Annotated in this window: 411 protein-coding genes, 11 tRNA genes, 3 rRNA genes, 18 pseudogenes and 5 riboswitches (2 of these 448 running past the window's edge); of the genes and pseudogenes, 330 read left to right on the plus strand and 113 right to left on the minus strand. The window is 44.8% G+C overall.

The genetic code is table 11. The annotated features are described in order from the left end of the window. The 7 genes from M1D98_RS02330 to M1D98_RS02360 all read left to right on the plus strand — a co-directional run. Positions 1-280, plus strand: the 3' portion of a protein-coding gene (locus tag M1D98_RS02330; RefSeq protein ID WP_121641906.1) for an NRAMP family divalent metal transporter. The gene continues 935 nt to the left of window position 1, outside the view; only the last 280 of its 1,215 coding nucleotides appear in the window; its start codon lies beyond the left edge, outside the window; it ends in the stop codon at positions 278-280. 23 nt (positions 281-303) lie between these two features. Then, positions 304-1,077, plus strand: coding sequence for a putative hydro-lyase (locus M1D98_RS02335; RefSeq protein ID WP_082246396.1), 774 nt, complete (start codon positions 304-306; stop codon positions 1,075-1,077). 44 nt (positions 1,078-1,121) lie between these two features. Further along, positions 1,122-1,841 (plus strand): 5-oxoprolinase subunit PxpB, encoded by a 720-nt coding sequence (gene pxpB / locus M1D98_RS02340; protein ID WP_010330834.1) that lies wholly within the window; start codon positions 1,122-1,124, stop codon positions 1,839-1,841. A 2-nt stretch (positions 1,842-1,843) separates the two neighbouring features. After that, positions 1,844-2,851 (plus strand): 5-oxoprolinase subunit C family protein, encoded by a 1,008-nt coding sequence (locus tag M1D98_RS02345; protein WP_121643700.1) that lies wholly within the window; start codon positions 1,844-1,846, stop codon positions 2,849-2,851. 15 nt (positions 2,852-2,866) lie between these two features. Then, positions 2,867-3,619, plus strand: coding sequence for an IclR family transcriptional regulator (locus tag M1D98_RS02350; RefSeq protein WP_010330836.1), 753 nt, complete (start codon positions 2,867-2,869; stop codon positions 3,617-3,619). Between the two features lie 63 nt (positions 3,620-3,682). After that, positions 3,683-4,324, plus strand: a complete 642-nt coding sequence (locus M1D98_RS02355; protein WP_121641907.1) for a GDSL-type esterase/lipase family protein — start codon at positions 3,683-3,685, stop codon at positions 4,322-4,324. 170 nt (positions 4,325-4,494) lie between these two features. After that, positions 4,495-4,740: a YczI family protein gene (locus M1D98_RS02360; protein WP_010330838.1), complete on the plus strand. Its 246-nt coding sequence runs from the start codon at positions 4,495-4,497 to the stop codon at positions 4,738-4,740. A 5-nt stretch (positions 4,741-4,745) separates the two neighbouring features. On the opposite strand, the gene M1D98_RS02365 is transcribed toward M1D98_RS02360, so the two are convergent. Next, complete coding sequence (locus tag M1D98_RS02365) at positions 4,746-5,033, minus strand: antibiotic biosynthesis monooxygenase family protein (RefSeq protein ID WP_121641908.1); 288 nt, start codon at positions 5,031-5,033, stop codon at positions 4,746-4,748. A 151-nt stretch (positions 5,034-5,184) separates the two neighbouring features. Between M1D98_RS02365 and pbpC the strand changes: the two genes are divergently transcribed. The 3 genes from pbpC to M1D98_RS02380 all read left to right on the plus strand — a co-directional run bounded on the left by pbpC (position 5,185) and on the right by M1D98_RS02380 (position 11,279). Then, positions 5,185-7,191, plus strand: coding sequence for a penicillin-binding protein 3 (pbpC, locus tag M1D98_RS02370; protein ID WP_456279963.1), 2,007 nt, complete (start codon positions 5,185-5,187; stop codon positions 7,189-7,191). 280 nt (positions 7,192-7,471) lie between these two features. Beyond that, positions 7,472-9,556 (plus strand): PRD domain-containing protein, encoded by a 2,085-nt coding sequence (locus M1D98_RS02375; RefSeq protein ID WP_456279964.1) that lies wholly within the window; start codon positions 7,472-7,474, stop codon positions 9,554-9,556. Between the two features lie 211 nt (positions 9,557-9,767). Continuing rightward, positions 9,768-11,279 (plus strand): class I adenylate-forming enzyme family protein, encoded by a 1,512-nt coding sequence (locus M1D98_RS02380; RefSeq protein ID WP_268558698.1) that lies wholly within the window; start codon positions 9,768-9,770, stop codon positions 11,277-11,279. A gap of 17 nt (positions 11,280-11,296) precedes the next feature. Here the strand turns inward: M1D98_RS02380 and M1D98_RS02385 are convergent, their stop codons facing one another. Next, entirely contained in the window at positions 11,297-11,893 is a 597-nt protein-coding gene (locus M1D98_RS02385; RefSeq protein WP_010330843.1) for a class I SAM-dependent methyltransferase, read from the minus strand. A 150-nt stretch (positions 11,894-12,043) separates the two neighbouring features. Between M1D98_RS02385 and M1D98_RS02390 the strand changes: the two genes are divergently transcribed. The 8 genes from M1D98_RS02390 (at position 12,044) to amj (ending at position 18,859) form a co-directional block, all read left to right on the plus strand. After that, on the plus strand, positions 12,044-12,904 hold the full coding sequence (locus M1D98_RS02390) for an SDR family oxidoreductase (RefSeq protein WP_121641912.1): 861 nt from the start codon (positions 12,044-12,046) through the stop codon (positions 12,902-12,904). A gap of 15 nt (positions 12,905-12,919) precedes the next feature. Further along, a complete protein-coding gene (lyxE, locus tag M1D98_RS02395) occupies positions 12,920-13,423 on the plus strand; it encodes a D-lyxose ketol-isomerase (RefSeq protein ID WP_268558700.1) in 504 nt (167 codons plus the stop codon). A 451-nt stretch (positions 13,424-13,874) separates the two neighbouring features. After that, positions 13,875-14,789 (plus strand): TauD/TfdA family dioxygenase, encoded by a 915-nt coding sequence (locus M1D98_RS02400; RefSeq protein ID WP_010330846.1) that lies wholly within the window; start codon positions 13,875-13,877, stop codon positions 14,787-14,789. Next, a complete protein-coding gene (locus M1D98_RS02405) occupies positions 14,789-15,439 on the plus strand; it encodes a cupin domain-containing protein (protein WP_252687386.1) in 651 nt (216 codons plus the stop codon). Before M1D98_RS02400 ends, M1D98_RS02405 begins: the two co-directional genes overlap by 1 nt. A gap of 83 nt (positions 15,440-15,522) precedes the next feature. Then, positions 15,523-16,302 (plus strand): TSUP family transporter, encoded by a 780-nt coding sequence (locus tag M1D98_RS02410; RefSeq protein WP_435576973.1) that lies wholly within the window; start codon positions 15,523-15,525, stop codon positions 16,300-16,302. A gap of 192 nt (positions 16,303-16,494) precedes the next feature. Beyond that, a complete protein-coding gene (locus M1D98_RS02415; protein WP_456279965.1) occupies positions 16,495-17,046 on the plus strand; it encodes a GNAT family N-acetyltransferase in 552 nt (183 codons plus the stop codon). 77 nt (positions 17,047-17,123) lie between these two features. After that, positions 17,124-17,546 (plus strand): pyridoxamine 5'-phosphate oxidase family protein, encoded by a 423-nt coding sequence (locus tag M1D98_RS02420; protein WP_121641918.1) that lies wholly within the window; start codon positions 17,124-17,126, stop codon positions 17,544-17,546. 503 nt (positions 17,547-18,049) lie between these two features. After that, on the plus strand, positions 18,050-18,859 hold the full coding sequence (gene amj, locus M1D98_RS02425; protein ID WP_121641919.1) for a lipid II flippase Amj: 810 nt from the start codon (positions 18,050-18,052) through the stop codon (positions 18,857-18,859). Between the two features lie 35 nt (positions 18,860-18,894). On the opposite strand, the gene M1D98_RS02430 is transcribed toward amj, so the two are convergent. Then, positions 18,895-19,185, minus strand: coding sequence for a DUF3817 domain-containing protein (locus M1D98_RS02430; RefSeq protein ID WP_019257503.1), 291 nt, complete (start codon positions 19,183-19,185; stop codon positions 18,895-18,897). A 184-nt stretch (positions 19,186-19,369) separates the two neighbouring features. Between M1D98_RS02430 and lrpC the strand changes: the two genes are divergently transcribed. From lrpC to M1D98_RS02480, 10 genes are all read left to right on the plus strand, one after another. After that, complete coding sequence (gene lrpC / locus M1D98_RS02435) at positions 19,370-19,804, plus strand: transcriptional regulator LrpC (RefSeq protein WP_003246585.1); 435 nt, start codon at positions 19,370-19,372, stop codon at positions 19,802-19,804. Positions 19,805-19,868: 64 nt separating this feature from the next. Beyond that, entirely contained in the window at positions 19,869-22,055 is a 2,187-nt protein-coding gene (locus tag M1D98_RS02440; RefSeq protein WP_121641920.1) for a DNA topoisomerase III, read from the plus strand. 201 nt (positions 22,056-22,256) lie between these two features. After that, positions 22,257-23,345 (plus strand): glycosyl hydrolase family 8, encoded by a 1,089-nt coding sequence (locus tag M1D98_RS02445; RefSeq protein WP_010331290.1) that lies wholly within the window; start codon positions 22,257-22,259, stop codon positions 23,343-23,345. Beyond that, positions 23,326-24,177, plus strand: coding sequence for a diguanylate cyclase domain-containing protein (locus M1D98_RS02450; protein ID WP_456279966.1), 852 nt, complete (start codon positions 23,326-23,328; stop codon positions 24,175-24,177). The genes M1D98_RS02445 and M1D98_RS02450 overlap by 20 nt, the downstream gene beginning before the upstream one ends. Before the next feature lie 10 nt (positions 24,178-24,187). Further along, the gene (locus tag M1D98_RS02455; RefSeq protein WP_268558736.1) at positions 24,188-25,897 is read left to right on the plus strand and encodes a DUF2334 domain-containing protein; all 1,710 of its coding nucleotides are present in this window, start codon (positions 24,188-24,190) and stop codon (positions 25,895-25,897) included. Continuing rightward, positions 25,890-27,152: a glycosyltransferase family 2 protein gene (locus tag M1D98_RS02460; protein ID WP_456279967.1), complete on the plus strand. Its 1,263-nt coding sequence runs from the start codon at positions 25,890-25,892 to the stop codon at positions 27,150-27,152. The genes M1D98_RS02455 and M1D98_RS02460 overlap by 8 nt, the downstream gene beginning before the upstream one ends. 5 nt (positions 27,153-27,157) lie before the next feature. Continuing rightward, positions 27,158-29,269 (plus strand): cellulose biosynthesis cyclic di-GMP-binding regulatory protein BcsB, encoded by a 2,112-nt coding sequence (locus tag M1D98_RS02465; protein WP_456280212.1) that lies wholly within the window; start codon positions 27,158-27,160, stop codon positions 29,267-29,269. Between the two features lie 138 nt (positions 29,270-29,407). Then, on the plus strand, positions 29,408-30,250 hold the full coding sequence (locus M1D98_RS02470; RefSeq protein WP_010331285.1) for a manganese catalase family protein: 843 nt from the start codon (positions 29,408-29,410) through the stop codon (positions 30,248-30,250). 232 nt (positions 30,251-30,482) lie between these two features. Then, a complete protein-coding gene (locus M1D98_RS02475) occupies positions 30,483-30,932 on the plus strand; it encodes an NUDIX hydrolase (protein WP_121641921.1) in 450 nt (149 codons plus the stop codon). A gap of 66 nt (positions 30,933-30,998) precedes the next feature. Continuing rightward, positions 30,999-32,723, plus strand: a complete 1,725-nt coding sequence (locus tag M1D98_RS02480; protein ID WP_456279968.1) for a pyruvate oxidase — start codon at positions 30,999-31,001, stop codon at positions 32,721-32,723. A gap of 299 nt (positions 32,724-33,022) precedes the next feature. Here M1D98_RS02480 and M1D98_RS02485 read toward each other — a convergent pair whose 3' ends face one another. The 4 genes from M1D98_RS02485 to M1D98_RS02500 all read right to left on the minus strand — a co-directional run bounded on the left by M1D98_RS02485 (position 33,023) and on the right by M1D98_RS02500 (position 35,687). After that, the gene (locus tag M1D98_RS02485; protein WP_010331281.1) at positions 33,023-33,289 is read right to left on the minus strand and encodes a hypothetical protein; all 267 of its coding nucleotides are present in this window, start codon (positions 33,287-33,289) and stop codon (positions 33,023-33,025) included. A gap of 104 nt (positions 33,290-33,393) precedes the next feature. Next, positions 33,394-34,671: an Nramp family divalent metal transporter gene (locus M1D98_RS02490; protein ID WP_456279969.1), complete on the minus strand. Its 1,278-nt coding sequence runs from the start codon at positions 34,669-34,671 to the stop codon at positions 33,394-33,396. 228 nt (positions 34,672-34,899) lie between these two features. Continuing rightward, complete coding sequence (locus M1D98_RS02495; protein ID WP_010331278.1) at positions 34,900-35,157, minus strand: GlsB/YeaQ/YmgE family stress response membrane protein; 258 nt, start codon at positions 35,155-35,157, stop codon at positions 34,900-34,902. A gap of 77 nt (positions 35,158-35,234) precedes the next feature. Then, positions 35,235-35,687, minus strand: a complete 453-nt coding sequence (locus tag M1D98_RS02500) for a DUF2188 domain-containing protein (RefSeq protein WP_010331277.1) — start codon at positions 35,685-35,687, stop codon at positions 35,235-35,237. Between the two features lie 117 nt (positions 35,688-35,804). Here M1D98_RS02500 and M1D98_RS02505 point away from each other — a divergent pair, with 117 nt between their 5' ends. From M1D98_RS02505 to M1D98_RS02515, 3 genes are all read left to right on the plus strand, one after another. Then, a complete protein-coding gene (locus M1D98_RS02505; protein ID WP_456279970.1) occupies positions 35,805-36,623 on the plus strand; it encodes an EcsC family protein in 819 nt (272 codons plus the stop codon). Positions 36,624-36,751: 128 nt separating this feature from the next. Beyond that, positions 36,752-37,123 (plus strand): glucose starvation-inducible protein GsiB, encoded by a 372-nt coding sequence (gene gsiB / locus M1D98_RS02510; RefSeq protein WP_010331275.1) that lies wholly within the window; start codon positions 36,752-36,754, stop codon positions 37,121-37,123. A 212-nt stretch (positions 37,124-37,335) separates the two neighbouring features. After that, a complete protein-coding gene (locus M1D98_RS02515; RefSeq protein ID WP_121641926.1) occupies positions 37,336-37,695 on the plus strand; it encodes a DUF4937 domain-containing protein in 360 nt (119 codons plus the stop codon). Positions 37,696-37,731: 36 nt separating this feature from the next. On the opposite strand, the gene M1D98_RS02520 is transcribed toward M1D98_RS02515, so the two are convergent. Continuing rightward, positions 37,732-38,553, minus strand: a complete 822-nt coding sequence (locus M1D98_RS02520; RefSeq protein WP_039075801.1) for a manganese catalase family protein — start codon at positions 38,551-38,553, stop codon at positions 37,732-37,734. 84 nt (positions 38,554-38,637) lie between these two features. Then, complete coding sequence (locus M1D98_RS02525) at positions 38,638-39,690, minus strand: TRAP transporter substrate-binding protein (RefSeq protein WP_090557294.1); 1,053 nt, start codon at positions 39,688-39,690, stop codon at positions 38,638-38,640. 71 nt (positions 39,691-39,761) lie between these two features. Here M1D98_RS02525 and dctS point away from each other — a divergent pair, with 71 nt between their 5' ends. The 9 genes from dctS to M1D98_RS02570 all read left to right on the plus strand — a co-directional run bounded on the left by dctS (position 39,762) and on the right by M1D98_RS02570 (position 49,597). Then, positions 39,762-41,369 (plus strand): two-component system sensor histidine kinase DctS, encoded by a 1,608-nt coding sequence (gene dctS, locus M1D98_RS02530; RefSeq protein ID WP_456279971.1) that lies wholly within the window; start codon positions 39,762-39,764, stop codon positions 41,367-41,369. Then, a complete protein-coding gene (dctR, locus tag M1D98_RS02535) occupies positions 41,359-42,039 on the plus strand; it encodes a two-component system response regulator DctR (protein ID WP_010331270.1) in 681 nt (226 codons plus the stop codon). Before dctS ends, dctR begins: the two co-directional genes overlap by 11 nt. A gap of 119 nt (positions 42,040-42,158) precedes the next feature. Further along, positions 42,159-43,424, plus strand: a complete 1,266-nt coding sequence (gene dctP / locus M1D98_RS02540; protein WP_010331269.1) for a C4-dicarboxylate transporter DctP — start codon at positions 42,159-42,161, stop codon at positions 43,422-43,424. Positions 43,425-43,572: 148 nt separating this feature from the next. Then, complete coding sequence (locus tag M1D98_RS02545) at positions 43,573-44,625, plus strand: AI-2E family transporter (RefSeq protein ID WP_456279972.1); 1,053 nt, start codon at positions 43,573-43,575, stop codon at positions 44,623-44,625. 46 nt (positions 44,626-44,671) lie between these two features. Further along, a riboswitch (cyclic di-AMP (ydaO/yuaA leader) is annotated at positions 44,672-44,803 on the plus strand. 71 nt (positions 44,804-44,874) lie between these two features. Continuing rightward, positions 44,875-46,113 carry a dicarboxylate/amino acid:cation symporter gene (locus tag M1D98_RS02550; protein ID WP_456279973.1) on the plus strand — a complete coding sequence of 413 codons (1,239 nt, stop codon included), beginning with the start codon at positions 44,875-44,877 and terminating at the stop codon, positions 46,111-46,113. 91 nt (positions 46,114-46,204) lie between these two features. Further along, positions 46,205-47,131, plus strand: coding sequence for an ABC transporter ATP-binding protein (locus M1D98_RS02555; RefSeq protein WP_010331266.1), 927 nt, complete (start codon positions 46,205-46,207; stop codon positions 47,129-47,131). 19 nt (positions 47,132-47,150) lie between these two features. After that, positions 47,151-47,891, plus strand: a complete 741-nt coding sequence (locus M1D98_RS02560; RefSeq protein ID WP_231559206.1) for an ABC transporter permease — start codon at positions 47,151-47,153, stop codon at positions 47,889-47,891. 94 nt (positions 47,892-47,985) lie between these two features. Continuing rightward, a complete protein-coding gene (locus M1D98_RS02565) occupies positions 47,986-48,321 on the plus strand; it encodes a hypothetical protein (protein WP_019257527.1) in 336 nt (111 codons plus the stop codon). Between the two features lie 130 nt (positions 48,322-48,451). Continuing rightward, positions 48,452-49,597: an acyl-CoA dehydrogenase family protein gene (locus tag M1D98_RS02570; RefSeq protein WP_456279974.1), complete on the plus strand. Its 1,146-nt coding sequence runs from the start codon at positions 48,452-48,454 to the stop codon at positions 49,595-49,597. Positions 49,598-49,623: 26 nt separating this feature from the next. Here the strand turns inward: M1D98_RS02570 and fbpB are convergent, their stop codons facing one another. Next, the gene (gene fbpB / locus M1D98_RS02575; protein ID WP_003225154.1) at positions 49,624-49,770 is read right to left on the minus strand and encodes a Fur-regulated basic protein FbpB; all 147 of its coding nucleotides are present in this window, start codon (positions 49,768-49,770) and stop codon (positions 49,624-49,626) included. After that, positions 49,757-49,921: a Fur-regulated basic protein FbpA gene (locus M1D98_RS02580; RefSeq protein ID WP_010331261.1), complete on the minus strand. Its 165-nt coding sequence runs from the start codon at positions 49,919-49,921 to the stop codon at positions 49,757-49,759. Before M1D98_RS02580 ends, fbpB begins: the two co-directional genes overlap by 14 nt. A gap of 244 nt (positions 49,922-50,165) precedes the next feature. On the opposite strand from M1D98_RS02580, the gene M1D98_RS02585 reads away from it, so the two are divergent. Continuing rightward, positions 50,166-51,038, plus strand: coding sequence for a cation diffusion facilitator family transporter (locus M1D98_RS02585; protein WP_010331260.1), 873 nt, complete (start codon positions 50,166-50,168; stop codon positions 51,036-51,038). 14 nt (positions 51,039-51,052) lie between these two features. On the opposite strand, the gene M1D98_RS02590 is transcribed toward M1D98_RS02585, so the two are convergent. Next, positions 51,053-51,373, minus strand: coding sequence for a thioredoxin family protein (locus M1D98_RS02590; RefSeq protein ID WP_039075791.1), 321 nt, complete (start codon positions 51,371-51,373; stop codon positions 51,053-51,055). A 153-nt stretch (positions 51,374-51,526) separates the two neighbouring features. On the opposite strand from M1D98_RS02590, the gene M1D98_RS02595 reads away from it, so the two are divergent. From M1D98_RS02595 to M1D98_RS02615, 5 genes are all read left to right on the plus strand, one after another. Beyond that, entirely contained in the window at positions 51,527-52,612 is a 1,086-nt protein-coding gene (locus M1D98_RS02595; protein WP_252687333.1) for a D-alanine--D-alanine ligase, read from the plus strand. A 71-nt stretch (positions 52,613-52,683) separates the two neighbouring features. Beyond that, positions 52,684-54,057: a UDP-N-acetylmuramoyl-tripeptide--D-alanyl-D-alanine ligase gene (locus tag M1D98_RS02600; protein WP_456279975.1), complete on the plus strand. Its 1,374-nt coding sequence runs from the start codon at positions 52,684-52,686 to the stop codon at positions 54,055-54,057. A gap of 401 nt (positions 54,058-54,458) precedes the next feature. Continuing rightward, positions 54,459-55,943, plus strand: a complete 1,485-nt coding sequence (cshA, locus tag M1D98_RS02605; RefSeq protein ID WP_010331257.1) for a degradosome RNA helicase CshA — start codon at positions 54,459-54,461, stop codon at positions 55,941-55,943. Between the two features lie 172 nt (positions 55,944-56,115). Further along, positions 56,116-56,595 (plus strand): PH domain-containing protein, encoded by a 480-nt coding sequence (locus M1D98_RS02610; protein ID WP_456279976.1) that lies wholly within the window; start codon positions 56,116-56,118, stop codon positions 56,593-56,595. Further along, a complete protein-coding gene (locus M1D98_RS02615) occupies positions 56,585-58,066 on the plus strand; it encodes a PH domain-containing protein (RefSeq protein ID WP_268558704.1) in 1,482 nt (493 codons plus the stop codon). The genes M1D98_RS02610 and M1D98_RS02615 overlap by 11 nt, the downstream gene beginning before the upstream one ends. Here M1D98_RS02615 and M1D98_RS02620 read toward each other — a convergent pair. Beyond that, positions 58,063-58,662, minus strand: a complete 600-nt coding sequence (locus M1D98_RS02620; protein ID WP_456279977.1) for a rhomboid family intramembrane serine protease — start codon at positions 58,660-58,662, stop codon at positions 58,063-58,065. The genes M1D98_RS02615 and M1D98_RS02620 overlap by 4 nt on opposite strands. Positions 58,663-58,756: 94 nt before the next feature. Here M1D98_RS02620 and acpS point away from each other — a divergent pair, with 94 nt between their 5' ends. The 14 genes from acpS to M1D98_RS02690 all read left to right on the plus strand — a co-directional run bounded on the left by acpS (position 58,757) and on the right by M1D98_RS02690 (position 69,628). Then, complete coding sequence (gene acpS, locus M1D98_RS02625) at positions 58,757-59,122, plus strand: holo-ACP synthase (protein WP_010331253.1); 366 nt, start codon at positions 58,757-58,759, stop codon at positions 59,120-59,122. Positions 59,123-59,285: 163 nt separating this feature from the next. Next, on the plus strand, positions 59,286-60,302 hold the full coding sequence (locus M1D98_RS02630) for a LolA family protein (RefSeq protein WP_456279978.1): 1,017 nt from the start codon (positions 59,286-59,288) through the stop codon (positions 60,300-60,302). A gap of 114 nt (positions 60,303-60,416) precedes the next feature. Further along, positions 60,417-61,586, plus strand: a complete 1,170-nt coding sequence (gene alr, locus M1D98_RS02635) for an alanine racemase (protein ID WP_435576982.1) — start codon at positions 60,417-60,419, stop codon at positions 61,584-61,586. A gap of 117 nt (positions 61,587-61,703) precedes the next feature. Then, a complete protein-coding gene (endB, locus tag M1D98_RS02640; protein ID WP_003225183.1) occupies positions 61,704-61,985 on the plus strand; it encodes a type II toxin-antitoxin system antitoxin EndoAI in 282 nt (93 codons plus the stop codon). Positions 61,986-61,989: 4 nt separating this feature from the next. After that, positions 61,990-62,340, plus strand: a complete 351-nt coding sequence (gene ndoA, locus M1D98_RS02645; protein WP_003156187.1) for a type II toxin-antitoxin system endoribonuclease NdoA — start codon at positions 61,990-61,992, stop codon at positions 62,338-62,340. A gap of 115 nt (positions 62,341-62,455) precedes the next feature. Next, a complete protein-coding gene (gene rsbRA / locus M1D98_RS02650) occupies positions 62,456-63,280 on the plus strand; it encodes an RsbT co-antagonist protein RsbRA (RefSeq protein ID WP_082022754.1) in 825 nt (274 codons plus the stop codon). Positions 63,281-63,284: 4 nt separating this feature from the next. Beyond that, positions 63,285-63,650: an RsbT antagonist protein RsbS gene (rsbS, locus tag M1D98_RS02655; RefSeq protein ID WP_003225190.1), complete on the plus strand. Its 366-nt coding sequence runs from the start codon at positions 63,285-63,287 to the stop codon at positions 63,648-63,650. Positions 63,651-63,653: 3 nt separating this feature from the next. Next, positions 63,654-64,055 carry a serine/threonine-protein kinase RsbT gene (gene rsbT / locus M1D98_RS02660; protein ID WP_121641939.1) on the plus strand — a complete coding sequence of 134 codons (402 nt, stop codon included), beginning with the start codon at positions 63,654-63,656 and terminating at the stop codon, positions 64,053-64,055. 11 nt (positions 64,056-64,066) lie between these two features. Then, positions 64,067-65,074 (plus strand): phosphoserine phosphatase RsbU, encoded by a 1,008-nt coding sequence (gene rsbU / locus M1D98_RS02665; protein ID WP_039075784.1) that lies wholly within the window; start codon positions 64,067-64,069, stop codon positions 65,072-65,074. A 61-nt stretch (positions 65,075-65,135) separates the two neighbouring features. Continuing rightward, positions 65,136-65,465 (plus strand): anti-sigma factor antagonist RsbV, encoded by a 330-nt coding sequence (rsbV, locus tag M1D98_RS02670; RefSeq protein WP_010331248.1) that lies wholly within the window; start codon positions 65,136-65,138, stop codon positions 65,463-65,465. Further along, complete coding sequence (rsbW, locus tag M1D98_RS02675) at positions 65,462-65,944, plus strand: anti-sigma B factor RsbW (RefSeq protein ID WP_003234299.1); 483 nt, start codon at positions 65,462-65,464, stop codon at positions 65,942-65,944. Before rsbV ends, rsbW begins: the two co-directional genes overlap by 4 nt. Next, positions 65,910-66,698 carry an RNA polymerase sigma factor SigB gene (sigB, locus tag M1D98_RS02680; protein WP_456279979.1) on the plus strand — a complete coding sequence of 263 codons (789 nt, stop codon included), beginning with the start codon at positions 65,910-65,912 and terminating at the stop codon, positions 66,696-66,698. The genes rsbW and sigB overlap by 35 nt, the downstream gene beginning before the upstream one ends. Then, positions 66,698-67,297, plus strand: a complete 600-nt coding sequence (gene rsbX / locus M1D98_RS02685) for a phosphoserine phosphatase RsbX (RefSeq protein WP_039075782.1) — start codon at positions 66,698-66,700, stop codon at positions 67,295-67,297. The genes sigB and rsbX overlap by 1 nt, the downstream gene beginning before the upstream one ends. A gap of 171 nt (positions 67,298-67,468) precedes the next feature. Continuing rightward, positions 67,469-69,628 carry a Tex family protein gene (locus M1D98_RS02690; RefSeq protein WP_121641940.1) on the plus strand — a complete coding sequence of 720 codons (2,160 nt, stop codon included), beginning with the start codon at positions 67,469-67,471 and terminating at the stop codon, positions 69,626-69,628. A gap of 9 nt (positions 69,629-69,637) precedes the next feature. On the opposite strand, the gene cmpA is transcribed toward M1D98_RS02690, so the two are convergent. Further along, positions 69,638-69,751 carry a cortex morphogenetic protein CmpA gene (cmpA, locus tag M1D98_RS02695; RefSeq protein WP_003225207.1) on the minus strand — a complete coding sequence of 38 codons (114 nt, stop codon included), beginning with the start codon at positions 69,749-69,751 and terminating at the stop codon, positions 69,638-69,640. A gap of 103 nt (positions 69,752-69,854) precedes the next feature. On the opposite strand from cmpA, the gene M1D98_RS02700 reads away from it, so the two are divergent. The 10 genes and pseudogenes from M1D98_RS02700 to M1D98_RS02745 form a co-directional block, all read left to right on the plus strand. After that, a complete protein-coding gene (locus M1D98_RS02700) occupies positions 69,855-70,307 on the plus strand; it encodes a SprT family protein (protein WP_121641941.1) in 453 nt (150 codons plus the stop codon). Between the two features lie 122 nt (positions 70,308-70,429). Then, a tRNA-Asn gene (locus M1D98_RS02705) sits at positions 70,430-70,504 on the plus strand. 4 nt (positions 70,505-70,508) lie between these two features. Then, positions 70,509-70,599, plus strand: a tRNA-Ser gene (locus M1D98_RS02710). 28 nt (positions 70,600-70,627) lie between these two features. Next, positions 70,628-70,699, plus strand: a tRNA-Glu gene (locus M1D98_RS02715). Between the two features lie 12 nt (positions 70,700-70,711). Then, positions 70,712-70,786 (plus strand) — tRNA-Gln (locus M1D98_RS02720). Between the two features lie 27 nt (positions 70,787-70,813). After that, positions 70,814-70,889: transfer RNA gene (locus M1D98_RS02725), tRNA-Lys, on the plus strand. Positions 70,890-70,900: 11 nt separating this feature from the next. Then, positions 70,901-70,982, plus strand: a tRNA-Leu gene (locus M1D98_RS02730). A gap of 83 nt (positions 70,983-71,065) precedes the next feature. Further along, positions 71,066-71,149, plus strand: a tRNA-Leu gene (locus tag M1D98_RS02735). Positions 71,150-71,304: 155 nt separating this feature from the next. Further along, positions 71,305-71,421 (plus strand): annotated as a pseudogene (locus M1D98_RS02740) (hypothetical protein); the annotation flags it as partial. Next, positions 71,421-71,576 (plus strand): annotated as a pseudogene (locus M1D98_RS02745) (endopeptidase); the annotation flags it as partial. The pseudogenes M1D98_RS02740 and M1D98_RS02745, both read left to right, overlap by 1 nt. Before the next feature lie 218 nt (positions 71,577-71,794). Here M1D98_RS02745 and M1D98_RS02750 read toward each other — a convergent pair. Next, on the minus strand, positions 71,795-71,968 hold the full coding sequence (locus M1D98_RS02750) for a hypothetical protein (protein ID WP_187441521.1): 174 nt from the start codon (positions 71,966-71,968) through the stop codon (positions 71,795-71,797). Positions 71,969-72,025: 57 nt separating this feature from the next. On the opposite strand from M1D98_RS02750, the gene M1D98_RS02755 reads away from it, so the two are divergent. From M1D98_RS02755 to M1D98_RS02785, 7 genes and pseudogenes are all read left to right on the plus strand, one after another. Continuing rightward, the gene (locus M1D98_RS02755) at positions 72,026-72,649 is read left to right on the plus strand and encodes a hypothetical protein (RefSeq protein WP_456279980.1); all 624 of its coding nucleotides are present in this window, start codon (positions 72,026-72,028) and stop codon (positions 72,647-72,649) included. A 312-nt stretch (positions 72,650-72,961) separates the two neighbouring features. Continuing rightward, positions 72,962-73,057 (plus strand): annotated as a pseudogene (locus M1D98_RS02760) (lipoprotein); the annotation flags it as partial. 252 nt (positions 73,058-73,309) lie between these two features. Further along, positions 73,310-73,413: riboswitch (TPP riboswitch) on the plus strand. Between the two features lie 76 nt (positions 73,414-73,489). After that, on the plus strand, positions 73,490-73,951 hold the full coding sequence (locus tag M1D98_RS02765; protein WP_026014579.1) for a nucleoside 2-deoxyribosyltransferase: 462 nt from the start codon (positions 73,490-73,492) through the stop codon (positions 73,949-73,951). After that, positions 73,951-74,958, plus strand: a complete 1,008-nt coding sequence (locus M1D98_RS02770) for a thymidylate synthase (RefSeq protein WP_010331203.1) — start codon at positions 73,951-73,953, stop codon at positions 74,956-74,958. Before M1D98_RS02765 ends, M1D98_RS02770 begins: the two co-directional genes overlap by 1 nt. Continuing rightward, entirely contained in the window at positions 74,958-75,728 is a 771-nt protein-coding gene (locus M1D98_RS02775; RefSeq protein WP_456279981.1) for a class I SAM-dependent methyltransferase, read from the plus strand. Before M1D98_RS02770 ends, M1D98_RS02775 begins: the two co-directional genes overlap by 1 nt. Before the next feature lies 1 nt (position 75,729). After that, positions 75,730-76,548 (plus strand): bifunctional hydroxymethylpyrimidine kinase/phosphomethylpyrimidine kinase, encoded by an 819-nt coding sequence (thiD, locus tag M1D98_RS02780; RefSeq protein WP_010331201.1) that lies wholly within the window; start codon positions 75,730-75,732, stop codon positions 76,546-76,548. Positions 76,549-76,559: 11 nt separating this feature from the next. Next, complete coding sequence (locus M1D98_RS02785) at positions 76,560-77,795, plus strand: HAD-IIA family hydrolase (protein ID WP_456279982.1); 1,236 nt, start codon at positions 76,560-76,562, stop codon at positions 77,793-77,795. A gap of 765 nt (positions 77,796-78,560) precedes the next feature. On the opposite strand, the pseudogene M1D98_RS02790 reads toward M1D98_RS02785, so the two are convergent. Continuing rightward, positions 78,561-78,935, minus strand: a pseudogene (locus M1D98_RS02790) (tyrosine-type recombinase/integrase); the annotation flags it as partial. A 276-nt stretch (positions 78,936-79,211) separates the two neighbouring features. Here M1D98_RS02790 and M1D98_RS02795 point away from each other — a divergent pair. After that, positions 79,212-79,643, plus strand: coding sequence for a MarR family winged helix-turn-helix transcriptional regulator (locus M1D98_RS02795; RefSeq protein ID WP_456280213.1), 432 nt, complete (start codon positions 79,212-79,214; stop codon positions 79,641-79,643). Beyond that, positions 79,633-80,226, plus strand: a complete 594-nt coding sequence (locus tag M1D98_RS02800; protein ID WP_456279983.1) for a GNAT family N-acetyltransferase — start codon at positions 79,633-79,635, stop codon at positions 80,224-80,226. The genes M1D98_RS02795 and M1D98_RS02800 overlap by 11 nt, the downstream gene beginning before the upstream one ends. Before the next feature lie 700 nt (positions 80,227-80,926). Here M1D98_RS02800 and M1D98_RS02805 read toward each other — a convergent pair. Beyond that, a complete protein-coding gene (locus M1D98_RS02805; protein WP_010331199.1) occupies positions 80,927-81,688 on the minus strand; it encodes an MBL fold metallo-hydrolase in 762 nt (253 codons plus the stop codon). Between the two features lie 218 nt (positions 81,689-81,906). Between M1D98_RS02805 and M1D98_RS02810 the strand changes: the two genes are divergently transcribed. Beyond that, positions 81,907-82,317 (plus strand): Lrp/AsnC family transcriptional regulator, encoded by a 411-nt coding sequence (locus tag M1D98_RS02810; RefSeq protein WP_010331198.1) that lies wholly within the window; start codon positions 81,907-81,909, stop codon positions 82,315-82,317. 490 nt (positions 82,318-82,807) lie between these two features. On the opposite strand, the gene M1D98_RS02815 is transcribed toward M1D98_RS02810, so the two are convergent. Beyond that, a complete protein-coding gene (locus M1D98_RS02815; RefSeq protein WP_435576985.1) occupies positions 82,808-83,836 on the minus strand; it encodes a fatty acid desaturase in 1,029 nt (342 codons plus the stop codon). Between the two features lie 784 nt (positions 83,837-84,620). Between M1D98_RS02815 and cspC the strand changes: the two genes are divergently transcribed. Continuing rightward, a complete protein-coding gene (cspC, locus tag M1D98_RS02820) occupies positions 84,621-84,821 on the plus strand; it encodes a cold shock protein CspC (protein ID WP_010331195.1) in 201 nt (66 codons plus the stop codon). 682 nt (positions 84,822-85,503) lie between these two features. Here the strand turns inward: cspC and M1D98_RS02825 are convergent. Next, complete coding sequence (locus M1D98_RS02825; RefSeq protein ID WP_121641970.1) at positions 85,504-85,965, minus strand: CarD family transcriptional regulator; 462 nt, start codon at positions 85,963-85,965, stop codon at positions 85,504-85,506. 545 nt (positions 85,966-86,510) lie between these two features. Here M1D98_RS02825 and M1D98_RS02830 point away from each other — a divergent pair. Both M1D98_RS02830 and M1D98_RS02835 read left to right on the plus strand, forming a co-directional pair. Further along, complete coding sequence (locus M1D98_RS02830; protein WP_456279984.1) at positions 86,511-86,888, plus strand: hypothetical protein; 378 nt, start codon at positions 86,511-86,513, stop codon at positions 86,886-86,888. Between the two features lie 283 nt (positions 86,889-87,171). Next, positions 87,172-87,726, plus strand: a complete 555-nt coding sequence (locus M1D98_RS02835; protein ID WP_026014576.1) for a cupin domain-containing protein — start codon at positions 87,172-87,174, stop codon at positions 87,724-87,726. 155 nt (positions 87,727-87,881) lie between these two features. Here M1D98_RS02835 and M1D98_RS02840 read toward each other — a convergent pair whose 3' ends face one another. Then, positions 87,882-88,442, minus strand: a complete 561-nt coding sequence (locus tag M1D98_RS02840; RefSeq protein WP_121641972.1) for a recombinase family protein — start codon at positions 88,440-88,442, stop codon at positions 87,882-87,884. Positions 88,443-88,660: 218 nt separating this feature from the next. Here M1D98_RS02840 and M1D98_RS02845 point away from each other — a divergent pair, with 218 nt between their 5' ends. The 10 genes and pseudogenes from M1D98_RS02845 to M1D98_RS02890 all read left to right on the plus strand — a co-directional run bounded on the left by M1D98_RS02845 (position 88,661) and on the right by M1D98_RS02890 (position 95,292). Continuing rightward, positions 88,661-90,127, plus strand: a complete 1,467-nt coding sequence (locus M1D98_RS02845; RefSeq protein WP_456279985.1) for a SulP family inorganic anion transporter — start codon at positions 88,661-88,663, stop codon at positions 90,125-90,127. A gap of 17 nt (positions 90,128-90,144) precedes the next feature. Next, positions 90,145-90,564, plus strand: coding sequence for a universal stress protein (locus M1D98_RS02850; RefSeq protein ID WP_435576988.1), 420 nt, complete (start codon positions 90,145-90,147; stop codon positions 90,562-90,564). 220 nt (positions 90,565-90,784) lie between these two features. Next, on the plus strand, positions 90,785-91,102 hold the full coding sequence (locus M1D98_RS02855; RefSeq protein ID WP_082022783.1) for a sulfurtransferase: 318 nt from the start codon (positions 90,785-90,787) through the stop codon (positions 91,100-91,102). A 19-nt stretch (positions 91,103-91,121) separates the two neighbouring features. Next, the gene (locus M1D98_RS02860) at positions 91,122-91,382 is read left to right on the plus strand and encodes a metal-sensitive transcriptional regulator (RefSeq protein WP_010331187.1); all 261 of its coding nucleotides are present in this window, start codon (positions 91,122-91,124) and stop codon (positions 91,380-91,382) included. A gap of 158 nt (positions 91,383-91,540) precedes the next feature. Continuing rightward, positions 91,541-92,023: a DsrE/DsrF/DrsH-like family protein gene (locus M1D98_RS02865; RefSeq protein WP_010331186.1), complete on the plus strand. Its 483-nt coding sequence runs from the start codon at positions 91,541-91,543 to the stop codon at positions 92,021-92,023. 24 nt (positions 92,024-92,047) lie between these two features. Continuing rightward, entirely contained in the window at positions 92,048-92,425 is a 378-nt protein-coding gene (locus M1D98_RS02870) for a rhodanese-like domain-containing protein (RefSeq protein WP_010331185.1), read from the plus strand. Between the two features lie 69 nt (positions 92,426-92,494). Further along, positions 92,495-93,064 (plus strand): sulfurtransferase TusA family protein, encoded by a 570-nt coding sequence (locus tag M1D98_RS02875; RefSeq protein ID WP_010331184.1) that lies wholly within the window; start codon positions 92,495-92,497, stop codon positions 93,062-93,064. Next, positions 93,030-94,194 (plus strand): annotated as a pseudogene (locus M1D98_RS02880) (MBL fold metallo-hydrolase). The gene M1D98_RS02875 and the pseudogene M1D98_RS02880 overlap by 35 nt, the downstream one beginning before the upstream one ends. A 32-nt stretch (positions 94,195-94,226) precedes the next feature. Next, on the plus strand, positions 94,227-94,454 hold the full coding sequence (locus M1D98_RS02885) for a sulfurtransferase TusA family protein (protein ID WP_121641976.1): 228 nt from the start codon (positions 94,227-94,229) through the stop codon (positions 94,452-94,454). A gap of 61 nt (positions 94,455-94,515) precedes the next feature. After that, a complete protein-coding gene (locus M1D98_RS02890; RefSeq protein ID WP_456279986.1) occupies positions 94,516-95,292 on the plus strand; it encodes a sulfite exporter TauE/SafE family protein in 777 nt (258 codons plus the stop codon). Between the two features lie 404 nt (positions 95,293-95,696). Here M1D98_RS02890 and M1D98_RS02895 read toward each other — a convergent pair whose 3' ends face one another. Beyond that, entirely contained in the window at positions 95,697-95,873 is a 177-nt protein-coding gene (locus tag M1D98_RS02895) for a hypothetical protein (RefSeq protein WP_010331180.1), read from the minus strand. A gap of 468 nt (positions 95,874-96,341) precedes the next feature. Next, entirely contained in the window at positions 96,342-97,031 is a 690-nt protein-coding gene (locus M1D98_RS02900; protein WP_268558718.1) for a hypothetical protein, read from the minus strand. 221 nt (positions 97,032-97,252) lie between these two features. On the opposite strand from M1D98_RS02900, the gene M1D98_RS02905 reads away from it, so the two are divergent. The 5 genes from M1D98_RS02905 (at position 97,253) to M1D98_RS02925 (ending at position 101,478) form a co-directional block, all read left to right on the plus strand. After that, complete coding sequence (locus M1D98_RS02905; protein WP_268551088.1) at positions 97,253-98,125, plus strand: YitT family protein; 873 nt, start codon at positions 97,253-97,255, stop codon at positions 98,123-98,125. 316 nt (positions 98,126-98,441) lie between these two features. Then, complete coding sequence (locus M1D98_RS02910; protein ID WP_456280214.1) at positions 98,442-98,756, plus strand: ArsR/SmtB family transcription factor; 315 nt, start codon at positions 98,442-98,444, stop codon at positions 98,754-98,756. Positions 98,757-98,768: 12 nt separating this feature from the next. Further along, positions 98,769-100,067, plus strand: a complete 1,299-nt coding sequence (locus tag M1D98_RS02915; RefSeq protein WP_435576993.1) for an ArsB/NhaD family transporter — start codon at positions 98,769-98,771, stop codon at positions 100,065-100,067. Between the two features lie 24 nt (positions 100,068-100,091). Next, on the plus strand, positions 100,092-100,511 hold the full coding sequence (arsC, locus tag M1D98_RS02920; RefSeq protein WP_456279987.1) for an arsenate reductase (thioredoxin): 420 nt from the start codon (positions 100,092-100,094) through the stop codon (positions 100,509-100,511). Positions 100,512-100,695: 184 nt separating this feature from the next. Then, positions 100,696-101,478: a GNAT family N-acetyltransferase gene (locus M1D98_RS02925; RefSeq protein ID WP_456279988.1), complete on the plus strand. Its 783-nt coding sequence runs from the start codon at positions 100,696-100,698 to the stop codon at positions 101,476-101,478. Positions 101,479-101,602: 124 nt separating this feature from the next. Here M1D98_RS02925 and M1D98_RS02930 read toward each other — a convergent pair whose 3' ends face one another. Next, complete coding sequence (locus M1D98_RS02930) at positions 101,603-102,223, minus strand: flavin reductase family protein (RefSeq protein WP_456279989.1); 621 nt, start codon at positions 102,221-102,223, stop codon at positions 101,603-101,605. A 90-nt stretch (positions 102,224-102,313) separates the two neighbouring features. On the opposite strand from M1D98_RS02930, the gene M1D98_RS02935 reads away from it, so the two are divergent. Beyond that, entirely contained in the window at positions 102,314-103,000 is a 687-nt protein-coding gene (locus M1D98_RS02935; RefSeq protein WP_456279990.1) for an ArsR/SmtB family transcription factor, read from the plus strand. A 39-nt stretch (positions 103,001-103,039) separates the two neighbouring features. On the opposite strand, the gene M1D98_RS02940 is transcribed toward M1D98_RS02935, so the two are convergent. The 3 genes from M1D98_RS02940 to M1D98_RS02950 form a co-directional block, all read right to left on the minus strand. After that, positions 103,040-103,483, minus strand: a complete 444-nt coding sequence (locus M1D98_RS02940) for a carboxymuconolactone decarboxylase family protein (protein ID WP_268558723.1) — start codon at positions 103,481-103,483, stop codon at positions 103,040-103,042. 89 nt (positions 103,484-103,572) lie between these two features. Continuing rightward, positions 103,573-103,749, minus strand: a complete 177-nt coding sequence (locus M1D98_RS02945; RefSeq protein ID WP_268558724.1) for a hypothetical protein — start codon at positions 103,747-103,749, stop codon at positions 103,573-103,575. Continuing rightward, entirely contained in the window at positions 103,746-103,916 is a 171-nt protein-coding gene (locus M1D98_RS02950) for a hypothetical protein (RefSeq protein WP_268558725.1), read from the minus strand. The genes M1D98_RS02945 and M1D98_RS02950 overlap by 4 nt, the downstream gene beginning before the upstream one ends. A 322-nt stretch (positions 103,917-104,238) precedes the next feature. On the opposite strand from M1D98_RS02950, the gene M1D98_RS02955 reads away from it, so the two are divergent. From M1D98_RS02955 to M1D98_RS02970, 4 genes are all read left to right on the plus strand, one after another. Then, on the plus strand, positions 104,239-105,399 hold the full coding sequence (locus M1D98_RS02955) for a sensor histidine kinase (protein WP_268558740.1): 1,161 nt from the start codon (positions 104,239-104,241) through the stop codon (positions 105,397-105,399). Continuing rightward, on the plus strand, positions 105,392-106,033 hold the full coding sequence (ydfI, locus tag M1D98_RS02960; protein WP_010331165.1) for a two-component system response regulator YdfI: 642 nt from the start codon (positions 105,392-105,394) through the stop codon (positions 106,031-106,033). The genes M1D98_RS02955 and ydfI overlap by 8 nt, the downstream gene beginning before the upstream one ends. A gap of 114 nt (positions 106,034-106,147) precedes the next feature. Continuing rightward, positions 106,148-108,319, plus strand: a complete 2,172-nt coding sequence (locus M1D98_RS02965; RefSeq protein WP_121641987.1) for an MMPL family transporter — start codon at positions 106,148-106,150, stop codon at positions 108,317-108,319. 134 nt (positions 108,320-108,453) lie between these two features. Continuing rightward, a complete protein-coding gene (locus M1D98_RS02970) occupies positions 108,454-109,143 on the plus strand; it encodes an HAD-IA family hydrolase (protein ID WP_121641988.1) in 690 nt (229 codons plus the stop codon). 55 nt (positions 109,144-109,198) lie between these two features. On the opposite strand, the gene M1D98_RS02975 is transcribed toward M1D98_RS02970, so the two are convergent. The 3 genes from M1D98_RS02975 to mneP all read right to left on the minus strand — a co-directional run bounded on the left by M1D98_RS02975 (position 109,199) and on the right by mneP (position 112,061). Next, positions 109,199-109,888 (minus strand): DUF554 domain-containing protein, encoded by a 690-nt coding sequence (locus M1D98_RS02975; RefSeq protein ID WP_121641989.1) that lies wholly within the window; start codon positions 109,886-109,888, stop codon positions 109,199-109,201. Between the two features lie 83 nt (positions 109,889-109,971). Further along, positions 109,972-110,793, minus strand: coding sequence for a MerR family transcriptional regulator (locus M1D98_RS02980; RefSeq protein WP_121641990.1), 822 nt, complete (start codon positions 110,791-110,793; stop codon positions 109,972-109,974). 374 nt (positions 110,794-111,167) lie between these two features. Then, a complete protein-coding gene (gene mneP / locus M1D98_RS02985; RefSeq protein ID WP_010331157.1) occupies positions 111,168-112,061 on the minus strand; it encodes a manganese transporter MneP in 894 nt (297 codons plus the stop codon). 406 nt (positions 112,062-112,467) lie between these two features. Here mneP and M1D98_RS02990 point away from each other — a divergent pair, with 406 nt between their 5' ends. From M1D98_RS02990 to M1D98_RS03015, 6 genes are all read left to right on the plus strand, one after another. Then, complete coding sequence (locus M1D98_RS02990; protein WP_121641991.1) at positions 112,468-113,088, plus strand: nitroreductase family protein; 621 nt, start codon at positions 112,468-112,470, stop codon at positions 113,086-113,088. 25 nt (positions 113,089-113,113) lie between these two features. Beyond that, positions 113,114-114,052, plus strand: coding sequence for a ring-cleaving dioxygenase (locus tag M1D98_RS02995; RefSeq protein WP_456279991.1), 939 nt, complete (start codon positions 113,114-113,116; stop codon positions 114,050-114,052). Positions 114,053-114,189: 137 nt separating this feature from the next. Next, positions 114,190-114,579: a DoxX family protein gene (locus M1D98_RS03000; protein WP_268558731.1), complete on the plus strand. Its 390-nt coding sequence runs from the start codon at positions 114,190-114,192 to the stop codon at positions 114,577-114,579. A gap of 188 nt (positions 114,580-114,767) precedes the next feature. Next, the gene (locus tag M1D98_RS03005) at positions 114,768-115,106 is read left to right on the plus strand and encodes a thioredoxin family protein (protein ID WP_121641994.1); all 339 of its coding nucleotides are present in this window, start codon (positions 114,768-114,770) and stop codon (positions 115,104-115,106) included. 365 nt (positions 115,107-115,471) lie between these two features. Beyond that, the gene (locus M1D98_RS03010; RefSeq protein ID WP_010331151.1) at positions 115,472-116,656 is read left to right on the plus strand and encodes an MFS transporter; all 1,185 of its coding nucleotides are present in this window, start codon (positions 115,472-115,474) and stop codon (positions 116,654-116,656) included. Between the two features lie 15 nt (positions 116,657-116,671). Then, on the plus strand, positions 116,672-117,238 hold the full coding sequence (locus tag M1D98_RS03015; RefSeq protein ID WP_010331150.1) for a TetR/AcrR family transcriptional regulator: 567 nt from the start codon (positions 116,672-116,674) through the stop codon (positions 117,236-117,238). 39 nt (positions 117,239-117,277) lie between these two features. On the opposite strand, the gene abc-f is transcribed toward M1D98_RS03015, so the two are convergent. The 3 genes from abc-f to dinB form a co-directional block, all read right to left on the minus strand. Then, positions 117,278-118,912 (minus strand): ribosomal protection-like ABC-F family protein, encoded by a 1,635-nt coding sequence (gene abc-f, locus M1D98_RS03020; RefSeq protein WP_456279992.1) that lies wholly within the window; start codon positions 118,910-118,912, stop codon positions 117,278-117,280. Between the two features lie 321 nt (positions 118,913-119,233). Further along, on the minus strand, positions 119,234-120,610 hold the full coding sequence (locus M1D98_RS03025; protein WP_010331148.1) for an amino acid permease: 1,377 nt from the start codon (positions 120,608-120,610) through the stop codon (positions 119,234-119,236). A 149-nt stretch (positions 120,611-120,759) separates the two neighbouring features. Further along, positions 120,760-121,278 carry a damage-inducible protein DinB gene (dinB, locus tag M1D98_RS03030; protein WP_268527847.1) on the minus strand — a complete coding sequence of 173 codons (519 nt, stop codon included), beginning with the start codon at positions 121,276-121,278 and terminating at the stop codon, positions 120,760-120,762. 166 nt (positions 121,279-121,444) lie between these two features. Between dinB and M1D98_RS03035 the strand changes: the two genes are divergently transcribed. Both M1D98_RS03035 and M1D98_RS03040 read left to right on the plus strand, forming a co-directional pair. Then, the gene (locus M1D98_RS03035; RefSeq protein ID WP_026014573.1) at positions 121,445-121,903 is read left to right on the plus strand and encodes a MarR family transcriptional regulator; all 459 of its coding nucleotides are present in this window, start codon (positions 121,445-121,447) and stop codon (positions 121,901-121,903) included. Next, on the plus strand, positions 121,900-124,557 hold the full coding sequence (locus tag M1D98_RS03040; protein ID WP_010331145.1) for an MMPL family transporter: 2,658 nt from the start codon (positions 121,900-121,902) through the stop codon (positions 124,555-124,557). Before M1D98_RS03035 ends, M1D98_RS03040 begins: the two co-directional genes overlap by 4 nt. A gap of 39 nt (positions 124,558-124,596) precedes the next feature. Here M1D98_RS03040 and M1D98_RS03045 read toward each other — a convergent pair whose 3' ends face one another. The 3 genes from M1D98_RS03045 to M1D98_RS03055 form a co-directional block, all read right to left on the minus strand. Then, the gene (locus M1D98_RS03045) at positions 124,597-125,226 is read right to left on the minus strand and encodes a nitroreductase family protein (protein ID WP_456279993.1); all 630 of its coding nucleotides are present in this window, start codon (positions 125,224-125,226) and stop codon (positions 124,597-124,599) included. Between the two features lie 15 nt (positions 125,227-125,241). After that, positions 125,242-125,736: a MarR family transcriptional regulator gene (locus tag M1D98_RS03050; RefSeq protein WP_082022745.1), complete on the minus strand. Its 495-nt coding sequence runs from the start codon at positions 125,734-125,736 to the stop codon at positions 125,242-125,244. A gap of 81 nt (positions 125,737-125,817) precedes the next feature. After that, positions 125,818-126,375: a helix-turn-helix domain-containing protein gene (locus tag M1D98_RS03055; RefSeq protein ID WP_010331142.1), complete on the minus strand. Its 558-nt coding sequence runs from the start codon at positions 126,373-126,375 to the stop codon at positions 125,818-125,820. A gap of 119 nt (positions 126,376-126,494) precedes the next feature. Between M1D98_RS03055 and M1D98_RS03060 the strand changes: the two genes are divergently transcribed. The 3 genes from M1D98_RS03060 to M1D98_RS03070 all read left to right on the plus strand — a co-directional run bounded on the left by M1D98_RS03060 (position 126,495) and on the right by M1D98_RS03070 (position 128,941). Continuing rightward, complete coding sequence (locus tag M1D98_RS03060; protein ID WP_010331141.1) at positions 126,495-127,220, plus strand: AzlC family ABC transporter permease; 726 nt, start codon at positions 126,495-126,497, stop codon at positions 127,218-127,220. Next, positions 127,217-127,540 (plus strand): AzlD domain-containing protein, encoded by a 324-nt coding sequence (locus M1D98_RS03065; protein ID WP_010331140.1) that lies wholly within the window; start codon positions 127,217-127,219, stop codon positions 127,538-127,540. The genes M1D98_RS03060 and M1D98_RS03065 overlap by 4 nt, the downstream gene beginning before the upstream one ends. A gap of 192 nt (positions 127,541-127,732) precedes the next feature. After that, on the plus strand, positions 127,733-128,941 hold the full coding sequence (locus M1D98_RS03070) for a Bcr/CflA family multidrug efflux MFS transporter (protein ID WP_121641999.1): 1,209 nt from the start codon (positions 127,733-127,735) through the stop codon (positions 128,939-128,941). A gap of 35 nt (positions 128,942-128,976) precedes the next feature. Here M1D98_RS03070 and M1D98_RS03075 read toward each other — a convergent pair whose 3' ends face one another. Further along, a complete protein-coding gene (locus tag M1D98_RS03075) occupies positions 128,977-129,714 on the minus strand; it encodes a sulfite exporter TauE/SafE family protein (RefSeq protein ID WP_121642000.1) in 738 nt (245 codons plus the stop codon). Positions 129,715-129,961: 247 nt separating this feature from the next. Between M1D98_RS03075 and M1D98_RS03080 the strand changes: the two genes are divergently transcribed. The 3 genes from M1D98_RS03080 to M1D98_RS03090 all read left to right on the plus strand — a co-directional run bounded on the left by M1D98_RS03080 (position 129,962) and on the right by M1D98_RS03090 (position 133,354). Next, a complete protein-coding gene (locus tag M1D98_RS03080) occupies positions 129,962-130,636 on the plus strand; it encodes a GntR family transcriptional regulator (RefSeq protein WP_010331136.1) in 675 nt (224 codons plus the stop codon). A 121-nt stretch (positions 130,637-130,757) separates the two neighbouring features. Beyond that, positions 130,758-132,020, plus strand: a complete 1,263-nt coding sequence (locus M1D98_RS03085) for a glycosyl hydrolase family 18 protein (RefSeq protein WP_456279994.1) — start codon at positions 130,758-130,760, stop codon at positions 132,018-132,020. 146 nt (positions 132,021-132,166) lie between these two features. Next, entirely contained in the window at positions 132,167-133,354 is a 1,188-nt protein-coding gene (locus M1D98_RS03090) for a macrolide family glycosyltransferase (protein ID WP_010331134.1), read from the plus strand. A gap of 38 nt (positions 133,355-133,392) precedes the next feature. On the opposite strand, the gene M1D98_RS03095 is transcribed toward M1D98_RS03090, so the two are convergent. From M1D98_RS03095 to M1D98_RS03110, 4 genes and pseudogenes are all read right to left on the minus strand, one after another. After that, complete coding sequence (locus M1D98_RS03095) at positions 133,393-134,100, minus strand: membrane lipoprotein lipid attachment site-containing protein (protein ID WP_456279995.1); 708 nt, start codon at positions 134,098-134,100, stop codon at positions 133,393-133,395. A gap of 66 nt (positions 134,101-134,166) precedes the next feature. After that, positions 134,167-135,555: an alkaline phosphatase gene (locus tag M1D98_RS03100; RefSeq protein WP_010331132.1), complete on the minus strand. Its 1,389-nt coding sequence runs from the start codon at positions 135,553-135,555 to the stop codon at positions 134,167-134,169. Between the two features lie 260 nt (positions 135,556-135,815). After that, a pseudogene (locus M1D98_RS03105) lies at positions 135,816-136,303 on the minus strand (DUF4944 domain-containing protein). 18 nt (positions 136,304-136,321) lie between these two features. Further along, positions 136,322-136,801: a GNAT family N-acetyltransferase gene (locus M1D98_RS03110; RefSeq protein ID WP_121642004.1), complete on the minus strand. Its 480-nt coding sequence runs from the start codon at positions 136,799-136,801 to the stop codon at positions 136,322-136,324. Positions 136,802-137,059: 258 nt separating this feature from the next. Between M1D98_RS03110 and M1D98_RS03115 the strand changes: the two are divergent. Continuing rightward, positions 137,060-137,678, plus strand: a pseudogene (locus M1D98_RS03115) (YdhK family protein). Positions 137,679-137,692: 14 nt separating this feature from the next. On the opposite strand, the gene pbuE reads toward M1D98_RS03115, so the two are convergent. Then, positions 137,693-138,859, minus strand: coding sequence for a purine transporter PbuE (gene pbuE / locus M1D98_RS03120; protein ID WP_456279996.1), 1,167 nt, complete (start codon positions 138,857-138,859; stop codon positions 137,693-137,695). Between the two features lie 54 nt (positions 138,860-138,913). Then, a riboswitch (purine riboswitch) is annotated at positions 138,914-139,013 on the minus strand. Between the two features lie 178 nt (positions 139,014-139,191). On the opposite strand from pbuE, the gene M1D98_RS03125 reads away from it, so the two are divergent. The 20 genes from M1D98_RS03125 (at position 139,192) to tsaD (ending at position 156,151) form a co-directional block, all read left to right on the plus strand. Continuing rightward, complete coding sequence (locus tag M1D98_RS03125; protein WP_010331126.1) at positions 139,192-139,503, plus strand: PTS sugar transporter subunit IIB; 312 nt, start codon at positions 139,192-139,194, stop codon at positions 139,501-139,503. Then, positions 139,503-139,835: a PTS lactose/cellobiose transporter subunit IIA gene (locus tag M1D98_RS03130; RefSeq protein ID WP_010331125.1), complete on the plus strand. Its 333-nt coding sequence runs from the start codon at positions 139,503-139,505 to the stop codon at positions 139,833-139,835. Before M1D98_RS03125 ends, M1D98_RS03130 begins: the two co-directional genes overlap by 1 nt. Before the next feature lie 18 nt (positions 139,836-139,853). Further along, the gene (gene celB / locus M1D98_RS03135; RefSeq protein WP_121642005.1) at positions 139,854-141,182 is read left to right on the plus strand and encodes a PTS cellobiose transporter subunit IIC; all 1,329 of its coding nucleotides are present in this window, start codon (positions 139,854-139,856) and stop codon (positions 141,180-141,182) included. A gap of 17 nt (positions 141,183-141,199) precedes the next feature. After that, positions 141,200-142,597, plus strand: coding sequence for a glycoside hydrolase family 1 protein (locus M1D98_RS03140; RefSeq protein ID WP_456279997.1), 1,398 nt, complete (start codon positions 141,200-141,202; stop codon positions 142,595-142,597). A 139-nt stretch (positions 142,598-142,736) separates the two neighbouring features. Continuing rightward, the gene (gene gmuR, locus M1D98_RS03145) at positions 142,737-143,450 is read left to right on the plus strand and encodes a transcriptional regulator GmuR (protein WP_010331122.1); all 714 of its coding nucleotides are present in this window, start codon (positions 142,737-142,739) and stop codon (positions 143,448-143,450) included. A 28-nt stretch (positions 143,451-143,478) separates the two neighbouring features. Further along, entirely contained in the window at positions 143,479-144,378 is a 900-nt protein-coding gene (locus M1D98_RS03150) for an ROK family protein (protein WP_435577012.1), read from the plus strand. After that, a complete protein-coding gene (gene manA, locus M1D98_RS03155) occupies positions 144,375-145,322 on the plus strand; it encodes a mannose-6-phosphate isomerase, class I (RefSeq protein ID WP_010331120.1) in 948 nt (315 codons plus the stop codon). The genes M1D98_RS03150 and manA overlap by 4 nt, the downstream gene beginning before the upstream one ends. 18 nt (positions 145,323-145,340) lie before the next feature. Continuing rightward, positions 145,341-146,429 (plus strand): glycoside hydrolase family 26 protein, encoded by a 1,089-nt coding sequence (locus M1D98_RS03160; RefSeq protein WP_435577013.1) that lies wholly within the window; start codon positions 145,341-145,343, stop codon positions 146,427-146,429. Between the two features lie 391 nt (positions 146,430-146,820). Next, positions 146,821-146,897 (plus strand) — tRNA-Arg (locus M1D98_RS03165). 14 nt (positions 146,898-146,911) lie between these two features. Further along, positions 146,912-146,985 (plus strand) — tRNA-Gly (locus M1D98_RS03170). Positions 146,986-147,141: 156 nt separating this feature from the next. Further along, positions 147,142-148,691, plus strand: a 16S ribosomal RNA gene (locus tag M1D98_RS03175). A 232-nt stretch (positions 148,692-148,923) separates the two neighbouring features. Further along, a 23S ribosomal RNA gene (locus tag M1D98_RS03180) occupies positions 148,924-151,851 on the plus strand. A 128-nt stretch (positions 151,852-151,979) separates the two neighbouring features. Continuing rightward, positions 151,980-152,095, plus strand: a 5S ribosomal RNA gene (gene rrf / locus M1D98_RS03185). Together the 16S, 23S and 5S rRNA genes with 4 tRNA genes alongside form the textbook arrangement of a ribosomal RNA operon. A 22-nt stretch (positions 152,096-152,117) precedes the next feature. After that, positions 152,118-152,194 (plus strand) — tRNA-Met (locus M1D98_RS03190). Positions 152,195-152,255: 61 nt separating this feature from the next. After that, positions 152,256-152,332 (plus strand) — tRNA-Asp (locus tag M1D98_RS03195). A gap of 182 nt (positions 152,333-152,514) precedes the next feature. Beyond that, on the plus strand, positions 152,515-153,492 hold the full coding sequence (gene thiL, locus M1D98_RS03200; protein ID WP_435577094.1) for a thiamine-phosphate kinase: 978 nt from the start codon (positions 152,515-152,517) through the stop codon (positions 153,490-153,492). 14 nt (positions 153,493-153,506) lie between these two features. Continuing rightward, positions 153,507-153,983 carry a tRNA (adenosine(37)-N6)-threonylcarbamoyltransferase complex ATPase subunit type 1 TsaE gene (tsaE, locus tag M1D98_RS03205; RefSeq protein ID WP_039076042.1) on the plus strand — a complete coding sequence of 159 codons (477 nt, stop codon included), beginning with the start codon at positions 153,507-153,509 and terminating at the stop codon, positions 153,981-153,983. Then, positions 153,964-154,653 (plus strand): tRNA (adenosine(37)-N6)-threonylcarbamoyltransferase complex dimerization subunit type 1 TsaB, encoded by a 690-nt coding sequence (gene tsaB / locus M1D98_RS03210; RefSeq protein WP_121642010.1) that lies wholly within the window; start codon positions 153,964-153,966, stop codon positions 154,651-154,653. Before tsaE ends, tsaB begins: the two co-directional genes overlap by 20 nt. Before the next feature lie 9 nt (positions 154,654-154,662). Then, positions 154,663-155,118 carry a ribosomal protein S18-alanine N-acetyltransferase gene (gene rimI, locus M1D98_RS03215; protein ID WP_039076043.1) on the plus strand — a complete coding sequence of 152 codons (456 nt, stop codon included), beginning with the start codon at positions 154,663-154,665 and terminating at the stop codon, positions 155,116-155,118. Next, positions 155,111-156,151 carry a tRNA (adenosine(37)-N6)-threonylcarbamoyltransferase complex transferase subunit TsaD gene (gene tsaD / locus M1D98_RS03220; protein ID WP_121642011.1) on the plus strand — a complete coding sequence of 347 codons (1,041 nt, stop codon included), beginning with the start codon at positions 155,111-155,113 and terminating at the stop codon, positions 156,149-156,151. The genes rimI and tsaD overlap by 8 nt, the downstream gene beginning before the upstream one ends. Positions 156,152-156,377: 226 nt before the next feature. Here tsaD and M1D98_RS03225 read toward each other — a convergent pair whose 3' ends face one another. Beyond that, complete coding sequence (locus M1D98_RS03225) at positions 156,378-158,306, minus strand: ABC transporter ATP-binding protein (RefSeq protein ID WP_121642012.1); 1,929 nt, start codon at positions 158,304-158,306, stop codon at positions 156,378-156,380. 125 nt (positions 158,307-158,431) lie between these two features. On the opposite strand from M1D98_RS03225, the gene moaC reads away from it, so the two are divergent. From moaC to tatC, 4 genes are read left to right on the plus strand one after another with little or no spacing between them, the layout of a single operon-like run. Beyond that, complete coding sequence (moaC, locus tag M1D98_RS03230) at positions 158,432-158,944, plus strand: cyclic pyranopterin monophosphate synthase MoaC (RefSeq protein WP_456279998.1); 513 nt, start codon at positions 158,432-158,434, stop codon at positions 158,942-158,944. Next, the gene (locus M1D98_RS03235) at positions 158,941-159,588 is read left to right on the plus strand and encodes a redox-sensing transcriptional repressor Rex (RefSeq protein ID WP_039076047.1); all 648 of its coding nucleotides are present in this window, start codon (positions 158,941-158,943) and stop codon (positions 159,586-159,588) included. The genes moaC and M1D98_RS03235 overlap by 4 nt, the downstream gene beginning before the upstream one ends. Positions 159,589-159,609: 21 nt before the next feature. Continuing rightward, positions 159,610-159,783 carry a sec-independent protein translocase protein TatAY gene (tatAY, locus tag M1D98_RS03240; RefSeq protein ID WP_003234072.1) on the plus strand — a complete coding sequence of 58 codons (174 nt, stop codon included), beginning with the start codon at positions 159,610-159,612 and terminating at the stop codon, positions 159,781-159,783. 6 nt (positions 159,784-159,789) lie between these two features. Then, positions 159,790-160,557: a twin-arginine translocase subunit TatC gene (gene tatC, locus M1D98_RS03245; RefSeq protein ID WP_456279999.1), complete on the plus strand. Its 768-nt coding sequence runs from the start codon at positions 159,790-159,792 to the stop codon at positions 160,555-160,557. Between the two features lie 230 nt (positions 160,558-160,787). Here the strand turns inward: tatC and M1D98_RS03250 are convergent, their stop codons facing one another. Continuing rightward, positions 160,788-160,979 carry a YdiK family protein gene (locus M1D98_RS03250; protein WP_003225680.1) on the minus strand — a complete coding sequence of 64 codons (192 nt, stop codon included), beginning with the start codon at positions 160,977-160,979 and terminating at the stop codon, positions 160,788-160,790. Then, the gene (locus tag M1D98_RS03255; RefSeq protein WP_456280000.1) at positions 160,976-161,710 is read right to left on the minus strand and encodes a CPBP family intramembrane glutamic endopeptidase; all 735 of its coding nucleotides are present in this window, start codon (positions 161,708-161,710) and stop codon (positions 160,976-160,978) included. The genes M1D98_RS03250 and M1D98_RS03255 overlap by 4 nt, the downstream gene beginning before the upstream one ends. Before the next feature lie 238 nt (positions 161,711-161,948). On the opposite strand from M1D98_RS03255, the gene groES reads away from it, so the two are divergent. Next, positions 161,949-162,233: a co-chaperone GroES gene (groES, locus tag M1D98_RS03260; RefSeq protein WP_003155970.1), complete on the plus strand. Its 285-nt coding sequence runs from the start codon at positions 161,949-161,951 to the stop codon at positions 162,231-162,233. Between the two features lie 46 nt (positions 162,234-162,279). Beyond that, the gene (groL, locus tag M1D98_RS03265; RefSeq protein ID WP_435577093.1) at positions 162,280-163,917 is read left to right on the plus strand and encodes a chaperonin GroEL; all 1,638 of its coding nucleotides are present in this window, start codon (positions 162,280-162,282) and stop codon (positions 163,915-163,917) included. A gap of 272 nt (positions 163,918-164,189) precedes the next feature. Here groL and M1D98_RS03270 read toward each other — a convergent pair. Beyond that, positions 164,190-164,453: pseudogene (locus M1D98_RS03270) on the minus strand (transposase); the annotation flags it as partial. A gap of 189 nt (positions 164,454-164,642) precedes the next feature. Between M1D98_RS03270 and M1D98_RS03275 the strand changes: the two are divergent. The 4 genes from M1D98_RS03275 (at position 164,643) to M1D98_RS03290 (ending at position 168,926) form a co-directional block, all read left to right on the plus strand. Beyond that, on the plus strand, positions 164,643-164,813 hold the full coding sequence (locus tag M1D98_RS03275) for a DUF4357 domain-containing protein (RefSeq protein WP_435577092.1): 171 nt from the start codon (positions 164,643-164,645) through the stop codon (positions 164,811-164,813). A 947-nt stretch (positions 164,814-165,760) separates the two neighbouring features. Continuing rightward, positions 165,761-166,027 (plus strand): hypothetical protein, encoded by a 267-nt coding sequence (locus tag M1D98_RS03280; protein WP_187957383.1) that lies wholly within the window; start codon positions 165,761-165,763, stop codon positions 166,025-166,027. A gap of 54 nt (positions 166,028-166,081) precedes the next feature. Then, the gene (locus M1D98_RS03285) at positions 166,082-167,440 is read left to right on the plus strand and encodes a hypothetical protein (RefSeq protein ID WP_435577091.1); all 1,359 of its coding nucleotides are present in this window, start codon (positions 166,082-166,084) and stop codon (positions 167,438-167,440) included. Positions 167,441-168,182: 742 nt separating this feature from the next. Next, positions 168,183-168,926, plus strand: a complete 744-nt coding sequence (locus M1D98_RS03290) for an ATP-binding cassette domain-containing protein (RefSeq protein ID WP_456280001.1) — start codon at positions 168,183-168,185, stop codon at positions 168,924-168,926. A gap of 291 nt (positions 168,927-169,217) precedes the next feature. On the opposite strand, the pseudogene M1D98_RS03295 reads toward M1D98_RS03290, so the two are convergent. Further along, positions 169,218-169,556: pseudogene (locus M1D98_RS03295) on the minus strand (transcriptional regulator); the annotation flags it as partial. Positions 169,557-169,558: 2 nt separating this feature from the next. Between M1D98_RS03295 and M1D98_RS03300 the strand changes: the two are divergent. The 6 genes and pseudogenes from M1D98_RS03300 to M1D98_RS03325 form a co-directional block, all read left to right on the plus strand. Beyond that, positions 169,559-169,633, plus strand: a pseudogene (locus M1D98_RS03300) (hypothetical protein); the annotation flags it as partial. 107 nt (positions 169,634-169,740) lie between these two features. Further along, complete coding sequence (locus tag M1D98_RS03305; RefSeq protein WP_435577089.1) at positions 169,741-170,703, plus strand: PfkB family carbohydrate kinase; 963 nt, start codon at positions 169,741-169,743, stop codon at positions 170,701-170,703. Between the two features lie 209 nt (positions 170,704-170,912). Further along, complete coding sequence (locus M1D98_RS03310) at positions 170,913-171,596, plus strand: PspA/IM30 family protein (RefSeq protein WP_435577088.1); 684 nt, start codon at positions 170,913-170,915, stop codon at positions 171,594-171,596. 65 nt (positions 171,597-171,661) lie between these two features. Next, positions 171,662-172,687, plus strand: a complete 1,026-nt coding sequence (locus M1D98_RS03315) for a TFIIB-type zinc ribbon-containing protein (protein WP_435577087.1) — start codon at positions 171,662-171,664, stop codon at positions 172,685-172,687. Then, the gene (locus tag M1D98_RS03320) at positions 172,687-173,451 is read left to right on the plus strand and encodes a TPM domain-containing protein (RefSeq protein ID WP_121642024.1); all 765 of its coding nucleotides are present in this window, start codon (positions 172,687-172,689) and stop codon (positions 173,449-173,451) included. The genes M1D98_RS03315 and M1D98_RS03320 overlap by 1 nt, the downstream gene beginning before the upstream one ends. 31 nt (positions 173,452-173,482) lie before the next feature. Continuing rightward, entirely contained in the window at positions 173,483-174,439 is a 957-nt protein-coding gene (locus tag M1D98_RS03325) for an SPFH domain-containing protein (protein WP_121642025.1), read from the plus strand. A gap of 37 nt (positions 174,440-174,476) precedes the next feature. Here the strand turns inward: M1D98_RS03325 and M1D98_RS03330 are convergent, their stop codons facing one another. After that, positions 174,477-175,490 (minus strand): potassium channel family protein, encoded by a 1,014-nt coding sequence (locus M1D98_RS03330; protein ID WP_121642026.1) that lies wholly within the window; start codon positions 175,488-175,490, stop codon positions 174,477-174,479. Positions 175,491-176,094: 604 nt separating this feature from the next. Between M1D98_RS03330 and M1D98_RS03335 the strand changes: the two genes are divergently transcribed. Then, complete coding sequence (locus M1D98_RS03335) at positions 176,095-177,516, plus strand: sugar porter family MFS transporter (protein ID WP_121642027.1); 1,422 nt, start codon at positions 176,095-176,097, stop codon at positions 177,514-177,516. Between the two features lie 46 nt (positions 177,517-177,562). On the opposite strand, the gene bdhA is transcribed toward M1D98_RS03335, so the two are convergent. Then, complete coding sequence (bdhA, locus tag M1D98_RS03340; RefSeq protein ID WP_010329049.1) at positions 177,563-178,603, minus strand: (R,R)-butanediol dehydrogenase; 1,041 nt, start codon at positions 178,601-178,603, stop codon at positions 177,563-177,565. Between the two features lie 438 nt (positions 178,604-179,041). Here bdhA and walM point away from each other — a divergent pair, with 438 nt between their 5' ends. Both walM and M1D98_RS03350 read left to right on the plus strand, forming a co-directional pair. Further along, positions 179,042-179,413 (plus strand): cell wall metabolism protein WalM, encoded by a 372-nt coding sequence (gene walM / locus M1D98_RS03345; protein WP_041952549.1) that lies wholly within the window; start codon positions 179,042-179,044, stop codon positions 179,411-179,413. 63 nt (positions 179,414-179,476) lie between these two features. Beyond that, positions 179,477-180,520, plus strand: coding sequence for a hypothetical protein (locus M1D98_RS03350; protein WP_456280002.1), 1,044 nt, complete (start codon positions 179,477-179,479; stop codon positions 180,518-180,520). Between the two features lie 31 nt (positions 180,521-180,551). Here the strand turns inward: M1D98_RS03350 and M1D98_RS03355 are convergent, their stop codons facing one another. The 7 genes and pseudogenes from M1D98_RS03355 to bglS form a co-directional block, all read right to left on the minus strand. Beyond that, entirely contained in the window at positions 180,552-180,710 is a 159-nt protein-coding gene (locus M1D98_RS03355) for a hypothetical protein (RefSeq protein ID WP_268559517.1), read from the minus strand. Positions 180,711-180,902: 192 nt separating this feature from the next. Further along, a complete protein-coding gene (locus tag M1D98_RS03360; RefSeq protein ID WP_010329053.1) occupies positions 180,903-181,112 on the minus strand; it encodes a cold-shock protein in 210 nt (69 codons plus the stop codon). An 82-nt stretch (positions 181,113-181,194) separates the two neighbouring features. Further along, positions 181,195-182,010: an alpha/beta fold hydrolase gene (locus M1D98_RS03365; RefSeq protein WP_456280215.1), complete on the minus strand. Its 816-nt coding sequence runs from the start codon at positions 182,008-182,010 to the stop codon at positions 181,195-181,197. A gap of 18 nt (positions 182,011-182,028) precedes the next feature. Beyond that, a pseudogene (locus M1D98_RS03370) lies at positions 182,029-183,019 on the minus strand (DUF4003 family protein); the annotation flags it as partial. A 94-nt stretch (positions 183,020-183,113) separates the two neighbouring features. Beyond that, entirely contained in the window at positions 183,114-184,655 is a 1,542-nt protein-coding gene (gene cotA / locus M1D98_RS03375; RefSeq protein WP_456280003.1) for an outer spore coat copper-dependent laccase CotA, read from the minus strand. Between the two features lie 148 nt (positions 184,656-184,803). After that, positions 184,804-186,210, minus strand: a complete 1,407-nt coding sequence (gene gabP, locus M1D98_RS03380; protein WP_268528941.1) for a GABA permease — start codon at positions 186,208-186,210, stop codon at positions 184,804-184,806. 406 nt (positions 186,211-186,616) lie between these two features. Further along, positions 186,617-187,348, minus strand: coding sequence for a beta-glucanase (gene bglS / locus M1D98_RS03385; RefSeq protein WP_010329058.1), 732 nt, complete (start codon positions 187,346-187,348; stop codon positions 186,617-186,619). 296 nt (positions 187,349-187,644) lie between these two features. Between bglS and M1D98_RS03390 the strand changes: the two genes are divergently transcribed. The 25 genes from M1D98_RS03390 to purD all read left to right on the plus strand — a co-directional run bounded on the left by M1D98_RS03390 (position 187,645) and on the right by purD (position 218,110). Next, the gene (locus M1D98_RS03390; RefSeq protein ID WP_121642033.1) at positions 187,645-188,607 is read left to right on the plus strand and encodes an AAA family ATPase; all 963 of its coding nucleotides are present in this window, start codon (positions 187,645-187,647) and stop codon (positions 188,605-188,607) included. Continuing rightward, positions 188,604-189,800 (plus strand): DUF58 domain-containing protein, encoded by a 1,197-nt coding sequence (locus tag M1D98_RS03395; RefSeq protein ID WP_121642034.1) that lies wholly within the window; start codon positions 188,604-188,606, stop codon positions 189,798-189,800. Before M1D98_RS03390 ends, M1D98_RS03395 begins: the two co-directional genes overlap by 4 nt. Before the next feature lie 21 nt (positions 189,801-189,821). Further along, the gene (locus tag M1D98_RS03400; protein ID WP_456280004.1) at positions 189,822-192,035 is read left to right on the plus strand and encodes a DUF4129 domain-containing transglutaminase family protein; all 2,214 of its coding nucleotides are present in this window, start codon (positions 189,822-189,824) and stop codon (positions 192,033-192,035) included. Positions 192,036-192,195: 160 nt separating this feature from the next. After that, positions 192,196-193,737 carry a glutamine-hydrolyzing GMP synthase gene (guaA, locus tag M1D98_RS03405; RefSeq protein ID WP_039076078.1) on the plus strand — a complete coding sequence of 514 codons (1,542 nt, stop codon included), beginning with the start codon at positions 192,196-192,198 and terminating at the stop codon, positions 193,735-193,737. A gap of 225 nt (positions 193,738-193,962) precedes the next feature. Beyond that, positions 193,963-195,927 carry a DNA methyltransferase gene (locus tag M1D98_RS03410; RefSeq protein ID WP_121642044.1) on the plus strand — a complete coding sequence of 655 codons (1,965 nt, stop codon included), beginning with the start codon at positions 193,963-193,965 and terminating at the stop codon, positions 195,925-195,927. A gap of 1 nt (position 195,928) precedes the next feature. After that, on the plus strand, positions 195,929-198,706 hold the full coding sequence (locus tag M1D98_RS03415) for a DEAD/DEAH box helicase family protein (RefSeq protein WP_121642045.1): 2,778 nt from the start codon (positions 195,929-195,931) through the stop codon (positions 198,704-198,706). A 281-nt stretch (positions 198,707-198,987) separates the two neighbouring features. Next, positions 198,988-199,521 carry a sigma-70 family RNA polymerase sigma factor gene (locus M1D98_RS03420; protein ID WP_121642046.1) on the plus strand — a complete coding sequence of 178 codons (534 nt, stop codon included), beginning with the start codon at positions 198,988-198,990 and terminating at the stop codon, positions 199,519-199,521. Further along, the gene (locus tag M1D98_RS03425; RefSeq protein WP_121642047.1) at positions 199,503-200,975 is read left to right on the plus strand and encodes a DUF4179 domain-containing protein; all 1,473 of its coding nucleotides are present in this window, start codon (positions 199,503-199,505) and stop codon (positions 200,973-200,975) included. The genes M1D98_RS03420 and M1D98_RS03425 overlap by 19 nt, the downstream gene beginning before the upstream one ends. Positions 200,976-201,118: 143 nt before the next feature. Further along, positions 201,119-201,220: riboswitch (purine riboswitch) on the plus strand. A gap of 135 nt (positions 201,221-201,355) precedes the next feature. Then, positions 201,356-202,678: a hypoxanthine/guanine permease PbuG gene (pbuG, locus tag M1D98_RS03430; protein WP_010329066.1), complete on the plus strand. Its 1,323-nt coding sequence runs from the start codon at positions 201,356-201,358 to the stop codon at positions 202,676-202,678. Between the two features lie 208 nt (positions 202,679-202,886). Further along, positions 202,887-203,690 carry a hypothetical protein gene (locus M1D98_RS03435; RefSeq protein ID WP_121642048.1) on the plus strand — a complete coding sequence of 268 codons (804 nt, stop codon included), beginning with the start codon at positions 202,887-202,889 and terminating at the stop codon, positions 203,688-203,690. 158 nt (positions 203,691-203,848) lie between these two features. Then, a complete protein-coding gene (locus M1D98_RS03440) occupies positions 203,849-204,016 on the plus strand; it encodes a Fur-regulated basic protein FbpA (protein ID WP_052245624.1) in 168 nt (55 codons plus the stop codon). 216 nt (positions 204,017-204,232) lie between these two features. Continuing rightward, complete coding sequence (locus M1D98_RS03445; protein WP_010329069.1) at positions 204,233-204,787, plus strand: DUF2179 domain-containing protein; 555 nt, start codon at positions 204,233-204,235, stop codon at positions 204,785-204,787. Next, entirely contained in the window at positions 204,787-204,984 is a 198-nt protein-coding gene (locus M1D98_RS03450) for an NETI motif-containing protein (RefSeq protein ID WP_039076084.1), read from the plus strand. Before M1D98_RS03445 ends, M1D98_RS03450 begins: the two co-directional genes overlap by 1 nt. A 79-nt stretch (positions 204,985-205,063) precedes the next feature. After that, positions 205,064-205,165: riboswitch (purine riboswitch) on the plus strand. Positions 205,166-205,305: 140 nt separating this feature from the next. Then, positions 205,306-205,794, plus strand: a complete 489-nt coding sequence (purE, locus tag M1D98_RS03455; RefSeq protein ID WP_121642050.1) for a 5-(carboxyamino)imidazole ribonucleotide mutase — start codon at positions 205,306-205,308, stop codon at positions 205,792-205,794. After that, complete coding sequence (purK, locus tag M1D98_RS03460) at positions 205,787-206,929, plus strand: 5-(carboxyamino)imidazole ribonucleotide synthase (protein WP_121643712.1); 1,143 nt, start codon at positions 205,787-205,789, stop codon at positions 206,927-206,929. The genes purE and purK overlap by 8 nt, the downstream gene beginning before the upstream one ends. Further along, positions 206,926-208,221 (plus strand): adenylosuccinate lyase, encoded by a 1,296-nt coding sequence (purB, locus tag M1D98_RS03465; RefSeq protein WP_121642051.1) that lies wholly within the window; start codon positions 206,926-206,928, stop codon positions 208,219-208,221. The genes purK and purB overlap by 4 nt, the downstream gene beginning before the upstream one ends. Before the next feature lie 74 nt (positions 208,222-208,295). Further along, on the plus strand, positions 208,296-209,021 hold the full coding sequence (purC, locus tag M1D98_RS03470) for a phosphoribosylaminoimidazolesuccinocarboxamide synthase (protein ID WP_026014466.1): 726 nt from the start codon (positions 208,296-208,298) through the stop codon (positions 209,019-209,021). Further along, positions 209,014-209,268 (plus strand): phosphoribosylformylglycinamidine synthase subunit PurS, encoded by a 255-nt coding sequence (gene purS, locus M1D98_RS03475; protein ID WP_003219409.1) that lies wholly within the window; start codon positions 209,014-209,016, stop codon positions 209,266-209,268. Before purC ends, purS begins: the two co-directional genes overlap by 8 nt. Then, on the plus strand, positions 209,265-209,948 hold the full coding sequence (purQ, locus tag M1D98_RS03480) for a phosphoribosylformylglycinamidine synthase subunit PurQ (protein WP_121642052.1): 684 nt from the start codon (positions 209,265-209,267) through the stop codon (positions 209,946-209,948). The genes purS and purQ overlap by 4 nt, the downstream gene beginning before the upstream one ends. After that, on the plus strand, positions 209,932-212,160 hold the full coding sequence (gene purL, locus M1D98_RS03485; protein ID WP_268559107.1) for a phosphoribosylformylglycinamidine synthase subunit PurL: 2,229 nt from the start codon (positions 209,932-209,934) through the stop codon (positions 212,158-212,160). The genes purQ and purL overlap by 17 nt, the downstream gene beginning before the upstream one ends. After that, on the plus strand, positions 212,136-213,566 hold the full coding sequence (gene purF / locus M1D98_RS03490) for an amidophosphoribosyltransferase (protein WP_268559108.1): 1,431 nt from the start codon (positions 212,136-212,138) through the stop codon (positions 213,564-213,566). The genes purL and purF overlap by 25 nt, the downstream gene beginning before the upstream one ends. A gap of 100 nt (positions 213,567-213,666) precedes the next feature. Next, complete coding sequence (purM, locus tag M1D98_RS03495; protein WP_456280005.1) at positions 213,667-214,707, plus strand: phosphoribosylformylglycinamidine cyclo-ligase; 1,041 nt, start codon at positions 213,667-213,669, stop codon at positions 214,705-214,707. Next, a complete protein-coding gene (purN, locus tag M1D98_RS03500) occupies positions 214,704-215,291 on the plus strand; it encodes a phosphoribosylglycinamide formyltransferase (RefSeq protein WP_456280006.1) in 588 nt (195 codons plus the stop codon). Before purM ends, purN begins: the two co-directional genes overlap by 4 nt. Then, complete coding sequence (gene purH, locus M1D98_RS03505; protein ID WP_456280007.1) at positions 215,288-216,826, plus strand: bifunctional phosphoribosylaminoimidazolecarboxamide formyltransferase/IMP cyclohydrolase; 1,539 nt, start codon at positions 215,288-215,290, stop codon at positions 216,824-216,826. The genes purN and purH overlap by 4 nt, the downstream gene beginning before the upstream one ends. A 15-nt stretch (positions 216,827-216,841) precedes the next feature. Then, positions 216,842-218,110, plus strand: a complete 1,269-nt coding sequence (gene purD, locus M1D98_RS03510) for a phosphoribosylamine--glycine ligase (RefSeq protein ID WP_456280008.1) — start codon at positions 216,842-216,844, stop codon at positions 218,108-218,110. A 36-nt stretch (positions 218,111-218,146) separates the two neighbouring features. On the opposite strand, the pseudogene M1D98_RS03515 reads toward purD, so the two are convergent. Continuing rightward, positions 218,147-218,331 (minus strand): annotated as a pseudogene (locus M1D98_RS03515) (Lrp/AsnC family transcriptional regulator); the annotation flags it as partial. 263 nt (positions 218,332-218,594) lie between these two features. Then, entirely contained in the window at positions 218,595-218,828 is a 234-nt protein-coding gene (locus M1D98_RS03520; protein WP_268559113.1) for a YgaP family membrane protein, read from the minus strand. Positions 218,829-218,957: 129 nt separating this feature from the next. Here M1D98_RS03520 and M1D98_RS03525 point away from each other — a divergent pair, with 129 nt between their 5' ends. Genes M1D98_RS03525 through M1D98_RS03535 form a run of 3 tightly spaced genes read left to right on the plus strand, consistent with a single transcriptional unit; the run spans position 218,958 to position 222,039 of the window. Continuing rightward, positions 218,958-220,700: an adenine deaminase gene (locus tag M1D98_RS03525; protein ID WP_268559114.1), complete on the plus strand. Its 1,743-nt coding sequence runs from the start codon at positions 218,958-218,960 to the stop codon at positions 220,698-220,700. 26 nt (positions 220,701-220,726) lie between these two features. Further along, positions 220,727-221,722, plus strand: a complete 996-nt coding sequence (locus M1D98_RS03530; protein WP_010329085.1) for a DUF3048 domain-containing protein — start codon at positions 220,727-220,729, stop codon at positions 221,720-221,722. Positions 221,723-221,724: 2 nt separating this feature from the next. Next, positions 221,725-222,039, plus strand: coding sequence for a YerC/YecD family TrpR-related protein (locus M1D98_RS03535; protein ID WP_010329086.1), 315 nt, complete (start codon positions 221,725-221,727; stop codon positions 222,037-222,039). A 37-nt stretch (positions 222,040-222,076) separates the two neighbouring features. On the opposite strand, the gene M1D98_RS03540 is transcribed toward M1D98_RS03535, so the two are convergent. Next, a complete protein-coding gene (locus M1D98_RS03540; protein ID WP_121642060.1) occupies positions 222,077-223,654 on the minus strand; it encodes an FMN-binding glutamate synthase family protein in 1,578 nt (525 codons plus the stop codon). Between the two features lie 247 nt (positions 223,655-223,901). Here M1D98_RS03540 and pcrB point away from each other — a divergent pair, with 247 nt between their 5' ends. The 19 genes from pcrB (at position 223,902) to M1D98_RS03635 (ending at position 273,845) form a co-directional block, all read left to right on the plus strand. Continuing rightward, positions 223,902-224,588, plus strand: coding sequence for a heptaprenylglyceryl phosphate synthase (gene pcrB, locus M1D98_RS03545; RefSeq protein WP_456280009.1), 687 nt, complete (start codon positions 223,902-223,904; stop codon positions 224,586-224,588). A 61-nt stretch (positions 224,589-224,649) separates the two neighbouring features. After that, on the plus strand, positions 224,650-226,869 hold the full coding sequence (gene pcrA, locus M1D98_RS03550; protein WP_010329089.1) for a DNA helicase PcrA: 2,220 nt from the start codon (positions 224,650-224,652) through the stop codon (positions 226,867-226,869). A gap of 23 nt (positions 226,870-226,892) precedes the next feature. Next, the gene (gene ligA / locus M1D98_RS03555) at positions 226,893-228,899 is read left to right on the plus strand and encodes an NAD-dependent DNA ligase LigA (protein ID WP_121642061.1); all 2,007 of its coding nucleotides are present in this window, start codon (positions 226,893-226,895) and stop codon (positions 228,897-228,899) included. A 15-nt stretch (positions 228,900-228,914) separates the two neighbouring features. After that, positions 228,915-230,105, plus strand: a complete 1,191-nt coding sequence (locus tag M1D98_RS03560; protein ID WP_268559115.1) for a CamS family sex pheromone protein — start codon at positions 228,915-228,917, stop codon at positions 230,103-230,105. Between the two features lie 124 nt (positions 230,106-230,229). Next, positions 230,230-231,423 carry an MFS transporter gene (locus M1D98_RS03565; RefSeq protein ID WP_268522431.1) on the plus strand — a complete coding sequence of 398 codons (1,194 nt, stop codon included), beginning with the start codon at positions 230,230-230,232 and terminating at the stop codon, positions 231,421-231,423. An 81-nt stretch (positions 231,424-231,504) separates the two neighbouring features. Continuing rightward, entirely contained in the window at positions 231,505-236,001 is a 4,497-nt protein-coding gene (locus M1D98_RS03570) for an amino acid adenylation domain-containing protein (RefSeq protein WP_456280010.1), read from the plus strand. Continuing rightward, on the plus strand, positions 235,998-237,503 hold the full coding sequence (locus tag M1D98_RS03575) for a serine hydrolase domain-containing protein (RefSeq protein WP_121642064.1): 1,506 nt from the start codon (positions 235,998-236,000) through the stop codon (positions 237,501-237,503). Before M1D98_RS03570 ends, M1D98_RS03575 begins: the two co-directional genes overlap by 4 nt. Further along, positions 237,493-238,476, plus strand: coding sequence for a cysteine peptidase family C39 domain-containing protein (locus M1D98_RS03580; RefSeq protein ID WP_121642065.1), 984 nt, complete (start codon positions 237,493-237,495; stop codon positions 238,474-238,476). The genes M1D98_RS03575 and M1D98_RS03580 overlap by 11 nt, the downstream gene beginning before the upstream one ends. Then, positions 238,473-239,174, plus strand: coding sequence for a thioesterase II family protein (locus tag M1D98_RS03585; RefSeq protein WP_121642066.1), 702 nt, complete (start codon positions 238,473-238,475; stop codon positions 239,172-239,174). Before M1D98_RS03580 ends, M1D98_RS03585 begins: the two co-directional genes overlap by 4 nt. A 1-nt stretch (position 239,175) precedes the next feature. Further along, positions 239,176-240,030, plus strand: a complete 855-nt coding sequence (locus M1D98_RS03590; RefSeq protein ID WP_121642067.1) for a 3-hydroxyacyl-CoA dehydrogenase family protein — start codon at positions 239,176-239,178, stop codon at positions 240,028-240,030. A 15-nt stretch (positions 240,031-240,045) separates the two neighbouring features. Then, positions 240,046-241,101 carry an HAD-IIIC family phosphatase gene (locus tag M1D98_RS03595; protein ID WP_121642068.1) on the plus strand — a complete coding sequence of 352 codons (1,056 nt, stop codon included), beginning with the start codon at positions 240,046-240,048 and terminating at the stop codon, positions 241,099-241,101. A gap of 31 nt (positions 241,102-241,132) precedes the next feature. Further along, positions 241,133-241,402: an acyl carrier protein gene (locus M1D98_RS03600; protein ID WP_003240117.1), complete on the plus strand. Its 270-nt coding sequence runs from the start codon at positions 241,133-241,135 to the stop codon at positions 241,400-241,402. Further along, on the plus strand, positions 241,389-242,531 hold the full coding sequence (locus M1D98_RS03605; protein WP_121642069.1) for an acyl-CoA dehydrogenase family protein: 1,143 nt from the start codon (positions 241,389-241,391) through the stop codon (positions 242,529-242,531). Before M1D98_RS03600 ends, M1D98_RS03605 begins: the two co-directional genes overlap by 14 nt. A gap of 21 nt (positions 242,532-242,552) precedes the next feature. Then, positions 242,553-251,648, plus strand: a complete 9,096-nt coding sequence (locus M1D98_RS03610) for an amino acid adenylation domain-containing protein (RefSeq protein ID WP_456280011.1) — start codon at positions 242,553-242,555, stop codon at positions 251,646-251,648. A gap of 19 nt (positions 251,649-251,667) precedes the next feature. After that, positions 251,668-254,337, plus strand: a complete 2,670-nt coding sequence (locus M1D98_RS03615) for a non-ribosomal peptide synthetase (RefSeq protein WP_456280012.1) — start codon at positions 251,668-251,670, stop codon at positions 254,335-254,337. Further along, entirely contained in the window at positions 254,330-258,853 is a 4,524-nt protein-coding gene (locus M1D98_RS03620) for a type I polyketide synthase (protein WP_268559125.1), read from the plus strand. Before M1D98_RS03615 ends, M1D98_RS03620 begins: the two co-directional genes overlap by 8 nt. Positions 258,854-258,870: 17 nt before the next feature. Then, a complete protein-coding gene (locus M1D98_RS03625) occupies positions 258,871-266,421 on the plus strand; it encodes a beta-ketoacyl synthase N-terminal-like domain-containing protein (protein ID WP_456280013.1) in 7,551 nt (2,516 codons plus the stop codon). Between the two features lies 1 nt (position 266,422). After that, entirely contained in the window at positions 266,423-272,851 is a 6,429-nt protein-coding gene (locus M1D98_RS03630) for an HAD-IIIC family phosphatase (protein ID WP_456280014.1), read from the plus strand. Next, entirely contained in the window at positions 272,844-273,845 is a 1,002-nt protein-coding gene (locus tag M1D98_RS03635; RefSeq protein WP_456280015.1) for a phosphotransferase enzyme family protein, read from the plus strand. Before M1D98_RS03630 ends, M1D98_RS03635 begins: the two co-directional genes overlap by 8 nt. Before the next feature lie 69 nt (positions 273,846-273,914). Here the strand turns inward: M1D98_RS03635 and M1D98_RS03640 are convergent, their stop codons facing one another. The 3 genes from M1D98_RS03640 to putP form a co-directional block, all read right to left on the minus strand. Then, positions 273,915-275,294: an alkaline phosphatase gene (locus tag M1D98_RS03640; protein ID WP_268559132.1), complete on the minus strand. Its 1,380-nt coding sequence runs from the start codon at positions 275,292-275,294 to the stop codon at positions 273,915-273,917. A gap of 112 nt (positions 275,295-275,406) precedes the next feature. Beyond that, complete coding sequence (locus M1D98_RS03645; RefSeq protein WP_121642076.1) at positions 275,407-276,105, minus strand: MgtC/SapB family protein; 699 nt, start codon at positions 276,103-276,105, stop codon at positions 275,407-275,409. A 105-nt stretch (positions 276,106-276,210) separates the two neighbouring features. Next, a complete protein-coding gene (putP, locus tag M1D98_RS03650; RefSeq protein ID WP_456280016.1) occupies positions 276,211-277,689 on the minus strand; it encodes a sodium/proline symporter PutP in 1,479 nt (492 codons plus the stop codon). Between the two features lie 396 nt (positions 277,690-278,085). Between putP and gatC the strand changes: the two genes are divergently transcribed. The 3 genes from gatC to gatB are packed head-to-tail and all read left to right on the plus strand — an operon-like array spanning position 278,086 to position 281,293. Beyond that, positions 278,086-278,376, plus strand: coding sequence for an Asp-tRNA(Asn)/Glu-tRNA(Gln) amidotransferase subunit GatC (gene gatC, locus M1D98_RS03655; RefSeq protein WP_003219442.1), 291 nt, complete (start codon positions 278,086-278,088; stop codon positions 278,374-278,376). 15 nt (positions 278,377-278,391) lie between these two features. Further along, positions 278,392-279,849, plus strand: a complete 1,458-nt coding sequence (gatA, locus tag M1D98_RS03660) for an Asp-tRNA(Asn)/Glu-tRNA(Gln) amidotransferase subunit GatA (RefSeq protein WP_121642077.1) — start codon at positions 278,392-278,394, stop codon at positions 279,847-279,849. 13 nt (positions 279,850-279,862) lie between these two features. Then, on the plus strand, positions 279,863-281,293 hold the full coding sequence (gene gatB, locus M1D98_RS03665) for an Asp-tRNA(Asn)/Glu-tRNA(Gln) amidotransferase subunit GatB (RefSeq protein WP_010329114.1): 1,431 nt from the start codon (positions 279,863-279,865) through the stop codon (positions 281,291-281,293). Here the strand turns inward: gatB and M1D98_RS03670 are convergent. After that, a pseudogene (locus M1D98_RS03670) lies at positions 281,294-282,188 on the minus strand (TetR/AcrR family transcriptional regulator). Between the two features lie 131 nt (positions 282,189-282,319). Here M1D98_RS03670 and srfP point away from each other — a divergent pair. The 4 genes from srfP to M1D98_RS03690 all read left to right on the plus strand — a co-directional run bounded on the left by srfP (position 282,320) and on the right by M1D98_RS03690 (position 289,429). Then, on the plus strand, positions 282,320-285,457 hold the full coding sequence (gene srfP, locus M1D98_RS03675) for a surfactin resistance protein SrfP (RefSeq protein WP_435577072.1): 3,138 nt from the start codon (positions 282,320-282,322) through the stop codon (positions 285,455-285,457). 363 nt (positions 285,458-285,820) lie between these two features. Beyond that, complete coding sequence (locus tag M1D98_RS03680; protein WP_039076109.1) at positions 285,821-286,732, plus strand: diacylglycerol kinase; 912 nt, start codon at positions 285,821-285,823, stop codon at positions 286,730-286,732. 57 nt (positions 286,733-286,789) lie between these two features. Then, positions 286,790-288,169: a 23S rRNA (uracil(1939)-C(5))-methyltransferase RlmD gene (rlmD, locus tag M1D98_RS03685; protein ID WP_456280017.1), complete on the plus strand. Its 1,380-nt coding sequence runs from the start codon at positions 286,790-286,792 to the stop codon at positions 288,167-288,169. Between the two features lie 144 nt (positions 288,170-288,313). After that, positions 288,314-289,429 (plus strand): MrcB family domain-containing protein, encoded by a 1,116-nt coding sequence (locus tag M1D98_RS03690; RefSeq protein WP_435577070.1) that lies wholly within the window; start codon positions 288,314-288,316, stop codon positions 289,427-289,429. A 434-nt stretch (positions 289,430-289,863) separates the two neighbouring features. Here M1D98_RS03690 and M1D98_RS03695 read toward each other — a convergent pair whose 3' ends face one another. The 4 genes and pseudogenes from M1D98_RS03695 to M1D98_RS03710 form a co-directional block, all read right to left on the minus strand. After that, a complete protein-coding gene (locus tag M1D98_RS03695) occupies positions 289,864-290,259 on the minus strand; it encodes an immunity 22 family protein (RefSeq protein ID WP_268523255.1) in 396 nt (131 codons plus the stop codon). 83 nt (positions 290,260-290,342) lie between these two features. Then, positions 290,343-290,801: pseudogene (locus M1D98_RS03700) on the minus strand (immunity protein YezG family protein). Positions 290,802-290,991: 190 nt separating this feature from the next. Then, positions 290,992-291,198 (minus strand): bacteriocin immunity protein, encoded by a 207-nt coding sequence (locus M1D98_RS03705; protein ID WP_095714359.1) that lies wholly within the window; start codon positions 291,196-291,198, stop codon positions 290,992-290,994. Between the two features lie 24 nt (positions 291,199-291,222). After that, positions 291,223-293,091 (minus strand): ribonuclease YeeF family protein, encoded by a 1,869-nt coding sequence (locus tag M1D98_RS03710; RefSeq protein ID WP_435577069.1) that lies wholly within the window; start codon positions 293,089-293,091, stop codon positions 291,223-291,225. Positions 293,092-293,285: 194 nt separating this feature from the next. On the opposite strand from M1D98_RS03710, the gene M1D98_RS03715 reads away from it, so the two are divergent. The 4 genes from M1D98_RS03715 to M1D98_RS03730 all read left to right on the plus strand — a co-directional run bounded on the left by M1D98_RS03715 (position 293,286) and on the right by M1D98_RS03730 (position 295,973). Further along, positions 293,286-294,206, plus strand: a complete 921-nt coding sequence (locus M1D98_RS03715) for a DUF5655 domain-containing protein (protein ID WP_010329124.1) — start codon at positions 293,286-293,288, stop codon at positions 294,204-294,206. Between the two features lie 103 nt (positions 294,207-294,309). After that, complete coding sequence (locus tag M1D98_RS03720) at positions 294,310-295,317, plus strand: YncE family protein (protein WP_268523262.1); 1,008 nt, start codon at positions 294,310-294,312, stop codon at positions 295,315-295,317. A gap of 43 nt (positions 295,318-295,360) precedes the next feature. After that, complete coding sequence (locus tag M1D98_RS03725) at positions 295,361-295,573, plus strand: hypothetical protein (protein WP_268523263.1); 213 nt, start codon at positions 295,361-295,363, stop codon at positions 295,571-295,573. 73 nt (positions 295,574-295,646) lie between these two features. Then, positions 295,647-295,973: a four-helix bundle copper-binding protein gene (locus M1D98_RS03730; protein WP_121642087.1), complete on the plus strand. Its 327-nt coding sequence runs from the start codon at positions 295,647-295,649 to the stop codon at positions 295,971-295,973. A 57-nt stretch (positions 295,974-296,030) separates the two neighbouring features. Here M1D98_RS03730 and M1D98_RS03735 read toward each other — a convergent pair whose 3' ends face one another. Then, positions 296,031-296,735 (minus strand): YetF domain-containing protein, encoded by a 705-nt coding sequence (locus M1D98_RS03735; RefSeq protein WP_010329128.1) that lies wholly within the window; start codon positions 296,733-296,735, stop codon positions 296,031-296,033. Between the two features lie 123 nt (positions 296,736-296,858). Here M1D98_RS03735 and M1D98_RS03740 point away from each other — a divergent pair, with 123 nt between their 5' ends. The 6 genes from M1D98_RS03740 to M1D98_RS03765 all read left to right on the plus strand — a co-directional run bounded on the left by M1D98_RS03740 (position 296,859) and on the right by M1D98_RS03765 (position 301,281). Then, positions 296,859-297,368: a hypothetical protein gene (locus M1D98_RS03740; protein ID WP_121642088.1), complete on the plus strand. Its 510-nt coding sequence runs from the start codon at positions 296,859-296,861 to the stop codon at positions 297,366-297,368. Positions 297,369-297,481: 113 nt separating this feature from the next. Further along, the gene (locus tag M1D98_RS03745; RefSeq protein ID WP_456280216.1) at positions 297,482-298,297 is read left to right on the plus strand and encodes an alpha/beta fold hydrolase; all 816 of its coding nucleotides are present in this window, start codon (positions 297,482-297,484) and stop codon (positions 298,295-298,297) included. A 161-nt stretch (positions 298,298-298,458) separates the two neighbouring features. Next, positions 298,459-299,601 (plus strand): Rap family tetratricopeptide repeat protein, encoded by a 1,143-nt coding sequence (locus M1D98_RS03750; RefSeq protein ID WP_121642089.1) that lies wholly within the window; start codon positions 298,459-298,461, stop codon positions 299,599-299,601. Beyond that, a complete protein-coding gene (locus M1D98_RS03755; protein ID WP_121642090.1) occupies positions 299,591-299,767 on the plus strand; it encodes a phosphatase RapH inhibitor in 177 nt (58 codons plus the stop codon). The genes M1D98_RS03750 and M1D98_RS03755 overlap by 11 nt, the downstream gene beginning before the upstream one ends. 157 nt (positions 299,768-299,924) lie before the next feature. After that, on the plus strand, positions 299,925-300,644 hold the full coding sequence (locus M1D98_RS03760) for a YebC/PmpR family DNA-binding transcriptional regulator (RefSeq protein WP_121642091.1): 720 nt from the start codon (positions 299,925-299,927) through the stop codon (positions 300,642-300,644). Positions 300,645-300,780: 136 nt separating this feature from the next. Further along, positions 300,781-301,281 (plus strand): spore coat protein, encoded by a 501-nt coding sequence (locus M1D98_RS03765; RefSeq protein ID WP_326980767.1) that lies wholly within the window; start codon positions 300,781-300,783, stop codon positions 301,279-301,281. 393 nt (positions 301,282-301,674) lie between these two features. On the opposite strand, the gene M1D98_RS03770 is transcribed toward M1D98_RS03765, so the two are convergent. After that, on the minus strand, positions 301,675-302,658 hold the full coding sequence (locus M1D98_RS03770) for an amidohydrolase family protein (RefSeq protein ID WP_268558885.1): 984 nt from the start codon (positions 302,656-302,658) through the stop codon (positions 301,675-301,677). A 249-nt stretch (positions 302,659-302,907) separates the two neighbouring features. Between M1D98_RS03770 and M1D98_RS03775 the strand changes: the two genes are divergently transcribed. From M1D98_RS03775 to M1D98_RS03905, 27 genes are all read left to right on the plus strand, one after another. Then, on the plus strand, positions 302,908-303,537 hold the full coding sequence (locus M1D98_RS03775; RefSeq protein ID WP_010329136.1) for a TetR/AcrR family transcriptional regulator: 630 nt from the start codon (positions 302,908-302,910) through the stop codon (positions 303,535-303,537). A 73-nt stretch (positions 303,538-303,610) separates the two neighbouring features. After that, the gene (gene cotJA, locus M1D98_RS03780) at positions 303,611-303,859 is read left to right on the plus strand and encodes a spore coat-associated protein CotJA (RefSeq protein ID WP_456280018.1); all 249 of its coding nucleotides are present in this window, start codon (positions 303,611-303,613) and stop codon (positions 303,857-303,859) included. Next, on the plus strand, positions 303,843-304,106 hold the full coding sequence (cotJB, locus tag M1D98_RS03785; protein ID WP_010329138.1) for a spore coat protein CotJB: 264 nt from the start codon (positions 303,843-303,845) through the stop codon (positions 304,104-304,106). Before cotJA ends, cotJB begins: the two co-directional genes overlap by 17 nt. Before the next feature lie 14 nt (positions 304,107-304,120). Beyond that, the gene (cotJC, locus tag M1D98_RS03790) at positions 304,121-304,690 is read left to right on the plus strand and encodes a spore coat protein CotJC (RefSeq protein WP_010329139.1); all 570 of its coding nucleotides are present in this window, start codon (positions 304,121-304,123) and stop codon (positions 304,688-304,690) included. Positions 304,691-304,811: 121 nt separating this feature from the next. Further along, positions 304,812-305,354 (plus strand): GNAT family N-acetyltransferase, encoded by a 543-nt coding sequence (locus tag M1D98_RS03795; protein WP_121642093.1) that lies wholly within the window; start codon positions 304,812-304,814, stop codon positions 305,352-305,354. A 51-nt stretch (positions 305,355-305,405) separates the two neighbouring features. Next, positions 305,406-305,678: a YesK-like family protein gene (locus M1D98_RS03800; RefSeq protein WP_010329141.1), complete on the plus strand. Its 273-nt coding sequence runs from the start codon at positions 305,406-305,408 to the stop codon at positions 305,676-305,678. Positions 305,679-305,788: 110 nt separating this feature from the next. Beyond that, entirely contained in the window at positions 305,789-306,418 is a 630-nt protein-coding gene (locus M1D98_RS03805) for a YesL family protein (RefSeq protein ID WP_121643715.1), read from the plus strand. Continuing rightward, entirely contained in the window at positions 306,415-308,148 is a 1,734-nt protein-coding gene (locus M1D98_RS03810; protein ID WP_456280019.1) for a cache domain-containing sensor histidine kinase, read from the plus strand. Before M1D98_RS03805 ends, M1D98_RS03810 begins: the two co-directional genes overlap by 4 nt. Continuing rightward, positions 308,148-309,254 carry a response regulator transcription factor gene (locus M1D98_RS03815; RefSeq protein WP_268558882.1) on the plus strand — a complete coding sequence of 369 codons (1,107 nt, stop codon included), beginning with the start codon at positions 308,148-308,150 and terminating at the stop codon, positions 309,252-309,254. Before M1D98_RS03810 ends, M1D98_RS03815 begins: the two co-directional genes overlap by 1 nt. Positions 309,255-309,357: 103 nt before the next feature. Beyond that, positions 309,358-310,641: an ABC transporter substrate-binding protein gene (locus M1D98_RS03820; protein WP_268558881.1), complete on the plus strand. Its 1,284-nt coding sequence runs from the start codon at positions 309,358-309,360 to the stop codon at positions 310,639-310,641. Next, entirely contained in the window at positions 310,638-311,567 is a 930-nt protein-coding gene (locus tag M1D98_RS03825) for a carbohydrate ABC transporter permease (protein ID WP_268558880.1), read from the plus strand. Before M1D98_RS03820 ends, M1D98_RS03825 begins: the two co-directional genes overlap by 4 nt. Positions 311,568-311,570: 3 nt before the next feature. Then, positions 311,571-312,461 carry a carbohydrate ABC transporter permease gene (locus M1D98_RS03830; RefSeq protein WP_010329147.1) on the plus strand — a complete coding sequence of 297 codons (891 nt, stop codon included), beginning with the start codon at positions 311,571-311,573 and terminating at the stop codon, positions 312,459-312,461. Positions 312,462-312,475: 14 nt separating this feature from the next. Next, positions 312,476-313,510, plus strand: coding sequence for a rhamnogalacturonyl hydrolase YesR (gene yesR, locus M1D98_RS03835; RefSeq protein WP_100740342.1), 1,035 nt, complete (start codon positions 312,476-312,478; stop codon positions 313,508-313,510). 22 nt (positions 313,511-313,532) lie between these two features. Next, positions 313,533-315,818, plus strand: coding sequence for an AraC family transcriptional regulator (locus M1D98_RS03840; RefSeq protein WP_268558879.1), 2,286 nt, complete (start codon positions 313,533-313,535; stop codon positions 315,816-315,818). Between the two features lie 13 nt (positions 315,819-315,831). Next, a complete protein-coding gene (gene rhgT / locus M1D98_RS03845) occupies positions 315,832-316,530 on the plus strand; it encodes a rhamnogalacturonan acetylesterase (RefSeq protein WP_268558878.1) in 699 nt (232 codons plus the stop codon). Continuing rightward, positions 316,523-317,185 (plus strand): YesU family protein, encoded by a 663-nt coding sequence (locus M1D98_RS03850; protein ID WP_268558877.1) that lies wholly within the window; start codon positions 316,523-316,525, stop codon positions 317,183-317,185. Before rhgT ends, M1D98_RS03850 begins: the two co-directional genes overlap by 8 nt. Beyond that, entirely contained in the window at positions 317,182-317,808 is a 627-nt protein-coding gene (locus M1D98_RS03855; protein ID WP_121642103.1) for a YesL family protein, read from the plus strand. The genes M1D98_RS03850 and M1D98_RS03855 overlap by 4 nt, the downstream gene beginning before the upstream one ends. Positions 317,809-317,946: 138 nt before the next feature. Further along, entirely contained in the window at positions 317,947-319,791 is a 1,845-nt protein-coding gene (gene rhgW, locus M1D98_RS03860) for a rhamnogalacturonan lyase (protein WP_456280020.1), read from the plus strand. Between the two features lie 46 nt (positions 319,792-319,837). After that, positions 319,838-321,676 carry a rhamnogalacturonan exolyase gene (gene rhgX / locus M1D98_RS03865; RefSeq protein WP_456280021.1) on the plus strand — a complete coding sequence of 613 codons (1,839 nt, stop codon included), beginning with the start codon at positions 319,838-319,840 and terminating at the stop codon, positions 321,674-321,676. Between the two features lie 136 nt (positions 321,677-321,812). Continuing rightward, positions 321,813-322,466, plus strand: a complete 654-nt coding sequence (locus M1D98_RS03870) for a rhamnogalacturonan acetylesterase (RefSeq protein WP_268539150.1) — start codon at positions 321,813-321,815, stop codon at positions 322,464-322,466. Between the two features lie 5 nt (positions 322,467-322,471). Beyond that, on the plus strand, positions 322,472-324,466 hold the full coding sequence (locus M1D98_RS03875) for a beta-galactosidase (protein ID WP_456280022.1): 1,995 nt from the start codon (positions 322,472-322,474) through the stop codon (positions 324,464-324,466). Between the two features lie 44 nt (positions 324,467-324,510). Then, positions 324,511-327,084 (plus strand): exo-rhamnogalacturonan lyase family protein, encoded by a 2,574-nt coding sequence (locus tag M1D98_RS03880; RefSeq protein WP_456280023.1) that lies wholly within the window; start codon positions 324,511-324,513, stop codon positions 327,082-327,084. 122 nt (positions 327,085-327,206) lie between these two features. After that, entirely contained in the window at positions 327,207-328,715 is a 1,509-nt protein-coding gene (locus tag M1D98_RS03885; RefSeq protein WP_456280024.1) for an extracellular solute-binding protein, read from the plus strand. Positions 328,716-328,769: 54 nt separating this feature from the next. Then, entirely contained in the window at positions 328,770-329,726 is a 957-nt protein-coding gene (locus tag M1D98_RS03890; protein ID WP_010329159.1) for an ABC transporter permease, read from the plus strand. Positions 329,727-329,739: 13 nt separating this feature from the next. Next, positions 329,740-330,627 (plus strand): carbohydrate ABC transporter permease, encoded by an 888-nt coding sequence (locus tag M1D98_RS03895; RefSeq protein WP_003219535.1) that lies wholly within the window; start codon positions 329,740-329,742, stop codon positions 330,625-330,627. A gap of 8 nt (positions 330,628-330,635) precedes the next feature. Continuing rightward, on the plus strand, positions 330,636-331,976 hold the full coding sequence (lplD, locus tag M1D98_RS03900; RefSeq protein ID WP_456280025.1) for an alpha-galacturonidase LplD: 1,341 nt from the start codon (positions 330,636-330,638) through the stop codon (positions 331,974-331,976). Positions 331,977-332,090: 114 nt separating this feature from the next. Then, the gene (locus M1D98_RS03905) at positions 332,091-332,786 is read left to right on the plus strand and encodes a DUF421 domain-containing protein (protein ID WP_010329162.1); all 696 of its coding nucleotides are present in this window, start codon (positions 332,091-332,093) and stop codon (positions 332,784-332,786) included. A gap of 39 nt (positions 332,787-332,825) precedes the next feature. On the opposite strand, the gene hmoA is transcribed toward M1D98_RS03905, so the two are convergent. The 3 genes from hmoA to M1D98_RS03920 form a co-directional block, all read right to left on the minus strand. After that, on the minus strand, positions 332,826-333,149 hold the full coding sequence (gene hmoA / locus M1D98_RS03910) for a heme-degrading oxygenase HmoA (protein WP_010329163.1): 324 nt from the start codon (positions 333,147-333,149) through the stop codon (positions 332,826-332,828). A gap of 100 nt (positions 333,150-333,249) precedes the next feature. After that, positions 333,250-333,612, minus strand: a complete 363-nt coding sequence (locus tag M1D98_RS03915; RefSeq protein WP_456280026.1) for a VOC family protein — start codon at positions 333,610-333,612, stop codon at positions 333,250-333,252. A gap of 97 nt (positions 333,613-333,709) precedes the next feature. After that, the gene (locus M1D98_RS03920; protein WP_268539158.1) at positions 333,710-334,213 is read right to left on the minus strand and encodes a hypothetical protein; all 504 of its coding nucleotides are present in this window, start codon (positions 334,211-334,213) and stop codon (positions 333,710-333,712) included. Between the two features lie 196 nt (positions 334,214-334,409). On the opposite strand from M1D98_RS03920, the gene M1D98_RS03925 reads away from it, so the two are divergent. From M1D98_RS03925 to M1D98_RS03940, 4 genes and pseudogenes are all read left to right on the plus strand, one after another. Next, complete coding sequence (locus tag M1D98_RS03925) at positions 334,410-335,282, plus strand: STAS domain-containing protein (protein ID WP_010329166.1); 873 nt, start codon at positions 334,410-334,412, stop codon at positions 335,280-335,282. Positions 335,283-335,516: 234 nt separating this feature from the next. Then, positions 335,517-336,161 carry a Bax inhibitor-1/YccA family protein gene (locus M1D98_RS03930; RefSeq protein ID WP_456280027.1) on the plus strand — a complete coding sequence of 215 codons (645 nt, stop codon included), beginning with the start codon at positions 335,517-335,519 and terminating at the stop codon, positions 336,159-336,161. 41 nt (positions 336,162-336,202) lie between these two features. Further along, entirely contained in the window at positions 336,203-337,153 is a 951-nt protein-coding gene (locus M1D98_RS03935) for a DMT family transporter (RefSeq protein ID WP_456280217.1), read from the plus strand. A gap of 75 nt (positions 337,154-337,228) precedes the next feature. Further along, positions 337,229-337,318: pseudogene (locus M1D98_RS03940) on the plus strand (hypothetical protein); the annotation flags it as partial. Positions 337,319-337,352: 34 nt separating this feature from the next. On the opposite strand, the gene M1D98_RS03945 reads toward M1D98_RS03940, so the two are convergent. Continuing rightward, on the minus strand, positions 337,353-338,423 hold the full coding sequence (locus M1D98_RS03945; protein ID WP_121642113.1) for a DUF3900 domain-containing protein: 1,071 nt from the start codon (positions 338,421-338,423) through the stop codon (positions 337,353-337,355). Between the two features lie 149 nt (positions 338,424-338,572). Here M1D98_RS03945 and M1D98_RS03950 point away from each other — a divergent pair, with 149 nt between their 5' ends. The 7 genes from M1D98_RS03950 to M1D98_RS03980 all read left to right on the plus strand — a co-directional run bounded on the left by M1D98_RS03950 (position 338,573) and on the right by M1D98_RS03980 (position 349,231). After that, on the plus strand, positions 338,573-341,758 hold the full coding sequence (locus M1D98_RS03950) for a bifunctional cytochrome P450/NADPH--P450 reductase (protein ID WP_456280028.1): 3,186 nt from the start codon (positions 338,573-338,575) through the stop codon (positions 341,756-341,758). Between the two features lie 502 nt (positions 341,759-342,260). Beyond that, a complete protein-coding gene (gene ltaS1 / locus M1D98_RS03955) occupies positions 342,261-344,180 on the plus strand; it encodes a lipoteichoic acid synthase LtaS1 (RefSeq protein ID WP_100740364.1) in 1,920 nt (639 codons plus the stop codon). Between the two features lie 234 nt (positions 344,181-344,414). Continuing rightward, positions 344,415-345,179 (plus strand): glucose-1-phosphate cytidylyltransferase, encoded by a 765-nt coding sequence (locus M1D98_RS03960; RefSeq protein WP_010329172.1) that lies wholly within the window; start codon positions 344,415-344,417, stop codon positions 345,177-345,179. A 6-nt stretch (positions 345,180-345,185) separates the two neighbouring features. Then, positions 345,186-346,154: a GDP-mannose 4,6-dehydratase gene (locus M1D98_RS03965; RefSeq protein ID WP_456280029.1), complete on the plus strand. Its 969-nt coding sequence runs from the start codon at positions 345,186-345,188 to the stop codon at positions 346,152-346,154. Between the two features lie 23 nt (positions 346,155-346,177). Further along, positions 346,178-347,089 (plus strand): putative nucleotide-diphospho-sugar transferase, encoded by a 912-nt coding sequence (locus tag M1D98_RS03970; protein ID WP_456280218.1) that lies wholly within the window; start codon positions 346,178-346,180, stop codon positions 347,087-347,089. Between the two features lie 28 nt (positions 347,090-347,117). Next, on the plus strand, positions 347,118-348,281 hold the full coding sequence (locus M1D98_RS03975) for a glycosyltransferase family 2 protein (protein ID WP_268539167.1): 1,164 nt from the start codon (positions 347,118-347,120) through the stop codon (positions 348,279-348,281). Between the two features lie 14 nt (positions 348,282-348,295). After that, positions 348,296-349,231, plus strand: a complete 936-nt coding sequence (locus tag M1D98_RS03980) for a putative nucleotide-diphospho-sugar transferase (protein ID WP_456280030.1) — start codon at positions 348,296-348,298, stop codon at positions 349,229-349,231. A 28-nt stretch (positions 349,232-349,259) separates the two neighbouring features. Here M1D98_RS03980 and M1D98_RS03985 read toward each other — a convergent pair whose 3' ends face one another. The 3 genes from M1D98_RS03985 to M1D98_RS03995 all read right to left on the minus strand — a co-directional run bounded on the left by M1D98_RS03985 (position 349,260) and on the right by M1D98_RS03995 (position 352,786). After that, positions 349,260-350,489 (minus strand): MFS transporter, encoded by a 1,230-nt coding sequence (locus M1D98_RS03985; RefSeq protein WP_268523306.1) that lies wholly within the window; start codon positions 350,487-350,489, stop codon positions 349,260-349,262. Between the two features lie 111 nt (positions 350,490-350,600). Further along, on the minus strand, positions 350,601-351,308 hold the full coding sequence (locus M1D98_RS03990) for a YjjG family noncanonical pyrimidine nucleotidase (protein WP_010330342.1): 708 nt from the start codon (positions 351,306-351,308) through the stop codon (positions 350,601-350,603). 92 nt (positions 351,309-351,400) lie between these two features. Further along, positions 351,401-352,786 (minus strand): amino acid permease, encoded by a 1,386-nt coding sequence (locus M1D98_RS03995; protein WP_129550780.1) that lies wholly within the window; start codon positions 352,784-352,786, stop codon positions 351,401-351,403. Positions 352,787-353,031: 245 nt separating this feature from the next. Between M1D98_RS03995 and yfmT the strand changes: the two genes are divergently transcribed. From yfmT to M1D98_RS04030, 7 genes and pseudogenes are all read left to right on the plus strand, one after another. Next, positions 353,032-354,489 (plus strand): benzaldehyde dehydrogenase, encoded by a 1,458-nt coding sequence (yfmT, locus tag M1D98_RS04000; protein WP_010330340.1) that lies wholly within the window; start codon positions 353,032-353,034, stop codon positions 354,487-354,489. A 510-nt stretch (positions 354,490-354,999) separates the two neighbouring features. Further along, positions 355,000-355,365: pseudogene (locus M1D98_RS04005) on the plus strand (methyl-accepting chemotaxis protein); the annotation flags it as partial. A gap of 133 nt (positions 355,366-355,498) precedes the next feature. Next, on the plus strand, positions 355,499-357,388 hold the full coding sequence (locus tag M1D98_RS04010; RefSeq protein ID WP_268523308.1) for an ABC-F family ATP-binding cassette domain-containing protein: 1,890 nt from the start codon (positions 355,499-355,501) through the stop codon (positions 357,386-357,388). Between the two features lie 124 nt (positions 357,389-357,512). Further along, the gene (locus M1D98_RS04015; RefSeq protein ID WP_121642121.1) at positions 357,513-357,959 is read left to right on the plus strand and encodes a YfmQ family protein; all 447 of its coding nucleotides are present in this window, start codon (positions 357,513-357,515) and stop codon (positions 357,957-357,959) included. Between the two features lie 124 nt (positions 357,960-358,083). Further along, on the plus strand, positions 358,084-358,506 hold the full coding sequence (locus tag M1D98_RS04020) for a MerR family transcriptional regulator (protein WP_010330336.1): 423 nt from the start codon (positions 358,084-358,086) through the stop codon (positions 358,504-358,506). A 64-nt stretch (positions 358,507-358,570) separates the two neighbouring features. Next, positions 358,571-359,761 (plus strand): MFS transporter, encoded by a 1,191-nt coding sequence (locus M1D98_RS04025; protein WP_121642122.1) that lies wholly within the window; start codon positions 358,571-358,573, stop codon positions 359,759-359,761. Between the two features lie 41 nt (positions 359,762-359,802). Further along, a complete protein-coding gene (locus M1D98_RS04030; RefSeq protein ID WP_268523312.1) occupies positions 359,803-359,973 on the plus strand; it encodes a hypothetical protein in 171 nt (56 codons plus the stop codon). A gap of 77 nt (positions 359,974-360,050) precedes the next feature. Here M1D98_RS04030 and M1D98_RS04035 read toward each other — a convergent pair whose 3' ends face one another. After that, complete coding sequence (locus M1D98_RS04035) at positions 360,051-361,607, minus strand: ABC-F family ATP-binding cassette domain-containing protein (protein ID WP_456280031.1); 1,557 nt, start codon at positions 361,605-361,607, stop codon at positions 360,051-360,053. Between the two features lie 173 nt (positions 361,608-361,780). Here M1D98_RS04035 and M1D98_RS04040 point away from each other — a divergent pair, with 173 nt between their 5' ends. Beyond that, complete coding sequence (locus M1D98_RS04040) at positions 361,781-362,911, plus strand: DEAD/DEAH box helicase (RefSeq protein ID WP_010330332.1); 1,131 nt, start codon at positions 361,781-361,783, stop codon at positions 362,909-362,911. A 67-nt stretch (positions 362,912-362,978) separates the two neighbouring features. After that, a complete protein-coding gene (locus M1D98_RS04045) occupies positions 362,979-363,425 on the plus strand; it encodes a GNAT family N-acetyltransferase (protein ID WP_268551149.1) in 447 nt (148 codons plus the stop codon). A gap of 43 nt (positions 363,426-363,468) precedes the next feature. Here the strand turns inward: M1D98_RS04045 and M1D98_RS04050 are convergent, their stop codons facing one another. The 6 genes from M1D98_RS04050 to M1D98_RS04075 all read right to left on the minus strand — a co-directional run bounded on the left by M1D98_RS04050 (position 363,469) and on the right by M1D98_RS04075 (position 368,907). Next, positions 363,469-364,488, minus strand: a complete 1,020-nt coding sequence (locus tag M1D98_RS04050; RefSeq protein ID WP_456280032.1) for an NADP-dependent oxidoreductase — start codon at positions 364,486-364,488, stop codon at positions 363,469-363,471. A gap of 109 nt (positions 364,489-364,597) precedes the next feature. Further along, the gene (gene yfmF, locus M1D98_RS04055) at positions 364,598-365,398 is read right to left on the minus strand and encodes a Fe(3+)-citrate ABC transporter ATP-binding protein YfmF (RefSeq protein WP_268523318.1); all 801 of its coding nucleotides are present in this window, start codon (positions 365,396-365,398) and stop codon (positions 364,598-364,600) included. Between the two features lie 12 nt (positions 365,399-365,410). Next, positions 365,411-366,412, minus strand: a complete 1,002-nt coding sequence (gene yfmE, locus M1D98_RS04060; protein ID WP_010330328.1) for a Fe(3+)-citrate ABC transporter permease YfmE — start codon at positions 366,410-366,412, stop codon at positions 365,411-365,413. Then, entirely contained in the window at positions 366,409-367,410 is a 1,002-nt protein-coding gene (gene fecD / locus M1D98_RS04065; protein WP_268559099.1) for a Fe(3+) dicitrate ABC transporter permease FecD, read from the minus strand. Before fecD ends, yfmE begins: the two co-directional genes overlap by 4 nt. Positions 367,411-367,482: 72 nt before the next feature. After that, positions 367,483-368,430: an ABC transporter substrate-binding protein gene (locus M1D98_RS04070; RefSeq protein WP_456280033.1), complete on the minus strand. Its 948-nt coding sequence runs from the start codon at positions 368,428-368,430 to the stop codon at positions 367,483-367,485. A gap of 108 nt (positions 368,431-368,538) precedes the next feature. Beyond that, positions 368,539-368,907 carry a DUF3212 family protein gene (locus tag M1D98_RS04075; protein ID WP_268551145.1) on the minus strand — a complete coding sequence of 123 codons (369 nt, stop codon included), beginning with the start codon at positions 368,905-368,907 and terminating at the stop codon, positions 368,539-368,541. Positions 368,908-369,148: 241 nt separating this feature from the next. Between M1D98_RS04075 and M1D98_RS04080 the strand changes: the two genes are divergently transcribed. The 9 genes from M1D98_RS04080 to nosA all read left to right on the plus strand — a co-directional run bounded on the left by M1D98_RS04080 (position 369,149) and on the right by nosA (position 379,483). Next, entirely contained in the window at positions 369,149-369,496 is a 348-nt protein-coding gene (locus M1D98_RS04080; RefSeq protein ID WP_010330324.1) for a general stress protein, read from the plus strand. A gap of 199 nt (positions 369,497-369,695) precedes the next feature. Continuing rightward, positions 369,696-370,958, plus strand: coding sequence for a pectate lyase family protein (locus M1D98_RS04085; protein WP_010330323.1), 1,263 nt, complete (start codon positions 369,696-369,698; stop codon positions 370,956-370,958). A gap of 128 nt (positions 370,959-371,086) precedes the next feature. Continuing rightward, entirely contained in the window at positions 371,087-372,523 is a 1,437-nt protein-coding gene (locus tag M1D98_RS04090) for an anion permease (protein ID WP_010330322.1), read from the plus strand. Positions 372,524-372,685: 162 nt separating this feature from the next. Then, positions 372,686-374,314: a sensor histidine kinase gene (locus M1D98_RS04095; RefSeq protein ID WP_268559101.1), complete on the plus strand. Its 1,629-nt coding sequence runs from the start codon at positions 372,686-372,688 to the stop codon at positions 374,312-374,314. Further along, positions 374,286-374,966: a response regulator gene (locus M1D98_RS04100; protein ID WP_121642129.1), complete on the plus strand. Its 681-nt coding sequence runs from the start codon at positions 374,286-374,288 to the stop codon at positions 374,964-374,966. Before M1D98_RS04095 ends, M1D98_RS04100 begins: the two co-directional genes overlap by 29 nt. 2 nt (positions 374,967-374,968) lie before the next feature. Next, positions 374,969-375,928 (plus strand): tripartite tricarboxylate transporter substrate binding protein, encoded by a 960-nt coding sequence (locus M1D98_RS04105; RefSeq protein ID WP_268559102.1) that lies wholly within the window; start codon positions 374,969-374,971, stop codon positions 375,926-375,928. A 194-nt stretch (positions 375,929-376,122) separates the two neighbouring features. After that, complete coding sequence (gene citM, locus M1D98_RS04110; protein WP_268559103.1) at positions 376,123-377,424, plus strand: citrate transporter CitM; 1,302 nt, start codon at positions 376,123-376,125, stop codon at positions 377,422-377,424. A 54-nt stretch (positions 377,425-377,478) separates the two neighbouring features. Beyond that, the gene (locus M1D98_RS04115; RefSeq protein ID WP_268559104.1) at positions 377,479-378,273 is read left to right on the plus strand and encodes an MBL fold metallo-hydrolase; all 795 of its coding nucleotides are present in this window, start codon (positions 377,479-377,481) and stop codon (positions 378,271-378,273) included. A 118-nt stretch (positions 378,274-378,391) separates the two neighbouring features. Continuing rightward, entirely contained in the window at positions 378,392-379,483 is a 1,092-nt protein-coding gene (nosA, locus tag M1D98_RS04120; protein WP_010330315.1) for a nitric oxide synthase, read from the plus strand. On the opposite strand, the gene M1D98_RS04125 is transcribed toward nosA, so the two are convergent. Continuing rightward, positions 379,474-379,749, minus strand: coding sequence for an acylphosphatase (locus tag M1D98_RS04125; RefSeq protein ID WP_010330314.1), 276 nt, complete (start codon positions 379,747-379,749; stop codon positions 379,474-379,476). The two genes, nosA and M1D98_RS04125, sit on opposite strands and share 10 nt — an antisense overlap. 66 nt (positions 379,750-379,815) lie before the next feature. Here M1D98_RS04125 and M1D98_RS04130 point away from each other — a divergent pair, with 66 nt between their 5' ends. Then, complete coding sequence (locus M1D98_RS04130; RefSeq protein WP_268551136.1) at positions 379,816-380,481, plus strand: MOSC domain-containing protein; 666 nt, start codon at positions 379,816-379,818, stop codon at positions 380,479-380,481. Between the two features lie 47 nt (positions 380,482-380,528). On the opposite strand, the gene M1D98_RS04135 is transcribed toward M1D98_RS04130, so the two are convergent. The 4 genes from M1D98_RS04135 to map all read right to left on the minus strand — a co-directional run bounded on the left by M1D98_RS04135 (position 380,529) and on the right by map (position 382,243). Then, complete coding sequence (locus M1D98_RS04135) at positions 380,529-380,660, minus strand: YflJ family protein (protein WP_010330312.1); 132 nt, start codon at positions 380,658-380,660, stop codon at positions 380,529-380,531. A gap of 172 nt (positions 380,661-380,832) precedes the next feature. After that, complete coding sequence (locus M1D98_RS04140; RefSeq protein ID WP_010330311.1) at positions 380,833-380,988, minus strand: hypothetical protein; 156 nt, start codon at positions 380,986-380,988, stop codon at positions 380,833-380,835. A gap of 112 nt (positions 380,989-381,100) precedes the next feature. Then, positions 381,101-381,412, minus strand: coding sequence for a DUF3243 domain-containing protein (locus M1D98_RS04145; RefSeq protein WP_268559105.1), 312 nt, complete (start codon positions 381,410-381,412; stop codon positions 381,101-381,103). Positions 381,413-381,493: 81 nt separating this feature from the next. Then, positions 381,494-382,243, minus strand: a complete 750-nt coding sequence (map, locus tag M1D98_RS04150; RefSeq protein WP_121642133.1) for a type I methionyl aminopeptidase — start codon at positions 382,241-382,243, stop codon at positions 381,494-381,496. Positions 382,244-382,411: 168 nt separating this feature from the next. Between map and nagE the strand changes: the two genes are divergently transcribed. After that, a complete protein-coding gene (nagE, locus tag M1D98_RS04155; RefSeq protein WP_010330307.1) occupies positions 382,412-383,770 on the plus strand; it encodes an N-acetylglucosamine-specific PTS transporter subunit IIBC in 1,359 nt (452 codons plus the stop codon). A 292-nt stretch (positions 383,771-384,062) separates the two neighbouring features. Here nagE and ltaS read toward each other — a convergent pair whose 3' ends face one another. Beyond that, positions 384,063-386,012 (minus strand): lipoteichoic acid synthase, encoded by a 1,950-nt coding sequence (gene ltaS, locus M1D98_RS04160; RefSeq protein ID WP_010330306.1) that lies wholly within the window; start codon positions 386,010-386,012, stop codon positions 384,063-384,065. A 258-nt stretch (positions 386,013-386,270) separates the two neighbouring features. On the opposite strand from ltaS, the gene M1D98_RS04165 reads away from it, so the two are divergent. Further along, positions 386,271-386,663, plus strand: coding sequence for a DnaJ family domain-containing protein (locus M1D98_RS04165; protein WP_268558962.1), 393 nt, complete (start codon positions 386,271-386,273; stop codon positions 386,661-386,663). A gap of 127 nt (positions 386,664-386,790) precedes the next feature. Beyond that, a complete protein-coding gene (locus tag M1D98_RS04170; protein ID WP_435577042.1) occupies positions 386,791-388,206 on the plus strand; it encodes an amino acid carrier protein in 1,416 nt (471 codons plus the stop codon). Here M1D98_RS04170 and M1D98_RS04175 read toward each other — a convergent pair. The 4 genes from M1D98_RS04175 to M1D98_RS04190 are packed head-to-tail and all read right to left on the minus strand — an operon-like array spanning position 388,203 to position 392,192. Continuing rightward, a complete protein-coding gene (locus tag M1D98_RS04175; RefSeq protein WP_121642136.1) occupies positions 388,203-389,276 on the minus strand; it encodes an endospore germination permease in 1,074 nt (357 codons plus the stop codon). The genes M1D98_RS04170 and M1D98_RS04175 overlap by 4 nt on opposite strands. Before the next feature lie 23 nt (positions 389,277-389,299). Further along, complete coding sequence (locus tag M1D98_RS04180) at positions 389,300-389,500, minus strand: hypothetical protein (RefSeq protein ID WP_121642137.1); 201 nt, start codon at positions 389,498-389,500, stop codon at positions 389,300-389,302. A gap of 15 nt (positions 389,501-389,515) precedes the next feature. After that, on the minus strand, positions 389,516-390,670 hold the full coding sequence (locus tag M1D98_RS04185) for a Ger(x)C family spore germination protein (protein WP_456280034.1): 1,155 nt from the start codon (positions 390,668-390,670) through the stop codon (positions 389,516-389,518). Then, positions 390,651-392,192, minus strand: coding sequence for a spore germination protein (locus M1D98_RS04190; RefSeq protein ID WP_456280035.1), 1,542 nt, complete (start codon positions 392,190-392,192; stop codon positions 390,651-390,653). The genes M1D98_RS04185 and M1D98_RS04190 overlap by 20 nt, the downstream gene beginning before the upstream one ends. A 158-nt stretch (positions 392,193-392,350) precedes the next feature. On the opposite strand from M1D98_RS04190, the pseudogene M1D98_RS04195 reads away from it, so the two are divergent. After that, positions 392,351-392,823, plus strand: a pseudogene (locus M1D98_RS04195) (GntR family transcriptional regulator). A gap of 138 nt (positions 392,824-392,961) precedes the next feature. Next, on the plus strand, positions 392,962-393,627 hold the full coding sequence (locus M1D98_RS04200) for an NAD(P)H-dependent oxidoreductase (protein WP_121642139.1): 666 nt from the start codon (positions 392,962-392,964) through the stop codon (positions 393,625-393,627). A gap of 36 nt (positions 393,628-393,663) precedes the next feature. Here the strand turns inward: M1D98_RS04200 and M1D98_RS04205 are convergent, their stop codons facing one another. After that, complete coding sequence (locus M1D98_RS04205) at positions 393,664-398,052, minus strand: multifunctional 2',3'-cyclic-nucleotide 2'-phosphodiesterase/3'-nucleotidase/5'-nucleotidase (RefSeq protein WP_268558960.1); 4,389 nt, start codon at positions 398,050-398,052, stop codon at positions 393,664-393,666. Positions 398,053-398,295: 243 nt separating this feature from the next. Here M1D98_RS04205 and yfkM point away from each other — a divergent pair, with 243 nt between their 5' ends. Beyond that, a complete protein-coding gene (gene yfkM / locus M1D98_RS04210; protein ID WP_010330295.1) occupies positions 398,296-398,814 on the plus strand; it encodes a general stress protein 18 in 519 nt (172 codons plus the stop codon). A gap of 40 nt (positions 398,815-398,854) precedes the next feature. Here the strand turns inward: yfkM and M1D98_RS04215 are convergent, their stop codons facing one another. Both M1D98_RS04215 and M1D98_RS04220 read right to left on the minus strand, forming a co-directional pair. Further along, on the minus strand, positions 398,855-400,057 hold the full coding sequence (locus M1D98_RS04215; protein ID WP_268558959.1) for an MFS transporter: 1,203 nt from the start codon (positions 400,055-400,057) through the stop codon (positions 398,855-398,857). Between the two features lie 102 nt (positions 400,058-400,159). Continuing rightward, positions 400,160-400,375: a DUF1128 domain-containing protein gene (locus M1D98_RS04220; RefSeq protein WP_010330293.1), complete on the minus strand. Its 216-nt coding sequence runs from the start codon at positions 400,373-400,375 to the stop codon at positions 400,160-400,162. Between the two features lie 203 nt (positions 400,376-400,578). On the opposite strand from M1D98_RS04220, the gene M1D98_RS04225 reads away from it, so the two are divergent. From M1D98_RS04225 to M1D98_RS04235, 3 genes are read left to right on the plus strand one after another with little or no spacing between them, the layout of a single operon-like run. Continuing rightward, complete coding sequence (locus tag M1D98_RS04225; protein ID WP_121642143.1) at positions 400,579-401,049, plus strand: low molecular weight protein-tyrosine-phosphatase; 471 nt, start codon at positions 400,579-400,581, stop codon at positions 401,047-401,049. Positions 401,050-401,066: 17 nt separating this feature from the next. Further along, on the plus strand, positions 401,067-401,387 hold the full coding sequence (locus M1D98_RS04230; RefSeq protein WP_121642144.1) for a hypothetical protein: 321 nt from the start codon (positions 401,067-401,069) through the stop codon (positions 401,385-401,387). A gap of 22 nt (positions 401,388-401,409) precedes the next feature. Continuing rightward, a complete protein-coding gene (locus tag M1D98_RS04235; RefSeq protein WP_010330290.1) occupies positions 401,410-402,237 on the plus strand; it encodes a YihY family inner membrane protein in 828 nt (275 codons plus the stop codon). Between the two features lie 267 nt (positions 402,238-402,504). Here the strand turns inward: M1D98_RS04235 and M1D98_RS04240 are convergent, their stop codons facing one another. Next, on the minus strand, positions 402,505-403,680 hold the full coding sequence (locus tag M1D98_RS04240; RefSeq protein WP_268529384.1) for an MFS transporter: 1,176 nt from the start codon (positions 403,678-403,680) through the stop codon (positions 402,505-402,507). A 168-nt stretch (positions 403,681-403,848) separates the two neighbouring features. On the opposite strand from M1D98_RS04240, the gene cax reads away from it, so the two are divergent. Both cax and M1D98_RS04250 read left to right on the plus strand, forming a co-directional pair. Further along, positions 403,849-404,907 carry a calcium/proton exchanger gene (cax, locus tag M1D98_RS04245; protein ID WP_121642146.1) on the plus strand — a complete coding sequence of 353 codons (1,059 nt, stop codon included), beginning with the start codon at positions 403,849-403,851 and terminating at the stop codon, positions 404,905-404,907. 70 nt (positions 404,908-404,977) lie between these two features. Next, on the plus strand, positions 404,978-405,772 hold the full coding sequence (locus M1D98_RS04250; protein ID WP_121642147.1) for a YfkD famly protein: 795 nt from the start codon (positions 404,978-404,980) through the stop codon (positions 405,770-405,772). A 39-nt stretch (positions 405,773-405,811) separates the two neighbouring features. Here M1D98_RS04250 and mscC read toward each other — a convergent pair whose 3' ends face one another. Further along, positions 405,812-406,654 (minus strand): mechanosensitive ion channel protein MscC, encoded by an 843-nt coding sequence (gene mscC, locus M1D98_RS04255; protein ID WP_082246401.1) that lies wholly within the window; start codon positions 406,652-406,654, stop codon positions 405,812-405,814. After that, a complete protein-coding gene (gene yfkAB / locus M1D98_RS04260) occupies positions 406,655-407,776 on the minus strand; it encodes a radical SAM/CxCxxxxC motif protein YfkAB (RefSeq protein WP_010330922.1) in 1,122 nt (373 codons plus the stop codon). It abuts the gene before it with no gap. Between the two features lie 145 nt (positions 407,777-407,921). On the opposite strand from yfkAB, the gene M1D98_RS04265 reads away from it, so the two are divergent. Together M1D98_RS04265 and pdaA are read left to right on the plus strand one after the other, a co-directional pair. Next, a complete protein-coding gene (locus tag M1D98_RS04265) occupies positions 407,922-408,107 on the plus strand; it encodes an SE1561 family protein (protein WP_039076206.1) in 186 nt (61 codons plus the stop codon). 101 nt (positions 408,108-408,208) lie between these two features. Beyond that, positions 408,209-409,000, plus strand: coding sequence for a delta-lactam-biosynthetic de-N-acetylase (gene pdaA / locus M1D98_RS04270; protein WP_010330920.1), 792 nt, complete (start codon positions 408,209-408,211; stop codon positions 408,998-409,000). Positions 409,001-409,035: 35 nt separating this feature from the next. Here the strand turns inward: pdaA and M1D98_RS04275 are convergent, their stop codons facing one another. Further along, positions 409,036-409,896 (minus strand): NAD(P)-dependent oxidoreductase, encoded by an 861-nt coding sequence (locus M1D98_RS04275; RefSeq protein WP_121642148.1) that lies wholly within the window; start codon positions 409,894-409,896, stop codon positions 409,036-409,038. A 101-nt stretch (positions 409,897-409,997) separates the two neighbouring features. Beyond that, positions 409,998-410,957: a magnesium/cobalt transporter CorA gene (gene corA, locus M1D98_RS04280; protein ID WP_456280036.1), complete on the minus strand. Its 960-nt coding sequence runs from the start codon at positions 410,955-410,957 to the stop codon at positions 409,998-410,000. A 111-nt stretch (positions 410,958-411,068) separates the two neighbouring features. Between corA and M1D98_RS04285 the strand changes: the two genes are divergently transcribed. Continuing rightward, on the plus strand, positions 411,069-411,932 hold the full coding sequence (locus tag M1D98_RS04285) for a DNA-3-methyladenine glycosylase family protein (RefSeq protein ID WP_456280037.1): 864 nt from the start codon (positions 411,069-411,071) through the stop codon (positions 411,930-411,932). 286 nt (positions 411,933-412,218) lie between these two features. Here M1D98_RS04285 and M1D98_RS04290 read toward each other — a convergent pair whose 3' ends face one another. After that, positions 412,219-412,719, minus strand: a complete 501-nt coding sequence (locus M1D98_RS04290; protein ID WP_456280038.1) for a hypothetical protein — start codon at positions 412,717-412,719, stop codon at positions 412,219-412,221. Positions 412,720-412,908: 189 nt separating this feature from the next. On the opposite strand from M1D98_RS04290, the gene rlmD (M1D98_RS04295) reads away from it, so the two are divergent. The 11 genes from rlmD (M1D98_RS04295) to M1D98_RS04345 all read left to right on the plus strand — a co-directional run bounded on the left by rlmD (M1D98_RS04295) (position 412,909) and on the right by M1D98_RS04345 (position 424,684). Then, complete coding sequence (gene rlmD, locus M1D98_RS04295) at positions 412,909-414,312, plus strand: 23S rRNA (uracil(1939)-C(5))-methyltransferase RlmD (protein WP_326194979.1); 1,404 nt, start codon at positions 412,909-412,911, stop codon at positions 414,310-414,312. Between the two features lie 311 nt (positions 414,313-414,623). Further along, complete coding sequence (locus tag M1D98_RS04300; RefSeq protein ID WP_268529430.1) at positions 414,624-415,607, plus strand: tRNA dihydrouridine synthase; 984 nt, start codon at positions 414,624-414,626, stop codon at positions 415,605-415,607. A gap of 231 nt (positions 415,608-415,838) precedes the next feature. Further along, positions 415,839-416,390 carry a GNAT family N-acetyltransferase gene (locus M1D98_RS04305; RefSeq protein ID WP_121642153.1) on the plus strand — a complete coding sequence of 184 codons (552 nt, stop codon included), beginning with the start codon at positions 415,839-415,841 and terminating at the stop codon, positions 416,388-416,390. Positions 416,391-416,482: 92 nt separating this feature from the next. Continuing rightward, on the plus strand, positions 416,483-416,935 hold the full coding sequence (locus tag M1D98_RS04310; RefSeq protein ID WP_121642154.1) for a DUF6884 domain-containing protein: 453 nt from the start codon (positions 416,483-416,485) through the stop codon (positions 416,933-416,935). A gap of 28 nt (positions 416,936-416,963) precedes the next feature. After that, entirely contained in the window at positions 416,964-417,653 is a 690-nt protein-coding gene (locus M1D98_RS04315; RefSeq protein ID WP_121642155.1) for a YfjL-like protein, read from the plus strand. A 226-nt stretch (positions 417,654-417,879) separates the two neighbouring features. Beyond that, positions 417,880-418,881 carry an acetoin:2,6-dichlorophenolindophenol oxidoreductase subunit alpha gene (gene acoA / locus M1D98_RS04320; protein WP_010330906.1) on the plus strand — a complete coding sequence of 334 codons (1,002 nt, stop codon included), beginning with the start codon at positions 417,880-417,882 and terminating at the stop codon, positions 418,879-418,881. Position 418,882: 1 nt separating this feature from the next. After that, on the plus strand, positions 418,883-419,911 hold the full coding sequence (acoB, locus tag M1D98_RS04325; RefSeq protein ID WP_121642156.1) for an acetoin:2,6-dichlorophenolindophenol oxidoreductase subunit beta: 1,029 nt from the start codon (positions 418,883-418,885) through the stop codon (positions 419,909-419,911). 13 nt (positions 419,912-419,924) lie between these two features. Continuing rightward, the gene (locus M1D98_RS04330) at positions 419,925-421,121 is read left to right on the plus strand and encodes a dihydrolipoamide acetyltransferase family protein (RefSeq protein WP_121642157.1); all 1,197 of its coding nucleotides are present in this window, start codon (positions 419,925-419,927) and stop codon (positions 421,119-421,121) included. A 20-nt stretch (positions 421,122-421,141) separates the two neighbouring features. Further along, a complete protein-coding gene (gene lpdA / locus M1D98_RS04335; protein ID WP_121642158.1) occupies positions 421,142-422,518 on the plus strand; it encodes a dihydrolipoyl dehydrogenase in 1,377 nt (458 codons plus the stop codon). A gap of 116 nt (positions 422,519-422,634) precedes the next feature. Next, complete coding sequence (locus M1D98_RS04340) at positions 422,635-424,452, plus strand: sigma-54-dependent Fis family transcriptional regulator (RefSeq protein ID WP_456280039.1); 1,818 nt, start codon at positions 422,635-422,637, stop codon at positions 424,450-424,452. A 52-nt stretch (positions 424,453-424,504) separates the two neighbouring features. Beyond that, positions 424,505-424,684 carry a small acid-soluble spore protein H gene (locus tag M1D98_RS04345; RefSeq protein ID WP_039076223.1) on the plus strand — a complete coding sequence of 60 codons (180 nt, stop codon included), beginning with the start codon at positions 424,505-424,507 and terminating at the stop codon, positions 424,682-424,684. A gap of 35 nt (positions 424,685-424,719) precedes the next feature. Here the strand turns inward: M1D98_RS04345 and M1D98_RS04350 are convergent, their stop codons facing one another. From M1D98_RS04350 to M1D98_RS04370, 5 genes are all read right to left on the minus strand, one after another. After that, positions 424,720-425,049: a YnfA family protein gene (locus tag M1D98_RS04350; protein WP_082246400.1), complete on the minus strand. Its 330-nt coding sequence runs from the start codon at positions 425,047-425,049 to the stop codon at positions 424,720-424,722. 51 nt (positions 425,050-425,100) lie between these two features. Continuing rightward, on the minus strand, positions 425,101-425,604 hold the full coding sequence (locus tag M1D98_RS04355; protein ID WP_240467623.1) for a YfjD family protein: 504 nt from the start codon (positions 425,602-425,604) through the stop codon (positions 425,101-425,103). 77 nt (positions 425,605-425,681) lie between these two features. Continuing rightward, positions 425,682-426,449, minus strand: a complete 768-nt coding sequence (locus M1D98_RS04360; RefSeq protein WP_039076226.1) for a hypothetical protein — start codon at positions 426,447-426,449, stop codon at positions 425,682-425,684. 11 nt (positions 426,450-426,460) lie between these two features. Then, positions 426,461-427,684, minus strand: coding sequence for a hypothetical protein (locus M1D98_RS04365; RefSeq protein ID WP_121642160.1), 1,224 nt, complete (start codon positions 427,682-427,684; stop codon positions 426,461-426,463). 5 nt (positions 427,685-427,689) lie between these two features. Continuing rightward, complete coding sequence (locus M1D98_RS04370) at positions 427,690-428,004, minus strand: WXG100 family type VII secretion target (RefSeq protein ID WP_010330896.1); 315 nt, start codon at positions 428,002-428,004, stop codon at positions 427,690-427,692. A gap of 1,062 nt (positions 428,005-429,066) precedes the next feature. Here M1D98_RS04370 and glvA point away from each other — a divergent pair. The 12 genes from glvA to M1D98_RS04430 all read left to right on the plus strand — a co-directional run bounded on the left by glvA (position 429,067) and on the right by M1D98_RS04430 (position 443,347). Further along, positions 429,067-430,416, plus strand: a complete 1,350-nt coding sequence (gene glvA, locus M1D98_RS04375) for a maltose-6'-phosphate glucosidase (RefSeq protein WP_010330895.1) — start codon at positions 429,067-429,069, stop codon at positions 430,414-430,416. A gap of 64 nt (positions 430,417-430,480) precedes the next feature. After that, on the plus strand, positions 430,481-431,245 hold the full coding sequence (gene glvR / locus M1D98_RS04380; RefSeq protein ID WP_268558947.1) for a MurR/RpiR family transcriptional regulator GlvR: 765 nt from the start codon (positions 430,481-430,483) through the stop codon (positions 431,243-431,245). Between the two features lie 15 nt (positions 431,246-431,260). Further along, a complete protein-coding gene (gene malP / locus M1D98_RS04385) occupies positions 431,261-432,847 on the plus strand; it encodes a PTS maltose transporter subunit IIBC (RefSeq protein ID WP_121642163.1) in 1,587 nt (528 codons plus the stop codon). A 105-nt stretch (positions 432,848-432,952) separates the two neighbouring features. Beyond that, positions 432,953-434,674 (plus strand): ABC transporter ATP-binding protein, encoded by a 1,722-nt coding sequence (locus M1D98_RS04390; RefSeq protein WP_010330891.1) that lies wholly within the window; start codon positions 432,953-432,955, stop codon positions 434,672-434,674. Continuing rightward, positions 434,668-436,482 carry an ABC transporter ATP-binding protein gene (locus M1D98_RS04395; RefSeq protein ID WP_121642165.1) on the plus strand — a complete coding sequence of 605 codons (1,815 nt, stop codon included), beginning with the start codon at positions 434,668-434,670 and terminating at the stop codon, positions 436,480-436,482. The genes M1D98_RS04390 and M1D98_RS04395 overlap by 7 nt, the downstream gene beginning before the upstream one ends. 153 nt (positions 436,483-436,635) lie before the next feature. Continuing rightward, positions 436,636-437,040 (plus strand): DoxX family protein, encoded by a 405-nt coding sequence (locus M1D98_RS04400; protein WP_121642166.1) that lies wholly within the window; start codon positions 436,636-436,638, stop codon positions 437,038-437,040. A 17-nt stretch (positions 437,041-437,057) separates the two neighbouring features. Continuing rightward, a complete protein-coding gene (locus M1D98_RS04405; RefSeq protein ID WP_268558946.1) occupies positions 437,058-437,915 on the plus strand; it encodes a VOC family protein in 858 nt (285 codons plus the stop codon). Between the two features lie 118 nt (positions 437,916-438,033). Then, complete coding sequence (locus tag M1D98_RS04410) at positions 438,034-439,236, plus strand: sensor histidine kinase (RefSeq protein WP_121642168.1); 1,203 nt, start codon at positions 438,034-438,036, stop codon at positions 439,234-439,236. Further along, complete coding sequence (gene lnrK, locus M1D98_RS04415) at positions 439,233-439,895, plus strand: two-component system response regulator LnrK (protein ID WP_039076240.1); 663 nt, start codon at positions 439,233-439,235, stop codon at positions 439,893-439,895. The genes M1D98_RS04410 and lnrK overlap by 4 nt, the downstream gene beginning before the upstream one ends. Before the next feature lie 143 nt (positions 439,896-440,038). Continuing rightward, a complete protein-coding gene (gene lnrL, locus M1D98_RS04420; protein WP_010330881.1) occupies positions 440,039-440,974 on the plus strand; it encodes a linearmycin resistance ATP-binding protein LnrL in 936 nt (311 codons plus the stop codon). 11 nt (positions 440,975-440,985) lie between these two features. Continuing rightward, the gene (locus M1D98_RS04425) at positions 440,986-442,176 is read left to right on the plus strand and encodes an ABC transporter permease (protein ID WP_268558945.1); all 1,191 of its coding nucleotides are present in this window, start codon (positions 440,986-440,988) and stop codon (positions 442,174-442,176) included. 13 nt (positions 442,177-442,189) lie between these two features. Then, on the plus strand, positions 442,190-443,347 hold the full coding sequence (locus M1D98_RS04430) for an ABC transporter permease (protein ID WP_456280040.1): 1,158 nt from the start codon (positions 442,190-442,192) through the stop codon (positions 443,345-443,347). 108 nt (positions 443,348-443,455) lie between these two features. On the opposite strand, the gene padR is transcribed toward M1D98_RS04430, so the two are convergent. Next, positions 443,456-444,004, minus strand: coding sequence for a transcriptional regulator PadR (gene padR, locus M1D98_RS04435; RefSeq protein WP_010330877.1), 549 nt, complete (start codon positions 444,002-444,004; stop codon positions 443,456-443,458). A gap of 281 nt (positions 444,005-444,285) precedes the next feature. Here padR and estB point away from each other — a divergent pair, with 281 nt between their 5' ends. The 3 genes and pseudogenes from estB to bstA all read left to right on the plus strand — a co-directional run bounded on the left by estB (position 444,286) and on the right by bstA (position 446,908). Beyond that, entirely contained in the window at positions 444,286-444,918 is a 633-nt protein-coding gene (estB, locus tag M1D98_RS04440; RefSeq protein WP_268558943.1) for an esterase EstB, read from the plus strand. A 205-nt stretch (positions 444,919-445,123) separates the two neighbouring features. Beyond that, positions 445,124-446,212: an acyltransferase family protein gene (locus M1D98_RS04445; protein ID WP_010330875.1), complete on the plus strand. Its 1,089-nt coding sequence runs from the start codon at positions 445,124-445,126 to the stop codon at positions 446,210-446,212. Between the two features lie 160 nt (positions 446,213-446,372). Next, positions 446,373-446,908: pseudogene (gene bstA / locus M1D98_RS04450) on the plus strand (bacillithiol transferase BstA). On the opposite strand, the gene M1D98_RS04455 reads toward bstA, so the two are convergent. Continuing rightward, positions 446,905-448,461 (minus strand): MFS transporter, encoded by a 1,557-nt coding sequence (locus M1D98_RS04455; RefSeq protein ID WP_268536051.1) that lies wholly within the window; start codon positions 448,459-448,461, stop codon positions 446,905-446,907. The pseudogene bstA and the gene M1D98_RS04455 sit on opposite strands and share 4 nt — an antisense overlap. 112 nt (positions 448,462-448,573) lie before the next feature. After that, entirely contained in the window at positions 448,574-449,056 is a 483-nt protein-coding gene (locus M1D98_RS04460) for a MarR family transcriptional regulator (protein ID WP_010330873.1), read from the minus strand. Positions 449,057-449,227: 171 nt separating this feature from the next. On the opposite strand from M1D98_RS04460, the gene mprF reads away from it, so the two are divergent. The 3 genes from mprF (at position 449,228) to M1D98_RS04475 (ending at position 453,637) form a co-directional block, all read left to right on the plus strand. After that, the gene (mprF, locus tag M1D98_RS04465; RefSeq protein ID WP_456280041.1) at positions 449,228-451,798 is read left to right on the plus strand and encodes a bifunctional lysylphosphatidylglycerol flippase/synthetase MprF; all 2,571 of its coding nucleotides are present in this window, start codon (positions 449,228-449,230) and stop codon (positions 451,796-451,798) included. Between the two features lie 286 nt (positions 451,799-452,084). Continuing rightward, complete coding sequence (locus M1D98_RS04470) at positions 452,085-452,966, plus strand: PhzF family phenazine biosynthesis isomerase (protein WP_010330871.1); 882 nt, start codon at positions 452,085-452,087, stop codon at positions 452,964-452,966. 86 nt (positions 452,967-453,052) lie between these two features. Then, positions 453,053-453,637, plus strand: coding sequence for a nitroreductase family protein (locus M1D98_RS04475; protein ID WP_010330870.1), 585 nt, complete (start codon positions 453,053-453,055; stop codon positions 453,635-453,637). A 39-nt stretch (positions 453,638-453,676) separates the two neighbouring features. On the opposite strand, the gene M1D98_RS04480 is transcribed toward M1D98_RS04475, so the two are convergent. The 3 genes from M1D98_RS04480 to M1D98_RS04490 all read right to left on the minus strand — a co-directional run bounded on the left by M1D98_RS04480 (position 453,677) and on the right by M1D98_RS04490 (position 455,010). Further along, on the minus strand, positions 453,677-453,868 hold the full coding sequence (locus tag M1D98_RS04480; RefSeq protein ID WP_003223225.1) for a YfhD family protein: 192 nt from the start codon (positions 453,866-453,868) through the stop codon (positions 453,677-453,679). Between the two features lie 66 nt (positions 453,869-453,934). Then, positions 453,935-454,045: a YfhE family protein gene (locus M1D98_RS04485; protein ID WP_003223230.1), complete on the minus strand. Its 111-nt coding sequence runs from the start codon at positions 454,043-454,045 to the stop codon at positions 453,935-453,937. A gap of 53 nt (positions 454,046-454,098) precedes the next feature. Then, on the minus strand, positions 454,099-455,010 hold the full coding sequence (locus tag M1D98_RS04490; protein WP_121642176.1) for a TIGR01777 family oxidoreductase: 912 nt from the start codon (positions 455,008-455,010) through the stop codon (positions 454,099-454,101). 88 nt (positions 455,011-455,098) lie between these two features. Between M1D98_RS04490 and recX the strand changes: the two genes are divergently transcribed. From recX to M1D98_RS04505, 3 genes are all read left to right on the plus strand, one after another. Then, positions 455,099-455,890: a recombination regulator RecX gene (gene recX / locus M1D98_RS04495; protein ID WP_456280042.1), complete on the plus strand. Its 792-nt coding sequence runs from the start codon at positions 455,099-455,101 to the stop codon at positions 455,888-455,890. Positions 455,891-455,897: 7 nt separating this feature from the next. After that, entirely contained in the window at positions 455,898-456,218 is a 321-nt protein-coding gene (locus M1D98_RS04500; protein WP_010330868.1) for a YfhH family protein, read from the plus strand. A 136-nt stretch (positions 456,219-456,354) separates the two neighbouring features. Continuing rightward, positions 456,355-457,548, plus strand: a complete 1,194-nt coding sequence (locus M1D98_RS04505) for an MFS transporter (RefSeq protein ID WP_456280043.1) — start codon at positions 456,355-456,357, stop codon at positions 457,546-457,548. Positions 457,549-457,581: 33 nt separating this feature from the next. Here the strand turns inward: M1D98_RS04505 and M1D98_RS04510 are convergent, their stop codons facing one another. Beyond that, positions 457,582-457,734, minus strand: a complete 153-nt coding sequence (locus M1D98_RS04510) for a small, acid-soluble spore protein K (RefSeq protein WP_010330867.1) — start codon at positions 457,732-457,734, stop codon at positions 457,582-457,584. Between the two features lie 124 nt (positions 457,735-457,858). On the opposite strand from M1D98_RS04510, the gene M1D98_RS04515 reads away from it, so the two are divergent. The 6 genes from M1D98_RS04515 to M1D98_RS04540 all read left to right on the plus strand — a co-directional run. Then, positions 457,859-458,128, plus strand: a complete 270-nt coding sequence (locus tag M1D98_RS04515; RefSeq protein WP_010330866.1) for a YfhJ family protein — start codon at positions 457,859-457,861, stop codon at positions 458,126-458,128. A gap of 143 nt (positions 458,129-458,271) precedes the next feature. Continuing rightward, positions 458,272-458,790: an SH3 domain-containing protein gene (locus M1D98_RS04520; RefSeq protein WP_121642179.1), complete on the plus strand. Its 519-nt coding sequence runs from the start codon at positions 458,272-458,274 to the stop codon at positions 458,788-458,790. Positions 458,791-458,875: 85 nt separating this feature from the next. Next, positions 458,876-459,208, plus strand: a complete 333-nt coding sequence (locus M1D98_RS04525; RefSeq protein ID WP_026014554.1) for an SdpI family protein — start codon at positions 458,876-458,878, stop codon at positions 459,206-459,208. Beyond that, positions 459,195-460,055, plus strand: coding sequence for an alpha/beta fold hydrolase (locus M1D98_RS04530; RefSeq protein WP_435577020.1), 861 nt, complete (start codon positions 459,195-459,197; stop codon positions 460,053-460,055). The genes M1D98_RS04525 and M1D98_RS04530 overlap by 14 nt, the downstream gene beginning before the upstream one ends. 230 nt (positions 460,056-460,285) lie before the next feature. Beyond that, on the plus strand, positions 460,286-461,275 hold the full coding sequence (locus tag M1D98_RS04535) for a glycosyltransferase family 2 protein (RefSeq protein ID WP_456280044.1): 990 nt from the start codon (positions 460,286-460,288) through the stop codon (positions 461,273-461,275). 52 nt (positions 461,276-461,327) lie between these two features. Beyond that, positions 461,328-461,373: the 5' end (the start) of a YfhO family protein gene (locus tag M1D98_RS04540; protein WP_456280045.1), read on the plus strand. 2,540 nt of this gene lie beyond the right edge of the window; only the first 46 of its 2,586 coding nucleotides appear in the window; the start codon lies at positions 461,328-461,330; its stop codon lies off the right edge, out of view.

The raw sequence follows: 461,373 nt of genomic DNA on the forward strand, positions 1-461,373 counted from the left end.
AAATTCGCGCGGGATTATTATCGGGTTTATCGTAGTTTCTACGTTAGCTTTTGTCACAATCGGACAGCCTGCGAAAATCCTCGTGCTTGTCGGGTCACTGAACGGCTTAATTTTGCCGATTGCGCTCGGAACGCTTCTGATTGCCGCATATAAGAAAAAAATTATCGGTGATTATAAGCATCCGCTTTGGCTGACCGTTTCAGGTGCACTTGTTGTGGTTGTAATGGCTGTAATGGGCATCTACACGTTATTTACACAACTTCCTAAATTGTGGAGCTGATAAAGGTGGAGCAATTAAATAAAATGGCGCCGAAGGATGTACGCGCCTTGATACGAGAGGGAAAAATAACCGGGCCGACCGCAGGCATAGCCGGCGGTTATGCCCAAGCGAACCTTGTGATTTTGAAAAAAGACCTTGCGTTTGACTTTCTGCTGTTTTGCCAGCGGAATCAAAAGCCATGCCCTGTGCTGGATGTGACGGATGAAGGTTCGCCTGTGCCGTCTCAGGCCGCGCCGGATGCTGATATTAGGACGGACTTCCCGAAGTACCGTATCTATAGGCAGGGCATCTTGACGGAAGAGGTATCTGATATCACGCCATACTGGGAGGATGACTTTGTCGGTTTTCTGATCGGATGCAGTTTTTCTTTTGAACAGGCGCTGATCAATAATGGAATAGCTGTCCGGCATATTGATGAGGGGACAAACGTCCCGATGTATCAAACGAATATCGATTGTGTTCCGGCGGGGGCGTTTCAAGGAAAGATGGTTGTCAGCATGAGACCCGTTCCAGAACAGCTGGCTGTACGGGCCGCACAAGTGACCTCGCGTTTTCCGGCTGTGCACGGCGGGCCGATTCATATTGGCAATCCGAGAGCAATCGGCATTGGGGAACTGGACAAACCGGATTTCGGAGATGCCGTTTCCATTCGTGAAGGAGAGGTTCCTGTTTTTTGGGCATGCGGTGTAACCCCGCAAGCTGTGGCTATGAATGTAAAACCTGAAATGGTCATCACGCATGCGCCGGGGCATATGCTCATCACAGATATTCGAGACGAGTCGCTTGCGGTGCTGTAACCTCTCGTCCTCCTGATGAACGAGAAATAAAAGAGGTGAGAAAGATGACTGTATGTCAAATCGAACAGCTCGGTGATTCTGCGATGATGATCCGATTCGGAGAAGAAATAAACGAACAGGTAAACGGCCTTGTCCATGCCGCGGCCGCTATGATAGAAGAACAGCCATTTCCGGGATTCATTGAGTGTATCCCGGCTTTTACAAGTCTAACGGTATTTTATGATATGTATGAAGTGTACAAGCAATTGCCTAAAGGGATAAGCTCTCCTTTTGAAAAGGTAAAGCTTGATGTTGAAGAGCGGCTGAAGGAAATAGCCAAAGACTATGAAAACAGCCGCCGGATTGTAGAAATTCCCGTATGCTATGACGGTGAATTCGGGCCCGATTTAGAAGAGGTGGCGAAGCTCAATCAGCTCTCTCCGGAGGAAGTCATTGACATTCACACGAGCGGCGAATATGTGGTGTATATGCTAGGTTTTGCTCCCGGTTTTCCCTTTTTAGGCGGGATGTCCAAGCACATTGCCGCTCCAAGAAAATCATCCCCAAGGCCTTCAATTCCCGCAGGTTCAGTCGGAATCGCGGGATTGCAGACAGGCGTTTACCCGATCTCAACGCCGGGCGGCTGGCAGCTGATCGGCAAAACACCGCTGGCTCTTTTTCGGCCGCAGGAAAACCCGCCGACATTACTGCGGGCGGGAGACATTGTGAAATTCGTCCGCATCTCAGAAGAAGACTATCACGCCTATAAGGAGGAGTCCAATTGAGCATGAAAGTGTTAAAGCCCGGACTGCTCACAACGGTTCAGGATATAGGCAGAACGGGTTATCAAAAATACGGCGTCCTGGCAAGCGGCGCTATGGACACGGTTTCGCTTCGCATTGCCAATCTGCTCATCGGCAACAGTGAAAATGAAGCCGGTCTTGAAATTACGCTGATGGGGCCCGGTCCGTCATTTTATTTTTCAAAACAAACGCTGATTGCGGTGGCAGGGGCTGACTTTACGCTGCGTATTAATGACGAGGAAGCGCCTTTATGGAAGCCTGTGCTCATCAAGGAAAACAGCACAGTCAGTTTTGGTCCTTGCAAACTTGGCAGCCGTGCGTATTTAGCGGCAGCCGGCGGCTTCGATGTGCCTGACGTCATGGAAAGCAAAAGCACGTACGTCAGAGCAGGCATCGGCGGACTTCATGGCAGAGCGCTTCAGAAGGAAGATGAACTGTTCATTGGAGAACTGTCATCTCTTTCACAAACCATCCTATCCCAATTAAACCCACAGCTTGGAAAGCGGGAATTTGCAGCACCGAAATGGTCGGTCAGCCGCGGCAGGTTTCTGCCATTAAAAAAGAATCCCATTATTCGTGTGCTGGAAGGAAAACAATTCGGCTTTTTCACAGAGGAGTCGAAAACGCGTTTTTATGAAGAAACGTTTCGTGTCACACCGCAGTCCGACCGTATGGGCTACAGGCTCAAAGGAGAACCGCTCCAACTGAAGGCGCCGCTTGAGATGGTGTCAGAAGCCGTTTCGTTTGGAACCGTTCAGGTGCCGCCTGACGGAAACCCGATTATTTTGCTTGCAGACCGGCAAACGACCGGCGGCTATCCGAGGATCGCGCACATCATATCGGCTGATCTTCCGATTGTCTCGCAAATCATGCCGGGCGAGCACGTCCAGTTTGAGCCTGTATCCCTTCAAGAAGCGGAAGCGCTTGCGATTGAACGGGAACAGCATATAAAAGAACTGAAAACGAGAATGAAGATGGAATGGCTGACATAACAAAGGGGATGAATGATGCAGAATAAAAACAAAACCGTAGTCAAATCTATGGCTCTGCTAAATTTGTTTTTGCATGAACCAAACCTGACCTTAAGTGAATTAGTGTCACTGTCAGGAATGCCGAAAACATCTGTTCACCGGATGGTCAGCTCTTTAGAGGAAATGGGGTTCCTCAATCGGGATTCATCCGGCGCTTATTCGCTGGGACTGGTGTTTTTGGAATTCGGACAGATTGTCGCTGACAGGCTGGATATCAGAAAAATAGCAAAACCGGTGATGGAAGAGCTGTGCCGGGAAGTGGATGAGGCCGTGCAATTGATCATGAGGGACGGCAATGAAGCGATATACGTTGAGAAAATCGAAGGAACACAGACTGTACGGCTGTACACTGCGATCGGCAGGCGTTCTCCTCTGTATGCAGGCGCGTGCGCGAGAAGCATATTGTCCTTTCTTCCCAGAGAAGAGATTGAAACATACATGAAACAAACAGAGCTTCTTTCCATTGGCGCCGGAACCATCACCGATCCGGAAAAACTGCTGCAAGAGATTGATGCCTCAGTGCAAAATGGCTATACCGTCAGCTATTCAGAGCTCGAAAACTATACTGCGGCCATCGGCGCCCCGATCTTCAACCATAAGCGGCAAGTGGCAGCCGGCATCAGCATTGCAGGCTTTGAAGCGAGATTTACAGAAGATAGGCTTCCTTATTTAACAGAAAAGGTGAAGAATGCCGCTATGCAGATTTCCAGAAAAATAGGGTATTCATAAGTAGCCGATCTTTTCTCCGCTGCGTACATTAACGTATCGACGTTCAAGAGTGGAGGAAAGAACATGGTGCTTCGATACACAGCACTGGGGGATTCTTTGACGACGGGGAGAGGCTCCGGGCTGTTTTCTCCCGGCTTCGTCCAACGTCTGGGAGACATGATGGATGCTGACTTGAAAACAAAAACGGCAATCTCCATCTTTGCTAAATCAGGCTTAAATACAGAAGAAATTCTGGGGCTCCTGTCACATCCCCATGTGCAAAAATGCATTCAAGCTGCTGGCATGATAACCATCACAGGATGCGGAAATGATCTGATCGATTCAGTCTTTGCTTACCAAACGTCTAAAGATGAAACGATTTTCAGCCGAGCATCCGCCCATTGCCATGAAAACTTTGAAAAGATGATTGCGAAAATCGCCGCAATCAAAGGAGAAAACCCGTCCCCGTACGCCATCCGTGTGTTCAACTTATACAATCCGTTTCCAAGCATAGACATCGCTGGCCAATGGATCACATCTTTTAATTCTCATTTAGAAACACTTGCATCAGCGCCCCATGTCAAAATCGCGGATGCCTACAGCATCTTCAAAGGAAATGAGCAGGAATATCTGTCCTTTGATGGGGTCCATCCAAACAGCAAAGGCTATCAAGCGATGGCTGAAGCTGTTCACAAGTTGGGTTATCAAGAACTGTCAGTTTCATAGAAAACGCGCCTTGTCATAAGGCGCGTTTTTATGTAATCGAAACATTAAAAGAAACTTAAAATTCCCTGTCTCCTGTTCTACAGACAAAAAAAGTGCGCTAGAATAATGGAGGGCTTAGGCAAATATAGCCATAACGTTCAATATTTCGTATATAAGGAAGGATGGTCCTTTTGTTTCGGATTTTTAAAATGTCTTTTGCAGTTATCATTATTATTCTGGCGCTCGTTGCTTTTAAATATACGGAACATACCTCTGTTATCCAATCGGTCATGCTTGTCTTTTTGGGCGCTGTCATGTTTATGCAAGGGCTTGAAGAGCGCAAAAAAGAAAACGACGGCTCGGGTGCGTTTAATATTTATACCGCCGTTTTCGTATGGTCTGTCTCTCTCATCGGTTTTACCCTTCATATTATATAAATCTATTACACATCCTGAAAATGCTCGACCGTCGGGAACGGGGTATAGAACCGATGAAGCAAGGCTTTCCACTCTCGATACTCTGAAGAACCGCGAAAGCCTTCCGTATGGTCCTCGAGTGTTTCCCATTCCACAAGCAGCAGGTATTTATGTGTTTCTTCCATGCATTTTGATAAGGAGTGCGTGATATAGCCCTTCCTGCCGGAAATGATCGGCACTGCTTGCCGGAACGCCTCTTCAAACTCTTGTTCAAGCCCTTCTTTAATGTATAGCATGGCTGCCTCTCTGACCATCTCATCCCTTCTTTCCTTCTATTCAAATAGTCTACAGCAAACGGCAGGACAATTCTGCAAAAACGGTGAAGCTTTTCCTTCATTTTCAAAAACATCTTGCGCGCACCAATTCATATAAGAGAAAATAACAAATGGAAGGCAGGGGAAAGTCATGTTGAAAAAGTGTATTCTACTAGTATTTCTATGTATCGGATTGATTGGAATCATCGGGTGCTCCAAAACAGATTCACCAGAAGATCGCATGGAAGCATTCGTGAAACAGTGGAACGATCAGCAATTCGATGACATGTATCAAAGCCTGACCAAAGATGTCAAAAAAGAAATCTCAAAAAAAGATTTCGTCAATAGGTATAAAACCATCTATGAGCAGGCAGGCGTCAAAAATCTGAAAGTCACCGCGGGAGAAGTGGATGAGGACGATAAAGACCACAAGACGATGAAGCACATTCCGTATAAAGTCAGCATGGATACAAATGCTGGAAAAGTCAGCTTCAAAAATACCGCTGTGCTGAAAAAAGAAAAAACAGATGATGAGGAGTCATGGAATATAGATTGGAACCCGTCGTTTATATTCAAGCAGCTGGCTGACGATAAAACAGTGCAAATCGCCAGCGTGGAACCAAAACGCGGCCAAATCTACGATAAAAACGGGAAAGGCTTAGCCATCAATACAGATGTTCCGGAAATCGGAATTGTTCCCGGAGAGCTTGGCGATAAAAAAGAAAAAGTCATCAAAGAGCTCGCGAAAAAACTTGATTTGACTGAAGACGATATCAAGAAAAAGCTTGATCAAGGCTGGGTGAAAGACGATTCATTTGTGCCGGTCAAAAAGGTCAAGCCGGATCAGGAAAAGTTAGTGTCTGAGGCGACGTCATTACAAGGCGTAACGAGAACGAATGTCGGCTCCCGCTACTATCCGTATGGCGAAAAGACAGCCCATTTGACAGGCTATGTCCGCGCCATCACTGCGGAAGAATTAAAGAAAAAGAAAGACGGAGCCTACAGCGATACGTCTCATTTCGGCATCACCGGACTTGAAAATGTGTATGAGGACAAACTGAGAGGCACAACCGGATGGAAAATTTACGTCCCGCAAACAGGCGAAGTCATCGCTGAAAAGAAAGCGAAGGACGGAGAGGATCTTCACCTCACCATTGATATCAAAACGCAAACGAAGCTGTTTGATGAACTGAAGGATGACAGCGGGGCGGCAGTCGCGCTGCAGCCGCAGACAGGTGAAACACTCGCGCTTGTCAGTGCGCCGTCTTATGATCCAAACGGATTTATTTTCGGCTGGAGCGATAAGGAATGGAAAAAACTAAACAACGATAAAAACAATCCGTTTTCTGCGAAATTCAACAAAACATACGCACCGGGTTCTACAATTAAACCGATTGCGGCTGCCATTGGAATCAAAAACGGCACCCTAAAAGCGGATGAGAAGAAAACAATCAAAGGTAAAGAGTGGCAAAAGGATTCGAGCTGGGGCGGCTATTCAGTGACACGTGTGTCTGAGCGCCTTCAGCAAGTTGATCTGGAAAATGCCCTCATTACATCGGATAATATTTATTTCGCACAGAACGCGCTTGATTTAGGAGCAGACAACTTGACAAAAGGCTTGAAAATGTTCGGCTTTTCAGAGGACGTTCCGTATGAATTCCCGATCCAGCAATCGTCTATCGCAAATGGCAAACTCGATTCAGACATTCTGCTTGCGGATACAGGATACGGGCAAGGGCAAATGCAAATGTCTCCGCTTCACTTGGCAGCTGCTTACACGCCATTTGTCGACAACGGAGATCTTGTCAAACCGACGCTGATCAAAAAAGACTCACAAACAGCTGATGTCTGGCACAAGCAAGTGGTCACGAAGGAAGGAGCGGCAGACATTACAAAAGGTCTGAGAGGCGTTGTGGAAGATGAGCGCGGATCAGCCTATCAGCCTGTCGTGAAAGGAATCACCGTTGCCGGAAAAACTGGAACAGCCGAGCTGAAAACGTCAAAAGATGATAAAGACGGCACGGAAAATGGCTGGTTCGTCGGCTACGATTACAAAAACAAAGACCTGCTTGTCGCCATGATGATCCAAGATGTGAAGGACCGCGGCGGCAGCCACTATGTTGTTGAGAAAGCGAAAAAGCAATTTCAATCGAATTAACATACCCTTCGCTGTAAATGCGCTGACAAACAACTTGATCAGGATCAATGGTTTCGCATGTATGCAGCCTCACAGGGTTACGATATACGTTAACAAAAAGCATCAGCTTCGCGGCTGGTGCTTTTTCAATATTGTCACACCGCTTAGTGCCAAATTCCCATTTTTAAGTGATTGAATCTCGTTTGAAAGCGTTTTATATTATAAAGAAAACCTCTCTTATTCCTCTCTTGTATCTCCTTGCGACTTCATCCGCACATCAGACTGTCTAGGAGGCCTTTTTATGTATATGACTGCCAGAGAACAAAAGCTTTTAAAGCACTTATTATTACAAAACCGATATGTAACCGTAACTGAACTTGCCGAGCTGATGGAAGTCAGCACGAGAACCATCCACAGGGAGCTCAAATCAATTAAGCCGCTGATGGAAACCGTCGGGCTTACGCTCGATAAACAGGCCGGCAAAGGATTGAAGGCAGTGGGAAGCCCCGAGGATAAACAAAAGCTGCTTACCGATTTATCTTATGAACAGCATGAATATAGCGCGGACGAACGGAAACTGCTCATTCTCTGTTCGTTATTAGAGTCTCAGGAACCCGTCAAGCTGTACACGCTTGCACATGATCTGCAGGTGACGAATGCCACGGTTAGCTATGACTTAGACGAGCTGGAGAAATGGATTTCTCCCTTTGGATTGACACTGATCCGAAAAAGAGGCTTTGGCATCCAGCTCATAGGGCCGGAGAATGCGAAACGTAAAATTGTCGGCAACCTGATTGTGAACCGCCTCGACATCCAAATGTTTTTGGAAGCGGTTGAATTAAATATCAAAGGTAAAGCCGATTCTTCAGAGAAAATGTTCGGCGTTGTCAGCAAAGGCGAGCTGTTAAAAATGGAGCGTATGCTATTTCAGCTGAAAGAAGAAATCGCCTTTTCATTGTCCGACAGCTCCTATATCGCGCTTGTCGTGCATTTGACGTTTGCGATCGAACGGATCAAGCTTGGAGAAACCATCACCATGGAGGCAAATGAGCTTGAGGAATTGAAGAATGCGAAGGAATACAGCTCCGCTCTTGAAATCGCTGGCGAGCTTGAACGTGCTTTCGGTGTAACAATCCCTGAGGCGGAGGTCGGCTATATCACAATCCATCTTCGAAGCGCCAACCGCAAATACAAAACAGAATACAAAGCACAGGAAATCGAACTGGAAACAGCGCTGCAAACCAAGCGGCTCATTGCTTTTATTTCAGGCAAAATCAGAATGGATCTCACCAAAAACTATTCTTTATATGAAGGGCTAATCGCCCATTTGGAGCCCGCCGTCAGCCGCATAAAAGAAAATATCGACATATACAATCCGATGAAGGAACAGATTAAGCGCGATTATTTTCTCCTTTATATGGCGATTGAAGAAGGCGTGGAAAAGTATTTTCCGGGCATGTCCTTTTCTGATGATGAGATCGCTTTTATCGTCCTTCACTTCGGCTCTGCCCTTGAAATCAAAAAAGAAGAAGCGAAAGTGAAAGCGCTTGTCGTTTGCTCAAGCGGGATCGGCTCTTCGAAAATGCTTGCTTCCAGACTGAGGAAAGAGCTGCCTGAAATTCAATCGTTTGATATGTCATCTTTGATCGAACTGAAGGGCAAGGACGTCCAAGCCTATGATATGATCGTTTCCACCGTTCCGATTCCTTACGAAAACATTGATTATATGATGGTCAGTCCGCTTTTAAATGAGGAAGACGCAAACCAGGTAAAGCAATATATCAAGCGGAAAATTCCGCTCATTCTTGAGAAAAAAAGAAGCCCGAGGGAAGAGACACAGCAAGCTGACACACCTGACATGCTGGCAGCGGCGGAAAGCATGGGGAGGTATATGGCCGTCATTCAAGAAGTGCTGCGCCACTTTTCACTTACTCACATCAAAACGAAATCCAATCATGACATGCTCTTGTTAAAGCTATTTCAGCAGCTGAAGAAGGAGGGCTTGATTCGTGATCCTAAAAAAGCCGCGACTTTCTTGGCCGAGCGGGAGAAACAAGGGGGATTGGGAATCCCGGGGACCAACATGGCGCTTTATCATCTCAAAAATGATGAAATCGTCCTGCCTTTTTTCAAAATATATGATCTCAGCACATCTTATGAAGTGAATGGCATGGACGGAAATACCCTCAGCATGACACGCATTCTCATGATGATGGCGCCTGGGTCATTATCCGCTGAAGGATCGGAGATATTAAGCGCGATCAGCTCTGCCATTATCGAGAGCGGAGAGAGTATGGCGGGGTTTCAGGGAGATGGGGAGCAAGAGCTGTACCAGCGGTTAAACCGCATATTTTTCACGTGGATGAAAGAAAAAAACATACTGTAATCCTGCATGGCACACGTCAAAAAATTGGCGTGTGTTTTCATGTGGACGAGGCACAAAATAACAAAATGCGGGACTATTTTATCATTCATCAATGGAATAGTTCCAAATTGAAATAGTTTTACAAGTTATCTTTTTTGGGTTAAAATGGGTGAGGTGAGGAAGAAAATCTAACAAATTATTGAAGATTAAAGAGTATATAGGAGATGAAGATATGGAAACATTACAGCATCTGATTCTGCATGACATGCCAGATAGCGAAGACATAGAGGCTGTAAAAAGCGGGAACCATACATTGACATATGCAGGTTACCGTAAACGGATGAATCAGCTGGCGAATGCCCTGCTGCAAAAAGGAATTCAAAAGGGCGACCGTGTTGCGTTGCTTTGCAAAAACGGACATCCCGCATCAACTATTATGTTCGCCGCGCTTGAAATAGGTGCTGTTGTCGTACCTGTCAGCTGGCAGCTGAAGCCATATGAAATGACAGGCATTTTAAAAGCAAGTGAACCGAAAGCTCTGTTTTACGGAGCGGAGTTTAAAGAGAAACTGGATGAAGTTCTTCCTGAACTATCCTCATTGCGTATCACGATGGAAACAGGAACAGCTTACGAAACGTCTGCTGAATTTGAAGCTCTGTTTGCCGGTGCTGATCATTTGCCCGAAACTGAAATGGTTTCCCCTGATGATACAGCGCTTTTGATGTTTACGTCCGGTACAACAGGAAACCCGAAAAGATGCATGATCACACATGGCGGCATATATAGATACGTAACGAGATCCAAAAGTTCAACCGAACGTATGAAGGGCCTGCGTTTTCTCGCGTGCCATCCGATTTATCATACGAGTGCGCTCATTTGCATCATGCTGGGAACTTTCGCAGGAACGACCTTCTTTTTTACGAAGGATCAAGACCCAGTTCATATGCTGAAAATCATTGAGGAAGAAAAGATTCAAACCGTGATGGCCCTTCCCGTGTTTTACACGTATTTGCTAGAAGCATGGGAAACGCACCAAACCGATTTATCTTCGCTTGTTATTTTAATGACAGGCGGAACAAAAGTGCCGAGCAGCCTGATCCGCCGCTATCTTGATATCGGCATTCCGCTCGCGCACGGCTATGGAAGCACTGAGGCTTGGGGAATCAGCACATGGATGCCTGATATGGGGATGGATAAAGCGGCATCTGCCGGGAAACCTGTGGCAGGTGTTAAAGTCAAAGTCGAAGATCCTCAGACGGGAGAAGAACTCTCTCAAGGAGAAATCGGTGAAATCGTTGTTCATACCCCATTCTTATTTAAAGGCTATGAAGATAATCCTGAAGCGACAGCGAAAGTACTGCAAAACGGCTGGTTCAAAACCGGAGATTCAGGCTATGTAGATGAAGATGGTTTTATTTTCATCACTGGACGCTACAAGGATGTCATTATTTACGGAGGAGACAATGTCTATCCGGATCAGGTTGAGGAAGTCATCCAGCAGATCCCGGGAATCCTTGAAACAGCGGTGGTCGGTATACCAGACCCGCTGTACGGGGAAAAACCAAAAGCGTTTGTCGTAACAAACGGCGGCCGGCGTGTAACAGAAGAGGACGTCATCGCATATTGTAAAGAACGCCTGTCCGCTTATAAAATACCTGAAGTTGAGTTTGTGAACGAACTGCCGAAAAATAACCTCGGCAAGGTGAAAAAAGACGTTTTGCGCAAGCAGGCCGTTCATTCATAAAAGAAGAAGTCCGCCACTTATGTGGCGGGCTTCTTTGCAGTTGCACAGACGGAAAGCTCAGGCTTAATGTTTTTAAATTGAATATCAATGTCTTCGAAGCCGGCTGCTTTGAAATCAGCAATCATCTGTTTTCCAAATGATTTGGTTTTCTCGGGACTCGCATCCGCTTCCCGCGGCTGCATCGTAATCGCTGCTTTGCCGCCGGGCTTTAGCGCCCGATAAATCTGTTTTACGCCTTTTGTCTGGTCATTCCAGATGGTGTAGTTGTTAACGGAAATCACTTTATCATAAAACGAGTCGGTAAGAGGGAATGTCTCGATGTTTCCTTGCATCAAGCGCACACCCTTCGATTTTACGCTGCGGGCGGCCAGCTTCATCATCGTTTCTGACACATCAATGCCATCAAGCCGGATGTCCTTTTCACGTTTTAGCATCTGCTGCATGCAGTATCCAGGCCCAAACCCCACTTCCAAAATGCTGTCCCCGCGTGTGACCCCCAGCTGATCTATTGTCCACTGATTCAGTGTTTGATTTTCAGCAGCCATGATGTACCCGGCAATCATGCCGAATATGCCCTTTGGCTTGCTGAATGTTTTAGAAAGCATGTTCATCATACCGCAACCTCCTTTGCAAGTTATTTCCTCCTAGCGTTTCATGTGAAACATTTTTCTGATAAAGCAATGTGAAGGTGCTAATCCATGTTTATCCAATGAACGGGCGAGGTACACAACAAATAGACATGAAAACAAAGGAGGAGAATTATCATGGCCAATTATCCAAAAGAACTTCCGGCCCAAGCCCAAAATCGCCAGCCGGGAATCGAAAGCGAAATGAATCCCAGTCCGGTGTATGAGTACGAGAATTATAAAGGAGCGGACAAATTAAAAGGAAAAGTTGCGCTCATTACAGGCGGCGACAGCGGGATCGGACGCGCGGTATCCGTCGCTTACGCCAAGGAAGGCGCTGACATTGCCATTGTGTATAAGGATGAGCATGGGGATGCTGAAGAGACGAAGAAGCGTGTAGAGCAAGAGGGCGTAAAATGCCTGCTGATCGCTGGTGACGTAGGCGAAGAGGAATTTTGCAATGAAGCGGTTGAACAAACGGTCAAGGAACTTGGCGGTCTTGACATCCTTGTCAACAATGCCGGTGAACAGCATCCGAAGGAAAGCATCAAAGACATTACGAGCGAACAGCTTCACCGCACATTCAAAACCAACTTTTATTCTCAATTTTATTTGACTAAAAAAGCAATTGACTACTTGAAACCGGGCAGCGCCATCATCAATACGACATCCATCAATCCATATCGCGGAAACCCGACGCTGATTGATTATACAGCGACAAAAGGGGCGATCAATGCTTTCACGAGATCAATGGCGCAGGCCCTTGTCAAAGACGGCATCCGCGTCAACGCAGTCGCGCCGGGGCCAATCTGGACACCGTTAATCCCATCTACGTTCTCTGAAGATACAGTCGCCCAATTTGGGCAAAATACGCCGATGGGCCGTCCGGGTCAGCCTGTTGAGCACGTCGGCTGTTATGTGCTGCTGGCATCAGATGAGTCATCTTACATGACAGGCCAGACGCTGCATGTGAACGGCGGAGACTTTGTAACGACGTAAGAGGGAGTGATACACATGGGCATCACGAAAGAGGAAGTCAACAGCTATTACCAAAAAGCCGGCATTGTATTAACCGATGAAGAAGTTGAACAAATCCAGCTGATGGACTACGGCTTAGGAAAAGAAAGAAAAGTTGGGCTCCAGCTCTTCGTCTATGTCAATACAGACCGTTATTGTTCAAAAGAACTGGTGCTGTTTCCGGGACAGACTTGCCCGGAACACCGCCATCCGCCGGTTGACGGCCAGGAAGGCAAGCAGGAGACATTCCGCTGCCGCTACGGAAAAGTGTATCTTTACGTAGAAGGCGAAAAAACGCAGCTTCCAAAGGTTCTCCCGCCGCAGGAGGATAGAGAACACTATACGGTCTGGCACGAAATAGAGCTTGAACCGGGCGGGCAATACACAATTCCACCGGACACAAAGCATTGGTTCCAGGCCGGAGAAGAAGGAGCCGTGGTGACGGAAATGTCATCGACAAGCACAGATAAACATGATATCTTTACCGATCCAAGAATATAAGGATGTGGCTTAACAGCCCATCCTTTTTTTGTGGAAAAAACAGAAGGATCAGGCTAATGGGGAAAACGCAGATTTTGCAGATAGAGAGAGTAGAGGAAAGGTGTACTTTTGGTGGGATCTGGGGTGCGGTAAGAAGAGCGCGTGGCAATCATAAAGTCATGATGGATAAACATCAGCGGGACAGCACTTCGTAGTGAGGAAGGCTGGCTTGATAAGCTCCAAACCTATAATAAGGTGATCAGGCCAGACTTGGGCCTTTTTTTATTGTTATAAGGAATGGCCGCATTAACTTTATATTTAGAATAGCAGTTTACGTATCCGTCACGAGTAAGCTTACGATTGAGATCTATTTACTAAACATTTTAAAAAATCAAAATAATATTTTATTTATTCCCTGTAATGGTGTAATATGTAAAATGAAATCTGAATAAAAATGCAGGAGGGAATTCGAATGTTTGTTGAAACCTTAAATTCAGGAAAACTTGTGTCAATTTCACCATCTGACCAACAAAACTTGTTTGCTTTAGTAGAAAAGATTCATTATTCTCAAAGCAATAAGGAACAAAATGAAGAGGCAATAAGCCAAATCAATATGCAAAAGAAACTTATTCCGCCTGAATTAAAAGATCATATTCTCGAATTTGTGAATTCCGATTATAGTTACCTTTTACTGAAGAACCTGCCACAAACAAAATGTGACGAACTTCTCTTATTGTTGACGAGTTTGGTTGGTGATCCTTTTGCTCATGCTGATGAAGGAAGTTTAATTATGGCCAACAAACCTATTAAAACAGAGGAGGCACAACACACTACTGCCTATTTTACTTGGAATAAATTTGACCTTCACACTGAACTGCCTTACATCCAAACACCTCCGGATTTCATTTCATTATACTGTGTCAATAATGTCAAAGGGGGATATACATACCTTTCCAATGTTGAAAGAGCGTTACATCTTCTATCACAAGATCAAATGATAGAGCTTAAGAAACCGCAGTACACCATTCCGATTCCGCCTCACTTCGGCGCTGATAAAAAACAGGAATTCAAACGGCCTTTACTTTCTATCGTAAAGGGTCGGCCTTCTCTAAGAATTAGGCAGGATGGATTAGTGAGCGAAACAGAGGCGGGGATGGCAGCTGCTCAAGCACTGCAGTCTGCCCTGGATATGGTTAGGGAAGCAATTGAATTAGAACCTGGATCATTGATTATCATAAACAACCATCTATCAGCTCATGGAAGAGCTCCTTTTAGACCTACCTTTAATCATGAAGATCGAGAATTGCATAGGGTTTATTTGATTGAAGATGTCAATAAGTTTGGAAAAAACTATGACCCTATTCATCGCCGGATTAGAGGATTTTAATGGTGAAAGGAGAAGATAAAGTGGAGATGATAAAGACAATTATTAAAAAATATGAGACTAAAACTCCTATCTTTAAAGAATTAGTCGAAGACGTCTCTAAAATAAAAATTTCATCAAAAGAAATGAAAAGGTATATTCATGAAGTACCTGACGATTATGAAGGAAATTATTTCAGACAGAAAGTAGGAACAAGTCAGGTTGGGGCCTTGATCATGACCTGGTTTAAAGGATCAGACATTCATATTCATGATGATTCTGCCATCATTTATGTGCTGTCAGGACATTTAATCAATATTAAATATCAGATTATGAATAAAAGTTTATTAGTTAAGGACATTACAATCGCCCAACCGGGTGAAATGATTTTTGAGGAAAAAGGGCTGATACATCAGATCATTCCTGTAAGAAAAAATGATGATCCATGTCTATCAGCTCATTTCTACTTTCCTCCTAAACAAAGCTTAGAAGGAACAAAGATCATTGATCCAATGAGTGGACGTATCATTACTTTATCTTCGTTTGCCAAAGAGGCATGTATTCCATCAAATCATGAAGAGATATTAAGCATTCAAGAAAATGTATTTTTTGACACAAATTTCTCGTTGTTCAATAAATTATTCCGTGAGCAAACCATCGCTTCTTCATTATGACGAATAATCGGAAGAACAAATGTTATTTTTAACATTTGTTCTTTTATATAAATTGATACAAATATAGGAGGAGAAAAATCAATATGGATGGAATCAGCACAGAGGTTTTACTATTCCTTATTGCAGCTGGATTTGCTGCGGCTTTTATTGATTCTGTGGTAGGCGGAGGAGGACTTATATCCATTCCCGCATTGTTATTTGTCGGGCTTCCGCCGTCTGTAGCATTAGGCACCAACAAGTTAGCAGCTACGATGGGGGCTTTAACAAGTACGATCAACTTCCTGCGTTCGGGACAAATAAACAAAAGGCTTGTTTTTAAATTATTACCTCTGTCTATTATAGGATCGGGAGCCGGGGTTTATGTGGTTCAGTTAATACCATCAGCGTTTTTAAAACCCATCATTCTTGTCTTATTAATTCTTGTAACGATCTATACACTTTTTAAAAAAGGCTGGGGAATGGAGTCCAGCTTTAAAGAATTGACGAAAAAAATGACTTTTTTTATTGTGTCAGCCGCTTTATTACTCGGTTTTTATGATGGATTTTTAGGAGCAGGAACAGGTTCGTTTCTCATCTTTTCATTTTTACTTTTAGGGTTTAATTTTGTAGAATCCGCCGGAAATGCTAAGGTTTTAAATTTAGGAAGCAACATCGCAGCACTTATAACTTTTATGTTGTTCAGTTCTGTTGACTTTCGCTATGGAATCCCTATGGGGATTGCGATGATAATAGGCGCGCTTGTGGGGACGAGAGTGGCCATTAAAAATGGTGCTGCGTACGTAAAGGTTTTATTTGTTGGAATCACTGTTGTACTGATTGGGAAAAGTATCTGGGATTATGTGCAAAAATACATTTTTTTATAGAAACTTATAAAACGGAAATTCATTTTCACTGCTGAACGAGACCCGATTCAACAAAAAATCGGGGTGATTGAATTGTCAGAAGGTATATCCGTCTGTTATCTCAAATTGATATCAAGGATTGAGAAGGCGCATTTACGTCTTTTTAAATTTCACTTCAGTTTATATCATCTCAAAAAGGAAAGAGGCGAAACAATGTTCACCTGCAGGGTAAATGAACACATCACCATCCGGTTATTGGAGCCAAAGGATGCGGAACGGATTGCCGAACTCATTATTGAAAACCAGCAGCGGCTCGGCGAGTGGCTGTTTTGGGCTGAAAAACCAAGCAGCGCTGAAATGTATAGAGAAACAATCATTCCGGATTGGCGGCGGGAATATGCCGATCTGAACAGCATCGAAGCCGGGCTTCTATATGACGACAGCCTATGCGGCATGATCGGCTTGCATCATCTAGACCAGATCAATCGAAAAGCGGAAATCGGCTACTGGATTGCCCAAGAATACGAAGGCAAAGGCATCATGACCGCCGCTTGCCGAACAATTATCACGTACGCTTTTAAAGAGCTTGGGCTGAATCGCGTCGCTCTCTGTGCGGCTGTCGGAAACCACAAAAGCAGAGCGATTCCGATGCGCCTCGGCTTTCAAGAAGAAGGAATCGCGCGGGACGGCTTATTCGTTAACGGCAAGTATCATGACCTTGTCTATTACAGCTTGCTGAAGCGTGAATGGAAAGAATTAAAATAAAGCGTGCATTTTCTTGTTTAAATCTTCCCCCGATGTGGAAAAGTAACAGCGGAGACGTTAAAAAGGAGTGATTCGCAATGAATCAGCAAGACGTGAAACAAAAAGTACTTGATGTTCTAGATCACCATAAAGTAGGCTCGCTCGCAACGGTTCAAAAGGGCAAGCCGCATTCCCGCTACATGACTTTTTTCCATGACGGGCTGACGATTTACACACCGACAAGCAAAGAAACTCATAAAGCGGAAGAAATTGAGAACAACCCCAATGTCCATATTTTATTAGGCTATGATTGTGAAGGCTTTGGCGACGCGTATGTCGAGGTTGCCGGAAAAGCCAAAATCAACAATTCGGCAGAACTGAAGGACAAAATTTGGAATCCTAAGCTAGATCGTTGGTTTGACGGCAAGGATGACCCGAACCTGGTCATTCTTGAAATTGAGCCGGAGGATATCAGATTAATGAATGCCGGAGAGAAAACGCCAGTCTCACTCGATTTATAAAAAGTTGTAATTGCAGGGGCGATATGTTATCATGAATAGCTAAGCAAGAAATAAGCAAATAAAAAAGAAAGTAAACTTCTTTTTTCTGTTTGAGAGAGAGAAGCTTTACCGCTTCCCAAGCAGCAAACCAGCTGCCCTTATTCTTTTCCTTCATAACAAATCGCCCCTAACGATGAGATGGAAAAAAGACTTTTTTGTTTTACAATTCACACCGGCGCGGCTTCGGAGCCGCAGTGACGATTGAGAGGTAGGGCTTTCGTTGTCTTGTGTTCAAGAAATTTCCATGGTGTTTACTTTCCAGAATGATTCTTCGGAACAATGCTTTTTGAATCGAACCGCCCGACTTGGCGGATGATATAATCTTTATTTGCCTATAGAAAAGAATAAGACAAACCGCTCGGCGTATGCCGGCGGTTTTTTTTATTGTGAAAAACATTTCGCGTTGAAACCTCTTTGTCTTCTTTCCAGTCTTATCTCTAGGATGAAATTGGAGGAAGAATAACGTGCATGTCATGACAACTCAAGTACTGCTTATTTTCTGTTTTTTATTACTGATTCACTCGATAGAAACCTTAGCCTACGCCACCAGGCTTTCCGGAGCCCGTGTGGGATTTATTGCGTCCGCGCTTTCCCTGTTTAACGTCATGGTCATCGTGTCCAGAATGTCGAACATGGTGCAGCAGCCCTTTACCGGACATTTAATTGATGATGCGGGAAAAAATGCACTGGCGATTGTCGCCGGGCAGTTCCGCTTCTTGATTTTTGGATCGACAGTCGGCACCATTCTGGGCATCGTCCTGCTCCCGTCTTTTGTCGCTCTTTTCTCTCGGGCGATTATTCACTTGGCGAGCGGCGGCGGCTCCGTTTTACAAGTGTTTCGAAAGGGATTCTCGAAACAAGGATTCAAAAATGCCCTTTCCTATTTGCGTCTGCCGTCTCTTTCGTATGTAAAAGGATTTCATATTCGCTTGATTCCGAAGCGTTTGTTTGTCATTAACATGCTGATCACATCCATTTATACGATCGGCGTGCTTTCGGCTTTGTACGCAGGCCTTCTGGCGCCGGAGCGCAGCACGACAGCCGTCATGGCATCGGGCTTAATCAACGGAATTGCGACGATGCTGCTGGCGATTTTTGTTGATCCTAAGGTTTCCGTCCTTGCCGATGATGTGGCAAAGGGAAAACGAAGCTATTTATATTTAAAATGGACCTCTGTCACGATGGTCACATCAAGGGTAGCGGGGACACTCCTCGCCCAGCTGATGTTTATTCCGGGCGCCTACTATATCGCGTGGCTGACAAAGTGGTTGTAATAAGAAAGGCTGGACCATATAGGTCCAGCCTTTTGTTATTTATATTTTCTTAACCCGCGGTCGTACAAAAAGTTTCCGAATGGGACAAAAGCGGCGATAAAGCCGGCGGCTGACCATTTCAGCGGCCATTTGACAGAGAAGGCCGCATACGCCAAGACAAGCAAATACAAAATGAACAATCCGCCGTGAACCGAACCGACAATGGTTACGGCAAGCGGAAGGCCTGCCCAATATTTAAGCGGCATGGCGATAAACAGCAGGATTAAGAGTGACATTCCTTCAATAAAACCCATCGTGCGTAGTCTTCCGATCGGTGTTTGCAGCATAAATCGCCCTCCTTGTGGACACGTTTTCATACTATATGATAAACAATCCGGAGAGCCATATGACGGCTTTCAGAAAATGTTCGGAAAACTTTCATTTTTATATGCTTTTTCTTGGGAACTGGTCTTGTCATTTACAAAAATACCCGAGATAATGTGAACAAAATCATAAAAGAAGGATGTTGAAATGAAACTTGATCAGATTGATCTGAATATCATTGAGGAGCTGAAAAAGGACAGCCGTTTGTCAATGAGGGAATTAGGCAGAAAAATTAAGCTGTCGCCGCCATCCGTGACAGAACGGGTGAGGCAGCTTGAATCGTTCGGCATCATTAAGCAATACACACTGGAGGTCGATCAGAAAAAACTGGGGCTGCCCGTTTCCTGCATTGTGGAAGCAACCGTCAAAAACGCGGATTACGAACGGTTCAAAAGCTATATTCAAACATTGCCGAATATCGAATTTTGTTACCGGATTGCCGGCGCGGCTTGTTATATGCTGAAAATCAACGCAGAAAGCCTTGAAGCGGTAGAAGATTTCATTAACAAAACATCGCCATACGCGCAAACCGTCACTCACGTGATTTTCTCAGAAATTGACACGAAAAACGGGCGCGGTTAGAGAGTGCTTGTTCAAGTCTGTTATAATAAAAGGATGAGCGTGAAAGAAAGAGAAGTGATCAAGCATGTCAAAAACAGTTGTATTAGCTGAAAAACCTTCAGTCGGCCGGGATTTAGCCCGGGTGCTGAAGTGCCATAAAAAAGGAAATGGTTATCTCGAAGGTGATCAATATATTGTTACATGGGCTTTAGGCCATTTGGTGACACTTGCTGATCCGGAAGGCTATGGGAAAGAATTTCAATCATGGCGTCTGGAGGATCTGCCGATTATTCCAGAGCCCTTAAAGCTTGTGGTAATTAAGAAAACCGGAAAACAGTTCAACGCGGTCAAATCGCAGCTTACCCGTAAAGATGTCAATCAGATTGTCATCGCGACCGATGCAGGCCGAGAAGGGGAACTTGTCGCGCGCTGGATCATTGAAAAAGCGAATGTCAAAAAGCCGATCAAGCGGCTGTGGATTTCATCAGTGACGGATAAAGCGATCAAGGAAGGCTTTCAAAAGCTGCGCAGCGGCAAAGAATATGAAAACCTGTATCATTCTGCCGTCGCCAGAGCGGAAGCCGATTGGATTGTGGGCATTAACGCGACCCGCGCGCTCACCACAAAATTCAATGCCCAGCTCTCATGCGGCCGTGTACAGACACCGACGCTTGCCATGATTGCGAAGCGCGAGGCGGATATTCAAGCATTTACACCGGTTCCATATTACGGCCTCCGCGCGGCAGTCGATGGCATGACGCTGACGTGGCAGGATCAAAAATCAAAGCAAACGAGAACGTTTAATCAAGATGTAACAAGCCGTTTGCTAAAAGGCCTCCATGGAAAGCAAGCGGTTATTGCTGAATTGAAAAAAACAGCGAAAAAAAGCTTTGCGCCTGCGCTATATGATTTAACGGAGCTGCAGCGCGACGCCCACAAGCGCTTCGGATTTTCTGCCAAAGAAACGCTTTCTGTGCTGCAGAAGCTGTATGAGCAGCATAAGCTCGTCACATATCCGCGGACGGACTCAAGGTTTTTATCCAGTGATATCGTTCCGACGTTAAAAGACCGTCTAGAAGGCATGGAAGTAAAACCGTATGCCCAATATGTCAATCAAATTAAAAAACGCGGCATCAAATCTCATAAAGGCTACGTTAATGACGCGAAGGTGTCAGATCACCACGCGATTATCCCGACCGAGGAGCCGCTCGTGCTCAGCAGTCTGAGCGATAAAGAACGAAAGCTGTATGACCTGATTGCGAAACGTTTTCTTGCTGTATTAATGCCGGCATTCGAATATGAGGAAACAAAGGTCATCGCAGAAATTGGCGGAGAAACCTTTACGGCGAAAGGCAAAACCGTACAGTCGCAAGGGTGGAAAGCTGTTTATGATATGGCGGATGAGGATGACGAGCAGGAGGATGACAAAGATCAGACACTCCCTGCGCTTCAAAAAGGCGATACTCTTGCCGTCCGCGCCTTAACTGAAACAAACGGCCAAACGAAGCCGCCCGCCCGCTTTAACGAAGGGACCCTGCTGTCAGCGATGGAAAACCCAAGCGCCTTTATGCAGGGAGAAGAAAAAGGCCTCGTCAAAACGCTTGGCGAAACAGGCGGCCTTGGCACGGTGGCAACGCGTGCCGATATTATTGAAAAGCTGTTCAACAGCTTTTTAATAGAGAAAAAAGACAAAGATATTTTTATTACTTCTAAAGGGAAACAGCTCCTGCAGCTTGTTCCTGAGGATTTGAAATCACCTGCCTTAACGGCGGAATGGGAGCAAAAACTGTCAGCGATCGCCGCTGGGAAATTGAAATCGGCTGCCTTTATTAAAGACATGAAGGTTTACGCTAACCAAACGGTAAAAGAAATCAAAAACAGCAGCCAGACTTTCAGACACGACAACATTACGGGAACCGCATGTCCGGAATGCGGAAAAATGATGCTGAAGGTAAATGGCAAACGCGGCACGATGCTTGTGTGCCAAGACCGTGAATGCGGAAGCAGAAAAACGGTTGCCCGAAAAACAAACGCGCGCTGCCCGAACTGCCATAAAAAAATGGAACTTCGCGGCCAAGGCGAGGGCCAGACCTTCGCGTGTGTCTGCGGTCACCGAGAGAAGCTGTCCGTATTCGAAAAACGAAAAAACAAAGATAAAGGGCGCGCTTCAAAACGGGACGTTTCCTCTTATATGAAAAAACAAAATAATAAAGATGAGCCGATTAACAACGCGCTGGCAGAACAGCTGAAAAAACTCGGCTTGGACAAATAACAGAAAAACCTGTGCATATCGCACAGGTTTTTTATTAGACTTAGGTCCCGTTTTTAAAATGTTCAAAAAGGGAAAAAAAAGCTAGCATTCCGCAATTTTTTCTTTTATAGTAAATGTAATTTGTAACATGGCAGTCGTGCTTTCGTCTATATATATTTGTGAGCGTCTGATTCGCTTCAGGCGACAAAGGGGGATTTGCCTGTGAGGCATGTGTTAATTGCTGTCATCTTATTCTTCTTATCTATCGGACTTTCCGCAGGGTGTATTGAAGCTGGAAATAAGGCCCAAAATCAGTCGGTGTCAGACGTGAATGCAAGCCCGCTTCAGCCGGCGGAATACTTCATTTATCACAATCTAATGAATGATCAAGGGCTGATCAAAACGGATTTGTCTGACCAGCCTTCGTATTTATCAGAATCTCTCGGCCTATGGATGGAGTTTCTGGTCAGCAAAAATGACGCCCCGCATTTTCAGGATCAATATCAGCACCTGACTGATTCCTTTCTGATGAGCAATCACTTAGTGACGTGGAAGATTCAAAACGGCCAGGCGAGCGGGACGAATGCGCTGATAGATGATATGAGAATTATGCTGTCTCTTGACCAAGCCGCCGCAAAATGGGGGCGGAGCGACTACGCGCAAACAGCACGGGATATCGGTACGGCGCTGAAGACATATAATATGAACAACGGTTTTTTTACAGACTTTTACGACTCACAGGCTGCTTCAAAGGATGTGACGCTTTCATACGTCATGCCTGATGCGTTAGCTGTCTTAAAGAAGAATGGAATCATAGACGAAGAAACAGAACAGCGGAATGCCAATGTTCTTTATTCAGCTCCTTTAAAAAATGGCTACCTGCCAAAGACATACCACTCGGAGACAAAGCAATACACATATGATCGTGAAATCAATCTGATAGATCAGCTGTACGCTGCATGGCACTTGCCGGAAGGAGATGAAAAAGCCGCTGTTTTAGCGGACTGGATCAAGCAGGAATTTCAGGCGCACGGAAAGCTGTACGGACGATATTCGGCAGATACGAAAGAGCCTGCCGTTCAATATGAGTCGCCATCCGTATACGCATTAGCGGTATTGTTTTTAACAAAACAATATGAAGACAATTCAGTCACCAAAGCCATATATGACAGAATGAATGACTTTGAAATTCTTGATCCGGTGAAATCGTATTATGGAGGCTATATGAGCGGCACTCAGACACACTCTTTTGACAATCTGCTGCCGCTGTTAGCCGAAAGGAAGCTTTTTAATGAAAATGTCATTCAATGAATCACAAAAATTATTTGTTTATCTTTCAGGGCTCATCGCAGCCCTGTCTCTGTTTATTTATTATGTGTCAGCCCAGCAATCGGAAGGCGCGCTGATCCTTTGCATCACGTTTAGCGTCATCGCCGCAGGCATATGGTTCGGCCCGATTTACGCGCTGGCAGTGACCTTAATCGTACTTTTTGTTCTCGGCACTTTAATGATGTTTTTCCAGACTGGTCAGGCTGCGCTGTTTCCGGCTGAGGAAGGGCTGCGAATACTTGTCGTGTGGGGAATTGCCCTTTTGCTGTTTTCTTTTATAGCGGGAAGAATTCATGACATTGCCGCAGAGCTAAGGCGTTCAGTTACACGGCTGCAATCCGAAATTAAAAGCTTTGTTGCTGTTGACAGAGTGACCGGCTTTGATAACAAGCACCGGATGAAGCTGGAACTTTCAGAAGAAATCAAGCGGGCGGAACGGTACGGCGATTCCTTTGTGTTTTTGCTGCTCCATATGCATTACTTCAAAGAGTTTACATCTTTGTACGGTGCAAAAGAAACAGACCGTCTCTTTCAATATGTCGGCCAGCAAATCAGGACAAGCGTCCGGGAAACGGATAAGAAGTTCCGTCCCTCTGACGAGCGTATCGGGATTGTGCTGACGCACACGCCCGCTGAACATATGCCGGCCGTTCTGACAAAGCTGAAAAAACAATTGGACACGTATCAGCTGGAAAATGGGAAGTATGTGTCGCTCACGTTCCACGTCTGCCATTTGCCCTACCGCGAAGATATCAAAACAGCTGATCACTTTTTAGAAGAACTGGAAAACGAGATGATGATGAATGAATTATAAAGGAATCACACTGCTCTGCATCACAATGCTTCTGCTTTCAGCTATTGCGTCTATTCCAGTTTCCGCACAAGCGAAGGAGCGTGATGCCGGCATTCTCATCATCTATTCAACCTTGGACGGCAAAGAGTCGTCACACGTCAAAATGCTTGATCTGCTTGCGGGCCACTTTACATCCCATGTGACTGTCAAAAAAGATTCAGACGTGGAAGCGTCCGATTTCAAAGGCAAGGACCATGTGATGTATTACGGCCAAACGAAAAGAAAGCTCAGCAAAAAACTGGTGTCCCTGATCAGCAGCGTCAAAACACCTGTTGTCGCCATCGGCTATAACGCAAGCCAAATCAGCCAATTTTCCGGGCTTTCATTGACCAGCAAAGAAAATGTGTATCAGGTCCACAGCAGGTCGGAAAAGGCTGATGTGTCTCTGGAGAGCGGGCTTAACGTGCTGAGCGTATCAGGCTTGAAAGGAAAGTCGCTTTATACCTTCAAAGCCGGTGACGGCAAAACACATTCTTTTATATGGAAAACAAAAAAAGCGAATGTGTACATTGGATTAACGAATTTGTTAAATGACAATTTGATCGTGGCAAAACAGCTCAGAGAAGCTTTCGGAGAGAAGGCGGGGACAACGTTATTGTATTTGCGTCTCGAGGATATCAGTCCCATGTCTGATGAAAAATTGCTGCTTCAAGCCGGTGCATATCTGCATAAGAGGCATGTTCCTTTTGTTCTGGCGGTGATTCCGGTTTACTTGAATCCCGAAACTGGCGACAAAGTGTATTTGGCTGATAAACCGGAGATGGTCAAGGTGCTGAAAAAGCTGCAAAGCATGGGCGGCAGCATCATTGTTCACGGCTATACACACGCCTATCGCTACAGTGAAACAGGCGAGGGCTTTGAATTTTGGGATGCAAAGGCGGATCAGCCGATAACATCCGGAAATGCCGAAGACAACCCGTCTATTTTGGAAAAAGAACAAGATTTTCCGAACGAACAAGCCTATAACAGTTATCTAGAACCATTTCGTGAAAAGGAAGAAACATATACAAAGCAAAAACTGACGCGTGCGATTGAGGATTTGACATCATCGGGTCTCTACCCGCTGGCGTTTGAAGCACCGCATTACACGATGTCCGAATATGGCTATCAAATCGCCTCACAGTATTTTACAAGCATTTTCGGCCAGGTCCAGCTCAGCGGCACAACATGGAAAACATCCGGCGCACCTCCATTTGTGACCGCTCCTTCCATGCTGCATGGCATGACACTGTATCCGGAAACGATTGGCTTTGTCGATACATCAAAACAAAACCCGCTCGGCGATATGGAGGAACGCATCGCACAGATGATTGATTTTGAAGGCGGAGTAGCCGGGGGATTTTATCACCCGTATCTTGGAATGAAATATCTGCCGGAGCTGGTTGACCAGATGGAACGCATTCCGGATAGTGAATGGCTGGATTTAAAGAAAACGAAACAAACCGTCAAAACAGACAAAGTGGAAATTCACACAAGCGGTGACGGAACGATTCAGGTAAAAAACGGCGTAAGCGCCATCGGCGAGTTTTTCGATCATCATCGCCAGACCCCTCTGGAAAAGGCGTTATGGATTCTCTCCGCGGTCGTGCTCTTATTTGTTGTCATGTTTGTCAGTTATACGTTTTACTTGAGAGCCACATTGAAAAAACGAATTTTTAAGGAGAGAAGAAGCCTTGGGTAATACACTGTTCTTTATCTCGCTCAGTTTAATATGGGTCATGCTTCTCTACCACATGTTTCTCATGCAGGGCGGGTTCCGCCACTATATGACCTTTGAACGGAATATCCCGAAGTGGAGAGAAAATGTGAAGGAGCTGCCAAAGGTCAGTGTCCTTATCCCGGCGCATAACGAAGAGGTTGTGATTCGGCAGACGCTGAAGGCGATGGTCAACCTTTATTATCCGAAGGACCGGCTGGAGATTATCGTCGTGAATGACAATTCATCAGACCGGACGGGTGACATCGTCAATGAATTTTCCGAGACATACGATTTCATCAAAATGGTGATCACGAAGCCGCCACACGCAGGAAAAGGAAAATCCTCCGCCCTTAATTCTGGTTTTGCCGAATCGAGCGGCGATGTGATCTGTGTATATGACGCAGACAACACACCTGAGAAAATGGCCGTGTATTACCTCGTGCTTGGCCTGATGAATGACGAAAAGGCAGGTGCCGTTGTTGGGAAATTCCGCGTCATTAATGCGGCGAAAACGCTCTTGACGAAGTTTATTAATATCGAAACGATCTGTTTTCAGTGGATGGCACAGGGAGGCAGATGGAAGTGGTTCAAAATCGCCACGATCCCGGGCACCAACTTCGCGATCCGCAGAAGCATTATCGAAAAGCTCGGGGGCTGGGATGACAAAGCGCTTGCTGAGGATACCGAGCTGACCATCCGGGTGTATAACCTTGGCTATCACATCCGCTTTTTCCCCGCCGCCATCACTTGGGAGCAGGAGCCGGAAACGTGGAAGGTGTGGTGGCGCCAGCGCACCAGATGGGCGCGCGGCAACCAATATGTAGTGCTGAAATTTTTGGCGCAGTTTTTCAAACTCAAACGAAAACGGATCATTTTTGATTTGTTTTATTTTTTCTTTACGTACTTCCTGTTTTTCTTTGGCGTGATCATGTCAAATACGATATTTGTCGTGAATCTGTTTTATGATTTGCGTTTATCGGTCGGATTTTTGGCCATGATCCTTTGGATATTGGCGTTCTTCTTATTTTTGACAGAGGTCATGATTACGCTAAGCATTGAGAAAACAGAAATGAACAGGCAAAACTTTTTTATCGTATTTCTCATGTACTTTACATACTCGCAGGCATGGATTGTGCTTGTGATCTATTCTTTATTCGTAGAAATCAAGCACCGTTTATTCAAGCAGGAGGTCAAATGGTACAAAACAGAACGATACAATCAACACAAAAGCGGGTGACCTTTTTGAAACAAATCATGATTTTTCTCACAAGCTTGATGCTTCTGGCGATGACCGGACAAGCGGCTTTAGCCAAAGAGGTGCAGGTCAGCGGTTCGCTTCTCGGGAAAAGCAGCCAAGAACAAGCCAAACAGCAGGTGCTGACAAGCGATTTGATGACACTGTACGGAGCAAAAGACAGCGCAGAGCTGACGTATCAGATTCCGGCAGGCGCCTCTTCCGGCAATCAGCAATTGGTGATTGAATACGAGGCTTCAAATCTTTTAATCTCTCCATCATCGTTAACGGCTGTCATTGACGATGAACCGGTCAAAACGGTAAAACTTAATGGTGATTCAAAACGGAAGACATTGAAGCTGAACCTGAACAAAAGCCAATCTGCCCAAGGCTATCACAACGTTTCGCTGACATTTTACGGTGTGATGAAAGAGGGCGTCTGCGTCAGACAGGATACGTCCGGCAACTGGATCAAAATTTATCCGGACAGCCGCCTGACGCTGGCGGACAGCAGTGAAGCAAAGGGAACGACGCTTGACCATTATCCTTATCCTTTCGCCCAATCGGGAAATACAGCGGAAGAAACAGCGATCGTCATCCCGGATGACCCAAGTTCGGCGGAGATTGAAGCAGCAGTAAAAACAGAAGGCTATTTGAAAACGGCGGACAGCAGTGTCACCATTTCGTATGTCACGGAATCCGAACTGAAGAAAATCGACAAGCCGACGATCTTCATCGGAGTGGACAAGCATTGGAACGGAAAGGTGAAAAAGCTGATGAAACAAGCCGACCTACAGGCAAAAGGAGAAAAACTCCTGCTTGCGGAGCGGGTGTTAAAAGCAGAGGCTAAGGAGCAGCCGGTCCTTTTTGCACAGGCGGCATCTGACGACGTACTCACTGAAAAAATCAGTGTCATGACGGATCAGACTTACACAGGCCAGCTCAGCGGCGATACACTCTCAATCAACAAGCTAAAACAGGCTGAAAAAAAAGAAAGCAATAAGCTGACCCTCAAGAACTTTGGAGCGGATGACATCACAATTGGAGCTGACAAAACATCTTCGGCACATTATTTTTATCCGGCATCGGCGGTTTTAGATGAAAACCAATCAGCGAGGCTATCGCTTAAGCTGAAAAAATCCGAAACGATTCAAGCTTCCACGGCCGAAAACGAATCCGCTTCCCAGGCGGCAGAGCTGAAGATCATGATCAACGGCCAACCGCACTCAGTCCGGCTTGATGATATAGGAAAAGAAGATAAAAACGGATTTTATCATGCCATGGTAAAAGTAGATCCTAAGCTGCTGCAAAAAAACCGCTATATTGATATTCAGTTCGTCACAACTGGGCTAAAGGAAAACAATCCTTGCAACAGCACTGATGAAGAAAAGTGGGTCTTTATCGATAAAAGCAGTACATTGTCTTACACCGTCAAAGACATGTCTCCGTCAGCGGATTTTCAAAAATGGCCGCTTCCTTACGCCGGAAATCAGGACAAGGCAGCGCTGATCGTGATTCCTGACGCTGTAAGCCAATCGAAGCTAGAGGAGCTTTCTCTCATAACAGAGTCCTTTGGCAGCGAAGCGCAGCATTCATATTCGGTGAAGAAATCATCCGACGTAACAGCGAATGACACAAAAGGACGGAATCTTATTTTCATCGGAAGCATCAATCAATTTTCTCTTCTGAAGGAGAAATCTTCAGAACTGCTTGTGCCGCAAGTGAAGAACGGCTCGTTTGATGTATCCGGCTTTGAGATGCTGAATGAGACAACGAAACAAGTGGCATTTACCCAAGCATCTCTTTGGGATTCGGGCTACACAATGGCAGTCTTTGCGCCGTCAAAAGGTAAAGGCGCGGCCGTCACGAAAGAGGTCATCAACTATCTCAACAGCACTGATGACTCGGCAACCGTCGTCAATGAAACAACAAGCCAGCAGGTGTTTACCAACCACCAGCAGCTCAAATCAGAAGCAAACAGTGCCAGTGAAGAACAGCCATCACAAGTGAATGGCCAGAAATGGCTGTATATTGGTGTGCTGGCACTCATTATGGTGATTGCGTCAGTGTTCATTTGGATTGCCGTACGACGCAGAAAAAGAAAGACAGACAGGGGATAGCACATGAAGAATGATGTCCCGAATAGTCATTCATTTGGATACAACACTCATACAGAGTGTTGTATTTTTTTAGGGCTTATACATGAAAACAGAAAATAGCGCCATCCTAAAGCGTAAAGATGAATAGGAGGGATATAGATGTTTTTCCATGTGAAAGAGTTACAATATAATGCCAAACCTGACCGGCCAGACCCCGTTTACGCGAAAAAATTGCAAGAAATATTAGGCGGGCAGTTCGGTGAAATCTCTGTCATGATGCAGTATTTATTTCAAGGCTGGAACTGCAGAGCTGATCAAAAATACCGTGACATGCTTCTTGATATCGGCACAGAGGAAATTGCCCATGTGGAAATGCTGGCAACGATGATTGCCCAGCTGCTCGATAAAGCGCCAATTGAAGAACAAGAGCAAATGGCGAAAGATCCTGTCATTGGGGCTGTAATGGGAGGAATGAATCCTCAGCATGCCATCGTAGGAGGCCTGGGGGCAAAGCCGGATGATAGTGTGGGATACCCTTGGACAGCCCGATATACCATTGCAAGCGGAAATTTGCTTGCCGACTTCCGTGCAAACCTTAATGCTGAATCACAAGGCAGGCTGCAAGCTGTCCGCCTGTATGAAATGACAGATGATAAAGGTGTGAGGGACATGCTGTCCTTCTTGATCGCGAGGGACACCATGCATCAAAATCAATGGCTGGCGGCCATCCAAGAATTGGAGGAACGTGAAGGCGTAGTCGTCCCAAGTACATTTAACCGTGAGTATGAAAAACAAGAAGTTTCCTATTCATTCATGGACTGCTCTAAAGGAACTGAAAGCCAAAGCGGGCGCTGGGCTTCAGGGACTAGTATGGATGGAAAAGGGAATTTTGAATATGTTGGGGAGCCTGAGGCTATGGGGCAAAAACCAGTGCTCAAGCCGGCGCCTCCGTATGTTCACGGCACAATGCCGGCCGACGGCGCATCATCGCTGGAACAGTAACGAAACGTTACGGGCTGCAACTATGTCTTGGCCGCTTGTTCTAACGTGATGATTGAAAAAACGGGCAGGCATACCACCCTTTACAGCAAGCGGCCTTCTTTATAGGAGTCCGGCTGTTCAAGATAAAGGACATAATGATGGCCGCGCTTCCGTATCATTTAAAAAAGCAAGGCGACTAGATCAAGGGGAAACGACCTTGGTCTTTTTTTTGCGGGGAAAAGGAGAGTTGGCAATGCATACGCAAGGTTCATTTGTCATTATATCGAATGAAAAACAGCAGATTTTGCTGGTAAAACGAAACGACGTTCCTTTATGGGATTTGCCGGGCGGCAGGGCTGATCCCGGTGAAACGGCTGAGGAAGCGGCAGTCCGGGAGGTATTGGAGGAAACGGGCTACAACGCAGCGCTTTCCGCCAAAGTAGGTGTCTACCAAAGGCCGAAGTTTCAAGATGAACAGCATGTGTTTGCCGGGCGCATAACAGGCGGACAAGCGATAGCACACGGGACAGAGACAGCGGAAGTAAGGTGGTTTTCTCCGCAGCGTTTGCCGTTTTTTATGGTGCCGAACCGAAAAAGGCAAATTAAAGATTTCACGAATGGCGCTCTGGATACAGCTATCTCCCTCAAGGACAGAGGCGTGCTTGCGGCGATTGACCTGTTGAAAAGAAGATTGGGCAAGTGATTCAGGTCTCCGGGTTTTAAAGCATTTCTCCTGTGGTATTGAAAAAAGGAAAAAGGAGGATACGGCATGGCACACAAAACTGCAGGACAAGCAATGACAGAACTCCTTGAACAATGGGGAGTTGATCATGTTTACGGCATCCCCGGAGACAGTATCAATGAGTTTATCGAAGAATTAAGACAAGAAAGAAACCAATTGAAATTCATTCAAACCCGCCATGAAGAGGTGGCTGCACTGGCGGCCGCGGCTGAGGCAAAACTCACCGGCAAAATCGGTGTCTGCCTGTCGATCGCAGGGCCGGGGGCGGTGCACTTACTAAATGGTTTATATGATGCGAAAGCGGACGGCGCCCCTGTGCTGGCGATCGCAGGACAGGTCTCATCAGGCGAAGTCGGACGTGATTATTTTCAGGAGATCAAGCTTGAGCAAATGTTTGAGGATGTGGCGGTATTCAACAGAGAGGTACATAGCGCGGAATCACTGCCGGACCTCTTGAATCAGGCCATTCGCGCCGCCTACAGCAAAAAAGGCGTTGCGGTATTGAGCGTCTCTGATGATTTGTTTGCTGAGAAAATCAAACGCGAGCCCGTGTACACTTCACCAGTATATATTGAAGGGAATCTTGAACCGAAAAAAGAACAGCTCGTCACTTGCGCGCAATATATAAATAACGCCAAAAAACCGATTATCTTAGCGGGGCAGGGAATGAAAAAGGCGAAACGGGAGCTGCTGGAGTTTGCGGACAAAGCTGCAGCCCCGATCGTTGTCACGCTCCCGGCAAAAGGCGTTGTACCCGATAAGCACCCGCATTTTCTCGGCAACCTTGGACAGATCGGCACAAAGCCGGCTTACGAGGCCATGGAGGAATGCGATTTGTTAATCATGCTCGGGACCTCATTCCCGTATCGCGATTATTTGCCTGATGACACGCCGGCGATCCAGCTTGATTCAGATCCGGCGAAAATCGGAAAACGCTATCCGGTGACAGCGGGACTGGTGTGCGATTCAGCTCTCGGCCTGCGTGAATTGACGGAGTATATTGAACGGAAGGAAGATAGAAGGTTTCTGGAAGCATGTACTGAACATATGCAGCATTGGTGGAACGAAATTGAAAAAGATGAGACAGAGGCGGAAACACCGCTTAAACCCCAGCAGGTCGTGGCGCGTCTTGAGGAAGCGGCAGCCGATGATGCGGTGCTCTCTGTAGATGTCGGCACTGTGACAGTCTGGATGGCGCGTCATTTCAAAATGAAAGCAAACCAGGATTTCATCGTTTCCAGCTGGCTTGCGACAATGGGCTGCGGCCTGCCGGGAGCAATCGCGTCAAGCTTGTCGGAACCGGAGCGCCAGGCGATTGCTGTCTGCGGTGACGGGGGCTTTTCCATGGTCATGCAGGATCTCCCGACCGCCGTCAAATACAAGCTCCCAATCACTGTCGTCATTTTAAACAACGAAAATCTCGGCATGATCGAGTACGAGCAGCAGGTCAAAGGCAATATCGACTATGTCACGAAGCTTCAAAATGTCGACTATGCCGCATTTGCAGAAAGCTGCGGAGCAAAGGGCATCAAGGTGACCAGGGCGGAAGAGCTTGCGCCTGCTTTCCATGAGGCGCTGCACGCAGATCAGCCAGTCGTCGTAGACGTCATGATTGGAAACGAGCCGCCGCTGCCCGGCAAAATCACCTACGGGCAGGCAAAAGGCTTCAGCAAATATATGCTGAAAAATTTCTTCGAAAACCAAAAAATCGACATGCCGCCATTGAAGAAAAGTTTAAAGCGGTTATTCTAGCAAAACAGGGGCCTATTCAGACCCCTGTTTTTCAGGTATTGGAAAAAAATGGACTGTGCGTTATCATAGCAGTATATGAAATCAAAGGAGGAAAGCATGTTTGAATCCATAAAAGCAGCGGTGTATTTATTAGGGTCTGTAGGAATGATCTATGCAGCGTGTCACGATGTTCGCCATGCTCAAAACGGACAAAAGGACAAATGCATCTTCTTTCAAAACAAAAAGATCAGCGCATTTGTCCTTGTGTGTTTCATATGTTTATTTTTATCACATCTTACAACGTTCATGTCTCTATGAGTTTAGTTCTCTTTCTTCTTAAGCCCAAAAAAGAAAGGAAAAGCAGAACCGACCAGGAAGGTGCCGAATAAAAACATGCCGCCAATAAACACGTGGAAATTCGTGTGTCCGGCCGTAAACGCGGTGATCAAGGAAATGATACTGAGCACGATCATGGCAATGCCGGGCGCGACTCTCATTTTTCCCTTGGATTTATAGGCAACAGCAGAACATAAAATGCCGATTACAATAGGTACAATCCACAAATAAAACAGAATAAATAATGACATCATCAAGACTCCGATTTTTTTCTTCTATCATAACAAATTTCTGGCAAAAAGGGTATCAATGAGCTTTTCGAATCATAAAAAACCGGCTTTAGCAGCCGGTTTTTTTAACGAAACGTATCAACAATTAAAAATACATTCAACGCGACGATCAATACAGCAATAAGCCAAGACACCACTGTGACCCATTTGGCGTTGATTAAGGCTCCCATAATCCGTTTATTGCTTGTAAACATAATAAGCGGGATTAAGGCGAAGGCGATTCCGAAGGACAGAACGACCTGGCTCATGACGAGAGCGGTTGTCGGATTGACCCCTGACGCGATAATCAAGATCGGCGGAATGATCGTGATAAAACGCCGCACATACAGCGGAATGCGGTAGTTGATAAAACCTTGCATAATCACGTCACCTGAAAGTGTGCCGACTGAAGAACTGGATAGTCCGGCAACGAGCAGTCCGATTCCGAATAAAACGGCTGACACCGGGCTGACAAGATGTCCGAATTGCTGAAACGCGACATCGAGATCCTCGACAAACAGCCCGTTTTTGAAGAATAACGCGGCAGCCACAATCAGCATGCTCGCATTAATCGCACCCGCGATCAGCATCGCTATTAAAATATCAATAAATTCAAATCTGAAGATTTTTTTCCGTTCAGTATCAGTTTTGCCTACAACCCGCCGCTGTGTAAGGGCTGAGTGTAAATAAATGGCGTGCGGCATAACGGTTGCACCGAGAATACCCGCTGCGAGAAGCACACTGTCAGTGCCTTGAAACGCCGGGACAAAAAGGCCCTTCATCACTGACACGGCATCAGGCTTTGCGAAAAAGGTCTGCAGCGCAAAGGCGATTACCACCACAAACAGCATGCCGGTAATGCCAGCTTCAAGGGAACGATATCCGCGGCGCTGAAGCTCCAATATCGCGAAAGAGCCGATCGCCGCTATAATAGACGCTTCAAGCATCGGGATGCCGAACAGCAAATACAGTCCCAGAGCCGCTCCGATAAATTCGGCCAGATCTGTTGCGATAATGACGAGCTCGCCCTGAATCCATAATCCGATGGAGACAGGCGTCGGGAATTCTTCACGGGCAACTTCGGGCAGGTTTTTGCCTGTCGCGATGCCGAGTTTGGCGGAGAGTGATTGAATTAAAAGCGCCATAATATTAGAAAATAAAATGACCCATAGCAGCATATATCCGTATTTAGAACCCGCTGATATATTCGTTGCGAAGTTGCCGGGATCAATATAGGCGATGGCTGCGATAAATGCAGGGCCCAGAAAAGGGAGCAGCCCTCTGAACCCTCTGGTTTTCCCGTCAAGCGCCTCTTGGACTGCTTTGGAACGGGGAGATTGTGCTGTGATGTCCTTGTTCATCATGTCTCACCTGAATTCTGATTGTTTTTGCCGAACAACAAAGAGTTTCCTTAAGGCAAATTATTTTATCTACATCATATGACCATCCCGGTTTCTTGTCAACCGAAAATGTTCAAAGTACATTCCTGAATTTTTCCCTGTTATGTCACATGATATGTAGGAATTCGGATAATGTCCCATATAAAAAGACATCGTTTCAGTACGAAACGATGCCTCCTGTATGAAATGAGACTAAGCTTCCTTACGCAGCCCGCGGAACACGAGGCTCAGCAAGAATACCAGAATGGCGGCCCCGATAATCGCCGGGATAATGGCAAAGCCGCCGAGGCTGGGTCCCCAAGTGCCAAAGAGTCCATGTCCGATCCAAGCGCCGGCCATCCCGGCAATCATAGATCCGAAAATTCCTCCCGGCATCCGATTCCCCACAATAGCGCTTCCGATTAATCCAATTAGAATAGCAACAACTAATGAAACCAAAAAGCTAAGCATGATGCTCACCTCTCATAAAAGATTTATCAATCAATAACCTCTCACGCTACACTCGAAACACCGAATAGCATATTGCATTAGGTTCCTGTTTTGATCTTTCTCTGCACGCTGCCGTCAGCTAAATGAACAACCACTTCAGTGCCTTTATGCGCAGCGATCTCCTTTGCCCGTTCAACCGCTTCTTCCTTTGTATCCTTGACCTCAGACACACGTTTGGCATCTTCGGCTTTGACCGCCCAGCCGTTTTTATGCTTGATGACATGCTCAGCTTTATCCATAAGCTCATGGCCGTTGCCGCTGCTTGAATCTTCATCGCGTTCTGTCACGTCATCATGCTTGAGGAAATCATCAATTTCCTCTTTAGAGGCGTTTTCCGCCCATTCCTTTGCTTTGCTAGTCGCTATTGGAATCGCGCGTCCGTCCTCATAGCCCTCATCAATCATCGCATTCGCAATGTCAATCGCTTTTTTCTTCACCGGCTTCTCGAGATTTTTGAATGAAGCGGGATAATCCTTCATCGACCAAGGCATGTCCATCACTCCTTTTCCTTTTATAAAAATGGTACCCGCAGATGAAAAATAAAAACGTTTCCGAGAAAATGAAGGTATACTATATAGGAGAAAAAACGGAAGGGAAGTGCGGGTTGGGTGACAGCAGAACGAAAAGAAGACTTACACCAGCAATTAAAAGAAATAGAGAAATGGGAAAAAGATCAGCAAAAAGTCTGGTTTTGGGAAAAACTCGGCCGTCTCCCGTTTCAGCTGCTGGACAAGCTGACGCCGGCATTCATTCAGAAAAAGATTGGCAAGCTTTTGGATGAGATCGGCACCTTCGTTCAAACAGGAGGGCAGTATCTGACATCGGAAAAACAAATTATGAAGATGTTTCAAAAGAAAATGCCGGAGGAAACCTTCGAATCACTGGAGGACGTGCGAATAGCGCCTCTGCCTGTCATGGATGACATTGCGGAAGGAATGGGCAAAAACAGAATCAACGCCGCAACCGTACAAGGCGCGACAACGGGTGTGGGCGGCGTGTTTACGCTGGCGGTGGACATTCCGGCCGTGCTTGGCCTGTCGTTAAAAACGTTGCAGGATATCGCGGTTGCTTACGGCTATGACCCAAAGGAGAAAAAAGAGCGGGTCTTCATCGTAAAATGCTTGCAGCTGACATCGGCTGATGTTGTCGGCAAAAAATCAATCCTGCAAGAATTAAAAGACTATGATGAAGATCGTACATATAAGAATGTCGCTTCTCAAATCCAAGGCTGGCGTGAAGTCGTTTTAGGCTATCGCGACACGTTTGGGTGGAAAAAGCTTTTTCAACTGGTCCCGGTCGCGGGAATGATCTTTGGCGCGGCAGCCAACCGCTCAACATTAAATGATATTACCGAAACAGGCATGATGCTGTATAAAAAGCGGCGCGTTCTTGAGCGGCTGAAAGAAACAGAACGGGAGATGGAATAGAAGAAAGCAGACGGACATCGAGCTCCGCCTGCTTTTTTTAGTGGAAACACACCCAATGTGTTTTGTTTGTTTAAAAGAATCGATAGCGGGAATACAACAACCAACACCAATTAAAGGAGGAATTCAAAATGGCAGACGATAACAAAATGAGCAGAGAAGAAGCAGGTAGAAAAGGCGGAGAAACAACAAGCAAAAACCATGATAAAGAATTCTATCAAGAGATTGGTCAAAAAGGCGGAGAAGCCACTAGCGAAAACCATGACAAAGAATTCTATCAAGAAATCGGCGAAAAAGGCGGAGAAGCCACTAGCCGAAACCATGACAAAGAGTTCTATCAAGAAATCGGCGAAAAAGGCGGAGAAGCCACTAGCGAAAATCATGACAAAGAATTCTATCAAGAAATCGGCCGTAAAGGCGGAGAGGCAACAAGCAAAAATCACGATAAAGAATTCTACCAAGAGATTGGCTCAAAAGGCGGAAATGCCCGCAACAACGACTAACCAAAAGCATAAAGGCAGACAACCTGTAGATAAAAAGCGATCCGGCGCATCAGCTGGATCGCTTTTTGTTGTGGAAAATTCTTGATGTATTCCGTTGTTCCGATACAATGAGTGAAAAAGGAGCTTTTCGCTACTGTGTGAGATGCAAAACCAGCTCGCTACTGCCTCAAGTTGCGTGCATCTCTTACATGTATCCCTGAGGAGGATTTATCATGCTAATCAAAAAGATTGTATGTAAAGTAGACGCGGCAAACGCTGAAGCATTTGCAAAAGCGCAGTCACAGTGGGGAGCACTGTCACATGTAAATGGCTTCATCAAACAGGCCGGCGGCTGGCGGAAAACAGCAGATGGGCTGTTCACCGCAGAAATCATCAGCGTTTGGGAGAACAGTGAGGTTTATGAAGCTTTTATGGAGAAAGAACATGACAGCATATACGAAGCTAATGAACAGAAGACTGTAATTCATTCGATAGAAGTAGAGCTGTGCGAAGAGGATGAACCGGCCCTTCACGATCTGTTACATAATCCTGACATCCGGTACGAACTGGGCTGGACGGTTCTGAGGGCATAATGAAAGCCCAAAACATCACGTTTTGGGCTTGCGTCTTTACTCGCGTCCGGGAAGTGTATCATGAACAAAAGGCGGTGCTGGTTTTAACTCTGGTTTTTCTCCAAACGCTTTCGCTTCTTTCACATATTCAAAGGCTTCTCCATCCGGCGCTTTTTCGTTCAGCCAATTTTGCTGGGCGCTTTCTTCGCCTTCAGAGAAATTGATAAGCTGATGTGAGAACTCTTGTTTTTCGAGTGCTTTCGGGAATGTCCCCGGCACTATCGGGCCTTCCTGTGCTTCTAATTCTTTAATGGCGGCGAGCCATTGATTTTGGTGCATCGTGTCACGCGCCAGCAGGAAGCTAAGCATATCTTTCACGCCTTTGTCATCCGTCATTTCAAACAGGCGTGCGACCTGCAGACGGCCTTGTGATTCCGCATTCAGATTGGCACGGAAGTCTGCGAGCAGGTTTCCGCTTGCTACGATATAGCCGCCGCTCCAAGGGACGCCTGTACTGTTTTCCGGCATGGCGCCAAGTCCTGAAACAATCGCGTGGTGAGGGTTCATGCCGCCCAAAATGGAGCCGATGACCGGATCTTCAGCGGCTTTTTCCTTTTGGTCAAGCGGGGCATCCTCAAGAAGTCTGGCGATCATCGTAGCGATCATTTCAACATGCCCGAGTTCCTCAGTTGCCGTATCCATCAGCAAATCCTTGTATTTTTCATTTCCTCTTGTATTCCAGCCTTGAAATAAGTACTGCATGGCAACAGAGATCTCTCCGAATTGCCCGCCTAGGATTTCTTGCAATTTTTTCGCGAATAATGGATCTGGACGATCTGGTTTAGCAGGATGCTGCAGCATTTTCGTATGCTTAAACATGTTCCCATCTCCTTTTTTCGTTTTCTCTTTCTATATTTCCGGTCAATTGAAAGATAAACGAAAACCAGCGTATCGAGTTTGGGACTACGAATCTCCTCGCAGCTCTAAAAGCTCCTGAATCAGCTTCCGGCCGAAGATAGGCTCGTACTGCTGATAAATAGGATCAAGGCGCTTTATCCATTTTTTCTTCTCGTTGTCTGACAGCTCGTAGATCTGTATATCAGATTTCTTTTTGATTTCCTCCAGCTGCTCTTTGTTCATTTGTTCGGCATGCATTTCATTCCACTCTGTCGTTTCCTTCATCGCTTCAGTCAAAATACGCCTTGTTTCCGGCGTTTGCGCGTTCCAGAAGTGCTCATCCGTCATGACGGCATAGCCGAGATAACCGTGGCTGCTTATTGTCAAATAGTCCTGAACATTATAAAATTTTTTAGAATAGATGTTTGAGATCGTATTTTCTTCACCATCAACTACATTGTTTTCTAGCAGCTGAAAGGTAGAATTGAAGGATTCCTGATGAGGTGTTGCGCCAAGCAGCTTGAACTGATCCTCTATCACATCGCTTTGCATAATGCGGAGATCCTGCCCTTTTAAATTATCCGGGGTTTTGACTGGCCCTTGATTTGTCGTAATTTGTTTAAAACCGTTTGTCCAATAGGCGAGGCCTTTTAATTGATTTTTCTTTAGGGAATCAAACAGCTGTGTGCCGATGCTGCCGTGCAGCCCTTTTTTGACGGCATCGTAATCTGTAAATGCATACGGCAGATCCAGCACCCCCCATTCAGGCGAGAGCATGCCGAGCTTCGATGTGGAGGGGGCGATAAATTGAACATCGCCGTTTTGCAATGCTTCAATTTCTTCAATGTCTGAATATAGGCTTCCGTTTGGAAACACTTCAATTTTCATTTTCCCGCCTGACTTTTTATTTACCAGCTCGGCGAATTTATTGGCGGCCAGCCCTTTCGGCGTATTTTCGGCAACCACATGGCTGAATGTAAACACAATTTGATCCTGTAAGCCTTCCTGATCGTCATCATAAACGATCTCTTCACCGCCGGAACGATCATGGAATCCGATAAAAAAAGCAGTTGCAATTCCGGCGATCATCAGTGCGAGACATGCAAGCAAACTTTTCATGACAAGCCCTCCCCTATATTTTAAGAATAATGGGGGCCATGCCATTCGTAAAGACCTGAAAGGAGAAGCTGATGAACAAAAAGAAGCTCTCAATCCGTTGGAAAATCACGATTTTATCCTATATCCTCGTCATTTTCTCCTTTTTGATCGGTGGCATTGTGCTCATCGGCAATATCCAGCATACAGAGGAGCGGGAGCTGAAAAAGCGGCTGATGAATACGGCCCGGACGGTGTCGGAGATGACAGAAGTGAAAGAGGCATTGACGCGAAAAAAACAGACAGAAGCTGTTCGCCATGCAGTCGAAGAGATCAGAATGATTAATGAAGCAGACTATATTGTCGTTATGGATATGAATCACAATCGCTACACACATCCTGTCAGCACAAGCATCGGCAAGAAATCAGAGGGTGCAGATGAGGAGGCGGCGTTTGCGGAGCATATTTATTTCTCAGAAGCAAAGGGCGAGATCGGCACGGCAGTCCGCGCATTTTATCCGGTGAAGGATCATGATCTGAACCAGATCGGCGTGGTGCTTGTCGGGAAAACACTGCCGGGGATCACTGACATATTGCTTCAGTTAAAACACGATATCGCATTCATCGTTTTATTGACACTCGGCTTCGGCCTTGCGGGTTCCTTTCTGCTGGCCCGCCATATCAAAAAACAAATGTTTCAGCTTGAGCCACATGAGATTGTCCGAATGTATGAAGAACGGACAGCGACGTTTCATTCCATGAACGAAGGCGTGATTGCCATTGACAACCGGCTCATTATTACGATTTTCAATGAAAAAGCGAAACAGATCTTTGAGGTGCAGGGGGATCTGGTCGGGAAGGTAATCTGGGAGGTTCTCAAGGATTCACGCCTGCCCGAAATCGTGGAGCGGAACAAAGCGGTTTATAATGAAGAAATTCGCGTCAGCGGAAAGGTGATCATGAGCAGCAGAATTCCGATTGTCATGAAGAAAAAAGTCATCGGCGCCGTCGCGATTTTTCAGGACAGAACGGAAGCGGCTAAGATGGCAGAGGAGTTGACTGGCGTCAAAAACTTTGTAGAGGCGCTCCGCGTCCAAAACCATGAGCATATGAATAAGCTGCACACGATTGCCGGCCTCATCCAGCTGGGGAAATCTGAAAAAGCCATGCAGCTTGCATTCCGGGCGTCAACTGAGCAGGAAAATGTGTCTGAATTTCTGCATCGCTCGATTCAAAATGACGCTGCGGCAGGCCTGCTATTAAGTAAAATCAGAAGAGGAAGGGAGCTTGGCATTGCTGTTCATATTGATGAAAACAGCAGCCTTCGGCAATTTCCCGAGCATGTTGATCAGCATGATATCGTCGTGCTTCTCGGCAACCTGATTGAAAACGCCTTTGGTTCATTTGAAACCGTTCAATCTGATGAGAAACGGATTGATGTCAGCATCGAACAAACGGATGATATCTTGGCCATCTTAATAGAAGATAACGGCTGCGGGATAGAACCGGCACATATGCCGCGCCTTTACGACAAAGGATTTACGGTCAATAAAACAGGCGGCACAGGCTATGGCTTGTATCTAGTCAAACAAATAATAGACAAAGGATCGGGCACGGTAGAAGTGGATTCACACGCAGGGCAGGGAACAGCATTTTCTATCGTTTTTCCAATGAAGGGGGAGGAAGCACAGCATGGCTCATAAAGAATGGAAGGTTCTGCTCATTGAAGATGATCCGATGGTTCAAGAGGTAAATAAGGATTTCATCACAACTGTCAAAGGTTTTACGGTCTGCGCAACAGCGGGAAACGGAGAAGAAGGCATCAAGCTGATAAAAGAAAAACAGCCCGACCTCGTCATTCTCGATGTGTACATGCCGAAAAAAGACGGAATCAAAACGCTGCAGGAGATCAGAAAGCAAAAGCTTGAAGTGGATATCATTGTCGTTTCCGCTGCAAAGGACAAAGAAACGATCTCCCTTATGCTGCAAAATGGCGCAACTGACTATATCTTAAAACCATTTAAGCTTGAGCGAATGAGACAGGCGCTTGAAAAGTACAAGCAATATAAACAAAAAATAGATGCGCACGATACGCTGTCTCAGGAACAGCTCGATGCGATCCTGAATATCCCGCAGCAGGCCGTACAGGATCTGCCGAAAGGATTGAATCATTTTACGATGAATGAAGTCACTGCTTTTTTGAAGCGGCAAACCGCATCTCTTTCGGCAGAAGAGGTCGCCAAGGCGCTCGGCATCGCCAGAGTGACAGCCAGACGATACCTTGATTATCTAGAAAAAAACGGAACCATTAAGCTGGACGTTCAATACGGCGGAGTCGGCCGGCCCGTCAACCGCTACGTGTTTAAAGGATAAATCTGAGACCAAAAAGACCAAAATGTCCGTTATGATCATAAACTTCCCCACCTTGTATGAAAACGCTATCATTCTAGTAAGAAAGACATAAAGGTGAATAGGACAGGGGGATGCAGAATATGAAACTGTTTAAAAATTTAACAGTTCAGGTCATAACCGCGGTCATCATCGGGGTCATTGTCGGGCTCGTCTGGCCTGATGTCGGCAAAGAAATGAAACCGCTTGGCGATACATTTATCAATGCTGTTAAAATGGTGATCGCTCCAATCATTTTCTTCACTATCGTTCTTGGGATTGCAAAAATGGGCGATATGAAGAAGGTTGGAAAAGTAGGGGGAAAAGCGTTTATTTATTTCGAGGTTGTCACAACTCTCGCACTCATGATCGGTTTGTTTGTCGTTAATTTTCTGAAGCCGGGAGCGGGTCTTGATTACAGCAAGCTTGAAAAGGGCGATATATCACAATACACGCAGGATGGCGGTCAGGGAATCGACTGGATTGAATTTGTCACTCACATTGTTCCGTCCAACATGGTTGATGCCTTCGCAAAAGGGGACATTTTGCAGGTCTTATTCTTTTCTATTCTTTTCGGAGTTGGTCTTGCGGCTTTAGGTGAAAAAGGGAAAAGCGTCATTGATTTCTTTGATAAGATTTCTCACGTCTTTTTCAAAATCATCGGCTATATCATGCGTGCCGCGCCAATCGGGGCATTCGGGGCGATGGCGTATACGATCGGGCACTTCGGGCTCGATTCCATCAAGCCTCTGGCAAGCTTAATGATGTCTGTTTATATTACGATGTTTCTGTTCGTGTTTGTTGTGTTAAATATCATCTGCAAGCTTTACGGATTCAGCCTATGGAATTACCTGCGCTTCATTAAAGATGAACTTCTGATCGTGCTTGGCACTAGTTCTTCAGAGTCAGTGCTTCCGCGTATGATGGATAAAATGGAGCGTTACGGCTGTTCGAAATCCGTAGTCGGGCTTGTCATTCCGACGGGCTACTCGTTCAACCTTGACGGCACATCCATTTATTTATCAATGGCGACGGTTTTTCTTGCACAAGTATTTGGAGTCGACCTCAGCATCGGCCAGCAAGTTACAATCATCCTCGTTTTGATGCTGACATCGAAGGGAGCGGCCGGTGTGACGGGAAGCGGATTTATCGTTCTTGCCTCAACATTGTCAGCGCTTCAGGTTATTCCGCTGGAGGGCCTTGCGCTTCTGCTCGGGGTTGACCGTTTCATGAGTGAAGGAAGAGCGATTGTGAACCTGATCGGAAACGGAATCGCCACGATCATTGTTGCAAAAAGTGAAAATGAATTCGATGAAGCAAAAAGCATAGAGGCTGTTGAAGGCATGAAAAACATGAAAACAGCAGTCTGAAAAAGAACGGCCCATCAAACGGGCTGTTTTTTTACATTGTTTAAGAATTATTAAGGTAATGACAGAGACCTCAGCATTTTTTTGTTATATAATTTACAGATGGATACTATATTGAATTAAGGACGTTTGTCCTAACAGGGGTGTATAAATGGCCGCTTTAGTTAAATTTTTTCAGCACCCGGGAGTAAGGCGTTTCTCCGTCTTTGTCGTGTTAACTGGTGTGTTATATCTATTTAAGAGCATGATCAACTTAATATTGCTTACCTTCATTTTCACATTTCTAATGGATCGCTTGGAGTTTGTGGTACGGCGGTTCGTAAGCCGGTTCTTCCGGGTAAGCCAGCGGGTTGTCATTACATTTCTTTACGTGTTGCTGGCTGTTCTGCTTACAGTTGGGGGATTTGTTTTTTATCCGATCGTCGCGGCGCAGATTCAGCAGCTGGTTAAGCAGATTAAACATATCGCGTATCACCCGGACACCATCCCTTTCTTTGACGAGATCACAAGTGTTTTCGGAGACATTAATATCAGTTCATATGTCAAAGAAGGTTTCAATGTGGTGTATACGTATCTGGCAGATATCAGCACATTCGGCTTGCAGATCGTAATGGCGCTCGTTCTCAGCATGTTTTTCTTATTCGAGAAAAAACGGCTCTCGGAATTCATGGAGAAATTTAAAACAAGCAAATTGTCAGTCTTTTATGAGGAAATTGCTTTTTTCGGAAGCAAATTTGCAAGAACGTTCGGCAAGGTGCTTGAGGCTCAATTTATCATTGCGCTCGTCAACTGTATTCTGACATTGATCGCGCTTTGGATTATGCATTTCCCGCAGCTGTTTGGGCTTTCTATCATGGTGTTTTTCCTTGGGTTGATTCCTGTAGCAGGCGTCGTCATTTCTTTGATTCCTCTCAGTATTATCGCTTACAGCACAGGTGGCGGAATGTTTGTGATCTACATTGTGCTTGTCATATTCGCCATACATGCGATCGAAACCTATTTCTTAAACCCGAAGCTGATGTCTGCGAAAACAGAGCTGCCGATCTTTTTCACTTTCATCGTCCTCATTTTCTCTGAGCACTTTTTCGGCATTTGGGGTTTAATCATCGGGATTCCGATCTTTGTATTTCTCCTTGATATTCTTGGTGTGACCAATAAGGAAGAAGGACCCAAAAGATTCCAAGAGGAAAGTAACGAAAAATAGTTTACAAAATTGGTTCTTTTCTGTATAAATAAATTATCATACAATAGTAAGCCACACGCTTAATCCTTTAACCAAGGAGTGGGGGACCCGATCTTTTGGGGTTAATTTTTCATTAGAAAAACGGACATCTCTTCGTCCGAACCCGTCAGCTAACCTCATCAGCGTGAAGAGAGAGTCCTGTGGTTTGATGTTACAGCCAAAGCCCACGGGAGTCTCTCGTGGGCTTTTTTCAAAAAGGGAGGAAAGCTAATGAAACTGGCTACAAAGATCATCATTGCATTGGTGCTGGGTGCGGTGACGGGAATTATTCTTAACCTAACATCACCTGAATTATTCGAAAATTTAAATAAGTTTGTATTCGGGCCGCTGGGCACGATCTTTTTAAACCTTATTAAAATGCTTGTCGTTCCGATTGTCTTTTTCTCACTGACACTGGGAGTAGCCGGACTGGGCGAGCCTAAGAAGCTTGGCAGAATCGGTGTAAAGGCGATTTCTTATTTTCTCGTCACGACTGCAGTGGCGATTACCATTGCCATCGTTTTAGCCCTTGTCATCAAACCGGGAGAGTTCGGAACATATGATACATCATCTGCCGAATTCACTGCTGAAAAAGCCCCAAGTATTGCGGACACTCTGTTAAACATCATTCCGACCAATCCTGTTCAAGCGATGACGGAAGGAAATATGCTGCAGATTATTGCGTTTGCCATCTTTGTCGGGCTTGGGATTACTATGCTGGGCAAAAAAGCGGATATGCTTCTCAAAGTTGTTGAGCAAGGAAATGAATTAATGATGTACCTTGTCAATCTGGTCATGAAGTTTGCTCCGTATGGCACATTCGGTTTGATTGCGACAGCCGTGGGAAGCCAAGGATTCAGTGCAATGAAAGCGATGGGCTTGTACATGTTAGTGGTAACCATTGCATTGTTAATACATGCAGTCGTTACGTACGGATCTACGGTAGCGCTTATCGCCAAAAGAAATCCGATTACGTTTTTCAAAGATTTCTCAGAGGTTATGGTCGTCGCGTTCAGTACATCCAGCAGCAGTGCGACTCTGCCGGTTTCCATGGGTGTGGCACAGAGAAAGTTAAAAGTGCCTGAGCCGATCAGCAGCTTCGTCCAGCCGCTGGGCGCTACAATTAATATGGACGGAACAGCGATCATGCAAGGGGTAGCCACCGTCTTCATTGCGCAGGTATTCGGGCATGATCTGACACTCACGCAGCTGGTGATGGTCGTACTGACGGCTGTGTTAGCAAGTATCGGAACTGCGGGTGTGCCGGGAGTCGGCTTGATTATGCTTGCTATGGTGCTTCAATCTGTCGGTTTGCCTGTCGAGGGAATCGGATTGATCCTTGGAATTGACCGCCTGCTTGATATGCTTCGTACAGTGGTAAATACAACAGGAGACGCAGCCTGCGCTGTCATTGTGACAGAAACAGAGAAGAACAAACAGCCAGAGCAAACGTCGACTCTATCGGTCTAACCAAACATTTGGAAGGAACAAATGCTATAATACAAACAGTGCCTCATTTTTGGGCACTGTTTATTTTTTGCCGAAAAAGGAGGAAGGCTTTATGGCTGAGCCGATTTTACATATTAAAGACCTCGATAAAACGATTGGGTCTAAACCAATTTTAAAACAGATCAGCATGGACGTCATGGAGGGGGAAATCATCGGCCTGCTCGGTCCGAATGGTTCCGGGAAAACAACGCTCATCCGCATCATCGTCGGGCTGTTAAAACAAAACAGCGGAAGTGTGACAATCAGCGGATTCCAGCATGACACAGAGTTTGAACAAGCGATGGAAGCAGTGGGGGCGATCGTTGAAAACCCTGAGTTCTATCCATATTTGACAGGCTGGGAAAACCTGAAGCACTTTGCGAATATGCACAAAAAAATAGCGGATGAACGCCTTGATGAAGTGGTGGAACGTGTCGGGCTGACGTCAGCGATACATGATAAGGTCAAGACCTATTCCCTTGGCATGCGCCAGCGCCTCGGCATCGCGCAGGCGATTCTTCACCGGCCGAAGCTTCTTATTTTAGATGAGCCGACAAACGGTCTCGATCCCGCGGGCATGAAGGATTTTCGCGATCATATTAAAGAGCTCGCGGAACAGGAAGGAACAGCAGTCTTATTCGCCACCCATTTATTGCGTGAGGTTGAAGATTTGTGCGACCGGGTCATCATCATTCAAAAAGGTGAGATCAAAGCGGAAGTCAGCTTACATGGAGCAGGCCAACCAACAGAAAAAGCGATCATTGAAGTGCAGCCGGAAGAAAAAGCGTTCAATTGGCTGACAAGCAATCAATATCAAGCTGAGCGGCAAGACGGGGCGATTGTTGTTGAGGTAGCAAAAGAAAACATTCCGGAGCTGAACCGCGCACTTGTCGGACAAGACTTACATATATTTTCTATTATGCCTTACACGCAATCACTAGAGGACGAATTCATGAAAGCGACAACTGCTCATCAAGAGGAGGGAGAAGAGCTTGTCTAAATTAATTTGGAATGAACATATGAAACTTTTTAATCGGAAGGTCACATTGGTATCTCTTATCCTGATGGCGGTCTTTCAATTTTTCATGGCTTTGATCATTAAACGGATTGTGACAAGTGCGGGAACAGATGAAAACTTCATCGGCTATTTTTCGTATACACCGAGCCTGAACATCTTGCTGCAGGCGTTAACGATCGTGATCGCAGCCACAATTGTTTCGATGGAGTTTGATAAAAAGACGATCAAATTCCTGCTTATTCGTCCGGTTAAACGCCAAAAGGTGTTTTGGTCAAAATTAATCACAGTCGTGATGGTCAGCTTTTATTTGTATTTGGCATACTACATTTTGGCGTTATTGTTCGGTCTTATTTTTTTTGGCACATCCGTGACCGCCGAATCAAAGACATTGCTAGTCAACACCTTGGGGCTGATTGGGTCAAACTGGCTTGAAGCCGTCATGATGGGCTTATTCGGGCTGCTTTGTTCTTCGCTGTTCCGCAACAGTGCGGTAGCCGTCGTCGTTTCTTTTGTCGTTTTATATGGAGCGAGTACACTTGTCCAGCTCATGAAGCTGTTTGAAAACAAATGGGGAAGCTTTTTGCTTTTTGCGAACACTGACTTCACCCAATACAGCAACGGACAAACCGCCTTGTTTTCAGGCATGACACCATTGTTTTCAGCGGGGATCATCCTGATACATGCCATATTTTTCATCGCCGTTGGCTGGTGGTGCTTCTGCAAACGTGATGTTCGGGTGTAAAGGCAAGGAATGACATTTTTGTGAAAAAACTCACGTAAATCAATATCAATTGATCGTTTGGTTTATACTAAAGGTACTGACGGAGGTGTCTCGATTGAGGAACTTTATTACCGCTTTACCGATTGTATTGCTGCTTGGATTCTCATTTGTGTCATTCATGTTTCAATTTGAACATCTTGTTTATTTCAGACTCGCGCTTGGATTATTTTCTCTCGCGGGGCTGTACATGATATATAAAATGAAGACGGGCATCCGTTATTTTATCATCTATCTGTATGCAAGCTGGATTGTGCTTGCGGCAGTAACCGCTTTTGAAGAGCCGATTTTCTCGAGCTTTTTCTTTGGCGGCCTGGTGATGACAATGGGTTACCTGACATATATGCTGATCTATCTCGGCATGAAACAAGACCGGGATGCAAATCCTGTCTAATCGCGCTGTTCCCTCGGGGAACGGCGTGTTTTTCTATACCGGCCAAAAGGGTTAACAGTTGCGGAATAATGGCAGGAAATCTATAATACATATTAAATTTATCGGAATTAAAACGTTGGGGGTCTGCCGGATGTCATTATTTATACAGAACGAGCAACAGCGGCGATGGATGGAGAAAATCGGACGGATTGCGGATGAATTTCAGCAAACGGCCGCTGTAGATGACGAACAGGGACGTTTTCCTGCAGAAAAAATACAGAAACTGCGTGATGCTGGATATACAGCCTTAACATTGCCGGTAACTTATGGAGGAGGGGGCATTTCTGTTTACGATATGCTCCTGTTTCAAGAACGGCTGGCACGGGGAGACGCTCCCGCAGCGCTTAGCATCGGCTGGCATTTGAGCGTAATCGGAGAGCTCGGCGAGGGAAATAGCTGGGATAAGGGCGTGTTTGCGTTTATTGCAAAGGAAGTCCAAAATGGAGCCGTCATCAATAGGGCGGCGACAGAAGTGAATACCGGCAGCCCGACAAGAGGAGGGCGCCCTGGTACAAACGCTGTCAAAAAGGATGGCAAATGGGCAGTGAACGGAAGAAAAACGTTTACGACAATGTCCCAAGCGCTGGATTATTTTTTGGTGACGGCATGGATTGAAGAAAAACAAACAACAGGTGTGTTTCTCATTCATAAGGATGATCCGGGATTGTCGATTGAAGAAACGTGGGATATGATGGCGATGCGGGCGACTGGGAGCCATGACCTAGTACTGAATGAGGTCATGCTTGATGAGGAGAAACTGGTGGAAGTGCTTCAAGGTCCTCGAGGGGCAAAACCGAATGGATGGCTTCTTCACATACCGGCGATTTATCTTGGCATTGCTCAAGCAGCACGAGACTATGCGGTGCAATTTGCAGCCGAGTATTCTCCAAACAGTTTGAAGGGGCCGATCAAGGATGTTCCGGCCGTCCAGCAAAGAACAGGCGAAATGGAGCTTGAACTGACTACTGCCAGACATTTTCTTTTCCATATTGCCCAATTGTATGACGATCCAGAGCGCCGCTCTCATTTGAGAAGCGAGCTCGGTGCGGCGAAACATATCGTCACAAACGCTGCGCTGTCTGTTGTCGATAAAGCGATGAGAATTGTCGGCGCCAAAAGCCTCGAGCGAACCAGCCCGCTTCAGCGCTATTACCGTGATGCGCGCGCCGGTCTCCATAACCCGCCGATGGATGACGCGGTGATTCAAAAGCTTGCTGCAGAAGCGTTTGAGTCATGAAAAAAAAGAGCCTTCCCGGCTCTTTTTTATGTATTGCTTTGCTCTTGCAGGTTTTTTTGATGCTTGCGGTCGATTCTGTCATAAATGACGTTCATCAGCTTCGGATTGCCCATAATTGCCTCTTTGTTTTCCTGGATCAGCTGTTGGTAGGTTTTCACTTTACGTTTCGGCATGCTCTGGTGCCCTCCTGACATGTTTGTATTCGCTTTCTAACTCTGTCAGCGACAATTCATATAAATGACGCGTTGACTTTTTGTATATACCATTCTGTATTAACAGATGAATGAGCTGTTTTTTTCTGATTTCTGCAGACTGAGGTGTCATTGGATCACCAACCTCCATCAAACGATATTGATAATCATTATCAATTAACAACAGTATACATTGCTCAGAATCGCCTGTAAAGGTGAAAACAGTCCTATCTTTTCGGCAATCTGCAAATATTCAACAGATCGACAAAAAGTTTCCCGGGCAATAATTTGCTGTCGAATTGTCCCTCGTATTTGAATACTGCTGTATTTTTTGCGTTTTGAACCATACTATGTAACAGAATGGAGGCTGGTACTCAATGGAGCGGACAAAAAATCTGAAAAAGGGAGAAAAAGGGGCGCTCCTTAATATTTTCGCATATCTCATCCTTGCTGTTGTGAAGCTGGTTGTTGGGATTCTCTATCATTCCGAAGCGCTGAGAGCAGACGGATTAAATAATGGAACCGATATTGTAGCTTCGGTAGCAGTACTGATTGGATTGCGTATTTCTCAAAGGCCGGCTGACAACGATCATCCATATGGCCATTATCGGGCTGAAACGATTTCATCCCTTGTTGCGTCTTTTATTATGATGGTTGTCGGCATTGAAGTGTTGATCGGCGGAGGAAGAGCGATTGCGGGCGGAACAACGGAAACGCCAAGTCTTATCGCTGCATGGACGGCGTTAGGCAGTGCTGTGTTTATGTATGGCATCTACTTATATAACAAAAGGCTGGCGGCATCCATTAAAAGCTCTGCGCTGATGGCAGCGGCAAAGGACAGCAGGTCAGACGCCTTTGTAAGTGCCGGAGCGTTTATCGGTGTGGTGTCATCACAGCTGCAGCTGCCGTGGATCGATCCGGTAACGGCTTTTATCATCGGCATCATCATTTGCAAGACGGCGTGGGATATCTTTAAAGACGCTTCACATTCGTTAACAGACGGCTTTCACTTAAAAGATCTTGAGCCTTACAAACAGACCGTCGGCAGGATTGAGAATGTACATCGGCTAAAGGATGTGAAAGCAAGGTATTTAGGCAGCACAGTTCATATCGAGATGGTCATTACGGTTGATCCGAAGCTTACAGTAGAAGAAGGCCATGGAGTGGCGGATGAAGTAGAAGACAAAATAAAACATGAACACGATGTCACTCATGTTCATGTTCATGTAGAGCCCGACGACATAAAATAAGGCTGTTTAACGAATTAGCTTATATGTTCAGACAAAAATTCAGTCACTTCTTCAGGCGTTTTGGCATTGGCGCTATGAAGATGAGCTGTTTTTTCACCGTTTTTGAAGATTAGCAAGCTGGGAATGCCCATTACCTGGTATGTTTCGGCCGGCTCAGGAAGGTCGTCCCTATTCAGCTCATACCAATCATTTTGATTGTACTCTTCCAAAATATCGCCGATAAACATATTCATGCGTGTGCAGTCTGGGCACCAATCTGCATAAAACTTCACAATAATTTCTTTATCAGATTGAATCAGTTCATTAAATTGTTCGATTGTCGTGATTTTTTTCATATGTCACATCTCCTTTTCAATGCCATTTTAATATAAAATAAAAAGGAATTACATACAAATGCATTCAGCATCAGCATGCCCAAAAATAATTAGATCATTTTCTCGTGAAAGTGATAAGATAGTAAAGATGAATTGTAGTGGGGGGAGTATCCATTGAAAACAAGTCTAGGATTAGTGTACGGAGGAAAGTCAGCTGAACATAATGTTTCACTGCAGACGGCTCTGGCTGTAATCAAAGCGCTTAATACTGAGAAGTTTGATATACATCCGATTTATATAACTGAAAAAGGCGAATGGGTAAGAGGCGCCCGTTTAACTGAACCTGTTTCAAACGTGAAAATGCTTCAATTTGAGCAAGGAGGCAGCGCTTTTTCTCCGGCTGCCCTGAATCAGGAGATGTTTCCGCAGGAAGCGTCACAGCAAAATGAAACCATCGACGTCGTATTCCCGCTCCTCCACGGACCGAACGGAGAAGACGGCACGATTCAAGGGATGCTCGAACTGTTGAATATTCCTTATGTCGGCAACGGTGTGCTTGCTTCTTCAGCCGGCATGGATAAAGTTGTCATGAAACATTTATTCGCACAAGCCGGCCTTGCTCAGGCCAAATACGCAGCTTTTCTTAAGAAAGACTGGACTCGTTCTCCGGTAGAAAGCTGTGAGCAGGTCGAACAGGAATTAGGGTACCCTTGTTTCGTAAAACCGGCGAACCTTGGCTCAAGTGTCGGAATCAGCAAATGCCGAAACCGTGAAGAACTGCAAAAAGCGTTCGAGCTTGCCTTCCAATATGACCGCAAAGTTGTCGTTGAAGAAGGAATTAATGGCCGTGAAATCGAAATCGGCGTACTCGGTAATGATGACCCTAAATGCTCTGTTGTGGGAGAAATCGCACCGAAGACAGATTTCTACGATTACAAAGCGAAATATGAGGACGGAGATACTGACCTGGTGATTCCGGCGAGTGTGACCGATGAGGAATACGCGAAAATCAGTGATATGGCGATTCAGGCGTTTAAAGCGATCGATGGTTCAGGACTTGTCAGAGCGGACTTTTTCTTGACAGCTGACGGCGAAGTTCTGATCAATGAAGTCAACACGATGCCCGGCTTCACTCCTTTCAGCATGTTCCCGCTGCTCTGGAAAGAGGCAGGGGTAGAGTACGCGGATCTTATTGAACAGCTTGTGGAGCTTGCAAAAGAACGCCACGCTGAAAAACAATTGATTAAGCATACATTCTAATGAAGATGGACACTGCCGGTAAGAGGGCAGTGTCTTTTCCCGTATATACAAAAGAAAGAGAGGGATCTCACTTGATTAAGCGAACTATAAAGAGCATTGCAGACATGGTCAAAGGCACTTTGACAAATCCGCAATATGAACAAACAGTCATTCATGGAGTGGCAACTGATACAAGAAAACTGGAACAGCATCAACTTTTCATCCCGCTGAAAGGGGAGAATTTTAACGGGCACACTTTTGTGCAGCAGGCTTTTGAAGCCGGTGTAGCGGCTGTTCTTTGGGATCGGTCAGAACCAAATCCGCCCGAGAATCAAGCCGTCATTTTAGTTGACGATACCCTTTCCGCCCTTCAGCAGCTTGCAAAAGCATATTTGCAGGAGCTTGGCACGCGTGTCATCGGGGTAACCGGAAGCAATGGCAAAACAACAACCAAAGATATGATTCACGCCGTCCTGGGAACCCGGTACCGTGTCCACAAAACAGGAGGAAACTTTAATAATCACATCGGCCTGCCGCTGACGGTTTTAGCCATGCCTGAAAATACGGAGATCGCCGTATTGGAGATGGGAATGAGCGCCAAAGGGGAAATTGATCTTCTGAGCCGCCTGGCAAACCCGAATGCGGCTGTGATTACGAATATTGGCGAATCCCACATGCAAGACCTTGGCTCAAGAGAGGGCATCGCGGAGGCGAAGCTTGAAATCATTAACGGGCTTAAAGAAGACGGAGTGCTGATTTATATCGGGGACGAACCGCTCCTTCAAAAAGCATACAGCTGCCAAACGAAAACGTACGGATCGGGAGCGCAAAATGATTACCAGCTTCAGGATGTCAGCCAGAGTGAAGCGGGAACCCATTTTACAATTAAAGGGATGGAAAAAACATTTTTTATTCCGGTGCTCGGGAAGCACAATGTCATGAACGCTATGGCTGCGATCGCAGCAGGAGCTTATTTCGGCGTCACAGCTGAGGATGCGGCAAAAGGACTGAGCGGACTAAAGGTAACCGGCATGAGACTTGAACTCATCAAAACAGACAGCGGCCTTTCGATTATCAATGACGCTTACAATGCCAGCCCGACTTCCATGAAGGCTGCCATTCAATTGACAGAAAGCCTTGAAGGCTACGGAAAAAAAATGCTTGTGCTCGGCGATATGCTTGAGCTCGGTGATCTTGAAGAAACATTCCATAAAGAGTGCGGTGCTGTCATCAGCCCTGAAAAAATCGACCGCGTCTTTACGTATGGAAAGCTGGGCGCTCTTATTGCGGAAGGCGCACTGAACCGCTTTGAAAAAGAACGCGTCAGCCACTTCACCGAGAAGAAAGATCTTTTTCAAGCTCTGAAGGAAAGCGCGTCAAAAGGGGATTTGATTTTATTCAAAGCGTCCAGAGGTATGAAGCTTGAAGAAATCGTTAAAGATTTAATACACAGCCCGCTTTCATAAGAAAAAATCGTGCGAAAAAAAACGCATATTGCATCATAAAATAGAATGATGTGCAAACACTAATATATGCCGGCCTGAAATAATGTATATCTGGCTGGCCGCGGCTATGATACAATAATGACAGGTTATTTTGCGATACGAAAATATTTGTCCGGACTTCCATTCGCCCGCCAGAAGTTCTCCCGCCGGACATTTGGGAGCGGATGGAACAGCAGCCGGCATATTGGAGAAGCCAATCTGCTTCTCATTTTATTGAAAAACAAATAGTGTAATGGTAAGATAAAACTTAGAAGTAATTCGGGCTTTGTATACGTACGGACCTGTCCTTTTTGTGGAAAGGGCAGTTTTTAGTGGTAAATCACGACATTACTGACACAGCAATTAGAAGGAGTTTGAATAATTTGACTATAACGTTTCAAGATTTTAATTTAAGTTCTGATCTCATGAAAGCAATTAATCGTATGGGATTCGAAGAAGCAACGCCGATCCAGGCACAAACGATTCCGCTCGGACTTTCAAATAAAGACGTCATTGGACAAGCGCAAACAGGTACAGGTAAAACAGCTGCGTTTGGTATACCCCTTGTTGAAAAAATTAACCCCGAGTCTCCTAATATTCAAGCAATCGTAATCGCGCCAACCCGTGAATTAGCCATTCAAGTATCTGAAGAATTATATAAAATCGGAAACGATAAGCGTGCGAAGGTTCTTCCTATTTACGGCGGCCAGGATATTGGACGGCAAATTCGGGCGTTGAAGAAAAATCCGCATATCATTGTGGGTACACCTGGGCGTCTTCTTGACCACATCAACCGCCGCACAATTCGTTTAAACAATGTAAACACTGTTGTAATGGATGAAGCGGATGAAATGCTGAACATGGGATTCATTGAAGACATTGAATCTATTCTTTCAAACGTGCCGAGCGAGCATCAGACACTTCTGTTCTCTGCTACTATGCCAGCGCCGATCAAACGTATTGCAGAGCGCTTCATGACTGAGCCGGAACACGTAAAAGTAAAAGCAAAAGAAATGACGGTTTCTAACATTCAGCAGTTCTATTTAGAAGTGCAAGAGCGCAAAAAATTCGACACACTGACTCGTCTTCTTGACATTCAGTCTCCTGAGCTTGCGATCGTATTCGGACGTACAAAACGCCGTGTCGATGAGCTGGCTGAAGCTCTGAACCTTCGCGGATATGCGGCTGAAGGCATTCACGGTGATTTAACGCAGGCGAAACGTATGGTTGCACTTCGCAAATTTAAAGAAGGCGCAATCGAAGTTCTTGTTGCAACAGATGTTGCCGCTCGCGGACTTGATATCTCTGGTGTTACACACGTGTACAACTTCGACGTGCCTCAAGATCCTGAAAGCTACGTTCACCGTATCGGAAGAACAGGCCGCGCAGGAAAAACAGGTATGGCGATGACGTTCATTACACCGCGCGAGAAAAGCATGCTTCGCGCAATTGAACAAACAACAAAACGCAAAATGGACCGCATGAAGGAGCCTACACTTGATGAAGCGTTGGAAGGCCAGCAACAGGTTACGGTTGAACGCCTTCGTACGGCAATCAGTGAAAACAACCTGAACTTCTACATGACAGCGGCAGCTGAGCTGCTTGAAGATCATGATGCAGTGACAGTGGTTGCGGCGGCTATCAAAATGTCTACAAAAGAGCCGGACGATACACCGGTTCGCTTAACAGACGAAGCGCCGATGGTCAGCAAACGCTACAAAAACCAGCGCTCTTCTAAACGCAGAGACGGTCAAGGCGGCGGCTATCGCGGCGGAAAAGGGAAAAACAACAACCGTTCTTCCTACGACAAAAAGCGTTCAAATGATCGCCGTTCTTCAGGTGACAGACGCCAGAAAAAATCTTACTAATCCTATCGATTAGAAGCCCAAAACATGTCGTTTTGGGCTTTTTTTATGTTCATGTTTTGGCACTCAGCAAACTTTCAGCTGACGGAAGTCGTTTTTCTCTGTATGCTTAAGAATGAAACCTTTCTGTATAAGAGACGTATAAGTAACGAAGAAAAAACGGGAGGTAGTTATTTTGAGAGAGCAGCCTAAAAACCAAATCAGTCCTGACGGATTAAAGGTATGGCGACTTCAAGAGATCATCGTATCCGCTGTCTGCTTGCTCATCGTCATTGCAGTGGCAGGGTTAAGCTATTATTTTCATTGGCCGTACTGGATCAGCGGCGTGCTCGGCGGGATTTGGCTGCTGGGTTCGATTGTGACGGTCTTTATCATTCCGAAAATCCGTCATAAAGTATGGCGCTATGAAGTCCATGAACATGAAATAGATATTCAGTCAGGTATTTTTGTGGTGACGCGTGTGATTGTCCCTATGGTCAGGGTTCAGCACGTCGATACGTCACAAGGGCCGTTATTGAAAAAGTACAACCTGGCAACAGTGAAAATTTCCACGGCCGCGACCGTTCATTCCATTCCAGCTTTAGAGATGGGGGAAGCGGATCGGCTGAGAGACTCCATTTCCCGTCTGGCAAGGGTGACTGAAGATGATGTCTGAACCGAAACGCCTGCACCCTGCGGCAGTCATTTTGAATTTAGGCCATACCATTATTCAAACAATAAAAAATATCATTCTGCCTTTCTTTTTTGTATATATCGTCAATTCGAACAATACTGTCCGTTTTTACGGCGCCATTGCGCTCGGTGTGCTGTTTATCTGGCTTGTTGCCGCAAGCATTATCAAATGGAGAAGGTTTACCTATCGAATCGAAGATGACGAATTCAGAATTGAAGAAGGCTTGTTTGTCACGAAAAAGCGATACATATCGATCGATCGGATTCAAACGATGAATACGAGCGCGGGCGTGATCCAGCAAATCTTTAAGCTTGTGAAACTGCAAATTGAAACGGCAGGCGGAGGCAAGGAGGCGGAAGCTGTACTTTCCGCTATTTCTGTAGAAGAAGCTGAACGCATCAAGGAAGCCGTCTTTAAGAAAAAAGCAAAAAGCCATGAAAGCGAACCCGATGAACAGTTGCTGGAAGCTGAGCAGAAGCAGACTCTTGAAGCTGAACCGCAAGAGCACTATCGCATGAGCATGAAAGAGTTGCTCATGGCCGCCTCTACCTCCGGCGGAATCGGAGTGATCATCTCCGCTGTATTTGCGCTTATCTCTCAGCTTGACGAAGTGCTTCCGATGGATTGGTTTTTTGATCAATTTTCTTTCCTTCAGCACGCCGGCATCGGCATTTATGCGGTGCTCATTTTTATCGGTTTGTTTATCGTCTGGATGTTCAGCATCGCCGGTATGATGTTTAAATACGCGAACTTTCAAATTATAAAAAAAGAGCAGGAGTTAGTGATTTCAAGAGGGATTATTGAAAAACATCAAGTCACGATTCCGCTCCGAAAAATACAAGCCATTAAAATCAAAGAAAACATCATCCGCCAGCTTTTCGGCTATGTGACGGTGTCCATCGTCAGCGCGGGAGGCGGCGATCGGGAAAAAGAAGAAGGCGCTTTGACGATTCTTTTTCCGATGATTCATAAAAAGAAGCTTTCGCGCATGCTTCTGACATTTACGCCGGAATACACGCTGGAAGAAAACGTCCGCCGTCTGCCGCGGCGCGCGTTGAAACGTTATTTGTTCCGCTCCGTCATTTTTTCACTTTTTTTGATCATCCCATTATGTATCTTCTTTCAGCCATGGGGCTATCTGTCGATCATCCTGCTGCCGATTGAATTGTTCTTCGGCTACCTCGCCTATAAGGATGCGGCATGGACGATCAACGGGGAGCGTCTTCAGCTGACGTCAAGACTCATCGGCAGAACAACCGCGATTGTGCTGAAAAGGCGCATGCAGATTGGCAAATTGAGCCAATCTTATTTTCAAAAGAAAGGCCGCTTGTATACCATTTCTACCGCGGTAAAATCATCGAGCCATATGGAAGAATTAGCGGTGAGGGATGTAAGTGAAGAGGATGCAGGCTTCATTTTAAATTGGTACTCCTATGAAAAAGCGGACGGTTAATACCGCCGCTCTTTTTTCTGCACACATAAAAACGAGAGAAGAAACCCGCCGCAAAGCCCAAACAAATGGGCCATGATGTTAATATTGGAGTTGATCAATGACATGAGAACGGCAAATGCGAGCAGAGTGAGAATCATTTTAGAATGCTCGCGCCCGATCAGCTCTTTGCGAAATACAACCATATACAGATACACGCCGAACAGCCCGAAAATCGCGCCTGAAGCCCCGACATGTACATAATCAAGCAGCTCTGTCACGTATGTGCCGATATTGCCGATGATGCCGGAGCCGGCGTACACAAGAAGGAAACGCGCTTTTCCCAGCATACGCTCTAAGGCAGGAGCAAATAAAAAGATCGACATGGAATTAAACAGCAGATGGGTAAAGCCGGCGTGCAGCAAAACCGGTGTGATCAGCCGCCACCATTCACCGTTGGCTACGCCTAGATTATAGCCTGTGACGGTATCTCTCCATAACACGACTGAATGGATAGGAAGTGAAAAAAACAGCCAGAGAACAGCTTGCAAAGCCAATATAAAGGTGATGACGGGGTAAAGCCTTATAAAGGTTTGGAAATTTTCTGTCCGTATAAACATTCCGAGCCCCTTTTCTTCATTTTGGTATTTCTATAGTAACACGTTTATGAGACAAACCATTCAAATAGTACGTACGCAAAGGAGGTTATCACCCATGATTTACGGCATAGGACTAGATATCACCGAGCTTAAACGGATCGCTTCCGCGGCCGGCCGCCAGAAACGATTTGCCGAGCGGATTTTGACGCGAAGCGAACTTGAGCACTATGAGGGGCTTTCAGAGAAACGAAAAATCGAGTTTCTCGCGGGGAGATTTGCGGCAAAAGAAGCTTTTTCAAAAGCGTTTGGCACCGGTATAGGAAAGCAGCTCAGCTTTCAGGATATCGAAATAAAGAAAGACCAAAATGGCAAGCCATATATCATTTGCGCAAAGCTGAGCCAAGCCGCCGTTCACGTATCAATCACTCATACAAAGGAATACGCGGCCGCTCAGGTTGTGATTGAAAGGTTGTCAAGCTAGTCTGCATATTAGGGACACCCCGCTCATATATTTGATAGTGCATTAAGGGAGACGAGTTGTTTGAGGCTTTTATGGTACGCATCCGTTCTGCCTACGTGTACCGAGCGTATCGTTAAAGTCAAACAAGCGATTTCTTCCTTTTACATCAATTGAGAAAAAGGGGTTGAAAAAGGTGAGAAAAAGCTTTGTTTTGCTTTTAACGGGACTGCTTGCTGTCCTTATTCTTTCTGCCTGCGGGCAAAAAACACAGCAAGATATTGTGACCGGGTTAGATGAAAAGGCGAAAGAATATACCTCGTACAAAGCAAAAGCGAAAATGACCATCGAGACAGGGAGTGAGCCTCAAGTATACAATGTGGAAATCTGGCACAAAAAGCCGTCTCTGTACAGGGTTTATCTAGAGAATCCGAAAAAGGACCAAAACCAAGTCATTTTACGAAACGAAAACGGAGTATTTGTTCTCACGCCGTCTTTAAATAAGAGCTTCAGATTTCAAAGCGACTGGCCGAACAACAGCAGCCAGGTCTATCTGTTTGAATCGCTCGTAAAGGATGTTCAAAACGATTCAGATGCGGTGTTCACTGCAAAGGAAAAGAACTACGTTTTTGAAACAAAAACGAACTATCAGCATAACAAAATGCTGCCAACGCAAGAAATCACGTTTAACAAAAAAGATATGAGCCCGTCATCTGTCAAAGTCATGGATACTGACCGAAAAGTGATGGTGAAAGTAGAATTCAGCAGCTTCGAATTTAATAAACATTTCGACAAAGAATCATTTGACGAGAAGAAAAATATGACGCTTTCCCAAATGGACGTTGCTACAAGCGCGAAGCCATCCGAAACATTCAAGGTCAAAACGCCGCTTGAACTTCCGCTTGGCGTAAAACTGCTGGAAGAAAAAGATATTTCAACTGAAGACGGGAAGCGGATCATCATGACCTACGGAGGAGAAAAATCATTTACTTTAATTCAGGAAAAAGCCCAGATTGCCAAAGCCTCTTCTTCAGTTAAGATGAACGGCGAACCGGTGAATCTCGGCTACACCATCGGCGCCTTGTCAGATGCATCATTATCATGGACGTATGATGGCGTAGATTATCTTCTTTCATCTAAAGATCTTACAAAAGAGGAAATGGTGTCCGTCGCGAAAAGCATGCAAGGACAATCATCCAAATAACCGCCAAAGGCCAAACGCGATTTGGCCTTTTTTTCGTCTTGCATCGTTTCCCTTCGGCCTTTAATTTTAGTATGATATGTAAATGATATTGAATAAAAGCTAGGAAGTGTCATAATGAGCACAAAACCTTTTTACAGAAATACGTGGGCGGAAATCGACTTGTCCGCGATAAAGGAAAATGTCAGCAATATGAAGAAACATATCGGCGAACATGTCCACCTGATGGCAGTTGTGAAAGCAAACGCCTACGGACATGGTGATGCAGAAATAGCGAAGGCCGCGCTTGACGCAGGTGCTTCATGCTTGGCGGTGGCTATTCTCGATGAAGCGATTTCACTGCGCAACAAGGGCTTAAAAGCGCCTATTTTGGTGCTCGGCGCGGTTCCGCCGGAATATGTATCAATCGCGGCAGAATATGACGTGACCATAACAGCTTATTCTGTTGAATGGCTTCAGGAAGCCGCCCGCCATATGAAAAAAGGTTCTCTTCACTTTCATTTAAAGGTTGATACGGGAATGAACAGGCTTGGCGTAAAAACAGAAGAAGAAGTTCATCACGTGATGGCAATTCTTGACCGCAACCCTCGTCTAAAATGCAAAGGGGTATTTACCCATTTTGCGACAGCGGATGAAAAAGAAAGAGGCTATTTTATCAAGCAGTTTGAGCGCTTTAAAGAACTGATTGCTCCGCTGCCGCTCAAGAAACTGATGGTGCACTGTGCGAACAGCGCAGCCGGCCTCCGGCTGAAAAAAGGCTTTTTCAACGCGGTCAGATTCGGCATTGGCATGTATGGCCTCCGTCCGTCTGCCGACATGATGGACGAAATGCCGTTTGAGCTGTGCCCAGCGTTCAACCTGCATTCAACGCTGTCGCATGTCAAACTGATCAAAAAGGGCGAGAGTGTCAGCTACGGAGCGGAATACACAGCGAAAAAAGACACATGGATCGGGACGGTGCCTGTCGGCTATGCGGATGGCTGGCTTCGAAAGTTGGAAGGGACCGAAATCCTTGTGAAGGGAAAACGGCTGAAGATCGCGGGCCGGATCTGCATGGACCAATTTATGGTGGAGCTGGATCAGGAATATCCGCCGGGCACAAAAGCCACATTAATCGGCCGGCAGGGAGATGAATATATTTCCATGGACGAGATTGCAGACAGGCTCGCAACCATTAACTATGAGGTGTCTTGTACAATAAGTTCCCGGGTTCCCCGTATGTTTTTGGAAAATGGGAGTATAATGGAAGTAAGAAATCCTTTAGTGCAGGAATATACAAGCAAATAGCTCCTCTCATAATGGAGAATTCATAAAACAGCTTTGCTTGAAGAGTGAATAATGGTATCATTATCACTGGATGGATAAAAGAGTCGTATCCGTAAGTTTGGTGGAGGTGTATGTTTTTTGTCTGAATCCAGCGCAAGAACCGAAATGAAAATCAGCTTGCCCGAAAACCTAGTAGCTGAATTGGATGGTGTAGCGATGCGGGAGAAACGAAGCAGAAACGAACTGATATCACAAGCAGTGAGAGCGTATGTCAGCGAACGAACAACTCGTCACAACCGTGATTTGATGAGACGCGGCTATATGGAAATGGCGAAAATCAACCTGAATATTTCTTCTGAGGCTCACTTTGCGGAGTGCGAGGCTGAAACGACAGTTGAGCGCTTAGTCAGCGGAGGATAATCATTTGATTGTGAAACGCGGCGATGTTTATTTTGCTGATTTATCTCCTGTTGTTGGCTCAGAGCAAGGCGGGGTGCGCCCGGTTTTAGTGATCCAAAATGACATCGGAAATCGCTTCAGCCCAACTGCTATTGTTGCAGCCATAACAGCACAAATACAGAAAGCGAAATTACCAACCCACGTCGAAATCGATGCAAAACGCTACGGTTTTGAAAGAGATTCCGTTATTTTGCTGGAGCAAATTCGGACGATTGACAAGCAAAGGTTAACGGATAAGATTACTCATCTGGATGATGAAATGATGGATAAGGTTGATGAAGCCTTACAAATCAGTTTGGCACTCATTGATTTTTAGACATATGTACTGGTTGCTCAAATAGAGCAACTTTTTTTGTTTTCAAAAACCATAAACGATATAATGAGGTAATAACGAAAAAAATATGGTGTTTTTTATCGGGAGGTAAGCGAATTTGATGTCGAATCAGACTGTATACCAGTTCATTGCCGAAAATCAAAATGAACTGCTCCAACTGTGGACTGACACACTAAAGGAATTAAGCGAACAAGAGTCATATCAGCTGACTGACCAAGTGTATGAAAATATATCTAAAGACTATATCGACATTCTTTTGCTGTCTGTTAAGGACGACAGCGCTGCTGAAAGCCAAATCAGCGAACTGGCACTGAGAGCCGTCCAAATTGGACTTTCTCTGAAGTTTTTGGCTACGGCGCTTGCTGAATTCTGGAAGCGTCTCTACACGAAGATGAACGATAAGAGATTGCCAGATCAAGAGAGTACGGAATTAATCTGGCAGATTGACCGCTTTTTCAGCCCGATTAATACAGAAATTTTCAACCAATACTCAATCTCGTGGGAAAAAACAGTATCCTTGCAAAAAATCGCGCTGCAGGAGCTTTCTGCGCCGCTCATCCCGGTGTTTGAAAATATCACCGTAATGCCGCTTGTCGGAACGATTGATACCGAACGTGCTAAGCGAATTATGGAAAATCTTCTTAACGGCGTCGTTAAACATCGCTCACAAGTCGTGCTGATTGATATTACAGGTGTTCCTGTCGTTGACACGATGGTTGCCCATCATATTATTCAGGCGTCTGAAGCGGTAAGGCTTGTCGGTGCGAAATGCCTGCTCGCCGGCATCCGTCCGGAAATTGCTCAGACCATCGTCAACCTGGGCATTGATTTATCCCAAGTTATTACTAAGAATACCCTGCAAAAAGGAATTCAAACAGCATTGGAAATGACGGATCGAAAAATCGTTTCATTGGGGGAATAATATTTTGAGACATCCGAAAATCCCGATCTTGAAACTGTATAATTGCTTATTAGTGTCCATTCAATGGGAACTGGATGACCAAACCGCATTAACCTTTCAAGAAGATTTGTTAAATAAAATATACGAAACAGGTGCCAACGGGGTCGTAATTGACCTGACATCTGTGGACATGATTGATTCATTTATCGCCAAAGTGCTGGGCGACGTCATCACAATGTCTAAGCTAATGGGGGCCAAAGTTGTTTTGACCGGCATTCAGCCCGCTGTGGCAGTGACGCTGATTGAACTTGGAATCGCGCTAGAGGAAATCGAAACAGCGCTCGATTTAGAGCAGGGGCTTGAGACATTGAAGCGGGAATTGGGGGAATAGCGTATGAACGACCAATCCTGTGTGAAAATCATGACAGAATGGGATATCGTGGCCGCCAGACAACTGGGACGAAACGTTGCAAAAGAACTGGGTTTCGGCACGGTAGACCAGGCTAGAATTACAACGGCTATTTCAGAATTAGCCAGGAATATTTATTTATATGCCGGCAAAGGCCAGATTGGCATTGAACAGGTCGCTGAGAGAGGAAAAAAGGGCCTGAAAATCATAGCGGAAGACCAAGGGCCGGGAATTCCTGATATCCGTAAAGTCATGGAAGACGGATTCTCAACGTCTGGCGGACTCGGAGCGGGACTTCCAGGTGTCAAAAGGCTGATGGATGAATTCAGTTTAAATTCCGTATCGGGGGAAGGAACAGAGATACAAGCCATTAAATGGCTTCGGTAGGAGGTAAGAAAGTGGATTTTAGGGAGGTTATTGAGCAGCGGTATCACCAGCTGCTTAGTCGATATATAGCCGAATTAACAGAAACATCTTTATATCAAGCCCAAAAATTCAGCCGAAAAACAATCGAGCATCAAATTCCTCCGGAAGAAATCATCAGCATTCACCGAAAAGTGCTGAAGGAGCTGTATCCGAAACTCCCGGAAGATGTTTTTCATTCGCTGGATTTTTTAATAGAAGTCATGATTGGATATGGAATGGCTTATCAGGAGCATCAAACCCTCAGAGGGATACAGCAAGAAATCAAATCGGAAATTGAAATCGCCGCAAATGTTCAGCAAACGCTGCTCGGGACAAAGATTCCGCAGGAAGAAGCGCTGGATATCGGCGCCATCAGTGTGCCTGCTAAACAGATGAGCGGTGATTACTACCACTTTGTCAAAGACCAGGAATCCATTAATATCGCAATCGCGGACGTGATCGGAAAAGGCATTCCGGCGGCTCTTTGTATGTCGATGATTAAATATGCGATGGATTCTTTGCCGGAAACGGGCGTACACCCTTCTCAGGTGCTGAAAAATTTGAATCGGGTTGTTGAACAAAACGTTGATGCCAGTATGTTTATTACGATGTTTTATGCAAATTACAATATGGACAAGCATCATTTTACATATGCTTCAGCGGGGCATGAACCGGGATTCTATTATTCTCAAAAAGACAACACGTTTTACGATTTAGAGGCCAAAGGGCTCGTTCTCGGCATCTCGCAGGATTATGATTACAAGCAATTCGATCAGCATCTTGATAAGGGCGATATGATTGTCTTATTTTCTGACGGCGTCACAGAATGCAGAACGGAAAACGGTTTCTTGGAGCGTCCTGATCTGCAGAAGCTCATTGAGGAACATATGTGTTCCTCCGCGCAGGATATGGTCAAAAACATTTATGACCGCCTCCTCAAATTGCAGGATTTTCAGCTGCACGATGATTTTACGTTAATTGTTTTGAGAAGAAAGGTTTAGCTTCGGCCAGCCGTGGGTATAAAACAATTAGTGAATTGAAGGATAATTTGAGGTGATACGAATGAATATAAATGTTGATGTGAAGCAAAACGAGAATGATATACAAGTAAACATTGCGGGAGAAATTGATGTATACTCAGCTCCAGTGCTCAGAGAGAAGCTCGTTCCTCTGGCAGAACAAGGCGCTGACTTAAGAATTTGCCTGAAAAATGTCAGCTACATGGACAGTACCGGACTCGGCGTCTTTGTAGGCATCTTTAAAACAGTGAAAAAACAAGGCGGGTCGCTGAAACTTGAAAATCTTTCTGACCGGCTGATCCGTCTGTTTGAGATTACAGGCCTGAAGGACATTATTGATATTTCTGCAAAGTCAGAAGGTGGAGTGCAATGAAGAATAACGCTGATTACATCGAAATGAAAGTGCCGGCCCAGCCTGAATATGTAGGAATTATAAGGCTGACGCTGTCAGGCGTCGCGAGCAGAATGGGCTATACGTACGATGAAATTGAAGATTTGAAAATCGCAGTCAGTGAAGCGTGTACGAATGCGGTGCAGCATGCTTACAAAGAAGACAAAAATGGGGAAGTGTCAATACGATTCGGTGTGTTCGAAGACCGTTTAGAGGTCATTGTCGCGGATGAAGGAGACAGCTTTGATTTCGATCAAAAGCAGCAGGATCTAGGGCCGTACACACCTTCGCATACAGTTGATCAATTATCAGAAGGAGGGCTCGGTCTATATTTAATGGAAACGCTTATGGATGAAGTCAGAGTGCAAAACCACTCCGGCGTCACCGTAGCGATGACAAAGTATTTAAATGGGGAGCGAGTTGATCATGACACAACCATCAAAAACTACGAAACTAACTAAAGATGAAGTCGATCGGCTCATAAGCGAATACCAAACAAATCAAGATGAACAGGCGCAAGAAACGCTTGTGCGGGTCTATACAAATCTAGTTGATATGCTTGCGAAAAAATATTCAAAAGGCAAAATCTTCCATGAGGATCTTCGCCAGGTCGGCATGATCGGGCTGCTGGGTGCGATTAAGCGATACGATCCGGTGGTCGGCAAATCGTTTGAAGCTTTTGCGATTCCGACAATCATCGGTGAGATTAAACGGTTCCTCAGAGATAAGACGTGGAGCGTTCACGTGCCGAGACGAATCAAAGAACTGGGCCCAAGAATCAAAATGGCGGTGGATCAGCTGACGACTGAAACACAAAGGTCGCCGAAAGTAGAAGAGATTGCCGAATTTCTCGATGTTACAGAAGAAGAGGTTCTGGAAACAATGGAAATGGGCAAAAGCTATCAAGCCTTGTCCGTTGACCACAGCATTGAAGCGGATGCGGATGGAAGCACGGTCACAATTCTTGATATTGTCGGCTCACAGGAGGATGGATATGAGCGGGTCAACCAGCAAATGATGCTGCAAAGCGTGCTTCATGTCCTTTCAGACCGTGAAAAACAAATCATAGACCTTACGTATATTCAAAACAAAAGCCAAAAAGAAACTGGGGACATTCTCGGTATATCTCAAATGCACGTCTCGCGTCTGCAGCGCAAAGCTGTGAAGAAGCTCAGAGAGGCCTTGACTGAAGATCCCTCGATGGAGTTAATGTAATGATCCAGGTTGAAGAAAACGAGCATATTCAAACTCTTGTATACCAACTGAATAAAGAAGGAAAATCGATTTGCGGCGACAGCTTTTATATGAAAGCTGATGATAAGGAGTTAATTTGTGCGGTAGCAGACGGGCTTGGAAGCGGATCGCTTGCCAATGAATCTTCTGCAGCCATCAAAGACTTAGTGGAAAACTATGCGAATGAAGACGTACAAAGCATTATCGAACGCTGTAATCAGGCGATGAAACACAAAAGAGGCGCAACAGCTTCTATCCTGAAAATCAATTTTGAACAAAGGCAGTTTACGTACTGCTCCGTCGGAAACGTACGTTTTATTCTGCATTCCCCGTCTGGTGACAGCTTTTATCCTCTGCCGATTTCAGGCTATTTATCAGGCAAGCCGCAAAAATACAAAACGCATACCGCCACCTATGAAAAGGGTTCAAAGTTCATTATACATACAGATGGACTCAACGTACCCGATATCCGCTCCCATTTGAAAAAAGGCCAATCGGTAGAAGACATATCGAATTCGCTGAAAATGTATACAACATCAAGAAAAGATGATCTGACCTATATTCTGGGACAGCTGTCCTAGGGAAATCTGAAAAAAGAAGCTGGGCATCCGGCTTCTTTTTTTGTGCGGGCAATCAAACGGATAGTTTGAAATAGGGGGAAAGATATCGGCCAGCGGGCTGTTTTTTTTATGTGTTTTTTTCGGTTTTTGATACACTAGAGAAAGAACGACAAAATTGGAGGCTTTGGTTACATGGAAACGTCAGCCCTTTTAAAACAGCAAATTGCGAAAGAAATCGGTTTATCACAAAAACACGTTGAGAGTGTCATCCGCCTGCTTGAGGACGGCAACACAGTCCCGTTTATCGCTCGGTACCGAAAAGAGCAGACGGGTTCAATGGATGAGGTTCAGATTCAGACGATTTCTGAACGCTGGCAATACATACAACATTTGAATCAGCGAAAAGAAGAAGTCATCAGGCTCATTGCAGAGCAGGATAAACTGACAGATGACGTCAAGCGAAAAATTGAGCAATCGGTGAAGCTTCAGGAAGTGGAAGACCTGTACCGCCCGTATAAACAAAAACGCAAAACAAAAGCGACAGTCGCAAAAAGCAAAGGCCTCGAGCCGCTTGCCGACTATATCCTGACACTTCCGCAGGATGACCGTCTGGCAGAAACCGCAGACCAATACATCAGCGAAGAAAAAGAAGTGTTTACACGGGAAGAAGCGATAGAAGGCGCCAAGCACATTATTGCCGAACAAATCTCAGACGAGCCGAGTTTCAGAAAGTGGATTCGCCAGGAAACCTTTAAAAAAGGAACCATTAAGTCTGCAGCAGGAAAGTCGGCAGACACTGACGAGAAAAATGTGTATGAAATGTATTACGAGTATGAAGAGCCAATCGCAAAAGTCGTTCCGCACAGGGTGCTGGCGATGAACCGCGGCGAAAAAGAAGACATTTTAAAAGTGTCAATCGAACCGCCGGCGGATCATATTAAGGCTTACTTAGAAAAAGAGATCATCAAAAACCGCTCAACGTCCGTAAAAGAGATTTTGCAGGCGGCGATTGAAGACAGCTATAAAAGGCTGATCCAGCCGGCAATCGAACGTGAAATCAGGAAAGAGCTGTCAGAAAAAGCGGATGAACAGGCGATTCATATTTTCTCTGAAAACTTGAGAAAGCTTCTGCTTCAGCCGCCGATGAAAGGCAAAACCGTTCTCGGTGTTGATCCAGCCTTCCGAACCGGCTGTAAGCTCGCTGTCTCAGATGAGACCGGAAAAGTCATGAAAATTGATGTCATCTATCCGCACGCGCCAGTCAACAAAACAAAAGAAGCCCATGAGAAAGTGAAAGCGATTCTCGAGCAGCATCAAGTCGAGATGGTGGCGATCGGAAACGGCACGGCATCGAGAGAAACTGAGCAATTCATCGTCAATGTACTGAAGGACATGCCGCGGAACATTTATTACGTGATCGTCAATGAAGCGGGAGCAAGCGTATATTCGGCTTCTGAGCTTGCAAGAGAAGAATTCCCTGAGCTTCAGGTTGAAGAGCGCAGTGCCGTATCTATTGCGCGAAGACTGCAAGACCCGCTCGCAGAACTCGTCAAGATCGATCCCAAGTCTGTCGGTGTCGGACAGTATCAGCATGATGTCAGCCAAAAACGCTTAAATGAATCTCTGCGGTTCGTTGTGGAAACCGTCGTAAACCAAGTGGGAGTAAACGTCAACACAGCGTCCGCCGCGCTGCTTCAATATGTAGCCGGATTGTCAAAATCTGTCGCAGGCAACGTTGTCAAAAAACGTGAGGAAATCGGCAAGTTTTCGAACCGAAAAGAATTGAAGGACATCCCGCGACTCGGTGCGAAAACCTATGAACAATGCATCGGTTTCTTAAGAGTGCAGGAAGGGACAGAACCTTTAGACAGAACAGGCATCCACCCGGAAAGCTATAAAGAAACAAAAGCGCTATTGAAAAAGCTCGGCCTTTCAACAGAGCAAATCGGCACGGCGGAATTGAAGGATAAAATCAATCAGCTGGCGCTTTCTGAAACGGCACAAGAGCTGGGAATCGGAGAAATCACCCTGAAAGATATTTGTGAACAGCTGACAAGGCCGGAACGCGATCCGCGAGATGAGGTGCCTAAGCCTCTGCTGAAAACAGATGTCCTTCAGCTGGAAGATTTGAAAGAGGGTATGGAGCTGCAGGGCACCGTGCGCAATGTAGTGGACTTCGGAGCGTTTGTTGATATCGGAGTCAAACAAGACGGGCTTGTTCATATCTCAAAACTCAGCAATCAATTCGTCAAGCATCCTCTTGATGTCGTATCCGTCGGCGATATTGTGACGGTTTGGGTTGACGGCGTAGATGTACAAAAAGGCAGAGTATCGCTGTCTATGGTAAAATAAAAGCACTGCTTACGAGCAGTGTTTTTTCCTATAGAAATACCAGCATTGATTCAGCAGTTTAATTTGGTAATTATCTTTTTCAAGGAACGCTTTTTGCATCTGTTTTTTAAGCCAATTTGGCATAGGCTCATTCCTCCTCAGCTTTTATCATAAGAGGGACGGTGATTACCATATTGTATGCGAACGGTGAATTGTCCCGTTCAATGTTTTTTAAGTGAGGTGCACCATGGATAACAAAGAGCTTCAAAAGCTGACAGAGGATATTTCTGATACATATTTTAACAAGCCGTTCCGCCATCAGGCACTTTTTAATGACAGGCTGAAAACGACGGGAGGAAGGTACCTGTTAACCTCCCATAACATTGAATTAAACAGGAAATATTTAATTGAACACGGCAGGGAGGAACTGATCGGCATCATCAAGCACGAGCTCTGCCATTATCATCTTCACCTTGAAGGAAAAGGGTACAAGCACAGAGACAGAGATTTTCGAGCGCTGCTGCAGCAGGTCAACGCGCCTAGGTTCTGTACGCCTTTAAAGAAAAAAACAGAAAACAAAAAAACTTACAGGTATATCTGTACGGCGTGCGGCCAACAGTATATAAAGAAGCGTGCCATGAATCCTGACAGATACCGGTGCGGAAAATGCCGCGGAAAAATAAAAAGAATTTTTTCATGAAAAAGGTTGACGGATATGGCAAGCCTATGGTACATTATAAAAGTCGTCACGAGAGATGAACAAAAACATTTACCTCTTGACATTGCATATCAAGGCTGATAGAATAAGTCTTGTCTCATTATTCCACAGTAGCTCAGTGGTAGAGCTATCGGCTGTTAACCGATCGGTCGCAGGTTCGAATCCTGCCTGTGGAGCCATATTGGAGAAGTACTCAAGTGGCTGAAGAGGCGCCCCTGCTAAGGGTGTAGGTCGCGTAAGCGGCGCGAGGGTTCAAATCCCTCCTTCTCCGCCATCAGATTTCGATATAAGTCTCGACCATCGGCCCGTTGGTCAAGCGGTTAAGACACCGCCCTTTCACGGCGGTAACACGGGTTCGAATCCCGTACGGGTCATTCCAATTTCGTTGGGCTATAGCCAAGCGGTAAGGCAACGGACTTTGACTCCGTCATGCGTTGGTTCGAATCCAGCTAGCCCAGCCATTTTTATTTTTTGAAATCGAATAGCAAGAGCCATTAGCTCAGTTGGTAGAGCATCTGACTTTTAATCAGAGGGTCGAAGGTTCGAGTCCTTCATGGCTCACCATTTGTCTTTTTGCGGGTGTGGCGGAATTGGCAGACGCGCTAGACTTAGGATCTAGTGTCTTACGACGTGGGGGTTCGAGTCCCTTCACCCGCACTTTATTTACAAAGTGCACGCAAATCGGTTTTACTAGGTTAAGAGCCTACTAAGCCAGCACAAAAACACAATTTAATGATCATGCGGTCGTGGCGGAATGGCAGACGCGCTAGGTTGAGGGCCTAGTGGGTGAATAACCCGTGGAGGTTCAAGTCCTCTCGGCCGCATCAATGATACCAAGGGTTTTGACGAACTTGGTATTTTTTTGTGTTTATTTTTATATGATCTACTGCCTACAAACTGCCCACTTCATAAAGTAAGTATCTACAACAGACACGGCATCCTTTTATAGTAGTAGTCTTTTTAAACTTTACGTTTTTTTCAAGGCATCGCCAATAACGAACGGAAAATCAGACCATCTGAACCAGTAAAAGTTCACTCAGATGATATCCGTGTTGATAAAAAACAGGATAATGTACCTGCGAATAAGAGTAAATCAATTTTATAGGCGGCAGGGGTGGCGAATTTGAAACGGTTTGCATTGCACCGGAAGTCGAAGGGTTTAGGGCTGTATTTGAAAAGTACGGCCGTCAGGAAGGCGTTTTTGACCAAGTGAATATTATTGTGGCGCTCACCATGCAGAAAAGTGGTGGGCTTTAAAGACCTGGTGTCAAAGAATCCCTCATTTTTTAATTTTCAACTCCGAATGAAACATCTATATATTGCACAAAAAAGCTGTCGAGATTTTTCTCGACAGCCTGAGGAGTAAACCATGTGTTTTACTCCTCTTTTTTTGTTTAGATACAATGTATCTTTTTGTAATTCATCTTTGTAAAATTTAGGATGCTTCTTTCTTTAGATCTTAAAAAGGATTACTTTTCAGAAGAGTTACCAAAAGTAATTCTTAAAACAATGCCCATAATAATAATTGCAATTAGTCCAATAATATTAACTATTGTTGAAATAGATTCATTATCTACAAAAATATTAACAATAAACGAACCTGCAACAATCAATAGTATCAAAAAATATAAACTTTTTTTCACAAACACACTCCTATTGCAAAAAAAAATTCTATAAAAATATTGTAAAGAAGTTTTATCGTGAAGAAAAGCATTAAACAATTGGTCATTGTAATCTGTTTCTCTCTAATTTTTACCACTATAACAATACCAATAGCTAGCGCAAAAGAAAGTTCTGATGATGTTTCTTCTGAGCAAGTTAATGTAGAAGCTCAAATCATGAAAAGAACTCTCGAACCTCTATTAGAATTAATTGATCAAATGCCAGAGGATGTTGCTGAACAAGGAATAAACTCCGGTATTGAATGGTTAAACGTACATAAAGGGAACGAATTTGTAGGTTATGAATTTGTTGCTGATGGAGAAAACCTGACTGCTGTTAAAACCGTCCAAGAAAGTATAGGACCATTTATAGTATTGAGTACATGGAGTTGCATTTCTAGTGCTGCTAAAGCTATAGCAGTAAATGCTATCCCATGGGCAAAGATCTTAAAAGTTAAAAAAGCAGCAAAATTAATGGGCGGACTAAATTCAATGACAAAAACAATTATTACAGCTTATAAACATCAAAGAAACCTAGGACTTTCTAGAACAAATGCTATAAAAAAAGCCGTAAAAGTATCTACTAAGGCACTACCAGATGAAACTCAAAAAGCCGTACTAGAATTCTTTAGTTTAGGTGACGTTGTTGATAATTGTTGCTAATTGTTTTAAAAACGGGATACAAACAGGTTTAAATTATTAAAACCTAAATTATAAAAACCCTTAAAATAAAGGAGAAAGCATATTAGACATATATAATATGTTTTCTCCTTCGTAATGGATTACAGACACAGTCAAGATATTGTTGTTGAAGCCCACTCACCAATCGCTCACGGTGCAATTCTTGATATAAACGATACAGAGCATTTATTAAGGTTTCAATTTGGGTTTTACCTTCCGAAGAATCTTTTCGTGAACTGACATCGTACACCTAAATATGAGAAAGTCGGCGCTGAGTGCCAATAGGTGGGTGGTATGCCAATTAATGGCGAAAATGATCGACTGGGCTTATCAAAGAAAACACCAGACTATGAAGAAGCAAAAGGTGAAGAGACAAAGTTAAAGGAGTAAAACGTGTGTTTACTTCTCTTTTTTTATTGTTGGATTCCTTTTACAATTTGCGATGTTCAGGACATTTTTTAAACACACTAGAAAATAAGGTATTTTTGTGCTTTTTTTTTAAGCTCCATGAATTGCCATCAAATGCAAGGCGTAGTAACTTTTCGAAAAACTTTTGTCGGTTGATACGCAGGGTTCAAGGCTTATCAATCATTGTTTGACTAAAGATATGGAATAGTTTAGGATGAAAGTAAATATTTATATTTTATACACTGGGGGAGCTTTTAGAAGCTGAGAAGAGACACAAGTCCTGACCCTTTGAACCTGATTTGGTTAACACCAACGTAGGGAAGTGAAAAAAATAGAGAGATTTTTTATCTTATCTATATTTAAGCCACTTTCCATATGAAAGTGGCTTTATTTATTTTGAAAGGGGATATTAAAGTGACAACTAAAAAAGTTTTTTTAGCAGGACCTTTTAAAAGTTTAGTAGATGTGAATACTGGATTGATGAGTTTACATGAAAGGGAGAAGTTAGAGTCATTAATTTCTTTTTTTGAAAATGAAGGATGGTTAGTTCATAATGCTCACAAGCGAGAAGGATGGGGGAAAGATTTCATGACACCCCAACAATGCACTAAAATTGATTTTGATGAAATACGCTCTTGCGATCTTTTTGTAGCTTTTCCTGGCTCACCGGCTTCTCCTGGAACGCATATAGAAATAGGATGGGCTTCTGCCTTGAAAAAAAAGATAGTGTTATTACTAGAAAATGAGAGGGATTACGCATTCTTAATTCAAGGGTTAAGCGTAGTAGCTGATGTTGAATACATTAATTTTAAAGGTACTGATGATTTATTGGAGAAGATTAAAAGTATCCTTATGGAATACAAGGTGGAATCTTAATGAGAAAGAAAACTTTTCATGAAGCATATATGGAAACCCTATATGACATCTATTATTACCCTGAATTTTTAAATTCACCGCGTGGACAAAATAGCAAAGAAAAATTGAACTATCATCTGACCCTTGAAAATCCAATAGAACGTGTCACTTACTTACCCTCTAGAAAAACAAATATCGTGTTTAATTTTGCTGAAGTTTTATGGTATTTATCGGGGAGTAACAACTTAGATTTTATTAGTTATTACAATAAAAAAATGCCTTTATATTCAATGAATAAAAAAACATTAACAGGTACTGCGTATGGACCTAAAATATTTGAATTTGGAAACGCAAAACTAAATCAATGGAATAGAATAAAAAATCTTTTGACACAGGAAGACATTGATTCAAAAAGGGCATTTATTCAAATATTCGATGCCTCGGAACTCTTCGTTTCTGGCAATATTGATGTTTCTTGTACAATAGGTTTGCAATTTTTCATAAGAGAAAACAAGTTATACATGTCTTCCATAATGCGTGCAAATGATGCATTTCGAGGAATGATTAGTGATCTTTTCTCTTTTACATTTATGCAAGAATTAATGGCTAGAGAACTTCATTTAGAAGTCGGAGAATATTTCCATAATGTTGGTTCCATTCATATCTATGAGTCCGACAACGAATGGGCAAAAACAGTACTTGAGGAAGCTAAAACTCATAATGATACCTCGGCTTTTGAATTTCCTAAAATGCCTACCGGGAATAATTGGCCTTTTATTGAAACAGTTTTAAAATATGAGTCTTTGCTTAGAAAAGATCAAATTTCAATGTCAAGGCAAGATATTGAAACTTTAGATTTACCTGAATATTGGGAACAAATTCTCTTACTTTTTAGTATATATCAGCATATTGCTTATAAGCGAGATATGGATCATTCATTATTTCAAAGCTTACTTCCTACTTATCAGTTTTTTGTTAAAAATAAGTGGTTTAATTACTTTTCAACTAAACAAAAGGAGGAAATTTAATGAAAACTTCTTGGAAAGAAGACAGTGTTGCTGGTAAATTCGATGCTTATAACGACGTTTTAGAACAAACATTAGGTTTTGAGTATGTTTTTCGTAAATTTGATAAAGCGGATATTAAAAAGGTGCTCGATTTTGGCTGTGGACCCGGTAAGGTAGCATATAGGTTAGCTGACAGAATAGATTGCAATGTAATCGCAGTAGATGAATCAAGTAAGATGTTGGATATAGCAAAGAAAAAAAGAAAACATTCACATGTCGACTATCATTTAATTGAACATGATAACCTTTCCTTCTTACCAGATCATTCAGTTGATGCTGCTATGGCCTGTTACGTCTTTATTAATACAGATAGTGATCAACGTATCAAAAGAATTATGGGTGAAATTTTTCGTGTGTTAAAACCAGGTGCTTCTTTTGTTATACTGGATACAAATCCTGATTCAACTGGAATAGAATTTTCAACCTTTCGCAACGGAATACCGGGGAAAGAGTATTCTTATGGAGAAGAAAGAAATGAGTGGCTTCATGTTCCTGAACAAGAAGATTTAATTTTAAATGACTTTCATTGGCCGAAGTCAATGTACTATAAACTTTTATCTAATGTAGGCTTTGAAAGTGTAACATTACTGGAACCAACGTTAAGCGATATTGACGGAGAGCAGTTAAAGGCCATCGAACAAAAATTTAAATTTAATAATTGGAAAAGTGAAAAGGAATACCCACCTTTTATCATTTTTGAAGCAGTGAAACCTACCTTAGGAGGAGTATGAGTTGACGGATATCTATAAAGCACTTTCGATTGCTGGAACAGATCCAACCGGGGGAGCGGGAATTCATGCAGACTTAAAAACCTTCCAGGAGCAGCAAGTATTTGGAATGGCTGTTATTACATCAGTTGTTGCTCAAAACACACTTGGTGTGAAGAGTTTTGAGGAGGTATCTCTGAATAATATATCTCAGCAAATAGACTGTGTCATCGGAGATATAAAACCGGATGCTGTAAAAACTGGTATGCTTGCAAGCGTGGATATTATAGAACTGATAGCTGAAAAATTAAAAGCGGCTAAAATCCAATCGTATGTGATGGACCCAGTTATGGTTGCTAAAAGCGGTCATCATCTGCTTCATAAGGATGCCGTTAATCATTTGAAAAAATTATTAATACCTCAAACAACTGTTATTACACCAAATATTCCAGAAGCAGAAGTAATCATCGGCAAATCAATTAAAACTGTACAGCAGATGCGCGATGCTGCTAAAGAAATTGTGGAAGTATACGGGGCAAAGAGTGCTGTCGTAAAAGGGGGGCATATGAACGGAGAAGCTCGTGATATTATGTATTTTGATGAGGCCTTCGAGGAGTTTGTTTCCCCTCGCTTTGATACAAAACATACCCATGGGACAGGCTGCACTTTTTCTGCTGTCATCACTGCAGAGCTAGCAAAGCAGCACAGTATACCAGAATCAGTAGCAACTGGAAAAGAATTTATCTCAGCAGCCATTAAACATCCTATAGGGATTGGGAAGGGACAAGGGCCTACAAATCATTTCGCGTATCGCTCAATCATTAACCCCACGACAGCTACTTAAGGAGTGTTATGATGATCTATAAGGAATATGATGTATTTTTATTCGATTTAGACGGAGTAATTTATATAGGAGACAAAGCTTTACCAGAAGCTGTTTCTTCTTTAAAACGTCTCCGTGAAGAAAAGAAATCCATTCGTTTTTTAACGAATGATCCCTGTGTTACAAGAGAGACGATTGTTAAAAGGCTTCATAAGCTTGGTATTTCAGCAAGTATTGATGAAGTAATTACTTCGGGGTGGGCAACAGCTGATTACCTTGTTAAGGCCGGAGTAAAGAGAGCGTATATATTAGGAAATGATGAACTTAAAAGCGAGATTCAAAAAGCTGGTATTGATCTTGAAGAAGACCTAGCAGAAGCTGTTGTCATTGGATGGGATCACAATATTACTTTTCAAGATATACATAAGGCGGTAAATCTCATCCGCCGTGGGGCTTCATTTATTACTACAAATGGGGATAAAACATTTCCCACCGCTAAAGGACCAGCTCCAGCTACAGGTGCCATAGTTGAGGCTGTTAAAACGGGAGCAGATAAAGAGCCCATCATCATTGGAAAGCCGGAGTCTTCAATATTTGAAAAAGTACTTGAGTCCTTTGAAGAAAGAGAAAGATGCGTCATGATTGGAGATACACCTGAGACAGATATTATTGGAGCGAACCGAATGGGTATACCCTCTATCTTAGTTTCTGATCAAAATACTTTATTTCCTGTAGAACATGACTTTAGAAATCCAGATGTTGTGATCCGCGATTTGAAGTATTTGTTCGATAGTGAAGTTATGATAGAAGTACGTGAGAAACCAGATTATCAATGGACAGAACAAGTGAAAGCTGGAGTCGCTGGAATAATAATCAAAGAATCAAGTTCGGTTTTATTAATGAAGCGTGCTGATAATGGTCTATGGGGCATCCCTTCAGGACATGTGGAACCTGGTGAATCAGTTGAACAAGCGATAATAAGAGAAATAAAAGAGGAAACCGGATTAACTGTTAAAGTTTCTAAAATGATAGGAGTTTATTCAGATCCAAGCTCACAGACATTTATTTACCCTGACGGAAGAGTCAGTCACTTTATTACCAACTGTTTTCAATGTGAAGTGATTGGAGGGACATTGAAAAAAACGACAGAGGAGGCCTTAGAAGTTAGGTATTTTAATATTAATGAGTTACCAGATAATCTATTGCCAATGCACCCTAGGTGGCTGGAGGATGCTTTAGCACAGAAAGAACTTGCTTTTATTCGTTAAGTTAACTTTATATTTTCCATTGGTAAGATGAAATATGCTAACAAGGGAATCAAATAGAGAAGATGCCAAAGATTAAATTGGTATCTTTTTTATTTTTCTTCCCTACAGGTTTCTCCTTGATGAAGTATCAGTGATTATTTTGTACACAAATGAACGTGACTATATGCAAATATAGAGAGTGAATGGGCCTCCACACTTGAAATATAAGATCAGAAAAAACAAAGAATTGCAAAATAAAAAAGAATGGCATGTCGAATTGGGGACGTTAGGAATAACAAATAAAAAAGCAACCCCTATTTGGATACAAATACAAGAAAAAATCGTAAACGATATTGGTAAAGTACTATACGAAAAATTCTTGAAACTCTTAAAGCCACGATAATCAATTAAATATACAAGATTTAAAGAACTGAGAATGTAAAAGCTTTCTCTCTCTTTATTTCGGCTATTTTAAAAGACCTGACACCAATGACATGTCATGTAACTTTCTGGTGATGAACAAAACTACCCCATTTTCACTCCACAATATGAGTAATTCATTGTAAACCAACATAATCAAAATGAATAAACACTGATATATAAAGGGTTTGTAACAGAAAGCACAGTTTCACTTTATTGAGGGCCTAGCGGGTGAATAACCTGTGGAGGTTCAAGTCCTCTCGGCCGCTTCCCAATCATATCAAGCGTTTAACCACCTTGGTATGATTTTTTATGCGGAAAATACGGCTATAGAATAAGACTTGCTCACCAAAACTCACCAGTTACTTAAAGTAAGTCGTCTAAACGGTCGGCAGCTTCCTTTTGTTTATTAGGGAAAAGGTGTCCGTAAGTATTCATTATAAAAGCAACGGAACTATGTCCTACTCGTTCTTTTATTACTAAATAATCTTCCTCTTGATGGATAAGCAAGCCTACATGTGAATGCCTCAAATCATGGAAACGGATAGGCTCAATATTTCCTCTTTTACAAATCTGTTTTATTTTTCTGCTGAAAATATCTTTGGTAAGCGGTCTGTCTTTGTATTGGAACATATAAGTTTCTTCTGATTGATGAATTCCTAATTCATCAAAGATTTCCTTCTGATGTCGTCTCCATTCTTCGAGCAATGTTATAAGTTTTGAATTGATACTTATACGGCGAAATAACATCCCTTATTTAATAGTTTTTATTTTAATATATAGAAAGAAAATCATTTTTCATATATGAGGGACTCGATCTAGATAAAGATACCAAGCAGTGTTGGTATCTTTTTTATTGTGCTTTTACATTATTCATTCTCTGTATTTGGTATCATTAATTAGATAAAACTTTGTCTTGAACAGAAGTCGTCTCATAAGGAGTATCAGTTGATTAAATTTAGTTAAGTGATTATAATTAAATTGAATTAATTACTTAGGGGTGATGTGGTGAATCTCATGCATGCACTAGATAAATCGTATTACGAATGGGCTTTGAAAAATCTCCGTGCAATGAATAAAGATAATGTCTATAAGAACCTAACCTATAACAGCTTATTATATTTAGAGATGATTCTATACAACGAAAATTGTACAGCTAGTTTTTTAGCTGATACACTCCATGTGGCTCGTTCAGCTGTAACTGTGAAAATTAATGAGTTAGTCTCTAAAGGTTTGGTAATCAAAACACCTAGTAAAACAGATAAACGTGTAAGCTACTTGAAAGTCAGTCCTGCAGTTGCTAAGGATTACAAAAGAATTGACGATTCCTTACTAGCTGCCACAAAAGAAATTGAAAAGACTTATAGCAAGGAAGAAATTAAGGCATTTACAGAAATGCTTGAAATAATTCATAAACATTATACGAGAGGGAATAAGTATGAAAAGTAATGTATTGAATCACAATGATATTTACCTTCAAAAAGTGCCTATTGATAATCTCCAAACTCTATTCAACTATGTTTACACGGATTTTTCTTTCTTGAAGGGTACTTTTCCTTCAAGAATCATAAACTCAGCTATAAAAAAAGGTATTTTACACCCGGTATATCTCACGAATGGGTCTGACATATTTGGATATGCTCTATATCAAGATGTGCCTATGTTGAATTGTATACATGTTCTATTTCTTGCAGTTTTGCCTGAGTACCGTTCGACTGGACTAGGTAGTGTTCTTCTTGCTCGTTTGAATGGAATGGCAGAAAATGGCCTCATTTTAGAAGTGGAAGACCCTGAAACGGCGAAGAGCGAAGAAGAATTGGCGATTCAGACTCGTCGCATCACTTTTTATCAAAGGAATGATTTTCATCTTATTGATGATGTGAAGTTTAGTCATTTTGGTTATGCTATTCGAGTGATGACCAATTTTAATCCTCCTAATCAGGACTGGCTTAAATTTCATCGGAATTTGTACAATCGTGTTTATCGAATTTGCGGAGTGCCTTTGTCTACATTTACACTTAAAAATCGATAAAATTAAAAGAACCCTACATCTAGATGGGAAAGTTAGGACGGATATTGTTTTGGCTCACCATTTTTTAACCATTATTGATATAAACGTATAGAAATGATGGCAAATGAATATAAGGAATGTAGTGAAAATAAGCTTTTATAACCAATGATATGAATTTATTATGTTGAGGGCCTAGTGGGTGAATAACCCGTGGAGGTTCATCCTCTCAACCGCATCAAAAATACCAAGGGTTTTGACGACCTTGGTATTTTTTTGTGTTCATTTTTATATGTTCTACTGTCCACAAACTTTCCACTTACCTAAAGAAAGTCATCTTATTTATCAGCATATCCTTCTGTTTGTTTGGATATGGGAGTCCGTAAACATCAATTGTTGTTTTTGCAGAACCATTGGGTACTGGATAAATTCTAAATGTAGTGGGAAGGGATATATGGACAGAAGAAGTTAAGAAATTTACTGACTGTGGTTTAACAATTTAAAATTTAGAAGAATTGAAATAGGGTGTGAATCAATAAACTTTAAAAGTCATGCTATCCCAGAAAAACTGGGATTTGTATTCGAAGGGACTTTGACAATCTGTAGATGGCACCAAGCTGACTGATACTTATAGAATTGTCTTACTCATCCTTTTAGAAAGTCTAGAACTTATTGTTGATCTTCATACGATCTTCATATCTTTAGCTCAGTCTGATGTTTTAGATTAAAAAGAGTATGATTCACCATTTTCAGGCACTAAAACATGAGAAGCAATTCCTTTTTCATTAATAAAGGATTTTAATTCTTCTTTTGATAATCCCCAATGGTTTACTGCTTCCATGTGGCTTACAATAATTTTTGCTTTTGGAGCAGCCTTATACGTTTCATAGATATCTTCTTTACCCATGATGAGAGAACCACCTTCGTAGAATTGATTATCTCCGCCATTTACGACAATAATTTCTGGTTGATGTGTATTAATCTCTTCCTGAATGGCTTCATACCAAACTGTATCTCCGGTTACATATAACGTTTTCTCGCTTTGGTGTTTGAAGGCAACACCGCAAACAAGGCCTGCAAGTTTTAAAATTTCTCCTCTTCCGTGTTCGCCTTTTGTTTTAATCAATTGAATGCCTTCAAAGGCTGTATCTTTTGTTAAAACTTCGACATTATTGAATCCGGCATTTCGTATTTCTGTTGCATCTTCTTCGTTTTGGGAGAACAATTTGATATCTTTTGGCAACAACTCTTTAGCAGCCTCATCCCAATGGTCGTAATGTAAATGAGTAACAATAACAGCATCAATACCTTTAATAATATTATCAACAGATGTTGGCAGTTCAATCAAAGGGTTGTTTTGATCTTGTCTTGGCGCATTTGGGAAAGGAGGATAAACACCTTTCTCAGCTAACATAGGATCTATTAAAAACTTTTTGCCTGCATATTTGACAACAAGTGTGGCATTACGAATTTGTTGTATGTTCATGTGTAACACTCCTTTTTTTGATATGTGTATAGTTTACATACTGCCGCTGAATAAATACATGGAACAAATCAAGTCTTTCTGTCGATTGACTTGATTTTTGAAAGTATGTATTTTATTTTGTATGAACTGTTAGAAAATCAGAGAAACGAATTAAAAAATAATGACTTTTTTGAGGGGATTTTATAAGCACGATAAAATTAATGAAAGGAATAATTTATATGTTAGATCATACTGATATAAGAATTTTGGAAGAGCTATCAAAAAATAGCCGTATTTCAATGAAACAATTAGGAGAAAAAGTTCATTTGACAGGGCAAGCAACTGCTTCTAGAGTTGCCAAGTTAGAAGACAACGGTGTTATTGAGGGATATACAATTAGAGTTAACCAAAAAAAATTGGGATGTAACATACATGCCATGCTGAATATCTATACAAAAAGCACATATCATACTCCATATCTAAAATTTATAGAAACACAAGAGAAATATGTGGTCAATAATTATAAAATTAGCGGGGATGGCTGTTATCTTCTTGAATGCAGATTTCCGAATAATGAAATGCTAGATCAGTTTTTAACGGAATTAAACAAGCATGTAAATTATAAATTAACAATTTTGATTAACAAATAAAAGGTATCTTTAGGGTGTTTGCTATTCTAACGGACTTGGCACAAAGACATGGTTTAACTGTTGAGCAATAAAAAGCACTACTATACTTTACAATGAAGAAATTAAAATTCTTAATCAATATAGATGAAAAGTAAGGACATTGTTTCGACTCACCATTTTTTAACATAATTGATGTAGTGAACGTATAGAAATGATGGCAAATAAATATAAGGAGTATAATGAAAACAAGCTTTCATATTCAATATTTACTACGTTTAGGCCTCACGGGTGAATAACCCGTGGAGGTTCAAGTCTCTCGGCCACATTCCAATCATACCAAGGGTTTAACCACCTTGGTATGATTTTTGGTGCGGAAAATACGGCAACAAATACACCGAATTACTGTATCAACACGAAAAAAGTGCTGACCTCTGCACAATACCGTTGCGCGAGTCTGCACTTTCATTCTGTAAGATACGTTGCCAGTTATCATTGATGATGGGGAGTTTGTTTAATCCGTTTCTAGCTGCGGTGATACCTGGCTTTTAGAAGCTTTTTTTAAGTGGCTAAAACCGACAAATTTTTTGCTTTCTTCATCCCATAGGCGGAACTTTAACGACTTAAGGCTTGTTGCCAGTGTAATGGTCGGAACGTTTTGCAATGGTTCAGCGTTGTTATGCGCTTTTTCAAGCTTATAGTTTGGGACTCTCGGGCTTAGATGGTGAACATGATGGAAACCGATATTGCCTGTAAGCCATTGCATGACTTTTGGAAGCTTATAATAAGAGCTTCCTTCAACTGCTGCTTTTACATATTCCCAATGCTCATCTTCTTCAAAATAAGAATCCTCAAACGTATGCTGAATATAAAACATCCAAATGCCGAGAGATCCCGATATCAGAAAAATGGGCGCCTGAACCAGGAGGAAGTTTTGCCAGCCAATAGCCCAGCATAAAAGTGCTGCCAAAGCGGCGATCCCCAAGTTTGTTACATACGTATTCATCCGTTCTTTGCGTTTTGCCCCTTTCCGATTAAAACGATTGGTAATCCCGAAGACGTAAAGCGGTCCAATCACAAACATAACAAACGGATTTCTGTACAAACGGTACATGATTTTTGTCTTAGTTGAGGCTTCCTTATATTCTTCAACGGTGAGTACCCAAATATCGCCTGTGCCCCGCTTGTCTAGGTTGCTGCTTGTCGCATGATGGACAGAATGGTCGTGTGCCCAATGATCAAAAGGATGCAGAGTCAGAATTCCTGTAATTGTTCCAAGAATTCGATTCGCCTTTCTGTTCTTAAAAAAGGAGTAGTGGCAGCAATCATGAAAGATGATGAAGGTTCTCACTAAAAAACCTGCAGCAACGACAGAAAATGCTAATGTAAGGAAATAAGAAATCGACAAACTTTTATATGCCAAACACCATAATAGAAAAAATGGTGCCAATGTGTTCATGATTTGAAAAATACTTTTCTGTAAATCAGACTTTTCATAAGGTGTAACCAGTTTTCTCAACGTCCTGAGGTTTTGTTCATTCATGTTTTAAAGGTTCTCCTTCCCGGATGATCTTCTGAGTAAAGTAAACGTTTATTGCCTTTGAAGTCCCGGCGCCATGCACCATATATGAAGGTATCTTTCCCAATTATTTATGAAATTATTGGCAATCGTAAAATGATTTCCAGTTCAGTTACATCTTTATTAGCAGAGCCAGCCGGGATACAAAAGGAATATGAAGAATATACCCAGCTCTTTAACTGCCCAAACTTTTTCCCCGCTCCCCTATGGGAATCGATTTATTGAGCCTGTAAACATTGATTGTTTGAGGAAATATTAAAGAAAATTTGGATTGATTGATGAGTGTCAAAAAGAGGGCCAGAAGGAGAAAGGCTTTTGAAATCTACAGAAACAAAGCTCTACCAGTGAACAGCCCTGCTTTTAAATACTTGAACAAGAAACACTGAGCTTTTGAAATAAATCTTTGATAATCAATAATGAAGTGCAAAGAGCAAAGAAACAGTTAGAAGACATTCGTGAATCTTTGTCACAGGGTTTTCAAACGTTAGGCATGTTAAAAAAATCGATGCAGAATGATTTGCATTGTTTGCTTTTGTTTACCGCTTCTGTACGGGAATCCACACATGGAAAAAATAATAATGAATAAAACGAAAATATTAATTTGGAATGATTTCCGTTTCGTGTTATGATAAAGAAGAATTATTTTTGTTCGGTGTAAAGGATAGTATGAATATTGACTTTTCGTCTTGATGATACTATGGGCAAGGATAGTATATATTGTGTGGTAACACACTAGGAGGCAACAATAATGGAACAAGGTACAGTAAAATGGTTTAATGCAGAAAAAGGTTTTGGCTTCATCGAACGTGAGAACGGAGACGATGTATTCGTACACTTCTCTGCTATCCAAAGCGAAGGATTCAAATCTCTTGACGAAGGTCAAAAAGTAACGTTTGACGTTGAGCAAGGTGCTCGTGGAGCTCAAGCTGCTAACGTTCAAAAAGCTTAATCTTCACTCGGTTAAAAAAACAGGCCCTTTCTATAGGGCCTGTTTTTTTATGTTCTCTGTACAATAAGCAATAAAATACCCTGCTCAATGTTCGAGCAGGGAGATGTTAAAAAGGTAATAGAAAAAGATTTAAAACTTCAAAGGTTTGGTTACAGTATAGCATAGCGGACTGACAATATGCGGCATGTATATACATTCATTACTTTTCTTTTCGATATTTCTCTTATTTAAGCCAAGGCTTCATAATCTCAAGTCCAGATAAACTCAGATCTTCACTCCGTTTAATTGTTTCATTTTTATCTAAAATGTTAATTTTATTGTTGACCATATATTTAGATGATACCCACTCGTATATCTCTTTTATGAAAACTATTTGCTTATAGATAGAGGGGAAATTAATTGATTTATTTCTGAAATAATCACTAAGTTATACCTCAAACAATGAAAGCCCTGCCTCTCTTTCATCCTTACGGCTCCTTGTCCGTGCCAGTGTGAGTCAGATAAAAAAACAAGTGATTATTTCGATTTTCACTTCAAATGTTTGTAGAAAAAAAGTAAATAATAAAAAAGGGATAGATTGTAGAAATAACAAAAGAGAGTAAGTTGAAGAAGTTGAACGTTTAAAAAGATTTACTTTAATCATAAAATTCATGAAAAATCCAGGGGGTATGTGAAATGCATCTTAACAGAAACTTTTTATTTGGTTTTCAGTGATTCCTTTCATTAATTTCAGTTCACTAATCAAAAATTCATGAGCATGATCCAGCATTTTTTTTTCGCTTGTATTAAGTGCTTTTTCTTTCTTCATACGCATTAAATCACGTACAACTTCAGCGCCTTCTAGTATTTCACCCGTTTTTATTTTGTTCGTGTTTACTTGATACCTTTGTTTCCAGGGCAGTAACTTATCTGATTCTCCATGCTGAAAAATGTGTATAATGTGTTTTAATGCTAGTATATCAGTAACTGGTCGTATGCCTGAACTCAATATTTTACGCTTGGGAATCATCACTGTCATATTACTGATTGACATTTTTATGACATAATACTGTTGTTTTTCCTCTAAGAATTCTTTTTCTTCTATGGCTTCAATTATACCTGCTCCGTGCATTGGATAAACAATGTTATCGCCAATTTGAAACATATCATCCACCTCCAAATAAATGCTAACCTTCTTAATGTTACCATTTACTTAGTTTTTAAGCAAATATTTAATAATAACATGGACGTATTTTTAGTGTCAATAATTTTTTAGAAAAACAGATTAAGGACAATGGGGAACTTGTCGTCTTCCCTAATGTATCCGTGTATATTCCGAATCCTGATTAATTAAAATAAATCAGTTTTTATTTGAAAATGAATGATTAAATGGGGTAGTCAGAGTGCAAAATTACTTAATTTCGATGCTGTTAGATAAAGGTTGTAGTATAATAATTTGTAAAAAAAAGGAGAAAGTTAATTTTATCCTCTCAACTAGAAAAGATGAGGTATACTGCATTGTGGTTAAGCTGATAAGCAGCTATTTACATGGTGAGCACAGTCGATATTTGTTCAATCTTAATGATAAATAATGGTTGTGGCAGCTTTGATTTAACTGCATATTCTTCATTCAATCACATAAGATGACTATGGAAAAATTTTAAAAATAGGACATACAATTTTGGCACACATAAAAAAGGAGTTATAACAATGTGGAAAAGGTTTTTTCTGGTGTTGTTTACGTTAATGATGTCAATAGTTATCATGCTAGTGGCTGCTAAAAATTCACCTGGAGAGCATGTCATTTCATTTGATGAGCCTATTATTCTCATGATATCAATGGGGATTGTTGTATGTTTATTTATCCCTCCATTAGTCATGTCCTTTTTCGGCAATTTTGTTGTAAGAATCATATCTGGAGTATACCAATGCTTTATCGTTTTCACTTTTATAGGGCTAATCCCAATTGGCTTTTTCATTCCCAGTGGCTTCTTGACAATTCTTGTTGCTATTGCCGGAACGTTAGTTAGTATAGCTAGTGTTGTAGGAACCTTATTCATTGGTAAAAATAAAGAGGCTAAACTATAATTTTGTAGGTGAAAGAAGCGGCTAATGAAGGTGCTTCTCGTTTTTACAGTGACAGTTGGACACTTAATCTAGCAGAAATATGGGGAGGAAGCTACTTACTCTAATAGTTGAATAAATGATACCATAAACACCATGAAACCTATTTTTTCATGGTGTTTTTTGATGAATCATTTGCACTCGTGAACGAACCATCGGCCATCCATAAAGAAGTTATGCAGTGGCACATTCCCGCCTCACATGCATAGGGTAATATCATAAAACTAAAAAATGTGGGGATCGAAACATGTACTATATACCTGTTATTCAGCAATATCCTTATGCTGTGTATGCACCAAGGTGCTGTGACGGAAGATCGGTTTATTGGATGAATCCAAATAAAAGTAAGCATGTAAATGCAGGACAAAATCTTCACTTGACAGATTATGGGCCTAAACCATTTGTTATGAATATTAACAAAGCGACAAAACAAAACAATACGTTCCGTACCGCGCTATGGACAGGTGCGCACCTGCAAGTTACTGTCATGAGTCTAGATATTGGAGAAGATATCGGTTTGGAAATGCATTCTAACCTCGATCAATTTTTGCGGATTGAGCAAGGCCGCGGCATCGTTAAAATGGGCAAAAGCAAAGATCAGGTAAATTTTCAGCGAAATGTCTATGATGATTCAGCCATCGTCATACCCGCCGGCACATGGCACAATCTGATCAATACAGGCAATACGCCGCTAAAACTATACTCCATTTATGCCCCGCCTAACCATCCATTTGGCACGGTTCATGTGACCAAAGCAGATGCAGAAGCTGCGGAAAAGGAGCACAGTTCATACAAAATTTGAGCGGGTTAATGAGACTGTTTCAAATCCAACATTTATCTTTTTCGGTTTTAACGCAAACCATTTCCGGTGTTTGTTTATGTGGATCATTTTTGAGAGGGAATGAAACATGAATAAAAAACATACCAAAATAGCGGTATGTTTTTTATTCGTGTTTATTATGAATCAAAATCATTCCAATTATCTAAATAACGGTACAGTGTTGTTTTACTGATGCCTGTCTCTTTGGTAATTTGCTGAATGGTATACGTTTTGCTTTGGTACATCTCCATCGCGCGCCGGACATTATGGTCTGGTTTCCTCGGACGTCCTGTGTTTTTCCCCTTTAATTTGGCCTCTTGAATTCCAATCTTTGTGTTTTCACTAATCATGTCAAATTGAAATTCACTGACTCTTTCTAAAAAATCGAAGAATATGGAACCGTTTTTCTTTGTGGTGTCTACTTTGTCTAATATTGAAATAAAGTGGATTTGTTTCGTTTTGAAAAAATCAATGATATCAATTAGGTTTTTTGTAGAGTCCGCAATGCTGTATAACTTATAAATGATTACAGTATCTCCGGCATTTAAACTGTTGCATAATGACTCAAATTCTGGTCTGTTTTTTGCTGAATTCGTTTGTTCAATATATATTTTTTCACAGTTGAACCCTTTAAGTGCAGTTATCTGTTGTGTTACATCCCGATCTTGACTAAACGGACGTGCATATCCAAAAATCAAATCATCAACTCCTGATGAATGTTGTATATTTCATTATAACAAAATAAGATGGATAGCGCAGAATCCGCAGTCAGTTCCAAAAAAGATCTATTTTGGAACAAAAAATTGTAGACATTTGAATTCTTGTTTGTTACATTCTAAATAGTTGCAAGCGGCCCTGGCTTCTATGAGAGTTAGAAGTCAACAAAAAATAATCATAAAGAGGTGTACTGTATTTTATGTTAAAAAAATTAAATATGGAGTGGTTCTCAAATATAAGAGGGGACTTATTAGCCGGGATAGTCGTTGCTTTGGCATTAATACCTGAAGCCATTGGTTTTTCTATTATTGCAGGTGTTGACCCGATGGTGGGATTGTATGCCTCATTTTGTATTGCGGTGGTGATTTCTTTTGCGGGCGGAAGGCCTGGGATGATTTCTGCGGCTACAGGGGCTATGGCGTTGTTAATGGGAACGCTCGTGAAGGATCACGGATTACAGTATCTGTTTGCTGCTACGATCCTGACGGGTATCATCCAAATCATATTTGGGGTTCTGAAAGTGGCGCGATTAATGAAATTTGTACCTCGATCGGTTATGGTAGGTTTTGTTAATGCGCTGGCCATTTTAATTTTTATGGCGCAAGTTCCTCATTTTGTTGGAATATCCAGTCTGACATATGTGTTTGTCGGCATCACATTGGCCATTATTTATTTGTTCCCGTTTATGACAAAAGCTGTTCCAAGCCCATTAATCGCAATTGTATTTCTTACTGTCGTTTCTATTTGGGGGCACTTCAATGTTCAAACAGTTGGTGACTTAGGAACGATCAAACAAGCCTTGCCAAGCTTTTTGATTCCTGATGTTCCATTCAACTTTGAGACGTTGTCCATTATCTTCCCGACCTCTATTGCGCTTGCTGTCGTTGGCCTGCTTGAGTCGCTGCTGACGTCTTCCATTGTTGATGACATGACTGACACAGATAGTAATAAAAACCGGGAAAGCCGAGGGCAGGGGATTGCCAATATCGTTGCCGGATGTTTCGGCGGTATGGCAGGGTGTGCCATGATCGGTCAATCTGTTATTAACGTAAAATCTGGAGGGAGAGGGAGACTTTCAACCTTTACGGCTGGCATGTTCCTCATGTTTTTAATACTTGTTTTAGGTGAATGGGTTGTTCAAGTTCCTATGCCTGCATTGGTTGGCGTTATGATTATGGTTTCAATTGGAACATTCGATTGGTCTTCAATCCGGACACTTAAAAAAGTTCCATTCACTGACTCGGTTGTCATGGTTGTCACAGTCATTACAGTAGTGGCAACAGATAACTTATCCATTGGCGTCATCGTAGGCGTCCTGTTAAGTGCTATTTTCTTCGCTTCTAAAATTTCACGAGTAAAGGTGGATTTGTCTTCTGTTTCTGAGAAAGAGGCTGTTTATGACATTAAGGGCCAGGTGTTCTTTGCCTCTGTTCAAGATTTTGTGAATTCGTTTTCATATGTCGATGTAAAAGAGCGTGTTGTGATGAACTTTTCAGAGGCGCATATTTGGGATGATTCTGGTGTCGCCGCAGTGGATAAGGTTGTCTTGAAATTCAAAGAGAATCATGCAGATGTTACATTAGTTGGCTTAAACGAGTCAAGCCGACATTTGATTGAAAAGCTGGCTACCTATAATCATCCTAATGCACAGCCATCAAGCCACTAAGGGGAAGGTGAAGGGGTATGTATCAAAATATTTTGTTGGCAGCTGATGGATCAGATCACTCCATTCGATCAGCAGAACATGCAATTCGTATAGCGAAACTGGTGCCTGATGCAAGAGTGGAAATCATTTTTGTTAAAGATTATGCAAAAGCGAAAACCGAAGTGCTTCATACCGCGAGTTCTGCAGAGTTAGAAATGGAAAGGCGTAAAAAATTAGAGCCAATTTTAGAAAAATTTGAGCAAGCTGGCGTTCAGCATGATGTAATAATGAAACACGGAGAACCAGGACCGGCCATTGTTGCTTATGCAAATGAAAATCAATTTGATATGCTCATAGTAGGAAGCAGGGGCTTGAACACTTTACAGGAGATGGTGCTGGGCAGTGTAAGCCATAAAGTGGCTAAACGAGTGAATTGTCCTGTACTGATTGTAAAGTGATGGATAGAACAAGCTGATTTTAAAAAAATCAGCTTGTTTTTTTGTGTTTCATTTAGATGAGTATAAGTGATAGCGGTTTTATTTACAGTGTGACACAGCGCTCCGTTTTACATACTTGACTTTATACCCCGCTAGGTATATTGTTGATGCATAAATAAGAAGATAGTAAAGGTGGTGCGGATCAATTTTTTACTTGGTTGTCGCATTTCTGCTTATTTTCATATTGATCTATGCCATGTATAGACGTTATTATCCTGTGAGAGGTATTTTGTGTATTAATAAAGATGAATTGGAAGTGCTAGACATGACCATATTAGATATTCGTCATTATAACGATGCAGCCAATTTTTCAGATGATTTTATTTTAAACATTCCATATGCGTATCTAAAACGTTTTTATTTAGAGATTCCGCGTGATAAAATACACATAATAGCTCGTGATAGGGTAGAATTACATTTAGGAGTGCGTTTTTTAAAGCGCAAAGGCATTTATGTGAACAGTTATGAATTGGCAACTTGTAAATGCAGAAATTCATGAAAGAAAGGATTTCAACGACATGGAGTATGATCAAAAGGTTAAAAATCGCTTACGCAGGATAGAAGGGCAAATTAAAGGTGTATTGACGATGATGGAGCAAGGGAAAGACTGCAGAGAAGTTGTGACTCAATTGGCAGCCTCACGTAATGCGATCGATAGAGCATTGGGTGTTATTGTTGGCACAAATCTTGAGCATTGTATTCGTGAAAGCTTGGATCAGGGCGAAGACACATCCAACTTAGTAAAAGAAGCGGTCGACTTACTGGTAAAGAGCCGATAAAAAATTCATCAACCTATCCTTTTTAAGGTTGACGGATTTTTATATGCGTTATAATATACCCCTATAGGTATTTTGACGGTTGAATGATAGCATTCGCCATCAAAAAATTTTAAGTTTCTATATACCCATGGGGGTAATCTGAGGTTAGGAGGATAAACATGACAGAACAAACAAAACGCACAACGATTGTATTATTCAGCGGGGATTATGATAAAGCGATGGCTGCTTACATTATTGCAAATGGTGCAGCCGCCTATGATCATGAAGTGACCATCTTCCATACGTTTTGGGGATTAAACGCTTTACGTAAAGAAGAGCTGGTTCCTGTGAAAAAAGGATTTCTTGAAAACATGTTTGGAAAGATGATGCCTCGAGGCGCTGATAAGATGGGCTTATCTAAAATGAACTTTGCAGGTATGGGTCCTAAAATGATCAAAAATGTGATGAAAAAGCATAATGCATTAACATTGCCTCAGCTAATTGAGATGGCTCAAGAACAAGGTGTAAAGCTCGTAGCTTGTACGATGACAATGGATCTGCTCGGTTTGCAGGAACAAGAACTATTAGATGATATCGACTATGCTGGCGTAGCAGCTTATTTAGCTGATGCTGAAGAAGGCACTGTGAACTTATTTATTTAATTGAAGAGGGGTGAATCGAATCCGATGGATAGCAGTGTCATGATCTATACCATACTCTTTTTGTTGTTTCTATGGATAGTGATTCGGAATGTTTCACCAGTAAAAGGTGTGAAACAAATAACAACGACAGTTTTAAAATCAGAGCTGAAAAGTAAAGGGAAACAGTTTATAGATGTTAGAACACCTTTTGAGTTTCGTACGAAGCATATAGAAGGTTTTAAGAATATTCCCTTGTCAATACTGCCTCAACAAACAAATCAACTTTCGAATGACAGGGAGATTTTCGTTATTTGCCAAAGCGGTATGAGAAGTATGAAGGCGAGTAAGATATTGAAAAAACAAGGATTTAAAAGTGTTACAAATGTAAAAGGCGGCATGAATGCATGGCATGAATATCGGTGAAAGGAAGAAGATCTCTTTTTTTGACGGATCATATACCCCTACCCCTATTAGATAAAAGGAGGAAATAACATGATACAAGCAAATGTTGTATTAGATGCTAAAGGTTTAGCATGTCCGATGCCTATCGTCAAAACGAAGAAGAAAATGAAGGATTTAAAAGCTGGTGAAGTATTAGAAATTCAAGCAACAGACAAAGGCTTTACGGCAGATTTGCAAGCATGGGCCAAAAGCACAGGTCATCAATATCTAGGTACTGAAACAGAGGGAGATTTATTTCGCCATTTTCTTCGTAGAGGAGGCGAGCCTGCATCAGAAAACGCATCGTCCATTCCGGACATTTCATTAGAAACTTTCAAACAGAAAGTAGAAAGTGAAGAGCCGCTTCACATTTTAGATGTCCGCGAGGCAGAGGAGTATGAAGAAGCTCATATCCCCGGTGTAGTGCATATCCCTCTTGGTGAAGTGGAAGCACGCTCTAGCGAGTTAAATAAAAATGATGAAATTCACATCATATGCCATTCGGGAAGAAGGAGCGAAATGGCAGCCCAAACAATGAAAAAACAAGGTTTTAAAAAGGTAATCAACGTCGTCCCCGGTATGCGTGATTGGACAGGTAAAACAGAAAAGGGAGGGAGGTAAACATGACCGTACAGGCACTTACCACAAAAGAAGTGACACAAAAAATCTTGAACAAACAACCTTTATTTATTTTGGATGTTCGTAATGAAAATGATTTTAGCGATTGGAAGATTGAAGGTCACGATGTTGACCATTTGAATGTTCCGTATTTCGATCTTTTAGATGGTGTAGAAGATATTTTAGATACCATTCCTTCAGATAAAGAAGTGCTAGTCGTATGCGCAAAAGAAGGTTCATCCGTCATGGTATCCGACATGCTTTCCGAAGCCGGTCTTTCAGTATCGTATCTTAAAGGCGGAATGAAAGCGTGGAGCGAGCATCTAGAACCGGTAAAAGTCGGGGATTTAAAAGATGGCGGTGAAATGTATCAGTTTGTTCGAATCGGAAAAGGCTGCCTGTCATACATGGTCATTTCCAATGGCGAAGCAGCGATGATTGATGCGACACGTATGGCAGATATTTTTATAGACTTTGCGAAAGAGAAGGGTGCGGCGATTACACACGTATTTGATACACACCTTCACGCAGACCATATTTCAGGCGGCAGAGCAATTGCCGAAAAAACAAAAGCAACCTACTGGTTACCGCCGAAGGATGCTGAAGAAGTGGTATTCGATTATCAGCCGTTGGAAGAAGGAAATGATATTATCATTGGAAATACAAAGATTAAAATTCAACCGATTTTTTCTCCGGGGCATACCATTGGCTCCACTTCTTTCATTGTCGATGATCAGTATCTTCTCTCAGGTGATATCTTATTTATCGATTCAATTGGCAGACCAGACTTAGCCGGTATGGCAGAAGATTGGGTAGGAGATTTAAGAAAAACTCTTTATAGCCGTTACAAAGCGCTACCAAAGGATTTAATCGTATTACCGGCACACTTTATGATCATTGATGAGCTAAATGAGGATGGCAGTGTGGCTAAAAAACTAAGTACATTATTTGCCGAGAACCATGGGTTGAATATTGCGGATGAAACAGAATTTAGACACCTGGTAACAGATCATTTGCCTCCGCAACCAAATGCATACCAAGAAATTCGTGAAACAAACATGGGGAAAATCAGCCCGGATGAAGAAAAACAGCGTGAGATGGAGATCGGTCCAAACCGCTGTGCAATTCGGTAACACAAGTTTTTATTAAAAAGGGAGAGATGAACATGAAATCAGATAAAGTATTAGATGCAAAAGGACTGGCATGCCCTATGCCGATTGTGAGAACGAAGAAAGCGATAAATGAACTGGAATCAGGTCAAATATTAGAAGTGCATGCAACAGATAAGGGTGCTAAAAGTGATCTTGCGGCTTGGTCTAAATCAGGCGGGCATGACCTTTTAGAGCAAACTGAAGAAGGCGATGTACTGAAATTCTGGATTAAAAAAGGCTAATGGATGTGAAAGGGTATCGAAAATAAAGATACCCTTTTCCTTTGAAAAGGAGGAAACCAAAATGGATATGGCCTTTATGATCACTCTTTTCATGATAGGGTTTATTGGTGCTTTTATTTCCGGAATGGTCGGTATTGGGGGATCTGTTATTCATTATCCAATGCTATTGTACATTCCTGCTTTAGTGGGAGTGACGTCATTAACAGCCCATGAAGTTTCAGGGATAGGAACGATTCAAGTTTTCTTCGCGACACTTAGCGGTGTATGGGCTTATCGTAAGAGTGGTTTTTTGAATAAGCCATTAATCATTTATATGGGGAGCAGTATCCTTATAGGTAGTGTACTGGGGAGTTACTTTTCGCATCTTATATCTGAAAAAGGAATGAACTTCATATACGGAATATTGGCTATTATAGCTGTGATATTAATGTTTATGCCTAAAAAAGGACATGAACATAGAAAAGGCGAAGAAGTCATAATTCATAAATGGTTAGCTTCATTCTTAGCCTTTATTATTGGCGGAGTATCAGGTATTTTAGGAGCTGGCGGCGCTTTTATCCTCGTTCCCATTATGTTATCGATTTTAAAGATTCCGGTGAGAATCACCGTCGCTTCATCTCTTGCGATTACATTTCTATCATCTATTGGCGCGACAGTTGGAAAGGTAATCACAGGCCAGGTTCTTTTTATGCCAGCTCTGGTTTTGATGATCGCTAGTGTAATTGCTTCTCCTATTGGCGCAAAAGTTGGACAAAAGGTAAATACAACATTTCTGCAATGGATTTTAGCGCTATTCATTTCAGCGACAGCCATTAAAATCTGGTTAGGGTTCCTTTGATATAAACGCTTCAAGTGCTGGATGACATTCTTTTTGATAATGGTGGTTTGGGCAAGCTTTGATGATAATGCTTTGAAGAGCATTTGATTTAGTGGTTTCCAGCTTTTTTGCATGTAGGACAGCCGTTCAGAAAATAAAAAGGTCCATACCTTCATGATTACATTTCATAAGTCAATAAAAATGAGCTGGTTGTTATGACTGCAAGGATGGCTTCCAAACGCTTGATATCAAAAGCGTTTGGACCTGATCAATATTAGCCAGGCAGGGCATAGTGGGGCAATAGCCTGTCGAGAATACGATCCCCCGGGGCACATCAATCATACCAAGGGGTATAACGCCCTTGGTATTTTAACGGTTTTTATTCCACCTTACAACATTCGTTTTAAACTCTTAGGAAGGAAAGTTTAAGAGTTCGTTGCCGATTGCTTTTTCAGTTTCATAAGACTGCTAATTGATGATGATGCTATAAAAGCTCCGGCAAAACTAATGTACTGAGGATAATCAAATTTTGCTTCCGGCAAAAGAATACCAGTCATAAATAAAGTAATGCCAATTAAAATTCCAGTAACTCTTATTTTCATGATGTAATGCCTCCTATAAGCAGATAGGAAGAATTATACATTATGATGTTGGTTCATGCATCTCATAAGGGGAGAGAGAAGAAATGATGGAAGCCGTTTGCGAAAGTTCAACCGGAGTTTAACACTTCAAGGTTGACTATGGAGTCAGAGTTTGAGGAAGTAGCTAGAAGAAAAACAAGCATTATATTACATGCTTGTTTTTCTTAAGACATCATTCACTTATTTCTGAGATATAAGCTTTTGATTCAGATTGTATGCCACTAAACATACGGCGCTATAAAATAATAATGCAACACCTAGTAATAATACAATCCAGTGAAAAGTCACTGATAATTCTAGGGTAAGGCTCATCACATTTAGAATGTTTCCAGCGGTAAGGATAGCTAATAGAACCGGTAGATTTTTCAGCAAGTGATCACACTCCAAACTTTGTTCCATATGAATATATCATTCTTTTTCGATTGCTGTTTAATGAATAACAATCATGTCAATAAGCCGTTTGATTTTTTTATTGTCGCCTGTCTTTACGTACACTGTTTTTTTATTGTTCATGATATTCTCAGTCACTTCCCGCATAACCCCTTGATCTAAATCATCAGCGGAATCCCAGCGTAAAGGGACATTGTATACATGAATCGTGCCATCCCCGTTACCATGATAAGTGACTGATCCATCCACTAATCGAGAACCTGCCAACTGGATCACATCTTCTGGATAGCTGGCACTTGTCTCATCATTAGGATTGATCGGTTCACCGGCTGAAATGTGCCGAACATTTAATTCATCTATCTCTTGATTAGGCCCAAGCTGCAGCCAAACACGGGCATATTCGATTTTTTCAGAAGAATACGCTGCCAGTCCAGTGTCTTCATTATCTTTCTCCTCATTATCTTTCTCCTCATTTTTTGCTTTTTCTGAAGAGGTGTCATCTGATTCACCTGTTGTGGATACTTCTGATCCCGTTGTTGGCTCTGATTCATCTTTGCTTATTTTGTTGCTGTCTTCGTTATCATGATGATTTTCGTCAGTTTGTGCAGCAGTTTCATCATTTGAAGTTTGTTTTGATTCTACATTCTTACTGCCCGCACATCCAGCAAGCAATAAGGCGAGCAGCAGCAGAGCGGCATTGCAGTAAAATATCTTTCCGAGTTTCCTCATTCTTTCATTCCTCTCCATCATTTGATACATACATATCGGGAAATAATGAAATCCATTCTTCGATCAGCGACATCAAGAAGGTTATGACAAAATTGTGCTGCTGAGCAAGGCAGAAGCAGACAGCTTGATTGACAAATCCTTTTCATAAAAGTAAGTTTTCTGCCAAAAAATAATATTATGGTATAGTTAAATATAACATAATATATGAAATGAGGAATGGCATGAATACAAACGAGAAACATAAGAAATTCAAAGCGAAAATCATCGTGCAAGTGATCATGGTCATAATCGGAGGAATCATAGCGGCATATGGACTGGAAACGGTGCTCATTCCAAACAGCGTATCTGATGGAGGGGTGACAGGCCTCAGCATTGTTGGGTCACAGCTGTTCCATTTGCCGCTGGGGATTCTGATTGCCGCTCTTAATATTCCGTTTGTCTGGTTAGGATATAAGCAAATTGGGAAACGCTTTGCGTTATTATCAATTATCGGAATCGCATCACTTGCCGCGGGTACAAGTTTTATGCACCACACTCCAGCCATCATCGAAGGGGATACTTTGTTGATAACCGTTGTCGGCGGGATTATCCTTGGGTTTGGAATGGGGCTGGCGCTGCGTAATGGCGGCGCATTAGATGGAATTGATATGCTTGCAGTGCTGCTGTCCCGAAAACTGCCATTCGGAACGAGCGATCTTATTTTATTCTTAAACCTTTTTGTGTTTATTTTTGTTTCCACTGTATTTGGTTTGCAAGGAGCATTGCTTTCAGTCATTGCTTACTACATTGCATCCAAGGTCATTCATGTCGTTGAGGAAGGCTTAAGCGGTTCTAAAACGTTTCAAATTATTACAACCCAACCTGAATTGATGGTAGAAACCATACGTGATCAACTAGGCCGAAGCGCCACATACAAAGAAGCTTACGGGGGTTTTTCCCATGAGAAATTCAAAGAGATTACATGTGTCATCAACCGGTTAGAAGAAACCAAGCTAAAAGAAATCATTAATGACATTGATAAAAACGCTTTTGTTACCGTATATGACGTAGCAGAAGTGAAGGGCAGCAATTTTAGAAGGGTCAATCATCATTAGAAAAAAGAGTGACGAATCGCAGAGCAGCCATCATATGGTTTGACGAGCATTATGAAGCTGTTTGCTCATGATTTGTTGAAATCCTGTTTCCTTCAAGCAGGATTTTTTCTTGTTTAGGTAAATATAATCAATTGATTATATAAGTGAAAGCTTATATAATGATGTTGTGAAAAACGTAATGTTTATTTTTTTGCAGGGACAGTGCCTCTTTTTGATTGGGGGTATGATCACTGGGCCAATATATCATGATTCCATTATATATTGGGTTAAAGGAGGAGTTCATTTGATTGCTGATACAAAAATAGGAGTGGCAGCGATGACCGGCTGTTTAAAAATACTTAGTGATCAAACAAGGCTTATGATGATGAAATTATTTTTTGAAAAAGAATATTGTGTCTGTCAATTGGTTGATATGTTCGATATGAGTCAGCCAGCCATCAGCCAGCATTTGCGAAAATTAAAGAACGCGGGATTTGTGAACGAGGACAGAAGAGGGCAATGGCATTATTATTCAATCAATGAATCATGTCCGGAGTTTGATACATTGCAATTGATCTTGCAGCAAATCGATCAGGAGGACGAATTGTTACTCCTGATGAAACAAAGGGAAACTCAGTCAACTTGCAAGTAAGGAGGTAATAGATTGATTTCAATCATTTTGGCGGTAGCCATATTTTTATTCACTTTAGTATTGGTCATATGGCAGCCGAGAAACTTGTCTATCGGGTGGTCAGCCTGTGGAGGAGCTGTTTTGGCTTTAATAGCCGGCGTTGTCAATTTTCAAGATGTAATAACTGTGACAGGCATTGTTTGGAATGCGACATTGGCTTTTGTGGCCATCATTATTATTTCGTTAATCCTTGATCATATCGGTTTCTTTGAATGGGCAGCGCTTCATATGGCGAAGGCTGCAAAAGGAAACGGTGTTCGGATGTTCGTTTATGTAGCGATATTAGGAGCGATCGTCGCCGCATTATTTGCAAATGACGGCGCGGCTCTTATATTGACACCGATTGTATTAGCGATGGTCCGGGCATTGCATTTCAACGAAAAATTAGTTTTTCCTTTTATCATTGCCAGCGGATTTATAGCAGATACGACATCGCTGCCGTTCGTCGTGAGCAATTTGGTCAACATCGTTTCAGCGGACTATTTTGATATTACGTTTATTGATTATGCATCCAGAATGATTGTGCCGAACTTATTCTCGTTACTGGCGAGTATCATTGTACTTTACCTTTTCTTTAGAAAAAGCATACCTAAACGTTATGATCTGACTGAGCTTAAAAAACCTGCAGAGGCAATAAAAGACCAGAAGATGTTCAAACTATCATGGTATATCTTAGGGCTGCTGTTAATTGGTTATTTCACCAGTGAATTTTTCTCTATTCCCGTATCAGTGGTAGCGGGCATCGTCGCCATCTTTTTCTTAATTGCTGCACAAAAGAGCCCAGCCGTTCACACAAAGCAAGTGCTGAAAGGGGCGCCGTGGGCTATCGTGTTCTTTTCAATCGGCATGTACGTTGTTGTGTACGGTGTCCGTAATGCCGGGTTGACAGATGTCCTTTCAGGCGTGATTCAAGCCTTGGCTGATCAAGGCTTGTTTGCGGGGACGATCGGAATGGGCTTCATCGCGGCGATTCTTTCTTCCGTTATGAATAACATGCCGACTGTCATGATTGATGCATTGGCTATTGCCGGCACAGATACACAAGGGATGATGAGAGAAGCGCTAATCTATGCCAATGTCATCGGATCCGATTTAGGCCCTAAAATAACGCCGATTGGTTCCTTGGCGACACTATTATGGCTTCATGTCCTTTCACAAAAAGGTGTGAAGATTTCCTGGGGCACTTATTTTAAAACAGGAATCATTCTGACAATCCCAACATTATTGATTACACTTGTCGGCCTGTATATGTGGCTGATGATCATCCATTAATGTTTCAAAAAGGAGAAGATAAACATGTCAAAGAAAACCATTTACTTTTTATGCACTGGAAACTCTTGCCGCAGCCAAATGGCTGAAGGATGGGGAAAAAAATACCTTGGAGACAAGTGGAACGTGTACAGCGCGGGAATCGAAGCTCATGGGTTAAATCCTAATGCTGTCAAAGCGATGAAAGAAGCAGGAATCGATATTTCCAATCAAACCTCAGATATGATAGACCTGAACATTTTAAACAATGCTGATTTGGTTGTGACTCTCTGCGGTGATGCAGCTGACAAATGCCCAGTGACGCCTTCACATGTCAAACGTGAGCATTGGGGATTTGATGATCCGGCAAAAGCGCAAGGAACGGACGAAGAAAAATGGGCGTTTTTCCAAAGGGTGCGTGATGAAATTGGAGACCGCTTAAAACAGTTTGCTGAAACTGGGAAATAGATATGCACAGTGTGAAATGAAAAACAGGTGTCTGCGAGCTGAATGCAGACACCTGTTTTTGTTTAACTTGTCTATGATCCATGAATTGTCCGCTTAAAAGGGAAGGTATTGAGCTTGTGACAGAGGAAAATTGATTTTGTGAACAGAATCATGAAGAAGACGCTGTTTTAAAGGAGTTGTCAGTTTGCAGAAGGTAACAAAAGAAACATATAAAGGCTTAAAAACATGGTTTCATGAAAAAAATTGCCCAACATTTGTCTATTCAATAGTAGAACAAACCATTCCGGGAGTTGTTTATGTGGATGAACACACCTTCCCTAAATCATTTTTGATAGGGACTGAATCAGGAATTTACTTTATTGCGGGAGAAGAGGGGAATCAAGATTTCAATGATTTCGTTGCTGAATATTATGAAAAACAAGTGAAATCAACAAAAAGATTTACCTTGTTTAGTTCTAGCGATACATGGGACAGAGTCATGAAAACAATCCTGAAAGACGAATTGAATCACATGAAAAGAGCCGCATTTTCTTTTCAGCAAAAACCGTCTATAACGGAATTACAACTTCCAAAGGGGTTTGTATTAAAAAGGATAGACGAAGACATTATCTCAAATAGCACGGAATTTAACAAAACATATTATGAGGACTATTGGGGTTCTGTTTCGCAATTTTCTTCAAAAGGTTTCGGATTTGCCGTATTACATGGCAATCAAGTTGTTAGTGAGTGTACATCTATATTTTTAGGACATAATCGTGCAGAAATGGATATCTATACACTTGAAGAATACAGAGGCAAGGGTTTAGCTTATTATGTGGGAAGTGAGTTTATCGACTTTTGTCTAAAAAATGAAATGGTGCCTAGTTGGGATTGTAATGTTAACAACGAATCTTCCTTTAGATTAGCAGCTAAACTAGGCTTTAAGGCAAAAACCGAATACTCTATTTTTTATTCTGGAAAATCATAATGAAGGAGAATTAAAATGAAGTGCACCCCATGAGGGTCTATGAATGCGTTGTGCGGTAAAAAGGATAATTCCATAGATACCAAAATAGACCAAGTCACAGCTTGGTCTATAAACGTTAAAAAGGTCAAGTTTCTGAACGAAAGGTCTTTCCTATTTCTTTTCCTAAGCCAAAATAATGTCTAAAATTATAAATAAGCGGACTCCATTTTGAAGGATTGATGTGGTTTTCATTCAATATGATCCTTTCCTCGGCGTGAAAATGTAATGCCTGTGTCTCTACAATTGCAAATAAAGGGTCATATTCTGGAATTCGAATATGTTTTACTTCAGCTTCAATGTGAATAGGGCATTCTTTAATGCGTGTTGGTGAAACTGTCTTTGATTGTAAAGGTGTTAAGCCTGCTGACTCGTATTTTTCTTTTTTATATGTAAATCCGAGCTTTTTCTTCAAAGGCGGTATATTCTTTTTTCCGCTATAAGACGAAATCCTTTCAACGTTTTCCCATAATTCCGGGCCAGGCAAGTTTATGACACATTCTTTGTGTCTTTCCAAATTTTCAATGGCTTTCCCCCCTAGGCCTACTCCAAGGACAATATAGTTTCCCAGAGCCCAAGAAGAAGACATGGGGCTATTAGTTGTATCATCCTCATTCAATGTTGTCAGAAAAAATGTTGAGCTACCATAATACATGATTTTTGGTTTGATTTCTTTAAAATGAAGAGTGTCTTGTTTTTCAATGTCCAACGCTTATTCCTCCTTGTCATCATTACATTCATATTGTAAAGGTTTAACATTTCAACTATCATCGAAATATGAATGTAAGGAGGAAAAATCATGAATCCTAATATCGCAAAAATCTCTTCGTTGTTATCTGATCCCTCGCGTTCATCCATTCTACTCACCCTAATGGATGGAAGGATACACCCTGCGGGAGAGCTTGCATATCTTGCTAACATTAAACCTCAAACCGCAAGTTTTCACCTGAAAAAATTGCTCGAAGAAGAGCTGATCAGCGTAGAGAAGCATGGAAGACATAGGTATTACAGATTGTCTGACTCAGATGCAGCAAATTTAATTGAACAATTGCTTCATATTGCGCCTAAATCTCAAGTCAAATCTTTAAAAGAGTCAAAAGAGAAAAGAGACCTGCATTTCGCCCGCACTTGTTATGATCATCTGGCAGGTTATGTGGGCGTGCAAATGACAAATTCACTAGTTGAGCAGGGCATAATAAAAAAAGTCGATGTAAACTTTGAGGTGACGTCAGAGGGTTCTTTGTTCTTTTCAAATTTAGGCATCAACGAAGAGCAGCAGCGAAGTAAGAGGAGAGCATTTGCCCGCTGCTGTTTGGATTGGAGTGAGCGGCAGCATCATATTGCAGGGGCGTTAGGAAACGCCCTAATGGTTCGAATGTTAGAAGAAGAATGGGTCGTTCGTATGCCGAAAACAAGAGCGATTAGGATTACACATAGCGGGGAAAACGCGTTTGAGAAATACTTTAAAGTGAATATTTGGGAATAAGAGAGGGAGTAAGATTCGTTAAAATCTTACTCTTTCTCATTATCTAGAAGCTGCTTGATTCCCCATTGCAATAGAGATGCGATTCCAACTGTTTATCTGATTGATGATAAGAACAAGGTCAACATATTGCTTTTCATCATAATGTTCCCGCACTCGATGATATAGCTCTTCAGGAACTCTTTTAGATGGAATGAGCGTGATATGTTCAGATAGTTCGAGTGCTGCTTTCTCTTCAGGTGAATAAAAATCACATTCATTCCAAGCGTGTAGACAGTAAATCCGCTGTTCCGTTTCGCCTATTTTTCGAGCATCCGAAGTATGCATATCTATGCAGAAGGCACAGCCGTTTATTTGAGAAACCCTGATTTTGATAAGCTCTCTCGTCGTTCGGTTAATTGAAGATTGTTTCGTGTATTTCTCCATATCCATCATCACTTTCATACCTTCAGGTGCAACCTCATAATAAGACACTCTTTGACTCATAAGGCAAGACTCCTTTTTCTTAAGATACATAAATTGTATTCCGATATTCATCATTTTACCAATGTGCAGTTTGAATGGCGGCTATTTGATTATCTTTTGGCAAGAAGCTGCTTTGAATAAAAGTAAGGATAGCCAACAATGATGAGCGGAGCCGCTAATGCAAGGAGTATCCATGAGCCCGAGTGACTGTCTCTAATGACTCCAATGAATATACAAGTACCGATCAGAAAATATATAAAAGCCCCTAAAAACCAATACATATTCATTCCTCTTTTTTCTTACGCAGTCTCTTGGATTGAGCATTTTTGTTTTTATGCTTGTCTGTTTTTTCGTTCACCTTGCTTAATTGATCAAGGCACTGATTTTTTAACACTTTCTCAGTTCGGATGCCTTTTCTTTTTAATGATAAAATGGTGAGATCAAGTGATTTCAATAATGATCATTCCTTCAATGAATAGTGAGTTCTTTATTATTGTAAATGTACATTTGAAAAGATAAAACGTACATAAAGGCAGAACGCTTATGTACGTTTGGGCAATGAACATATGCCGGGAACACCTAATGGTTCAGTGCACTTGGTATTGTTGAGTTCATTCTCATCCTATAAAATGATTGGATAAATGGTTGTTGCACGTTATTGAAATAGTATCGATTTTCATTAGTCTCTGTTCGGTTAAATTGTAAAAGGAAGTGAATGAGGTTTGAGGAATCCTTTCAAAGAAAAAAACTACTTACATGATAGACGGGCATTAAATATGCTTGCGCTCAGAGTGCCTGGCCTGGCTTTTATCCTCATGATTTACGTAGCCTCTATCGTGCTGCAATTTCTGAATGGGAGCTGGTCCATTTTATTGCTTAATGTGTTTGCGGTATTGGCCGCCATCTTTGCTTTGTTGCATTGGCACTCATATCGCTGGGTGAAGAAAAGGGTGATTCTGTACTTCGTAATACAAGGCTTGATCACTTTTACGCTTGCTAATGTCATGTCAGGCTTCTTAGTGCTGATCATCATTGGCCTTTATGCATTTTTGATCGGACAGATTATAGGAATGGCGGACAGAAGAAAGACGTTCCTCATCCTTTATTTATTGCTTCTGCTGTCAATCAATGTACTATATCATATTCACAAAGGTGAATATTTGCATTTTCTTGTCATAGCGGTACCTATTATGACCGTGATTATCACATATGCCGCTACATTTTTCGCCCAAGTCGATGAAAAAATAAAAGCGCAGCTGACTCTTGAAAGGCTTGAGCTGGCTCATCAGCAGGTAGAACAGCTGACGCTGCAAAATGAAAGACAGCGTATGGCCCGGGACTTACATGATACGCTTGCTCAAGGGCTGGTTAGTTTAAATATGCAGCTGGACGCTACTCATGTTCATCTCGCCAAAGGCAACACAGAGAGAGCAAAAGAAATCATTCACCAATCAATGAAAAGAGTGAGAGGGACATTAGCGGACGCGCGTTCAGCCATTGACGATCTGCGCAGCAAATCGGAAGAAATCGTTTTTTTAAAAGAAAGAATAACTTCACTAATGGATCATTTTCAAGAGTCGACAGGCATGGGTGGGGTTTTAGACTACAAGTTACATCAGGTGTTAGACGTTCGTACAGCTGAAAACTGTTACTACATCATTGGGGAGTGCATAACGAATGCAGCAAAGCATGCTGAAGCAGATACGATCTCGGTATCCATTTGGGATGATAACGGGAGGCTCCATTTAACGGTTATAGACAATGGCAAAGGCTTTGATGTTGAAAAGGGCAAGAAAAAGAGAGGACATTATGGACTACTCGGCATACAAGAACGCGTCAGGACAATGAAAGGCCAATTCAATATAAAGAGCACAAAATCGAAAGGAACACAAATTGAGATCACAGTGCCAATTCAGGGAGAGATGCAAGATGAATAAGGTTTTAATCGTTGATGACCACCTTGTGGTGAGGGAAGGTCTGAAGCTTTTAATTGAAACGAATGATCACTACACCATCATAGGAGAGGCGGAAAACGGCAAATCAGCAATCCGCCTTGCAGATGAATTAAAACCGGATGTTATTCTCATGGATTTGTATATGCCAGAGATGAGCGGGTTAGAAGCCATTAAACAAATCAAAGAAAAACACGACATCCCCATCATTATTTTGACTACGTATAATGAAGATCATCTCATGATCGAAGGAATTGAATTAGGGGCGAAAGGATATCTATTGAAGGATACGAGTTCAGAAACCCTTTTTCATACAATGGATGCAGCAATAAGAGGAAACGTGCTGTTGCAGCCTGATATCTTAAAACGTCTGCAAGAAATCCAACTGGAGCGGATGAAAAAGCAGAGCAGTGATACGCAGCTGACAGAAAAGGAAGTCATTGTTTTGAAAGCAATTGCTAAAGGCCTCAAAAGCAAAGCGATTGCCTTTGACTTGGGTGTCTCAGAGAGAACTGTAAAGTCCAGGTTAACGTCCATTTACAATAAATTAGGCGCGAATTCAAGAACGGAAGCCGTGACGATTGCCATGCAAAGAGGCATTCTGACATTAGACAAATAACATCAAATTTGAAATTTGCCCAAACGTACATGCCCCAATGTACGTTTTTTTTATTTCATTGTCCACTACAATGAGAGAGAACGTGATCAAGCAATGTGTTGAAAGGAGATTATTATGTCAAAAATGTTATATAAATTAGGAGGATGGGTTGCTCGCCATCGCATTAAAGTAATATGCGCGTGGATCGTTGTGTTAGTTGCTTCGATAGGGCTTGCAATTACCTTAAAACCAAGTTTTTCCGAGGATATGTCCATACCTGACACACCTTCAGAAAAAGCGCTGGATGTGATTCAAAAAGAATTTCCCCACGGCCCTGATAAAGGGAACATACGGGTGATTTTTGGAGCGGAAGATGGGGGAAAACTTACTGCAAAGCCAGCGAAACAAGCAATCGAAAATACGTTTAAGGAAATCAATAAAGATGATTCCGTAGACTCGATTGCAAGTCCTTTTGTGACAGGAACAATCGCGAAAGATGGCACAGTTGCCTATGCTGATATTACGTATAAATCTTCAGCAGATGATATAAAAGATTATTCTATCGAACATGTAAAAAACAGTTTGAAAATAGCTGATGCTGAGGGCTTGCAGACGGAGCTAAGCGGAGATATACCAGGAGCCGAGATGGAGATAGGCGGCGTATCTGAAATTGTCGGCATTATCTTGGCCTTTGTCGTTTTAGCCATTACATTCGGCTCCTTATTAATAGCAGGTTTGCCGATTTTAACTGCGCTAATTGGTTTAGGTGTAAGTATTGGACTGGTGTTGATGGGGACACAAGTATTCGATATTGCTTCCGTCAGCCTTTCATTAGCCGGGATGATTGGCCTTGCTGTTGGTATAGATTATGCTTTATTTATTTTTACGAAGCACCGCCAGTTTTTAGGCGAAGGCGCACAAAAAAATGAATCAATTGCGAGAGCTACAGGAACAGCCGGAAGTGCTGTCGTTTTTGCCGGGCTTACTGTGATCGTTGCACTTTGCGGGTTGACGGTCGTTAACATTCCCTTTATGTCTGCAATGGGGCTGACAGCAGGGCTTAGTGTACTGATGGCTGTTCTCGCTTCAATCACGCTTGTGCCTGCCGTCTTGTCGGTAGCGGGAAAACGGATGGTTCCGAAATCAAACAAGAAAAAAGAAAAACAAAACGCTGACACAAATGTCTGGGGACGCTTTGTCACAAAAAATCCTATCATGCTAAGTGTATGCAGCATTCTCATTTTGCTTATTATTAGTATCCCATCTATGCATTTGGAGCTGGGTTTGCCTGATGCAGGGATGAAAGCGAAGGATAATCCAGATCGCCGGGCTTATGACATGCTTGCCGACGGTTTTGGCGAAGGATTTAACGGCCAATTAACAATCGTAGCGGATGCCACAAGTGTGACAGAAAATAAGGCGGAAGCCTTCGCAGATGCAGTGAAAGAAATAAAGGAACTGGACCATGTATCAAGTGTCACTCCTGCAAGGCATAATAAAGAAGGGAGCTTTGCCATCATTACGGTAGTTCCAACAACAGGCCCAAATGATGTGGCAACGAAGGATTTGGTAAAGGATGTACGCAGCTTATCAGATAAAAACGGGGTAGATTTGCTCGTTACTGGATCGACTGCAGTGAATATTGATATTTCAGACCGCCTTAATGACGCGATACCGGTGTTTGCTGTGCTCATTGTTGGGTTTGCGTTTGTATTGCTGACAATCGTATTCCGTTCGTTGCTTGTGCCTCTTGTTGCTGTTGCAGGATTCATATTGACGATGACAGCCACACTTGGAACCTGTGTATTTGTTTTACAAGACGGTAATCTCATCGACTTTTTCAAAATACCTGAAAAAGGGCCGATACTCGCGTTCTTGCCGATTTTATCTATTGGGATACTGTTTGGATTAGCCATGGATTATCAAGTATTCCTTGTAAGCAGAATGCGTGAAGAATATGTGAAAACAAAAAATTCAGTCCAAGCGATTCAAGCTGGTTTAAAACACAGCGGTCCTGTTGTCACCGCAGCCGGCCTGATCATGATATTCGTTTTTGCAGGATTTATCTTTGCTGGTGAAGCGTCTATTAAAGCAAACGGATTGGCTCTATCCTTTGGTGTGCTCTTTGATGCATTTATTGTACGAATGACACTCATTCCAAGTGTCATGAAGCTGATGGGGGATGCAGCCTGGTATTTGCCAAAATGGCTGGACAAGATCATTCCGAATGTAGATATAGAAGGGCATCAACTCACGAAAGAAATTCAGCCGGAGATTGATCAGGAACAAAAGAAACAAATCATGTAATAGAAAGCAGATCTTTAATGATAAGCAGATCTTTAAAGATCTGCTTTTTTGCTTAAAAAATCAGTTCCTTGGATTCTATAGCCTCTCCATTGTGGTAGTATTTAGAAGAAGTCGGCAGTTAAAAGGAGACACTTATGGCGCAATCACTCATTTTCGATATGGATGGAACGTTGTTTCAAACGGATACAATTTTAGAATTATCATTAGATGATGCTTTCGGTTATTTAAGGTCACTTGGCCAATGGGATACAGCGGCCCCTATTGAGAAATACAGGGAGATCATGGGCGTTCCTTTGCCTAAAGTGTGGAAGACGTTGTTGCCGCATCACTCCAACGAAATACGAGAAAGGATAGATGCTTATTTTTTAGAAAGGTTAATAGCTCATATCAACCAAGGGAAAGGCGCATTATATCCTCACGTTCAAGAGATATTCAGTTATTTGAGAGAACACGATTATTCAATTTTTATAGCAAGCAATGGCTTAAGCGACTATCTAAAAGCCATTGTGAGTTTTTATCAGTTGGACAGGTGGGTGACTGAAACGTTCAGCATTGAACAAATACATTCGCTGAATAAAGGCGATTTAGTAAACGCAATCCTGAAAAAATACGGCATTCAACATGCGGCAGTTGTCGGAGACCGCCTATCTGACATAAAGGCGGCTAAAGACAATGGTTTGATGGCAATCGGATGTCATTTTGATTTTGCGCAGGAAGAGGAACTTGCTCAAGCCGACGTTGTCATACATGATTTAATTGAACTGAAAACATTGCTGCCTGAGCTGAAAAAAGGAGATTCATTTTTATTCAGTCGTCAAACGTAAAGGAAAGAGAACAACAAGCGTCTCCTTCCTTTCAGTATGACTTTCTTTCCGAACATTAAAACCGCAGCCCAAATGTATGAATCACGAAAATAACAATAGGCGGAATCAACAGGGACGGCAGCAGGTTTAGCGTTTTAAACTTCTTAATGCCCAGAATGCTTAACCCTGAACTGAGGATGAGGATGCCTCCTACAATTGTGATTTCGTTGATAAGGTCTGTGTTAAGCGCACTCTCCATTACTTTAGCAAATAAATAGATGGAGCCCTGCCAGGCAAATAGCACAATGGCAGACGCTGCGATTCCAAAACCAAAAGTCGAAGCGAGCACAATGGAGGTAATCCCATCTAACATTCCGTTTGTCAGGAGGTATGTATAATCTCCATGCAACGCGGCTTCAACAGGGCCTAATATGGAGAGCGAACCGATACAAAATAATAAGATCGCCGTTGATAAGCCTTCAGCTAAATTGCTTTTAGAGAATCTGTTCACCAGCTTGTTGAATCGCAATTCAAGGTTGATGATTTGGCCAAGCAATCCCCCAATGGCTAAACTGACGATAAAAAGAATGGGGTATTTACTTTCAGGCATATGCTGTGTAATCGCGTTGATTCCCAGCGCAACTGCTGCAAACCCCATTGCCTGCATCAAGATATCCTGATACTCGTCTTTAATGCCTTTCTTACATATCCCTCCGATCACACTTCCGGCAATAATCATAACGGTGTTAAAAATGGTTCCAAACATAAGCTTTCTCCTCCAATAATGATTCCTGCATAAAAAAATAAACCCTCAAGTTAGTAGAGAGTCAAGGGAGGTTAAAAACATATTCATGAAATTATTTTGATGGGCAGCAGGATTTCAGTCACATAATTGTCTAGATGATTTGTTATTCCATAATCAATGAGTGTGATTTCAATTGAGTCTCCTGCTATTTCATAGTGATGCTCGTTCATATATGCCAGCAACTGTTTGTAATAGGGTTCGGCTTCGGGATGTGACCCTTTAAATCGGATTTGCAGATATTCTCTGGAAGGAAAAATGATTTCGGATGAAGTTTCTTCATTTTCATCTTCAAGAATCATGAATATGCTGGAATATTTGTCGAACTGATGTGCTTTTACATTTGCTGCTGAAATGGATAAACCGATCTTGCCTATAAAAATTTCCTTGTTGGCACTCAGGCGGGTTCTCAATTCCGCTAACGAATGCTCGATATCATGGCCGAGAATATATTCATGCTGTAAATAAGCCACACGCAATGCGGGAAGTTGGATTTTTGTAATGTGACCTAACGGCGTGTGAACAGCATCTTCTATTTGCATGATGCGGCGGGAGATCTTTTTTTCTATGCATTCCAATTCTCTCTTTTTGCGTTCAATTTCAGTTTGCTGGCTTTTCAGTAAATGAAGCAGAGTATTTGTGTTTTGAGAATGAAAAAAATCAAGAAGTTTATGGATTGGCAGGCCTAATGCCCTCAAATACTTGATGGTGTCCAGCCGCTCAAACTGTTGGGTAGAATAATATCTATAGTTTGTTTGCTCATCTTTATACTCCGGTTTCAAAAGACCGATTTCATCATAATACCTGAGCGCAGAGATTTTTACATTGAATAACTTTGAAACTTCTCCAATCGAAAAAAACTCCTTCATTTTAACAACCTTTCTGTTCATTGGATTGTATACATGTACATTATATAGTACGGCGGGGGCTATAAGTAAAGTTTGCGGCGTCAGGCAATGAAGAAAACTCCTCTATGAAAAGGAGCTTTCAGCGTGTCGAAAAACCGTCGGATTCGTTGTCAGTCCTGTGCGTTGGTGCTCACGTGAAAAAAGATCAGCAGCTAAAAGCTAGAGTGTCCTGGTCAAACGCCCCTGTCACCGCATCCTGCGGAAGTCTGCTCCAATGCTCGCCCTACTTAGACTTCAAGGGTTTTCAATCACGCTGAAAAGATGACAAAGTCATAAAACGAAAATCGCTTTATGACTTTGAACAATCTGAAAGCTTCTCTATGAAAGGAGTTTTTCTATTCCTCAAAATAAGGATTCACATGTATGAGCACTTCTTCCACATCTGGAAACTGCCTTTTGATTTCATTCCTGATGTCGCGGGCAATATCGTGCCCCTGCTTAATTGTCAAATCATGATCTAAAGATAATCGGACATCAAGCAATTTATAGTGGCCATGTTCTCTCGCACGGATTCTATCGATTCGTTTTACTTGATCACATTGAAAAATAACCGCTTTGTATTCCGCTATCAGCTTAGGATCAACGCTTTTCTCCATGAGAATATCAACAGACGGCCTGATTAATTCCATTGAAATTTTGAAAATAAGGTAAGCCACGATGGCACTGGCAATAGCATCGGCGTACAAAAGATAGGTCCATCCGCGGGTGTTTCCGATAATCGCCAATAGAACACCGATAAAAGCGGCGAGAGAGGCAACGATATCGCCTTTATGATCGTATGCGATCGCGATAATCGCTTTACTGTTCCATTTTTCCCCCTGCTTGATGGAATAACGATATAAGATCTGCTTGGCTGCGTACGAAATCAGGGCTGCAAACAATGCGCTGTATTGTGGAACGCTTGGCCCTTCAACAAAGGACAGAACCGCTTCTATTAGAATATAAACGGATACGATCAGTAAGATGATGCCTACAATCGCCTCACTAATGACTTCAGCTTTCCCATGGCCAAATGGATGGTCCTGGTCGGGCGGTTTGTTGGAAATGCCGATCACTGCCAGAACAGCAATCGAAGCAACGACATCCGCTGCGGAATGTATACCGTCTGCAAAAACGGCTTCACTATCGCCTATAAGGCCAAAGAAGATCTTTCCGGCCATTAAGATCAGGTTGGCTATTAATGCTATCAAAGCAACTTTTTTGCTTATTTGTTCTCTTTCACTTGCCATTTTTTCCTCCCGTAAAACTGCACAAAAAATACGAATGCTTCTTATTCACTCTCCGCACCCTTTCTTGTGAAATCACTTTGCTTATCATACCAATTGAATTTCGAGTGGGTCTATAGCAACGTTGTTTCCTGTTTACTAATAAATAAGGCGGCAGAAAAAAAGTTGGCGCAAGGCTAAAAGAACACACAGCAGACAAAGAGTGAAAAATCTCACCTGATTTTTTAACACCTATTGACATTAAAAGATATATATTTTATTATTATCTCATATTCAAGATATTTTAATTCAAGATAAATGTTGCTGAACATAGAAAAGCAATCTAAAAGATTGTTGGTTCTTTTGAATCACAATGAATGAATTTTTTATAATATAATATCTCGAATTCGAGATAAAAGGAGTGTAATAAATGGCTGAATTTAAACAGTTAGTAAATGAAAGACGATCTGCAAGCAACTTCCTTCCAGATCGTCCCATCACAAAAGATGAACTTAACGAGATGTTTGAATTGGTTGCGTTGGCTCCATCAGCTTTTAATTTGCAGCACACAAAATATGTGACGGTTCTGGATCCGAATGTAAAAGAAAAGTTGAAGCAGGCCGCAAACGGACAATATAAAGTATTTAGCTCATCTGCGGTTCTTTTGGTATTAGGGGATAAGCAGGCATATCAGCAGGCGGCGGACATCTATGAAGGTTTAAAAGTGCTTGGGGTATTAAATAAACAAGAGTATGATCACATGGTTCAAGACACTGTTTCATTTTATGAAAACAGGGGAGAACCATTTAAGAGAGATGAAGCGATAAGGAATGCTTCGCTTTCCGCGATGATGTTTATGCTGACTGCTAAGGAAAAAGGCTGGGATACCTGTCCTATGATTGGGTTTGATACTGAAGCCGTGAAACAGATTTTAAATATAGATGACCAATTTGAGGTTGTCATGATGATTACAATTGGAAAAGAAAAAACAGAGAGCAGAAAACCGCGCGGCTACAGGAAGCCTGTGAATGAGTTTGTTGAGTACATCTAAATAACGTGTAAAGGAGCGGATAAAAATGGCGAAAAAAACGATGGGAATCCATCATATTACAGCAATTGTCGGACACCCTCAAGAGAACACAGATTTTTACGCAGGCGTTCTGGGGCTTCGATTGGTTAAGCAAACGGTCAATTTTGATGATCCAGGTACGTACCATCTTTATTTTGGAAATGAAGGCGGGAAGCCGGGAACCATCATCACCTTTTTTCCGTGGGCGGGAGCCCGCCAAGGCATCATTGGAGACGGTCAAGTTGGCGTAACTTCTTATGTGGTGCCGAAGGGAGCTATGGCTTTTTGGGAAAAGAGACTTAAAAAGTTCAACGTTTCCTACACCAAAATCGAGCGTTTTGGAGAACAATATATAGAATTTGATGATCCGCACGGCCTTCATTTAGAGATTGTGGAAAGAGAAGAGGGAGAAGCCAATACGTGGACGTTCGGAGATGTAACACCTGATGTTGCCATTAAAGGCTTTGGCGGTGCAACCCTGTTATCAGCGCAGCCTGACAAAACCGCTGAACTATTAGAAAACATCATGGGGCTGGATCTGGTCGGCAAGGAAGGAGACTTCGTTCGTTATCGATCTGCCGGGGATATCGGAAATGTGATTGACCTTAAAGTAACGCCAATTGGCCGCGGGCAATTGGGAGCCGGAACGGTGCATCATATCGCTTGGCGTGCTAGAGATGACGAAGATCAATTAGATTGGCACAGATATATTGCTTCTCACGGATACGGTGTGACTCCTGTCCAGGATAGAAACTATTTTAATGCGATTTACTTTAGAGAACATGGAGAAATCCTGTTTGAAATCGCAACGGATCCGCCAGGCTTTGCACATGATGAATCACCTGAAACAATGGGCGGAAAATTGATGCTGCCTGCGCAGTATGAACCGCACCGCACACAAATTGAACAAGGGCTGCTGCCGTTTGAAGTGAGAGAATTAGATTGATTGTAATAAATGCGGAAGCCTGAAGAAAAGAAGACACATATACTTAATAAATGATTGCTGGAACTGCTGGCGGTAAAATAACAAGACTTGCTGCCTGTCAGCACAGCATGTGACATCAAAAACAAGGAGAGATAAAAATGGAAGATGCAGGACTGTTGCTTATTCGTATTATGATTGGTGTGGTATTTCTGTTTTATGGATCACAAAAATTATTCGGCTGGTTTGGCGGATACGGGATTAAAGGGACCGGCCAGTGGTTCGAGTCAATTGGAGTGAAACCAGGTAACGCTGCGGCCGCTTTAACAGGTTTTGGGGAATTCGTAAGCGGAATTCTATTTATTTTAGGTGTATTCCTCCCGCTTGGAGCTGCTATCATCACGATCGTGATGTTAGGTGCCATCGTAAAAGTCCATGGAGCGAAAGGATTTGCGAACGGTGCCGGCGGTTTTGAATATAACGTGGTGCTGATTGCAGTCTCCATCGGCGTTGCGCTCATCGGTTCAGGGGCTTACGCGCTGCACTTTTAATATCCAAAGTATTTAAGAACAGTTACTGATAACCGGTAACTGTTCTTTTGTTTTTGGTTTTTCAAGCTTAATTTGCGGGTACAAAGCTAAGCAAAAAAGCGGATAGACTAGCTGTAAATGTGTATAGTGAATGATACGGATCGCTGAGTATAGTCATGAAAGACAGACCCATTTAAAGGAGTACATTGATGAAAGAGATGACAGAATTACATTCACTAGCTGCTGTAGAACATTTCATTAAACAGCATCAATTCAGTTTTATCTATATATCAAGACCCGGCTGTACAGTATGTCACGCTGTTCTGCCGCAGCTCAGACTATTATTGGATCAGTTTCCAAAGATCGTATTGGGTCATATCAATGCTGACGATGTAGAAGAGGTTGCCGGCAGATTTTCAGTCTTCACCGTCCCTGTGCTTCTTTTGTTCGTTGATGGGACTGAGTTCCTGAGAGAAGCCCGTTTCGTTCATTTTGAACAGCTCGAAGAAAGGCTGAAAAGGGTTTATCAGTTATATGAAGAAGAATAAAGTTTACGCTTATCCAATGACAAGCCCCCTTTTAGGGGGTTTTGTTTTCTTGAAAATGGCATAACACCAGGCCGTCCCCTTGCTTAAAGTTGGACATCGTTTTGATGTTTGACAACGGAAAGATATCCTGATTGCAGCCAGTCTTTTTGATGTAATGATTATTGCAATTGTCAGTATTCTATAGATCTCCTCGTCTGTAACGACTAATAAACTTATTTTCCATATGAACTTCAATCTGACTAATGTCAGTTTATGAATGTAATAATCAAGTAATTACCAAATGTTTTTATAAATTCACAGTTTACAATCTGACCATAGTCAGATAAAGTGAGTGTGATAGATCAAAAGAAAAGGAGAAGAAGCTGATGGATTTACATGCGGAAAAAATACATACTGCAAAAATATGGTCCATATCATTTATTTTTGTCACACTTTCAAATGCATTTTTATTTATGGTGTTTGAAATGTTATTGCCGACATTGCCTTTGTTTGTTACGGCTATCGGGGGTGGGGCAAAGCAAGTTGGATTGGTTACAGGTATTTTTATGATATCTGCCATTGCCATACGTCCTTTTGCAGGGGTTTTGGCTAAACGATTTAACAAAAAATATTTACTTATATGTGGGATTGTGATCAGTGCCTGCTCAACTGGAGCCTATTATCTTGCATCAGACGTAGGCGTCCTATTGCTCATTCGTTTAATACATGGAGCCGGTTTTGGGTTAGCAACTACTTATTTTGCAACGATCGCCGCGGAAATTATTCCGAAGGAGCGCCGGGGTGAGGGGATTGGATATTTTGGAGTAGGCGAAACGATTGCGGTTTCGGTTGGGCCGATGATTGGTATAGCGGCACTGGAGCTTTATGATTTTCAGAGACTTTTTTTAGGCGGGATGTCTGTTCTTTTACTGGCTGTGTTAATGGCTGTACTCGTTCGGAGGCGGCCTGAAGGAAAAGACACCGCTGAAAAGGGAATGGTAAAGGTCAAGGTGTTAGAAAGACGTGTGCTGTTTCCTTCGTTTCTCATATTGTTAGTCGGAATTGCTGCATCTGCAATCATGTCCTTCTTTTCACTCTATGCGATAGAAAAGGGTTTCCGAAGTGTCGGAATGTTTTTCTTTCTGATTGCGGCAGCCAGTTTTTTTATACGTCTTATCTCTGGGAAAACGTTTGACAGATTCGGAGCGGCCGCTATCCTTATCCCCGCTTCGATTTTCTCTTTAGCAGGGCTGTCAATTCTGTATCTTGCCCAAACCGATGGCATGTTTTTTGCTGCGGCAATATGTTACGGGTTTGGATTTGGGTCCATATTTCCGGCTATCCAAACATGGTGTATCAACCTTGTTGAAGAGCATGAACATGAGGATGCCATGGGGACATTCTTTAATTTTTTTGATATGGGAATTGGCGGAGGCTCTTTATTACTGGGTGTTGTGGCAACGGTCTATTCTTATCAGGCACTTTATATCGCTTCCATTTTGGTGTACCTGCTGTTTCTTTTATTATATATTTTATTTATCTGTTCCAAGAGAAAAGAAATAAAACATTAGGGGGAGGGCAGAACAGTGACCCGAGAACATATAAAACGCGAAGCCGTTCGCCAATTTAATCAGCTTGGGTATGAGGGAGTTAAAATGGCGCATATTGCCAAAGAATTGGGAATCCGGAAACAATCTCTGTCCTACCATTTTTCATCAAAAAAGGATCTGTTGATGGAAGTATATCCGGAGATTGTTGAAGAAGAAGTAGGGTTTATCAATGATTTTTTTGAATCCCGAAAGGATATGCCAGCCAAAAATCTAGTATATGATTTTTTAAAAGAAACCCAGGTGCGCTTTCATGCTATGCCCAATGTAGCCTTTTTGCAGGCGATGTCGTTTAAGGCTCCTGCTGAAGTAAGTGATTTTATTTCAGCCCAGTACCTGCTGTTTCTGCATGCTTTGAAAAGCCGAATTGCCCTTGTTTTTAAAGAATCGGGCATCACCTGTCCGCCCGAGAAGTGTGCGATTGCCTTTATCACTCTTTTTGACGGGCTGAACATTCAGCTGGTATACGAGAATAAACAATCATTTGAGCGATCTTTAGAGATTTCCTTCGAAATTTTTTGGCAAGGGCTGAAGGCAAAATCTTGAAAAATACCAAGGGTGAACAGCCCTTGGTATCCCTTACCGCTATTGATCCAGCTCTTTCATTCGTTTTGTCATCTCATTGAAAGCCTGATCAAGCTCCTTGTATCCTTTATCATTCGGCGTCATCAAACTGAGCTTTCCCAGCACTTCTTGTCTTTCTGTCTCAAGCTTTAAACGAAGCTCCTCCCGCTCATTTCTTTCTGAAGGAGCGCCATGTAACTGCTTTTCGATGCCATCGTCCGAGATGACGAGTTTACAGTTTGTTGTTTTTTCGAGAAAGTAGCGGTCATGTGACACCGCCAGCAATGTGCCGCTGTAGTGTGACAGTGTCTCTTCAAGCTGTTCGCGTGAGGGCAGGTCGAGATGATTTGTCGGCTCATCTAAAATCAGCACGTCTTTTTCCTCGAGAATATAAGCCATCAGTTTGACCTTTACACGTTCGCCCATACTCATATGCTTGATCGGCTCCGCCCATTGGGGACTTGTAAAACCTAAGTGCTTCATCAGATTTTGAACATGTCCTCTTGCTTCGTATGTTTCATGATCAAATAACTCTTCCGGTGTTTGTTCTAAAGGCAAGTCAAACACCTCCTGCGTTAGATAGCCGATATTTGCAGACGGCGACACCCATACATGCCCCTCAGCCGTTTCCTTTCCCAGAATGATTTTCAGTAATGTTGTTTTTCCGCTGCCATTGGGGCCTATGATTGCAACTTTTTCGCCGTGCTGAATTGTAAAGTGTGCGTTTTTAAATAGGATTCTTTCGCCAAAAGCCTTCGTTACATGCTGAACTTCCAAAAAGCGTTTTCCTGTTTTTTTGATTGTATCCATTGAAAAACGGACAGTATATTCCGGCTCAACGGGTTCCGCCTTTGCTTTTTCCAGCTCTTGTTCAAGCCGCTTGCGCTTGGATTTCATTTGGGCATCCGTACGCTTCGCTTTTACACGGTGATATTCTTTAAACCCTTCCTTTTTCGTCGATTGAGCGTGTGCTTTTTCCGACCATGAACCAAGCTCATTCATTTGGGCTTCAATCCGTTCAACCATTTTTTGCTGCTTCTCATATTCACGCTGCTGGGCGAGCCTTTGCTTTTCCCGGTGCTTCATATACCCAGAGTAATTTCCTTTGAATTCAATCAAGGTTTGAGCTTCGAGCGACCAAATTTTTGTTGCGGTTTCGTCTAAAAAATAACGATCGTGAGAAACAAGAATCACAGTGCCTCTATAACTTTTCAGCTGTTGAATGAGGAATTGCAAGCTTTCTTCATCAAGGTGGTTCGTCGGTTCATCTAACAGTAAAAGGTCTGCATCCTCTGATAGTCCTTTTGCCAGCCGCGCTTTCAGTTTTTCGCCGCCGCTTAACTGTTGGAAATCACGGACGGGCACACGCCATTTATTCAGTAATTTCTTTTCGGCGGGCGTCTGGTCCGCAAAGGAATACGACATGGTTTCCTGTTCTACCAGCGTCATTTTTAAATCCTGCCGAAATCTTCGGATCTGTCCCTGTGAAGGGGCTAAGGCATTGTGAATGAGGTGCAGCAATGTTGATTTCCCGGCGCCATTTTTGCCGATCATCCCAATGATATCTCCTTGCTGCACACTGGCATTTACGTTTTTAAAAACAGTGAGGTTCATCACTTCATAGCTGACATTTGTTAATGTTACGATCTCTTTCATTCATATCCCTCGCTTTAAAGGGAGAATCAAAAATCCTCCCAAATGTGTTGGAAGGATTAGCCGCGCCGTTGCAAATAAGCTATTGTTCATCAATAGCCATGTCGTATATATAGAAAATGGGCAGACTAATCCTATTTTTTCTGATTTGAAATATTGATTTCAAACGTAAAAATAAGATTAGTTAATCATTGTCCACCCATCATCCCTTCTTGTTTGTTACACACACTATAGCATAACTTCACATGCGAAAGCGAAGGTCATTTGGTATATTTTTCATAAAAAAAACTCCTGCTCTCATTTTTGAGGCAGGAGACGCGAGTCTTATTGAAGTTTTGCTTTTCGCACTTTATAAATCACAATCAGCAAAATAAACCAAACCGGCGTAACAAATAAGGAAACCCGAGTGTCTTGAGCTAATGCTAAAACAACAATGATAAACGCCAGGAACGCAAGAATCAGGTAATTTGCAAATGGATAAAGCGGAAGCTTAAACTTGTTTGTTTTCGCTAATTCAGGTCTTGTTTTTCGGTATTTCATATGGCAGATGACCGTAATGCCCCAAATATAGATAAAGCAGACGGTTGAAATGCTTGTGATCAAGGTGAATACGCCTTCTGGCATGATGTAGTTTAGCGTGACACCGATTAAAATCACGATACCTGAAAAGAACAACGCATTTCTAGGTACTTTGCGCGGAGTCAGTTTCGCCATTGATTCCGGCGCGTTGCTATCTTTCGCCAGGGAATACATCATGCGGCTTGTACTGAACACAGCGCTGTTGCATGCAGAAGCAGCGGATGTCAAAACAACAAAGTTGATAATACTTGCTGCCGCGACGATGCCAACCGCGACAAATACTTGTACGAACGGGCTTTCGCTCGGATTGATGACATTCCAAGGATAGATGCTCATAATCACAAGAAGAGCTCCGATATAGAAAAGCAACACCCGGATTGGGATATTGTTAATCGCCTTAGGAATGACTTTTTCAGGGTTCTCTGTTTCACCAGCTGTAAGTCCGACCAGCTCAATGCCGACAAAGGCAAACACAACCATCTGGAACGAGAGGATAAACCCGTGCATTCCATTCGGGAACATGCCTCCATGGCTCCAGAGATTTGTGAAACTGGAGGCCCCTGAGCTAGTGGGAAACCCTTTGAAGATCATCACAAGACCAATAGCGATCAGCGCCAAAATGGCAATGACTTTAATTAACGCAAACCAAAATTCTAATTCTCCAAAAAGCTTGACGGTTGCCAGATTCATAATCAATAAAACAATCAGAGCGATTAAGCCGGGCACCCATTGCGGGACACCGGGGAGCCAATATTGAGTGTAAAGCCCGACGGCTGTCAAATCAGCCATCGCGATGGAAATCCAGCAGAACCAGTATGTCCAGCCGGTGATAAAGGCTGCCATATCGCCTAGATAGTCTTGTACAAAATCAACAAAAGAGTGATAGTTCAAATTCGATAACAGCAGTTCACCGAGAGATCTCATAATTAAAAAACAAATGATCCCTGTGATCAAGTAGGCGAATAAAATCGAAGGGCCGGCAAAATGAATCGATTTTCCTGAGCCGAGAAATAACCCCGTCCCAATCGCCCCGCCGATGGCGATGAGCTGGATGTGCCTGTTTTTCAGGCCCCTCTGTAAGTTTTGCTGATTTATATTGTTTTTCGTCATATCGTCTGTCACTTTGTATGTTCCTCCATTGAAAATTGTTTTGAGCCAGCAATACGTTTTTAATGATTATTATAACACTAAAATTTCTATCTTTTTTACTATAAAGGTAAATGGTAAAGAAATTTTAATGTTTTTTGAAAAATCCATTTGAAAAAAGTCTTTTATGCCATTTCTGCTTTTTTCATATACAGGTAGAGCCCATAATCTGTGGGAGCAGATGAGTATCCTGCCTGATGCAGCATTGCTGTGATATTTCCGCGGTGGTATGTCCCGTGATTGACTACGTGGGGAACCAGCTCAGCAACAGTCGTTGGCATGATTCCGCCTGAGGGGTTTTGAATCTGGAGAGGTTTATCGATCTGTTCGTTTTGCTGTAAACATAAGGTGTAGCGCTCGGATAACTTCAAAAACAGGGCTTCCATCTCCTCTATTTCTTTTGCCTCTGTCTGGTCCTTAAGCTGTTCAGCTAATGCCAGAGCATCGTTCATGCTTTTGCCGGAAAATACTTCAATCCAGCCGAGATCAGAGAGGTAAACATGAGATAAGACATGGGATATAGACGGAAACACACTTTGAATGTCTTGGCGATAGACCTCTTTTGGAAGCTCTTTTAACCGATTGAATATTTGCTGATTGGCCCATACGTTATATTCATAAAAATGCAGTGAGAAATCTGACATGTCGGTTTTCTCCTTTCGGGTTTATACCTCCATTGTATAACGAACAGGAGTTCTTTGTGGAGTTTTCATAAATAAAATAGGTTGACAGACATAGTTTAGAGGAATAAACTAATTGACATTGATCATATAGTTTAGAGGGGTAAACTAATTGGAGGAGGGGAAGATGTTGAATGAACAAAAGCTATGTCAGGCGATAAACCTGTTTGTGGAAGTATTACTCGAGGGGACAGAGTTTGTGCATCGTGAAATCAATCAGGATGTCTTCAAGCATATCTCCAGAGAACAGGCGGACCTGTTAAAAATTTTAAAAGTCAAAGGACCAACCTCTCCCGGCAGTCTGGCTATGTATCAAAATGTACATAAGAGCGCGATTTCGAACAGATTGAAAAAGCTGCTTGAAAAAGGATTGGTTGAATGGGATGACTGTCCGGCAAATCGTGATAAGCGCTCTAAGCTTATCAACATCACAGCCAGCGGTGAAGACATACTGGATGAATTAGATTCAGCTATTTTTAATGCTCTTAAAGAGCTAATCGACGATATAGATGAGGAACACTTAAACTCTATCATAGAGATATTCACCATTCTAAAAAGCAAATTTAAAGGAGGAGATCCTGCCGAATGAGAGCAATCATCAAATTCAAGTGGGCTATTGCAGCCGTTATATTAGCACTAACCGTGATACTGAGTTTGTTTTCTCCGAACGTCACGGAGCTTGCCAATCAAAAGGGGCAGGCACAGCTTCCCGCTGATGCCGTTTCAGAAAAAGCGAATGCCATTTTAAAACAAGCGGGAGAAGACAATAATTCGATCAGTATGGTCTTGACATTAGACCACGCTTTGAAAAAAGACACAGAGGATCAGCTCCGGACAATGATTGATAAAATCAAAAAAATTGACGGGGTAGAAGGTGTAACGTCTCCTTTGACGGCGGAAAAAGAAGTCAAAGACCAATTGATCTCGAAAGACAAGAAAACCGTCCTCGTTCCTGTCACGATTACAGGTTCTGATAAAAAGGCGGAAAAAATCGCCGATGACATGTATAAAGTCGTTCCTGATGATGTAACCGCATATATAACAGGGGCTTCTCTTATCAATCAGGATTTCGCTCACAGCTCAGAGGAAGGGCTCAAGAAAACGGAAGTGATCACAGTCTGCTTGATCATCGGTTTATTGCTGATCGTGTTCCGCTCTGTTGTGACGCCTTTTATCCCGATTGTGGTTGTCGGGTTCTCTTATCTCATCAGTCAATCCATTCTGGGCATTCTCGTGTACAATGTCGATTTTCCTATCTCGACGTTTACACAAACTTTCCTAGTCGCCATCCTGTTCGGTATCGGAACAGATTACTGCATTCTGCTTCTGACCCGATTCCGTGAAGAATTGGCAAATGGATATGACAAAAAAGAAGCGGCCCTTATCGCTTACCGTACAGGAGGAAAAACCTTATTTATCAGCGGTTTTGCTGTATTAATCGGGTTTTCTGCCTTAGGTTTTGCGAAATTTGCGATTTTCCAATCCGCAGTAGGAGTCGCAGTCGGTGTCGGAATTTTAATGATCATCCTCTACACATTACTGCCATTATTTATGGTGACACTGGGAGAAAAGTTATTCTGGCCTTCTAAAAAAGTGCTGTCGCACAGTGACAATAAATTATGGGCGTTTCTTGGCAGACATTCGGTTGTGCGTCCGTTTCTGTTTATTGTCATCACGGTGATCATCACGCTTCCGTTCATCTTGGCCTATGATGACCAGATTTCATTCGATTCGACTGCGGAAATCAGCAGCGATTATCAATCAGTAAAAGCTCTTGAGGCCATCAAAGATGGATTCGGTGAAGGGAAAGCGTTCCCGATCAATGTTATCGTGAAAGGAGACAAAGAACTCACGACAGCTGATACAATCCCTTACCTTGGAAATGTCAGCAAAGCGATTGAGAAAGTCGATCATGTTGACTCTGTCATGACCATTACACAGCCGACCGGTGATACAATCAAAGATTTATATATTGATAAACAGCTAAACTCAGTTTCAGACGGGCTGGATAAGACGGCAAAAGGAATCACCGATGTCCAGAGCGGTTTAACGGATATAGAAAATGGATTGAATCAAATGGCTGGGCAAACCGGCTCTGCCTCAGATAGCAGCTCCGGCGGTTCACTAGGCGATGCGGCAGACGGATTGGGCAAAATCAATCAGCAGCTGCAGCTTGTGAGCAAACAGATTTCCCAAACCGGCAATACCGCACAGACCGTGCAGCAGCTTACGGCAATCAGCGGACAGCTTGGACAGATTCAAACTGGCCTTGAACAAGCGGACCAGCAGCTCTCAGGCCAGCAGGCACAAGCCGGAACGCTGACAGAAAGCCTGAAGAAGCTGGCCGGAGGCGTGAAGAGTGCAAATGACGGCCTGACGAAAATCTCTGACGGCATGTCAGCTTCCAGTGATATGTTAGAGAACATGGGCAAAAGCTCAAGCGTAAGAGATACAGGCATATTCATTCCTGATCAAGTCATGAAGGATAAAGGCTTTAAGAAGTCAATTGACCAATATTCCTTTGCGGATGGCAAAGGCGTGAAATTAAGCGTCGTCCTGGACTCTAATCCTTATTCAGAACAGGCCATTACAACAATCAATCAAATCAAAAAAGCCGTAGCAAACGAAGTCGACGGCACTCCTCTGGAGGATGCCCAGATCGTATACGGCGGAGTCACAAGTGTGAATGCGGACTTAAAAGAACTGTCCACAGCGGACTTCTCCAGAACAATGGTGATCATGATTATAGGCTTGTTTATTGTGTTAACCATTTTGTTCCGCTCGATGATCATGCCGATTTATATGATCGCGTCATTGCTGTTGACGTACTATACGTCGATATCCATAACAGAATTAATTTTTGTGAACGGCCTGGGAAATGCCGGCGTCAGCTGGGCAGTACCGTTCTTCAGCTTTGTCATCTTGATCGCGTTAGGCGTGGATTATTCGATCTTCTTGCTTGACCGCTTTAAGGAGGAGGTGCACCTTGGCATAGAGCAAGGTGTCATCAAGTCAATGAGCAAAATGGGGTCCGTCATTATTACAGCGGCCATTATATTGGCCGGCACGTTCGCGGCGATGATGCCCTCGGGCGTCAATACGCTGATGCAGGTGGCGAGTGTCATCATTATCGGGCTGCTGCTTTACGGCCTTGTCATACTTCCGCTCTTTATGCCGGCAATCATCGTGACCTTTGGAGAAGGCAACTGGTGGCCGTTTAGAAGGAAGAAAATCAAAGAATAATAGAGAAAAGAGCCCAGAAATGAGTCTGGGCTCTTTGTTTTACTTCCATTCTGCAATTGTATCAATTGGGAGACGGTAGGAAGCATAGCCTTCGTCCGCTGCTTTTCCGATAGAAAGAAGCATGACCGGTACATACCGTTCTTTATCTAATCCGAACGTTTCCGCGATGTTTTCTTTATCGTATCCTCCGATCGGGTTTGTATCATAGCCGTGCGCGCGTGCAGTCAGCATCAGTTGCATCGAAACGAGCCCTCCGTCAATCAGGATGGTTTCGCGGTTTACCTGCGCGGGAAGCTTTTCAAAATGAGCGGTCAGCGCGGCGATTTGTCTATCTTTGACCTCTTGCGGCATGTAACCGAGTTCCACCGCTTTTGAATAAATTTCTTCTAAGTAGTCTGCATTGTTCATGTCTGCAAATACAGCGATGACGGCAGATGATGTTGTGACTTGTATTTGGTTAAAGCTTGCAAGCGGTGCGAGCTTTTCTTTTCCTTCCGGGCTGTCGATGACGAGAAAACGCCATGGCTGCGCGTTAACAGAAGATGGCGCAGTTGTTGCTTCCTCTAAGATTTCTTTCATCTCTTCTTTGCTGATTGTCACCGTTGGATCATAGTTGCGAATAGAACGGCGGCCTTTCATAATCTCCATAAAATCGTTTGTTTTGATCATGTTGATACACTCCTCTTAAGCTTCGATATTGTCTATGTTGTTACGCATACGCGCCAGCACACCAATAAGCAGGCGGCGCTCGTCAGCACTTACATTTGCGAGCATTTCCTTCATGAAACGCTCCTTTTCTTTCTTAGAAGACTCGATCCGCTCTCTTCCCTGGGCTGTTAACCGAACAAGGGTGATGCGATTGTCCTCAGGCTTGCGCCGTCTTGAGACCATGCCTTTGGCTTCCAGCTGTTTCAGGTGTCTAGTGACGGCTGCGCTATCTATATTTACTTTCTTTTGAAGGTCGCTTTGACTGATCTCATCTGCATGATAAAGCAATGTCAGCAATTCCAAACGAGATTGGCTGATGCCCGTGCATGCCTCGAACTTCACGCCAATCACCTTGTTCACGCCTTGCAGCTGATATAAAATCTCGGCTTCCTCTGAACAAAATGACGCCAAAACCCATCCCTTCTTTCTTGTCAAACCTATTAATTGATATATCAATGATTGACACGTCAATTAATATACAATGATTGATTCCAACTTGCAAGCCATTTGCACATTTAAAAAACCTCCCTCGTTTATGAAGGGAGGTTTTGGTCATTCTTGCGGCTCAGGATAAAACATCAGCAGAAAAAAGCTGGCCGTTTTTTCAGAAGAATTGATGTAGCTGTGCGGGGTTGATCCTGTAAATTGCAGGGCATCTCCTGAAGCGAGCATGTGCTCCTGGTCTTGCAGTTTAACCGTTAATTCACCTTCTTTAATGAGTAGATATTCTTCTCCTAAATGTGTTTTTGCTTCATGTATACATCCAGGTTTCAGATCAACAACGTAAATTTCAAACTTTGTTTCAGGATTGTAGGGAAAAAAAGGGTAGACACTGTAGTTTTCTTCATTATCTGTAACAGGTTCAATATCCTTCAGATTGATCTTTTTCACTTTCGGTTTGTCTTCTTTCAGAAATATAGAAAAGGATACTTGAAGCCCGTTTGCGATCTTCCATAGCGTGGTGACAGTCGGGGTTGATTTCCCTTTTTCGATTTGTCCGAGCATCGCTTTGCTGACACCCGTTAATTCAGAAACTTGATCAAGAGTCAGTTTTCTGTTTTTTCTAAGTTTGACCAGATTCATTGCGATAATGGCTTGGATATCATCCATACATGTATCTCCTTACGTCCATATTCGTTTTCATTATAACATATGGAAATCTGTTATTACATTCTATTGTCAGCTATAACATACAAGTGTATAATATGTTAGACGAGGAGGGGACCAGAATGATATCTGAGAAAGAAATGGCTCATGCACAAACTGACGAGCCGACATTTCTGAAGGGGCTTCAAGATTGTATCCCGACGCTGATCGGTTACATCAGTGTAGGATTGGCACTCGGAATCGTGGGAATTGCATCGCATTTGAGCGTGATGGAAATTGTGCTTATGTCGGGATTGGTTTTTGCGGGCGGCGCCCAGTTTATTATGTGTGCGTTGTTGGCGGTAAACAGCCCGATGTCCGCCATTATTTTGACGACGTTTATCGTGAATTTGCGGAATTTTCTATTAAGTGCTGCGCTCGCTCCTCATTTTTCAAAGTATTCACTGGCGAAAAATGTAGGGATCGGCATGATGGTGACAGATGAGTCGTTTGGTGTGGCTTCCAATAAGATTGTCAAAAACGAGCCGATTAACGATCGCTGGATGTTCGGCTTAAACCTTACAGCATATGCGTGCTGGGTGCTGTCTTGTCTGGCGGGTGCTGTTTTTGGCAAATGGATAACCGACCCGGAATCATTCGGACTTGATTTCGCGGTGACGGCCATGTTTTTAGCGCTGCTGATTCTTCAATTGGAGCATGTTGTGCCGGCGAAGCTCAAACATTATGTCTCTCTCATGATCTATATGGTGATCGCCATGGTTGTGTTTTCTTTCTTTATGCCGTCTCATCTTGCTGTCATCATATCAACGGCCATCGTAGCGACAATCGGGGTGGTGACGGATAAATGAGTATCAATACATACGTCTTGATGGTGATTATCGGCTGTGCGCTGGTGACGATGATTCCCCGTATCATTCCTTTTTTAGTTGTACGGAATATCACTTTGCCGGAGCCCGTGCTCAAATGGCTTTCCTATGTGCCGGTGTGTATATTGACAGCGCTGGTCGTAAAGGATTGTATGATTCAGTCTAATGGTACTGTGCAATTGAATTGGCCTGCAGCCGCCATCTTGATCCCGACCCTCTTGATTGCGATGAAAACGAAAAGCTTATCCATTACTGTGATCAGCGGTGTACTTCTTATGGCGGGTTTGCGGTTATGGGCATAAAACAAGAGGATCGGCACTTACTTGATCAGGGCAGAAGACCCTGATTTTTTTGTGTCTTTCGTTCAAGCTTTAAGCGGCTTTCACAGCTTGAAAGTTATGATACAATATACAAATGTTTCACAGCTTCAATCCATCGTTGGGGTTGACATGGATTTGACATAAGGGACTAGGTTGAAGGGAAGGTTTGATAACATGCTGCAAAATCCTACTGGAAAAGAACGCTTGGCATTGGCGTTGCTGCTCGGCATGCTTGCTATATTGGGCCCGCTTAATATAGATATGTATTTGCCGAGTTTTCCTGAAATCGCGGATGATTTATCAGCAAGTGCTTCACTTGTACAGTTAAGTTTAACAGCCTGTCTAGTCGGCCTTACCATCGGCCAGCTGATCGTCGGGCCGGTCAGTGACGCGCAGGGAAGACGAAAGCCGCTATTAATCTGTATTTTTTTATTTGCGTTATCTTCTCTGTTTTGTGCGCTGTCGCCCAACATTACAACACTAGTGACTGCGCGCTTTTTACAAGGGTTCACCGCTTCCGCGGGACTTGTGCTGTCTCGCGCCATCGTCCGCGATGTGTTTACTGGAAGAGAGCTTTCTAAATTTTTCTCGCTGTTAATGGTTATTACAGCTGTTGCGCCAATGGTTGCGCCAATGACAGGCGGCGCCATTTTGCTTTTGCCATTTGCAACGTGGCATACGATTTTTCACGTGTTAACAATCATCGGGTTTTTACTTGTCCTGTTGATTGCGTTTCGATTAAAAGAAACGCTGCCGCCGGAAAAACGGATTCCAAGCTCAATCGGAACATCTGTTAAAACGATGGGCAGCCTGCTGAAGGATCGGTCCTTTATGGGGTACGCGTTAACGGTCGGATTTGTTCACGGGGGAAGCTTTGCATATGTGTCCGGTACGCCTTTTGTATACCAGGATATTTATGGAGTGTCGCCGCAGGTGTTTAGTATTCTGTTCGGCATTAACGGCCTGGCGATTATATCGGGCAGCTTTATCATCGGGCGCTTTGGCGGAATCATCCATGAAAAAAGCCTGCTTCGCATAGCTGTCATTACCGCTATGATTGCGACGGCTGTGCTTTTGGCTATGACCATTATTCACGGCCCTCTCGCCACATTAGTCATATCCATTTTTATTTACATGATTACAATTGGCATGGTTCTGACCAGCACGTTTACGCTGGCTATGGAGAAGCAGGGGCACCGAGCCGGAAGCGCAAGTGCGCTGCTTGGCATGCTTCCGCTTCTCCTCGGATCGATCGTTTCCCCGCTTGTCGGCATTAATGAAACGACTGCCATTCCAATGGGAGCGATCATGTTTGTGACAGCGGTCATCGGTTCGCTGGCGTTTTTTGGACTAACGAAGGAGCGAGCGGAGCACAGCTCATAAAAAAACCTGACATGGCGTCAGGTTTTTTGTTTTAGTTAGAATAATAACAGCAGGCCCGCAATCGCAGGAGTCAAGAAGATGGCCGATTTCAGAACCACCTTTGGCATAAGGTTGGTGAATTTCGCGCCTACATAGGCACCGCACATCGTGCCGACTAAGACTTTCATCAGCAGTATATAATCGACATAACCTTCTGTGATGTATCCGATTCCTCCACCTACAGCGAGAGGAATGATCACAAGCATCGTCGTTCCGACAGAATGGCGGATGGACAGGTTCAGCATGATCATTAAACCGATTTGAATAAAAGGCGCCGACCCAATGCCGAAAGTGCCGGAAAGAACGCCGGAAACAATGCCTAAAATGACCGCTCTCGTATACGTTGAAAGGTGGCTCTGATTCATTTGAGCCTTCTCTTTTAAAAGAAACAATCTGATTAAAATGAGAATCGCTGATAAAAACAACATCCCAGCCGTCAAGTAGTGTAGCAAATCAGACGGAATAAAGGATGTCAGCTTGGCGCCGAAAAATGAGCCAACCGCAGCAAAGCATCCGACTGTTAAGCCGATTTTCATCTGAATGTTGCCTTCACGATAATGGCTGTACGCCCCTGATAAGCTGGTAAAAGCCATGCCGGCGAGAGAAGTGCCAAGAGCCGTATGAATCGGGATATGGAAAAGAAGAGTTAAAAGTGCAATGACAAAGCCTGCTCCTCCGGCACCAATAAAGCCTAAAATAATTCCCAAAAGAAACATAACTAGAATAATGAGCATATTTTTCCTCCATTGAAAAGGTATAAGAATGTAAGAGTGCGCTGTTTTGGCGGAGGTATGGCGGCTCATTGACGATGAAAAGCATGCCGGTTTTTCAGTTGCCAGTAGTCCGTCGACCGTCGTTCAGCAAACATATCGTACCTCAAATTCTGAGATCTGACAAGGCAGTTTGTTGCTTCCCATTACCATCTGTTATATGATTTTGATGAAGAAAAGCCCATGAATATATTCAAAAGAGGTATTATATATGGACGATTTTAAATTAGACAAACCGACTCCTTACTACCTGCAATTTTATAACCAGCTGAAAAAAATGATCTTCAACGGAACTTTTAAGCCGGGGGAACGGATCAACGAAACACAACTGGCGAAAAGCTTTGGTGTCAGCCGATCTCCGATAAGGGAAGCTATGCGGCTGCTTGAGAAAGACGGTTTGTTAAAAGCAGATGACCGAAATGGATTTTCTATTACATCGTTAACGGCAAAAGATGTAGATGAGATTTATAAAATCAGAATTCCGCTGGAGCAGCTGGCAGTTGAGCTAGTCATAGAAGAAGCGGATGAGGAAGAGCTTGCCATTCTTGAAAAACAGCTTGAAGAAACAGAAAAAGCCATTCACAACGGAACAGAAGATACGGTAATCATCAGCTTAAACCAAAAATTTCATGAGCTCCTTGTCGATTTTAGCCATAACAGACATTTAAAAAATTTGCTTGAGCATGTCAATGATCTGATTCACTTTTGCAGAATCCTAAATTATACTGGCGACCACCGTGCAGAAACGATATTGAGTGAACACCGCAAGATATTTGAAGAAGTGAAAAAGAAAAATAAAGAAGCGGCCAAACAGTATGTGATGGCTCATTTCAATCATGACTGTGAGCATTTGAAACATGTGATTGGAGAAGGAAAAGAGAATTGATTTGCGTGATACGGTACCAGGGGGAGCTTCTCCTTGGTTTTTTTGTGTTCACAAACATATAAAAGGGCTCCCGTTAATACCATTTTATGATGGATTTATTAACGAATAATGGGGGTTACACATGTTTATCCATATCGTCCGGCCTGGTGATTCTTTGTTTTCCATAGGCAGAAGATACGATGCTGCTGTTGATCAAATCCGGGGTGTGAACGGGTTAGAAGAAACGAATATCGTGCCCGGTCAGGCTCTGCTTATCCCTCTTTATGTGTATACGGTTCAGCCGGGAGACACGCTGACCGCCATTGCGGCAAAATCGTTTGTTCCATTAGAGCGGCTGCGGGCGGCAAACCCGGGCATCAGCCCAAATGAATTGCAAGTCGGAGCAAAAATAACGATCCCTTCTATCTCAAATTACATTGCGGGAACGTTAAGTTTTTATGTGCTCCGAAATCCCGATCTCGATCGCGAATTAATTAATGACTTTGCCCCATACTCGTCTTCAATTTCGATTTTCGAATACCATTTTGCACCTAACGGCGACATTGCAAATCAATTGAATGATGCGGCTGCAATCGAGACCACATGGCAAAGACGAGTGACGCCGCTTGCTACCATAACAAACCTTACATCAGATGGTTTCAGCACAGAACTCGTTCGCCAAGTCCTGAACAATCCGGCAGCGAGAACCAATCTGGTCAACAATATTTATTACTTGGTCTCGACAAGAGGATATGGGGGTGTGACAATCGATTTTGAACAGGTAAGCGCCGCGGATCGTGATCTGTTCACTGGATTTTTGCTCCAGCTGAGAGATCGTCTTCAGGCGGGAGGGTATGTGCTGACGATAGCTGTTCCTGCAAAAACAAGCGATAATATTCCATGGCTGAGGGGCTATGATTACGGAGGGATCGGAGCAGTTGTCGATTATATGTTTATCATGGCTTATGATTGGCATCATGCCGGAAGTGAGCCGGGGCCTGTAGCGCCGATTTCGGAGATCAGAAGCACCATTGAGTTTGCGATTGCGCAGGTGCCAAGCAGAAAAATCATCATTGGAGTTCCGCTCTACGGGTACGACTGGATTATCCCGTACCAGCCGGGCACTGTTGCTTCAGCCATTTCAAATCAAAATGCAATCGAAACAGCGATGAGGTACCAAACCCCGATCCAATATTCAGCCGAATACCAATCACCTTTTTTCCGATACCGTGATCAACAGGGGCGGACGCATGAGGTATGGTTTGAAGATGTCAGAAGCATGAGCCAGAAAATGCTGATCGTCCGGGAATACGGACTGCAAGCCATAGGCGCTTGGCAGTTAACCTTGGGTTTCACGCCAGGCCCATGGCTTTTGCGGAAATTTTTTACGATCAGAAAGGTATGAAAAAGACACCAAAGCTTGGTGTCTTTTCAGGATTTAGTCCAGATGCGTTTCATGAATCAATCATTTGTCCCTTGCGTGGCGTTGCGTTCCCATTTTACGATTAGTAGAGTCTGATCAAACATAGCGAGTGAGAGGGAGTAGTCAAAATGAAAACGGTATTGATTTTAAATTTTCCGGCGGAAGGCCATGTGAATCCAACCTTAGGCATCACAAAAGCATTTTCCGAGAAGGGATATGATGTCCATTATATTTCCACTGAAACATATAAAAAACGATTAGAAGCAGCGGGCGCAACTGTCCACCTTCACCGCGACCTGCTCCGAACAACACCTATTCAAATCGCTTCACCCAATGGAATTCTTGAGTTTCTTAAAATCCATATCAAAACCTCGCTGGACATTTTACATATAGTAAAAGACTTATCTAAGAGCATTCAATTTGATTTTGTTTATTTTGATAAATTCGGGGCGGGGGAATTGGTGAGGGATTTCTTAGATATTCCCGGAGTCTCTTCATCAGCATCCTTCCTGTTTGGCGAAGAGCATCTGAAAATCCTGCCGCTGCATCCGGAATCCGGAATCCCGCTTGAATTGGATCAAGAATGCGAAGACCTTTTGGCTCAAATGAAAGAAACGTACGGTGTTGCCCCGAAAAATCTGGTTCAATTCATGAACAATAAAGGGGAATTGAATGTCGTGTATACAAGCCGTTATTTTCAGCCTGAAAGCGATCGTTTCGGGGATGAATGTCTGTTTATCGGTCCCAGCTTTCCAAAGAGAGCGGAAAAATCAGATTTCCCAATTGAACAGTTAAAAGATGAAAAGGTCATTTATATTTCAATGGGCACTGTTCTGGATCATACGGAGGAATTTTTCAACCTTTGTATAGATGCATTTTCTTGCTTTAACGGAAAAGTCGTTATCGCTGCCGGAGAAAAAGCGGATCTGGCCAAATTAAAGCAGGCGCCGGAAAACTTTATCATCGCCCCATATGTCCCTCAGCTGGAGGTTCTGGATCATGCTGATGTTTTTATTACACACGGTGGAATGAACAGCGTAAATGAAGGCATCCATTTCAATGTGCCTTTGGTTGTATTGCCCCATGACAAGGATCAGCCAATGGTGGCACAGCGTCTTTCTGAACTTCATGCTGGCTATGTCATCTCAAAAGATGAAGTTGATGTGCAAAAATTAAAAGAGGGCGTAGATGAGGTTTTGCATCACGATCAATATACGAAAGGGATCCAAAAAATCAATCAAAGCTTCCAAGAGTGCATGGACATGGATGAAGTGATGGAGCGGATGAATAAATTGATTCGTCAAAAAACCAAATAAGCAAAGAACTCCCGTCATTCAGGACGGGAGTTCGACATTTAAAACTCGATTTTAATCTTTTGAGCATCACTGATTTTCTGATGGTTGTGGTCAAAGACGTCACTTGTTGTGATTTCGATCCATTTGATCTCTTTTGCTTTTTTCTGTTGAGACTCTTCATCATGGGCATGGCCGCTTGATGCGTTCACAATAAAACCAAGATTTCCGGACTTCTCGGCTCCGGCTTCCAATTCCCCATTTAACTCTTCAAGATAAATGTCTTTGTTCCAATCAAAGGTTTCCCCTGTATTTGTTTTCATTAAGGCAATCGGCGCAACATTTACTTTCTTTGAAGATGTGTTCTTGATGTCAATGAAGACCTTAACGAAATCAAACTCCTCATCGTGTGTTAACACATGAAAATAATCAATCATGCTGTAGTCCGGACGCAAATGGATCAGCTTCATCTCTTTTACTGTTAACTCCACGTCGCCAATCTTGTAAGTTTGATTCACTTGCTTGATATCCTTTAAAACAGCTTTTCCTTTGTCATCAGAAAACGTTTGGCCCGCCTTCGTCAAAGATCGGTCATCGGTAACTTGGGAATTAGGCTGATACTCATCTCTGCTGTCTTTTTGAGATGATGTGCTCTGCGGAGCGGCTTTTACCTTTTGCTCCTCGCCCGCATTTTGTTTTTCTGTATTGGCGTTTGACGAGCAGCCCGCAAGCATGACGATAAAAACAGCAATCGAAAGAATTCGTCTCATCATGATTCCTCCATTAAAAAGAGAGCCCGTCACTTTCATACAAGTAACGGGACACCTTGTATTCTATTACTTATCGTTAATCTTAATCTTGTATTGTAAAGCGTCGAAAACTTTTTTTGCGATTTCCGTATTGTCAATTTGCCCTGCAAAATCCTCGCTGGACGGTCCGTACGCGTAGACGGGAACATCTTCACCAGTATGTCCGCTTGTCGTCCATCCAGTGTGGGAGCGTTTATTGAAAATCTCCTCGATCGCGTTATCGATTTCAAGCACTTCTTTCGTTTTTGCTGCTTTTTCAACAGATTGAATTTCTGATTTTGTTAAAGATAATTTCTTTTGGTCAATATACGTTTTTAATGTTTTTTCAACACCTGCGCCGTCAGCGATTTTTTCTGCCATAAAATCAGGTGTGCGCTTTGCGGCTTTAATAGGTTCGCTGAACCAGTTGTAGATGCCGTCCGCACCGATGGAATACCCGCCGGTTGAGTGGTCAGCCGTTGCGACAACCAATGTGTGCTTGTCTTTTTTGGCGAAATCAATAGCCGCCTTAAAAGCTTGTTCGAAGTCTTCCATCTCACTCATGGCAGCGACGATATCATTGTCATGTCCCGCCCAGTCAATCTGGCTGCCTTCCACCATGAGGAAGAAACCGTCTTTATTCTTGTTTAATTTTTTAATAGCAATGTTTGTCATATCTTTTAATGAAGGAATATCCTTCGTGCGGTCAATCATTTTAGGCAGGCCGCCGTCAGCGAATAGGCCGAGAACTTGGCTGTCTTTATTTTTAAGCATGTTCTTGCGGTTATCCACATAGCTGTATCCCGCTTTTTTGAATTCTTTGATCAAATTGCGGTCCTTTCGGTCAAAATTGCTTTTTCCTCCGCCGAGAAGCACATCAATTTTGTGTTTGCCGTTTACCATTTCATCAAAATAGTCATCGGCAATCGAGTTCATGTTTTTCCGGCTGTGATTGTGGGAACCGAAAGAGGCCGGAGTGGCGTGTGTGATTTCTGAAGTGGCCACAAGTCCTGTTGATTTTCCTTTTTCTTTCGCTGCTTCAAGAACCGTCTTGACCTCTGACCCGTCGTTATCCACCGCAATCGCATTGTTATATGTTTTCACTCCAGCTGACATAGCCGTAGCCGCAGCTGCAGAATCTGTTACGTTTTGTTCTGGATCTTCAGGGTAAGTCGTTTGCTGGCCGACAAGGTATTGATCAAAAGCGGTAGGCTCTACAAACTTTGTCTTTTTATTATCCTTTAAATAACGATAAGCGGACGTATACGACACACCCATACCATCACCAATCAGAACGATCACATTCTTAATTTCGTCTTGATTCCCCTTTTTCTTTTCCTTGGCGCTAGCTTCAGGCACACTGCCGCCGGCTAAGCTGCTGAACGCAATAGTTGATAAAAGCGCGATAGGCAGTAATTTCTTCGGGAATTTTTTCAACTGGATAACCTCCTAAAAATAGATGAATCTCAATGACAACCTCATTATATTTTTAAATTGTTAAGCGAATATGAATTGATTTTAAAGATTGGATTTACAAGAATAAGAGAGTCGCGGACAATGAGGCCCTTCCGACGGAGTGAGGACGAGCATATAAAAAGATCAGGCTGAATGCCTGCGGGGATAAGGGGGGGCAGAGAGACTTACCGGACAATTTGCAAGCGGAAAGCAGGGACCTCTATGAGATTCCCCGCTTTTATTTAATGATCAAACAAGGTCTTTTCATTAAGGGAAAACTGACTCGCAGTAGCATGATCACCTTGCTTCCATATCACTTCAACCGTAATATCATGGCCTTCAAACTCATGTTCATCTAACCGCTCTAAAAAAGAAACGGATGTCTCTTTTGCACTTCCATCGCGGGAAGTGCAGCCGGAATAATCGCGCATGGGGATTTCAGTATGAGAACGTAACAGAACCTCATGATCTTTTTTCATAATCAGTGACTCGACATAAGTGTGGTCTGCTTGAGCCGTATCGCCTATCCAATAAAGATTGCCGCTGTATTCATTCGGTGCATCTTCATTTTTTGTGAAAACTGCTTCCCAATTCCGATCTTTGCTTTCTCCCTGCCAGTTCGGATACTCCAATCGCACATCATGAAACAGGTGATAGGAAAAAAGATCAAGCAGAAAGCCACTAATAAAGATGCTGTGAAAATGAGAGGGTATTTATAATGACTGGACATAAAACAACTCCTATTCATTTAATCAATTACCTTTGAAAAAAGAATTTCATCTCGAATTAAAATGCCGTTTTCAGCTTTCTTAGGAATCTCCGGCTTGAGTCGCCTCGCTTTTTCAACTGCATTCGGAAACAATGCGGTGAATTGATAGCCTCTCTTTTGATAAAACGCCATCGCATATACATTATCATTTGTTGTGATAAGCTTTATTCGTTGACAATGGGCAATTTTAGCCGTCTCTTCAACCTGCTGCAGTAAAGCTGTGCCGATTCCTTTCTTTTCAATGATACGATCTAATGAAATGATTTCACAATCTTTTCCATCTATCACGTATGTAATAAAACCGATGATTTGGCCATCCTCATCTAAAGCGGCATAGCCATCTAATTCATCACATCGAAAAACGCCGCTGGAAATCACCATTTCGGGTGAACCCCATTGCTTGGCAAAAAAATCGGTTATTCTGTGTTTCTCTAACTTATTATTTGAAATGATTCGCATTGTAATCCTCCTTTTCTATGAAATTGGAATGTGCAATTTTAATATATACAATTACTAACAAGTATAAAATAATGTAATTTACTAAAGGCTGCTCAAAAAGGAAAAAGAGGTACAGCGGTTTTTTCATGTTTATCTATGCAAACCAATGGGAATAGGACAAACTAAGGAACATATAATGAGAAGTTTAGTGTATTTACATACCGTTCGGGGGTATAGTATCCTTGAAGGAGCATGTTTGCTTGCAGATATGCGATTTTATTGTCTGAGGGCAAAAGTACAGCAAAAAATGAAGCAAAGGAGAATGAACATGATAGTCTCTAAAAAAGCACTCGGAATTCTGATGTTATCTCTTATTTTTGTTTTATCAGCTTGCGGCAATAACAATAGTACGAAAGACAACACGCACGAAAATCAAACAGATTCGACATCACATGAAGAAATGGAACATTCCGGATCAGCTGACGTGCCAGAGGGATTACAGGAATCTAAGAATCCGAAATACAAAGTTGGCAGCCAGGTAGTTATCAATGCTTCCCATATGAAAGGCATGAAAGGTGCCGAAGCTACAGTGACCGGTGCCTATGACACAACGGCGTATGTGGTCTCATACACTCCGACAAACGGGGGACAGCGGGTGGATCATCACAAATGGGTGATTCAAGAAGAGCTCAAAGACGCGGGAGATAAAACATTAAAACCCGGAGATCAGGTGATCTTAGAGGCTTCCCATATGAAAGGCATGAAGGGAGCAACAGCAGAGATCGAATCCGCCGAAAAAACAACCGTGTACATGGTTGACTATACATCGACAACAAGCGGCGAAAAAGTGAAAAACCATAAATGGGTCACAGAAGATGAGCTTTCAGCTAAATCATAAAAAAAATCCTCCTGTTACAAGGAGGATTTTTTTGCTGTCTGAACAGGTCTTGTTAAAGAAATCAAGGCAAACAGGACAGCGATAATGACAATCGATCCGCCGCACCAGGCCGTTGAGACAACAGTACCTGTCTGATCCAATACAATACCACCAATGGCTGAGCCAAGTGCAATTCCGACTTGAAGGGCAGACGTATTAAAGCTTTGCTGAATATCAGACGAATCTGGCGCAATTTCAATTAAATAGCTTTGCTGAGCAGGTGCGAGACTCCAGCTCAGCAGTCCCCAAATCACCATGACAGGCAAAAAGAAAACCAAAGACGATGTTGACAGCGGCAGTAAGAACATAATGACGGCAAAGGAACCGGTCACCAGCAAAATGCTCTTAAACGAACCAAGCCGGTCAGAAAGCGTCCCCCCGAAAGGACCTCCACACACAGCAGATATCCCGAAAAGGAAATAACAAATGCTGACCCAGAAAGAGCTCAGGTGAAGAGTTTCTTCTAAAAACGGCGCAAAGTAGGCGTATAGCGTGTAGTGTCCGGCTAAAGTAAACATCGTGACAAGGTGTGAACTCGCGATTTTCAAATTGCCAATCGTCTTGAGCTGCTCTCGGAAAGGTATAATTTTTTCCGTCGGTATCTTTTCAAAGAAGATTGAAATAATCAGCATGGAGACTAGCGCCAAAAGTCCAATGCCAAGGAACAAAATGCGCCAGCCGAAGGAATCACTGATTAAGATTCCGAGCGGCACGCCTAATGCGATAGCGGAACTGAATCCCATAAAAATAATGCCGATTGCGCGCGCTCTGTATTCAGGCGCTACAATTTTCGGAGCGATCGTTAAGGAAAGCACAACAATCAGCCCTGTACTCATCGCAGCCAATACCCGTGATACCATAAGCGTCGCAAAGTTAGGGCTAAAATAGGCGACAAGATTGCTAAGGAAGAAAACAAATAAGGCTATTAAATATAAACGCTTGCGCTCAATCTTCGCAGTCAATGCCAAAAGCAGCGGCCCTGACACTGCATATCCCAGCGCAAACACACTGATCAGCTGCCCGGCTGAGACAATGGAAATGTCTAAATCATTTGCGATCTGAGGAAGAATTCCTCCCACAATTAACTCAACCAATCCGACTGCAATCGTAGAAGCTGCAAGCAGGAAAACTTTAAAATTCATAACAAACTCCTTTACTTAAATGTTTTGACAAATAAAAAAATCCTGATTACAAAAAATGTCATAAACAAATTTTGTAATCAGGATTTTACGGTTCCTGGTAGACACCCTCAAACCATATTATTGAGGTTATACAAGTGATAATAGCTATATTGAATTGATTCGTTTCCGTTGATGAGTGTATCACATTATGAATGAATCTTCCATAGAAAAATTTGCAAAGCGGTGAACTGCACGAGAATATGATTATATTTATTTTATAAAAGTATAGACATTTAAAAATAAATGCCTATAATAACATTTGTAAGCGTTTTAATCATAAGGGGGGATAGCAGTTGAAAAAAATATTACTTGCGTGCAGTTCAGGAATGTCAACCAGTCTATTGGTGACAAAAATGAAGGAATACGCACAATCCATCGGAGAGGAAGCGGAGATTTGGGCAGTCGGGCAAGATAAAGCGAAAGAAGACATGAAAAAAGCGGATGCGGTATTGATCGGCCCGCAAATGAGCTTTCTGAAAAGCGAACTGCAAAAAGAAGCGGATCAATACAACATTCGGGTTGAAGTCATTGACATGATGGCCTATGGAATGGCAGATGGCAAAAAAGCGTATGAGCAAGCATTGTCATTAATGGAGAATCAATAATGGAGCAGATAAAAATCACAGATTTAACAGACGAACAAATCAGTTTTCAGCTCATTCTGCACAGCGGAAATGCCAGAAGCTCCATCATACAATCACTGCGTGCCTACAAGGAAGGGAACAAGGAGGAGGCGGATGCCCTCATTACAAAGGCTGATCAGGATTTATCCGCGGCCCATGACATTCACTTTCAAATGATACAGAAAGAATCTGGCGGGGACGCGGCAGCATTCTCCTTGCTGCTTATGCATGCGGAGGATCACCTGATGTCAACATTGACCATGAAAGAATTAGTGAAAGAGCTGCTTGATCTCTTTCAAACAAAGAATCTATAAAAAATCGGGGTGGATAGGGTGTTCGAGAAAATCAGCCAATTCCTTGTTCCAATTGCAGGGAGGTTAAACAATAACCGCTATTTGCAAGTGCTGCGAGACGCGTTTATGCTGGCCTTCCCGCTGACGATATTCGGGTCCATTTTTGTGGTCTTGACGAACCTGCCGTTTTTAAACAAAATCATGAATGCCTCAATGCTTACATCGTTTCAGTCTCAATTCGGCATTGCCTCCACGGCGACTATGGGCATTATGTCTGTCTTTGTCGTATTCGGGATAGGCTATTACCTGTCAAAAAGCTATCAGGTCGAAGCCGTCTTCGGGGGCGCGATCGCTTTAGTTTCCTTTTTGCTTTTAACGCCATTCATCGTTCAGCCGGAAACAGGAGATGCCATGACAGGGGTTATCCCGGTCGACCGTCTCGGTGCAAAAGGGATGTTTCTGGGCATGATTACGGCTTTTCTTTCTGCCGAAATCTACAGAAGAATCGTTCAAAAAAACCTGACGATCAAAATGCCTGCCGGTGTTCCGCCTGCAGTAGCAAAATCATTCGCCGCACTTATTCCGGCCTTTATTACCTTGACCGTGTTTTTGCTGATTAACGTTCTGGTGACTCAGCTTTTTAAAACAAATATGCACGACGTCATTTATCACGCGATTCAGGCTCCGCTTGTCGGACTTGGAAGCGGTATCATTCCGACGTTGATTGCTGTGTTTTTCATTCAAATCCTTTGGTTTTTCGGCCTGCACGGACAGATCATTATTAATTCTGTGATGGACCCGATTTGGAATACACTGCAGGTAGAAAACCTTTCTGCTTACACGGCGGGAAAAGAAATCCCTCATATTATTTCAAAACCGTTTATGGAGATTTATACAGTAGGGATGGGCGGAACCGGGATGACGCTTGCGATCGTCTTTACCATACTCATATTCATGAAAAGCAGGCAGATGAAGCAAGTATCAAAACTCGGCCTGGCTCCCGGTATTTTTAATGTAAACGAACCGATTATATTCGGGCTTCCGATTGTTATGAATCCGATCATTATTGTGCCTTGGGTTTTGGCGCCGATGGTTGTTACGCTCGTCACCTATCTGGCCATGTCAGCCGGGCTCGTTCCGCCTCCGACTGGTGTTACGGTCCCGTGGACGGTTCCATTATTCATTAATGGCATCATGGCAACGAACTCGATTATGGGGGGCGTGATGCAGCTTGTCAATCTGCTGATTGTCTTCGTGATTTGGTTTCCGTTCCTAAAAGCAATGGATAAATTACATCTTGCAAAAGAAAAAGAACAGGCTGTACAGGAAACAGCTGCCCAGCAAAATGATAACAGCATCAAAATGTGACATAAGGGGAGAGAGACTTGGCACAAACAAAACAATATCGTTTTCCACATGATTTTTGGTGGGGCTCATCCGCTTCAGCAACACAAACAGAGGGTGCCGCCGATAGAGACGGAAAAGGGCAGAATATATGGGATTATTGGTTTGAAAAAGAACCACATCGTTTTTTTAACCGTGTCGGACCTGCAACGACATCTCAATTTTACGATCATTATAAAGAAGATATCAGGCTGATGAAGGAGCTTGGCCACAACTCGTTCCGGATGTCAATTTCCTGGTCGCGTTTAATACCGGACGGAACAGGCGAAATCAACGCCGAAGCTGCAGATTTCTATGCGGGAGTTATCGATGAGCTGATCGCTAACGGAATAGAGCCTTTTGTCAATTTGTTTCATTTCGATATGCCGATGGAACTTCAAAAAAATGGCGGCTGGGCAAACAGAGAAACCGTTGACGCCTATGAAAACTATGCGAAGTCAAGCTTCCGTTTGTTTGGCGACCGGGTGAAAAAATGGTTCACGCATAATGAACCAATCGTTCCTGTAGAAGGCGGATACTTATATGATTTTCATTATCCAAACAAGGTCGATTTTAAAGAGGCTGTCCAGGTCGGGTTTCATACGATGCTATCAAGTGCCCGTGCCATTCAGGCTTACAGGGAAATGAAGCAGGACGGAAAAATTGGGATTATCTTAAATTTGACCCCTTCATACCCGAGAAGCAGCCATCCGACCGACGTCAAAGCGGGGGAAATAGCGGACGCATTTTTTAACAGATCCTTTTTAGACCCTTCTGTCAAAGGGGAATTCCCAAAAGGCCTGGTTGAGATTTTAAAGAGCGAAGGCTTTGTGCCCGACTATAAGAAAGAAGATCTTGAGGTGATCAAACACAATACGGTTGATCTGTTGGGCGTGAATTATTACCAGCCGAGACGTGTAAAAGCAAAAGAACATCTTCCGAATCCCGATGCGCCTTTCTTGCCGGACAGGTATTTTGATCCTTACGTCATGCCAGGGCGCAAAATGAATCCTCATCGCGGATGGGAGATTTACGAAAAAGGCGTTTATGATATTTTGATCAATTTAAAAGAAAACTACGGGAACATTGAGTGCTTTATATCGGAAAACGGCATGGGAGTCGAAGGTGAGGAACGCTTCAGGGACGAACAAGGCATCATTCAAGATGATTACCGGATCGAGTTTATAAAAGAGCACCTCAAATGGATTCACCGTGCCATACAGGAAGGATCAAACGTAAAAGGCTATCACTTATGGACGTTCATGGACAACTGGTCTTGGACAAATGCCTATAAAAACAGATATGGATTTGTATCAGTCAATCTCGAGAAAGACGGAGAAAGGACCGTCAAAAAGAGCGGAAAATGGTTCAAAAAGATTGCTGAGCAAAACGGTTTCTAGATTTACAGATCTTCCGGCAATCATCATGATGATGAGAGTTCACAGCAAAGCCGCAACATTGATGAAACAGGGAAAAGAACTTATGATATCCGTAATAGCTTATGTGATATCAAACTCTAATAGCTGCCGGAGGATACCAATGAATAAATACGAAATCATCGCAAATGAAATGAGAAATAGAATCAAAAATAACGTCTATCCGATCGATCAGCCGATTCCTGATGAAGTATCTCTTGCAAAAGAGTTCAACTCAAGCCGCATGACGATGAAAAGAGCCTTGGATAATTTGGTTGCTGAAGGGCTTCTGTTCAGAAAACGAGGCCATGGCACGTTTATTATTCAATCAGCGATACAGGATGACCATGTCCATGTGGTCAGCAATGAAATCCTTGGATTGACCAACTTGCTGAAAGATAAGGAAATTAAAAGCAAGGTCATTCAGTTCGAAGTGCAATTTCCCACAGAGGAAGTGGCCGCTCATTTGTCCATTGATCAGAAAACCCCGGTTTATTATGTCGTACGGCTGCGGATAGTAGAGGGAGAGCCCTATGTATTGGAAAAAACATATATGCCGACTCATTTAATACCGGGCATTAATGATGATGTCCTTCATGATTCGGTCTACAACCACATCACAAACGGGCTGCAGCTGAAAATCGCCGGATCGCATCGGAAAATCAGGGCCTGTAAATCTGATCATATTGACCAGGAGCATCTGGGCTGTAAACAAGATGATCCAATTCTCGAAGTCGAACATGTGGGCTTCTTAGATAACGGCATTCCATTTGAGTATTCCTTTTCGCGTCATCGGCATGACAAGTTTGTCGTCACTTCGGTAAACATACGGCGCTGATCGCAAAGACAACAAGGAGGCCATCTGTATGCTTGGCGGTATTGAAGCAGGCGGCACAAAATTTGTTTGTGCCGTCGGCAAAGAAGATGGAACGATCATCGACCGAGTAGAGATTCCGACAACGATGCCGGATGAAACATTAGAGAAAGTGTTTCAATATTTTCGCCCATTCTCATTACAGGCCATCGGCATCGGCTCCTTTGGTCCCGTTGATACCAATAAAACCAGTGAAACATACGGAACCATTAGGGCCACGCCGAAAGACGGCTGGAGACACTACCCCTTTTTGCAAACCGTTAAGAATGAAATGAACATCCCAGTCGGTTTTAGTACGGATGTCAATGCTGCGGCGCTGGGTGAATTCCTTTTTGGTGAAGCAAGGGGTCTCAACAGCTGCCTGTATATTACGATTGGCACTGGCATTGGGGCGGGCGCAATTGTAGAGGGCCGGCTCCTTCAGGGGCTGTCACACCCAGAGATGGGCCATATTTATATCCGGAGGCACCCGGATGATGTATACCAAGGGATTTGCCCGTATCATAAGGATTGCTTTGAAGGCTTGGCATCCGGTCCCGCCATTGAAGCGCGCTGGGGGAAAAAAGCTGCTGATTTATCAGATATAACCCAAGTCTGGGAACTGGAAGGATACTATATTGCCCAAGCGCTGGTTCAATATATTTTGATCCTTGCGCCTGAAAAAGTCATTCTTGGCGGCGGGGTCATGAATCAGCAGCAAGTGTTTTCTTATATTTATGAATATGTGCCGAAAATCATGAACGGATACTTTTATTTTTCTGAATTATCTGAAAGTGTAAGTGGATATATTGCACCTCCATATTTGGGCAGTAACGCCGGGATCATCGGCACGTTTGTTTTAGCGGCTCAGGCCTTACAGGAAGCATTTTCAGCCGGGGAGGTGCAATCATGAAGCACCCTTTATTTTTGGAGCCTGTCTTTAAAGAAAGATTATGGGGAGGAACAAAGCTTCGTGACGTTTTCGGCTACGCGATCCCCTCGGAAAAAACAGGTGAGTGCTGGGCCGTTTCTGCACATGCCAATGGCTCATCGGCTGTTAAAAACGGCCCGCTGGCAGGAAAGACACTTGACCAAGTGTGGCAGGATCATCCGGAGATTTTCGGTTTTTCAGATGGAAAGGTGTTTCCGCTGCTTGTAAAGCTTCTGGACGCCAATATGGATCTTTCCGTGCAAGTCCATCCTGACGATGATTATGCAATAATGCATGAAAACGGCGATCTCGGGAAAACGGAGTGCTGGTATATTATTGATTGCAAAGATGACGCCGAACTGATTTTGGGCCACCACGCAAGTACAAAGGAAGAGTTTAAACGGAGAATGGAAAGCGGCGATTGGAACGGACTGTTGAGGCGCCTCAAAATCAAGCCGGGAGATTTTTTTTATGTCCCAAGCGGTACGCTCCACGCTTTATGTGAGGGAACACTTGTCCTTGAAATTCAGCAAAACTCTGATACAACGTATCGCGTTTACGATTATGACCGCTGCGATGATAAAGGCCAAAAAAGAACGCTTCATATAGAAAAAGCCATGGAAGTCATAACGATACCGCATACCGATACAATCCATACACCGGCAGTCGAAGAAGTCGGTAATGCCCAAATCACCGTTTATGTACAAACGGATGATTTCTCCGTATACAAATGGAGGATTAAAGGCCGAGCTGTTTTTCCTTCTTATCAAGCTTATTTGCTGGGGAGTGTCCTGAAGGGATCAGGACGAATTGTCATGAATGATATTCAGTACGAGTGCAATACAGGCGCACACTTTATTTTGCCAGCGCATTTTGGCGAGTTTTCAATAGAAGGAACATGTGAAATGATAATATCTCATCCTTAATGAATGGAGGAGTTGCAATTGTTTAAGAAACATACGATCTGTCTGCTCATGATCGTTTTACTTGCGTCTGCTGTTCTGGCAAGACCAATTGAAGCGCATACTGTGTATCCTGTGAACCCTCATGCACAGCAGACCACAAAAGCAGTGATGAATTGGCTTGCTCATCTGCCTAATCGAACAGAAAACAGAGTCCTTTCCGGAGCGTTTGGGGGCTATAGCCATGACACATTTTCTATGGCTGAGGCTGATAGAATCCGAAGTGCAGCAGGACAATCACCTGCTATTTATGGCTGTGATTATGCAAGAGGATGGCTTGAAACAGCAACGATTGAAGATTCGATTGATGTCAGCTGTAACAGCGAGCTGCTATCATATTGGAAAAGCGGAGGAATCCCGCAAATCAGTTTGCATCTGGCGAATCCTGCTTTTCAGTCAGGGCATTTTAAAACACCGATCACAAACGATCAGTACAAAAACATATTAGATTCTTCAACAGCGGAAGGGAAGCGGCTGAATGTCATGCTCAGCAAAATTGCTGACGGACTTCAAGAACTGGAGAATGAAGGCGTGCCTGTTCTGTTCAGGCCGCTGCATGAAATGAACGGTGAATGGTTTTGGTGGGGACTTACATCATATAATCAAAAGGATCAAGAAAGAGTTTCCCTCTATAAACAGCTCTATAAAAAAATCTATCATTATATGACCGAGACAAGAGGTCTTGATCATTTGCTTTGGGTTTACTCTCCCGACGCCAACCGGGATTTTAAAACCGATTTCTACCCGGGTGCGTCTTATGTAGATATTGTCGGGTTAGATGCATATTTCCAAGATGCCTATTCGATTAACGGATACGACCAGCTAATAGCGCTTAATAAACCATTTGCCTTTACTGAAGTCGGCCCGCAAATTGCAAACGGCAGCTTTGATTACAGCTTGTTGATCAATGCAATAAAACAAAAATATCCTAAAACCATTTACTTTCTGGCTTGGAATGATGAGTGGAGCCCGAGTGCAAACAAGGGCGCTTCAGCTTTATATAACGACAGCTGGACACTTAATAAGGGAGAGATATGGAGCGGTGATTCTTTAACGCCTATTGTTGAATGAATAGGAAGTGCACATTAAGAAGGTGCTCATGAATTTCATGGGCATCTTCATACCCCGATCAGGCAATCATATCGCTACTCGTTTATGTTTAATGGTATGTGTACGATGCGATAAAGTATACATTGAAAAAACGTGAGAGAATAAAATAAAAAAATATACAAAAGGTGTTGACCTAATAAAATACACATGGTATATTATTAAACGTCGCTGATGAACAGCACACAACAACACGAAAAACAAAAAAGTTTTTCAAAGGTGTTTACAAGTTTTCAAAAACGTGTATAATAAGAAAAGTCGAATTGAAAAAAGGTTCGATTGCCAAAAAAACGTTTTTAAAAAACTTCTTGACTTCAACATCAAATGATAGTATGATAGTTAAGTCGTTTGATAAGCGCCCGTAGCTCAATTGGATAGAGCGTTTGACTACGGATCAAAAGGTTAGGGGTTCGACTCCTCTCGGGCGCGCCATTATAAAATACCACGCGGGTGTAGTTTAGTGGTAAAACCTCAGCCTTCCAAGCTGATGTCGTGAGTTCGATTCTCATCACCCGCTCCATTATTGAATGATCTTTGAAAACTAAACAAGACAAAACGTACCTGTTAATTCATTTTTTATAAATCGCACAGCGATGTGCGTAGTCAGGGGCCTGCACGATGCAGGTCATGCAGATGTTGTCACAGGATGTGACGAACTTAATCTGCGCTCCATTACTTTATGGAGAGTTTGATCCTGGCTCAGGACGAACGCTGGCGGCGTGCCTAATACATGCAAGTCGAGCGGACAGATGGGAGCTTGCTCCCTGATGTTAGCGGCGGACGGGTGAGTAACACGTGGGTAACCTGCCTGTAAGACTGGGATAACTCCGGGAAACCGGGGCTAATACCGGATGCTTGTTTGAACCGCATGGTTCAAACATAAAAGGTGGCTTCGGCTACCACTTACAGATGGACCCGCGGCGCATTAGCTAGTTGGTGAGGTAACGGCTCACCAAGGCAACGATGCGTAGCCGACCTGAGAGGGTGATCGGCCACACTGGGACTGAGACACGGCCCAGACTCCTACGGGAGGCAGCAGTAGGGAATCTTCCGCAATGGACGAAAGTCTGACGGAGCAACGCCGCGTGAGTGATGAAGGTTTTCGGATCGTAAAGCTCTGTTGTTAGGGAAGAACAAGTGCCGTTCAAATAGGGCGGCACCTTGACGGTACCTAACCAGAAAGCCACGGCTAACTACGTGCCAGCAGCCGCGGTAATACGTAGGTGGCAAGCGTTGTCCGGAATTATTGGGCGTAAAGGGCTCGCAGGCGGTTTCTTAAGTCTGATGTGAAAGCCCCCGGCTCAACCGGGGAGGGTCATTGGAAACTGGGGAACTTGAGTGCAGAAGAGGAGAGTGGAATTCCACGTGTAGCGGTGAAATGCGTAGAGATGTGGAGGAACACCAGTGGCGAAGGCGACTCTCTGGTCTGTAACTGACGCTGAGGAGCGAAAGCGTGGGGAGCGAACAGGATTAGATACCCTGGTAGTCCACGCCGTAAACGATGAGTGCTAAGTGTTAGGGGGTTTCCGCCCCTTAGTGCTGCAGCTAACGCATTAAGCACTCCGCCTGGGGAGTACGGTCGCAAGACTGAAACTCAAAGGAATTGACGGGGGCCCGCACAAGCGGTGGAGCATGTGGTTTAATTCGAAGCAACGCGAAGAACCTTACCAGGTCTTGACATCCTCTGACAATCCTAGAGATAGGACGTCCCCTTCGGGGGCAGAGTGACAGGTGGTGCATGGTTGTCGTCAGCTCGTGTCGTGAGATGTTGGGTTAAGTCCCGCAACGAGCGCAACCCTTGATCTTAGTTGCCAGCATTCAGTTGGGCACTCTAAGGTGACTGCCGGTGACAAACCGGAGGAAGGTGGGGATGACGTCAAATCATCATGCCCCTTATGACCTGGGCTACACACGTGCTACAATGGACAGAACAAAGGGCAGCGAAACCGCGAGGTTAAGCCAATCCCACAAATCTGTTCTCAGTTCGGATCGCAGTCTGCAACTCGACTGCGTGAAGCTGGAATCGCTAGTAATCGCGGATCAGCATGCCGCGGTGAATACGTTCCCGGGCCTTGTACACACCGCCCGTCACACCACGAGAGTTTGTAACACCCGAAGTCGGTGAGGTAACCTTTTAGGAGCCAGCCGCCGAAGGTGGGACAGATGATTGGGGTGAAGTCGTAACAAGGTAGCCGTATCGGAAGGTGCGGCTGGATCACCTCCTTTCTAAGGATATATTACGGAATATAAGACCTTGGGTCTTATAAACAGAACGTTCCCTGTCTTGTTTAGTTTTGAAGGATCATTCCTTCAGACATAGGAGCACCTGCTAAATGCGCCACATCGTGTGGCAACGCATGTGTTAGCATGTCCTATGCGTTGTTCTTTGAAAACTAGATAACAGTAGACATCACATTCAATTAGTAAGACAAGATATCACATAGTGATTCTTTTTAACGGTTAAGTTAGAAAGGGCGCACGGTGGATGCCTTGGCACTAGGAGCCGATGAAGGACGGGACGAACACCGATATGCTTCGGGGAGCTGTAAGCAAGCTTTGATCCGGAGATTTCCGAATGGGGAAACCCACCACTCGTAATGGAGTGGTATCCATATCTGAATTCATAGGATATGAGAAGGCAGACCCGGGGAACTGAAACATCTAAGTACCCGGAGGAAGAGAAAGCAAATGCGATTCCCTGAGTAGCGGCGAGCGAAACGGGATTAGCCCAAACCAAGAGGCTTGCCTCTTGGGGTTGTAGGACACTCTGTACGGAGTTACAAAGGAACGAGGTAGATGAAGAGGTCTGGAAAGGCCCGCCATAGGAGGTAACAGCCCTGTAGTCAAAACTTCGTTCTCTCCTGAGTGGATCCTGAGTACGGCGGAACACGTGAAATTCCGTCGGAATCCGGGAGGACCATCTCCCAAGGCTAAATACTCCCTAGTGACCGATAGTGAACCAGTACCGTGAGGGAAAGGTGAAAAGCACCCCGGAAGGGGAGTGAAAGAGATCCTGAAACCGTGTGCCTACAAGTAGTCAGAGCCCGTTAACGGGTGATGGCGTGCCTTTTGTAGAATGAACCGGCGAGTTACGATCCCGTGCAAGGTTAAGCAGAAGATGCGGAGCCGCAGCGAAAGCGAGTCTGAATAGGGCGCATGAGTACGTGGTCGTAGACCCGAAACCAGGTGATCTACCCATGTCCAGGGTGAAGTTCAGGTAACACTGAATGGAGGCCCGAACCCACGCACGTTGAAAAGTGCGGGGATGAGGTGTGGGTAGGGGTGAAATGCCAATCGAACCTGGAGATAGCTGGTTCTCTCCGAAATAGCTTTAGGGCTAGCCTCAAGGTAAGAGTCTTGGAGGTAGAGCACTGATTGGACTAGGGGCCCCTACCGGGTTACCGAATTCAGTCAAACTCCGAATGCCAATGACTTATCCTTGGGAGTCAGACTGCGAGTGATAAGATCCGTAGTCGAAAGGGAAACAGCCCAGACCGCCAGCTAAGGTCCCAAAGTATACGTTAAGTGGAAAAGGATGTGGAGTTGCTTAGACAACCAGGATGTTGGCTTAGAAGCAGCCACCATTTAAAGAGTGCGTAATAGCTCACTGGTCGAGTGACTCTGCGCCGAAAATGTACCGGGGCTAAACGTATCACCGAAGCTGCGGACTGTTCTTCGAACAGTGGTAGGAGAGCGTTCTAAGGGCTGTGAAGCCAGACCGGAAGGACTGGTGGAGCGCTTAGAAGTGAGAATGCCGGTATGAGTAGCGAAAGAGGGGTGAGAATCCCCTCCACCGAATGCCTAAGGTTTCCTGAGGAAGGCTCGTCCGCTCAGGGTTAGTCGGGACCTAAGCCGAGGCCGAAAGGCGTAGGCGATGGACAACAGGTTGATATTCCTGTACCACCTCCTCACCATTTGAGCAATGGGGGGACGCAGGAGGATAGGGTAAGCGCGGTATTGGATATCCGCGTCCAAGCAGTTAGGCTGGGAAATAGGCAAATCCGTTTCCCATAAGGCTGAGCTGTGATGGCGAGCGAAATATAGTAGCGAAGTTCCTGATTCCACACTGCCAAGAAAAGCCTCTAGCGAGGTGAGAGGTGCCCGTACCGCAAACCGACACAGGTAGGCGAGGAGAGAATCCTAAGGTGATCGAGAGAACTCTCGTTAAGGAACTCGGCAAAATGACCCCGTAACTTCGGGAGAAGGGGTGCTCTGTTAGGGTGCAAGCCCGAGAGAGCCGCAGTGAATAGGCCCAGGCGACTGTTTAGCAAAAACACAGGTCTCTGCGAAGCCGTAAGGCGAAGTATAGGGGCTGACGCCTGCCCGGTGCTGGAAGGTTAAGAGGAGCGCTTAGCGTAAGCGAAGGTGCGAATTGAAGCCCCAGTAAACGGCGGCCGTAACTATAACGGTCCTAAGGTAGCGAAATTCCTTGTCGGGTAAGTTCCGACCCGCACGAAAGGCGCAACGATCTGGGCACTGTCTCAACGAGAGACTCGGTGAAATTATAGTACCTGTGAAGATGCAGGTTACCCGCGACAGGACGGAAAGACCCCGTGGAGCTTTACTGCAGCCTGATATTGAATGTTGGTACAGCTTGTACAGGATAGGTAGGAGCCTTGGAAACCGGAGCGCCAGCTTCGGTGGAGGCATCGGTGGGATACTACCCTGGCTGTATTGACCTTCTAACCCGCCGCCCTTATCGGGCGGGGAGACAGTGTCAGGTGGGCAGTTTGACTGGGGCGGTCGCCTCCTAAAAGGTAACGGAGGCGCCCAAAGGTTCCCTCAGAATGGTTGGAAATCATTCGCAGAGTGTAAAGGCACAAGGGAGCTTGACTGCGAGACCTACAAGTCGAGCAGGGACGAAAGTCGGGCTTAGTGATCCGGTGGTTCCGCATGGAAGGGCCATCGCTCAACGGATAAAAGCTACCCCGGGGATAACAGGCTTATCTCCCCCAAGAGTCCACATCGACGGGGAGGTTTGGCACCTCGATGTCGGCTCATCGCATCCTGGGGCTGTAGTCGGTCCCAAGGGTTGGGCTGTTCGCCCATTAAAGCGGTACGCGAGCTGGGTTCAGAACGTCGTGAGACAGTTCGGTCCCTATCCGTCGCGGGCGCAGGAAATTTGAGAGGAGCTGTCCTTAGTACGAGAGGACCGGGATGGACGCACCGCTGGTGTACCAGTTGTTCTGCCAAGGGCATCGCTGGGTAGCTATGTGCGGACGGGATAAGTGCTGAAAGCATCTAAGCATGAAGCCCCCCTCAAGATGAGATTTCCCATTCCGCAAGGAAGTAAGATCCCTGAAAGATGATCAGGTTGATAGGTCTGAGGTGGAAGTGTGGCGACACATGGAGCTGACAGATACTAATCGATCGAGGACTTAACCACATTTTGATTGATGTCACATCTGTTATCTAGTTTTGAGAGAACATCTCTCTAAAAGGTGGAAAGAAACTCCGCTAAGGGCTCTCACATCCTGTGAGAAACGCCCAGTACCTTCATCCTGAAGGCATTTGTTTGGTGGCGATAGCGAAGAGGTCACACCCGTTCCCATGCCGAACACGGAAGTTAAGCTCTTCAGCGCCGATGGTAGTCGGGGGTTTCCCCCTGTGAGAGTAGGACGCCGCCAAGCTTGTACCATAAATTATTATCATCGCGGGGTGGAGCAGTTCGGTAGCTCGTCGGGCTCATAACCCGAAGGTCGCAGGTTCAAATCCTGCCCCCGCAACCAAAATATATGAATAAAATAAGGAGTGCCCGAAGGGTGCAACCAAAATAATTCATTTTAATATGGTCCGGTAGTTCAGTTGGTTAGAATGCCTGCCTGTCACGCAGGAGGTCGCGGGTTCGAGTCCCGTCCGGACCGCCATTTTTTGTAAACGAAACGATCATGTTTTCGTTTTTTTTTGTGTTTTCTTTTACGGTAGCTTCTGCTTGGTGTCATAGCCAAGCTTTCTTTTATATCGGCAACATCTTGGATATTACAGCAAAATTCGATACACTAAGAAGAGTACATATAGGCATAAGCAGGTTGAAAGGGGGTTTTGGTTCATGGATGAATTTGATTTAATACATAGCATTACTCCGCGGACCATTCACCACTCTTCCGTTGATGTAGGAATTGGTGATGATGCAGCGCTCTACACTGCGAAACACGGCGTTCAGGAAATTGTTTGTGTTGATACTATGGTGGAAGATATACATTTCAAATTACACTATTCCTCACCTAAAGATGTCGGATATAAGGCATTAGCCGTTAATATAAGTGATATTGCCGCGATGGGCGGCATTCCTAAATTTTATTTGGTATCACTTGCGGTACCTTCGAAATGGACGGAATCTGAAATCAAGGCAATGTATGAAGGAATGAATGAACTGGCGAAACTATATCATATGGATCTAATTGGCGGCGATACAGTCTCTACCTCTGACAAATTAGTTGTTACAGTCACTGTAATCGGGGAAGTTGAAAAGGGACAGGCATGTTTGCGCAGCTTGGCAAGACCCAACGATATTGTGTTTGTAACCGGTGAAATCGGTTCTTCTGCAGCAGGACTTTCTTTGTTGTCAGAAGAGACTGATCCCCAAAACGCAGTGATTGAAGCCAGTTACTTTATCAACAGGCATAAACGGCCTCAGCCGAGAGTAAACATCGGCAAATTATGCTCGAATGTTCAGCGTGCGGCTTTAAATGATATCAGTGACGGATTAGCTAGCGAATTACATGAGATTGCGGAAGCCAGCTGTGTTTCAATTGAAATTGATGAACGTATGCTTCCAGTCCATTCTGACTTGCCTAAGCTCCATCCTCACTGGAAAGAATGGGCTTTATTTGGCGGGGAGGATTTTGAGCTGACAGGAACGGTTTCAAAGGAGGAATGGGAAGCGTTGAAGCAAGAGTGTGAAACACGTCAACTGCCCATTACAAAGATTGGTCATGTCATAGAAAAAACAGAATCCAATGTGATCCTAAAAACAGATAAAACATCAGTGATCTTAGAAAAAAAAGGATATAATCATTTTAAATAAGATGGGTGACTCGTGTGAAGCAATTAAAGTGGAGAACTGTAAATCCTGAAGAAACAAAAGCGATTGCCAAGCTGACGGCATCGTTTGCTAAACCGGGAGACGTCCTGACATTAGAGGGCGATTTAGGAGCCGGAAAAACAACTTTTACGAAAGGTTTTGCAAAAGGACTTGGAATTACACGTGTTGTAAACAGTCCGACTTTTACAATTATAAAAGAATATAACGATGGCACACTTCCTCTTTATCATATGGATGTGTATAGAATGGAAGATGAAAGTGAAGATTTGGGGCTTGATGAATATTTTCACGGACAAGGTGTCTGTCTCGTTGAATGGGCTCATTTAATTGAAGAACAGCTGCCGCAGGAGCGACTGCAAATTGTCATCAAAAGAGCTGGTGATGAAGAGCGGGAAATAACCTTTACTGCTGTCGGGGATCGGTATGAAATGCTTTGTGAGGAGATAAGTAGACATGACAATATTAGCAATTGACACATCAAATTATACGTTGGGCATTGCGCTGCTTCGAGAAGACACCGTCATAGCAGAACACATGACATATTTGAAAAAGAACCACTCTGTCAGAGCAATGCCTGCTGTTCATTCATTACTGAATGATTGTGATATGACACCGCAGGATCTTTCTAAAATTGTTGTTGCAAAAGGCCCTGGTTCATACACAGGAGTCAGAATTGGTGTGACGCTCGCCAAAACCCTTGCCTGGTCTTTACACATTCCGATTGCTGCTGTATCAAGCCTTGAGACGCTCGCGGCAAATGGACGGCATTTTGACGGTTTGATCAGCCCTATCTTTGATGCCAGACGTGGACAGGTGTATACAGGTCTGTATGAATATAAAAACGGGCTTTTGGAGCAAGTGGTTCCAGATCAAAATGTGATGCTGGCCGAATGGCTGGAGATGCTAAAAGAAAAGGATCGCCCTGTTTTGTTTTTAGGTCATGATACTTCTATTCATAAGCAGATGATAGAGGATGTGCTTGGAATTAAAGGGGTCATTGGCGCTTCGGCTCAGCAAAATCCGCGTCCTTCAGAATTGGCTTTTCTAGGTGCGGAAAAGGAAGCAGAGGACGTTCACCGGCTTGTCCCGGATTACTTGCGGCTGGCAGAAGCGGAAGCGAAATGGATTGAAAGTCAAAAGTAGGGTGATAGGATGAAAACAAAAGCAGCCGTCAGAATCATGCGGCCTGATGATATTGATCACGTATACGAAATCGAAACATCCTCCTTTACGTCTCCTTGGACGAAGGATTCTTTTTATCATGAGCTGCTGGAAAATCCGTATGCTCATTATCTCGTGATTGAAAAGGACGGCCATGTTGCTGGGTATTGCGGAATTTGGATTGTGATGGACGATGCCCAAATTACAAATATCGCGATCAAGCCGGAGTATCGAGGCCAGTCTTTAGGAGAAACGCTTTTTCGCTCAGCGGTGGAACTGTGCAAAGAAAAAGATGCAAGGAGGCTTTCGCTTGAAGTGAGGGTTTCGAATCATCCTGCTCAAGGCTTATATAAAAAGTTCGGGATGCAGCCCGGCGGAATAAGAAAGAACTATTATACTGATAACGGGGAAGATGCGTTAATTATGTGGGTGACGATAAATGAGTGAGCAAAAAGAGACGTACGTATTAGGAATTGAAACAAGCTGTGATGAAACGGCGGCAGCTATCGTAAAAAACGGAAAAGAAATCATTTCGAACGTAGTGGCTTCTCAAATTGATAGCCATAAGCGCTTTGGAGGCGTTGTTCCGGAAATTGCGTCAAGACATCATGTTGAGCAAATTACTTTGGTCATAGAAGAGGCTTTTCGTAAAGCTGACATGACGTATAGTGAAATTGACGCGATTGCAGTTACTGAAGGTCCGGGACTTGTGGGAGCGCTTCTTATCGGAGTAAACGCTGCTAAAGCATTGAGCTTTGCGCATAACATTCCGTTAATTGGCGTCCATCATATAGCCGGTCATATATACGCGAATCGCCTTGTAGAAGACATCGTATTTCCAGCACTGGCTTTAGTCGTTTCAGGAGGCCATACAGAATTGGTTTATATGAAGGAACACGGATCATTTGACGTCATTGGGGAAACGCTCGATGATGCAGCAGGAGAAGCTTATGACAAAGTGGCGCGAACGATGGGACTGCCATATCCGGGCGGACCGCAAATTGACAAGCTTGCTGAAAAAGGAAATGACAATATTCCGCTTCCTCGCGCATGGCTCGAAGAAGGCTCATACAATTTCAGCTTCAGCGGGTTGAAGTCCGCGGTGATCAATACGCTTCATAATGCGTCCCAAAAAGGGCAGGAGATTTCTCCGGAAGATTTGTCTGCCAGTTTCCAAAATAGCGTGATTGATGTCTTAGTGACGAAAACGGCGCGTGCGGCAAAGGAATATGATGTGAAACAGGTCCTTTTAGCCGGTGGAGTAGCTGCAAACAGAGGACTCAGAGCTGCACTAGAAAAAGAATTTGCACAGCATGAAGGGATTGCGCTTGTCATTCCTCCGTTGGCATTGTGTACGGACAATGCTGCGATGATTGCTGCGGCTGGCACTATTGCATTTGAGAAGGGAATTCGCGGTGCATATGATATGAATGGCCAACCTGGCCTTGAATTGACTTCTTATCAAAGTCTCACGACATAATGGAGTGAGGCTTTTTATTTGTTATTAACAGATAATTCTCAATTTATCCACATATCTGTTAGTAATTATGAAGGTATCGTTGGATAAAGGATTGAGGACATTGTTAATAAAGTGGATGAATTCAGAAAATTTTGTGGATAATGTGTATAAAACGCTTACTTATTTGTTGTATAAGGTTATTTTCTGTGGATAAAAAGCACCTCTAAAAAGAGGTGCTTGACTTTTTTTAATCTTCTTCTGTGGATAGTTCTTCCCATTCGGATAAAAGAGTTTCCAGCTCCTGATTGAGCTTTTCGTTGTCAGCATGGATGGCTTGTACCTTTTCATGGTCTTGATAGACTTCCGGATCACATAGCAATTCATCATTGCGGCTGATGTTTTCTTCAATGGTTTGAACAGCGGTTTCAATTTCTTCAATTCGCCGCAGCCGTTGTCGTTCTTTCTTTTTCCATTCTTTTTCTTCTTCGTAGGAACGTTTGGAGTCAGACTTTATCGCAGCAGGCGTTTTCTCGGCTTCCTCTTGCTGATTCATTTTTTCCAGTTCAAGCTGTTCTGTTTTTTTCTCCGTATAATAATCGTAATCTCCCAGATACTCTTCTATATGGTTTGAGGAAAGCTCAAACACTCTTGTGGCGATTCTGTTAATAAAATATCTGTCATGTGAGACAAATAACAGTGTGCCTGGATAATCAATCAGCGCGTTTTCGAGGACTTCTTTGCTATCTAAGTCCAGATGGTTTGTCGGTTCATCAAGAATGAGAAAATTCGCTTTTTGAAGCATCAGCTTAGCAAGGGCCAATCTTGCTTTTTCGCCCCCGCTTAATGAATGCACGGGTTTCAATACATCATCTCCGGAAAACAAGAAGTTTCCGAGACAAGTTCTGATTTCTTTCTCCGGAAGCCCCGGATACTCATCCCACAGTTCATCAAGGACACGTTTAGCGGAAGTCAGCTCAGCCTGCTCCTGGTCATAGTAGCCGACACTGACATTCGAGCCATATGAGATCGCTCCTTGATCTGGCTTCAGGGTGTCCATTAATGTTTTCAGCAATGTCGACTTACCGATTCCGTTAGGGCCGACAAGCGCAGCGCTTTCTCCTCTTGTGAGCATGAACGACACTTCCGTTAAAAGCGGGGGCTGGTTTTCATAGCTGATTGTGAGATCCTGAACACGCAAGACTTCGTTTCCGCTCTGTTTTGTAATATCAAAATGAAAGCTTGCAGATTTTTCATCGCCGAGCGGTTTTGACATGACGTCCATTCGCTCAAGCTGCTTTCTGCGGCTTTGCGCTCGTTTTGTGGTAGAGGCTCTCGCCAGATTTCGGTCTACGAAGTCTTGGAGCTTTGCGATTTCGTCCTGCTGCTTTTCATATACTTTCAGATCTTTTTCATATTGCGCGGCTTTTTGGTCGAGATAAGCGCTGTAGTTGCCGTGATATTTTTTGCTTTCAGCTCTTGATACCTCGTACACTTGGTTTACCACTTTGTCCAAAAAGTAGCGGTCATGCGAAACGATCATAATGGCGCCTGAATAGCCTTGCAAATAATGTTCAAGCCAGGTTAGTGTGTCAATATCCAGATGGTTTGTCGGCTCATCGAGAATGAGCAAATCGGGCTGTGTTAATAGAAGCTTACCTAGGGCCAGCCTTGTTTTCTGGCCTCCGCTCAGGCTTTGGACCTGTGTAGAATCGTCAAAATGGCTGAAACCAAGGCCGTGCAGCACAGATCTGACATCCGCTTCATATTGATAGCCGCCTTTATCTTTGAATTCCTGCTGAAGCCGGTCATAGGTTTTCATAATGCTTTCCAATTCATCCGGATCAGCTGCCGCCATTTTTTCTTCCATCGTCCGCATTTCTTTTTCCATTGCTTTCAAGTGGTCAAAAACAGTCAGCAGCTCTTCTTTTATGGTAAGCTTAGAATCCAAGCCCGTATGCTGGGCGAGATATCCCATTGTCATATCTTTCGGTTTAATGATTTCGCCCTTTTCATACGATAGCTGGCCTGCGATAATTTTAAGCAGCGTGGATTTACCCGCGCCATTTCGACCAACAATGGCAATGCGATCACGATTTCTGACTTCCAGCTTTATATTGTTTAAAATAGTATCAGCACCAAATGATTTGGACAGCTGATTAACTTGTAAGATCATCATATTATTTCACCTCTGCTATAATAAGTTAAGTGTAGCTTATCAATCAGAAGTCAGCAAACAATACATTGGCCGAATAAGACATAGAGAAGAAAATAGTGTATGATCTTTTTAAGGAGAGTTTGAATATGAATGAATTTTCTCATTTTAATGAACAGGGACGAGCCCAGATGGTGGATATCAGCGAAAAATCTTCGACTGTCCGTACTGCGGCGGCTGTTTCAAGCGTACACATGAAGCATGAAGTGTACGAGAAAATACAAAGTCACGATATCGGTAAAGGAGATGTATTGGCTGTTTCGCAGGTGGCAGGCATTATGGCCGCAAAGCAAACGTCCAATATCATTCCGATGTGCCATCCGCTATCACTGAGCGGGGTAGATATATCGTTTGACTGGAAAATAAAAGAAACAGAAGTTATACTTCATATAAAAGCACAGGTCAAAACGAAAGGGAGTACAGGTGTGGAAATGGAAGCGCTCACTTCTGCATCGGTGTGCGCTCTTACTGTTTACGATATGTGCAAGGCTCTTGATAAAGGGATGGTCATCGGCCCTACTTTCTTGCTTGAAAAGACAGGCGGGAAAAACGGTGACTTTAAAAGAGAACTATCTGAGTATAATGTGGAGGACCAAAAATGAATAAGGATCAATCAAAAATTCCGCAGGCGACGGCAAAACGGCTGCCGCTCTACTATCGCTTTTTAAAGAACCTGCATGCGTCAGGAAAACAGCGTGTATCTTCCGCTGAACTCAGTGATGCCGTAAAGGTTGATTCCGCCACGATTCGCAGGGATTTTTCCTATTTTGGAGCTCTTGGCAAAAAAGGATATGGATATAACGTGGATTATTTGCTGTCTTTTTTCCGCAAAACGCTTGATCAGGATGAAATGACAGATGTCATCTTGATTGGTGTCGGGAACTTGGGAACGGCATTTCTTCACTATAATTTCACAAAAAATAATAACACAAAAATTTCTATGGCTTTTGATATAAATGAGAGTAAAATAGGAACTGAGGTAGGCGGTGTGCCCGTCTATAATCTTAATGACCTTGAACAGTATGTAAAAGATGAATCAGTTGCCATTCTAACAGTGCCAGCAGTTGCCGCTCAGCCCATTACAGACAGATTAGTCGCGTTAGGGATAAAGGGAATTCTTAATTTTACGCCGGCCCGTTTGAATGTGCCGGAACACATTCGAATTCATCATATAGATTTAGCTGTAGAGCTTCAGTCACTTGTTTATTTCTTAAAGCATTATTCAGTTTTGGAGGAAATCGAATAGAGGGAAAGGAGGAGCCCACATATGCCGATCGGTCCTGGAAGCCTTGCTGTTATCGCAATCGTTGCTTTGATTATCTTCGGTCCCAAAAAGCTGCCTGAACTGGGGAAAGCAGCTGGAGACACACTTCGTGAATTCAAAAACGCTACTAAAGGATTAACGAGTGATGAAGAGGAAAAAAAGAAAGAAGATCAGTAAGTAAGGATGACAAGAATGAAAGTGAATCAAATGTCGCTGCTGGAGCATATTGCTGAGCTTCGAAAACGATTGCTGGTTGTGGCGTTGGCCTTTGTCGTTTTCTTTATCGCGGGATTTTTTTTAGCGAAGCCGATTATTGTATATCTGCAAGAAACAAATGAGGCGAAAGAGCTGACGCTTAACGCGTTTAATCTGACAGACCCGCTTTTTGTGTTTATGCAATTCGCGTTTATCATCGGAATTGTCCTGACCTCGCCGGTGATTCTGTATCAGCTTTGGGCTTTTGTGAGCCCGGGCCTCTATGAGAAAGAGCGAAAAGTGACGCTCAGCTACATTCCAATCTCTGTTTTGCTGTTTTTAGCGGGCTTATCCTTTTCATATTATATTTTATTTCCTTTTGTGGTTGATTTTATGAAGCGAATCTCTCAAGACTTGAATGTCAATCAGGTGATCGGAATTAATGAGTATTTTCACTTTCTCCTGCAGCTGACAATTCCGTTCGGCTTATTGTTTCAAATGCCGGTCATCCTCATGTTTTTGACCAGGCTTGGAATTGTGACTCCGATGTTCTTAGCGAAAGTCAGAAAGTATGCGTATTTTGTGCTGCTTGTGATTGCTGCCTTGATTACGCCTCCTGAGCTTTTGTCTCATATGATGGTCACTGTTCCGCTGTTGATCTTATATGAAATCAGTATTTTGATATCGAGGGCCGCTTATCGGAAAGCACAGCAAAGCAGTGGTGCCGATCAGGACGTGTCTTCAGGGCAATCATAAAAATCCATTTCTCATGTGAGAAATGGATTCGGGCGTGTTGACAAACCCTCGCATTCGTTGTCAAGCCTGTGCGTTGGTGCTCACGAATTAAAACATTCGCTCCGCTCCAATGCTCGCCTTTCCTAGGCTTCAAGGGTTCTCAATCACGCTGAAAAATGACAAAATCCTAAAACGAAAACCGTTTTAGGATTTAATTTCGAATCCATTTCTCTCCGAGAAATGGATTTTCTTTATTTCTGATTCTTTTTGATTTTAAATGAAAAGGCGAACATCTTAAATGAAATGCTGATGTTGTAAGCGGCGAACACCATCAGCAGGATGGAGTAGAATGACCACATGCTGCCTGGCGAGCTTGCGGCAAGATAAGTAAAGATGCACCCTACGGCAAAATAGATCATTCCCCAAACGACCGGGTTTCTCATAAAAATAATCCTCCAATAATCAATTGCATTTGTGTGCTCTGCTGCTCAAGATACTTCTGAACAGGCTCAAGCTGCATGATAACGACAAACGTATTCATCATGACATGGGCGAAAATCGGCACCCATATCCGTTTTGTTCTGGCATACAGGAAGGCAAAGGTAAAGCCCATTGCTGTATAAAGAAGAAGGTGTTTCAAATCAGCGTGAACAATACCGAAAATAATCGAGCTGAGCAGTCCTGCAAAAAAGAAATTCGTTTTTTCATAAAGCGCGCCGAAAATGATTTTTCTGAAGATAATTTCTTCTAATATTGGCCCGACGATAGAAGAAACGATCATCATGAGCGGAACTGCCTGAATGACTTTCAGAATGGCTTGAGTATTTTCTGATTCTCTTCCAATGCCGAATACATAATATTCTATAGAGCCTGCTATTCCTTGAGAGAAAAGGGCAATGAAAAAACCGGCTATCGCCCACAGGATAGAAAGCCCGACAGAGTCTTTCCGGCCGTTTCGCAGTGTTGTTTTCGGAGCCGTTCTAAGAATGAGCAGAACGACAACAAGACAGGCGATAAAGCTGATGACGGACCATAATCCTTGTGCGTGCACCATATTCTCGTTGGTAGGCTGTCCTCCGGCATAACCTAATTTAAATAACAATGGAATCCCGATTAGGAAGGAAAACTGCATGACGATGTATGTCAAAATAATAAACCAATACTGTTTTCTCAAATGGTATGTACTCCTTTGTTAAATGGGTTTCATTCATCTACAGCTATTGTAACATAATCGGAACGGAGGGTGAAAAAGCTAAGGGATGAGGGGCTCGAAAAGAATCATGAAAGCGTGAAAATTTTTTATCTTATCACTTGAAATTGGAAGTGAGATTCTTTATTATAATAACTGTGTTAGCACTCTTTAGAGCTGAGTGCTAAAATTACATATTCATACTATTGAGGAGGTTATTACATTGTTAAAGCCATTAGGTGATCGCGTTGTCATTGAACTCGTAGAATCTGAAGAAAAAACTGCCAGCGGAATTGTGTTGCCGGATTCTGCAAAAGAAAAACCGCAAGAAGGCAAAATCGTGGCAGCTGGTTCAGGTCGCGTGTTAGAAAGCGGAGAGCGCGTTGCTTTAGAAGTAAAAGAGGGCGACCGCATTATCTTCTCAAAATACGCAGGTACTGAAGTGAAATACGAAGGTACTGAATACTTAATCTTACGTGAAAGCGACATTTTAGCTGTTATCGGCTAATTCTTAAATAAACAAATACTTAAAAATTCGAGGAGGTCTTGTAAACATGGCAAAAGATATTAAGTTTAGTGAAGAAGCTCGCCGCGCAATGCTTCGTGGTGTCGATGCACTTGCTGATGCTGTAAAAGTAACTTTAGGACCAAAAGGACGCAACGTGGTTCTAGAGAAAAAATTCGGTTCTCCGTTAATCACAAATGACGGTGTAACAATCGCAAAAGAAATCGAGCTTGAAGACGCGTTTGAAAACATGGGTGCTAAGCTTGTTGCTGAAGTAGCCAGCAAAACAAACGATGTTGCCGGTGACGGTACAACAACTGCGACAGTTCTTGCGCAAGCAATGATCCGTGAAGGCCTTAAAAACGTAACAGCGGGCGCTAACCCTGTAGGCGTGCGTAAAGGTATGGAACAAGCTGTAAACGTTGCGATCGAAAACCTGAAAGAAATCTCTAAACCGATCGAAGGCAAAGAGTCTATCGCTCAGGTTGCTGCGATCTCTGCTGCTGATGAGGAAGTCGGAAGCCTTATCGCTGAAGCAATGGAGCGCGTAGGAAACGACGGCGTGATCACAATCGAAGAGTCTAAAGGCTTCACAACTGAGCTTGAAGTTGTGGAAGGTATGCAATTCGACCGCGGGTATGCGTCACCTTACATGGTAACTGACTCTGATAAGATGGAAGCGGTTCTAGACAATCCTTACATCTTGATCACAGACAAAAAAATCACAAACATTCAAGAAATCCTTCCTGTGCTTGAGCAGGTTGTTCAGCAAGGCAAACCATTGCTTCTGATCGCTGAGGATGTTGAAGGCGAAGCACTTGCAACACTTGTTGTGAACAAACTTCGCGGCACATTCAACGCAGTTGCTGTTAAAGCCCCTGGCTTCGGTGACCGCCGTAAAGCAATGCTTGAAGATATCGCTGTCCTTACTGGCGGAGAAGTTATCACAGAGGATCTTGGCCTTGACCTGAAATCGACTGAAATCACACAATTGGGACGCGCTTCTAAAGTTGTGGTTACAAAAGAAAACACAACAATCGTTGAAGGTTCTGGCGAATCAGACAAAATTTCTGCCCGCGTGACGCAGATCCGCGCTCAAGTGGAAGAAACAACTTCTGAATTCGACAGAGAAAAATTACAAGAGCGTCTTGCGAAACTTGCTGGCGGCGTAGCTGTCATCAAAGTCGGCGCTGCGACTGAAACTGAGCTGAAAGAGCGTAAACTTCGCATCGAAGACGCCCTGAACTCCACTCGCGCAGCTGTTGAAGAAGGCATCGTATCCGGTGGTGGTACAGCGCTTGTCAACGTATATAACAAAGTCGCTACAGTTGAAGCTGAAGGCGATGCTCAAACAGGTATCAACATCGTGCTTCGCGCTCTTGAAGAGCCAATTCGTCAAATCGCGCACAATGCAGGTCTTGAAGGATCTGTCATCGTTGAGCGCCTGAAAAACGAAGAAATCGGCGTAGGCTTCAACGCTGCAACTGGCGAATGGGTAAACATGATTGAAAAAGGTATCGTTGACCCAACAAAAGTGACACGTTCTGCACTGCAAAACGCTGCGTCTGTAGCAGCTATGTTGTTAACAACTGAAGCTGTTGTCGCTGACAAGCCAGAAGAGAATGCCGGCGGCGGTGCTGGTATGCCTGATATGGGCGGCATGGGCGGTATGGGCGGCATGATGTAAAACCGACAAAAAACTCTTGTTAAACAAGGGTTTGTCGGCAACGGACGTCATTTTTGATGCCCATTTGGTGCCATTTATAGATTTTCGAGGCTTCTCATGAGTTCATTGAACTTGTGAGAGGCTTTTTTCTGTTTTTTTGATGTGTAAATAAACTTGTGTAATATACGGGCTTACATGGCATTTATGAACCGAAAACAAAAATTGAAGCGATATTGAAGTAATAAAGGGGCCTCAGGCTGTTGACAAAATAGGTCGGATCTTTATGATCCGACCTATTTTGTCCAATTTATTTTGTTTTTCGGTCGAATAGGCTGGCGAGTTGGTCCTTTCCAAGTCCAATTCGCCAGTTTTTTTAGATTCATGGCAGCGAAAACAAGCATCGCCTGCATGGACAATTTTTTCTTTTTCTTTCCTCTTAGGGTTGTCCAGCGCAGGCCATGCTTGTGCTTTAAATCGGCAAAAACCCGTTCAATCGTTTCTTTGCGTTTGGCGTAGATTTGCCTATTCTTGTCTGTATGCCGCAAATGATCGACTTCAAAGTTTTCGAGAAGTTGAGTCAAACAAGCTCATCAGATGAAGAACAAGTTCATACAGGAGAAAGTCTAAACAGTATTTTTTATTTGAGTAGAAAGAGTCGTAAAAACGGAAAAACAATTGAAGGGTTTGTTGTTCTGAAAGGAAGTATGATTGAAACGATTGATTAAGAGAGCATTCCAAGTGGTGTAATGCAGAAGAGAGAGCAGGTTCAGATTAATCAGATCGGGATACTGCAGGAGAATGTTCTTTTTAAAAGTCCATATTATGCAGCGGCGTTGGTTGTAGGTGGACATGCTAATGGATTGACGGAGTGGAAGGATGAGAGTGGGGTTCGGTTTGGGGAGATTGAGAAAGAGTAATTCAACCTTCTCGGTAGTATATAGAAGTAATTTCATTCCCTATGTTGAGTACAATTCACAAACGATTTTATTTGCTTATATAATTTTAATAAATTGTTGGGAGTTGCACGTAACCACAAGGTATTTTATTTCTGGGGAGTTAGGTGCTTCTAAGTGTTGCGTCAATCATTCCCCGTTCGGTGCTGATAGATTCTCTAAAATTTATTAAAAATGAGGAGGTTTTCCAAGATCTCAAGGGGCGTCTCGTGTCAGTGTGGATTGGCCAATTTTTAAAGAGAACTTCACATGAATGGTAAGAGAGTTAAATTATGCGATTTTCTTAGCAGGCACATTTAATGTTTAAAAGCACTTGAACAACTACTTCGGAACAGATATTTCCTCTATGAGCAATGCAGATATAACGAAGGTATTATTGTCGCTTACATAGAAATAAAATGTACAATGTCACTTAGAATATCGCCTAGAATATTCAAAATTTGTTCATTATGTATCTTTGATGAGTGCCATTAACTGAGGGAAGGTAATAGGGACGCAACTGTTGATTTAGCACTTGGGTAAATAGAATATTACTATTTTTTGTCAGACTCCCTACTGATCCAGAAAATGTTAGACTTGAGTTATCCGAAGGTTAAATTCAAAGTCCATAATGGGCTGGAATAGTTCTTTGAACTTTTGGGAAGGCTCTTTTGATTAGCTATCTACTTTATTTCGGTTTTATAGAGAAGTTTTTATTTTAGGTCATCAAGAAGATTCAACTAAATAAAGAAGTACGAGTAGTTTATAAGTAATAGGGTAGAGATTAAACCATCTAAAGATTACTTTATAAAAAATAAGTTGTAAAAGAATAAAAATCCTATTAAATTTATAAAATTCCATTTACAAAAATAAGGAATATAAGTTATTATATTATTTGAATGGAAGGTTATGTAATAAAAGGGGGAAAACTAATGCAAGCTTATTATAATTCTTTACTGATATCTATTTATAATAGTTTTTTATTAATTACATCTGATCTTAAAAGAGGCTTGAACATTAATAAAAGTGCAAAAAAATCATATTTATGTGTTGGTCCTCTTGTTTTTATAATTGTTGTATTGTCGGTTATTTTTGTAACTTGGGCAATTGGTCAAACAATTTGCTGGGCACAGCTAGGAAAGTCTTTTGAAATGTCTGTTAAACTCAAAGAGGGAGTTTTTAAATTAGGTTGTCGTTAGAATAAATACTATTACATAACCTTCTATTCAAGCTAGCTAACGAAAGGAATTATTATGAAAAGAGTTAGTCTTTTAATTCAAATTTTATTTTGTCGTATCAAAAATAGACTATTTATATTTGCGTCTCAAAGAACCGAAGTTTTTTTTTCAGTATTATTAATTGTAATAGCAAGTATTTCGGCAGCTGTATTTTTACCTTCACTTTTAGAATACGAAGTTGAGATAAATATAAGTTTATTTCCAAGTGTCTCTTATATATTTATCACTGCTTCAATTTTTCCATTTTTGATATGGTTTTTAAAGAAAAATGAATCTGATAATAATACCTCTTATTCAATAATCGATTACATATATAAAGAATATCTAAAATATTTAAAATCAATTACCTTCTATATTATTCCTGCTGTACTTTCTTTTTTGTTTCTTTATATTGTTTTATCAATTTATAGTAATATATTGATCATGTACTCAGTTATTTATTGGCAGATTGTTAGTCTTTTGCTTTTCTTAATAAGCTACATGATTGTGATGTTAATAAATAAAATTATTGTGAAAATGAATATATTAAGCAATAGCTTTACTTTATTTAAAACACTATTTATATTGTTTTTTTTGTTATTGATAACTCTTCCGATTCATAAGTTTATTGGTGTTCACTGGTTGAGAATGACTGTACATCCCTTTTTATTATATGTGTTTTATATTGCGATTGTTATAATATATATATACACTATGTCAATGAGGGTACATTATGGAGAGGTTATGCAGGGAAATGAGAAATCTAGATGTAAAAATTATAATGTCTACTTCTTTTTACTGATTTATGATATAAGAAAGAACATTATTTTTTTTATAATGTCCATGATGTTTTTGATAGTACTATCCTATATAACAAAACAATTTTATGTTATGGTAGAGCTTTTTCAAGTAATAGCTATAATAGGTAATATAGGATTTGTATTCAATAAAGTCATGAAAACAGCAAAACCATTATTTATGTTGAGGGCGTCAAATTTCAAGTTCTCTATATGGCTACTACATTTTTATTTTATAACATCGATATTTTTCATGGTCATATTTTGCTTTGTGATATCTATACTTGGAAACTCTGGGTTTATAGCTATTATAGAGAATTCTAGTTTTTTTATTTTTTGTTTTGTACTTTATTTTAGTATCTATATTTCAATTATTATTAGCTATCTGTTTGGAGAATATTTAGGAGCAATAACCCAATCAATTTCAAGTGGTATTATTTTGATTATTAGCTATAAAGTAATTCCAGAAATTATTACACGAGTATCAATGATAGAAATACCACTTCTTAAAATGGTCGTTTTTATATTCTTTATATTTGTATTATTCGTAATTAAATGGGTAACTGTAAAGGATTATAAGATAAATGAAATTAGTTAGTATCTTTTTTTATTTGTACTTTGGTTATTTGTTTAAAGCAAAATATTTGCTTGTTTTCATTTCAATTACTTTGTACTTGATTACTAGTTCTTTTGTGATTTCTTTGCAATTAACATTGTTATTAGTACTATATGTTTGTGTTCATGAGATAGGTCATATTATTTTTTTGAAAACTAATAATTTAAATTATGAAGTTTATATATCTAGCTATTTAATTAGTGTCTCTTTTGATTCGTTAGCTTACAGCAAATTAAATAAAATAAATAAGTTAACAATAGTTTTGGGAGGACCGTTTCTTAGTTATTTATTATTTATGGTCATACTATTTATGTTTTCTTCTATTGATTATATCTTCAATATGGTAATCTTACTTCTATTTTGTGAGACTCTAAATCTCTTTTGTGCACAGGATGGCAGAATGTTAATAAATATCTTTAAGAAGGAGGAAGAAATATGAAAAATATAAGGATGTTTTTTATATCGATTTTGATTAATATTTTGATATTATTCTTTGGCAGCTTTTATTTCTTTGGGGGAAATTTGAAGAATCCGGTGGACTCTGACACTTACCTGCCAATAAAACAATTTCCTATATATGAATTATATAAAAATGGAGAAGTCTCGTTAAATATTATAAATATTATTATTTATTCTATTATCTTTGCAATACCGATTTTTCTCATTTTGAAATTAATAAGTCGAATATTTACAAGTGTATTGTTGAAAAAAGGGAAAATATAATATGCTAGAATCCATAAAAGTAGTTGCCTTATCAAAACAATTTGGAAGTGTAAGTGCTTTAAATGAAGTTAGTATAGAATTCAAAAAGAATAAAATATATGCAATTTTAGGTCATAATGGTGCAGGGAAGACCACTTTAATTAAAGAAATTTTGGGTTTGAACAATCAAGTGAATTCATCGATTAACTTCTATGATGGCGGAAGAAATATAATTCATTCTCCTAAATATATGATGTCTTTTTCACCTGAAAAATATATCTTACTAGAAGATTTAACTGTTATAGAGTACCTCACTTTTGTATCTAAGCTGTACAATAAGTTTAATAATGAATTAAAGCAAAAGATGCATAATCTACTAAAATTATTTGATCTGTGGGATTATAAGAATAAATTTATATTTACACTATCTAATGGCATGAAAAAAAAGGTAGCTCACACTGCTGCACTACAACTGAATACAGAATTTACTTTTCTAGATGAACCTTTTTCTGCCCTAGATCCTGTTTCAATATTTAATTTGAAAAAATATTTAATTAATAATCTAAATAAAAATAGTTTTATTATCTGTACTCATCAATTAGATTTGCTTAAAAACCTAGACATAGGTGAAGATAAATTAGAACTTGTTTTATTTAATAGAGGAGACCTTGTATTTAAAGGTACTAGAAATGAGTTATTCTGCAAAACAAAAAGCAAATCTATTGAAGATGCTTATCTTTACTATTATTCCAATAAACAATACTGAAAATTTTTCAACAGCGGCTTGTTCAATACTTTAATCTCGAGCGCCTTATCCCATAGAAGTAGTATTATGTTTATGGGATAAGGTCTATAGCTTTTTATTTATTATTATATATACAAGTTGCAAAATATTTATCTTACACCTCTAACAATAAGTGTTTTGGTAATTCTATTTAACAATCATACAAAATTGGAGTATGCCCCCTTCCGGAAACCCAATCGCAGGCTCCCACGAATCAATCAACCGAATCGCTTTCTGATTGATTCCAGAGCTTTCGTATTTTCTCCTTTAAGACAGTGAGAGTCCCCATATTTTTAAATCGTGGGCATCTGGATTTTCAACGGCTAATTGATCCAAAATCTTTCGGCCGGCTTGAATTTGCTGTAAGGCACCGTCTAAATCATTGTCTTCCATCAGTACCCAGCCTGCTGTGTCGATTTGGAAGAATGCTTCTCATGTGTGTTTACCTAATTGATGGGCGTCGTCATCGGCTTTGCATCCGTATTCGATTCACCGGGGCAGGTTGATTCTGCTTAGAAAATGGCTAATATGAGTAATGAGTTCAATTAGGATTTCATTTTGTAAGGTTTCGCTCGACCATTTGATGACCTTTAGGATGTTCGGCCATTCTTTTTATTCTCATCGTCGTCTATCCTTTAACTGAAAAAAGATATAAGCAAATCATCTCTGAACTTGAACAAAGATCTGCAAGCTACATATATATAAAATTTGTAATATTCAATGTAAACGCTTGTATTTATGGCAGAAAGTAATATACTGAGACTGTAATCTATCATATATAAATGAGTGTGATCATATGAGTAGTCAATCTGTTGTTTGTATTGGAGAATTGTTAATTGATTTCTTTTGTACCGATGTGGATGTTGATTTAATGGAAGGGCGCCATTTCTTGAAAAGTGCCGGGGGTGCACCTGCGAATGTGTCGGCGGCCATTGCTAAGCTGGGCGGAGACGCTGCTTTCAGCGGAAAAGTAGGCAAGGATCCGTTTGGGTATTTTCTGAAGCAAACATTAGACGCCGCACAGGTGGACACTTCCATGCTGGTCATGGATGAGAAAGCGCCTACAACGCTTGCGTTTGTTTCGTTAAAGCAAAATGGGGAGCGCGATTTTGTTTTTAATAGAGGCGCGGACGCTTTGTTTACGCTGGAGGATATTGACCAGGATAAAGTAAACGAAGCGAAAATCCTTCATTTCGGCTCAGCGACGGCATTGTTATCAGATCCGTTTTGCTCAGCCTATTTGCAGCTGATGTCGATTGCGAAAAACAATGGACAGTTTATTTCATTTGACCCTAACTATCGTGAGGATTTATGGAAGGGGAGGATTTCGGAGTTTGTCAGTGTCGCAAAAAGGGCGATTGCTGTAAGTGATGTTGTGAAAGTCAGTGACGAGGAGCTGGAGATCATCAGCGGTGCGAAGGATCATGAAGAGGGCGTGGCGATTCTTCATGAGCTCGGAGCGAAAGTGGTTGCTGTGACACTTGGGAAAAGCGGGACTCTTCTATCGAATGGGAAGGAGAAAGAAATCATTCCGAGTATTCCGGTTACATCAATTGACTCAACAGGAGCGGGAGATGCTTTTGTCGGCGCGGTCTTATATCAATTGGCCAACACGGATCAGATTCAATCTGTAGATGCTGATTTTGCGAAGCTGCGGGACATTGTATCGTTTGCCAATAAGGTGGGCGCTCTTGTGTGCACGAAAATTGGAGCGATTGATGCGTTGCCCAGCATGAAAGAGCTTGAAGGTTCTCTATAAAATATCGAGGATGTTTCTTGAAAGTCTTTGGACTTTTGGGAGGCATCCTTTTTTATATGTTGCACCGAAACATTACATTTCAGGTAAAAAGTTATGTATTTTTCTTTTGAAATGTCATTTTTTATTAAAAAAATGAAACTTTTAACGGTAATAAATAGTATATTTATAAGGGTTTCATTTATTAGATAGATTTAGGAGGAAACGACATTATGAGTATCATTGGAAGATTCAAAGATATTATGTCGGCGAATATCAATGCTTTGTTGGACAAGGCTGAAAATCCAGAGAAAATGGCAGACCAATATTTAAGAAACATGAACAGTGATTTATCTAAGGTAAAAGCGGAAACTGCGGCTGTTATGGCTGAGGAGCAAAGGACAAAAAGAGAATGTCATGAGTGCCAGGCAGACATGGAAAAGATGGAAAGCTATGCGATGAAGGCCCTGCAAGCGGGGAATGAGGGTGATGCGAGAACATTCCTTGAAAGAAAAACATCTTTGGAATCAAGGCTTTCTGAGCTGCAGACGGCGAATCAAATGGCTGCAGCCAATGCCGCACAGATGAGAAAGATGCATGACAAACTGGTATCTGACATTGGAGAGCTGGAAGCACGCAAAAAGATGATCAAGGCGAAATGGGCAGTAGCGAAAACGCAAGAAAGAATGAACAAGCTGGGTGCTTCTGCTTCGAGTACAAGCCAATCAATGTCTGCGTTCGGCCGAATGGAGGACAAAGTAAATCAGGCGCTTGATCAGGCGAATGCGATGGCTGAATTGAACAGCGCTCCGCAGGATGATATTGCCGATCTGACTGCTAAATATGATACTGCCGGTTCAAGTCAGGTAGATGATGAACTTGCCGCGTTAAAAGCGAAAATGATGCTCGATAAATAATACATAGGAGGCCGCAGCTTTCGGCTGCGGCACCATTTCAACATAAGATGTGAGAGGGAACAGGTATGATAATATCTTATAAGTGTCCGAACTGCGGCAGTGATATGGCATTTGACAGTGAATCCGGCTCGTTATCCTGCGGCAGCTGCGGAAGACAGGACAATATTGAAAGCCTTCCGAAAGAAAACATTGCGGCGCGGTTTTCCGAAGATGAAGCAAAAGAATATCAATGTGAAAACTGCGGCGCCGTTTTGATCACGGAAGCTGAAACGACAGCGACGACATGCAGTTTCTGCGGAGGTGCTGCTATACTTGCCGATCGTTTATCTGGACATTTGGCGCCGGCGAAGGTCATTCCATTTACAATCAGCAAACAAGAAGCCGAGCAGGCTTTTCGAAAGTGGTGCAAAAAAGGCCTTTTGACACCAAAAGGCTTCATGTCAGCCGATCGCATTAAAAGCATCACCGGCATGTATATCCCGTTTTGGATATTCGATTTAAATAGTGAAGTACAGGTGAAAGCGAACTGTACCAGAGTCCATCGGTATGATGAAGGAGATTATATTCGCACAGAAACGGAGCACTTTGAAGCGTTTCGTGATATTAATCTCGATTATTTGAAAATCCCTGTCGATGCCTCTGAAAAAATGAATGATGAATTAATGGACAAGTTGGAGCCTTATTCATACGATCAGCTGAAGGACTTTCAAACGGCATATTTGGCCGGTTATATTGCTGAAAAATATAATTATACCGATGAAGAGCTTTTTCCTAGGGCAAAAGAGAAAATCAGCAGTTTTATTGATTCATACATCCATTCTACTTTTTCCGGATATACGTCAGTTAATGTAAGGGACAAACATATTCAAACGAAGAATGTGAACAGCTTTTATGTTTTGCTTCCCGTTTGGATGGTCAGCTACGATTATGAAAGAGCAGAGCACATCTTTGCGATGAACGGGCAAACGGGAAAGGTTGTCGGAAAGCCGCCGATCAGTTCAGGAAAAGTGGCGGCATGGTTTAGCGGAATTGCAGGCGGGACATTTTTTGCATTGAAGCTCGTCTCATGGATGATGGGAGGCGGATTTTGATGCGGGGATTTTTAGGGAAAGCGATTTTTGTTGTGCTGGCTGTCTTCGTGGTGATGCCTTTACTCGGGTTCGAAGCGGTGAGAGCTTCTGAATCACAGCAGCATGTATATGACCATGCCCATCTGTTAACAAAAGCAGAAATCGGAAAACTTGAATCTCTCTCAGCGGAGCTGGGTGCAAAGAGGGAAACTGATTTCATCATTATTACGACAAAAAGCACAAACGGTGAAGATATTGCCGATTATGCCGGCGATTTTTATGATCGTTACGGAAAAGGGAGTACAGCTATTTTAACGATTGATATGGCGGATCGAGAAGTATACATCTCGGGCTACCAAAAAGCTGAAAAGTATCTGGACAACAGCAGGCTAAACAGCATTAGAAATACGATTTCATCTGATTTATCAAATGAAGATTATTTCAACGCTTTTCAGACATATATTCAGCTTTCCTATAAAGGTATGGGCATAAAACCGGGAATCAATCCCGACAGCGTGTTCTTTGCTTGGTGGTTTCAGCTGATTGCTGCCATCGCAGTCGGAGGCATCGCGGTTTCCATCATGCTTTATCATGCGGGTGGAAAAGTAACGGTTAATGGGAATACATATATGGATCATCGTACGTCCGATGTGATTGATCAATATGACACTTATATCAGAACGACTGTAACTAGAGAAAGAAAACCATCAGACAAAGACAGCGGTGGCGGTGGCGGTGTTACGAAAGGCGGCACGTCATACAGCGGAAGCCGCGGCAGTTTCTAAAAGGTAAGAATTAGAGAAAGGGAGAGGCGTAATGTCGTTTTTCAGAAATCAATTAGCGAATGTAGTAGAGTGGGAAGAATTTAGAGATGATATGATTTTTTATAAATGGAACAATCGTGAAATCAAAAAAGGGAGCCGTTTAATCATTCGTCCTGGACAGGATGCTGTCTTTTTGAGCAATGGCAGGATTGAAGGGATTTTTCAAGATGATGGCGATTATGATATTGAATCAGAAATTATTCCATTCCTTTCAACATTAAAGGGCTTTACATTTGGGTTTAACAGCGGCATGCGCGCCGAGGTGCTGTTTGTCAATACGAAGGAATTTACCGTGAGATGGGGAACAAAGCAGGCGATACATATTCCGGCTGCGGGAATGCCTGGCGGGATGCCGATCCGCGCAAACGGCACTTTTCATGTGAAGGTACAGGACTATATCAGGCTGATTGATAAAATCGCTGGCGTGAAGGATCAATATTTTGTTGAGGATATTAAAATCCGGATCACTTCTATTCTGGATCAACTTCTCATGAAGTGGATCACTAGAGAAGGGAAGGATATGTTTAATCTCCAAGCCAACGCTTTTGACATTGCGAAGGGAATTCAAAAAGACTTAGATATGCAATTAATTGGCGACGGAATGACGATCACCGGTTTTCAGATCATGAGCTTTAATTATCCTCAAGAGGTTCAGGATATGATTACGAAGAACGCTTCCTACGGTATGGTTGGGGATGTGAACAAATATCAGCAACTATCAATGACGGATGGAATGGCATCCGGAAAAATGAGCGGAGGCGGAGCGGCTTCCGATATGGCTGGAATGATGATGGGAATGAATATGGCCAATCAAATGATGAATCAAATGAATCAGAACCAGCAGGCACAGCCATCAGGCAACGGGAATAAACCGAATTTCTGTCCGAACTGCGGAACAAAAACCGGAGAAGCCAATTTTTGCCCGAATTGCGGCCAGAAACTTGTATAAGAATCAAGTCCGGAGTGATCTAACACTCCGGACTTTTTTACGTGTGATCCATTGACTGCCCCTGAACAGGCCATTTTCGGGCACCGGCTTGGACAATGCCCAGCAGCAATTGACGCCGTTCCTGTAAAGATTGGATAGCGGTTTGGAATGTTTGCTTTGATAAAGTGGGTATGCCTTTTTGTTGAAGCTTTGTGATGTCTGGTTCCGGCGGCGCTTGTTCCGCTGAATGGATATAGGCGTTATGAACGGTATCCAAGTAGTTTTTAATGCTTGAGCGGGTTTCTTTGATGTGAAGCTGGTTTGGCTGATATTGTTCAGGAATGCCGTATTTCAAAATGGTTAATGCTTCATCCAATACAGTGACAGCTATAATGGATGATTCCTGGCGCTGCGTGCTATGGTAAAAATGAAGGATAGGGAAGGCGTAATGCTGAGCGGTCAGCTTTCCCAGATCTGATGAGATCGTGACAAGAAGAAAATCAATGTCGTGAAAATCTTTGCCGTTCCATGCATTCTGGACAATTTCAGTTCCGTCACGCCCCACGCTTAATACACTTTGGGCAAATGAGCGCTTCTGATTAACGGCACTTAATACGGAAATCAAATAGGTAACAGAAAATGTGATGGTCAGCAGGCCATGAGCGGTTTCTATGACCGTGATGAGCTTCCATAGGTCTCCGTTCGGTGCGAGGTCGCCATTCCCTAATGTAAACATGACATAACCGGTAAAATAAATTCGGTCTGACCAGGACGCCGGTTCTTTCGATTGAGTGTCCATGAGTGAGTGGGGGTCACTTGAGAAAATCAAAAACCACCCGCCCCAAAATAAAATGATCCATATCACTAACGTCAGGCATAACAGCAGAGGGCCTGCCGTGCTGAGAACCTTTGCGTTGTCTCCGCTGATTTTGCGAAAGCCTTTCCACAGCCATGCTGACAAACATCTGGTGATCGGGCCTGCGCCGCTCTCTAACCATAATGTGGTCCATAAAAAATCAATCATCCCCGCTGTTAACAACAAAAGGCCTGCAATGACATAAACCTCATTCAATTTTGTTGCCTCCTCTTAACCAGCCATCTTTTCTTTTCTATTTCCTTTTACCTTCAGTCTGAAACAATTGTTCCCATGTTTGATAAGAAAGTCATTGAAGAATAGAAAAACAGAAGAAGTTACCCAACAGTTACTCATCCTGTCGTTGAGAGCGGATAAACAGAAACTCACAGGAACTATTACGAGATTGCCTCATTTTCACATAGAAAAAAGTTCATTTTCCCCTTGAATTGATGATTTTTCAGTGGATAGGTTAAAAATTTTCAGAAATTTATATTGACTGAAAGCGTTTTTATAATTATGATAATATCAGATGTAACAAAAATGTCACTATGATATTACTACAATAGAACTATAAAGTGACTATAAAGTAACAAGTTGTCAAGTGTTTGTACAAAGAAGTGCTCACTGTTTCTTTAATGGAAAATGAAATCGCTTCCAAGGGAACAGAAAGGCTAAGCAGGAGGGAAGGTAATGGGGCCATTGGATAAACATAACGAATTTTTTCTGAAGCCTGCTCACCAAATGTAAGAAAAGCAGCAGCCCTAGAATGAGTTTTTGAAATACGCATTGATCGATTCTGAAAAAGACTGGGGGAAACAGTATGAATAAACAAGGCAATCAAATGTCATTTTTACGTACGGTTATTATAGTCTCGACTTTCGGCGGTCTCCTCTTCGGTTATGATACGGGTGTGCTTAACGGAGCTTTGCCTTATATGGGAGAGCCGGACCAGCTAAATCTCAATGCCTTCACAGAGGGGCTCGTCACCAGTTCACTTCTTTTTGGAGCCGCACTGGGTGCTGTGTTTGGCGGCAGGATGTCTGATTTTAACGGGCGCCGCAAAAATATTTTGTTCCTCGCTGTTATATTTTTCTTTTCAACGCTCGGGTGTACGTTTGCGCCAAATGTAACGATTATGATTATTTCCCGTTTTGTGCTTGGTATTGCGGTCGGGGGCGCATCAGTTACGGTTCCTGCCTATTTAGCGGAGATGTCTCCTATGGAAAGCAGGGGGCGGATGGTGACGCAGAATGAATTGATGATCGTATCCGGACAGCTTTTGGCTTTTGTTTTTAATGCGATCCTCGGGACAACAATGGGAGACAGCTCCAATGTGTGGAGATTTATGCTCGTCATTGCGTCGCTCCCAGCGGTATTCTTGTTTTTCGGAATGCTTAGAATGCCTGAGAGCCCCCGTTGGCTCGTTTCGAAAGGAAGAAAAGAAGATGCTTTGCGGGTATTGAAAAAAATCAGGGATGACAAGCAGGCCGTGTCTGAGCTGGAAGAAATTGAATCCGCTTTCAAACAAGAAGATAAGCTTGAAAAAGCGACGTTTAAAGACCTTGCAGTCCCATGGGTGCGCCGGATTGTGTTCATTGGCATCGGGATTGCTGTTGTGCAGCAAATTACAGGTGTAAACTCAATTATGTATTATGGGACTGAAATTTTAAGAGATTCCGGTTTTCAAACGGAAGCCGCATTAATCGGAAATATCGCAAATGGCGTGATTTCGGTATTGGCAACGTTCGTTGGAATCTGGCTTCTTGGTAAAGTAGGCCGCCGGCCGATGCTGATGACAGGTTTGATCGGTACGACAACGGCGTTATTGCTGATCGGGATATTCTCACTTGTGCTCGAAGGGTCACCGGCTCTTCCATATGTGGTTCTGTCGTTAACAGTGACATTCCTTGCATTCCAGCAGGGAGCGATTTCCCCAGTGACGTGGCTCATGCTTTCTGAGATTTTCCCGCTCCGCCTTCGCGGTTTGGGAATGGGCGTCACGGTGTTCTGTCTGTGGATGGTGAATTTTGCAGTCAGTTTCACTTTCCCGATATTGCTGGCCGCCATCGGGCTGTCCACAACGTTCTTTATCTTCGTTGTACTAGGGATTTGCTCTGTCCTGTTTGTGAAGACGTTTTTACCGGAAACGAAAGGGCTTTCGCTTGAGCAGCTCGAGGGCCATTTCCGCGCTTATGACCGCGGCGAGGCGAAGAATGATTCCAGCTCTGAAGTGGTTGGATGAAATAAAAAAAGAATCCGCATACGGGCGCGGATTCTTTTTTGTTCCATTAGTTAGGTCTGACAAGAATTTTGACTTGGTTTTTCTCTTTAATAAGAGCGCCGAAGCCTTCCTCGATTAAATCGTCTAATACGATTTTTTTCGTTACGAGTTTGTCAGCGGAGAAATAGCCTTCTTTCATTAATGACAATACAGCCGGGAAGATGTCGCGGTATCCGATAATTCCTTTGACTGTGCGTTCTTTGATGACGATATCGTTCGGATGGATTTCCGCGCCTTTTTCCCAAATGCTGACGATGATTGTTTCACCGGCAATTGTGGTGGATTGGATCGCTTGACGCAGCACCACTGGAACGCCAGTGACTTCAAAGGCGACGTCAACACCGCCTCCAGTACGCTCTGCAATTTCAGCGACTACATCATCTGTTTTGGACGGATCAACGATGATCGCTCCAAGCTCCTCAGCTTTTTGCTGGCGTTCAGGTGAAAGCTCGACAGCGTAAATGTCAGTCGCGCCGGCAGCCTTCAGCGCTTCAATCACAAGAAGTCCGATCGGGCCGCAGCCGAATACAGCCGCTTTGTCACCGGCTTTGATTTTGCTTGAACGGACAGCATATAAAGCGACCGCAGAAGGCTCAACAAGAGCGCCTTGTTCATATGATAATTCCTCAGGGAGTTTGAACAGAAGTTCTTCATCGACGGATACATACTCGGAGAAACCGCCGCCTCCGCCTGCTAAGCCGAGGAATCCCATTTGTTCATCAAGATTGTAGGCGCCTTGGTGGCCGTGCGTTGCAAAAATCGGTTCGACTACGACGCGGTCTCCAGCTTTATAGTTTTCAACGCCTTCTCCAACTTCAACAACCTCACCGGAGAATTCATGGCCCATAGTGACAGGTGCTGTTTCATTCGTTAATGGATGCGGTTTGTCAACCGGAATAAAGATCGGGCCGCCCAGATACTCGTGTAAATCACTGCCGCAGATGCCGCACCATTTGACTTTGATCTTTACTTTTCCGGGCTCTGTTTTTGGCTCGTCAATATGTTCAATACGGATATCCTTTTGGTTATGCCATCTTGCTGCCTTCATGGATTACCACTCCTATATCTTTTGATATGAGTAATTCCGCACCGATCAATATGAACTGTTCACAAAATCGCCATTTTTAAAACCAAAAACGAAATGAAATTTTTATATAATATAATCTACGTTTTTTTGAAAAAAGAAACTTTGAAGAAAAAAGAGTCTCGCACACTCTTTTTTCTTTATATGAGAGTATAAATCGTTTACATAACTATGAATTTGGTTTGAACAATACGGTAATGATTCGTTCATATTGAATGCGATAACTACTCTATCAACAATTATAACGCTTATATTGTAATTATAATAGGATAATCTTCCATGGTTTATTTTAACAGAGTCAATTATCCTAGAGTTTGTAACATTACTGTAAGGATATTGAAATAAAAATCTCCTGGTTGATCGTGTATAATTTTTCTAGATGTTAACAAACAGGGGGACGAAATGTTGAAGAAAATCATTTTAGCCGCTTTTATTTTAGCAGGAAGTACTTTGGGAGTTTTCAGTTTTTCATCAGATGCCAGTGCGAAACATGTGAACGGAAATATTACTTGGTATAATGGAGTCGGGAAAAAAGGCTCTTCAGGCAAAAAGCTTGGACACTGGGATTGTGCGACCAAGATCGGATTTGATGTTCCTAAAAACGGAACAAAAATCAGAGCTTATGCAAAAGCGAAGCCTAAAAAGGTTATTACGGTGTACAAAAATGATGTTGGCAGAATGCCTAACGCAGTTCTGGATGTAAGCCCTAAAGCGTTTAAAGCGCTTGGATACCCATTAAGCAAAGGGAAAGTAGCGGGACATTACAGCTATTAATCTACATATAATCTGTAAAGCAAGAAGTCGCATTCTTGCTTTTTCTATTGGTGGAGATAAAAGATGAAAAAAAGAATCCTATTATTAACTGTCGTGATAGCAGCCGCTGCAGCGGGTTTTGCGTTTTATGCTGCCAAGGATAAAGGCCATGAGAGCGCTGCTGATGTTTCAGTACATACGGAAAGCGGTGATCAGCTGCTTGTTTCGATTACGAATACCGATCTAAAGACGAAGTATTATGAAAATGACAAGGTGATCCATGAGGACAAGCTGACCGGCTATCCGGCATTTGCTTTGGATCAAAAGCAGCAGGTGCTCTATTATACGGGCAATAATGATCAAAATGAAATGAGGCTTTTTAAGCTGGATCTAAAGTCTAATAAAAAGACAATCCTCTATAAAGGTGAGGAGAGTGCGGACAGTTTGTTTTTGTCAAAAGACCGTTCAACCATCTATTTCCGTTTAGGAAAAGCGGATGAAAGCAATTTCCGGATCGCATCCTTTGATCTGAAAACGAAGAAATACAAAAACCTTTATCCTGCCGCGAATGATCAGGATGACAGCGTCAGCGGCTTCTTTTATAACAAGAAATCAGATTCATTTGCCCTGCTGCATTATTCTGTAGAAGAAGATTACAAGAAAACAGATGAAGCGAACGAAAAGGGGATCGATCCTGAACCGGCAACGATTCGTTTTGCGGCCGGCCATCAAAACAATTTTGCTGAGCTGAAGAGCCTTGACCAGTTTATCAGCGATATTGCTGTTTCTGGTGATGATAAACAGATTTTGTTTACATCCTATACACAAAAAGGAACGGAGCAAACCGCTGCTGTTCAGATGCTGAATGCGGATACGAAAAAATATGAAACCATCATTACAAATCAAAAATCATTCAAGCTGTTAATTGACGCACAGCCGCAGTTCTCTGCGGATGGCAAGAGCATTTATTTTCTCGCCGAAGCCAAGGGGGCCAAAAAGCTGAAGGATGAAACAGGACGTGAAGCGAAGGTGAGGACGATTTATTCCTATAACCTTGAAAATAAGACGTTCAAAAAGGTGTGGGAAAATCCGAACGGCATTATCAACAGCTTTTCTGTGATTAACTGAAAAAACCACTCGGCATGGGCTGAGCGGTTTTTTAATGGACGAGATGCAAGGCTAATGATTCGAGCCATTTAAAGAGATGGATCAGAGGTATTGACAAAAACAGAAGTTCAACATAAGCGTTCATTGCAAGGTTCAGCTTTTTGGATCTAGCCCTTTTTTTCAGGTCTTTTTGCTGTTGGTTTGCAATCATGTTATCACCCCCTTCTATATCCATATTATACCATAAAATAAAGAGAAGAAGCCCTCAACGTTTACAGTTTTGGGCTTCTTTCTTTGTTTTAGGCCTCTTTTGAAATGAGGCTTTTAGTCTCTGGATATAGAATTTGCGTCTCCGTTCGGGGAGTGTTTGCTTGCGGGAGACTGCATTTGTTATAGGGAAGAGCTAGCTTGTTTTCGTTTGACTGTTGTTTTGGAGATTCACTAATGAACGGATGCCGTCGATCATTTTGCTTCCGCACAAAGGGCACAATGGCGTGTCACTGCTTGCGAAGTTTTTTCTGGTCCAGCCGTTGCAGTCTTCTTTTGTGCATTCCCAAGTACTTACATCTTCTTTAGGCAGCGGTTCTTGATTTCGTTTGTTATAGTAAGACATAAAGTCACTTCTTCCCTCATGTATTTTACTGCACAATTTCTATTGTCTCATACTTTTCCCTAATCTCCTAATTCCTTTTTCTTTATGACTTTCCAATCTGCTCGTCTAAAAAGGAGAGGAGTGTACTGTTAAAAGCGCCGGGCTCTTCTAAAAACGGGCAATGGCTGCTTTTAGAAAAGGTGACGAGTGTCGAGTTTGGAAGATTGCTGCGCAAGTGTTCTCCAGCTGCTGTCGAGAAAAATTTGCGGTCTTCTCCGAAGCATAACAATGTCGGCACATTAATGTTTTGAAGGGCGCCGCGGTAATCCGCAGCCGTTTGGTTAAATAAAATTGTGCTTGAAATGGCGGCCGGCTGTTTAAGGATTTCTGCCAGCATCCATTCTGTTTCTGTCTGAGCAGGCGGTTCTGCGAACATATTAAGGATGAAACGCTCGTAGAATGACAGCGGGTCAGTCTGAATGGCGTGCATCGCCGTTTTTAAACCGTCAAAATCAAACGGGCCGTGCTCCCATCCCTCCCATTGATAGTCGGAAGCGGATTGATCGATAATCACAGCGGCTTGTATGTTATCATTCCCAAATTGATTGAGATAATCCCATACGACAAAAGCGCCCATTGACCAGCCGGCGAGAACGGCATGATCGAGCTCCATTGCTTTTAGAAATTCGTTTATGTCGCGGGCATATTGGGAAATGGTGTGGCCGTGAAGCACTTTGTCGGATTCGCCATGTCCTCTAAGGTCGAGGCGAATACACTGATAATTGGCAGAGAGTGATGAAAATTGTTTGTGGAAAAACTGTCCGCTCATCAGCACCCCGTGTATAAACACGATCGGTGTACCGGTCCCGTGCGTTTCATAGTATAAGCGCGTCTGATCTTCTAATGTGATATATGGCATGTGTCCCCTCCTGATTTCGTTTCCGTCATGAGAATGACTGGCTGCTTGCTGTTGTGCTGATGACAGCTGCTGTCACGGCTGCCTGCTGAGCCTGAATGACTGTTTCGATAGCGGTGTACAGGCCTGATTCCATCAGCAGATTTGTCTCCATATGCTCACTGAGATATAAACTGACAGCAATTTTGACATTCATATCTTTTTGCCATTTAAATGCTTTTTCTTGGTTTAATTCATGAGCGATAGCCAAAACGGTTTTCGTATCTGGTTCTTCTAGGAATGTCAGAAGCGCAAGGTCCGGGTAATGGTAATCCTTAGGCTTTTTGAAAGAATCAGTAATGGATTGATATGTATGTTTGTAATGAGAAACAAGTGTTTCAGGGTCTTTTTCACTTTGTAAGGCCAGAATATGGCTGACCTGATGTAAGTACTGCCCTTTTTTAAATCCGTTGGCCGCCAGCAGCTGATAGCATGTTTCCGCCTTGTTTAGCGCCTGCAAACCGTTTTTATTTTCACTAAGCAATACGGCGAGGGGAATATTCTGGGTTGAAGTGAGGAAGTAATGATTTTTCTTCATCTGCTGATAAACAGAAAGCCCCATGTTCATCTGTTCTCTTTGGTTTGTTGTGTCAGAATTGCCGGTGAGCAGGATCAAAGCGGCAAAGTATGTGAATATATCCCGCTTATAACCAAGCGTCACCATTTCATCGTATACGTCGATGAAAGTGAGAAATGTTTGTTTTGCCTCATGCTGAAAATGAATGTCCAGCATGGAAGCAACCGTAAAGCGGTGATGTGAATTGAGAGTTGAGAAACTGCCGATGTTTGATTTGATATAGCTGCTCAAATCATAAAAACGCTGAAAATCAAACTCTCTTCTATTTACAATATATGCAGAAGAAATGAGCATTAATATCTGATCGTGTGCAACTTTCCATTTTAATTTTGATTTTAATTCGTCATAAAGGGAAATGTACTGCTGTGTTTTGTCATTGAGATTGTAAGTCCGCATAAAAGGCTCCTTTTTTCCATTTTTATGTTATACGATCTATTGAGCTGAAAGTTTCATATACAAAAAACTTGCCGTAATAGGCAAGTTTGTTTGGTTACTTATGGGGATCTGTTATATCCATCGGTCTCATCATGTCATAGTCTTCATGCTCAAGAATATGGCAGTGCCATACGTATCGTCCGCTATATGGCCCAAATGTCGCCGCGATTCTCAAGACTTCACCGGCGTGAGCTTGAATGGTGTCTTTCCAGCCCTTTTCACTTGGCGGCGGCGGAACAGCCGGGCCGGTGTAGGACAATTCCCCTCTTTCTTGATAACGCGCGATATCAAACGGACGCCGGTCTAATACACGGAAGGAGACCAGATGCAGGTGGATCGGGTGTGTTCCGCGTGTCGGGTTGATAATGGACCATATTTCAGTTGTGCCTGCTTTTGGCGTTTCTGTGACAGGGTCGTGCCAGCGTTTGTTATTGAGGAGAAGGACGGGTCTGCCGTATTCGTCCTGAGTGCCTGCCAGTTTCAGTGTTCTGATGTTGTGTATTCTTTCATTCTGAACGGAAGGGTATGAGGCAAGGTATTTTGGTTTTCTGCTTTCGTCTTTTTGTGCCAATGGTTTTGTGACTCTGAATTGCATGATATTCGCATCTGTTTCGGGATTGGCGTCACCGCCGCAGCCCTCGCTGTTTGCCAATATGATCGACTGACCTTCATAGGCTGTGAAGTCAATAATGATATCATAGCGTTCAGCTGGCGCTAGACTGAATGAGTTCAGTTTTACAGAGCGCGGCAGGAGCCCTCCGTCTGAACCAATCTGAATAAATTCCCCGTCATTATCGAGTGACAGGTTATAGGTTCTCGTGTTGGAGGCGTTGATGACGCGAAAGCGGTATTTTCTCGGTTCGACCTCCAAGTATGGCCATGCCTTCCCGTTGACGAGTATGGTTTCTCCGCAAAACGCCGGAACGATTGAAGGGTTAGGCAGTGACGGGGAAGGGTTTTCCGGCCCGTTTGGATAAAACAAAGAACCGTCCCCGTTGATCGTGCGGTCTGTGATCAGAAGCGGCACGTCGTATTCGCCGGAAGGGAGCTTTAATCGTTTTTCCTTTGGATCGTGAATGAGATAAGCGCCGATGAGTCCGGCATAGACATTCAGCCTGGTGAGCGCCATGGCGTGATCGTGATACCACAAAATAGCACCGCGCTGCTGATTCGGATAATGATAAATCTCTCGTTTAAAATAAGGGCCTGTTTGTTCAAAGTCTTTGGTAAACCAGGCCTCCGGATACCCGTCGCTATCCTCTGGCGTGACGCCTCCGTGTAAATGAACGACGGTCTTGACCTCGGGTTCTTCATGCTGGCTGTCACTGTGATGAATGGTGTGGTCGACCGGAAGGAAATGTGTTGAAGGAAGGTGGTTCATCCATTTTACATAAACGTTTTCATTTCTATTGACCTCAATGGTAGGCCCGGGAAACTGGCCGTTGTAACCCCACAAGCGGGTCGGAGGGAGATCGCGGTGAAGCTTATGAGCGCATTCCTCCATGGTCACTTCGTAGTATGTCTTTTCTTTTGTTTGCTGCACTGGCTTTAGTGTTTCTGGGATTGGGAGAGCATCCACAAATTTTTCAAGTGTCATTTTCATCGTCCTTATCTAATTTTTCAAAATGGTACTATAGTTAATGTTGATAAGGACGTGATGGTTACAAAAAAATCTGTGTGCCGCCGCCTCCCAGAGAAAGATAATCATAAAAATCCTAAAGGCAGTCCGTTTAAGAGTGATTAGATTAAGGCAGGATGTCGGGCTGCTGCTGCGTGATGGATTTGGATGCCGCTTTTTCGCCCACCTTGCGTTTTCTGAACACAAGATAAGAAATGAGAACAATCCCTGTGATGACGCCTGTCAGCAGCAGTTCGTCTCTCATGGAATCAATAAATGCCATAGATACTAAAATTCCGCAGATGGCGATAATGGTCACGTAGGTTAAGTACGGGAAGAGCCACATTTTTATCTTCAGCGCTTCGGGGTTCGTTTTTTCAAGTTTTTTACGCATTCTTAAGTGGGAAACAGCGATGACGAGATAGACAAGCAGTGCAATGGCGCCTGATGAATTGACTAAAAATAAAAAGACGGTATCGGGAGAAAAGTAATTCATCACAACCGCGATATATGAGAAAAATGTACCGGCAACAATCGCCTGTACAGGGGCTCCTTTTTTGCTTAATGTCATAAAGCGGCGCGGTGCTTCGTTTCTTTCCGCAAGTGAATACAGCATTCTGGATGTGGTGTACAAACCTGAATTCAGGCAAGAGAGTACAGCGGTGAGGACAATGAAATTCATCATCTGCGCGGCTGCGGGAACACCGATATGCCCTAGCACAGCGACGAACGGGCTTTCTAAAATATTGGCTGAATTCCAAGGCAAAAGCGCAACGACAATGGCGATAGAGCCGACGTAAAAGACGATGATGCGCCACACAACGGAGCGCGTCGCTTTTGTCACGGATTCTAATGGATTGGATGTTTCTCCTGCAGCGATCGCAACGATTTCCGTTCCCATAAAGGAAAAAATAACGACGACAATGCCAAGCAATACGGAGCTGATGCCTTGCGGGAAAAATCCGCCTTGGCCCGTCAAGTTGGAGAAGCCCACTGGACTGCTGCCTGGTGCGAATCCAAAAATGAAAGCGAACCCAACAATTAAGAACAAAATGATCGTAACGACCTTAATAAGGGAGAACCAATATTCGAATTCCCCGAATGATTTAACGGAGTAAATATTCGTCAGCGTAAGCAATACGGTCAAAACTAAGCTTGTGAGCCACAGTGGAATATCGTGGAACCAGTATTGAAGGATGCCGGCTCCAGCAATTGCTTCGATCGCGATGACGACGACCCAGAAAAACCAATACAGCCAGCCGATTGTAAATCCTGCCCATGGCCCGATGGCGTCATGAGCGTATTGAGAAAACGATCCGCTCGTCGGGTTTACGGAAGACATTTCACCGAGCATTCTCATGATGAAAATAACCAGTAAGCCGGCTAGCGCGTAAGAAACAATGGCACCGGGGCCGGTTGAGTGAATGACTGAACCGCTGCCTACAAATAGGCCTGCGCCGATCACGCCAGCGATCGAAATCATGGTCATATGGCGTGTTTTTAAGTCTTTTTTTAATCCTGATTGCTGGTTCATAGATTACCTCCTTAAAGAATGTAATGAATACTGAATATTATGATAATTGAAACTCTATCATAAATAAACGTTTTGCCGATAATCTGTGTGAGAAAATATGACAGTTTGTTTCAAATTTGTGGGTTTTTATTTATGAAGTTTTCAGCAGGTAAGCTTGGATAAAAAGAAAATTGATCTATTATCACTATTGAACTGAACCGCTTGCATCCTTGCCGGAGAATCTATCTTTCTGCTAAATAAGAACTGCCGGATAACGATTGCGGCGTGGACGGCAGCGGGCGATTTCGAAAGAGAAAGAGGGGCTGATATCCTCTCGATAAGATTCGCCCATTCATGCCAACAACTTTTCCCTACAATCATAAGAGCCTGGCTATATTGAGGCAGCAGGCTCTTGTCATATTTGACTTTATTTTTTTGTGTAACGCACCCAGTCGTAATGAGCGTATAGCGGTGTTACACCATTGTAGGAACCGAGCCATTCATCGACACCCGTACCATTCCACAAGTTCATCATAATCTTTCCTGGCGTTGTCGGTATTTGGCTTGTCGCAGTGTGTTTTAATTGCCCATCGACATACCATTTAATAGAGTTTGGCTGCCAATCGAACGCATATGTGTGATAGGCATTGGCTGCATCAAATCCGAGATCCACAAGCTTCTCATGGTTTCCTGCCCCATTTGTATAATAGTTAAATTGAACCTTTGTTGTGTCTTTTCCTAAAAATTCGATATCAATCTCATCCCAAGGCGTTCCATCAGTTGGACCTGTGTACGTGAAGAACGATGAAACGATACCTGTGTTTTTAGCTGGTTTCATTCTGACTTCATAAAGTCCATAGCCATATGTTTGAACAGAACGGTTTTCCCCGCAGTCAAACTTGTTATAGGATGGACTTGTTAGCGCTAAACGCATTTCACCAAATGACGTCATGGAGACGTTATTTGCACGCCAAGTGCAGTTGAACATATCCCCATTCGAGTAACCATTTGCTTTTTGCCAAAAACCGGGGTTATAGCTGTTAAAAGGGTCAAAAAACGATCCGCCTGTTTGAGCCGAGGCAGTAGATGTGAATGCAGACAAACTCAAAAACAATCCAGTGACAAGAAGCAATAACACTCGTTTCATACGATAAGACATGTTGGCATACCCCTTTCTTTGAAAGCGTTTTCTTAATTGATCATACATAATTCTTTTAATAGGGAACATCGGTCAAAATAACGATATAAAGAATCTTACTTACTAGCATTCTGTACCTATCTTTTTAGATTGAAAAGGGAGTTGGTTTTGCTTCCTGGCACGGTAAGCTCTTTTTGTATGATTTGTCCTGCTTTATTGGAAACAATTTGCTAGAATCGTTTTTTTATAGAGATCGCTTTTTGTGGTAAAGTTAGGTTACAATATGAAGAATTTTGTAGATGACTAGGAGGAAAAGAATGGAATACGAAGAAGACCTGCATCCTTTGCTGGGAAAAGCAGTTGAACATATTAATAGAGTAATGGTTGGAAAACGAGACATCGCCATACTCAGCTTAGCAGCCATTCTAGCCAAAGGGCATGTGCTGCTTGAGGATGTACCCGGAGTTGGGAAAACGATGATGGTTCGCGCGCTGGCCAAGTCAATCGGCGCCGATTTCAAAAGAATTCAATTCACTCCGGATTTGCTGCCGTCTGATGTAACAGGCGTATCCATCTATAATGCGAAAACGTTGGAATTTGAATACCGTCCCGGCCCGATTATGGGAAATATCGTGCTGGCCGATGAAATCAACCGTACCTCTCCGAAGACACAGTCTGCTTTGCTTGAAGCGATGGAAGAAGGAAGCGTTACAGTAGACGGCTATACGATGCCGCTTGCCGCTCCGTTTTTTGTGATGGCAACGCAAAACCCCTTCGAATATGAAGGGACGTACCCATTGCCGGAAGCCCAGCTTGACCGTTTTTTATTCAAACTTCGCATGGGTTATCCCTCCTTTCATGAGGAACTGGACGTCTTATCTCTTCAGGAAAAAAGCCATCCAATAGAGACGCTTGAGCCGGTTATTACAAGAGAAGACTTCATCCGTTTACAGAGGGAAGTGCAAAATGTCCGCGTCGATGACAGCATCAAAGAATATATTGTAGAAATCGTTCAGAAAACGAGACAGCATGCCTCTGTTCAATTAGGCGTCAGTCCGCGCGGATCAATCGCTCTCATGAAAGCGGCCCAAGCATATGCGCTGCTTCATCATCGTGACTATGTCATTCCGGATGATATTCAATATTTGGCTCCTTTCACGCTTCCGCACAGGATGCTGCTGCAGTCAGAGGCGAAATTTGAAGGAATCGAGGCAGGCGCGATCGTACGGGAGATCATGTCCGTTGTGAAGGTGCCGGTTCAAAGGCCGTCGATCCGCTGATGAAGAAGATGCAATGGTTTGTATATGGGTGGAAGCTGATTGTATTAACGCTATTGACGGCTGCTGTTTTTTCTTACGCGATGTTTCAGGGCGGATTTGTCAGCTGGTTTTTGTTTTATGCGTTTCTTCCTTTTGTCGTGTATGCCGGATTGCTGGCATTATATCCGCTTCGCTCTTTTCAGGCTTCAAGGGAAGTGGCCAAAACACAATTGCATGCCGGTGACAGGCTGGGCGTGTCGGTTACGCTGAGAAGGAAGCTGCCGTTTCCGCTGATGTATATGGTGATTGAAGATTGCCTGCCGGAAGGACTCGAGCCATTGAAACGAGATGAAGCCGCGGCCAAACGGCTCGTTTTTCCATGGTTTAAAAGGAGTATGACGATGTCGTATGAATTAGCTCGTATACCGCGCGGAGAGCATCATTTTCAAGCTGTCAGGGTGCGAACCGGGGATGTTCTCGGCTTGATTGAAAAAACAGCTTTTTATGAGCTTGATGATACCCTGTTTGTTTATCCAGCCTTTCAGCGTCTTTCTTATCAGGTGAATGAAAGGCATCAGGAAGATGGGGTAAGCGGTTCTTCTCCGGTTCATCAGCACCATTCCACAGTCGCAGCAAGTGTGCGGAATTATCAGCCGGGAGACCGGTTTGCTGCATTAGACTGGAAGGCCTCCGCGCGGCGGAGCCAGCTGATGACGAAGGAATTTGAACCATCTCGAAGCAAAAACCTGTTTCTTCTGATGGACCGTTCTTCCTCTGAAGCATTCGAAGAGGTCGTTTCAGTGTCAGCTTCGATTCTTCATTCTGTTTTACAAAGCGGCGCGGGGGCAGGACTGGCCTCAGTCGGAAAGGAAAAAACGCTTTTTCCTATTCAAGAGGGAGAGCAGCATTTTAAGCGAATGCTTCGGCATTTAGCCGTCACTCACTGTGATGCGGCTGACCCGGTAAGCCGATATGTACGGGAGGAGCTGGGGAAGCCGTCTGTCCGCAAGGCTGATAAGGTGCTCGTCACAGGACAGTTCACGGAAGATTTGCTGCACATCGCGGAAACCGCGGGCGGCCGGGTTACAGTCATCCTGGCAAAAGAGAAAGATGCTGAGCTGTCTCAAGCTGAAAATGTCATGATCGAGCAGATGAAGAAACGACAAATCAGAGTTCAGGTCATGAGAGGCGGACGAGTTTCGCGTGTTGTTTAGAAAGAGAGGTGACGGGTGCACATGCCGCACGATGATCAGAAGGGAAGCCGTTTGAGCTTGCTGTTATTTTATTTTCTGGCGTTTTTATTGCTTTGGGAGTGGCTCAGGCCGCTTGACCGTTTTACAGATACGAAACATACAGGCTTTTTTATTGTCTTTATCGGCTTGACGTTTCTGCTGACCTTTTTCAGGATGAGATGGTTTGTCACTGTTCCTTTTTGTGTCTTATTTACGTTGATCTCAGTACACATCCTGTTTTATCAAGGCTCCATATTTGACTTGAGCTGGGTCAGCTCTTTTTTACAGGATGTCTATTTGAATATCACGTTGATTCAATCAGGGCAATGGAATGACATGATTCCTTCATTTCGGACCCTGCTGTTTTTTGTGCTGCTGTGGCTGTTGGTCTATCTCCTTCATTATTGGGTGATTTACCAGAGAAGAATCTTATTTTTCTTTATGATGACAGTAGCGTATATTACGATTCTTGATACCTTTACGCCATATGATGCCACTTATGCCGTCATCCGTATCGTGCTGATCGGCTTCTTTATGCTTGGCCTTTTATACTTAGAACGCATCAAGCTGATGGAAAGAATCGCGTTGCCGAAAACATCTGTCCTCAAATGGTTTCTGCCGTTATCCGTATTTATTTTGGCTGCGGTGGGATTCGGACTTTCGGCTCCAAAGTCGGATCCGGCTTGGCCTGATCCGGTGCCTTTTCTCAAAAAAATCACCAATCAAGAACGTGTGCCGGCTGGAGAAAGCAAAATCGGATACGGAAACCATGATGAATCACTCGGAGGCCCGTTTCAGCAGGATGATACACCTGTTTTTACTTGGCAGGGAAAAGAGCGCACGTATTTTCGTGTGGAAACGAAGGATACGTATACCGGAAAAGGCTGGATTGAAACGGATACAGGCATGTCCTATCAGCTAAGCGGAGGGCAAGTTGAAAATCTATGGTTTGACCACAAGGTTGAGACAGAGCGCAGCACCGTCCGTGTAAAAGTCGATGAACACTACGGGTATAACCATGTCATGTATCCGATCGGTGCGAAGGCCATAAAGCCAAAGCAGGATGTCTCACTTGAAATGAACGGGAACACAGAACAAATTTCTCCGATCAGTGAGCAAGCCGGTGAGATCAGAAATATGGGGAGGTATACCATCACATACAATTCCCCGGTCTACAAGCTGGATGAGCTGAGAAAGGTAAAAGTGAGAAACAACAGTGAGGAATACACATTCAGCGACCGCTTTATGCAGCTGCCAGAATCACTGCCTGAGCGGGTGAGAACCCTTGCGGCCAAGCTGACTCAGGAACACGATAATATGTTTGATAAGGTGAAAGCGGTAGAGGACTATTTAGGCTCAAACGAGTTCACATATGAAACCGAAAACGTGACCATTCCTAAGGATCATGAGGATTATGTCGACCAATTTCTGTTTGAAACAAAGATGGGCTACTGTGATAACTTTTCTTCCGCAATGGTGGTGCTCCTCCGTTCGGCCGGCATTCCGGCCCGCTGGGTAAAGGGTTATACGTCCGGCGAATACAAAGAAGCAGGGAACAAAAATGGCAGCATTTACGAAGTGACAAATAACAATGCCCATTCCTGGGTAGAGGTGTATTTCCCGGAACAGGGCTGGGTTACATTTGAGCCGACTAAAGGGTTTACAAATCCGGCTGAATTTACTTCTTCTGACACAAAGGACTCCGGCAGCGATGACAGCAGCTCGCCGAAGAAAGCACAAGAGAAACAGAAAGAAGAGAAAAAACAGCCGCAAAAAGAAGAAAAACAAAAGGAAAAACGGGAGCCAGCTGTTTCTAAAAAGCCGTCCGCTTCACATACCAATGCAGGTGCGGGCTTGTATGCAGCGCTTGCGGTTCTTGCAGTCCTCCTGGTGGCAGCTGTATTGCTGTATGTTTTCCGCTCGTTATGGATTCCTGTTTTCGCCGTGAGGAAATTGAAGCGGCGCAGCGATCAGCACGCGTTTTTTGAGGCATATGACGCGCTGCTGAAACAACTGAAGAGAAAAGGGCTGCCGAAAAGAGACAGTGAAACGCTGCGTGATTATGCGAAACGAATCGATGGAAAATATGGATCGGAAGACATGTCAAAGCTGACACTACGCTATGAACGGGCGCTTTACAGAAATGAAGATTCGGCTTCACTTTGGAATGAATCCAGAAAGTTATGGGAAAATTTAATTAAAAGAAGATGGTCTTGACCGCTTATCGACGTGTTGTTAGAATTAGTGAATATTATCGGAGTCTGGGAGCGAGTTGCCGGACTTCGGCAAACGGCCTTGCCAAAGAGGGCGGAGCGGCTTCATATCTGTCCTCGTTTTTTTCTGTGTCAAAAAACTTAGAGGAGATTAGGTGACAACCATGACAAAGTTAGTGAATGAAATGATTCTTGTCCTTGATTTCGGCAGTCAGTATAATCAGCTGATTACACGCCGTATCCGTGAATTCGGTGTATACAGCGAGCTGCATCCCCATACATTGACGGCTGAAGAAATTAAAGAAATGAATCCAAAAGGAATTATTTTATCCGGCGGTCCAAACAGTGTGTATGATGAAAACTCTTTCCGCTGTGACGAGAAAATCTTCGAGCTTGATATTCCTGTATTGGGAATTTGCTATGGCATGCAGCTGATGACTCATTACCTTGGCGGTAAAGTCGAAGCGGCAAGCCAGCGTGAATACGGAAAAGCAAACATCCACATCGAAGGCACACCTGATTTGTTCAAAGATCTTCCGAACGAACAAGTGGTTTGGATGAGCCACGGCGATTTGGTTGTGGAAGTTCCTGAAGGCTTCACTGTTGACGCGACAAGCCATCACTGCCCAAACTCAGCGATGAGCAAAGCGGACAAAAAATGGTACGGCGTTCAGTTTCACCCGGAAGTGCGCCACTCTGAATATGGCAATGATCTCTTGAAAAACTTTGTATTCGGCGTTTGCGAATGTGAAGGCAAATGGTCAATGGAGAACTTTATCGAAATCGAAATGCAAAAAATCCGTGAAACGGTCGGAGACAAGCAGGTTCTTTGCGCGCTAAGCGGCGGCGTTGATTCCTCTGTTGTTGCTGTTTTGATTCATAAAGCGATCGGCGACCAGCTGACTTGTATCTTTGTAGACCATGGCCTTCTCCGTAAAGGCGAGGCTGAAGGGGTTATGAAAACATTCAGTGAAGGCTTTAACATGAACGTCATTAAAGTAGACGCACAAGATAGATTCTTAAATAAACTAAAAGGCGTTTCTGATCCTGAGCAAAAACGCAAAATCATCGGCAATGAATTCATTTACGTGTTCGATGATGAAGCGGACAAGCTCAAAGGCATCGACTACCTTGCACAAGGAACGCTTTACACTGATATCATCGAGAGCGGTACGGCAACGGCGCAAACGATCAAATCTCACCACAATGTCGGAGGGCTTCCAGAAGACATGCAGTTTGAACTGATCGAGCCGTTAAACACGCTCTTCAAAGATGAAGTGCGCGCGCTTGGCACAGAGCTCGGCATTCCCGATGACATCGTTTGGCGCCAGCCTTTCCCAGGACCGGGACTCGGAATCCGTGTTCTTGGCGAAGTAACAGAAGAAAAGCTTGAAATCGTTCGTGAATCAGATGCGATTTTACGTGAAGAAGTTGCGAATCACGGGTTAGAGCGTGATATCTGGCAATACTTCACTGTTCTTCCTGACATCCGCAGCGTTGGTGTTATGGGTGACGCAAGAACATATGATTACACAATCGGAATCCGCGCCGTTACATCAATCGACGGCATGACATCTGACTGGGCGCGTATCCCGTGGGATGTGCTTGAAGTCATTTCGACACGTATCGTAAACGAAGTGAAGCACATTAACCGCGTGGTGTACGATATTACAAGTAAGCCGCCTGCGACGATTGAGTGGGAATAAACTAGTGACACTTTATACGACCGAAAACATTGGTTTTATGCCATTTAGGTAAAACTCAAGTGACTTTTGGAGTTGAAAAATCATTTGATATGTCTCCAAGATTGTAGCCAAAAAACTCTCACCGAATGATAGTCGGTGGGAGTTTTTTCTTTCTGTGGTTTGCCTATATGGGGATTGGTTTCAATGTTATAATTAGAAATAAATATTGTTAAGGGAATGAATGAAATGGCAAAGGTTGAACCAAAGATTTTTGATGAACTAAAAAAGGCGTTATCTTCTTTTGACGGAAAATACTTAGTTGGGGAAGAATTGAACCGTTCAAAACTCACGGATGATTTACGGAATTATGATGAAACACTTCTTAGCAAGTTATTTGAAGTGGAATTTATCAAGCAACATTTTATCAAGGAAGTTGCAGGACAGAAGTTATTTCAAATTGAACAACTTGAGGAAGCGATTCTCTACAATGATTACTGGGATACAAGTTACACCAAGTATGAAAATCGTGTCGGGTTAGCTTCAAAAGGGAAGTTCTTACAGGACAGCCAAGACGTGGTGTTAGATTTTCCGTTCAAAGATGGTGTGCTTACTGCTTCCATGACAAAGGAAAATAGCGAAGATGGCTATGATGATGCCTTTTTAAACGAGGTCATTGAAAAGGATGAGATTGACCGTCTTTTTGATATGAAAATATTGACGAATGTTAAACGTTTCGGGGATAATTCGTCAGTCAGTGTCGATAATGGTGTTGTTTCTTTTGATAAGGAGAAAGACAATCTGATTATCAAAGGAAATAATTTGTTGGCTTTGCATACATTAAAAGAATTCTATACAGGTCAGGTGAAACTGATTTATATTGACCCACCTTACAATACTGGAAATGACAGCTTTTCATATAACGATAAATTCAATCAATCAGCGTGGCTTACTTTCATGAAGAATCGATTGGAGATTGCAAGAGAATTACTGACGGATGATGGTGTTATTTTCGTCAGCATTGATAGGAATGAGTTTGCGGAGTTAAAGCTATTAATGGATGAGATTTTTGAAAAAGCTTATCTAGGCACGGTAATCAATGTATCAGCTCCAAACGGACGTGATTACGGCTCCTTTGCACAGACGCATGAATACATCCATGCGTATGCAAAGGAATTAGAATCAGCGAAAACCTTTGCATTAGATGTATCTGATACTAAGTTTAAACAAGAAGATGAATTTAGTAAGTACTATCTCCATCCTTTATTTAATAGTAACTCAGCGTTTCATAAGGGAAATCGTCCTAATCTATATTATCCATTCTATGTCTCTGAAAACATAGATGAGAAAGGATATAGTACAGTTTCTTTAGAAAAAGATGAGCAGCATACGGTTGAGGTTTATCCTCCAATCTCTAAAACAGATGGAACTCAATTTGTTTGGCGTTGGGGAAAAGAGAAATCCAAGGCATTAGGAAAGACTGAACTAGTTGGACAAATAAAAGCTGATGGCACTTATAGAATTGCTCAGAAAATGAGACCGAAACAGCAGATTCCTCGTACAATTTGGCAGGATGCAAAGTTTTCCAATCGCAGGGGAACAGAAGAATTACAGAAACTTTTTAATGGGAAAATTTTTAGTTTCCCGAAACCAGAAAACTTATTAAGCGAAATTATCAAAATAGGTTCGGATGAACAAGATTTAGTTTTGGATTTTCATATGGGTTCAGCTACTACACAAGCTGTAGCAATGAAAATGAATCGTCGTTTCATTGGTATTGAACAAATGGACTATATCAATACCGTATCTGTTCCAAGATTACAAAAAGTTATTGAAGGTGAGCAAGGTGGTATTTCTAAAGACGTTAACTGGCAAGGTGGTGGTTCATTTGTCTATGCAGAACTATTCCCTAAAAATATGGGTTACCTCCAAGATATTATCCACTCAAAGACCGTTGACGAACTCAAATCAGTTTACAAACGTATGCTATTAGGTACTGATACAGATGAACCTGCGGATATTACCTTCCGTGCTGACTTATCAAAAATTGATTGGACTGAAGGCTTTGATGAAAATAAACGTCTGTTAATCAAATTGCTTGATAAGAATGGACTTTACTATAACTACTCGGAAATTGATGATAAGAATGTCCGTGACTTAATTTCTGACGAGGACTACGATTTTAACAAAGCGTTCTATGAAGGTGGTGAGTAATATGGCAAGAGCAAAGAAAACTCCTGCTAATGCTCGTAAATTTCCTTTAATTGAGCAAGCTAAGAAAGCAGAACAAAACTTATTTAGTCATCATCAAGGATACGTTATTCCAGAGTATATCAATCAAAATTTACTCCATACGTTACGTGATTATCAGGATGAAGCAATGCGTAACTATCACTATACGCAAACCCAGATCAATCCCAGTCCTCAACACGTTCTGTTTAATATGGCGACTGGTTCAGGGAAAACGGATTTAATGGCGGGTCTAATTCTCTACCTTTATCAGGAACTTAAGTATCAGAATTTCTTGTTTACGGTAAATACAAATTCCGTCCTTATGAAAACGAAGGATAATTTGGTAAATCAAAATAGTGAGAAATATCTTTTTCAAGAAAAAATTGAGATTGACGGACAACGAATTTATATTCGACAAGTTGAGCGTTTTCCTCATGTTCGCCAAAATAATACCATTTATATCAAGCTTTCATCCGTGCAAAAGGTATCAGATGATTTGTTTGTGTTAAAAGAGAATACAATGGGTTTATCTGATTATGAAAATCACCCTGTAGTTGTTTTGGCTGATGAAGCTCATCACTATTCCGCAAGCACAAAATCAGAAAAAGAAGCTGAGAACACTTGGGAATCTGCTATCAATAAGATTCTAAGGGCTAGGGATGAAAAGGAGAAAAAGAATCTATTGCTAGAGTTCACGGCAACAGTGGATTTTGACAAGGAAGCAATTTACAACAAGTATCGTGATAAAGTCGTTTACCGTTATCCGTTAAACAAACTTATGTTTGATGGGTACTCTAAGCAGGTTAAGCGTATTGAAACATCCGCAAGTGATGAAGATAAAATGCTGAACGTGGTGTTACTCTCACAATTCCGAAAATATCGTGCCTATGCTGAGGGTGTCACGGGATCGTTCAAGCCCGTGATTATGTTCAAATCACCAAAAGTTGCAATCTCACTTGAAGCAACAAAAGTCTTTAATGAACTCATTACCAATCTAAACGTAAGTGATCTAGTATCATTCATCCAACGTCAGCAAGCATTGGATAGTAATGAAAGCTCTGCACTAAAGTTGGCTTATAATTTCTACCTGCAAAATGAAAATGATTTAGCAAAGATTGTTCGTGAGATTAAACAGGACTTTGACCCACGAAATGTTTTGAATGCCAACGATGCCAGTGGCAATATGCTTGAAAAAGGTCAGTATGAAGCCTTGAACACGCTCGAAAACCCTAATAATCTCTATCGTGTAGTTTTTGCTGTGGCAAAACTTACAGAGGGGTGGGATGTGCTCAATCTATATGATATTGTTCGTATCGAAAAAGAAGCAGGCACGAATAAGAACGCTACAATGGTTGAAGCTCAATTGATTGGACGAGGTGCAAGGTATTATCCATTTGAAATTGAAGGTGAGAAAAGCTATCAGCGGAGATATGACAATGATTCTTCAAATAAGCAATTATTTTTAGAAACCCTCCACTACCATACAATGAATGAACCTCAATATTTGAAACAGCTAGTGGGCTCTTTGGAACAAATGGATTTACCAACGGGACAAGATAAGAAAAATCCGCCTATTGAAATTAAAGTTAAACCTTCCTTCAAGAAAACAGATACCTATAAAACAGGGAAAATCTATTATAACGAGGCCGAGGATGTATCAGACGAATGGTTCGACTCTATTGAAAAATATGGCATTAACCATAAGTCAGATATTTCCCGAAGTTTGAACTATGGTAGTCGGGAAGTTTCTTATAAAGCTACTGTTGAAAATATTGAAACAAAAACTATCGGTATTGAAAAATTTGATATTCGTTTCATTAAGAAAGCCATCCAACGCTTGGAGTTTTACAAGTTTGATAATTTGAAAAAGTATCTTCCCCTCCTGACTTCTATGAAAGAATTTATCTATGGAGAAAAATGGTTAAATGGAGGGAATTTGAAGCTCTACTTGACTGTTCCTAAAGAATACAAAGCGTCAGATATTTCTCCAGATGAGATTTTGAAAGTAACCATCGATATATTGAAAGAATATGAAGTGAAATTCAAGTCAGGTTACGTCAAGCAACGGGGGACCAATAGATTTATCGGCTATCCGATTAGAGAATACCTAACGAATTACAACAAGCGTGTTCCAGAGTATGACACCGCAAACCTATTGAACGAAACAACACAAAAGGTTGCTGCTTATGAAATGAATGATGAATTTTACGTATATGAAAAAGCAATTGTCAATAAGCTTGAGTTCGAGTTGATAGAGCGCATTAAAGCCCATGTAGATGAGTTGAAACAAAAGTATAACAAGGCTGTCTACTTGTTCCGTATGGATGAAAATATGCATCGTGAGTCAGCCAAAAGTGAAAAAGTTAAACTGCACCAATATGGCTCACGGATCAATCGTGCAGGAGAAACAGTAGAAATGCACTTACAAGGCTTTCAACCCGACTTTATTTTATTTCTTGAGGATAACGAGTTTTATTTTCAAATATTCATTGAACCAAAAGGAATGAGCGGTGACAGGTTTGTCAGTGAGTTATGGAAACAAGACTTGCTATTATACATGACCGACCATCAAGCAGAAATGGAATTTGAAGATGATTCAAAGAACGTTCGAATTAGCGGGCTGAAATTTTATACTAAGGGTGATGGTCAAAAAACTATGGCTCAACTTGCAGAAATTACCCAAGTGCAGGAAGCAACTGATTCCTCCACAGTTCAAGAAACCTTAGAGTTCTCTTCAGGAATCGTTCTTGATGGTGAGTAAGATGGCAAGAATAACGAAACTATTAGAACCCGAGCAATTTGCATTTGTAGGTAATCAAGCGGTGAAACAATTGTCACCAAAACTGTCTCCAAGGTATTGGGGACACCTTAGCAAGCAATGCGATAACAACAGCCTTTATAAGCCCTATCCGCTCTATTGAGTGGGAATAAGTAAATAGCGAGTAGAAAAACGTCCCTTTTACAAAAAAAGGGGCGTTTCTTTGTACCTTTTTGAAACCGTTTCTGTGGTTTTTATATCTAACAAGATAGGAGGTGGATAAGGTGAAGGAAGAAAGATTGATTACAAAGGCAAGAAAAGGAAATACGCGAGCCTTTGAAAAGCTTATGCTGGCACATCAGGAGACGTTATATAAAACAGCCTATCTCTATTTAAGAAACAAAGAAGATGCGCTTGATGCTGTACAGGAAACGGCTTATAAAGCTTTTATTCATATAGAAAAACTAAAAGAGCCAAAGTATTTTTTAACATGGCTAACCCGAATATTGATCAATTCCATTTTTGCCATGAATAAAAAGAAAGGCGATTTGGTTCCGTTTGAGCAGCAGCATGATACTGGAACCGATCAAGCCAATATTGAGGAACACATGGATTTGCGAAATGCGATTGATTCACTTGATGAACATGTTCAGCTCACGATTCAGCTCTATTATTTTCAAGATTATTCGATTTCAATGATAGCTGAACAAACGGGAATGGCAGAAGGCACGATCAAAACCCATTTACATAGAGCGAGAAAAGCATTGAAGCAGGAGTTGGAAAAGGAGGTTCAAAACAAATGGACAAACACCAAGTGAAGCAGATGTATGATGATATAGCAGTGCCAAAGAAAGCACTCAAAAAGGCAATACATCAAGCTGTTGTTCGCGCTGAAAATGACAGGAACAGCAGACGCCGTTTTAAATGGGGACGAACCATTACAAATGGAATGGCTATTGCTGCTGTGGTATGTATATTGTATTTATCATCTGGTCTTTTTCTTCCCTCTGTAAACAAAGCGATGGGAAGCATCCCCATTGTCGGACAAATTTATAAGGATTTTCAAGATAAAGTTGGTCTATCATTGTTTAAAAGCAATTTGGTCACAGCTTTGAATGAAAAGGCTGAATCCAGAGGAATCACCGTTTCTGTAAACAGCTCCTATTACGATGCCGGACAGCTTGTCTATAACTTTACTGTTGATAACCTCCAGTCTGATGAAAAAGAGCTCATGTATGATGTGGACGAAGGGAGTTATAACAACAATTTTTCAATTAACTATGATTCCTTAATGCTTAAAAAAATAAATAATAAACAATATGCAGGACAATTAAGGATTTATACAAATGGCATTCAAATAAAAAATGGGGAAACCGTACCCTTTGTGATTACTCATATCAACGAAATACAGGGAAATTGGAGGTTCAAACTGCCAATTATCAAAAAGAAAGCAAATTATTTAGAAAGCTCAAAAGTGGTATCCGCTTATCATAATCGTTATCAATTTTCCAATATTCAAGTGGAGAATGGAAAGCTCGGATCTGTCCTTCAATTTACAATAGATTACCAAGGCATAGCAAAAAATGATACGGTGGCAATTGATGAAGTCAAGGATGATTTAGGAAACATATATGAGATGACAATGTCAAACATCGTGCTTGGAGACCGCAAAAAAATAAACGAGAGAACGGTAAGAGTAAAAGGACAAACACAGTTAGAATCACCAATCAATCCAAAAGCGAAAAAGCTAACATTAAGAGCATATATTAAATCCGAGGCAGAGGGCAGTGAAATCGTCCCGCTAAATGCAGAGATGCCGTTTCATGTTTCAAAAACAAACCATCAAAACATAGGGATTGAAATCAATAACATGAAACAAGAAGGAAGAAAAGTATTGGTGCAATACCGCTTCACTGGAATTGATACCTCAAGCATGAATGAAAATGATTTAGTGAATATAGGTGAAATGATTGGCCTTGGTGATATGAAAAAAATGAAATCATGGGCTGATCCGTTGGCTTATTATGAAGAAGGTTATTATTTGAAAGCAAATACAGCTAAAGTGAAAAATATGAACACTGCCGAAATGGTATCCACTTTTGAACTGGATGATGCCTATCTTGATAAGCTGTCTTTAAAACATTTCGAGTTTGATAAGTATGGTCTGTATATCGATAAAGGTGTTATAAATGATCTTATTCAACTAAAGCCATTCTCATTTACTGTACCAGTGCATCAGGTGAAGCAGCCTGGTGAAAAAAAGTCATCATAAGCTGAAAAGCCGTATGCAGTCATGCATACGGTTTTTTTATCATTTATACCAATTAAGTCAATAGACGAATAAACCAATTTTTTTAATAAGTAATGTTCGTTATTTATATTGTCATTTCATGTCGCAATTGGTACAATAGACACAGAAATCAAATAAGATGAATTCGTATAATCGCGGGGATATGGCTCGCAAGTCTCTACCAAGCTACCGTAAATGGCTTGACTACGTAAACATTTCTTTCGTTTGATATAAATAAGACACGTTTATTTATTCAAACTGGAATCCGTCTGTAGTCAAGCGTCCCAAAATGCATTGGGGCGTTTTTTATTTGGCGATTTCAGGGCAGGATAAATAGCAAAGAGTGAAGGGAGTCAAATAGCTTGAAAACGTATTTTCAGTTTGATGAGCTGGGCACCAGCTATCGCAATGAAATCATTGGCGGATTAACGACTTTTTTATCGATGGCATATATTCTGTTCGTCAATCCGATTACGCTTGCTTTGGAGAGCGTGAAAGATTTTCCGGAGGCGCTGAGAATTGATCAAGGCGCGGTCTTTACAGCGACAGCGCTGGCATCTGCAGCAGGCTGTATTTTAATGGGGTTGATCGCGAGGTATCCGATCGCCATCGCGCCAGGTATGGGGCTGAACGCGTTTTTTGCGTTTTCTGTCGTCCTCGGCATGGGCATTTCATGGCAGGCCGCTTTGTCTGGTGTTTTCATTTCAGGTCTTATCTTTGTTGCTCTTTCGTTAACAGGTTTTCGTGAAAAAATCATCAACGCCATTCCGCCAGAGCTGAAACTGGCTGTCGGCGCGGGGATCGGATTGTTTATTACATTCGTTGGGTTACAAGGTTCCGGAATTATTACTTCTAACCCTTCTACACTCGTCACCATTGGAAACATTCACAGCGGTCCTGTGCTGTTAACAATTTTCGGTGTGATTGTAACGGTTATTTTAATGGTGCTTCGCGTGAACGCGGGTGTGTTTATCGGGATGCTGTTAACAGCAGTTGCCGGCATGATTTTCGGTTTGGTTCCGGTTCCGACTCAAATCATCGGCAGTGTGCCGAGCCTTGAGCCGACTTTCGGACAAGCATGGATTCACCTGCCGGATATTTTCTCCGTGCAAATGCTGATCGTCATTTTAACATTCTTGTTTGTCGGGTTTTTTGATACGGCGGGGACACTTGTTGCTGTGGCAACTCAAGCAGGTTTAATGAAGGGAAATAAATTGCCGCGTGCGGGCCGTGCGCTTTTGGCTGATTCATCTTCCATTGTGATCGGCGCCATGCTCGGTACGTCAACCACAACTTCTTACGTGGAATCAAGCTCAGGTGTCGCTGCGGGCGCCCGTTCAGGATTTGCGGCAATTGTAACAGGCATTCTCTTTTTACTGGCTACGTTTTTCTCACCGCTTCTATCAGTCGTTACCTCAAATGTAACAGCTCCGGCACTGATTATTGTCGGTGCATTGATGGTGGCGCCGCTTGGCAAAATCGCTTGGGATAAGTTCGAGGTGGCCGTTCCCGCTTTCCTTACCATGATCATGATGCCGTTAACATACAGCATCGCGACCGGGATTGCGATTGGATTTATTTTCTATCCAATTACAATGGTGTGCAAAGGAAAAGCAAAAGAGGTTCATCCGATCATGTACGGACTGTTTGTGGTGTTTATCCTGTACTTTATCTTCTTAAAATAAGGAATGAAACCAGCTGCTGATGCAGCTGGTTTTTTTGTTGCAAAGGGTAAAACCATTTCATAGGATATACCGTCATGTAGATGTGCCGCCATGCATGATGTAAAAGGAAATAACTTGACTGTTCAGGAAGGCTTCGGTACCTTATATAAGTGTTTTATTTTCTTGCTGAATGGTATTCCGCTGTATTTTTTTGATAGGAGTTGCTGACATGACGGAAGAAAGAAAAGAAATGTATGAAGAAGAAGTTAACCAGAGTGAAAGAATAGATGCAGATGAAGAGCCGCTATCGAGAATGTCCAGAAAGGCGAGCAGGCAAAGCAAGCAGAAGAAAAAACAAAAGCAGAAACTGCATAAGGAACGCGGTGAATCAACTGTTAAAGACAAGCTTGCGTCTGTATGGGCAGCCATCAACAGGTATTGTGGTTTTGCGTTCTCAATTTTAAAATCACCAGCGAAAACCGTTGTTACGGATGGTTTTTCTCATTATAAGTATGGCCTGATTTCAATGCTTATATTCAGTTTGATCTTTTCAATCGGGAACTGGTTTCAGTTAAAGGCCAGCTGGAATCGGCCGCTCGGGTTTGGAGAACGCCATCACGCTTTCTATGACGGATTTTTAGTCGTTCTTGTGTATTTGCTTCTCTTTTTCGCGGTAATGGTCTTTGCCATATGGGCCGTTTCCCGCTATATGATGAAGCAGAAGGTGACGTTCAGAGGAATTGCTGCCGGTGTAGGCTCATTGTTAGTGCCGGTAATTGCTGTTTCACTCCTTTGGCTGATCTTTGCGATCGTAAATATCCCGATGCTAACAGTTCTGTTTACAGTGCTGATCTTGTTTTCGATCTTTTTCATGATGGCGCTGTATGTCCAGCGTCTGTATCAGGCCGCACAGGACGCACCGATTGACTATATCTATTGTGTGTTTGCGGTAGTTGCTGTAGGGCTGCTGTTTACGGCAGTGACCTGGCCGTTTATCTCTGAATATTTCACGGCGTCGCTGATTCCGCTTTAATGAAAAAAACCGGTGTTCATAGCCGGTTTTTTTATGTCACACTTTTTACAAATATATCTAAAAAACATAGTTGATTTGTAGGATTAATCCGTGTATGATGGTGAAAATGCTGTAAACGTCCAGCGTACAAACCTTTATGTGTAAGGAGGATGATGGACATGGCTGAAGTACTTCGCCGAGCGATTAATCAAAAGAAGCAATTTTTAAAAACCAAATTACTGCTCTCGGAATTTTATCAGGGAAGAGGGGAACAGCTTGCTGACTATACACTGAGTGAGCTTGAAAAAGAATACAAGTCCCTTCTGAAAATGAAAAAAGAGATCTGACAATAGATATGAGAAGAGATGAGTCTGCTGAAAAGCGGGCTTTTTTGTTTTGATGTTGAAAAGGTTAGAAAAAGGGTAAGCTACTACTGTTTAATCTGATAAAGCGTGTTGACATTTTTTCAAGCGGTTTAGGGCATCGGTTGATTGAAAACGGCGTGTTTCTCTAGTAGAATATGAATGCTTTATGCATGCTGAAGAGTAGGGAGATGAAATGAAATGATGCAAACCATCTTATCAAATGGGATAGCTATGGCACTCATAATTCTCATTATTAATATTGTCTACGTGTCATTTTTCACGATAAGAATGATTTTAACGCTGAAAGGCCAGAGGTATTTAGCTGGCGGTATTAGTACGATTGAGATACTGGTTTATGTGACAGGGCTGAGTCTGGTGCTTGATAACTTAGACCAGATTCAAAACGTAATTGCGTACGCGCTTGGATACGGTCTTGGCGTCATTGTCGGCATGAAAATAGAAGAAAAGTTGGCGCTTGGCTATATTATGGTCAATGTGATTACGAAGGAGCTGGATGTTGATCTTCCAAGGCAGCTCCGTGAAAAAGGCTACGGCGTGACAAACTGGGTGGCCGGCGGACTTGAAGGCGACCGTACAGCCCTTCAGATTCTGACACCGAGAAAGTATGAACTCCAGCTGTATGATACGATTAAGACAATTGATTCAAAAGCCTTTATTATTGCGTATGAACCAAAAACAATCCACGGCGGCTTCTGGGTCAAAGCGGTGAAGAAGAGGAGAATTAAAGAATAATGGCAAAGCCGAAGAAGAAAAAGTTTGAAGTGACAGAGCAGCAAACGATTGACGCTGTGCTTCAGCAAATGAAAGAGGAAGGATATTTGCCTGTACGGCGAATGGAGGAGCCTATTTTTATGGAGAAAAAGGAAAATGGGTCAATTCAGATCGTTCCATGCGGGAGAAAAATCATTTTTGAAGGGAAACTGATCTAAAACACGAACATTAACAGAATCAATTTTTGTATCGTTCGATAATATCGTTGACATTATCCATGTCCGTTGTTAAGATAAACATGAAATCAAAACACGACCTCATATAATCTTGGGAATATGGCCCATAAGTTTCTACCCGGCAACCGTAAATTGCCGGACTATGCAGGAAAGTGATCGATAAAACTGACATGGATATATCGCAGAAGCGAACGACTGACGATACATGTACCATGCCCGGTTTGTATTGCTTCCTCATAAGTGCAATGCAGAGCGGGTATTTTTTATTTTCTGAAAACAAAAGCATGAGAAGGTGGGAACAGAATGCAGCCGCTAGTAGGAATCATCATGGGAAGCACTTCCGATTGGGAGACAATGAAAAACGCATGCGACATACTTGACGAACTTAATGTTCCGTACGAAAAAAAGGTCGTTTCCGCTCACCGGACGCCTGATTTCATGTTTGAATACGCTGAGACTGCGAGAGAAAGAGGCATCAAGGTGATCATCGCCGGAGCCGGAGGGGCGGCGCACTTGCCGGGGATGACGGCTGCAAAAACGACACTGCCGGTCATCGGAGTTCCGGTTCAGTCTAAGGCGCTGAACGGACTCGATTCACTTCTTTCCATCGTCCAGATGCCTGGAGGCGTGCCTGTTGCGACAACATCCATCGGCAAAGCGGGCGCTGTGAACGCAGGCCTGTTAGCGGCGCAGATGTTGTCAGCTTTTGACGCGGACCTTGCCCGTAAGCTGGATGATAGGAGAGAAAAAATAAAACAGGCGGTGTTAGAAAGCAGTGATCAGCTTGTCTAAACAAACGATCTATCCGGGAGCTGTCATCGGCATCATCGGCGGCGGCCAGCTTGGGAAAATGATGGCTGTGTCCGCTAAACAAATGGGGTATAAAGTCGCGGTCGTTGATCCAGTGAAAGATTCGCCGTGCGGCCAGGTTGCGGATGTTGAGATTACCGCTCATTACAATGACCGTGAAGCGATTCGGAAATTGGCTGAAATCAGCGACATCATCACGTATGAATTTGAAAACATCGACTATGATGCGCTGCATTGGCTAAAAGATCATGCGTATCTCCCGCAAGGAAGTGAGCTGCTGCTCATTACCCAAAACCGTGAAACAGAGAAAAAAGCCATTCAAGACGCGGGCTGTGAAGTCGCGCCGTACAAAATCGTCAAATCAAAGGATGAACTGAAACAGGCGGTACAGGATCTGGGGCTTCCCGCAGTACTGAAAACATGCCGCGGCGGATATGATGGCAAAGGCCAATTTGTGATCAAGGAAGAGGCGCAAATGGAGCAGGCTGCCGCTCTTTTAGAACACGGAACTTGCATTCTCGAAAGCTGGGTTTCTTTTAAAATGGAACTGTCGGTCATTGTCGTCAGATCGGTAAACGGCGAAGTTTCTGCATTTCCGGCAGCTGAAAACATACATTACAACAATATTCTATTCCAAAGCATCGTGCCTGCGCGGGTGGGGGAAGGAATTCAGAAGAAGGCTGCTGAGCTGGCCGTTAAGCTTGCAGGCGAGCTTAACCTTGTCGGGCCGCTCGCTGTTGAAATGTTCCTGACCGAAGACGGAGAGCTTTTGGTCAATGAACTGGCGCCGAGACCGCACAATTCAGGGCATTATACGCTGGATCTTTGCGAAACGAGCCAGTTTGAACAGCATATTAGAGCGGTGTGCGGCCTTCCGCTCGGGAAAACAGATTTGCTGAAGCCGGGCATGATGGTAAATCTACTTGGCGATGAAGTGAAGCTTGTGGAGGAAGAGCCGGAGCTTATAAAAGAAGCAAAGCTCTATATATACGGAAAACATGAAATCAAAAAAGGCCGCAAAATGGGGCATATTACATTTATGAAGCAGCCTGAAGACCACTGGATTCAGGAGATTACAAATAAATGGATGAATAGAGACGGAGGACAAGCAGAATGATCGAACGTTATTCAAGACCTGAAATGTCCGCGATTTGGACGGATGAAAACAGATTTCAAGCATGGCTGGAGGTTGAGATTCTTGCCTGTGAAGCGTGGGCGGAGCTTGGCGTCATTCCGAAAGAAGACGTAAAGGTTATGCGCGAGAACGCGTCATTTGACATCAACCGCATTTTAGAAATCGAACAGGACACGCGCCATGACGTTGTCGCTTTTACACGCGCCGTTTCCGAATCACTGGGCGAAGAAAGAAAATGGGTGCACTACGGATTAACGTCAACTGACGTTGTGGACACTGCGCTTTCTTACTTATTAAAACAGGCAAACGATATTCTGCTCAAGGACCTTGAGAGATTTGTTGACATCATAAAAGAAAAAGCGAAAGAGCATAAATACACAGTCATGATGGGGCGCACACACGGCGTACACGCTGAGCCGACAACATTCGGTTTAAAACTTGCGCTTTGGCATGAGGAAATGAAACGTAACCTTGAGCGTTTTAAACAAGCGAAAGCAGGCATCGAGGTTGGGAAGATTTCCGGCGCGGTCGGCACATACGCGAACATTGACCCATTTGTTGAGCAATATGTCTGTGAGAAGCTCGGATTGAAAGCAGCACCGATTTCAACCCAAACCCTTCAGCGCGACCGCCATGCTGACTATATGGCGACACTTGCTTTGATCGCGACAAGCATCGAGAAGTTCGCGGTGGAAATTCGCGGTCTGCAAAAGAGTGAAACACGTGAAGTTGAGGAATTTTTCGCGAAAGGGCAAAAGGGTTCATCTGCAATGCCGCACAAACGCAATCCGATCGGCTCTGAGAACATGACAGGCATTGCGCGCGTCATCCGCGGCTACATGATGACGGCTTACGAAAATGTTCCATTATGGCACGAACGCGATATTTCTCATTCTTCAGCAGAACGGATTATTCTTCCGGATGCGACAATCGCACTGAACTACATGCTGAACCGTTTCTCCAACATCGTGAAAAATTTAACGGTCTTCCCGGAAAACATGAAGCGCAACATGGACCGCACGCTCGGCCTTATTTATTCTCAGCGCGTACTGCTTGCCTTGATTGACACAGGCCTGACTCGTGAAGAAGCCTATGATACAGTGCAGCCAAAAGCAATGGAGGCGTGGGAAAAACAAGTGCCGTTCCGTGAGCTTGTGGAAGCGGAAGAGAAAATCACGTCCCGTCTTTCTCCGGAAAAAATCGCTGACTGCTTTGATTACAACTACCATCTGAAAAATGTTGATCTGATCTTTGAACGTTTAGGTTTGGCATAGAAGAAGCTTTTAGGCGGCTTCTTCTAAGTCGTCGCAGTTTGAAAATTCCCAACATTCGGGTTAGGAGGCCTTCCGTGAATATTGTGAAGAATGAACTTTTATACGAAGGAAAAGCAAAAAAGATCTACAAAACCGATGACGAAAACACGCTGTATGTCGTGTATAAAGACTCCGCCACTGCTTTTAACGGCGAGAAAAAAGCAGAAATCAGCGGCAAAGGACGCTTAAATAACGAGATTTCAAGCCTGATTTTCAAACACCTTCATACTAAGGGGATTAACAACCACTTCATCGAGCGCATATCTGAAACAGAGCAGCTTATTAAAAAAGTGACGATTGTGCCGCTTGAAGTCGTCGTCAGAAATGTTGTGGCAGGAAGCATGTCCAAACGTCTCGGCATTCCAGAAGGCACGGAGCTTGAACAGCCGATTATCGAGTTTTACTACAAGGATGACGCGCTGGGTGATCCGCTCATCACAGAAGATCATATTTGGCTTTTAAAAGCGGCAAACTCTAAGCAGGTAGAAACGATCAAGTCCATTACAAAAACAGTAAATGAAGAGCTTCAGGCCATTTTTGACGATTGTCATGTCAGATTAATAGATTTCAAGCTTGAATTCGGTTTAGATGCAGACGGGCAAGTGCTATTGGCGGATGAAATTTCTCCTGACACATGCCGCTTGTGGGATAAAGACACGAACGAAAAGCTGGACAAAGATTTATTCAGGCGCAATCTGGGAAGCTTAACCGACGCATACGAAGAGATTTTCAAAAGACTGGGAGGCATTCATCATGTATAAAGTGAAAGTTTATGTCAGCTTAAAAGAAAGTGTGCTAGATCCACAAGGGAGCGCTGTCCAGCATGCCTTGCACAGTATGACTTACAACGAAGTTCAAGATGTGCGCATCGGAAAATACATGGAGCTTACCATTGAAAAATCTGACCGCGATCTTGACGTACTGGTGAAAGAAATGTGCGAAAAACTTCTTGCGAATACAGTAATTGAAGATTACAGATACGAGGTTGAGGAGGTAGTCGCACAGTGAAATTTGCGGTGATTGTGTTACCCGGCTCCAACTGTGATATCGATATGTATCATGCTGTAAAGGATGAGCTTGGCCATGAAGTGGAATACGTCTGGCATGAGGAAACAAGCCTTGACGGCTTCGACGGCGTGTTAATCCCGGGAGGATTTTCTTACGGCGATTATTTAAGATGCGGCGCTATCGCCCGATTTGCGAATATTATGCCAGCTGTCAAACAGGCGGCGGCTGAAGGAAAACCTGTTCTTGGCGTCTGCAACGGATTCCAGATTTTACAGGAGCTCGGCCTTCTGCCAGGCGCAATGAGACGCAACAAAGATTTGAAGTTCATTTGCCGTCCGGCTGAATTGATTGTTCAGAACGACGAAACCTTATTCACTTCTTCCTACGAAAAGGGCCAATCGATTACCATCCCGGTTGCCCACGGTGAAGGAAATTTTTATTGTGATGACGAAACGCTTGCTTCATTGAAAGCTAACAATCAAATCGCGTTCACATATGGCTCCAATATGAACGGAAGTGTCAGCGACATTGCCGGTGTCGTGAATGAGAAAGGCAACGTATTAGGCATGATGCCTCATCCTGAGCGCGCGGTTGATGAACTGCTTGGAAGCGCCGACGGTCTTACATTGTTTCAGTCTATCGTGAAAAATTGGAGGGAAACTCATGTCACTACTGCTTGAACCAAGTAAAGAACAAATAAAAGAAGAGAAACTGTATCAGCAAATGGGTGTCAGTGATGATGAGTTTGCATTGATTGAATCCATTCTTGGCAGATTGCCGAACTACACAGAAATCGGAATCTTTTCTGTCATGTGGTCAGAGCATTGCAGCTACAAAAACTCAAAGCCGATTCTGCGTAAATTCCCGACAAGCGGCGAGCGTGTGCTGCAAGGTCCGGGGGAAGGCGCCGGAATCGTTGATATCGGTGACAACCAAGCGGTTGTGTTCAAAATTGAATCGCATAACCACCCATCAGCTCTCGAACCTTACCAAGGCGCTGCGACTGGCGTAGGCGGCATTATCCGTGACGTTTTCTCAATGGGTGCCCGTCCGATCGCTGTATTGAACTCTCTTCGATTTGGCGAACTGACTTCACCGCGCGTGAAGTACTTGTTTGAAGAAGTAGTAGCGGGTATCGCCGGATACGGCAACTGTATCGGCATCCCGACAGTCGGCGGAGAAGTGCAGTTTGACAGCAGTTATGAAGGAAATCCGCTCGTCAACGCAATGTGCGTCGGTCTAATCAACCATGAAGATATCAAAAAAGGCCAGGCGAAGGGTGTCGGCAACACAGTCATGTACGTAGGAGCAAAAACAGGGCGTGACGGAATCCACGGCGCTACGTTTGCTTCTGAAGAAATGTCTGATTCGTCTGAAGAAAAGCGTTCTGCCGTTCAAGTCGGCGATCCGTTTATGGAGAAGCTCTTGCTTGAAGCATGCCTGGAAGTCATCCAATGCGATGCGTTAGTCGGCATTCAGGATATGGGAGCTGCCGGTTTAACAAGCTCAAGTGCGGAGATGGCAAGTAAAGCCGGCTCTGGTATTGAAATGAACCTTGACCTGATTCCCCAGCGTGAAACAGGCATGACTGCATATGAAATGATGCTTTCTGAATCACAGGAACGGATGCTTTTGGTCATTGAGCGCGGACGTGAGCAGGAAATCATCGATATTTTTGACAAGTACGATCTTGAAGCGGTTTCTGTCGGGCGTGTAACAGATGATAAAATACTTCGCCTGACACACAAAGGAGAGGTTGTATGCGAGCTGCCTGTTGATGCCTTGGCAGAAGAAGCGCCGGTTTACCATAAGCCTTCACAAGAACCAGCATACTACCGCGAGTTTTTAGAAACTGACGTTCCGGCTCCTCAAATTGATGATGCGAATGAAACATTGAAGGCGCTCCTCCAGCAGCCGACGATCGCAAGCAAAGAGTGGGTTTACGATCAGTATGACTACATGGTGCGGACGAACACAGTTGTCGCTCCCGGGTCTGATGCGGGTGTTCTCAGAATACGCGGAACGAAAAAGGCGCTGGCGATGACGACAGACTGTAACGCGCGTTATCTCTATCTTGATCCTGAAGTCGGCGGGAAAATCGCTGTCGCTGAAGCGGCGCGCAACATCGTTTGCTCAGGTGCAGAACCGCTTGCGGTCACGGATAACCTTAACTTCGGAAACCCGGAGAAACCGGAAATCTTCTGGCAGATCGAAAAAGCCGCTGATGGCATCAGCGAGGCGTGCAATGTCCTTAGCACACCGGTGATCGGCGGAAACGTATCACTTTACAACGAATCAAACGGCACGGCGATTTACCCGACACCTGTAATCGGCATGGTCGGCTTAATTGAAGATACAGCACACATTACAACACAGTATGTCAAACAAGCGGGAGATCTCGTTTACGTAATCGGGGAAACAAAACCTGAGTTTGCCGGAAGCGAGCTGCAAAAAATGACAGAAGGCAGCATTTACGGAAAAGCGCCGCAAATTGACCTTGATGTAGAGCTGTCGCGCCAGAAAGCACTGCTTGACGCGATTAAAAAAGGCTTTGTTCAATCTGCGCACGATGTGTCTGAAGGCGGTCTGGGCGTAGCGATTGCGGAAAGTGTCATGACGACGGAAAACCTTGGCGTGAGCGTGACTGTAGAAGGGGAAGCGGCATTATTATTCTCTGAATCTCAATCCCGCTTCGTCGTTTCTGTGAAAACAGAACATCAAGCAGCGTTTGAAGCGGCTGTAAAAGATGCCGTTCATATCGGTGAAGTAACAGCTGACGGACTTCTGGCGATTCAAAACCAAGACGGACAACAATTGATTCATGCGCAAACGAAAGAGCTTGAACGCGTATGGAAAGGAGCTATCCCATGCTTGCTGAAATCAAAGGCTTAAATGAAGAGTGCGGCGTATTTGGGATTTGGGGACATGAAGAAGCTCCGCAAATCACGTACTACGGCCTCCACAGCCTCCAGCACCGAGGACAGGAGGGCGCTGGCATTGTGGCGACTGACGGTGAAAAACTAACGGCGCACAAAGGCCAAGGGCTGATCACCGAAGTGTTTCAAAATGGCGAGCTCAGCAAAGTAAAAGGAAAAGGCGCAATCGGGCACGTTCGGTACGCGACGGCTGGAGGCGGCGGCTATGAAAATGTTCAGCCGCTCCTCTTCCATTCCCAAAACAACGGCAGCCTGGCACTTGCCCATAACGGAAATCTTGTCAATGCCACTCAGCTGAAGCAGCAGCTCGAAAATCAAGGAAGCATTTTTCAGACGTCCTCGGACACAGAGGTATTGGCTCACCTAATCAAAAGAAGCGGCCACTTCACGCTGAAGGACCAAATAAAAAATTCCCTATCCATGCTGAAAGGCGCATACGCATTCTTGATTATGACCGAAACAGAAATGATTGTCGCGCTTGATCCAAACGGGCTGAGGCCGCTGTCAATCGGCATGCTGGGCGACGCTTATGTGGTCGCATCAGAAACGTGCGCATTTGATGTTGTCGGCGCCACGTACCTTCGTGAGGTAGAACCGGGCGAAATGCTGATCATCAATGATGAAGGCATGAAATCAGAGCGTTTTTCGATGAATATCAACCGTTCCATTTGCAGCATGGAGTACATTTATTTCTCCAGACCTGACAGTAATATCGACGGCATTAATGTGCACAGCGCGCGTAAAAACCTTGGGAAAATGCTGGCTCAGGAATCCGCAGTTGAGGCTGATGTTGTAACAGGGGTTCCGGATTCCAGTATTTCTGCGGCGATCGGATATGCTGAAGCAACAGGCATCCCGTACGAGCTCGGCTTAATCAAAAACCGCTATGTCGGCAGAACGTTTATACAGCCGTCCCAGGCTCTGCGTGAGCAAGGCGTCAGAATGAAGCTATCAGCGGTGCGCGGGGTTGTGGAAGGCAAACGCGTTGTTATGGTGGATGACTCGATCGTGCGCGGAACAACAAGCCGCCGGATTGTCACGATGCTCAGAGAAGCGGGTGCGACAGAGGTGCATGTGAAAATCAGTTCACCGCCGATCGCGCATCCGTGCTTTTACGGCATTGATACGTCCACACATGAAGAGTTGATCGCGTCTTCCCATTCTGTAGAAGAAATCCGTCAGGAAATCGGGGCCGACACCCTCTCATTTTTGAGTGTGGATGGGCTCTTAAAAGGCATCGGCAGAAAATACGATGACGCGAATTGCGGACAGTGTCTCGCATGCTTTACAGGAAAATATCCGACTGAAATTTATCAGGATACAGTGCTTCCTCATGTAAAAGAAGCGGTATTAACCAAATAAAACTTGAAAATGACATAAAGGCAGCGCAGTACGGCTGCCTTTCTCTTTCTGCCCTCGTTCGGAGAGATATTTTGAAAAGCGCCTAAAAGGAGTGAATAGGATGTCTGAAGCATATAAAAACGCAGGGGTTGACATCGAAGCCGGATATGAAGCTGTAAAACGAATGAAAAAACATGTGGAGCGCACAAAACGGCTTGGCGTTATGGGCAGCCTTGGGGGTTTTGGCGGCATGTTTGACCTGTCTGAGCTTTCTTATCAAAAACCAGTTTTAATTTCGGGAACGGACGGAGTCGGCACAAAATTAAAGCTCGCTTTTTCCATCGATAAGCATGACACGATTGGCGTTGACGCTGTTGCGATGTGTGTCAATGATGTGCTGGCACAAGGTGCAGAGCCGCTGTTTTTCCTCGATTATTTAGCGGTCGGCAAAGCGGACCCTGTGAAAATTGAGCAAATCGTGCAAGGTGTGGCGAACGGCTGTGAGCAGTCAGGTTCAGCCTTGGTCGGCGGCGAAACGGCTGAAATGCCGGGACTATATACCGCTGATGAATACGATATTGCCGGTTTCTCAGTCGGAGTGGCGGAAAAGGACGAAATCATCACCGGAGAAAACATCGAGGAAGGCCATCTTTTGATCGGCCTGAGCTCCAGCGGCCTTCACAGCAACGGATTTTCCCTTGTGAGAAAAGTGCTTCTGGACGATGCGGAGCTGGATCTTGATACAACATATGAACCGTTTGACCGACCGCTCGGCGAGGAGCTGCTTGAACCGACAAGAATTTATGTGAAGCCTGTGCTTGCCGCGGTGAAAAGCGGAAAAGTCGACGGCATGGCTCACGTAACAGGCGGAGGATTTATCGAAAATATCCCGCGTATGCTTCCGGAAGGCTTAAGTGCGGAAATCGATCACGGCTCATGGCCGATCCCCCCGATTTTCTCTTTCCTGCAAAAGTACGGCAAGCTGAAGGAAGAAGACATGTTCAACGTCTTTAATATGGGCATCGGCTTTGTGTTGGCAGTTAAAGAAGAGCATCTGACAGATGTGATCGGAACGCTTGAAAGCCATGGTGAAAACGCCTATTTGATCGGGCGTGTGAGGCAAGGCGAAGGCGTCACATTCGGCGGTGCGGCGCTTTCATGAAAAAATTTGCGGTATTTGCATCCGGAAACGGTTCAAACTTCGAAGCCATCGTGACGCGTCTAAAAGAGGAGAACTGGGATGCGTCCGTATCGCTTCTCGTTTGCGATAAACCGCAGGCGAAAGTCATCGAACGGGCGGAAACATTTCACATTCCATCCTTTGCATTTGAGCCGAAGTCTTATGAAAACAAGGCCGCCTTCGAACGGGCCATTATTGAACAGCTTCATCTTCATGAGGTTGAATTGATTGTTCTTGCCGGCTATATGAGGCTGATCGGTGACACGCTGCTACAAGCATACGGAGGAAAAATCATTAACGTTCACCCGTCACTTCTTCCGGCGTTTCCCGGAATCGACGCAGTCGGACAGGCGTACCGCGCGGGTGTGAAGGTGGCCGGAATCACTGTGCATTATGTTGATGAAGGAATGGATACAGGCCCGATCATCGCTCAAAAGGCAATCGAAATTGACGAATATGATACATTGCAAACAATCGAACAGCGGATTCACAAGCTTGAGCATAAATGGTATCCGCGTGTGATTAAAGAGCTATTAGGATTAAATAACAGAGGTGAAAAGGCATGACTATTAAACGTGCATTAATCAGCGTTTCAGATAAAACAAATCTCGTTCCTTTCGTAAAAGAACTGACAGAGCTTGGCGTTGAAGTGATTTCAACAGGCGGAACGAAAAGGCTTCTTCAAGAAAACGGTGTGAACGTCATCGGAATTTCTGAAGTGACAGGCTTTCCTGAAATTATGGACGGACGGCTCAAAACACTTCATCCGAATATTCACGGCGGTCTTCTGGCGGTTCGCGGCAATGAAGAGCATATGGCGCAGATCAATGAACACGGGATTCAGCCGATTGACCTCGTTGTCGTCAACCTTTATCCATTTAAAGAAACGATTTCTAAAGAAGATGTCACATATGAAGAAGCGATTGAAAACATCGACATCGGCGGACCGGGCATGCTGCGTGCAGCATCGAAAAACCATCAGGATGTAACGGTTATCGTCGATCCGGCCGATTACAGCCCAGTACTCAACCAAATCAAAGAAGAGGGCGGCGTATCTCTTCAGAAAAAACGCGAGCTGGCGGCAAAAGTATTCCGTCATACGGCGGCGTATGATGCACTGATTGCTGACTATCTGACAGATGTTGTCGGTGAAAAAGAACCAGAGCAATTCACTGTGACATTTGAGAAAAAACAATCACTTCGCTACGGAGAAAACCCGCATCAGGAAGCGACATTCTATCAAACAGCTCTTCCTGTCAAAGGTTCCATTGCGCAAGCAGAACAGCTCCACGGCAAAGAGCTTTCTTACAATAACATTAAAGACGCTGATGCAGCAGTTCAAATCGTCCGTGAATTCACTGAGCCGGCTGCGGTTGCTGTGAAGCATATGAATCCGTGCGGCGTCGGAACAGGAAAAACGATCGCAGAAGCGTTTGACAGAGCATTTGAAGCCGATCAAACATCGATCTTCGGCGGCATTATCGCGCTGAACCGTGAAGTGGACAAAGCAACCGCAGAGGCGCTTCACAACATTTTCTTAGAAATCATCATTGCGCCTTCATTCAGCCAAGAAGCACTTGACATCTTGACTGCGAAGAAAAATCTTCGTCTGCTGACGCTTGATGTGACAGCTGCCGTTCAAAAAGAAAAACAACTGACATCTGTTCAAGGCGGGCTGCTGATTCAAGATTTAGATATGCACGGGTTTGATGATGCTGAGATCAGCATCCCAACAAAAAGAGAGCCGAACGAGCAAGAGTGGGAAGACTTGAAGCTTGTGTGGAAAGTCGTAAAGCATGTGAAATCAAATGCGATCGTTCTTGCGAAAGACAACATGACAGTCGGCGTGGGAGCAGGCCAAATGAATCGCGTCGGATCAGCGAAAATTGCCATCGAGCAAGCGGGAGAAAAAGCGAAAGGCAGCGCACTTGGATCAGATGCATTTTTCCCAATGCCGGATACTGTCGAAGAAGCGGCCAAAGCGGGCGTTACGGCTATCATTCAGCCAGGGGGATCTGTACGTGATGAGGATTCCATCAAAAAAGCGGATGAGTACGGCATTGCCATGGTATTCACCGGCATTAGACACTTCAAACATTAAGGGGATGAAAACGACGTGAATGTACTCATTATCGGTAAAGGCGGAAGAGAACATACGCTGGCATGGAAGGCGGCGCAAAGCAGCCTCGTAGAGAACGTATTTGCCGCCCCTGGAAATGACGGCATGGCAGCTTCCGCACAACTAATAAACATTGAAGAAAGCGATCATGCCGGGCTTGTCTCGTTTGCAAAAGAACATCAGGTCGGCCTGACCATTGTCGGGCCTGAGGTTCCTTTAATAGAAGGTCTGGTGGATGAATTCGAAAAAGCGGGTCTTCCTGTATTCGGCCCGTCAAAAGCCGCTGCGATCATCGAAGGCAGCAAACAGTTCGCTAAAGATTTAATGAAGAAATACGACATTCCGACCGCAGAATACGACACATTTACATCTTTTGAAGAGGCAAAAGCATATGTGCAGGAAAAAGGCGCTCCGATTGTCATAAAAGCAGATGGACTTGCGGCCGGAAAAGGCGTTACAGTTGCCATGACAGAGGAAGAAGCGATGGCATGCCTGCATGATTTCCTTGAGGATGAAAAATTCGGTGATGCGAGCGCGTCTGTTGTCATTGAAGAATTTCTGTCCGGCGAAGAATTTTCTCTGATGGCATTCGTCAAAGGAGAAAAGGTCTATCCAATGGTGATCGCCCAAGATCACAAGCGGGCGTTTGACGGAGACAAAGGCCCTAATACGGGCGGGATGGGCGCCTACTCGCCAGTTCCGCACATTTCGGAAGAAACCGTCCGCTATGCGGTAGAAACCATCGTCAAGCCCGCCGCAAAAGCAATGGTACAAGAAGGCCGTTCCTTCACGGGCGTTTTGTACGCGGGATTGATGCTCACTGAAACTGGCGCGAAGGTCATCGAATTTAACGCCCGTTTTGGCGATCCGGAAACACAGGTCGTGCTTCCGCGCATGGAATCTGATCTGGTACAGGTGATTCTTGATCTATTGGATGATAAGGAAGTTGACTTAAGATGGAAGGATACCGCGGCAGTGAGTGTGGTGCTTGCCTCAGAAGGGTACCCGGAAAGCTACGCAAAGGGCACGCCGATCGGCAGCCTTGCAGCGGAAACTGAGCAGGTTGTGGTCTTCCATGCCGGAACGAAAGCAGAAGGTGGAGAGTTCGTCACAAACGGGGGCCGCGTCGCCAATGTGACAGCTTTTGATGACACGTTTGAAGCGGCGAGAGACCGAGTGTACAAAGCCGTTGATGAGATCATCATGCCGGGACTCTTTTTCAGAAAAGACATTGGGGCACGCGCTTTAAAGGCTGCCCAAAAATAAAGCGCAGAACCCCGCAGGTGAGCTGCGGGGTTTTTGTTATACAAAAGCGGGGTGTTGTGCGGAAGAAGAGAGTACAACGAGCGTGGCTGGTATTCTGTGGGCCATCGAAGCGTCTATAAATCCTCGAGCGTATGTACCGGTTTTGTCACATAGCTGTACATGCCTGTAATGCACACTTCTTTATCCGGCGGCGCTTGCAGCCATAGAATATGTTTACATGAAGACAAAGGAATGCCATAAAAAAGCATGATCACGTTTCGTGACCATGCTTTCAGCGTGTCGACAAACCCTCGCATTCGTTGTCAGTCCTGCGCGTTGGTGCTCACGAATTGCTACATTCGCTGTGCTCCAATGCTGGTCCTTCCTAGACTTCAAGGGTTTTCAATTACGCTGAAAAGATGACAAAGTCATAAAACGAAAACCGTTTTATGACTTTGTCAACAATCTGAAAGCTTGATCACGTTTCGTGACCAAGCTTTCTCGTTTATCTGTCTTGCTGCTCCTGTTCGTTATTGTCGGAATCGTTGTTTTGAAACAGGTAGGCCAAAGGGCAGAAGCGCAAGATTCCCGAACCTGCTTTCAAGGCTCCCATAAAGATGTAAAAGAGATGCATTCTGCACCAAGGCTTTTTCGTAAACTTGGCGCTGGCGACTGACATAATCGTCAGCCCGCAGGCGATTCTGAAGACGGCATTGATGAGACTGATGTTTGGTTTCATGGAAATCCGCTCCTTTTACTTAAAAAAAGTTTTTTAATTGAACCTTCAAAAATTTGTAACGTTTATATCGTGCGTGATCAGGAAGGATGTGATAACATGATTCTAATACATGTAAAGGAGAGTATGTGAATGTCCGAACGCACCTTTAACTGGAAAAACAAAGACATCAGGGCACAGGTTGATGTTGTAGACTCAAAGCTGCTTCCAACGCTCCTTTTACGGAATGCTCTCGTCTTAAATCCATATGTAAAACAATGGCTGAAAAAAAACATTTGGATTTATCAGGACCGCATCGTTTATGTGGGTCATGAACTTCCGAATAGAGCCGAAGAAATTCATACGATAGATTGTGAAGGAAATTACATTGTGCCAGGGTATATCGAACCGCACGCACATCCTTTTCAAATATATAATCCCCAAACGCTGGCTGAATATGTGTCTCAATACGGGACAACGACATTTGTGAATGATAACTTGTTTTTGCTTTTACAAAGCGGAAAAAAGAAAGCGCTTACGATCTTGAATGAACTGAAAAAGCAGCCTGTTCAATATTTTTGGTGGTCTCGTTATGACCTTCAAACCGAAGTGCTGAACGAGGACCATGTTCTTCCGTTTGACGTCAGAAAGCAGTGGATTGAACATCCGGATGTGATTCAAGGCGGAGAAATGACCGGGTGGCCTCGTTTGGTAGATGGTGATGATTTAATGCTTCACTGCATGCAAGCTACAAAGAAGCAGAGAAAACGCATTGAAGGGCATTTTCCAGGCGCTTCAGATAAAACACTTACAAAAATGAAGCTGTTCGGAGCGGATTGTGATCATGAAGCGATGACGGGTGATGAAGTGATGAGAAGGCTGGAACTGGGGTACTATGTTTCCCTTCGGAATTCCTCCATTCGCCCTGATATAAGAAAAATCTTGCAGGATCTGCATGATAAGGGCTTCCGCTATTATGACCATTTCTTTTACACGACAGACGGTGCGACGCCGAATTTCTATAAAGGCGGCATGACAAACGAGCTGATCCGCATCGCGTTAGAAGAAGGAGTCCCGGCAATCGATGCCTACAATATGGCATCATTTAATATCGCAAAGTATTATCAAATGGATGATTATTTAGGAGTGGTTGGACCGGGAAGGCTGGCATCGCTCAATATACTTGAAGATCCGTTCAACCCGAATCCCGTGACAGTTCTGTCAAAAGGGACCATCCTTCGAGAAGACGGCTGTGATTTGAATGCGTTTACAAAGACGTACTGGAGTAAAGGCGGTCTTGTCCCGCTTGAGCTTTCATATGATATGACGATGGATGATTTGCAGTTTTCCATGCCGATGGGCGTGAAAATGCGGAATGCGGTCATTATGGAGCCGTATATGATTGAGATTGATAATTCGATGGAACAGCTCTCGTTTGACCATGATGAAAGTTATTTAACGATGATCGACAAACACGGGAAATGGCGCGTCAATACGATGATTAAAGGGTTTGCCTCAAGCGTCCAAGGATTTGTGAGCTCCTTTACGACGACGGGTGATATTGTTGCGATCGGAAAAAATAAAGCGGATATGCTGCTCGCTTTCGCCCGCATGAAAGAGATCGGGGGAGGCATCGTGCTTGCGGAAAACGGGAACATTCTCCATGAAATTCCGCTTGCGCTGTGCGGCTGTGCCTCTTCGGAAGCGTATGAAGACGTGCTGGAGAAGGAACAAAAGCTGAGAGATCTTTTGACTGAAAGAGGCTATGAGTTTTGTGATCCCGTCTATACGCTGCTCTTTTTGCAAAGTACGCACCTTCCGTATATACGCATTACGCCGAGAGGAATCTTCGACGTCATGAAAAAAACTGTACTCTTTCCATCGATAATGCGTTAAAATATAAAAGAGCGGGGAGCCGACATATGAAAAAATGGATGACAGTTTGCATGCTGTGTTTCGTATTTTTTCTGCTGGTGTCCTGCCAGCAGAAGGATGCAGTCCCGGATGCTGAAAAGAAGCTGAAAGCTCCTTTAACTGGACTTGCAACTGAACAGAAGGTGACTGAACGCCGGCCTGTTGCTGTTGTGGTAAACAACCATCCGAAGGCGAGGCCGCAGTCAGGACTGTCTAAAGCCGACATTGTGATAGAAGCGCTTGCTGAAGGGCAAATCACGAGATTTCTGGCCATTTTCCAAAGCCAGATGCCCGAAACTGTCGGACCTGTGCGGAGCGCGAGGGAATATTTCGTCACTCTCAACAATGGTTTTGACAGCATATTTGTCCATCACGGCTGGAGTCCTGGCGCCAAAGAGCAGCTGGAATCCGGAGCTGCCGATTATATGAACGGATTGGATTTTGACGGAAGCTTATTTTGGAGAGCTGATTTCAGCAAACCGCCACATAATTCCTACACGTCTTATGATTACATAAAAAAGGCGGCGGAACAAATGGGATATGAGCTGAAGCAGAAAACAGATCCGCTGCTGTTTCAAACATCAGAAGCAAAACCTGCAAATGAATCTTACAATGTTCGGGTAGATTATGGAACAAAGAACGTTACGAATCTTGTCGAATATAACTATGATAAAAAAGCTAAAGCTTATAAAAGAAGCTCTGATGGAGTCATGACGACAGACCGGGAAACCGGAAAGCCGGTTGCAATGCAGAATATTTTCATTGTTGAAGCCAGCCATCATATTATTGATCAAGATGGAAGGCGGGACATCGATCTAGAATCAGGGGGAAAAGGTCTATTGTTTCAGCACGGAAACGTCATTGAAACAGACTGGAAACAAGTAAACGGCAGAATTGTGCCGGTAAAAGACGGCAAATGGCTGCCTCTTGTCCCCGGAAAGACTTGGATCAATATCGTGCCCGATCTCGATGCGGCTTCCATTAGTAAAGGAGAAGGTGTGTAACGATGCAAATCGATAAATTACGCGGCAAAGAGCTGGACCAGTTATTCAACTCGATCTTATCACTGAAAGACCTGGAGGAATGTTACCGGTTCTTCGATGATCTTTGCACAATTAACGAAATTCAATCGCTGGCTCAGCGCCTTGAAGTGGCGCGCATGCTTCGCGAAGGAAACACGTACCATAAAATTGAAACAGAAACAGGCGCTTCGACGGCTACGATATCCCGTGTGAAACGCTGCTTAAATTACGGCAATGACGCCTATGAATTGGCGCTTGACCGTGTGAAGGAGACGGAAACAGAGTCTCCGTCAAAATAACAAAAAACCGCCCTGCCGTTTGGCATGGGCGGTTTCTTTATGAAACAAATTGGTAGATCAGTTTGTCGATCTCGACGGCGCTGCCATCCTCTTTTCGGTAAACAACATGCTCCTTGGAAAAGCGGACCGGCGAATTGATGCCCGCTGCGGCTGCGAGGTTAAACAGCCCCTCGCGCAATGAAATGACGTAGTTGCAGACACGATGCTGTTTTTCCTCAACGCTCAGTGCTTTTTGCAGTTTTGGATCTGTTGTCGCCACACCTGCCGGACATGTGTTGGTGTGGCAGACGAGGGCGCGGATGCAGCCCACGGAAAACATCATGCCACGGGCAATGTTGACAAAATCAGCGCCGAGGGCTAAAGCGACCGCTATTTTGTCAGGAGTCAGGAGCTTTCCGGAAGCAAAGATTTTCAACTGGCTGCGCAAGCCGTACTGTCTAAGCAGCGTATCAACGATAGGGAGTGCTGTCATAATCGGAAGGCCGACTGTGTCAGCAAGCTCATAAAAGGAAGCGCCAGTACCGCCTTCACTCCCGTCTATCGTGATAAAATCCGGATGCTGTCCGCTTTTCTGCATATAGGAGAAAAGCTCGTGCAATTCGCCAGGATGGCCTGCGACAATTTTGATTCCGACTGGCTTTTGGCCAACATCTCTAAGTTTCTCAATAAAGTTGAGCATTTCGGGAGTGCTTGAAAATTCATAAAAGCGGTTCGGGCTATCAATCGATTTTCCCGGTTCGACATTCCGGATGTCTGCCACTTCCTCTGATACCTTGGCACCATCCACATGGCCGCCGCGGGTTTTCGCTCCTTGCGCCAGCTTTAGCTCAAACGCTTTAATTTGGTCAAGCCTGCTTTTTCTTTTAAACTCCTCCCATGAAAATTGACCGTTTCTTTTGCGCACGCCAAAAAGGCCCGGCCCGATTTGGCAAATGATATCGGCGCCGCCCTTTAAGTGATACTCCGATAATCCCCCTTCACCGGTATTCATCCATGTGCCGCCTGCTTGATGAAGCCCTTTTGAGAGCGCCGTTATCGCCCGTTCTCCAAGAGAACCGTAGCTCATGGCGGACTGCCCGACTAATCCCTTCACATAAAAAGGCTTCTCGCATGTATGCGCGCCGATCACCTGCACATCATCAGGGTGGAGATAATATGGATCGGCCTTGATTTGTTCGGGGTGTTCCTTGCGTTTGAACAGATTGTCAGCATCCAGTTTATAGATATGGGTTTCAATTTTAGGCGTTTGGTTTACATGCATTTCTTCTTTTAATGTTGGAAACAGAGCGTTACGGATATAAAAACCCGGTTTATCAAAATCTCTTACAGATCCAAAGCCCATCATTCTGCTTTTGTATTTGCCCGAGATGACGGTTTGCTCATATTCCTTTCGTGAAAAAGGCTGCTCCTCATTGTCGTTGCTGTATAAATACTGCCTGAGCTCCGGCCCGATTTTTTCAAGGATATATCGAAACCTTCCGATGACGGGATAGTTGCGGAGAATTGAATGCTCCTCCTGTCTTTCATCTCTTATATAAATCCATATAAACAAAACGATGGGGATCGCCATAATCCCGATAATAAATGCGATGAGTGCGATCATGATAGATTCCACCTGCATAAGCCTCCCTTTTTTATGTAATCTTTTCCACAGTTGAACACTTTCCAAACAATAACAGAAGGGGATCGCAACCTAGATTTGAAGCCATAAAAGGCTTTCTGGGGCTCTCTTTTTTGACGAAAAAAGAATCAAAACACCTTTTTCAGTGAATAACGAGATTAACGGCTTTTTCCGTTTTTCCGCGCTATGTGAATTTGTTATAATGTTTAAATGGTAACAAACGAATGGAGGAACGTATGACGTGTACGATGTAACGGAGTGGAAGCATGTCTTTAAACTCGATCCAAATAAAGATTTGCCTGATGAACAGCTGGAGATTCTTTGTGAGTCAGGAACGGATGCGGTCATTATCGGAGGAAGCGATGGTGTGACTGAAGATAATGTCCTTCGGATGATGTCCAAGGTGAGACGGTTTTTGGTGCCCTGTGTCCTTGAGGTGTCAGCGATTGAAGCGATCGTTCCCGGCTTTGACTTATATTTTATTCCGAGTGTATTAAACAGCAAAAACACGGACTGGATTGTCGGAATGCACCAGAAGGCCATGAAGGAATACGGAGAACTGATGTCTATGGAAGAAATAGTGGCGGAGGGGTATTGCATCGCAAATCCGGATTGCAAAGCGGCCGCTTTGACTGAAGCGGATGCCGATCTGGGTGTCGACGATATTGTCGCTTATGCGCGTGTGTCTGAGCTGCTGCAGCTTCCCATATTTTATTTGGAATATAGCGGCGTGCTTGGAGACATAGAAGCCGTGAAGAAAACGAAGGCTGTATTGGAAACGTCCACCTTGTTTTACGGCGGCGGCATCAAGGACGCGGAAACGGCAAAGCAGTATGCAGAGCACGCGGACGTGGTTGTTGTTGGCAATGCAGTTTATGAAGATTTTGACCGGGCGTTGAAAACAGTAGCGGCTGTGAAAGGCGAGTAGTAAATTGTACGGATTTGGTTTATGATAGAACATATGTTTTGTATAGGCGGGTGAACGAATGTTGAATTACATTAGCAATCAATTATTAAGCGGACTAAACCCTGTTCAGCAGGAAGCTGTCAAAACAACGGACGGGCCCCTCTTGCTGATGGCGGGAGCGGGAAGCGGAAAGACGCGTGTCCTGACACATAGAATCGCTTATTTAATGGCGGAAAAGCATGTGGCGCCGTGGAATATTTTGGCGATCACATTTACAAATAAAGCGGCACGAGAAATGAAGGAACGTGTGGAAAGCATTCTCGGACCGGGCGCGGACGATATCTGGATTTCCACTTTCCACAGCATGTGCGTGCGGATTTTGCGCAGAGACATCGACCGGATCGGGATCAACCGCAATTTCTCCATCCTTGATACGGCGGACCAGCTTTCGGTCATCAAGGGGATTTTGAAGGAGCGCAATCTTGATCCGAAGAAGTTTGACCCAAGAAGCATCCTTGGCACGATCAGCGGTGCGAAAAACGAATTGACCGAACCGGAGGAATTCTCTAAAGTTGCCGGCGGTTATTACGATCAGGTGGTCAGCGACGTATATGCTGACTATCAGAAAAAGCTTTTGAAAAACCAGTCACTCGATTTCGACGATTTAATTATGACGACGATTAAACTGTTTGACCGTGTGCCGGAAGTGCTTGAATTTTATCAGCGAAAATTCCAATACATCCACGTTGATGAGTATCAGGATACGAACAGAGCCCAATACATGCTCGTAAAGCAGCTTGCGGAGCGTTTTCAGAACCTTTGTGTGGTCGGGGACTCTGACCAGTCGATTTACAGATGGCGCGGCGCGGATATCACCAACATCCTTTCGTTTGAAAAAGATTATCCGAACGCAAGCGTGATTTTGCTTGAACAAAACTACCGGTCAACAAAACGGATTTTGAGCGCGGCTAACGAGGTCATCAAAAACAACTCGAACCGCAAACCGAAAAATCTGTGGACGGAAAACGATGATGGCGTCAAAATCTCTTACTACCGCGGAGATAACGAGTTCGGCGAAGGACAGTTTGTAGCCGGTAAAATTTATCAGCTTCACAGCTCAGGCAAGCGGAAGCTATCGGATATCGCCATTTTGTACCGGACAAACGCTCAATCCCGTGTGATTGAGGAAACGCTTCTTAAAGCGGGCTTGAACTATAACATTGTCGGCGGCACAAAGTTCTATGACAGAAAAGAAATTAAAGACATTCTCGCGTACCTGCGCCTCGTATCCAATCCGGATGACGATATCAGTTTCACGCGTATTGTCAATGTGCCAAAGCGCGGAGTCGGCGCGACATCACTTGAAAAAATCGCTTCGTATGCGGCGATGAACGGCTTGTCCTTTTTCCAAGCGATTCAGCAGGTTGATTTTATCGGCGTTAGCGCCAAGGCGGCCAACGCGCTCGACAGCTTCAGGCAGATGATTGAGAACCTGACCAATATGCAGGACTACTTGTCCATTACAGAGCTGACAGAAGAAATTCTTGATAAGACGGAATACAGAGAAATGCTGAAGGCTGAGAAATCAATCGAAGCCCAAAGCCGTTTAGAAAACATCGACGAGTTCCTGTCTGTCACGAAAAACTTTGAACAGAAGAGCGAAGACAAGACACTCGTTGCGTTTCTGACAGACTTGGCCCTGATAGCAGATATCGATCAGCTTGACCAGAAGGAGGAAGAGTCGGGCGGCAAGGATGCCATCACCCTGATGACACTGCACGCCGCGAAAGGACTGGAGTTTCCGGTTGTTTTCTTGATGGGGCTTGAAGAAGGCGTCTTCCCGCACAGCCGTTCTCTCATGGAGGAAGCGGAAATGGAGGAAGAGCGCCGTCTTGCTTACGTTGGGATTACAAGGGCGGAGCAGGAGCTTTATCTGACCAACGCCAAAATGCGCACCTTGTTTGGCCGAACAAATATGAATCCGGAATCTCGCTTTATTGCTGAAATACCGGATGATTTATTGGAAAACCTAAATGAGAAAAAAGAAACGAGAGCGCCGTCTGCGAGAAAAATGCAACCGAGACGCGGCCCTGTTTCACGTCCGGTATCCTACGCCAGCAAAACAGGCGGAGACACTTTAAACTGGGCTGTTGGAGATAAGGCCGGCCATAAAAAATGGGGAACAGGAACTGTCGTCAGTGTGAAAGGCGAAGGAGAAGGGACGGAGCTGGATATTGCCTTCCCGAGCCCTGTCGGTGTAAAACGCCTGTTAGCGGCATTCGCTCCTATTGAAAAGCAGTAATTGAAGAGGAAAGGAAGAAGCAGATGGACAAAGAAACAGCGAAGCAGCGTGCAGAAGAACTGCGCCGCACCATCAACAAGTATAGCTATGAATATTACACCTTAGATGAACCGAGCGTCCCTGATGCCGAATATGACAGATTGATGCAGGAGCTGATTGCGATCGAGGAGGAGCATCCAGCTCTCAGAACGCCTGACTCTCCTACGCAGCGTGTCGGCGGAGCCGTGCTTGAAGCGTTTCAGAAAGTCACTCACGGCACGCCGATGCTCAGTTTGGGCAACGCCTTTAATGCCGATGATCTCCGTGATTTTGACCGCCGCGTGCGCCAGGCTGTCGGTGACGATGTGGCGTATAATGTGGAGCTGAAAATAGACGGTCTTGCTGTTTCTCTCCGTTATGAATACGGCTATTTTGTCAGAGGAGCCACAAGAGGTGACGGCACGACGGGAGAGGATATTACGGAGAATCTAAAGACGATCCGCAATATTCCGCTCAAAATGAAACGTGATTTGTCCATCGAAGTGCGCGGCGAGGCGTATATGCCAAAGCCTTCGTTTGAAGCGCTCAATGAGGAACGGATCAAAAACGAAGAAGAACCGTTTGCCAATCCGCGAAATGCCGCCGCGGGATCACTAAGACAGCTCGATCCGAAAATTGCGGCGAAACGAAACCTCGATATCTTCGTCTACAGTATAGCGGAGCTTGACGAAATTGGAGTGGGGACACAAAGCCAGGGACTAGATTTTCTCGATGAAATCGGATTTAAGACGAATCAGGAACGAAAAAAGTGCGGCAGCATAGAAGAAGTCATAGCGCTGATCGATGAGTTTCAGGCTAAGCGCGCTGACCTCCCGTATGAAATTGACGGCATCGTGATTAAGGTAGATTCTCTTGACCAGCAGGAGGAGCTCGGTTTTACGGCGAAAAGCCCGCGTTGGGCCATCGCGTATAAGTTTCCTGCTGAAGAGGTCGTGACAAAGCTTCTCGATATCGAATTAAATGTTGGCAGAACCGGTGTCATTACGCCAACCGCGGTTCTCGAGCCGGTAAAAGTTGCCGGCACAACGGTCTCAAGAGCATCCCTTCATAACGAAGATTTAATTAAAGAGAAGGATATTCGAATCTTGGATAAGGTCGTTGTCAAAAAAGCGGGCGATATCATTCCGGAAGTCGTGAACGTCCTTGTTGAACAGCGCACAGGAGAGGAAAAGGAATTCAGTATGCCGACGGAATGTCCTGAATGCGGGAGCGAACTCGTCCGTATCGAAGGAGAAGTGGCGCTTCGCTGCATTAATCCTGAATGCCCGGCGCAAATCCGGGAAGGGCTGATCCATTTTGTTTCCCGCAATGCCATGAACATTGACGGGCTCGGCGAACGAGTCATCACACAGCTGTTTGAGGAGAATCTTGTCCGCAATGTGGCGGATTTGTATAAGCTGACGAAGGAACAGGTCATCCAGCTCGAACGAATGGGAGAAAAGTCCACTGAAAACCTGATCAGCTCCATCCAAAAATCAAAGGAAAACTCGTTAGAGCGCTTGCTATTCGGACTCGGCATCCGCTTTATCGGTTCAAAGGCCGCAAAGACGCTCGCCATGCATTTTGAAAGTCTGGAGAATCTGAAAAAAGCCTCTTTAGAGGAGCTTCTTGCGATCGACGAAATCGGTGAAAAAATGGCTGACGCGGTCATCACTTATTTTCATAAAGAAGAAATGCTCGATCTCTTGAATGAACTACAGGAGCTGGGCGTCAATACACTCTACAAAGGCCCGAAAAAAGTAAAAGCAGAAGAAAGCGATTCTTACTTTGCCGGTAAAACAATTGTCCTGACAGGAAAACTGGAAGAACTGTCTAGAAACGAAGCCAAAGCGCAAATTGAAGCGCTCGGCGGAAAGCTGACTGGAAGCGTCAGCAAAAACACAGACTTGGTCATCGCCGGAGAAGCGGCTGGAAGCAAGCTGACAAAAGCGCAAGAGCTGGACATCGAAGTGTGGAATGAAGAACAGTTAATCGGAGAGCTAAAGAAATAAGAGGAGTGTTTTCTATTGAAAAAGACGTTGGCAATGGCGGCAACGGCGGCAGTGTTAATGCTGTCTGCCTGCTCGTCAGGTTTTGGGGGGGAGAAGGAGGAAGAGATCACGCAAAAGACGGCGAAATCGTCAGAAAAAGCGATTGTCCCGAAATATAACATCTCTGATTCCTATTACAAAATGGTGCTGCCATTTAAGGCGGGAAAAGCGCGCGGCTTGACGACGGAACAGCTGAATACAAGATTGGATATTGATGAGTTTGAAACAGGGCTGATGCGTCTTGCCCAAGATTCTTTCTCAACTGAAGATTATCTGTTCCAAGAAGGGCAATATTTAGATGAAGATACTGTATTAAGCTGGCTTGCACGGAAAAAAACAGGTTCTGATCTAAAAAAAGCCCAAAAAAAGGATGAAAACTTCAAAAATGAAGGGTTGAACCCAGCGCTTCCAAGCTCCGGTTCAACAGAAGAGAAAAACGAAAGCAGCCCGGTTTATTTAGCATCCATGCTGGAGCACGATTATTTAGTCAGAAAAGACAAAAATTCCATTCAGCTTGGCGGCGTGATGATCGGACTGGCCTTGAACTCTGTGTATTACTATCGTGAAAAAACAGGCGACCCGCAAAAAGAGGTGGAGATTAAGGACAGCACGCTCCGCAAACAGGGAGAAAAAATCGCACAGGAGGTCATTAACCGCCTCCGTAAAAAAGATAACTTGAAGAATGTGCCGATCACCATCGCGCTTTACAAGCAGGCGTCAAAAACATCGATTGTGCCGGGGAACTTTTTAGCCAAAACAGAAGTCAAAGCAGGCTCCGCGGATATCTCAAATTGGGATGACATCAATGAAACTTATGTTTTCTATCCGGCGGATACAACCACAGCAGAAAAATACCCGGATGACACCGAGGTCTTTAAGCGGTTCAAAAATTCAATCGAAGAGTATTTCCCGAACTACACAGGCGTTGTAGGGACAGCGTTGTATGAAAATAATGAAATGACGAAAATGAAGATCGACATTCCAATGCAATTCTATGGAAAAAGTGAAGTCGTCGCGTTTACCCAGTTTTTAACGGGTGAAGTGATGGATTACTACGCTAAGAGCTCACTTAATCTCGAAGTGAATATCACGTCTTCCGATGGACAGGAAGCGGTCATTATCCGCAATGCAGGAGATAAAGAGCCGACTGTTCACATTTATGACTAATATTGGAGCACCCCTTGTGCCGCTGCGGCGCAGGGGTTTTTTGCGTTTTTTTGAAGGTTAAGTAGCATTGGAGAGGGTGTTTATTTGTGTTATGATGTTCTAAAAATAGAAAAGGGTTGAAAATATGAAAAATAAATCCTTTTATTTCATATGGGCGGGCCAGTCAATTGCCAATTTAGGAGATTCTTTATACGTGCTGGTACTGACCCTGTTTACATATCAAGTCACAGACTCGGCCTTTTTGGCTTCGCTGGTAGCTATGATGCAGTTTGTGGGTCAGTCATTAAGCGCAGTATTTATACCGGTTTTTATTCATAAATACAGATTAAAGCACATTTTGATTTTTTTACAGTTAACGCAAACCATTCTGTTATCTTTGTTGCTTCTCATATTTATGATCCATATTAAATCTATTTTGATTTTTTTCTTTATCGTATTTTTAATGTCGCTGTTAGATGGAGGAACTATTCCGGTCAGAAATTCAATGATTCCCCGTTTTGTTCCAAAATCCATGTTGTTGAAAGCAAACAGCCTGGTGCTGACCTCTGATCAAATCGTGCTCCTACTCGGATGGCTGCTCGGCGGTATTTTGATCAAATGGCTCGGGCCCCAATTGCTTCTATTGTTGACTTTTGCGCTTTATGGCATCTCTACAGTATCTTTATTTTTTGTCAAGGATGCGGGAAAAGGAGATGCCGAAAAGGAAGAAAACGAGTCTATTATGGATAAAATTTCCTCCGGGTGGAAAGCAATTTATCAAATGCCTGTTATCAGAATGCTGACTGTTCTTGAGCTTTTATCCATGTTCGGCAGAAGTATTTGGACAGGTGCCATTATCCTTGTTTATGTCGATGAAGTGCTGCATCAAAACGAAACATGGTGGGGGTTTATTAACGCAAGCTATTTCGCCGGCACCATTACAGGCGGTTTAATCGTTTGGAAACTTTCAAAAATAATGAATGGAAAACTGTTCTCGATGATTTTATGGACATCACTTGCCATCGGCGCTTGCACACTATGCCTTGCGCTTAACAAGTATGCGTTGGCATCGCTGCTTTTTGTCTTTATTTTAGGACCTTCATTTCAGCTCCGGGGAATTGCGATCAGAACTTATGTGCAGGAGAGCATAAACGAAACTTTGCTTCCGAAAATACTGTCCGCTCAGCATACAGTAAGTACATTTGTATACGGCGCCTCGATCTTAATTATGAGCAGCCTTACTGATTGGCTGGGTGTTCAATATGTATTTTTCTTGAATTTTATTATATTTACTGTTTCAGCGCTTTTATCTTTAAAACTAAAAAATGAACAAATATAGACAATGTTTTATAAATATTTACAAATTATTTGTTGTGTGTTTAAATTGGTGATGTAAAATACTACTTGTAAAGAGGTGGATATGTTGAATGGTAACTTGAATTTATTTCCTCTTTCTCATCATCAAAAAAGGATATTAAATATCGAAAATTTATACCCAGAAACAGCTATTAATCATATTGGCGGCCTTATCCAAATCAATGGAAAACTTCATCTTGAGACCTTAAAAAAAGCCATTCAGCATTGTATCAGACAGACAGAGTCCCTCAGAATACGGCTCATGAAGCAGGAAGATTCAGTTCTTCAATACATAGACGAAATAGCGCAGGCACGTGTGCCATCAGTCGATTTTACTTCAACAGACCATCCATATGATAGAATGCTAGATTGGGCCGAACAGGAATTTAAAATACCTTTCTCTTTATATAATGGCGCACTTGTTCAATTTTATGTTTTCCAAACAGATGAAGCAACCTGCGGGTATTTAATCAAATGCCATCATATTATTGCCGACGGCTGGTCTATGAAAATCATCATTGATAAGATTAAGGATCTGTACATGCTTCTGGCAAATGGAGAACTGCCTGAAGAAGGCGGTGACGACTATTCGATTCTCATAGAAAAAGAGAAAAAATACCTTTCTTCGCCACGATATAAAAAAGATGCCGCATTTTGGAAAGAGAAATTTTCTCATCTGCCAGACAGCTTCTTGTCAAAAAGTTCAGCGAACATTGCTGGAAAACGCAAACGATTTAAACTTGACCAAGAACATTCTGCTGCTGTTTATGAATTTATTCAAAAGCAAGGCTCTTCGTTAAACGCATTGTTTACCGCATCGCTGTTTTGGTATTTGAGCAAAGCAACGGGAGAGAATGATTTCATTATCGGCACGCCGGTCCTAAACAGGTCTGGAAAGAAGGAAAAAAGCACGGCGGGTATGACTGTCAGTACGATGCCGTTCAGAAAGAAAACAGACCTAGACCAACGTTTTTCAGACTTTTTACAAGAAGTCAATTCAGACTACCTAAAATACTTTCTCCACCAACGGTACCCCTATGACGAACTGATAAAGGAATTGCAGCTGGCAAAACAGGGATACGACCAGCTCTTCCAAATGTATATCAATTCATACAACACCGATCTTGCTTCTGATATAGATGGATGCCATGTCGAATATGATGAATTATATAACGGATCACAGCCTTATTCCCTTCAAATTGCGGTTAAAGAATGGGACGAAGGCGGAGCAATTGAATTACAGTTCGACTACAAGGTTGCGGATTACAGCGAAGCGGAAATTCAGCAATTGAAAGACCGTTTACTCCGCCTGATTTTATTGCTTATCGAGGATTCAGACATTCAATTCAGACATTTGTCTATTTTAACTGAACAAGAAAAAAGGGACGAGATATGTAAGTGGAATCAGACGCAGGCCGACTATCCGAAAGAGCAGACAATCAATCAATTAATTCAAGCAACAGCCTTGCAGTATCCGTTTCGCACAGCGATAGAGGATGGCGAGAGACATGTTTCTTATCAAGAACTGGATGAACGCTCGAACCAAATTGCTCGCTGCCTTATACATAAAGGAATAAGCCGCGGTGATTTTGTTGCCGTGAGCATGAAACACTCACCGGAGTTGATTGCTGTTTTACTGGGCATTTTAAAAGCAGGCGGCGCTTATGTGCCGATCGACCCCGAGTATCCCGCGGAAAGAATCAAGTATATATTAGAAAATAGTGAAGCGGCGTTATTTATTACAGACCCTCTTTTTAAAATAGACTGCCGTTTGCCAAGGCACGTAAAACCAATCAGTATTGACTGCACCAAGTTTAATGATTTAGATACGGGACAGTTAGACATCAGGAACGATCCTTCCGACATCGCATATATGATTTACACTTCTGGATCAACAGGGCAGCCGAAGGGCGTGATGATTGAACATCAAAGCCTTGTGAACTACATTACATCAGCCTCTCAGAATTATACTTCTTCCCAAGAGGACAGCTTTGCGCTGTACTCATCCATAGCTTTTGATTTAACCGTTACATCCATTTACACCCCATTAGTGACAGGAAATAAGATTATCATTTACAGACAAGAAGATATTCCGGAATTTATACTTCATCAAATCGTAAAAGAAATGAAAACGGCTGTCATCAAGCTGACACCAGCACATTTAGCGTTGCTGAAAGATGCAAACTTAAAAGATTCCTCTATAAAAAGAATGATCGTTGGCGGAGAGCAGCTGTCTGTTTCTTTAGCACGCCAAATAACAGAAGCATCAGATCACCGCATCGAGATCTTTAATGAATACGGGCCGACAGAAGCGACCGTTGGGTGTATGATCCACAAATATGACCGAGAACAGGATCAGCAAGCTTCGGTTCCAATTGGGGTTCCGCTGCAGAATACAGAAATTTATTTATTAGATGAACAGCTGCAGCCTGTATTGCCGGGAACTCAAGGTGAAATGTATATTTCGGGCGATAATGTTGCCAGAGGATATTGGAAGCGTCCGGATTTGCAAACCGAACGTTTTCTGGATAACCCTTTCATGAAGGGCAGAAAAATGTATAAGACAGGCGATCTGGCGAAAAGAACGAATAATGGATTGCTTGAATATGCAGGGCGTAAAGACCATCAAATCAAATTGAAAGGCTACCGTATAGAACTGGGAGAAATTGAATTAGCCCTGCTTTCTCTCGAGGAAATAGAAGAAGCGGTTGTCATTGATTTTGGTGATTCACAGGGCAGAAAGCAATTGGCGGCATATGTAGTGAGCTCTGCACCTACGCCAGTGCTGGAGCTTAGGAAAAAGCTTTCTGGCAAACTGCCCGTTTTTATGGTTCCGGCCTACTTTATCAAGATGGATTATATTCCGCTTACGCAAAATGGAAAAACAGACAAGGAAGCGCTTCCTGATCCTTTACTGTATCAAGAACAGATAGATTATGGATTGTTAAATGATGAGCAGAAGGAAATAGAGGCGGTTCTTTTGGAAACCGCTAAGGAGATTCTTGGCCAGACTGATATTTGCCCAGAGGATCATTTTTATCAGCTTGGCGGAGATTCTATCAAAGCCATTCAATTCGTTACGAAAATGAAAGAAAAAGGTCTTTTTATCAAGACTCAGGATATTATGACATATCCCGTATTTAGAGAACTTGTCAGTGCTGTGACTAGCAAACAATCGCCTGCAATTTCTCAACAACAAGCAGAAGGCAGAGTGTTGGGCACGCCGATTACCCAATGGTTCTGGTCCTTGGATTTAAAGTGCGCTCATTTCTGGCATCAATCGGTTATGCTAACTGCTGAAAAAGAGGTTCATCTTGAAGATGTAAAGGCGGTTCTGTCTTTTTTAATCAATCATCACGACAGCTTGCGAATGAATGTAGAAAAAGAAACGAATATCTTGGTCTATCACAATACAAATATCGAACCTTATATCGAATACCATGATTTGTCTAATCTTTCCGAGGAAGAGCAAACCAAACAAATAGCGGTGATCGGGCAAGAAATGAGAGAAAGCACGGACTTATACAATGGAGTGCTTTTTAAACCCGGTGTGATCAAAGCAAACGAAAAAACGCATTTGTTATTTACGGCCCATCACCTGATCGCGGACGGTGTATCATGGCAAATCCTGATTGATGATTTTCTTGCTCTCTTACATTCAATAGATAAGAAGGAAGAGAAGAGACTCCCTTTAAAGACACATTCTTATCAGGAATTTTCAAATTGGATCAATGAATACGCTTATTCGCGTGAGGCGGAAGAAGAATGCAGCTATTGGAATGAAAAAGTGAAAAAGATTGAGCCGCTCTATGGGATTTGTCCGGAAAATTCCAAAGTTGAAAATAGCATAAAACTGAAACGGTCTTTGAGCAGCCAGATGACTCAAAAACTGCTCAGTGAAGCAAATGAGGCGTATCAAACCCAAACAAATGATTTGCTTATCACTGCGTTAATCCGGGCTTGCCATCATTGCACAGGCAAGGAGATTATTTCTGTGGAATTGGAAGGTCACGGAAGAGAGCCATTAAAGGAAGACTTAGATTTTTCAAGGACGTTCGGCTGGTTTACAGCAATGTATCCCGCCGTGTTTCAGGCAGAGGCTGATCTGCCGGCGCAAATCCGTTCAGTGAAAGAAAACCTGCGGAATATTCCCAATAAGGGTATTGGCTACGGCGCTCTCACCTATTTGAGTAAACGAATGCCGGATCACAGGAATCCTGAGCTGCGCTTTAATTATCTGGGAGAAGTTGACCTTTTTTTAGCAGACAAATCAGAATACCGCATGACTTATTTAAATTCAGGCGCAGAGTCATCACCTGAAAATGATCTGACAGTCAGTCTTGATTTGACTGCGGGAATCTATGACGGACAGTTAACGTTGGATTTAATCTTCAGCGATCTTTATCAGACAGAGGATATGGAACAGCTTTTAGATGAATTTTTTGTACAGCTGAAGGAGCTGACTGAACATTGCTGTAAAAAAGAGTCTGTCGAATATACGCCATCAGATTTCGAAACCGCCTCATTATCTATAGAAGAATTGGATTCCTTGTTCAAATGATGAGAAACGTATGGCTGATTTTATGTCTTTGTATCCTGTCAATTCAAATCTGGGGTGGCGGACAGGCAAGCGCCCAGACGCCAGCTGATAAGCGCATTGACGCTCTGATCGAAAAGCAGATGAAGGAAAGCGGAATACCGGGGATCGCAGTGACAGTGGTAAAAGGAAATGATGTGGTATACGAAAAGGGGTTTGGTTATGCCGGCGAAAGGCATAGCCGCCCTGTAACCGCCTCGACATTGTTTGAGATGGGCTCAACCTCTAAAGCGTTTACTGCACTGGGTGTACTTAAGCTTGTACATTCGGGGGCAATCAGTCTAAATGACCCTGTCAGCCGGTATATCAGCGGATTTTATGCAGTTTACAACGGAAAGAAAACAGATATCACAATTCAACAGTTGCTGCATCATACAAGCGGAATTCCTTTTTTATCGATAGCGGATATCAAAGTTGATTCAAAGGAAGATGCTTTGGAGAAAACGGCGAAGGGATTAAAGGGAGTTGAACTTAGTCATAAGCCGGGAAGCACATTTGAATATGCCACAATTAATTATGATGTGCTGGGATATATCATTGAACAGGCATCAGGACAGCCGTACGAGCAATATATGGCTGAGCACGTTTTTAAGCAGGTAGATATGTCAAACACGTATGCTGGGCGGCACGCTGGACATGCTGGCGATGTCTCATCAGGTTTTAAAATTGGATTTTTAAAAGCCAGAGCCTATAAAGCGCCTGAGTATAGGGGGAACACGCCTGCCGGATATATTATCACGAACGCAGAGGATGTATCTAAATGGCTTCGATATCAGCTGAATCACAGCGACGGTGATATAGGCCGCTTGATTGAGCAAAGCCACCTGCCTGATAAAAGCGTAAAAGCCGAAGAGCCGGGTGTGTATTATGGTGCGGGATGGTCAATTTTTGAAAAAAAGAGCAGAGTCAAAGAAGTGTTCCATGCCGGCTCCAACCCCAACTTTTCTTCGTTTATTATCGTCAGCTCTGACGATAATGCGGCTGTAGGGGTTTTGGCTAATATGAACAGCGCGTATCCTGAGAAAATCGCTCGTTCTGTTATACAGGTAATAACCGATCAAAGCCAAAAGCAGGACGGTTCTGTCACTGATCCGTTTCAGGTCATTGATAAAGCTGCGGCTGCCATGCTCGTTTTATTCAGTTTATTGCTTATTGTTCTGCTGTGGAGAATTTATATTTTTCTAAAAGGTGTAAAATCGAAAAATGTTCCCGCTCAGCAGGGAACAGGAATAAAGGCGCTGCTTTGGGTGATTTTGCTGGCAGCCGGAATAGTTGCGCCTAAGCTCATTTCAGTCTTCGCCTTTAATGGCTTGCCTTGGAGCATGATATTTATTTGGGGGCCCGGTTCTCTTCTTTATTTGGCAGTGGTTTATTATATGCTGCTCCTTGCCTCCTGTATATTCGGTTTAATCGCTTGTTTTTTCAATCACCGTGCCGCAAGAAGGAGTGAGACGCATGAAATATGAAACATCCATCCCTGATATTCAGCCGTTTAACGACTTATTTTATCGCAGCTGTTTTTTTAATTGTTATTTTTCAGTGGTTCGCTCGTTTCAGCAAGAAATCCATCCTTATCTTTTAAATGACATATATTCGTATCAATTGGATGAAGGCGGTTATCCAATGATTGATCGGACAGAAGTTTATGATCCTGAGTATGTCATGAATCAGCAGGGAATAAGCGCAGATAAGCAATCGGTGAGCAGCAGTCTCATAGATGATGTGAAACGGGATGTTCTTAAAAATAAACCCGTCATCATTTGGTTGGATACATATGCACAGCCTTATAGACAGGAATATATGTCTAAGCATAACCGGAACAGCATACTGATTTATGGCTTTCATGACGTAGATCAGACTGTTCTTGCCATTGAAAACCGTTATCCCGATAACTTGTCATATGAAGCCAGAAATATTTCATATCATCATTTGGCCAAAGCCTATCAAGGCTTTCACAGTTATTTTCAGCCTCCTGCCGCTTTTCATTCTTATGCCTCCTTTTCCTATGATCCGGATAGGGATCGCTCAAGACAAATCATTTTCAAGGATGCGGCTGCCTTCTTTGTTCATAACATCACCGAGCATATAGATCGGATGTTATCTGGTTTGGCGTCCTTCAGCCGGTTTACTGAGCAATTTCACAGCATAAGAGACAGCGAAAAGCTCCTACATTCATTTAATGGAATTTTAAATGTAAAAAAAACAGAGCAATACCGCCTCGCATTTCTTCCGGCGTTTGAACAGCTTGCCGCTGTGACGTCTGACATTATTGATGAGTGGGAAGCAGCGCGGCATCTGGCGGCTAAGCTTTATTTTTCGGGAGGATCTTCTTCAGGTTATGAAGATCGAATCAAAGATTCACTGAACAAAGTGCTGGAACTTGAAGCAGCCCATATTGAATGCCTGAAGGATATTGGTAAAGAGGAGAGGGTCAAATGATCAAATTATTCTGTCTGCCGTATGCCGGGGGTTCGAGCACCATCTTCAGCGGGTGGAAAAGATATCTTGATGCATCAGTTAAACTGGTGGCCTTAGAGCTTCCGGGACATGGAACGAGAATGTCTGAGCCATTGCTGAATCATGCAGGGTCCGTGACGGAAGATCTTTTTGAGCAAGCAAAGTCCCATTTGGATGATTCGGATTATGCCATTTTTGGACACAGCATGGGATCGCTGCTTGCATACGAATTGCAAAAGAAATTAACCATGGAAATTAAACAGCCGATCCATATGTTTTTTTCCGGGCGTTTCCCGCCTCATATTCCGGAAAAGAAAGTGCTTCATCAGCTTTCAGATTCCGCTTTAAAACAAGCGGTTATTGAGATGGGGGGTGTACCCGAAGAATTCAGCAAAAATGAGCAGGTGCTTGACTTTTTCCTTCCTATTTTAAGAGCTGACTTTGAGTTGCTGGAAACATACAGGAATACAGCTGTTGCTCCTTTATCCTGCGATATTTCGGTTTTTTATGGAAAACGTGATCTGCCGTCAGTGCTGTTTGATTTATCTGATTGGAATCAGTACACCGGTCAGACATGCAGATTTTACGAATTTGAAGGAGATCATTTTTTCATTAATCAGAAGACAGAAGAAGTGACAGCTAAAATCAATCATATTTTGAATCAGACAGGAGTGGTATGAAATGGATTTCAGGACTGCCGGTGTTATCGGAGGAGGCGTCATGGGGGCCGATATGGCTCTTGATTTATCTGCGAATGGGTATCAAGTGATTTTGCTGGATATCAGTGATGAAAAACTGAAAGCCGCAGAGGAAAATATTAAAAAGACATTCAGGCTTGTTCAACTGATGCGGAAAGAAAAATTCAGCATGTCACTGGAAGATGTGCTTGATCACATTCAGTTCACGACTGAGCCGCACAATGTGGAGCCGGCTGATATTATCATTGAAAACGTAACAGAAGATTGGGAGATCAAACGACAAGTGTATTTACAATTAAAGGATATCTGCCGAGAGGATGCCATCTATCTTGTAAATACAAGCTGTATCTCAATTACGAAGGTCGGTTCACTGATGCATCGCCCTGAAAAGGTAATTGGAGCCCATTTTATGAATCCTGTTCCTCTGAAAGAACTTGTAGAGGTGATTCGGGGCGATGCCACCTCTGACGAGACTGTCAATGCAACCGTTGAGTTTTTGAAATCTTTCGACAAAAATCCTGTCGTTGTTCATGATTTGCCTGGCTTTGTGTCAAATCGTGTGTTAATGCTGACCATTAATGAAAGCATTTGGACGGTTCAAGATCAAGTAGCGACACCAGCCAATGTGGATAAAATATTCCGCGGCGGATTCGGGCATAAAATGGGTCCACTCGCGACTGCGGATTTAATTGGTCTTGATACGATCCTTAACTCCTTGCTGGTTCTATATGAAAGCTACAAAGATTCAAAATTCAGGCCATGTCCGCTGCTCGTGAAAATGGTAGACGCAGGAAAGTTAGGGAGAAAGTCAGGACAAGGATTCTTTCGATACAGTTAAAGGAGGAGCAGACCATTGAAAAAGGGAGTTAAGTGTGTTGTCTGGGATTTAGATCATACGCTATGGGAGGGTATTCTGCTTGAATCTGATGATGTAAAGCTGAATGACAACATCAAGGAAATTTTGGCTGAGCTTGATGAGCGCGGCATATTGCTGTCTGTCGCAAGCAGAAATGACGAAGCTGCTGCTATGGAAAAATTAAAGGAATTTGGAATTGACCATTTCTTTTTATATCCGGAAATCAGCTGGAATGCCAAATCGGTTTCTTTGGAAAAAATCAGCAAAAACCTCAATATCCATAAGGATACGATTCTCTTTATTGACGACCAAGCGTTTGAGAGGGAAGAAGTGCAAAATGCCCATCCGGAGATCACGTGCTGGGATGCCGTTCGGTATAAGGATCTAATTGTCGATCCTTTGCTGAAGCCTGCATTCATAACGGAGGATGCCAAAAGGCGCCGGGAGATGTATCTGGAGGATGACCGCAGAAAAGAGGACGAAGAGCAGTTTGAAGGACCATCCGAACAATTTCTTGCCACTCTGAATATGAAGTTTACGATCAGCCATGCGCAAGAAAGCGACTTACAGCGGGCAGAAGAGCTTACGGTGCGTACAAACCAGCTGAATGCAAGCGGAAAAACATACGATTATCAGGAATTAAATTATTTCCGAGAGTCAGACTCTCATATGCTGCTGGTCTGCGAGCTTGAGGACAAGTACGGCTCTTATGGAAAGATCGGACTCTCCTTAATAGAAGAAAAGGGAGATGAATGGCATATTAATCTTCTTTTAATGTCATGCCGGGTTATGTCCCGCGGTGTCGGTACGATTTTACTGACAGCTATTTTAAATGAAGCGAAACAAAAAGGGAAAAAACTGTTTGCTGATTTTAAACAAACAGATCGGAACAGAGTCATGTATATCACATATAAATTTGCCAATTTCAAAGAACATACGAAGGGCCCTGACGGCTTCATTTTATTTGAAAATGACCTGAGCCGGATTCAGCCGTATCCTGCGTATGTCGAGGTCAAAACGGAATTCAGCCAATCACCTGTTGCAAGAAGCTGAAATTAATCTAAATAGCGGGGAGAGCAAATAGATGAATCTTCATGAACAAATTAGAGAATATATTGAACAAAATTTGGTGGTCTTTGACGATGAAATCGAATTAACCAATGATGATCACATTTTTGAAATGGGATTTGTGAATTCTTTATTTGCGATGAAGCTTGTCACATTTCTTGAGCAAAACTTTGGGTTCCAACTTGATAACGAAGATTTAGATATTGCTAACTTCAGCACAGTAAACCGAATCGTCAGCCTAATTGAAAAGAAACAGAACGGAGCGCTTGCTAATGAAAACAGCTGAGGTAAAAGCCGACATCATTCAAGATTTCCGGGGGTATTGTGACGAAAAAATCAGACCTTTTGCAGGCGAGTTTGATGAGAAGGAATGCATCCCGGCAGAATTAATAAAAGAGTTAGGGAGCAAATCTTATTTTGCTGCGGGTATTCCGGAGGTCTATCACGGACTGGGATTGAACCCTGTCGAGTACGGTTTGTTTACTGAACAAGCAGGTAAAGCGTGCTGTAATATTCGAACCCTTTTGACTGTGAATTCGTTAGTCGGTGAATCTCTGCTGCGGTACGGTACTGAGCGCCAAAAAGACGAATGGCTTGTCCCCATCGGAAAAGGAGAGAAAATCGGAGCGTTTGCATTGTCTGAACCAAACATTGGTTCAGACGCAAACCACATTGAAACATCGTATACAAAAAACGGAAGCTGCTATGTCATCAACGGCAGAAAAAAATGGATTTCCTTTGGCGCCATTGCTGACTTTTTTCTGGTTATAGCCCGTGATGGAGAAGTGGTTACAGCCTTTATTGTAGACAGCCGCCAGAGCGGCGTAACGGTAAAAAAAATGGAAGGCATGATGGCCAATAGAGCTTCTTATCTTGCGGAAATAGAGTTTGACAGCGTAGAGGTTTCTGAAGACCAGATATTAGGGCCAATCGGGGGCGGTTTTAGTTACATCGTTAATTTGGCTTTGGATCATGGCAGATACAGTGTGGCATGGGCCGGATTGGCGATTGCACAGGAAGCCGTCGATTCTTTAGTAACATACTCACGGAAGAGAAGCCAATTCGGAGAGAAGCTCTACAAACATCAAATGATTAAAGGAATGATCGGTGATGCCGTAACACAGCTGCATGCAGCCCGCTCGTTATGTATGAAAGCCGGCGAAATGCGGATGAAACAAGATCCAGAGGCCGTGACGGAAACGTCTATCGCGAAATATTTCACTTCAAAGGTTGCTGTTGAGATTACCAATTCAAATGTGCAGATTCATGGAGGAAGCGGCTTCAGCAGAGATCATTCAGCTGCCCGCCTGTACAGAGAAGCCAAAGTATTGGAGATCATTGAAGGGACATCTCAAATTCAGCAGCAAGTTATAGCGAATTATGGATTGAGACGATATTTTGTCAAACATATATAGGCAGAGGATGGAGAGGATTCAGTGAGTGAGCAAATGAAAAAAATAGATAAAAATAACATAGCCAACATTCTCGGACTGACAACCATTCAGGAAGGCCTGCTTTTTCATCATTTAATGGAGCCGGAAGGTAATGCTTATTTTGAACAAATGCTGATAAAACTAGAGAGCGAACCTGCCCGCGATCTTTTTGAAAAAGCATGGCAGCAAACGGTTAAGCAAAATGAAATGCTGCGAACGGTGTTTAGGTGGAAGGAAACAGCTAAGCCCATTCAAGTTATATTAAAGCAACATAAAATAGATATCCGTTATCAGAGTATCTCGTTCGAGAAAGGCATTTCCCAGGAAAAGATGAAGGAGAAGCTTGCGGCGCATGATCGGAAAGAGCCGTTTCAGCTTCAAGAAGTACCTTTTCGTGTCACGCTTTATCAAATAGATGAAAACGGGGTCTGGATGATGATCAGCTTTCATCATATCCTGATGGACGGCTGGAGCATGGGGATTGTCCTCAAAGAGTGGATGGAGTCATATCAAGCGTTATCCATGGGTCAAACACCTGTTATTTCTCAAAAACCGTCATATCAAGCATTTGTGAAATGGCAGCAGGAACAGCAGCGTGAAACAAAAGACAGACAGGCGTCATTTTGGAAAGGGTTATTGAAAGACTGGGAACCTGTACAATTGCTGCCGAATACAGAAAGACCAGGGAAGCGAAATGCTATTTTTTCTAAACATGAAATACAACTTCCGGTTTCAGCAGGAAAAGCTCTGCGCTCACTCGCTGCTGAACGGCGAGTTACGCTTTCTTCAATTCTATATAGTGTCTGGGGTCTGCTGCTAAAGAAATATTCTGATCAAGAAGAAGTGGTGTTCGGAACAACCGTGTCAGGAAGAAGCGCCGATGTACCCGGAATAGAACAAATGACGGGGCTGTTTATTAATACCATTCCGCTTCGTCTTCGTTTTGCGCCTCAGTCCACGCCTTTAGATGTGATTCAGCTTGCGCATGAGCAGATTGCCAAAAGAAGTGAATATGAGCATACACCGCTGTCTGATTTAAAAACATATGCGGGGCTGACGGCTGAGCAGTCATTATTTGACACGATTGTCGTGATTGAAAATTATCCGCTTGATCAGATGCTTAAGTCAAACAGTCTTCCTCTTTCAATTGAACAATATGACATGTTTGAGCAAACTGAGTTTGATTTGACATTGAGTGTACAAGCTTTTGATGAACATATCCATTTTTCATTTATATACAATCCTGGTGTCATGTCTGATCTTCAAGTGAAGCAGCTGGGGGATCATTTTCTCAATCTGTTATCGGAAGTGATTGAGTATCCGGCAGACAGATCTGTGCATCGCTTGAATATGCTTTCCGAAGATGAGGTGCATTATCAGCTTGAAGAGTTTTGCAATTATAAAGGTCTGACCGGCAACGAACATCAAACTGTTATTGATTTGTTTGAACGGCAGACAGAAAAGACGCCGGACGCTCTTGCTGTGGAGTTTCGCTCAGAATCCCTGACCTATGATCAATTAAATAAAAAAGTGAATCAGCTCGCCCGTTTTTTAGAAAGTCAGGGAGTCAAACCTGCACAAAGAGTCGGTATTTTAACAGAACATTCAATTGAAATGGTGATCGCTTGTCTCGCTGTATTAAAAGTGGGCGGAGCTTATGTTCCGGTTGACCCCGATTATCCTCCGGAAAGAATTGAATATCTTCTTCAGGACAGCGGGGTAAATCTGCTGCTGACAGAGGATATTGAGGGGCTGGTTTACTCGTACGATGGTGTGAAAATAGATATTACCGATCAGAGCCTTTATCAAGGAAACGACAGCAATCTGGTGAAACATTACGGTCCGCAGGATATTGCGTATTGCATATATACCTCTGGAACAACAGGCAGGCCAAAAGGGGTGCTTGTTAAGCATCTTGGTCTTGAAAATTATATTTCCTGGGCCGCCGAGCAATATGTAAGAGGTGATAATAGAGATTTTGCCCTTTATACGTCTTTATCTTTTGATTTAACAGTAACTTCTATCTTTACCCCGCTTATAACCGGAAACGCAATTATTGTGTACCAGGATAAAAACAAGCAGCTTCTTGTGGAACAAATTCTGAAAGATAATCGAGCCCACGTTATGAAGTTAACGCCGTCCCATCTGCATTTCATTTCCGGGATGCCGTTTCAGGACAGTGTGATGAAGTGCCTGATACTGGGGGGAGAGCAATTAGAAACCTCCTTGGCGGCGAAAGTTGAAGAGAACTTCGATGGGAAAATTGAAATTTTTAATGAATATGGCCCGACGGAAACGGTAGTCGGCTGCATGATTCACCGCTACTCATCTGAAAGGGATAAAGAACTGTATGTGCCGATCGGCCGGCCTGCAGCACATACTGATATATACATTCTTGATTCACATATGAACCTTCTGCCCCAGGGAGCAGCGGGAGAACTATATATTGCCGGAAAAGGAGTGGCAGAAGGCTACTTAGACCGGAAGGAACTGACGGCAGAACGCTTTGTGGCTCATCCTTTTAAACCCGGAGAAAAAATGTATAAAACAGGAGACGCAGCCCGCTTTTTACCGGATGGAACCATTCAGTTTTTGGGCAGAAACGATGACCAAATCAAACTTAGGGGCTATCGGATTGAGAGCGGGGAGATTGAACACTGGCTCTGCCGTTACGGACGTATAAAAGGGGCGGCGGCTGTCGTGAAGAAGGACGCGTCCCAGACACCGTGCCTGGCTGCTTATCTTTTCACTGATGAGACGATTGATGAAAAGCAGCTGCGTGAATACTTGCGTCGTCATTTGCCGGAATATATGATTCCATCCCGATTTATCGTGATGGATGAGATGCCGCTGACAGCCAATGGAAAACTGGATAAAAAAGCATTGCCGGAGCTTGCTGGAGAGAAAAAACGAAAGGCACTTGAGGCAGCACCAGCTTCTGAAACAGAAAAGATGGTGCTGGAGATTTGGAAACGTGTACTTGGTCAAGACAGCATCGATGTTCAGGATAAATTTTTTGAAATCGGCGGCACTTCTCTGCACTTGATCCAAGTCAATCAGCAGCTTTCTAAGGAAACGGGAAAAAGTATTCCGATGGTTGAGATGTTCCGCCGTCCAACAGTTCAGATGCTCGCTGAATTCTTATCAGGTCATGATGAAGAGCAATCAAAAAAGAAAACACCATTCATATCAAAGCGGAAGGATCCTTCAGATGACAGCATCGCCATCATCGGGATGGCCGGGCGTTTCCCCGGAGCTAAAAACATAGATGAATTTTGGCATAACCTGCAAAATGGCAAGGAATCCATCTCTTTTTTCACTGATGAAGAGCTGTTTGCGGCAGGCATTGATGAACAAACATTTACGAGAACTGATTATGTAAGGGCGAAAGGTATCATCGACGGCCCCGATTTATTTGATGCCTCCTTCTTCGGCTATTCACCGGGACAGGCAGAGGTCATGGACCCGCAAATCCGTCTTCTTCATGAGTATGTATGGAAAACACTGGAGGATGCGGGGTGTGTTTCAGCTGAATATGAAGGGAAAATCGGTTTGTTTACAGGGACAACCTCAAATTTTCAATGGCTCCAGCATTTCGCCGACTCATTAGACGGCAGGATGTCAGAGCTGTTTGAAATCGGCTCTTTAAATGATACCTATACGATCAGCACGCGGGTCGCTCATAAACTCAATTTAAAAGGCCCAGCCATTACCCTGCAGACAGCTTGTTCAACCTCCTTAGTCGCGCTGCATTTGGCTTGCAAATCAGTGCTGAATGGAGAATCTGATATGGCTCTCGCAGGCGGCGTGTCCATTCTTCATCCGGTTAAGTCAGGCTACATCTATCAAGAGAATATGGTGAAATCGCCAGACGGCCATTGCCGGGCCTTTGATAAAGACGCGAAAGGCACTGTAGGAGGCGATGGTGTCGGATTTGTCGCAGTGAAATCGTTGAGCCGCGCTTTGGCTGACGGCGATAGAATCTATGCGGTTGTAAAAGGATCTGCGGTCAACAATGATGGTGACCAAAAGGTAGGCTTCAATGCGCCGAGTGTGGAAGGCCAGACAGAGGTTATAAGAGATGCGATTGCCGACGCGGGGATTGAACCGGAAACCATCAGCTATGTGGAAACCCATGGGACAGGCACAGCTCTCGGAGATCCAATTGAAATTGAAGCCTTAACGAAAGCGTTTCAAACAAATAAGACCGCGTTTTGCCGGATTGGTTCCGTAAAAACGAATATCGGACACCTTGATGCTGCTGCCGGAGCGGCGGGTCTCATTAAAACAGTTCTTTCTCTGCAGCATCAACAACTTGTGCCTAGTCTTCATTTTAAAGAAGCGAATCCGAATATTGATTTTGAAAACAGTCCTTTCCTAGTGAATGACAAGCTCCGAGTGTGGAAGAGAACAAATACCCCAAGACGAGCAGGCGTGAGCTCATTCGGTATGGGCGGCACCAATGCTCATGTGGTTCTGGAGGAAGCGCCTGTCAATGAACGTGAAAAACATACGCGTTCGTATCAGCTGTTTCCTCTTTCAGCAAAAACGATGAATGCTTTAGAAAAAACGAAAGACCTTTTGCTCGAACACATGGAAAGGAACTCTGAGCTTCATGCAGCAGACGTCGCTTATACGCTGCAGGCCGGAAGACAGCACTTTGATTATAGGCAAATGTTTGTGGCAAAGGACAGACAGGATGTCATACGCCTGCTTTCCGAGAAGAAGGACAGAGGACTCAGCCGAATGTCGCGGATTCAGGAAAAAAAAGAGAAAAAATTGATCTTCATGTTCTCGGGCCAAGGCAGTCAATATGTGAACATGGGCAGGGATTTGTACACGGAGGAGCCGTTTTTCAAAGAGACGATGGATCACTGTTTTCAAGAATTCTATGAAGCAACCGGTGAGAGGCTTGAGGATATTCTATACCCTGACCAGCAGGATGAAGACTCTGCCGCGATAAAACTTCAAGAGACGAAATATGCCCAGCCGGCTATTTTTATGCTGGAATATGCGCTGTCACTTTTGCTGATGAAGTGGGGGCTGCGGCCATGGGCTATGATCGGCTACAGCTTCGGTGAATTAACGGCTGCCGCGGTATCGGGAGTGTTTACACTAAGTGATGCCATCAAGCTAATCAGCTTACGAGGACAAGCGATGCACGAAGCGCCGTCAGGCGTCATGCTAAGCGTGCCAATGCCAGAGGAAGAATTGAAAGCGATTCTCCCTGATTGCATTTCATTGGCTGTTGTTAATGACGCTTCTTGTATTGTGTCGGGGCTTGAGTCTGACATTTCCGCATTTGAAGAACAGTTAAAAGCCAAAAAAGTGCTCTGTATGAGAGTAAAAGGTTCAATTGCTGCTCACTCGCACGTCATGGCTTCCGCCGCTGAACGATTTGGAAATACGGCTAAGCGCATTTCTTATCAAAAACCGGGTGTTCCTTTCTTTTCGAATTTAACGGGAGACTGGATAGCGCATGAAGAAGCTGCAGACTATAACTATTGGAAGCGGCACATGACTGAGACTGTTCGCTTTGCCGAAGGTATTGCCGTGTTAACGAAGCAGGAAGATGCTATTTTTATCGAAATCGGCCCGGGACAAGATTTAAGTGTGCTGGTGAAGAGATCGATTAACGATGAGCTGCGCCAGCATGCTTTCAATGTGTTAAAACACAGCAGACAGAGTATGTCAGATGTCCAATTTTTACTCGGCAGAATTGGCACGCTGTGGATGTATGGCGCGGACATTGATTGGCGCGGGCTGCACGAGGGCAGACACCCTGAAAAGATTACTATGCCTCAATATCCTTTTGAAAAGGAATCCTTCTGGCACAAACGGAAGCATACTGCCAACGGAAAAGGCAATAAACATTCAGGAGGAAAGCTTCCGCTTCAGGAGTGGTTTTATCTGCCGCAATGGGAAAAAGAAATCCTGCCGATTGCCCGCGAGATTGAAGCGACGGAACAACATTTGCTTGTCTTCATGGAGGGTGGAGATTTTCCCCATAAGCTTATTCAGGGGATGCAATCCACCTGCGGTTCTTGTGTCATCGTTAAAAAAGGGCATAACTTTCAGCAGGTTGAAAAAGGAGTGTACACACTCCGCCCAGACTCTGCGGAAGATTACTGCTGTCTTTTTGAAGTGTTGGAGAAGGAAAAGATTCAGTACAGCCGGATTTTGCACCTCTGGGGGCTGGCAGAGAAGAATGAAACCGCTGCTGCCGAGTGGATTGAGCAGATGCAAAACGAATCCTATTACTCTTTGCTTTACTTAGGCCAAGCATTGAAAAAGAAAGAAACAAAGCAGGACATTTCGATCTTTGTGTTATCGTCTCTTACGTATCAGCTTGGCGGAGAAGACATGCTGTATCCAGAGAAAGCCGTACATCTGGGGCCGAGTATGGTCATATCTCAGGAAACACCGTTCCTTCGCTATCGAGTGATTGATATAGACAGGCAGAAAGAAGATTCCTGGAAAGAAGACAAGCTGCTGGGACTCATCAGATCAGAGCTGATGATCGAATCAGGCAATCTCTTAACGGTTTACAGAGATAATAAAAGGTACATCAGGAGTTTTATTCACAAAGCAGTGCCTGCAGAATCATCGCAAGGGCACCTTCGTCCCGGAGGTGTATATATTCTGATTGGCGGGCTGGGCTTCATCGGTTTACATGCTGCAAAAACCATTGCTGAGAAAACAAAAGGAAAACTGATTCTGACTAGCCGTTCCGGCCTACCGCCGCGGAGTGAATGGGAGTCATTAATCAGCACGCATGCTGAGGATGATCCAACCGTTAAAAAAATAAAATCAATATATGAGATAGAAACAACAGGCGCAGAAGTCACTGCTGTTGCTGCGGATGCAAGCTGTGAAGCGGATATGTCTGAACTGGTTCATGTGGCTGAACGTAAGTACGGCTCCTTTCATGGTGTAATTTATGCAGCTGGAATAACAGGCGAACAATCATTCAGGATGATGGAACAAACGGATAAAAGTTTTTCGAATGCTCACTTTCAAGCAAAAATGACGGGCGTTGCGGTATTAGAAAAAGTGTTGGCCGATCGACCGCTTGATTTCTGCTTTTTGATTTCGTCCTTGTCTCCGATATTGGGAGGACTTGGATTTACCGCCTATACTGCGGTTAACCAGTTTGTTGATGCCTTTGTATATAAACACAATGCGCAGCATCCTGTTCAGTGGACAGCCCTAAATTTAGACGGCTGGGAATTTGAAGACGGCAAAAAACCGGATATTCCAGTCGGAGGCGATTTAGAAAATACCCTGATTCGTGCGCATGAGGGCAGAGAGGTTTTTGAGAAAATTTTCACATTTGATCATATGGATCAGATTGCAGTGTCTGCCACGAATCTGCAGGAGAGGATACAAAAATATGTGAATCGTCTGCAGCAGCCTAACGGTGAGGAGCAAGAGGACGTTTCGCTGTACGGGCGGCCAGAACTTTCCGCTGAATATGTTGAACCAGTAACTGATATGGAGAGAGAACTCCTTGTTCATTGGCAGTCATTTTTCAAGATTGATCAAATCGGCATAGACGATGATTTCTTTGAGATGGGCGGGGATTCGTTAAAGGCGATTACTTTCATTTCCCTTATTCATCAAGCATTCAATGTGGAAATTGCGCTGCCGGATTTCTTTAACATTCCGACGATCAGGCAGATGGCCGAATTTATCAGCCAAGCCGAAAAGAAGATGTACAGAAAGATAGAAAAAGCTGAAAAACGGGATTATTATCCGTTGTCCTCAGCGCAAAAACGGCTTTATCTTGTTCAGCAGTTAGATCAAACAAGCACTGGCTACAATGAGTTCACTGCCGGCCGGATTGCAGGAAAGCTTGATATGCATAGGCTTGAGAATGTGTTCCGGCAATTGATGAATCGTCATGAGAGTTTAAGAACATCCTTTAAAGCAATAGACGGTGTTCCTATGCAGTGCATAGCTGAGCATGCCGAATTTCATGCAGACTTTTTTGACCTATCAAATGTGGCAGGCCAGGAAGGGCAAAACCAAAAAGAACAAGAAATCATCAGCAGCTTTTTAAAGCCGTTCCAGCTTGATCAGGCTCCCCTGATGAGAGCCGGTGTTATTAAGAACTCTGAAAACGAGTATATTCTGATGCTGGATATGCACCATATTATTTCTGACGGTTTATCTCAGGATATCTTGGTCAGCGAGTTTATGGATCTGTATGACGGCAAAGAGCTTGCGCCGCTTGAACTGCAATATAAAGATTTCTCAGAATGGCAAAATCAGATGCTTCTGTCTGAAGATCTGAATGAGGTGAAAACATATTGGCTGAAACGGCTTGACGGCTTCCGTGAGCTTCAGCTGCCGGCTGATTACCAGAGACCTGATGTCAAAAGCTTTGCCGGCGCCCATTATCGTTTTGTTATAAGCAAAAAAGAGCTTGAGGCGTTTAAATCCATTATGGCCGATGAAGATGCCACGCTGTTTATGGGACTTTTATCAATCTATCAAATCCTGCTGCACAAGCTCACTGGACAGTCCGACATTGTAGTCGGCGTTCCGGTCGCGGGGAGAAGGCAGGAGGAACTGCAGCGGATCATCGGTATATTCGTTAATATGCTTCCGCTTCGGTTTTATCCGAAAAAAGAGATGACGTTCACTCAATTTCTGCACCATGTCAAGCAGCTGGTGATTGATGACTTTGATCATCAAGATTATCAGTATGAACATATGGTTCAAGATCTGAAGTTAGATAGGACGTTAAATAGGAATCATATTTTTGATACCGTTTTTGCTCTGCAGAATCTAAGCCAGCCTGCTTTAGAGGTAGACGGGATCACACTAACCGACTATGAATATGAAACAGCGGTTTCCAGGTTTGATTTGCTTTGGGTCGCTTCTGAAGACGAAAACGGTTTATCTTCTGTCATTGAATACAGTACTGAGCTGTTTACAAGAGAAACCATTGAAAGCGTTGCGAAAGGGATTAAAAAGGTGCTGTCAGCCGTGATTGATTGTAAGCAAACCGCTCTCAAGGATATTGACCTGACTTCAGGCATCAATGATTTAGAAAAGGTATCGTTGCTGGAACTAGACGATCTGAAAATCTAGCAGAAATAGGTGAATAACAATGAACCAAACCGATGTCTTTCAATTGAAAACCGCAGCTCTTGAAAAAGTGAAGGAGCGGCAATATTGGACTTCTCTATTATCTCAAATCCCGTCGGACTGCCGGTTTCCTTATGATTCACAGCTTCTTGATCAAAACGATGAAGAAGCTTCATTCACTTTTTCATTCCCGGCTCAGCTGGAAAAGGCCATCTTAAAGGCATCCGGAGCTTCAGATTTGCGTATGTTTATCATTTTTATGACTGCGGCAGTCACATTGCTGCACAGGTACAGCGGAAGAACGGATATCATGGCATCGGCCCCTGTGTTGAGACAGCGGGAAACACAGCCGGTGATCAATGATCTTCTTCCGCTGCTGGTGAAAATCAATCCTTCTATGAGTTTCAGAGACTGTCTAGAGCATGTGAAACAAGCTTTTCAAGAAGTGTATGCCCATCAAAATTATCCTGTGAAAATACTATTGGACGAGCTTCATCCTTTGCATAAAAAAGGGGAGCCCCGCTTCGGCATTTCCCTTGCTATGAATGATCTTCAGCAGCCGTCCTCTTTGAAAGCGCTGGACACGAATATACTTATTTCCATTCAGCGTGATGAAGGGACATTGACTGGAAAGTTGAGCTGGAATTTGAAGCATTACACATTCGATACTGCTAAACGGATAGCCGGCCATTTTTGCATGCTGGCGGACGGGGCTTTGTCGGCGCCTGAGACTCTGGTCTCCGAGCTGCAGTTACTTTCTCATGAGGAGAGAGAGAGAATCATCACGACATTTAATCACACAAATCAGCCCTATCCGAAAGAAAAATCGATTGTCGATCTCTTCAAAGAACAGGCAGCTCTCAAACCTAATCAGCCTGCAATTGTGTACGGAGATGTCAGCTTCACATACGGTGAGGCTGATGAATTGTCAGACCGGGTTGCTGCTTTTTTGATAAAAGAAGGTGTTCGTCATGAGGAGCCCGTGGGGCTGATGGTTCATCGCTCAGCAGAAATGGTTATTGGCATATTAGGCATATTAAAAGCAGGATGTCCTTATTTGCCGATAGATGTAAATATGCCGTCCGAGCGGATGGATTATATGCTGAAAAACAGCGGTTCGCGGTTTGTGATCACGAATAAGGATCATGACATTTCTGCTGAGGATCAAAAAAGCTTATTGATAGAGGAAATGACGAAATTTGAAGGAGCGGTGGAGCATGGGTGTCTGCCGTCTCCTGAAAATCTCGCTTATGTGCTGTATACATCAGGGACAACAGGAAAACCGAAAGGCGTGATGGTGGAGCATCGTCAAGTCATCAATTTAGTATATGGCTTAGACAGCCTTCACTTTGAGCAGTTTTCACAAGAGCATCTCCGCATCGGCATGCTTGCTTCACATATTTTTGACGCATCCGTGCAAACGATATTTCCGGCAGTGCTTCTTGGACACACTTTATATATTGCACCGGATCATGCAAGGATGGATGGAAAGCAGCTGTGGTCTTTTTATGAGGAGAACCGCATTCATATTTCAGATGCGACACCTTCTCATTTGCGCCTGATGATAAAAGCCGCTGAGAAAGAACCGCATCACGTTGACGAATTAAAGTTAATAATGGCTGGCGGCGAAATTCTGCCGCCCCAATTGGTTCAGCAATATTTACAAACGTTTCGTGCTGATAAGCCGGTGATGACAAATAATTACGGTCCGACGGAATGTACTGTACAGTCAGCGGCTTTTACCATACCTGATTCTTGGAATGAACCCGTCGTACCGATCGGCAGGCCGATGCCGAATGAACAGATTTATATTTTGGATCATTGCGGACAGCCTGTGCCCGTTGGCGTATACGGAGAACTGTGCATTGCCGGAGACGGGGTGGCAAGAGGATATATCTGTAAGCCAGAGCTGACGGCAGAAAAATTTACAGAACCACAGCATATTCCTGCCGGGAAGCTTTATCATACCGGCGACTTGGCGAGATGGCGTTCTGACGGCTTAATCGAATTTTTTGGCAGGTATGATGATCAAGTAAAAATAAGAGGGTTCAGAGTAGAGCTTGATGAGATTAGAAAAGCCTTGCTTGAATACCGGGAGTCGGGACAAATCATTCATGACGCGGTGATTATTCCAGTTCAAAAGGAATCAGATGATCAGTTTCTTGTGGCGTATCTCATATCCGATCAAAAACTGAAAACCCGAAAAATGAGAGGGTTTATAGGAGAAAAGCTGCCGGGTTATATGATTCCGAGACGATTCATCCGTGTAACCTCATTTCCAATGAACCTGTCAGGGAAGCTTGATCTCAAAGCGCTCCCAGATCCTATGGAAGAGCCTGAATCTGACGAGCAGGTCATAAAACCGCATAATGAAACTGAGAAAAAGCTGGTTTCCATTTTTGCTGGCATTTTGAATATATCTGAATCTGATATTAGCATGGAGGATAACTTTTTTGATATCGGAGGAAACTCATTTCACATCGTAGAATTATCGAACAAATTGAAAGAGCAGTTTGGGCAAGAGCTGTCTGTTGTTCAGCTGTTTCAATATACATCCGTTACGGCAATAGCTGCCCAGCTCAGCCGGCAAACGGAGTCTGAGAGTTCTCACGCAAATGCCAAGAGTGGGGAAGAGGCAGCGGAAGATTTAGAAAATGTCGCACAACTGTTAGGCGGGATTTCTGATGAGTAAAACAACAGGCTTAGAAATAGCGGTTATCGGAATGGCTTGCCGTTTCCCCGGTGCGAAAAATATTGAAGAGTTTTGGGAGAATATCAAAACGGGCACGGAATCCATTACATTTTTCTCAAAAGAAGAGCTTATGGAAGCCGGTGTGCCTAAAGAACAGCTCGATCATAAGAATTATGTCAGGGCTAAAGGGAAAGTAGACCGGCATGACCACTTTGACGCAGCGTTTTTCGGCTACTCACAGCGCGAAGCTGAGGTAATGGACCCGCAAGTGCGCATGTTTCATGAAGTCGCGTGGGAATCTCTTGAAAACGCCGGCTACAGTCCCGAAACTTATTCACATCCTATCGGCTTATTCGGCGCTGCTTCTGCGAATTTGTACTGGCAGGCAAGTTCAATGCTGCTGAGAAGCAGCAGTTCTTCTGAGCAGTTTGCTGCGGTTCAGTTGACGGACAAAGATTTTATGAATACACAAATTTCTTACAAATTAAATTTGAAAGGGCCGAGTATCGCAGTGGATACAGCCTGTTCATCTTCTCTGACCGCTGTGCATCTCGCATCCAGAGCTTTGCTTACCGGCGACTGCAAAATGGCGCTGGCCGGAGGAGTAACGGTGACTTGTCCCCATAAAAAGGGCTATATGTATCAAGAAGGGATGATTATGTCGCCGGACGGCCACTGCCGCGCATTTGATGCGGAAGCAAAAGGGACAGTCGGGGGTGAAGGCTGCGGTGTTGTAGTGCTGAAAACTTTAAAGCAGGCGTTAAAGGATCAAGATCATATTTACGCTGTCATTAAAGGATCAGCATATAACAATGACGGCAGCCGCAAAGTCGGTTACACCGCGCCTAGTATCGAAGGGCAGGCAGATGTCATTAGAAAAGCACTGAACATCAGCCGTGTAGAGTCCGAAAGTATTTCTTATGTCGAAGCGCATGGCACGGGCACCTCGTTAGGTGATCCAGTTGAAATAGAGGCGCTTAAACAAGCGTTTCAAACAGAAAAGAAGCAATTCTGCGCGATAGGCTCTGTTAAAACAAATATCGGTCACTTGGATTCCGCCGCGGGAATTGCGGGGTTTATTAAAACGGCGCTGAGTCTCAAAGCGAGAACCTTGCCGCCAAGCCTTCATTACAAAAAGCCCAATCCTAAAATTGATTTTGAAAACAGCCCTTTTTATGTCAGCACATCAGCCAAACAATGGGCAGCATCTGACCGGGTGTTTCGAGCGGGTGTCAGTTCCTTTGGGATCGGCGGCACGAATGTTCATGTTGTCATGGAGGAGCCTCCGATGAAGGAAAGACGTCATCAAGAGGATCATGAAGACTGCCTTATGATTATTTCTGCCCAATCTGAAAAAGCTGCAATGAAGGCCGCGGATCAGGTCAAGCAATTTATAAAAGAGAATGAAGAGGTACTGCTCCAAGACGTTTCATATACACTGCAAGAGGGCCGCAGGCATTTTCAGTATCGTCAGGCATTTACGGCTGGTCCTTTAGGGATAACAAGCAATATGGCAAATTCTTCAATAGCGCTGGAGAAGCCGGCAGTTGTCTTTATGTTTTCCGGGCAAGGCTCTCAATACGTCAATATGGGGAAGCAACTGTATGAGATGGAGCCCGTATTCCAAGAGAAGCTGGAGCGCTGTTTTACCATTCTGCAAGCTGAGGAAGGACTCAATATTAGAAGCATCATGTTTCCGGCTAATGAAGCAGAAAGCAAAGAAGCTGAACAGCTTATCCATGAAACCTCATATACGCAGCCTATTTTATTTTCTTTTGAATATGCGCTGGCGTCCTTCTTGATCAAGAAAGGTTTAAAACCGCAATACATGATTGGCCACAGCATAGGGGAATTAACGGCAGCCTGTCTGTCAGGCATTTGTTCATTGGAAGACGCGCTTCATATGGTTGCGATGAGAGGCCGATTGATGCAGGAAATGCCGGAGGGAGAAATGTTGAGCGTCAGACTGTCTAGCAGAGAGACAGAAATGGAATTGACAGAGGGGGTTGAGCTGTCGGCTTCAAACAGCTCTGATTTATCAGTTGTATCAGGTCTTATGGATCCAATCAATGCTTTTGCCGCGCGCCTTCAGGCGAAAGGTGTGGCAATTCAGCACTTAAAAACGTCCCATGCGTTTCATTCAAGCATGATGAAGCCGGCGGCATCTCGTTTTTCTGATATTTTGCAAAATATTGAATTCCAAGCACCTGGCCTTCCGTTTATTTCAAATGTGACAGGCGATTGGATACAAGCAGAGCAGGCCGCAGATCCGAAATACTGGGCTTCGCAAATCATAGAAAAGGTTGATTTTCATTCAGGGTTGAACACACTTTTACAAATGGGCAATGTTGTATTTGTTGAGATCGGGCCAGGAAACACGTTGACGCAGTTTGTGAGAAAACATGAGGGTTTTATGACGGAGCAACATGCTGCGGTAAACATGATCAGGCATCCAAAGGAAGTATCATCTGATCGTGTCTATCTGTTAAACCGCATCGGCAGGCTTTGGACGCATGGTGTAAACATTAGCTGGGAGCACTTTCGCCAGGGGGGCTCATACGAAAGGGTCCCGCTTCCGACTTATCCTTTTGAACATCAAGTATTTCCCGATCCGCAAACATCTCAGGGCGGCATGGAAGAAAAGATCAAAAACGAATTGAAATTAAACGTTGCTTCAAGTGAAAAACAGCTTCCTTTTGATAAGTGGTTTTCCGTTCCGTTCTGGGAACGGATGGAACCAGTCAATGAGACATTCACTCATCTAGGAGAGAGGATACTTGTCTTTGAAGAAAACAATGATGTCAGCCAATATCTCCTAAAACAGCAGGCGGAAGCCGTGTCTGTCCTGCCGGGTGATGACTTTGCGGAAATAGACAGAAACACGTTTACGGCAAACCATCGTGATACGGCCCACTTTCGGAAGCTGCTGGATGAACTGAATGCAAGGGGGTTTATCCCTGATGAAATCATCTGGATGTGGCGGAAAGACTGTGATTGTCGTGATGGAGATATTGCAGAGCACACAATAGCCGGTTATCTTCCTCTCCTTGATCTTATCCGTTTACTTGGAACAGAGAGTAACAATAGATTCAGCATGACCGTGGTGACCAATCAAGCTCACGATGTGACGGGAATGGAAGATCTTCAGCCTCATCAGGCTGCGCTGACCGGAGTCTGTTTGACCATTCCGCAAGAGTATAAGCAGATCAGCTGTAAAGCTGTTGATCTTTGTCCGGACCCGCGACTCGGTCAATCAAGCTGGCCTGAAATGATTTCTTATGAACTTAAAAAAGAGGATGATCAGCCTATTGTGGCTTATCGCGGAAACAGCAGATGGATTCGGCAGGCGAAGCAGCCGGGCAAGCAAGATGGGAATATGGCCGGCAATCTCAGGCATAAAGGAGTTTATATCATTACAGGAGGCCTTGGCGGGATCGGATTATCTCTTGCATCTCATTTAGCTGAAACAGTTCAAGCAAAGCTTGTGCTGCTAAGCCGGACTGGACTGCCTGATAAACTGAGAGCAAATGACGATACAGCAAAAAAACTCAAAGCTGTGGAAGAGCTCGAGAAGGTTGGAGCCGAGGTGCTGGTATTACAGGCGGATATTTCAGACGAGGCAGAGCTTCAAAAAGCCTTGCAAACCGCAGAATCTCGTTTCGGACAAGCCATTCATGGCGTTATTCATGCAGCAGGCATTCCTGATGGCAAAGTAATTCACGCAAGGACACCAGACGATGAGAGGCAGATGGCGAAAGCCAAAATAACAGGAACCGCTCTGTTAAGAAAAGCGCTTAGAAACAAACAGCCGGACTTCTTCTTCATTTGTTCCTCTCTTGTTTCATTTTTAGGAGCGGGGGGCCAAGTCGGCTACGCTGCATCAAACGCATTCTTGGACAGCTATGCTCACGCATGCCGAAAAGAAGGCGAAAACATGGTGACGGTGAACTGGGACCGTTGGGAACAAGTAGGGATGGCATATGAATCAGAAACGGCAGCCATTCTTTCGAAGATAGCGGACAAGCCAGAGCAATACCAAGGAATCCTGCCAGCTCAAGGTGCGAAAGCGTTTATGAGAGCTTTGCAGCTGCGCTACCCGCAAGTCCTGATTTCGCTGGAGGACGTAAACAAACGAATAAAAGACAGCTATGTGAAAAAGGACAGACAAACCGCAGCGCATGTGCTGACCAAAGACCACTTGGACACACTTGAGGAAAGGTTAATGAATATTTTTAAGGATTATTTTCATTCTGAGACAGATGTAAATATGAATTTCTTTGAATTAGGAGCCTCTTCACTTGATCTGCTTCAGGTGAGCGGGAGAATCAAAAACGAGCTCGGCGTGGATATCCCGGTTGTGATGATGTATGCCCATTCGACGGTTGCAGCATTAACCCAAGCCGTCAAAGCACAGCAAAGCGGCGATGACTTACACATAAAAGGAATAGAGCCAGATCGCCAAAAAGCCATAAATGAAGGGAAAAACCGGCGAAAACAGCGAATGAGACGAAAATAGATGGGAGGCTGATTTCCATGGCTGAGAAACAATGGACAGAAACAGGACTGGAAATAGCGGTAGTCGGTATGGCGGGCAAGTTTCCAGGCGCGGCAAACATTGATGAGTATTGGAACAACATCTCAAAAGGAATAGAATCGGTCACTCAATTTACCGATGAAGAACTAAAAGAAGCCGGAGTGGATGAGACGTTGCTTCGTCAAGAGGCATATGTAAAAGCAAAACCAATCATTGATGAGGTTTCTGACTTCGACGCGGAGTTTTTCGGCTATTCACCGAGAGAAGCTGCCTTGATGGATCCGCAAATCAGACTCATGCATGAATGTACCTGGGAAGCCTTAGAGCATGCGGGCTGTGACGCTGAACGGTTTAACGGGCTGATCGGGCTGTATGCTGGTGCTTCCAGCAATTTGTCCTGGATGGGCCGTCATATGTCTTCTCTTCATAAGAACGAAGACGCTTTTCAAATCATGCATTTAAATGATTCGTCGTTTGCGTCACGAATCGCTTATAAACTTAATTTGAAAGGGCCGAGTGTATCAGTTCAAACCGCTTGCTCGACTTCTCTTGTCGCGATACATATGGCGTGCCAGGGCTTGATTGGAGGAGAATGTGACCTAGCATTAGCGGGAGGTGTTACCCTGAGCCTGCCGCATATATCTGGGTACGTTTATCAGGAAGGAATGATCTATTCAGCAGATGGTCATTGCCGTCCGTTTGATGAAAAGGCGAATGGAACCATTTTTGGTGAAGGAGCCGGAGTGGTGGCGTTAAAGCGATTGAAAGACGCACAAGCTGACGGTGATGTGATTTATGCGGTCATCAAGGGCTCTGCAATTAATAATGATGGAAACAATAAGGCAGGGTATACGGCTCCTAGTGCTGAAGGCCAGGCGAATGTCATTGCCACAGCTATGGAGATGGCGGAAACGGAACCGGAAAGCATTGGTTATGTTGAGGCCCATGGGACAGGAACGCCTGTCGGAGATCCGATTGAAATTGAGGCGCTGACCCGTGCTTTCAATACAGATAAAAAAGCATATTGCCGAATTGGTTCTGTCAAAGCGAACATTGGGCATCTGGACGCTGCCTCCGGGGTAGCGGGATTAATAAAAACCGTTATGATGCTCCATCATAAAATGCTGCCGCCCGCTTTTCACTATCAAAAATCGAACCCGCGCATCAAGTTTAAGAACACGCCGTTTTTTGTCAATACAGAGCTGACTGAATGGGAATCTCTGCAAGGGCCGAGAAGAGCGGGTGTGAGCGCCTTTGGAATCGGCGGCGCTAATGCGCACGTTGTCCTTGAAGAAACTCCATCTCTTCCTGACGAAATGCCAGCCGGCGGTCCTGAGCTCGTTGTTCTTTCTGCGAGAACAAGACAGGAGCTTACCCGTTCAATGGATCAATTGGCTGATTTTCTTCGCCGGAACCCGGAAGCGCCGCTGTCAGCCATAGCCCGTACGTTACAGCTTGGCAGAAAGCAATTCCAGTACAGAATCTCCTTTGTTGCTTCACATCAAAAGGATCTGCTAGATCAGCTTGCTGATCATGGCCATAAAAAACAAATCACCGAATCGGCGGTTGTTCCAAGCAGCACCATGTTTGTATTTGCGGGAGACGTTCAAGAGGGCTTTAGCAGATATGCGCAGCTGTACCGCACGGAAAACATGTTCAAAAAAGAAGTCGATGCTTGCCTTGAAAAGGTGCAAAATGCTTTTCAGCAGGATGTACTCAGCTTCTTTAAAGCATGTATTTCTGCTCCAGAAACGTACCGGGAAGAGGGAAATCTGGGATTGATCCATGCGTTGTCGTTCAGCATGGAATACGCCGCAGTCCGTTTCTTACAGCACATCGGCATAACACCAGACCGCTTTATCGGGCGGGGATTCGGGGAGTTTACGGCGGCCTGTGCGGCAGGGATGTTTTCCTTTGAAGAAGGGGCCGCAGCCGCATATAAACGCGGAGAGTTAATCAGTATGTCGCCGGCAGGAAAAATGCTCGGTGTCAGCCTGTCAGAACCGGATATCGTTCAATACTTAGAAAAATCATTATCCCTTGCGCTGATTGATGAGCGGTATTGTGCCGTCTCCGGTTTGCCAGAGGATGTGTATCAGCTGAAGGCGCGGCTTGAACAAAAAGGGATTGCTGCTGAGTTATTTGATGGGGATATCGCGTATCAATCGGATCTGCTGGTCGACGCTGCGGAAGAATTCATGCACTTCCTTAGCACGCTGGACATGAAGTCACCAGACATTCCAGTCGTTTCATCTGTCACTGGAAAAGTGATAACAGATGACGAAGCAGCGGATGCCAGTTATTGGGCCGGCCAAATCAGCAAGCCGATACGATTTTTTGAACACATCTCGTCTTGTTTGCTGGAGGAACCTGCTATTTGCATAGACCTGCGTTTGGCTCAGGGGGCATCAGTGTTTACAGAGCGCCAAGCAATTGGCATGACAGGTGATCTCGGCACACAAGGACACACAGACGTTTTAAAGTTACATATATACGGAGCGTTGTGGAGTCTCGGGGCTGAGGTTGATTTCAGCGACCTGCATGAACCTCAGCTTAATAAAAGGTTAGCTCTGCCGACTTATCCTTTTACAAAGCAGCATTTCCCGTTGCCTTACGGCTTAGCACTGGCTGAACTTGAAGAAGATGAGGCTTACCAGCCGGCAGAACTGTTTCGTGCAATGCCGTTATCTGCTATTGAAAAAACAATCAGAAAAATCGTCATGAAGCATTTTGGATTCAATGAGCTTGCCAATGATGCGCCGTTTTTTGAGCTGGGGGCTACGTCGCTTGATATCTCTCAATTAGCGGCAAAATTAACAGATCAGTTGAATTGGAAGGTGGAACCAGTTCTGCTTTATCAATTTGCCGCAGTTCGCAGCCTGGCGAAGCACCTTCATCAACAGGTTCAAACGAAGGCCGGGCAGCCAGAAATGACGGATCATCAAAAGGTGTCGCAAAGCAGTCCGAACGGTCAGGGATCTGATATCGCGATTATCGGTATGGCAGGGCGTTTTCCGGGAGCCGGCAATTTGGATGAGTTTTGGAATAATCTCGTAAACGGCAAAGAATCTATCAGCTTCTTTACGGATGAAGAATTAAAAGCGTCAGGCATTGATGACCAGCTCTTGAAGCACCCCGATTTTGTAAAAGCCAAGGGGATCATCGAGGACGCTGATATGTTTGATGCGGATTTTTTCCAATATTCCTCAAGGGAAGCAGAATTGATGGATCCGCAATTCAGGCTTTTACATGAATGTGCCTGGGAGGCCTTAGAAGATGCGGGCTGCGACCCTGAGCGGACAACAGGGAAAATTGGCGTCTACACTGGGACAAGTCCGAACCTCGAATGGATTACACGTTTCGCAGGGAAACTGGATGGGACTGAACAGTTCAGTTCCATGCTGTTAAATGATAGAGAATTTTTCAGTACCCAGCTTGCTTATAAATTAAACCTGCACGGGCCGAGCATCACAATGCAAACAGCCTGCTCCACTTCTTTAGTCAATATTGGAGCGGCATGTCAAGCGCTGCAAAACGGAGCATGTGACGCGGCGCTTGCGGGAGGCGTAACTGTCAGCACCCCTTTACGGTCAGGCTATGTTTATCAGGATGGCATGATTCAATCACCTGATGGGCATTGCCGTCCTTTTGATGAGGATGCAGGCGGCACAGTTTTTGGCGATGGCGTGGGGATTGTCGTTTTAAAAAGATATGAGGACGCCGTTAAAGAAGGGCATACCATTTATGGGGTCATAAAAGGGGTCGGAATGAATAATGACGGAAACCGAAAAGTCGGTTTTACCGCCCCGAGCGTAGAAGGCCAGGCCGAAGTGCTAAAGAATGCATATGAGAATGCAGGGATTGACCCGAATACAGTAGGGTATATCGAAGCTCACGGAACCGGTACAAAAATGGGTGATCCAATCGAAATGGAAGCGCTGAGCCAGGTTTTTAAAAGTGACAGGCCAATGTCAATTCCAATCGGGTCAGTGAAAAGCAATGTCGGACATTTAAACAGCGCTGCCGGCATTGCAGGACTCTTTAAGACCGTTTTATCGCTAAAACATAAAACCATTTTGCCAAGCTTGAACTATAAGACACCTAATCCGCATATTCATTTTGATCAAACCCCATTTTATGTTAATACCGAGGCGGCATACTGGAAGGAATCCGCTGATCCAAGGCGGGCGGGTGTCAGCTCCTTCGGAATTGGCGGCACAAATGCGCACATTGTACTGGAAGAAGAGCCGGAGTCAGGCAGAGAAGCTTCCGAGAGCCAACGGCATTTGCTAGTTCTATCAGCAAAAACAGACACAGCCTTAGAGCAGATGACAAATCGATTGAAGGAATTTCTTCGTACGCATCCAAACGTTCCGTTAGAGGATGTGGCATACACCTTGCAAGTCGGCAGAAAACAATTCTCGTACCGAAAAGCGGTCGTGCTGTCAAAATTAACGGAATGGGAAAGCGGTGCAGAGCTCACAGCCTATCAAAGACACAGCGGGCGTCAGACTGCCTTTATGTTCTCCGGCCAAGGCTCTCAGTATATTGATATGATGAAAGATTTATATGAAGCTGAACCTGTATTTCAGAAAGAAGCGGACCGCTGTTTTGCCTTCGCACAGCAGTCACATCAAATTGATTTGAAGGCGGTCGTCTTCCCAGATTCAAATGATGGGGCGAAGCTGACGGAGACCGCTGTTGTGCAGCCGCTGCTGTTCATCTTTGAATACGCGCTCGCAAAGCTGCTGCAAAGTGCAGGCATCTCACCGGATTATATGATTGGACACAGCATTGGTGAATACACTGCTGCATGTTTGTCAGGCGTGTTTTCATTAGACACGGCTTTAACGCTCGTCATAGAGCGGGGAAGGCTGATGCAGCAGCTGGAATCTGGAGCAATGATGAGTGTTCAGCTATCAGAGGAAGAGCTGCAGCCGCTGCTTACGAACAGTCTGTCGCTTGCGGCTGTCAATGCTCATAACTTATGCGTAGTATCCGGAAAAAGCGAAGACATTGAGACGTTTGCGGTTCTTCTTGAAGAAAAGGGCATTGCCGGCCGCCAGCTGCATACTTCTCACGCTTTTCATTCTTATATGATGGAACCCATTCTTGAGGAATTTGCCGCGATTGTAAAGCAACAGGATATGAACGCCCCTCGGATTCCATTTGTTTCGAATGTAACGGGAACATGGATAACACCGGAACAAGCAGCAGACCCGGCTTATTGGTCTCAGCACTTAAGAGGCACAGTCCGCTTCCATGAAGGATTAGAACAGATTTTGAGTGATGATAACGTTCTGTTAATAGAAGTCGGACCGGGCAGCACATTAAGCACATTTGCCAGAAGGAACAAGAAGAGATCTAGCCAGCATGACATCGTCAATCTCGTCAGACATGTTCAAGAACCAGCGCATGATCATTCCTATTTCTTGAAGAAATTAGGCCAGCTTTGGGTCTGCGGATGTGAGATTGACTGGAGGCAGTATGGCGGTAATAAGCCTAAGCGTCTGATATCGCTTCCGTCTTATCCTTTTGAGAAAAAACGCTATTGGGTAGAAGCGGCTGACAATCCAGCTGCTTTCACCGCAGTTGATGAATGGAATAAAAAGAAACCGATGGATCAATGGTTCTATCTTCCGTCATGGGAAAGAAAGATCAAGTCCGCTGACAGCCGAAAAAAAGAGCAGCCAGCTGAAAGCGGAAAAACACTGGTTTTCCATGAAGGAACAGCCTTTGGAGATCGGCTGGTGCAAACCATACGCCGCCGAGGACATGAGACTGTAATTGTCACGAGAGACCGGCAATTCAAAAAAGTAAACAGCGGATTGTATGTCATCAATCCGGCTGATGGGACACATTATGAGCGTTTATTTTCTTCACTTGCTTCAGATGGGCTTCTTCCAAACTGTATGATGCATCTGTGGAGCGTTTCGGAGCAAGGGGAATCCTTCAAAACGTTCAGCACGTACAGTGAAAACGGCTATTATAGTTTGATTTTTACTGCACAGGCGGCATCTAATCAAAAACAAATGAACGAATGTAACATGTTTGTACTGTCAAGCGGGATTCATGAGGTGACTGGAGAAGAACAAATCAATGCTGAAAAAGCGACGATTTTGGGGCCGTTGAAAGTTATCCCGCAAGAATATAACCATTTGAAATGCTGGAACATCGACATTCCTCCTTTATCGGATACATTGACATGGAAAGAAGAGGAGTTGATTGACCAAATCCTGACGGAAACTGATGCTGCGGGCGAGGATCAAATGATCGCATACCGAAACCGCCGCCGATGGGTGCAGATGTATCAGCCTGTTCAGTTAAATAAAGCGTCCGGCTTGCCGAATATGATCCGCCCGAAAGGTGTTTATCTTATTACGGGAGGGCTTGGCGGAATCGGATTTGTGTTATCAAAGCTGCTTGCGCAAGAAGGAAACGTCCGTCTGATTCTGACGGGAAGAAGTGAACTTCCGCAGCGCAGCCAGTGGGAAAGCTGGTGCGAGAAACATGAGGAAGATGATCCGATTACCGTGAAAATCATGAAAATAAAAGAATTGGAACGGTCAGGCGCAAAGGTGACAGCTCTTCAGGCAGATGCGGGAAGCCTGTCGGATATGCAGGCTGTTATGAGAAAGGTTCATACTGAGTTTGGCCAGCTGAACGGCGTCTTTCACGCTGCAGGTCTTCCGGGAAGTTCGTCTTTCAGGGCGATTACAGATATACCTGCAACGATTGAAGGCGGAGAAGACCAGTTCCAGTCTAAAGTCAGAGGATTGAAAGTGCTTGAATCTCTATTAGAAAACGAAAATATAGATTTTTGTTTCTTATTTTCATCGATTAGTGCTTTGCTTGGAGGTCTTGGTTTCTCAGCTTACTCTGCAGCGAATATTTATATGGATGCTTTTGCGGCGAGGGTGAATCAGCGCAGCAAGACTCCTTGGGTTTGCGTGAACTGGGATGCATGGAACTTCTGGGGCCAGCTTGAATCTACTATCGGAGAATCTATTGCTGAACTTGCCATTTTGCCTGAAGAAGGAGCAGCTCTTTTTCAATATGTGCTGTCAGATATCAACAATCGCCATTTATTAGTGTCAACAGGTGATTTGGGACACAGAATGAAGCAATGGATATCCATGAATGCCGATAGCATAGCGAAAGAGGAGAAGAAGACGGCCGCCTTACACACCCGACCCGAATTGAATAATCCGTATGTCGCTCCCCGCAACAAAACAGAAGAGGTCATATGCGGCATTTGGCAAGATTTCATGGGTCTGGAGCAAGTCGGCATACATGATAACTTTTTTGATTTGGGAGCCAGCTCTTTAGACATTGTACAGGTGACAAACCGTTTAAATAAAGAATTGGGAACCAACGAGGCTGTGGTGACTTTATTCACATACCCGTCTGTAGCTGCTTTAGCGCAATTTATCAATCCTGATCAAGAGGAAAGTGAAGAGGATAAAGAAGAAATGGCAGCTGTATCCAAGGGACGGAGAAAAACGCGGATACGCAATCAGCGAGATAAAAGATTGAGAGGCGGCGAATAGAATGAGTAATTCTCATTATGCGAATCATGGAGCGGAAATTGCGGTAATCGGTATGGCAGGCCGATTTCCGGGAGCAAAAAACGTGCAGGAGTTTTGGAGCAATTTAAAAAATGCGAAAGAGACAATTTCTTTTTTCACTGATGAGGAGCTGAAAGAAGAGGGTGTTAATGAAGAGCTGCTGAATGATCCGCGATTTGTAAAAGCAAAAGGAATTGTGGAGGATGTAGATCTGTTTGACGCCGGCTTCTTTGATTATACGCCGAAGGAAGCTGCCATGATGGATCCGCAGTTCCGTATCTTTCATGAATGCGTGTGGACCGCCTTGGAAGACGCCGGCTACGATCCTTTCACTTATAAAGGGCAGATCGGCCTTTATACCGGAGCGGGCCTCAATGCAGAGTGGGTGCTGAGGGCTCTTCAGGGGGCAAAGTCTGGAGAAGACTCAAAGACGCTGGAAACAGCTGTTTTGAATATGAGAGATTACATGGCAACACTTATTTCTTATAAGCTTAACCTGAAAGGGCCGAGCATGATGGTGCAGACTGCTTGCTCAACCTCGATGGTTTCTATTCACCTTGCTGCTCAGGCTTTGTTAAATGGGGACTGCCATATGGCGGTTGCAGGCGGAGTCTCTATCCGCCTCCCGCAAAAATCCGGGTATCTCTATCAAGAAGGTATGATCCATTCTCCAGACGGGCATTGCCGCGTCTTTGATGATGAGGCGGCAGGCACAGTATTTGGAGACGGGGCAGGAGCGGTCATTTTAAAAACGCTTGAAGATGCTGAAGCAGACGGAGATCATATTTATGCTGTAATAAAAGGCACTGCGATCAATAATGACGGCAGCAGAAAGGTTGGATACACAGCGCCGAGCACCAAAGGCCAGGTAACAGCGGTCAAAACAGCCCTGCACATGGCCGAGGTGGAGCCTGAAACCATTACCTATGTCGAGGCTCACGGCACAGGGACGACACTCGGTGATCCGATAGAAATTGAAGCATTAAAACAAGCTTACCAAACGGACCGTCGCGGCTACTGCAGAATTGGTTCTGTCAAATCCAACATCGGTCATTTAAATGATGCGTCTGGTGTAGCTGGATTTATGAAAGCAGTTCTAAGCTTAAAGTATAAAGTGATTCCGCCGACTCTGAATTTCGAAAAGCCAAACGCCAAAATCGATTTTGAGCAATCACCATTTGTCGTCAATACGAAACTCACCCCTTGGGAAGAAAATGAGTTCCCGCGCAGAGCGGGTGTTAGCTCATTTGGCATTGGGGGAACAAATGCCCATGTCATTTTAGAGGAAGCGCCGGCACAGCAAAAGGCAGCGGAAAGACATGATGCTGAACTCTTATTGCTGTCAGCCAAAACACCGGCCGCTTTAAACAGCATGACAGACCGGCTGTCAAACTATTTCGTGAAAAATCCGCAGGCCAATTTGGCAGATGCGGCATATACCCTCAAAGTAGGGCGTCATTCGTTTCCTTATAAAAAAGCGATTGTGGCAGCGGATGTGCCTGAGCTTCTTCAGGCTATGCATGAAAATGACTATGAGTCTGTTAAAACCGGCAGCTCTCAATCTGCAAGCCGGCCCGTTGTCTTTCTTTTTCCGGGACAGGGGGCGCAGTATGTTGATATGGCTAAAGGGCTTTACGATACTGTACCGATTTTTAAGGAAGAGCTCGATGCCTGTTTTGACATATTAAAAAATCATATGGACACAGATCCGAGCACGGTGCTTTTCTCTGACAATAATCAGCATGATGCAAAATTGATTAACCAAACTGAATATACGCAGCCTCTGCTGTTCTGTATCGAATATGCACTTGCAAAAATGCTGATCCATTGGGGGATTAAGCCGAAAGCAATGGCGGGACACAGCATCGGTGAGTATACAGCCGCAGCCATTTCGGGTGTGCTCTCATTAGAAGATGCTCTTGACATCATCAGCTATCGAGGGGCAGCACTCCAAAATCTGCCGTCCGGTTCTATGCTTAGCGTTTCCTTAAGTGAAGCAGAGATCAAACCGTATACAGACGGAACCATTTCAATCGCTGCTGTGAATGCATCGGATTCATGTGTTGTATCAGGAGAATCAAGTGTGATTGATGCATTGGAAAGGAAGCTGAACGCTGAAGGACACAGCTGCAGAAAGCTTCATACATCACATGCCTTCCATTCGTATATGATGGAACCGGTTTTAGAAAGCATGAAACAAAAGCTCTCAGCCTATCAATTTAAAAAACAAAAAATCCCGTTTGTCTCAAATGTAACCGGAGACTGGATCACTGATGAGGAAGCTGGAGATCCGTCATATTGGGCTGATCATTTGCGGGGAACCGTTAGATTTATGAACTGCGCAAAACGCTTAATAGAAGAGCTGGATCCAATATTTATAGAGGTCGGCCCTGGAAATGCGCTGCGTTCGTTTGTCAGCAAATTGTATCAGGCAGAGGACAAGCAGCACATTGCAATCCAGCTGATGAGGCATCCAAAGGAGGCAGCTTCTGATTACCGTTACTTGCTGAGCAGACTGGGTGAGATGTGGCTGCACGGGGTGCCGGTCGATTGGACAGCTTTTTATGATCAGGAGCAATGCCAGCTTATTCCGCTTCCAACATATCCTTTTGAAAGAGAAAGATACTGGATTGGCCGGACAAAAGAACAGGCGGGAACACCGGTGGAAGAAAATTTTCAGCTTTTGGTGCCTGAGCAAGCAAATGACGGGAAGACAGCTGATACAGAATCAGATGTTCAATTTAATGAGACAGAGGCGGTCTTGGCTGCTATGTGGAAGGACATTCTCGGAGTCAAACGTGTCACATTAGATACCCATTTCTTTGAAACAGGCGGCCATTCATTGAACGCCACTGGTCTGATTTCCCGCATTCACAAGGAATTTGGAGCGGAGCTTACGCTAAGCGATGTGTTCCAGCACCCGACAATCCGTGGGCTTGCCGCACTTATTGAGCGCGCTGACCGAAACCAATATACATCCATTCAGCCTTCAGAGAAAAAAGACGTATACAGGCTGTCAGCAGCACAGCGGAGAACGTATTTGATTCATCAGAGAATCGGGCAAGTCACCACATATAACATGCCGATGGCTCTTTTATGCTTCGGGAAAATTGATGCCGCCCGCTTTGAGGACACATTCAAAAAGCTGATCGAAAGGCATGAAACACTGCGTACAACGTTTGAAATTAAGGATGGAGAACCTGTGCAGCGAATCCATCAGAACTTTGAATTTTCGATTGAACAAACTGAAGCGAAAATGGATAAGCTTGATGACGAAATCAGTTCATTTATACGGCCATTTGATCTTAAGGTCTCTCCATTAATTCGTGTGAAATTCGTCAAAATTGAGGAAGAAAAACATGCGTTGCTTGTTGATATGCATAATATTGTGGCGGACGGCGCCTCGATGAATATTTTTATAAAAGAATTTACCCAATTATATAGAGGGGAACAGCTCCCGGAAAACATCATTCAGTATAAAGATTATGCGGAGTGGCAGCAGACATTTTTTAATAGTGACATGTTTCAACGCCAAAAAGAGTATTGGCTGAAGCAGCTTGAGGGTGAAGTGCCTGTGCTGAATATGCCTCTTGATTATGAACGAAAAGAACAAAGCTTTCTAGGCAGGGCAATTAAGTTTACAATCCCGCCGCGCGTTTTAGAAAAGCTTGAGAAAATCGGAGAGGCGCAGCAGCTGACCAACAATGTCATGCTGTTTCAGCTCTATGCCATGCTTTTGTCCAGCTATACAAAACAGCAGGAGCTGATGATTGGGTCATTGGTGGCAGGCAGGCGTCATGCGGATATTGAGAATACGATCGGCATGTTTACAAACTTTTTGCCGATCAAAATTCATTTGAATCCTGAAGAATCGTTTGCCGGCAACCTTCATCACACAAAACAAACGTTGCTTGAAGCTTATGACCACCAGGATTATCCGTACGATCAAATGGCAGAAGCCCTGCAGCCGGTGATCAAGCCGAACCGCAACCCTTTCTTTGATACCATGCTGATCTATCATAATGAGTATGACCCGAATATAAAAATAGAGGCTGGCGGATTAACATTTGAAACATACGAATTCGCAAAGGGCATTTCAAAGCTTGATATGAAAATGGACGTCGTGAAGGAAGTGACGGGAGAGCTTAAATGTGTGCTTCAATACAACCGGTCGCTTTTCACTCATGAATCCATGCAGGCATTTGTTTCTCATTTTATCTCTCTTGCTGAAAAAGCTGCGGAAGAGCCTGAAAAACGCATAAAGGACATTCCGGTGCTGAGCCAAAAAGAGCAGGAAGAGGCCGAACGGAAAAGGGAGAGAGAGTCAAACCGAGTCATCTCGTGCCCACTAACCATTTGTTCCAATTTTACGGCTGATCCGATTGTGCCTTACCTAAAATGGTGGGGCGAACAGTTTGATATCAATCTAGATATAAAGCTGTCTCCTTACGGTCAGGTGTTTCAAGAATTGCTTAATGAAGAAAGCTTGCTGTCACGGCAAAAAAATGGTGCCAATCTGCTGTTGATTCGCCTTGAGGATATGGCAGGGGATTCTGGTCTTTCTTTGGAAGAAAGAATGGCTCACGTTCAATATAATTCAGATGAACTGCTCTCCATCATGAAACAAAAGAAAAAGGAAGTGCCTTACTTCATAGGATTGCTTCCGCTGGAAAATGTGAAAGAGCAGGAGCTCCGGGACATCCTTGTGCACTCCCAGCAGAATTGGATCGCGCAGCTTGCTGGAGAAACGGATGTACATTTGATTGATCTCCGCCAGCTGCGCCAAACATACCAGCTTGATGCCATATTTGACCCGCAAAGTGAAAGAGCGGCAAGAATACCGTTCACTGAAGAATTTTATGCGGCAATGGGAACACGCGTGGCACGTGAGTTTACGGCATGGCTCAAACCGCCATTTAAAGCGGCCGCCATCGATTGTGACGGCACTTTATGGAGCGGCACCGTGTCTGAAGCTGGAGCGGAAGGGGTCATGATTACTCCTGCCCACCGAGCGCTGCAGCAATTTTTAAAGAGAAAACAAGAAGAGGGTCTGCTTCTTGTGCTTTCAAGCAGAAATAATGAAGAAGACGTCTGGAATGTGTTTGAACGTCATCCAGATATGATTTTGAAGAAAGAGGACTTTGTCCTGTCACGCATTAATTGGGATGAGAAAGCCAGAAACATGAAAGAAATGGCTGATGAGCTGAACATTTCAGTGGATCGGTTCATATTCTTAGATGATGATCCGGCTCAATGCCTGGAAATGAACGAACGCCTGCCAGAGGTTCTGACCTTGCTTCTGCCGTCTGATCCAGATTCTATTCCGATGTTCTTAGAACATGTCTGGGCATTTGATAGATTCAGAGTGACAGAAGCTGATCAAAAGCGCACGGAACGATATTTGGCAGCACAAGAAAGAAAAATAGAGCTGAATACGTCCCGTTCGCTTGAAGAATTTCTTTCCGGCTTACACCTGCGTATCGCCTTGACTGAGATGACAGAAGAGCATTTGCCGCGAGTTGCTCAAATGAGTGCGAGAATCAATCAGTTCAATATGAATCCATCAGTCTATCGTGAAGAGCAGCTTGCCCAGCGGCTCAATACGGACGGCCATATCGGCTGGATCGTTGAAGCAGCGGACAGATTCAGTGATGAAGGCATCGTTGGTGCAATCATGGGGATTCGAACAGAAGATTCATTAAAGCTAGATACTTTTCTGCTCAGCTGCCGCGCACTAGGCAAAGGAATTGAACATAAAGTGCTGTCAGGCCTTGCTTCATATGCACGGGATAAACAGCTTGCGACGTTGTCCTTGGAGTTTAAGGATTCAGGCAGAAACCGCGCCTTTTCTGAGTTTTTTGCTGCACATCGTTTTGAGGAAGCAGCGGGTCCGTTAAAAACAGTTTGTCAAATCTCTGTGCATGATGTTGAGGATCGAAGCGGGCATATTGAATGGGTATCATCTGTGCAACCTGCATCGGACAAAACGGAGAGAGCGGCTGCCAATGAAGTATTGCCGGAAGCTTTGATTGAAAACACAAACACTCAGTGGGAAGTGCTGCATGCTGAGAAAACCTTGCATTCTCCATATTTAATCGCCTTAGATAAAAACCGGCCAGAGCATTTGCGGTCTATATTAATAAAGGAACATATAGAAGCCGGAGCAGAAGAAGACGTGCCGGAGACAGAACAGCAAAAAATTCTCTCAGATATTTGGAGGGAAATTCTCCACTTGGATTATGTAGGAATTGACAACGATTTCTTTGATTTGGGAGGAAATTCGCTGCTCGCTGTCAAAATGGAAGTAGAGATGGAAAAGAAAGGCTGGTATGTTGATGATTTGAATCTTGCGAAAAAACACACGATAAGAGAATTATCTAAATATATGAAGAGGGAGAATCAGCATGCATAAAGGTATTAAAGCAATATTTGATGAAGAAAAGGTTTTGGCAGAAGCTTCTATTATATATGGATTTACTAGAGATCAAGTGCAGTTCTTGGCGGATGCGGAAAACTATGTGTATGAGTTTGCTAAAGACAATGAATCTTATATTTTAAAGATTACACACACGATTCGACGGTCGCCGGATTATATTATGGGAGAGATGGAATGGCTCCATCATCTTGCTGAAGGCGGGCTTTCAGTCGCCAAACCGATCCCGTCATTAAACGGTAAGGATGTTGAGGAAGTGCCGGACGGAAACGGCGGAGCATTTTTATTGAGAGTGTATGAAAAGGCGCCGGGTCATAAAGTAGACGAATCTGAGTGGAACGAAACCCTATTTTTCGAGCTTGGCAGATATACAGGGAAGATGCATAGCCTGACAAAAAGCTATAAACTGAGCAATCCAAGATTTAAAAGGCAAGAGTGGGATGAAGAAGAGCAGTTGAAGCTCAGAAAATATGTCCCTGAAGATCAGACAAAGGTTTTTCAGCAGGCAGACGATTTAATGAATGAGTTGCGGCAACTGCCAAAAAACCGTGACAGTTATGGGCTTGTTCACGCAGATCTACATCATGGTAATTTTAACTGGGACCATGGGAAGATCACTACATTTGATTTTGATGATATCGGGTACAACTGGTTTGTGAATGATATCAGCATTCTCCTCTACAATGTATTATGGTATCCAGTCGTCCCATATGAAAATAAAGCAGCCTTTACAGAAGAATTTATGACGCACTTTATGAAAGGGTACAGGGAAGAAAATGAAATTGCCGCCGAATGGCTCAAGAAAATCCCGGATTTCCTCCGCCTGCGTCATATGCTGATTTATGGATTGCTCCACCAAATGTTTGACCTTGATTCAATAGGAGAAGAAGAAAAAGAAATGCTGAAGGGATTCAAAAACGATATTGAAAATCAAACGCCGATAACCGAATTTGACTTTTCGAAGTTAGCTTAAGGAATTTGCGTTGATCCCTTTTGAGACGTTGCTCCTTATTAAAAAACTCCGGCTGTGAGCCGGAGTTTTTTATTTTTGTTCTAAAATTGCAAAAATGTTTTTTGCCTGCTGCGTATTGTCGATGAGCCCCTTCCATTTTTCCTTTCCCGGACCGTAAGCATATACCGGTACGTCTTCGCCAGTGTGGGCTAACGTCGTCCAGCCTGAAAAAGACCGTTTATCAAAAATCAATTGAATGCTTTTTTGGACTGCAGCAGTATTTGATTGTGAGACTGCGTTTTTCACCTGATTGATCTCATTTTCCGTTAGCTTCATATTAATATAAGTGCTGAGCACCTTTTCGGCATCTTGGCCTTCAGCGATCTTCTCTGCCATATAGCCCGGCGTTTTTTTAGCGGCGATGATTGGGAAAGGATCCCATTTATAGCCGGTCTCACGCGTCATTCCCTCTGCGCCGTACGAGAATCCGCCTGTAGAGTGGTCAGCTGTAATAATAACCAGCGTTTCTTTATCTTTTTTCGCAAAATCCAGAGCAGCTTGAACACCTTTCTCGAAATCTTCCATTTCACTTAAAGCGCCCACCACGTCATTTTCATGGGCTGCATTGTCAATATTGCTTCCTTCCAGAAGCATAAAAAAACCGTTTTCGTTCTTCTGTAACTGGGTGAGTGCAGCTTCTGTCATGTCTTTTAGAGAAGGTGTACTATTCTCTCTGTCAATCGCTTTATCTAATTCAACTTCTCCAAACAGTCCGAGCAACTTATCGTGCTGATTTTTTTTCAGGTCTTGCTTTGTGGTCACATAATGATAGCCGTCTTTTTGAAATTCTTCAGCAAGATTTCGGTCATTGCGAATGAAATATTTCGCTCCGCCTCCGAGTAAAACATCAACCTTATGAGAACCATTAATCCGTTCATCATAGAATTGGTCGGCAATATCAGTGTAGTTTTTCCGTGAGACGTTATGTACGCCGAAAGCTGCGGGAGTGGCGTCGGTTAAGTCCGAAGTCACGACGAAGCCGACAGACATCTTTTTCTCTTTGGCAGCTTCTGTTACGCTTTTGAGCTGCTGATGTTTGTTGTCAACAGCAATTGCATCATTATATGTTTTCGTTCCGGTTGCCATGGCGGTTGCGGCAGCCGAAGAGTCAGTAATATTGTCTCTGGGATCGTTAGGATGTGTCATCTGCATGCCTGTTAAATAAGGGTCCCATGCTGTTTGGGCGGGAGTATTCAGCTTTTCGCTTTTTAATGTCCTATAGCTGTTAATCATCGGCATACCCATTCCGTCACCGATGATTAAAATTATATTTTTAGGGTTCTTGCCGCTGCTCTTGGATGATTGAGAATGAAGAGGGGATATGAATTCTGTTATGGCAAAAATACTTAAGAAAGCAGTCAAAATGAGGGTGACAGTTACTGTAAACCGGGTTTTGGTAATGAGGAACATCTCCTTTTATTATATTTATTTACTAATATGTATTTTATTTGAAATTAAAAGAGACTTCAATGTTTTTTTCGATGACAGCGAAAAGCCAATGGGATTCATGTCCCATTGGCTTTTATAATGTATCACATTTTACGCCGACTACGCCTTCAATGGTTTTAATGTCGTAGTAGACGTCGGTCGTGTACCTGTTTTTATGGACGCGGACCTTCACTTCCATAATCGGAAATTCCTTTTCGCCCAGGTCGTCGATCCGGACGGAATGTGTTTTGATATCTTTTCTTTTCATTTCTTTTAAAATCTCTGTCATTTTGTCTTTATCCGAAAGCGACATTCTGATGCGGATGTCTTTTTCCTGAAGGCGGTCCGGTCCGATTTTTCTAACCGCCCATGGCAAAAATTCAACGCTGATCAGGATGAACAGAAGACTGGCAAAGGCTTCTTTATAAAACCCCGCTCCGGTTGCGAGCCCAAGCCCCGCCGCTCCCCAGATCATAGCCGATGTTGTCAGGCCGGATATGACGTCGTTGCTTTTCCGCAAGATGACGCCGGCTCCGATAAATCCGACGCCTGAGATGATTTGTGCCGGCAGACGCAGCGGGTCCATCATGATGCGGTAGTATTTAGGGAAATGATATGCCGCATTAATACTGACGATCGTCAGCATGCATGAGCTGACGGCGATAACGATACAGGTTTTTAATCCGAGCGGCTTATTTTTTAATTCGCGCTCAAGCCCGATGACCATGCCAATCAATGTGGCAATGCCCAATTTTAATAAAATATCCGGATCAATATACCAGCTCAACAGCAACTTCCCCCTTCTCTAAGGTGTTTTTAAATAAATATGATTTTCTCACAGTATTTATAGCAAAACAAGAGCACAAAAGCCACCAAGCGGCGCTTGATGGCTTATTGCTTACTTTTTGCGTTTTAACAGCTTTTCCATGACGCCGAATAATCGGTAAGAAGCTTTTGCAGGTCGTTTCGTGATCAAGCTTCCGATAATACCCGCGATCATACTCAGGAAAAAGCCCGGAATCATTTCATAGAGGCCTGTAGTGTCAGCTAAACCAGTTGTAATCCAAATTAATACTGTCGCAGCTCCGACAACCATGGCTGATAGGGCGCCCCATTCAGTCATCCGTTTCCAATACAGGCTCAGAAGAATCGCAGGCCCGAAAGCAGAACCGAATCCGGCCCACGCATAACCAACCAAATCTAAAATCGTGCTGCTCGGATTCAAGGACATCAGAATCGCGATGACCGCGATAATGAGCACTGACAGCCGGCCAGTCATGACTAGTTCTTTATCTGATGCTTCACGTCTGAAAAATGTCCGGTATAAATCCTCTGTCATAGCACTCGCTGTGACCAGAAGCTGAGAAGAGATCGAACTCATAATCGCTGCTAAAATAGCAGACAGCAAAAATCCCGTAATCAAGGGATGGAACAATATTTTAGAAAAAATAATGAAAATCGTTTCAGGATCGCTTACAACAACTCCGAATTTATGTGCGTAAGCCACACCGACCAAACCCGTTACAGTTGAACCGAGGATAGAGATTACCATCCAGCTCATCCCGATTCTGCGCGCGGGTTTTAAATCTTTGATATGCTTAATCGCCATAAAACGGATGATGATATGAGGCTGGCCATAGTAGCCTAAGCCCCAAGCCAAATAAGAAATAATGCTAATGACGCTCGCGCCTTTAAAAATATCCAATAGCTTCGGGTCCACGGCTGAAATCTCATGTAAAGCGGGAGAGACGCCGCCCAGCTGGGTAAAAGCAACGATCGGCACAAGCACTAATGCTGCAAACATGATCGCACCCTGTACAAAGTCAGTCAGACTGACAGCAAGGAAACCGCCAAACAGTGTGTATAACACGACAACGCCCGCAGTCAGCAGGAGTCCAAGTGTATAATCGGCTCCAAAAGCAGATTCAAATAATCTTCCGCCTGATACCATACCAGAAGACGTATACAAAGTGAAAAAGATCATAATGATCAAAGCTGATACAATTTTCAGCACGGATGATGAATGCTGGAATCGTTTATCAAAGAAATCGGGAATCGTAATCGCGTCATCCGCCGCTTCTGTATACGCTCTAAGACGCGGAGCCAAAAGAAGATAATTCGAATACGCGCCGATTGTTAATCCGAGTGCAAGCCATAATGTCGACAAGCCTGTGGCAAACATGGCCCCCGGAATTCCCATCAGCATCCATCCGCTCATATCCGCCGCTCCGGCAGACAAAGCAGTGACAAACGGTCCGAGACCTCTTCCTCCAAGCATGTAATCGTTGATATCAGTTGTTTTCTTAAACGAGTACCAGCCGATTAACAGCATGGCAGTAAAGTAAATTCCTAACGATATAATAATTTCAATACTCACGTTTTACCCTCTCTTCAATTCTATAAATGTGACATCACCTCTCCAATTGATGGTGCCAGTTAAGCCTGGCCCAAGTGTCACCTGTTTGGTGCACTTGTTAACTTAACCTAACAAAGTATTCCCAGTCATTCAAGCGATGAAACTTGGAAAAACAGTGGGAAATACAGTTGTAAACCTAGAGTGGATTAAGAAATAAAGCGCTTTCATAAATGGATAAAAGTAAAAATATTCTGAAAAATATTTTGTTTCTCCTTTGTCTCTTTTTAGTATAAAATATATAGGGTATTGTCTCGAAAACCCAAGCCTGTTCCATGGCGTTTTGTTGCTTTGAAGGGCTTGTTTTTGATATGATCAGTATTATATGACTTAACGGAGAAATATGTGGAGGTGGATCAGATGTCACGAATTTCAATAGAAGAAGTAAAGCACGTTGCGCACCTTGCGAGACTTGCGATTACTGAAGAAGAAGCAAAAATGTTCACTGAACAGCTTGACAGCATCATTTCATTTGCCGAGGAGCTTAATGAGGTCAATACAGACAATGTAGAGCCTACAACTCACGTGCTGAAAATGAAAAATGTCATGAGAGAAGATGAAGCGGGTAAAGGTCTTCCGGTTGAGGACGTCATGAAAAATGCGCCTGACCATAAAGACGGCTATATTCGTGTGCCATCAATTCTGGACTAAAGGAGGGACACAAGAATGTCATTATTTGATCACAAAATCACAGAATTAAAACAGCTCATACATAAAAAAGAGATTAAGATTTCTGATCTTGTTGACGAATCTTATAAACGCATCCAAGCGGTTGATGATAAGGTACAAGCCTTTTTGGCATTAGATGAAGAAAGAGCGCGCGCGTACGCGAAGGAGCTTGATGAGGCGGTTGACGGCCGTTCAGAGCACGGTCTTCTTTTTGGTATGCCGATCGGCGTAAAAGATAATATCGTAACAAAAGGGCTGCGCACAACATGCTCCAGCAAAATTCTCGAAAACTTTGATCCGATTTACGATGCTACTGTCGTTCAGCGCCTTCAAGACGCTGAAGCGGTTACAATCGGTAAATTGAACATGGACGAATTCGCCATGGGGTCATCTACTGAAAACTCAGCTTACAAGCTGACGAAAAACCCTTGGAACTTGGATACGGTTCCCGGCGGTTCAAGCGGTGGTTCAGCGGCTGCGGTTGCTGCGGGAGAAGTTCCGTTTTCTCTTGGATCTGACACAGGCGGTTCCATCCGTCAGCCTGCATCGTTCTGCGGCGTTGTCGGTTTAAAGCCTACATACGGCCGCGTGTCCCGTTACGGGCTGGTCGCATTCGCGTCTTCATTAGACCAAATCGGGCCGATTACCCGTACGGTTGAGGACAACGCATTTTTGCTTCAAGCGATTTCCGGCGCCGACAAAATGGACTCAACGAGCGCAAATGTGGACGTGCCTGATTTCCTTTCTTCATTAACTGGCGACATCAAAGGACTGAAAATCGCGGTTCCGAAAGAATACCTTGGTGAAGGTGTCGGCAAAGAAGCGAGAGAATCTGTGCTTGCCGCGCTGAAGGTTCTCGAAGGCCTCGGTGCTACATGGGAAGAAGTGTCTCTTCCGCACAGCAAATATGCGTTGGCGACATATTACCTGCTGTCATCATCTGAAGCGTCTGCCAATCTTGCACGCTTTGACGGCATCCGCTACGGCTACCGCACAGACAACGCGGACAACCTGATCGACCTTTACAAGCAAACGCGCGCTGAAGGTTTCGGAAATGAAGTCAAACGCCGCATCATGCTCGGAACGTTCGCTTTAAGCTCAGGATACTACGATGCGTACTACAAAAAGGCGCAAAAAGTGCGTACGTTGATCAAGAAAGACTTCGAAGACGTATTTGAGAAATATGACGTCATTGTCGGACCGACGACTCCGACACCTGCGTTTAAAATCGGTGAAAACACGAAAGATCCGCTCACAATGTACGCAAACGATATCTTAACGATTCCAGTCAACCTTGCCGGCGTACCGGGAATCAGCGTGCCATGCGGATTAGCAGGCGGACTTCCGCTCGGCCTGCAAATCATCGGAAAACACTTTGACGAAAGCACTGTATACCGCGTTGCTCATGCATTTGAACAAGCGACAGACCATCATAAAGCAAAACCTGAACTGTAAGGGGTGAAAAGAATTGAACTTTGAAACGGTAATCGGACTTGAAGTCCATGTTGAGTTAAAAACAAAATCAAAAATTTTCTCAAGCTCTCCAACGCCATTCGGCGCGGAGGCGAACACGCAGACAAGCGTCATTGACCTCGGATACCCGGGCGTCCTGCCTGTTCTGAACAAAGAAGCCGTTGAATTCGCAATGAAAGCCGCTATGGCGCTTAACTGTGAGGTCGCAACGGATACGAAGTTTGACCGCAAAAACTATTTCTATCCGGACAACCCGAAAGCGTATCAGATTTCTCAATTTGATAAGCCAATCGGCGAAAACGGCTGGATCGAAATTGAAGTCGGCGGAAAAACAAAACGCATTGGCATCACTCGCCTTCACCTTGAAGAAGATGCCGGAAAACTCACACATACAGGCGACGGCTATTCTCTCGTTGACTACAACCGCCAGGGAACGCCGCTAGTTGAGATCGTATCAGAGCCGGATATCCGCACGCCGGAAGAAGCGTACGCGTATCTTGAAAAGCTGAAGTCCATCATCCAATACACAGGTGTTTCTGACTGTAAAATGGAAGAAGGTTCGCTTCGCTGTGACGCCAATATCTCTCTTCGTCCGATCGGCCGAGAGGAATTCGGCACAAAAACAGAATTGAAAAACTTGAACTCCTTTGCGTTTGTTCAAAAAGGCCTTGAGCATGAAGAAAAACGCCAGGAGCAGGTTCTTCTCTCCGGCGGTGTCATTCAGCAGGAAACACGCCGTTACGACGAAGCAACGAAGAAAACCATTCTCATGCGTGTCAAAGAGGGATCTGACGACTACCGTTACTTCCCAGAGCCAGACCTTGTCGAGCTCTACATTGATGAAGAATGGAAGGAACGCGTGAAAGCAAGCATTCCTGAACTTCCGGATGAGCGCCGCAAGCGTTACATCGATGAGCTTGGTTTGCCTGCGTATGACGCGATGGTTCTGACGCTGACGAAAGAAATGGCTGATTTCTTTGAAGAAACCGTTCAAAAAGGCGCTGAAGCCAAACAAGCGTCTAACTGGCTGATGGGTGAAGTATCAGCTTATCTGAACGCTGAGCAAAAAGAGCTTGCTGACGTGGCGCTGACACCTGAAGGCCTTGCCGGCATGATCAAATTGATTGAAAAAGGAACCATTTCTTCTAAGATCGCGAAGAAAGTATTTAAAGAATTGATTGAAAAAGGCGGCGACGCTGAGAAGATTGTCAAAGAGAAAGGCCTCGTTCAGATTTCTGACGAAGGCGTGCTTCTGAAGCTTGTCACAGAGGCGCTTGACAACAATCCTCAATCAATCGAAGACTTTAAAAACGGGAAAGACCGTGCGATCGGTTTCCTTGTCGGACAGATTATGAAAGCGTCCAAAGGACAAGCCAACCCGCCGATGGTTAACAAAATCCTGCTTGAAGAAATTAAAAAACGCTAATTAAAAAGCAGCCCGCCTCTTTAGAGAGGAGGCTGCTTTTTTATGTTCAAATCGAGATGAAGACAGAGATCAGAGCCCGAAGCTTTTCAACTTCTTTGTCGGTGGTTCCGGTTAAATTGGACAGCATGCCTTTCATAATCGGCTTGCGCGGTTTATCCTGAGACAATTCTTCCGCGATGACATCAAGCGACACGGCGATATCCTCGGGCAGTGTGCTGTTTTCTTTCACTTTCCGAATGTCCTCAAGCAGCTGTTCTTTGCCGGCCGGCATCAATCTGAAAATGTCTTTTGGCACAATCGGATTGAGGTTTGAATGGATTAGTCCTTGTACAAGGTCATCTAGTCTTTCGATCAAAAAGGCTGAGATTTCTTCCGCATCGATACTTAGCTCTCCGTTAAAGACCATGACATTCATATAGGAATGCACAATGCCTCTTGCCATGATGGAGAGGTCCGCGATGTACCGCTCGATCCCTTTGCCATAGGATGCCAGCAAGGCGCTCCGGTACAGTTTATCCGTCTCCGCGGTTACTTTGTAAAAGTACTGCTTGATTTCTTGATTTTCCGGAATGATATTTTCAGTAAGCAAAAGAACGATAAAATCTTTATGATCGCGGAAATCTTCAAATTGGGCGCCGATTTGCTTTTTCAGCACTTCCTTAGGCGGTTTTTCGGCGAGATCCTCTTCTATATTTTTTATTTTTTTCATAGACATGCCGATATAATATTCACAGGCGGATAACAGCAGCGCTTCTTTTGATTTGAAGTGCAAATAAAAAGCGCCTTTAGAGATGCCGCATTCACTGGCGATTTCCTGGATCGTCGTAGAGGCGAATCCTTTTTTCGCAAACAAATGAATGCTGGTTTTTATGATTTTCTCTTTTTTTTCATTCATGACGTGCTTCCCCTTAATCCTTGAAAAATTTAGTAAAATTTTCTGGTATATGAGTTGACGTTGTTGCAATATAACGTTTAGTATTATATAGAATGACCAGTCAGTCAATAAAAAATGTAATGGAGGATATGATGAATCACGTTATTAATTTCGTTCTGAAAAACAAATTCGCCGTATGGCTGATGACGATTATTGTAACGGCAGCCGGATTGTATGCGGGTATGAATATGAAGCAAGAATCCATTCCTGATGTCAACATGCCTTACTTGACGATCAGCACTACATATCCGGGCGCGACGCCAAGCCAAGTGGCTGATGAGGTGACCAAACCGGTTGAACAAGCGGTGCAGAATTTGGACGGGGTCAGTGTTGTGACTTCGACCTCCTATGAAAATGCATCGTCGGTCATGATTGAATATGACTATGAGAAAGATATGGACAAAGCCAAAACAGAAGCGGCTGAGGCATTAGAAAACGTCAGCCTGCCTGATGACGCGAAAGATTCGGAAATTTCACGCTACAGCTTGAACTCTTTCCCGATTCTGACGCTCAGCGTGTCCAGTGATAAAGATAATCTGCAAGAGCTGACGAAAAAAGTGGAGGACAGCCTCGTTACGAAGCTTGAAGGGATAGAAGGCGTTGCTTCCGTCCAAGTATCAGGCCAGCAGGTTGAAGAGGTTGAATTCTCTTTTAAAGAAGACAAGCTGAAAGAATACGGACTTGATGAAGATACAGTCAAGCAAGTGATTCAAGGTTCAGATGTGACAACTCCGCTTGGATTGTACACATTCGGAAATGAAGAAAAGTCTGTCGTCGTCAGCGGCGATATTGAAACCATTAAAGATTTGAAGAATATGAGAATCCCGATGGCATCTGCTTCAAGTGCAGGCGGCGCAGTATCTCAAGCGGCAGCGCAGAGCGCACAAGCGGCAGCCCAGGCGCAGCAAAGCGCAAGCACAGACGTGCCGACGGTCAAGCTTTCTGACATTGCCACAATAAAAGATGTGAAAAAAGCTGAATCTGTTTCACGCACAAATGGCAAAGACAGCATCGGCATCAACGTCGTCAAAGCAAACGATGCGAATACAGTAGAGGTTGCCGATCATGTCAAAGATGAGCTCAAGCAGTTCAAAGAAGGCCATAAAGGCTTCGACTACAGCGCAACACTCGACATGGCGGAGCCGATCACACAGTCAGTTGAAACCATGTTAAGCAAAGCCATTTTCGGTGCGATTTTCGCGATCGTGATTATTCTCTTATTCTTAAGAGATATCAAATCAACATTAATTTCGATTATTTCTATTCCATTATCATTGCTGATCGCGCTTCTTGTGCTGCAACAGCTTGATATCACACTGAATATCATGACGCTCGGTGCGATGACCGTGGCCATCGGACGTGTGGTCGATGACTCCATTGTTGTTATTGAGAACATTTACCGCCGCATGAGACTCAAGGATGAGCCGCTCCGCGGAAAAGCCTTGGTTCGTGAAGCGACGAAGGAAATGTTTAAACCGATCATGTCATCGACGATTGTGACAATCGCGGTATTTCTGCCGCTTGCACTTGTAGGCGGACAAATCGGTGAATTGTTTATTCCGTTTGCCTTAACGATCGTTTTTGCGCTTGCCGCATCCCTATTGATTTCAATCACGCTTGTGCCAATGCTCGCGCACAGCCTGTTCAAAAAATCATTAATGGGCGCACCGATCAAAGCGAAAGAACATAAACCTAGCAGACTGGCAGGCTTCTATAAAAAAGTTCTGAACTGGGCGCTGAGCCACAAGTGGATCACGTCTATCATCGCCGTTTTGATCCTGCTTGGAAGCTTGTTCCTTGTACCGTTAATCGGTGCCAGCTACCTGCCGTCCGAAGAAGAAAAAACAATGCAGCTCACATACAGCCCTGAACCGGGTGAAACGAAAAAAGAAGCCGAAGCTGAAGCTAAAAGAGCGGAAAAAATTCTGCTTGACCGCAAGCATGTCGATACGGTTCAGTATTCATTAGGCTCTGGCAGCCCGCTTGCCGGGGGAGATTCAAACGGTGCGTTATTCTATATCAAATATGAAAGCGACACGCCTGATTTTGATAAAGAAAAAGACAACGTGCTGAAGAAAATCCAAGATCAGTCAGATCGCGGAGAATGGAAGTCACAGGACTTCAGTTCTTCAGGCAACAACAATGAATTAACATACTATGTGTATGGCAATTCAGAAAGCGACATTAAAGACACGGTCAAAGATATTGAAAAAGTCATGAAAGATGAAAAGGATCTGAAAAATGTAAGCACAGGCCTTTCCAGCACATATGATGAATACACATTTATTGCTGACCAAGAAAAATTAAGCAAACTCGGTTTAACCGCGTCTCACATTTCTCAAGCCTTAATGACACAAACATCACAAGAACCGCTCACAACCGTGAAAAAAGACGGCAAAGAGCTTGATGTGAACATTAAGACAGAAAAAGACGAGTATAAGAGTGTGAAAGATTTAGAAAACCAAAAGATCACTTCTCCGACTGGCCAGCAAGTCAAAATCGGCGATGTCGCAAAAGTGAAAGAAGGATCAACATCTGATACTGTTTCAAAACGTGATGGAAAAGTGTATGCGGATGTCACAGGTGAAGTGACAACAGACAACGTCACAGCTGTATCAGCTGATGTCCAGAAGAAAATTGATAAGCTTGACCTTCCTGATAACGTTTCGATCGATACAGGAGGCGTATCAGCAGATATCGCTGACTCTTTCACGAAACTTGGTTTAGCGATGCTGGCAGCAATCGCAATCGTCTACCTCGTGCTCGTAATTACTTTCGGCGGAGCACTAGCGCCATTTGCGATTCTGTTCTCATTGCCGTTCACAGTCATCGGTGCCCTGGTCGGACTTTATGTATCAGGTGAAACGATCAGTCTGAACGCGATGATCGGTATGCTCATGCTGATCGGTATCGTTGTCACGAATGCGATTGTCTTAATTGACCGCGTGATTCATAAGGAAGCGGAAGGACTGTCTACGAGAGAAGCGCTCCTAGAAGCCGGTTCTACACGACTCCGTCCGATCCTGATGACAGCCATCGCGACAATCGGCGCCTTGATTCCGTTAGCGCTCGGCTTCGAAGGCGGAAGCCAAGTCATTTCTAAAGGACTCGGCGTCACGGTTATCGGCGGTTTAATCAGTTCAACGCTTCTGACGCTCTTGATTGTGCCAATCGTATACGAAGTATTGGCGAAGTTCCGCAAGAAAAAACCGGGAACGGAAGAAGAGTAAAAGTGATAAAGCCTCAGCTTTGCTGAGGCTTTATATTATGTTGACAAAATCCTAAACGGTTTTCGTTTTAGGATTTTTTTTCAGCATGGTTGAAAACCTTTGAAGTCTAGGAAAGCCGAGCACCACACTTTCATAAGATGTGATGACAACGGCGTTCCTTTAAGAATGTGAACACCAACGCTCAGGATTGACAACGAATGCGAGGGTTAGCCGACATGCTGGAGCCTCAGCTCTGCTGAGGCTTTTGTACGTTTTCACCTGTAAGATTATGTACATTTTGTTGCGATTTTTTTAACTCATAGTATAATTAAAGGTTGTTAGTGTAAAAATGGATCGGATACTCTTAAGTAGGATGATGAGATAATGAAACGTGCACGCATAATATACAATCCGACTTCAGGACGGGAGATCTTTAAAAAGCAACTTGCCCAGGTCCTGCAAAAATTTGAACAAGCCGGATATGAAACCTCTACCCATGCTACAACATGCGCAGGAGACGCAACGCACGCCGCCAAGGAAGCGGCATTGCGTGAGTTTGACTTAATCGTTGCAGCAGGCGGAGATGGAACGATTAATGAGGTCGTCAACGGGCTTGCGCCTTTAGACAACCGTCCGACGCTCGGTGTCATTCCAGTCGGCACAACGAACGACTTCGCCAGAGCGCTCAATATTCCGCGCGAAGATATTTTAAAAGCGGCGGATACGGTGATTAACGGCGTTGCCCGCCCGATTGATATCGGACAGGTGAACGGCCAATATTTTATCAATATCGCCGGCGGAGGCCGTCTGACGGAGCTGACGTACGATGTGCCAAGCAAACTGAAAACGATGCTCGGCCAGCTTGCTTATTATTTAAAGGGAATGGAAATGCTGCCTTCACTTCGTCCGACAGAAGTCGAGATTGAATATGACGGCAAGCTGTTTCAAGGTGAAATCATGCTGTTTTTGGTCACGCTGACAAATTCCGTCGGCGGGTTCGAAAAGCTCGCGCCGGATTCCAGCCTGAATGACGGCATGTTTGATTTGATGATACTCAAGAAAGCAAACCTTGCTGAATTTATCAGGGTCGCAACGATGGCGCTCCGCGGCGAACACATCAACGACCAGCACATTATTTATACAAAAGCGAACCGCGTGAAAGTCAATGTATCAGAAAAGATGCAGCTGAACCTGGACGGCGAGTATGGCGGCATGCTGCCAGGCGAATTCGTGAATCTGTACCGGCACATTCACGTCGTCATGCCGAAGGAGAAAGCGGAACAGCTGGATGACTAAAAACTTGGCTTGTATAGGCCAAGTTTTTCTTTCGCTTAAAACTAGAGGTGATTATAGATGAAAATGAAACCCCCAGTAGAAAAAAACGAATACTACGACGTGACATTTGAAGATTTGACTCATGAAGGAGCGGGTGTTGCCAAGGTTGAAGGTTTCCCAATCTTTGTCCCAAACGCCCTGCCGGAGGAAAAAGCCCAAATCAAAGTCACGCGTGTCAAAAAAGGCTTCGCTTTCGGCCGCTTGATCGATATGAAAAAAGAAAGCCCGCACAGAACAGATGCTCCTTGCCCGATCTACAAGCAATGCGGCGGCTGCCAACTTCAGCACATGACCTACGAAGGCCAGCTCATGTTTAAACAGAAACAAGTCAAAGACGTATTAGAACGGATCGGCAAGCTGGACCTGTCCAACGTCACCGTCCACCCGACACTTGGCATGGAAGACCCTTGGAACTACAGAAACAAAGCACAGGTGCCGGTAGGAGAACGAGAAGGCGGACTCGTCGCCGGATTCTATCAGCAAAGAAGCCATGACATCATCGACATGAGCGCCTGCCTGATCCAGCAATCCAAAAACGACGAAGCCGTCCAAGCCGTCAAAGACATTTGCGCTAAATACGGTGTCAAAGCCTATAACGAAGAACGCCACAAAGGCTGGCTCCGCCACATCATGGTCAGATATGGCGTCGTTACGGGCGAAATGATGATCGTCTTCATCACAAGAACAAACGACTTCCCGCACAAAGCGAAGATCATCGAAGACATCACAGCAGCGTTCCCGCACGTCAAATCAATCGTGCAAAACATCAACCCGAACAAAACAAACGTCATCTTCGGAAACGAAACAAATGTCATCTGGGGCGAAGAATACATCTACGACCTCATCGGAGACGTCAAATTCGCCATCTCCGCCAGATCGTTCTATCAGGTCAATCCGGAGCAAACCAAAGTGCTCTACGACAAAGCGCTAGAGTACGCGGAGCTGCAAGGCGAAGAAACCGTCATCGACGCCTACTGCGGCATCGGAACGATTTCTCTATTTTTGGCGAAGCAAGCGAAAAAAGTGTACGGTGTAGAAATTGTGCCAGAAGCGATTGAAGATGCGAAACGAAACGCTGAGCTCAACGGCATCACAAACGCAGAATTCGCGGTCGGAGAAGCGGAAACCGTAATTCCGAAGTGGTACGAAGAAGGCATCACAGCAGATACGCTAGTCGTCGACCCGCCAAGAAAAGGCTGCGACGAAGCCCTCCTGCGGACAATTGTGGAGATGAAACCGAAGCGAGTGGTGTATGTGTCCTGTAATCCTGGCACGCTTGCGAGGGACTTGCGGGTGCTTGAGGATGGCGGGTATGCGACGCGCGAAGTGCAGCCTGTTGATATGTTTCCGCATACGAATCATGTGGAGTGTGTGGCTGTGCTTGAAATTGAGGATTAATGAAGTTATTAAAGCAAGAGCCTCTCGGATTAGGAGAGGCTTTTTATTTTCCTGTATAATATTACAATATCCTATTTAAAAAAGGGGTGTATTAAAATAGTAGATAACGTTACAAGTCTTTCAAATTTTACCATTAAAGAAAAATTGAAAAAGGTTTTAAAAAATTATCAACATGCTAAGAGTGAAACTTTCAAGAATCATCCTCTTGGTTACCTTGTTCGTCATGAAATAAAGAGAAATCTTATTGCAGAGGCTAAATTAGATCTATCCAAATATCATGTAGCAGGGTCAATTGGGATCGGGAAATGGGCTGAGGTTCCATGGATATCTATTTTTAAAAAGAATCTAACAACCTCAGCAACAAGAGGCTACTATATTGTTTACTTGTTTAATGCTGACGGTAGTGGTTTATACGTTAGCTTGAATCAAGGATGGACATACTTCAAAGAAAAGTATGGAACCAAGTTAGGTAAGGAAAAAATTCAAAAGACAGCTTCTATTATCAGAGAAAAACTTAATACTATACCTCGGAAAATGAACCTTTTAAATATTAGTTTAAAAGGCGAAGGTGATCTTGCGAAAGGATATGAATTAGGACATATATGTGGTCGATATTATGATATTAGTAATTTGGATGAAGAAGCCATCATAAGTGATTTACAAGCTTTATTAATTACATATATAGAATTAGAAGGTTTCATTGGAAACAGATCTATAGAACAGTTTAACGATTTCATTTTGTTGAAGGAAGACGGTTTGTTTTTAGAAGATGGGGATAATGAAGAGAAATATCAGTTGGCGACTCAGCAATTCATTGTATCAGAGGGTATAGTTGGAGGATATGAAGTTAATATAAAGAGAGAACGCCCAGATCCAATCTTTAACAAAGGTGGACACAAACAATGGTCAAGAAATGCGGGTTTAGCATCAAAAGCTATGATGCTTTCAAATTATACATGTGAAATAGATCGTTCACATAAAACATTTATTTCAAAATCTGCAAATAAACCGTACGTTGAGTCGCATCATCTTGTTCCTATTGCAAAACAAGAAGAGTTTCGATATGACTTAGATCAATTGGCAAATATAATTAGTCTTTGTCCACTTTGTCATCGTCTTATTCATTTAGGGAAAGATGAAGAGAAAGAAGAACTGTTGAAAAAATTGTTTGAACAGCGTAAAGAGCAACTTAACCGTGTTGGGATAGAAATTACTTTTTCTGATCTTAAAAGGCTCTACGGTATACCTAAATGTTTTTAGAGTAACGTACTATAGTATCTTTCTCTATGCTTTCTAAATTATAACAGTGTCATTTATTACTCTCAATACATTAAAGTACATTATTGACTGTCGGTAATATAAAGAGTGGATTTTCTATGAATTAGATTCTGATAAAGTTCTAAAAAAGATACTCTTACTCTTAATTTCAGAAAACAGACGCAGCCAAAAGCTGCGTCTTGTCCTTAACCAAGCGTGCCATTTTTTGCAATGTCTTTCTCAAAGATGGCTTTGTTTGCCAGGGAGTTCGTTGAATCGTTTGCAGCTTTGCTTGTCATGTTTCTGGATGCCACATTTAAGAGGGCTTTATATTTATTAAGCTCAGTCGAACGAATAAATCTTTACTACATTAAATTCCTACTGATAATTTCTCATTTTGTATATTTATTTAGAATTTTTTCTGTTTAAAATTTTACTTAAACATAGGGTACTGCACCAATAAATTTAAATGAATAGTTTTTTGCGCTTATTTCTTTCTCCCTGCCGTCATATTCAAAATTATATAAAAGAACAGCAGCATTGATTTGTTCAGGGAGTATGGTACATACCATGTTCTCGAATCGAGGTAAGATGTCACTATCGTACGAACAGCCGCCAATTAGAGAAGGTAAATTATTACGACTATTTTCATGTGCAACTTTTTCTAAAAAATCTTCATCTAAATCATCGATATCTATATCAAAGTCAATCAAAAATTGGGAAGGGAGAAAATCACCTTCGTCTTCATTGTATTTTAGGTTAACGTAATCATTTAAAGAGGATGAATTTATTATGTACCCTATCCAAAGCGATACAAAATTTTGTTTTTCCAATTTTTCACCCCTTACTCAAGCATAATAACATTTCCCATCAGTTTAAAAGATGGTAATGGAAATTGCATCAGATGTAAACGTCATCACTGATTCAGATAGTTTTTTACAAATTCCTCGTCCTCTTTGTCCATAGGGGAAATACCCAAGTTAGTTTATTCCCAAATCATTTGTCTTTGGTATTCGTCCAAAGTAGATTCAATAACATCTTCATAATCAATTGAAAAATTCCGAGTGTATTCTAGCTTGAGCGTAAGGTTAGTCCACACATTTGAGTTAATCGCTTCCATTCATCTCTTAGTTCATCAAATAAATCTTGTAGTTCGATTAATAAGTCATCATAAATTGTTCACTTACTTGATAATGTCCCGGAATGTCATGCGAATAAATGAACTCTTCACTATTTTTTGTACTAAAGAAAAAGTATACTTCTCTAGAGTCGTCTGAAATCTCTGCGTATAGAGCAACTTTATTCCATCTGGAATTATTTCAATAATTTGTTCTGCTATTTTTTGATATAATAAATACATTTTTTGAGTCTCCATAAAATCATCTCCAGAAACAAATATAGCCCAGCAGAGAAGAGCTATTTTTGTTTTGTAGTCCCAATACCAATGGACGTTGGGGGGGACAGTTTAAGTCCATCGGTGTAGAATAATATGAGAACTTTAAATCTAAGGTTCTAATTGGACCAAACATCTTGATTGTTATTGAAGATTACGGGTTATAGTGTGATTACTCTTCTTTATAGTTAAGAGCAATTTCTACAATTTGCTCGGCTGTGTATTCTTCTTCGCTCCAAAAAATTAAATCACTTGGTGCAGGATGAGGGACATTTTCTTCTAATAAATCGATGTATTTACCAATAACCTCATCTTCTAATTCAGGATTCATAATTTTTTTCACCAATGAGACTAATTCTTCTTTTGACATTTTATTCAAGGTTTTATTCTCCTTTTCTATAATTTAGTTTTTACTTCCTTTTTTTCCAAAATGATAAGCTGGATCTAGTATCTCCTGATGCATTTTTGGAGAAGTAATAATTAGGTTATCTAAATTATACACATCCCCACCTTTATCAATAGGTTGTTTATGGTGTAAGATATATGACTTATGTTTACCATAATGCTCTTTTCTTGGTGCGATAGGGGAGTTCCCATTTTTCATTCTAGCTATATTATTTTTATTAAATTCATTTGCATATTCAGTGTTAGCTACAGATTTCCAGAATTCTTTTCTGAACTCATCAAATGACTTAAACTCCTTCCCAAGGAGTTGTTTGCGTACTTCTTGAGGAATAACCCCTAATTTACCTTTATTGTACATTAGTCTTTCTTGAAGCTGCAGCCCTCTACTTGGAGTTACTTTACCAGTTGCTACACCTGGGATGTTTCTTTTGGTGAATAAAATGCTAGATTCTTTAGTTTCTTCTATAATTTTCTTTAATAAAGGGGTATTCTTAACATTGTGAGTATTACCAATGTCTTGCGTTATTCCTACAAGGGCAGGTTCATATTCACTTTTAGGGAAGGAATTAATAAAGTTTTTTCCTTTTTCAATTCCTGTCTTTACATGTGTAGTAGCTGCTTTTTCTCCAGCTTCAAGCACTTTATCGACTTTGGCGGCACCTGCTTTACCAAGTTTGCTTGTTACTTTCACAGCAGAGCCAGCACCTTTTAGTCCAACGAGGCTCCCGACCACATAGGTAATATAATGCGAGCGTGTGTATGCATCACCGTTAACCATTTTATCATTCCATGAATCCGCTATGTTTGTCCATATGATTTTTGCATAGGAAGGTGTTTTCAATACAGTTGAAATTGTTTTGGTTAATTTTTGTTCTTCGGAGAGCTGGGAAAACTCCCAAGCCCCGACAGCTAAATCTTTAACGCCAGTCACAGTATCCTTAGCGACATCGTAGAGACCGACTCCAACTCCTTTCAGGACTTCCCATGTGGTTTCACCAACTTCTTCGAGCTGTTTTGCTTGCTCAAGCTGCACCACATACTGTAACTGTGCAGGCTCAAGGTTCTCATACCCAACCTTCTTCGCAATTTCTAAATATTCATCAGGGTCAGATACACCATCCGCAAGCTTTTTCTTTAATTCTTTGATCTCGCGTTCCTTCGCTTCATCTTTTTTAACCTTCAAGTAAGCCTCAGTCCGCTTTTCAATGTCGCCTTTTTTCTTATGTATGTCACTCTCACGGTACGCCTTGGCGTTGTAATGAATCGGTGTGGCGTTTTTGCCTTTGCCCGTTGACTCCTGCAGCTTCTGGAAGTCTGCTTTGATGAATTGCTCATTTGGTTCTGACAGGGCGTATTCTGTCTTTAGGTCTTCGTCCAAGGCGTCCAATTTTTTCAGTGTTTTTTTGCGTTTGTCGTTGGCATCGGCCAGCTCGTCTTTGAAGGTTTCTGTTGAAAACAGGTCGAGCGGGAGGATGTTGTCGATATCGTTCAGGATGTCTTTCATCGCTTTTTTCTGTTCGGACATGATGGACTTTGATTTTTTATGGGCATTTGCCAGTTCGTGCTCCAGAAAGGATTCTTCGATGTATGCGTCAGAGAGGCCTTTGTCCTCGGCGGCTCCGGCGATGCTGTTGAAAAATGCGATTTTCATGTCGATATAGTCGATCCATTGGTCGGTGACACCAACGTGGTCGTGGTAGAATGCTTTGATGTTGCTTGCGCCTTTTCCTGAGAATTCGCTGTCCCCAAGATCGGCCACGCTTTTTAATGCTTTTCTCAAGTTGACCATTTGCGTTCTTAGTTCTTTGTACTCTTTTGTACGGTCTGTCGCTTCCGAAAGCAGTGTTTTCGCTTCAAATACTTTCATGACCATTTCCCTTCTTTTTTACACTCAATATCAAAATTTTACCACGGAGCGGGAAAGAATGGCTGTCAGAACTTATTTTTAAGAAAAAACTAGACTTTTGATCCGTGTCTTTGTGCTTGGATTCTGTTTCATATGGTAAACTTTTTGTAGCGAAGAAGCGTTAGCATAGTTAGATTGAGTAAAGGAGCAGCCCTATGTATCTCTATAAAGTAAACAACCAAAATCAAATCGAAGATATTCGCGAGAAACCGTTTAAGAAAGAAAAGGAGATTCAGGATTTATGTGAAATCAACCTTCAGCGGATGTTGGGGCTCAGGTTTGTGAAGTCTGAATTCAGGATCAGCAATTTCCGCATTGATACGTTAGCGTTTGATGATGAGACAAATGCTTTCGTGATTATCGAGTATAAAAATACAAAAAACTTCAGTGTTGTTGATCAGGGCTACGCCTACTTAGCGGCAATGCTCAATCATAAAGCGGATTTCATTCTTGAGTACAATGAGAATCATGATCTTCCTTTAAGGCGTGATGATGTGGATTGGTCGCAGTCGAAGGTTATTTTTATATCTCCTGTTTTTACGGTGTATCAAAAGCAATCTATCCATTTTAAAGATCTGCCCATTGAATTATGGGAGATGAAAAGATACGAAAATGATCTGATTCAGTTGAACCAAATGAAAGCGGATGGCGTATCCGAGTCGATTAAGACCATTTCGCGGCAAAGTGAGACCATTCAAGAGGTCAGTAAAGAAATTAAAGTGTTTTCTGAAGAGGATCATCTTGCAGATAAGCCGTTTGACGTCATAGAGCTTTATGAGCAGCTAAAGGAATTCATTTTTAATATGGACGATCATATTTCAATCAAACCGACAAAGCTTTATATTGCGTTTACGTCAAATAAACGAAATTTCACTGATATTCTTCTTTTAAAAAGCGGACTTAAGCTGTGGGTGAATATGAAAAAGGGAGAATTGGATGATCCTGAAGATAGAATGCGAGATGTCTCTGAGACTGGCCATTGGGGAAATGGCGACTATGAGATTTTCATAAAAGATGATGAACACATTGAATATATCATGGGATTGATCAAACAATCCTATGAGAAAAATAAGTGAGAACTTCCATTGAGAAGTTCTTTTTTTATTGGGTAACAAGGGAAATGTATAGAACATGTTGAAAACGATATAAGTTTAAAACCATATATTAGGGGTTGGTTATATGAAGAAGCGTTTTATACTATTAGGCTTGTTCGCAAGTGTTTTTATGTTGGCTGTATATATTTACTCTCAAAATAAAAGTACATATCCGGTCACAACTTCCGCCATCCACCCCAAAGAAGACCGCATCTTTTTTATCTACTCCAATCCTTTCATCAAAGAAAGCACGCTGCTTTCGACCTCAACAGGCGAACGATTTAACAGGCGCACGTTTAAGGTGGCGGATGTGCCTTACATTCAAACAAAATCTGATGCATCAACGGACATTGTGTTATTAGCGGAGCACGAGCCGTTTTATTACACGCTGGAGAAGGATGTGATCAGAGAGCATCCGTTGTCAAATCCCTTTTCGTTTTGGTATGAGGGGAAGGATGTCTCTGTAAAGGCTTATAACGTTGATACGACGGGGAATGAGATTCATATAAACGATAGAAAAACGAAGAAGAAATATCGGCTCACCTTGCCTTCGCTTGTCACGATGGGGGCCAGGGATGAAAACTATATTTATATCATTCAAAGCATGTCTATTTACGTGATCGACAGAAACACAGAGGAAATCATAGAGACTCTGAGCTTAGCCTCATATGCAGATCAATTCGCAGACTCCGAGGATTTTATTGTCGCGAGCTCAGGGCATAAATTGACTGTGATTGAAAAAGGGACATGGAAGACGAAATATATTCGGTATCCTGATGATCTTGAATACGCTGATACCGTGTACTATGACAAAGAAAGCGGCCATTTTTACGTGACGTATGAAGACAAAGAGGGTGAGGCGAACTTGCTGGAGTATGAGAAGGATTTTTCTTATCGGACATACGGCTTGACTTTCCCTTATATGGAGGCGAAGTTTAAGGGGGATCAACTTTATATAGTTGCCCAGGAAGAGCATAAGAAGGGCATTGGGGGATATGTGGGTGTGTTTGATATCCATTCTAAGGAGACGCTTTATCAGTTTGATTTGCCTGAGGAACAGGTGAAGGTTCAGGATTTTGTTGTGGTTGATTGAGTGTATTTCAGTCTCTTTCTTCTTCAGAAATGGTGTTTTGCGCATGAAGCAGCGCCAATGGATAAAGGATAGAGATGCGGCGGCAGATCAGCATAAGGAAGAAGAGAGCAGTTCCATTAGAACGCGTCAACAAAGTGATGGAATTGGAAAAGCGGACGAAAGAGCGCTGTTACGAGCTGGTAAATACGTATTTGGTATAAACGAAAGGCCTATGCCGCATCGTATCTGTGTTGTGGACATAGACCTTTTTTGTTAATAAGGGAGTCATGTTTTACAAGCGGGGGAAGTGGATATGGTATAAATGAAATCATTCTTGAGGAGGTTTACGAATGGCATATGAACAATATCAATCGCTAGTTGAGACGCTTCACGACTGCATGGTGGCTTGCAACCATTGCTATGACGCTTGTTTAAAAGAAGAAAATGAAAATATGATGGCGGATTGCATTCGGCTAGACCGGGAATGTGCTGATATTTGTGCGTATGTAGCGCAATCGATTGTAAGAGGCACGCCGTTTGTTTCCGAGCTGACAAAGGCTTGCGCGGCGATTTGCGAGGCTTGCGGAAATGAATGCAAAAAGCATGACAAAGAGCATTGTCAGGATTGCGCGGAAGCTTGTTTTTCCTGTGCCGAGGCTTGTAAACAGGCGGTTTAACATTGAGTCAAACAAGGGCTTGAAACAGTGGAGATTAGACTGTTTCAAGCCCTTTTTTTATTCAGATGGAGAATTCTCTTTTTTATCAATATACAGAGTGCCGTCTGTTTGAACTTCTGCATAAAATACTTCTTTAGGCTGTTGGATGCCGGATTCTTTTAGCCGGTCCATCAGCCATTGTCTGTTCAGATTCAATTTTTTCAGGTTGTCTTCTCTCACTTTCCCATCGGCTATGACTGAAGCAGGGTGGGAAACGTTTGAAGTTGTATTTTCACCTTGAACGTTCATATCCTTTTTCGTCACGTTTTGTTTTGCTTGCTTTTTCAGGACGGAGAGACTGCCGTCCGTTTCAAAAATGGCATAATCAACATCGGCTAAGGAAAATATATTTTTTTTGCGCAGTAAGGTTTGCAAAGCATCGAGATCAAGACGGACGCTTCTTAACTGCTTATCCATTATTTTGCCTTTTCTTATTAAGATGACCGGCTGCCCTTCAACCGCATATCGAATAGCAGGAAACTTAATATCCAGAAATCCGACGATGATTGTAAAAGCGCTCCAGGCAAACAGGGCGATGAATCCATTTCTGATGCTGAGGGTAGAGTCAATGGCAAGCGAGGCTCCAATGGTTCCAATCGAAATGGCTGAAACAAAGTTAAAAAAGGTCAGCTGGGCGATTTCTTTTCTGCCCATCAGTCTGGTTAACACCAACAAGGTGATAAAGGCGATAATCAGCCTAATGATCAGTTGAGGAATAGGCATTAGCGAAAGCTCCTTTTATATAGATTCGAATCATTGTTTTTTATTTTCATCATTCTTTGGGAAAACAATGCACCATTTTTTCGATCGTTCATAGCCTATACAGACAATAAAGGAGGGGTGTTAATGAAACTTCCTGCCGTAGATCTGGGGATAATGGCAGAGCATCTGAGCACCCATGAAGGTGTGATTTCTAAGCTGAAAGCATACGGATCTGCTGTTGGGCATCGCGATTTGAGGGATTTGATCCAATTGCATGCGAATCTTTTAAGAACTCATGTCACGGCGATGCTGGCACTGATCAACCCGGATCAAACGAGTGAGGTGCATTTGCCTGAGATGCCGCACGTGCATTTTCACCAGCATTCAGGGGCTCTTTCGGCTGCTGAAAAAGATATTGCTCTTGAGGCTAGGTCGACCGCAAAACTCATGGGAAGTGATAATTTTAATTCCGCATTAATGATGAAACATCCTAACGTGAGGAATATTCATCTTCAAATGTCTTTCCAAGATGCCGCGTTGCAAATGCTGTATACCCGACTGATCAGAAGAGGAAATGGTGAATTTGTTCCGATGGCCAGTGAACAAATGCAGCGGCTGACGCTGCAGCACTATCAGCATGTCGGGAATGAGTGAACCATAGGTGAAAGCTTTTCCAATGATCAAATGGAAAGGCTTTTTTGAGTAATATTACATAAAAAGGGAACAACAAATAATGAGTTTTATTCAGGAGGTGCTTTTGCTTGGACATGCTTCAGAAAGAAATACAGATTGGCGAGCACAAATTGTTTTACTGGACTGCAGGTGTCGGCAGCAAAACGATTTTGCTGTTACATGGAATTCCGACAAACTCTTTTTTGTGGATGAATGTGATCCCGCAGCTGGCCAAGCAGTACACTGTTATTGCCCCTGATATGCTTGGATACGGACTTTCAGGCAGGGCGGCAAAAGAAGAGCTGACCCTTCCGATGCAGGCGCAGTACATCATATCGCTGCTAGATATGATTGGTATTCAGAAAGTAAACGTTGTCGGGCATGATCTGGGCGGAGGAGTCGCGCAAATATTAGCCGTCCAGTATCCGGACCGGGTAGACAGTTTTGTGGTAATTGATGGCGTGGCCTTCAGCAACTGGCCGCTCCCTAAAGTAGTATCGCTGCGGTATCCGACAGCGCCTGAGTTTGAGCCGTCTCCATATTTCATTGAGCGGATGATCAGAGAAGGGATCTTTCATCAGCAGATGGTTACACCCGAGATTCTTCAAGCTTTTATCGCGCCGTTTGATCATGAAAACGGGCCAAGGGAGTTACAGGAAGCTTCCCTCGCGCTTGAACATCATCAAACAGAAGATGTGGTTCCTGGGCTTCAGGGAGTGCGCGTACCGGCCACGTTTTTGTATGGGCAATATGATCGGTACCTTCCGCCATACTGGGGATTCAAGCTGCAGGAGACGGTCCCGAATTCCACGTTTAAAGTGCTTCCGGAATGCAGCCATTATTCCATGCTGGACAATCCTTTATTGGTGTCTCAAGAGATTATGGCCCATATGAATCAAATGAATGGATAACACGTAATGCCTGACAGATTCTGTGTGATTTCTCTGTCAGGCATTAATTGTATTGAGAAAACGAATTGACAGGATGAAAAAACAATTTCTTCCTTTCGTCTTGTTTTCAAATTTTTGGATTGATAGAATATGACATATCTTACATAGAGGGAGGGAAGCCGTTGGGTCAAGCCATACCGTCTTCGCGTGTTGGTGTTAAGATTAATGACTGGTATAAGATGATACGTCAATTTAGTGTTCCGGATGCTGAGATTCTCAAAGCGGAGGTGGAGCAGGACATTCAGCAGATGGAAGAGGATCAGGACTTGCTGATCTATTATTCTCTCATGTGTTTTCGGCACCAGTTGATGCTGGATTATTTGGAGCCGGGACAATCATACGGGAATCGCCCTACAGTGACAGAGCTACGGGAAACGATTGAAACTCCTCAGAAAAAACTCACAGGTCTTTTGAAATACTACTCTTTGTTTTTCCGCGGCATGTATGAATTTGATCAGAAAGAATACGTGGAAGCGATCGGATATTATCGCGAGGCGGAGAACGAGCTGCCGTTTGTGTCAGATGAAATCGAGAAAGCGGAATTCCATTTTAAAGTGGCAGAAGCATATTACCATATGAAGCAAACCCATGTGTCGATGCACCATATCCTTCAGGCCTTAGACATTTATCAAAAACATCCTCTATACAGTATTAGAACGATACAAAGCTTGTTTGTAATCGCGGGCAACTATGATGATTTCAAGCGTTATGACAGAGCGCTCCCGCATTTAGATACGGCGCTGCAATTGGCAATGGATATTCAAAACGACCGGTTTATCGCCATTTCTTTGTTGAACATCGCGAACAGCTATGACAGATCAGGAAACGATCATATGGCGATAGAACACTTTCAAAAAGCGGCGAAAATAAGCAGAGAAAAGGTACCTGATCTGCTTCCGAAAGTCTTGTTAGGTTTAAGCTGGACACGATGTAAAGCTGGCCGGATACAAGAGGCGTTTCGGTCAATAGAAGAAGGATTGGCGCATATCACAACCTATCCGCAACTGACTTCTTATCAATTCTATAAAGAATTGTATACGTTCTTGCAAACCGTGTACAAAGAAGCTATTGACGAAAGCAAAATTCATGATCTTTTAAGCTATTTTGAGAAAAAGAACCTGCACGCTTACATGGAAGCCTGTGCCCGAAGTGCTGCCGCTGTTTTTGAGAGCCGCTGCCATTTTGAACTCGCTGCCGCGTTTTATCGAAAAGTGCTGAAAGCGCAAGAAGAAATTCAAAAAGGAGAGTGTTTATATGCTTATTAAGAAAAAAGTAATGATGTGCCTTGCTGTTACCCTGATTTGCGGAAGCAGTTCGTTTCCTTTCTTGACAAATTCCGGGGACTTTAAGGAATCAACGGATCGTAACACGACGTCTATCGATCATGCCCCTCATCTTATAAGTGACCAGAAGGAGAAAGCCCTTAGCTAGGGCTTTTTCTTGCTTTTGGAAGACGTTCGCTTTTTCACCCGCGGCATTCCTTCTATTTCTGACGCAAGAGACTCGAAACAACCAAACCATTTGAGGTATAATGGATAAAGTGAATCACAATATGTAGATTGATATATATGAAAGAGAGTGGAGCAACATGGGCCGTAAGTGGAACAATATTAAAGAGAAGAAGGCGTCTAAGGACGCGAATACGAGTCGGATTTATGCCAAGTTTGGGCGTGAGATTTATGTGGCGGCAAAGCAGGGCGAGCCTGATCCGGAATCCAATCAGGCGCTGAAGGTTGTGCTTGAGCGCGCGAAGACGTACAGTGTGCCGAAAAATATCATTGAGCGTGCGATTGAGAAGGCGAAGGGCGGAGCGGAAGAAAATTTCGATGAGCTTCGTTATGAGGGCTTCGGGCCGAACGGATCAATGATCATCGTTGATGCGCTGACGAATAATGTAAACCGTACAGCGCCGGAAGTGCGTGCAGCATTTGGGAAAAACGGCGGAAACATGGGTGTGAGCGGATCTGTTGCTTATATGTTTGACGCGACGGCAGTTATCGGTGTGGATGGAAAATCAGCTGACGAAGCGCTTGAAATTTTGATGGAAGCGGATGTTGATGTCCGTGACATTTTGGAAGAGGATGACAGTGCCATCGTGTATGCCGAGCCTGATCAATTCCATGCGGTGCAGGAGGCGTTTAAAAATGCCGGCGTTGAAGAATTTACTGTTGCCGAGCTGACGATGCTTGCGCAAAGTGAAGTGGAGCTTCCAGATGATGCGAAGGAACAGTTTGAAAAATTGATTGATGCATTAGAGGATTTGGAAGATGTTCAGCAGGTGTACCACAACGTAGATTTAGGTGAATAAAAAATGAGCAGGCTGCCACAGCCTGTTTTTTTCTTGTCCCTTGAATTTGTATGAGCTGTATATGGGCATCCGCCTATACGATCTGTCAGGTATTTTCATACTCTGGACTGTAACCTATGTGAAGGAGAGAGTGAATATGAACGATATGGATACAAGACATATCTATGGCGGACCTGGTTTTGGCGTTTCTCCAGGCTATGGCATGCAAGGAGGCTACCCAGGCTATGGCATGCAAGGCGGAGGCTATCCGGGCTATGGCATGCAAGCTGGAGGCTATCCGGGCTATGGTATGCAAGGCGGAGGCTACCCGGGCTACGGTATGCAAGGCGGAGGCTACCCGGGCTACGGTATGCAAGGCGGAGGCTACCCGGGCTACGGTATGCAGGGCGGGGTCTATCCGGGCTATGGCATGCAAGGTGGAGGCTATCCGGGTTACGGTATGCAAGGCGGAGGCTACCCGGGCTACGGTATGCAAGGCGGAGGCTATGGAGGCTATTCTGGAACTGTAAGTTCTCCGAGCTATGGCATGCATCATGAGAATGATGGGAATCCCCATCATCATAAGGGTAACCCCCATCATGATGGAAAAGATAATCACCACCATATGGGCCACTGGGGACAAGGCGGCTATAAATAAAGATGAGGTAAAAAGGGACACTCTTGCATTCCAAGGGTGTTTTTTTGTTTTGACTGTTCAGTCTGAAATCGAATCGCTAACCGTTTGATTGAGTTTGGCACAGGGGGCGTATTTCAGCCGGACGGTGAAAGGGTGCGCTTTGCTGATGCTGAAATGTGTATTGTGAATAAAGTCATTGGCCTTTTAACGGATATCGGCTGAAACAGATTTCTCCGGCTTATTGTTCCCGTTTCTAAATGAGGCAAAGCGGCGGGGATCAACGGAGCTGTGTGGAGACGCCGGGTTTTCCGTTCCGATCTGTAGCAGAGAATAGAGGCGGCAGGTTTGCGGCTGCTTATGCTGCAAGGACTGATTAATCTAGAAAGACCTTCGGCTCTGCCGAAGGTCTTCTTTTTATTGATTCAATTGAAAAAGCTTAGCCGCGTTTTCAGTGCCGATTTTGTATCGGTCCGTTTCACTGATTGGGCATTGGTCAAACCAGGAAGAGATTTCTTCCATCGTTTCATACGGATAGTCGACGGAGAAGAGGATGCGGTCTGAGCCAACCTCCAACAATGTATCAATTAGGGCCTGTGTTCTGAACACGCCGCTTGTTGTGAGATAAAAGTTTTTGCGGAGGTATTCAGTCGGCGCTTTCTGATGGTTGCCATGGGTTTCAGGACGCTGATGGCGAAGTCTGTGTTCAACCCGCGGCAATGTAAACGGCAGGCCCTCGCCTAAGTGGCCAAGGATGACAGTCAAATCAGGGTATTCGTCAAAAAGGCCGCTGAGCATCAGGCGGATGGCATGTGTTGCTGTTTCAAAACCGAAGCCCCACGCTGAACCAAGAAGCCCTTCGTAGCCTTTATAAATTCGCTGCTGATTCGGCAGCGGGATACGCGGATGCAGGTAGACGGGAACCTTTAGCTGTGCGGCTTTTTCCCAGAAAGGGCGTACCTGAGGCTCGTCTAAATATTGGGCATTGTTTTCGTCCCCGATGTTGCTGTAGCCGTTGACCAAGGCGCCCGCAAAGCCGAGCTCGTTTACGGCTCGTTCGAGTTCCTTCGCGGCTTCTTCAGGATCTTGCAACGGCACCGCGGCAAATGCTTTAAAGCGGTCAGGGTGCTTAGAAACGAAGAATTCCGCAGCGTGATCGTTCATTTGCTTTGCGAGTTTCACCGCTCGCTCAGGATCAGTGATGCCTTCAATTCCAGGCTGTGTCAAGGAGAGAATTGACGTTTGGATGCCGTTTCGATCCATGTCTTCAATTCGGTTTTCGAATTCCTGCAATCGTTTTTGGACAGCGCTGAAATACTCATCGTCAGTAAAATTGTGGCTTCCTGTAGCCGGAAAATCAGGAGATTCCCAATGCTCTTCTAATGCGATTTTTCCATTCATGGCAAAGACTCCTCTCTTTATCATAGCGGGTGAGATTAGATGGAGTGCACTCATTTTACGTAACGAAGCTTCGTTTAGAAAGATAATGAACACTATGTTCATTACTTTACACCATGTACAAGATGTACGTTCATGGTACAGTAGATTTTAGAGAAAGGTCAATAAACAGAGAACGCTCAAATGTTTAGAAGTAGACATCCGCAGAAGATTTGTTCAGGAGAAAATGAAAGTTAGACAAGGAGGAAAAAAATGTCTAAAAAACGCAAAGTCGATCCGAGAATCAGACGAACAAACCAATATTTAAGAGATGCTTTAATTGCTCTACTGAAAGAAAAAGATGCCAACTCGATTACGATTCAGGAAATTACGGAAAAAGCGGACCTCACCCGCGGCACCTTTTATTTGCATTATCAGGATAAACAGGATTTTCTGTTTCAAAGCATGACCGAGGTTCTAGATGATTTGATCCGTCAGGTAAAGCCGAAAACGCCGGTCGAACCGGTCAGCATTGATGAGGATCATCCGCCTTTATCTTTTGTTAAGCTATTTGAGTACATCCATGAACATGCCGAATACTTTCAAGTGATGCTGAGCGACAGGGGTCTGCCGCAATTCAGAAGTCTTATGGCGGAGTTCGTACAGAAGCGAATTTACGAGGAATTGCTTTCTTCCATTAAGGAATCAGACAAGGCGCTACAGGTGCCGAAAGAGATTCTCATCAGCTATATCACATCCGCTCATATTGGGGTCATTTGTTCCTGGCTGGAGAGCGGCATGAAGTACAGTCCGTTATTTATGGCGAATCAGTTAACGCGTTTAACGCTGCTGGGCCCGCTCCGTATCGCGGGGATTGAGGAGCAGATCAAGCTTCCTTATTAGCAGTTTCAGTCATAATCATACCTCCCGCCTCATACCTATTAAGGTCATTGTTTTTGAGAAAGGAGGAACCGGAATGAAGGATATGCAGCCGTTTATGCCTGTCAAATCATATACGCCCTTTCACAGCCGTTTTGATCCCTGTCCGCCCATAGGGAAGAAGTACTACAGAACGCCGCCCAATCTCTATATGGCGTTTCAGCCTGAGCATATGGAACAGTTTTCGCCGATGGAGGCTTTAAGGAAAGGCACCCTTTGGAAGGATCTCTATGATTTTTATGAAAACCCTTATCGAGGGGGAGACGCATATGGCAAAAAAGGTTGATGCCGAATATTACCGTCAGCTAGAGCAAATACAGGCGGCGGATTTTGTGCTTGTTGAGTTGAGCCTTTATTTAGATACACATCCTCATGATGAAGACGCGCTGAAGCAGTTCAATCAATACTCCGGTTATTCAAGGCACTTAAAAAGAAAGTTCGAATCCTCTTACGGGCCGCTTTTGCAGTACGGCAACAGCCCCGCGGGCGAGGATTGGGATTGGAATCAAGGGCCTTGGCCGTGGCAAGTATAAGGAGGAATGCCTGAATGTGGGTGTATGAAAAGAAGCTGCAATACCCTGTTAAGGTCAGCACGTGCAATCCGACGCTGGCGAAATACTTGATTGAGCAGTATGGCGGAGCGGACGGTGAGCTGGCCGCGGCACTCCGGTATTTGAACCAGCGGTATACGATTCCTGATAAAGTCATCGGCCTTTTAACAGATATCGGCACGGAGGAATTTGCCCATCTGGAAATGATCGCGACTATGGTGTATAAGTTAACGAAAGACGCCACGCCGGAGCAGCTGCGTGAAGCCGGGCTTGGCGAACATTACGTGAATCATGACAGCGCGCTGTTTTATCATAATGCGGCAGGCGTGCCGTTTACAGCGAGCTATATCCAAGCGAAGGGCGATCCGATTGCCGATTTATACGAAGACATTGCGGCAGAGGAAAAAGCGCGGGCGACGTATCAATGGCTGATTGATATCTCGGATGATCCTGATTTGAACGATTCCCTTCGTTTTTTGCGGGAGCGTGAAATTGTGCATTCCATGCGCTTCAGAGAAGCGGTTGAGATTTTAAAAGAAGAGCGGGATAAGAAGAAGTTTTTCTAACGGGCAGCCGGGCCTCTCTTTCATGCACCCTTTTACATACAGAGAAAATGTCTGTTTTTGCTGGCAGGTCTGCATTATAATCAAGGTGGGTGAAAGTTTACTTTTTGATTGGGAGGCCTTTATGTCATCTTTCAAGATTACGAATGAAACACTAGCTGATGGAATTTGCGCGTGTCCGGCCGTGTATGAGGATGCAGAATCGATTACCGGGCTGCTCGTCCGAACAGCTGAATGGCTCCGGGACCGGGGCTCTAACCAATGGAGCGGTCTGCTGGAAGGACAAGATACTCATGATATCGCGGGTTCAATTGAAAATGGGCATGTGTTTGTGTTTAAAAAAGACGAAGAGCTTGCGGCTGTCGTGATGCTGCTGCCGGAACCGAGCGAGTGGGACCGGACACTTTGGGGAGACGACGGGCATGACGCGTCCATTTATTTGCACCGTTTGGCGGTCAGCCGCCGGTTTGCGGGACAAGGGCTTGGTGCGCGTATCCTTCATTGGGCAGAGACGGGTGTTGACTATCCGGGGAAAACACGGATTCGGCTTGACTGTGTCGCTGATAATGACGCCTTGCACTCGTTTTACCGGCGAATGGGATATGATTTCAGGGGTGCTGATGCATCTGGGTATCATTTGTTTGAAAAAGAAATGTCGGCAGAATAAGCGTCCTTTGCAGGAGGCTTTTTTGTCTTTTTCTAAAAGGAGGGACAGGGAATGTGGTCATTTGTTTTGCTGGCAGGGATCTTGACGGCTTGTCTTTTCGCAGGCGCATCCGTTTTTGTTAGGGTGAAACTTCCTGATAAAAGATGGCCGGAATGGATATTGGCAGGGCTGGTTGTCCTTGGTGTGCTTGCGATCTGGTATAGCCTCGTTTATGTGCGCGGCTGGGAGGGTGCTATGCTCGGTGTGCTTGGATTTCATGTCATTGGCGGAGCCATTGCGGGGTATTTGATCGAAAAGGCCATCATGCGATACAGGAATAGATAAGGCTGATGTTTCTTGTGATGTCGAATTTTTATAGGGAGGCAGGAATTTTCTTTCGAAAGGAGAAATACATATTACTTTGGAATGAAAGCGTTTTCTACAACAGGAAGGTGATATTGATGATACACAGTGTGGCGAATGGGCTGAATCGTTTTTGCACGTGGGTGATGAGACTGGCCTATTTGAATGTGCTTTGGCTGTTATTTTCTCTTGCGGGCCTCGTTGTGTTTGGTTTGATGCCCGCTACTGCCGCGATGTTTTCAGTGGCAAGAGAATGGGCGAAGGGGAACATGGATGCCCCGGTGTTTTCTGTCTTTTTTCAGGCATTCAAAAAGGAGTGGCGGGCCGCACAGATTCTCGGGCTCATTCTTGTGACGGCCGGCTTGTTTCTGTTTGCGGATATGCGGATTGCGGCGCAGATGAATCAGCCTGTGCTCGTCAATGTGTTTTTGAGCATCAGCTTGATTTTCGCATTTGTTGTCCTGTATGTGTTTCCGGTGTTTTCTCATTTTGATGTGAAAATCAGAGAAGTGCTGAGCATCAGCTTTTTGATTGCCTTCAGCCGTCCTGCGGTGACGCTCATGATGGCGGCGGGCGCAGTCGGTGTGTTGTTTCTCATGCTGTTTCACGTAACGTTTCTGCTGTTTTTCAGCGGGAGTTTGCTTAGCCTGATCTTAACGAAGCTTTCCTTTAAAGCGTTTCAGTCAATGGATCAGCGTCAGGAGAAAGAAAAGGCAGCATGAAAAAAAGAGCTGCGGGCTGGTACAGGCGGATGAAGATTAGGGATAAGCTGTTTGTGTTTCTATCTTTCATTATGGCCGTGTCCTTTCTGTTTGTATACAGCGGGGTGCAGTACGCCTTTCATGTGTATGATGAGCAGATTTACCGCAAGTCTTCGGAGGTGCTGCGGATGTCTTCTGAAAGGATCGAAGACGAGCTGAAGAAGATTGAGGATGTGTCATATGAAATCATTACGAACGAACAGATTCAGCGCATCCTGAGCATGCAACATCGTGATGATACGTATGATCAGTATCAAATGAAGCAGGAGCTGTGGGATCAGCTTGCGGAATATGCCGGAGATGAAAAGTACATCGATTCCATTCATTTGATTGATGCCCGCGGCTCAGCGTATTCAGCCGGAAGCAGTTCTTCAGACATGTTGAAGCAGCAGCAGGAAGAGGTGTTTACACGAGCCAAAGCGAAAAACGGAAGAAATCTTTGGATGACGCTCGGCGGTTCAGATCCTGTCCTGATTTCAGCGCGGCAGATCAGATCGTATCGCCAGCTGAGTTTGAACGACTTGGGCATGGTGCTGATCCAAGTCAATGTGAAACAGATGATTCGTGATTTGCCGAAGGATTGGGGCGATGCGGTCGGAGGCATCATGATCGCCGACCAAGGCGGGAACTTGGTGTATTCTGCACATGCCTCGGTGCTTGCGCCCGAGGCGGCAAAGGAGACGCTGAAGCATCCTGGTTATGACCTGATAAAAAAGAATGGCAAACGGTACTTTATTTCTTTCCTTCAATCATCCTATCAAAATTGGAGCTACTATAACGTCATCCCCTTTGATCAGATGTTCGAAAAAATTTCCTTTATGAAAACGGTGATCGGCACGTGTTTTCTCCTGTTTTTTTGTGTGGTTTTGCTTGCCGGAAGGAAAATCGCCAATAGTATCACGGAGCCGATCGAGCAGCTTGTGTCCGCGATGAAATCGGTACAGGACGGCGGCATTGAAGCGGGGGTAGCGCTTTCTCTGCCGGAACATACACAAGATGAGGCTGGCATGCTGAACCGCCATTTTACTGTGATGATGAAACGAATTAACGAGCTTATGGAAGAAAATGTGGAAAAGCAGCTCATCATTAAAGAAACCGAATTGAAAGCACTGCAAGCCCAGATCAACCCGCACTTTTTATATAACACGCTTGAGTCCATCAATTGGCTGGCCAAAGCGAATCAGCAAAAGCAAATCTCGAAAATGGTGGAATCGCTCGGTTTTTTACTGCGAAACAGCATTCATATGAAGAAAGATACAGTGACCATTCAGGAGGAGGCGGATATCGTTCTTCACTATATGACCATTCAGCGATTTCGATTTGAAGAGCGCTTAAATTTCACTTTGGATATCGATGCAGAAGTGAAGCATTGTCTCATTCCGAAACTGACGCTTCAGCCGCTGATCGAAAATGCGATTCAATACGCGCTTGAGCCCTTCATAAGGCCGTGCGCCATCCGCCTTCAGGCGAAAAAAATGAAAGACTGTGTTTGTATTACGGTCGAAGATAACGGTCCCGGCATGGATGAACAAATTCTCGAAACTTCGGGGGGGAGAGGAATCGGACTTTGGAATATTCGAGAACGCATCAAGCTGACATTCGGTGAACCGTACGGCCTGCGCATTCAAAGTGAACAAGACAAGGGAACAAGGATTGTGATCACAATACCGTGCCGAAATGAGGTGGCGTGATGTATAAAGTATTGCTGGCTGATGACGAGAGGATTATTCTTGACGGAATGGCAGAAATCATTGAGTGGGAGGCGCTTGGCGTTTCCTTAATCGGTAAAGCGCAGAACGGGAATGAAGCGTATGACAAGATTTTAAATAACCAGCCGCATATTGTCATCACAGACGTGAAAATGCCCGGCATGGACGGGCTTGAGCTGATTAAAAAGGTGTCAGCCGCCAATCCGTCGGTTCAATTTATCGTCTTATCGGGTTTTGGAGAGTTTGAATACGCGAAGGAAGCAATGAAATACGGAGTGAAACATTATTTGCTGAAGCCCTGCAATGAACAGCAAATTATCAGCTCGTTGGAAGAAATCATTGCCGAGCTGAAGCAGCACGATATACGGCAAAAGAGAACCGCTCATCTGAAGCATGAGCTCGATCATATCCGTTCCTTTGCCGCCGATCAATACTTGGAGGGCTTGATCGCCGGAGTGGCCCAGCTGTCACCGCCGCCTTCACTTGCCGGAAAAAAGGTCCGCCTTTTGATTGTAAAAGGGGAACAATCTATTGATGCCGCGGTTAGAGAAGCGCTTGGCTCGGCGCTGACAGCGGTTTGCAGCAGCGGAGATTGGACGGTGCTCGCTGTGGAAGAGAACGCCGCTGAAAAGGCGGCGGACGTCTTCACAGACTATCAGATGGCAATTAGCCAGACGGGAGAACTCCGGCACGCGGGGCAGCTGTTTCGGGATACCGTTGAAGCATCTGGTGACCTGCACGGGAGCGCGGTGATTTCGAAAATGATCAGGCTTGTTGCCGATGAGCTCGCAAATCCGAATCTATCCTTAAAATGGGCGGCGAAGGATATGCTGTTTATGAATCCCGATTATCTCGGGAAATTATTTAAACAGGAAACAGGAGAGAAATTTTCCCAATACGTGACGCGAGTGCGTCTTGAGCATGCGATGAAGCAGTTGAAAATCAGGCGGGACGCGAGTGTCTCAGACATCGCGGAAGAAATCGGCTTTGGCGATAATCCGAAGTATTTCAGTCTCGTCTTTAAAAAATATACCGGGCTGACACCGTCAGAATTCAGAAGAAAACAGGGAGGCGCTTCCGCAGGATAGCCATCTCTGTTTTTTTTACTTTCGCCACTGTTTTTTGAGTGTTTCGCCTTCACTGAACGCTTTACAATAAAATGTAAGCACTTACATTAAAGGGGGGATTGGTTTGAAGAAGATTTGTTACGTGCTGCTGTCGCTTGTCTGCGTCTTTTTTTTCAGCGGATGTTCCGCGGGTGAAGAGGCATCAGGGAAAAAAGAAGACATTACGCTCAGAATCGCATGGTGGGGTGGGCAGCCAAGGCATGATTATACAACGAAGGTAATTGAACTTTACGAAAAAAAGAATCCGCATGTCCATATTGATGCCGAATTTGCGAACTGGGATGACTACTGGAAAAAGCTCGCGCCGATGTCTGCCGCCGGCCAGCTTCCCGATGTCATTCAAATGGATACCGCTTATTTGGCACAGTACGGAAAGAAGAACCAGCTCGAAGATTTAACGCCGTATACAAAGGATGGAACGATTGATGTCAGTTCAATCGACGAGAATATGCTGTCGGGCGGAAAAATCGACAATAAGCTCTATGGGTTTACGCTGGGCGTCAACGTGCTGTCTGTGATTGCGAATGATGATTTGCTGAAGAAAGCGGGTGTGTCCATCAATCAGGAAAACTGGGCGTGGGAGGATTACGAAAAGCTGGCGTATGACCTTCAGGAAAATGCCGGCGTTTACGGCTCTAACGGCATGCACCCGCCTGATATTTTCTTCCCTTATTATTTGCGCACGAAGGGTGAGCGTTTTTATAAAGAAGACGGCACAGGCCTCGCGTATCAAGATGATCAGCTGTTTGTCGATTATTTTGAACGGCAGCTGAGGCTGGTGAAAGCGAAAACATCCCCAACACCTGATGAAAGCGCACAGATTAAAGGGATGGAGGACGACTTTATCGTGAAAGGCAAGTCGGCGATTACGTGGAACTACTCCAATCAGTATTTGGGATTTGCACAGCTGACAGACTCGCCGCTGTCTCTGTATTTGCCGCCGGAGCATATGCAGGAAAAGGCGCTGACGCTGAAGCCGAGTATGCTGTTTTCGATTCCGAAAAGCTCTGAGCATAAAAAAGAGGCCGCGAAATTTATTGATTTCTTCGTCAATAACGAAGAAGCGAACCAGCTGATCAAAGGCGAGCGGGGCGTACCGGTATCCGACAAGGTGGCGGCCGCGATTAAACCGAAGCTGAATGAGGAAGAGGCCAATATTGTGGAATACGTAGAAAACGCTTCAAAACACATCAGCAAAGCCGATCCGCCGGAACCGGTGGGAAGCGCGGAGGTCATCAAGCTGCTGAAGGATACGTCTGATCAGATTCTGTTCCAGAAGGTAACACCGGAAAAAGCCGCCAAAACGTTCCGGAAGCAGGCCAATGAAATTTTAGAGAGGAATAATTGACGGGAAATGGGGCTGACGCAATGAAAAAAAGCCGGAGTATGAGAAAAGACAATCTGGCGGGATACGCTTTTATTTCTCCGTTTATTATCGGGTTCCTTTGCTTTACGGTGATTCCGATGGGAGCGTCCCTGTTTCTGTCCTTCACAAGCTATGACTTGTTTACGGCGCCGAAATGGATCGGGCTCGACAACTACAAGGAAATGCTTACGGGTGATGAAAAGTATTGGCAGTCGCTCAAGGTGACGTTTACGTATGTGCTTGCCGGGGTTCCGCTCCGCCTTGGCTTCGCGCTTTTTATCGCTGTCATTTTAAACAATGCATCAAAAGGAACGGCTATTTACAGAACGCTCTTTTATCTGCCTTCAATTATTGGCGGGAGCGTGGCCGTGGCGATTATGTGGCGCAACATTTTTGGCAATGACGGGGTTATCAACGCGCTGCTGTTTTTTGTGGGGATTGATCAAAAAATTCTTTGGTATCAGGACCCGACTAGCGCGCTGTGGACATTGATTTTGCTGTCCGTCTGGCAGTTCGGATCATCGATGCTGATTTTTCTGGCCGGCCTGAAAAACATTCCGTCTTCGTATTTGGAAGCGGCCAGTGTGGACGGGGCAAATCGGGTGCAGCGCTTCTTTCAAATCACGCTTCCGATTCTCACGCCGATTATTTTCTTTAATCTAGTGATGCAGACGATTTCTGCTTTTATGACGTTTACACCTGCCTATATCATTTCAAAGGGTGAGGGCGGGCCGCTTGACGGGACGCTTTTGTATTCTCTCTATTTGTTCCAGCGGGCGTTCAACTATTTTCAAATGGGTTACGCATCGGCGATGGCGTGGGTCATGCTGATCATTGTCGGGCTGATTACGCTGATTTTGTTTAAAACATCGGCCTATTGGGTTCATTACGAGTCAAAGGAGGAATGACGGATGGAGCCGGTCAACCAGCCTGTCAGAGAAGACCCGGTTTTTGAGAGAAAAAAAGCCGGGCGCGTCAAGCTCAAGCGCATACTGTTCCATGTGTTTACAGCATCGCTGGCGGTGTTATTGCTGTATCCGGTCATTTGGCTGTTTGTCAGCTCGTTTAAGGAAAGCTCCAGTATTTTCACAACCTCCCATTCTCTCATTCCCGATCCTTTTATTCTCAGCAACTATGCTGAAGGATGGAAGGGCATTGCGGGGCAGCCGTTTCTGACCTTTATTAAAAACTCTGCGATCATTGTCGGGCTGTCCACAATCGGCGCCGTCCTGTCATCGGCTGTCATTGCGTACGGATTTGCGCGCATCCCGTTTAAGGGAAAAGCGTTTTGGTTCGTCTGCATGATGGGGACGTTAATGCTGCCGCATGAAGTGCTGATGATTCCGCAGTATATTTTGTTTGCGAAATTGGGCTGGCTGAATTCTTTTAAACCGATTGTCGTTCCGCCATTTTTCGGGCATGCGTTTTTTATTTTTCTGATGATCCAATTCATCCGGACGATTCCCGTGGAATTGGATGAAGCGGCGAGAATCGACGGATGCGGGCGATTTGCCTGCTTTTGGCGGATCATTCTGCCGCTGATTGCCCCGGCGCTTGCGACATCTGCGATTTTCTCTTTCTATTGGAAGTGGGAGGAGCTAATTCAGCCGCTTTTGTACTTGAATAAACCTGAGCTTTACCCTGTTTCACTTGCGCTGAAGCTTTTCCTCGATACGGAATCGGCTTCGAACTGGGGTGCGATGTTTGCCATGTCGGCCGTTTCGTTATTGCCTGTGATTCTTGTCTTCTTTATGTTTCAGAAATATATCGTTCAGGGCATTAGCACGACCGGATTAAAATAAAAGGAGTGTTGCAGATGGCACAGCTTATCTTTGATGAAGAAAAGGTTACATCCGTGATTGACCGCATTGTGAAACGGACATTTCAGATGGATTTTGCATGGGATTGGCCGGGCGGCGTCGCGTTTTACGGTGTGGCGGAGGCGTATGAAGCGACGGAAAACGAGGAATATATCAATCTGCTAAAAACGTGGGTGGATGAACAGCTGGAGGATGGGCTGCCGCCGCTTTCGATCAACGGGGTTTCCATCGGCCATACGCTTTTGTTTCTCCACAAGGTGACGGGTGATCATGTGTATTTGGAAACGGCGGGTGAGATGGCTGAATATGTGCTGCATAAAGCGCCGCGCTTTGGCGAGGGGATTCTTCAGCATACGGTTAATTCCGCGGATTATGTGTTTCCTGAGCAGGCATGGGCGGATACGCTGATGATGGCGGGGCTGTTTATGCTGAGAATCGGGCGGGTGATGGAGCGTGAGGATTATTTTGAAGACGGCCTGCGCCAGTTTCACGGACATGAAGACGTGCTCCAGGACCCTGTCACGAATTTGTACTACCACGCCTGGGACAACAAAGCGCAAAATCATCTGTCGGGGATTTATTGGGGCAGGGCGAACGGCTGGGCGGCACTCACGATGGCGAAGGCGCTTCCCCTCATTGAGGTGACGCACCCTTCTTTTATGATCATTGACGGCTCTCTCAGAGACCAGCTGAGCGCGCTCGTCCGGCTGCAGGATGAATCAGGACTGTGGCATACAATTTTGGATGATCCCGATTCGTATCTCGAGGTTTCGGCATCGGCGGGCATTGCATCTGCTCTTTTGTCGAACGGAAAACTGTATACAAAATATGTGCAGAAATCGCTAGCCGCCATTTTGGATGCGGTGGAAGAGGACGGACGGGTCAGCAAGGTATCGGCCGGAACAGCCGTCATGAAAAATGCCGAAGGATACAAACAGGTGCCTTACAAACGAATACAAGGTTGGGGACAGGGACTTGCGCTGACGTTTCTTGCTGATGTGCTGAGAACGAAAAAACGCGTGTACCAGTAGAGATGGCGGCGGGGGGAAAGGGATGAAAAAACAGCCTCAACAGAAGGAACGGGTTTCACGCTGGAAGGGAACGTATTTCAAAAGAAACTTTGTCTTCATTTTGGTGATTGCCTGTATTCCCGGATTGCTGACTGGCGGCGCTATCTATTTTCTTTCGATCGATAAGGTGGAGAAGGAACTGCAGAGGTCGCATGAAACACAGGTGGCGCGGGAAGTCAGCCGGATGGATGAAAAGCTCGGCGTGCTGGAGCTGACTCTCACCCAGATGGCATACGATTCTTCGCTGATGAATGGATTGGCAGAAAAGGATTTGAAGAAAGATTATACATTCTCCTATCAATTAACGAAAAAGCTGTTTCTTTTACGGGACCAGCAGCCGCTGATCGAGCAGGCTTCCATCTTTCTGAACAGCCCCCGGCCTCTTGTGTTGAGTCCCGAATACAGCCCTTTGACAGAACAGGAGACGCTTCGCCACTATCGCTCGCTGCTTGCCTCGGACAACAGCATTTATTGGGAGCGATATGGAAATCAGGCGATGCTGATCCAGCTCATTCCGGGCTCGGCGGAGAAACCGTTCGGCGCGATCATGCTGGCGGTTGATCAGAAAGAAATGGAGTCGATCCTGCAAAGCTTGTCCCCTTATCCTGATGGCAGTGCCCTGCTTCTGGATCAAAATCGGGAAGTGCTTTTTCATGAAGGAGAAAAGGATATAGAAAAGACTTTAATTGAAGAGGTGAAAAAACAACCGGACCGGAAAGGCCATTTTCAGATGGAATGGGAGGGCAATGTGTATTCCGTCTCATTTGGAAAACTGAACCGCATGCATCAGCAGTGGACCTTTGTGTCAGCGGCGCCTCTTTCAGCCATTACAGCGCCGATGGTGTTTTTATCAAAATTGATCATCACCATGCTTGTCATTTGCATCGGCTTAGCGGTATGCATGACGTGGTACGCTTCAAAAAAAATCTATCGTCCTATTCAGCATTTGCTTGGCCTGTTTACCGGCGGAGAGAAGAAAACGTGGCAGGTGTCCGGGGAGGATGAATTCAAGTGGATTGAAAAGAGATGGCATGACCTATCCCTTGAAAGCCGGAAGCTTCAAGAGCAGCTTCTGCGGCAGACGCCCCATATGAAAAAAAGTTTTTTGCAGCATCTTTTGCAGGGCGATTTTTATTATGAAAACGAGGCAAGTCTCAGATCACGAATGGGAGAGGCTGGATGGAACATCGGAGAAAAAAAGTTTCAGGTGCTTGATCTTCAGGTGACAGGCCTCCGCTGTAAAACAAGCATCTTTCGGCCTGATGATGAACAGCTCGCTGTATTTACTCTGACCAATCTCGCCGAGGAGCTTGCGGCAAAACACTGTTTTCAGCCCTCCATTCTTGATGTCGGCCGGCTTTCCGTCACCGTGCTTGTAATGAAAACAAACAGAGGTGATCTGAAGGCGTATGTAACGGACTTAGCACACCAATTTTGTGATGTAACCGGATTGCACCTGACCGGGACGATGAGCAGAAAGACGGAGCTCATCTCGGAAATCCCTTCATTATATCAGGATGTGAAAAGCGGCAAATCCCACAGGCAGTTTGCTAACCGGCATCAGGTGATTGATTTGCAGACAAACTTCCCTCAGGATGAGCAGTCGGCCCCTTATTACCCTTTTGAGTTGGAAAAACAAATTGTTCAGGCCATCCGGCTGGAAAGAAAACAGGAAGCCGGGGAACTGATTCGTATCTGCATGGAGGAACTGGCGGAGAAGACGGCCATAGACAGACATGTGCACTCCGCCCTGATACAGCTGCTTTCCCGCATTCAGGAGGATATTTTGCACTCCGGGCTCAATCCGAGCGAACTGTTTCAATGCCGGGAGCTGCTTCTTGAAATTTCAGAATTGCGCGAACCATATGAGGCGGCGGCCTGGCTGATGGATGCTGTCGTTACGCCTTACCTATCCAAGCTTGAGGGCAGAAAAAACAGACACCAGAAGCAGCTGGCGGATCGTGTGATCGCCATGATTCACGAACAGTATATGGCAGATATTTCGCTGGAAAGCTGTGCCGATGAGCTTGGCATGAATTCATATACGTTAAGCAAGGCGTTTAAGCAAGTAACCGGCATTAATTTTATTGATTATGTAACCCAAATCAGAATTGAAAAGGCGAAAGAGCTGCTGGTGAATACGGATAAAAAAATACTTGATGTATCAGAAGAAGTCGGCTATCGCCACAATTACTTTAATCGGATTTTTAAAAAACAAGTCGGCGTGCCGCCGGGTGTCTTCAGGCAAATGTATCAGGAAACGCCGTGAAAGGAGAGAACATGTGATGGAAAAAGCGATTCAAGTGTTTTTAGCGGGGGATTCCACCGTGAGTGACTGCCCGCCTCATGAAGCGCCGATGGCGGGGTGGGGCCAGGTATTCGGGCAATTGTTTTCTGAAGATGTGAAGGTGCACAATCACGCCAAAGGAGGGGCGAGCACCTATTCTTTTGTGGAGGAGGGAAGGCTTCAGGCAATTGCCGAGCGCATCACACAAGGCGATTATTTGTTTATTCAATTCGGCCACAATGACCAAAAACCCCGGGGGACGAAGCCGTACTCCACATTTCAGCAATTTCTCACCCTGTTTGTCGATACGGCCCGCGAAAAGGGAGCGCATCCTGTGTTCGTCACATCAGTGCAGCGCCGCCGTTTTGATGAAAACGGGCGGATCGAGCATACGCTCGGCGAGTATCCTGATGCGATGAAAGCACTGGCGAAGGAGCTTGATGTGCCTGTGATCGACCTACTGGCGAAAACAAAGGTGCTGTATGAAACATACGGGCCGGAGGAGTCGAAGCGATTGTTCGTTTGGCTTCAGCCGAATGAACATCCGAATTATCCGGACGGCATTGAAGACAATACGCATTTTTCAGAAGAAGGGGCGATGGAGGTTGCGAAGCTTGTGGCAGAAGGCATTGAAGAACTCGGCCTTCCGCTGAAGGATCATCTTGTGAGCCGGGAGGGAAAAGAATATGTATAAGGAAGGCGCGTGCCTGTACCGCAATCAGCTCCAATCAGCAAGCGATGTGAAGGATTGGCGGATGGAGGGAGGCGGACAGATCTCTTTTGGCGATCATCGCTTACAACTGTCGCATGTTCAGGACGAAGCGCACTTTGTCTATTGGTGCCCGGAAACGTTTCCGGACGGCATCATTGTGACGTGGGACTTCTCCCCGATTGAGCAGCCTGGACTGTGTATGCTGTTTTTTTCCGCTGCGGGGATTGGCGGCGAGGATTTGTTTGATCCAAGTCTCAAGAACAGGACGGGAAAGTACCCCGAATATCATTCAGGGGACATCAACGCGCTTCACCTATCGTATTTCCGCAGAAAATACGCGGAGGAAAGAGCGTTCCGCACCTGCAATTTAAGAAAAAGCTACGGTTTCCATCTCACCGCGATGGGAGCCGATCCGCTTCCTTCTCCAGACGACGCTGATTCTCCGTACCATATGAAGCTCATCAAAGACAAAGGCTATGTGCACTTTTCAATTAATGATCTGCCCATTCTTGAGTGGACGGACGACGGCAGCACGTATGGGCCTCTGTTAACAAAAGGGAAAATCGGGTTCCGGCAGATGGCGCCCATGAAAGCGGCTTATCGAGATTTTGCCGTGCATCAAGCGGTGAGAAGATGAAAACAACGGTAACGGATGCGCTCTATGCGGGCTGCGAAGCGGTGGTGAAAATCGCGTGGCTCAACGGGCTGTGGCTATTGTTTACGCTCTTGGGCGGCGTTCTTTTCGGGTGGGCGCCGAGTACAGCCGCAATGTGTGCCGTCATACGGAAATGGCTGATGGGGCAAAAGGATATCCCGGTGTTTCCGTTATTTCTTGATACCTACAAAAAAGAGTTTCTCAAGGTCAATGCGATTGGATTGGCGTTTGCAGCTCTTTTGCTCATATTGTCCGCGAATTATCATTATTTTTCTGCCAGTACGGATTGGCTGTCCTTTGCCGTAACAAGCTGCACGTTGCTTGCTGGGTTTTTGTATATCATTGCCCTAATGTATGTGTTTCCCCTTTACGTGCACTACCAGCTCCCGCTCCGTAAATATATTCCGCAAGCGCTGCTGTTTGGCGCCATGCGGCCGCTGACAACCGGCTGTATGCTGATCGGATGCGGATTTGTCCTTTATTTGCTGTATACGCTCCCGGGCTTGATCCCCTTTTACGGCCCTTGTTTATTTGGGCTAGTGTCGATGTTTTTTGCTTTCAGAGGGTTTCAAAAGACGGAGGCCCAGCACCGCCAAGCCGGGTAACAAAAAAGTGCCAGTTTCGCAAAAAAGTGCAGTGTCTGAATAAGGCGGATGCAAAAAAGTGAAATTGAAGGCAGCTCATACAGCGCATAAAATCCAATTTAAGTAAGCGCTTACAAATAAATGAGAAGGAGCTGTCTGATGAACACACGAAGGAAACGCATGTTTACCGCTGTTACACTGCTGGTCTTGTTGGTGATGGGAGCCTCTGTATGTCCTGTGAAAGCTGAAGGGGCAGCCCGGCAGATGGAAGCGTTGAACCGGGGGCTTGTGGCGGTCAAGACGGATGGCGGGATTTTTGTCAGCTGGCGGTTTCTTGGCACTGAAAACGCATCTGTTTCGTTCAATGTGTACAGAGACGGGCAAAAGCTGAATGCTTCACCTGTCAAAACCACGAATTATGTGGATAAAAACGGATCGGCTGGCTCAACGTATACGGTTCGGGCTGTCGTAAAAGGAACCGAACAGGCGGCTTCTGAAAAAGCCTCTGTATGGGCGCAGCCGTATCATTCGGTCCCGCTGGATAAACCGGCTGGCGGCACGACGCCAAAGGGCGAAGCTTACACGTACAGCGCCAATGACGCCAGTGTTGGCGATGTGGATGGAGATGGGCAATACGAGCTGATCCTGAAATGGGACCCGTCAAATTCAAAGGACAACTCACAGGATGGCTATACGGGTGACGTGCTGATTGACGCGTATAAACTGGACGGAACGAAGCTATGGCGGATCAATCTCGGCAAAAACATCAGAGCGGGAGCGCATTACACCCAGTTTATGGTGTATGACCTTGATGGTGACGGAAAAGCGGAAGTGGCGATGAAAACGGCGGACGGGACAAAAGACGGCACGGGCAAAGTGATTGGTAATGCCAACGCTGATTACAGAAATGAACAGGGGCGTGTGCTCTCAGGGGCGGAATACTTGACGGTGTTTCAAGGTGCAACCGGGAAAGAGCTTGTTACAACAAACTTTGAACCGGCCCGCGGCAAAGTGTCGGATTGGGGGGACAGCTACGGCAACCGGGTGGACCGGTTTCTAGCTGGGATTGCCTACCTCGACGGACAGCGGCCGAGCTTGATTATGACGAGAGGGTATTATGCCAAGTCCATGATTGTTGCCTATAACTTCAGAGGCGGTAAGCTTTCAAAGCTATGGACATTTGATTCCTCGCAGCCGGGAAATGAAGCGTTTGCCGGACAGGGGAATCACAGCCTGAGCATCGCCGATGTTGACGGAGACGGTAAAGATGAGATCATCTTCGGCTCAATGGCTGTAGACCATGACGGCAAAGGCATGTATTCGACTGGCTTGGGACACGGGGATGCCCTCCATACCGGGAATCTTGATCCGAGCCGGCCGGGTCTGGAGGTATTCCAGGTACATGAGGATAAAAACGCGAAATACGGCTTATCCTTCCGTGATGCGGCAACCGGTAAAATCCTTTGGGGCGTTCATGCGGGCAAGGATGTAGGCCGGGGCATGGCTGCTGATATCGACCCGCGTTATCCGGGACAGGAAGTGTGGGCAAACGGTTCTCTTTACACAGCGAAAGGGGTCAAAATCGGAAGCAGTGCCCCGTCCTCGACGAACTTTGGCATCTGGTGGGACGGCGATCTGCTGCGGGAACAGCTGGACAGCAACCGGATCGATAAGTGGGATTATCAAAACGGCGTATCGAAAAATGTCCTGACTGCATTAGGCGCGGCCGCCAACAACGGCACAAAAGCAACACCGGCGCTTCAGGCTGACTTACTTGGTGACTGGCGCGAGGAAGTGGTGTGGAGAACAGAGGACAGCAGTGCGCTGCGCATTTACACGACGACCATCCCGACTGAGCATAGGCTGTACACGCTGATGCACGATCCTGTGTACCGGCTTGGCATCGCTTGGCAAAATGTCGCGTATAACCAGCCGCCGCATACAAGCTTCTTTTTAGGTGACGGCATGGCGGAACAGCCAATACCGAATATGTATACACCTTAACAGAAAGGGGGAAGGAACGGGCTGCGCGCAGCCCGTTCCCACTAAAATGAAACCAAAAAAGAGGCAGATGGAATACTTGACCAGAGGTTTAATTGCGGTCAAGACAGAGCAGGGCGTGTTTGTCAGCTGGCGTTTTCTCGGTACGGATCATGAGACGACGGCTTTTCACCTTTATCGGGATGGAACGCGGATCACCCGCAAGCCGATCGCGGACAGCACCAATTTTCTTGATCAAAACGGAACGGCGGACGCTGTTTACCAGGTGGCGGCTGTCAACAAAGGGCGGGAAGAAAAGCTTTCCAAAGAAGCTCCCGTCTGGCGGGAAAATGTCCTGAAGGTCCCACTTAACAAACCGGAAGGCGGTGTGACGCCGGACGGAAAGCCTTACACCTATAGCGCCAATGATGCCAGTGTCGGGGATGTGGACGGGGATGGAGAATATGAAATCATCCTGAAGTGGGACCCGTCCAATTCAAAAGACAACGCCCATGACGGATATACCGGGGACGTGCTGATAGATGCCTATAAACAGGACGGCACCTTTTTGTGGCGCATCAATCTCGGCAGAAACATCAGAGCGGGCGCGCATTATACCCAGTTTATGGTGTATGACCTAGACGGTGACGGAAAAGCAGAAATCGCCATGAAAACAGCCGACGGCACAATAGACGGGAAAGGACACATCATTGGCGATGAGCATGCCGATTTTAGGAACGAACAGGGCAGAATCCTGTCCGGTCCGGAATATTTAACGGTGTTTAAAGGAGAAACCGGTGAAGCGCTCACGACCGTGGAATATGAACCGCCCCGCGGAAAGCTGGAGGATTGGGGAGATGGCTACGGCAACAGGATGGACCGTTTTCTCGCCGGGATCGCTTATTTGGACGGGGAGCGCCCGAGCCTTGTGATGGCGCGCGGCTACTATACGAGAGCGGTGCTCGTGGCATACGATTTCAGAAACGGAAGGCTCAAAAAACGCTGGATATTTGATTCCAATCAGCCGGGCCATGAAGCGTACGCAGGACAGGGCAACCACAGCTTGAGTGTGGCGGACGTTGACGGAGATGGGAAGGATGAAATCATTTACGGCGCCATGGCGGTTGATCATGACGGCACAGGCTTGTATACAACGGGGCTCGGACACGGAGACGCGATGCATGTAGGGGATTTGGATCCTTCCCGAAAAGGGCTTGAAGTATTTCAGGTTCATGAGGATGCCACCAAGCCGTACGGTCTGTCGCTGCGTGATGCCGGAACCGGCGAGATTTTGTGGGGTGTTCATGCCGGAACTGACGTCGGCAGGGGCATGGCGGCTCATATCGACCCAAACTACAAAGGCTCGCTCGTCTGGGGAATCGACCCGCCGGGCAATGACGGAATGTCATACGGCCTTTTTACCAGTAAAGGAGAGAAAATCAGCGACAAAGGCCCGGCCTCAGCCAATTTCGCCATCTGGTGGGACGGCGACTTGGTCAGGGAATTGCTCGATCATGACTGGGATGGAACGGTTGGCAGGCCAAAGATTGAGAAATGGGATGCTGAAAACCGCTGCCTGAAGACGATTTTTCAGCCGGAAGGCGTGCTGTCCAACAACGGGACAAAAGGAAACCCTGTTCTTCAGGCCAACCTGTTCGGCGATTGGCGGGAAGAAGTGATATGGAGAAACGAAGACAGCAGCGCGCTTTGCATCTATACAACGACACAACTCACTGGCCACCGCTTGTACACGCTCATGCACGATCCTGTATACCGGCTCGGCATCGCCTGGCAGAACACCGCCTACAACCAGCCGCCGCACACGGGCTTTTATCTTGGAACGGGAATGAAAAAACCGCCGAAGCCCGCCCTGTACATAGCGGGCAGCAAAGCGGAGACGCCGCTATAGGAGGATACAAATCAAAGGCTGAACAATACGGCAAGATGACGTAGCTAAGAGCAGGAAGACCAAAGATCGGTTTTTTCAAGGAAAAAGCCGTCCAGATTGATGCCAGATGAAATGAAAAAACGAGGGGGAATGAGAAATGGCAAATCACATTTATCTTGCTGGAGATTCGACGGTTCAAACGTATGGAGACAGCACAAATCAAGGGGGCTGGGGGCAGTTTCTCGGCTCGCATCTGCCGGAGCATATTCAGGTGATCAACAGAGCGATCGGGGGAAGAAGCTCGAAAACGTTTGTGGAAGAAGGCAGGCTTCAGGCGATTCTGGATGTGATTGAGCCGGATGACTGGCTGTTTGTGCAGATGGGCCACAATGACGCGTCGAAAAATAAGCCGGAGCGCTACACCGAGCCCTATACCACCTACAAACAATATTTAAAACAGTATATCGCAGGCGCGCGGGAAAAAGGCGCCCATCCGCTGCTCATCACCCCTGTAGCCCGCTTTCATTACGAGAACGGCGTGTTTTTGAACGACTTTCCTGATTATTGCATTGCCATGAAGCAGACGGCTGCTGAGGAGAATGTCCGGCTCATTGATCTCATGGAGAAAAGTCTCGCTTTCTTTACCGAGAAGGGTGAGGAAAAGGTATACACCTATTTTATGGTATCGGAAGGAATAAACGATTACACGCATTTTACAAGGAAAGGCGCAAATGAAATGGCGAAACTTGTGGCAAAAGGCATCAAGGAGCTCGGTGTGCCATTGACAGAATCGATCATCAAAGAAGGGTGAAGAATGTGAGGAGAAAACTGTATCACGGCGCTTGCTATTACCCGGAATTATGGGATGAGGAAACGATTCAGCAGGACATTGACAAGATGCGTGAAGTTGGCGTGAATGTTGTGCGGATCGGCGAGTTTGCCTGGTCTGTCATGGAGCCGGAAGAAGGGAAAATTGACGTCGGTTTTTTTAAAGAGATCATCACCCGGCTGTATGACAACGGCATCGACACGATCATGTGCACGCCGACGCCTACACCGCCGATTTGGCTGTCCCACGGCCGGCCGGAGCGCATGCATGTAAATGAAAAAAGAGTGGTCATGGGGCATGGCTCCCGTCAGCATGCTTGTACAAACAACCCGTATTTCCGAAAAAAAGCCGCCATTATTACCACAAGCATCGCCAAGGAGCTTGGCGAGCTCCCGGGACTGATCGGCTGGCAGCTAGACAATGAGTTTAAATGCCATGTCGCAGCATGCATGTGTGAGACGTGCCTGCACTTATGGCATGACTGGCTCAGAAACCGCTATGGCGTGATTGAGCGGTTAAACGAGGCATGGGGAACCGATGTGTGGAGCGAAACGTATCAGGCGTTTGAGCAGGTGCCGCAGCCCGGGCCGACCCCATTTCTGCATCACGCCTCTCTTAGCACAATGTATCAGCTGTTTTCGATGGAGATGATCGCTTCATTTGCGGATGAACAGGCCAAAATGATCCGCTGCTATACGGATGCGCCGATCACGCATAACAGCTCTGTCATGTTTAGCGTGGACAACGAGCGGATCTTTCAGAATCTCGATTTTGCCTCCTATGATACGTACGCTTCGCAGGAAAATGCCTCCGCCTTTTTACTGAACTGTGATTTGTGGAGGAATTTGAAACAAGGGCGCCCGTTCTGGATTTTAGAAACGAGTCCGTCGTATGCCGCCTCGCTCGAAAGCTTTGCTTTTCCGCATGCCGATGGGTATTTACAGGCCGAAGCCGTATCTTCCTATGCCTTAGGAAGCGAGGGTTTTTGCTATTGGCTGTGGCGCCAGCAGCGTTCAGGAAGCGAGATTTCACACGGTTCGGTTCTCAGTGCCTGGGGTGAGCCGGCCGTGGGCTACCAGAATGTGCTGGCGGTCGAGCGGGCAAGAAAGGAGATCGAATCAATCATTCTATCGACAGAACCTGTTCAAGCCGAGGCGGCGATGACATACTCCGACAGAGCAAAAGCCTTTATTAAAACAGAGCCTCATCGGGGACTCCAGCACCGTTCGCTTGTGACGCATTTTTATGAACGTATTCTCCATACTGGAATTCACCGTGACCTTATTCCGGAAGGCGTTCCGCTGGACGGCTACCGCTTGCTGTTTACGCCATTTGTGCCGTTTCTGTCTTCCGAATTTATCAACAAAGCTTCGGCATTCGCTGAAACGGGAGGCATTTGGATCGCTGGGCCGCTGACAGGAGGGCGCACAAGCGAGCATACGATTCATACCGCTTGCGGCCTTGGTGAGCTTGAGAAAACAGCCGGGATCAAAACGCTGTATACCTTTCCAATGAACGAAGATGTGAATACCGGAAAAGCGTTTGGCATCACGGCGCCGCTCGGGCTGTGGAGCGCGGTGTTTGATACAGAGAGCGGAAATGCTCTTGGCACGGTTGAGTCAGGGCCGGGATCAGGCCATGCTTTTTTGACAGAACGAAAGCACGGCAAGGGGAAAATCGTTATGCTCGGCTCGCTTCCATCAGGGGAAGAAGGGGATGCGATGCTGGAAGCGCTCGTCAGGCATTACGCGGCTGAAGCGGCCATTTCCGTCCGGTCGGATGTGACACCCGGCACAATCGTTGCCCCGCGCAAAGGCGATCATGGCCTTGTGTGGATCATCGTCAATATGGATGGAAAAGGCGGAAGCGTAACATTGCCGAAAGCGGGAACGGATTTGTTGGCGAACCGTTCGGAAAAAGCGGGGAGGCTGGCGGTCGGACCGCATGAATACCGTGTGATTCAGTTTGACAATCACAGCTGATTCTTTGCATCGAATCAGCTTTTTTCTATGGAAGGAGAGAACTGATGAAAAAAATCAAATGGTTATCAGAACAGCCAAAGGTGACAAGCGGTGTGACGTGGGGCGTGCCATGGAAAAAAGGAGAATTGAAACAAGCAGACTGTCTGGTGCTTGTGAATGAAAATGCGGAAAATCAATATGTACAAAGCGAACCGTCCGCCTATTGGCCGGATGGGAGCATCAAGTGGACGAAGCACGCGGCAGTGTTTGGAGAACAGGAGCATCAAAGCTATACAGTGCAAAAAGGCGAAGTCCCGGAGCCGGACGAAACGCTCAGCATCAATGAGTCAAAGCATGACATCCAAGTGGATACAGGAACGCTCGTCTGTACCATTCATAAAACAGGCTCGGATCTCATTCAATCCTTGCAGATCAACGGAAAGCCGATCGCCGCAGGCGGGAGGCTCGTTGCTATAAGAGAAACGAGACGGGAGTCGGCGGCGGAAACGATTCTTTTTCATGAAGCGTCTGTCAGCCTCATCAAACGTGCGGCGATAGAGAAGCAAGGCCCTGTCAAAGCGGTGATCAAAATAGAGGGTGTGCATCTTCTTCAAAAAACAAATGAGGAATGGCTGCCGTTTGTGGTCAGATTGACGTTTTACGCCGGGCTTTCTGAGATCGGCATCGTGCATACGCAGCTGATCGACAGGAATGGCAAACAAGAATTCGTGAAAGGGCTCGGTATAGCATTTGATCTTTGTTTGGAAGGGGAGCCGTACAACCGCCATTTCCGTTTTGCGGGAGAGAAAGGGATATACAAAGAACCCGCCCAGCTATTTGGCACACGGAAATTCAATGAACGGTATCCGCTTTATGAAAACCAAATCAATGGCGAAACCCTGTCTCCAAGTGAAGAGCATAAGGAATGGTTCGCTCACGGCACACAAAACGCGGTGTGGAACGATGTCAAGCTTGTTCAGGATTCCAGCGATCATTACAGCCTGTCAAAACGGACCGGAAAAGATTATGCGTGGGTCGGCATGCTGCATGGCAGCCGGGCGAAGGGGCTCTTTTATGCAGGCGGCGAAAACGGCGGCATTGCCCTCGGCCTGCGGTCTTTTTTTGAGAAATATCCGTCAGCATTGGAAATCACAGGCCTTGCCGGCGGCCACCCAAAAATGACTGTCTGGCTTTGGCCTCCGGACGGAGAAGCGATGGATTTGCGGCATTATACAGGAAACACCCATGTGGCCAGCGCATATGAAGGCTTTGATGAAATGCGTTCTGATCCGACCGGCATTGCCAACACAAATGAAATCAGCCTGGCGTGCTTTTCGCACATGCCGTCTGACGAAGTCCTCAATGCGCTCGCTGACAAATGGCAGGCGCCGCCGCTCATTGTATGCGAGCCGGACGTCTATTACGAATCAAAGGCGCTCGGGGTTTGGAGTGTCATTGATACATCCCATCCGCTCAAAAAAGAGCTGGAAGAACAGCTCGACGCCGCCTTTCGATTTTACAAAAAGGAAGTAGAGCAGCGCAGGTGGTACGGGTTTTGGCATTATGGCGATGTCATGCATACGTATGATCCGATTCGGCATATGTGGCGGTATGATCTCGGCGGATACGCATGGCAAAACAATGAGCTCGTTCCGACTTTATGGCTGTGGCAGGCGTTTTTCCGCTCAGGCCGAGAGGACATCTTCCGCATGGCGGAAGCGATGACCCGCCATACGAGCGAAACGGACAGCTTTCACCTTGGGGAATACGCAGGTCTTGGCTCACGGCATAACGTGGTGCACTGGGGATGCGGCTGCAAGGAAGCAAGGATCAGCATGGCCGGCCTTTATAAATTTTATTATTATCTGACGGGAGATGAGCGGACGGGAGATCTTTTGACAGAAGTGAAGGACGCCGATTACGCCCTCGTCAAAACCGATCCGATGCGCGCTTTTTACGAGAAAGGCAAGCATCCGACCCATGCCAGAACGGGACCTGACTGGGCGGCGTTTTGCTCGAATTGGCTGACAGAATGGGAGCGAACCGGGAATCCAGATTATCTACACAAAATCCAAACGGGCATCAGCTGCCTGAAGCGGCTGCCGCTTCGCCTATTATCCGGCCCGACATTTGAATATGATCCGGCGACCTCGATGCTTCATCACATGGGCGACGGCATAGCAGGCGGATACCATATGATGATCGCCTTTGGCGCGCCGCAAGTATGGATGGAGCTGGCTGAGCTTCTTGATGACCGGGAATGGGAGGAAATGCTGAGTGAATTCGGCGAATTTTACACACTCAGTGATGAAGAAAAACGGAAACGAAGCGGAGGCGCGCTGCATGACGGGCATTTTCATTGGCCGATGTTCGCGGCTGCCATGACAGCCTATGCCGCGAGAAACAAACAGGATCAGAAGCTCGCCGCCAAAGCATGGAATCTTTTGCTCGATGACAAGCTGAGCCATACACCGCTTCCGATCAAACCAGAGTGCATTGAGACGTGGACGCAGCTGGAGGAGCTCCCGTGGGTGACGACGAACACCGTCTCGCAATGGTGTTTAAACGTCATAGCGGCGCTGGAATTAATCGGAGATGCCCTGCCGGCAAAAAAAGAGACATCCGGCAAAAAAGGATAACAGCCGGAATTTCATAGGAGAATTGGTGCAAAAAATGAAGATTGCAAGAATTTATGTAAGCGCTTTATATTGGAAGGGGCAAAGGGGAATTGCAAAATGAGAAAAAGGGGGACTTATGCATCATGAAAAATAGAATACGAACAAAATGGCTGGCCTTGCCGCTCGCTGCCATGATGATCGCCGGATGCAGCAATTCGGAAACATCCAATTCAGCAAGCGGCTCGAAAGACACGATCAAAATCATGGCGCCGCTCTTATCGCCGGAAAGCCCGAGTGAAAAGAGCCCATCACTAAAAGCACTGGAGAAATACACAGGCAAAGAGATTCAGGTCACATGGGTGCCTGATTCATCTTACAACGACAAATTCAATATCGTCATGGCTTCTGGAGAGATGCCTCATGCGATTGTGATAAAAGATAAATCAGCAGGCTTTATCAAGTCTGTCAAAGCAGGGGCATTTTGGGAGCTGTCTCCTTATTTAAAAGACTATAAGAATTTAAGTCAGGCAGATGAACAGATTTTAAAGAACAGCTCGGTGAATGGAGAGGTATACGGGATCTACAGAACGAGGGACCTGATCAGAGCGTGTATGATCATCAGAACCGACTGGCTTGAAAACGTCGGTTTGGATATGCCGGAAACGCTTGATGATTTCTATGAAGTGCTGAAAGCCTTTAAGGAAAAAGATCCTGACGGAAACGGCAAGGATGATACGTACGGCATGGTCGTGCCGAAATGGATGGGGCTTGGCAACGGAAGCCCGTGGGATGTTCTGCAAATCTGGTTTGGCGCCCCGAACCGCTACGGCGTTGAAAACGGAAAGCTGATTCCTGATTTTACAACGAAGGAATACATGGAGGCGCTCACGTTTTTTAAAAAGCTATATGACGAGGGTTTGATCAATAAGGACTTTGCGGTCATGGATTCAGCGAAGTGGAATGATCCGGTTGTGAAAGGAAAAGCGGGTGTCATCGTTGATACCGGCTCCAGAGCGTCTCAAATCCAAAGCGCGATGGAGGAAGCGGATGAGTCGAACAAGGATGTGATTGATATCGTCGGATCGCTTGAGGGGCCGAATGGCAAGCGCACCTTCCCGACATCCGGTTACTCAGGGATGATCGCGATACCAAAAACAAGCGTCAAAACCGAAAAAGAGCTGAAAGAGGTGCTGTCCTTCCTAGATAAGATGAACGATAAAGAAGCGCAGATTCTCACAAACAACGGAGTGGAGGGACGCAATTACGAGCTCAAGGACGGCGTATTCACCTCACTTGAAAAAAACAACAAATCTCTCCTGTATGAGCATGAAGGCTTGGCACAGTTCAGCATGTCGATACCGAAAAGCGAGTATTACATCGAAGACCAGAAAACAAAGCTCTTCCAGCATCGCAAGGACATCATTACCGAAGGAGAAAAAATAGCCGTCTTTAACCCGGCTGAGTCGCTTGTATCTGATGTCTATACCCAAAAAGGAGCCCAGCTTGACAACATCATTCTCGACGCGAGAACACAATTTATTATCGGAGAAATTGATGAAAAAGGATTCGAGGATGCGGTGGAGCTTTGGAAAAACAGCAGCGGCAATGACCTGATGAAGGACTTAAACAAATTGTATCAATCATCAAAATAAACCGATGCGCCTGCCGTATGGCGGGCGCGCCGGTATCACGAAAGGAGAACAGTTATGGAAACTGTGCCGAAGAAGGGAGATGCACCTGTTCTCACTGCTGGAAAAGGCATCAGCTGGATGGCTGCGTTCAAACGTGACAAATGGCTTTATCTTCTGCTTATTCCCGGACTGCTTTATTTTTTGATTTTCAAATATTTGCCGATGTGGGGCGTGCTGATCGCATTTAAAGACTATTCGCCATATCTCGGCTTCTGGAAAAGCGAATGGGTCGGCTTTGATTATTTCAAAGACTTTTTTATGAATCCGGATTTTTTCCGGCTGCTGCGCAACACCCTCATGCTGGCGAGTTTGGATCTTTTGTTTGCTTTTCCAGCGCCTCTCATTTTGGCCTTGCTTTTGAATGAGGTAAGGAAAGCTGTGTATAAAAGATGCATCCAAACCTTTATTTACGTGCCCCATTTTGTTTCATGGACAATCGTGGTCAGCATCACCTTTGTTTTCTTTACTGTCGATACAGGTGTGATCAACAAATTGATCATGAGCTTGACAGGTGAGCAGATTTCCTTCTTATCGGACGCGGACTGGTTCCGGCCGATGATTGTGATGCAAAGCATCTGGAAGGAGACGGGCTGGGGAACGATTTTATTTCTGGCCGCGCTGGCGACGGTTGATCAGGAGCAGTATGAAGCGGCCATTATGGACGGAGCGGGCCGATTCAAGAGAATGTGGCATATTACGCTGCCGGCGATCAGAAGCACCATTATCGTTCTGTTAATTTTAAGAATCGGCAGCTTTTTGAATCTTGGCTTTGAACAGGTGTATTTGATGACGAACTCGCTCAACCGCAGCGTGGCTGACATTTTTGACACGTATGTATACATGATGGGGATTACCCAAGGCGCGTACAGCTACAGCACGGCTGTCGGACTGTTTAAATCGGTTGTCGGGATTATCTTGATTTTCGGCGCCAATTATATTGCGAAAAAGTTTGATCAGGAAGGATTGTTTTAGAGGAGGGAGAGGTATGGCTGACATTCACACGATGCACAACACAAAAGCAGGACGGGTGTTTGACGTCTGTAACATTCTGTTTCTCGGCGGTGTCGGTGCAATTACCATTTTGCCGTTTTTGTACATTATCGCCGGTTCCTTTGCGACAGAAGCGGAACTTGCCCAGCGCAGCTTCTTTATTTTTCCGAAAACCTTTACGCTTGACGCTTACAAGTATGTGTTTTCGACACCGACATTCATCCGAAGCATGGGTGTATCTATCTTCATCACAGTGGTCGGAACAGCTGTGCAGCTGTTTTTCACCTTTACGATGGCGTATCCGTTGGCGAAGCGGCATGTGAAGGGGCGGAATCTGCTGTTGAACCTGGTCATTTTCTCTATGCTATTTTCCGGCGGCATGATCCCGACATACCTTGTCGTAAAATCACTTGGCCTTTTGGATACGTATTGGGCATTGATTCTGCCGATGGCGATTAATCCGTTCAACCTGATTATTATCAAAAACTTCTTTCAGCAGCTGCCGCGCGAACTGGAGGAATCGGCAAAAATTGACGGCTGTTCAGAAATCGGCGTTTTCTGGCGGATCGCCCTGCCGCTGTCAAAGCCGGTTATTGCGACCTTTGCGCTGTTTTATGCGGTCGGGATTTGGAATGATTTCTTCCACGCTCTCTTATATATCAATGACAGTGCAAAATGGCCGCTGCAAATGGTGCTGCGCCAAGTCACAATTTTATCGGATTTAACAGCGACCAATGGCGATACGATGCAAAATACCGTTCCGCCGGAGCAGGGGATTAAACTCGCGGTCATTGTCATTGCGACGCTGCCGATTTTGGCGGTCTATCCATTCCTGCAAAAACACTTTGCGAAGGGAATGCTGATCGGATCAGTGAAAGGCTGAGAAAGGGAGTGTTTCATATCAGTACGTTAGACCAGATTAAAATCGCCTATATCGGCGGGGGGTCCCAGGGCTGGGCCAGAAGACTGATGAATGATCTGTCGATTGATGAGCGGTTGTCAGGCATGGTGGCGCTCTACGATCTTGATTTTGAAGCTGCTCAGAAAAATGAAGTGATTGGCAATCACAGCGGAGACGGCAGATGGAGGTATGAAGCGGTTTCTACTATGAAAAAAGCGTTATCGGGCGCGGATATCGTTATCATTTCCATTTTGCCGGGTTCATTGGATGATATGGAAGTTGATGTCCACTTGCCCGAGCGCTGCGGCATTTATCAATCCGTAGGTGATACTGTCGGGCCGGGCGGAATCATCAGAGGCTTGCGGGCTGTTCCGATGTTTGCCGAAATTGCCCGGGCAATAAGAGACTACGCACCTGAATCATGGGTCATCAATTATACAAACCCGATGTCTGTCTGTACAAGAGTGCTGTATAAAGTGTTTCCCGGCATCAAAGCGATTGGCTGCTGCCACGAGGTATTCGGCACGCAAAAGCTGCTTGCGGAAATGGTCAAAGAACGGCTCGGAGCAAAGGTGTTGCGGCGTGAGGATATCCGCGTCAATGTACTTGGCATTAACCATTTCACATGGATTACGGAAGCCTCTTACCGCCATATTGATCTGTTGCCTATATTCCATGAATTCAGCGCGCATTATGGAGAATCAGGATATGAGCTTGAGGGGGAGAGCTGGAGGGACAGCGTCTTTCGTTCGGCGCACCGTGTGGCGTTTGATTTATTTGAAACGTATGGTGCCATCCCCGCTGCGGGTGACAGGCATCTGGCGGAATTTCTTCCCGGCCCTTACCTCAAACAGCCTGAATCATGGAAATTTCATCTCACACCTGTATCATTCAGAAAACAAGACAGAGAGGAAAAACGAAAAGAATCAGAACAATTGATTGTGCAAAAACGGGGCGTTGCCGGGAAGGCATCGGGAGAGGAAGGGGTGAGCATCATAGCGGCTCTTCTCGGAGTGGGTGAACTTGTCACGAATGTAAATGTGCCGAATCAAGGCCAAGTTTCCAATCTTCCTTTACATGCGATTGTCGAAACGAACGCCTTGATTACCCGCAATAGTGTCCAGCCGATTTTCTCTGGAGCGCTGCCAAAGAGTGTGGAAATGATTGCGGTGAGGCACGTGTCCAATCAGGAGGCAGTGGCGGAAGCCGGTTTAACAAAGAGTCGCACGCTTGCTTTTCAAGCCTTTCTCAATGATCCGCTTGTCACGATTGACCGCAGTGATGCAGAACCGCTTTTTGATGACATGCTGGCGAAGCACCAAACAATGTGAAAAATGTCAGCCGGCGAACGGGCTGATTTTTTGATTGAAATCAGCAGTTCCGGTTTAGAAAGATGGCACTTGACTATAATGATAGTAGTTTTTAAGAAGTAGGTGCTATCAACAGTGGGAGATTATGTAAATGTAGCAATAGAATTAGTTTGCGGTCTCGGCATTTTATTTGTCATCTTGAAGTTTCTTGGGAAAACCCAATTCTCTCAACTCACCCCGTTTGACTTTATTTCTGCTTTAATTTTAGGGGAGCTGGTCGGAAATGCCGTCTATGATCATGAAATCAAGATTAAAGAAATTATTTTTGCTTCACTCTTATGGGGCTTTCTTATCTATTTGATTGAATTGATTACACAAAAGCTAAAAGGGTCCAGAAAGTTACTGGAAGGCGAACCGAATATTGTAATTCATAAAGGAAAAGTGAAATACAAGGCGCTGAAGAAAAACAAGCTTGATATTAACCAGCTGCAAAGCCTTCTGAGGCAGGAAGGCTGTTTTTCGATTCAGGAAGTGGAATATGCGATCCTGGAAACAAACGGAATGATCAGTGTACTCCCGAAAGCCGATTTTGGTAAACCGACCCGAAAAGATATGAACCTCCCAGTAAAGGAAGTATCATTGCCGATTACGTTAATTCTTGATGGGGAGATTGTGTATGATAATCTGGCGGAAGCAGATGTGGATGAACAATGGCTGAAGCAATCGCTGCAAAAGCAAGGCGTTGAAAAGGTTGAGGATGTCCTATACGCGGAATGGCATGCCGACCAGCCGCTTTATGTCACCACGTATGAAGAAAGCGGTTCGTCATGACCGTAAAAAAGAGCTTGCAGCTCGTGCAAGCTCTTTTCATTATTCATGAGTCCCTTGTTTCACAGCTTTTACATGATACATGCTCACTTCAGTGTTGATCAGATAGTCAGGCTTTGGTTTGCCTTTGTTCGCTTTATGGCCCGCGATATGCGCATCGCTTTTTTCCCATTGTTTCCAGTGGTCCTCAGATTCCCAGCGAATCATGACAACAACTTCCTCATCACCGCGGCGGACGTTTTTCTCAAGTACTGTTACATCAATCAAACCTTCTTGTTTTTCAATGATTCCTTCAGCACTGAAACGTTCGATTACTTTGTCTGCATGGCCTTCTTTTACCGTCATTTTTCTCAACTGAACAAACATCTGTCCCTCTCCAATCATTTTCATATATACATAATTGTAAATGAAATTCATTCTCAATGTCAAAGGAAGAGCATGGCGGAATAGAACTGTCGCCGCACAGTTATTCTTTCAATAAAAATACATTGCCATCTTCGTCCTTAAATTGAACGAAGGTGCCCCACTCCATGTGATTGGGCTCACCAAGAAATTCTACACCGTTTGCTTTCATTTTCTCGTATGTAGCAAAGATGTCTTCACACTCAAACACGATCGAAGCTTTCTTTTGTTCAGAGCCTTTCATCATGGCTTTCGGGTAAATCACTAAACGGGTCTGGGCTCCTTTTGGCGCAACCTCCAGCCAGCTTGCATCAGGTCCCATCGGGTGGTCCGCCGCAATATTAAAGCCAACCTTCTCCGCCCAAAATTGCTTCGCTTTTTTCTGGTCTTCAACATACACAGCAACAGTGCCAATTTGTTTGATCATAGGGAAACCTCCAATTTGAAAGATAATTATTATACTATAACCTGTTCACGGCCGAAGTAACATGAAAAAACAGCCGGCAAAACCGGCCGTTTTTCGATTAATACGAGCAGCTTACAACATCTATCAAATTTGTGTCTAAGGCGAAATAAATCCAACGCCGCCGGTAAGAATCCCAATAAAAGCCGCCGACTGATCTTCTGCCAAGGATGATTGGGTAGAACCAAAATGAGCTGCCGTTGGTCAGCCAAACATAAGTAAAGCGGAAGAGGCATGGCTGAATGGCAACGGGTTCAACTAAATAAGTGCCTGCTTGAGCGCCCTGCGGCTTTTTCGGTTTCTCGGGTTTTTTGGAAGGAGGGGGTCCCTGCGGCGCACCGCCACCGAAACCGGGCACAGCACCGCCGCCAATGCCGGGCGCGCCGCCGCCGAAGCCGGGCACACCGCCGCCGAAGCCGGGCACAGCACCGCCGCCAATGCCGGGCACACCGCCGCCGCCAATTCCGGACCATGGGTAACCATCCGGATAACGGTATTCATATTCAAAAGCAGGCCAAGGCTCATAAAAATGCCCGGCAAACATATAAGGATCGACATAATACATGCAATAACGTCCTTTCTCATTGTAAACTTTACATATGCAGTTTATGCGAGCGGGCATTTATTGGTGCATTTGCCTATGGATGAAAATGGAATGCGTTCGTGAAGCAGAATCATTCTATTTTTCCCTAGTCCCATTCACAATTCCGGTGTATCATTTTATAATAAAAGAGCTTCTATTATGAAAAAGGAGACAAACCGTGAATATCGATCAATTATTATATCAATATATTATAGACAACACTGCGGGTATTACCGAGAAATGGTTCAGTTTGCGATGTCAGCTGAAAGGCGAGCTATATTCCGCCGACGATTTAAGTGCAGAAACGAAAAAGCTCCTAACTGAGCAGCATACGTTTACCAATATCACAATCGCAAGCGCGTTTCTGGACGATCAAACCGAGTTTCAAGAAAATATGGCAAAATGGGCGCAAACCGTTGCGAAAAACAGAGTAGAGCAAGATGTTCAGGTGCATGAGGTCGTAGAAGCTATTTCAAACTCAAGAATCTCATTCTGGGGCGCAGTCGCTGCGTTTATCAAAGAGAATCGGGATATCGTCACAGATGAGGATGCCGACCGATGGAACCGCATTGTGAATCAGTCGTTTGATAAGCTGATTATTGAATTTTCGGAGCAGTACCAAAAATTTATGCTGATGAGGCTCACGTCTCAGCAGGAACTGATTTCTGAGCTGGGCTGCCCGGTGATTTCCATTGCGGATGGAATCGGGATATTGCCGATAATCGGCTCCATTGATACAAAGCGGGCACAGGTCATTTTAGAAACAGTGCCGGTCCGCTGTATCGAGAGAAAAATCACAAGCCTTGTCGTTGATCTTTCAGGTGTTCCGATCGTGGATACCATGGTGGCGCAGCAGCTGTACAACCTGTCAAAAACGCTTTTCTTACTAGGGATTAAAGCTGTATTTTCAGGGATTCGACCGGATGTGGCCCAGACATCCATTCAATTGGGGCTTGATTTCAGTGAATATGAAACGTACGGAACGCTAAAGCAGGCGTTAGAAAACATGGGCGTCCGCTGTATTGTGGATGAATTGGAAGAAAACCAATAGGAAGTATGGTCAGGCATATGATTGTCCGTCAACGGGTGATCATATGCCTTTTGGCTTTCCCAATTTTACAAAAAGGGGATAAATAGAAAATCATCGTTTTTCGCTGAAAAGGAAAGAAGGAAGTCTTGGCGTAATGGTGTTTGGTTTCTTTAAATTTACCTTAAAACACATACATATTTCATCCATTTTTTATATAATAGACCTTTAAGATCATTTTTTAGGAGGATTTTTGACATGCAAGCTACGGTTCACGAGAGTAAGCAATCGATCATGCAGCGCATTTTGACAGTCTTTGTTTTCACACTGCTGATCGCGACTGTCGGTCTTTTTATCGGCCAATTTGTTCCTGCCGCTTTGATGCTGCCGCTTTCTATTCTTGAAGTGGGAATGATTATTCTGGCTTTCTGGATGCGCAGGAGAAAAGCGGTGGGGTATGCGTTTGTATATACATTCGCGTTTGTTTCCGGCATTACCTTATTTCCGATCGTCAGCCACTACGCTTCCATCGCCGGCGCCTATGTCGTGCTTGAAGCCTTTGGTTCTACATTTGTCATTTTTGCTGTTCTGGGCACAATTGGCGCGAAAATGGAAAAGGATTTATCCTTCCTGTCGTCATTTCTGCTGGTTGCCGTGCTCGCACTTGTTGCGGTTGGCATCTTCAACATTTTCAGTCCGTTAAACTCAGCGGCGATGATGGCGTATTCCGTGATCGGAACCATCGTCTTTTCCCTTTACATTTTGTATGATCTAAACCAAATCAAACATCGCCATATTACGGAAGACTTAATTCCTGTTATGGCATTATCGCTGTACCTCGACTTTATCAATCTATTCATCAACCTGCTTCGTTTCTTCGGCATTTTGAGCAGTGATGATTAATCAGAAAGCGCCTGTCATTGGATAGGTGCTTCTTGCTATAGATAAAAAAGGCAGGAGAAGAGATGATGAAAAAACAAATTGGCGCTTATGTATCCATGGCATCTGCCATGGCGATCGTCGGCAGCTCGGTCGTTGTAGGAAAACTCATGGTCGAGCGTATTCCCGTTTTTCTTTCCTCAGGGTTGCGGTTTCTAATCGCTGCTATCGTATTGCTGGCCCTGCTGTTTTGCATTGAAAAAGGGTTTCCGGTTTTGACGAAAAAAGATGTGCTTGTCTTGCTGGTGCAGTCTTTCACAGGCGTTTTTTTGTTCAGTATTTGCCTGCTGTATGGGGTTCAATATACGACGGGAACGGAAAGCGGCATTTTGACCAGCACAACCCCGATGGTAATCGGGATTTTATCCTTTTTCCTGCTGAGAGAAAAAATAGAGAAAAAGACGTTGATCGGCATTTTGCTTGCTGTTTGCGGCGTGATGGCGATTAATCTGTTTGGAGCGGGGAGCCAAGACGGGACGCCGCACGCCTTATTTGGCAACATGCTGATCATTGCTGCAGTCATTGGTGAAGCGTTGTTTACATTGCTGGCCAAGAAGTTATCTCCACATATTTCGGCATTGGCGATTTCGACCTTCGTATCGCTCTTCGGTTTTCTGTTTTTTCTACCGTTTGCTTTGTTTGAGGCCTCTTCATTTGATTTTAGCGTGCCGACAGTTTTGGATTGGTCGTATGTGTTGTATTACGCGCTTTTTGTCACCGTTTTGGCGTTTTACTTATGGTATAGCGGGGTGACGAAGGTGCCGGCGGGGGTGTCTGGCATTTTCACATCCGTTCTTCCTGTCTCCGCTGTCATGTTGTCAGGTGTGATATTAAAGGAGCCGTTTGAACTTGTGCATTTGATCGGCATTGCATGTGTCATCAGCGGCATATTTGTTACAGTTATAAAGAAAAAACAGCCGGATGCGTATCCGGCTTCAAAAGAAAAGACGCTGTAGCCTGTCCTGATCGGACGGGTTTTTTAGTTTTTAAACACGCTTTTCAAAGATATCCCCAAGCATCTTTACGAACTTCTCAGCGTCCAGAACCTCTGGGTGAAAGGAGAGCCGGGAGCAGAAGAGCTGATCGGGGAGTGCTATGCGGTGTTGAGGGAAGGATATTAAATAGGAAAAGTCCAGATTTAAATTCTGGACTTTTTTAATCTTGCTCTGTTTTGTGGCGTATCCGCTCAATCACCTCATGCAGCCCCTCAGGCTTATAAAACTCCACCGGAGAACTGCCCTTCTCAAACGAAATCGTCTCGGCTTCAATCAGCGCGACATAGCGCCCGTTCACTTTGGCGAGGTGAATCGAGTTGCCAAAATCCGCTAGCAATCCTTTAATCTCGGTTTCTCCGACTTTCATTTTCAGCTGGGCCTCTGGCGTGTGCTCGATGATTTGGGCGGAGGCTTCGATCACTTGATGGGTGTCGAGGCGCTCTTGGATTTCCCGTTTTTCGCTCGCTTCCCAAATTTCAATGTCCTGCTCGAATTGTTTGAGCTCTTCGCTATTGTCTTCAAATGTCTCGTAGACATGCTCTTGTACCATGTTCATGACCTGGTTTTTCATGATTTCCGGCATTGATTCGCCGTATTCGACGAATTTCAGAAAGTCTTCGAAATAGCGGGCGTGCGAGGCCTGATGGATTTTTAGCTCGCTTTCCTCGACCATTCCCTCCTCTGGCATGTACGGATATTGGATGCTTTTCATGTTTTTTGTCGTGATCGCCATTTCGACTTTTTTAATGAGAGATGACGTGTCTGAGATGCGGGCGACCTTCGGCTCAAAGTCACATTTCATAATGAAGACAAATGACTCGTCGAAGTATTTCCTCGGCACCGCTGAAGCCACAAGGAATACGCCGCCGCGGACCGCGCTCGTATCGAGATACGTGCGGACGAACTGCTCGCTCAGCTCGTTAAAATCCTCTTTTGTTTCCGCCAAACGTGCGCGGTTGAACATATTGTAATTCGGATTGGAATCGAGCTCGTGGCCGGGCTCGACGATAAAATGGCCGATTTTCGTCGGCACTTGCTCGGACTGCGGATGGCGGTCGGCTTTCCGTTTGACGATTTTTTTCAGCTCCCCGTCGAGAAAGTCCTTCAGTTCGCTTTCTTCAAATTCACCCGTATCAAGGGTCTGGAAGTGCTTGAACTGTTTGTTCGCCTGCTCGTCCTTGCCTTCGACCTGTATGACATAAAAGGATAAAAATCGAATTTCAAAATCCATATGTGAACTCACCTTATTCGCGTATTGTACAGCTTCTCAAGTATAGAAAAAACGGTGTTCATACGTCAATCGGAGGAACGGAATAATCATCACCATGAAAGGGAAATGTAGTCAGATAGAAGGCATTTCATACGGAAAGGAATGGTTCGATGAAGGAAACAAGCCCGATTCCTCAGCCGAAGACATTTGGTCCGCTCGGCAATCTGCCTCTTATTGATAAAGACAAACCGACACTTTCGCTGATCAAACTGGCGGAAGAGCAGGGCCCGATTTTTCAAATGCACACACCTGCAGGCACCACGATCTTTGTGTCCGGCCATGAGCTGGTGAAAGAGGTTTGTGATGAAGAGCGATTCGATAAAAGCATTGAAGGCGCCTTGGAAAAGGTTCGCGCGTTTTCCGGGGACGGATTGTTTACAAGCTGGACGCATGAGCCTAATTGGAGAAAAGCGCACAACATTCTGATGCCGACGTTCAGCCAGCGGGCCATGAAGGATTATCATGAGAAAATGGTCGATATCGCCGTTCAGCTTATTCAAAAATGGGCCAGGCTCAATCCGAATGAAGCAGTTGATGTCCCAGGGGATATGACCCGTTTGACGCTGGACACGATTGGTCTGTGCGGGTTTAACTATCGCTTTAACAGCTACTATAGAGAAACGCCCCACCCGTTTATCAACAGCATGGTTCGCGCGCTTGATGAAGCGATGCACCAGATGCAGCGGCTTGATTTTCAAGATAAGCTGATGGTGAGGACAAAGCGACAATTTCATCATGATATTCAAACGATGTTTTCGTTAGTCGACAGCATTATTGCGGAGCGCAAGGCGGATGGGGATCAGGATGAAAAAGATTTGCTCGCCCGCATGCTGAAGGTGGAAGACCCTGAGACCGGAGAAAAGCTTGACGATGAAAATATTCGTTTTCAAATCATTACGTTTTTGATTGCCGGACATGAAACAACGAGCGGCCTGCTTTCTTTTGCGATCTACTTTTTATTGAATCATCCCGACAAACTAAAAAAAGCGTATGAAGAGGTCGACCGGGTGCTGACGGATGCAGCGCCGACCTACAAACAAGTGCTTGAGCTAAAATATATCCGGATGATTTTAAATGAGTCCTTGCGTTTATGGCCGACAGCCCCGGCTTTCAGCCTTTATCCAAAGGAAGACACAGTCATTGGCGGAAAATACCCGATTACGACGAAAGACAGAATTTCTGTGCTGATTCCGCAGCTTCACCGAGATCGAGACGCTTGGGGAGAGGATGCCGAGGAATTCCGTCCAGAACGGTTTGAACATCAGGACCAAGTGCCCCATCATGCGTACAAACCGTTCGGAAATGGGCAGCGTGCCTGTATCGGCATGCAGTTTGCCCTTCATGAAGCCACACTTGTGCTGGGCATGATATTAAAATATTTCACGTTGATTGACCATGAGAATTATGAGCTTGATATCAAGCAAACTTTGACACTCAAACCGGGCGATTTCCGGATCAGGGTTCAAACACGGCACCAGGAGGCCATTCATGCCGACGTCCCGGCAGCTGAAAAAGCGGCGCCTGATGGGCAAAAAGAGAAAGCGGAAACGAAGGGTGCATCGGTCATCGGCCTCAATAACCGCCCGCTTCTCGTGCTGTACGGATCTGATACCGGCACCGCGGAAGGCGTAGCCCGCGAGCTTGCCGATACAGCCAGTCTTCACGGCGTAAGAACTGAAGTGGCACCGCTGAACGACAGGATTGGAAAACTGCCGAAAGAGGGAGCGGTTGTCATTGTGACCTCGTCTTATAACGGAAAACCGCCAAGCAATGCGGGGCAGTTCGTGCAGTGGCTTCAAGAAGTCAAACCGGATGAGCTTGAAGGCGTTCATTACACGGTATTTGGCTGCGGCGATCACAATTGGGCGAGCACGTACCAGGACGTGCCGAGATTCATTGATGAGCAGTTTGCGGAGAAAGGCGCGACTCGGTTTTCTGCGCGGGGAGAGGGGGATGTAAGCGGTGATTTTGAAGGGCAGCTTGACGAGTGGAAAAACAGCATGTGGACAGACGCCATCAAAGCATTCGGACTTGAGCTTAATGAAAACGCCGATAAGGAGCGAAGCACGCTGAGCCTTCAGTTTGTCAGAGGGCTTGGAGAGTCTCCGCTGGCCCGATCGTACGAAGCGGTTCACGCATCCATCGCTGAAAATCGAGAACTCCAGTCCGCAGACAGCGGTCGCAGCACCCGACACATTGAAATCATTTTGCCGCCGGATATTGGGTATCGGGAGGGCGACCACCTTGGTGTATTGCCGAGGAACAGCCAAACCAATGTCAGCCGGATTCTTCATCGCTTCGGCCTTAAGGGAACCGACCAAGTAACATTGTCGGCAAGCGGACGCAGTGCAGGGCATCTGCCATTAGGGCGGCCTGTCAGCCTGCGAGACCTTCTCAGCTACAGCGTCGAGGTGCAGGAAGCCGCCACAAGGGCGCAAATACGGGAGCTTGCGGCATTTACAGTCTGCCCGCCGCATAAACGCGAATTAGAAGAACTGGCGGCAGAGGGTGTCTACCAGGAACAAATTTTGCAAAAACGGATGTCCATGCTGGATCTGCTTGAACAATATGAAGCGTGCGACATGCCGTTTGAACGATTTTTAGAGCTTTTACGGCCGTTAAAACCAAGATATTACTCGATTTCTAGCTCACCAAGGGTGAATCCGGAGCAAGCATCCATTACAGTCGGTATTGTGCGCGGTCAAGCGTGGAGCGGCCTTGGCGAATACAGGGGCGTGGCTTCAAATCACTTAGCTGAACGCCAAGCGGGTGATGATGTCGTAGTGTTTATCCGCACACCCGAATCCCGGTTTCAGCTTCCGGAAGACCCTGAAACCCCCATCATTATGGTTGGGCCGGGCACAGGAGTTGCGCCATTCCGCGGTTTCCTCCAAGCGCGTTCAGCTTTAAAGCGGGAGGGAAAAACGCTCGGCGAAGCCCATCTCTATTTCGGATGCAGGAACGATCGTGATTTTATTTACCGGGATGAGCTTGAGCAGTTTGAAAAAGACGGAATCGCCACTGTGCACACAGCCTTTTCCCGAAAAGAAGGCATGCCAAAAACGTATGTCCAGCATCTCATGGCTGACCATGCAGAAACATTGATATCGATTCTTGATCGCGGAGGCAGGCTCTATGTATGCGGTGACGGCAGCAAAATGGCCCCAGATGTGGAGGCCGCCCTGCAAAAAGCGTGTCAGTCTGTTCATGGCACCGGCGAACAAGAAGCGCAAAACTGGCTGAAACATCTGCAGGATACCGGCATATATGCAAGAGATGTTTGGTCGGGGATGTAAAGACTGGAGGCATCCAGTCTCAGCTTGTAGAGAAAACGATTTTTTTCTACAAGCTTTTTTGTTTTTGTGCTGTTTCTTTGGATTTGCAGCTGAAATTTTTGCCCTTTTGAAAAAATTGTGATCACGCTAAACATGAGTGCATACAATAGCCACAGCCCTCTGGCAGGACAGGCTGTCTGCAAGACCTATTTTTCGTTTTTGCTAGTTTATGTTATTCTTATACTCGGTATCTATTTATTCAAAGGCATTTATGACAAAAGAAATCTTTTTTATTTCCCGAAAAAAATGTGAAACGAAACGAAGGCTTCTTTCGTCCAGTGTTTGGTTTGAAATAGGTGCAATCAAAATGGTATGGTGCCAAACATAAATATTCCGGGCTTACCGGTGTATTTATTTGTTGTGTGATGCCTTAATTCTGTTTGAAAAGAAAGAATTGGAGACAGAATCAAGAGCAGGTAAATAGAAATAAAGACTTAAAGTGTTTAAGAAAGTAGAGGTTGCTATGAAGAAACTTTTCTCTTACAAACTTAGCTTTTTTGTGCTGGCGGTTATACTGTTTTGGGCAAAAACGTATTTATCTTACAAAGCAGAGTTTAACCTAGGGGTAAAAGGCACAACCCAGGAGATCCTCCTGGTATTTAACCCGTTCTCAAGCGCTGTCTTCTTTTTAGGACTGGCTTTGCTTGCGAAAGGGCGCAAATCAGCCATTATCATGCTGATTATCGATTTTGTGATGACATTTGTGTTATACGCGAATATTTTATTCTACCGTTTCTTTGACGATTTCCTGACGTTCCCGAACATTAAACAGTCCGGCAACGTCGGAAACATGGGAGACGGGATTTTCAGCATCATGGCCGCTCATGATATTTTCTATTTCTTAGATATCATCATTTTGATTGCGGTATTGATCTGGAGACCTGAATTAAAAGAATACAAAATGAAAAAACGCTTTGCGTCTTTGGTGATCCTTTCCGGGGTCGCACTGTTTTTCATCAACCTGCACTATGCGGAAAAAGACCGTCCGCAGCTGCTGACAAGAACATTTGACCGCAATTATATCGTGAAATATTTAGGTCTTTACAATTACACCATTTATGACGGTGTGCAGACGGCTCAAACGGAATCGCAAAGAGCCTACGCGAGCAGCGATGATTTAACAAGCGTCGAGAATTACACGACGTCTCATTATGCGAAACCGAATGCCGAGTACTTCGGTTCTGCCAAAGGCAAAAACATCATCAAGATTCACCTGGAAAGCTTCCAGACATTCCTGATTGATTATAAGCTGAACGGTGAAGAGGTGACGCCTTTCTTAAATAAACTCGCACACGGCGCAGAAGATATGATGTATTTTGATAACTTTTTCCATCAGACCGGCCAGGGAAAAACATCTGATGCCGAGCTGACAATGGACAACTCCCTCTTTGGCCTTCCTGAAGGCTCTGCGTTTGTGACGAAAGGCGAAAACACATACCAGTCGCTTCCGGCGATTTTAGACCAGAAGGAAGGCTACACAAGCGCTGTCCTGCATGGTGACTACAAATCATTCTGGAACCGTGACCAGATTTACAAACATATTGGGTATGACGAGTTCTTCGACGCAAGCAGTTATGACATGTCTGAAGAAAACCTCGTAAATATGGGACTCAAGGATAAGCCGTTCTTTACAGAGTCGATTCCAAAACTTGAATCTCTTAAACAGCCGTTTTACGCGCATTTGATTACGTTGACTCACCATTATCCGTTTAACCTTGATGAAAAAGATGCGACCATTAAGAAAGCGACAACGGGTGATAAAACGGTTGATAATTACTTCCAGACAGCCCGTTACCTTGACGAGTCGATTGAGCAATTCTTCAAGGAGCTGAAGGAAGCCGGCCTGTATGATGACTCAGTTATCGTGATTTACGGTGACCATAACGGTATTTCCGAAAATCATAATCGCGCGATGAAAGAGATTCTCGGAAAAGAAATTACAGATTACCAAAACGCGCAGAACCAGCGCGTGCCGCTGATGATCCGCGTTCCTGGCAAAAAAGGCGGAGTGAACCACACGTATGGCGGTGAAATCGACGTCATGCCGACACTTCTGCACTTGCAAGGAATTGATTCGCAGAAATATATCAACTTTGGCACTGATTTATTCTCTAAAGACCACGATGACACAGTGGCGTTCAGAAACGGCGACTTCGTGACGCCAAAATACACATCGGTCGATAATATCATTTACGATACGAAAACTGGTGAAAAACTGAAAGCGAATGAAGAAACGAAGAATCTGAAAACAAGAGTGAGCCAGCAGCTGAGCCTTTCAGACAGTGTTTTGTATAAAGACCTGCTGAGATTCCACAAACTGAGTGATTTCAAAGCCGTTGATCCGTCTGACTATCATTACGGCAAGGAAAAAGAAATCAAATAAGACGAGAAAGAGCCTTGAGCGGGCACATTGCCTTCGCTCAAGGCTCTTTTTTGGTTACATAACCAACTTGAAAAAATAGATTCCATTTGGTCACCAAGGCCGGCTTTCTCTCATATCATTACAGTAGATTTTGAAACCGGTATTGAAGTGGACAAATTATCGGGGAAACGCCTTGATAGATTGTAAAGCTGTACCAGGTTTCGAACTCAATATTCATAGAGATGAGGGGTAGAGATGAAAGCGGTCATTCTCTGCGGCGGAAAAGGAACGAGAATGAGTGAAGTCACGAATGACATTCCTAAACCGCTCGCCATGATAGGCGGCAAACCGATTCTATGGCATATTATGAAAATCTATCAGTACTACGGAGTGAACGAGTTTATTCTGCTTTTGGGCTACAAAGGAGAAAAAATCAAAGAATACTTTCTCAACTATGAATGGAAGCATAACAGCCTGACTCTCGACAGTTCTACGGGAGAGGTGCAGATACTGGGACAGCCCGAAACGTGGAAAATGACGTTTTTGGAGACAGGGGAAGACACGTTGACAGCTGGAAGAATCTTGCAGGCAAAAGACTATATCGGCGATGAAACGTTTCTGCTTACCTATGGAGACGGGCTGGCCAATATCAATCTTTTCCATCTCATCAGCTATCATCAGGCAAAAGGAGCTGCCGCGACTGTCACAGGCATTGACAAAGTCTCGCAGTTCGGCACCTTGACGGTTGAGGACGGCATCGCGAAAACATTCTCTGAGAAGACCTCGAGTGACGGAATCATCAATGGCGGATTCTTTGTTCTCAGTCCCAAGGTTTTCGATTATTTGCCGAAGGACGGGAACATGATGTTCGAAGATGAACCGCTGAAGAACCTTGCCAAAGACGGGGAGCTTGCCGTGTACCGCCATTACGGATTTTGGACGGCTATCGATACGTATAAAAACCTCTTAGAAGTCAACAAGATGTGGGATCAAGGACAACAAGTATGGAAGGTATGGTGAACTGATTTGAGTTTCTGGAAAAATAAAAACGTATTTGTTACGGGGTGTACAGGTCTCTTAGGAAGCTGTTTGGTGAAAGAGCTGATCGAACAGGGCGCAAACGTGACGGGGCTTGTCAGGGATCATGTGCCTCAATCCAACCTTTATCAGGGAGAACATATCAAGAAAATGAACATTGTGCGGGGCTCTCTTGAAGACTTGCCTGTGATTGAGCGCGCGCTTGGCGAGTATGAAATTGACACCGTCTTTCACCTCGCTGCACAAGCGATTGTCGGCGTGGCCAACCGCAACCCGATTTCGACCTTTGAAGCGAATATTCTTGGCACGTGGAATATTCTCGAAGCCTGCCGGAAGCACCCACTCATCAAACGGGTCATTGTCGCTTCAAGCGATAAAGCTTACGGCGACCAAGAAAACCTTCCGTACGATGAAAAGATGCCGCTGCAAGGCAAGCATCCGTACGACGTCTCGAAAAGCTGCGCAGATCTGATTAGCCACACATATTATCATACGTACGGGGTTCCGGTCTGCATCACACGGTGCGGAAACCTATACGGCGGCGGGGATTTGAACTTCAACCGGATTATTCCGCAAACGATTCAGCTTGTGCTGAACGGGGAAGCGCCGGAAATCCGCAGTGACGGCACGTTTGTCCGCGACTACTTTTATATCGAAGATGCCGTTCAGGCGTATATGCTTCTGGCAGAAAAAATGGAGGAAAACAACCTTGCCGGAGAGGCCTTTAACTTTAGCAATGAGATTCAGCTGACTGTACTTGAACTGGTCGAAAAAATCTTGAACAAAATGAACAGTAATCTGAAGCCGAAGGTGCTGAACCAGGGAAGCAATGAAATCAAACATCAATATTTATCCGCGGAAAAAGCGAGAAAGCTGCTGAATTGGACACCCGCCTACACCATTGATGAAGGACTTGAAAAAACGATTGAGTGGTATACGGAATTCTTCAAAAAGTAATATGAAACGAGGTGAACATGACTGTGACCAGCGCATATTGCACCGTTTTATCAAAAGGAAGATTATATCAGGCAGTCGCGTTATTTAAGTCGTTGGAGCAAGTTGATCAAGACAGTCCGATTTATACGTTATGCATGGATGAAGATACGCACCGCGTCTTACAGAAGCTAAAGATGAAGCAGCTGAACCTTGTGCCGGTGGCCGCGTTCGAAAATGAGATGCTTCTGAAGCTGAAGGAAACAAGAGATCAAAGCGAGTACTGCTGGACAATGAAGCCGATCTTTCTGCAAGCTGTGCTGAACAGCAATCCCGAACTGGAGCGTGTGACGTATATTGACGGGGATCTCTTTTTTTACGCCGATCCATCACTGGTTTTTGAAAAACAGCCGGACTGCTCGGTGCTCCTTTCACGGGGGGATATCGTCATCCCTTCCTTTGAGAGAGAGCAGATTGACATGCTGCAGCGTCTTTTAGGCAAATATAACTCGGGTTTTATCAGCTTCAAGCATGATGATGCCGGCATGGACTGTTTGGAGTGGTGGAAGGAACGCTGTCTTGAGGAATGCAAAAATGCCCCGGGTGAAGGGAAATTCGGTGATCAGGGCTATTTGGATTATATGTCTGAGCTGTTTCCGAATGTGTGTGACATTACGACACCCGGTGTGAACATTGGCCACTGGAACTACGGACAGCATACGTTTTCTTGGGAAGATGGCCGGATCGTGTTGGAGGATGGCAGCCCGCTGATCTTTTACCATTTCAGCGGCTACCGAATCGTCAGCCTCAATGAAATCAAACAGATCCATGAAACAACCCGTACAGACTTGCCGTTTGTGCATGAGCTGTATCAAAAGACACTGCCGCATATCATTCGGCACATCAACACGTTAGACCCTGAATTTAACGGTTTTGCTTCAAAAGATGACAACAAATAAATGATTAAATACAGGAAGTGAAAATGAAGTGAAAGCAAGCGTGATTATTCCTGCATATAATTCAAAGGAGCGTCTCTATAACAGCCTTCTGTCGTTAAACGAGCAGGAGTGCGATGAAGAATTTGAAGTCATTGTAGCCGACAATGGATCTGAGGACGGAACGCTCTCGATGCTTGAGTCGTTTCAAGCGGATTTTCCGCTCGTTTTTACAAGGATTAAAGAAAACAGGGGCATTGCGTACGGACGAAATCAGGCGCTTCGCAATGCCAGAGGAGATATCCTGATTTTTCATGACAGCGATATGCTCGCGGCAAAGGACCTTGTGGCAAAGCATATCAAGGCCCATGAGAACGAAGAGAATCTCGTCGTATGCGGTTTGTTTTGGAAACGGATTTACAGTTTTTATTACGAACGGTTTGAAGATGAGCATAAGGAACAGCTCGCAAAGCTCGTAGACGAAATGCCGAAAAAAGACAAACAAAAGCTGCTGAAGGAAGCGGATATCAAGAACGGAAGCTTTCTGGATAAAAGCTTTGACCTTGATACCGACTTTATTGACGTACTCAAGCAGATTTTAGTTGAGTACGGCGATGACCTGAAAGGCTATCATATGCCATGGCGCTTTTTTATCACAAATAATTCCTCTGTCAAACGCAAGCATGTGATTGATCTCGGTTTATTTGATGAAGGCATTGTGCGGTACGGGTTTGAGGATTATGACCTTGGGATCAGGCTACATCAGGCCGGACTGACGTTCAGGCTGCATCGCGACATCGTCAGTGTTCATCAGGAGCACCCGAGCAATTGTAAGTCTGTGGACGATATTCGGGCAAATATTGCCTATATGTGCGATAAATATAACAACATCCGGTCCTTAGACGTTCATCTCGCTTTTAACGGGCCGTTCCCGCCTGACATGACGAACGGCATCATGGCTGATATTCATAAGCTTTTGGAATCTAAGAAATACGATATGCTGCTGAATGTGTTTCTTGAGCTGCTCCATGTTGTTAAAGAACGCAATATTGACCCGGACTGGCAAAAGAAAGCCCCGAGGGTGACGGCGAAAAACTTTGATTTGCAATCTGTCCGTAAGCTTCTGCCAAAAGCGAAGAAAAAGCTAGGCGTAAACGATTTTGCCAACGCGCTGTATGCGCTTGTCAACGATTTGCTGCACGTGGATCTTAGATAATTGGATGTGGTATGGTGAGTACATTTCATTTTTCAACGATAGTGTCAAGGACGCATATCTTTAAGCTCATGCCCATGATTCATTCTCTCCATGAGCATTGCAATGATTTTCATTTATATGTGCTGTGTGTCGATCAAAAAGCGTATGAATTGCTTCAGCACGTGCCATGGGAGCATGTGACCTTTGTGCAGCTGCATGAAATGGAAGACCCGGAGCTGCTGCAAGCGAAAGGCAATCGAACGTTTCATGAATATTGCTGGACATTAAAACCCGCCTTTTTGTTCCATGTCATGAGCAAATGGGGGGATGCTGAATACTTTGCCCACATGGATACCGATCTGTTTTTCTTTTCTGATCCAGCACGTATTTTTGCCGAAAACCCAGCGGCGTCTCTATATTTGACCGATCACCGGAACTCGCCGCGATTCATGTCGTATTATGAGCGGACCGGCCGCTTTAATACAGGTTTTGTCGGTGCCGGAAATACGAAGGAAGCATATGAAGCGGTGTGGCAGTGGAGACAGGAATGCGTTGCATTTTGTACGGTAGAAATGAATACAGAACGAAAGACGTACGGCGACCAAAGGTATGTGGAGAAATGGCCGGCGCATTATAAGGATGTGCATGTGGTCAAATCAATCGGAGCCAATACAGCGCTTTGGAATATTGAAAACTATAAAGTCGGACAAAAGGACGGACGCGTGTATATAGATGAAACACCGCTGATTTTCTATCATTTCTCCGGGTTTACATTGGTGACGGAAAAAGAGTTTAATCTTTGCTGGTATTACCGGATTGAAGACGAAGCGACAATTGAAATGATTTATATGCCGTATGTGTTAAACCTAAAAAGGTGGATTGACGAAATTCAGTCGGCATTCCCCGACTTTGCGGACGGCTTTATCCCGAAACACGCAGTGCCTGACACTCATTTTATACAGCTGGATTAAAAAATCCCTGCCGCATGGCAGGGGTTTTTCAGCTATGCCATTCTCTCAGCTTTTGATCGCTCGGCAATAGGAAGGCTAGGATGCCGAGAACAGGGAGAAAGGCGATGGCAATCATTGTCGGGGTCAGTCCCGCGGCGTCAATCAGAGCGCCCAGCGCCACAGCGCCGATCGCGCCCATCCCGAAGGCGAGTCCGACGGTCAAACCGGACATTGTGCCGATTTTTCCTGGAACAAGCTCCTGTGCGTAGACAACCGTTACGGAAAAGCTGGACATCAACACCAAGCCGATCAATGCGAGCAAGCCATAGGCGAGCACAGGGCCTGCGAATGGAAGCAGAATCGCCAGAGGCGCCGAGCACAGCAGCGAACAGAGGATCACAAAGCGTTTTCCGAAACGGTCTGCGAGCGGGCCGCCGAGAAACGTGCCGACAGCGCCGAACAGCAAAAAGACAAAAATATAGCTTTGTGCCTGCTGTATGCTTACGTGGTATGTATCGATCGCGTAAAACGTGTAAAAGTTGCCGATTGCACTTGTGTACCAAGAACGCGCAAAAATGAGAAATATAATCATAATAAGAGCAGATACAACAGACTTGGAGATTGCCTTGTTTTCAACCGTTTTCTGTATGCTGCCGGACTTCTTGGCAAGGCTTCCGAGGCGTGCGGCGTACCATTTCGCAATATACAGCAGCAACATAACAGCGAGCGCTGCGACAAGCGTGAACCAAACGGCGCCGAATTGGCCGAGCGGCACAAGGATCAGTGCGGTGATCAGGGGCGCCATCGCCTGACCTGAGTTTCCGCCCACCTGATAGATCGATTGGGCGAGCCCGCGTTTGGTGCCGGCGGCCATATACGCCACACGGGAGCCTTCCGGATGGAAAATGGCCGAGCCTAATCCAATGAAAAACACACAGCATAAGATCGTTACAAATGACGGGGCAAATGCAAGGCCCAAAATGCCGAGCATGCTCGCGGTCAGGCCGATTGGCAGTGCGTACGGCCGCGGCCGTTTATCGGTATACCAGCCGACGACAGGCTGCATGACAGATGACACCATGTTTAATGTGAAAGCGATGATGCCGAGCTGTGTAAACGTCAGGCTCATGGAGCGTTCCAAAATAGGAAACATGGCCGGAATCACGGCTTGCAGCGAATCATTGAGCATGTGGCAGATGCCGATGATCATCAAAATCGGATATACCGTCGTGCCGGGTTTTTGAACTGTTTTTTCTTTTAGCGGGGCGGCGATAGCCAAGTGAGTCTCCTCCTTACATATATAACCAAAGCATATCACCATATTATTCATAAGGTGAAGAATTTATCAAGAGGTAAAAAGACGCTTCTAAAAGAAAAAACATCAGCCTGATTAGCAGCTGACGGTTTTTTTGATATTCAATATGTCATACATCTCTTCAAGCTTGCGAATCTCATAAGTTGGCATGATCTTTGACTCATTTGGTTTCATGTCAGGATTCATCCAGCAAGTATCAAGTCCGGCGAGCCGTCCGCCTTTGATATCGGCAGTCAGCGAATCGCCGATGATTAATGTGTGCTCTGCTGAAAAGTGGGGAATCCGTTCAAACACGTAATCGAAGTATTCCTTCATGGGCTTTTGATAGCCTGTGTCTTCAGATACGAAAATATCTTTAAAAAACGGAAATAATCCTGAATCATGGAGACGCTTGTATTGTGTTTTAGACACGCCGTTTGTCACGATATACAACTCAAACCGGTGCTGCAGATTTGAGATGAGATCAAAGGCGCCATCAATAAGCTGATGCCCTTCTTCGAGAAAGCTGCGGTATTTTTGCTCAAGCAAAGCGCCGTCCGCCTCATAACCGTATTCCTTGAACAAAGCGGAAAAACGTGTGTTCACGACTTCATCACGGGTAATCTTTTCTTCTTCAAAGGCTCTCCACAGGCCTTGATTGATTGTTCGATACTGCGTCTTCATTTCATCTGTTAAAGGAATGTTCTGATCTTCAAACAGCAAACGAAGCGCTAATGCTTCTGCCGCTCTAAAATCAAGGATGGTATCGTCTACATCAAATAATAAAGTGCGGTATTGTTTCATCAGTTTGTCTCCCATTCTGCTAGGTTCTTTAAAGTATAGCACATAAAAAAAGGGAAAAGCCGGCTGGTGAGGCACCGCCGGCTGAAATGAGATTATTTGTTTAATAAGCTGTGATTTCTCGAATACAGGAAGTAAACCACTGTTCCAACAGCGATCCAGATGGCAAATGAAAGCCATGTGACGCCGGGAAGGCTGTACATAAACCAGAGGCAGATGCCTGCGCTGATGATCGGCACAACCGGAACGAACGGCACTCTGAAGGACGCTTTGATTTCCGGATGTTTCTTTCTTAACACGATGACCGCAATGGAAATGACCGTAAACGCGGCCAGCGTCCCCATGTTCACGAGATGGGCCAGCGTTCCGAGGTTGATAAACCCGGCGATGCCCGCCGCAACGATACCTGTCAGCCACGTGTTGCGGAAAGGCGTTTTAAACGACGGATGGACCTTTGCGAACAATCCAGGCAGAAGGCCGTCTCTGCTCATGGCAAACGTCAAACGGACCTGAGCGTACAGCAAAGCGAGCATCACCGTCGTAATCCCGATAATGGCACCGACAGATATAATCCCGGCAACAGCATCCTGGCCGACGAATTTCAGCGCAAATGAGACCGGATCTCCAACATCCAATTTCGTATAAGGCATCATGCCTGTCAGCACAAGCGATACCGTGATGTACAGAACCGTACAGACGGCAAGAGCTGAAATAATGCCGACGGGCATGTTTTTTTGCGGATTTTTCACTTCCTCTGAAGCGTTAGAAACCGCGTCGAACCCGAGATACGCGAAGAACACAGTTGCCGCGCTGACGATGACGCCTGTCATCCCGAACGGCATAAAAGGAGACCAGTTATCCGGTTTGACATAACCGAGGCCGACAATGATGAACAATAAAATGATCCCGATTTTCATCAGGACGATGACGTTGTTAAAGCGTGTGCTTTCCTTGACGCCTCGGCTGACAATCGCAGTGATGATGAGAATGATCACCGCAGCCGGAAGATTAAACACGGCGCCCGGCGTGCTCCCCGGCGCTCCTGCCAGTGCGGCCGGAATATGAAGGTTGAAGCCGGCAAGCAGGGATTGAAAGTATGAAGACCAGCCGGTGGCAACTGCCGACAGCGCAATGACGTATTCAAGCATGAGATCCCATCCGATCAAAAAGGCGAGCAGTTCTCCGAGTGTCACGTAGGAATAAGAGTACACGCTACCCGAAATTGGAATCGAAGACGAAAACTCAGCATAGCAGAAGGCGGCGAGCGCACAGGCGAGACCCGCTAAAATAAACGAGATGATGAGAGCTGGACCTGCACCGGTCGCGGCCACTGTTCCTGTAATGACAAAAATCCCTGTACCGATGACACAACCGATGCCGAGCAAGGTTAAATCAAATGCGCTTAACGTACGGGCAAGGCTTTTTGACTTGCTCTGCGCACTCAATGTTTCAAGCGTTTTTTTTCTAAATAATGAACTCATCAAAGTTCCTCCTGAAAAATTCAAAATATTCTAATCATTATATACAGTTCTTCTTATATGATATTGTCGAAATTTGGCGCAGTCAACATAATATTTTCTTGCTTTAAATGATAGAAGCGAAACAGCGTTGTCGTAGGATAGAATAGTAATTTACTAATAAGATATTCAATTTTATGCAGGGGGAACCGATAGAAACAATAGATTCGCCCACATTATGACTTTCGATTAAAAAGGAGATGCTGACCATGTTTCAATATGAAGAGTTGAATAAACAGTTTATCGGCGGGAAATGGCAGGAGGGCAGCAGCCCAAATGTATTGGAAAACAAAAATCCTTATACTCAAAAAACATTCACAACTTTCCAAAAAGCGACTGCTGACGATGTAGATGAAGCGTACCGGGCAGCGGCGCTGGCAAAGAAAAAATGGGATGCGGTCAATCCGTTTGAGAAAAGAACCATTTTAGAAAAAGCCGTCACGTATATTGAAGAAAACGAAGAAGCCATCATTTATCTGATTATGGAAGAGCTTGGCGGAACAAGACTTAAAGCGGCCTTTGAAATCGGGCTTGTGAAAAATATCATAAAAGAAGCGGCAACGTTCCCAGTCCGTATGGACGGAAAAATTCTTCCATCAACAATAGACGGCAAGGAAAACAGATTATATCGCGTGCCGGCAGGCGTGGTCGGCGTGATCAGCCCATTTAACTTCCCATTCTTTTTATCGATGAAATCAGTGGCGCCCGCGCTTGGAGCCGGCAATGGCGTCGTGCTCAAACCGCATGAGGAAACGCCGATCTGCGGCGGCACGCTGATTGCGAGAATTTTTGAGAACGCGGGAATTCCAGAGGGGCTGCTGAATGTCGTTGTCACAGACATTGCAGAAATCGGAGACAGCTTTGTCGAACATCCGGTACCGCGGATCATCTCGTTTACAGGTTCAACGAAAGTCGGCAGCTACATCGGCCAGCTTGCGATGAAGCATTTTAAAAAGCCGCTTCTTGAACTCGGCGGCAACAGCGCCTTCATCGTACTTGAGGATGCGGATATCGAATATGCGGTCAATGCGGCGGTGTTCAGCCGATTTACACACCAAGGGCAGATTTGCATGTCGGCCAACCGTGTACTTGTTCACTCATCAATTTATGATAAGTTCCTTGAAATGTATCAGGCAAAAGTGGAATCACTGAAGGTCGGCGATCCAATGGACCCTGATACGATTATTGGGCCATTAATCAACAGCAGACAGACGGACGGGCTGATGAAATCTGTTGAAAAAGCAATTGAAGAAGGCGCTGTTCCAGTGAAGCTTGGCGGATTTAACGGGACGATCGTGGAACCGACGATCTTAAAAGACGTGAAACCGTTCATGAGCATCGCCAAGGAAGAGCTGTTCGGACCTGTCGTTTCCTTCATGAAGTTTGATTCAGAAGACGAAGCGGTGGATATCGCAAACGAAACGCCGTTTGGCTTGAGCGGTGCCGTACATACGTCAAATCTTGAGCGCGGCGTGGCTTTTGCGAAGCGCGTTGAAACAGGCATGATTCATGTCAATGACACGACCATCAATGACGAACCGAATGTGGCCTTCGGCGGTGAAAAGCAATCTGGTCTCGGCCGTTTGAACGGCGAGTGGAGCCTTGATGAATTTACGACGCTGAAATGGATCTCGGTCCAGCACGAAAAACGCAGCTTCCCTTATTAATAAAAAAAGGAGTGAATGGAATTGAGCATAAGAACGGAAAAAGAAACGGCAGACCTTCTGGACGCGTTTATTAAAGTAGCCCCTTATCTAAACAGCTTGGTCCAAGATGATATTACAATCGGCATTTACGATACGGAAAAACTGCTTGTGAATATACCGGCCAAAACCTTTTCGCTAAACGTAAAAGCCGGTGATCCGCTGCAGGAAGGGGATATTATCACAGATGCCATCCGCACCAATCAGAAGAAGACGAGCATGGTTCCGAAAGAATTGTTCGGCTTCCCATTGATTGCACGTGCTATCCCGCTCCACGACGAGAATGGAAGAGTGGTAGGAGGCGTCGGCCTCGGAACGAGCCTTGAGGAGTCGTCAAGGCTGCATGATGTGGCGGAAAGCTTATCAGCTGTCGTTGAACAAACGGCCGCGGCCATTTCTGATATTTCTGACTCAATCAACGGTTTTTCATCTCAAATGACGGGCATTTCCTCCCAGGCGAAAAAGGTCAGCGAAAGCGCCGGTGAAATCGCCGATATCTCAGTAACCGTGAAAGGCATTTCTGACCAAAGCAACCTGCTCGGCTTGAACGCCGCGATCGAAGCGGCGAGAGCAGGAGAGTCCGGAAAAGGCTTCTCTGTCGTCGCGGATGAGATCAGAAAGCTAGCAACGCACTCAAAAGAAAATGTCGGCCAGATCGATCAGATCACGAAAAAAATCCACAGCCTGCTGAAAGGGCTGGAGGAATCCATTGAGTCGATTAATCAGCATACGGACGGACAAGCCGCCGCTGTTGAACAAATCTCAGCCACGATGCAGGAGATTTCAGGAAGCGCGCAGCATCTCGCGAAAATGGCAGAAAAAGCGCTAGAGGAAGAATAAGAGACCGGGGACAAATGTCCCCGGTCTTTTTCTATCCTTTATTTCCATGAAATATGTCTGACGTTTTACTAGTTTTATTCCAGCGGCTGATTTAAAATGTACACATGAACTTACGTGAGGATTGATAGGAACCATGAGCATATTAAAAGCGGAACATCTGTATAAAACATACGGAGATAAGACATTATTTGACCACATCTCCTTTCATATTGAAGAGAATGAGAGAATCGGATTAATCGGGCCGAATGGAACTGGAAAATCAACGCTGCTGAAGGTGATTGCCGGCTTGGAATCTATTGAAGAGGGAGATATCACGACATCCGGCAGTGTGCACGTCGAATTTCTGCATCAAGACCCGGAGCTGCCTGCGGGGCAAACCGTGCTGGAACATATCTATTCCGGTGAATCGGCTGTGATGAAAACCTTGCGCGAATATGAAAAAGCACTGTATGAACTGGGGGAAGACCCTGAAAATGAACAGCGCCAGAAGCATCTGCTGGCGGCGCAGGCGAAAATGGACGCAAACCATGCGTGGGATGCGAACACCTTGGCGAAAACCGTATTGTCTAAGCTCGGCGTCAACGACGTAACAAAGCCAGTCAACGAGCTATCAGGCGGCCAGAAAAAACGGGTGGCGATTGCCAAAAACTTAATTCAGCCCGCTGATCTGCTCATTTTAGACGAGCCGACAAACCATTTGGATAATGAAACGATTGAGTGGCTTGAAGGATATTTAAGCCAATACCCCGGCTCTGTCATACTGGTGACGCACGACAGGTATTTCTTAAATCGTGTCACGAACCGCATTTATGAGCTTGAACGAGGCAGCCTCTACACGTACAAAGGCAACTATGAAGTGTTTTTAGAAAAACGCGCGGAACGGGAAGCGCAGGCTGAGCAAAAGGAAACGAAGCGCCAAAACCTGCTGCGCCGCGAACTGGCTTGGCTGAGACGGGGAGCGAAAGCCCGTTCCACAAAACAAAAGGCGAGAATTGACCGAGTGGAGGCGCTTAAGGAGCAGAAAGGCCCTCAATCATCGGGTTCACTCGACTTTGCGATTGGCTCTCACCGTCTTGGCAAACAGGTCATTGAAGCGGAGAACGTGATGATCGCTTATGACGGCCGCATCCTCGTTGATCGCTTTAATGAATTGGTCATACCGGGTGAACGGATCGGGATCATCGGGCCAAACGGCATCGGAAAAACAACGCTGTTAAACACGCTTGCCGGCCGTCATGAGCCAGACGGCGGCCATATTACGATCGGACAGACTGTCAGAATCGGCTACTATACTCAGGATCATAGTGAAATGAATGGCGAGCTAAAGGTCATTGACTATATAAAAGAAACGGCGGAGATCGTCAAAACAGTTGATGGCGATATCATTACAGCTGAACAAATGCTGGAGCGCTTCCTCTTCCCGCGCTCGATGCAGCAAACGTACATCCGCAAGCTGTCCGGCGGGGAAAAACGCCGTTTATACTTACTGCAGGTTCTCATGCAGGAGCCGAATGTCCTGTTTCTCGATGAGCCGACGAACGATTTGGATACTGAAACACTGAGCATCCTGGAAGATTACATCGACCAGTTCCCTGGTGTTGTCATCACCGTATCCCATGACCGCTACTTCCTTGACCGTGTCGTCGACCGTTTGATTGTGTTTGAAGGAAATGGCGTCATTTCCCGCTTCCAAGGCTCCTACAGCGACTATATGGAGGAGTCAAAAGCGAAAAAAACAGCTGAAAAGCCGGCTGCTGAAGCAAAACCGGCCGAAGCTGAGCCAAAGAAAAAACGGAAAAAGCTTTCTTACAAAGATCAGCTTGAATGGGACGGAATCGAGGATAAAATTGCCCAGCTTGAAGAAAAACATGATCAGCTCGAAGCTGACATCGCCGCAGCAGGAAGCGATTTTGGAAAAATCCAAGAGCTGATGGCCGAGCAGGCGAAAACGGCGGAAGAGCTTGAGGCTGCCATGGACCGGTGGACAGAATTGTCCCTCATGATCGAAGAGCTGGAAAGCTGAAAAAAGCGCGGCCCGCAGGTGCCGCGCTTTTTTTCACACAATATACAAAAACGTAACGTCCTGCTTATGATAGGATAAAATGGTGTGTCATCGGCACATGGAAAACGAACGGAGATGATGTAGTATGACATGGACGATCGTGATGTTAATCCTCATGAGCCTGGTGAAAATCGTATTAACCTGTCTTCCAACAGGCGTCATGGAATGGCTGCTCAGCAAATTCGCGGTGCACGCCAAGCTGAGTGACGAAAATGCTGTTCTCTCCCTAGATGGAAAACGTCTTGAGGGTGAAGAGAAACAGAAGGTGATTGCCCAATTTAACGAAGCTGTCTTCCTAGAGAAATATTATATCTACCCAGGTGACGAAGAGCGTTATTTACATCCGGAAAACGGCGGCACGCCGTTGGTAATAGATATGAAAAAAGGCAAAAAAGATGTGAAACTGTTTGTATACAGCTATGACGACCATATCGACGTCGTCAAACAATACAAGAAGAAAGTCATTGCGTATCAATTGCTTTCTGAAAGCCTTCAAAAAGGATCTCTGTCAGTGACAGGAAGTATAGCTTAATCAGGATGTGAAAGACGGTTGCTTTATGCTGCTCGTCTTTTTTTATTATTTTTTAAACCTTAACGTTTACGTTAAGGTTTAAAAGGTGTATAATGGTAACAGAAACGGCGAAGGGGGATTTACCTTGGAATGGATGAAGATTGATCAAGTAGCCAAAAGAAGCGGCCTGACGAAGCGTACCATCCGATTTTATGAAGAAATCGGCTTGATTCCGGCGCCGAAACGGACAGACGGCGGCGTAAGGCTTTATTCAGAGGATGATATGGAGGAGCTTGAGAAAGTCATCAGCACAAAAGAGGTGCTCGGGTTCTCCCTTCAGGAGCTTCAGCATTTCATGGAGACAAGCCGCCAGCTAGAGTTAAACAAAGAGGGGTATTTGTTGTCACTGGACCCTAAGGAACGGAAAGAAAAACTGGAGGAAATTCAGGAAAGCCTGAATCACCAGCTGGATTTGATTGATGAGAAAATCCGTACATTCCAAAGCTTTAAAGAACGCCTGCAAGGCATGAAAAACAAAGCGGAACGTGCCATTCAGTCAATCGAATGAAAAATTTGCCAAACGCTATTTTGTAGCGTTTCTTTTAATGGAATCACAATGGAGGTCAAGTCAAATGGATAAGACAACACAAGTGAATCAGAAAACAGGCTTGCTCAGCCAGCCGAAAGCGGTATGGGCTGTCGCGTTTGCCTGTGTGATTTCCTTTATGGGAATCGGGCTGGTCGATCCAATTCTTCCGGCAATTGCCGCACAATTACATGCTTCACCTAGTGAAGTATCACTCTTGTTTACAAGTTATTTGCTTGTCACAGGATTTATGATGTTTTTCTCAGGAGCCATTTCCAGCCGTATCGGCGCGAAATGGACATTAATTCTAGGACTCATTTTTATTATTGTGTTTGCGGGGCTTGGCGGCAGCTCAAGCTCAATTGCCCAGTTAGTCGGCTATCGCGGCGGCTGGGGATTAGGGAATGCTTTGTTTATTTCAACAGCGCTTGCGGTCATCGTCGGCGTGTCAGTCGGGGGCAGCGCCCAAGCAATTATTTTGTATGAGGCGGCGCTCGGTCTCGGGATTTCTGTCGGGCCGCTTGCAGGCGGAGAGCTTGGAAGCATGTCATGGCGCGCGCCGTTTTTCGGCGTATCTGTCCTGATGTTTATTGCGTTAATCGCGATTTCTATCATGCTGCCGAAATTGCCGAAACCGGCGAAACGCGTCGGTGTGTTTGATGCCATGAAGGCGCTCAAATATAAAGGGCTGCTGACAATGGCGGCATCAGCGTTCTTATATAACTTTGGATTTTTTATTTTGCTTGCTTATTCTCCGTTCGTTCTGGATTTAGATGAACACGGTCTCGGTTATGTCTTCTTCGGCTGGGGACTTCTGCTGGCGATTACGTCAGTCTTTACGGCGCCGCTCGTGCATAAAGCGCTGGGCACAGTGCGTTCCTTGGTTGTTCTCTTTATCGCCTTTGCGGTGATTTTGATCATCATGGGCATCTGGACAGAGCATCAGGCGTTGATTATTACATGTATCGTTGTCGCCGGTGCTGTCCTCGGTATGGTGAATACGATCATGACAACAGCTGTGATGGGGGCTGCGCCGGTTGAACGTTCTATCGCGTCTTCAGCCTACAGCTCAGTCCGCTTCATCGGCGGCGCGCTCGCTCCGTGGATTGCGGGAATGCTGTCAGAACACTTCACCGCAAGCACACCATATACGGTAGGCGGGATCGTCGTTTTTGTCGGCATGCTTGTCCTTCTCATGGGACGTAAACATCTTGCCGGAATTAAGGCGGGACATTAATAACGAAAGACACTGCTCATGAGGCAGTGTCTTTTTGAATCGTGCAACTTCCCATTACAACCTTGCTGTATCAATATACATACAGCATCATGAAAAACAGCTTTTCCGTCGAATGGTTCACCGCATGGGCTGACGAGGAAGACGTTGAGCTGTCTGCCAAAAGAGAGCTGACACTTGATGAATTCACATCGCCATTGCAGCTCATTTTATAAGACAGAGAGCTTTTGAGAATCGTTCAGAAAAAATGGCAGTAAAAAACCCGCCCTTCAGCAGGCGGGTTTTCTTCGATTTAAAGCACTTTCGTCGTCCAAGACTCGCAGTTCCACGTTTCTGTCGCGATATCCATATAAAACTCTGGCTCATGGGAAATGAGCAGAATGGAGCCTTTGTATTCTTTGAGCGCGCGCTTGAGCTCTTCCTTCGCGTCGACATCCAAGTGGTTTGTCGGCTCATCGAGCACCAGCAGGTTTGTTTCTGAATTGATCAGTTTGCACAGTCTGACTTTCGCTTTTTCGCCTCCGCTTAATACGGAAACGCGGCTTTCGATATGTTTTGTTGTCAGTCCGCATTTTGCCAGAGCGGCCCGGATTTCATACTGCGTGTAAGAAGGGAATTCGCTCCATACCTCTTCGATGCACGTATTGTTGTTTGTTTCCTTAACCTCTTGCTCGAAATAGCCGGTAAAGAGGTGCTCGCCGCGTTCAACCGAGCCTTCAAGCGGCTGGATTTCGCCAAGCAAGCTTTTCAGCAAGGTCGTTTTTCCGATCCCGTTCGCGCCGTAAAGGGCGATTTTTTGGCCGCGCTCCATCCGGAGGTTGAGCGGGCGTGACAATGGGGAATCGTAACCGATCACCAGATCCTTCGTTTCAAAAATCAGCTTGCCTGACGTTCTCGCTGGCTTGAAGTGGAATTCCGGCTTTGGCTTTTCTGCCGCAAGCTCGATCATATCCATCTTATCGAGTTTCTTTTGGCGGGACATTGCCATGTTTCTCGTGCTGACGCGGGCTTTGTTGCGGGCAACGAAATCCTTCAGCTCCGCGACTTCCTGCTGCTGCTTTTTGTACGCTGCTTCAAGCTGCTGTTTCTTCACCTCGTAGACTTCCATAAACTGATGGTAGTCGCCGACATAGCGTGTCAGCTCTTGATTTTCAACATGATAAATCAGGTTGATGACGCTGTTTAAGAACGGAATATCATGGGAAATCAGGATAAACGCGTTCTCGTATTCCTGCAGGTAGCGTTTCAGCCACTCGATATGCTGCTCGTCAAGATAGTTGGTCGGTTCATCGAGAAGCAGAATTTCCGGTTTTTCAAGGAGAAGCTTAGCGAGAAGAACCTTGGTGCGCTGTCCGCCGCTTAAATCGGTGACATCACGCTCTAATCCGATATCGCTCAAACCGAGGCCGCGGGCGATTTCTTCCACCTTGGAATCAATGACATAAAAATCATTGTTCGTCAGGGCGTCTTGAATCATGCCGACTTCTTCAAGCAGCTTTTCGAGCTCGTCGGGATCAGCTTCGCCCATTTTGTTGTAAATCTCGTTCATTTCTTCTTCCATCGCAAATAAATAATGGAACGCGTCTTTCAGGACATCACGAATGGATTTTCCTTTTTCCAGCACGGTATGCTGATCCAGATAGCCGACACGTACATTTTTTGACCATTCGACTTTTCCCTCATCAGGTTCGAGCTTTCCGGTAATAATATTCATAAAAGTGGATTTTCCTTCGCCATTTGCGCCGATTAGCCCGACGTGCTCGCCTTTTAGCAGGCGGAAGGAGACGTTATTAAAAATGGCCCGGTCACCAAAGCCGTGGCTTAAATCCTTTACAGATAAAATACTCATATTTACACCTCTATCGTTTATCAAACACGCACAGCCGGCGTGTATTATTTACCCTTATGATTATAAAGGAGGAATCGGAATGTTGAAAGGTATAGGAAAGAAAAAGAAAAATTGCGTTCCGGGCGAGGTTTTGAGATACTATGGAATAGATTTCACGAATTGAGGAGAAAAAAATGACGCAAACTTGGCCATTTTTACATAATGCACAATCATTTATTCAAGAGAATTGGAATGCTTCCGGTTTTCAAAAGCCGACACCTGTTCAGGAACAGGCGGCTCAGCTGATTATGGACGGAAGGGATGTCATTGCGGAATCGCCGACAGGAACAGGCAAGACGCTGGCGTACGCGCTTCCGGTCATGGAACGGATCAAACCAGATCAGAAGCATCCGCAGACAGTGATTTTAGCGCCATCCCGTGAGCTGGTGATGCAGATCTTTCAGGTGATTCAGGATTGGAAAGCGGGATCAGAGCTGCGCGCGGCTTCCTTAATCGGCGGGGCGAATGTGAAGAAGCAGATCGAAAAGCTGAAAAAACATCCGCATATCATTGTCGGCACGCCGGGCAGGGTATTTGAGCTGATTAAAGCGAAGAAATTAAAGATGCATGAAGTGAAAACGATCGTGCTTGATGAGACGGACCAGCTTGTCCTGCCGGAGCATCGCGAAACGATCAAGCAAATCATGAAAACGACATTAAGAGACCGCCAGCTTCTGTGTTTCTCTGCCACGCTCAAAAAGGAAACAGAGGACGTGCTCCGCGAATTGGCCCAAGAGCCTGAGGTATTGAAGGTGCAGCGTAGCAAGGCGGAAGCTGGAAAAGTGAAGCACCAATATCTGATTTGCGAGCAGCGTGACAAAGTGAAGCTGCTGCAAAAGCTATCAAGGCTTCAAGGCATGCAGGCACTTGTATTTGTGAGAGATATCGGCAACCTGAGTGTATATGCGGAAAAGCTGGCATATCACCATGTCGATCTCGGCGTGCTGCACAGTGAAGCGAAAAAAATGGAGCGGGCGAAAATCATTGCCGCGTTTGAATCCGGGGAATTTCCGCTCTTATTAGCGACTGACATTGCCGCACGCGGCTTGGATATTGAAAACCTGCCATATGTGATCCATGCTGATATTCCTGACGAAGACGGATACGTTCACAGATCAGGCCGAACAGGCCGGGCCGGAAAAGAAGGCAACGTGCTGAGCCTCGTGACTAAACTGGAAGAATCAAAGCTGAAAAAAATGGCGAAGAAGCTTGGCGTGGAGCTGAGTGAAGCTGTTTATGCAGGCGGAAAACTGAAGATAAAATAAAGGAGGGCGGAAAGCCCTTCTTTTTTGTTGTAAAATAATAGAAAAGAGTATGCGCGGGGGTGGGGAGATGGCTTCAATAGACAGGTTTCAAATAGTGAAGGAGCCTGAGCTGGAAATCATTGAACACTGGTTCCGGAATGAGGAGACCAGACGGAGAATGGATGGGATGCTGCCTTTAGACGTGTGGTATGCACGAGTGAATGAAGATGAAAACGATTCTGTCATTATGGCATATGACGGGCAGCTGCCAGCGGGGATGGTCGTTATGGAGTTCGTGGAGGAACGGGCGTATATTGGATTGATCGTCAATCCTTTGTATCGGCTTCAAGGGTACGGAAAACAGATATTAAAAAAACTGCTAGGTGACCCTGATTTTACTAGAGTGCGGGAATGGGCTGCATGCATTGAAGAAGACAATCGAATCAGTTTGGCTTGCTTTCAAGGAGCGGGATTTACGTTGGAAGACACGGAACCTGATGAAGATGGCTTTCTCACGTTGATTTTGCGCATCTGACTTTATAAAAAAACAAAAGGAGGGCTTTTTGCCCTCCTTCATGTCAGTTCGGATCACTGACTTTGATCAGCTGTTTGCCTTTATTTTCTCCTTTAAATAAGCCGAGAAACGCGTCAGGAATGTTTTTGAAGCCTTCTGTGACGGTTTCCTCGTAATGGAGCTTTCCATCCTTCAGCCATTCGGCCAGCTGTTTTGCTCCTTCAGGAAAACGATCAGAGTAGTCGCTTACGATAAATCCTTGCATCAGCGACTTCGTTTTGATGAGTTTCGATTGGACGCGAGGGCCCATGTCATCTGCTTCACTTTCCGCGTTGTAGGAAGAAATGGCGCCGCACACCGGAATACGGGCAAATTCGTTGAGCAGGTTCATGACCGCATCTGAAATTGGGCCGCCAACGTTGTCGAAATACACATCGACACCGTTAGGACAAGCGTTTTCAAGCGCTTTCTGGATATCATCCACTGTTTTGTAATTGATGGCTTCGTCAAACTGCAGCTCCTGTTTTAAATAGGCGATTTTTTCATCAGAGCCCGCGATGCCGACGACTCGCGCGCCTTTGATTTTGGCAATTTGTCCAACCGTTGAACCGACGGCTCCCGCAGCCCCGGAGACGACCACGGTTTCGCCTTCTTTCGGGCGCCCGATGTCCAGCAGTCCAAAATATGCCGTTAAGCCGGTCATTCCCAAAATGCCGAGATAGGCCGAAGCGGGAGCGAGGCTTGTATCAATTTTTCGCAAGGCAGACTCGCTCACAGCGGAAAATTCCTGCCAGACGAGGTTTCCGATAACGATATCACCTTTTTTCAGATGCTCGCCGTCTGACACGACTTCAGCGATCACCCCGCCAGAGAGTGCTTCATCCAAGGCGAAAGGTTCAACATATGATTTCGTATCCTGCATACGGCCGCGCATATAAGGGTCAACGGATACATAAAGTGTTCTCACTAACACTTCCCCTTGCTTCGGCTCGGGAACCTGAATGGTTTCAAAGCGAAAGTCTTCATGAACGGGAACACCTTGCGGACGTCTTGCTAATTGAATTTGCTGTTGAGATGCTGTCATTTTCATCCTCCTATTACTATTACTTGATTGACACCACTGTAACATGGAGAGGTGAAGAAATACAAAAGGTAAGTCGGCATACAAAAAAGGAGAGGGGTTCCTCTCCTTTTTATGTCGCCCGTAATTTCGGGCACAGTCCGGTCGGCAGGCACATGGGCTTCTGGTCGATCGGACTTCTCATGATGCAGCATTCCAAGCCGAAGACTTCACGGAAAAACGGCTGGGTAAACACGTCTTCCGGTGTTCCGGCATTATAAATTTTTCCGTCCAGCACACTGATCAGATAGTCCGCATATTGAGCGGCTTGATTTAAATCATGGAGCACCATCACAACGGTGCGGCCATGATCGCGATTCAGCTTTTTCAGCAGCTCAAGCACTTCAATCTGGTGTGATATGTCTAGATACGTGGTCGGTTCATCAAGCAAAAGCAAATCAGTGCCTTGAGCAAGCGCCATGGAAATCCATGCTCTTTGTCTTTGGCCGCCTGAGAGGGCATCCAGTGTCCGCTCTTTCAGCTCCGTCATTCCTGTCGCTTCCAGCGCCCACTCTACCATATCGTGATCCTCTTGGGTATGCTTGGATAACAGCTTTTTATGAGGATGTCTGCCGAAATAGCATAATTCCTCTACCGTCAATCCTTCAGGCGCCTGGGGCGATTGAGGAAGTATGGCAAGCTTTTTTGCGACTTCTTTTGACGGCTGGCGGTGTATATCTTTTCCTTCTAATAGAACCGTACCGCTTTTCGGAGACATCAATCTGGCGAGCGATTTGAGGATTGTTGATTTCCCGCAGCCATTGGCGCCGATAAGCGCAGTGATTTTTCCTTCTTCTATTTGTAAGTCGACTCCGTCTATAATCACTGTGCTGTCATATGAAAGAGTGAGCTGGTCCGCAGCCAGTTTTCCCATGGTATCCTCTCCCTACTGTTTCCTCGCTTCGAATTTCAATAGATATAAGAAATAAGGCGCGCCGATCACGGCTGTCAAGATTCCCGCCGGTATTTCAACCGGAGGCATGATGCTGCGCCCTAACGTATCCGCAATTAATAAAATAATAGCACCAATCAATGCCGATGCAGGCAGTAAATATTTAGCTTTTTCTCCAGTAAGACGTCTGGCGATATGCGGAGCAAGCAAACCGATAAAACCGATTGAACCGACGGCGGCTACACAGCTTCCCGCCAGGGCCACCGCGGTGAAAATCAGAATGAATCTCAGCCGGTTGGCGTTTTCGCCGAGTCCCTGTGCAAGCTCATCACCGAGTGACATAAGATCCAGCTTCGGTATGAGAATGCAGACGATCGGCAAAAGAATCAATAGCCATGGCGCAAGCAGCTTAATTTCTTCCCAATTTCTCCCCCAGAGGCTGCCTGTCAGCCAAATGAGTGCGGCATTCACGTCGCCCGGAAACTTGACCATCATAAATTGCATCCCTGCGTGGCAAACAGCGCCTAAAGCGATGCCTGATAAAGCCAATGAAGAGGGCTGAATGCTTTTTTTGCGGGCTATTATTAACAATAGTACAGCAATAATGGCTGCTCCGGCAAACGCGGAGAACGGAAGCACGTACACCGGCGATTCAGGAAAGATGAGAATCACCGCCATCGCCGCAAGCCCGGAGCCTTTTGAAATGCCGACTACGTCCGGAGAAGCGAGCGGATTGCGGATGACGCCCTGCAAAATCGCTCCGGCCGCGGCAAGCCCGGAACCGGCCAAAATCGCTAATAGTATCCGTGGAAGGCGGTATTGTTGGATGATGAATGCAAAGGAATGATCCAGTCCCAGCAAATTCGCCACCACCGCATCCGGTGAAATGTATAACGCACCAAAGCCGATGCTGATGATAGACAGAACGATCAGAAGCACGGCTAATATGAGTATCGCCAGCAAGGGGCGTTTTTGTTTTCTGGTTGTTTTCATCATTTCAGATTTCGCCCTTTCCTTGCCAAATATAAGAAGAATGGTGTTCCGATAATCGCCGTGACGATGCCGACCGGTGATTCATAAGGAAAGGCAATCCATCTGGCCAGAACATCGGCGTACACCAGCAAAATGGCACCGAACAGCGCTGAAAACGGAAGGACGTATTGATAATGCTCTCCGATCAGCTTGCGGACAATATGGGGTATGAGCAGTCCGACAAACCCGATCGGTCCGGCGACGGCTACGGAAGCGCCGGAAAGAATGAAAATGATAAAACTGATCAGAATCCGGATACCGTTCATATGTTGCCCAAGCCCTTTTGCCGTTTCGTCCCCGAGACCGAGAACAGAAATAGAACCGGAAAACACGAGGGCAAGCCCGATGCCGATGACAGAAAACGGAGCGATGGTCATGACATCCTGCCAATTGCTTCCGTCTATCGCGCCTGTCATCCAGTACAGCACATCCTCTCCCGACTCATTTAAAATAATGATGGCCTGTGTCATGGAGGAGAGGAACAAATGCACCGCCATCCCCGACAGCGCCAGCTTGACAGGTGTCATTCCGCCGGATGAGGCAATCGTATACACAATCGCGCCGCCTGCAGCCGCACCCGCAAAAGCGAATACAACGGAGGAATAGGGCGATGCCGGCAGAATGACGAGAGCAGCAACAACAAAAAGCGACGCACCCGCATTCACACCGAAGATTTGAGGTGAAGCCAAAGGGTTTCTGGTCATGGCCTGCATCAGCGCCCCTGCTACGGCCAGGCTGGCACCAACGAACACGCCGATTAATGTGCGGGGAAGGCGAAGAGTAGAGATGATCAGCTGTTCCTTTGACCCATCCCATACAAAAAGATATTTCAATGAATCTATGATGCCAATGTCTGAGGCTCCTACTGAAAGATTCAGCCCAAGACCAAATATCAAAAGAATAAGTGCGATGAAGAACATCACCAGTCTTGATGATGAGCGCCGTTTGGCTGAATGATACAACAGTCTCACTTCCTTACTGCGTCTGGTTGCAAAAACGAAGAAGCAAGGATTTCCCCTCGCTTCTCATTTGTCCTACTTATTGTACACTTTTTTTAGCACGTCCTTGGCGCTTGTTTCACTAGACTTGATGCCTCTGAATCTTGTCCAAGTGTCACGGTCCGCATCATAGACTTGTCCGTTTTTCACCGCTTCGAGATTTTTCCAGAGCGGGTTCTTTTTCCACTCGTCTACAATGGTCTTGCCGTCGTTGGCTGAGATAAACAAAATATCCGGATCGATTTTGCTTAATTGCTCAAGGCTGACCTCTTGATAGGCGTTATCCGACTTCACAGCGTGTGCAAAGCCAAGCATTTTAAAGATTTCTCCGTCATAGGATGATGATGTATGAAGCTGGAAAGAATCTGCTCTTGCCACCCCGAGAAGGATGCTGCGGCTTTCATCTTTTGGTAGCTCCGCTTTTAGACCGTCGATGACTTTGTTGTGCTCGGCGAGCTTTTCTTTTCCTTCATCTTCTTTATTTAATGCTTTGGCAATGGTTGTAAAGCTGTCGATCGTCTCGTCATAAGTCGCTTCCCGGCTTTTTAATTCAATCGTCGGGGCGATTTGTTTCAGCTGTTTATAAATGTTTTTATGGCGCTCAGCGTCGGCGATAATGAGATCAGGCTTCAGTGAGCTGATGACCTCAAGATTCGGCTCGCTGCGTGTGCCGACAGATGTATAGTCAATGGAGCTGCCGACCAGCTTTTTAATCATATCTTTTTTGTTGTCATCGGCGATGCCCACCGGCGTAATGCCGAGATTGTAGACAGCATCCAAGAATGAAAGCTCAAGGACAACCACTCGTTTCGGTGTGCCGCTTACAGTCGTTTTTCCTTCTTCGTGCTGGATCACTCTGGAATCCTTAGACTTGCTTTCGCTGCTTCCGCTGTTATTCTTGCTGGATGAACAGCCCGATATCATCAAGCAGGCGATCAATAATATACTCATGATGGCTATCAACTTGTTAGAATAGGTGCGCATGTCATTCTTCCTTTTTAAAATTTTGTAATGAGAATCATTATCACATGTAAACACTATAATAGGATAGCTTGCCATGTCAATCTTTTTTAAATAAAGAAAGCTGTGGTTTTACAGCTTTTTCATGAAAGCATCATCAGACACAAATAAATGGTATTCAGCGTTGCCGTGCCTGCGGGATAGAAAGGCATCTGCATTGGCTTTAGAGGTTTCAAGCATATCAGAATTGACAGTTGGAAGGAGAGCGCCGAGATAGCTGGATAATTTCTTTTCTATTTCTTCTGGGATAGCAAATTCAATGTCGCCGATATTCATAATGATCGAGAATACAAAGTCGATATCGATTTGAAATGTTTCCTCAGCAAAGACCGCAAGCTCGTGAATTCCTGGCGAACAGCCGGCCCGCTGATGGAAAATCTGTTTCACTAAATCACTCACAACCCATGCATTGTATTGCTGTTCTGGTGAAAAGTATTGCATTAGACATACCTCCTGCTCGTACGGATAAAGACAGCCATTCATGATCGTTAGCTCCGTGCAGCGGTTTCTCATCGATTTTGACTTTTCTGAAATTTTTTGCCTCCTATCACTTTACCATGGGCGGAAAAGAAATGGCTACTACCATTCTTCCTGTTTTTCTCCTCAATGTTCTGGAATCTGTTTTATCAAAATGCGATCGGGTATGAAAGAAATATAGAAAACATGAAGGAGGAATATTGACATGAAACCAGTTGTAAAAGAGTATACAAACGATGAACAGCTCATGAAAGATGTGGAAGAGTTACAGCAAATGGGTGTCGCGAAAGAGGATGTATACGTCTTAGCTCACGACGATGATAGAACGGAACGGCTGGCAGACAACACGAATGCCAACACGATCGGAGCCAAAGAAACGGGTCTCAAGCACGCGGTAGGAAACATGTTTAATAAAAAAGGGGACGAGCTCCGCAATCAAATTCATGAAATCGGCTTTTCAGAAGATGAGGCCGCTCAATTTGAGAAACGCTTAGATGAAGGAAAAGTGCTTCTCTTTGTGACAGATAATGAAAAAGTGAAATCCTGGGCTTAATGCAGAGATATAACCCAAAAGGCAACTTTGGCCTTTTGGGTTTTTTGCGGCCTTTGCGGTCTTTGCGGTGTATGTTTGCTGAATGCCGCAATCAGGCAGAGGAACATTTTCGGTTCTGCGTGTCCCTCCATTTGATATTATAACGTTGTGAGAAATTGGTATAAAATCTCACAAAATAGAAAATGGAGGTTCATAGAGAATGAAAAAAGTGATGTTAGCTACGGCCCTATTGTTAGGGTTGACTCCAGCTGGCGCGAATGCGGCGGATTTAGGCCATCAGACGTTACGGTCAAATGATGGCTGGGGCGCGTACTCGACGGGCACGACAGGCGGATCAAAAGCATCGTCGTCGAACGTGTATACCGTCAGCAACAGAAACCAACTTGTCTCTGCATTAGGCAAGGACACCAATACAACGCCAAAAATCATTTATATCAAGGGAACGATTGATATGAATGTCGATGACAATCTGAAACCGCTTGACGCAGATGATTATGCAGATCCAAAGTACGACTTGAACAAATATTTAAAAGCTTATGATCCAAGCACATGGGGCAAAAAAGAGCCATCCGGCACACTGGAAGAAGCCAGAGAACGTTCTCAAAAAAACCAAAAAGCACGAGTGCTGGTTGACATTCCTGCGAATACAACGATTGTCGGTTCAGGGTCAAATGCCAAAATCGTGGGCGGAAACTTCCAAATCAAGAGTGATAATGTCATTATCCGCAACATCGAATTCCAGGATGCTTATGACTATTTTCCGCAATGGGACCCGACTGACGGGAGCTCAGGAAACTGGAACTCACAATATGACAACATCACAATCAATGGCGGCACGCATATATGGATAGACCATTGCACATTTAATGACGGATCCCGTCCTGACAGCACATCGCCAAAGTATTTCGGCAGAAAATATCAGCACCATGACGGCCAAACCGATGTTTCTAACGGTGCCAACTATATCACGATGTCTTACAATTATTATCACGACCATGATAAAAGCTCCATTTTCGGATCAAGCGACAGCAAAACCTCCGATGATGGCAAATTAAAAGTTACGCTTCACCATAACCGCTACAAAAATATCGTTCAGCGCGCACCAAGAGTCCGTTTCGGGCAAGTGCACGTATACAACAACTATTATGAAGGCAGCAAAAGCTCCTCCGGCTATGCTTTCAGTTATGCGTGGGGGATCGGCAAGTCATCTAAAATCTATGCTCAAAACAATGTCATTGACGTACCGGGACTGTCAGCTGAGAAAACAATCAGCGTGTTTAAGGGCGGGACGGCTTTATATGACTCAGGCACACTGTTGAATGGCACGCAGATCAGCGCATCAGCTGCAAATGGGCTCAGTTCCTCTGTCGGCTGGAAACCGTCTCTGCACGGCACAATTGATGCTTCCGCGAATGTGAAGTCGAATGTTATGTCTCAAGCGGGTGCGGGTAAACTAAATTAAGAAATGAAAAAAACACAAAGGGCTGCTCACCTTTGTGTTTTTTAATTAATTAAATTATTTATTAACTTAGTTAAGGAGTAAAATGGGAAAGGGGATTAGAAAACAAGGATATAGGAGGAGACCTATTTATGGCTTCAGAAAAAGACGCAGGAAAACAGTCAGCAGTAAAACTTGTACCATTGCTTATTACTGTCGCTGTGGGACTAATCATCTGGTTTATTCCCGCTCCGTCCGGACTTGAACCTAAAGCTTGGCATTTGTTTGCGATCTTTGTCGCGACAATTATCGGCTTTATCTCCAAGCCCTTGCCAATGGGTGCAATCGCAATTTTTGCATTGGCGGTTACTGCACTAACTGGAACACTTTCAATTGAGGATACATTAAGCGGATTCGGGAATAAAACCATCTGGCTGATCGTCATCGCATTCTTTATTTCCCGGGGATTTATCAAAACCGGGCTCGGTGCGAGGATTTCGTATGTATTCGTTCAGAAATTCGGAAAAAAAACCCTTGGTCTTTCTTATTCACTGCTGTTCAGTGATTTAATACTTTCACCTGCTATTCCAAGTAATACGGCGCGTGCAGGAGGCATTATCTTTCCTATTATCAGATCATTATCCGAAACATTCGGATCAAGCCCGGCAAATGGAACAGAGAGAAAAATCGGCGCATTCTTATTAAAAACCGGTTTTCAGGGGAATCTGATCACATCTGCTATGTTCTTAACAGCGATGGCAGCGAACCCGCTGATTGCCAAGCTGGCCCATGATGTCGCAGGGGTGGACTTAACATGGACAAGCTGGGCAATTGCCGCGATTGTGCCGGGGCTTGTCAGCTTAATCCTTACGCCGCTTGTGATTTACAAGCTGTATCCGCCGGAAATCAAAGAAACACCGGATGCAGCGAAAATCGCCACAGAAAAACTAAAAGAAATGGGACCGTTCAAAAAGTCAGAGCTTTCCATGGTGATCGTGTTTCTATTGGTGCTAGTGCTGTGGATTTTTGGCGGCAGCTTCAAAATCGACGCAACGACAACCGCATTGATCGGTTTGGCTGTTCTCTTATTATCACAGGTTCTGACGTGGGATGATATTAAGAAAGAACAGGGCGCTTGGGATACGCTCACTTGGTTTGCGGCGCTAGTCATGCTGGCCAACTTCTTGAATGAGTTAGGCATGGTGTCTTGGTTCAGTAACGCCATGAAATCATCCGTATCAGGATTCTCTTGGATTGTGGCGTTTTTAATCTTAATTGTTGTGTATTTCTACTCTCATTATTTCTTTGCAAGTGCGACAGCCCACATCAGCGCGATGTATTCAGCATTTTTGGCTGTGATCGTGGCCGCGGGCGCACCTCCGCTTTTAGCGGCGCTGAGCCTCGCGTTCTTCAGCAACCTGTTCGGATCAACGACTCACTACGGTGCTGGAGCGGCTCCGGTCTTCTTCGGAGCAGGCTACGTTCCGCAAAGCAAATGGTGGTCCATCGGATTTATCCTGTCAATCGTCCATATTGTTGTATGGCTTGTGATCGGCGGATTATGGTGGAAAGTATTGGGGATATGGTAGAGAGAAAAAGGCAGACCGAGGTCTGCCTTTTTTATGTTTATAAAACAGACGGCCAACTTATCTGTAAAAATAGCTAACCCTTTCACAAGAAAATGAATGTTGAAAAATGAGATAATGGCCTCTAAAAATGGTATGATCTAGATAGAAAGGACGGCTGGTGCTGTGGTGAAAAAGCGGTTCCATTTTTCCCTGCAAACAAAAATAATGGGGCTGATTGCGGCTCTGCTTGTTTTTGTCATTGGTGTGCTGACCATTACGTTAGCCGTTCAGCATACACAGGAAGAACGGAAACAGGCAGAGCAGCTGGCGGTTCAGACGGCGAGAACCATTTCCTACATGCCGCCGGCTAAAGAGCTCATTGTGAGTAAAGAGGGGCATGCAGCTGAGACGCAAGAGGTCATTGAACAAATGAAAGAACAGACGGGCGCGTATGCCATTTATGTGCTGGACAAAAAAGGGGACATTCGAAGCACCTCTGGAAAAAGCGGCCAAAAGAAGCTGGAGCGCAGCAGAGAAATGTTGTTTGGCGGCTCGCATGTTTCTGAAACAAAAGCGGATGGGCGAAGAGTGATCAGAGGAAGCGCGCCGATTATGTTAGAGCAGAAGGGATACAGCCAAGTCATTGGCAGCGTGTCTGTTGATTTTCTGCAAACGGAGACAGAGCAAAGCATCCAAAAGCATCTGAGCAATTTGAGTGTGATCGCTGTGCTTGTGCTGCTGCTCGGATTTACCGGTGCCGCCGCGCTGGCGAAAAGCATCAGAAAGGATACGCTCGGCCTTGAGCCGCATGAGATCGCCGCTCTTTATCGGGAGAGGAACGCCATGCTTTTCGCGATTCGAGAGGGGATCATTGCCACCAATCGTGAAGGCTCCGTCACCATGATGAACGTGTCGGCGGCTGAGATGCTGAAGCTTCCCGAGCCTGTGATCAAACTCCCTATTGATGACGTGATGCCGGGCGCCGGGCTGAAAAGTGCGCTTACACAAGGAGACATGCTTCCGAACCAGGAAGTATGTGTTAACGGCCAAGTTTTTATTCTCAATACGAAAGTGATGGCTCAAGGCGGGCAGGCGTATGGGATTGTCGCCACCTTCCGGGAGAAAACAGAGCTGAAAAAGCTGATCGACAAACTGACAGAGGTTCGCAAATATTCAGAGGATCTCAGGGCGCAGACCCATGAATTTTCAAATAAGCTTTACGCGATCTTAGGGCTGCTTGAGCTTGGGGAGTATGATGAAGCGATCGATCTGATTAAAGAGGAGTACGCGATACAGAATGAACAGCATGATATTTTATTCCAACATATCCATTCACAGCAGGTGCAGGCGATATTGCTGGGGAAAATGGGCAAAGCTTCGGAAAAAAAGATCAAGCTGTCTATTGATGAGAACAGCTCGCTCGGACCTCTTCCTGCACATATCGGCTTGTCCCATCTCATTACGATGATTGGCAACTTAATTGATAACGCTTTCGAAGCTGTAGCGGATCAAAGCGTGAGGGAGGTATTGTTTTTCATCACCGATATGGGCCGTGACATTGTCATCGAAGTATCAGACACAGGGCCCGGTGTGCCGCCCGATAAGACGGAAGCTGTGTTTGAAAGAGGCTATTCATCAAAGGGGATGAAGAGAGGCTACGGCCTGGCCAATGTCAAAGAATCAGTGCGTGAACTGGGCGGCTGGATTGAACTGGCGAATCAAAAAAGTGGCGGTGCGGTATTCACTGTGTTTATACCGAAGGAGAAACAAAGGGGGAATCCGTTTGATTCACATCGCGATTGCGGAGGATGACTTTCGGGTTGCGCAAATCCACGAGAGATTGATTGAACAGCTTGATGGATTCAAGATGATCGGCAAGGCGGCCAACGCTAAAGAAACAATGGCGCTTTTGGAAAAACAGAATGCTGATTTGCTTTTGCTGGATATTTATATGCCGGACGAGCTTGGGACCACATTGATTCCCGAGATACGAAGCCGATTTCCTGAAGTGGATATTATGGTCATCACAGCGGCAACAGAAACCCGTCATTTACAGGAAGCGCTCAGGGCAGGGGTTGCCCACTATTTGATCAAACCCGTAACGGCTGACAGGTTCAGACAGGTGCTGAATCAATATAAGGAAAAAAGGAAGCTGCTTTTGTCTCAGCCGGAGGTCAGCCAATCCATGATCGATCATATTTTCGGGAACGGCATGAAATCATCATTGTCGGCAGAGGACTTGCCGACAGGCATTCATTCGATTACACTGCGAAAAATTAAGGAAGCGCTTCGAACTGCGTCAGAAGGATTGACAGCGGAAGAGCTTGGAGAAAAAATGGGGGCGTCACGAACAACTGCCCGCCGTTATGCCGAGTACCTTGTGTCAACGGAAGAGGCGAGAGCAGAGCTTGAATACGGGATTATCGGCAGGCCGGAGAGAAAATATTATGTGGCGGCTGACTAGATATGAAAAAATGGATAATCCTATTGATTGCGCTATTGATCTTTATGCAGGGTGACATCAGGCAGGCGGCTGCGCCGCGCCTGCCTGATGGGCCAATCGAAATTGTCGTCCCCGCTGAGCCTTCAGGCGGCTGGGATGTCACAGCACAGGCAATCCAATCTATTCTAAGACAGAAGCAGATCGTGAAGGATGATGTTCATATCGTTTATATACCGGGCGGCGGAGGAGATAAAGGCTGGAAATACGTTAACGAAAGCAGCAAACAGACCATCAGCATGACGTCCAGTTTAATCCTGAGCAATCATCTTCTCGGGCAAAGCAAATTAAAAACGGACGATTTTACTCCGCTCGCCATTCTCTCAAAGGAATGGCAGACAGTTGCGCTGCCAAAAGGATCGGCATTAACGGACGGCAAGGATTTGCTGAATGAGATTAAGCTGCATCCCGGCAAGGTGAAAATCGGCTTTGCCCCTGGGCTCGGCAATGATGATCAGCTCTCATTTGTCAGAGCGGCTGATATGTACGGCATTGACCCTTTCGACATTCAATTTTTGCAGTATGACAGCAGCGAGCAGCTCATTCAGGCGCTGATCAGACATGAGGTAGAGGCGGCTTCAATGACACTTTCTGAAGCGAAGCCATATGAGCGGCAAGGTGATATCACGTTAACCGCTGTCACATCTGATAAAAGACTCCCCGGTTTTCCTGATGTACCAACGTGGAAGGAGCAGGGGATTCCATTTGTATTTTCGCATTGGAGAGGCGTTTTGGGCCCGAAAAACATGTCTGAGGAAGAAATTTCTTATTGGGATCAAGCGCTAAAGCAGGTTACATCCTCGCCTGAATGGAAGCGGAAAATAAAAGAACAGGATTGGGAAAGCTTTTATTTGAACAGCAGGGAAACGAAACGCTTCTTAGCACAGCAATCCGTTTTTTATCAAAGCATGATGACAGGAAATTAAGATCCCGGCCTTCCGGGATCTTTTTGATGTGCCTTAAAAATGATCAAAAAGAACAAAACGGTTTTAAAAAATTAAAAATACAAAAAAACCAAATTATTTACTTGCGAATGAAAATCACATACGATGGCAAAAAGGCAAGATAAAGGGGAATAAAAGAGAAAAATGTAAGCGGATTCATTTAAGGAGGAATGGATGTGTTAGCAATCTTAGGCTTTCTCATGATGCTCGTGTTTATGGCATTGATCATGACAAAACGGCTCTCTGTACTGACAGCGTTAGTTTTGACGCCGATTGTATTTGCTTTGATCGCCGGATTTGGATTTACTGAAGTCAGCGATATGATGATTTCGGGCATTCAGCAGGTAGCGCCGACCGCGGTCATGATTATGTTTGCGATTTTATACTTTGGGATCATGATTGATACAGGGCTGTTTGATCCGATGGTTGGCAAAATTTTAAGTATGGTCAAAGGAGATCCGTTAAAAATCATTGTCGGGACAGCTGTACTTACGATGCTCGTTGCTTTAGACGGAGACGGCTCAACCACTTATATGATTACGACAAGCGCGATGCTTCCGCTCTACCTGCTGCTTGGCATCCGGCCGATTATTCTGGCGGGAATCGCGGGCGTCGGCATGGGGATTATGAACACGATTCCGTGGGGAGGCGCGACGCCGCGGGCGGCGAGCGCGCTGGGGGTTGATCCGGCTGAGCTTACAGGGCCGATGATTCCTGTGATCGCAAGCGGGATGCTTTGCATGACGGCGGTTGCGTATGTGCTCGGAAAAGCGGAACGAAAGCGCCTTGGCGTCATTGAACTGAAACAGCCGGCTAATGCCAATGAACCGGCGGCTGCGGTTGAAGATGAGTGGAAGCGGCCGAAGCTTTGGTGGTTTAATTTATTGTTAACGCTTTCTTTGATAGGATGTTTAGTATCGGGTAAAGTCAGTTTAACCGTACTGTTTGTTATTGCGTTCTGTATTGCACTGATTGTAAATTATCCAAACCTTGAGCACCAGAGACAGCGTATCTCTGCACATTCCAGCAACGTGCTGGCCATTGGTTCCATGATTTTTGCGGCGGGAGTATTTACGGGGATTTTAACAGGCACGAAAATGGTTGATGAAATGGCGATTTCGCTCGTGTCCATGATTCCAGAACAAATGGGCGGATTGATCCCGGCGATTGTGGCCTTAACAAGCGGCATTTTCACATTCCTGATGCCGAATGACGCATATTTCTACGGGGTGCTGCCGATTTTATCAGAAACAGCTGTCGCATACGGTGTGGATAAAGTGGAAATTGCCAGAGCCTCTATTATCGGCCAGCCGATTCATATGCTGAGCCCGCTTGTGCCATCCACTCATTTGCTTGTAGGGCTTGTAGGGGTTTCCATCGACGACCATCAAAAATTCGCCTTGAAGTGGGCGGTTCTCGCAGTGATCGTCATGACGGCTATCGCTCTATTGATTGGTTCGATTTCGATTTCTGTATGATAAATCAGGCGTAATGACATACACTAACGGGAACAACATACCGGAGGTGTCTTCATGAGTGATCCTTATATGCCGCTGACTTCAGTCAGAAGCGGAACGGGGTTTGAAGCGGCAAAAGGAGTGCACGGCTTAACCGTGCAAATTGCAAATGTCTATTTTATTCAGCTGCCTTCTGAACCTCACTCATTTGTTTTAATTGATGCCGGCATGCCTCAATCAGCCGACATGATAGTCAATGAAGCTAAACAACGATTTGGCGATGATTTTCAGCTGAAGGCGATTATCCTTACACACGGGCACTTTGATCATATCGGGGCGATAGAAGAACTCCTTGCGCATTGGGATGTCCCTGTTTATATCCATTCTCGGGAAATGCCTTATGTAACAGGCAAAGAAGATTATCCACCGGCCCGTCCTGACAGCAAGAGCGGGCTGGTCGCCAAGCTGTCGCCGCTGTTTCCCCGGCACGCCATCGATATTTCTTCACATGCGCAGGCACTGCCGGAAGACGGCTCTGTACCGTTTCTTGACGAATGGATGTGGATCGCCACTCCCGGACACACCCCCGGCCATATTTCGTTATTTCGTGAGGACGGGCGTGTGCTTGTGGCAGGCGATGCTGTCATAACAGTGGAGCAGGAGAAAATGGCTGATGTCTTGATTCAAAAACAGGAGCTTCATGGGCCGCCGGCTTATTTTACGCCTGACACAGAGACGGCCGCAGAATCCATTCAGAAGCTGGCCGGACTTGAACCGGAAGCGCTGCTGACCGGACACGGCATACCGATGGCCGGCAAAAACTTTCGCAGCGAGTTAACTGAACTGGCAAACCGCTTATCGTCTCTTTGACACCCGCACGCGCGGGTGTTTTTATTGTTTTTCCAAGAAGATGCAGGAAAATCATTTGTCTTCCCGCTTAAAAACGATACAATGAAAAGCATCAATGCGATTTTAAGGAGAGAGTTTGTTGGAAGAAAAAGAAATACTCTGGAACGAAGCGAAAGCGTTTATTGCCGCATGCTATCAGGAATTGGGGAAGGAAGAGGAAGTGAAAGGCCGTCTCGATAGCATAAAAAATGAAATTGACCGGACCGGGAGCTATACACATACGAAGGAAGAGCTTGCGCACGGAGCGAAAATGGCTTGGAGAAACAGCAATCGCTGCATCGGCAGATTGTTCTGGAATTCTCTGAATGTCATCGACAGGCGTGACGTCCGGACGAAGGAGGATGTGAGGGATGCCCTTTTTCATCACATTGAAACCGCCACAAATAACGGGAAAATCAGGCCGACCATTACGATTTTTCCTCCGGAAGAGAATGGTGAAAAGCAAGTCGAGATTTGGAATCATCAGCTGATACGGTATGCTGGTTATGAGTCAGGCGGAGAAAGAATCGGCGACCCGGCTTCCCGGTCCCTGACCGCAGCCTGCGAGCAGCTTGGCTGGCGCGGAGAGCGAACCGATTTTGACCTGCTGCCGCTCATTTTTCGCATGAAAGGCGATCAACAGCCGGTCTGGTATGAACTGCCGCGTTCACTTGTGATTGAGGTTCCCATCATACATCCGGACATCGAAGCGTTTTCTGATCTGGGGCTGAAATGGTATGGCGTGCCGATTATTTCTGATATGAAGCTCGAGATCGGAGGCATTCATTATAATGCCGCGCCGTTTAATGGCTGGTACATGGGCACGGAGATCGGAGCAAGAAATCTGGCAGATGAAAAGCGATATGACAAGCTCAAAAAAGTGGCGTCCGTTATCGGCATCGCCGCTGATTACAATGCTGATTTATGGAAGGATCAAGCGCTTGTTGAACTGAATAAAGCGGTGCTGCACTCGTACAAAAAGCAAGGTGTCAGCATCGTTGACCATCATACGGCCGCAAGCCAGTTTAAACGGTTTGAAGAACAGGAGGAAGAAGCGGGCAGGGAATTGACGGGGGACTGGACGTGGCTGATTCCGCCGATTTCACCCGCTGCCACTCATATCTTCCACCGTTCCTATGATAACTCAATCGTTAAGCCGAATTACTTTTATCAGGATAAGCCTTACGAGTAAACAATGGAAAATCGATGATGGCCTTCAAGGGTGCTGGATTCAGTGACTGAGAGATCGGTAACCTTTGAGAAAGGGCTGCCTTTCTTTACAGCCTCAAGAAACGATTGTAACGTGTTTTCCGGGCCTTCCGCCAAAATCTCGACACGGCCGTCATCACGGTTTTTGACCCAGCCGGCCAGTTTTCGCTTGTCAGCTTCCATTTGAACAAAATAGCGAAAGCCCACACCTTGAACCCGGCCGTCTGCAACGATTCGATATTGAAGCATGGAAAAACCACCTTTTCTTTTTATGATAATCAATCATTTTACAACCTGTAAAGGGGATGTGTATGTATGAAGCCACCGCACTATTCAGTGCTTTCACTTAACCTCGGGAAGCCGCAAACGCTTGAATATGACGGAAGAAAAATCGAAACTGGCATCATGAAGCAGCCGGCTGCTTCAGCTGTCATGCTGTATCGGGAGAATTTTGAAGGAGACGGACAGGCGGATCTCATGAACCATGGAGGACCTGATAAGGCCGTCTGTGTCTATCCGGCGGAGCATTATCCGTTTTGGGAAGATTTCCTCTCAAGGCCGCTGCCAAGCGCTGCGTTTGGTGAAAATCTGACCGTCATGGGCCTGACCGAGGAGAATGTTTGCATCGGGGATGTGTTTCAGCTTGATGAAGCTGTTGTTCAGGTCAGCCAGCCGCGTCAGCCATGTGTGAAGCTGGCAAAAAAATTTGGCGTGAAGGAAATGGTGCTGAAGGTTCAGCAAACGGGCTATACCGGTTTTTATTTTCGTGTGCTGGAAGAGGGCAGGGTGGCTCCCGGCGCTAAACTGGAGTTGCTGTCCAGAGGCGAGAAAGACATATCCGTTCAATTTGCTAACCGTATCAAATACCATGATGTGAACAATCTCGCTGCCATTGAACGGATACTAAGTGAAGACACACTGTCGGAAAGCTGGAGAGCGTCCTTTTTGAAAAAGAGGGACAGGCTGCAGCCCGCTGAATAGAAAAAAGCCGCGCATATCAAACGTGCGCGGCTTTAGCTTTGTTTAGATTAATTTTTCTTAGTTTCAAGCAGGTTGGCAAGAAAATGGGTTTTATAGCTTTGAAGCTTTCTTCCTTCATGGTGCGTGATCCCCTGCTTTTTTAATTCTGCCACATACCAGCCTTTACTGCCGTAATGCATGTCAGAAAACTCCTTTCCCTATCTCTCCTAATGGAGAGGATTTTACCAAGCGATTGGCATTGTAACATCTATAGAAAGATGCTGAAAAGAGGTGCGGGAAAAACTGAGTCTTTCGTACTAGATGCACGAATTTTCTTCTGTATGTATATGCGGAGCAAAGGCTGAATATGATTTAATGGCCGGTCAGTTTGATGATGACAACGCCAAATGTCATAATGCTGAAAACAATGCCGATATATGTGAGCATCCCGTTTTTTTTCTTCACGCCGTAAACGGTCAATATGATGCCTTCAATGAAAAAGATGATGCCAAAAATGATAAACCACATGCAAATAAAGGCTCCTTTCGCAGACATAATAGTAGTGTAGCATATCTGGAGGAGCCCGGCTGTGGCAATATCAAGAAAGCCGGGCAGCAGATGCGCCCGGCTCTTGTTTTTATTACTTATCAACCAATTTGACCAGCAGCTGTGCCAAATGTTTTTTCTCGTCTTCGTCCGCAACGCTCCAAAGCTCTTGCAGCAGCATTTCTTCACTGTTGTGCGGCTCTTCATGCTTCGCGAGGTAATCTCCCAGAATCGCGGCGCTTTTGACCAGTTTGCCGTCGTCCAATCCCAGTTTTTTGCCTCGGTTGACTTGTTTACTCAGGTAGTCTTTAAATTCCTCAAAGTCTTTTAAGATTTCTTCTTTTGTTAAGCCATGCATGGCATGCATTTCGTTTTCAATTTGGATTTTTTCTGGATCTCTGTTCATTGCAATACCTCCTCCTGCGGAATAGTGATGTTTTACCTGCAATTGGAGGAGGTTAAACCTTCTGGCAGCCCGGAATGTGTTTTACAGCTTCGTCAGAATAATCGGTTCATCTTTTGTGATGACGATGGTGTGTTCAACCTGGGCAACCATGCTTTTATCTGGCGTCTTGAACGTCCAGCCGTCTCCAGCTTCAACAATCGTTTCTGCTTTTGTTGAAATAAACGGTTCAAGCGCGATGACTGTGCCGTTTTTGAAAAGCGCGTTATCAAATGGGTCATAATAGTTCATGATGTGGTTCGGCGCTTCATGCAGGCTTCTGCCGATTCCGTGGCCGGTCAGGGTTTTGATGACGGTAAAGCCTTGAGAGCGAGCTTCATGATACACGGCTCTTCCGATTTGGTTTTGGCGCTTGCCTGCTTTTGCCTGCTGCAGCCCTTTTTGAAAAGCGTTTTCCGCGCATTGGCAAAGCTTATGAAGGCGTTCTTCCCCTTCGCCGAGCACAAATGAGATGCCTGTGTCGGAATAGAAGCCGCCAAATTCTGCAGAGATGTCAATGTTCACAAGATCTCCCGTTTTTAGAATTTTGGAAGTGCTGGGTATGCCGTGAGCCACTTCATCATTTACGCTGATGCATGTCACGCCCGGAAAATCATATTCCTTCTCAGGAGCTGAAACGGCACCGTGCTCATCAAGCACTGCTTTCCCGATAAGGTCAAGGTCTTTTGTGCTCATGCCGGGCTCCGCTTTTTGTTTCATTTCTTCACGCGCAAGCGCGACGATTCTTCCGATTTTTTTCAGGCCTTCTAATTCTTGATCGGTTGTTACAATCATCTGTCATTCCCGCTTTCTTTTTAAATAATCTAGATTAAGCTTACCACAACTGTCTTAAAAATAGGAAACACGCAAACCTGAGAAAAAAGGAACCGTGGGAAAATTGGTATAGATCACTAGATATCCTATATGGTATATTTGAAAAAAAAGGGTATGAGGGGGATGGGTATGCTTTCATTTTTACAAAAGCTCGGGAAGTCATTTATGCTCCCGATTGCGGTTCTGCCTGCAGTTGGAATAATCCTTGCGCTTGGCAGAGAGGATGTATTGAATATCCCGTTTGTCTATCAAGCGGGGACGGCAGTTTTTGATCATCTGCCGCTCATTTTCGCGATCGGAATTGCGATCGGCATTTCAAAGGACAGCAATGGGGCCGCGGGGTTGTCAGGAGCGATTTCATATTTGATGCTGGACGCGGCAACAAAGACCATTGATAAAACAAACAACATGGCGGTGTTCGGGGGAATCATTGCCGGTTTAATTGCCGGTTATACTTATAACCGCTTCAAGGATACAAAGCTGCCTGAATATCTGGGTTTCTTCAGCGGCAGACGGCTTGTGCCGATTGTAACAGCCATCATTACGATTATTTTAGCCGGCATTTTTGGAGCCGTTTGGCCGCCGATTCAATCGGGCATTAACGCGTTTGGAGAATGGATGCTTGGACTCGGCGGCATCGGGGCAGGCATATTCGGTTTGTTCAACAGGCTGTTAATTCCGCTTGGCCTTCACCACGTGCTCAACAATATTTTCTGGTTCCAATTCGGAGAATATAACGGAGTGACAGGAGACTTGGCGCGCTTTTTCGCGAAAGACCCGACGGCGGGCACATATATGACGGGCTTCTTCCCCATCATGATGTTCGGTCTTCCGGCTGCGTGTCTGGCGATGATTGTGACTGCAAAGCCGTCAAAGCGGAAAGCGACAGCGGGAATGATGATCGGATTTGCCTTGACTGCGTTTATCACAGGGATTACGGAGCCGATTGAGTTTGCTTTTATGTTTTTATCCCCGCTATTATATGCTGTTCACGCGGTCTTAACCGGTCTGTCTTTATTTCTCGTCAACTGGCTCGGCATCCGCTCCGGCTTCTCTTTTTCAGCGGGAGCCATCGATTATGTGCTCAGTTACGGTATCGCTGAGAAGCCGCTTCTGCTTCTATTGGTAGGTATATGCTATGCGGCTGTATACTTTATCGTGTTTTATGTGCTGATTAAGGCATTGAATTTAAAAACGCCGGGACGGGAAGATGATGATGTGGATGAAGTGCTTGATGAAAACACTGTTCAGGATGTCAATGAAAACATCATGCTGAAAGGGCTTGGCGGAAAAGAAAATCTTCAAACGATTGATCATTGCGCGACAAGGCTGCGGCTGACTGTGAAGGATACCGCTTTGGTTGATGAAGCGCTGCTAAAGAAAGCGGGCGCAAAAGGGGTCGTCAAATCAGGCGGGCAATCGGTTCAAGTCATCATTGGGCCAAATGTGGAATTTGCGGCGGAGGAATTGAGAGCTGCTGTGAAATAAAAAAGCGGAGAGGGTATCCTCTCCGCTTCAGCGTGTCGACAAACCCTCGCATTTGTTGTCAGTCCTGCGCGTTGGTGCTCACGAATGACGAAAGGAACGGCGGCTAAATACTTAGGCGTCCTGCCTAAACGCCGCCGTCATCACATCCTGTGAAAGTCTGCTCCAATGCTCGTCCTTCCTAGACTTCAAGGGTTTTCAATCACGCTGAAAAGATGACAAAGTCCTAAAACAAAAAACGTTTTAGGACTTTGTCAACAATATGAAGCGGAGAGGGCAACCTCTCCGCTTTTTCTTATTTCTCTTCAACATCCGTTGACGTTTCGGAAGAATCTTCGTCACGTTTTGTGTAATCATAATCAGCAGGGTTTACCTTCGTAAAGCCTTTTGGCTCGTAGAAACGCAGCAGGTCTCCGTTTATGATTTTATCGGACATTTCAAGTTCCTTCTTGACGAGTGAGTCTTCTGATTTGTCGACTTCAGATTCATCAAGCTCTTTTCCGGTTTTCGTATCGTAATACTTTCCGGATACTTTCGTGTACTTCGGTGAAACAAAGTCTCCGTTACGGAACGGAATCACTTCACGGTGTTCTTTCGATAAGATATCAGAACCGGACATCAGATAGTCTTTCGTATCCACACCGAGCAAATGCAGGATGGTAGGAGCCACATCGACGTCTCCGGCATATTTATGAACTTTCTCGCCCTTCACGCCGGCAGCGTGGATAAAGAGCGGAACCCGTTGAAGCTGAGCGTTGTCATAATCGGTAATTTCATCTTTGCCAAGCACTTTGGCCATCGCTTTATTGTGGTTTTCTGAGATGCCGTAGTGGTCTCCGTACATCACGATAACCGATTGGTCATATAGCCCGTCTTTTTTCAAGTCATTGAAGAATTGTTCAATGGACTGATCAAGGTAGTGGGCTGACTGGAAGTAGTTGTTGACGACAGAGTCACCAAAGTCTCCAGCCGGGAAGTCTGTATCCCCTTCATCCATTCCGAATGGGAAGTGGTTAGATAGGGTAATAAACTTCGTATAGAATGGCTGCGGCAGGCTTTCCAACAGCGGCATTGATTCTTTGAAGAACGGTTTGTCTTTCATGCCGTAGTTTTTCGTGTTTTCTTCGTTCATGTCATAGTAGGCAGAATCGAAGAACTTATCGATGCCTTCCGCTTTGTACATTTCGTTACGGTTCCAGAACGTCTGCGTGTTTCCGTGGAACGCGGCAGATGTGTAATCCTTAGACTTCAGAATCGCAGGAACGGATTGAAGCGTGTTTTGCGCTTTGTTTACGAAAACGGAACCTTGAGCCAGCGGGTACAGAGAGTTTTCCATCATAAATTCCGCATCGGATGTTTTACCCTGTCCCGTTTGGTGGAAAAAGTTATCAAAGTAGAACGTTTCGTTATCATGTGCCAGTTTATTTAAGAACGGTGTGACTTCTTTGCCGTCAATTTTGTAGTCGATCGCAAAGGTCTGCAAGGATTCAAGTGAAACGTAAATGACGTTTTTACCTTCCGCTTTGCCGAAATACACGTTATTCGGCACGTCGTAATTGGCTTTCATGTAGTTTTCCACTTCCGTCACGTCGCTGGAATCGGCAAGCGCGCGCTGGCTGTTGGATTTGATATTTTGGACAGCGTCATAAATCGTGAAATTGTATGTTCCCAAGTATTTCACAAGATAGTTTCGGTCGAATGATCTTGTGAGCAATTCAGGACGGTCTGATTCCGCAACTGCCAGGTTGATAAGGAAAACAAGAATGGAAGACGCAAGAACGATTCGGAATGATTTTTTGTTCGACGTTTCGGCAGGCTTGTTCACTTTAATCGCCAAGATGATCAGAATAATCGTATCGATAAAGTAAAAGACGTCAGCTGGTCCCATCAGCGAAAATGCGCTGTCACCGAGTTGGCCACCGTTTGTTTTAGCCTGCATAATGACCGGAATGGTAATAAAATCATTGAAAAATCTGTAGTACACAATGTTTGCGTACAGTAAAAAAGACATTAAAAAATGAATCACTATAATGGCTGTCTGCTGTAATTTTTTCTTGAACAAGAGTCCAAAGCCAAGAAAGAATAAGCTTGAGCTGAGAGGATTCACAAAAAGCAATATTTTTTGTATCGTGTTGTCTATTCCTAAGTTGAAATTCAGGACATAACCGACATATGTTTTGATCCATAATAGGACGACCGCGATGAGGAAGAAGGCCAGTCCTCTTTGTTTTATAAATGTTTTCATTGTGACACTCCTTTTTTCCGATCACAGTTCGAGCGAAACGATAGAAAAAACGAACGTATCAAATATAACACGAATCAGCGGATTAGAAAAGTGAAAATCGTCTGGTGGGAAAAGTGGCGAAAAACGCCGTCGAATCAATGTTTTCCTTTACATATGGCCTAATGTAAAAAAAGGTTTCTTTCTAGAAACAGAGGAATAAAATGGAACAACGGCTGCTGTATGATAAAATAGAAGAAATCACTGAAAAGAGGTGAAAGGATGGATTTTTCCCATATTGTGTCTGAAGATAAAATAAAGCGGGCTATCAAAGACGGAGAATTTGAAAACCTGCCGGGAATGGGAAAACCGCTGCCCAAGGATGACGCGGCACACTTGCCGGAATCGCTCCGCATGAGCTACCGTATGTTAAAAAGTGCGGGAATGGCAGAGGACGAGGGCGCGCTCAAAAAAGAACTCATGACCATCGACCACCTCATCGCAAAGTGCCTTGACGAAAAAGAACGGGAACAATTAATCGGAAAAAAAACCGAAAAGCAGATCATGCTTGATAAGCTTGTCGACAAAAAAGGCATGTTTTCAAAGCCGGCATCCGCTTTTTACAAAAATAAAGTATATGATCGGCTTGGACGAGACAGACCTTCTTCCAGCTGATTTGTCTTGTCAGAAGGATGGTGATTTTTAAAAGCCATCCTCTTTATGTTCCAATGGTCTCTGTCTAAAATGTTTATGTTTATCCGTCGTGGGGGAAATGACTCATAAACGAAAAAAGGGTGATGGGATGGAACGACTATTAGAATGGGTAGAGCGTATATCTGATTGGCTGTGGGGGCCGCCGCTAATCATTTTGCTGACGGGAACGGGATTGTATTTCACCATTTTGCTGAAATGTTTTCAATTTCGTTATCCTTTATATATCTTTAAGCAAACGATTGGCAGCGTAGGAAAGAAGCCGAAGGGAGAGGGTACAGTCACACCGCTTCAGGCATTGACGTCCGCCCTCAGCTCAACAATCGGCGCGGCGAACATTGTCGGTGTGCCTGCCGCTATTATGTTTGGCGGCCCCGGAGCGGTTTTTTGGATGTGGTTTATTGCCTTATTTGCCATGGCGATTAAGTTTTCTGAGAGTGTGCTTGCTGTTCATTACAGGGAAAAAAATGAGCAGGGGGAGTTTGTCGGAGGACCGATGTATTACATAACAAAAGGGCTGCGGATGAAGTGGCTCGGCGTATTTTTCTCTGTTGCGCTGATCGTGGAACTGATCCCGAGCATTATGGTTCAGGGGAATTCGGTTTCAGTCTCTCTTGCCGAAACGTTTTCTTTCAATAAAATATACGCGGGAATCGGAATTGCGTTTTTGATTGGATTAGTGGTAATAGGAGGGGTAAAGCGGATTGGAAAAGTAACAGAGTTCGTCGTGCCTATTATGGCAGGGGCATATGTTGGGGCCGGCCTCCTGATTTTTCTCACGAATCTTTCAGCGGTTCCGGCGTTTTTCTCTCTTATCTTTTCGAATGCGTTTACCTCAACTTCAGCAGTTGGAGGGTTCGCTGGCGCTGCGCTGGCTGAAACCGTTCGCTGGGGCTTTGCCCGCGGGCTGTATTCTAATGAAGCCGGAATGGGAACAGCCCCGATTGCACATGCGGCGGCCATGACGGATCACCCTGTGAGGCAAGGGTTTTGGTCTGTGATCGGCATTGTCATTGACACCTTGATCGTCTGCACCACCACGGCGTTTATCGTCATTACATCCGGTGTTTGGACAGGGGGAAATGCCTCAAATGATCCGGCGGCACTGACGACGGATGCATTCCAGCACTATTATGGTTCTGGAGGAGGGTACTTCGTCTCGATTTCCCTTGTCTTCTTTGTGATATCGACCATTATGGTTGTTATTTTTTACGGCGTGAAGCAAGCTGAATTTCTGTTCGGGCGGCTGGCAGGACATGTGATCAAAATCTTTTATTTAGCGGCTATCATCATAGGGGCCGCAGGCGGAGCAAAAGCCATCTGGGGCTTTCTGGACTTAGCATTGGTTTTTATCGTCGTTCCGAATATTATCGCGCTGCTGTTATTAAGCAGAAAGGTAAAAGCGCTGTATACCGAGTTTTTCACATCTGAACAGTACTACTTGAAAGACAGGGGAAAAACGAAACAGAATGCTGTTTATGAGACAAAAGAAGCCAAAAACTCTTAGTGTTTTGCTTTGGCGCCGAACATCGCTTTGCTTTTGATGATGAAATAGATGAATAAAGGAAGCAAAAGGGAAATGACTACATTGATGATCGGCTTGATTCTGTTAAAGTCGATCAGCTGATTTGTATTTAGGAAGAACCAAAAGCTGCATACGAGCGAAAACATGCCGGTTGGTGTATACATGGCGTTCAGGTCGATTTTTGAGTGTAAGAAGGAAAGCCCGTATACCACAATATAAAGCGAACCGGCTATCTTCACCATAATGACCGGAATCCATAAGGCCGCGATGATCAAGTCTGAACGATCCAGAAAATCAGTAATGCGGATCTGCCTGATCACCATATAAGCCGGATCAAAAAAAGTAGATGTCAGGTTGGGACCGAAGACAGCAATTGAAGAAAATAACATCACACCAAGCAATAAAGCTCCCAGCAGTATCGCAAAAATGGTGTGTTTCAGCGGGACGCTCCGGCTTGAGAAGAGGAGCGGCAGGATGATTAATTCCCCCATTGTCCCAAAGGCGTAAAAACCTGACTGAAGGTATTGGACCGGCCCTTCAAAGACCGGTGTTATATTTTGCAGCTCAATTTGCGTGGCCAGTGTAAATGGAAGGAACAAGACCAAGGTGCCGAATGGAATTAAAAAGAGCTGCGCCATTCTGGTCAACGTTTCTTTTCCTTCTCTGGCAATGCAGATCGCCACAAAAATAATGGCGCCTCCAAGAACGGCCATCGGTGTTCTCGGGAGAAATAAAATATTAATCAGATTGATGAAAAAACGGATATCATGAGCGTTGATTAACAGGAAATATAAAGAAAACAGAAAAATGATAAACCGGCCGGCAATTGGTGAAGAATCGCTCAGCAGCTCATAGATATTTTTATCCTGTTTTTTCATCAGCTTGTGCATCAGCCAGAGTGCCGGAATGACGATAATAACGCCGAGAATGTAGCTGTGCCAGGCGTTTTGTTTTGCCGATTCGATCATGAGGATCGGAGCATGCTTCAGTCCGACCGCTAGCGTATACAGCGCTCCGAAAAATAATCCTTGGTATGCGGAGGTCTTATCCATAAAGCACATCCTTTCTGTCATGTTCAAAACGGAATATATTTAAACAGGTGCCCCAGCCGCGGAAGCAGGGGGTTCACTCTCATATAAATCCACAGAAAAGTACTTCCCGCAACCAGCAGGCTGAAGACCCACTTCGTGGCGGTGTTTGCGGAATGAAAATTCTTCCACTCGTATGCGTAAATGGCAATGCACACAATCAATGCCTGTACAATATAATTGATCATGCAGACGCACCTCCATTAATGGCTGATCGTTTTATATAAGACTCCGCCTTGTTCAATCGTAACAATTGGCTGTACATGAATCTCCATGTCCTTATAGACCTCGTCCCATTCCTTTGTCAACAGATCCTTCGTGATGTTCATGCTTCTTATCGTTTGGTCTTGAAAGCCGGCCGGGTCCGCCTTTCGCTTTTGAAGCCGATGGACGGTGCTGGTCACGTCTTCCTTTACCGCCCTGTTTAATGCTTTTTGTATAATGTAAAATTGGTCATTTTCTCTCGTTTCATAAGTGGTTTGATTTTCCATAATGATGCCTTTGGCTCTAATCTCGATTGTCATCGACAGCTTTCCGTTTTTTTCGGCCGCATGGAAGGATGCATTGGACTTTTGAAGCTGAATCGTCGCTTTCCCCATTTGATTCGGCAGGTCTAATATGAATTCTGGCTGGCGGGCTTGATTCAGTAACATCAGGGCAGCTTTCATGTGCTCATCTTTTAAAATATCAACCAATCTGTCCTTTTTGAATATCGCTAGCCCGTCAATTTTTAAATTGGGTTTTCCTTTCCCTCCAGGCTTTGTTTTAGAGGAGGAGATGACCGGCGCATACGGATCACTGCCTTTTTCTAATAGGTCAGACATGAACCTGCTTAAAAAAACGGGGCGGTTTGTGGACATAATGGCCAGCTCCCGAATCATCTCCGCTGGAAACTGTTCCAGCTGTACTTCAGTATTGATAATATCGCGCGCTTCACCCCGGCTGATTAATAGTAATGCCGTTAATCTGTTCTGCGGATTTCGCGTTAAAATATCAAAAACTGGGGCGATGCCTTCTCTCGCCATATCTTCTCCAACAACGACCGTACGCCTGTGGGACGTATTGATCGTCCGGGACAAGGCGGTTTGCAGTTTGTTGCTCGCTTCCCTGATCGTCGTGCCGGAAGCTGAATCAACATACCATGTTTCTGAACCGGCAGTTCCGCCGCCGCCCCCTGTCTGTCCGCCTAACTGTCCGACTAAGGGAATCTCCAATGCTACTTGATATTTGTCTTTTTTCTTATCAATCGCGGAGCTGACAACAAACGCAATGTCATTGATTTCCGTCCGATCCCAACAGCCGGCGAGAGGTATACAAACGAGAAGCGGAATAACAGCCTTAAATATTGTTTTCTTCATCATGAGTTTCCTCTCTTCTTTCTCCCTTCTGTCCGTTTTCTCGAGAATACGTGCTTGGCCGTCTTGTCATCGTCCACCAAGGTGCCCGCACAAAAATATCTTTTACTTCATCACGTTTAAACGGAGAAATTCCCGATAAATAAGGGACGCCGAACGATTGCAGTTTGCATAAATGAAGCACTAAAATAATCGTGCCGAGCATAATGCCGAATATCCCGAAGATGCTTGCCAAAAACATAAAGGGGAATCGCAGCATTCTGATCGAAATGGCTAAATTAAACCTTGGAATGGTAAAGGACGCGATCCCTGTTAACGATACGATGATCACCATCGGGGCAGACACAATCCCGGCTTCAACGGCGGCTGTCCCGATGACAAGGGCCCCGAGAATGCTGACGGTCTGGCCGATGGTTTTTGGCAGGCGCACACCCGCTTCACGGAGAGCCTCAAAGGAAATTTCCATTATCAATGCTTCCACGATGGCGGGGAAAGGTATCGGTTCACGGGCAGATGCCACGCTGAACATTAAGTTGGTTGGCATTAAGTCCTGATGGTATGTAATTACGGCAACATAAATAGCCGGCAAATAAAGAGCAACGAATAAAAACATATAACGCAGCCAACGGATTAAGTTAGACATCAAATAGCGCTCATAGTAATCCTCACTGGCCTGCATCAGCTGCCAAAACGTGATCGGGCCTGTTAAAACAAAAGGCGTATTATCTGTAAAAATGGCGAATCGGCCTTCGAGAAGCTGAGCGGCGATGGTATCGGGCCTTTCTGTATATTGCAGCTGGGGGAAAGGCGAGTACGTGTCATCCTCGATAAACTCCTCAATATATCCGCTTTCTAACACGGCATCTATCTTGATGTTTTTGATTCTTTTTTTCACTTTGTCAATAACCTTTGGATCGGCAAGCCCGTCAATATAGGCCAAGACAATGTCAGTTTTGGTTTTCGTGCCGATTTTAAACGATATCATCTTAAGCTGGAGCGTTTTGACTCGAAAACGCACAAGAGCAGTATTGACCCTGAGGCTTTCAGTGAAGCCCTCTCTCGATCCTCTTATGGTCGATTCTGTTATCGGTTCTTCAATGCTTCTTCTTTGGCCGCCCTTGATTTTCAAGATCAGGCTTTTTGAATGTCCGTCGGCGAATAAAACCGCGTTCCCCTCAATGATGGATTCAGCCACTTTGCTTACACTTGTTTCTGACGCAACGCTTGAAATCGATAGTGTGTTTTGCAGCGACTCTTCATGGTCATCTATCTGATCCGTCAGATGCCTCAAGAAAGGGCGGAGAGCGTGGTCTTGGATATGTTCCGATTTTATAATTCCTTCGATATAAACAATAAATCCGCACAGCCCGTTTCCAAAGTCAAATTGCCTAAATACAATATCTGAGCACCCTTCTGTTAATAAGGTCAGCGTATCGAGATTTTCCTTCAAATCGGGAGATATCGGCCTGTCCTGATTATTTTCAAGCTCCTTGATGAGTTGAAGCGCTTTGTCGCGTTTATTCATAGAGGCTCACCCGCTTTTTCATTATCTTATGCATAAAGTGTTTGTGACTTTTAGGGTAACCTTGTCTGGTGTAGATATTCCCCGACTGGGATGAAAGCGCCTTAAAAATTGTGGACTGCATGTAACGAAACGATCTAAACTAAGCTGGGTGGTCCATAATGAAGGTGAATAAATTGATCACAATTTATAAAGACATCGCACAACACATTGAAGACGGCCGGTGGAAAGCGGAGGAGATAATTTTCCGTCTGAACACGACTTGGCCGCACAGCATGATACATCAAGAGAAACGGTCAGCAAAGCGCTTCATATGCTTGCGCAAAACGGCTATATCCAGAAAATCAGGGGGAAGGGATCGATCGTTCTCAACCGTGAAAAAATGCAGTTTTCTGTCTCAGGCCATGTCAGTTTCAAGGAGCTCGCGCAAATGCTTGGCAAAGAAACGAAAACAACTGTATACAAATTCGGGCTGGAGACTCCGTCAGAGCTGCTCGATTTGCGCGGTTATGACCATATGGTCGTGGTGAGAAACTACGTCTTTTTGGAGGATTCGAGTCTCTTTCAATATACGGAAAGCAGACACCGCCTTGACAAACTCCGCTTTGTGGATTTTGCGCGTCGGGGGAAATGAGAGGCGCCTGCCTGCGGCAGCGCGCTTTTTTTGTTTGGTATCAAAATTGATACTATCCAACAAAAATGTGCGTACTTTTACTTTTTATCATAATGGCTACAATAGAGATGAGAGTAACCAAAAGGAGAGGTGTTTAACATGGCAGATGTAAAGAAACAAATTCTGGACGCATACCATTTCAGACATGCGACAAAGGAATTTGACCCGAATAAAAAAGTATCAGACAGCGATTTTGAATTTATTTTAGAAACAGGAAGACTGTCTCCGAGTTCACTCGGCCTTGAGCCTTGGAAATTCGTTGTCGTTCAAAATCCGGAATTTCGCGAGAAGCTTCGCGAATACACATGGGGCGCGCAAAAGCAGCTTCCAACCGCAAGCCATTTCGTTCTGATTCTTGCGCGTACAGCGAAGGATATCAAATACGATGCGGACTACATCAAACATCATTTAAAAGAAGTAAAACAAATGCCTCAGGACGTTTACGAAGGCTATCTCAGCAAAACGGAAGAGTTCCAGAAACACGATCTGCATTTGCTTGAAAGTGACAGAACATTGTTTGACTGGGCTTCAAAACAAACATATATTGCGCTTGGCAACATGATGACTGCCGCTGCGCAAATCGGCGTTGATTCCTGCCCTGTGGAAGGTTTCCAGTATGATCACATTCACCGTATTCTTGAAGAAGAAGGCCTTCTGGAAAACGGAAGCTTCGACATTTCTGTGATGGTGGCGTTTGGCTACCGTGTGAGAGACCCTCGTCCGAAAACAAGATCTGCTGTTGAAGATGTTGTGAAATGGGTTTAAAGTAAGAAAGCTGCTCGCAAAACGAGCAGCTCTTTTTTATGCTTGATTCGCTTTATTTTGTTTTCTCCTCTGATGCAAGTACAATGCCGTTCCGAGCGCGCTGATCAGTAATCCGGCCAAGAGAAACGAGTACATGGATGTGGCTGTGTCCGGAAGCAAGCCGCCAGCCGGGCCGTCCGTTCCCGATCCGTCTGATCCGTTTCCTCCCGATCCGTTTGTTGGTTCAGTGCCGGGAGGTGTATCTTTTCCTCCGCTCCCGTCAGGCGGCTGTTTTCCGCCTGGTTTGTCGGAGCCTCCGCCATTGCTGCCGTCATCACCGCCTGTCGGCTGATCGGACGGGAATGCCGGCGGTTTATTGTTCGCACCGGAATTTAAGATCGTGTATTCACTAAAATGGGTTGTATATCCTGTCACGATATCATCGTCAACTGAACCCTGTTCTGTCTTAGTGAATGTTTTCTTTTTCCGGTCAACATGGTAAATAGCAGGGTTATGAGCTTCTTCAATATCAAACATGCGAAGCGAAAGCTGTACAGGCTCCTTGAATGATTTCAATTCTTTTCCTTTTTGCTTCACTGTAAAGTCATACACATCTGCAAGTGAAACGTCCAATTCTCCCGTTGACTTGATGCCGATTGCTGTGTCTGCGGTTTTGAGGTTCGCCATTGGCAGCTTCATGCTGTACCAGTAGTTGAACACTGTCAATGAAGGATCTGACTCTCTTTCTTTCAAACGTTTAACCTGATCTTCATTTACTTTAAGATTGATAGGCTTTTCCTGAGATCCTTCAGATGTTTCATAGTAGACAAACGGCGTGTTGGTATTTTGGGCATAAATTGCGAATTTGTCTTCATCAAGTGTCCAGCTGCCGTCCTTCTGCTTTGTCGGAAGGAATACTTCTTTGATTCGTCCTTCGATTTTAGGAGAGACCTTGTTTCCTAGTTTTTTCAGCTGTTCAGTGAAAATCTCATAATCTACGTAACCAAGGTCTTCACCATGGGACGCTTCCGTAAAGACAGAGTATCCGTCTCCTCCGGCGCCGACAAAGTTATTCGTTGCCACGCGATAGGTCTTATCGGAATCGAGATGAACCGTGTCTCCGTTAGGTAATTCGAGTTTGACGTCAAGAATTCGGTGTCCGGGTTCCTTGTTTAATGTAAACGTATATTGGATTCCGGCCACCTGAGGGAAGGCGCCGCCTCCGTTTTCCACATTGCTTAAGCCTTGTTCAAGGGCTTCTTTAATTTGTTTTCCGGTTAAGTCGGCCACATAAAGCGTGTTGCCGAACGGCATGACGTTCAGCACCTCGCCGAGTGTAATATCGCCTTTGTCAATGCCGGCTCTGATGCCGCCGCCATTTGTGATCGCTATTCTGGCGCCTGCTGCTTCTTTCGCTTTTGCGAGCATGCCGTCCGCAATGAAGTTTCCGAGGTTCGTTTCCTTCGTGCGCACATGCTCACGCTGGCCGTCAAGCTCCACATCCGTATAGCCGACTTTTTCATTTTTGACGTCCTCTAATTCATGTTTGAACTGATCAAGCTCTTTTTTTGCTTCTGTGTTTTCTTCCGTATGTTCATCAATTGGCAGCACGCTCAGATTTGATTTGTCAGTTTGCACTACGCCGTTTTCATCAAACACGACATCGACACGTCCCAAGTATTGGCCGTATTCTTTTGCCTGCGCCACGATCGTCGGCTCTTCGTTGTTCACAACCTCCATTTTGTCTACGAGGGTGTGCGTATGCCCGCCGATAATCAAGTCAATGCCTTTTACTTTCTTGGCCAGCTCAAGATCGCGGTTATGCCCGAGATGGGTTAAAGCGATGATTTTGTTTACTTTTTCATCTTCCTGAATCGTTTTCACTGTGTTTTGCGCTGTTTCAAACGCATCATGAAATACGATGCTTTTGCCCGGGCTTGAGGTGGTGGCTGTATCTTCCGTAGTCAGACCGAATACGGCGACTTTCTCACCGTCAACATCTAACAGAATGTAAGGGTGGATGCCGGGCTCTTTCTTTTCACCTGCTGTAAAGGTTTGCGGCTTTTTGACATATGAAGTCAGCTTAGGTTCATTTGACACATCGACGTTTGCGCTGACGACTGGAAATTCAGGCGCTTCAAAGTGATAACGGTTGGCTGGATCGACTGTTGCGCTGTTTCCGCTGAGAAAATCAGAAAGCACTGCCGGACCTTTATCAAATTCATGGTTTCCAAAGGTCATGGCGTCATAGCCCATCATGTTCATCAATTTCAAATCGGCTAAACCATTCCATTTTGTGAAATACAGGTCACCGGAAAACACATCTCCCGCATCAAGGAGAATGTTGCGGTCTGTTTCGTCTCGAACCTCGTTGATTTTCGTCATTCGTCTCGCCGCGTCATCGAGGTGGGCATGCGTATCATTTGTGTGCATGACAGTCAGATCCCACAGTCCGTCCTTAGGTGGCTCAGGATTTGAATCATCGTCGAATTGCAGCTTGTATACACCATAGCCCTCATTCGCAGCCTCACTTACATATGCGACGTCGTCTGCTTTATCCGCAAATGGCTTGGCCAAAAGGGAGGACTCAAACGTCAAATTCGTGCCGGAAACAGGTGCGATTGACCAGTTGTTGTCCGCTTTTGGATTGACTGTTTTCTGTTCAAGAATGTAATCCATCAGCACCTGCCTGTTTTCAACCGCGGAGCCGTGGACAATCTTATCGCTTGTCAGGTGAGGGAAACCGCCGCCTCCGGACGCACGATAATTATTGGTGACGACGAGAAATTCCTGATTCGTGCTGATGGGCTTGCCTTCATAGGAAAGGTTGATGATCCGGGAAGAATTCGCGTTGATGACTTTTCCGTTCTCATCGTATTTCGCCGGTTTTGTCACATCGACCTGATATGTGACACCGTCAATCACGTCAAAATTATAGGATCGGAAATTGTCATTCAGCAAGGCTTGATCGCCGCCTTTTGACGGGTCAATTTGATTGAATTGGCCTGCTGACATCTCAAGCCAGTCCTTGACCTCGCTTCCAGTCAGCTTGACAATCTGAATGGTATTATCGTAAAGATACAAGTCACCGATGTTTTTAATGGCGAGATCTCCGGCCGGAATATTCGTATAGTAATTGGCTCCGTTTCTGCCGCCCGCTTTAAACGGCGCTCCAGCGGACAAAATCGGGAGGTCCTTGTATTCGGTACCCTTCATTTCTTTTTCGGCGTACCATTTTTGCGCATCGGTCACAATCTGAATGGAAGGGTCATCTTTCACCTGCGCGAAGAAACTGTTAATATCGGCTTCTGTTTTGCCGACTGGTTTTCTGACATACTCCAGTGTGTTTTGATGCGTTTGTTTGATGGTGTTTGTAACGGTTTCATTACCGGATGTGACGTTGCCTGCGATAGATTCAATACTGGCCTTGGAATCTGCCACCTTCCATGAGCCGTCCGTCTTTTCGAGTTTAAGGTCAATCATGCCCAAGTATTTGCCCCAGCTGCTTGGCATGACGACTGGAATGCCGTTAATCGTGCCTTTTTCAACATCGAATTGGGCAGCACCCGCATACTCGACGGATGGGAAGAGTCCGTGCTGATGGCCAGAGATGATCGCGTCAATGCCTTTTGTTTTTGTGGCTAGGTCAAATACGGCATTTTCCGCGCCTGGCGATTGGGCTTGTTTTTCAATGCCGCTGTGGGCGAGGGCGATAATGACATCTGCGCCTTCCGCCTTCATTTTCGGGATCGTTTCATTGGCGGATTCTACGATATCCTGCACTTGCACCTGACCTTCGAGATGCTTTTTGTCCCATGTCATAATTTGCGGCGGAACGAAGCCTATGTAGCCGACCTTTACTTTCTGCTCATGGCCGTTTTCGTCAGTGACGGTTTTATCTGTAATGACATACGGCGTATAACGGTTTTTCCCGCTTATTGTTTTGACGTTTGCATTTACAATCGGGAATTCGGCTCCTTTGATCGTGCCGTCGAGAAAGTCGAGCCCGTAGTTGAATTCATGATTGCCCAGCGTGCCGGCATCATAATCCAGCGCATTCATGACACTGATAATCGGATGGGTTTTCGCGCCGGAGATAATGTCGTCTTTTTCATACTTCACCGCGTATTCTCCAAGCGGATTCCCTTGAATCAAGTCTCCGTTATCCACAAGCAGGGTATTGGGGTTTTGCTGGCGGTGCTTTTGGATCAGTTGTGCCGTTCTTGCCAGCCCGAAATCCGTCGTTTCTCTGTCGCTGTAGTAATCGTAATCCATCATGTTGGCATGAATATCAGTCGTGGCCAAAATACTCAGATGCACTTGAGGGGCCGCGCTTTCTTTTGCATGAATGGGTGGTGTTGGGAGGATTAGGCTAAGTATCATAATAGGGGGCAAAAGAATACGGAGAATGTTGCCGACGTACGTTCGTCTTTTCTGTATTCTCACCAGTTCTCCACCTTTCAACGAAATTTGTGTTACAGCTCCTATTGTAAGAATATTTTGTTACTATTTGTAGGTATTTCTTTATAATTATTGTAAAAGGGAGAAAAATGAGTATTATGTAATATCGTCAAACGGCAAATGATGGGCATTTATGCTTATCGTTTCTCTGGCCTGCGAAAATGTTTATTTTAGTGTGGCTGGGGAAGAGTGTTTTATGTAGACAGATTAAACGGGAGGTTATGAAAAATGGGGAAAAAAATTGCAGTTGTTTTGACAGATTATTTTGAGGACAGCGAATACACTGAGCCTGCGAAAGCCTTTAAAGATGCGGGACATGAACTGACTGTTATCGAAAATGAAAAAGGCAAAACCGTAAAAGGCAAGCAGGGGAACGCGGAAGTGACGGTTGACGCGTCCATTGACGACGTAAACCCTTCAGACTTTGACGCGCTGTTGATTCCCGGAGGATTTTCACCAGATCAGCTTCGCGCCGATGACCGTTTCGTTCAGTTTACGAAAGCGTTTATGACTGACAAAAAGCCGGTATTCGCCATTTGCCACGGCCCGCAGCTCTTAATCAACGCGAAAGCGCTCGATGGCCGTAAAGCGACAGGCTACACGTCCATTCGCGTTGACATGGAAAACGCAGGTGCCGACGTTGTGGACAAGGAAGTGGTTGTTTGCCAAGATCAATTGGTCACAAGCCGCACACCGGATGATATTCCGGCGTTTAATCGTGAATCGTTGGCATTGCTTGAGAAATAAGAAAACGACGGACGCCCGCGGGGCGTCCGTTTTTTGTTGATTACAGTTTGACATCAGCCTGAGCACCCGTCAGTTTCCTGTATCTATAATACAAGAAGGCGGCTGCGGCTGTTCCGAGGACCGCAATGCAGAAGTCGAACATAAAGATATGGGCGATGCCTCCCGCTTTTGCGATAAGCCCGGTGGCAATCGGCAGCACAATCGACGCGATGCTTGAAGCCGTCGCTACAATTCCGGTAACGGTACCTTTGCGTTTCCAGAAAAGCTCTGTCATTAATGTAATGGAGATTTGAAACACACCCGCGGTTGAAAAGCCTAAGAAAAAAGCGGTGATATCCAGCACAATTGGCACATGAACCGTCAGCATGACTGCGAGTGTACATAAAGTCATCACAGGATATAAGAGCGTAATCATGACTGGCTTTACCCATCTGTTCAGCAGAACGGCCAATAATAAAACGGATGTCAGAGATCCGATGCTGTAATAGCTCAGCAATTGCACGGAAGCTGATTCAGCCAAACCAGCTGCTTTTTGAGCATAGCTCGGAAGCCAGATTTGAGAGACCGTAAATAAAGCCGTTGATGTAAACCCGATCATGATCAATGCGGCGCCTTCTTTTCGAAAAACGGGTTCAGACAAGAAAGCCGGAGCTTCCTGTTGTGCGCTGTTAGTGGTTTTTTTCTGTTTCTTGGGAAACGAAAGTGTTGATAAATAAACGATATTCAGCGCATAGACTGCTGCCGGGAGATAAAAAGCAACTCCATAAGACATGCCGTGGTCTGCTAAATATGTGATCACAAGCGGCAAAAGTGCGGCCCCGACAGACATAAAGGCTTTGACCAAGACATTTGCCGATCCGGGAGCACCCGGGAAAAGTTCGGTTAAGGCTGGATAGGTGCCGGCATCCATTGCCGAGTTTGCGGCTCCAGCTAATAAGGCGAACACAAACGCAAGTTCATAGCTAGGTGATAAAGGAATACCGACTAAAAAGACGGACATGATTCCCGCAGAAGCGACAACAAGCGGCTTTCTGCCAATTTTATCTGATAACACGCCGGAAACGCCATAGGTCAGCAGCTTGCCAAATCCGATAGCGGCAATGACATAACTGATGCCGGTCGGGTCGGTATTCCACTGTTTTGTTAAGGAGGACATATTGGATGCGAGAATAATGTTGACCATTCCCAGAAAGAAGTAGTTGATATACATTCCGGAGGCTGTTTTGATAGATGTCGTTTTCATGCTTGTACTCCTTCACATCTGATTCGAACATTTTGCTGTTTTCATGACCTATTTTAAGAAAAAATGATAAAAAAGACTCGCCGGGTTTCCGGCCAGTCTCCATTACTTTCGAAGCGAGGCTAGTTCTTGAGCAATCGCTTGCATTTCACTAGGGCTGAATGATTCTTTTTTCATCACCATGCTGTGAAGGTACGTGAGGTCTTCGATCTTCTCATCGCTAAAATCCTCCGCTTTGATCACGCCGACATTCAGCATGTTCAGTTTTTGGGAAATCTCTTCAATCATTTGAGTTAATGTTTCTGTATTTGGGCTGGACAAATGGCTCCATCCTTTCTTAGCTCGATATTCGGTATGTTTTATTCTAACAGAATTCAATCAGAAAAAAACCCTATTCTAAGAGCAAGCTCTTGTTTTCAAAAAAGTGGAGACATCAGTTGAAAAGAAAATGAACATCCTACTAAGATAGTCATGAAGGTTTTTTTTTAGAGAAATATGGGCAAAGAATAGGGAGGTTGTACAACATGATAAGCGTGTTATTTGTTTGTTTAGGAAACATTTGCCGGTCTCCGATGGCAGAAGCGATGTTTCGGGACTTGGCAGCCAAAAAAGGATTAGAGGGGAAAATCAAGACGGACTCAGCCGGTATCGGCGGCTGGCACATCGGCAATCCGCCGCATGCAGGAACACAGGAGATCTTGCAGAGAGAAGGAATCAGCTTTGAGGGCATGCTGGCGAGGCAAGTCAGCGAACAGGATCTGGACGATTTTGATTACGTGATTGCGATGGATGCAGAAAATATCGGGAGTCTCAGAAGCATGGCGGGTTTTAAGAACACGCCGCATATCAAAAGGCTCTTGGACTATGTTGAAGATTCAGATCTGGCCGATGTTCCCGATCCTTACTACACAGGGAACTTTGAAGAGGTCTGTCAATTAATCAAATCGGGCTGTGAGCAGCTGCTTACAGCCATTCAAAAAGAAAAACAACTGTAAGTGAAAGGAGAATTTGCATGAACAACGAACGTTTGATGCTGAAAGGTATTTTTCTCGGAGCTGCGGCAGGCGCAGCATTATCGCTGCTCCATAAGCCGACAAGACAGGCATGCGGCATGAGATGGCTGACATGCAAGCATAAACTTTCACTGTATAAAAGCAATCCGGAGCTGTTGAAAAACACGGTCATTACAAAAATGGATGAAGCCAAGAAGCTGGCAAAATCCTTGTCCAATGAAGTCGGGTTTGTCAATCAGCAGGTGAAAGAGCTGAAGAAAACAACGCCGCAAGTGATGGAGCTTGTGCAAGAAACGAAAGAGCATTTTTCAAAAAAATGATCAACATGCGAGGTGAGGCGACATGAATTTTTTGAAAGAGCTTTTCAGCAGATACACCCTGCATGAGGGGCCGAGCAAATCAGCGGAACTGGCGTATTTTTTTCTCTTGTCATTGTTTCCGTTTTTGATTTTTATGCTGACGCTCACCGCGTATCTTCCGATTTCTACCGATGATGTTCTGGGAGTTGTCAAACAATACGCGCCCGCCAGCGCGATGTCCCTCGTTGAATCCATTACCCAACAAACCTTAAACAACCGAAATGGCGGTTTGCTGTCATTCGGGATTATCGCGGCTTTGTGGTCAGCGTCTAATGGAATGAACGCCATCGTCCGATCGCTAAACCACGCGTATGAAGTGGATGAAAACCGCTCTTTTATCATCGTTCGTCTAACCTCAATTTTTTTGACGATTGCCATGGTATTTACGATTTTAGTGGCCTTGCTTCTGCCGGTATTCGGCCGGCAGATCGGGGTGCTTGCTTCAGACTTCGTCGGCGCATCGGATCTGTTTTTATCCGTTTGGTCTGCAGTGCGCTGGGGGGTCAGCCCGCTTGTGCTGCTGATCGTTTTTTCCGCCCTGTATATTATCGCGCCGAACCAAAAACTATCCCTCCGTTTTGTCATGCCGGGCGCTTTGTTTGCGGCCGTTGGATGGATCGTTGTAAGCACCCTGTTTTCATTTTACGTCAGCACATTTGCGAACTATAGCGCCACATATGGAAGCATCGGGGGAATCATCGTTCTGATGATTTGGTTTTACTTGAGCGGCATTTTAATTATCCTTGGGGGAGAAATCAACGCTCTTTTACATAAACGTAAAAAGCTTCCTGATGAAAATCCCTACCATTAGCGCATCCTATAAATGAACTTCGGTTCAAATTGATGTCGGGGGGCTATCGTGATGAGCAAGAAAAAAGGCGGAAGCCATAACAAACAAAATTCGAAAAGCAAACCGAGCCATAAAACAAGCGGAAGCGCCAACGGGCAAAACGGCTATCATTAGCATAAAAGCCTCCTGATGTCATGTCAGGAGGCTTTAACATGCGGCAAACTTGCATTGACTCAAGCTGAAAAGATGACAAAAAGCCTAAAACGCAAACCGTTTTAGGCTTTTTGTTTATGAAGATGAAGAATAGGTTTCGGCTGGTGACCAGCTTTTCGGTTTGCCCAGCACAAGAGCTAGCCAGATACCGCTAAGCGTGAGGGTAATGAAATAAAATAAGTTTGCGCTGTCAAATGTCTGCATATACCAGCCGCCGGCAATCGGCCCGAGGATGCTGCCAAGGCTGAATGTAATGCCGCAAAGCAGGTTCCCCGCCGGCAGCAAGTGGGGAGGAAGAAGGTCTGTCATATAGCTGATGCCAAGTGTAAAGGTTGATCCGACTGCCATTCCCGCCATAAAAAAGCAGCATCCGATCACGTAAGGCGAAGGGAATACGCCGGCGATCAAAAAGCAAAGCGCTCCTGTCAGCAAAATCACAAGCAGCACATTTCGCCGCCCGTATTTATCGCTGAGGATGCCGAGCGGAAACTGAAAAATAATGCTTCCAATCGCAAATGCGGGAAGGATCAGCGCCACTGCGTCCACAGATATCCCCAGCCGGAGCGCATATACAGGAAAGCTTCCATTTAGCGCCGTCTCAAGAAAGCCGTAGCCGAATGTGGGCATAAAGGCAACCCACCCAAAGAGTAACGCTTGATAAAACCGCCTGAAGCTATTGTCTGATTTGGTTTCGTGAGGATTGGTTTCCGGGTATGCATTTTGTAGAAAGAAAACAAAAAGCCACGCAAACAGGCTGAAGCAGCCGGACACGATAAAAGGCAGCGCCGGGCTCAGCTTGACAAGCGGAACCATGAAAGGACCCGCGGCAAAGCCAAGGCCGAAGGAAAGTCCGTAAACAGACAGGTTTCTTCCGCGATTTTGTTTTGATGACATCGAAGTCACCCACGTTTGCGTAGAAAAGTGAAGCATATGGTCGCCGATTCCGATAAACAGGCGAAGCAGGAACCAGATCCAAACGGACTGAAGCCAAATAAATCCAAACAAGCTTAAAATGACAATGCTTCCCCCGATGACAATCAGCGGCTTAAATCCGAGCTTTCTAAGCGGCGCTTCCATAAACGGCGAAGCCAAAAGCACGCCGATATAGAGTCCCGTCGCATGCAGGCCGTTAATAGCGGCCGATTCCCCATTTGTTTCAAAGATGATCGAGATGACAGGCAGCAGCATGCCTTGTGAAAACCCGGAAATGGAAACGAGCAAGACTAGGATAAAAAAATGAAATCGTGACATCGTGTCTGTTCTCCTTATATGGAATCTATGTTGATCGTACAATGTTTTCCAATAGCAGGCAACCTGAAAAAAGCCTATATCACATGTGAACATGCGACCTCGTGTAATCATGATGATTTTTGTGAAGAATACAAATAAAACAAGTCATATAAAAGGAGCCAATTCACTATGAATCGTATTTTTTTTATTTTAGTGGCGGCGGGTGTTCCGCTTTCTGTAATCGGCAGTTTGATGCATTGGCCTTCTGTCATTCTCTTTGCCTTGTATTGCGTAACGATTATCGCGCTTGCAAGCTATATGGGAAGGGCGACAGAATCATTATCAATCATCGCAGGCCCGCGGATCGGCGGTTTGTTGAACGCCACCTTTGGGAATGCGGTTGAGTTAATCATCTCTCTATTTGCACTGAAGGAGGGCCTGACCGGTATCGTGCTTGCCTCTTTAACCGGTTCAGTGCTGGGGAATCTGCTGCTGGTGGCCGGGCTATCGTTTTTTGTCGGCGGTTTAAAATATAAGCGGCAGGAGTTTAATATTCATGATGCGCGCCATAACTCCGGTCTATTGATTTTTGCCATCATTGTCGCTTTTGTCATTCCGGAGGTATTTTCTGTAGGGATGGGCGACGTGGGCAAGCTTAATTTAAGCATCGGCATCAGCATTATATTAATGCTGTTATATGTGGCGGCTCTGTATTTTAAACTCGTCACGCACCGCGGTGTTTATCAGCCGAAGAACAATGACGGCCAGCATGTGGAAGAGGAAGAGCCGGAGTGGTCAGGCAAGATGGCCACAATTGTCTTGTTTGCGGCTACGATTGCAGTGGCATACATATCTGAAAACCTGGTTCACACGTTCCACTCTGTAGCTGAGCAGTTCGGCTGGAGTGAGCTGTTTATCGGGGTCATCATCGTGGCGATTGTCGGTAATGCCGCGGAGCACGCGTCCGCCGTCATCATGGCCTATAAAAATAAAATGGACGTTGCTGTTGAAATCGCAGTGGGTTCGACGCTGCAGATTGCTATGTTTGTTGCACCGGTTCTTGTGATCTGTTCCATCTTCTTCCCGGTAAGCATGCCGCTTGTGTTCACGCTGCCGGAGCTCGTGGCGATGGTATCGTCCGTTCTCTTGATGATCGCGATTTCGAATGACGGCGATTCCAACTGGTTTGAAGGGGCGACGCTGCTTGCCGCCTATGTCATTATGGCGATCGGCTTTTTCCTTCTATAACCTTAAAAAATGATGGATAACAATAAAGCGGGATGAAAAGACTAAGGGAAAATGCCATAGAAAGAGTGATATAATGAAAAAGCTATTTCATTCCACACTTATCGTGTTGTTATTCTTTAGTTTTTTCGGCGTTCAGCCCATCCACGCGAAAAAGCAGTTTAAGGTTCCTGACTCAGTTGCAAGCATTTCGAAGGAAAACACGTATCCGAATGCTTCACAGGATCAGCCGATGCTTCAGCCGAGCAAGCTTGCAAAGGAATTGCTCGATCATTCTGAGGTGAAGATTGAAAACCCGCACCTCATCAAAATGCTGAATGAATCCAACGTATCCGGCACACCGCTCGCGGTAGGCTACCGGGCGACAATATTTCTCGGGAAATGGGCGCTCGGCTATGAATCAAATGAAACAGTCGCAAACTGGGAATACAAAAAAATCAATACAAACCGTGCGGATAACCGCGGCGGAAAAGAAACAGCTGAAATGCATTATGCCCAGGAACAACAGTACAAAGTGAAGGGCGGCCTGACAGCTAAGGTTCCAAACGCTGAAGATGTCAAAAGCATGATGATGCTAAAAGCGATGAAGAAAACGAATCTTCCGCTGGCATTCGATACGGTTGTCGGAGCGGGCACAAAGCGGGATCAAATTTATAAAGTCGCTCCTAAAAAAATGGGTTATTTGAATGCGTATGCACCGGCTGTGAATGAAAAAGGAAAAGTGACTTACGGAGAAGTGTACTTAGTGCTGAAAGGGAATAAACGAAAACTAGTCGTGAAAAATGTCACGTCACAGGGAATCGGCGCTTGGATTCCGGTTCAAGACCACGTCACATTTGGTTTTCAGCTTGCTTCGCAGCCAAGATAAACAAAAAACTGATTCCAACTCGGAATCAGTTTTTTTCGTTTATTGCGTTCTCTCGATTCTGACCGCTTCCTCAAGCATTTGCACATTGTTTTGATAGAGCTTTCGAACAAGAACCCGTCTGACTGCAAGGCTGGCGCTGAAATAATCGTCATCTTTCACCATGCCTTTTACCGTAAATTCCACGCCGCGATTGATTTGATTCAATGCGGTAATCCCATGTATTTGAAAGGGCTCTGCCGGATTGCCGAATTCATCCAGCTTTAATGAGTCTCGAAGTTCTTCATTCAGCATGTCACATGCCTCTTCTAATACGCCGTACACACGGTCTGGGTCTTCTTTAAAGCTGATGAGAAAGGATTCGGTGATCCGCATAAAATCGATATTATAGTTCTCTATTTGTCTGACCTCGCCGTTGCTGATGGTGAGCAGCTTCCCGCTCCATTCCCGGATTTGTAGCGAGCGAAGGCCGATTTCTTCAACAGTCCCGTTAAACATATTGTTGACGGTGACATAATCGCCTTTGTGCAGCTGGCGTTCATAAATTAAAAACACACCTGCCAGCACATCCTTAATCAGTGATTGGGCGCCAAAACCGATGACAATACCGGCTACACCCGCCCCGGCTAAAATATTGCCGAAATCATGCACAAATAAAGAAATAACGTAAAAAATAAAAGCGATTGTCGCTGTGTACTGGGTGACAGAACGGATAAGGCTTTCAATCGTTTTTTCTTTTCTTTCTTCAATAAAATCTGTCCGTTTAAAAAATAGCTGGACCAGCCGGTTGATGATAAAAACACTGATCCATAGAATGACGGCAACGAGAAGAATATCGACGATTTTATTCTGGAAAATCTCTGTAAGTGTTTCTTCCATTCGCATCTAACTCCTGGCTTGACGTTTTGTGAAATCCACATCTTGATAATAACTATTTTTGACGAGAACATTCGGCCCGAGGCATCGGACATTCGGGCAGTGGCAATTCAGCTCTTTTGCAAGCTTTGTCTCTCTCCATTTTTCATAGGCGGAAGGGAGGCTGTCCGTCTGAATGTTGCCGAGCGGCGGTGTGTCGCCGAAATCAGTCACGATGATGTTTCCGTCGAAAATATTCACATTCAGGCGGGAACGGCCGTCAGGATCGTTTCTCACTGTGACGTTTTTCGCCGCGCGAAGCCGGCGAAGCAGCTTTTGATCCTCTTCGTCCGCACTGCAGGCATAAAACGGCAGTGTCCCGAACAGCATCCACGTCTTTTCATCACGAATATCCAGCAAACGGTGAATGGCCTGTCTCATCTCTTTCAGGCTGAGAGAGTCAAGAGCGCTTGCGAAATCGCTCGGGTACATTGGATGGACTTCATGACGCTGACATTTCATATCTTCTGTGATTTGGCGGTGAATATGCTCAATATGCGGAAGTGTGCGTTTGTTCAGCATCGTTTCTGCAGAAACCATCACCCCGGCATCCACGAGCGTGCGGCTGTTTTCGATCATTTTTTCAAAATAACGCGCCCGCTGTTCGAAGGTCGGTTTTCTGTCCATCATAGCAAAGCCGATCTCAGCAAAATCCTCAACTGTACCCCAGTTATGAGAAATATGCAGGACATCAAGATACGGAATAATCCATTCGTATCGATCAATATCAAGGGTCAGGTTAGAATTGATCTGCGTCCGCACGCCCCGTTCATGGGCGTATTTCAATAACGGAACGACATATTCCTTTACTGATTTTAAAGAAAGCATCGGCTCTCCGCCTGTAATACTGATGGATCTCAGGCGCGGAATTTCCTCCAGCCGTTTTAACAGAAGATCTATAGGCAGAGCATTCGGGTCTTTAGGCTGCAATGTATAGCCTACAGCGCAATGCTCACATCTCATATTGCACAGTGTCGTCGTTGTAAATTCAACGTTTGTCAGCTGCATGTCTCCATACTGTTCAACATCCATATAGGCTTCCCAAGGGTCAAACTCAGGTGTAATGGGACGCAGCTTCGTGTTTTGTGTCATGACTATCTAACTCCTTTATAAATGGGGCATACTAATGCTGCCAACAGTTAATTTTAGACCTGATTTGATAAGTGCGCAAGTAGCGGAGTGATTGAAAAACGGGAAAAAATGAGCTACCATAATAAAAAATGAATGGAGGAACAGAATGGGAAACGCCGTAAACAATAAGGATCAGCAGCTTGATTATTTAAAGAACAGACTCGACATGTTTATGAATGTCATTGATTCATTAGACCCTGAAGCAACCGAAGTTGAAGATATAGATAGGCTCATCAGCATGCTTGATGACCTGGAAGCCAAATACGAACGCTTTAAAAAAGACTGGGAATAGAACCGCGCGCACGCCGCGGTTTTTTATTTTGACATAAAGCGTCAGTATAAAACGAAGCGCCTTTCTGTAAAATATAAAAAAATGCAGAAGGAGCGCTGGCCATGAAGTGGATGTGTTCAATATGCTGCGCCGCCGTCTTGCTTGCCGGGGGCGCAGTACAGGCGACAGCGGTGCCAAATGACCCGATTAACTGGGGCTTTAAACGAAGTGTCAATCATCAGCCGCCTGATGCCGGGAAGCAGCTAAACCGTTTAATTGAAAAATATGGCGCGTTTTATTTAGGCAATACAAAGGAAAAAACGATTTACTTAACGTTTGATAACGGCTACGAAAATGGCTATACGCCAAAAGTGCTTGATGTCTTAAAAAAACACCGCGTAACAGGAACCTTTTTTGTCACCGGGCATTTCGTAAAGGATCAGCCTGAGTTGATTAAGCGCATGTCTGATGAAGGGCATATTATCGGCAACCATTCGTTTCACCATCCGGATCTGACGAAAAAAACAGCGGACCAGATTCAGGACGAACTCGATTCAGTCAATGAAGAGGTCTATAAAATTACGGGAAGGCAGGACAACCTGTATCTGCGTCCGCCGCGCGGCGTATTCAGTGAATACGTGCTGAAAGAAACGAACCGCCTCGGATATCAAACCGTTTTCTGGTCGGTCGCTTTTGTTGATTGGAAAATCAATAGCCAAAAGGGGAGTAAATACGCTTACGATCATATGATCAAGCAGGCGCACCCAGGAGCCATTTACTTGCTTCACACCGTATCGAAGGACAATGCCGAAGCATTGGATGATGCGATCACAGACCTGAAAAAACAAGGCTACACATTTAAAAGCATTGATGATTTGATGTTTGAGAAAGAAATGAACCTGCCGTCCTTGTAACCAGAAAGCCTCTCCAGAACGGAGAGGCTTTCTTCTTATTTGATACATTTAATGAGTGCGGCCCAATCCAGATCTCCAAATCCTTTTTCAATCCCGCTTTCAAAATGGCTCTTGGCCAGCTCGGCGAGAGGGAGGTGTGCAGAAACCTGTTCAGCGGCGGCAAGTGCCAGATTGGTATCCTTCAGCCCTAATGACATTTTGAAACCGGCCGGCTCAAATGTCTGCTCTGCCATGATGGTTCCGTAATTTTGATAGACAGGAGAGCCAAAGAGCGCGCTGGCGATTTCTAAGAATTGTTTTTGTTCTAAGCCGTACTTTTCCATCATTAAGAATGATTCAGATAACGCCTCCAGCATAGACACGAGCAAAAAATTGACGCTGATTTTGGCCGCGTTTGCCGTCTTGCTTTCTTCGCCTACGTCAAACACCTGCTGGCTCAAGGTGTCAAGCAGAGGCTTGGCAGTTTGCTTCGCTTCCGCCGGTCCGGCTGAGATAATGCGGAGCGCGGCTTTAGCGGCCGCATCCGGTCTTCCAAGCACAGGAGCGGCGAGGAAGGATTGTCCTTTTTCCGCATGGGCTGCGGCGAGCTTCTCAGAGAACTCGACACTGATGGTGCTCATTGAGATGTGGATGCCGTTCTTTGCTAATCCTGCAATCAGCCCGTCTTCTCCGAATGTCACGGCGCTGACAGAATCGTCATCTGAAAGCATTGTGATGACAATATCAGCGGACTCAGCCGCTTGTCGCGGCGTGTCCGCTGCCTGTGCGCCTTCTGATGCGAGCTCTTCCGTTTTTTGTTTCGTCCGATTATAAACAGTTAATTCGTAGCCTGCCTGAAGCACATTTCGGGCAATGGGCTGTCCCATATTGCCGAGTCCGATAACAGCGATTTTCAATCTGATCACTCCCTGAGCATTTTTTCCATTATAAACAAATTGAACATCATATGCATGAAAAGCGGCTTGCCAATATAAAAAAGAACAGCTTTACGCTGTCCTCATTTAAATATGTTGAACCATCCTTTATGTACAAACCATATCAGCATCCCGATCACAAGCGCAGCCATCAGGCCGAGCACGGCGAAATATCCGTAATCCCAATGCAGCTCCGGCATGTAGTCGAAGTTCATCCCGTACACACCGGCAATAAAGGTAAGCGGGATAAAAATGGTCGATACGATCGTCAGTGTCATCATAATCGCATTCATCCGGTTTGAATTCAGTGTCACATAGCTGTCTCTTAAGTCGGACGTCATGTCACGGTTGGATTCCACAATCTCAGATAATTTTAATAAATGATCATATATGTCGCTGAAATAGGCTTTCGTTTCCTGATGCTCTTTCACATGATCAAGGGTTAAAATCCGATAGAGCAAATCACGCATCGGAATAACCGTCCGTCTCAGATGCAAAAGATCTGTCCTAAGATCAAACACCTCGTTCATCAGCGTTCCATATGTTTTCTGAGAACGGCTTTCTTCAATCTCGTTCAGCCTGTCTTCAATTTTGTACACGAGAGGAAAATATTCATCGACAAGCTGATCCATGATCATATAAGTGATATGCCCAGGCCCTTTTTTTAATATGTCCGGTGAAGCATACAAACGCTCCCGGACTTTGGCGATACCGGGCGTTTCGTGTAAATGAAAGGTGACGACAAATCTTTCGCCTTGAAAGATATCCACTTCCTCCGTCTCCAGCGTATCCTTATTCAGCGCATGAATCACGTAAAAGCGATAGCCGTCATAATGGTCAAGCTTGGGGCGCTGCATATGCTGGAAGCAATCCTCAATGGCAAGCGGATGAAAATGAAAAAAATCTCTCAATATTGCCGTTTCCGCATCCTCCGGGCCGTATAAATCAACCCAGTACCACGCAATATCAGGCTGTTCCACTCGTTCGATCGGTATATTTTTCAGCAGCTGATGCTCTGTTGTCATTGCGGTAATGTTGATCATAAACAACCCTCCACCTGCCATTATATCATGCGGCCTATATCAGAAAAGTATACGGTGTTCTCCGCCGAGCGGCGTGTTATACTGGACAAAAACGGAAAAAGGGTGGATTGCATGTGGAAGGAAAACGTATTTGTCACGCCTCCGTACCATTTTGACCGCGTGCTGGACAGGCTCTCTTTAGATCCTCTCAATGCGGCGGATAAAGAAGCGCGGGAGATCCGCGTGCCGATCAGAAACCAAGCGGGTGACGTCTGCATTGTGAAGGTACAGGCATTAGGCCAAGCGGATGCCCCTGAGTTTCTTGTCAGCGGAGAAACAGACCAGGAAGAGATGATGAAGGAAATCAAGCGGATTTTTCAATGGGAACATGATTTACAGCACGTTCTCGATCATTTTTCGAAAACGAGTTTGTCCGCCATTTTTGAAGAGCATGCGGGTACGCCGCTTATATTGGACTATAGCGTGTACAACTGCATCATGAAATGCATCATCCACCAGCAGCTCAATCTTTCCTTCGCTTATACGTTAACAGAACGGTTTGTCCATGCGTTTGGCGAGCATAAGGACGGCGTGTGGTGCTATCCAAAGCCGGAAACGATAGCGGATCTCGATTATCAGGATCTGCGCGATCTGCAATTCAGCATGAGAAAAGCGGAATACGCCATTGACACGTCAAGGATGATCGCAGAAGGCACACTCGACTTGTCGAAGCTTCCGGACATGACGGATGAAGACATCATGAAGAAATTGGTCAAAATCAGAGGCATCGGCCCATGGACCGTACAAAACGTCCTCATGTTCGGGCTTGGGCGCCCTAATTTGTTCCCGCTAGCCGATATTGGACTCCAAAATGCGATCAAACGCCATTTCCATCTGGACGATAAGCCGGCAAAGGATGTCATGCTGGCGTTGAGCAAGGAGTGGGAGCCTTATTTAAGCTATGCGTCTTTGTATTTGTGGAGGAGTATCGAATGAAAAAAGGCTGCCTTTTCGGCAGCCTCAGCGTGTCGACAAACCCTCGCATTCGTTGTCAGTCCTGCGCGTCGGTGCTCACGAATTCCTACATTCGCTGTGCTCCGATGCTCGTCCTTCCTAGACTTCAAGGGTTTTCAATCACGCTGATAGATGACAAAGACATAAAACAAAAACCGTTTTATGTCTTTGTCAACAATCTGAGGCTGCCTTTTCGGCAGCCTCCTGAGATTAATCAAGCTTCACTGTCATGCTTTGGCCTGAATCGGTATTTTTTCAGGTGAAAACGTTATTTTTGGCTTGAATCATCTGTTTCATTATCGGTATCCAACGGCTGATCGCTTTCCTGAACCAGCTGGTTGTCCAAATCAACAAATCGAATGGTCGGTTCGCTGCTGTCATAATAAGACGAATGCTTATACAATGTGCGAAGAAATTGGTCAAAGACTATGGCCAAGAGACCGTTTTCCATCGATTTTCCGTCTGAGTTGTTAAAGGTGATAACAACCGTATTGTTTTTTATTTCCACTTTTTTAACCACTTTTTCTCCATCGGAATTGGCTTCTGTCATTTTTTCAAATGCACCGTTTAAATCCTTTTTGGAAATATGGATTTTATCCCACTCTTCTTTGGTAATACTGTTAAAGTCTTTTTTTAGCAGATCCAGATTTTTGCTCTCGTCTTCTGCCTTTTTTTCTGTTTTTGCAGAAGTTGCGGTGCTGTCGTTTCCGCATCCTGCTGCGCTGAATAGTAACCCTAATGCGCAGGCAGCGGTTAGAAATTTCTTCATTTTATCCCTCTTTTATGTAATAGTCATAACTTGTATCGGCTGTTCTGCTAAATGATTGAGTAAAAATGGAAATGTTTTTGAAAAATATGAAGGAAACTAGGCAAGCATGTTATACTAGAAAGATGTGAATAAAACATTTCACTTTCTGCTATTTTGCAGAAAGTTCTATATAGAAACGGAGAGAACAATGTGAACCAACAAAAAAAACAGGCGCCCGTCGAACTGAAAGTCGGACAAACCTTTCCCCTGACGATTAAGCGTCTTGGCATTAACGGAGAAGGAGTCGGCTACTTTAAGAAAAAAGTTGTCTTCGTGCCCGGCGCGCTTCCAGGCGAAGAGGTTGTCGTGCAAGCCACAAAGGTTCAGCCGAAGTTTTCGGAGGGCCGCGTGAAGAAGATCCGAAAAGCATCGGAGCACCGCGTGGCACCGCCTTGTCCCGTATATGAACAATGCGGCGGCTGTCAGCTTCAGCACCTTGCATACAGCCAGCAGCTTCGTGAAAAACGTGATATCGTCATTCAGTCTCTGGAACGCCATACGAAGTTTAAAGTAGAAAGCATGGACATCAAAGAAACGATCGGAATGGACAACCCGTGGAATTACCGCAACAAAAGCCAATTCCAGATCGGGCGCTCGCAAAGCGGGAGCATCATCGCCGGCTTATACGGCCTTGATTCTCATGACATCGTGCCGATCAAAGATTGCATCGTTCAGCATCCGGCAACCAACAAAACAACAGGCATCGTCCGCCGGATTTTAGAGGACTTCAATGTGTCTGTTTATAATGAACGGAAACGAAAAGGCGATGTTCGCACCATTGTGACGCGAGTCGGCTTTGAAACAGGCGAGGTGCAGGTCGTGCTTGTGACAGCAAAAGAAACCCTTCCGCACAAGGAAGAAATCGTCAAAGCGATTCAAAAGCGCCTGCCTGAGGTCAAATCCATTATCCAGAATGTAAACGGAGCGAAAACCTCTGTTATTTTCGGTGAGAAAACAAAACCGCTCGCCGGACATACAGTGATCCAAGAGGTGCTCGGCGACGTATCATTTGAACTGAGCGCCCGCGCCTTCTTCCAGCTCAATCCGGAACAAACCGTCAAGCTGTATGACGAAGTGAAAAAAGCGGCGCAGCTGACGGGAAAAGAAAAAGTCGTTGACGCGTATTGCGGCGTCGGCACCATCGGCATGTGGCTGGCGGGCGGAGCGAAGGAAGTCCGTGGCATGGACGTCATCAAGGAATCCATTGACGATGCCAAGAAAAACGCCAAAAAACACGGCATGGCCAATGCCACATACGTAACAGGAACAGCCGAGCACTGGCTCCCGAAATGGACGAAAGAAGGCTTCCGTCCGGACGTTGTCATCGTTGACCCGCCGAGAACAGGCTGTGACAGCACATTCTTGGACACGATCAAAAAAGTCAAACCGAAACGCTTTGTCTACGTTTCCTGCAACCCATCCACGCTTGCGAAAGATTTGCAGGCGCTCTCGAAGGACTATCGCGTGGACTATATTCAGCCTGTGGATATGTTTCCGCAGACGGCGCATGTGGAAGCGGTGGCGAAGCTTGTATTGAAATCGTCTAATGAATAGAAACGAGTTCTAATCAGATCTGGATTTCGGCAGGATGAACATTGCCGATTTCCGGGTCTTTTTCATGCGTCTTTCATGGAAATAGGGTGATAAGCCCTCAGCGATTGATCAGAAACAGCAGAAATCCGGTATTGTGCCTAACCCTGTGATCGGTGTGCTTTATTGCTTTTTATATGTTGTTTGTAAAGATATAATGTTCACAATTTACTATCGTTTGATAAGAAGCGCTTCAGCATGCTATAAGTGTAACAGAACAATTTTGCTTCATTACGTTTGGCCTGGTATCGATAATGAAAGGATTTGAATGTGTGATGATAGATAATTTCTGGCGTGAATTGCCACGACCATTTTTTGTGCTGGCACCAATGGAAGATGTGACGGATGTTGTGTTTCGCCATGTCGTGAGTGAAGCTGGCAGACCCGATGTGTTCTTTACGGAGTTTACAAACTCAGAAAGTTACTGTCACCCAGATGGGAAGGATAGTGTGCGCGGACGTTTGACATTTACAGAAGATGAACAGCCAATGGTAGCCCATATATGGGGAGATAAGCCTGAAAACTTTCGGCAAATGAGTATTGGCATGGCGGAATTAGGGTTTAAGGGTCTAGATATCAACATGGGCTGTCCTGTACCTAATGTGGCAGGGAATGGCAAGGGAAGCGGCCTTATTTGCCGTCCTGACATTGCAGCAGAATTAATACAAGCTGCAAAAGCAGGGGGACTGCCTGTAAGTGTGAAGACAAGGCTTGGTTACACGGATGTGGATGAATGGCGCGACTGGCTGACACACGTACTGAAACAAGACATTGCGAATCTTTCCATCCATCTGCGTACAAGAGCGGAAATGAGCAAAGTAGATGCGCATTGGGAACTCATCCCGGAGATTAAGAAACTTCGTGACGAGGTGGCACCGGATACTCTTCTTACTATCAATGGAGATATTCCTGACCGTGAAACCGGCTTAAAACTTGCTGAACAATACGGTGTTGATGGAATTATGATTGGACGAGGTATTTTTACAAATCCATTCGCCTTTGAAAAGGAGCCGAAAGAGCATAGCAGCAAAGAATTGCTGGATCTCTTAAGGCTGCATCTCGATCTTCATGATCAATATTCAGCATTAGAAGCCCGTCCGTACAAGCCCCTTCCTCGCTTTTTCAAGATTTATCTCCGGGGATTCCGAGGCGCAAGTGAATTAAGAAACCAATGCATGAACACAAAGTCAACAGATGAAGTGCGTGCATTGCTCGATGAATTTGAGGAAAAGTATCTTGACGGAGCGGAGCTAAAGTAAAAAATTGTTCCAATTCAAGGTGAGCGGAGCAGGGATATTAAACGGGTATAAATGCGGTATTTCGCCGGATTATTTCTGCCGGTTGTCATCATTTGAAAAATTGCCGAGAAACTGTTGAAATCTTATAAAAATCAAGATAGCAGGGATCATTGTCCTTGCTATCTTTTTTTATCTAAAAGGATAAGATAAAATACATGGTAATAATAGGGGCTGCAATGAAGGGGGAGTTTGATGAAAGAATTTCCTATAATTGAAACAAAAAGATTGATTTTAAGAGAAGTAAACGTTGAAGATGCCAAAGATATGCTACTCTATCTTTCAGATCAAGATGTTGTGAAGCCGATGGGATTAGAACCCTTTGAAACAACTAGTGATGTTTGTACAGAGATTACATGGTATAAATCGATATATGAAAGAGGTACAGGAATCAGATGGGGCATTACACGTAAAGATTCTGGCATCGTCATAGGAAGTTGTGGATTTCTTAATAGAATCGCAAAACATTATCGAGCTGAGGTTGGGTATGAATTACGCAAAGATTACTGGAGAAAAGGCATCGCCAGTGAAGCATTAGAAGCTGTCGTCAAATATGGATATAACCACTTGCAGCTGGAAAGGATTGAAGCTCTTATTGAACCTTCTAATATCCCATCGATAAAACTCATAGAAAAACAAGGTTTTAGCAGAGAGGGTTTGCTGAGACATTATGAATTTGCTTGTGGTACATTTGAAGATTTATATATGTATTCAATGATCAAAGGAGATTTTACACCTGGAAGGTAAAAATGAATTTGACCTAATGCCTCTTTTTGTGAGGAACTAACTGCAGGATATGGAAAACCATTATATGAAGCAGAAATAGGGGGGAGAGAAAAATGAAACGACTATGCATCATCCCCTGCGGCAAGAAAAAAATATGGGACATCTATCCGGATAACGGTCCAACAAGGGCGAAAGACGCTTATCTCAGCCCGTTCCATCAAGCGTGCGAGCGATATGCGAAAGCATTTTTCGATGAGTGGGTGATTTTGTCGGCGAAGCACGGATTTCTTCGACCAGATGATATCGTATCTGGAAATTACGATGTGACGTTTGGCACCGGTCATCCGGAAATCATGACAACAGGGGAGCTGCGCCGCCAATTTTGCGAAAGGGGATTTTCTGATATCGAAGAGCTCGTCATGCTTGGCGGAAAAAAATATCGAAGCGTCCTAAACACCGTCACCGGCGAGCATCAACGAATCAGCTGGCCGCTGTCATCGTACAAAGGCATTGGCTACATGCTTCAAGCGCTGAATCGGGCTGTTGAAGAAAAACAAGAATTGTAGCACAACATATCAAGAAAAGGGTGTGAATATGAAAAAACTTGTGGTTGGCTTGATTGCCATTGCGGTATTCGGATGCGGCTTATATACCTATCATGTATGGTTCGGTGATCCATTTACGAAAAATGCTGCAGAGCAAGAGCTTATTTCTTATGTGAAGCAGACCTACCCCAATAAAGAAATCAAGATTACAAATGGGATATATAGCGCTAAAACCTCTGAATATGTGTTCCAAGCAAATACCCAATCTCATCGTTATCCAATGTGCACGAAGGGATTTCTCCATCCGAAAGTCACGTGCGATGGAATTGAAGAAGCGTATACCGAATCAGTGGCAAAACATGTAAATGAAGAAGCATCGAAGGAAATCGAAGCAGATCTGAAAAAAAAGATGCCGCAAATCATAAAAACTGACGCTGCTTTGAGCATCGGAAACGGCCAGTTCACATTAGATACAAAATGGAACAAACAGCTGGCTGAAAAAGCGCCGATGAGCATGACGATTCAGTTAGACGCGAGCGGGTTATCAAAAACAGATGCCGCAAAGATGGCGGAAACAGTCAGAAAGACGCTTAATGAAAAGGGATATACATATGCAAACGGCACGGTAGACTGTATGCAGAAGGACGCGGACGGCGGTTTCGGTTATGTCAAATATTCAGTTGATTTTCTTCCGAAAACAGCCATTCAACCAAACGATGCAGAGGAATTGGGCAGTTAAAAGATTTCCAAGGAAATAAATACGTCGATCATTGTCAAAGACCGGGGTGCCCGGTCTTTATTGCATGCCATAAAACGAGACAAATGGATCAGAACGAGACAAAATGAGACACCTGTCTCAAATTGTCTCCAGTGTAAAAATGAAAAGGCTGATTTTACAGGATCTAATGACTGGCACACTTCTTGCATTGATAAATGTGAACCCTAAATAGAAGGAGGCGCACAAAATGGAATTGTTAAAACGAGAAGGCTTGTCATTAACTGAGGAGAAAGCGCTGTGGATGTACCAAAAGATGCTGGAAATCAGGGGCTTTGAAGACAAAGTACATGTGCTGTTCGCACAGGGAGTGCTTCCCGGATTCGTCCATTTGTATGCCGGTGAGGAAGCGGTAGCTGTAGGGGTGTGCGCTCATTTACATGATGGAGACAGCATTACAAGCACGCACAGAGGACACGGCCATTGTATCGCCAAAGGCTGTGATCTGGATGGCATGATGGCGGAAATATTCGGGAAAGCGACCGGCCTGTGTAAAGGAAAGGGCGGTTCTATGCACATTGCCGATCTCAATAAAGGTATGTTAGGGGCAAATGGAATCGTCGGGGGCGGATTTACGCTCGCATGCGGATCAGCGCTCACTGCTAAATATAAACAGACTAAAAATGTAAGCGTTTGCTTTTTTGGAGATGGAGCAAATAACCAAGGCACCTTCCATGAGGGACTGAACTTAGCGGCAGTATGGAACCTTCCTGTGGTATTTGTAGCCGAAAACAACGGCTACGGTGAAGCCACTCCATTTGAGTACGCGTCGGCCTGTGATTCAATCGCCGATCGGGCGGCTGCCTATAATATGCCTGGGGTTACGGTGGACGGAAAAGATATTTTAGCAGTTTACCAGGCAGCCGAGGAAGCGATAGAAAGAGCAAGAAACGGCGGGGGGCCGTCTTTGATCGAATGTATGACCTACAGAAACTACGGCCATTTCGAAGGGGATGCCCAAACGTATAAAACAAAGAATGAAAGAGCTGAGCACCTTGAAGAAAAGGATGCCATCCAAGGTTTTAAAAACTATCTTTTAAAAGAAACAGATGCCAATAAACTGTCAGACATTGAAAAGCGTGTCAATGAATCGATTGAAAAAGCCGTCTCGTTTAGCAAAGACAGCCCATATCCGAAAGAGTCTGAGCTGCTGACAGACGTCTACGTGTCATACGAAAAAGGGGGAATGTGAGATGGCGAGAGTCATAAGCATGTCAGACGCGCTCAATGAAGCGATGAAGCTTGCGATGAGAAAAGACGAAAATGTGCTTTTGATCGGCGAGGATGTCGCCGGGGGAGCGGCGGTCGATCATTTGCAGGATGATGAAGCATGGGGCGGTGTATTAGGGGTCACGAAGGGTCTCGTGCAGGAATTCGGGCGCACAAGAGTGCTGGACACACCGATTTCTGAGGCGGGCTACATGGGTGCGGCTATGGCTGCGGCATCAACCGGGCTGAGACCAATTGCCGAGCTGATGTTTAATGATTTTATCGGCACGTGCTTTGACCAGGTGATCAACCAAGGCGCGAAATTCCGCTATATGTTCGGCGGAAAAGCGCAAGTGCCGATTACCGTCCGCACCACGTACGGAGCGGGGTTCCGGGCCGCTGCCCAGCATTCGCAGGCGCTGTATGGCCTATTCACCAGCATCCCGGGACTGAAGACGGTTGTTCCATCCAATCCGTATGACGCCAAAGGCTTGCTGCTGGCGGCAATCGAAGACAATGATCCGGTGTTCTTTTTTGAAGACAAAACGTCCTACAACATGAAGGGCGAGGTGCCGGAAGATTATTATACAATCCCGATCGGAAAAGCGGACATCAAACGCGAAGGCCATGATATCACCCTGTTTGCGGTCGGCAAGCAGGTGAATACCGCGCTTAGTGCGGCGGCGAAGCTTTCAGAGAAAGGCATCGAAGCCGAGGTGCTTGATCCCCGCAGCCTGTCTCCTCTGGATGAGGAAGCGATTTTCACATCGTTAGAAAAAACAAACCGGCTGATCATTATTGATGAAGCCAATCCGCGTTGCAGCATTGCCACAGATATCGCTGCGATTGTCGCCGACAAGGGCTTTGATTTGCTGGATGCGCCGATTAAGCGGATTACAGCGCCGCATACACCGGTGCCGTTTTCGCCAGTGCTTGAGGATCAATATTTGCCGACACCAGATCAAATTGTCAGCGTCACGCTTGAATTGCTTGGCGAGCCGGCAGTGAATTAAAGGGGGGACACAAATGGCGGTAAAAGTAGTGATGCCAAAATTGGGAATGGCCATGAAACAAGGGGAAGTATCGATATGGAATAAAAAAGTAGGCGACCCGGTTGAAAAGGGAGAAAGCATTGCCAGCATTCAATCGGAGAAAATTGAAATGGATATCGAGGCGCCTGAAAAAGGAACGCTGATCGATATCAAAGTAAAAGAGGGTGAAGAGGTTCCGCCCGGCACAGCGATCTGCTACATTGGGGACGCCAATGAATCGGTGCCGGAAGAGGTTAAAGCACCTGCTGCGGAAGATAGCGAGCCGCTAGCCGTCCAGCCCGAAAAACAAGAAAACAAACCCGCAGCCGCGAAAAAAGAACGAATCAAAATATCTCCAGTCGCCAGAAAAATAGCGGAAAAAGCGGGATTAGACCTGAAACAGCTGAAAGGCACTGGACCAGGCGGGCGAATTGTAAAGGACGATGTGACAAAGGCGCTTGCTGAACAGAAAAATGACCGGGCAGAGCCGGTTTCTGAGCATAAGGCGAAGGAAACGCCGGTGACAGGCATGAGAAAAGTCATCGCGGCCCGAATGCAGGAAAGCCTGGCAAACAGCGCGCAGCTGACGATTACGATGAAAGCTGATATCACCAAGCTGGCAGCCCTTCAAAAACAGCTTTCTCCAACTGCGGAAGAGAGGTATGGCACAAAGCTGACGATGACTCATTTTGTGTCAAAAGCCGCCGTTCTCGCTCTGCAATCTCATCCTGCGCTGAACAGCTTTTATCAAAATGAGCGCATCATCACACATCCTCATGTGCACCTCGGAATGGCTGTGGCGGTGGAAAATGGATTAGTTGTGCCTGTGATTCGCCATGCTGAAAAGCAGTCGTTGATTCAACTGGCCCAATCCATCTCAGAACAAGCCAAAAAAGCACGTGAGGGACGGGCGGAAAGCCGAGAACTGCAAGGCTCAACCTTCTCCATTACAAACCTTGGCGCTTTTGGAGTGGAGCATTTCACACCGATATTAAATCCGCCAGAAACAGGCATTCTCGGCATCGGAGCAAGCTATGACACGCCGGTATATCAAGGCGAGGACATCGTCCGAAGCACGATTCTTCCGCTCAGTCTGACATTTGATCACAGAGCCTGTGACGGTGCTCCTGCCGCTGCCTTTCTGAAGGCGATTAAAACATATTTGGAAGACCCGGCAGCATTAATTTTATAGGAAAAGTAGGTGAAAAAGACATGACACTAGCCATTATCGGCGGCGGACCTGCAGGTTATGCCGCCGCAGTCTCCGCGGCTCAGCAGGGCAGAAACGTGCTGCTGATTGACAGAGGACCGCTTGGGGGAACCTGCCTGAATGAAGGCTGCATCCCGACGAAGTCTTTGTTAGAAAGCGCAAACGTTCTTGATAAGATCAAGCATGCCGACCGCTTTGGAGTCAAACTTCCACCCGGTGCGATCTTGGTTGATTGGAGCAAAATGCTGAACCGAAAACAACAGGTTGTCAGACAGCTTGTCCAAGGTGTTCAATATTTAATGAAGAAAAATCAAATAAAGGTTGTAAAGGGGACGGCCTCCTTCCTTTCTGACAGAAAGCTCTTAATCGAAGGAGAGAACGGAAAAGAAATCAGAGAGGCGAACCACATCTTGATTGCATCTGGATCAGAGCCGATCGAGCTGCCATTCGCCCCGTATGACGGCGAATGGATTATCGACAGCAAGGATGCGCTTTCCCTTTCTGACATTCCGTCTTCACTTGTCATTATTGGCGGCGGTGTCATCGGCTGTGAGTATGCCGGGCTGTTTGCCAGACTGGGATCGAAGGTGACCATCATTGAAACAGCCGGCCAGCTGATTCCGGCTGAAGATGAAGATATTGCCCGGCTCTTTCAGGAGAAGCTTGAGGAAGACGGTGTTGAAGTGCATACTTCATCCAGGTTAGAGCGGGTGGATCAAACGGCCAAAACGGCAATATGGAAAAGCGGACAGAGGGAGTTTAAAACGAAGGCTGATTATGTGCTGGTGGCGATTGGCAGAAAACCCCGTCTTGACGGATTGCAGCTGGAGCAGGCCAGTGTTGATTTTTCTCCAAAAGGCATTCCGGTGAACGGGCACATGCAGACGAACGTGCCTCATATTTATGCGTGCGGAGATGCAATCGGAGGCATTCAGCTGGCGCACGCGGCTTTCCACGAGGGCATTATCGCCGCTTCCCATGCTTCCGGAAGAGATGTCAAAATCAATGAGAAGCATGTGCCCCGCTGTATCTACACATCACCGGAAATCGCGTGCATCGGAATGACGGAACAACAGGCAAGATGCGTATACGGGGATGTGAAGATTGGAGAATTTCCTTTTTCAGCAAACGGCAAAGCGCTCATTAAACAGCAAGCGGAAGGAAAAGTCAAAATCATGGCAGAACCCGAATTCGGGGAAATCGTCGGTGTCTCGATGATTGGCCCTGATGTGACCGAGCTCATCGGGCAGGCGGCTGCGATCATGAATGGTGAGATGACCGCTGATATGGCTGAGCATTTCATTGCCGCCCATCCAACACTATCGGAAACATTGCACGAGGCGCTGTTAAGCACAATCGGTCTTGCGGTGCATGCATAGAACGGGAAGAAGCAGACGCATGGAATACAGAGCGTCTGCTTTTTTATTATTGAAAGCGCTTTATTTTTCCCCTACAATAGATGAAAACGGCGTGTAAGGGAGGAGCGATCAAGGAAATGAATTCGATCCCAAACGATTTGCAAACCTGGAAACGTTTTGTGAAAGACGGTGTACTAGACGAAGCCCGATTAAGAAAACGGATCGCCGAGTCATGGCATCGCTGCAAAAAAGCTGAGGTCAATCCGTATTTAGAAAAAGGCCCAAAGGTTTTACAGCAAACGGAGCTGGATCAGCAGTCAAAAAAGCATTCATTCTTCCTGACGACCGCTAAGTCTTACTTGGAAAAACTGCTGCCTGCCATAAAAGAAATGGAAATGATGGCGCTGTTAATTGATTCTGACGGTGTTGTTCTGGCATTGGACGGCCAGCCCCGTGCGCTCTATGAAGCCAAGCGCATCAACTTCGTCGAAGGTGCGTGCTGGACGGAAACAGCTGTCGGAACAAATGCGATTGGCACGGCGCTCCACATCAGTGAGCCCGTTGCCATACAAGGGTCAGAGCATTATTCTATCGCTTCCCATCAATGGAACTGTTCAGCCGCTCCGGTTCACCATGAAGATGGCAGCCTTGCGGGGGTGATTGACATATCGTGTCCGGCGGCAGGCGCGCATCCTCATATGCTCGGCATTGCCACGGCGATCGCCTATGCCGCGGAACGGGAACTGGCAGCCAAAAGCCGTGAGAAAGAGCTGGAGCTGATCAGCCGTTTTGGCGATAGGGCTGCATCCCGTGTGCCAATGGTGCTTTGCAATGCCAAACAGCACATTATTAACGCGAGCATACCGATTCGAACCTCAATGCCTGATTGGCAAGGCCGGCATCTGTATGAGGTGAAGGAACGGGGCTTTTCGATCGAAAAAGCCGTCACTGTGGGGGATGGCGGCACTTGTTTTTATTTGTCGGAACAAAAGAAAAAGGCAGCGTTTCGATTCAATGGAGTGATCGGACAAAGCGGCCGATCGCAAGCAATGCTGAAGAACCTTGAACGAGCGGCTGCGGCGGATGCAACGGTCTGTCTGTCGGGCGAAACTGGCACGGGGAAGGAAGTTGCGGCCCGCGCGCTTCATGAGAACAGCGAGCGGCGGCACGGCCCGTTTGTTGCTGTCAATTGCGGAGCGATTCCGTCTGATTTGATAGAAAGCGAGCTGTTCGGCTATGCGGAGGGCGCTTTTACGGGAGCGAAACGACAAGGCTACAAAGGCGCCTTTCAAAAAGCGAATCATGGGACCTTATTTTTAGATGAGATCGGAGAAATCTCCCATTCAATGCAGGTTGCGCTATTACGGGTGCTTCAAGAACGCAAGATCACGCCGATTGGCGGAACGAAAGACATTCCGGTTGATATCAAAGTGGTTGCCGCCACACATTGCGATTTGCGCGAGCTTGCCGAAAGCGGAAAAATCAGAGAGGACTTGTTTTATCGCCTTCATGTCTATCCAATCGAGCTCCCTCCTTTACGCGACCGCCCCGAGGATATTCCGGATCTCTTTCAGTACTACAAACAGAAAAATCGTTGGCCTGGAGAACTTCCTCTCGCTTTTTTGGATGTGCTGAAGCAATGGAGGTGGCCGGGGAATATTCGCGAGCTGTTTAATGTGTTTGAACGTCTATCTATTAGATTTCCGGACGGCTGCCTGACGGATGAGCCGCTTACCGCTTTACTTGAGGCTGCAGGACTGCCGATCAGCCCGGCACAAAAAAAGCCGGCTGCCGCCGGCGCCCTGACCCTTCGTGAGCAAATCCAAAAAGAGGTCATCATTAGAGCGCTTGAATCCGCGAAAGGAAACATCTCTCAAGCCGCCAAAATCAGCGGGATTCCTCGCAGCACTTTCTACAAACGGCTCAAAAAATTCAACTTGTCCGCTGAATCCTAAAGCATACTTCTTTCAATAAATGGAAACATTATGTATGAAGGAGGGTGTTAGAATGAATGTTCAAAGGGCGAAAGAAATTGTAGAATCTCCCGACATGAAGAAAGTCACATACAACGGAGTTCCTATTTACATTCAGCATGTGAATGAAGAGAGCGGAACAGCGAGAATTTATCCGCTCGACGAACCACAAGAGGAGCATGAAGTACAGCTGACCAACTTAAAAGAGGACTAAACAAAAATGGCCCGCTTCATAAGCAGGCCATTTTGTTATCCGCGCGGCGCAAATAAGATGACACAGACGCCGATGAGGCAAATCATTGCGCCGACCCAGTCATAAAGATCTGGTGTTTTTCGGTCGACAAGCCATCCCCACAGGACCGCAAGCACGATGAACACCCCACCATAAGCGGCATATACACGGCCGAAGGAAGGGAAGGACTGAAACGTCGGAAGAATGCCGTAGACAATCAAGATCAGCGCTCCGGATATCCCGTAGCCGACTGGCTTTGCTTCTCTCAGCCACAGCCAAACCAAATACCCGCCGCCAATTTCGGCAAGCCCCGCCGCGAGAAATAAAAGAATGGTCATCAGCATCACGTGCACTCCTCAATTTGCTATTTTCCCTTCAATTATAAAGGAGGAGAGTTATTAAAGCTTCGGGTTATTCTCAAATTCTTTCAAATACGCCTTTCTCTGAATCTCCGTGAACTGGCTGATCCAGTTGCTTTTCGCCTCTTCATTCAGGTGGGGGAGGATATAGCGTTCCACCGCTTCAAAAAACAGCGGATTGGCGATAATGTTCCAGGTAGGGATGCGAACGACCTTGCCATCTGTTTTCTCGATGATGATATCCTCAAAAAAGATCCCCTTTAAACTGAAACGATGCCGCCCCATATAAATCCGTTTGATCTCAGGAAAACGCGCACTTCGTTTTCTCGAGAAGATCTCGCCATCAGGCCCTGTCTTTACGCTGAAAATAATATTTCCCCGGCTTGTAAACGCCGGAAGAGCCATAAAAAATGTGATTAATCCATAAATAATCGCCATTAATCCGCCGCCCAAATAAAGCAGGGCATACTTAGATTCAAATGTGAGAGCTTCAGACACCAGCCACACCCCTGCAATAAAGGCGCCCCCTGTGGCTAGGAACAGCCATATTCTAAAAAACAGTCTGCTTTTAACCTTAATTACTTCATTGTTTTTCAATTGCTATTCTCCTTTATCGCTCTTTAGCAAAAAAGTAATCCTTTTACCACATCTTTATTTGCTGGCACGATAGAAAATTCATTTTGGGTGATACCTGTTACCAGCCAAGTATGACGGCTCCCAGGCAAGACGAAAGCCATGTCAGCCACTTCAGGCGAGTTGTCTTTGTCATAAACAAGGCGCATCAGCGTATCCATTTTCCCTTTTCGCAAAGCCAAATCATTTACGAATCGAGTAACATCCTCTTGGTGGTCATGCTTATGTAGAAACTCTTTCAGATGTGTGGGAGTGTCTGAAGCACCCTCCAGAAGCAATTCAAATTCGGTTGATGTCAGAGTCATCATTGATTCTTTGTGATCCTCTGCATCTATTATATTTAAAAAATCCGATGTTTTAGAAAGCAATCCGTCATTTGAATCCATTTTATTAATGCTGTGCACTTGTTCATCAAACAGCAGTTCATGAGAGTAAGTGCCGAACTTAGAAACATGGCAGGAAACATTCTGTTCTTTGCCTTGTTCATCAAATTTGGACAGTTTCACTGTATAATCCGCGTCGTTTAATACGTGGATAAACGGACAGTACTCGTCCTTTAACCGATATTGGTGATTCCGATATTCCGCCGCATCCTTGGCTAGGAGTGAGCGGCACGCCGCTTCAAACAAAGCGCCGAGCTGTTCATCCTCTATTTCCGGAAAATAGGCTTGCTTCAAGGCCATGCCTTGTTCAAAAAAACCTTCGCTGTAAAAACAAAATAAGAGTTCTTCTATGCTGATCGTAAACTGCTTCATTGATTATTCTCCTATCCAAATGAAAATTTCCCTTTGAGGAAATGGGTTGCGCCGTGTATAAGCGAATCCGCTGTTTTCTTTGCTTTTTCCATTCCTTTTTTCGCGCTGTCTATCCCTTTATGTATCGTTTTATTTGCTGCATCTATCCCGTCATTTACCGATTTGACGACTTTGCCGGCTGATTCCAATCCTTTTTTGGCCGTATCAACGACAGCATGAATCGGCTCTTTCAGTTTGACAGCTGCTTTTTCAGCAAAGCCTGATGTGAATTTTGCGATTTTTTCCCCAACAAAGCCTCCTGCTGTTGCTCCGATTGTACCTCCGATTACTGTACCAACAGGGCCTAACACACTTCCAAGGGCGCCGCCGACGACAGCGCCTGCCGTTGCCCCTCCTGCGATGAAAATCGTATTATTCACAGCATTCCCAACGGCTTTGGCGTTTTCACGCTTGAGAACGCCCGGATTGTCTTGGTATTTCGCATAATTTTCAGCTATTTTCAAGCCTGCTCCGAATGTTTCAGTCGCACCGGTGAGCAGTGTGGCGGTTATGGCATTTCCTTTTGCAAATTTCAAGCCTGTTTTTCCGACATCCTTCAAAGTTGAGCGTACGCCGGCTTCATTAAGAAATCCTCTTGTGTAGCTTCTGACACTGTTTGAAAAATCCACCGTATCCTGAGGAAAGTACTTTGTAAACTTTTTATGTACCAAATCTGAAAATGGCCGGTTTGTCTTTTTAAATAAATATTTAGGATTCAAAAGCACTCTGGCCGCTTTTTGATAACGTGACCTGTCGACAGCTCCGGAAATATCCAAGAGTAGCTTGGAATGACGGGCGGCATGTAAGCCGCTTGGCTGTTTTTCGAATGTCGTAAGCCCGAGTCCGTAGTATTTTCCCTGCGTCAGCATGAGAGCGGTTAAGCTTGTCATTGTCCCATATTTGTCGTACGCATGATAAAGCTTTCGTAATAGATCATCCTGTTCAACAAATGTATCGCCCGTTTTCCTGATGAAAATGTCATTGTCACTCAGCTTGGTGACAAGCGCTTTTCCTGAACTCCACGCATCGCCGACTCCGGAAAAACAGCTGCTATAGCGGGGATCGCATTGCAAAATCATCTGCCCCAGCTCCGCATGCAGGTCCTTATATTTGTTTTCCATATCGGTTAATTCAGTGACAACATCATTTGCCAGCTGTTCGAGCTTGTCCGGATCAACTGCAATGTTTCCTGACACACTGTTCACCCCCTGAGTTTATGTCTTTCCTCTCTGGCTTTACGCTCCAGTTCTTCCATTCTGGCAATTTCAGCTTTTCGTTCTTCGATTTTGGCGGCGGCGGCCTTCAGCTCCTGGCTCGTTTCAAGCAGCTCCTGTTCGAATTGATCGTAGGCGGCTTTCGTTTCCTCGAAATCCTGGTCAAACGAATCTCTTGCTTTCCCTTGCCAATCATCCCCCATTGCAGATAACCGGGATTCAAGCAGCATTTTGGAGCTTCTGACCTCTTCCGCGGCCGCACTGTACTTGTTTGCCAGCTCAATGACTTTATATGAGTCCAACTTTTGTCCCCTGCCTTTTCTAAATTCACGCACAAATGGATGTATTCTATAAATGATTATAAATAATTCGGCATGTATCCGAATCGTACAAAAGAACCTTTTCATAAGAACTGGAAGGGCGTATATTCACTTAAATTTCATAGTTGATGAGACTTTGAGATTACAAAAAAGGTAAAAAAATGAATCCACACGAGGGAATCAGCTTAATATTAGGTGTTTTTTCATGAAGGAGACGGATGTTATGAGCTAACAGTATATAAAAAAGAGCCTGAAAATTAGGCTCTAAACAAATTGCACTATTCACTATAGGTCTAAAAATGAAGGGTCAATTGCTTACGATTTATGAAAAACAGATTTTATAACCATATTTAATCCAAAATAAAAAAATATAAACAAGCTGCTCATTACATACATAATGATCAATAAAATCAATTTTTGTTTTATTGTCATGTCGGGAACTAATGAGACTCCGAGTGTCAGTACCCGTCATAAGGAGCAAATGAAGGATAAAAAAGATTTTTCTAATATAAGTAACCCGTATATTTCTCACAGTGTTTCTCCTTAATAATTAGTACCTACTATTATGGTTTTAAATGGACTAACATTTTTCTTTAGATTTGGATATTTTTTTAACCAGAAATATGTAAACATAGGGGGATAATAAAGAAAATAACAAAAATCATTATATATATTATCTCCCGAGGAGTCTCACTGTCTATTAATCAATAAAGCATGCAGAAAGTGAAATCCCAAATGGCATCTGTAAAATAGTGCCTATCAGTAATGCTTCATTTATTTTTTTGGGGTAAAAAACCATTGTCCTTTTTCAATTGATATCCTCTCCTGGTACATTCACTTTTAACTAACATTTATTTGATAATAATAAGGTATGTTAGGTTGGTTTATTCTTTTTGCTAATTCTCAATGCAACTCGAGAAATTTCCCGCCCTATGAGAAAAAACACTAAAGTTGATCAAATGACCTAAGTGCGCCAAACGTGTTACGGAACGGGCCTTCCCATGATATAAATGGAATTGTAAACGTTATCAAGGAGGTCGTCATATGAAGAAAAAATCATTCTCAATTGTCATAGCGGGCGGAGGGAGCACATTTACTCCCGGGATTGTTCTGATGCTCTTGGACCATTTGGAGGAGTTTCCGATCAGAAAGCTGAAGCTGTATGATAATGATAAGGAGAGACAGGATCGCATTGCGGGCGCCTGTGATGTATTTATTAGAGAAAAAGCGCCGGATATAGAATTTACAGCGACGACTGACCCGGAAGAAGCCTTTACAGATGTCGATTTTGTCATGGCGCACATCAGGGTAGGGAAATACGCGATGCGCGCGCTCGATGAGCAAATTCCGTTAAAGTACGGAGTTGTCGGCCAGGAGACGTGCGGGCCGGGCGGTATCGCGTACGGTATGCGTTCGATCGGCGGTGTGCTTGAAATATTAGATTACATGGAAACATATTCGCCTGATGCGTGGATGCTCAATTACTCCAACCCGGCGGCGATCGTAGCCGAAGCAACGAGACGTCTTAGACCGAATTCGAAAATCCTGAACATCTGCGATATGCCGGTTGGCATTGAAGACCGGATGGCGCATATTCTCGGACTGTCCTCAAGAAAAGAAATGAAGGTCCGTTATTACGGATTAAATCATTTCGGCTGGTGGACATCGATTCAAGATCAAGAGGGCAACGATTTAATGCCGAAGCTGAAGGAGCATGTATCTCAATACGGGTACATTCCGAAAACGGAGGCTGAAGCTGTGGAGGCGAGCTGGAATGACACGTTCGCCAAAGCGCGTGATGTGCAGGCAGCAGACCCGGACACTCTGCCGAATACGTATTTGCAATATTACTTGTTCCCGGATGATATGGTGAAAAAATCAAATCCAAATCACACGCGGGCAAACGAAGTGATGGAAGGGCGCGAAGCCTTTATTTTCAGCCAATGTGACATGATCACACGCGAGCAGTCATCTCAAAACAGCGAAATCAAAATTGATGATCACGCATCATATATCGTTGATCTGGCTCGGGCAATTGCCTACAACACGGGTGAAAGAATGCTGTTGATCGTTGAAAACAACGGCGCGATTGCGAACTTTGACCCGACTGCGATGGTCGAGGTGCCTTGTATCGTCGGCTCTAATGGGCCTGAACCGGTCACCGTCGGCACCATTCCGCAATTCCAAAAAGGGCTGATGGAACAGCAGGTATCTGTAGAGAAACTGACGGTTGAAGCGTGGGCGGAGAAATCGTTCCAAAAGCTGTGGCAGGCGCTGATCCTGTCAAAAACAGTGCCGAACGCGCGTGTGGCAAGGCTCATTCTTGAGGATTTAATAGAGGCCAATCAAGACTATTGGCCAGAGCTTGATCAAAGCCCAACCCGCATTTCATAACTGAAATTCCCCCATTTTCAAATTTGTAATTGTATATAATAGAAAGAAAATGGGGGGATCTGATATGAAGCTCGAAGAACTGATTAATCAGCACTACAGTAAATTAAATGACAACGATTTTCATATTTTGAAATATATATTGAATCATAAGCACACCTGCTATCATCTTGGAATCGACGCGCTGGCCAAAGCTTGCAGCGTATCGCGTTCCTCGATTTTGCGGCTTGCCCAAAAGCTCGGTTTCAGCGGCTACAGTGAATTTCGCGTCTTTTTAAAGTGGGAAGATCAGCCGGAAGAAGGCGAGAGTATGAGTTTTCAAAAGCTGCTTGACGATATGGAGGCGAATTTGAAGTTCTTAATGACAAAGAACATGACGGACATGTGCCAGCTGATTGATGAAGCTGACCGCATTTTCGTGTACGGATCGGGAAATGCGCAAAAGATATGCGCCCGCGATCTGCAAAGAATGTTTATTCCGCGCCATCGGTATCTCATTTTGATTGAAGACAGAAATGAATTTCATCTGATGCGCGATGATTTTAAAGTAAACGATCTGTTTATCATCATTTCTCTTTCCGGAGAAACGCCGGAGCTGATTCCTCAGGCAAGAACGCTTTCTGCAAAGGGGATTCCCTTTATTTCCATTACAAATTTAAAAAACAATGTCCTCGCCCAGCTGACGCCGCATAACCTTTATGCGACAAGCAAACCTGTGACATTAAGCGATAAAACGGAAATTGTCGCTTTTGCACCGTTTTTTCTCGTTGGCGAAGCATTGTTCCGCGCATATGTTGATTACAAAGAGGCAGAAAAAAATGACATTGAGTAGCAGGGGGTTTCTGGTATGATGCAAAAAATTCAGCGCTTTGGAAGCGCGATGTTTGTGCCTGTTCTATTGTTCGCGTTCGCCGGCATTATCGTCGGTGTCAGCACGCTCTTTAAAAATAAAACCCTCATGGGCCCGCTCGCGAATCCTGACGGGTTATGGTACCAGTGCTGGTATATCATTGAGCAGGGCGGCTGGACAGTATTTAATCAAATGCCGCTTTTATTCGCTATTGGCATCCCGGTTGCTTTGGCGAAGAAAGCTCAGGCACGCGCTTGTTTGGAAGCGCTTACGGTTTACTTGACGTTCAATTACTTTGTCAGCTCGATCTTGACGGTATGGGGAGGCGCATTTGGCGTCGATATGAACCAAGAGGCCGGCGGAACGAGCGGGTTAACGATGATCGCGGGCATTAAAACGCTTGATACCAACATTATCGGAGCCATCTTTATTTCCTCGATTGTCGTCTTTTTGCATAACCGCTATTTTGATAAAAAACTGCCCGATTTTCTCGGCATCTTTCAAGGCTCAACGTATATCGTGATGATTTCCTTCTTCATTATGATCCCGATCGCCTTGGCCGTATCTTATATTTGGCCGATGGTTCAATCGGGAATTGCCTCGATGCAAAGCTTCCTGGTCGCTTCCGGAGCAGTGGGCGTTTGGATTTACACGTTTTTGGAACGGATTTTGATCCCGACGGGTCTTCATCATTTTATTTACACCCCGTTTATTTATGGGCCTGCTGTAGCGGAAGGCGGCATCGTCACGTATTGGGCGCAGCATCTTGGCGAATATTCGCAAAGCGCCAAACCGCTGAAGGAGCTCTTCCCGCAAGGCGGCTTCGCGCTCCACGGCAACTCGAAAATCTTCGGCATACCGGGGATCGCTCTGGCGTTTTATGCCACAGCCAGCAAGGAAAAGAAAAAACTCGTCGCAGGACTGCTGATTCCTGTCACGCTGACGGCGATTGTCGCCGGTATAACAGAGCCGATTGAGTTCACTTTTCTTTTCATCTCTCCTTTCTTATTTGCGGTTCACGCCGTGCTTGCCGCATCAATGTCAACGGTTATGTATTTGGCGGGTGTCGTCGGAAACATGGGAGGCGGGCTGATTGAAGCGGCCACCTTGAACTGGATACCGCTCTTTGGCAGCCACGGTATGACGTATGTGTATCAAATTGTGATCGGTCTCTCTTTTACAGCTATTTATTTTTTCGTCTTCCGGTTTTTAATTCTCAAATTCAATATCGCCACACCAGGAAGGGAAAAGGATGACCAGCAGGAAACAAAGCTGTATTCGAAACAAGAATACAGAGACAGAAAAAACAAAAGGGACGAAACAGCCGCCGCTGCTGAAACGGCAGCTGACACCGCCGTTTTGTATATTGAAGCACTGGGCGGAAAAGACAACATCACAGAAGTCACAAACTGCGCCACCCGCCTCAGAGTCAGCGTCAAGGATGAAACAAAGGTTGAACCCGACAGCGTCTTCCGCGCGCTGGGCGCTCACGGTGTCGTCAGGAACGGGAAAGCCTTTCAAGTGATTGTCGGATTGAGCGTTCCGCAAATGCGGGAGCGTGTGGAAAAAATATTGAATCAATAAAGCCAGCCCTCCTGTTCGGGAGGGTTTTCGTTTGCCGCCAAAAAGGCCATCATAGTAAAGTAAAGAAAGAGATCATCGAGTAAAAAGGGGTTTGGGGGCTTTCACATGCAAAAGGCTTTATCGTTTTTAAAACCACACTCATTGCTGGTGGGAATTGCTCTGGCTCTCATGCTGACGGAGCTTGCGGTTGAACTGATGCAGCCTTTATTGATCGCAAAAATCATCGACGATGGGATTTTGAAGCAAGATCTCCGTCATGTGTGGACATGGGGCACGGTCATGATTGGACTGACCGCGTTATCATTTGCGGCGGGGATGCTGAATTCCTTTTATGCCGCCCATGTCAGCCAAAGCTTTTCCTATGATACGAGAAAAGGGCTTTTTCAAAAAATCCAGTCCTTCTCCTATTCTACATTTGGACAGTTTTCGTCCTCTTCGTATATCACAAGACTGACAAACGACGTCACACAGGTTCAAAATATGATTTTTATGGGTTTGCGGTTTATGCTGCGGGCTCCGTTAATGATTGCAGGCGGCATTGTGCTGTCACTCGCCGTTAATGTGAAGCTCGGCTTTTTTCTGCTTGTGACGATCCCGATCCTGATCTTGTTTTTGCTTTGGGTATTAAAGAAGGGCGGGGCGCTGTTCCGCTCCGTGCAGAAACGGCTGGATCAGGTGAACACCGTCATGCAGGAAAACCTAACCGCGATGAAGCTGATCAAAGCGCTGCTTCGCGGCAGCCACGAGGTCAAACGATTTATCAAAGCCAACACGAGGCTGATGGAAAAAACGGTTTCAGCCTTTCAGCTTGTGGAATTCACGATGCCTGTGCTGATGCTGCTGATGAACCTCTGCATCCTGTTGATTTTGTGGGCAGGGGCCTCCAGTATCACAAGCGGCGGCACTCAGGTCGGCGATGTTGTTGCGATTATTAACTACGCAACACGAATGACGGGCGCGCTTTCGATGTTTCCGTTTTTGATTATGATTTTCACCCGGGCGAAGGCTTCAGGGGATAGGATCGGCGAAGTGCTTGAAACGGAAGGTGATGAGCGGGAGGAAGGCGTCATATCTGAACGTTTGTCGGGACGGATTGTGTTTCAGCATGTATCCTTTCGTTATCCTGACATGGACAGAGAAGCACTGCGAGATGTCTCATTTTCCGTAAATCCAAGGGAAAGAATCGCGATTCTCGGAGCGACGGGATCGGGCAAGTCCACGCTCTTCCAGCTCATTCCCCGGCTTTATCAGCCGGATTCAGGCCGGATTTACATAGATGAAAAGCCGATTCGTGATGTTCCGGCCGAGGGGCTTCGCAAGCAAATTGGCTATGTACCGCAGGAAGTGCTCCTGTTTTCCGGCACAATCAAAGAAAACATCGCTTGGGGCAAAGAAAATGCTTCACTTGATGAAATAATGGAAGCGGCCAAACATGCGCAAATTCATGAAACGATTATGAAGCTTCCAAATGGATATGACACGGTATTGGGACAAAGAGGCGTCAACTTGTCCGGCGGCCAGAAGCAACGGATTTCCATTGCGCGGGCGTTGATCCGAAAGCCGGCCATTCTCCTCTTAGATGACAGCACAAGCGCACTCGACCTGCAAACGGAGGCGAAGCTGCTTGAGGCGGTCAGCACATATGAGTGCACAACTTTGATTATTACGCAAAAAATGACCACGGCGATGAAAGCTGATCAGATTTTGCTGCTTGAGGATGGCGAGCTGATTGAAAAAGGCACACACAGTGAGCTGCTTTCTGAATCGCACTTATACAAGCGCATTTACGAATCGCAATTCGGAAGGGAGGGAAGCGAGTCATGCTAAAAGACATCCGCAAACCTTTCCAATATCCTAAACTGCCAATCGATAAAAATGAAAATGCGAAAAAACGGGCGAAAGCAAAGGATGCAAAAGGCACACTGAAGCGAATCTGGTCTTACTTGGCTGAACGAAAAGGACTGCTCATCCTTGTCATGCTGATGGTTGTCATCAGCGCGATATTTGGGCTCCTTGGCCCCTTTGTGATCGGGAAGGCCATCGACCATTTTATCGTTGGAAAAACAGTCAGCGGCTTGACTCCCGTTTTGCTTCTTTTGCTCTCCATTTACGTGATTCAGTCTTTGTCGCTCTGGTTTCAAAACTATTGGATGATTACGATTTCGCAAGGCACTGTGTTCAGAATGAGAAGCGAGCTGTTCACCCATCTGCACGAGCTGCCAATTCCGTTTTTTGATAAACAGCGGCACGGCGAGCTGATGAGCCGGGTGACAAATGACATCGAAAATGTCAGCTCGACCTTAAACACGTCGGTCATTCAAATATTATCAAGTGTCATCACCTTTGTTGGAACGGTTGCAGTCATGCTGTACATGAGTCCGCTTCTTACAGTGATTACCCTGACCATCATTCCGGTGATGGCAGCGAGCCTGAAATGGATCACCAACAGGACGGGAAAGCTGTTTAAAGAACAGCAGAAAAACCTTGGTGAGCTGAATGGATATATTGAGGAGTCTGTTTCGGGTGCAAAGGTCATCAAAGCTTATTCGCGAGAAAAGCAGATGACTGCAGAGTTTCTCAAAAAAAACGCTGCGCTCAAGACCTCGGGCTTCTGGGCACAGACGATTTCCGGGTTTATCCCGAAAGTCATGAACTCTTTGAATAACTTAAGCTTTACGTTGATTGCGGCAATCGGCGGTTTGTTCGCGCTGAAAGGCTGGATCTCGATCGGCACTATTGTCGTTTTTGCTGAGTATTCAAGGCAATTTACACGCCCTTTAAACGATTTGGCCAACCAGTTTAATACGATGCTGTCCGCGATTGCTGGCGCTGAACGGGTGTTTGACGTGCTTGATGAAAAAGAGGAGCGCGAGGATGAAAGGAATGCCGTACATCAGCCGATTCAAACCGGCAGTATTGAATTCCGGAATGTGTCCTTCGGTTACGATGAGGGGCAGCAGACATTGAAGCATTTGCAGTTTACCGTGCCTGCCGGGCAGTCCATCGCGTTTGTCGGGCCGACGGGAGCGGGGAAAACCACCGTCACCAACCTGCTCGCGCGTTTTTACGAACCTAAAGAGGGAACGATTTTAATCGACGGTACAGATATTAAAACCGTTACTCGCGCAAGCCTAAGGAAAAACATGGGGTTTGTGCTTCAGGATTCGTTCTTGTTCCAGGGAACGATCAGAGAAAATATCCGCTACGGCAGGCTCGATGCATCTGATCAGGAAGTCGAAGCCGCTGCAAAAACAGCGAATGCCCACAGTTTTATTGAAAGGCTGCCAAAAGGGTATGATACTGTGCTGACGCAAGATGGATCAGGCATTAGCCAAGGACAGAAACAATTGCTTTCCATCGCGAGGGCGGTGCTTGCCGATCCGGTTCTTCTTATTTTGGATGAAGCAACTAGCAACATTGATACCGTAACAGAAGTCAACATTCAAGAAGCGCTCGCCCGTTTAATGGAGGGGAGAACAAGCGTCATCATCGCCCACAGGCTGAACACCATTCAAAGAGCGGACCAGATTGTGGTACTGAAAGACGGCGAAATGATTGAAAAAGGCAGCCATGACGAGCTGATTCGGCAAAAAGGATTTTACAGTGACTTATATGAAAGCCAATTTGAGAAATAGACCTTTGTCTTGCACAAAGGTCTTTTTTGTTACAGTTTTATAGTAATTTTATTTCATTTTCGTAAAATGTAACAAAATTACTTGACGTAAATAAGTTATGTATATATACTAGCTTACATTAAGTAAGTGATAACTTTTATCAAGGAGGATAACATGAATAAATCATTTGAAATCGGCACATTACTTTTAAGAGTTATGACAGGTATTATCTTTTTTGTTCACGGTTTATCAAAGTTTCAGGGAATGGAAGGCACCATCCAATTTTTCGGAAGCCTAGGCCTGCCAAGCTTTATGGCGTATGTCATCGCAACGATTGAACTCGTTGGCGGCGTGCTTGTCTTCTTCGGATTGGCTACACGTATTGTCGGCGTCCTGTTTGCCCTCACAATGATCGGAGCCATTATTACAGTCAAGCTGAAAGCGCCTTTCATGGGGAATGCAGAATTTGATTACCTTCTGCTTTTGACATCCATCCACCTTACGCTATCAGGAAGCCGTTTCTTGGCGCTGGACCCATTTGTGTTTAAAGGAAAAAAGAGCGAAAACATATCAGCATAAGAAAAGAGGCGTACAGCATGGCCAGCATTCATGAAGACACACATATTGGAGATGTCAAACTCACAATCCGCAGTCTGGAGCGGTCTCTTGCGTTTTACCGTGACGTCATCGGTTTTCAAGTCTTACAAAAGACGGACCGCCAAGCTCAATTAACGGCTGATGGAAAACGCGCCCTGCTTATTCTTGAAGAAAATCCGAGCGCTGTTGTCTTGCCTGAACGGTCTGTAGCGGGGCTTTATCACTTTGCGATTCTTCTTCCGAACCGGAAGGAGCTTGGTATGGCGCTTGCCCGCCTGATTGAACACGGCATTGCCATCGGCCACGGGGATCATGCGGTCAGCGAAGCACTCTATCTGTCTGATCCTGATGGAAATGGCATTGAAATATACGCTGACCGCCCCCGCAGCACGTGGCAGCGTGATCGTGAAGGAAACTACGTCATGACGACAACCGCTGTTGACATCGAAGGTCTTTTGGAAGAGGCCGGAGATGAGCGTAAAACAATACTTCCAAATGGTACCACCATCGGACACATTCATCTGCATGTCAGTGATTTGAACGAAGCCAAAACGTTTTATACAGATGTACTGGGCTTTGACATTGTCGGAAACTATACGGGCATGTCCGCGCTCTTCGTTTCAGCCGGAGGATATCATCATCATATCGGTTTAAACATTTGGGCGGGAAAAAACGCACCGCCTAAACCGACAAATGCCAGCGGACTAGATGAGTACAAGGTTGTTCTGCCTCATCAAGAGGAACTGGGCCGAGTGGCAGATCGAGTGAAACGTGCCGGGTATTTGATCGAAGAAACAGAAAACAGTTTCAGGGTAAAAGATCCTGTTTCCGGGGCCCATATTGTATTTGTGATTTGACTGTAATCCCCCTTGCCGAACAAACGGCAGGGGGATTTTTTAATTTCCAGAAACTCCTGTCAAAAATGACCTGTGGCAGGTATGATAAGAAGGGAATTGGGTAACGGGAGTGATGAGCGTGAAGGCTCTTATATTTACTAGGATTTTTACTTTAATGGTAAGCTGTTCGGTTTACTTTTTTCTTGTTAAAGATGACCGTTGGTATGAGTATTTGTTCATAGCTGTAAGTGCTGCCATCTTTTTATCAAACCATCTCTTGTTAAGAACAGAGAAATATGCCATCTTGTTTTGTTTGATTGATATTACAGTGGGTTTCTCGTTCGGTTTCATGTTTCCGGGTACAGGCTTATATATCACATTGCTAAGTCCGGTTGCTGTTACCTTTTTTATGAAAGGATTTGATCGAAAAACAGTATGGTCTGTTCTGTGTCTTTGTTTTATGATGTGGCTGATTGTGCTCATTCGTACATATCATATGTTCGGCGATGAGTATGTCATGGATCATTGCATCAGTATGACATTTGTCGTCTTCTGCGGAGTCGTCGGCAAATTAATACGCAAGCTGTTGGATGCGCAAGATACGGCGAAACAGCAGGTTCAGGAATTGACGGAATCCCACTTAGCGCTGTCTGCCGCGCACCAGGAGCTGCATTTATATGCGAAGCAGGTTGAAGAACTGACGGCCATTCATGAACGGAACAGAATGGCAAGGGACATCCATGATACAGTGGGACACAAAATGACGGCGCTTCTCGTCCAGCTGCAGCTTCTGCGCGAATGGCAAAAAAGAGATGGCCATAAAGCGGAGGAGACAGTCAGTGTTTGTGAAACACTTGCCCGTGAAGCGCTTGATGACGTCCGTTTATCAGTGCGCACTCTGCAAACGGAAAGTGCTCCTTCGGTCATCGATTCGCTGAAACAGCTGACCGAAGACTTTTACAAAAATGCGGGAGTTACAACCGAGTTTGCGGTCAGCGGCGATCCTGCGCTGATCCCGCTATCTCTTCATCCGACATTGGTCAGAACAGTGCAGGAAGCACTGACCAATGCCAAACGGCACGGGGGCGCCACAGCTTGTTCGATACAGCTTGCCTGCGCAACGGACAACATCAGCCTTGTCTTTAAGGATGACGGAAAAGGAAATCCCGAGACGGCACTTGGCTTTGGCCTATTGAACATGAAAAAGCGGGCAGCGGAGCATGGTGGAAGCATCCGCTTTGAGAGCGAACAAAATCAGGGGTTTACTGTAATCGCCGAATTTTCACTGGCTAATAAAAAATGGAGCTTCGGGCCCGTGCAGCAAAAGGAGAGTTTATCATGATTAAGATCATCATTACCGACGATCAGGATATCGTCAGAGAAGGGCTGGCATCACTGCTGCAGCTCAGGGAAGAGCTTGATGTGATCGCAACAGCGCGAAACGGGCAGGAAGCCTTCGAAAAGGCGAAAGAACTTGAGCCGGATATCGTGTTAATGGACATCCGAATGCCGGTCTCCAACGGAGTTGAGGGGGCAAAATTGATTACAAGTTCTTTGCCTGGTGTCAAGGTTTTGATGCTGACGACCTTCAAGGATTCAGAGCTGATTGCAGAAGCGCTTGAAGAAGGGGCGAGCGGATACCTGCTGAAGGACATGTCAGCCGACACGATTGTAAAAGCGGTGATGACGGTTCAATCTGGCGGAATGGTTCTCCCTCCGGAACTGACTGCACAGATGCTGAATGAATGGAAGCGCGAAAAACAGCTGAAAGGGATAAACGAGACAGATAAACCTAAGGAGCTGCTCGACCTGACCGAGCGTGAATTGGAAGTTCTGGCTGAGCTGGGGTATGGGCTGAATAATAAAGAAATTGCCGAAAAACTGTACATTACAGAAGGCACAGTGAAAAATCATGTGTCGAACATTATCAGCAAGCTGTCTGTCAGAGACAGAACCCAAGCCGCTATCTATTCGGTCAGACATGGTGTGTCTGACTTTTGACATGTGACATTCGGCATATGCGTTTCTTTGAAAAGGCCTGTTAAAGGCCTTTTTTTCATGCCTTACATTCTATCTGCCGCTACATGCCGCACGCCTTTCTTTTTTCTACAATGGCAATGGGATTACAAAAGGAGTGAAACGACGTGCTGCAAGCAGAAAACATCAAAAAAGCATATGGAAAGAAAACAATCGTGAAAGGCATCTCTTTTTCCCTCCAAAAAGGGGAGTCGTTCGGGCTGCTCGGGCCGAACGGTGCGGGGAAGTCCACAACCATCTCGATGATTTCCGGCCTCGTGCCGCATGACAGCGGGAATATCACAGTGGGCGGCTATATGATCGGCAAACAAACCGCCAAAGCGAAACAAAAAATCGGCGTTGTCCCGCAGGAAATTGCTTTATATCCGACGCTGACGGCCCATGAAAATCTTATGTTTTGGGGGAAGATGTACGGACTTACGCACGGTGAGGCCAAAAAAAGATCGGCAGAGGTCCTTGAATATGTCGGCCTGACTGAGCGGGCCAAGGATAAAATTGAAACGTTCTCAGGCGGAATGAAACGGAGAATCAACATCGGTGCCGCCTTAATGCACAAGCCTGAGCTGCTGATCATGGATGAACCGACTGTCGGCATCGACCCTCAATCGAGGAATCACATTTTAGAAACGGTGAAACAGCTCAATGAAACGGGCATGACGGTGATCTATACGAGCCATTACATGGAAGAGGTCGAGTATTTATGCGACCGGATCGGCATTATTGATCAGGGAGAAATGATTGCGATCGGCACAAAAACCGATTTGTGCAGCCGCCTTGGCGGCGATACCATTATTCAGCTCACTGTCAATGCAATCGATGAAGCATTTCTTTTTGCGATCCGTTCACTGGCCCATGTAAATGATGTGACCGTACATGAGTCAGGGCTCAGAATTGAAATTTCTGCGGCACACCATGAGAACGTCGTCACCGGACTGCTTGCGGAGGCCGCTGCCCACCATATCAACCTGCTGTCTCTTCAAGTGCAGGAACCAAATCTAGAGCGCCTGTTTCTGAATCTGACCGGCCGCACGTTGCGGGATTAGGAGGAACGGCTATGAAAAAAAGCATGTGGATCGCATGGAAAGATGTCAAAATCAGAATCACGGACAAAAAAGGATTTATGATGCTGATCTTAATGCCGTTGATCCTGACTTGTATTTTAGGGGCGGCGCTCGGATCGGTTGTTGACGGAGGCAGCCAGATTGACGGCATCAAAGTCGGCTATGTCCAGTCAGACCAGTCAGATGCAGCGAACATGTTTCAAACAGATGTGCTCAAAAAAATGAAGTCACTAAAGGTCACACAAGCCAGCAGCGAAGATGAGATGAAGAGCCTGCTCGATGAAAAGAAAATCGATGTTGGCATCGTCATCCCGAACGGTTGGGAAGCCGGCAAAACATCAGCTTTCGTTTATGCTGCTCCTGATCAAACATTAAAAAGTTCCATCATCGAAACAGCCGCCGCGTCGTTCATAGACCAATATAAAACGGTAAAAGAAGCTGCGTCAGCTTCAATGGACTACGTCAGCAAAACATCAGCTGTTAAACAAGGAAAGCTTGATCCTTCACACTTTGCAGACAACCTGGTCAAGGTGCTTGAAAAAGAAACGGGTAATAAGTTGACTATGAAAGAACAATCAGTTGGCAGCAAGGCCGTTACCAGTTTTCAGTACTATTCGGCGGCCATGCTTTGCATGTTTATGCTGTTTCATATGACAGTCGGAGCGAAATCCTTTTTACAGGAAAAAGAGACGGAAACGCTTGCCAGAATGCTGATGACGCCTGCGCAAAAACCTGTCATTCTCTTCGGAAAATGGCTCGGAACCTATTTGTTTGCCATTATACAATTTTTGATATTCCTGATCGTCACGATCAAAGTATTCGGAGTAGATTGGGGAGGCAATTTGCTGTTTGTCAGTGTACTCGGTCTTTCATACGCTGCCGCTGTATCCGGCGTTTCAATGTTGCTTGCGTCATGTATCAGCGATATGAAATCGGCGGATGCGATCGGCGGCTTCGGCATTCAATTGCTTGCGGTTCTTGGCGGGTCCATGCTGCCGCTGTACCAATTTCCGGACTTCTTGCAGTCTGTATCCAAAGCGGTGCCGAATCGATGGGCGCTTGACGGCTTTCTTTCTTTAATGGAAGGAGGAGGCTGGGCTGACCTTCAAAAGCCTGTGCTTCTTTTTGCAGCGATCGGCTTTTGTTCACTCATGCTTGGCATCAGACGGCTTCATACAAGATAAGGAGGTACACCAAGTGAAAAAAATCTTAGCCATTTGCGCCATAGAGCTTTCTCTTATTTTCAAGAAGCGGCAGAACTATTTGATGATGTTCGCTGCCCCGCTTTTGCTGACCTTTGTTTTTGGAGGGATGATCGGCGGCAGTGACGACAAGCTGCGGCTTGCGATCGTAGATCAGGACGACACGCTTCTTTCCCAGCATTATGTTCGGCTGCTGAAGACACACGATAATATGTATACATTTGAAAACATGTCTGAAAGCAAAGCGTCAGAAAAGCTGAAACAAAAGAAGATTGCCGGGATCATCACCATTTCCCGATCGTTCCAGACACAGTTGGAAAAAGGAAAACATCCCCAGCTGATCTTCCGCCATGGCCCGGAATTGTCCGAAGCACCGATGGCCAAACAATATGCAGAAAGCACATTGGCAAAGCTCAACATTCAGGTTGCCGCGGCGAAAACGTCAGCTCAGGCAGCGGGGGAGAGCTGGAAGGCGGCCTATAAAACAATTATCGCCAAAGAGCATGAAGATGCGGCACCAGCCGTCAAACGAAAGACGCTCAGCGATAAAAAAGAAGGGGCTGGCGCAAGTGACACAGCCTCCAGAGCAGCAGGCTTTTCTATTTTGTTTGTCATGCTGACCATGATGGGGGCGGCGGGAACCATTTTAGAGGCAAGAAAAAACGGGGTCTGGTCCAGATTGCTTACAGCCTCTGTCAGCCGGACAGAAATCGGTGCAGGATATGTGCTGTCCTTCTTTGTGATTGGGTGGATTCAATTCGGCATCTTGCTTCTCGCTACCCATTGGATGTTTGGCATCAGCTGGGGCAATCCGGCTGCGGTTATTGTGTTAGTATCGCTTTTCCTGCTGACCGTTGTCGGCATCGGGTTGGCCATTGCGGCCAATGTCAGAACGCCGGAACAGCAGCTTGCGTTCGGCAACTTGTTCGTCATCGCAACGTGTATGGTAAGCGGAATGTATTGGCCGATAGACATTGAGCCGAAGTTTATGCAGGCCATCGCTGAATTTCTTCCGCAAAAGTGGGCGATGAGCGGGCTGACTGAGATTCTCGCTAACGGTGCGCACGTCACAGATATTCTCGGGATTTGCGGCATCTTGCTTGCTTTTGCGGCCATTACCTTCGCGGCGGGGCTGAAAGCACTCCGACCTTAAAAAAGCATCTGTCCCCGAGGCAGATGCTTTTTTCATATCGTTAAACCCTTACGTCGGCCGATGAAGGAAAGCAGGCTACATACGCGTCCGGTTTGAAGGCTTGTCCCGCTACTCCTCATCTATCATCGCTAAAATCGACTCCAGCCAAGAAACATAATTTTTCTCCCGCTCCAGCGCTTTTGTCAGCACGAGATAGTGTCCGAAGTCCGGTGATTGAAACGATATAGGTTCCGCTGAAGCCATAAGCTTTTCATAGCTTCCCTGCAGATCAGACAGCTTGGCTTTGCGTTTTCGCAGCTGGTCTGTGAACAAATCAGAAGCCTCCTGCCGCGACAGGGAAGAAATGAAATAAGCCTTCAGCATAAATTCATCCTTCACCGTCTCCGGTATCGGGTGATGGCGGATCAGCCACTCATGCAGCTCCTGCTTTCCGCTGTCTGTCAGGGTGTACATCTTTTTCTCCAGCTTCGTGCCTTGAATCGTTGTGCGGAACGTGATAAATCCTTCATCCGTGAGCTTTTTGAGCTCAGGATAAATCTGGCTGTGCTTGGCGCTCCAAAATTGGCCGAGCTCCTCTTTAAAATAACTTGTAATATCATATCCGCTCAATTCGCCTTTCCGCAAAAGCCCTAATATGGCGTATTTCAATACTCTCATGCTATCCTCCGTGTCTATGGCTGTTTCACAAAAAAGATGAGCCAATGCTCAACTGTGATCCTAACTGCCTATTCCCCTTATTATAGAAAAGGGAGGAAGGGAACACAACCCGGTTAGCTTGTTAAATAAAGATGGCAGATAGGTCTTGTGTTCCAGAAATTATCATATTGGACCCCTTAAACTTAGCAAGACTATATATTTAATTGACTTTTCTGAAAAAAGGTATTAACAAAATAGTTTTTAGGAAATTGGTGGTACAAACATTTTAAGGGGGAATGAACGTGAAAAAAATACTTATTGCATTCACTATCTGTTTATCGCTGATTCTATCTGTTCTAGCCGCACCGCCGTCAAGCGCAAAAGCTGAATCAGTACATAATCCTGTCGTTCTTGTTCATGGAATAAGCGGTGCCTCATACAACTTTTTTACTATTAAAAACTACTTAATTTCTCAAGGCTGGCAAAGCAACAAACTGTATGCCATTGATTTTTATGATAAGACAGGTAACAACTTTAACAATGGCCCGCAGCTTGCTTCATATATTGACCGGGTTTTAAAAGAGACGGGAGCCAAAAAAGTAGATATTGTTGCTCATAGTATGGGCGGCGCCAACACGCTGTATTATATTAAATATCTAGGCGGGGGCAACAAGATTCAAAATGTCGTAACACTTGGAGGGGCTAATGGTTTAGTGTCATCTGTAGCGCTGCCCGGTACAGATCCTAATCAAAAAATCCTCTATACATCTATCTACAGCCTAAATGATCAAATCGTAATGAATAGCTTGTCTCGATTACAGGGAGCGAGAAACATCCAGCTTTATGGCATCGGCCATATTGGCTTGCTTTCGAATAGCCAAGTGAACGGCTATATCAAAGAAGGGCTGAATGGCGGAGGCCTCAATACAAATTAATATTTTCATATGAAAAAACCTGTTGTCTCCATTACAGCAGGTTTTTTCGATTCTCACAGCATCTTGTTTGAGTAAATCTGCCAAAAAGTGATTTCGTCAATCATACATACTCTCATTTATGACATTAGGCACTTTTTCAAATACAAAGGCCATGTTAAGGTACAACCATCGATTTCTAAAAATTTGAAATAAAAGGAGCGCTGTTATGCAAATTAAAGAAATTTTTATGATCCGCTGCATTTCGTGCTTAAGTGTCGTCCTGCTCCATATCATTTCAATGGTCTTGATGCTTCAAGCAGAAGCTCTCGCAAATATTTCTCACACCGTAGATTCTTTTCGGACACTTCTGATGTTCAGCACGCCTGCTTTCATTTTCATCTCTGAATTTTTGCTGGCCCGTTCTTATCCTGGCGGGGTGCCTGACGGTTTTTTAAAGAAGCGGGGAAAAGTGATTTTCGTTCCTTTTTTATTTATCGCGGCTATTGATGCCCTGTTGATGACAAGTGCGATGGGGGGAGAGGTTACCTTTCTCGCGATAGTGCAAAAGTATCTGGCGAATGTATTGTTAGGAAATTTTATCGGATACTTCATTCTTGTCATCTTTCAATTTTACATGTTGCACATGATGTTTCACGAGTATTTGAAAAAAGCATCGCCGAAATGGGTGCTGTCCATCTCATTTGTGGTGACAGCCTTTTATTTAAGCTATTTCTCAGCGGTCAGCCCGGCTCCTGCTTCTGAAGAAGGCGGGTCGTTTCCGTTCTTCTGGGTTCCGTTCGCAGGCTGGCTCTTCTACTTTTGTCTTGCCTACTATTGCGGAAAAGAGTACAAGCGCTTTTTAGCGCTGCTGAACCAATACCGCTGGGTGATATACGGCGCTGCATTAGCTTCTGCTGCGCTTGTTGTCACGGTTTCTTATGCCGGGGATACCGGCATGATCAGCTCGAAACGGCCTGATATCATGCTGTATTCGACAAGCATGATTTTCCTGTGCTTTCACTTGTTTTCGAAAATGAAGCATGTGCCAAAAATCATGATGTTTATCAGCAACTATTCCTTTTCGATTTATCTGCTCCATGCCTATTTTATGATCATAGGCTACGTTTTGCTTACAAATATGCCCGGAATTCCTGCCGTACCGGCTGTTCTTCTATTGTTTGCCGTCTGTACAGCCGGCCCGATCTTGACCTCATGGGCACTGAATAAATTCAAGTACGGTTATTTATTTGTGGGGAAGGTCTATCAGCCAAAACAGAAGAAAGCAACAGTGGAAGTGCGTGATCACGCAGGGTGAAAGCAAGCGGCAGGAGAGAGGCTCCTGCCGATTGTTTTATTCTGTTTACATAATGATTGCAGTCCTCCATTCCTTCAACTTTCAGCGGGTTTTAATTTATGCAGCGTGCACTATTTTCTTGTAAAATAAGGGAGATGACGAATCAGAAGGGGGAACTTCCATGACAATAGCCAATCTAAGCTATCCAATTGGAGAATACAAGCCGAGGAAATCTGTATCGAAGGAGCAAAAAGCAGAATGGATTCAAGCTCTTGAAGAAGTGCCGGCAAAACTGAAACAAGCCGTTGAAGGCATGACGGACAGCCAGCTTGACACACCTTACCGAGACGGGGGATGGCCGTTCGGCAAGTGGTTCATCATCTGGCTGACAGTCATATGAACAGCTATATTCGGTTTAAATTAAGCTTGACGGAAGAGACACCGGCCATCCGTCCATATGATGAAAAAGCGTGGTCGGAGCTAAAGGACTCGAAAACAGCAGATCCAAGCGATTCACTCGCGCTTTTGCAGGCGCTTCACGGGAGATGGACGGCTCTTCTCCGCACCCTGACGGATCAGCAATTTCAGCGCGGTTTTTATCATCCCGACACAAAAGAGATCATGACCTTGGAGAACGCGCTCGGGCTGTATGTCTGGCACTCACATCATCATATCGCCCAGATGATGGAGCTTTCTAAACGGATGGGTTGGTCTTAACGCTTTTTCCGGCGGAAAGCCGGAAGACTGATAGCGGCAATCACCAGCAGAGAAATCAAAGCGGCGGCAGCATATAAATGATCGTAGCCGCTGGCGACACTCGCATGAATGGCATCGCTTATCGCGGTTTTGACTTCAGGCACGGGAATGCGTTCGATTTGTTCTTGGAAAGAAGAAACATCAGAACTGTCGATCTCCGGAATCATCTGCATAGCCGTTCCTGATTGCCCGCTGTCCGATAAGCGGCTCTTGATTTCATCACCGATTTGGTCAAACCCGGCTGTGATAAAACCTGCATAAAGAGTCGGCGCCAATGTCAGCCCGATTTGCCTTACCAATGAAAGCGTGCCAAGCGCTGTGCCCTTATTCGTTTTCGCCGCCTCTGATACTAGGACGTTCAGCGGCGCGCCCAACAGAAAGCCAAAGCCGATTCCGGCTGCCACACTTGCGATCACAAACTCCCATTTCCCCGTCACCCAGAGCGGAAATAAAGCAAACCCCGCACATGAAATAATTCCGGAAAGTATAACGGTTTTCACCGGCCCTTTTTTGTCGGTGAGCGCTCCGCCTAGCCAAGCGCCGATGCCTGAAGCTAACGCAAGCGGAGTCATCCAATAGCCTGCTTTTGCGGCAGGAACACCCAAATACTGCTCAACATATGACGGGATAAAAATGACCGCCGCCAAGAGTCCGCCAGATAACAAACCGATGATAAGCGTGCGCTGAAATAGTTGGTTCCGCAGCAGAGAATACGCCAAAATCGGATCGCCTCCGCGCAGTTCAACCCGCCTTTCAAACAAGATAAGCCCCACAAAACAGAGCATGCCAAAACCAATACACCCATAAACCTTTGGATCTCCCAAGCTGGTGAAGAGATTTGCCCCGTCAAGATTCGTCATGCCGTACATTACAGCTAAAATCGACAAGGATAAAAGGAAGATTCCCGCCGTATCAAGCCGTTTAGCTACAGGCGCTTTCGTTTCTGCAATAAAACATGCGCCGAAAACAACCAATAACACGGCAATTGGCAGATTAATCAGAAACAGCCAGTGCCAAGATCCGGTCCAATCAAGCAGGAAACTTCCGATATTCGGCCCGAGCACAGCAGCCATCCCGTTCATCGCGCCAAGCAGCCCAAGCGCCTTCCCTTGTTTTTCTTTTGGAAGGGTAGCGAGAATGTGTGAGCTGCCGATAATGAAAATACCGCCGCCCCCAAGCGCCTGAATAAGCCGTGAGATCAAAAAGAGCGGGAAGCTTTGGCTCAAAGCAACAAGCAAAGAACCAAGTCCAAAGAGGCAAACCTCAATGAGAAAGAGTTTCTTTCTGCCGTAGCGGTCGGAAAGTTTTCCGACGATCGGCACACTGACGCTAAGGCCGAGCGTATAAAGGGTAATGCCCCACGACCCCCAGGAAGGAGAAACGGCAAACGACTCGTTTATCGTTGTTAAAGCCGCCGAAATAATACCATTATCCAGCGCAGCCATAAACACACCGATGGTAAACAGGCTGATCGCCCACTTTTGGCTTTTCTGTTCTATCGATGCTTCAGACATATTCATCAACTCCCTTTTTGTTCACTTCAAATATATTATTCATTCTAAGTGAATTAAATGTCAATCAAAAAAAGCCTGCCTCCACGGTTTGCAGAAGACAGACTTGGTAGATTTATTCTTTTTTCGCTTTCTCTAATGCTTTGGAAAGGATAGAAAGCCCTTCGGAAACAGCCTGTTTTTCTTCAGGGGACAGCAGCTCCAAGGAACGCTTTAATTTCAGGTGGCCTTTTTCATAAAGGCCCCGAAAAATATTTTTTGCATTCTCCGTCAACTGAACAACCACTGAGCGGCGGTCCTCTTCAGAATGTGACCGTTTGACAAACCCTGATTTCTCAAGGCGATCAAGCAGCCCTGTTGTATTGGACAGAGATGCCCCCATTTTTTCAGCAATATCGCTTACTTTCAGAGTTCCATGGTTGTTTAATAGCATCAGCACTTTCATTTGCGGCATGCTCATATCAAGCTTCATCCACTCGGACACATCACCGAGCCCGGCAGAGGTTAGTACTTTCATATAGAGCACCCATATTTCCCGTTCCTCAGATGAAAGAATGTTTTCGTTTAATACCGTTGTATCATGTAAATTATATTCCATTTCATCACTTCCTCATCATTCGCTCCACTTACCATATTACTCGATTTTCACTCCTGAAAGAAAGTGAGCAGAAACCGCATGCGGGACTTTGTCCGAAAAATAACGGTAGTGTATAATGGGTTGGAGATTATTAGGGAAGCAGATTGAACTAGAATATGATTGGAGAGACCATTGCTGATTAAAAAGAATGCTTTATCCGTTTTAAAAATTGTTTTTCCTATTGCGGTTTTACTATTTGTTATTTATCAATCAAAAAAAGAACTGACAAATCTGTCATTCAAACGCACGCTCATGGTCATCAACGGCCTGGAACGCATGGACTTATTTATCCTTGTATTGGTCGGCTTGCTGGCTGTTGCGGCCATGTCGCTGTATGATTACGTCCTGAAATACTCGATGCGCCTATCGATCACCAACGGAAAGGTATTCAGGGTTTCCTGGATCGCCAATTCATTTAATAATGTGCTTGGGTTCGGCGGTTTAGCCGGGGTCGGGTTAAGAATGATGTTCTATAAGGAGCATACAAAAGACCATAGGGCGCTCGTAAAAGGAATCGCCTGGCTTACATCATCTATGCTTCTCGGGTTATCCGTTTTCAGCGTTTTTGTCGCCGTGCGAGTGCTGCCAGTGGATAAAATGATCAATGAAAAGCCTTGGCTGTGGGCAGTTGTTATCGGTTTTGCGCTGATTTTGCCGGTATCTTTGGCGGTGGCGAAAATCAAAAGCCGAAAAAGCGGAGACGAAGAGAATGCGGACAAAGTGAAAAATCCGATTTTCGCTTATATCGGCGCTTCCGTTGCCGAATGGCTTATGGCCGGAACCGTCATCTATCTGTCATTGTCCGCTATGGGCATTCATGCTGATATCAGGTCTGTGTTCGGAGTGTTCGTCATCGCGTCGATCGGAGGAATGATCAGCCTCGTGCCGGGCGGCTTCGGCTCGTTTGACCTTTTGTTTTTGCTTGGTATGGAGCAGCTTGGCTATCATCAAGAGGCCATTGTGACATCTATTGTTTTGTACAGGCTCGTCTATTCATTTATCCCATTCGGTCTCGGGCTGTTCTTTGCTGCCGGAGACCTGACTGAAAATACAATGAAACGGCTCGAAACGAACCCGCGCATCGCACCGGCAATTGAGACGACAAACGTTTTGCTTGTCATCCAGCGGGCGATATTACTCAGAATTTTGCAAGGCTCGCTTTCACTTATCGTGTTCGTTGCCGGGTTGATTGTCCTAGCCTCAGTATCTCTGCCGATTGACAGGCTGACCGTTATTCCGCACATACCGCACCCGGCCCTTCTGCTGTTCAATGGCCTGTCCTTAAGCTCAGCGCTCATTTTGCTGATTTTGCCGATTGAGCTTTATAAACGGACAAAACGCTCCTATACGATGGCGATTTCAGCGCTTGTGGGCGGGTTTGTGTTCAGCTTTTTAAAAGGACTTAACATCAGTGCGATATTCGTACTGCCGATCATTATCGTATTGCTGGTGCTTTTGAAAAGACAATTTGTCCGAGAACAGGCATCCTATACACTCGGACAAATGATATTTGCTGCAGCGCTTTTCACTGTGGCGCTCTTTAACTATAACCTCATTGCCGGTTTCATTTGGGACCATATGAAGAAGGTGATGCGCCACGAATATTTCGTTCACAGCACCTCGCATATTACCCATGCAACCATCATGGCGATCATTATTGTGCCGCTGTTCTTCTTTTTATTTACAGTGGTGTATCACAAAAAGACAAAACCAATCGGGGAAAAAGCTGACCCAGAGCGCCTTGCTTCATTTTTAAATGAAAATGGCGGGAACGCGCTGAGCCATCTCGGCTATCTTGGAGATAAGCGGTTTTATTTTTCAAGTGATGGGAATGCCCTTCTTCTGTTTGGGAAAATCGCCAGAAGGCTGGTCGTGCTCGGTGATCCGTCAGGCCAAAGGGAATCGTTTTCGCTCGTGCTGGAAGAATTTCTGAACGAAGCGCATCAGAAAGGATTCAGTGTTCTGTTTTACCAAATTGAACGAGCTGACATGGCGCTGTATCACGATTTTGGCTATAACTTCTTTAAACTGGGCGAGGAAGCCTATGTGGATTTAAATACGTTTACCTTGACCGGGAAGAAAAAAGCCGGCCTTCGGGCAATCAATAACCGCTTTGAGCGGGAGGAATATTCCTTTCATGTGGACCATCCTCCATTTTCTAAGGCGTTTTTGGAGGAACTGAAACAGATCTCAGATGAATGGCTCGGCTCGAAAAAAGAAAAGGGGTTCTCGCTCGGCTTTTTTGATCCCTCATATTTACAGAAAGCACCGATTGCCTACATGAAAAACGCAGAAGGAGAGATCGTTGCGTTTGCAAATGTCATGCCAATGTACCAAGAAGGGGAGATCTCGGTCGATCTGATGCGCTACCGTGATGACGCCCCGAGTGGCATTATGGACGCATTGTTCATCCGCATGTTTTTATGGGCGAAGGAGGAAGGCTGTACGTCGTTTAATATGGGAATGGCGCCACTGTCCAATGTCGGCACCTCCTTTACATCCTTCTGGTCAGAAAGATTTGCCGCTGTCATTTTTAATAATGTCAGATACATGTACAGCTTCAGCGGGCTTAGGGCCTTTAAAGAAAAATACAAACCGGAGTGGCGCGGCAAATACTTGGCGTACCGAAAAAACAGATCCCTTTCTGTCACCATGTTCCTCGTCACGCGGCTGATCGGCAAAAGCAAAAAAGACTCCCTCTAACGAGACGGGGTCCCAGCGTGTCGATAAAACCTCGCACTCGTTGCAAGTCCTGCGCTTCGGTGATCACTTGTTGAAAGGAACGGCGGCGCGTCTTGCCTAACCTATGAAAGGTTGCTCCGATGCTCGTCCATAAGGGGTTTCAATCACGCTGAAAAGATGACAAAATCCTAAAACAATAATCTGACCCATTTTCAAAAGAAAATGGGTTTTTTTGATAATAACAGAAAATTCTCAATCGTTTTTGCTATACTAACAGAGACATTGATAAAGAAAGGACGGCAGACAAGTGAAAGAAATAGAGGTATTAAAATATGAAGCATTTACAAGCAGTCCCGGCAAAGGAAACCCCGCAGGCGTTGTATTGAAGGGAGACCATTACACGGAAGAAGAGATGCAGATCATAGCGGAGCGTGCCGGATATTCAGAAACCTCCTTTATTCGGGATAGCAAGTCGGCTGATCTTGAACTCCGTTACTTTACCCCTGGACACGAAATGAATTTATGCGGCCATGCAACTGTCGCTTCTCTTTACGCATTATGCGAAAAAGGAATGCTGGAGACCGGGAAAACGTACAGCATCCAGACAAAAGCCGGTACCCTGCCTGTGAAGATTTCTGAAAAAGACGGCCGCATTCATATTACGCTTGAACAGGCTTCCCCGCAATTCAAACCATTTACAGGCGATCGGAAAAAACTTGCGGCCGCACTAGGAATCACGGAAGAAGATTTTCATGAAGACCTTCCGATTGTGTTTGGCAGCACTGGCATATGGACAGCTATCGTTCCGCTTAGATCATTAAAGGCCTCTAAAAAAATGAGGCCCGATAACAAACAGTTTCCGGACGTGTTAGTTGATCTGCCAAAGGCTTCAGTCCACCCGTTTACCTTTGAAACCGTTCACCCCGACAGCGACCTGCACGGACGCCACTTTTCATCCCCGTATTCGGGAACGATAGAAGACCCTGTGACGGGCACTGCATCCGGTGTGATGGGGGCTTATATGAAACAGTACGGTCATGCCAAGCAGCGTGAATTTATCATTGAACAAGGGCAGGAAATCGGGAAAGACGGAAAGGTTGGAATTGAAATTAACGAAGAAGGCGATCAAGTGAAAGTGAACATGACAGGAACTGCTGTATACTCAGAAACCCGTATTCTTAAAATCTAATACAGATGAAGGTTTACAAAAAGATGCACTTTCCGTTATCATTATGAATGATAATCATTTTCAATTGCTTAGGAAGGTGAGACGGTATGCCTCAATCCGAACAGATAGATCAACATTCAGCACTGCGGGACATCATACGCAGCAGAAGATCGATTCGAAAATTTAAACAAGAGCCAGTGCCTTCGGCAGTCATTCTTGACATGCTTGAAACGGCAAAATATGCGCCAAATCACAGAGTGACTGAGCCATGGAGATTTATTTACGTTTCCAGTGAGACGGGAAAAGCAAACCTAATTAACACATTTGCAGCGTTCTCTAAAAAATCCAAGCCGGATATGACAGAGGAAAAGCTTCAAAATTTTAAAAACACACTTGGACGCGTCCCCGGATTTCTGCTCGTCGTGTTTCAAGAAGATGAAAATGAAAGAGCGCGGGACGATGATTTTGCGGCAACCAGCTCCTTGATCCAAAATCTTCAGCTTCTTGCTTGGGAAAAAGGGATCGGCATGGTTTGGAAAAGCGGTAAAATCCTTTACGACAAAGAAGTGCACAAGGCCTTTGGTTTACAGGATGATGAACGATTCGCCGCCATCATACAAACGGGCTATCCTGACGAAGCGCCGGAAGTCAAAAAGCGCACGCCCATCCGTGAACGGTTCACCGAGTTGTAAAAAAACCCCCTGTCTCAAACGGAGACAAGGGGTTTTTCATTAACGATTTTTCTTTTTCGCTCTGCTGTCTGCTGCTTTTGCGCGCTCTTGCGCTTCGCGGTCATCCGCATCAGCAAGCTCGCTTGAATATTCTTCGTAAACGCCGTCAGTTTCCCTTTTCAACGCGTCGGGAACTTGAGGAAGCTTTTGTTTGTTTTTATCACGGTTTTTGTGGATATGATTTCTGCCCATATCAAATTCCCCCTAAAAAGTGATATCAAACAAACATAGTATCTGGCATAAAGGGGCTATGTATTCCTATTTCCGCTTAGCAGCTTTTTCCGCTTTCTTAAATTCGCCTGAATAAAGAACTTCCTGCATTTTCTTCAGGTTGGCGCCTTGCTGATGTTTCTCCCTCTTCTTTTCCATTAAAGGACCTCCTTCAACCATGTTATTCTTAAGGTTGACGCTTCCTTCCGTTTTTATACAGCCTTTCTGTCCGTTATCAGCTGTGAGAGCGCGAATTCAAGGTCCGAATATGTAAAACGAAATCCGGAGGTTATCGCTTTTTTAGGAAGAGCGCGCTGTCCTTTCACAATCAGAAGACTCATTTCACCCAATGCTTTTGATAAAAAGAATTCCGGAACGGGGAGCCAGTGCGGTCGGTGCTTCACCCGTGCAATCGTTTTTCCGAATTGCTTCATTTCCACAGGATTTGGCGCGGTGACATTCATGGGTCCTGAGATGTCGGTGTTTTCCATCGCAAATCGAATCATCTGGGCAGCGTCCTCGACATGAATCCATGACAGCCACTGTCTACCCGTTCCGATCGTGCCGCCGGCAAGAAGTTTATAAGGAAGAACCATGAGCGGGAGAGCGCCTTTTTCCCCAAGCATCACGCCAAATCTCGCATAAACCGTCCGGATGCCCATCGCCTCAATGTTCTGTCCTTCTTTTTCCCATAAATGTGCAGTATGGCTGAGAAAATCCTCATCTGACGTTGCGGAATCCTCTGTGAAGGTCTTCTCAAGACTTGTGCCGTAAATGCCTACCGCACTGGCCTGGATCAGCGCTTTCGGTTTTTCCTTCTGTTTATGAATAAGACGCTGCACTTCACGCGTGGCATGAATACGGCTGGAGAGGATTTGCTGCTTCGTTTTTTCTGTCCAGCGGCCAAAAATCGATTGTCCCGCGAGATTTACCCAGACATCAATATGAGGAAGTTTCTGCTCCGGTGCGGCTCCATCCGTCAGCCATTGGACATATGTGATATTTTTTTGTTCAGTTTCCCTTGCGTTTCTTGATAAAATATAAACATGGTGTCCCTGGCGGGTAAGAACGCCTGTTAGATGCTGGCCGAGAAAACCGGTTCCGCCCGTCATTGCGATATTCATAAACATCTCTCCTCATCGTTCTAATAACAATACTTTACCTCATTTTCATAAAAGAAAACGCTTTTCAGGCCTCAGAAGGGAGATTAAGATGCCATATATTACAAAAATATCTGCGCAAAAAAAGAATACGGAACGCTTCAATATCTTTCTCGATGATAAATACGCCTTCAGTGTGGACGCGGACGTGCTCGTAAAATTTGAGCTTAAAAAGGGAAAAGAGCTTGATGACCTTGACATCATTGAGATTCAATACGGCGATGAAGTAAAGAAAGGCTTCAACCGTGCGCTTGACTTTTTATCCTACCGAATGCGGTCAACGAAAGAGGTAGAGGACCACTTAAAGAAAAAAGAAACCTCAGCGCCTGTCATTGCAGAAGTCATCCATAAGCTCAACGACTACAAGTACTTAAACGACCAGGAATTTGCCGCGGCCTATGTCAGCACCCACAAAAAAACGAACGGAAAAGGCCCTGACGTTTTGTTCAGAGAGCTGAGAGCGAAGGGAATCGACGACGATACTATTAAGGAATCGCTGAGTTCCTTTTCCTTTGAGGATCAGACGAGGGAAGCGGTCAAGCATGTTGAAAAGCTTCTTAAAAAGGATAAAAAATGTTCCACAAAAGAACTCAAACAGCGCGCCCAGATGCAGCTTCAGCGCAAGGGTTTCTCATTTGATGTCATCAGCGCCGCGCTGGAGCAGATTGAATATGAAAATGATGAAGACACGGAGAAAGAAGCGCTGCGTCTTCACGCCGAAAAAGCGTTTAGAAAATACCGCTATGACGGCTCATATGAAAGCGCCATGAAGGTCAAACAATTTTTATTCCGCAAAGGATTCTCACTCGATTTAATCGAGCAATTTCTGCAGGAAGAGGAGTAGCTGAAAAATGGAGAAACGATACAGTCAAATGACACCGCACGAACTCAATACCGAAATCGCATCACTTTCTGAAAAAGCAAGAAAAGCTGAACAGCACGGCATCATCAATGAACTGGCCGTGCTCGAACGGAAAATTGCAATGGCAAAAGCATATTTGCTGAACCCGGAAGATTTCACACCGGGAGAAACATATCGCGTGGAAGGCTCTGAAGATGGGTTTATCATCAGTTATGTAAACGGCGTTTTCGCATGGGGATACAGAACCTCGGCCCCTGATCAAGAGGAAGCGCTGCCAATATCAGTATTGCGAGAACAGAAGCAAGCGTAACAGGGAGGCTGAATATCAGCCTCTTTATATTTTCAGCACATTTGCACGGCATTTTAAGGAAAAAATCATTGAATTCACTCCAATAATCTTTTAAGATGAAACTCGTTGTTTTTTAAAATCGAAGGAGGCGATGACGTTGAGTATCAAAAACCCATCAGTGAAATTTATTATTTTTGTTCTTATGATTTGCACATTTTCAATCGGATACACTGAATACGCGGTGATGGGGATTTTGACGTCGATTGCCAATGACTTTCATATACATGTTTCATCCGCCGGGCTTCTTGTCACGGCCTATGCCGCAAGCGTATGTCTGACAGGCCCGCTCGTCACCATCATTGCGGTCAAACTCCCGAGAAAGCCTGTGCTGCTTGGGCTGATGGTGATTTTTATCCTAGCCAATCTAATGAGCGCGCTGGCACCGAATTTTGCGGTATTGGCTGTCTCAAGAATTTTATCCGCGTCCATTCATGGCGCTTTCTTTGCGATCGCCATGGTATTTGCCAGTGAAATGGTTCCGCCGGAAAAGCGTGCCGCAGCCGCTGCCTCAATGAATGGCGGGCTGACAGTGGCTTTGATGCTTGGTGTCCCATTCGGCTCTTATCTCGGAGATGTCCTGAACTGGAGAGCTGTATTTACCATCATTACAGCACTCGGCGCCGTTGGATTCTTAGGCCTCATGGCTGCTGTGCCGAACAGAAAACCAAAAGTGATCCCGATGCTCATGAATGAGTGGGGCGTATTTAAAAACAAACAAGTGCTGTATTCCTTCGCAATTACGATTTTAGGCTATTCCGGCGTCTTTATCGCCTACACTTTTATCGAACCGATTTTGAGACATTCAGCCGGATTCAGCACAGTCGGCATAACAGGCGCTCTCTTTGCATATGGACTAGGGGGCGTTGCAGGGAATTTCTTTGCGGGAAAAGTGCCGATGCCTCTGCTGACTCGGACGATGATCGGTGTGATGATCGGTTTGATCGGTGTTCTGACTGTATTTCCTTACATCGCCCTTTACCCGGCCGCAGCCATTGTTGCAACGTTCTTATTTGGGGCTTGCGCATTCGGTACGCCTCCTTTGCTGCAAACAAAGGTCATTTCTTCTTCTGAGAGCGGTACAACAATTGCCGCCGCTGTCAGCGTGTCGGCGTTTAATCTTGCTAATGCGCTCGGTGCGTGGATCGGCGGAATGATTTTGAGCGGAACAGGTTCTTATTCGTGGCTGTTTGCGGGCGGAGCGCTTATGACTGCATGCGGTCTCGTGCTTTCTACCTTCGCACATTTGTCAGAAAAGAAGAGCGTGTATGAGTATCAAGTCAATAAAGGGTAAAAAAACAGCTGCAGCGCGTGCAGCTGTTCTTCTTTACCGTTTGCCGGAGGCTCTCATTTTTTCTTGAGGATGCTGATTGATTGATCCGTCAGCACGCTTTGAAGCATAGTCGTCCTTTGCTCTCGGTTCACCCTGAAATTTATTTTCGTTTTCGTAAGGAAATCCTTTTTCTTTATTCCGGACCATGTCATTTCCCCCTAGGTTCGAGATCAAAAAGTTGCGTCTTTCCAGATGAAGACGTAAGGTTAGTATATGGAGAACAGCACGTTTTAAAGCGTCATTTTTTTCCTGAAGAAAGGAGACTGGACACATGAATACGTACATTGAGAAACTGACAAATCTGCTTCTGGAAAAGAACGAGATGATCAGCTATATACAGGCAAAAACATGGGTGGAATTATTATGGAGCGATTTTGAAGCAACCTATGCAAAAGCCGGACATGCCTATCAGGGTGAAAAAATGACCGAAAAAATCGTCACACAATGGATCGAGAACTATGGCGGCCAGCTCCACCTTTTCCAAAGCTCCCGTGACAACGTGAATGATTACTTAAACCAAAGCAGAGGCCTTTTGCATTAAACAACCTGCCGTTACCATCCGGCAGGTTTTTTCATTTCCTTTTGATTACCTGAACATCATAAAAATAAACAAAACGTGTTTTGCCCCCCTGTCAATCAGGGAATACCAAAAATATCTTGTCAAATTGCGAGGAGGAGCTTTGTATGAAAAAGAAACAAGTAATGCTCGCTTTAACAGCTGCCGCAGGCCTGGCTTTACCATCCCTTCATTCCGCTCCCGCAGCAAAAGCTGCGCCCCTTCACGACATATCTGTCAGTATGCCATCATCTGATTCTTACATCATAAAAGCAGGAAAGCTGAATGTCCGGACTGAGCCAAATCATAAAGGCAAAATTGTTGGCACTTTATCATCAGAACAAAAAGTCACAGTCAATGGTTTCGTAAATGCCGATTGGGCTCACATTCAATTCAAAGGAAAAAAAGCCTATATTTCAACACACTTCTTAATGAAAACGGCAAGCCAATCGAAAACGGCGAAACAGACAGCCTTCTATGCACCGACACCCGAAAACGGAAAAGCCAAGAAGCTATCATCTGGGACAGAGGTAACATTCCACGGATGGGGATTCAGTGAAAACGGCGGATTTGACTTCACATGGGCATTCGTTGAGTATGGCGGAGTCATGGGTTATATTCAGACAAAGGACTTACAGCTACGATAAAAAAGGCAGGCTGAGGCTTGTCCTTTTGCCGGAGTATGAAACTTTTCTTCTTTCTGCACGTAACAATGAGAAAGGAGATGATCATTTGGTTGGTTTAATCGGCGGAGGTCTCATGATCATTGCAGGCATACTGATCAAACTGTTTCCTCCCACATCCATCAACAGTGTGTACGGATATAGAACGAGGCGTTCAATGTCAGATCAAAGGTTATGGAATGAAGCGAACCGCTACAGTGCATCATTGATGATCCTGTCAGGCTTGGTGATTATGGCAATGGGTCTGCTGCTGAGATCAAACTTGATCATTTTTCAGCTTGCCCTGCTGATGGCCGCCTGTGTCATTACGTTTATGCTAACGGAGAAAAGGCTGAAAAACATGACGTACAGTCAAGGAGGAGATAGAAGTGGACGGAATTAAAAGACAGTTTGTCAAAACAAACGGAGTCACGCTCCACGTTGCGTCTGCAGGGCCGGAGGACGGCCGGTTAATTGTCCTGCTCCATGGATTCCCTGAGTTTTGGTACGGCTGGAAAAATCAAATCAAACCGCTAGCCGATGCGGGTTACCGGGTCATTGCTCCTGATCAGCGAGGCTACAATCTCAGTGACAAGCCGGAGGGAATTGAAGCATATCGGATTGATACATTAAGAGATGATATCATCGGGTTGATCACGCAATTCACAGATGAAAAAGCAATCGTGATTGGACATGACTGGGGAGGCGCTGTCGCATGGCATCTGGCTTCAACGCACCCGGAATATCTTGAAAAGCTAATCGCCATTAATATCCCGCACCCGAGCATCATGAAAACCGTAACACCGGTTTATCCTCCGCAATGGCTGAAAAGCTCGTACATCGCCTTCTTCCAGCTGCCTGACATTCCAGAGGCATCACTAAAAGAAAATGATTATGAATCATTAGATCAAGCGATTGGGTTATCGACACGCCCTGAGCTTTTTTCGTCTGAGGATGTCAGCAGGTACAAAGAAGCCTGGAAACAGCCGGGTGCCTTGACAGCTATGCTGAACTGGTACCGAGCCCTCAGAAAAGGAAGCCTGTCAGAGAAAGTAACTTGTGAAACAGCACCTTACCGGATGATCTGGGGAATGGAGGACCGCTTTTTAAGCAGGAAGCTTGCGAAAGAGACGGAAAAGCGTTGCCCGAATGGACACCTCATTTTTGTTGATGAAGCCTCCCATTGGATTAACCACGAAAAACCAGCCATCGTCAATCAGCTGATTCTAGAATATCTTAAAAAAACATAAGTCAAAATGTCTCCCAATCGTCTGTCATAAGTGGCAGACTTTTTCTGTGCGTATTTTTCATAGTCTGTTTTAAACATGACAAAATAACATTAAAAATTGAATGTCACGACAAAAATGTAACAAAAATCAGGTTTAAACGACTTTTAAAAAAGGAATAGCCTTACTGAAGATTTGTCTGCAACTCCCCCTAAGGCAATACTTAAAAAAGAATATAAAAAGAAGGTGCCTTAATGAAGCAAGGATTAATCTCGATTATTATCCCGTCTTACAATGAAGGGTATAATGTCAAACTCATTCATGAATCCTTGAAAAAGGAATTCAAGAGCATTCATTATGATTATGAAATTTTCTTCATAAACGACGGAAGTGTTGACGATACGCTTCAGCAAATTAGAGACTTGGCAGCGATATCCAACCGGGTAAAATACATATCTTTTTCCCGAAACTTCGGAAAAGAAGCCGCAATTCTGGCGGGCTTTGAGCATGTCCAAGGCGAGGCGGTTATTGTCATGGACGCCGATCTGCAGCATCCGACCTATTTGCTGAAGGAATTTATCAAAGGCTATGAAGAAGGCTATGATCAAGTCATTGCCCAGAGGAACAGAAAAGGGGACAGCCCTGTCCGCTCAGTCCTGTCCTCTCTTTATTACAAGTTCATCAATAAAGCGGTGGAGGTTGATTTGCGTGACGGTGTCGGAGACTTTCGGCTGTTAAGCCGCCAAGCTGTGGATGCTCTTTTGAAGCTGAGCGAAGGCAACCGCTTTTCAAAAGGGCTGTTTTGCTGGATTGGCTTTGATCAGAAAATCGTGTTTTATGAAAATGTTGAAAGAAAAAACGGCACATCAAAATGGTCGTTCAGCAGCCTGTTTAACTACGGAATGGACGGGGTTGTTTCATTTAATCATAAGCCGTTGAGAGTATGCTTTTATACCGGCATTCTCATCTTGCTGCTTTCTATCATTTATATCATTGCCACATTTGTAAACATTCTGACTAACGGCATTTCTGTACCTGGATATTTCACAATCATCTCAGCAATCTTATTTCTCGGCGGGGTTCAGCTGTTAAGCCTCGGAATCATAGGTGAATATATCGGCCGAATTTATTATGAAACAAAAAAACGCCCGCATTATTTGATTAAAGAAGCGAATATCCCGAATAAAGATATACCTGAAACGAACGAACTGAAAAACGTACAGCGCCTGACAAAAATGCACTGAAATCACTAAGCGGTGCTTTTTTGCATCTTAAAAGCAAGACTGGAGAATCTATATGAAAAAAAAATATGTCATGATCTATGCGGCCAGTCTGCTCGCTT

It is taken from the genome of Bacillus sp. K7 (assembly GCF_053903245.1).

Bases quoted from the DNA above. Each gene is read 5' to 3' on its own strand.
- M1D98_RS03840 (WP_268558879.1), top strand. From the start codon at position 313,533: ATGAAAAAACAGCCTCAACAGAAGGAACGGGTTTCACGCTGGAAGGGA.
- M1D98_RS02430 (WP_019257503.1), bottom strand. From the start codon at position 19,185: ATGCTGCAAACACCGATCGGAAGACTACGCACGATGGGTTTTATTGAA.
- cotJA (WP_456280018.1), top strand. From the start codon at position 303,611: ATGAAGGATATGCAGCCGTTTATGCCTGTCAAATCATATACGCCCTTT.
- M1D98_RS02870 (WP_010331185.1), top strand. From the start codon at position 92,048: ATGGATAGCAGTGTCATGATCTATACCATACTCTTTTTGTTGTTTCTA.
- moaC (WP_456279998.1), top strand. From the start codon at position 158,432: ATGAATGAATTTTCTCATTTTAATGAACAGGGACGAGCCCAGATGGTG.
- mneP (WP_010331157.1), bottom strand. From the start codon at position 112,061: ATGGCAAGTGAAAGAGAACAAATAAGCAAAAAAGTTGCTTTGATAGCA.
- purB (WP_121642051.1), top strand. From the start codon at position 206,926: ATGATCGAACGTTATTCAAGACCTGAAATGTCCGCGATTTGGACGGAT.
- M1D98_RS02475 (WP_121641921.1), top strand. From the start codon at position 30,483: ATGCATACGCAAGGTTCATTTGTCATTATATCGAATGAAAAACAGCAG.
- lrpC (WP_003246585.1), top strand. From the start codon at position 19,370: ATGAAACTTGATCAGATTGATCTGAATATCATTGAGGAGCTGAAAAAG.
- M1D98_RS03605 (WP_121642069.1), top strand. From the start codon at position 241,389: ATGAAAACAGCTGAGGTAAAAGCCGACATCATTCAAGATTTCCGGGGG.
- M1D98_RS04105 (WP_268559102.1), top strand. From the start codon at position 374,969: ATGAAAAAATGGATAATCCTATTGATTGCGCTATTGATCTTTATGCAG.
- M1D98_RS04515 (WP_010330866.1), top strand. From the start codon at position 457,859: ATGAATACGTACATTGAGAAACTGACAAATCTGCTTCTGGAAAAGAAC.
- M1D98_RS03575 (WP_121642064.1), top strand. From the start codon at position 235,998: ATGATGAGAAACGTATGGCTGATTTTATGTCTTTGTATCCTGTCAATT.
- rhgW (WP_456280020.1), top strand. From the start codon at position 317,947: ATGAACACACGAAGGAAACGCATGTTTACCGCTGTTACACTGCTGGTC.
- nagE (WP_010330307.1), top strand. From the start codon at position 382,412: ATGCTTTCATTTTTACAAAAGCTCGGGAAGTCATTTATGCTCCCGATT.
- M1D98_RS04035 (WP_456280031.1), bottom strand. From the start codon at position 361,607: ATGAGTATTTTATCTGTAAAGGATTTAAGCCACGGCTTTGGTGACCGG.
- M1D98_RS02800 (WP_456279983.1), top strand. From the start codon at position 79,633: ATGAAAAGTAATGTATTGAATCACAATGATATTTACCTTCAAAAAGTG.
- M1D98_RS03520 (WP_268559113.1), bottom strand. From the start codon at position 218,828: ATGAAACCAAACATCAGTCTCATCAATGCCGTCTTCAGAATCGCCTGC.
- M1D98_RS04265 (WP_039076206.1), top strand. From the start codon at position 407,922: ATGGGAAACGCCGTAAACAATAAGGATCAGCAGCTTGATTATTTAAAG.
- ligA (WP_121642061.1), top strand. From the start codon at position 226,893: ATGGACAAAGAAACAGCGAAGCAGCGTGCAGAAGAACTGCGCCGCACC.
- M1D98_RS02620 (WP_456279977.1), bottom strand. From the start codon at position 58,662: ATGTTTATACGGACAGAAAATTTCCAAACCTTTATAAGGCTTTACCCC.
- arsC (WP_456279987.1), top strand. From the start codon at position 100,092: ATGTCAAAGAAAACCATTTACTTTTTATGCACTGGAAACTCTTGCCGC.
- M1D98_RS03360 (WP_010329053.1), bottom strand. From the start codon at position 181,112: ATGTCTTACTATAACAAACGAAATCAAGAACCGCTGCCTAAAGAAGAT.
- M1D98_RS04290 (WP_456280038.1), bottom strand. From the start codon at position 412,719: ATGAAGAAATTTCTAACCGCTGCCTGCGCATTAGGGTTACTATTCAGC.
- rhgX (WP_456280021.1), top strand. From the start codon at position 319,838: ATGAAACCAAAAAAGAGGCAGATGGAATACTTGACCAGAGGTTTAATT.
- M1D98_RS03110 (WP_121642004.1), bottom strand. From the start codon at position 136,801: ATGCGAATCATTTCAAATAATAAGTTAGAGAAACACAGAATAACCGAT.
- M1D98_RS04135 (WP_010330312.1), bottom strand. From the start codon at position 380,660: ATGCATTACGGCAGTAAAGGCTGGTATGTGGCAGAATTAAAAAAGCAG.
- M1D98_RS02805 (WP_010331199.1), bottom strand. From the start codon at position 81,688: ATGAACATACAACAAATTCGTAATGCCACACTTGTTGTCAAATATGCA.
- M1D98_RS02525 (WP_090557294.1), bottom strand. From the start codon at position 39,690: ATGAAAAGTTTGCTTGCATGTCTCGCACTGATGATCGCCGGAATTGCA.
- M1D98_RS03745 (WP_456280216.1), top strand. From the start codon at position 297,482: ATGCTTCAGAAAGAAATACAGATTGGCGAGCACAAATTGTTTTACTGG.
- rsbW (WP_003234299.1), top strand. From the start codon at position 65,462: ATGAAGAATAACGCTGATTACATCGAAATGAAAGTGCCGGCCCAGCCT.
- purH (WP_456280007.1), top strand. From the start codon at position 215,288: ATGACTATTAAACGTGCATTAATCAGCGTTTCAGATAAAACAAATCTC.
- M1D98_RS02980 (WP_121641990.1), bottom strand. From the start codon at position 110,793: ATGAAGGAGTTTTTTTCGATTGGAGAAGTTTCAAAGTTATTCAATGTA.
- M1D98_RS03570 (WP_456280010.1), top strand. From the start codon at position 231,505: ATGTTGAATGGTAACTTGAATTTATTTCCTCTTTCTCATCATCAAAAA.
- M1D98_RS02890 (WP_456279986.1), top strand. From the start codon at position 94,516: ATGGATATGGCCTTTATGATCACTCTTTTCATGATAGGGTTTATTGGT.
- M1D98_RS03445 (WP_010329069.1), top strand. From the start codon at position 204,233: ATGATGCAAACCATCTTATCAAATGGGATAGCTATGGCACTCATAATT.
- M1D98_RS04125 (WP_010330314.1), bottom strand. From the start codon at position 379,749: ATGCTTCAATATCGAATCGTTGCAGACGGCCGGGTTCAAGGTGTGGGC.
- thiL (WP_435577094.1), top strand. From the start codon at position 152,515: ATGGATGAATTTGATTTAATACATAGCATTACTCCGCGGACCATTCAC.
- dctR (WP_010331270.1), top strand. From the start codon at position 41,359: ATGGCTCATAAAGAATGGAAGGTTCTGCTCATTGAAGATGATCCGATG.
- M1D98_RS03065 (WP_010331140.1), top strand. From the start codon at position 127,217: ATGAGTATCAATACATACGTCTTGATGGTGATTATCGGCTGTGCGCTG.
- M1D98_RS02850 (WP_435576988.1), top strand. From the start codon at position 90,145: ATGTATCAAAATATTTTGTTGGCAGCTGATGGATCAGATCACTCCATT.
- M1D98_RS03590 (WP_121642067.1), top strand. From the start codon at position 239,176: ATGGATTTCAGGACTGCCGGTGTTATCGGAGGAGGCGTCATGGGGGCC.
- padR (WP_010330877.1), bottom strand. From the start codon at position 444,004: ATGAGAGTATTGAAATACGCCATATTAGGGCTTTTGCGGAAAGGCGAA.
- M1D98_RS03815 (WP_268558882.1), top strand. From the start codon at position 308,148: ATGTATAAAGTATTGCTGGCTGATGACGAGAGGATTATTCTTGACGGA.
- yfkM (WP_010330295.1), top strand. From the start codon at position 398,296: ATGGGGAAAAAAATTGCAGTTGTTTTGACAGATTATTTTGAGGACAGC.
- ltaS (WP_010330306.1), bottom strand. From the start codon at position 386,012: ATGAAAACATTTATAAAACAAAGAGGACTGGCCTTCTTCCTCATCGCG.
- M1D98_RS03960 (WP_010329172.1), top strand. From the start codon at position 344,415: ATGAAAGCGGTCATTCTCTGCGGCGGAAAAGGAACGAGAATGAGTGAA.
- bdhA (WP_010329049.1), bottom strand. From the start codon at position 178,603: ATGAAGGCAGCAAGATGGCATAACCAAAAGGATATCCGTATTGAACAT.
- M1D98_RS04225 (WP_121642143.1), top strand. From the start codon at position 400,579: ATGATAAGCGTGTTATTTGTTTGTTTAGGAAACATTTGCCGGTCTCCG.
- M1D98_RS02545 (WP_456279972.1), top strand. From the start codon at position 43,573: ATGGCCGCTTTAGTTAAATTTTTTCAGCACCCGGGAGTAAGGCGTTTC.
- malP (WP_121642163.1), top strand. From the start codon at position 431,261: ATGATGCAAAAAATTCAGCGCTTTGGAAGCGCGATGTTTGTGCCTGTT.
- walM (WP_041952549.1), top strand. From the start codon at position 179,042: ATGTTGAAGAAAATCATTTTAGCCGCTTTTATTTTAGCAGGAAGTACT.
- M1D98_RS03435 (WP_121642048.1), top strand. From the start codon at position 202,887: ATGACGGAAGAAAGAAAAGAAATGTATGAAGAAGAAGTTAACCAGAGT.
- cax (WP_121642146.1), top strand. From the start codon at position 403,849: ATGAATCGTATTTTTTTTATTTTAGTGGCGGCGGGTGTTCCGCTTTCT.
- M1D98_RS03585 (WP_121642066.1), top strand. From the start codon at position 238,473: ATGATCAAATTATTCTGTCTGCCGTATGCCGGGGGTTCGAGCACCATC.
- M1D98_RS02830 (WP_456279984.1), top strand. From the start codon at position 86,511: ATGTGGAAAAGGTTTTTTCTGGTGTTGTTTACGTTAATGATGTCAATA.
- abc-f (WP_456279992.1), bottom strand. From the start codon at position 118,912: ATGAAAGAGATCGTAACATTAACAAATGTCAGCTATGAAGTGATGAAC.
- M1D98_RS03040 (WP_010331145.1), top strand. From the start codon at position 121,900: ATGAGAGCAATCATCAAATTCAAGTGGGCTATTGCAGCCGTTATATTA.
- M1D98_RS03810 (WP_456280019.1), top strand. From the start codon at position 306,415: ATGAAAAAAAGAGCTGCGGGCTGGTACAGGCGGATGAAGATTAGGGAT.
- M1D98_RS04240 (WP_268529384.1), bottom strand. From the start codon at position 403,680: ATGTCACGATTTCATTTTTTTATCCTAGTCTTGCTCGTTTCCATTTCC.
- M1D98_RS02485 (WP_010331281.1), bottom strand. From the start codon at position 33,289: ATGTCATTATTTATTCTGTTTTATTTGTGGATTGTACCTATTGTAATC.
- M1D98_RS02875 (WP_010331184.1), top strand. From the start codon at position 92,495: ATGATACAAGCAAATGTTGTATTAGATGCTAAAGGTTTAGCATGTCCG.
- M1D98_RS03950 (WP_456280028.1), top strand. From the start codon at position 338,573: ATGAAGGAAACAAGCCCGATTCCTCAGCCGAAGACATTTGGTCCGCTC.
- M1D98_RS03070 (WP_121641999.1), top strand. From the start codon at position 127,733: ATGCTGCAAAATCCTACTGGAAAAGAACGCTTGGCATTGGCGTTGCTG.
- gabP (WP_268528941.1), bottom strand. From the start codon at position 186,210: ATGAACCAGCAATCAGGATTAAAAAAAGACTTAAAAACACGCCATATG.
- M1D98_RS02500 (WP_010331277.1), bottom strand. From the start codon at position 35,687: ATGCCTTGGTCGATGAAGGATTATCCCGCTTCATTCAAAAATCTCGAG.
- M1D98_RS02480 (WP_456279968.1), top strand. From the start codon at position 30,999: ATGGCACACAAAACTGCAGGACAAGCAATGACAGAACTCCTTGAACAA.
- M1D98_RS02825 (WP_121641970.1), bottom strand. From the start codon at position 85,965: ATGTTTCAAATTGGCGATAACATTGTTTATCCAATGCACGGAGCAGGT.
- M1D98_RS03725 (WP_268523263.1), top strand. From the start codon at position 295,361: ATGAAGCAGCGCCAATGGATAAAGGATAGAGATGCGGCGGCAGATCAG.
- M1D98_RS04085 (WP_010330323.1), top strand. From the start codon at position 369,696: ATGAAAAAAGTGATGTTAGCTACGGCCCTATTGTTAGGGTTGACTCCA.
- rlmD (WP_456280017.1), top strand. From the start codon at position 286,790: ATGAAAATGAAACCCCCAGTAGAAAAAAACGAATACTACGACGTGACA.
- M1D98_RS03410 (WP_121642044.1), top strand. From the start codon at position 193,963: ATGGCAAAGGTTGAACCAAAGATTTTTGATGAACTAAAAAAGGCGTTA.
- M1D98_RS03425 (WP_121642047.1), top strand. From the start codon at position 199,503: ATGGACAAACACCAAGTGAAGCAGATGTATGATGATATAGCAGTGCCA.
- M1D98_RS04170 (WP_435577042.1), top strand. From the start codon at position 386,791: ATGGAACGACTATTAGAATGGGTAGAGCGTATATCTGATTGGCTGTGG.
- dctS (WP_456279971.1), top strand. From the start codon at position 39,762: ATGAACAAAAAGAAGCTCTCAATCCGTTGGAAAATCACGATTTTATCC.
- cotJB (WP_010329138.1), top strand. From the start codon at position 303,843: ATGGCAAAAAAGGTTGATGCCGAATATTACCGTCAGCTAGAGCAAATA.
- M1D98_RS02585 (WP_010331260.1), top strand. From the start codon at position 50,166: ATGGAGCGGACAAAAAATCTGAAAAAGGGAGAAAAAGGGGCGCTCCTT.
- M1D98_RS02520 (WP_039075801.1), bottom strand. From the start codon at position 38,553: ATGTTTAAGCATACGAAAATGCTGCAGCATCCTGCTAAACCAGATCGT.
- M1D98_RS03280 (WP_187957383.1), top strand. From the start codon at position 165,761: ATGCAAGCTTATTATAATTCTTTACTGATATCTATTTATAATAGTTTT.
- M1D98_RS03085 (WP_456279994.1), top strand. From the start codon at position 130,758: ATGTTTATCCATATCGTCCGGCCTGGTGATTCTTTGTTTTCCATAGGC.
- M1D98_RS03755 (WP_121642090.1), top strand. From the start codon at position 299,591: ATGCTTATTAAGAAAAAAGTAATGATGTGCCTTGCTGTTACCCTGATT.
- dinB (WP_268527847.1), bottom strand. From the start codon at position 121,278: ATGTCAGATTTCTCACTGCATTTTTATGAATATAACGTATGGGCCAAT.
- tsaB (WP_121642010.1), top strand. From the start codon at position 153,964: ATGACAATATTAGCAATTGACACATCAAATTATACGTTGGGCATTGCG.
- M1D98_RS02400 (WP_010330846.1), top strand. From the start codon at position 13,875: ATGTTTGTTGAAACCTTAAATTCAGGAAAACTTGTGTCAATTTCACCA.
- fbpB (WP_003225154.1), bottom strand. From the start codon at position 49,770: ATGCCGAAACGTAAAGTGAAAACCTACCAACAGCTGATCCAGGAAAAC.
- M1D98_RS02775 (WP_456279981.1), top strand. From the start codon at position 74,958: ATGAAAACTTCTTGGAAAGAAGACAGTGTTGCTGGTAAATTCGATGCT.
- srfP (WP_435577072.1), top strand. From the start codon at position 282,320: ATGAATCACGTTATTAATTTCGTTCTGAAAAACAAATTCGCCGTATGG.
- M1D98_RS02590 (WP_039075791.1), bottom strand. From the start codon at position 51,373: ATGAAAAAAATCACGACAATCGAACAATTTAATGAACTGATTCAATCT.
- M1D98_RS04425 (WP_268558945.1), top strand. From the start codon at position 440,986: ATGAAAAAAAGCATGTGGATCGCATGGAAAGATGTCAAAATCAGAATC.
- hmoA (WP_010329163.1), bottom strand. From the start codon at position 333,149: ATGTTTGTTCAGTTGAGAAAAATGACGGTAAAAGAAGGCCATGCAGAC.
- M1D98_RS03995 (WP_129550780.1), bottom strand. From the start codon at position 352,786: ATGAGTTCATTATTTAGAAAAAAAACGCTTGAAACATTGAGTGCGCAG.
- groL (WP_435577093.1), top strand. From the start codon at position 162,280: ATGGCAAAAGATATTAAGTTTAGTGAAGAAGCTCGCCGCGCAATGCTT.
- M1D98_RS03760 (WP_121642091.1), top strand. From the start codon at position 299,925: ATGGGCCGTAAGTGGAACAATATTAAAGAGAAGAAGGCGTCTAAGGAC.
- acoA (WP_010330906.1), top strand. From the start codon at position 417,880: ATGGAATTGTTAAAACGAGAAGGCTTGTCATTAACTGAGGAGAAAGCG.
- lnrK (WP_039076240.1), top strand. From the start codon at position 439,233: ATGATTAAGATCATCATTACCGACGATCAGGATATCGTCAGAGAAGGG.
- M1D98_RS04475 (WP_010330870.1), top strand. From the start codon at position 453,053: ATGCCTCAATCCGAACAGATAGATCAACATTCAGCACTGCGGGACATC.
- M1D98_RS02990 (WP_121641991.1), top strand. From the start codon at position 112,468: ATGGCTGAATTTAAACAGTTAGTAAATGAAAGACGATCTGCAAGCAAC.
- M1D98_RS04520 (WP_121642179.1), top strand. From the start codon at position 458,272: ATGAAAAAGAAACAAGTAATGCTCGCTTTAACAGCTGCCGCAGGCCTG.
- M1D98_RS02835 (WP_026014576.1), top strand. From the start codon at position 87,172: ATGTACTATATACCTGTTATTCAGCAATATCCTTATGCTGTGTATGCA.
- M1D98_RS04080 (WP_010330324.1), top strand. From the start codon at position 369,149: ATGAAACCAGTTGTAAAAGAGTATACAAACGATGAACAGCTCATGAAA.
- M1D98_RS03415 (WP_121642045.1), top strand. From the start codon at position 195,929: ATGGCAAGAGCAAAGAAAACTCCTGCTAATGCTCGTAAATTTCCTTTA.
- M1D98_RS02885 (WP_121641976.1), top strand. From the start codon at position 94,227: ATGAAATCAGATAAAGTATTAGATGCAAAAGGACTGGCATGCCCTATG.
- M1D98_RS02410 (WP_435576973.1), top strand. From the start codon at position 15,523: ATGGATGGAATCAGCACAGAGGTTTTACTATTCCTTATTGCAGCTGGA.
- M1D98_RS04535 (WP_456280044.1), top strand. From the start codon at position 460,286: ATGAAGCAAGGATTAATCTCGATTATTATCCCGTCTTACAATGAAGGG.
- purL (WP_268559107.1), top strand. From the start codon at position 209,932: ATGTCACTACTGCTTGAACCAAGTAAAGAACAAATAAAAGAAGAGAAA.
- M1D98_RS02895 (WP_010331180.1), bottom strand. From the start codon at position 95,873: ATGAAAATAAGAGTTACTGGAATTTTAATTGGCATTACTTTATTTATG.
- M1D98_RS04025 (WP_121642122.1), top strand. From the start codon at position 358,571: ATGGATAAGACAACACAAGTGAATCAGAAAACAGGCTTGCTCAGCCAG.
- M1D98_RS03930 (WP_456280027.1), top strand. From the start codon at position 335,517: ATGCAAGCTACGGTTCACGAGAGTAAGCAATCGATCATGCAGCGCATT.
- M1D98_RS04230 (WP_121642144.1), top strand. From the start codon at position 401,067: ATGAACAACGAACGTTTGATGCTGAAAGGTATTTTTCTCGGAGCTGCG.
- ltaS1 (WP_100740364.1), top strand. From the start codon at position 342,261: ATGAAGAAACTTTTCTCTTACAAACTTAGCTTTTTTGTGCTGGCGGTT.
- M1D98_RS04315 (WP_121642155.1), top strand. From the start codon at position 416,964: ATGAAAAAACTTGTGGTTGGCTTGATTGCCATTGCGGTATTCGGATGC.
- recX (WP_456280042.1), top strand. From the start codon at position 455,099: ATGCCATATATTACAAAAATATCTGCGCAAAAAAAGAATACGGAACGC.
- M1D98_RS03885 (WP_456280024.1), top strand. From the start codon at position 327,207: ATGAAAAATAGAATACGAACAAAATGGCTGGCCTTGCCGCTCGCTGCC.
- M1D98_RS03130 (WP_010331125.1), top strand. From the start codon at position 139,503: ATGGAGCAGATAAAAATCACAGATTTAACAGACGAACAAATCAGTTTT.
- M1D98_RS02495 (WP_010331278.1), bottom strand. From the start codon at position 35,157: ATGCTTAGCTTTTTGGTTTCATTAGTTGTTGCTATTCTAATTGGATTA.
- M1D98_RS03850 (WP_268558877.1), top strand. From the start codon at position 316,523: ATGTATAAGGAAGGCGCGTGCCTGTACCGCAATCAGCTCCAATCAGCA.
- M1D98_RS02970 (WP_121641988.1), top strand. From the start codon at position 108,454: ATGGCGCAATCACTCATTTTCGATATGGATGGAACGTTGTTTCAAACG.
- M1D98_RS04165 (WP_268558962.1), top strand. From the start codon at position 386,271: ATGGATTTTTCCCATATTGTGTCTGAAGATAAAATAAAGCGGGCTATC.
- M1D98_RS02405 (WP_252687386.1), top strand. From the start codon at position 14,789: ATGGTGAAAGGAGAAGATAAAGTGGAGATGATAAAGACAATTATTAAA.
- gatA (WP_121642077.1), top strand. From the start codon at position 278,392: ATGTCATTATTTGATCACAAAATCACAGAATTAAAACAGCTCATACAT.
- M1D98_RS04145 (WP_268559105.1), bottom strand. From the start codon at position 381,412: ATGAACAGAGATCCAGAAAAAATCCAAATTGAAAACGAAATGCATGCC.
- purF (WP_268559108.1), top strand. From the start codon at position 212,136: ATGCTTGCTGAAATCAAAGGCTTAAATGAAGAGTGCGGCGTATTTGGG.
- cotJC (WP_010329139.1), top strand. From the start codon at position 304,121: ATGTGGGTGTATGAAAAGAAGCTGCAATACCCTGTTAAGGTCAGCACG.
- M1D98_RS04175 (WP_121642136.1), bottom strand. From the start codon at position 389,276: ATGGATAAGACCTCCGCATACCAAGGATTATTTTTCGGAGCGCTGTAT.
- glvA (WP_010330895.1), top strand. From the start codon at position 429,067: ATGAAGAAAAAATCATTCTCAATTGTCATAGCGGGCGGAGGGAGCACA.
- cmpA (WP_003225207.1), bottom strand. From the start codon at position 69,751: ATGCCAAATTGGCTTAAAAAACAGATGCAAAAAGCGTTCCTTGAAAAA.
- M1D98_RS03630 (WP_456280014.1), top strand. From the start codon at position 266,423: ATGAGTAATTCTCATTATGCGAATCATGGAGCGGAAATTGCGGTAATC.
- M1D98_RS03285 (WP_435577091.1), top strand. From the start codon at position 166,082: ATGAAAAGAGTTAGTCTTTTAATTCAAATTTTATTTTGTCGTATCAAA.
- M1D98_RS02355 (WP_121641907.1), top strand. From the start codon at position 3,683: ATGGTGCTTCGATACACAGCACTGGGGGATTCTTTGACGACGGGGAGA.
- M1D98_RS02420 (WP_121641918.1), top strand. From the start codon at position 17,124: ATGAATCAGCAAGACGTGAAACAAAAAGTACTTGATGTTCTAGATCAC.
- M1D98_RS04445 (WP_010330875.1), top strand. From the start codon at position 445,124: ATGCAAATTAAAGAAATTTTTATGATCCGCTGCATTTCGTGCTTAAGT.
- M1D98_RS02515 (WP_121641926.1), top strand. From the start codon at position 37,336: ATGCTAATCAAAAAGATTGTATGTAAAGTAGACGCGGCAAACGCTGAA.
- M1D98_RS03615 (WP_456280012.1), top strand. From the start codon at position 251,668: ATGAACCAAACCGATGTCTTTCAATTGAAAACCGCAGCTCTTGAAAAA.
- M1D98_RS03440 (WP_052245624.1), top strand. From the start codon at position 203,849: ATGGCTGAAGTACTTCGCCGAGCGATTAATCAAAAGAAGCAATTTTTA.
- M1D98_RS02550 (WP_456279973.1), top strand. From the start codon at position 44,875: ATGAAACTGGCTACAAAGATCATCATTGCATTGGTGCTGGGTGCGGTG.
- M1D98_RS03000 (WP_268558731.1), top strand. From the start codon at position 114,190: ATGGAAGATGCAGGACTGTTGCTTATTCGTATTATGATTGGTGTGGTA.
- M1D98_RS03010 (WP_010331151.1), top strand. From the start codon at position 115,472: ATGGATTTACATGCGGAAAAAATACATACTGCAAAAATATGGTCCATA.
- M1D98_RS04075 (WP_268551145.1), bottom strand. From the start codon at position 368,907: ATGCAATACTTTTCACCAGAACAGCAATACAATGCATGGGTTGTGAGT.
- M1D98_RS02770 (WP_010331203.1), top strand. From the start codon at position 73,951: ATGAGAAAGAAAACTTTTCATGAAGCATATATGGAAACCCTATATGAC.
- M1D98_RS02580 (WP_010331261.1), bottom strand. From the start codon at position 49,921: ATGACACCTCAGTCTGCAGAAATCAGAAAAAAACAGCTCATTCATCTG.
- yfmE (WP_010330328.1), bottom strand. From the start codon at position 366,412: ATGATGAAAACAACCAGAAAACAAAAACGCCCCTTGCTGGCGATACTC.
- M1D98_RS02815 (WP_435576985.1), bottom strand. From the start codon at position 83,836: ATGAATGAACAAAACCTCAGGACGTTGAGAAAACTGGTTACACCTTAT.
- M1D98_RS03335 (WP_121642027.1), top strand. From the start codon at position 176,095: ATGAATAAACAAGGCAATCAAATGTCATTTTTACGTACGGTTATTATA.
- M1D98_RS03710 (WP_435577069.1), bottom strand. From the start codon at position 293,091: ATGAAAGTATTTGAAGCGAAAACACTGCTTTCGGAAGCGACAGACCGT.
- M1D98_RS03235 (WP_039076047.1), top strand. From the start codon at position 158,941: ATGAATAAGGATCAATCAAAAATTCCGCAGGCGACGGCAAAACGGCTG.
- M1D98_RS03800 (WP_010329141.1), top strand. From the start codon at position 305,406: ATGTGGTCATTTGTTTTGCTGGCAGGGATCTTGACGGCTTGTCTTTTC.
- M1D98_RS04405 (WP_268558946.1), top strand. From the start codon at position 437,058: ATGGCCAGCATTCATGAAGACACACATATTGGAGATGTCAAACTCACA.
- M1D98_RS03075 (WP_121642000.1), bottom strand. From the start codon at position 129,714: ATGCTCATTATTCTAGTTATGTTTCTTTTGGGAATTATTTTAGGCTTT.
- sigB (WP_456279979.1), top strand. From the start codon at position 65,910: ATGACACAACCATCAAAAACTACGAAACTAACTAAAGATGAAGTCGAT.
- M1D98_RS03005 (WP_121641994.1), top strand. From the start codon at position 114,768: ATGAAAGAGATGACAGAATTACATTCACTAGCTGCTGTAGAACATTTC.
- pbuE (WP_456279996.1), bottom strand. From the start codon at position 138,859: ATGAATTTTAAAGTTTTCCTGCTTGCAGCTTCTACGATTGCAGTCGGA.
- M1D98_RS02380 (WP_268558698.1), top strand. From the start codon at position 9,768: ATGGAAACATTACAGCATCTGATTCTGCATGACATGCCAGATAGCGAA.
- tsaD (WP_121642011.1), top strand. From the start codon at position 155,111: ATGAGTGAGCAAAAAGAGACGTACGTATTAGGAATTGAAACAAGCTGT.
- yfmF (WP_268523318.1), bottom strand. From the start codon at position 365,398: ATGGGAAAACTGGCTGCGGACCAGCTCACTCTTTCATATGACAGCACA.
- M1D98_RS03945 (WP_121642113.1), bottom strand. From the start codon at position 338,423: ATGGATTTTGAAATTCGATTTTTATCCTTTTATGTCATACAGGTCGAA.
- M1D98_RS02490 (WP_456279969.1), bottom strand. From the start codon at position 34,671: ATGATGAACAAGGACATCACAGCACAATCTCCCCGTTCCAAAGCAGTC.
- M1D98_RS03565 (WP_268522431.1), top strand. From the start codon at position 230,230: ATGAAAAATAAATCCTTTTATTTCATATGGGCGGGCCAGTCAATTGCC.
- glvR (WP_268558947.1), top strand. From the start codon at position 430,481: ATGAAGCTCGAAGAACTGATTAATCAGCACTACAGTAAATTAAATGAC.
- gatC (WP_003219442.1), top strand. From the start codon at position 278,086: ATGTCACGAATTTCAATAGAAGAAGTAAAGCACGTTGCGCACCTTGCG.
- M1D98_RS02900 (WP_268558718.1), bottom strand. From the start codon at position 97,031: ATGAGGAAACTCGGAAAGATATTTTACTGCAATGCCGCTCTGCTGCTG.
- lyxE (WP_268558700.1), top strand. From the start codon at position 12,920: ATGGGCATCACGAAAGAGGAAGTCAACAGCTATTACCAAAAAGCCGGC.
- M1D98_RS02975 (WP_121641989.1), bottom strand. From the start codon at position 109,888: ATGTTTGGAACCATTTTTAACACCGTTATGATTATTGCCGGAAGTGTG.
- M1D98_RS04045 (WP_268551149.1), top strand. From the start codon at position 362,979: ATGGCTTCAATAGACAGGTTTCAAATAGTGAAGGAGCCTGAGCTGGAA.
- M1D98_RS02965 (WP_121641987.1), top strand. From the start codon at position 106,148: ATGTCAAAAATGTTATATAAATTAGGAGGATGGGTTGCTCGCCATCGC.
- M1D98_RS02905 (WP_268551088.1), top strand. From the start codon at position 97,253: ATGAATACAAACGAGAAACATAAGAAATTCAAAGCGAAAATCATCGTG.
- M1D98_RS02700 (WP_121641941.1), top strand. From the start codon at position 69,855: ATGGATAACAAAGAGCTTCAAAAGCTGACAGAGGATATTTCTGATACA.
- M1D98_RS03625 (WP_456280013.1), top strand. From the start codon at position 258,871: ATGGCTGAGAAACAATGGACAGAAACAGGACTGGAAATAGCGGTAGTC.
- M1D98_RS02945 (WP_268558724.1), bottom strand. From the start codon at position 103,749: ATGAATATGTATTGGTTTTTAGGGGCTTTTATATATTTTCTGATCGGT.
- M1D98_RS03580 (WP_121642065.1), top strand. From the start codon at position 237,493: ATGAAATATGAAACATCCATCCCTGATATTCAGCCGTTTAACGACTTA.
- pdaA (WP_010330920.1), top strand. From the start codon at position 408,209: ATGAAGTGGATGTGTTCAATATGCTGCGCCGCCGTCTTGCTTGCCGGG.
- M1D98_RS03055 (WP_010331142.1), bottom strand. From the start codon at position 126,375: ATGGATGATATCCAAGCCATTATCGCAATGAATCTGGTCAAACTTAGA.
- cotA (WP_456280003.1), bottom strand. From the start codon at position 184,655: ATGACACTTGAAAAATTTGTGGATGCTCTCCCAATCCCAGAAACACTA.
- M1D98_RS02385 (WP_010330843.1), bottom strand. From the start codon at position 11,893: ATGATGAACATGCTTTCTAAAACATTCAGCAAGCCAAAGGGCATATTC.
- M1D98_RS04455 (WP_268536051.1), bottom strand. From the start codon at position 448,461: ATGTCTGAAGCATCGATAGAACAGAAAAGCCAAAAGTGGGCGATCAGC.
- M1D98_RS03150 (WP_435577012.1), top strand. From the start codon at position 143,479: ATGCTTGGCGGTATTGAAGCAGGCGGCACAAAATTTGTTTGTGCCGTC.
- M1D98_RS03355 (WP_268559517.1), bottom strand. From the start codon at position 180,710: ATGATTGCAAACCAACAGCAAAAAGACCTGAAAAAAAGGGCTAGATCC.
- M1D98_RS04500 (WP_010330868.1), top strand. From the start codon at position 455,898: ATGGAGAAACGATACAGTCAAATGACACCGCACGAACTCAATACCGAA.
- M1D98_RS03535 (WP_010329086.1), top strand. From the start codon at position 221,725: ATGCAAATCGATAAATTACGCGGCAAAGAGCTGGACCAGTTATTCAAC.
- M1D98_RS02560 (WP_231559206.1), top strand. From the start codon at position 47,151: ATGAAACTTTTTAATCGGAAGGTCACATTGGTATCTCTTATCCTGATG.
- M1D98_RS03730 (WP_121642087.1), top strand. From the start codon at position 295,647: ATGGCATATGAACAATATCAATCGCTAGTTGAGACGCTTCACGACTGC.
- M1D98_RS02335 (WP_082246396.1), top strand. From the start codon at position 304: ATGGCGCCGAAGGATGTACGCGCCTTGATACGAGAGGGAAAAATAACC.
- M1D98_RS02375 (WP_456279964.1), top strand. From the start codon at position 7,472: ATGTATATGACTGCCAGAGAACAAAAGCTTTTAAAGCACTTATTATTA.
- M1D98_RS02940 (WP_268558723.1), bottom strand. From the start codon at position 103,483: ATGAGTCAAAGAGTGTCTTATTATGAGGTTGCACCTGAAGGTATGAAA.
- M1D98_RS04300 (WP_268529430.1), top strand. From the start codon at position 414,624: ATGATAGATAATTTCTGGCGTGAATTGCCACGACCATTTTTTGTGCTG.
- M1D98_RS04090 (WP_010330322.1), top strand. From the start codon at position 371,087: ATGGCTTCAGAAAAAGACGCAGGAAAACAGTCAGCAGTAAAACTTGTA.
- M1D98_RS03990 (WP_010330342.1), bottom strand. From the start codon at position 351,308: ATGAAACAATACCGCACTTTATTATTTGATGTAGACGATACCATCCTT.
- M1D98_RS03450 (WP_039076084.1), top strand. From the start codon at position 204,787: ATGGCAAAGCCGAAGAAGAAAAAGTTTGAAGTGACAGAGCAGCAAACG.
- M1D98_RS02615 (WP_268558704.1), top strand. From the start codon at position 56,585: ATGATGTCTGAACCGAAACGCCTGCACCCTGCGGCAGTCATTTTGAAT.
- M1D98_RS02365 (WP_121641908.1), bottom strand. From the start codon at position 5,033: ATGGTCAGAGAGGCAGCCATGCTATACATTAAAGAAGGGCTTGAACAA.
- M1D98_RS04480 (WP_003223225.1), bottom strand. From the start codon at position 453,868: ATGGGCAGAAATCATATCCACAAAAACCGTGATAAAAACAAACAAAAG.
- alr (WP_435576982.1), top strand. From the start codon at position 60,417: ATGAGCACAAAACCTTTTTACAGAAATACGTGGGCGGAAATCGACTTG.
- M1D98_RS03225 (WP_121642012.1), bottom strand. From the start codon at position 158,306: ATGATGATCTTACAAGTTAATCAGCTGTCCAAATCATTTGGTGCTGAT.
- mscC (WP_082246401.1), bottom strand. From the start codon at position 406,654: ATGCGAATGGAAGAAACACTTACAGAGATTTTCCAGAATAAAATCGTC.
- M1D98_RS04345 (WP_039076223.1), top strand. From the start codon at position 424,505: ATGAATGTTCAAAGGGCGAAAGAAATTGTAGAATCTCCCGACATGAAG.
- tatC (WP_456279999.1), top strand. From the start codon at position 159,790: ATGACAAGAATGAAAGTGAATCAAATGTCGCTGCTGGAGCATATTGCT.
- M1D98_RS03830 (WP_010329147.1), top strand. From the start codon at position 311,571: ATGGAGCCGGTCAACCAGCCTGTCAGAGAAGACCCGGTTTTTGAGAGA.
- M1D98_RS04185 (WP_456280034.1), bottom strand. From the start codon at position 390,670: ATGAAGAAAACAATATTTAAGGCTGTTATTCCGCTTCTCGTTTGTATA.
- M1D98_RS03920 (WP_268539158.1), bottom strand. From the start codon at position 334,213: ATGTATTATGTCGATCCTTATATGTTTGCCGGGCATTTTTATGAGCCT.
- rimI (WP_039076043.1), top strand. From the start codon at position 154,663: ATGAAAACAAAAGCAGCCGTCAGAATCATGCGGCCTGATGATATTGAT.
- M1D98_RS04400 (WP_121642166.1), top strand. From the start codon at position 436,636: ATGAATAAATCATTTGAAATCGGCACATTACTTTTAAGAGTTATGACA.
- M1D98_RS04180 (WP_121642137.1), bottom strand. From the start codon at position 389,500: ATGATCAATTATATTGTACAGGCATTGATTGTGTGCATTGCCATTTAC.
- M1D98_RS04510 (WP_010330867.1), bottom strand. From the start codon at position 457,734: ATGGTCCGGAATAAAGAAAAAGGATTTCCTTACGAAAACGAAAATAAA.
- M1D98_RS02795 (WP_456280213.1), top strand. From the start codon at position 79,212: ATGCATGCACTAGATAAATCGTATTACGAATGGGCTTTGAAAAATCTC.
- M1D98_RS02570 (WP_456279974.1), top strand. From the start codon at position 48,452: ATGTCATTATTTATACAGAACGAGCAACAGCGGCGATGGATGGAGAAA.
- M1D98_RS03325 (WP_121642025.1), top strand. From the start codon at position 173,483: ATGTCGTTTTTCAGAAATCAATTAGCGAATGTAGTAGAGTGGGAAGAA.
- M1D98_RS03090 (WP_010331134.1), top strand. From the start codon at position 132,167: ATGAAAACGGTATTGATTTTAAATTTTCCGGCGGAAGGCCATGTGAAT.
- M1D98_RS02350 (WP_010330836.1), top strand. From the start codon at position 2,867: ATGCAGAATAAAAACAAAACCGTAGTCAAATCTATGGCTCTGCTAAAT.
- M1D98_RS02390 (WP_121641912.1), top strand. From the start codon at position 12,044: ATGGCCAATTATCCAAAAGAACTTCCGGCCCAAGCCCAAAATCGCCAG.
- M1D98_RS04490 (WP_121642176.1), bottom strand. From the start codon at position 455,010: ATGAATATCGCAATGACGGGCGGAACCGGTTTTCTCGGCCAGCATCTA.
- M1D98_RS03060 (WP_010331141.1), top strand. From the start codon at position 126,495: ATGATATCTGAGAAAGAAATGGCTCATGCACAAACTGACGAGCCGACA.
- corA (WP_456280036.1), bottom strand. From the start codon at position 410,957: ATGATCAACATTACCGCAATGACAACAGAGCATCAGCTGCTGAAAAAT.
- M1D98_RS04390 (WP_010330891.1), top strand. From the start codon at position 432,953: ATGCAAAAGGCTTTATCGTTTTTAAAACCACACTCATTGCTGGTGGGA.
- M1D98_RS03095 (WP_456279995.1), bottom strand. From the start codon at position 134,100: ATGAGACGAATTCTTTCGATTGCTGTTTTTATCGTCATGCTTGCGGGC.
- M1D98_RS04015 (WP_121642121.1), top strand. From the start codon at position 357,513: ATGACATGGACGATCGTGATGTTAATCCTCATGAGCCTGGTGAAAATC.
- pxpB (WP_010330834.1), top strand. From the start codon at position 1,122: ATGACTGTATGTCAAATCGAACAGCTCGGTGATTCTGCGATGATGATC.
- M1D98_RS04485 (WP_003223230.1), bottom strand. From the start codon at position 454,045: ATGGAAAAGAAGAGGGAGAAACATCAGCAAGGCGCCAACCTGAAGAAA.
- M1D98_RS02955 (WP_268558740.1), top strand. From the start codon at position 104,239: ATGCTTGCGCTCAGAGTGCCTGGCCTGGCTTTTATCCTCATGATTTAC.
- M1D98_RS03855 (WP_121642103.1), top strand. From the start codon at position 317,182: ATGAAAACAACGGTAACGGATGCGCTCTATGCGGGCTGCGAAGCGGTG.
- rsbV (WP_010331248.1), top strand. From the start codon at position 65,136: ATGAATATAAATGTTGATGTGAAGCAAAACGAGAATGATATACAAGTA.
- M1D98_RS02845 (WP_456279985.1), top strand. From the start codon at position 88,661: ATGTTAAAAAAATTAAATATGGAGTGGTTCTCAAATATAAGAGGGGAC.
- dctP (WP_010331269.1), top strand. From the start codon at position 42,159: ATGAAACTGTTTAAAAATTTAACAGTTCAGGTCATAACCGCGGTCATC.
- M1D98_RS04200 (WP_121642139.1), top strand. From the start codon at position 392,962: ATGGCAGATGTAAAGAAACAAATTCTGGACGCATACCATTTCAGACAT.
- M1D98_RS03400 (WP_456280004.1), top strand. From the start codon at position 189,822: ATGCCGCACGATGATCAGAAGGGAAGCCGTTTGAGCTTGCTGTTATTT.
- M1D98_RS04130 (WP_268551136.1), top strand. From the start codon at position 379,816: ATGAAGCCACCGCACTATTCAGTGCTTTCACTTAACCTCGGGAAGCCG.
- M1D98_RS02415 (WP_456279965.1), top strand. From the start codon at position 16,495: ATGTTCACCTGCAGGGTAAATGAACACATCACCATCCGGTTATTGGAG.
- purN (WP_456280006.1), top strand. From the start codon at position 214,704: ATGAAAAAATTTGCGGTATTTGCATCCGGAAACGGTTCAAACTTCGAA.
- bglS (WP_010329058.1), bottom strand. From the start codon at position 187,348: ATGTCTTATCGTATGAAACGAGTGTTATTGCTTCTTGTCACTGGATTG.
- M1D98_RS04115 (WP_268559104.1), top strand. From the start codon at position 377,479: ATGAGTGATCCTTATATGCCGCTGACTTCAGTCAGAAGCGGAACGGGG.
- M1D98_RS03795 (WP_121642093.1), top strand. From the start codon at position 304,812: ATGTCATCTTTCAAGATTACGAATGAAACACTAGCTGATGGAATTTGC.
- M1D98_RS03080 (WP_010331136.1), top strand. From the start codon at position 129,962: ATGGACGATTTTAAATTAGACAAACCGACTCCTTACTACCTGCAATTT.
- M1D98_RS03525 (WP_268559114.1), top strand. From the start codon at position 218,958: ATGTCCGAACGCACCTTTAACTGGAAAAACAAAGACATCAGGGCACAG.
- ydfI (WP_010331165.1), top strand. From the start codon at position 105,392: ATGAATAAGGTTTTAATCGTTGATGACCACCTTGTGGTGAGGGAAGGT.
- M1D98_RS04190 (WP_456280035.1), bottom strand. From the start codon at position 392,192: ATGAATAAACGCGACAAAGCGCTTCAACTCATCAAGGAGCTTGAAAAT.
- M1D98_RS02470 (WP_010331285.1), top strand. From the start codon at position 29,408: ATGTTTTTCCATGTGAAAGAGTTACAATATAATGCCAAACCTGACCGG.
- M1D98_RS02935 (WP_456279990.1), top strand. From the start codon at position 102,314: ATGAATCCTAATATCGCAAAAATCTCTTCGTTGTTATCTGATCCCTCG.
- M1D98_RS03640 (WP_268559132.1), bottom strand. From the start codon at position 275,294: ATGTTCCTCATTACCAAAACCCGGTTTACAGTAACTGTCACCCTCATT.
- M1D98_RS03315 (WP_435577087.1), top strand. From the start codon at position 171,662: ATGATAATATCTTATAAGTGTCCGAACTGCGGCAGTGATATGGCATTT.
- M1D98_RS03720 (WP_268523262.1), top strand. From the start codon at position 294,310: ATGAAGAAGCGTTTTATACTATTAGGCTTGTTCGCAAGTGTTTTTATG.
- M1D98_RS04360 (WP_039076226.1), bottom strand. From the start codon at position 426,449: ATGAAGCAGTTTACGATCAGCATAGAAGAACTCTTATTTTGTTTTTAC.
- M1D98_RS04460 (WP_010330873.1), bottom strand. From the start codon at position 449,056: ATGGAATATAATTTACATGATACAACGGTATTAAACGAAAACATTCTT.
- M1D98_RS03365 (WP_456280215.1), bottom strand. From the start codon at position 182,010: ATGCCATATATCACATTAGAAGATCAGACGCGCTTATACTATGAAACG.
- M1D98_RS04070 (WP_456280033.1), bottom strand. From the start codon at position 368,430: ATGCGCACCTATTCTAACAAGTTGATAGCCATCATGAGTATATTATTG.
- rsbT (WP_121641939.1), top strand. From the start codon at position 63,654: ATGAACGACCAATCCTGTGTGAAAATCATGACAGAATGGGATATCGTG.
- M1D98_RS02860 (WP_010331187.1), top strand. From the start codon at position 91,122: ATGGAGTATGATCAAAAGGTTAAAAATCGCTTACGCAGGATAGAAGGG.
- acpS (WP_010331253.1), top strand. From the start codon at position 58,757: ATGATTTACGGCATAGGACTAGATATCACCGAGCTTAAACGGATCGCT.
- M1D98_RS03600 (WP_003240117.1), top strand. From the start codon at position 241,133: ATGAATCTTCATGAACAAATTAGAGAATATATTGAACAAAATTTGGTG.
- M1D98_RS03620 (WP_268559125.1), top strand. From the start codon at position 254,330: ATGAGTAAAACAACAGGCTTAGAAATAGCGGTTATCGGAATGGCTTGC.
- M1D98_RS03880 (WP_456280023.1), top strand. From the start codon at position 324,511: ATGAAAAAAATCAAATGGTTATCAGAACAGCCAAAGGTGACAAGCGGT.
- M1D98_RS03770 (WP_268558885.1), bottom strand. From the start codon at position 302,658: ATGAATGGAAAAATCGCATTAGAAGAGCATTGGGAATCTCCTGATTTT.
- M1D98_RS02440 (WP_121641920.1), top strand. From the start codon at position 19,869: ATGTCAAAAACAGTTGTATTAGCTGAAAAACCTTCAGTCGGCCGGGAT.
- M1D98_RS03635 (WP_456280015.1), top strand. From the start codon at position 272,844: ATGCATAAAGGTATTAAAGCAATATTTGATGAAGAAAAGGTTTTGGCA.
- M1D98_RS03250 (WP_003225680.1), bottom strand. From the start codon at position 160,979: ATGAGAAACCCGGTCGTTTGGGGAATGATCTATTTTGCCGTAGGGTGC.
- M1D98_RS03890 (WP_010329159.1), top strand. From the start codon at position 328,770: ATGGAAACTGTGCCGAAGAAGGGAGATGCACCTGTTCTCACTGCTGGA.
- M1D98_RS03870 (WP_268539150.1), top strand. From the start codon at position 321,813: ATGGCAAATCACATTTATCTTGCTGGAGATTCGACGGTTCAAACGTAT.
- M1D98_RS04310 (WP_121642154.1), top strand. From the start codon at position 416,483: ATGAAACGACTATGCATCATCCCCTGCGGCAAGAAAAAAATATGGGAC.
- M1D98_RS04285 (WP_456280037.1), top strand. From the start codon at position 411,069: ATGTGGAAGGAAAACGTATTTGTCACGCCTCCGTACCATTTTGACCGC.
- M1D98_RS02345 (WP_121643700.1), top strand. From the start codon at position 1,844: ATGAAAGTGTTAAAGCCCGGACTGCTCACAACGGTTCAGGATATAGGC.
- M1D98_RS04395 (WP_121642165.1), top strand. From the start codon at position 434,668: ATGCTAAAAGACATCCGCAAACCTTTCCAATATCCTAAACTGCCAATC.
- yfkAB (WP_010330922.1), bottom strand. From the start codon at position 407,776: ATGACACAAAACACGAAGCTGCGTCCCATTACACCTGAGTTTGACCCT.
- purM (WP_456280005.1), top strand. From the start codon at position 213,667: ATGTCTGAAGCATATAAAAACGCAGGGGTTGACATCGAAGCCGGATAT.
- purS (WP_003219409.1), top strand. From the start codon at position 209,014: ATGTATAAAGTGAAAGTTTATGTCAGCTTAAAAGAAAGTGTGCTAGAT.
- M1D98_RS02910 (WP_456280214.1), top strand. From the start codon at position 98,442: ATGACCGGCTGTTTAAAAATACTTAGTGATCAAACAAGGCTTATGATG.
- M1D98_RS02995 (WP_456279991.1), top strand. From the start codon at position 113,114: ATGGCGAAAAAAACGATGGGAATCCATCATATTACAGCAATTGTCGGA.
- M1D98_RS03310 (WP_435577088.1), top strand. From the start codon at position 170,913: ATGAGTATCATTGGAAGATTCAAAGATATTATGTCGGCGAATATCAAT.
- M1D98_RS02785 (WP_456279982.1), top strand. From the start codon at position 76,560: ATGATCTATAAGGAATATGATGTATTTTTATTCGATTTAGACGGAGTA.
- M1D98_RS04010 (WP_268523308.1), top strand. From the start codon at position 355,499: ATGAGCATATTAAAAGCGGAACATCTGTATAAAACATACGGAGATAAG.
- M1D98_RS03320 (WP_121642024.1), top strand. From the start codon at position 172,687: ATGCGGGGATTTTTAGGGAAAGCGATTTTTGTTGTGCTGGCTGTCTTC.
- acoB (WP_121642156.1), top strand. From the start codon at position 418,883: ATGGCGAGAGTCATAAGCATGTCAGACGCGCTCAATGAAGCGATGAAG.
- M1D98_RS03390 (WP_121642033.1), top strand. From the start codon at position 187,645: ATGGAATACGAAGAAGACCTGCATCCTTTGCTGGGAAAAGCAGTTGAA.
- M1D98_RS03680 (WP_039076109.1), top strand. From the start codon at position 285,821: ATGAAACGTGCACGCATAATATACAATCCGACTTCAGGACGGGAGATC.
- map (WP_121642133.1), bottom strand. From the start codon at position 382,243: ATGATTGTAACAACCGATCAAGAATTAGAAGGCCTGAAAAAAATCGGA.
- M1D98_RS02865 (WP_010331186.1), top strand. From the start codon at position 91,541: ATGACAGAACAAACAAAACGCACAACGATTGTATTATTCAGCGGGGAT.
- M1D98_RS04305 (WP_121642153.1), top strand. From the start codon at position 415,839: ATGAAAGAATTTCCTATAATTGAAACAAAAAGATTGATTTTAAGAGAA.
- M1D98_RS04050 (WP_456280032.1), bottom strand. From the start codon at position 364,488: ATGACAGCATCTCAACAGCAAATTCAATTAGCAAGACGTCCGCAAGGT.
- cspC (WP_010331195.1), top strand. From the start codon at position 84,621: ATGGAACAAGGTACAGTAAAATGGTTTAATGCAGAAAAAGGTTTTGGC.
- M1D98_RS02450 (WP_456279966.1), top strand. From the start codon at position 23,326: ATGAAAATGTCATTCAATGAATCACAAAAATTATTTGTTTATCTTTCA.
- guaA (WP_039076078.1), top strand. From the start codon at position 192,196: ATGACAAAGTTAGTGAATGAAATGATTCTTGTCCTTGATTTCGGCAGT.
- purE (WP_121642050.1), top strand. From the start codon at position 205,306: ATGCAGCCGCTAGTAGGAATCATCATGGGAAGCACTTCCGATTGGGAG.
- M1D98_RS03715 (WP_010329124.1), top strand. From the start codon at position 293,286: ATGTATCTCTATAAAGTAAACAACCAAAATCAAATCGAAGATATTCGC.
- M1D98_RS02555 (WP_010331266.1), top strand. From the start codon at position 46,205: ATGGCTGAGCCGATTTTACATATTAAAGACCTCGATAAAACGATTGGG.
- M1D98_RS03275 (WP_435577092.1), top strand. From the start codon at position 164,643: ATGCAGAAGAGAGAGCAGGTTCAGATTAATCAGATCGGGATACTGCAG.
- M1D98_RS02810 (WP_010331198.1), top strand. From the start codon at position 81,907: ATGTTAGATCATACTGATATAAGAATTTTGGAAGAGCTATCAAAAAAT.
- M1D98_RS03530 (WP_010329085.1), top strand. From the start codon at position 220,727: ATGAAAAAATGGATGACAGTTTGCATGCTGTGTTTCGTATTTTTTCTG.
- rsbX (WP_039075782.1), top strand. From the start codon at position 66,698: ATGATCCAGGTTGAAGAAAACGAGCATATTCAAACTCTTGTATACCAA.
- M1D98_RS04140 (WP_010330311.1), bottom strand. From the start codon at position 380,988: ATGTGGTTTATCATTTTTGGCATCATCTTTTTCATTGAAGGCATCATA.
- tatAY (WP_003234072.1), top strand. From the start codon at position 159,610: ATGCCGATCGGTCCTGGAAGCCTTGCTGTTATCGCAATCGTTGCTTTG.
- manA (WP_010331120.1), top strand. From the start codon at position 144,375: ATGAAGCACCCTTTATTTTTGGAGCCTGTCTTTAAAGAAAGATTATGG.
- M1D98_RS04215 (WP_268558959.1), bottom strand. From the start codon at position 400,057: ATGAAAACGACATCTATCAAAACAGCCTCCGGAATGTATATCAACTAC.
- yfmT (WP_010330340.1), top strand. From the start codon at position 353,032: ATGTTTCAATATGAAGAGTTGAATAAACAGTTTATCGGCGGGAAATGG.
- M1D98_RS03915 (WP_456280026.1), bottom strand. From the start codon at position 333,612: ATGATCAAACAAATTGGCACTGTTGCTGTGTATGTTGAAGACCAGAAA.
- M1D98_RS04340 (WP_456280039.1), top strand. From the start codon at position 422,635: ATGAATTCGATCCCAAACGATTTGCAAACCTGGAAACGTTTTGTGAAA.
- M1D98_RS03765 (WP_326980767.1), top strand. From the start codon at position 300,781: ATGAACGATATGGATACAAGACATATCTATGGCGGACCTGGTTTTGGC.
- M1D98_RS04330 (WP_121642157.1), top strand. From the start codon at position 419,925: ATGGCGGTAAAAGTAGTGATGCCAAAATTGGGAATGGCCATGAAACAA.
- M1D98_RS03350 (WP_456280002.1), top strand. From the start codon at position 179,477: ATGAAAAAAAGAATCCTATTATTAACTGTCGTGATAGCAGCCGCTGCA.
- M1D98_RS03045 (WP_456279993.1), bottom strand. From the start codon at position 125,226: ATGATCAAAACAAACGATTTTATGGAGATTATGAAAGGCCGCCGTTCT.
- M1D98_RS03735 (WP_010329128.1), bottom strand. From the start codon at position 296,735: ATGCCTATTCCTCAACTGATCATTAGGCTGATTATCGCCTTTATCACC.
- M1D98_RS03740 (WP_121642088.1), top strand. From the start codon at position 296,859: ATGAAACTTCCTGCCGTAGATCTGGGGATAATGGCAGAGCATCTGAGC.
- M1D98_RS03775 (WP_010329136.1), top strand. From the start codon at position 302,908: ATGTCTAAAAAACGCAAAGTCGATCCGAGAATCAGACGAACAAACCAA.
- yesR (WP_100740342.1), top strand. From the start codon at position 312,476: ATGGCACAGCTTATCTTTGATGAAGAAAAGGTTACATCCGTGATTGAC.
- M1D98_RS04235 (WP_010330290.1), top strand. From the start codon at position 401,410: ATGAATTTTTTGAAAGAGCTTTTCAGCAGATACACCCTGCATGAGGGG.
- pbpC (WP_456279963.1), top strand. From the start codon at position 5,185: ATGTTGAAAAAGTGTATTCTACTAGTATTTCTATGTATCGGATTGATT.
- M1D98_RS03305 (WP_435577089.1), top strand. From the start codon at position 169,741: ATGAGTAGTCAATCTGTTGTTTGTATTGGAGAATTGTTAATTGATTTC.
- M1D98_RS04040 (WP_010330332.1), top strand. From the start codon at position 361,781: ATGACGCAAACTTGGCCATTTTTACATAATGCACAATCATTTATTCAA.
- lpdA (WP_121642158.1), top strand. From the start codon at position 421,142: ATGACACTAGCCATTATCGGCGGCGGACCTGCAGGTTATGCCGCCGCA.
- M1D98_RS03290 (WP_456280001.1), top strand. From the start codon at position 168,183: ATGCTAGAATCCATAAAAGTAGTTGCCTTATCAAAACAATTTGGAAGT.
- M1D98_RS02690 (WP_121641940.1), top strand. From the start codon at position 67,469: ATGGAAACGTCAGCCCTTTTAAAACAGCAAATTGCGAAAGAAATCGGT.
- M1D98_RS03895 (WP_003219535.1), top strand. From the start codon at position 329,740: ATGGCTGACATTCACACGATGCACAACACAAAAGCAGGACGGGTGTTT.
- gmuR (WP_010331122.1), top strand. From the start codon at position 142,737: ATGAATAAATACGAAATCATCGCAAATGAAATGAGAAATAGAATCAAA.
- gsiB (WP_010331275.1), top strand. From the start codon at position 36,752: ATGGCAGACGATAACAAAATGAGCAGAGAAGAAGCAGGTAGAAAAGGC.